Genomic DNA, 461,373 nt, shown 5'->3' with positions numbered 1-461,373 from the left:
CATCACCATCACCGAGCTTCGCGTAAACGGCGGGGGAGCCCGCAGCCGGTTCTGGCGCCAGATGATCGCCGACATCTTCGGCTACCCGGTGGTGACCGTGAACTCCACGGACGGTCCGGCTTTCGGCGCCGCAGTGATGGCCGCTTCCGGCGTCCTGAAGCGCGAGATCCCCGAGCTCTGCGAGAAGTGGATCCGGGCCGAAGACCGGGTCGAGCCGATTGCTGCTAACCAGGAGCGCTACCAGGCTTACTACGACATTTACCGTACGCTGTACGGCACGCTGAAGTCGAGCTTCCATCTCCTCAGCGACCTTGCTGCAGAGGAAGGGCACAGCTGAGCCGGAAGAAACATACTCGGGGCACTGTATTATTCGGGCCAGCTCTCCTGCGGAGCACCCGCATCCCGGCTCGCCCGATGCCGCTGAGCGGCTCCACAGCCACTCCGACATTGGCACTGTCCCCTGCCTCCCCTGTCGCATTACCGCCATCACCAGCTTCACCAGCACGAACAGCACCGCCTGCACCACCAGCTTCACGCCACAACAAAGAGGCATCCGCTCACCGCGGATGCCTCTCTATTTCTAACCGGAGCTTGTCCCGTCTCCTAGAATACCGACTGCTTCGCGCCTTCCCAGTCTTTCAGGAAGCGCTCGATCCCCGCATCCGTCAGCGGATGCTTGACCATCCCCTGGATAACCTTGTAAGGAACCGTTGCAATATGAGCGCCGAGCAGTGCCGCTTCGATGACATGTGTCGTCGTCCGGACGCTGGCCGTGATGATTTCCGATTGAATATCGTGAATAGCGAAGATTTCGCTGATTTCCTTGATCAGGTTCATCCCGATTTGGTTGATGTCATCGAGACGTCCTACGAACGGAGACACATAGGTTGCCCCTGCACGAGCTGCCAGGAGAGCCTGTGTGGAAGAGAAGATCAGGGTGACGTTGGTTTTGATGCCGAGCTCCGTGAAGATCTTCGTAGCCTTCAGCCCTTCTTCGGTCATCGGGACCTTCACCACGATGCCGTCGCCGAGCGCAGCCAGCTTCTTGCCCTGCTCCACCATCTCGTCGGCCTTCAGCGAGATCACCTCCGCGCTGATCGGCACATTGCCCACCACTTCGATGATTTCCTTCACCGTCGCGAAGAAGTCTTTGCCTTCTTTGGCAATCAGGGATGGGTTGGTGGTGACGCCGGCAATAACGCCAAGCTCATGGGCCTTGCGGATCTCATCGACATTCGCGGTATCAATAAACAACTTCATTTCTCCAAACTCCCTCTCTGCTCTTGGTTTATGGTTTGTTTATACCCGCCGTCCTTATGTACGCCCCTGCTGCTGTTCATAGCAAACGTATGTTCACGTGAACAATTCGGCATAAAAAAAACCCGCCTATGCCGTCCGGTCAACTTGTCTCAAACCTGCGCCAGCAGGTGGGTGACCGCAGAATCGGTTTTGAAGTCCCTTTTCGAGGGCAGGTCAGCCGCAATTCTATATAGGTCTCCCTAGAAACAATCATTGGTTTAAAACACGATAACCGAAACGCACATCGCAGGATTTTTTGTTTGTAGGTTTATTATAGTCTACCCTGAGGTGAAAGTAAACCTCGGCGGCCCGGCTCATTGCTGGCACTACAGAGAAAACATGGAGCTACCGGCTGAAGTCGCCGCGTTCGTCTTTGCGTTCTTCGGCTTCCCGCAGCTCCGCCCCGTCCAGTGCGGCATCCAGGGCATCACCGCCCCCTTCGGCCTCCAGCCGGGCCTGCTCAGCAGCCTCCGCCTCCTTCTCCGCAAGCTCCTGCTGTTTCTCCTGCAGCTTGCCGAAGATGAGATTGAAGTGCCAGAAGGAAACGATGGCCAACAAGCTGCCCATAAAGAATGGAATGAGGAATGTAAAAACAGCAAAGCTGATGTACAGAACGACGCCGTTCAATACGATCATCGAAATGGAACGGATCGGATTGCCGATGGTGATCAGCATGGCATTCTTCACAATCTGCAGTGTCTTCATATGCAGATGGGACAAGATGGAGAAGTAATGAAACAGCGAGATGGAAAGCAGCACGGTCAGGGACAACACCAGGAACCGGAGCACGCTGAAAAGCCCCGTCTGATTACCGTAGAATCGGAAGTTCGTGTACAAAATGACGCCGAAGAGTACATACAGCAGGCCGCCAAGCATCGCCTGCACATAGTTGCTCTTGTAGCTGCGGAAGAAGGTCTTGAAGAGAGGCACGTCCTCGTCCCCGGTCAGCCACTTCCGGGCCACACTGAACATGGCCGCCGTAGAAGGAAACAGAGTGAACGGCGAAACGATCGCCATCAGAATAAGCGTTTGCAAAACTTGATCGGTCGTCCCCGCCTGCAGCAGGATCAGCCCCAGCATAAAGAAGGGGATGCCGCATAGAATCCAAAGCACATTAATCACCGAAAGACGCATGATCCATTCGGAGATGCGGTAAAAACCGCCCATAATTCCACGAAATTCCAACTTGATGCCCTCCTTCTTGTATACCCCTATTATAGCCTAATTCCCTTCATCTAGGTAGCAGTCTATACCAAAAAGGAGTCCCGGCATAGTATATATCACCACCCGGTAAATATCATCCAAAGGAGGTTGTCACTATGGGTTATCCTGCAGCTGGTGCATGGACTTCCACGGGCACGATCCTCGTACTGTTCATCCTGCTGGTTATCGTTAGCCGCAGCCTTCTCGTGTAATGAACCGCAAAGACGCAAGGTTGACGGGTTCACCGTTCGCTCCAAGGACGGTGCCTGTCAGCTCCACATTACAGAGGGTAGAAGCCCGCGTCTCCAGGTAGTACATTCTGTAATGCTGTGAACAGCAAAAAAGAAGCAAGCACGCTCTAAGCGCGCTTGCTTCTTTGCTGTTCCCGGTGGATTACACCAGCGTTTCTTCGCTGCGGTTCGACGGACGGGAGTAGTTGCTGCCGCCGTCACGGTTACCGCGGTAGCCACCGCCGTCACGGTTGCCGCGGTAGCCGCCGCCATCACGGCCGCCTCCACCGTAGCTGCCGCCTTCACGGCGTCCGCCGTCGCGGTTGCCGCGGTAGCCGCCGCCATCACGGCTGCCGCCCCCGCCGCCGTAAGGACGGTCATTGCGGCGTGCGCTGCCTGCTGTGCCGTACGAACCGGAAGGACGACGACCGTTGCTGCGCACATCCGGTCTTCTCTTCTTCGCACGGATCGGATCTTCCGGCGTCAGCTCGATATCGACTTCCTTCTTGTCCCCGCCTGTCAGCAGCTTGAGAGCCGCCGCAAGGAGATGAACGGAATCGTGGTGCTCGAGCATGGAGATCGCCAGACCCTTGTATTCGTTGTGCTCGTCTTTCTGGAGCACTTCAAGCACACGCTCCGCCGTAACCTTCTGCTTGCCTTCGATGGCTTCTGCAAGGCTAGGTACAGGCTTCTTCGTGATGCGGTGACGCGTGATCTTCTCGATGAAGTGCAGGTGGTCAATCTCGCGCGGCGTGACGAAGGTGTAAGCTGCGCCTTCTTTGCCCGCACGGCCCGTACGGCCGATCCGGTGAACATAGCTCTCCGGATCCTGCGGAAGGTCAAAGTTGATAACGTGCGTTACGCCCGATACGTCGAGACCGCGTGCCGCTACGTCCGTAGCTACGAGCACGTCGATGCTGCCGTCGCGGAATTTGCGCATCACGTTGTCACGCTGGTTCTGGGACAGATCGCCGTGCAGGCCTTCTGCTGCGTAACCACGCTTCTGGAGCGCTTCGGAGAGCTCATCTACCCGGCGCTTCGTACGGCCGAAGATGATGGCGAGCTCAGGAGCTTCCATATCGATAAGGCGGCAGAGCGCTTCGAACTTCTGGCGCTCGTGCAGCTCGATGTAAGCTTGGTCGATCAGAGGAGCGGATACCTGCTTCGGAATGACGGAGACATGCTCCGGATCCTTCAGGAACTGCTGGGCCAGCTTCTGGATATTGATCGGCATCGTAGCCGAGAACAGCATCGTATTGCGCTCTTCCGGCACCAGGCTCAGGATGGACTTAATGTCATCCATGAAGCCCATATCAAGCATTTCGTCAGCTTCATCGAGAATGACGGTCTGCACGTCATCCAGCTTAATGGTCTTCCGATTGATATGGTCAAGGAGTCGTCCCGGCGTACCGATGATGATCTGAGGCTTCTTACGCAGGCCGCGGATCTGCTTCACAATGTCCTGGCCGCCGTAGATCGGCAGGGAGCGGATGCCCTTGAAGCGTCCGAGCTTCTCGATCTCTTCCGCCACCTGGATCGCCAGCTCGCGCGTAGGACACATGATCAGAGCGACGATCTTCTCTTCCTTCACGTCGATCTTGTTCACCAGCGGGATACCGAATGCCGCGGTCTTCCCCGTACCGGTCTGTGCCTGGCCGATCAGGTCACGGCCTTCAAGGGCTACAGGAATGGCTTTCTCCTGGATGGGCGTGGATTCCTCGAATCCCATCTCCGTGATGGCGCGCAGTACCTTGGGCTCTAGGCCGAATTCGCTAAATGTTTTCAAATGATTTCATTCTCCTTTTACTCGGGTTCTTCTGTTTTCTATACCCTTAAGTGCGACTCCTATCTTCCTAAATTTAACTCTTACCAAAGGCACCTTCCAGAAGTGCCAGAATTGAACAGTCAAGGCCGTACTTAAGAATATCTTTAGTATTATACCACATCCTGTATTCATATTCCACTGCACTTGGAAATGAAACGGAAAAACCTTATCATCGTAGTAAGGGGAACAGCATTGGGGTAATCGGTTAATAGAGCGCCATCCAACCCTGCCAACCGTACGGCAAACAACAAAGGAGCGAATGAGCATGTCCATTTGGAAACGGGCCCGTGATATCCTGAAATCGGGCAAAGAGGCGCCGCAGGAGCGTCCGTCCAATCCCTTGGAAGACACCCGGGTCGGAGATATCCTTACCGTCGACCTGGAAGAATACGTCGTTTCCGGCAAGGCCGTCTACTTCGACCAGGGGTTCCCGCCGCACCGCTTCGCTTATTATCTCCAGAACGGCAAACATATCTCATGTCTGCTCGTCGAAAAAGGCCGAAGCTACGACTGCTTCCTCTGCGAATTTGTGGAAGGCTCGCTAGACGATCCGAATGATGTTCCGACGGTATTGGATGTCGGCGGCGAAGTCACCTATGACCTCGAGCACCACCGCAGTGACCGGGTCCGTACGGAAGGCCGTACGGATTTCCGCTCGGACGACACCGTCCTTTTTTGGAGCTACCTCGGCAGCGGCGACCGGCACTTTTTCCTGCAGTGGCAGGACGGCAAATATGTGGCTATGGAGGGCCAGCGTACCCCCGGAAGCCAAATCCGGTTTATGAAAGGATCCTGATCGCTCTCGGGGCCGCCGAGGTCGGTACATCCCGTGTTGAAAAGGTCGGACGTTACATGAATGGAGGTGTTTCAAGCGTATGCGGAGCTTATGGATGCGGCTGCTTCCGGTGCTGCTGGTCCTCTCGCTGCTGGCGGGATGCACCGGTGATGCCGGCCAATATATCAAACAGAATTACCCGCTGATCGACGTGCAGGGGCAGGGCAAGAGCACGGCGAAGATCTATGCCGTCGAAGGGAAAGACGTCCCTACCGTAGCGCAGGAGATTGCGGCGAGCGAGCCCCCGCAGGAACAATCCAAATCTTCGCCTGACCAGATGTTCCTGGTGTACAGCGATAAGATTGTCAATGTCCAGAAGGATCCGAATAACGAAACCTCCACCCTGGTCGAAGTGGACACGATCACCTACGCCCGGGATAACTACGACTCCTCTTTCCTTGAGGGCTATATCACAGCCACCCTGCTGCAGTCGCTGTTCGGCGGAGGCTGGTACAGCTCCCACCGGGGAGGCTACGATTACCGGGGCTACCGGTCGACGAAGCGTTATGACGATTACGGCAAGTACCAGACCGTCCCATATCCCAGTACAGGCGGAGCAGCCAAAACACCGGGTACCGCGCCTCCCACGACTACCGACCGCAAAGGGAGCTTCACGACGCCCTCCACCCCGCCGGCATCCAAGAGCCCGGCGGGCAGCTCTGGAGATGCCGTACGGAGGAATGACGGTTCGACGCCTACTTACCGTACGCCGGCAAGCAGCGGAAGCAAGCCCGGCACCACCAAACGTTCCGGCACCTTCAAGCGCCGCAAGTGACGGGCTCTCTGGTGCCTACCGCTTTTATACACCGCGTCCCGTGAAGCCGGGACAATATCCGATGCGAAAGCAGACGGCTCCGTCTGCTTTTCCTCATTCTTTCAAGGGCTTTCCGTATCTGCGGGAAAGCCCTGAGCCGCTTCCCCCGGGGAACGGCTGCCGGCCGTACGTTTGCCCCGGAACCATTCTAGACATACTATCCTTAATAAAAGGAGGTGCAGCTGTGTTCCAGTGGTTCCAGCGTTCGTGGTTCGGTTCCTTGTTCGTATGCGCCCTCGGGGCCGCTATCGTCGCCGTCGGCTTTAACTTATTCCTGATTCCGCACCAGCTGCTCAGCGGAGGGATATCGGGTATTGCCATGATCGTCGGTTATTTTACGAATTGGCCGATCTCGCTGCTGTTCCTGCTCTTCAATCTTCCCGTCCTGATCTGGGGCCTTGTGACGATCGGCCGGCGGTTTATCCTCCTCAGCGTCTTCTCGGTTGCGATGACGACGTGGTTCATGGAGCTGGTGCCCGTCTATGCCGTGAGCAAGGACCTGATCATGTCAGCGGTTACCGCCGGGGTGCTTGTGGGACTCGGAGCCGGCATCTCGATGCGGGTCGGCGGTTCCACCGGCGGATTCGATATTATAGGGTCGATTCTGACGCGCAGACGCGATTTTTCAATCGGTACCTTCTCCTTTCTGATGAACGGGGCGATTATCATCTCGCTCGGTTATTTCAAGCAGAGCTGGGATCTGGCCCTTTATTCCATGCTGTCCATCTATATTGCCGGAAGGGTAATCGACTCCATTCATATCCGCCATGTCAAGGTTACGGTGTTCATCGTGACCAAGAAGAAGGAGGTGCTGCTGAAAAAGATGCAGAAGCTGCACCGCGGCGTTACCGTCGTGGCAACCGAAGGGGCATATACCGGGGAGGCGCAGCATATGCTGATGACGGTGACCACGCGCTATGAGCTCATTGACCTGCTTAACCTTGTCCGCCAGTGGGACCCTCAGGCTTTTGTCAATATTACGCAGACGGTCGCGGTTATGGGCCTGTTCCGCCGGTCCTGAGCAAGCCTATTTTTGCCAGTTTTACCCGAATTTCATCAAATGTACCGATACATAAGTCCGCAGGCATATGCTATAATGAGGATGTATAATTTCATAATGGATTTTCATAATGGATTCCCCTGGCTACCTGGATTGCTCGTAAGGCGTTCACGAACCGCTAAACAACAGATGACAGGAAGGGTGATGCTTGTGGAAACCGTCAAATTATCCATCATTGTTATGAAGCTGACTCCCGAGATGTATCCATTCTTGCGCAAACATGAACTCGAGTCGGAGATTGTACTTCGGAACGGCCTCGCTTCTCTGGAAGCGGATGACGCGTTAGAAATCATACAATACAGCATTTCCGAGCATCAGAAAGACGTCCACCTTCATTAGAAGGTGGCGTTTTTTCATCTTTCCCGGAAAATGTTTGGGGATTCGTAATATATTGGCGGCGACGAGCCGATAAATATATGGTAGGATACATGATAGTTGGAGTAACATCTTGGAGGTGTACAATATGGGCGCACTTTCCCCCATGCACATTATACTCATCGTAGTGGCCGTACTTTTGCTGTTCGGACCTGCGAAGCTTCCGGAGCTCGGACGAGGGTTCGGACGCATGTTCCGCGAATTCAAGGATGCGACGAACGGCAAGAGCCATCCGGAAGAGTCTCCCCGCGAGATCGAAGCGAAGAAAGAACTGACCGTATCGGCCGATGCAGTCCAGCAGACACCGAACAAATAGATCGGATTACGTCCGTACTGCCGGCTCCCAAGAGGGGGCCGGCTTTTCTTTGCTCCGGCCCCGGCGGGTGCCCCGAGTCACCTCAGGAGCCAAGATGATTCTGCAGTTCGAGCTCGACCCGCTTCATCGCTTCTTTGACGGCCCGCTGAACCACAAGCGACCGTTTATGCTCTTCATAATCCGCCTCCTCATACTGAACCCGGATCTCCGCCCTGCCGCGGCCGGCCGTTCCGATCACCAGCGCCACCGTCTCCCCCGGGTCCTCCGGCGGGGCGTCACTGTCCTCCCAGGCCGCCACCTTCAGCGTGCAGCGCAGCGAATCCCCCTCGACCCTGCTCTTCAGCGGCCCGCTGGGCTGTGCCTTCATCCATTGTCTCATGGCTCTAACCCTCCCCTTCTTTCCACTTATCTTTTCCTTTACCCGTCCGCAGCTACCCCCTTTTTTCGCAGCAAAAGAGCCTCTTCTCCCGCAGGAAAAAAGGCTCCGATTCACGGGGCTGTATTAAGAAATGCCCTTCTTCCGGTAATAGGCATGCGTACCGAGCAGCAGAACCGCAGCCGTGGCCGTCAGCACCGCCCCCCCGTAATACATGCCGCTTCCGCCCCAGTGATCCTTGACCCATCCTCCGGCGGAACCGCCAGTGATCCCTGCGAGTCCAAGGAATACCATGGACAGAAGAGCCTGTCCCGTCGACTGCAGCTCCGGCGGCACCAGCCGCACGGCATACTGCACGGAGACGATCCAGAATGCGGCGAAGGTGATGCAGTGCATCGTCTGCAGCAGCATGAGCACGGACGGGTCGGCGATCGAGCCGTAGAGCAGCCAGCGGACTGTATAGAGGACCGCGATGATGCCGAGCAGCGCCAGCTCGTGGAACTTGTGCATATACCGGCCCAGCAGGGCAAAGGTCGGAATCTCCGCTGCGGCCGCCAGAGCCCAGGCGAAGCCGAGCATCGAATCGGAAGCACCGAGATCACGAAGGTGAAGCACAAACAGCACATCGTTCATCCGGTGCGGAATCATCAGAATGAAGATCATGAGCAGGAACCACAGGAACCTGCGGTTCTTGAAGGTGCTCGCGAACATCGAGAGCGTCACCCGCGGGGCCGAGCCTTTGTCATCCTTCAGGAACAAGAGCAGCACGAACGGCAGCACCCAGATGCCCCAATACAAATAAGGAATGTTCTGCAGGCCGCCCAGCCTCTCCAGGATCCACCCCGTGGATACGGCAAGCAGTGTAAAGCCCATCGAACCAAAGAGACGAATGCGCCCGTAGCTGCCTCCCGACCGCGCCGCGGCCTTGATCGACAGGGTGTCGAGCAGCGGATTCGACGACTGCATGAAAAAGTAGAGCATGAGCATAAACAGCAGCGCCAGCGGATACCCCTGCGTTTCAAAGATCCCCACACTGGATAATACAGTCATAGCCCATAAGCCGAAAATCATAAACTTAAGGGTCTGATAACGGTCACTGAGGTAGCCCCAAAGCGGCTGTCCGAAGATCGTGACGAAAGGCCCGATCATCATGAGAAGGCCGATCTGGGAAGAGGAGTAGCCCCGTCCCTCGAAGTAGACGGGCAGGAACGGCATGAGCACCGCTGTCGTCGCATAGTAAGAGAAGGTCAGGCCTCGCAGCGTCCAAACCTGCTTGTTCATGGGCATCGTTCCTTTAAGTAGAGTCTGGCGCCAAGCCGGGGTCCGCCCTTTATGCCTTCGGCGTCTGTCCCGCAGCCAACTCTTTTATTATAATGAAAGATATTAATCTAGCAAGGAGAATGCCCGATGGAATTGCTGCTGGCCGCACTGCTCATGGCCTATGGAGGCGTTAGCGCGGAGCATCCCGGCGCCGCCTTCGAAGAAGCCGCCCTGGCCGCCGTAAGCTCGCAGGCTGCCCTGCTGCAGGCCGGTCCTCCCCTCCCCTCAGCGGGAACGATGAGCTTGACGACAGAGAAGACCGATCCCCAGAAGGATGCCCCCAAAGTCAAGGGGATCTACGTCACCGCCCACAGCGCCGCCGGCTCCCGCATGAATACGCTGCTGGAACTGCTCGACCGTACCGAGCTGAACGGCATGGTAATCGATATCAAGGATGACTGGGGCAGCATTACATTTGAGACCGGCAATCCGGAGCTCCAGGGGAGAGGCACCACCAAAAAGATCATCTCTGATCTGCCGAAGCTGATGAACACCCTTCAGGAGCATGCCATCTATCCGATCGCTCGCATCGTCGTCTTCAAGGACACGGTGCTCGCCAAGCAGCGGCCCGATCTGTCTTTCGTCCGTCCGGACGGCACGCTCTGGGGCAACTCCAAGAACCCGCCAGACAGCTTCGTCAATCCTTACATGAAAGAAGTATGGGATTATAATATCCTGATCGCCAAGGAAGCGGCGAAGGCCGGATTCAAGGAGATCCAGTTCGACTATGTCCGCTTCCCGGAAGGCTTCGAGACCCGTGCGGACACCCTGCAGTACGGCAAAGACGAGCGGAGCCGGATCGATGCGGTGGCGTCCTTCGTGCAGTATGCAAGAGAGCAGCTCAATCCTCTGGGGGTGCGGGTGTCCGTCGACATCTTCGGGTATGCGGCCTCGGTCCCCGCTGCGGAAGGCATCGGACAGGATTTTGAGAAGATCTCGCGCCAGGTGGACGTCATCTCCCCGATGGTGTACCCGAGCCACTACACGTCCGGCTGGTACGGATCGCCGGTGCCGGACGCCCGGCCCTACGCCACCATCGAAGGCTCGATGAAGGATACGCATAAGAAGCTGGAGGCGCTGCAGGGGACGAAGCCGGTCATCCGCCCGTGGATCCAGGATTTCACCGCAAGCTGGGTGCGCGGGCATATTAAGTACGGCAGGCATGAAGTCGAAGAGCAGATCCGTGCCCTGAAGGATCAAGGAGTCGACGAATATCTGCTGTGGAATGCCGTCAACACCTATACATCCGATGTGAATTACGAATAGACTCGCATGCGTCGGCCTCAGCATGAACGGCACAGCAAAAAGCCCGGTATCAGGAGTTTACTCTGATATCCGGGCTTTTTCACGGATACGGATGCCGCTGCACGGCACTTCACCTTCAAGCCGTCCCGCTCTTCTTCCCTCTGCTCAGATTCGGAATCTGCCATTCGATCGGCTCCATCCCGTTCTCTTCGAGAAAGGCATTCGCCTGGGAGAACGGCCGCGAACCGAAGAAGCCGCGGTGCGCGGACAGAGGGCTTGGATGAGCCGCACGCAGGATGCAGTGCCGCTTCTCCGTGATGAGCTGCCCTTTCTTCTGTGCCGGGCTGCCCCAGAGCAGGAAGACGATGGGCTGTTCGCGCTCGTTCAGCAGCGAGATGATGCGGTCGGTGAACTGCTCCCAGCCGTGTCCTTTATGCGAGTGGGCCTGCCCCTGTCTCACTGTCAGCACGGTGTTGAGCAGCAGAACGCCCTGCTGCGCCCACGGCTCCAGATATCCGTTATCCGGCACGGAGCATCCCAGATCATCGCGCAGTTCTTTGAACATGTTCTGAAGAGACGGCGGCGCGGGGACACCCGGTTTGACGGAGAAGCTGAGACCGTGCGCCTGCCCGGGGCCGTGATAGGGATCCTGGCCCAGGATGACTGCCTTGGTTCCGCGGTAGGACGTATATTGAAGGGCATTAAAGATGTCTTGCATCTCCGGGTAGACCGTGTGCCCGCTGTATTCCCACTTCAAAAACTCCCGGAGACGGAGATAATACTCCTTCTCGAATTCCTCGGCCAGAAGCTGCCCCCAGTCGTTCTTCAAGATGGCTGCCATCTTCGATCCCTCCTTCCTGCTTCTTACCCTCTGGATTTACTTCTTGAAGCGCCCTACCATGCCTACAAAATACTGCACCGTACGGAGCACGCGCTCTCTTGTCTTCGCATCGGCCGGTTCGCCGTCCGCCGCAAAGTCACGCTGGGATCCGCCGACCGAAATCCACTCGGGGCAGTTGATCCCGTGCACATTGCGCACGATCGTCTGCAGCTGCTGCAGGGAGCTGACGCCTACCGCGCCGCCCGCAGAAGAGACGGAGAGGGTTACTTTGCCGTCGAATTGATCGAAGCCCACCCAGTCCAGCGCATTCTTAAGCACACCCGACAGGCTGCCGTGGTATTCCGGCGTTGACAGCACAATGCCTTGGGCCTCGTTCAGCGCCTGCCTGAAGGCGGTCAGGTTCTCGTCCGGCTCCGCCTGATCCGGGCTGTAGAACGGCAGCGGCCGCTCGTAGAGATCGAACAGCGTGACTTCGCATCCGGCTTCCTCCAGCGCCCTGCCGATATAGCGGCTGAGCTGGGTGCTTGAGGCGTCTTTGCGGTTGCTTCCCGTTACGATCGTAATTTTCATGGGTTTTCCATCCTTCCGGCTGTGGCACGGCTCCTCATGGACCCGCTCAGCCTCGACTTTTTATACATTTTAATGTGTTATGTATAAATATGTCAATTGGTTCCTAGGGACGCGTTGATCCGGGGCTCGATGACGTAGCCCGAACCCTTCACCGCGCGTTTTTTCTCAAGAATGCCGGCATCCACCACTTCCGGGCTTGGAGCATAATGACGGACCAATGTTTCTTCCAAAGCATCGAAAGCCTGTGCGTCGTCTTCCGCCATCAGCACCACATATACCGTTTCCTTCTGCAACTGGACTTCGATCTTGTACATAAACATGGGTCTTCCGCCTCCCAAGGGTTGGTAGCTGCTTCCCCATCCTATCCTATTGCCGGCCGGGGGGCAACAAGTCTCTGCGCCTCGGCTGCAGGCGCCGCCTTCCATCTCATGAGATAAACGACGTCGCCTTCCTTATGGACAATGCACGTTTATTAACAATATAGGATGTGCAGCTGCTCTACCGGAACCGCCGGGAGGCAGCCAGCCTGCCGTTCTTCAATCCGATCCGGCAGGATCCCTATCCCACCGCAGTCCATACGGGAACAGAAGTGCGGGGAGTACGCCTGCCGGACGGATGGTTTCAGCTGCAGCCGCAGCCATTGGAGGTTAAAGAGCTATTTGCCTTAGACGGCCGCGATCCGCGACCTGCAGTTCGAGCCGGAAGGTGTGCGGTTCAGCCTCCGCCTCCGGTGACTGATCGTCTTGGCAGCGCGCCAGCAGAGCCGGGCCTTGGCGAGAAGATTCAAAAAAAAGCATCCGGCGCCCCGGTATCTCCGCGGGTCGGATGCTTTTTGGCTGCTGCTGACACTTCTTATTGGGACAGCCGCTTCGCGAGCTCGTACAGCTCCATGTTGAACGGCTTCTTTGTGTTGACGACCTTGTCGATGTCGGTCACGGTCAGCTCGCCCTTGATGATGCCGCAGGCCTTGCCCGAGTCGCCCTCGATCAGCTTGCGCACGGCGAAGTCGCCGAGGCTGCTCGCGAGAATACGGTCGTTGTGCGTCGGCGCTCCGCCGCGCTGGATATGGCCAAGCACGGTTACGCGCGGCTCGATGCCGTTGCGCTTGGTGATCTCCGCCGAGATCTCGTCGCCGCCGCAGACCCCTTCCGCCACGATGATGATACTGTGGCGCTTGCCCTGGGCGAAGTTCTCCGCCATCCGGTTCGAGATCTCATCCATATCATAGCCGACTTCCGGCACGATGATCGTCTCCGCGCCGCTCGCGAGGCCCGCATACAGAGCGATGTCGCCGCAGTGGCGGCCCATGACTTCCACGACCGACGAACGCTCATGCGAGCTCATCGTATCGCGCAGCTTGTTGATCGCATCAACCACGATGGATACCGCCGTGTCAAAGCCGATCGTGAAGTCGGTGAACGGGATGTCGTTGTCGATCGTGCCCGGCAGGCCCATCGTCTTGATCCCGAGCTTGCTGAGCTTGTTCGCGCCCTGGTAGGAACCGTCCCCGCCGATGACGACGAGCCCGTCGATGCCGTGCTTGCGCAGGTTGTCCGCACCGAGCTGCTGGCCTTCCGGCGTCAGGAACTCCTTACAGCGTGCCGTTTGGAGAACCGTGCCGCCGCGCTGGATGATGTCGCCTACGCTGCGGAGGTCCATCGGGCGGATGTCGTCATTGATCAAGCCCGCGTATCCGCGCTGGACGGCGAATACTTCGAGGCCGTGGAACAGGCCGCTGCGCACAACGGCGCGGACGGCTGCGTTCATCCCCTGGGAATCGCCGCCGCTGGTGAGTACTGCAATCTTTTTAACTGACATGGTATGGTTCCTCCTCGTTCAATCGCACTCCATGGTTTGTAACTATATATAGCGTCAGGCCTGGGACGTCCGGCGGATCCACAGGCTATTCACGAAGAAGAACATCCGCATGAGCGGGCTGTCCTTCATGAGCTGCCGGGACACCTGTTTGACCTGGGCCTGCTTGCTTACTTTGGGATCGGATAGGTACAGGGCCAGCAGCCCTTCGATGATCATCCGGTGAAACGCGGGATGATCGAGTCTTCGGGACCTGCGCCTTGCCTCAGCCACGATGGCGGCAATCCGCTCCACCGTGTGCGGCATACTGTCATAATAGCTGCAGAAGTTGAGGTCCCCTCCGGCCTCGTCCTCCTCCTGGTCGATCAGGTAATCGAGCAGAATGTGCAGTCCGCATATGTACGGAAAATACGTTTCGCGGATCTCCTCTGCGGCCTGCGGCGCGAGCTCGCTCTCCGAAGCCGCGACGAAGAGCATGAACATGCCGAGCGTCGACCCGGTGGCTGCTGCAAATTCATTCCATGCGATGGACGGATACCGGTTTCGGTGTCCCTCCCACCACCGGAGCAGCGACTCTTCCCGCAGGTCGGGGCGGATATGCTTATACACCTGCAGATCGCAGTACAGACCCACCAGCTCCCGAACCTGCCCCGACACATGGGCATAGGAAGGAAGCAGCCGGATGCTGGCCTGGCAGGTTTTGACGAGATCGTTCAGATACCCGCCGTCCTCCCGCTCGCTGCGAAAGGCATAGTAGTCATGAAGCGGCTCAGACGGATCGACCGCATCGAGCATCGACTGGTGAAGCTGCCGGAAATCCTCCGGATCAAGCGAGGTGCTCCGGTCGCACAGGTTGTCGAGATAGTCGCTGATCGTCTGCAGCGCCACGATCAGCGGAATAAGCACATGCCGCATCGGCATGTTGGCTACGGCATAGACGGCGCCCCCTTCGCAGTGGAACTGCTTGCTGGCCATGGAAGCGAGCGCCTGACGGCGAAGCTCCGCATCGGGAATCGCCTGGGCGCGCATACGCCAGTGCTTCAGCTGCTCCCTGACGCCAGGGAGCACGTAGCGGTACACCCGGAGCATCAGGGAGAAGGGGTTCCCCGGGGCGGCGGATCTGTGTGCGGGCTTACGCAAAAAGACCGCCTTCTCCGCCCGAACGGACATAGCAGTAGTCCAGCAGTCCGCGAAGCTCCAGCCACTGCAGGTGTTTCAGATGAGCTTCCGCCCCTTCGTCCCTTGATCGGGTAACCTGCTGTTCCACCGCTTCCGTTAAGGTAAAGGGATCATATGCCCTCTGCGACGCCATCGCCTCGAGCTTCTTCCTCAGCGCCGGGCTTCCCACCCGGGTCAAATCCTGCTCCTGCAGGTAAGCCTGCATACGGCTCCCGAGCGCTTCTGAGAACGGATGCCGGCCGGCCAGCCGCAGCCAGTACTGCGCGTTGGGATAATCCCCCTCCATGCGGTGCATGATGCCGTGGAGCAGGCTGCCTTCGGGCGTGTGCAGCTCCTGCGAGAGTTCATGCGAAGCATCCAGGCTCTCATTGAAGAGATGCAGCGCCGACTTCACGGCCAGCGCGAACGGCTTCTCCCCTTCGCTGAAGCCCTCTACGGAAAGCTTGCCTATGCGGATGTCGTCGAGCTCATCGAGTTCTTCAGCCGGATACAGAGACGGCTCGTGGGCCGCCAGACGCTGAGCCAGCGTCTTGAAGTGTTCTTTCCAAGCCAAGCGGTTCGCCTCCTCCTTGTGCCGCCGCTCGGCGGCGGGCTAGAGGTGGGTCTTGCCCACCGAGATGTCCTGATGTACGCGGAACCAGATATGCAGCTCGTTGATCGTGCTCGCCAGCTCGGCGATCTCGGTGTTGAGCCGGCAGGAACTCACAAAGTTGTCCTCGACGTTCAGCTGGTCCTGCCTGGCGATAATCATCGTTTCGAGTCGTTTTATCCGATCGGGGATCATGCCCCGGATTTCTTCCCACCGCAGCAGAATCGCTTCCTGTTCCCGTTCGCTGTAATCTTCGAAATCCTTGTCCAGACGAGGCAGCGGGATTCCCAGACGTTCGTCGAATACAAAGAGATGATCCATGTCTGTTCCACCTTTCTCTCCCAGCATGCGGTCAGCCGTGCACAGGTTGTACAGCAGAATATCTATATTAATGTATCACGAACGTTGAAAGGCTTCCAGTGCCCCAGTAAATTTTATTAAAGTAAACGCTCCACATATGTCGATTCAATGCTATAATGTCTAAACTGAAAAGAGGGGATCGCCATGCCACAAGGGACCAAGGAGCGCGTGACGCTTCGGCAGCTGTTCGCATTCTTCCTGCCGCTCGGCCTGTCCGCCAGCCTCGTTACCATCTCTCACGTCATCATCAACAGCACGCTTGCCCGCTCGGCATCGCCCGAGTTCATCATTGCATGCTACGCTCTGCCGATGAGCATTCTCGGTATCACGGAGCGGCCGGCGGTCCTGCTGAGGCAGACCTGCTCGGCCTTGGTGCGGGACCGGCGCTCCTTCCGTGCGATGTCGCTCGTTGCCTTCTACGTGCTCGGCTCGGTGTTCGTGCTCGGCGGCGTTATCTCTTACACTCCGCTCGGCCCGTGGATCTTCACGAACCTCTTCGGAGCCGGAGAGGAAATGGTCCCGTCCATGCTCACGGTGTACCGGGTGCTCATGTTCGTGAGCATCTTCTCCGGTCTGCGCTGCCTCTTCCACGGCATCATTATCTATAATATGAGGACCAAATGGCTGACGATCGGCATGGGAATCCGGCTCCTCGGGATGTATCTGCTTTCCCTGTACTACATCCGGACCGGAGTCGACAGTGCGGTGGTCGGAGCGGTCATCTTCCTCTCCGGAATGATCATCGAAGCAGCGGTCTCCGTCTGGGAAGGCCGCTCCCTGCTCCGCCGGGTGATTCCGGAGGTGAAGGAAGGCCATGAGATCGCCTCGGCCTCCCAGATCTTCCCTTTCTATAGACCGCTGCTCTACTCGTCTTTCATAGCGGTCATTGCGGGACCTGCGATCAACGCCTTTCTCGGCAAAACGACCGACATCGCCCTGGCGATCGCATCGTTCGCTATTGCGGGCAGTGTGACCCAGCTCGTCCAGAGCTTCTTCTCGTACATACACCAGATTGTGCTGAACTTTCACCGTAAGGACCCGGCGGCCGTGCTGCGCTTCACGCTCATGCTCTCGTTCATCCCGGCCACGCTGCTCGCCATCCTGTGCTTTACGCCGGCCGGCCCCTGGTTCCTGCAGCACGTGATGGGCGCCAGCGAGAGGCTGATGCTTGCCAGCCTGTCCACTTTGAAGATATTTATGCTTATGGTGCTGCTCTTCCCTTGGCTGGATTTCGGCAACGGGCTGCTCATGCTCCGCAGTCAGACCAAGGTAATGGTCTGGTCGCAGGCGGCCAACGTAACGATGACCCTCGCGGCCCTGTTCCTCGGCGTGCTCTGGAATCCCGCCTGGAATGGCGCCATCGGCGCGCTGGCCCAGTCGCTCGGGATCGCCGCCGAGTTGTCCGTAGTCTTCTATGTGCTGCGGGAGACATCCAAAGCGGAGGCCCGCCTGCCGAGCAGCCTGCTGGCGTCCCCGCCAAAACCTAACGAATCGAGTGAATCCGAATGACCGATACACAGGAAACCGGCAGCCCGACGCTGCTCCGGTGTTTCACGTTTTCCTTTTTTATGACCGTGGCCGTCATTACGTCTTACTTCCCGCTCTACTTCCAGTCCAAGGGCTTCTCCACCCTTCAGATCGGGCTCCTGTACTCGGTCGGTCCGATGATCGGCATCGTCTCGAACCTGTTCTGGGGGGTGATGAGCGACCGCTTCCGGACGGTCAAGAAGGTGCTGGTCCTCATCCTGATCGGCCAGCTCACGATGGCCTTCCTGGTGTTCCGGTCCGACGCGTTCGGTCTCCTCATGCTGCTCATGGGCGTGTTCTTCTTCTTCCAGACGCCGATGACCTCGCTGAGCGACTCGCTGTCTCTGCTGACCGCAAGCCGGACGGGCAAAAGCTACGCCTCGTTCCGCGTCTGGGGCTCGATCGGCTTCGCCTTCGCCGCGCTGGTCTTCGGCCAGCTGCTGCGAAGCTATGGATCGGGACTTACCGTCGTTCTCGTACTCGGCACCATCTCCTGTTCGCTCGCCCTATCGCTCTTCCTCAAGGATGCCAGGGAAGCGGGCGTCAAGAAGCCGGATTTCTCGGGCCTGATGCCGATCATCGGCTCCCGGCCCTTCGTGGCGTTCATGCTGACCGTGCTCGTGCTCTCGATCGCCCACCGGATGAACGACGGCTTCCTCGCCCTGTTCCTGCAGCGGCTCGGGGCCGATGCGTCCATCGTCGGGAACTCGTGGATGGCCTCTGCGCTCAGCGAGATTCCCGTATTCTTCCTCCTGAGCAAGTACGGCCACAAGCTGAAGGAGCTCCCGCTGCTCGCCGTGTGCGCGGCAATGTATGCGTTCCGCTTCCTGCTCATGAGCCAGGTCGAGAATCCGCAGTGGGTGATCGTCATTCAGCTGATGCACTCGGTCTCCTTCGGGGTCTTCCTCTTCACCTGCATCCGCTATATCCAGAGCGTGGTTCCCGACCAGTTCCGGGCGAGCGGTCAGGCCCTCTTCGCCATCACCTGGTCCGGGCTCGCCGGGCTGCTCAGCGGCCTGCTGGGCGGCTGGCTGTTCAATAGCTGGAGCCCCCATGCGATGTACGGCGCCGCCTCCGCCCTGGCCCTCCTCGGCATGCTGGGCTTCCTTGTCCTTCATGCGAAGACAAGAGACGGCTCGCTGGAAGCGGAGATGGAACGCGGGAAGGAGTAAACCCGCCTCTCTCCGGCTCCGCACGAAGCAGAACGCACGGCCGCCTCGCTAGTCCTTGCAGCCGAGCCCGCACGGCCTTTTGAAAGATCTATTGAAGCCGGACACCGTCTTGCAGGTAAGACGATGCCCGGCTTTTTTTGCGTACAGTTCCTTCAATGAGCCCCCTATTTCTTAACTATTCCTTAATGTGTAACTTTTGGCAAAAGGAAATCGTCTGTTATCTGGGACTACAGCGTCCGACAATGCAAGACCTTGGAGGGAACCCTGTGTTAGCCGTACGAGGATTATCCCATAGCTTCACGAACGGCACCGAAACGACCCCCGTCCTGCAGCAGATCGACTTCGAAGTCGAAGCGGGCGGTCTGGTGTCGCTGCTCGGCAGCTCCGGCTCCGGCAAATCGACCCTGCTGAACCTCATGGCCGGGCTCATGAAGCCGACAGCCGGCTCTATCCTCATCAACGGGGAGCCCATCGAGCGCATGAGCGAGAACCGGCTCGCCGAGTTCCGGCGGTCGCAGATCGGCTTTATCTTTCAATCCTACGAGCTCATCCCCCATCTCACCGTAAGGGAGAATGTGGAGCTCCCCCTTGTTTTTCAGGGTGTCAGACCGAAGGTGCGGCGCGAGAAGGCCGACAGCCTGCTGACCCGCGTCGGCATCGGGGACAAGGGCGCGCTCTTCCCCTCCCAGCTCTCGGGAGGCCAGCAGCAGCGCGTCTCCATCGCCCGCTCGCTTGTGACCGAGCCCGCGATCGTGTTCGCTGACGAGCCGACCGGCAACCTCGACACGAAGACGGAGGAGGAGATCATCGCCCTGCTCCTGGAGCTGAACGTTACGCTCGGGATCACCTTCGTGATCGTCACGCACGAGCTGGAAGTCGCCAAACGGACCCGGCGCGTGATCCACCTGCGGGACGGACGGCTCGTGGAAGACCTCCGTCAGGAGGTGCTGCCGCCATGAGGATGGGCGATTATCTGCGCCTTGGGTGGGACCAGCTGCGGCGGCGCATTGTCGTCACCCTGCTGTGCGCCATGGGCCTGGCGATCGGTTCCTCCTCCATTATCGTAGCGTTGGCCTTCGGCGAATCGATCCAGACCCTCGCCCGCAATTCGATGAACCAGTTCCTGAGCATGGACGAGATCCTGGTCGCACCGGGGGACAGCACCGAAGGAGCGGCCGATTCCCAGGCAAGTGAGCTTACGCAGACGAAGATCGGGGTCATCCGCGGACTTCCTCACGTGAAGGCAGTTGCTTCCCTCCGGACCCTGAACAGCCTTTCCTTCGAGCTGGGGGGCAAGCGGGGGTACCTGAATGAAGTCCATATTACCGAGCTCGGTACCCTGCAGGACTTCGGCATCGAATTCGGACAGGGCGGCAGCTCGCTGGAGGGAGAAAATGCGATCGTGCTAACCTACGGCGCGACCATGGGATTGCTGGATGCGAACACCTCCGAGTCCATCGCAAAGCAGGCACGGAGCGGACAGCGGCGGGAAGCCCAGGCCGCCTGGCGCACCTATCAGCTTATTCCTTATCCCATGTACCAGAAGCAGCTGCTGCTGAAGCCGGAAGCCCCCTCTGGAGCAGTCAGCACGGATGACCGGTCGGCCGGCAGCGTCATCTCCCTGCCGGCCAGGGTGGCGGGCATCATCAAGAAGCCCGAGGGCGCCTCCGAGGAGGCCGCTTCCCGGCAGAAAACGGCCTATGTTTCCCCGCAGCTCGGCGAGCGTCTGATCGAAGAGTTGGAGCGAGCGGGAGACGAAAGAGCGAAAGCCATCCGCCGCACGGGCGGCGCCACCTTCAGCCAGGTCAAAATCAAGGCGGATGACGTAGCGAATGTGAAGACCCTGGAAGAGATGCTGAAGAAGCTGAACCTGAACGTGCAGACCAACCTTCACTATGAGGAGCGGATGAAGCAGGAGTTCCTGATGATCCGTCTCATTTTTGCGGGGGCCGGCCTGTTCATCCTGTTCGTCGCTTCCATCTCCATCGTGGTCGCCATGACAATGTCCACCTACCAGCGCCGGCGGCAGATCGGGATCATGAAGGTGCTTGGGGCGAACCTGCGGCAGATCCGGCACATGTTCATGGTGGAGTCCGCCCTGCTGGGACTTGTCGGAGGATGCATCGGCATCCTGTTCTCTTACTGGGTCATCTGGGGCATCAATATCGCCCTGCTGAAGCTGGCGGACGTCCCCGGTGAGGAGACGCTCTTCATCTCCCCGTGGATTCTCCCGGTGGGCCTGTTCTTCGCGGTGCTGACCGGCGTGCTCTCCGGGATCTACCCCGCCGTCAACGCTTCCCGCACCGATGCCCTGACCGCGATCAAACGCGACTGAGCCCTGCAATCTGTCACGGGACGTGGAATTGTACAGAAAGGAAGTCGGACTAATGAGCAAAAAGAAATGGCTGGCGGGAAGCGCCGCCGTCCTTGCGCTGGGCGTTACCGCCCTGCTCTACAGCCTGAGCCATCCTTCGGGCGACCGGCAGGCCGCCCCCGCCGCCGTACCGGCCATCATATTCCCCGTTACGAGGGAAGACATCATCTCCACCGTGGAGGTGAAGGGCAAATCCTCCTACCAACAGGAGACCTATGTCAATGCCCCCTTCGGAGCGGAAGTGAAGACATGGGCGGTGAAGGACGGGGCCCAGGTGGCCAAGGGAGACCTGCTGTTCCGCCTGGACGATACGCTCCTGCGCAATGAAATCGCAGAGCTGCAGACCGGCGCGAAGAAGCAGGAGCTCGAGAGTCGGCTCGCCCGGTTCCGCCAGTCGGCCCAGGGCGCACAAGCGGACGCAGCGCAGCTCTCCGAAGCGGAGGCCAAAGAACGGTTCGCCAATGCCGAGAGCGTTCGTATCACAGAGGAGATCGGAGCGCTGACGCTGGAGCATACCCGGGCGCAGCTGGCGGAGAAGATGAGCAAGCTGGCCGGAGCGGCTTATCATGCGCCCGAAGCCGGCATCTTCCTCTTCGACGATACGAAGGAGCCCGAATCGGTCAAGGAGCATGAGCGCATCGGCCGGATCGTCGACGTGACGAAGCTGCAGCTGATCTGCATGGTCAGCGAGTTCGACCTGTTCAGCATCCAGGAAGGGCTGACCGCCGAAGTACAGGTCGACGCCTTAAAGGATGTGAAGCTGAAGGGCAAAGTCGAACGCCTCTCCAAATTCGCGAAGGCCGCCGACAACGGCAGCTCTTCGGGAACGGCAGGCACAACGACTGCGGCACCGTTCGAGGTTGTCATCTCGCTGGAGCCCCATGAGCGGCTGATCGCCGGACTCAGCCTCACGGCTACGATCGAGACGGGGCGCAAGAGCAGCGTGCTCACGGTCCCCACGCTGGCTGTCCAGCGGGACAAGGAAGGCCCGTATGTCATGATCCGGGGAGCGCAGGGGGCCGCCGAACGCCGGGCGGTCAAGCTGGGGTTGGAGACGCCGGAGAAGACGGAGATCGCGGAGGGAGTCGCGGAGGGGGAAACCGTGGTGCTCCAGTAGACACGGCATACTGCAGCGCTCCTCTAGTCGGATACCGCAGAGCAGGACTGCTGCAGAACCAGGCTCACAAGCATTCATCTTCTCCGGCATGATGTCGCGGTCTTACCAAAGCTGGACCGTCGGCACTGCATCCGTTACATAATGTCATACCTGCCATAGCTGCCATACCTGCTCCACCGTATCCAGGAAGGATACGGTTCTTCGGCGTACGATTTTTCAAGAAAACGGGAGGCTGCTCGAGAACAATCCGGATGTTTGCGCTTACACTAATCTTGTCCGCCTTGAACCCGCTTTCCCCTTCTTGTATAATCGGGACTATTGGACATCGGCCCCGACTTTTCTGAGAGTGGAAAGTCACATTTATCTTTTTTTATCATCAAGGAGGGTTTCTTTTGCTTGCCCAACAACTGAAAAATCACTGGTTCAGCAATACCCGCGCGGATCTTCTGTCCGGCATCACGGTAGCGCTGGCCCTCATCCCCGAAGCCATCGCCTTCTCGATCATCGCCGGCGTGGACCCGATGGTAGGTCTGTATGCTTCGTTCAGCATCGCCGTCCTCGTGTCGATCTTCGGCGGACGGCCCGCCATGATCTCCGCCGCTACAGGGGCCATGGCTCTGCTCATGGTGAACCTCGTGAAGGACCACGGCATCGAGTACCTGTTCGCCGCCACCGTGCTCGCCGGTATTCTCCAGTGGATCATGGGGATGCTTAAACTGGGCCGATTCATCACCTTCGTCCCCCATTCGGTCATGACCGGCTTCGTGAACGCGCTGGCGATTCTGATCTTCATGGCGCAGCTGGTTCACTTTACAGGGCAGGGATGGCTGATGTATGCCCTGGTCTGCTTGACGCTCGCTATTATTTACGGGCTGCCGCGCATCACCAAAGCGTTCCCTTCGGCCTTGGCCGCTATCATTCTTGTATCCGTGCTGGTCATTTCGCTTGGCCTCGACGTCAGAACCGTCGGCGACATGGGCGAAATCACGAACGCACCGCCCGTCTTCCATCTTCCTCAGGTTCCTCTGACCATGGAGATGCTGATGATTATTTTCCCGTACAGCCTGTCTCTGGCAGTCGTAGGGATCCTCGAGTCACTGCTGACCGCAACTCTGCTCGACGACATGACGGGTACGCGCAGCGACAAGAACCGCGAAGTCCGCGGACAAGGGATCGCCAATATCGCCACCGGCTTCTTCGGCGGCATGGCGGGCTGCGCGATGATCGGCCAATCGGTGATTAACGTCAGGTCTGGCGGAAGAAGCCGCTTGTCCACCTTCGTGGCCGGCGTCTTCCTGCTCTTCCTCATCATAGTGCTCGGGAATGTGGTGAAGCAGATTCCGATGGCCGCCTTGGTCGGCGTCATGTTCATGGTCTCCTTCGGCACGTTCGACTGGTCTTCCCTGCGCCGCATCCGCAGCATTCCCTACAGCGACTCCCTGGTCATGATCGTCACGGTGGTCATCGTTGTAGCTACCCATGACCTGTCCAAGGGCGTCTTCGCCGGGGTTCTCCTCAGCGCCGTCATTTTCGCCTGGAGGATCGCCCGGATTAGGACAACCAGCATCACCGATGCGAAGGGCGTCAAGCATTACACGGTCCATGGCCAAATGTTCTTCGGCACCGTATCCGGCTTCCTCGATGGTTTCAATGCGGAGCAGGACCCCGTGGAGGTTGTCATTGATTTTTCCCACTCGCATCTCTGGGACCACTCGGCTGTCAACGCGCTGGCCAAGGTGACAGCGAAGTACGAGCTCGCAGGCAAGTCGGTGAAGCTTACCGGACTCAATGAAGAAAGCCAAGTGCTGCTGAAGCGTACAGGCCTCGGAACCTCCGGTGCGCACTAACCTGGGAAGTCCCCGCAGACTTTATTTACACAAAGCTCTCTTACCGTCTTACTATAAAAAACCAAACCGCCTTCCGAGCCGAAGGCGGTTTTGCGTTATTGGCATCCCTTGTTGTCATCCTCTGCTTGTAGAGGTATAATTGGATAGCAGATCTTAGCACCAAGTACCAAGCAGCATCATACCCAACCCGAGTCCAAGCTTTTCGAGAGGATGAACTTACTCATGAACCCGACTACCCCTGCCGCCATGGCCTTCGAAGACTTCAAGGAGGTGCTGCTCGACCGCCGCAGCATCCGCAAATATACCGAGCAGCCCGTCTCCGTCGAGGATATCCGTGACATTATCGACTGTGCCCGGTATGCTCCAAGCGATACCAACTCCCAGACTTGGGAATTCATCGCGGTGACCAATCGCGAGAAGATCAAAGAAATCGAGCGCCTTACTTGGGAGCAGCTCCACCGCAGAGCCGCACAGGCTGAGGAACGCGGGCTGAGCAAGGAGGGGCGCCTGCTTGTAAAGTCCTTCGGCCCTTACGCCACCGCCTTCTCCGACGCTCCTGTACTCCTCGTCTGCCTCGCTACGCCGTACAATTCGAAGTTCCGTGAGCGGATCTTCGATCCGGTCCAGCTCGTAGACGATTCGGTATGGGCAGAGGAAGGCATCAAGAGCTCGTGCCTTGCCGCGCAGAACCTGATGCTCGCCGCCCATGCCAAGGGACTCGGCACCTGCCCGATGACCGGTCCGGTTCTGCTCGCGGAAGAGCAGCTGCGCGAGGTGCTCGACATCCGCCCGGAATGTCAGGTGAACATGGTCATCGCCCTTGGCTATCCTTCCGAGCGTCCGGCCCGCCTGGCCCGCAAACCGGTCGATGAGATCCTGACGATCGTGGAGTAAATTTGTTTTGGTGGAACCTCTGGCTTGGGTTTTGGAGCCAGGGGTTCTTTTGCGTTTCAGCCTCAATAACAGAAAAAAGCGGACCCGGGATGATGACATCCCAGGTACCGCTTTATGAAATACGATAATGGCACGATTGTAAGAAAACTATCTGCACATGAATGAGTACCGTAAACAAGTGACGGTAAGTTTTCTTGTTGAAATCAAGAAGCGAGATCAAGAGGTTCAATCGTTATGATTTCCGGAAGAAACCTTATATCATGCAATCCGTTCCTTCGCAGGATCCGGACGATAAGTTTAATTACAGTTTGTTAACGTTAGCTGCTTGTGGACCGCGGTTGCCTTGAACGATTTCGAATTCAACCGATTGGCCTTCTTCCAGCGTCTTGAAGCCTTCGCCTTGGATAGCGGAGAAGTGTACGAATACATCGTCGCCACCGTCAACAGAGATGAAGCCGTAACCTTTTTCTGCGTTAAACCATTTTACTGTACCCTTCAATGAAAACAACCTCCTAGATGTATCGCCATCTTGGGCGAATATGCTAAGTATACCACCCTTAGCAGGATAAATCAACTGAGGGCAATTTATACAGAAGGCTTGCGGAGCCTTAGAAGCTCGCTCGAACCGGGGATAAACGGAAGGCTCGAAGGGAGCAGATCCGCCTCGGCCCCTTCAACCTCAAGCGCCTCCATCAAGCGTCCGAGCTCCGCGTACCGCTCCCATTTCAGCGAGTACACGGGATAAATCCGCACTTCACCGCCCGGTCTGCAGACACGGTACAGCTCCTTCACCGCACGCAGATGGAACTCATAGTCGAACTGCTCCTGATAAAGGAACAGGAAATGGCTGCAGAGCACAAGGGCGAAGCTCCCGTCCGCGTACGGCAGATGGGGCAGCATCGCGGACACATAACGGCCTTCCTCCTTACGAGCGGAGAAATCCTTCGAAAACCGTTCCAGCGAAGCCTCCCTGTTCGCGCGGTGGCGCCCCAGGTCCCCGTAATAGCTCCAATCGAAGAGATGCTTCAGCTTCCCAAGCTTCTCCGTCGAAACATGGATCTCCCTGCTTCCATGCTCGGCGATCTCATCCTTCGTCATCGCGTACAAAGGATCGGCAGCTGACGCAGGATATCCGCGCCGGGATGCTTCCGCCACAAATGAAGAAGCTCCCGCGGCGACATCAAGGATCGGCCCAGCCTCCAGCAGTTCGGCCGGCAGTGAGAACATCCGCAGATATTCATCGTAAGACCTGCAGGTCATGGCTACCCCCGCCTGCTCATAAACCGACTTTGTCTCCCCGGCTTGCTGCTGCGGGGACAGGTGTTCGGATGCTTCATGGTTCATCGTCATGCTTCTCATCTCTCCTCATCTCATCTCGGCTCGTTATCCGTCCGATGCTCCCATCCGCCCTCCGGCAGATGCTGAAGCTTACACCGGATTGTAGCATAGGGAGGCAGGATTTTACAATCCCTTTTTTTCCAGATCAGCGAGAGAGACGCTCCGCCTGCCCCGCTCTCGTTTTTCCTGGACAGCCTTGCTTTTCAGCCCCGGCTGAGGTATCATTTTCGCGCAGGAACCTTACGGAATTTTCCTGAATATCCGGCTCCGCCGCCGGCGGGCCGCAGAAACGGAGTCTGCCCTATGATCAAAAAACACGTGATCTACAAAAAAGATAAATGGAACATGCTTACGGTGGAAGTCAACGGCAAACAGCTGATTCTCCGTGAAATCTCCGATCAATGGGGAGAAGAATCCCGTACCTTCCTCTCCCGCCCCGAGATGATGCACTGGGTCGGCGAGCGGTTTCCCAAGGAGAAGTTCGCAGACAACCCGGAAGAATATGAAGAAATTATCGCGGCCTTCAAGCAGGTGTAAAGAAACCGGCCAGCTGATTTTGTGCAAAATCCACGCGGATAAGCCTTGACGGCGGGCTTGGCTCTTCGTTATAATGAAGCTAATTACATAAGGTGTCCTCCAAAGGGGAGTAGCTTCCACAATAAAAGTCGTCAATTCGGGTTCTTCGCGGAGCCCCGGCTTTATTGGCAACGTAACGTTGTTAGCAAGACCTTTGCCTACAAGGTAAAGGTCTTTTTTGTTTGTCCAGACCCTTACCTTCGGCAGGTAGGGGTCATTTTTATGTGATCAGCGAACGGGACCTCCCCGGCTGCAAGGAAAACCTACCAAACTGAAGAAGGAGTGGTGAACGTGGAATTCTCTCTGGAGTTTCTGCTCAAGCTGCTGAACATCGTCCTCATCGACCTTGTTCTGGCAGGCGACAACGCCATCGTTATCGCGCTGGCCGCACGCAATCTGCCCAAGGAACACCAGAAAAAAGCAATCATGTGGGGTACGGTCGGCGCGGTCATCATCCGTGTGCTTGCGACGCTCGCCGTCGTATGGCTGCTAAAGCTTCCGTACCTGCTGCTGGTGGGCGGCGTGGTGCTGGTCTGGATTGCCTACAAGCTGCTCGTCGACAAGAGCGACCATGCCGTGGAAGCCAAGCCTCAGCTGTGGCCGGCCATCCGGACCATCATTATCGCGGACGGGGTCATGGGCTTCGACAACGTTATGGCCGTCGCAGGCGCATCCCACGGCGACTTCATTCTCGTCGTTCTCGGCCTGCTGATCAGCGTCCCCATCATGGTATGGGGCAGCACGATGTTCATCAAGCTTGTTGAGAAGTATCCTTGGATCATCTACATCGGCTCCGGTGTCCTGGCCTATACGGCAGGTTCCATGCTGACAGGCGACCCTTCGGTTGAAGCCTTCTTCGCCGACAACGGCATTCTGAAGTGGGTGCTCATCTCCCTGATCGTCGTCGGTGTCCTGGCCACGGGCTACGGCAAAAAACTGTTCGGCTCTTTCGTGTCCATCAATGAGAAAGGCCATCTGACCATTCCCCAGGAATTGGAGCAAGAGGCGGACATTCAGCCGAACGACAGCTTCAAGGCCAAGCGCGGCGAAGACGGGCGCCTCGTGCTCGTCAAGCTGAAGCCGAACGGCTGATTCGCTCCTCTTTACTTCACAGCACATTCCTGAAAGGCCGGCATCCCGATCGGATGCCGGCCTTCGTTCGTCTTCATGGAAGAGGCGCGCGTTCTGTTTGCCGGGCCTGCCCCATAGGAATAACCATGCGGACGTCCGCTGCCTTCCGCCGGGTCCCTCACCCATGCATTTTACACCGACTCCTGGACTTCCGTATTCCCCCGAGCCCCGAAAACCCCGTGCTCCCAGAGAGGATTCCGCGAATTCTTGGCGAACACTAGGGGATAGAGCCCTTATCCGAAACCGAGGTGAACCGATTAAACTTATGAGCAACAGCGCATCCGTGGTAACCTTCATCATCCTTTCGTTCTCGCTGGGACTGATTCTCATCATGAAGAAGGACACCCTTCCCCCGGGAACCAAAAGACCGCTCGCCATCATCGCCCTGGTGATGATCTCGTTCTCGTTCTTCATGATGGTCTACAGCTTCTTCTCCCTGCCGCAGCAATAGACTTAGGGCCGACAATTCCCTATACTAATATTTGAGCCGCGCTCCGGTTATACTAACCAACGTTTCCAGACCTACCCATCCTGCTAGCCATGGAGCGTGAGCGGCAATGCGTGCATTACTCGTGTTGTTCTGCGGCATCCTGCTGACCGGACTGCTGATCTCATCCGCAGCGCAGGCGGGCTCCGCCGTGAAACCTAAACATCCGATAAGGAGGGCTCCCATGAATCAGTTATCCAAACGCAATGACGTCCCCGCCGAGCACCGCTGGAATCTTCAAGACCTGTTCGCCTCCCAGGAGGCTTGGGATGCAGAGTACCAGAAGGTCAAGGACGCTTTGAAGGACGTGGGCCGCTTCGAAGGCAAGCTTGCCGATCCGGCCTCGATCAAGGAAGTCTTCCAGCTTGAAGATGACATCTCCCTACATACCGAGCGGTTGTACGTATATGCCAATATGAAGCACCACGAAGACATGGCTGATCCCGTATACCAGGCCTTATCCGATAAATCCAAGAAGCTCAGCGTAGAAGTCGGCGAAGCCCTCTCCTTCGTGTCCCCCGAGATTCTGAGTCTCTCCGATGAGGTGCTTCAGGCCCTCGTCGGACATCCCGATCTGGCGTTCTATAAGCGTACGCTGGAGGAAATGATCCGCCAGAAGCAGCACGTCCTCGGCAAAAGCGAAGAAGCCCTGCTCGCGCAGGTCGGCAACCTCTCCCAGGCGCCGGGCACGATCTACGGCATGCTGAACAACGCGGACCTGAAGTTCCCGAAGGTCAAGAACGAACAGGGGGAAGAGGTCGAGCTGACCCACGGCCGGTACATCCAGTTCCTCGAGAGCCGCAACCGCGAGGTGCGCCGGGAAGCGTTCCAGACGATGTACGAAACGTACGGCAAGCAGAAGAACACCATTGCGGCCACGCTCGCGGCGAATGTGACGAAGAATATTTTTTATGCCAAAGCGCGCAAGTACCCTTCCACCCTCGAGATGTCCCTCTTCGGCGACAAGATCGACAAGGAAGTATATACGAACCTGATCGACGCCGTCCATGATTCGCTTCCACTCATGCACCGCTATATGGAGCTGCGCCGCAAGCTGATGAAGGTGGACCAGCTGCACATGTACGATCTCTTCGCCCCCCTCGTCGACGAATACAAGCTCGAAATCTCGTACGAAGAAGCGAAGAAGAAGGTCAAAGACAGCCTCGGGCCGCTGGGGCCGGACTATCTCAAGGTGCTGCAGGAAGGCTTCGACAACCACTGGATCGATATCTATGAGAACGAGGGCAAGCGCAACGGGGCATACAGCTGGGGAGCCTACGGCACGCATCCTTACGTGCTGCTGAACCACAAGGACAACCTCAACAGCATGTTCACGCTCACGCATGAGATGGGCCACGCGCTTCACTCCTATCTCTCGGATGCGAACCAGCCTTACCGCTATGCGCAGTACACGATCTTCCTCGCGGAAGTCGCCTCGACGCTGAACGAAGCGCTGCTCATGGACTACATGCTGAAGCATTCCAGCGACAAGAAGGAAAAGATGTACCTGCTCACCTACTACATGGACCAGTTCCGTACGACGGTATTCCGTCAGACGATGTTCGCGGAATTCGAGAAAATCATCCACGAGAAGGCCGAGGCGGGCGAGTCCCTGACGCCGCAGCTGTTCAGCGAAATCTACTACAACCTGAACGTCCAGTACTACGGCAAGGATATGGTTGTGGATAAGGATATCGAGATGGAATGGGCGCGTATTCCCCACTTCTACAACTCGTTCTACGTCTACAAATATGCCACAGGCTTCTCGGCGGCGACCTCCTTTGCGAAGCAGATCCTCGACGAAGGACAGCCGGCTGTGGACCGCTACCTCGGATTCCTGAAGAGCGGCGGCAGCGACTACTCCCTGAACATCCTGAAGAAGGCGGGCGTGGATATGTCTTCGCCTGAGCCGATCAAGCAGGCGATGAGCGTGTTCAAGGACCTGCTCGAGCAGATGGAGAAGCTGTCCGAAGCATAACTGTGTGGGGCTGAGCCGCCTGCCGGCTCGGCCTTTTTGCTGTGGCGGGATTCGAACCTCAGCCCTTTGGGGATAAAAGGGTATACCTGAAAAGCAAGCGACGAAAGGAACGTGCTTCCCGTATGAAAGCTCAATGGATTCTGATCCTCACCCTCTTATTCGCCCTGATCACCGCCGTCTTCGCCGTCATTAACGTCGATCCCGTCCGGGTAAAGTATGTCTTCGGCGAACGGGACATTCCGCTCATACTCGTCATCTTGGGCTCCGTCCTGCTCGGCGGGCTCATCACCGGGTTCATCGGGCTCTTCCGGCAGTTCAAGCTGAAGCGCCACATCCGTCAGCTCGAGAAAAAGGTGGCTGAGTACGAGGGCGGACAAGCTGCCGCGGCCCCTTCGTCCGACCTGCCGCTGCCCCCTGCCGGAGAACCCGGAAGCGCAGATGTGCGGGGATCGCTCGACAAATAATCTACACCGCACCGTTTTGTGACCTTTTGCTCCCCCGCTTCCCCTGCCCTTCTGCTATAATGGATGGGGATCAGGACAAGCAGAGCGGACGCCGGCCCTGACGCTTTCATGCGCAGGGCCTCTTTGTGCAGAGAAGAAATAGAGGTTCCGCATCGGCCTGAATCTGCAGGAGCCCCACGCATCTCGTCCTTGAAGAAACGCGAAGCCATGGATCCCCGGCTGAAACATATTCACGCGGCAGCGCGTCCATAGAGATAAAGAGAGAGATCCGAATGCTTCACAGACAAGGGAGGGACTATCATGAAAAGGAATCAGCTGGCCGCCGGGCTTCTCGCCCTGACACTGCTTCTGAGCGCCGGCCCCGGACCGCAGGCAGGCGCGGCAGCCGAAGCGGCGCCCGTAGGCATGAATCTGAACGGGCAGGATGTCCGCTTCACCACGTCCCCTGCATTTGCGGGCAGCACGCTGATGGTGCCGCTGCGCGAGCTGTCGCAGGCTCTGGGCGTGGAGGTGCAGTGGAACGCGGCGGAGCAGTGGGCCGAGGCGTCCAAAGGCACTGCAGCCATCAAGCTGCAGCCGGGCAATAGGACCGCCTACCGCGGCGGAGTGGAAGTGCAATTGGAGCAGAGCCCCTATGCAGAGGGCGAGAAGCTCATGGTGCCGCTGCGCTTCTTCAGCGAAGCGTTCGGCTTCAATGTATACTGGGACGCGCTCAACCGCAAGGTATCGATCGTCGATGCGGACAAGAGCCTGCCCACCATCGGCTCCTTCGAGAAGCTCGAATCGCTGCTGAAGGAAATGCCGGGCGCTGCGGGCATATCGGTCCGGGACGCGAAGATTCAGCTGCAGAGCAAGCTGGCGGAGACGGATTCCGCCGCGGCACCTGCCGCCGCTCCCAGAGCCTTCGGCGAATCGGGATCGTCCGCCCCGCCGGGATACTCCACCACCAATGTGCAGGTAGAGGGCGTGGATGAAGGCGATGTCATCAAGACGGACGGAGCGTATATCTACCAGGTCAACCGCAGCCGCATCGTGATCACTGACGCCCTGCCGGCGGAGTCCATGAATGTGGTCAGCACCGTATACTGGGAGGACCCGAACTTTTATCCGCAGGAGCTCTATGTGGATGGGAGCCATCTCGTCGTGATCGGCAGCACGACTTACCCGGCTGCAGCGCTCCCGGTGCCGCTCGGCGGACCTGAAGAGCAGCCCCATGCCGCGCCCGTCAGCGGCTCCCCAAGCAGTTCGGTTATGGCGGAGAAGCGAATCGCCCCCTGGCCCTCTGCTTACCGCACGACGACCAAGACGATCGTCTATGAGCTTGGGGACCGTACGCAGCTTCGGGCCGTCAGGGAAACGGAGCTCGAAGGAAACTATATCTCCTCCCGCAAGATCGGCGACTCGCTCTATATTGTGACGAACAAGTCGATGAACTTCCACTGGCTGCTGCGCGAGAACGCTACGCCCGAGGAGAAGCTGGCGGCCGCAGCGGGACCGGCGTACCGGGATTCGGCGGCCGGAGAGGCTTTTGTCACCATCGGGTTCGAGGATATCCGCTACTTTCCCAAGGCGGTGGAGCCGAATTACCTGCTCGTCGGCGGCATCCATCTGCAGCACCCCGACCAGAAAATGCAGGTTACCAGCTACCTCGGCTCCGGACAGTATGTCTATGCGTCGGAGTCCAATCTGTATGTAACCGTCAATGAGTATCAAGCCGCCCAGCCGATGCCGATTCCGCTCGATCCGGGAATGGGCGGGATCGCCCCGTCGTCCCTGCCCGTGCCCCGCGCCGAAGAGACCGCCAGCGTCATCTACAAGTTCGGTCTGGACGGAGGCACCACCCGATATGAGGGCCGCGGTACCGTGCCCGGCCACCCGCTGAATCAGTTCTCGATGGACGAACATGACGGCTATTTCCGGATTGCGACAACGACCGGAAGCCCCTGGCGGACGGACGAAGGCACATCCAAGAACAACATTTATGTGCTGGATGAGGCGATGAAGATCACCGGTACGCTTGAAGATCTGGCACCGGGCGAACGGATCTATTCCGTGCGCTATATGGGCAGCCGGGCCTACATGGTCACCTTCCGGCAGGTGGATCCGCTGTTCGCGATCGATCTCTCCGACCCGGCAGCGCCGAAGACGCTCGGCCAGCTCAAGATTCCGGGGTACAGCGATTACCTGCACCCTTACGACGAGAATCACCTGATCGGCTTCGGAAAAGAGGCTGTCGTGGCGAAGCCCGACAATACGGGCTTCACAGGCGAGCCTGCCGCCTTCTACCAAGGGATGAAGGTTGCCCTCTTCGACGTCAGCGATCCCGCTAACCCGAAGGAGCTCTTCAAGGAGACGATCGGGGACCGGGGAACGGAATCCGAGCTGCTGCACAACCCTAAGGCGCTGCTGTTCTCCAAAGAAAAGAACCTGCTCGCCTTCCCTGTCACCGTGATGGAAATCAAGGACAAGAAGGCGGCAGGTTCGGATTCCCCCCAGGCTTACGGCGAATTCGCCTTCCAGGGCGCCTATATCTACGGACTGGATCTGGAGAAGGGCTTCCAGCTGCGCGGGAAGATCACCCACCTGTCAGAGGAAGCGATGAAAAACGCAGGCTCCGCCTGGTACGGAAGCGACCTGAACGTCGAGCGGCTGCTCTATATCGGAGATACGCTGTATTCCGCTTCCCAGGGCATGATAAAAGCGAATGACCTTGCCACCTTGAAGGAGCTGCGGGCCCTGCCGCTGCCGCCATGGCAGCCCCGCCGGTAAGAAGCTTGGCAGACCGGACCCTAATCCGGTACAATGGCAGAAGCAACTACATTCCTGGAGGGACATCCGCCCATTATGGTGACTTTTATTATCATCGTCTCGATTCTGATAGCCCTAGCGATCTCCGCCGCGGCGATCTATGTTACGAATAAGGCTTACTCCCGCAAAGAGGAAGAGTAAGCCTTACGCGATACCCAAACTGATCGCCCAGGCCGCCGCACCGCCGGCCGCCGAGCTCAGGAAGTTGACGAGATCGTTCGTCATCCAGGAGAAGCCCCGAACCGGAACCGCCGCTGCCCCGCAGTGGCGGTTTTTTTCGATGTCCCGGCCGCAGACGCTGCAGCGGTACATTGCCTGGCATACCGCGCCGAGCCACGAGTCGGCCAGCGAGCCCGCGAGGCCGCCGGCCAGGCCCATGGCGCAGAGTCCGGCGGCCGAACGCACGGCACCGGCCGGAATCGCCGGGTCTGCGGACAGCAGCCCGAGGGCCCACGCGGCCGCGCCGATGAAGAGGCCGCCGGCGGCGGAGGCGCCGATACCCAGCGGCGTCACGCCGCCCGAGGTGCCTGCCGCTACCTTGCGGAGCGTGACGATCGACCGCGGCGCGGTGGGGCTGAGGCCGCCGATCTCGGTGGCCCAGGTGTCGGCCGTGACCGTGGCCATCACGCCGATGAACGCGGCCCACCATGCCGGATGCGGCCAAAGGACCGCGCCCAGGCACAACAGCAGGCCAAGGCCGCCGTTGGCGAGTACCTGGCCCGCATCGCGCCGGCCGCTCTTCGCGTAGCCTTCCTCGGCCGCCGCCTTGCGCTTCGCCTTCCACTTCGAGAGCAGGGACGAAGTGATGAAGAACGCGATGAGCGTGCCGAACCAGGCGGCGCTGCCCGCAGCATACATGAGAGTCCCCAGCAGCACGGCCGCCAGGAAGCCCGAGAGGGAGAGCGAACGCTTGAGATAAGCCGCCCCCGCAATCACGGCGCTTCCAAGCAGCCCGATAAGCAGATCTGACATGCGGTTGGCACCCCCCTTTTTTTGGATAGGATGGATATGAATTCTTCACCGATAACTCGAACCCGAAGTCCGCTTCAGGTGAACTTCGATGATCCGGCCACGATTGCCGGCGAACGGCGTTTGGACCATCTGTTGAAGCTCGTCGCGGGGATGGGCCGCTAAATGGTCACAGCGGATCGAGTAAGGTTTGGCTCCTTGCCCCGCTGGGGAAGAGCTGCTGCTCCAGTCCGTCTTGACCCGCGCACTCGCAGGATCGCCAACGTGACATGGACCGCCTCCCTTAGGGAAAGCGGTCCATTGTTGTCTTCCTGTGAAGGCCGGCTTAGTTCCCGAAGCGTGCCGTGAAGGTGCCGAACGAAGTCTCGCCCCAGTGGAGCTCGAAGCGGTCGCCGGACTGTACGGCGGCCACACCGGCCGGCGTTCCCGTATAGATGATATCGCCCGCGCCCAGACCGTAATGCTTCGCGATATAATCGACGATAACCTGGAGGCTGAAGATCATGTCGCCCAGATTACCGCGCTGCACCTCTTCCCCGTTGCGCTGGAGCGTATACTCCACCTGCTTCACCTGTTCGAACCCCGGGAACGGGCGGAATTCGGTCAGCGCGGCCGAGTTCAGGAAGCCCTTGGCCGGCAGCCACGGGTGGCCCTTCTTCTTGATGACGGACTGCACATCGCGCAAGGTAAAATCAATGCCGAGCGCCATCCGGTCGACGAGCTCGTCGACGGTGATGCCAGGCGTATACGCGCGACCAACATGCAGCACAAGCTCGGCTTCGAAGTGGACCTCGCCGCGGCCTTCCGGCAGGGCGATCTCCCCGCCGTTGATCGCCGTCAGGGCATGCGTCGGCTTCGTAAAGATCATAGGCTCCTCTGGAATGTCATTGCCCAGCTCGGCGGCGTGCAGCCCGTAATTGCGTCCTACACAATAAATGTTGCGGATGGATTCGTTCATTGCGCATCGGTCCTTTTTATATAATCATTTCCAAGGAAATACCTAGACTTGCCTATCATTATAGACCTCTCCCTCTCAAAGCACAACGCCGCGCCCCCATCCCGACTGCGTCAGCGGAACGCCGTTCCGCTGCTTGAAGATCCGGGCTGCAGCCGGCCGGGGCCGTGAATTTCCTTCAAAAAAGGGCAGCCTCCCGGCTTGGGAGTGCCGCCCTTCGCGCTTAGCGCTTTATTCCTTAGTCGTTGTTGAAGCCGGCTTCTTCGCGGCCGTCCCCTGTGTTCCCGAGGAGGTGCCTTCCTTCGTCTTGGTGCTTGTCGTGGCCTTGCTCTTCGAGGACTCTGCCGTCTTCGCGGAGGCCGGTGTCTTGGAGGACGTTCCGGTCCCCGAAGAGACCGCGCTGTTCTTGTCCGCCGCCTTGGCCGGAAGAAGTACGGGAACAGCAGGAGCCTTGTAAGCGTTGACCGCTCCTGCACTTACTTTCCCCTCGGCATCCACCTTGGCGTTATAGGAGATCCGCGTCAGCTTCTCGAAGAGCTTCTTGCCCTTGTCCGCCTCCATCGGCACCGGATGCGCCCATTCGGTATGTATCGGCACCAGGCTGAGGTCGCAGCTGCGCTCCTTGGAGCAGGAGGCATCGAGAATCATGCTCTCCAGGGTGTTCGGGTTCGAATTCGTAGTAAAAATAAAATTGCCTAAGCTGTAGGCGATCCACTTGCCCTTGTACTGCTCGAAGCCCTGCAGCACGTGAGGATGGCTCGCAATGATAAGATCGGCTCCCGCATCGATATATTGGTGCGCCAAGTCCCTCTGCTTCTCGTTCATCCGCTCCTCGCGCTCTTCGCCCCAGTGGGCGATAACCACGACCAGATCGGCTTCCGCCCGGGCTTTGGCGATGGACTCCAGCGGCCGCTTCACCGAATAGGTCTCGGCGAGGCCCGGTTTGCCGGCACCCGCGAACCAGGTGGCATCCGGGAGCACTTCGGAGAACCCGAGAAAGGCGATCTTCATGCCGCTCTGTTCCACGACCTCATAGCGGTACGCCTCGTCGGCATTCTTGCCTCCTCCCACGCGCCGAATCCCCTGGGCATCCAGGTGGTCCAGCGTATCCAGCAGCCCTTTCTCGCCATAATCCATCGTGTGGTTGTTGGCCAGATTGACGAGGTCCACACCGGCCCCCTTCAGCTCCGGCAGAGCCAGAGGAGAAGAACGGTACACATACTCCTTGGACTGCGCTGTGCCGCTTGCCGTAATCGGCGTCTCGAGGTTGGCCACCGTCAGGTCCGCCTTCTCCAGATAGGACTTTACCTGCTCGAACGGGTACGCGTATCCGTTCTTCTTCACGATGTCCTCCACCCTGCCGCCGAACATGACATCGCCGACAAAGCTCAGCTTGACGCGCGGATCGCCTGCTCCAGCTGCAGGGAGCAAGCCGCCGTTCTCTCCTGCCGTGGGCGTTACGGGAATCGTCTCCGGCTTCGGCTCTTCCGCCGCTGCCGCCGGTTGATCCGCCTTTGCCGGTTCTGCCGGCGGCTTCTCCAAGGCCGCCGTCTGCTGCTGTGCCGGCGTCTCGCCGCCTCCCGGCTGGGGCCCTTCGAGCCAGCCGATCAAATAAATGAAAGCGCCTATCGTTACGCCGACCAAAGCTCCGATCTTCAGCCACATCGTTTTCTTGAACTTGCTGGCCTTCTCCTGCTTGTACTTCTCCGAACGCGATTGAATCGTAACCTACTCCTTTACCCAGTCCTGCTGCGCTGCATCGGCTGCGGGAGCCGTTTTTCGTGTTCCCATTATACCAGAACGTGCCATCCCGGTCATGGGCCTTTATTCCAAATTTTATCGGCAATCTGCCGCTGTATGGGTGCCGTGTGTGCCCGCAGACCAGCCGTTTCCGCTGTCCCCCTTCATTTTAGACTCCATCCCACCTTGTGATATAATGGGAGACAATCGTAATAAAGAAGGGGGAGGCCGCATGGAACGCATCGCTGTCATCTCGGATATCCACGGCAATCTTCCCGCCCTCGAAGCGGCAGCCCGGGATATTCGCTCCCGGGGAATCCGGCGCATCTTCTGTCTTGGCGATCTCGTGGGCAAAGGGCCCCAGCCGGCCGAGGCCGTGGAACGGGTCCGCGAGCTCTGCGAGCAGGTCGTGCAGGGCAACTGGGACCATGGGATCGGCACTCCGCAGGAGAAAGAGGCCGGGGTATGGCAGCAGGAACGTCTGAGCTCGGAGCAGCTGCGGTACCTCGGCAGTCTGCCGTTCTCGGCGGACCTGCTGCTGAGCGGCCGGCGCATCCGGCTCGTTCACGCTTCGGCGAAGAGCGTCTATCACCGGGTATACCGCAAATCCGAGAAAAAAGAGCGGCTCGCCATGTTCGAGAACACGGAGAGCACGGGAGGCTTCCTCGGAAGTGAAGCCGCTCCTGATGTCGTAGGCTACGGCGACATTCATGTCCCTTACCTGCAGACGCTGAAATCAGGGAGCCGCCAAGGGCTGCTGCTCTTCAACACCGGCGCGGTCGGCGCCCCTTATGACGGGCTCCCCCAGGCGAGCTATGCCATCCTCGAGGGGATCGAAGGCTCGGCGGAGGCCGGACCGTTCTCGGTTCAGATGGTGCGAGTGCCTTATGATATCGAACGGGTCGTGGCCATCGCCGAGCGCGCAGGCCTCCCCCAGCTCGACCGCTTCCAGTATGAGATGCGTACGGGACTCGAGCGGTGAGGGGAAATCTACTAAGCTAAGCTTACGCTTGGGACCCGGGTACCCCCTTCGGACCGCGGATCGGCGGCCGGACCGGTCCCCGCGCTGGAACGCACCATGAACCCCGGCCTGCGGCCCTGCCCCAAAGGCAGACCGCACCGGCACGGGAACCGCAGGAAAGAGGCGATACACGTTGCCCGGATGGAAAACGAATCTCACCGTACTATGGTTCGGACAATTTTTGGTCATGTCGGGCATGACCATGATTGTTCCTTTTCTCCCTTTATATCTTCAAGAGCTCGGAGTGACGGAGCCGCATGCCCTTGCCACGTGGTCGGGGATTATTTTTGCGGGCAACTTCGTGACCTCCTTCGTGTTCCAGCCCCTCTGGGGCGGCCTCGCGGACCGCTACGGACGCAAGGTGATGCTGCTGCGCTCCGGCTTCGGCATGGCGGTCGTCATGACCCTGATGGGCTTCGCCACGGGGCCGTGGCACCTGCTGCTGCTGCGCCTGGTCAACGGCACGATCTCCGGCTTCATACCGGCCGGGGTGGCGCTGATGTCCGCTACAGCTCCCCGCGAGCGGATGGGCTTCGCCATGGGCACACTGCAGTCGGGTGCGGTGGCCGGCTCGATTCTCGGGCCGCTGTTCGGCGGACTGCTCGCCGAGTGGATCGGCTTCCGGTACATCTTTTATATTACGGGGGGGCTGCTCTTCGTGGCATCGCTCCTGGCGACGTTTCTGGTTAAGGAGACGTTTGACAGCAGCGCCGCGGCCAAAAAGGCCAAGCAGTCCATGGCAGCCGCCTTCAAGCAGCTCAGGGGCATTCCCCAGCTTCCTTCGCTGTATGCGGTCACGTTCCTGATCCAGTTCTCGCTTCTCAGCGTGCTGCCTCTGCTGCCTCTGTTCGTGCAGAAGCTGCATGGACCGGGAGAGATGCTGGCGTTCTATGCCGGGCTGGTCGGCTCGATTACCGGCTTCTCGAACATGATCGCCTCGCCGCTGCTCGGGAAGTGGTCCGATAAGATCGGACCGGAGAAAATCCTGGCCATCTGTCTCATCGGCGCGTCGATCGCTTCCGTTCCGCAGGCGTTCGTCCAGAACGTCTGGCAGCTGTTCGCCGCCCGGTTCTTCCTCGGCATCTTCCTTGGCGGCCTGCTGCCGACCGTGAACAGCCTGATCCGCAAGTATACGCCGGGCGGGATGGAGAGCCGCTCGTACTCCTTCAACTCGAGCGCCCTCAGCCTCGGCAACATGCTCGGGCCGGTCGTCGGCGGCTTCGTATCGGGGTATGTCACGATCCAGCAGCTGTTCTTGATCTCGGCGGTGCTGCTGTTCGTGAATGCGATATGGGTATACAAGTCCCTGCTCAGCCGCCTGCCGGGCAAAGGTTCTTCCGGGGAGGCGCCGGCCTCCCCTTAAGCTCGCGGCATAGCCAAGCATCCAAGATGACTTCTGACGCTATATTCAGGGGTCATCTTTTTTCGTAGCAGAAGAGTAAAGGAGGGACCCGGCGTATGCGGGGAGATAAAGCCCTGATCACGGCCAGTGCCGTCACGGCTCTGATTGCGTTACTCGATTACCTGTCATGGGGATGGGCCAAGTATATTCTCGTGTTTATCTTCGCCCTGCTTCTAACCGCATTCTTGTATGAAAGGGAGAAGCGGTAGCCTGTATCTACATTAGGTAAGCCAAAAGACCCGCACGACCGAGCGCCTCCAAAGGCACTTCGTCCTGCGGGTCTTTCGTTATTGGAGAATCACAGGATATCGGAAAGAGCTTGGCTCCCATCTTCCCTGAACGGATCAAACCGGAGTGTCCATCCCTATCGCCGACCATTCTTCCTTGGACGGTCCGTACATGCCTGCAACGGGCAGGCCGGCCTGGCGCATCAGGATCGTCAATTGACCGCGGTGGTGGATTTCGTGCTTCACGAAAATAGACAGCGTCTGCCCTTTGGTCCAGGTCTGGCCGAACATCTGGACCGTCTCTTCGAGCGCCTCGTCGCTCCAATGCCCACACACCGCGCTCAAGATCGACTGTGTCACCGCGCGGTAAGCCTCCGCAATGGAAACGGCGGACGCCGGCGTCTCACTTTCCGCCGCCGGGGCCTTGAAGGAGAGTCCCGCCCCTGTCAGCAGTCCGTGGTCTTTGTGAACCAGATGCCAGGCCAGAGGACCAAGAGTCCGGAAGCCGGGTGCGACTTCCTGAGACAGCGAGGCGTCGGTTAAGGTGTCGAGCAGCTTCAGGGTACTCCGGGACTCGTTCTCATAATCGGTGATGAAGCTTGGAATGGTCGTATACATGGGCTTTGTAAAAAAAATAAAAAAACCGTTCCCTGCCCGCCAAGCCTGACGGATCGAGAACGGCTGTGTATGCTTGTATGCCTGAATAGCACTGCCGCAGCGCTGCTGCCAAGGGCGGACGGCGGTTTACTTTACTCCCGTTCCTTCACCCGTGCCAGGGCCAGCCCGTCGTAAGCCGGCAGCAGAACGCCCTCCAGCCGCGGGTCCTGTGCGATCATCCGGTTGAACTCCCGCATGCGGGTCACGCCGTTGCCTTTCTCCTCGGGATTCGTCGTCTTCCCGCGCATGAGCAGGTTGTCCCCCACGATGAGCGCCCCCGGATTAGCAAGCCGGATCGCCCATTCCAGGTAATTCGGATAATTCCCCTTGTCCGCGTCGATGAAGAACAGGTCGAACCTGCGTCCTTCCTCCTCCAGCTTCTTCAGGCTGTCCAGGGCTTCGCCGATCCGGTATTCGACCTGGTCCCCGTACCCCGCCTCCTCCAGATGTCTGCGCGCCACCGCCGCAAACTCCGGATTCAGCTCCAGCGAAACCAGCCGGCCTTCCTTCGGCAGTCCCCGTACGAGGCACATGCCGCTGTACCCGCCCAGCGCGCCGATCTCCATTACCTGTTTGGCCCCCGTGATGCCGACCAGCAGGGTCAGCAGCCGGCCATAGCCCGGTTCAATCGAAATGTCGCGCATCCCGCTGGCCGCGATTCCTTCCTTCACCCGCTTCAGCTGCGCGTCCTCCCCGTACAGGGATTCCATATATTGTTCGGCCGTCCACTCCGCCGTCATCGCGCCATCTCCTTTGGTCCCGCCGCCGGCTCCCGATTTATTGCGGTGCGGCGTTTGTATAATTTTGCCCAATCTCCTATACTAGAGTATTGTATGGCTTTTGTCCCAGGAGATCAACCAGACTGATATGACGGAGTGAAACAACACCATGTCCATGGATACGATAGAACTGATCGCCACGGCCCCCATGGGGCTCGAAGCGGTTGTAGCCCGCGAGGTGCGGGAGCTCGGTTACGATCAGGTGACCACGGAGAACGGGCGGGTCACCTTCAAGGGCGACCTGCTGGCCATTGCCCGGGCCAACCTGTGGCTGCGGACGGCCGACCGCGTGCTCGTGAAGATGGGTCAGTTCGAGGCCCGCACCTTCGACGATCTGTTCGAAAGCGTGAAGGCCCTGCCTTGGCCGGACTGGATTCCCGAGGACGCCGAGTTCCCGGTCGAAGGGCGCTCGCACAAGTCCCAGCTCTCGAGCGTTCCCGCCTGTCAGGGGATCGTGAAGAAGGCCGTCGTGGAGAAAATGAAGCAGCAGTACGGTACCGAGTGGTTCCGCGAAACCGGCGGCCGCTATGTCATCGAGGTGGCCCTGCTGAACGACATCGCGACGATTACGCTCGACACGACCGGTCCCGGCCTGCACAAGCGCGGCTACCGCAAGCTCGTGACCGAAGCCCCGCTGAAGGAGACGATGGCCGCAGCCATGGTGCTGCTCAGCCGCTGGCAGCCGGAGCGTCCGCTCTACGACCCGTTCTGCGGGTCGGGCACGATCCCGGTGGAGGCCGCGATGATCGGCTGGAACATCGCCCCGGGCCTGCGCCGCACGTTCAACAGCGAAGGCTGGCCGGTCATCCCACAGGAGCTGTGGGAGCAGGCGCGTGACGAAGCGTATGACCTCGTGAAGGACGACGTGCCGATGCAGATCACGGGCTCGGATATCGACCCGGAGGCGGTGAAGGTCGCCGAGGCCTCCGCCAAGGCTGCAGGCCTGGCGAAGGAGCTGCGCCTGGAGGTGCTGCCGGTGTCGAAGATCCAGACCCGCGGCGACTACGGCGCAATCATCACGAACCCGCCGTACGGCGAGCGGCTCGGCGACCGCAGCGAAGCCGAACGGGCCGTGCGCCAGTTCGGCTCGATCTACGCGCAGCTGCCGACCTGGTCGGCGTTCATCCTCTCACCGGGCAAGCAGCTCGAGCACTACATGGGCCGCCCGTCGGACAAGAAGCGCAAGCTGTTCAACGGCCGGATCGAGTGCAACCTGTACCAGTACTTCGCCCCCGGCGGCCTTTACGGCTGGCGCAAGGAAAGCGGCAGCAAAAGCCCTGAAGCGTGATTTCACGCTCAGGGCTGTTTATTTGCTCGCAGCATCGGATGCTCGCAGATTCGGATGCTCGCAGATTCATTTTTGCGCTCCGTTATGCTTCGCATAAAGGTCGCTTCCAAAAATGAACTGCTTCGCTGAGCATCCTTGCGTACAATGCTTGCAGCTTCGTTTTTGCGCTCCGTTATGCTTCGCATAAAGGTCGCTTCCAAAAACGAACTGCTTCGCTGAGCATCCTTGCGTACAATGCTCGCAGATTCATTTTTGCGCTCCGTTATGCTTCGCATAAAGGTCGCTTTCAAAAACGAGCTGCTTCGCTGGGCAAGCCGTTACGCCCGCCTACCCCTCAGTCCGCTCCTTCGTCGGGTCGCAGCCCGGCGGCTTCACTTCCGCGGTCTCCGACAGCTTGACGAGGTAGTAGCACTCTTCCCGGGCCATGTGGTCGGCCATGAGGGGCGTGAGCGTGCCGAGCGCTTCCTTGCTCAGCCGCATCTCCTCCAGCTCGCTGAGGAACTGCCGGAAGAGCACCATCTCAAGCTCCACTTCCTTGTTGAGCCGGGCCAGCGCCGGGAACTCCTTGAGCCGGGTGCGCATATAGCCCGCCAGCTCTACGGCCTTCAAGTAATAATCGCGAAAGTGCTTGTCGAACGTCTTGGCCATGTCGATCAGCTTCGTCTCCGCCATATCCATCTCGCCGGCGATGGAGGAGACGTGCCCATAGGCATCCTGCAGCCAGACGAGGTGATGGTGCAGCTCTCCCCACACGGGAGCCGGGCGGCCGGCAGACAAATAGCTCAGCACCCGCAGGTACTCCTCCATCTCGTTGACCATGTGGTTCAAAAAAGACGGCGTGAGGCTCAGGCCGATCCGGCCCGTCAAATGCCGCTCCAGCAGGTGCAGCTTGAACGCCCTCAGCTCCTGTGCCGCCCGGCCCGCCTCCCGCGTCAGCTCCAGCAGCGCATCTTCGGCCAGCTGCCCGCGGGCCTGTGCCAGCAGATCATCCATCAGGCGGATGAATCCCTCCGCCCGCTCGAGCTCCACCTTCTCGTCTGCCGACAGCCCTCCCTTGATGAACCGGGCATGGTCCCCCAGCACCTGCAGCCAGAACCGGTGCTCGAAGAGCGCCGATCTTACGAATCCGCTCCCTTTCATACCAGCCTCCGCTCCCCTCCACATGGAGTGTATTAGTCAGAAGCATGATATGCACAAAAGCCCAGAGTGTGTCTGGGCTTGGAGGAAACCTGAGCAGGCTGCACCATAATCGATGCCAGGGTCAAAAAAAGCCCTAAATGTCCAGACCAGGCCAATTTATCATAGTGTGTGGCTAATCGCGATCATTCTTCATTTTATGTGTCATCTTTTCAGAACGGCCCCTACTCGCCGTCACCTGCCGGTTTGAGCAGAAGCAGCAGCTCCCGAATCGCCGGAGCGAGCTTATCGTTATCGTTCATTATCGCGGTGAAGATAGGCATGGCCTCCTTTAGCAGCAAATAACTGAAGGAATAATAGCTGAGAAATGCCTTTTTGTCATAACCCGGCGGCTCCTCTTCTTCCCACAGCAGTTCATCTTCGTCCTCGTCCTCCGGCCATAAGTACTTTTCATCCAGGAGCTCGTTCATCGTTCCAACCGTATCTTGCGAATCGATTGGATCCACGGTTATAGCTGCAGCTACAGACAAGTACAACTGAACCTCCTTCGAAGAGACCTTATCCGGTTTCTGTTTGGCAAGTTCCTGCAGGAGAATGAGCAGAGCCCATGGCGTCGCCTGCCACAAGGTGCTTTGGTGCTCGATTCGATTGGCGATTTCCTCATACTGCCCCATCTCCATGAGCTGCGGAATGTCAGTCCCTCTTCCGTAGGCGGTAGTCAGCCGCTGCCATGGAACACGGTTTGTCGTTTGGGCCAAAAGGTTCATTTCCATCTCCTCCTTTACCCGTTCATGATCTCATTACTTCATCAGTAATTGCGCGCTGCATCGAACCAGCCTTGAGCCATCTCCTCTGTTATGGGCTCGCCAATCATGTGATCGGACTGGCTGAGCTGCCATACTGCTTCGCCGAGGTCCTCTCTCTCGGTGGTTTCGATGCCTTTGAGGGTATTGAAGTGCATGGTGAAAGCGGTAATAGCTGCCTCGGCATCGGAAAAGCTGCGGGCCTGTGCCAAGGCGGCTTGAGCCACGTTGTAGGCTTCGTTAGCCAGCTTGGCCAGACGTTTGGGCCAGGACGAGAACGGGCGGCCAAATTCGGTCGTCCACCACTCGGGCTTTCGCAATTGGCTCACTGCTGCATGGTCGGTCCACGGGCGGGTTTTAGCGCGTGTTTTCATTTGCTGCTTAAGGCGCTTGCCCGCGGTCTCTTCCACATTGTATGCAATCAATCGGTCAAGCAGCGGCCACGCGTTCAAGGGCGGCAAGTCCTCCAGATCCGGCATGAAGCGCAGCTCCAGATTCGTTAACCGGGCTTGATGAGCCAACAAGCCTATATCGCAGAAGTTCCCCCACAAACTCAGTGAGGTAAGGTTTGGGAACCGGTCCAGGCAGTCCAGGGAGATGGGCTGTCCCAGCGGCGCGTTATGCAGCGTCAGGCTCGTCACCTGGTGCAATTCACTTAGATCGGGCAGCCTTAAAGGAGGATCCGTCTTGCGTCGGCTGGTGCGCGGCGCTAGTGTCAGAGAAGACGGCATACCACCGGTGGCCGAGAAGCGGGATAGATCGCCGGACACGTTCAGGCGAAAGGGCCTCTTCGGAAGCTGTAAGCACAGACGCCCTCCGGAATGGCCCAGATTGATATGCAAGCCATGCAAAATGGATTGGCTGGCGTCCGCCACCGTATCCGCAGACAGGACAGGAGTCCACGTCATCTCTTCAATGGGCCGCTTCCGTGCCCATTCCAGGAAGCCCGCGTCACTGCCTGTATAGTGCACATATCGCGGCCAGGGCGAGCCCGACGGCGTGAGAAAGGCATCTAATGCGGTCCAATCGATGCGTGCGTCGGGCGCGACGTGAAGGTCCGCTTTTTTCCCCAAGTGCGGCGGTCCGATGGATAGGCTGCCCACACCGGGCTCAATGACAAGAGTATGGCTGTGAGGCCCCGTCAGGTCGATGGGATAACGACCGGCTTCACTAACAGAAGCAGGAGGGCGAGCATGGTTATCATTTGGCACTTCCGTCATCCTTTCTGCTGCCCTTGGTGCTTAGGAAGGAGAGGATATTCCCAGCTGCTCCACATAATATCGATGGGCCATTTCCACAATGCGATCCTGATCTTCCCAGAATCTCTGATCAAGCTTATCCAGCATTTCCGTCTCTTTCTCGGTAAGAAATTTTGGAATATCCCAGAGTTGGGTGAGGCGGTGGTCATCCGATAAATGCTCGATACAGGCATATCCGGATTGGACAACATCGAGCGCATGGACCGCTCCGATGGCTTGTAATGCCCGTACCGCGCAGATATATGCTTCTTCTCCCCCATTGCAAAAAAACTGCAGAAACCCTCCGTTATATACATCGGCTTCCAAGATCCACAGGGCGGCAATCTCTTGTTCCTGCGGGGTAAGTGTGTCCCAGCCCGAAGCATTCTTTTTCTGCACAAAGGCTTCGGCAAAATCGCCCCATATGTCACGGATATCCATAGTACTCAAGTTATACTCCTCCTTCATGCCGAAGCCTTTATAGCAAATCTCTTCATAGCGATCCTCGCCGCCGCCTTTTGCGAGCCCGGATTTATGGGCAGCTGCTTATATTGTAAATTATTCATTTCGCGGACCACAATTTAAAAAATTTCTAGTGGAGAGCAGGACATGCGCAAAAGCCCAGAGTGTGTCTGGGCTTGGAGGAAACGTATGAGCTTTGTTATCGGTGGATCGGCAGCCCGATTCCTTCGGCGAAATCTACGAGCTTGCGGCGGTCTTCACGCGGCAATCCAGATAATCAAACAGCGGCAGGAACACGTCGTTGTTCGCTTCGCAGCGGACGGACAGCTTGACTTCCCCGCGCCAGTAGAAATTAATGATCTGTCTGCTCCGGCCCTTGACCATCTCTACATCCCAATGCGGCGACGTCAGTTCGTACACATCCCGGTTAATGAACATTTTGGGCCCTTCATTGGACAAAAACACACCCACAAAGTCCTTGCCAACCTTCGTATAAAATCCTTTTCTGCTCATAATGCTGCGTCCCTGCTCCTGCACCATTCCTGTCCACTCCTTCATTCATATAACGCCCGTTCTCCCAAAATTCAAAAGGACTCCCCTGGGCACGGGAGCCTGATCTATCGGCATCTGTCCCTGCAGGCCGGCGGACCGGACGATCCTGACACCCTCGGGCGCCGGACTCTCCACCGTTCCTGTGCCCCATTCGGGCCGCTTCGGCAGCAAAACTCGGAATTTGTCTGATTATGCTAAAGAATCCACCTCTAAGAATAAGAGATACCGGGCACCCGGTATATAGTTCTAAATACCCAATTTTTCATATTTGCATCACAATGAGGCCCATCCCATACGGACGGTACGTCAGGCGCAAGGAAGAGGAGCGGCAGAGCCCCCTTCAGGGAAAAGCAAAAAGAACCCGCCCTAATGCGACGGGTCCTTCTGCGGCACATCGGCTAAGCGCTCTTAGTGCAGTTCTTCCTTCAGACGGATCAGATAAAGTTCCGTGGGCACATCCTTGACCTGCAGCTTCCCCTGCTCATCGTAGCCGGCAACGCCGAAGTCATTGTCGTTCACCACAGCCAGCGTGTTCTTATCCACGACAGCCAGCCCTTCCAGCTTCTCGTACGGATAGCCGAGCTGCGCCACATCCGCGATGAGCTCCTTGGCCACAGGCACGATGCCCTTCTCCCGGATCTCCGAGAGACTCATGGCCTCCAGCTTCGCGCTGTGCTCGGTCCCGAGCAGATTCGTCGCTTGGGAGAAATCCGCACGGTAAATGCGCTTGATCTGGGCCTCCTCGCCCGCATTCTTGTCCCGCTCGTCCACCAGCACGACACTGGAGCTCAGCGCGGACAGATCGCTGATCACGACATCCTTCTGTTTGACATTCTTGAACGATTCCGCTTTCTCGGCGACATAGAGGTACTCGCCGACGACCTTCTTCGAAGCAAGCTCGAGCTTCAGGATGCGGAGGGCACGGGAGGCCTCCCCCGTTTTCTTGTCCGGTACGGCCATCGGGCTCTGGATCGAGGTGAACAGATACTTGCCGTCCGGCGAGATGCTCACCCCTTCGAAGCCCCGGTTCGCAATCCGCTTGGCGTATACGGCAGGAAGAATATCATAGATCTCCGTCTGTGCCCCCGCCTCTTCGAGCATGGCCTTCATCCCTTCGGGCACGAAGCGGCCGAGAATCGTACCGTCACGCGTCACCTGCACGAGCGAAGGGCGGTATTCATCGGACAGCCAGAACGTATCGTCCGCCGGGCTGTAGGCGATCCCTTCGAGATCGAGCCCGTCCGGATCATAGGCCAGCTGCTTCGTGCCGCTCACATCGTACGGCACTTCGTCCGGGCCATCCGCGTTAGGCAGCCCCGTTATCTCCGCCGATCCCGTCACCTTGTCCGTATGGCCGGCCGGCAGGTGAAGCTTGATGGTCTCCAGCACCTGAATCTCGCCGCCGGATGCCTTCATTTTATAGATCCGCGGCACAAAACCGGCATCCGGGAACGTACGAAGCTTGTCCTTGCCGAATTCGCCGTTCGGCCCCCGGTCCGCCAGCGTATAGAACGTGTCCTCCGGATCGCCCGGCAGATGCAGGAGGCCCGAGAATCCCCCTTCCTTCAGCTTGCCGGACAGCGTGCCCGGCGTCTTCCACGTATGTACCGCCGCGATCTCCGGCTTGTCCTTCAAGCGGATGGCGCCGTTCCATTCATCCCACTCCACCTGCTTGCCCAGTGCTTCTCCTAGTGAACGCAGCGGAACGTAGGTGCTGCCGTCAATGACGACCGGGTCTTTCTCCAAGGCGACCTGCTGCCCGCCCGACCAGATCCCGAACTTCACGGCAGCCGCATGCAGCCCCTCCTCCGCCGCATCCGCCCCCTGTGCGGCCAGCAGCGATAACGCTGCGAGCGACACCATCATCCATTTTGCTCTGCTTCCTGTCTGCTTCATCTTCATGACCCTCCGTCAAGGTTACTTGTCGAACGCACGGCTCGAACTCACTGCACTCCAGCATAAATCCGCAATGTTTCGACAATGTAAAGGGGATATGAAGATAACATAAAGATTCACAATCCGTCCGTACAAAGCAAAAAGGCCCCTCCCTCCGGTCAGGGAGGAAAAGGGGCTCAGTGAATCGGAAGGCTGACCTTCCTGTAGGGTGCTGTACGGTTCATGCGCTCAGGATTTCTTTATATACTTGGCGGCCTTCTCGATCGCCTCATCCTCGGTCTTGCCGGTGACGTACCGGCCGTTCACGAAGATGAACGCGAAGCGGGAGCACGGACCGCAGTAGGATTTGCACCCCACCTTGATCTCGGCGTCCGGCGCCAGCTTCTGCAGCTTCGGAAGCGCGGTCTTCATGCGCATGTGCTTGCATTTGTCGCAAACCCGGATATCATTGGCCATGCGGGCATTCCTTTCTATTCCAAGCACGGTCCTTCTTAGTGGTCGCCGTGGTTGCCTTTGCTCGGATTCGTTACGGCGAAGCCCTCTTCAGGAACATAAAAATAATCGATCCGGATGCCGTCCAGGAGAGGCTCGTCCTTCTTCAGGATCACGTCGATGCCCTTGTCCGTCGATACGACTACGTCGTCTTCGGTCGGTGTATCCATCGCCATGCCGTAGTGGGCATGGTCGCCGTGGGAGTGCGTGATGTAGACGCGGAGCTTAAGTTCTTTATTTTCTTCCTGCTGCAGTTCGGTCTGAAGCACTTTAGCGGCGTTGCGCGAAATTTTGACGTTCATTATGAGGTCCAACTCCTACTTGTACGTTTTTCAATTCATTGTACGCAATCGGTGCCGGGAAAGCAACCATTGTCCTATGGAATGCGTAAACAAAAGGGAGGCTTCCGCCGCTTTTTCCCAGCTCCCCCTTATTTGCCATTTGAAGGCTTCTGAACTACTATGGAAAGTAACGGGCGGATCCAGCCATTAGTATCGATCGGTTACCTGCTTACCCCGGGGTAACGGGCTGCCCCCAATCCAGCGAAAGTGAGGCTGATGAGGAAATGACCTTACACGAAAGTAAAACGGCTTCCGCCAAAGAAGCCAGCAGTTACATACCGAAGAGCCCCGTGAACGTGGAATGCTCCATTGAAAAGGCCTTGGATGTTATCGGAGGCAAGTGGTCATTTCTGGTCATCCGTGAATTATTCTGCGGCAAAAAACGCTTCGGCGAGCTGCAGCGCTCCATTCAATCCGTGTCCCCCAAATCCCTGACCGATACGCTGCGCCACCTCGAGGAATACGGTGTGCTGGAACGCACCGCTTATCCGACCGTTCCCGTAACCGTCGAATATTCGCTGACCCCGAAGGGCGAAGACCTGCACCAGATGATCAAAGAAATGAAGGTGTGGGCCGCCAAGTGGTGCTGACCCGATCCGCTAATCCGAGGTGACCTAGACGCATGATCTCTTTTTACCGCAAATATTACAAAACGGCGATCGACATCGGCCTGCTCGTCCTGACCGTCTACCTGTTCATGTCCGCCTTCAGCTATATGTACCGGATCGCCACCCCGATCTTCATGGCCTTCGTCATCTATCTCATCATCGAGCCGCTGGCCCGGGCCCTGCACCGCAAGGGAATGAAGAAATCGATCGCCTCCGCGCTGTCCACGCTGGTCTTCGTGCTTGTGATCTTAAGCGCCCTGACGGGCATCGGAGCCATATTCACTTCCCAGATCATCAACCTGAAGGACAAGCTGCCGGAGTACGCCGCGGTCATGGAACGGGAGATCATCGAACGGACCGACCAGCTGCAGGAGCGGCTCGGACCGCTTCCGACGCAGGACATCATCAACCGCGTCAAGGAGTACTCGACCGAGATCACAACGAAGGTGACGCAGATTGCCCGGAACTTCCTGACAAGCACGTTCACCATGCTCACCTCCTTCTCCACCTTCATTGTCAATTTCGTCATCGGGATCATACTCGCCTACTTCCTCAGCATCGAGATCCAATCATGGAAGCGGGCGGCCGCCGAAAAAACGCCGAGGACCTTCCTGAAGGTGTTCCACTTTCTGAGGGAAAACGTCCTGATGGGCATCGCAACCTACTTGAAAGCGCAGGCGAAACTCATCACCATCACCTTCGTGGTCATCTTCGTCTCCCTGCTCATTCTTGGGGTCAACAACGCCTTCTCCGTGGCACTGCTTGCGGCCATCTTCGATGTGCTCCCGCTGCTCGGCGTGGCGACACTCTTCATCCCCTGGATCATCTACCTGCTTATCGTGAAGCAGACGACACTCGCCATCTCGCTGGCTGTGCTCCTTCTGGTCGTCGTGGGAGTCCGGCAGATTCTCGAGCCTAAGATTACCGGCGATTCGCTCGGCGTTTCGGCCTTCACCATGCTGTCGTTCATGATCATCTCGCTCTCCCTCTTCGGTGTGGCGGGCTTGATCCTGTCTCCGGTGCTCATCATCCTGATCAAAGCCCTCTATGAGCAGGGCTATCTCAAACGCTGGATCCGCATGCCCGATGAGGAATACGAGCCGGAACGCCCGAACCCGCTGTAAAAAAGAAGGATGGGCCGCATCCAGCGGCGACGACAAAAAGGAGGACCTTTAGGGGGTCCTCCTATTTACCATGTACGGCTCTACGGCTCCTCGGATGGGCCGTGGGCCGTGGGCCGCAGACGGCATTACGCACTTTCACGGAAGCAGCTGCCCTCCGTTATCCGTTCAGCTAGCTGGGGCCTACCGTGAACGGGGCCGTGTATTCTGAGCTGATTGCGCCGCGTCCCCTTCGGTCCGCACGCCGAACAGCCGCACGAGGGCATCCACAGAAGATTACAGGTACCGCTCCGCCCGCTCTGTGAACCAGTTCATGAGAAGCAGCGTAACGGCCACATCGTCCACCGGCAGGAAATTCAACAGATCCGGTGCAATCCAGTACACGAGCACCGGGACGGCGAAGAGCAGCTTCTCCCTCAGCGGGACTCTCGGAGAGCGGAGAAGCGGGACGATCCGGCGGAAGACATGTCCCCACCGGCGCATCGATAACAATCGGTTCCACATCACACTAACCTCCTTGATCTGTGGGCTGGTTCATCGCTTGGACTCCAGCCTCTCCAGTATACCGGACTCCCCCGGGTATTCCGAGCAGGCTCCCCGTTCTTGAACAGGCTTCCTGATACAGATTACGTTCCCGGGCCCATTCCGTTTCACTGCGGCCTCCCCGCCAGCCTGCGGTAGTCCCCCGGCGTCATTCCCTTGTGCTCCCGGAACACACGGCTGAACGTCTGGAAGGAACCGAACCCGGCCTCCAGCGCAATATCGAGCGTCCGCATATCGGTGGAAGCCAGCAGCGAGCAGGCATGCCGGAGCCTCACCTCCTGCACGAGCTTGCTGAACGGCACTCCGGCCTGCCGCTTGATCGCCTCGCTGAGCTGGGAGGGGCGGTAGCCGAACCGCTCCGCCAGGGTCCCCAGCTGCAGCTCCTCCCTGTAGTGCGAATGGATATAGTGGATGACCCGCCAGACGTCCGCGCCGCCCGAGGACACCATCCCCGCGGAATCCGGCAGAGCTCCGCCTTTGCCCGCCCGAGCCCGCTGCAGGCGCAGCAGAACCTCAGCCAGCTTTAGCCTCAGCAGGAAGTCTCTCCCTACACCGCCGCCCCGGTATTCCTCCAGCATCTCCCGCACCAGCGCTTCCATCCGGCTGCGCTCCTCCCCATTCAGCTTGACGTGGGGAGCCTGCTCCGCTTCACTGAACAGCAGGGCCGACAGCGAATCCTGTTCCCGGAAGGCAGGCAGCAGGAGACTTAGGTCGAACATGCAGTTGAAGAGCCGCAGGCTCCCCCCTGGCAGGGCGCAGAGCTCATGCACCTGATACGGCAGCAGGAAGGTAAAGACCCCGGGCTCCATCGCATGGGTTCTTCCATTGACCGTCTCGGTGCCTTCGCCCCCGATCACCAGGGAGAACTCCAGGAAGTCGTGACGGTGAGCCGGGAAGCGGCCCCGGATCTCGTTAAGGGAGATGTGCAGAGGCAGCCCTGCCTCAATGAACGGATAATCCGCCAAGTGCTTGCTTTCGGGAAACACGGTCACCTGCCCCACCTCCTGTTCCGCGCAGCGCGATAGAATGAGACCTTTTTCAGATATTCTGAGATGGTCCGTGCCTTCTTCTATTTTATCATGGAAGCGTATCCTATTTACTATCCCCTAAAAGGAGACCGACCGATGACGATCCCCCTGATCGGCCCGCTGACTTCCGCGAAGATCATGCGGCGCCACCCGGCCAATCCGGTTCTGAAGCCCTCCGATGTGCCCTACGGGCCGGCCCTCGTCTTCAATGCCGGCGTGACCAAGTTTCAAGGCCGCTATGTCATGGTATTCCGCTGTGATTATGGCGATGCCGAAGCGCAAACCCTGCTGCCCAGCCATACGACGAATCTCGGACTCGCCTTCAGCGATGACGGGATCCGTTGGGACATCCGACCCGGACCGTGCTTCGGCCTGACGGGCGGGGAGATCATCCGCACGTATGATCCCCGGCTGACGGTCATTGACGGCCGCTGCTACATGTGCTTCGCGGTGGATACGAAGCACGGCATCCGGGGAGGCATCGCGGTCACCGACGACTTCGAGCGCTTCGAGGTGCTGAGCATGTCGGTGCCGGATAACCGGAATATGGTGCTCTTCCCCGAGCGGATCGGCGGCCGTTATGTCCGCCTCGAGCGTCCCATGCCTGTGTACAGCCGGGGCCGAGACCGGTTCGACATCTGGGTCTGCGATTCCCCCGATCTGAAATATTGGGGGAACGCGAAGCTGCTGCTGGGCGTCGAGGACCTGCCGTATGCCAATGACAAGATCGGCCCCGGAGCACCGCCGGTGAAGACAGCCAAAGGCTGGCTGACCGCCATCCACAGCGTGGATATCGACCCGTCCCGGGGAAAGAACGGCTGGGAACCCGCCTGGAAGAAGCGGTACTGCGCCGGGCTCGCCCTCCTCGACCTCGAAGACCCTAGCCGCGTCGTCGGGCTGTACCGGGAGCCGCTGCTCGCGCCGGAGGCTCCGTATGAGGCGGAAGAGGGCTTCCGCACCCAGGTCATCTTCCCCGGCGGCATGGTGCTCGAGGATGACGGCGAGGTCAAGATCTACTACGGCGCCGCCGATACGGTGGAGTGCGTAGCGACCGCCCACGTCGACGACCTGGTGAAGCTCTGCCTTGAGGGGGGGCCGAAGGGGTAGCTTCTCTTATTCATATTTGTATTTTATTACAGCAAGGATAAAAACACAGTGAGCCGCCTTCCCCTGACAGGGAAAGGCGGCTCACTTCGCTGCCATGACAAGGCCTACAGCCTCAAGCCTTCCAGCATGAGCGGCAGCAGCTCGTCGTAAATGCGCGGGAATTGGGACAGCGGAAGCGGGTTCACGCCGAAGCCCGCTTCGATCGTGAAGCCGGGCCTGCGGAACTCCTGGATGAACCAGTCCTTGTAGCCGGCATCGCTGCCGGTCAGCTTCACCGCACGGTAACCGCTGCAAAGCGCGAGCCGTTCCGCAAGCGCTTCGGCCTCCGGCGGCTCCAGGCCGCGGTAATTCCAGTAGAGCTCCCGGCCCTGCGTGTGGAAGGCCATCACCAGGGCCAGCGGCCGGCTGCGTGTGAACGCGGCCATGGCCGCCGCCTCCGGCTCCGTCAGCGGTGCCCCTCCCGTGTAATCCCGCGGGCCGGGGCCGGGCACGGCACGCCGGTCGCGCTCCTCCTCCCAGTGGGCCGGGAACTGATCGTTGAGATCGACTCCGCGGATATTGGCCTTCCAGCCCGAGAAGTCGCAGGAGCCGCCATTGCTCTTCAGCAGCTCGCTGTGGTAAGGATGCTCCGGCGGAGCTCCGCGCAGCACGAGCTCCACGCCGTCCGGGTTAACCATGGGGACAAGCCACAGGGTCGTGGCTTCGAACAGCTGCCGCATATCCCGCCCCAGCAGCGGCAGAGAATTCTCATAAGCTCCCGCATACGCCTCCAGGAAGCGCATGAGCAGCAGGGAGGTGATCCATTCGTTGCCATGGAACGAAGCGTTATAATGCACTTCCCTCGGCCCCCGGCCCACCCGCACCAGCGGAATGTCCCGGCCCATCACGCTGGCGCCGAGCGAAGTGATCTCAAGGAAAGGATACAGCCTGCCAAGGTGCGACAGGTCTTCCATCAACTCCGTATAACCGTAAGGTCTTGTGCAGTCCACTACGGATACAGGCCCCGCATAGGGAATAATCAGTGTTTGTCCGATCCGCAGCCGCCGGGGGTCCACCTCCGGATTGGAGGCCGTAAGCTCCTCCACCGTCAGCCGGAAGCGGGCCGCCACGGCGGCAAACGTATCTCCCGCCTGAACCGAGTACCGGTTCAACGGGCGGATGGGAATTTGGATCACTTGGCCCGGGGACAGCGTTCCCCCCTCGCCAAGCTGCGGGTTCGCCCCGCAGAGCGAGGCCGGGTCTGTCCCGTACCTCGCGGAGATCCGCCCAAGCGTATCTCCGCGCCGCACCACATAAGGAAACGTCATGCTGCAGCCCTCCTGCACCGCCGAATACCGGCGGTCATTTGACAAGCCTGCCAGGTGTCATGGCTTCCTAATGTGTATGCGCTCCGGTCAAATAATATTCGGCACGCGCCAGACGACCGGCGTCACCCGGATTTGTTCGTTCAGCCAAGTCTGCGCAATGGATTTAAACATCCGTGGATCCCCGCTGCAAAAGAACTGGTGCACAGGAATGGACCCCGTACTGGCCAGCAGGCCTTTATGATAGAGTATCGTACTGATTTCTCTGGCCGTCTCGTCCGCCGAAGAGATCAGGGTCACCTCCGGCCCCATCACTTCCCCGATCACCTCGGTCAGGAAGGGATAATGGGTGCAGCCAAGAATGAGGCAGTCCATAGGAATGCGGCGCAGCTCTCTCAGCGAGTCTTCGACAACACGGCGCGTGTGCTCCGTGCGAAACTCGCCCTTCTCGACGAGCGGCACAAAGGACGGACAAGCCCGGCTCACGACTTCGATCTGCGGTGCGATCTGGCGCAGCGCCTGTTCGTAAGCATGGCTTCGGATCGTTCCTTCCGTCCCGATGACCCCCACCATTTGATTTCGTGTTGTCTTAATGGCCGCCCTAGCGCCGGGATGGATCACCCCGATGACCGGAATGGGAACCCGGGCGCGAATCTCCTCCAGAGCGACGGCGGTTGCCGTATTGCAGGCAATCACGATCATTTTGGGCCTGAACTGCAGCAGATAATCGACAATTTGATGCGTGAAGCGGGCCACTTCCTCGGCATCTCTCGGACCATAAGGCGTTCGCGCCGTATCGCCGAAATAGATGATTTTTTCTTGGGGGAGCTGCCGCATGACTTCCTTCGCAACGGTCAAACCGCCGACCCCTGAATCCAATATGGCAATCGCTTGCTGCACGTGGGTTTCGCTTCCTTTATCTTGGAGTGTGATAACCTTCGGTGAATTCTCCTTAGTTTATGAGAGGAGAGGAAGAAAGGTACCAAACCTGCGCGGTTGTCCGCCTCAGGCTTATTCATAGTACCAAAGCCCGGCACAAATGAAAACCCGCTGCGGCTGACAGCGGGATGAGAAGACGATGACGCGGATTATGGGGAAGCAGGCGGTTTGATGTCGGTCAGCAGTGCGAACTCGTAGCCGGCCCCCCGCACCTCTTTGATAATGCGGTCGAGCGCCTGGATATTCTCCGGCGAGCCCTGGTGCATCAGGATGATGTTGCCGTCATGCAAATTATTCATAATGTCGTTATACGGATCCTCCGCACCGTTCTTGCGCGGCTCCCAGTCCCGCATCGCGGTGGACCAGAACACCGAGGTATAGCCCATGTCCGAGACGGTCTTCAGGATATGCATGTTATACCGGCCGTAAGGAAAGCGGAAGTAGGGCTGGATGTTCTCCCCCGTCACTTCCTTGTACAGCTTCTCGTAATCCCGGATTTCCTTTACGATCTGCTCGTCGGTCTGTTCGTTCATATCGGTATGCGTCATCGTGTGGTTGGCCACCAGGTGGCCGTCTTTCACGAGCTGGCGCACGAAGTCCGGATCTTTCTTCACATTATATCCTGCGATAAAAAAGTTCGCCTTGGCCTTGTTATCCCGCAGCGACTTCAGCAGCAGTTTTGTGTCGCCGAGCGGGCCTCCGGTGTCGATCGTCAGGTACACCTTCTTGCCGGTGCCGACCCACAGCGCCTTGGTCCCTTCGGGATACGTCTTCGTCTCCCCCGGGAAGCTCGGTACCTGGCCCTTCGACTTCTTCATGTAATACCACGAGAGCGCCTTGCGGTCTCCGGTTCCCTGGGCGGGCGCCGGCTTCGCAGCTGCGCTTCCCACTGCCGCAGCCGCCGGATTGCGCGGAGCGGGCGAAGTGCTCTTCTCGCCGTCCGCGGACTTGGCGGCTGCGGCGGTTTTGCCGGCATCGGCAGGCTTCGCGCCGCCGTTGTCCGCCGGCTTGGATGCGGACGCGGCGGCTCCATCGGCGCCTGCGGCGGCGTCCTTCGGCTGGGGCTGGGCCGCACCCGTGCCGCTCTTGGCGTTGGCGGCCGGCTTGGCCTCTTCTGCAGGCTGCGGCGCCGTTTCCTTGGCCGATGGCTGCTTCGCCTCCTTCGGCTGGTTCCCTTCTTGGGCGGTCTCCCCCGCAGCGATCGGTGTCTTGGCGGGCTCCGGCTGTGCGGCATCCTCTACTTTGACGCTGCACCCTGCGAGCAGGGCCCCGAGCGCTGCGGTCAGCATGATCATTCTGGCGGTAGGATTCATCTCAGCTCTCCTTTATCCATGATGCTGACATTCGCCGTTCGTCACCGGAAGAGCGAATTGACGTTCGCGTCCATTGTACCAAAGCCTTCCTGCATCTGGCAATCGAGGCAGGGCAAGCCGGGTGGCTGCCCGCACACAAACAGCCGTCCTCCCACATCCCATAAGGATGCAGAGAGAACGGCTGTATTTGAACAATGGGTCGGTTCCAGACCGCCGGCAGGATCAATCCCCCGTTGCGCCGAACCGCACCCGGCCGCTTACTGGAACTTCGGCAGCCAGCTCCCGTGCGCCTCGATCAGATCGTCGCACAGCGCGACGATGTCGTCGATCGACAGCTCGGCGGCCGTATGCGGATCGAGCAGCGCCGCGTGGTAGATATGCTCCTTCTTGCCGGTGAACGCCGCCTCCAGCGTCAGCAGCTGCGTGTTGATGTTCGTGCGGTTAAGCGCGGCCAGCTGCGGCGGCAGATCCCCGACATAGGTCGGCGTTACGCCGCTTGCATCCACGAGACACGGCACCTCGACGCAGGCTTCCTTCGGCAGATTCGTGATGAGGCCGGTGTTCATGACGTTGCCGCCGATTTTGAAGGGCTGGTTCGTCACCATCGCCTCAAAGATATAGGAAGCGTATTCATGAGAACGCTTGTGCTCGAGATGCTTGCTGCCCACGAGCTCTTCGCGCATCGTCTTCCACCGTTCGATCTGCTCCACGCAGCGGCGCGGATATTCATCCAGCGGAATGTTGAAGCGGTCGATCAGCTCCGGATAGTTCTTTTTGATGAAGTAAGGGTGGTATTCCGCATTATGCTCGGAGGACTCGGTGACGTAGTAGCCGAAGCGATGCATGAGCTCGAAGCGTACCATATCGTGGTGCTTCTCCTTCTGCTTCTCGAGGGCACGGCGTTTGATCTCCGGATAGAGGTCGACGCCGTCCTTGGTCACCTCGAGCAGCCAGGCCATGTGGTTGATACCCGCAATCTTCGTCTGCACGCCGTCCTTGTCCATACCGAGCGAATCGAACAGGTGCGGCATGCATACCTGCACGCTGTGGCAGAGGCCTACCGTCTTGATGCCCCCATGCGTGATCATCGCGTTCGTCAGCACGGCCATCGGGTTCGTGTAGTTGAGGAACCAGGCGTCCGGGCACACCTCCTGCATGTCCCGGGCAAAATCCATCATCACCGGAATCGTGCGAAGGTTGCGGAAAATGCCCCCGATGCCCAGCGTATCGGCAATCGTCTGCCGGAGCCCGTATTTCTTCGGAATCTCGAAGTCGGTGATCGTGCAGGGGTCGTAGCCCCCGACCTGGATCGCGTTGACGACGAACTTCGCTCCACGCAATGCCTCCTTGCGGTCCGAATACGCTTTCACAACACAGCCGCTGCCGGAACCGGCTTTCAGGTTGTTCAGCATGTTCTCCGAATCCTTCAGCCGCTCCCCGTCAATATCGAACAGCGCGAGCTCGAACTCCTGCAGCGCCGGCGTCAGCATAACGTCGCCCAGCACATTCTTCGCGAATACGGTGCTCCCCGCACCAAGGAAAGTAATTTTGTCAGCCACTGTACATCCGCCTCCCAAGCGTTTGGATATGGAATGTTTTGCCTAAGAAGACTATACTCCCCCGCCTGGGAAAACGGTATGGACACATGCGATATGTATATGGACGAATGTCGTTTGGGATTAGTCCCGGTCGGCCGCCCACAGCAGCAGCTGGATGATCGTAATCAGCGCGAAAGCGATCAGCGCCAAGAACGGGATCGTGATGAAACCGAGCCAGTCGATATAATCGACATCGCATGGCACCAGGCCGCAGGCCGTCGCTCCCGATTTGAACAATTCCGTCTTCTGCATGAGGTAGTGATACAGCGAGATGCCCCCGCCCCAGATCGACATCGGCAGCACGTAATGGTACAAATGTCGTTCCTTGCGAACGGCCGCTATGGCCAGTATAATCACGAGAGGATACATCAGGATCCGCTGGAACCAACAGAGCCTGCAGGGCTCATAGTGCATAATCTCCGAAAAATACAAGCTGCCCAGCGTCGCCGTCAAGGCGACCATCCAAGATAAATGCATGGCATTTTCGCGTATAAACGGCTTCCATCTCATAAGGCTTTTGTCTCTCCCTTCATGATTCCCATCATAACAGAACCTCCGGAGGTGTGTCATCATGGCCGAGAAGCTGCATTCGGTAGCGATCAACCCGGCCCCCGGCAAAGGCGAAATGGCCGTCCTGTTCTGCGGCCATGCCGAAACCCTGCCCCTGCACAAAGCGGGGCCTCAGGTTCTCGACTACCATCTGGTTCATCTCGTCACCTCGGGCAAGGGAACCTTCCGCTGTAAGGGGCGGGATTACCGGCTCGGTCCCGGGGACAGCTTCTTCATCTTCCCGGAGGAGCTGGTCGCCTACGCCTCGGATGAGGCCGAGCCCTGGAACTACCGCTGGATCGCCTTCAACGGCTCTCGGGTGAACGAGTCTCTGAGCGAACTCGGCATTTCGCAGCATCACCCCGTGACCCGCTCCAGGGACTTCCGGCGGCTCGGCGCCCTCTTCCATAAGATGGAGCGGACGCTGGCTTCCGGCCGGCCCGGCAGTGACCTGCAGGCCGGAGGGTATCTGCGGCTGGTGCTCGCCGAATACGCGCAGGAAGCGGCGGCGGCGGCGCCTCCGGTCGCTGAAGGCTCCATCATCCAGCAGCAGGTGGAGCAGGCGATCCGCTGGCTGACGCTGCAGTACTATCAGCCGATCTCCATCGAGCACATGGCAAAGACGCTCGGCTATCACCGGACCCACCTGTCCAAAATGTTCAAGCAGCACACCGGCATGTCCCCCATGCAGTTCCTCCTTCAGGTTCGCATGGAGCGGGCGAAGCGTCTGCTGCACGAGAGGCTGACGATCGAGCAGGTTGCTTCCTCCGTCGGTTTTGCCGATGCGCTGTACTTCTCCAAACAGTTTAAGAAGTGGTATGGAGTCTCCCCATCCGACTATCGGAGCAGTCAAGCGGCCTCGCCGGTGTGAGAGGCTGCTGTAGTGGACAGGCCGGGCCAGATTCAGCCCGGGTCCGTCACGGAGCCGTTGAATCGGAGTGTATCCGGCTCTTCCGCTTCATCGAAACCGTTAGGGAAACTCTGTTTAGTGACGCGCTGTTTCTCCAGCCGCCCCAGCGGGTAAGGCGGCATTAGGCTTGGTTACTCTCCCGCCCTGAGTCCATCTTGTGCAAGATTGTTCCCAGGCTGCTGAGCCGATGCCCCCAAGCCAAGACTTCCTGCTGCCAATCCGCCACTTAAAAGGAGGCACCGCCGCACATGACAAAACACTTGCGCATCCTGCCTCTGCTGCTCCTATTCTTCGGTGCATTATTCGGCGCGCTTGCGCCGACGACCGGCGTCATCTATGCGCTGAGCTGTGCCGTGCAGCCCTCCGCTCCTGAAGAATATGACCGAAGCACCCTCGTCTTCCGCGGCATTGCCGAAGAGAAGTCCGGAGACGAAACCTTCACCTTCCGCACCGTGCACACCTGGAAAGGACCGGACGAGCAGCAGTTCGAGGTGAGGGTAAGCTCGTGGATTCCTATCACCCTCGGCGACGAGTACCTCGTCTATGCGGCGGAGGCGGACCGCGTCCTTACCGCACACCTTTGCGGCCGTACGGGTCTCTGGTCCGCCGCGACCGAAGACCGCGTGTTCCTGCCCGCGCCGCTGCATACCTTCGACCCGGCGGCCGAGACGCCAATGTCATCCCTAGCGCGGACGCTGCTCGGAGCGTCGCTGGTCATTGCGCTGCTGGTCGTACTTCGCGTGTACAGCCTGCGCAGCAGGAAGAAGCGTACGAAGCGCTGAGCAGGGTAGCGGGGCTCGGAGCACGACCCGGCGCTCAGGCAGCCTCTCCGGCGAGGCAGGTGAGGTATGTCGGTGGGTGAGCCACCTACCGGTATGGCAAGCTTCGTCTGCCGGACAAACCCACCCCAAGGTTTGGGCACCTCCCGAAGAACCAAGCCGGAAATGAAAAGGTATCTGGTGTTTCTCATCGGATATGCCCTATTTCGGGCCATCACAGCCATTCTCCCTTCGCGGAGTGATGAATCACATCGCATACTCGCACACCTTCCATTCAGTAGTCGGCGATGTAATGCATCTCATCGTATAACCCGGCAGCGATGCCCGCGGTCCATAATCTTTACCCTTTCAATGACAGTTAGGGCTGCGGCGGCTTCCATCCGCTTCGGCATGTCCAATGCTTTTCATCCTTTGCAGCCGGACGCCAATTCCTTTATCGCCCTGCCTTCCCTCCTACCGCAGGCTCACTACAAAAAAAGCGAGAGCTCAACCCATGAGCCTCGCTTTTTTTCATGCCTTTGGCCGCACGCCCCCCGCTCCGCTCCCTCCTAGACGGTGAAGCTGTAAGCGACCTCCGCTTCCGTACCCGCGGCCCGTACAAGCTGCATCCACTGCTCCTGCGGTACAACGTCCACGACCGCCTTGATCCCCAGCTTCGCAAAATCCAGCTGCGGCACGTCCTCCATCCGCAGCCGTTCCGTCACCAGCTTCCCGAGGACGCCGGGAAAGCGTTCCTCCATCTGCTGCAGCCGGTAGAGTCCGGTCTCGAAGTCCCTTCGCGACGCGTTCACCGAGCCCAGGATCAGCTTGTTCTCCAGCACGAGCTCCCGGTTGAGCAGATCCGCCGAGATGCGGATGCTGCGGGAGCCGGGCGTGACCCCGAGCAGCGCCAGCACGCCGTTCGGCGCGAGCGCCTCCATCGCATCGAATGCCAGCGGGCTGAAGCCCGTACATTCGAAGATGAGGTCGGCCCGCTTGCCCTGCGCAGCCAGGAAGGCGCTCAGCGGCGAGACGGCCGCTCCCGCCTCAGTCCCAGCGGCGGCGGCCGGCGCATCCTCCGCCTCCTTGTACAGCCCGCCGCACTCGCGCACAAGCTGCGCCCCCGGGGAATCCGCCGGTGCCTTCGACCAGACGATGGTCTCGAGGCCGAGACAGCGGCAGGTCAGCGCCGCCAGCAGGCCGAGCGGCCCCGAGCCGAGCACGACCGCCGTCTTCGGCTGCCAGACGAGGCGCTGCTGCACGCGCTGCACCTCGCTCCACACCTTCTCGACGATGCTCTGCGGCTCCGTCATGACGCCGTACGGCAGCGCCTCCGCCGGCACGCGCACGAGATACCGGGCCTCCTCGACATAGTACTCGGAGAGGTACCCGTGCGCGCCCTTGATCCCGCGCTCGACATACGCGCCGCTCTCGCAGAAGTCCTGCTGCCCGTTGCGGCAGGCCACGCAGGCCTGCACCGTGCAGGGCCTGCGCACGAGGGCGCAGACCGCGTCACCGGGGTGCAGGCCCGTCGCCGGGTCGGCTTCCTCCACCACACCGAGTGACTCGTGCCCGATGATCAGCGTCGTATCGCCTTCCGGCGGAACGCCGTACTTTTCGCTGATGATCTCCCGGTCCGTGCCGTCGAGGCCGACGCACAGCACCCGCACCAGTACGTCCGACGGCGTGCGCCGCCGCGGTCTTTCCGCCTCCCCAAGCTCCAACCGCGGCTCCCCGCCTCCCGCTCCCGGGGTGACAGTCAATCCCGTTACCCTGATCGCTTTCATACTTACCCTCCCATCGGCTCCAGCAGCCTCTCGTCGCTCTGATCCTCACGCCCGTGCTTCTGGTGACGGAACAGCTTCACCTTCGCGAGATACTCCTGCACGACCTTCACGAACGTGGCATGCGACCAGGTCAGCGGGGACACGGACATCGGCTCGCCCGTGAAAGGATGTACCTGCTCCGCCAGGATGCCGGACGGGAGCGCATGGCTCATCGTCCAGCGGATGAGCTCCATGGCCGGTGCGAGATCCTGCTCCCGCGCAGCGCTTGCAATCAGATATTCGGCGTACCACAGCGTACAGATGAACCAAGGATTGCCCGGCACCCGGCTGACGTCCTTAGTCACCTGATGATAGTAGTCGTTGCTGTAGCGGCCCAGGCCCCCGACCTCCGTCTGAACCCACAGCTTCTCGCGGATCGCCTTCATCGTTGCGGCTACCCGGGGATCCGACGCAGGCAGCAGCCCGAAGTCAAACAGGGCGTACATACTGGCATCCAGCGTTAGATCGGGCTCGTACGTCTTCTGATCATAGTTCCAATAGAGCGAGCGGACAAAACGCTGCTCGCTCTCGGAATACATGTATTTTTCCGCAGCCGTCTTTACCTTCTCCGCCTGATCGCGGTAGTACACGGCCCGGGCCTTGTCCTGAAAATAATCCGCAAAGTTCGCCGCAGCCAACAGCCCGGCATACACGCTTGCCACCGTGAACAGATGCACGCCGTAGCGTTCCTCCCACAGATCATACGAGGGCAGCGGCAGCCCGGACGCATCCTGGTACTTCGTCATGAAGTCCGCCGCAGGCAGGACAAGGTGGTCGTAATCGTCCCGCGCCTCGTCCAGCGTCCGGGCGAGCTTGTGGTGATGCCAGAGGGCATAGATAACAAGCGCCGTCTCATCCTCCTGGATCGGGAGCTGCTTCTCTCCCCGCACATCGATCCATGGATGCCAGGAAGAACCCGGAGAACCGTCCGGATTGTACTTATGCAGCAGGTAGCCTTCGGTCGCCAGGCCCTTCTTGCAGAATTGAAAAAAGCGCTTCGTCAGCGCATGATATCCCGAGCGGTCCAGCGCATGCGTAATGAGAGCCCCGTCGCGGGGCCACATGTAGGAGTACGTATCCTTATTGAATTTCATGATATCGGAGTCATTCGCTGCGATAATCGCCCCGCGGTTATCCGTATTGGCCCGGACAATCAGCAGACTGCGCTTGTAGAACAAAGCCACGTCCGGCTCCAGCAGCTTCAGGTCGTGCCGGTCCATCGCCAGCCACTGCAGCCAGTGGTTGTAGGTACGCTGCAGCAGCGTGTGGGGGTGTACCCGGCGCACTTCCTTTTCCACACGCTGGATGTCCGCGGCATTCTTTCCGAACACGATCCAGAACCAAGCCTCCGCCGATCCGCCGCCCGGCACCCGCAGTTCCAGCTCGATCGTCCCGTCCACCGAGCCCTGCGCAATCGGATGTCGTCCGAGCTTCCCGTCCTCGGCGTCCTTCCAGGTGCCCTGCAGGTGGTTCATCTCCTTCTGTCCGATCGCAAAGGACGAGATTCCGGCCTCCTTGCCGCCCGCCGCCGAGCAGGAGAGGGACAGATAACGGTGTCCCTTGTAGAACACCAGCGATTTCAGCTCCGGGTCGTAGTAGACCGTATCTCCCACCCCGTTGCCGTACAGGTGCAGGTCCAGGTGAAAATACAGCTTGACCGTCCGCTCCTCTTTCCTGCGGTTCTCGATGACCACCTTGCGGACGAAGACGTCTTCCTGCACATCGACGCCATCCCGGATGAGCAGACCGAGCCCTAGCCGCTCGTGCGCACACTTCACGTTCGTCACCAGCGACTCGTTCAGGTAGCCCGCTTCCCTCTTCAGCTCGGGGTTATCGATCCAGAAGAAATCCTCCGCCGTCCATACCCCGAAGTGGGACAGATGATCCAGCGCCTGATTTTCCTGGCCCACGTAAGGAAAATACATATCGCGCAAATTATAATTCGTATCGAAGTTCACCAGAACATTGCCGTTACCGATCGGCAGATCGCGTGCCATTAACGGTTCATCCCCTTCCTGTTCTTCCTACTTTCCCCTCAGCTGGAACCCATTTATGCATTTTTCTTCAAAAAACCGTCGCTTTGAATGGAAACGTATGGTATACTCCTCGTTGTTGAAGGGGCTTCGTTCAGGGGCCTGCAGACGCAAAAAGACCAGCCCACAGGCCGGTCTCATGTGATTCATCCCGCTCTCGCCCCGAACGATCGGGGCTCTGTACAGGTTCTATTCATTTTCTCTTCCTCCCGTGCTTCACAAGGGTCATTCGGCGCGAATGGCGGAGCCAAGAGTAGTAGGCTTTGAGATCGCGCAGCTGAATATCTTGGGATACGCGTCCAAGGAAGGTCACGACGATCATCTTGTGCAGGGGATTCCCCGCGATGTCCGTCTCCTCCTTCATTTCCACGAATTCCGCTACCATCACCAGATCTTCATCAATTAGATATACGTCTTTCTCGTTAGCATAATAAGGCTGGATTTTGTCATTCTTCATTTTGTCCCATAAGAAGGAACAGATATGTTCAATTCCGCCCTGTTCCGTTTCCACCCGTTCCGTCCAGCGGCTGAGCGCGTGGCTCGTGATGACAATATCCGCTACCTTATAACCGTTGAACGCAACGTAGAAAGGCTCGTAAGTACTCCACCGGTTCATGATCTTATCTCTCATTAGTTGTCCCCCCTTTTTCTCCAGAAGTATACTACTTCTAATGTATTATTGGTATTACAAACAGTCAAGACTTTGTTCGGTACATTAAAGATTTTTTTATAATGCTATTTCTTTTCATAGCTATGTCCGGTACAATAGGACAAGAGAGGAGTGAACAGGATGGGACAGCCTATTCCTGATTTCGGTAAATTTCTAGAGGGTCTTAGAGGTTCCATGTCTTTAAGGGAAGCAGCCAGAAAAAGCGGATTGTCGCACGCGTACATAAGAGACCTTGAACTGGAACGCAACCGATCGACTAACGACAAAATCACACCGTCGCCGGACACGCTCCAAAAGCTCTCCGCCGCTTACGGATATCCCTATACGGAACTTATGATCAAAGCAGGCCACCTGATGAGCGATGATGTTGCCCCCGTGGTAACGCGCAGCTATCCGGAGGTCGACCTCAACCAAGTTTATTTTATCGAAATCGGCATGAAAGAAATTACGTATCACACCGAAGCCGACCGGCTTGCCTGGAGCATCGATTCCCTGCTGGATTTCAGCACGTTTTTGGATACCCTCGATGAACACGGTTTCAAGAAAATGGATGCGGATCTCTACGTGAACCTGCATCACATCCGCAAATATGACGAGCGCAAAGGCAAGCTGTACTTCGATGAAGAAGGCAAAGGCGTCTCCGTCACCATCTCCGCGATCCGCCAGCGGAAATACCACGACCTGATCAACCGTCACACCGCTAACAACACCCAGCGCAGTCTGGAATTCTCATTCGGCAAAGCCGGCAAGAAAGCTTCCTTCACAACAGCAGAGAAGAACATTTAATACAAAAGGGATAGGTGCTTGCAGCAAGGAGTAAGGATTTTTATGAACGAAGCATTATATTATTCCGGAATATATCTCATTTTGTGGACACTGCTGTTATCCTTGGGTCTGGCCATGTTTCGAATGCGTATCGCTTCCTACGTCGCGCCGCTTATGATTTCAGTTCTTCCCCTGACCTTTGCCTCTATGTTAATTCAACTTCTTGATCGTGCCTATCTCACTTCCATTGTTCAGCCCGTCGGCGCAGTTCTATGCTACGGGCTTATTTTCCGTTTCCGATGGTGGCACGCCATCCTCATGGTCGTGTTGTATTATCCTATTAATATTTTTTTCGAACTATTCTTTAATTACATCATGACCAGCTTTATGTGGGAGCGCGTGGTGCACCATATGGTGAATGATGATCTTGTTTCCGTAGGGGTCCTTCTTCTCTTTGCTAATTTTGTATTGATTGTAGTCCTGCAGCGGTTTAGATGGGGGTTCAGCTTTATCCAAGCCGGTCCTTCCCGCGCAAGGTTCAAAAAATTCTCCGATCAAATGCTGGCTTATCTTCTCGCTGCCTTTGCCATCTTTGGGATTGTCGGTTTTGCCATTTACTTTCTTCATACAGCGGTAATGATTCCTATTGGAATTGCCCTGACTGTTGCCTGGTTAGCAATTGTTAGACTAGCCTACCGTGAGGAGATTGAGGACTGAGGAGGAGGCAAGTACTTGGAGAACGCGTGGATATTCATTGTGGCTTTTCTACTCTATTGGCCCTCTGCCTTCGCATTAACTTTGGCCTTATTTAGACAGCAAGTAAAATCATATTTATTGAACATTACTATTTCTTCTTTGATCATGGCTAATATCACCTATATTATTCAATCGGGACAAATCCCACTGGGTATTGCTGTAGTCCAACCTGTTCTTACTTTGCTCTGTTTTTGGCTTATTTTTAGGATGAAATTCTCCCATGCCCTTATTGTGTTCGTATCTTATTATGTATTTAATTTTATCGCCGAAGTTATTTTTTATATTTTTCTCAGCCGCATTATTGATAGCCCATTTATCATTCTCGCAAGGGATAGCGTTTTTCTTCCCTTTTTGTTTTTGACCATCGTGAATATCATAACTGCTGCCGTTATTCGTAAATACCGCCTAGGCTTCTCATTTGTATCCTTTCACACGAAGTCCAGAAGCAATGTCTCGCACTTACTTCCCATTACAATCGCTTGTCTTCTCAGTGCATGTACAGCTACCGCCTCACTCTTCTTATCCCATGATACGGTAATTCCTTTTATGGTATTTGTTTTTGTGGCGATAGGCTTTATTTCGTATCAGTTTTATAGAAAAGAGATGTCAGAGTAACTGCGCTATTCTATAAGGAGAGATATTTTTGAAGATAGTAATTCATTCTTTTATTGATATCCTTATCTTGTGGCCATCACTATTTATTTTAGGACTATCGCTATTCAGGCAAAAATTAACTCCCTATTTTAAAAATATTTTTATCAGCACTCTTGTTATGTCCACAGTCTCTCTCATTGTTCATAATACGTTTCTTGAACCGGCTATGACTCTGATTCAACCTATCTTTTTAATCCTCTGTTTTTATTTGATATTACGGTTGAGCTTACTGCACTCCACCATTATTTGTGTTACTATTTATATTTTCTCAGCTATCGTGGAACTGATAGTAATGGCTCTTCTAAGTAACATGAATTGGGACCGATTTGTACAAGGAATGCAAGAATATAGCTATATACAAGGTACTACTATTGGTTCGTTGAATTATTTAGTTGCATGGCTGTTACACAAAACAAGATTTGGTTTTACTTTTATCCATGTTCGGCAAAGACAGATCAGCCCTTCAAGTACCAACTCTCAAGTAAGCTATATTCTAATTCCAGCTTTCTTCTACTTGGCTGCATTAAGTTTAGTAAAATATTCCACCTCGATCAATTTCTATTGATCAATTTAGCATTTCTGGTTGCAGCTCTGCTCTTCCTTTTGGTTTGGATGTATAAGAGGGAGAGAAGTGAGTAGTATCAAAGTTATTATATCTTTATACATAAAGGAGAGTTCAACCCATGAAATATTATATTAATCTAAGAAGTAATCGTAATTAGTTTTATGAAGACCCTGAATCTAGGATACTTATTTATATCAGCTATTTACTTTATTGCTTTTCTCCTAGGTCCCCAACTACTTTACTCTCAGAAATATTTTGTCACTTATGGCCCACTTGCTTTACTATTAATCACTATATATTTTGGCCGTGATGAATTAAAACTTTTTAATTGGAGCCTCCTTAAAGAAAGATTATTTTTAAGATGGGTGTATAAAGGGTTCCAGTATATGGTTTTTACTCAAGCAATTGGAACATTGATCTTAGGTCCTTTTACCCATTCGCAAGCTGAACAAACTACCGCACTTTACTCAATTGCCATTTTGCATATGATCATTTCAGGTCCAGTCGTGGAGGAAGTAGTATTTAGAAAAGTTCTCTATAACAAATTCAAGAATATTTCTAATGAACTAACTGGTACAGTTGTTTCCTCTATGTTTTACGCAGTAATTCATGATAATATGGAACGATTTCCCATATATTTTATAACGGGTTGTATACTTTGCTCGGTGTATAAAAAATCTAATACAATTGCAACCACTATATTAATACATATCTTAATTAATGCAGTTGCTTTAATAGCAAACTTTATACGACAAAAAGGATTTTTTTATTAACAGATGACCCATTTCAAACCTCTCATAATTCGACAAAAAAACTTGTTTGTTATAGGAAAGTATATTACACTTGTTTATGAATACAGTAGGAATTTGGTTTGCTACTCACTCAATTTAGAGGAGATCAATTATGAGCTTTGTTGCCAATGTATTCTTCGGCTCCATTGAATTCACAGCAGGAATTGTACTTGCCTTATCCATGTTTAGATTTCAATATTACTATTACCTCCCAAAAATTTTTGGAATAGCTTTATTAATGTCTTTAATCTCATTCCTCTTTCGCGATACTCCACAACTTCAAAATTTTTCGATAATTGTCGCTCTTTCGATTGAGATTATTTTAATTATGATTGTTTATAGAATTCCTTTCTTTTATTCGCTTTTAGTAAGTCTTTGTGGTTATATAGCAGGAATATTAATTGAAATGACCATTATAATAGGGGGGCTAAAACTCTCCCTGTTTAATGATGAAGAAATACAAAAAGCATCTCCGCTTATCCTTGGCTCAGTGCAAATCACCACTGCAATAGTGATCTGTATCATCATATTTCTCATTCAAAGACGTAAAATCGGATTCTTGTTTAAAACTAAAAACCTATCTACAAAAACTGCGTTAAAAGGATATAATTTTGTAATAGCGTCTGTTCTGGTAATAGGGTTAATCATAGCCCAACTAGAACTAGCAACCTATTATTCCAATCAAACTATTAGCATACTAGTTTCACTAATTATGGCTGTTTTTTTTCTTATAGGGATTCTACTAGCGTACAAACATAACAAAAAAATCATTAGGGAAACCTATGAGAGGCCGATTAAAGATGAACTGGATAGATCGTTCCGCTCTGAGAATCGCACTTTCAATAAGAAACAATTATAAGGATGCAGCTTCAGAGAGAGTACTTTTTTATGCACTTAGTTTGCTGATAAATTCCGCCTTCGCTACTTTTATTGTTTTAGGAATATCCTTAATAACAAATCAAGTTGTATCTGCTATTATTACTTTAATCAGTTTTTCTGTAATTAGAACCATTAGCGGCGGCTTGCATTTAAAGTCATCTTTAGCATGTAGCATAACTACAATATTATTTTTAACAATGATAATACATGTAGAGTATCAGTTTACATATCTAGGTGCTATTATTAATTTTATTAGTATGATTATATTGTTGATTGAGGCCCCAAAAGGAATTGAACATGTGAGTCGGATTTCTCCAAAACATTATCCTATTTTGAAAATTCTATGTGTTTGTTTTGTGCTAAGTAACTTTTTCCTACAATCTTCTCTTCTCTCTTCAGTCTTTTTATTTCAGGCTCTCACCTTGACCAACTTTACTTACAAGATAGCAAACAGACTCGAAGGGAGGTGGGTGCGTGAAGAACAAACTTGCAAAAATAGCTAGTATTCTACTAACTGCTATTGCCTCAATGTTTGCATTCACAAATTCATTTTGGATGAACCGCCCCGAAACCCCGGAGGAACTCCTCAAAAAGTAATACGTTAATACATACGAACCCGGATCACCGGGCTGATGGGTGGACCATCGTCAGCCTAATCCTACTCCTATGGAGCTGAACGAAATGCAAAAAATCCCGGTAACGCGTGACGGCAAGAGAGGCTCGGAAGTGCTGATTATCGATGCCTCGGATGTGGTGAAGATCGACCGTATCCGCGAACGCGAGGTTATTGTCCATACCCAAGAGGAAACATTCTACCTGGACTTTTCGTTCGACAACCTGGAAGAATGGTTATTCGAAGACGGGTTTCGCATGCTCGACAGCGCCAATATCGTGAACATGAACCATGTCGAAGAGTATGATTTCCGCAAGGGTCTCGTCTACTTAAGCTCAGCCAAACCCAGCGCGCCCAAAACCGCTTCAGCCGCACGGATTCACAAGGAACACGTAGAGAATGCCGTGCAGCTCATCAAGTCCGCGGACAGCTCAATACCGGGACATAACCCGGAGCTTGCCGAAGAGCTTTTTTCCCGCATCATCAGCGAAACGAACGATTACCACCTTCTCCGCTCCTATGCCACGATCCGTGCTGTGAATGAACGCAAACGTGCCGAGGAGAAAATTCAGCATATGGCTTACCACGACGCCCTCACCGACCTGCCGAACCGGCTGATGTTCGATGAGAAGCTCGATCGGTATTTCCAGGAAGCCGAGCGCAACGGCAGCATGATGGCCGTGATGTTTTTTGATCTGGACCGCTTTAAAGTGATCAACGATACGCTGGGCCACCACGTAGGCGATCAGCTGCTGAGGCTACTGGCCCGCAAGCTCCGCCACTATGTCAGCGACAAAGACGTCGTCGCCCGCTTTGGCGGGGACGAGTTTATCATACTGCTTACCAATATGGCCCACGCCGATGAGGCCGCTCAGTTCGCGCAGGGTATCCCAGACCTGCTCAAGGATCCTTTTGTGATTGAAGGCCATGAGCTCTTCGTCACCGCCAGCATCGGGATCAGCCTGTACCCGAGTGACGGCAAAGAGGTCGATACCCTGCTCAAGAATGCGGATATCGCGATGTATCGGTCTAAGGAAAAAGGCGGCAACGCCTTCCAATATTACCATCCGGATATGAACAAACGCTCGCTGCACCGGCTGAACCTCGAGATTCATCTGCGCAAGGCGCTGGAGCGCGGCGAATTCCAGGTGCATTACCAGCCGATCGTTGACCTGCGCAACGGCAGTGTCTACGGAATGGAATCGCTGGTCCGGTGGCAGCACCCCGAATGGGGCGTCGTGTCCCCCGGCGAATTCATTCCACTGGCCGAAGAGACAGGTCTGATCGTGCCGATCGGCAACTGGGTGCTGCTCGAATCCTGCCGGCAGAACCGGCGCTGGCAGCAGCTCGGCTATCCGCCGCTCGTCGTCTCGGTGAACATCTCGGCGATTCAGTTCAACCAGCTGAACTTCATCCAGATCGTTACCGATGCCTTGAGGGAGTCCGGGCTGGCGCCGGACCGTCTGTGCCTCGAGATTACGGAGAACATCGCCATGAACAACGGACCGCACATTATCGAGACGATGCAGAAGCTGAAGGCGCTCGGCGTCGGCATCTCCATCGACGATTTTGGCACCGGGTATTCCTCCCTCAGCTATCTCAAACGATTTCGGGTTCAGACGCTGAAGATCGACCAATCCTTCATCCGGGATGTGACGATGGATGAGGACAACGCGGCTATCGTCACGGCGCTCATTGCCATGTCGCATCGGCTGAAGATCAAATCCTTGGCCGAAGGCGTAGAAACCCAGGAGCAGCTTGATTTCCTGGTGGCCCAAGGCTGCGATAAAATTCAGGGCTATCTGTTCAGCAAGCCCATTCCGGCCGATGCCTTTGAAACGATGATCAAAGAAAACCGGCAGCTCTATATGCACTGATCAGGAAGAAAAGTCAGCTTGGCTGCAACTTTTTTTCCTTTTTTTTCGTCCAAATGCATGGAAGGTTTCACCTTATGATGAAAGGAATGGAATCATGTCTCTGCCCCTGTCCGAATCGGCCCGCAAGCTCCCGGCCCGCTCGGCCCCAGCCACCAAGACGTCCAAGAAACGCCGCTCATCGGCTTCGCTCACCCTTTTCCTCTACTCACTGACCGTGCTGTTCCTGCTTGGTTCCGTAGGCAGCCTTTGGTTTTTCTTAACCGCTTCGGGAACCCAAGCCAGAATGCTGATGGCCGACACCCTCATTACTACCCAGCATCGGCACTGGGCCAAATATCTGATCGGCACGGAAGACCTCGATAAGCGTGTAACCCGTTATATGGCACAATTCGATAACTATTCGGTAGTGAAGGACCAGGGCCTCGTCCACGTGGAAGCGGATGAAGCCTCCGCCCCTGTTACCGAAGCCAAGCCAGCCTTCACGGTCGAAGACATCCAGGGAAGGAACTTTAAGGGCAAGCTGCTCATCGTCTCCGATCCCAAGAAGCTGCGCATCGCGGTTCCCGGTACCAAAGGTAAAGGGGAAAAAGTCAGCTCCATGGTGCAGCGCCTGGATGCCGCAGCCGGTGTGAATGCAGGCGGGTTCGTCGATCCCGAGTGGAAGGGCAATGGATTTCAGCCCACCGGACTGGTCATCTCGGGAGGACAGATCTTCTATAACGACGGCGGCATGAACACATCCAATCATATTGTCGGGATAGACAAGGATGGACGGATGATTGCCGGCAAATATACCGCTAAAGAACTTATGGACATGAACGTGCGGGAAGCCGTTACTTTTGCTCCTCGTTTCATTGTCAACGGCGTTGGACAGATCAAAAGCCAGGCAGACGGCTGGGGGATTGCCCCGCGAACCGCCATGGCGCAAAAAGCCGATGGCACCATCCTCTTTGCGATCATTGACGGCCGTCAGCCCGGACACAGCATCGGAGCCAGCCTGTACGACATCCAGCAGATCTTCCTCGACCATGGTGCCGTTACGGCTGCTAACCTGGACGGAGGCTCGTCCACCGTCCTCGTAGTGAATCCGAAGTATGTTGAAGGAACGGCAAGCCATACCGCAGACGATGCCGCGAAAGTGACCGATCCAAACCCTCAAAAGAAAGAAAATATTGCACTGCAGCCGCTGAACAAGCCGTCCAGCGAGTACGGCGAACGTTATCTGCCTACCGCCTGGCTGGTCTTCGAGGACCCCGACCAGGCCGGAATCCGGAACATCTGGGAAGGGATGGATCCGCGCAAAATCGACGCCTCCAAGTGGTAAAGGACTCATCGCTGAAGCGTTCAGTAGAGCATGAACACACAGGCGGGCTCAATACGGCTTTGTACCATGAATGTGTGTGCTGGCATCCGGTCAGCACAGCAGCGAAATCTCTCAGGGATGGAGTGACCCTGCTGCCTACAGAGAATGCGCGTTTGTTCATATGGGCTGCCTCACCCAAAACAATAATAAAGGGACGCATGTTCTTGACGAACACCGTCCCCGCGTTCTCTTAGTGCTCTTCTGCTTCGGCGGTCGTAGCTGCAACGGAAGCTTGTGCCGCCGCCACTTCCTCAGCGCCTTCCCCTTGGCCGTTCTTCTTGAACGCCTGCCCTACCTGAACGGCAGCCTGCTTCGCTTTGCCCGCCAGCTCCGAGGTGCTGCGGGAGATCGTTCCTGCTGCCGACTGTGTCTTCTCCGAGACGACAGAGACGATCTGCTTCGACTTCTCGGTTACTTCCGATGCCAGCTGCTGGGTCTTATCCCCTACCTGCTGCGCGCCTTCCGCGATGTCAGAGCGCAGCTCACGACCCGACTTCGGCGCGAACAAGAGGGCTGTCACCGCTCCGAGTACCGTTCCGACTACGGCGCCAACAAGCAAATCCTTACCTTTTTTCGGTGCTGTCATGTTCTCTACACTCCTTCGATTTGGCCTGCCTGGAAGCCTGCCATCGCTGCCACAGATGAAGTCCGGCGGTCGTCAGCTCTACCATGTCGCCTACCGTGTCACGGGAGCTCCCCAGCGCACGCTGCGCTTCCTGCACCGTCTGCTCCACCGACGCCGCCGCCGTCTGCATCGAACGGGACAGCCGCTTGACCGCCGTTCCCGCTTCCGCTGCGGCTTCGAACCACAGATCCGCCGCCTGCACCCGCTGCTGCAGCTCCTCCACCACGGCCGTCGAGGCGCGAAGCAGCCGTTCGGATTCTTCCCCGCTGCGCTTCACCTGCTGCTGCACATCCTCGAGGACCTCAACGGTGCGCCGCATCGACATCCCGGCATCGCGCATCAGACGGACCGCACAAGCGGCAAGCACAACGAAAGCCAGCATGCAGAGCCCGAGCCCCCACTGCCACCACATGGCGCTGCTCCCCTTTCCTGCCGGTAACCCGCCGTCATTCCCTCATGGCCGGTTCCCGGATCCTGGCGGGTATGTACCCGCCGGCACCTTCTTCTGCCGCCTCCGGCAAGCTCCCAGGGCGAATGCCCATGAGATACTACAGTATAAGCGGGTGGGCCCATTTTGACACAAATTCCGCAAAAAAAGGACAGAGCACCTTCTCCCCCATCCCGGTTGGCATTGGCAAATACGGATATTCCGATATAATGAAAGACGTATGATACCAAGCCTTCCGACTCCTTCTGCGGAGCGGAGCGAATGGCTTAGAACGTGGGAAAGAACGGGGGAAACGAGATGAACCGTGAACAAGGATTGGCCCTGCTCGAAAGCGCCCGCATCGTAGCCATCGTGCGCGGTGTGAAGGAACAACATATTCTGGACGTGGCGCAGGCGCTGCTGGACGGCGGGATCCCCGTCATGGAAGTCACGCTGAATACGGAAGGCGCACTGGGGATGATCTCGCGTCTTCAAGAGCAGTTCGGAGACCGCATGTACATAGGAGCAGGAACCGTACTCGACGTGGAGGACGCGAGGATAGCGATTGAAGCCGGCGCAGCCTATCTCGTCACACCGAATACGGATGAGAACGTGATCCGGTATGCCGTAGCCAGGGAGATCCCTATCTTTCCGGGCGCCATGACGCCGACGGAGGTGGTCCGTGCCTGGAAGGCCGGTGCGTCAGCCATTAAGATCTTCCCGGGCGCCAGCCTCGGTATCGGGTACATCAAGGAACTGATGGGCCCCTTGAGCCACATCCCGATGATGGCGGTTGGCGGGGTTACTGAGGAAAATATTGGCGAGTATATCAAACTGGGCTGCTATGGGGTCGGGATCGGCGGCTCGCTCATCAACATGAAGGAAATCGAAGCCGGCAATTACGACTGGGTCCGGGACAAAGCGGCACGGCTGGCAGCCGGCGTTCGTGCAGCGGAGACTCGTTAAAAGACTCGTGCGGCTGGCAGTGGAAGCTATCTTTTAGGGATAGGTGTGTGGAGGCTCTTCGGATGGAATCTTTACTTTGGGGGCTCCATGCATGCGGAGTGGGGGATTCGTGCATTCCATTCGTGGGGCGCCATGCGAGCCCCAGACACCAGAGCATGCGCAAAAGCAGCAAGGTGCTCTTCCGCATCAGTCTGAAGCCTAACTCGCAACGGCTCTGCTGGGGTGAAGTTCAAAATAGCGGAACTCCGATGCGCTATGTCCGCCATGGATAAGGTGATTTTCAGAATAGAGGAACTGAGGTTCGCTATTTCGAGGCCCGAGGCTGTTTTTTGAGGTAACAGAGGCTAATAAGATACTTGAGTTCCGCTATTATTTGGAAAAAAACGGGAAATACTGAAATAAGGTATTTCAGTTCCGCTATTACAAATTTGTATGTAGAATCACCACGTTTCTCTCGAGCAGCACAAAAAGAAAGCCAATATCACTAAAATATGAGATTTAACACAAAGCAGGCAGTCTAGGGACCGCCTGCTTTGTGCTTTACTGCCTATTTCTCGTGTTACAGAGCTTCAGGCCTTTGGAAGCCTTCACAGATCTGGGGGTGACGGGGGTGCCGCCATCTCTGAAACCTCGCGGGCTTGGCGGATCTTGCGGTTCGCGGGCTTGCCGGCCTGTATCACCTCTGCCGCTTCTCCCAGCCACCGCTGGCTTCCCGCCCCTGCCGCCTTCGCAGACTCGGCAATCTCGCGGGATTCGCGGGCCCGCGGGCTTAGCTGCTCGTCCCATCTCTGCCGCTTCTCCCCGCCACCGCTGCTGCTGCCGTCCCTGCTGCCTTCGTGGACTTAGCAGCCCGTCCCACCTCTGCCGCTTCTTCCCGTCCCTGCCGCCTTCACGGACTTGGCGGGTGAACCGGCCTTTTCCCCCTCTTCAGCTCCCCTAGCGGTACACGTCCTCTTCCGCCCCCAGGGCCAGCGGAAGCAGAACCCGGATCTCCGTCCCCTCCCCCTCGACGGACGTCACCTCCATCGTGCCGCCGTGCAGCGCCACAATCTCGTGACAGATCGCAAGGCCAAGCCCCGTGCCCTCCTTCTGGGGATCCGCCTGGTAAAATTTCTGCTCCACCTTATCGAGATGCTCAGGAGCAATGCCGATGCCGCTGTCCTTCACCCGCACAAGCGCATGCTCCTCATCGAAGCGCATCGCCTCAAGCTCCACCCAGCCCTCCCCCGGCGTGAACTTGATCGCATTGTCCAGCAAATTGAGCAGGACCTGCTTGAGACGGTTGAAGTCGCCGCGCACAGCCAGCTGCTCCTTTGGCAGCAGCAGCCGGAGTTCCTGATGCTTGGCCGCCGTTTTAGACCTCATCTGCAGGGCCGCCTCTTCCACCAGGGACTGCAGCGCAACAGCAGAGATGTCCAGCTCTATGCTCTTCTGGTAGAGTCGGGAGAAATCGAGAAGCTCCTCCACCAAACCAACCAGCCGCTCGGTCTCCTTCGAGATGATCGACAAGCCGAGCCGCGTCTCCTCACGGTCCTCCAGGTCCCCGGTCAGCATCGTCTCGCTCCACCCCTTGATCGAGCTAAGTGGCGTCCGGATCTCGTGGGAGATAGAGGAGATCCAATCATTCTTGAGCGATTCGCTGCGTACAATTTCACTGGCCATGTAATTCAGCGTGCCGGCCAGCTCGCCGATCTCGTTCGGGGTCGACACATCCAGGCGCACGTCGAAGCGGCCCCGGGCCATCTCGGCTGACGCCCTTGTCATCACCTTGATCGGCCTCACGATCGAATCGGCCAAGGTCAGGGAGAAGAGCAGCACCAGCACGAGCACCAGCAGACCGACACTTGCGGCAATGATGTAGATTGCGCGGAGCACCCGGTCGACCTCCTCCAGCGAGGTGACGTAACGGGCGACCGCCAGCGTCTGGCCCTGGAAGATGAGCGGCATGGAGACAGCCATAATATGCTCGCCGGTAGAGGGGTTGGGGCCGCTCCACACACCGGTGCCTCCCTTCCATGCCTCGGCCACGTCGGCCGTACGCACGAGACCGGAGGATACAAAACCGCTGGTACCGGCCAGCACGCTCCCGTCCCGGTCGACAATCTCAAGCTCCGCCGTCTCATAGGCAAAGCTCGTCACAAGCCGGCTCAGATGCTGATTGAGATTCGTATAATGCAGATCCCCCGCGAACCGGGTGTAGAAGGACGTCGATACCTTCGCATGGTTCGAGAGCACCCCGACAATGCCGCTGTAATAGAACTGCCTGACCGCGATAAAGAATACGCTCTCGACGAGCACCAGGGCAAGCAGGACGGCGACCACGAAGCGGGAGACCATCTGCAGCCGCAAGGAGCGGCGGCGCAGCCTCATAAGCGCTCCTCCCGGTTGAAACGGTAGCCGCTGCCCCAGACCGTCTCGATGAACACCGGCTTCGACGGCTGATCCTCGATCTTCTGGCGCAGCCGCCGGATGTTCACATCGACGATCTTCGGGTCACCGACATACTCGGCGCCCCAGACGGCGTCAAGCAGGGCGTCGCGCGTCCAGACCCGGGAGGCGCGGGACAGCAGCAGCGAGACCAGCGCGAATTCCGTCGGCGTGAGATCGATCCGCTCCCCGTGCTTCAGCAGTTCCATGGCCCCCCGCCGCAGCTCGAAGGGGCCGCATAGAACCGGACGTTCCCTCTCCCCCTCCTCCAACTCCGGCTGCCCGGTTCGGTTGATGCGGCGAAGCAGCGACTGGATCCGCGCCATGAGCTCCCCGGGACTGAAGGGCTTGCTGACATGGTCATCCGCCCCGAGGGACAGACCTATCACCTTGTCCTGCTCCTGCACCTTCGCCGTCAGGAAAATAATGCCAATCCGCTCATTCACCTCCCGGACGCGACGGCACACCTCGAACCCGTCGATGCCCGGCACCATCACATCGAGCAGCGCAATATCGAAACCCGGCTCTCCGAGCAGGAGAGCCAGCGCCTCATCGCCGTTCACCGCTTCGGTCACCTCATGCCCCTGCCGCTTCAAATTCACGACCACGAAGCTGCGGATGGAGTCTTCGTCTTCCAGAATCAGAATTCGGCCCATGCCTGCGCACTCCCTTCGCTTTTCATCTCCGACAGCAGATGCAGCAGGCTCCGGTACGCTTCCGCATCCCGGTTGATCGCCAGCACCTTATCGGCTGTACGGTGTACCGGCAGCCAGTCGGTCTGCTCTTCATTCCACGCCTCCGCCGGGAACATCCGGATCTCGGCAAGACGCTCCGTGCTGCCCGGCGCCGCGACGAACCGCACGGCTGTCCCTTCCTCCACCTCGAGCGTCGTCTCGGCCGGCCACTCCGGCGGGAAGTCGAAATAGTAGCCGTCCTGCCCGTTCCAGTAGCGCTGAAGCACCTTAATGAAGCCGCCGTTACCATCCCAGCGGCTGTAGGTATAGATCCAGGGAATCAGCGCAATCGGCTTGGTCTCCCATCCGGGCGGAGCGTTCATGCCGACGACATCCAGAATCCCGTCCCGGTCCGCATCCTCGCTCTCTGCGGTGTAGGCCTTATAGGTCACCTTCGGATCAAAAGCCCGGCGGAGCCGGCCGTCCCTGTAGATCAGCATCTCCGTGTAGGAAGAATGAGCGCCTACGCCTGCATCCAGTACGACCCCCCGCAGCTCAGGCGTCACCCGGCCGCTGATCATGCTGTAATAGCCTTCCACGGTACCGTCAAGCGTCAGGGTGCTCAGCTTCTTAAGACCATTCTCGTACTCGTATAGAGCCGCGGAAGAGGTCCGTTTCTCTCCGTCATGCAGGATCACGGTCAGATCCTGGCGGTCGTTCTCGTTCAGATCGTCGATCACGTAATCCGTGTACGGCAGCTCGAATTTCTTCACCGCCCGGCCGCGCTCCAGCGCATACACGGCAAGCCCCTTCGGGGCTTCCTCCGAGGTGGCGTACGCCGCCACCACATTGACCCCCTGGGACGCATCGTCCAGGGTGATCCGCTCGAACCGCAGCTCGTCGAGCTCATAGCCCGCGCCCTCGAACGAATCGGAGCGCTTCCAAGCCCCTCCGCTTTCGCTCCAGATCTCCCCGTGGAGCTGCTCGCTTTCTTTGATTTTATAAAAAAAGACCGCTTCCTCGCTGCCGTCCCCGTCCAGGTCGACCACCGAGATGGCACCGGCCTGCACGGCACGGCTCGGCCGGATCAGCGCTGCTCCCGGAGGCAGAGACGCCTCGATCACCGACTTCAGCGTCTCCTGCTCCGCCGGCAGCTTCGGCAGGCGCATGTACGCGCCCGGCTGTCCGATCAGACTGCAGCCCGTGCAGCCGAGAAGCACCAGAACCAGCAGCCCTTGGGTCAGGTATTGGCCCATGTCCGCACAACCTTCTTTCTCACAAGATAACCGGCTTCAGCGCCCTTTAAGAACCATGCCTGTTGATAGCCAGATAGCAATTCTAATATTTCCAACAAATCAGCGGCTTTTCGCGGCCGTACCTTGCGTATTCCGCATACAACGAGGGTAATAGCCACTAACAGCCTGTCCTATATTGTAAAAGAAATTCGGGTCCGCCGGGTAACAATTCCGTAACATTTTGACGAAATGCGGAATAATTTTAATCGTTTTGTAACCTTTTAGCCGGTCTCATACGTTATGATGATAGGCAGTGTTCGACATTCGCTGCAGGAGGTAGACGATGTTTCCATCGCGTATCAAATCCAAAAAACGTATCACGCTTCGCCATACGGTCGTGTGCCTTGCGATCCTGGGAGCGGGAGCCGCCGCGTATGCCGGATATCTCTTTCATAAAGCCGACAAGGCGCTTCAGACCATGTCCGTAGCTGCCTCCTCGCCGCTGAAGACGGGACTGCTGTCCGGCGAAGCTTCGGCAAGCGACGCCACGTGGAAACCGATGAGCTTCCTGCTCACCGGCGTAGACAGCCGCGGAGGCAGCGGAGGCAGTATGAATACCGACGTGCTGATGCTTGTCACGCTCAACCCCGAGACACGCAAGGCTACGGTCGTCTCCATCCCCCGGGACCTCGAGATGAAGCCCAAGGAGTTCGGGCTCTCGGCCCACAAAGCCAATTATTATTATGCCTACTATTACAATCAGGACAAAAATAGCGCCATCCCGAAAACCAAAGAGCTGTTCAGTGACATGTTCGGCGTGCCGATCGATTATATGGCCGCCATTGATTTTGACGGATTCCGGGATGTGGTCGACGAGCTCGGCGGGATCGAAACCTACGTCGACATGGATATGCGCTATGTGGACACGTGGGACGGCACCGACATCAATCTGAAGCAGGGCCTGCAGACGCTGAACGGCAAGCAGACGCTCGATTTTCTGCGCTACCGCAAGTCCAACCGCGGAACGGAGGAATCCTCCGATACGGCGCGCAACGAACGTCAGCAGAAGGTGCTCGACCAGCTTCTGGGCAAAATGACCTCCTTCAGCGGGATCGCGGGCTGGGGCGGCATTCTGGAGATTGCCGGCAAGAGCGTCAAGACGGATATCCCGTCCGATGAGCTGAAGCGGTTCATCCTCTCCTTCCCGAAGCTGAAGCCTGACAGCATTGAGTTCATCCACCTCGACGGCCGCTGGGATAGCCCTTACATAGTCCCGAAAGAGGAGGATCTGGCGGCGGCGATCGCTTCCTTGCGCACGCAGCTGGAGCTTCCGCCCGCAGCCGATACGGCGAGCGGATCCGGAGCTGCATACAGCGCGCTTTCCAAGCGCTTTGGGATCGACCGTGCCGTGGCGTCGAAGGATACGGAATCGACGAATTCGCTGACCTCCAGTTCAACGAGGACGCAGACTACGACGGCACCGAAGGCCCAGGTCCCGAGTACAACCCGTACACAGACGACGAATTCGACCAAAACGCAGACCACGGATTCCACCAAATCGCAGACCACGGATTCCACCAAATCGCAGACCACGAGTTCAACGAAGACGCAGACGACGGTTCCTGCGAAAACGCAGACTACGGATTCCACCAAGTCGCAGACGACGGACTCCACGAAGTTGCAGTCAACGGATTCCACCAAATCGCAGACGACGGACTCTACGAAGACGCAGACTACGGACTCCACCAAGTCGCAGACTACGGACTCCACCAAGTCGCAGTCGACGGATTCCACCAAGTCGCAGACTACGGATTCCATCAAGTCTCAGACGACGGACTCCACCAAGTCGCAGACTACGGATTCCACGAAGCCGCAGACGACGGAATCCCCGAAGACGCTGCCTGAGACCGAGGTCTAGGCTCCGGCTACCGGGTCAGCAGCCGCATCGTAATTACAAGATCGTTCCGCCGAGCGGGACGGTCTTTCTTTTTGGAGGAGATGAAGTATACTGGAAGTAACATACACAGAAAGTCAGGTGGGAAGCAATGGCGGAAAAAATCATCCGGAGGCTCGGGGACCCCGTCCTGCGGGAGAAGTGCAGACCTGTGCCCGGAATTACGCCGAATGTGCTCAAGCTGCTCAATGATTTGAAGGAAACCCTGTATGCGGACTCCGGCCGCGCAGGTCTGGCAGCCCCGCAGATTGGCATTGCCAAGCGGGTCGCCGTGCTGGATATGGGAGAGGGTCTGATCGAGCTCATCAATCCCGAGATCGTGGAGAAGAGCGGGGAAACGTCCTCCATCGAAGGGTGCCTCTCCCTGCCGAATTTATACGGAGAAGTCAAGCGTGCGGAGAAAATACGTGTGAAAACCTTGAACCGGGAAGGACAGGAAGTTTACCTCGAAGGTGAAGGCAGAACAGCCATCTGCATGCAGCACGAGATCGACCACCTCGACGGGATCCTCTATATCGATTATTTGAAGGACGGAGGCTTATTCAGCGAGGAATCCGGAGAGCCCGTTTCGTTGTGGGAAACCATCCGTCTTTCCCGCAGCGGTCAGGGAGCCTATTAGTCTGTTTTATTTGACGTTTATTTCTTATATCTCAAACGAAAGAGCGGCTAACAAAGCCGCTCTTTTGGTCGTGCGGGCCTCAGAAGCCCGAAGAGAAGCGCTTCAGGTCTTCGATAAGCTCGGCGTTCGGTTCCCGGGCTTCCGCTCCTTCTTCACCCTCCCCTTCTTCCGAAGAGGAAGAGAGGCAGTCCAGCTTCTCGATCAGCGAGGCCGTAACAAACTCCGCGTTGACGCTGTAGTGCTTCAGCAGAGCATTCAGCCGCTCCAGCTGCTCGTGGTTCTCCATGATTTCATTCAAACGGCTCATGGCTTTTCCCTCCTTGTACGCGGCAGCTCCCGCCGCTCCATTACCGCAGTATCCTCCTCAACCTGGTCCTCTTCGTCCTGGTACTGCATGTATTCGTTCCATCTCTCGGCCGCCACTCCCTGGGGCATAGAGCGTCCCAGCCCCTCGCTGAGCCGGCGGAATTGAATGCTGTCCATGGCAGTTCCCCTCCTCGGATTCACAGGATCGGTTTTAGCATAGCCCGCCTTCCCCGTTCTTACACCCGCCGCTCTTCCCCAGGTACTAGAAAAAAATAGTACTTACGCGTCCGCTTCCTCTCCCGTTAAAATCCATTATAGTGAAACCATGTAACGGGGGAGATACGTGATGAAGGAAACCCTGCACCGGATGGGAACCGGCTCCGTCGTGCTGCCCTTCAGCTTGGGGCGAACTACAGCGGCGCTCGGGGTGCTGGCCGGATGGCTGCTGCTGGCCTATGGATTGGACGGGAAAGAGAGCATACCGCTGTGGCTGAGCGGAGGGAGCACCGTGCTCGGACTCGCCCTGCTGTGGAATCTCGTCTGTCTCGGACTGAGCCTCCGCTTCGGCTGGCGGGAGCTTCGGCTGGCTGCCTTCGCCGGCACCTGGCTCCTCTTCCTGCTCTATTACCTGCAGCTCCGCGTGCCGGGTCCGGAGGGCTGGAGTCTCCCGCTGCAGGTCGCCTGGTCGATCTATCTGTTCTATACTGCCGCTCTTTTTGGCGCCTCATGTCTGCAGAGCCAGGAACAGGGCGGGCTGAATCTGCGCCTGGGCGTTGTGAACGGCGTTCTGTTCGGTTTCTGGGTCCTTGTGATGGGACAGGACGGAAGACCGATAACCTACATGATGCTGGCTATGGGCGGCATCTATCTGCTGCTGTCGCTCGGTTTGTACCGGGTTACGCGGGAGCTCTCCACACCGGTGATGACTAAGCTGTTCGGCGGCCTGATGCTGCTCCTGCTCGCGCTTATCCGGCTCGCCCGGGACTCGCAGCTGCCGCCCCTTCCGCTGCTGGCCATCGGTTTGCTGCTGTCCATGGGACTGCTGGCCGCGGGACAACGGCGCGGGCAATACCTGCTGCGCGGCGGGGCGATTCTCGTCTGGCTGGCTGTCCTGCTCCGCTGGCTCTGGCTGCAGCTCGATCCGGCCCGCGAGACGATAGCTCCGGCGGCCGGCGGGCTTGAAAGCCTTCTGTACGACTCCGGGATCTGGCTGCTTCTGCTGCTGTCCGGGCTTCTGCTGTGCAGATACGGCAGCGCATTCCCCGGGCTGCAGGAGGAAGATAACCGCATAGTGAACGGGAGCCTCGTTCTCTTGAGCCAGGTTTGTGTCGGCGGGTTCTCCGCTTCGCTTTTGCTCCCATGGAAGGCACACTTGTTCCTCCCCGCCGACCTCGCACTGTCTGCCATATGGGGAGCGCATGCGCTGATTCTATTTCTCCGGGGCATTTGGAAGCAGCGCAAACGGTATCAGGCCTTCGGGTCGTTCGCCCTCATCTGCGTGTTCGTGAAAGCGCTGATGTATGATCTGTCCGGCACCGGCCTGCGCGAGAAGCTGATCGTTCTTGCCGTTCTTGCCTTGGTTTCTTTTACCGCCGCCTCCGTCAATAACCGGACCTGCCGGCGGTCCGGGGCCATTCTTCCAGCGCCGGAGCCCGCCGCGGGGCCGAGCAGTACAAAAAAACCAACCTGACGGCTGCCGGCCGGTCAGGTTGGTTCTGTATCGTCAGCCGCGGGCAGCTGACGAATCTCGTAGGTGCACCTGCCTCCACCCTTGGCGAGACATTCCGTCCTCTCAATCCGCGCTTCGGGACCGAGCAGGCTCTGGAACATCGCCAGCTCGCAGGAGCAGGCATGATTATATTGATTCGCGACCTGGGCGATCGGGCAGTTGAATTCCTGCAGGAGATAGGTGCCGTCCTCCAGCTGTTCGAGGTCGACCATATAGCCGTTGGCATTCTGAATGGCCGCCAGTTCCTTCACGCGGTCCGTCCAATTCTTGGCATCCATCCGATCCTGATACCGGGCGATGAGGCGCTCCTTGCGGCGGTCGAACAAAAAATCGACCTTATCGGCGCCGGCCGTAAGCTCGAGCTCCTCGAGCAGATCCATCGCCAAATGCTGGTACTTCTTCGGAAACAGATCATCGGCCTGCTCCGTCAGGGAATACATGTGGGCCGGACGTCCCATGGCCTGGCGCACCAGCCTGGCTTCGATGAGTTGATCCCGCTCCAGCGTGTGCAGATGCCGGCGCACAGCCATCTCGGTAATCCCGAGCTGCTTCGCCATCTCCCCCGCACTCAGCGGACCCTTGGTCTTGAGCATCGTAACGATAACCTTGCGTGTGGATCCGTCTTCATTCTTCATGCGGTCTCACCGTCCTTCTAGCAGCCAGCCGCCTTACCGCCGCGGCTCTTGTTCTGTACCGTATGAGTATGTTTATTGTATACGAAATACAGCCATAAGTAAATTACTATACTACTATGTATATAAAGCCGCGAACCCATCCACGGAAAAAAGGAAGCGGGCCGCCCCAAGAGGGGCAGCCCGCCATATATCTTGAATCCTTTACAGCGTTGAACTTCATATAATATCCCCGCTGCATAGTCTCGCTCAACCGGCGTGCGGTTAACCGCACGCCGCAGCCCTAAGGCTGTTAAATCATTTCCTTCCGGATAAAAGCCGGCACCCGCTCCGCGAACGACTCCAGGGCGGACGGCAGGCGGGAGATCATCGGATGAAGGCCGCTGCGATCCAGCGAGGTATACTCCTGGGTCAGCGCACGCCGCAGGCCGACCAGCTCACGGAGCACCTCTGCTGTCGGTGCCTCGAACACCCCTTCACCGGCAAGAATGTCCACAATATCCTCATACGAGCTCGCATCGCGCATCATGAAAGCATCAATGAGCAGGCTTCCGACGTCCGTTACCGTCTCGATGGCAAGGTAGAGGGTACGCTCCTGGGCCAGATGCAGCAGGAGCTCTCCCTCCCCGCCGCCCGCCCAGGCGGCTTCCAGCCGCCGGCAGGCGTCCGTCAGCGTCGGAACGAACGCCAGGCGGGTATCGATTTGCTCATGGTTTACATAGTACATGGACTTATCCCCGTTTCTTCTTTTTCCAGCGGGACCACAGGATCACGGCCGGGAATGCGGCGAACAGCAGGATGATCAGCAGGAGAGCCTGCATCAGATATTCGTAGCTCATGGTGTCAACAGCTCCTTCTGCAGGTGTACCCCGCTGTCCGTGTCCCCTCCGTGCCGCGTGTAGGCCCAGTGGTTCGTCGGCCCGTGGCCGCCGCCGATCCCCAGCTCATGCCGGATGGCCAGCGTAATGAACTTCTTCGCGGTATGGGCCGCCTCGAGCAGCGTTCTGCCTTTGGCCAGCTCCGCGCAGACCGCGGCCGAGAACGTGCAGCCGGTCCCGTGCGTATGGCGGGTCTCATACCGCTCGGCGCTGAGCAGATGGAACGCTTCCCCATCATAAAGCACATCGGTCGGGGTCCCTTCGTAATGACCGCCCTTAACAATGGCGGCTCCGGCGCCCAGCTCCTTCACGAGCAGCACCGCCGCTTTCTTCATATCCTCCAGCGAGATCAGCTTCAGGCCCGTGATGACCTCGGCCTCCGGCAGGTTCGGCGTCACGACCGCCGCCAGCGGCAGCAGCTTCTCCCGCAGCGCATCCTGCGCGCTCTCGGCGAGCAGCGAGGCGCCGCCCTTGGCCACCATGACCGGATCCACGACCAGACGGGTCAGCCCCGCCTTCGATACGCAGTCCGCCACAAGCTCGATCACCTGCGGCTGCGAGAGCATCCCGGTCTTGGCCGCATCCGCCCCCACATCCGTCAGGACGGCATGGATCTGGCGCTCGATGCCTTCGAGCGGGATATCATAGATCCCGTGCACGCCCAGCGTATTCTGGGCGGTAACCGCCGTGATGGCCGACATCCCGTACACGTCCAGCATCTGGAACGTCTTGAGATCGGCCTGGATGCCTGCGCCTCCTCCGCTGTCCGAGCCGGCTATCGTTAACGCTTTGTACAAAGTCATAAGGTTCCTCTCCTTCGGCACTGCAGACGCTCGTCCTATTGCTTCCTTCATCAGTGTAGTACGCGCTTCCGGACGCGTCAAGGAGCCCCGGAGAGCCGGGAAGAGCGCTTCCGTGATCATTTTATGACAAGTGGGTCAAACGCTTTGACGCTTCCCGGGCAGAGGGGTATGATGGGAATACCAAATGTATGCAGAAAGGGTTCGTTCGAGCCATGACCCATGATCATCCGGGCGACGCCGCCCCACCTCCTGCCGGGAGAACTCATGCCCTGCATGTGCTGACGACCGGACGCCTGGAGCTGGACACAGCCGCCTCCATTCTCAGCATCATCCCGGCGGATATGATCGATATGCTTCATATCCGCGAGAAGCACCGCAGCGCACAGGAGCTGGCCGCTTGGTACCGCCGGCTGAAGCCGCTACTGCCGGCAGGCTCCGCCTTGGCGGTCAACGACCGCCTGGATGCGGCCCTGGCCGTGCGGGCGGACGCCGTACAGCTCACCGGCGCGTCGCTCTCCCCGGCCGAGGCCAGGGAGCTGGCGCCGCCGGGGCGTATGCGCATCGGCTGCTCCGTGCACAGCCCGGAGGAAGCCGCACAGGCGGCCGACGGCGGAGCCGACTACGTGCTCTACGGGCACGTGTACGAGACCGGCTCCAAGCCGGGCCTCGCCCCGCGGGGTCTGCAGGCGCTGGCCGACACCGTGGAGGCCTCTCCTGTCCCGGTCATAGCCATCGGCGGCATTGAACCGGCGCTCGTCGACGAAGTGCTGTCGACCGGCGCCGCCGGCATAGCCGTGCTGTCGTCCGTGTTCGGGCACCCCGATCCGGCCGGCCAGCTGAGGGCCTTCCGGTACGGGCTCGACCGGACCCGGCACAAGCCCAGGAAAGGATGGACCTTCTTATGAACACGAAGCATCTTACGTCTGCAGCCGACCGGCCCAAGGCGATCATCATCGGCGGAGGCGTGATCGGCTGCGCCGCCGCCTTCGAGCTCGGCGGGGCCGGCTTCGACTGTACCGTGCTCGATAAAGGCAAGCTGTGCAGCGAGGCTGCGACCGCTGCGGCCGGCATGCTCGGCGCCCAGGTGGAGACGCATCACCCCGGCCCGTTCTACGAGCTGTGCCGCATCTCCCAGGGGATGTACCGCAGGTGGACTGAAGCGCTGGAAGATACAAGCGGCGTGTCCACGGAGTACATTCCCCAAGGCATCCTCCGCGCTGCGCTGACGGAAGCCGACGAGCAGGAGCTCCGCTCCCGGCTCTCCTGGATTCAGGATGCGCGCTGGTGTACGCCGGACGAGCTCCGGGAGCTGGAGCCGGCGCTGTCCCCGGATATCCGGGGCGGGCTGCATTTCCCGGCCGATCACCAGGTTCATCCTGTCGCTCTGGCGCGTGCACTGCAAGCCGCGCTCGTGAAGCAGGGCTGCAAGATCCTCGAGGAGACGCCGGTGTTCCGGCTGCTGCAGGAGCCCGGCAGCGGGCGCATCACCGGCGTGCAGACGGCGGAAGGCCCGCTGTATGCCGACGTTGTCGTGCTCGCCGCCGGAGCCTGGAGCCCCGCGCTGACCGAGCCCCTCGGGCTGCCCCTGCCGATGTTCCCCGTTAAGGGCCAGTGCATCTCCTTGAAGCCCGAGGCTCCGCTGACGCAGGCCACGGTCTTCACGAAGGGCTGCTACATCGTGCCGAAGGCGGACGGCTCGTGCCTGATCGGCGCGACGCAGGTGGAGGCCGGCTTCGACAAGCGGGCCACGGCCGCCGTCATCGCGGACCTGCATGCGAGAGCCGCCGCCCTGCTGCCCGGACTCGCGGAAGCCGAGTTCCTCTCGACCTGGGCGGGCCTGCGGCCCGGCACCCGGGACGGCCTGCCGTTCATGGGCACCTGGGAGAAAGCTCCCGGCCTCATCTTCGCCACGGGGCACTACCGCAACGGCATCCTGCTCGCGCCGGCCGCCGGCCGCATCGTGCGGCAGCTTGCCCTCGGCGAGAAGCCGCTGATGGAGCTCGCTCCGTTCGATCCGGCCCGCCATGCAAGGATTAACGGCTTCGCCGTCCTTTGAGAACGCTGCGGGTTTGTCAACGCAGGTCCAAGCCGATGTGAAGCTTATCCTTCTTATCCGCTGACCCGCACCCGCCTATGACCGGAAGCGGGCCAACAGGGCCCAGCGGCGTTCATGCCGGCGTTTGTACTTGGGAAGCCCGCGGTACAGTTCCACCGCTTCGCGGAACGCACCGCGGGCTTCTTCTTCCCTGCCGAGCTGGCGGTAGAGCTGGCCCAGCCGGTAGTAGGCCTCGCACGAAGACGAGTTCACCTCGCGGAAGCGCTGGAGATAGCCGACCGCCTTCTCCTTATCCCGCTCCGCGAAGGCCTCGCCGAGCCGCAGGAAAGGCTCGCCGTATTTGACCCGGGAATTGCGCGCTGTAGCCTCGAGAATCAGCCGCTCGCCCTCCTCGGGACGGCCCAGCTTCAGCTCGCAGATCCCTAGCTCGCTGAGCACGTCCGCCGAATCCTCCATCACGGCCGACACCTGCAGGAGCAGCTCCCGGGCGTCGGCGTATTTGCGCTGTTCCATATAGATCCGTGCGATATCCAGCTTGGTGGAGGTATGATGCGGATTCATCCGCAGTTCCTCCCTCAGCCTCGAGAGCCGCCGCATGCGCTGGATCGGCTTGAAGACGCTCGGTGTGATGCCGACGAACCGCCGGTCAAGCACATAGAAGATCACCAGTAGAACCAGGATGGCAACAAAGGGGTTGCCCGTAAGCCAAAAGATAAGTCCGAATAGTAAAAATTTGCTCATGCCTGCATCGTTTCCTGCCCTTCCCATAGTCTTTCCTGAGTATACCATAATCTTACAACAAATATCTTCCGGGAAGGACTCCCGGCAGGCAGGAGTGCGGCGGTGCCGGGGCGAAATAGTGAACAGGCAAGGAAGACGAATTCAGGGGGAACAAGAAAGCGAATGAACCAGGAACAAGCGGCCAAATGGGCCAAGATCCGCACCATGGGCAAGGCAAAGTACGTGATGTATTACGGAGTGGCCGCGTGGGGTCTGGGTCTCACCGTGCTCTTCACCGGATTGGAATGGCTGACGCAGGGCACGCTCACCGGCCAATGGCTGACGATCCGCCTGCTCGTATTCGGCGTTATCGGCTTCATCCTCTCGAACTTCAAGTGGGAAAAGAACGAACGCAGCCACCGGGGCGGACAATAACGGCCCCTCCACACATAGCCGCTAACGCAGGAAAAGAGCCGTTTCACCGAGAGGACTGACCCCCGGCAGACGGCTCTTTTTGCTTTGTCCTACGGTGCTTTGCTCTAATAAGGCTTGGTTCTTGCGCACTACGTCTGAATCTCCTGCAGCTTCCCGGCCTCGGCGGCATCGAGCTGTGTGCGGATCTGCTGCCGGACCCCGGGATAAGCCAGAACCGCCTGCTTGAACTCTTCTTTCGAGCTCCAGCCGTACCCGCCCTGCTTCCCGCCAAACAGCACCCCGGTCACATCCTCATAAGCGGCATGCAGGTCGTTGTCATACCAGTCAATAGCTGGATCCGCATCGTTCTTCAGGATCATCACCAGATCGTATTCCTTATCACCCGCCTCAGTGAAGAGCGCGACGAGCGCGTGCTCCTCGCCCTCCAGGTGCACCTCCACATCGGCGCATAGCTGATCGCTGCGCTCTACAATCCGTTTGCATTCGGCATGTTTGATTCCGGCCATGCGGATTCACTCCCCTGCATATAGTAGCCTGGTGGGCCGGCATCTCGCACACGCTCCTATTCCAGGCCTCTCTCCCCTAGGTTGTCACCCGCCTGAGCCGCCTATGCAGATTTTGGGTTGCTTATAAAATTATTTACTTGACTTTTGTAAGTGTGTATTTTAATATACTTACATAAAGTAAGTTATTAATTCCTTTTGTACATACCAAGGAGGTATTCATTCATGTCTAACGTTCTCTTTATTCTCGCGAACGGCCGTCCGGCCGATCAAGCCGTATCCGTGCAGCTCTACAACGCATTCCTCGACAGCTACAAGGCTGCCAACCCGGGCGACAGCATCACCGAGCTCAACCTGTTCAACGTCGACCTCCCTTACTACGACACCAACACGCTGAACGGCCTCTACAAGAGCGCTCAAGGCTTCGAGCTGACCTCTGAGGAGCAGCAGGCTGCAGGTACGGCCAACGCTTACCTCGACCAGTTCCTGGCCGCCGACAAGATCGTCTTCGCGTTCCCGCTCTGGAACTTCACTGTACCGGCCCAGCTGATCACTTACCTGCACTACCTCTGCCAAGCCGGCAAAACCTTCCGCTATACCGCTCAAGGCCCGCAGGGTCTGCTCGGCGACAAGAAGGTCGCGCTGCTTAACGCACGCGGCGGCGTCTACTCCGAAGGTCCGGCGGCAGCAATCGAGATGAGCCTGAAGTACGTTCAAACGATCATGGGCTTCTTCGGCATCACCCAGATCGAGACCGTCGTTGTCGAAGGCCACAACCAGTTCCCTGACCGTGCGGCTGAGATCAAATCGGAAGGCTTCAAGAAAGCGGCCGAAGTCGCTTCCCGTTTCTAAATTTCTGTCAAATCATCCCTTTCCATCCCTCCGGCTGCCAGCCGGAACGGAAGGCCCTCCCGGTTACGGGCGGGCCTCTTTTTTTCCTCTATTGCGGATTTCCTGCGCGGACCAGCCCCGAGAACAAAAAAAGAACCCGACATCGCAACGGATGCCGGGTTATCAAGGGATATATATATTAAAAAGGGGGTCATAAACAGTATATCCCGATTTCATTAATAACGGATGAATAACACATTACAGTTCTGTTACAGAATTGACCAGTTGTTAGGATTGGAGCTGCGAGCACTTCATCTAGTCATCGTAATCTTCCAGCTCCGGCTTGGGGTCGCCGCCGATCTTCCGCTTCATGATGAGCTGGGCGAAGAACAGCAGCACGATATTGTTCACGAACGAGACGCCAAGGCCAAATAAGCCGAACATCCTCGAGAACTGCTGCTCCGCTCCGCTGAAGACCGAGCTCCACCACCAGACACCGGCGCCCGTGACCGCAATATTCACGGCCGTTCCCGCCAGGAACGACAAGAGAAGCTTTTCCGTGCGGAGCATGCACAGCACACCGACGATTCCGGTCAGTATAAAACCGGACCCGAGAATCAGCCAGTAGAGGGTATCATAAGTCAAGGGTGTCATCCTCCCGCTAAATGGCGGATCCCTCCGTCATGGACAGAGGAAACCGCTGGTATAGGTACAAGGGTATCATGAAAGAGCCCCCTGAACAACGCTGGCCGTGACATTGTCCCAAATCTGTCAAACCCGTCGAAGCTGCGCTCCTCCTGTATCCATGACAGGAAGAAGCTGGTATAATGGGGGGTGCAGGCATAATAGATCACCCCCACTTAAGGAGGACACATCCATGGCAAAAAGCAAAGCTGCCAGGCTCCGCCGACGGCTGGAGCGCGAAGGCAATCTGAATCCGGAGATTCACCGGGGAAGCTGGCGAGGCCTGGTTCCCGTCGAACGGACGACACCGACCAAACGGGAGTCGCTGACCCGTCAGGAGAATAAGCACAAAAAGAAATGGAACCGCACGCCCCAGGGGAGTGACGGTTCCATTTCTTTTTGTGCCGCGGGGCGGGCGGATGCTGCCGCCTCGGACGCCGGCGGAATCCGGCTCTATGCGGCATCCAGCCGGGCACGGCCTGCGCTTCGTCTCCCCGGGCTCTGAAGCTGCTCGGTACGCCGCGTACGATGCTGCCCGGTACGCCGGCGTACGATGCTGCTCCCGGTACGCCAGACCGCTTCCGTCAGGCCCGGCCCTGGTCTTCCTCCAGCCTGCCCTTCGCGTACAGGGCGCTGCCTACGACGCCGGCATCCTCGAGCCGCTCGGCCGTCTTGACCGTGAGCTGCTCCCAGTAGAACGGCAGCACGCAGCGCTTCAGTTCCTCCCTCATCGGGCCAAGCAGCCGCTCGCCGGCCTGCGCTCCGCCCCCGCCGATGATAAGCACCTGCGGGGCCAGCTGGGTCACAGCCGCCGCAAGGCCGCGGCCGAGCAGCGTTCCCGTCCGGTGCATGATGGCGATGGCCGCGGCGTCCCCTTTATCATAGGCCCGCGATACATCGGCTGCCGTCAGCCGGGCTCCGCCGTCCTCCGGGAACCATTCGCCGAGCAGCGACCGCTCTCCCCTGGCCACCGCTTCGCGCCCCTGGCGGGCGATCCCATTCGCGGAGACGGCCGTCTCGAGACACCCGGTCATCCCGCAGTTGCACGGGTAGGACAGGCCCTCCATCGGCACATGCCCGATCTCCCCAGCCCGTCCGCCTGCACCGTAGTACAGCCTGCCGTCCGCCACCAGAGCGGAGTTCATGCCGGTGCCGATCGTCACGCCGAGGACGTGGGAGAAGCCCCGGCCCGCCCCGGCCACGGCCTCCCCATAGATATACATCCGTACGTCATTATCGAGGAATACGGGGATGTCGCCGATGTATCCGCGGAGCTCGTCCGCCAGCGCAACGTTCTTCCAGCCGAGGTTGACCGCCAGCTCCGAGACCCCCTTCACATGATCCACGAATCCCGGGAGTCCGATGCCGACTGCCTTCACCGGCCCGCCTGCATGCGTCATCAGCCCATTGACCGCTTCAGCCAGACGGCGGATCACTTCTCCGCTACCGCCGGCCGCCTCCGTCGGGAGCTTGACCGTGCGCAGCACCTGTCCCGTTTCATCCGTCAGACCGCACACCATATTCGTCCCGCCGATATCTATGCCTACATATCTGCTCACCGGATCTCCACCTTTTTCCTCTGATAACCTCTGATAATGAAAATATAATTCATACATAATCTTATTTCAATAAAAATTATTTTCTTAACAAACAAAGAAAAACCGTCTGCGGTGGGGTTCCGCAGCGGCTGCCATTCCCCGGACGGGGGCACTGTCTTCCGAGATCCTCCGCCTGTTATCGCACAGGCATGATCCAGATAATATGGCATACGGCGACAAAATAAAGATTGCCGTCTGTCCCCTGAACCACGACGTGGTCCGGCTTCACATCCTTCAGCGCACCCGACAGGCTGCCCCTCGGGGTTTCGAGCACCAAGGTTTGTCCAAGCAGGGACTGAAGCGCCTGCACCACGAACGGCTGAACTTCAAAGATAGGCTGCGGCTGAACGGCATACGGTTGATTCATGATTGTATTTCCTCCCCGGTGTTCCTCGCTTTTTCCGCACATAACCCAATCTATGCCGGGCGATGCTATGTTATACGCACGGATCCGGGCTTTTTTCCTTATGTATGAAACCTCAGGCCGCTTGTCCCGTATACTTCCTATAAGTCTTACTACGTGAACCTGCCTCAGCGCGTGTGCATGGCCATGAAAGGAAGAGATCAGATGTCCGACCGCCAAGACAACCTGTATGAACTTGAGAGCGCCTTCCGGCTGCTCTTCCGCAAAATCCGCACCTCGTGGACCCGTTTTGAAGAACAAGGCGTATCGGCCTCTCAAGCCGTGATCCTGGAGAAGCTGGATGCCGAGGGCCCGCTCAAAGTATCCCAGATCGCCGAAATGCTCTATATTACCTCCGGTGCGGTAACCAGCTTGTCGGACAAGCTCATCACGGGCGGCTTCGCCTCCCGAACCCGCTCCGAAGAGGATCGACGTGTCGTGATGATGGAGATTACCGATAAAGGCCGGGAAGTGCTGGAATCGCTTCACCGCCACCGCAAGCAAGTCGTTGAATGCTTTTTCGGACGTCTGCCCAAGGAGGATGTCGAGCATCTGACCCGGATATTCAAACAAATGCTCGAAGACTGCGAACCGAACACATAACTCCGGGTATCAGGCGCGGCGCAATATTTCCTTTCCCCTATCATCATTCTATGAAAGCGTTCATAGAATGAGTCAAACAGGAGGAAAGGAGCTGGTCTTATGGAAGATGCCGTATCCTTCGGCATGTGGCTGATGCTGTTCGCATCGGTCACTGTTGCCTTCGCCGCCGGCCTGCTTGAGTTTATCTGGAAAGATACGACCGATTACGATATGGAATATCTGTGGAATCACCGGTACACCCTGGAAGATCTGCATCTGGACCGCAAGGAGTAGCGCCCCCCTGCCTCACAAGGCAGGGAGCCGCTGCTCCTTTTTTTGTCACAAATGAGGAGGGGCTATTCCGCCGCCCCTTCGCCCCCGCCGCGGTCAGCCCCTGCAGCTTGGCGCCGCGTCAGTGCCAGAAGCAGCACGAGCAGCAGACACAGCCCGACGAGCACCCAGAGCGACTGCTGTGCCGGCATCCGGTCCATACACCAGCCGGTAAGCAGCGGCAGCAGGGCGCCTCCTACGCCTCCGGAGGCGATCAGCAGGCTCGTCGTCCGCTCCTCTCTGCCCGGGAAGCAGCGGTTGGCATAGATTAATGCCACGGCAAACATGCCGGAGAAGAAGAGCCCGAGCAAGGCCACAAGGAGGAGACTTCCGGTGAAGCTCCTGCTGAACGTAAACAGAGCAAGGCATACCGAAGCGCCCGCACTGCCTAGGATCAAGTAGCCCCCATGTCCGGTTGCATCTGCCACCCGGGCCGCGACCAGCCGTCCCAGCGCCATCGCCCCCCAGAAGAACGATACGCCGAGCGCACCTTGTTCCGCCGTTACACCGGCCCCCTCGATCAGGATCGAGGGCAGGAAGTTCGCCACGCTCATCTCGGCGCCGACATACAGCGCGAAGATTAACAGGAAGACGGCCAGAAGATCGTAGGAGCCCCGGTATCCGGCTGCAGCCCTGGAGGCCGGATGGTTATTCTCCTCCTTGCCGAGGAGGGACGAGAAGCGTCCCATGGGCAGCAGGAGCCACAGCGCAAACACGGCCCAGGCCAGCAGACTGAGCGTCAGGAAAGAGCCCCTCCACTCCTCCCGGGCGATGAAGAGCGCCGAGACCAGCGGCATCACCAGTGCCCCGACGCCGAAGAATACCTCAATCCGCGCCATGACCGCCGTCTTCCGTTCCTCTTCCACATGCCCGATCACCAATGCGCCGATAATCGTTTCGATCATCCCGAAGCCAAAGCCTGCAAAAGGCGCGTTGAGCAGCTGCACTCCCCACGGGGGCCCCGCAAAGAACACGAGCTCCGCCAGCCCCAGCGCCGCCAAGGACAGCAGCAGGGCGCCTCTTTTGCCAAGCCGGGCCGAGAACCATGGCCCCGAAAGCACGCCGGCCAGGAAACCTGTAAACTGGAGGGCCACCAGCAGGCCGCCGTCCCCGTAGGATTTGCCGTAGCCTGCGAGCATCTCGGGCAGTACGGACCCGATCACGACATGAGCCAGACCGATTAAAAAATAAGACAGGCATCCCATCCAGATGAAACGTTTCATTTTATTTCCTCCACTATCCTTTTTCCTGTGCCTTCTTGACCATCCTCCTCTATTCGACACACCCCTTTCGTTCCCTTTTTTTTCAGGCGCGCAAAGCCCCGTAATGACTGCAGCCATTCATAAAAAGAGGCTTCCCCCGCCATATTAGTAAGGCATCAAAACTTGCTGCCAAAGGAGCTGTTGTGTGATGAGCCATTCGAAACGCCGCGAAGAGAATCAGTGGAAAATCCGCAAACAAACCCAGCACCCGCACGGCAAAATCAAGTCACTCGCGGAGTATGCCGCCGAGTATGATGCACAGCACCAGGAGTAAGAAAGCGAAAGGACCCTGCCGCGGCAGGGTCCTTTTGTTGTACGCTTGCGGCGGGCATCCGTGGATCCTCAGCGCTTCAGGAAGGCGTATAAAAACGGAGAGGGGATTCGGCCTGCCTGAGCTGAGCAGCAAGCGCCCGAGCTTCCCTCGGGAAGGCTGTGTACGCCGGCTTGAACCCCTGCGGCCGCTCTCCGGCGCTCTCCGTTCCTACGGCTGCCGCTTCGCCAAATGCTCCTGCGCCATGCGGATCATCACACGCACCATGCTGCCGCCGATCGGACCGCCGACCTTCCCTGCCTGCTCCGTCGTCAGCTGCTGGTTATTCCCCGCGCCCTGCAGCGGAATGCCGAGGCTGCGGGCCACCTCATACTTTACCAGGTCCGGACGCCCCTCCTGCACGTTATAGCCCTGCCGGCGCATCACTTCGGCCTTCAGCCTGTCGAGGCCTTGACCTGCTCCCGGCACAACCGGACTCCTGCTTCTTCTTCTTGCCATAGCCGGTACCCCCTTAGTATAATTAGGTTATCGAATACGAACACATATTCCCATTTGATCATAGAAAGCGAGCTGAACCTTCAGATGAAAACCACCTACGAACCGCTTCATGCCAAACAGATTCTGAATGGAGTGAAAGCTCCCTCCATGCCCTTTGACTGGTCCATCAACCCTTACCGCGGCTGCCAGCACGGCTGCAGCTTCTGCTATGCCCGCTCCACCCATGCCTTCTTGGGGCTCGGAACGGACGATGCCTTCCAGCATCAGATTCTCTACAAAGCAAATGCCGGCGAAACGCTCGAAAAACAGCTCGACAAGATGCTCCGCATCCGGGGAGGCCGGGAGAAGCTGGCCGGCCGCATTGCGATCGGAACGGCCACCGATCCCTACCAGCCGATCGAAGCCCGCGAGCAGCTGACCCGCCGCTGCCTGGAAGCTCTGGCGGCACGCGGCCTCCCCGTAAGCGTCACGACCCGTTCGCCGCTGATTCTGCGCGACCTGGATCTGCTCCGTGAACTGCCGGGCAGCTCCGTGAATATCTCGCTGAACACGATGAACAAGGAGGTCTGGCGCAGCTTCGAGCCCATGACGCCTTCCCCGGAGAAGCGTCTCGAAGCCCTCGCCGGGTTGAGGGAGGCCGGAGTCACCGCGGGCATTTTCCTTGCTCCGATCCTTCCCTATCTGACCGACAGTGAAGAAGAACTCGGTGCCGTGGTAAGGCGCAGCCGGGAGGCGGGTGTTTCCTTCATCATGGGATCGCCCCTGCGTCTCAGCACCCGGGAGGTCAAGAGCTGGTTCTTCGGTACGGTTCGCGAACAATATCCCGCGCTCCTGTCCTCCTACGCGCGCCTGTACGCGGGGTCCGGCTATCCCTCGGCTCCCTATCGCCGCGAAGTGCGGGCACGACTGCAGACCCTGCTGGAGAAGCACGGTCTGCCCGAGTACAAGCCCGACCCGAAGGGCCTGGAGCCCGTATCGGCTGCAGCACCGGCCGAATCCGACACGCCGGTCCAGCTTTCCTTTGTTTTGGATTGAGATGTGATCATCGGCCAGCGGCCGGCTGAGTCGGGATGTGCTTCAGAATCAGTATCCATCGGATGCCCTTCGTCTATACCGCCGCGGCGGCGGGCGGCCGATTCAGGGTAGTCCTCCCGGGTTAAGTAGGAGGAAACATCGAAAGGAGGTGCTGGCCATGTCAGAATCCAACCGGGAGTATCCGACCGGCGAGACCGTGCCGGAAACCGGCCCCTACATGTGTACGGAAGGCGCCCTGGAGAACTTCAAGAAAGACGAGAAGTTCCCGGAGTGCCCCAAATCCGGCGGGAAGACCTTGTGGCAGGAATATAACAAGGAATAAGGACGGCCGTATGGCCGCCACATGGACTTCATGGCTCTGCATAGTCCGGCGCGGCGGGAGCAGCCCGGTATCGGACAGCAGGATCCGCCTCAGACCCGGATGGAGCTGTGCAGCTTCCGGCGGTTCATGCGGCAGTGCGGCTGACTTCGAAGTGAAGTCAGCCGCATTGGCATGCGCTCTTAGGATGGCTGCACGAAGCGCTTTCTCCATGGAAAAGCGGACGACTGACCCCAAAAAAAGGGGATCAGGTGCCAACCGCAGCGGATTCAGCTCGCGCCTCGTTTGCTCCCGGACCCCCGGTACGGAAGCTTCCAAAGCCGCAGGTATGCTATAGTAGAGTTGGATCTGATACATATGGAAATTCCAAGGAGTGAAGCCCATGCAAGATTGCGTATTCTGTCATGTGGAGCTGGAACCGAAACAGCGGATTGTGCTCGAGAACGAGCACTGCATGTTTCTGCAGCTCGATACCCAGGAAATCCCCGGAGCGGGCGTTCTGGTCACGAAGACTCACCGGGAATCCGTCTTTGACCTGACCCCCGAGGAATGGAATGCCGTCCACCCCCTTCTCCTGCAAGTTAAGGCCTATATGGAAGAAGCCTACCGCCCTGACGGGTACAATATCGGATGGAACTGCGGTGCTGTCGGCGGACAAACCTTGTCCCATGCCCATCTGCATGTGCTCCCGCGCTATGCCGATGAGTTCTACGCAGGCAAAGGCATCCGCCACCTGTACCGCAGCCCGGAGAACCGCAGAGCCTCCGTTCCGTCCGGAGAACAACCGGAGTGAGCCGCAATCTCCTTCGAATCGTTCTCACGTCCATTCTTTTGACGTTCCTGCTGCTCGCCGGGTGTGGACGGGAAGCCCCCTCGCCTTCCCTGCCTGCCGGGTCATTGGCCGAGTTCTATCCCGGCCAGCTGAGTGCTGTGGACCGGATCGATATCCGCAGCGGCATGACCGGGGAGTGGCGAACGGTCACGGATCCCAAGGTCATCCGGGACGGGCTCGCCGAAGCGGGAGAGCTCCGCTTCTCTCCCGACCCCAGCCAAGCTGAGCGTACCGGATACACCTATATGGTGATCCTGCTTGAGCAGGGCGAGGAGAAGTTCTCGCTCCTCCCGCACGCCATCGGAGAGCATTACTACATCTCCGACCCCAAGCTTTCCCCTCTCCTGGATCGGCTCTTTGAGGCCGGTACGAAGCCTGTTCCCGGCCGGGGCTGATACCGGTCTTCTGTTTTTTCCAAAGTTTTGCAACTTTTCTTTGACTTTCCTTGTCTATGACTATGATCATTCATAGAACAGGGGTGCCTTATTAGTGACCGGACGCAAGTGGTTTGCTGTTTCATCCATCCTTATGGCGGGGGCGCTGCTGCTCACCGCCTGTTTCGGGCGCACGCAAGTGTACGGCGTCAAACCGCCGAAACCGCTCGATCCCTCGAAGCCGGATGTCGTCGTCATCGGCTCGGAGATCGAAGGAATGTATCTGGCCCGCGCGGCTGTGGAGGAAGGCCTTAGTGTGATGGTGCTGGATCCGCGTGAAGAGCCCGGAGGTCAGCTGCTGCAGGGGGAGATGCTGTATCTCGACGAGCCGTTCGACCGCAGCGGCAAGTCGCTGCTGCAGGGCCGGGTGAAGGGACTGTTCGACGAATACAAGAAAGGAACGATCCGCAGGCTTCCCGAATATGAGGCCTATTTTGCCTCGCTGACGGAAGGAATCCGGATCGTCCCCGGCATCACCATTACCTCGCTGTCGACCGACTCGTCGGGGGGATTCACCCCCACGATCAAGCCGGAAGGAGCCTCCCCGACCCGGGTGACGGCCTTGACTTACCGGACGAAGAACGGCGAGGAGAAGACGGTGTCGGCGCGCTACTGGGTGGAGAATACGGATCATGCCGCGCTGTCCTCTCGCCTCGGCCTGAAGCGGATTCCCGGCATGGAGACGGTCTTTCCGGCCAAAGGGAAGGATTATATGGCCTCCTCGATCATGATGAAGTTCAAGGGCGTCGACTGGCAGAAGTTCCAGAAGGAAGTCGGGGGTCTCCCCAAAGCGCAGCGGTTTGAGAAGTACGGAGGCAATACCGATGTGTCGAAAGACTATGCCTACGGCCTCGGTAATATCGGCAAAAGCTATAAACCGAGCAGCAAGGAGGTCTTCCTGCGCGGCCTGAATGTCGTGAACCAGCGGGACGGCGAAGCGCTGATCAACGCCCTGCTCGTCTTCGGCGTGAATCCAGCGGATGCGGAGAGCGTGAAGCATGCCCATGATCTTGGGGTCAGCGAGACGCTCAAGGTCAGGGACCATCTGCGGCGGGAGCTTCCGGGCTGGGAGAACGCCGAGGTGAACGGATATCCCCGCTACCTGTACATCCGCGATTATGACCGCTACGAGACAGAGTATGTGCTTCAGGCCTCCGACCTGTTCAGCGGCAGGATGTTCCCGGATACCGTAGGCATCGCGGGCTATGCTCTTGATTTGCAGGGCACCAAGGCAAACCCCTGGGGAACCGAGGTCGGCAAATCGGACCGGTACGCGATGCCGCTCCGTTCCTTCCTCTACAAGGGATACGGCAACGTAATCGCCGCCGGCAAGAATGTCGGGGCCTCCGCTGTCGCCTACGGCAGCGCCCGCATCCAGCCGAATACCGCCCAAGCCGGAGAAGTGATCGGCGCTATTCTGGGACTCATGGACAGCAGGTATGAGCTCACCTCCATCCCGGAAGACGAGATGAAGCGCCTGCAGAAGCTCATGGTGAAAAGAGGCATCGAACTGACCGGGAAGCCGGGCCGCAATCTCATCGAAGGGTACACCCCCGAGCAGATCGAGCAGGTGAATCAGGGCCGGCTTGTCGTGAAGCCCAAATCCTGAGGCGCATGAACAGCGCATGGCAGACGGTCCGCTGTCCCCCGCAGCGAAAGCATCCTTCCGGTCAGGCCAAGCCGCTGCTGTCCTGATGGATGGGAGCCTAAATCCAACCGGCTTTGATAAGGATAAGCATCCACAGGGGCTCCCGGGCATAGTGTATGGTGTAAACATCGATCCCACACCCCGAAGGGAGCAATTGCCTTGAGCAACTACACCCGTTCTTATCAGAATCCTATGTACCCTGTCGTCCATCCTTACGTCCAACCGCAGTACCACCCTCATGTCGTCCCTTATGTTCCTTATCCTTATTGGCTGTACCCAGGGCACCATGGACACCATGGACACCATGGAGGCCATCATGGCGGTCATCATGGCGGTCACCATGGCGGTCACCATGGCGGTCATCATGGCGGACATCATGGCGGGCATCATGGCGGTCATCATGGCGGGCATCATGGCGGGCATCATGGCGGTCATCATGGCGGTCATCATGGGGGCCACCATGGCGGTCATCATGGCGGGCAGCATGGGATGCATGGACACGGACGACTCCAAGGCCGCGATTAAACGCAGGAAGCCGGCCGGCAGCTTGGCCGGCCGGCTTTTTGCGAAGTCCAGTCGAAGGATCGCAGGAGGAACAGCAGCAGGGCCAGGCTTCCCCGGCGTGATTGAATAAACCGGTGTGACATCGGGTAATGGTAAGGGAGGCATATATTCCACAAATGAGGTGACTCCCATGGCCAACCGCAAACAGCCATCTTCCGGCAGTAAGAATGAATTTGACGATACATCGAGTATGCCTGTCAGCTACAATGCGCCCGTAGAGCTCGGGAGCCAAGCGGCGACGGACAAGCTGGCCGACGTCGTTGAGGACATCATGGATACGGTTCAACATACTTTTGACGATGATAAAAGCTCTAAGACCAACCGTTCCAAGTAGATTTACGTCCGGATTCCGTCTTTTTTCTACTGGACTGTAGATGAGCGTTCAAGCTAGTCTGTCGTCAAGCAGGACAAGCAGCAGCCAAAAGCCGCCCCTCTCAACAGAAGGGCGGCTTTTGGCTGCTGCCGGAAGACCGAGCATAAGGATTAACGCACGCTTTCCTTGATTGCCTTGAGCCGCTTCATGACGTCATTCCCGCCGCGGCCGAAATAATCATGCAGCCTGCAGTATTCCTGATAGAGCTTCTCGTATACCGCCACGTTCTCCGGAATCGGCTTGTACGTCTCTTCGCGGACACGTGCCATCTGGGCTGCCGCTTCCACGATGGAGTCGTAGCCGCCCCGTGCGGAGCCGGCTGCCACCGCACCGAACATGGCAGCACCGAGTGCCGGAGTCTGTGTGGACGCTGCGATCTTGATCTCCCGGTTCATCACATCGGCGTAGATCTGCATCAACAGGCGGTTGCGCTGCGGAAGCCCCCCGCAGGCATACAGTTCGTTGACTTCCACGCCGCTTTCGTGAAACGTATCGACGATCTTGCGTGTACCGAAGGCTGTCGCTTCCAGCAGCACACGGTAGATCTCCTCGGGCTTCGTCAGCAGGGTGCAGCCTAGAATCAGCCCCGTCAGGTTCGTATCGACGAGCACGGAGCGGTTGCCGTTCCACCAATCGAGAGCAACCAAGCCGGTTTGGCCCGGCTTGTATGACGCCGCTCGCCTCTCCAGCCACTCGTGTACGGAGATACCTTCCGCTTTGGCGGCATCTGCAGCATAAGCAGGTACCGCTTGCTCGACATACCAGGCGAAAATATCGCCAACCGCCGATTGGCCGGCTTCATATCCAAGGTACCCCGGAATGATGCCGTCTTCCACGACGCCGCACATGCCTTCGACCAGCTTCTCTTCCGTGCCGATGAGCATGTGGCAGATCGAGGTGCCCATCGCCATGACCAGCTTGCCCGGCGTGACCACGCCCACGGCCGGAACGGCCGCATGCGCATCCACGTTGCCGACCGCTACCGCGGTGCCCGGGGGCAGGCCCATCAGTTCCGCCATCTCGGCGGTCAGCTCGCCGGCCTTGGTACCGAGCGGCAGCACCTCACCGCGCAGCTTCGTCTCGGTCAGGTTCGTCAGGCGCGGATCCAGAGCCCCGAAGAATTCCTTGCTCGGATAGCCGTGCTGCTTGTGCCAGAACGCCTTGTAGCCGGCAGCACAGGAATTGCGGGTAAGGCTGCCAGTCATCTGCGCGACCACCCAGTCCGCTGCTTCCACGAAGCGGTCCGCGCGGCTGTAGATGTCCGGCGCCTCGTTCAGAATCTGCCATATCTTGGCGATCATCCATTCCGACGAGATCTTGCCGCCATAGCGCGGAAGAAACGCTTCGCCGCGCTCTTCCGCGATCTCATTCATGAGATTCGCCTCATCCTGTGCGGCGTGGTGCTTCCAAAGCTTCGGCCAGCTGTGGGGAAGTTCCTTGAGCTCCGGCTTGAAGCAGAGCGGCGTTCCGGTCTCGTCGACCGGCAGCATGGTACAAGCCGTGAAATCGATGCCGATGCCTATCACGTCCGCCGCGTCCACACCGGATTCCTTCATAACGGCCGGCACGGAGCGCTTCAGCACTTCGATATAGTCGGCCGGGTGCTGCAGCGCCCAGTCGTATTCGAGCTTTACGCCGGAGTCCGGCAGTACTTCGTCGATCACGCCGTGCGGGTAAGGGGTGACATGCGTGGCGACTTCTTCCCCGCTCGAGAGGTTGACGAGCAGCGCACGCCCGGATTCCGTGCCGTAGTCGATCCCGATCGCATATTTGATGACCATGCGGGACCCGGCCTCTTACGATTGTCCGTAATAGGCGTTGGCGCCGTGTTTTCTGAGAAAATGCCGGTCGAGCAGGTTCTGGTCCATCGGCACGGTATTCGGATTCAGCTGGACTGTGTGGAACGCCATCTTCGCCGTCTCCTCAAGCACGACCGCATTGTGAACCGCGTTGTGCGCGTCCTTGCCCCAGCAGAACGGAGCGTGGCAGTGAACGAGCACGCTTGGGATCTGCAGCGGGTCTTTGCCTTCGAAGGTCTCGATAATGACGTTGCCGGTTTCAAGCTCGTAAGCGCCTTGAATCTCTTCACGGGTCATCGGGCGGGTGCAGGGCACTTCACCGTAGAAGTAATCGGCATGGGTCGTTCCCAGTGCCGGAAGGCTGCGGCCCGCCTGCGCCCATGCAGTAGCCCAAGGGGAGTGCGTGTGCACGATGCCGCCGACCGTCGGAAACGCTTTATACAACGCCAGGTGAGTCGGCGTATCGGAGGAAGGTTTGAGCTTGCCTTCAACAACCTTGCCGTCCAGATCCAGCACGACCAGGTCCTCTGCCCGCAGCTCGTCATAAGGAACGCCGCTCGGCTTGATAACGACCAGGCCGGATTCACGGTCAATTCCGCTCACATTGCCCCAAGTAAAGGTAACCAGTCCGTATTTCGGCAGATCCAGGTTCGCTTCCAGTACTTCCTGCTTCAATTGTTCTAACAAATGTATCGTAACCCCTTTCCGAATCCGAAATGTTCTCGGGTCCATTATATACTTGTACGTACAAATTTTCCACACCTTTTTTCGTGTGTCGACCGCTTTCTCCTTTAGTGAACCCGCCGCCCACTCCCTTTCTCGGACGTGCGGGGTAAGTAACATTGCAGGTCACCGATAGGAGTGCCTCAGAGTCACTCTTTGTCGTACTTTCAAAGGCAGCGAAACCAGGATTCCATCACGGGAAGTGGATTTTTGCCAACACAGCAGCCGTTCTTCAGATTTCCCTGGCCTCTCCCCTAGCCTTGGCCTAATTGGGCTGTCGCCTACATGCAGAGCGCAGCCGGGCGCCCCAAGACCTGTAGTGCGTTATGGCCGCTGACCGCGCAGATTACTGATCCATCCCTTGCTCCCATTCCCAAGCAGCAGATGCTGATCCTTAGGAAGAGATCCAGCGGAGGACCCGATGCTGTAATGCAAAAACGTGCGGTTCCCGGGCAGTCGTGACTGCGGTCTAGTTTTGCTCTTCCATAGGTTCCGGTGTTATTTTAAGTGAAGGGAGCTGTGGGATGGAAACATGATGGGATTGCCAAGCTCGATAAGGAGGGGGGATCTCGGGGCATGGGATAGCGGAGCTCCGGTATGGGGATCGGATAGCGGTGAGGGAATTGCGAAGCTGGTAAGGGGATCAGATATCAGGTGAGGGAATTGCGAAGCTGGTAAGGGGATCAGATATCAGGTGATGGGATTGCGGAGCTCCGGTAAGGAGATCCGCTCTCGGTGTTGGGATGGCAATGCTCCGGTAAGGAGATCGGATAGCGGTGAGGGATGCAGAACTCCGGTAATGGGATAACGGAACTCAGATGCGCTATGCCCTTGACGAAAGTACCATTTTGAAAATAGAGGAACTGGAGTTCGTTACTTTGATGATTGAGGTGCTTTTTCTCGGAGAGGAAGGCCTATAAGATACCTGAGTTCCGTTATTCGCTGGGAAATCACGGGAAATCATCAAATAAGATACCTCAGTTCCGTTATCCGACTCTACGACGTATAGGTCAACGGATACAGACGGCAGAATCGCTGTCAAGGCCGCGAATCATGTCCAGACTCAAAGAGAACCTGGCAGCTTGAAAGCTCTACAGACTGGAGCAGATATAGCGCATGTCCAGACTCAAAGAGAGCCGGGCAGCTTGAAGCTCTACAAGACCGAAGCAGATATAGCGCATGTCCAGAACTTCTCTGCCACGCGGCTTGGGAAGTCAGAGCACAGCCTCCGAATCCTGGGATTCAGGTTCGCTTCCTTAACCGCGCGCCCTAAACAACTTTACTCTGGGGAGCTTGCCGTGAGGCAGAAGCCGGCCCGGTGACCCGGACTCGCTAGGGTGTGGCGGATAGCACAGATGCTGTGCCTCGACCGCCGCCTGCTCCTTCTTTGTTCTGCGCCATATGAGCCGGGGATTCTCGCCGCTATTCCAGTGGATGGGGACACCCTGTTCTACTGGGCCGGCATCATGCAGGCGTCGATGTGTCCGTTCGGCCCCTGCTCCGGCGCCCTGCACTAGTATCGTGGCAACGGAATAGTTTGGCTTATACAGGTCCGGTAGATGAGCGGATAACCAGCTGCGGCTCGTAAATATAGGAATCGTCCTCTGCTCCGCCGGCGGTAATCCCTTCGATCCGGTCGATAAGCCGACGGGCTGCCTCCACTCCCATCTCGGTCTTGGGATGGGTCAGTGTGGTCAGTTTGACTTCGGTGGCTGTAGCCAGCGATGAATCGTCGAAGCCGATGATTGACAGGTCCTGGGGCACCCGCAGGCCGGCCTGCCGGGCCGTCTCAAGCAGATGAACGGCCAGCTGGTCATTGTAACAGACGAAGGCTGTCGGCCGCGTACTGGAGGCCAGCAGTACCTGGGCCGCTTCGTAAGGCCGCTCTTCCTTGTCCTCGGTGGAATAACGGACGACCGCGTCAGGATCGAGCGGCACCTTGTAATCGCGGTGGGCCCGGATGAACCCTTTGAGCCGCTGGATGCCCTGAAGGTCGTCCGTCTTGAAGAAGCCGACGATCCGGCGGTGGCCGAGTTCAATCAGATGCTCCGCCGCCCGAAATCCGCCTTTCTCGTCATCGAGCTTCACACAGGGGCAGTCCATCTCCGGGTACCGCTCATTGATCATGATGAACGGGATATCCGACATGCCCATCGAGAGGTAGTAATGAAGGTTCGGATTGCCCTCCGCACTCTTCGTCGGTTCAATGATCAGCCCGCTGAGCGGATGGCTCATCATCAGCTCGAGGCTCTCCCTCTCCTTCGTTTTGTCATTGTCCGTAGAGGAGAGCATGAGCCGGTAGCCCCGGCTGCGAAGCTCCGCTTCCGCGCCGCGGACGATCAGCGGGAAGATGTAATCGGAGATATAGGTGGTAATGATCCCGATCGTCTTCTCGGTCTCTTCCGCTTTCTTGGCCGGGGCTGCCGATGCCGCCACAAAGGTGCCCTTCCCCTGGACACGGTACAGCCGGCCCTCCTGCACCAGTTCTCCGATCGCCTGCCGGACGGTTTGCCGGCTCATCTTGTAGGCGTCCGAGAGCTCGAATTCGGTCTGGAGCTGATCGCCCGGCTGCATTTGGCCATCCTTGATTTGCTCCAGAAGCTGCTGCTTCAGCTGCATATATTTGGGGAGTCCGTTCTTTTCCATGCCGACACCTCTTCTGCTTCCTCTGCACGGCCACTGTGCCGTTCTGTTATCGTAAGGCTCATTATACCAAGTTTGGCATTGTACGTACAACCTATATTCCCAAAACCATAGTTGTACACATGGAAACTGAAGCATACGGCTAACAAAGCCTGCAGATAAAGAAACACAGCAAGGGAAACGGATGGATCTGAAATGACAAAAAGCCCGTTCCACCGCGGGAGGCCACTGAAAAAGTCCGTCTAAAAAAAGCACAGCCCTTCAAGAAACTTGAAGATGCTGTGCTTTTTTTGACGTATAATTGAGTCATCACGAAAAGCGGGTGAGACGGATGATTCGACAACAACAAAGTTTGGTTCTGAGTCCTTATGCAGCTCTGTACGATATCGTCGTGCCGAAGGACAACATGCTCCGTCAAATTAATGAGCTGGTGGACTTTACCTTCATCTATGAGGAACTGGAAACAAAATATTGTTTGGACAAGGGACGTAGCGCAATTGACCCCATCCGAATGTTTAAATATTTGTTGCTAAAAACCATCTTTGAACTATCTGACATGGATATTGTCGAGCGTTCCAAGTATGACTTGTCGTTTAAATATTTCTTAGGCATGGCACCGGAGGACCCGGTCATCGACCCGAGTTCTCTGACAAAATTCCGCAAACTGCGGCTCAAAGACATCAACTTGTTGGATATGCTCATTGGTAAGACGGTAGACCTCGCCATCGAACTGAAAATCCTGAAGAGCAACTCCATTATCGTTGACGCCACGCATACAAAAGCACGCTACAATCAGAAGTCTCCGCTAGAAATTCTGCAAGACCGTGCAAGGAAGCTGCGAAAGTCCGTTTACACGATGGATGAATCAATCAAAGCCAAGATGCCCGCAAAGAACATGAACGGTGTACTCGAAGACGAAATTGAGTATTGTCAAAAGCTTATAACCTTCATCGAGATGGAATCCGGGATCGCGCAAGTGCCAAAGGTTTTGAAGCCGTTAAACCTGCTGAAGGAAACGGTGGAGGATGACATCGAGCAGCTTCGTCTTGCGGCGGACCCGGATGCTCGGGTTGGACATAAAAGCGCCGATTCTGCATTCTTTGGATATAAAACGCACCTGGCCATGACGGAAGAACGCATCATAACGGCAGCTGTCATTACAACAGGCGAGAAGAATGACGGCAAACAACTGCAGACGCTCATCGAAAAAAGCAAGACAACGGGAATGCAAGTGAGGACCGTCATTGGCGATACCGCCTACTCCGAGAAAGATAATATTTTGTACACAACGAACAATGATATTGAACTTGTAGCGAAACTCAATCCGTTGATTACGCAAGGCAGCCGCAAGAAAGAAGAGGAGTTTCTGTTCAACAAAGATGCCGGCATGTATGTATGCCCGGCTGGTCACATGGCGATTCGAAAGGCCCGGCAAGGCAAGAAAGACGTCGGCAAAAACCAGCAGGATACCTATTATTTTGACGTAGAGATCTGTAAGAGTTGTCCCTTCAAGGAAGGCTGTTATAAAGAAGGCGCCAAAAGCAAAACGTATTCCGTAACGATTAAGTCTGAAGTACACTCAGAACAAATGGCGTTTCAGGAAACGGAATATTTCAAGGAGAAATCCAAAGAGCGCTACAAGATTGAAGCAAAAAACAGCGAACTCAAACATAGGCACGGGTATGATGTTGCCACATCCTCGGGTCTGCTTGGCATGGAAATGCAAGGTGCAATGGCCATATTCGCTGTAAATCTTAAGCGGATATTGAAACTGGTGGATTGAAAAGCGCGTCAAGCAGGCCCATTTTGAGCCATTAAAAAAGACATCTGTCTCCAGAAAAATGGAAACAGATGTCTTTTTTGCGATTTATGCAAGGCCCCCGAGGAAAAAGCGTGAGTTCTTCAGTGGCCTCCCACCGCGGAACAGGCTTCGGATAGCCTTCTTGGCCCGGAGGGCCAGCGTCTATTTGAGCTGCAGCACCGATCCTCCTATAACGAACCGGTATTCGAGATGATTGTCGAACACATTGTCGATGCGCACGCCTCCGGTCCGGACGGATGCCGTATGGATCATTTTGCCGTTGCCGAGATACAAGCCGCAGTGGCTGATATTCCCCATCGCCTTGGACGCCCCCCTATAGGCATCGGGCTGCCCGCCGCGGTAGCCGATGAAGAACAGCAGATCTCCCCGTTGCGCCTGATGAATGTCGGTATACACCCGGCTGGAAAAGTTCCGCACATACTGGGCTTGGCTGCGGGAATCCGGCGGAAGGTCCATGCCGAGCGCATACAGGTAGGTCCACCTCGTATAATCCGAGCAGTCGAAGGTGGAGGGATCGGAACGGTCCGAGCCGTACTCGTACGGCGTCCCATAATACATCGCCGCGGTGGACAGCACATTCTCCGCGTAACCTCCCGCCTGAGGGGCGATCGCGGGGTTGGGCCACACAGGAGTCATGTCCTGCGTCTCCTGCAGGGTGCGCACCCCGGTTCCCCCGCCCGGCGTACTTTTCTGCGGCGAAACGCCGGGCACCTGCTTGTCGAGCCCCGCATCGCCTTGGCGGAGCAGTTCATCGTTCTCCGCCACGCTGCGGTCGAACAATCGGGCGTCCATCCCGCCCTGCATGGTGGAGTTCCCCCCTCCCGTTCCCCCCGTATTCCCCCGGCCGCAGCCTGTAAGAACCAGAAACATACAGCAGCCCCAAACGGCGAATCGAACGAAGCTCATTCTCATAACGAATGCCCCCTTTTGCATATGTCGGATATCCCTATGTTGCTTAGAGAGAGGCCATTCCATGCAGAGGGGAGCGGGGATTCGTCTAAGAACTTCAGCGTGCACCGCGAAGCATGGGAAAAAACCGTCCGGTCTTGGGGACCGAACGGCTCCTGCACGGTTTAGAATCTACGACAATTCGCGGAAAATCAAATGGGCGCGTCTCCGGGATCAGATCAAGCGCTCTCGTCCCTACAGAAAAGCCGGCCGGGTGTGACGTATCTCGTGGGCAGCAGCTCGGAGCACTTCCCTAGGAGTGAACGTGTAACTTCGCCTTCCCCTTCCCTTTCAAAGACCCGCGAATCCCGCTCCGGAGTCCGGCTGTCGAGGAACAAGGTAAGAGAATGACGGTAAGTGGCCGAAAGCTCTCTCCCTTTGGTACTGCGTGCGGAACCCACGTAACCCTCGGGTGGCTCTGTCTTCCCCTGAAGGGCTGAGATGCAGGCTTACTCCGTATCCACGATAGGAATTCCATAGCCTCGGCCCGCTACAGTCCCCGACGCAAATTCCCGTTCCGGTCAAACCACAGCTTGTAGGACAACCGGCTGAGCAGCATAGAGGTAACGGCGGCGGAAGCGGCCAGAATGAACATGATCAGGATCTGGTAGCGGACCGCTTCGACCGGATCGGCGCCAGCCACAATCATTCCGGTCATCATCCCGGGCAGTTGGACCAGCCCGACCGTCTTCATCCCGTCGACGGTCGGAATCATGCTCGACCGCACGGAGCGCTTCAGCGCATCCTGCAGCGCCTGCCGCTCCGTCGCCCCGAGAGAGAGCAGCGCCTCGATCTCCCCGCGGGAGGACTCCAGCTCGCGGCGCATCTGGTTCAGATAGAGGCCCGAGACGATCATCGCACTGCCGATCGTAATCCCGCTGATCGGGATAAGATACTGCGGCGTCGCCTCAATGATCCCGAGGCCGGCCAGCAGACCGGCCGTAAGCAGCTCGGTGGCGGCCAGTGACAGGGCGATGCGGCGCCGGATGCCCGGCAGCCCCTTGGCCCGCTGGCCTGCGTTCCAGGCGGCCACGGCGATCATGACGGCCACGATCAGCAGCACAAGCAGCACGTGCTTGGATCCGAATACATACTGCAGCACGTAGCCTACAAGCAGCAGCTGAAGGGCGGAGCGGACCGTGCCGACCGCAATGTCCCGCTCAAGCCCGAGCTTTTGCCAGACGGAGAGCAGCATGGTAACACCGACAAAGGCCAGTGTGCACAGCAGCGCCAGGTTGCTCATGCTTCTCCCACCCCTTCGGCCGCTGTCCCGATGAAGCTTCGGCTCGCCTCCGTGGCCGGCTCTTCAAAAAAGTCCCGGGACGGCCGGTCCTCCTGAAGTGCTCCGTCCGCCAGCAGCCATACGCGCGAGCATACCTCGCGGGCCTGCCGCAGATCGTGCGTCACCCAGATCTGGCACGTACCGTGCTCCCGCCTCCAAGAAGCGAGCAGCTCCTCGGCCGCGGCTTTGCTCCCGGGATCGAGTGAGGCGGTCACCTCGTCAAGCAGGAGCACCTCCGGCCGCAGCAGCAGGGATCGGACCAGCGCCGCACGCTGCTTCTCGCCGCCCGACAGGTCGCCGGCCTTCTTGTCCCACGGCAGCCCGCCGAGCCCGAGAGCCTGCATGCAGCGCCGCGCCAAGGGCTCGTCGAAGGCACTGCGGTGCAGCCTGCTGGCGGTCCGCAGGTTGTCTTCCACCGTGCCGGGGAGCATAACCGGCTGCTGCGCCACATAGCAGATCCTGCGCCTCCAATCGGCGGGCTTCCACTCGCTGCGGGCACGGCCCCCATAAGCCACAAGGCCCCCGTCGGCCGATTCCAGCCAGGCCAGGATACGCAGCAGCGTGCTTTTGCCCTGCCCGGAGCCGCCGAGCAGCGCGACGGATTCGCCTGCGGCGGCTTCGGCCGTAATCCCGGAGAACAGCACCCGGCCCGTCTCCCCGTGTTGTTTCATTAAAGCGGATAATGCGAGTCCTTGCTTCATGAGCGGATTGCGCCCCCTTCATCTGCCCCTCATTATACCTAAATTCATCCGGAGCGAGAAGAGAACAGCCTTCCGTCCAAGCCCCCGGCTCCCCCACAAAGAGAGCCGAGAGTGTCCTGCTATAATGACTGTTAGACTGCCGCGAACTTAACCGTGCAGCTTACATCGGGATGCCGCATGTGCCTACTGCTTTAGAGAGCATGTCGATCGCCTCCACCATGCCGGTCGGGGCTGGATCATCAAAGGTTATCGCGTCCCGGTCCCTGGCCGGGCTCCCCAATCCAGAACCGTCGTACCACATTGCCGTTCTCTTCGGTAAGCTCGGATTCCAGCAGCCCCCCATTCTTGACGATGACCCGCTCCGATGCCGCGTTCCCCCGATCGCAGACGACCAGCACCCGGCCGATTCCGCGCTCCCGTGCCCGCTCCAGCGTGAGACGCAGCAGCTCCGACGCATAGCCTCTCCCTCGCTCCGAGGGCCGGATGCCGTACCCGATATGGCCGCCGCTCCGCAGCAGCTTGTCGTTCAGCGTGTGCCGCAGGTTCGCGGCCCCCACGATCCGGCCGGTCTTGTCCAGCAGCCAATACGTCGAATGGGACACGAAATTCGGCGGCACCAGCTCCGGCCGTTCCCCCTCTTCGAGAAAGCGCAGCATCTCGCGATACGCATAGGGCTCCCTCTTTATCACCCATGGCACCATATCCTCCCCGCTCTGCAGCCACTCTTCATAAAAGGAAATATAAGCGTCCCGGTAATCCCAGGAGGGCCTTACCAGTTCGGCAATCCCCATACACATCTCTCTCCCCGCCTGTCAATTTGATCCATCTTACCATACGGGCTATGGCTACGCCATCCCTCGCCACCTGCTCTTGGCAGGAACCCGCAGCCCTGATCGCTCCGGACGGCCCGCTTCGCAGGAAGGACGAATCACACGCCTTCGTCCGCGGGCTTACTTCTTCGCCGGATAGCGGACCTCCGCGAGATTATCGAGCAGTTTCTCCTCCCCCAGCACACGGTGGTCTCTGCAGCCGAGGCGCAGGCGCCAGATTTCGTTGCTGCGGTACCGCCGGCCATCCCGCTCGAAGAACCGGTGCTCCCTCTCCTCCACCCGGTAGCTGCAGCCCTCCTCCGCCGAGCTCCGAAGCTCGCCTGCCAGAAAGTCATCCGTTATCCAAACCTTAAGCTGGTACACCCGCTCCGTATCATTGCGGAGCCGAAGGTCGACATAGTTATAGAATACGCTCGTCCCGCTGCCGAACGGGACGGTCCTCCGGTCGTCCGGAAACAAGTCGAAGCTGTGATGGTGCCGCTCCGCTATCGTAAGGGACGAGTGCAGCGCCATCCAGAACAGCAGGTTCGCCAGCTGGCACAGCCCGCCGCCCGGTCCGCTGCGCACCTCACCCCGGGAGAGCATGAGCCCGTCGACGTATCCGCGCTGCGGTGTGGTCCTTCCGATCCGGTTCCAGAAGGAGAATGTCTCTCCGGGACGAAGGATCAGCCCGTCGATCAGCGGAAGGCTGAGTCCCAGATTCACGATCTTGTTCTCCTGCAGCTGCGGATCGGTTCCCTCCAGCCTCCGGCGCAGCACGGAACGGTGCTTCGCCGTAACATAAGGCAGAGGCACCTCATGCCGCTCACGCGCAAACATCACACCGCTTCGCCAATCCGCCAGCCGCCGCTCCCACTGCAGCTGCTTCACCCGCAGACCGTAGAGCCAGGGAAAGGCTCTGCCGATCCGCTGTCTGATCCTCATATGCATACTCCTCCGTTTGGCTCGTCTACCAGCCGTCTATGCGGCTAAGCCGTATACTCTACAGACGAGAGTGAGGGAGCCGCCGTTCCGTATGGGAGCTCACGCTTTTTTCCCGCGGGAGAGAGACCTGGAGGAGCCGTCTGCCGGACGAGGTGGATGGAGGATACAGCAAGGTGCCGCCCCATCGGCTCCGACCGGCTCAGGAGATCCGGCCCGCACAGCTCCTGCCGGGTTTCGAACCAGTCCCCTGCAAAGAAGCCTCGGAGGCAAGGGGCAGAGCATCTGTGGGGCGCCCACCACCACTGCGAACATTAGTTCGCAAAAACCATCAACAGAACCAAGATCACCGTCCGATATACGGTGGATTAAGAAACAAAAAATCCCCATTCTGCCATGGCAGCCTGAGGACGAAGACCTTGCCCTTATATTCAACTCTATCGTTATCGCTTCCCGTCTACGTAGCGCCCGTAGTCCGGTACCGCCACACGCTCGAATTCAGCCGCCAGCTCCGCGAGCCCGGCCGTGAACGCTTCCCCGGCCAGCGGTACGCCGTGGCCCGTAATGGCGATACGGGGCTGCAGGGCCGCCAGCTTCCGCACCGATTCACCGGCAGCCGGCCAGTCCGGCGTGAAATATCTCGGCGGACCGCTGAGGTACTCTGTCTGGGTCAGCACCTGGTAGAGCTTGTCCTGCCGGGTATTGACGAACGCGTCTCCCGCGATCAGCGCGCGGTCCGCCTCGCGAAAGAACGAAACGTGCCCCGGCGTATGTCCGGGAGTATGGATCCAGCGCCAGCCCGGCAGGCCTGGCACGGAACCGTCTCCCGGCAGCACGTGGACGTGCCCCTCCAGATTCACGGGCTCGTTCGGGAACCAGCCCGAGATCTTGGCGATGAGCCCTCCTTCGACGCCCGGGTCGGCATCCGGGTAGCGCGAGCGTCCCGTCACGAACGGCAGCTCGGCCTCATGGGCATACACGGGAACCCGCCAGTGCCGTGCCAGCTCGACCACGGCTCCCACATGGTCGAAGTGGCCGTGGGTCAAGAGAATGGCCGCCGGCCGGGATCCCGATCCGAACCGGGCCTCCGCCTGGCGGATCAGCTCTTCGGCGCAGCCCGGCAGGCCGGCATCTATGAGCACCCAGCCCTCCTGGGGGCGGTCCGGCGAACCCGCAAAGACGACATTGACGATCTGAACGGTATACGCGTAGAGATCCTCCGCCGCCTCTGCCCCTTCTCCGCTGCGGACCGAGGTCATCGGGATCCGCGTATCTTTCATCGGATTTTCCACTATTCTGCACCTCCTGGAACCATCGTAACCGGACAGGCAGCCATGCCCCAACCGCCCTCCATCCTGTTCGTAACGCATCCGGCGGATGAGGAATACACCGAATCAGGCTGCGGCACTGTACGACTCCCCAGTTTACCGCAGTCCCCGCTGAGACACTCTTCCTTACTCTGCTCCGGAGAGGGAGAATTCATCCGTCCCTTCCCCGCCCCTGTACAACGCCAAGAGCCCTCTATACCGGAGATGACTTCTCGGGTATGAGGGTGTCCTGAAGGCTTCTGCACGGCATCCGCCATCCCAATTCCCTTCAAGGCTTGACGGGCGTCCTCAGCACTTTCATCGTGTGCCGCACGACCCGGGCGAATTCTTTCTCTTCCCTTCTGCTCAGCCCAAACTGCTTTCCGTCGGCAAGACCGACGGGGACGGCCGGAATCACTTCATACCGCATAGCGCCCCCCCTTCCCCTCCGGCGGGTCCAGGTAGGAACATAACCGGTATGGCGGATCCATACCGTCCCGTCATCCTCCTTGATGATCCGGGCCTTGAAGATCAAGCCGCTGCGGGTAGCCGGCCGGTTCATTAAGGTGGGCGAGATGAAGTTGCCAAGCGAGTACACGGCTGCCTGCTTCGGCGTCCGGAGCGCCGGCTGGATGACATGGGGGTGCGATCCGAGCACGAGATCCGCCCCGCCGGAGAGCAGCCGACGCATCAGCCGCTTCTGGAGGGTCACCGGTTCATGGGTATACTCCCGGCCCCAATGTGGGCAGACGACCAGCAGATCCGTCTGGGGCCGGACCGCCCGGATGTCCCGGATCATCCGCCCTTCGTCCAGCAGGCTGACACACCATTCATACCCCTTCGGAACCGGGATCTTGTTGGTGCTCTTCGAGTAGGCGAGAATGGCGACCCGGATTCCGTTGATCTCGGAGATCCAGGGCTGTGCCGCCTCCTCTTCGGTACGGAAGGTTCCGGTATGCGAGAGGCCCGCCGCATCCAGCACATCCAAGGTCCGCTGCAGCCCGCCCAGTCCCCGGTCCAAGCAGTGGTTGTTCGCGGTGACGAGCAGGTCGAAGCCCGCTTCCTTCAGATCGGCAGCCAGTTCGTCCGGCGCATTGAAGGTGTAGAATCCCGTCTCCTCCGATCTCCGCGTGTAGCGCTCTTCCGGTCCGGCCAGCGGAATCTCCAGGTTGCCGATCGTCAGATCCGCCCTGCGCAGGATCGGGGCGACGTGCCGCAGCAGCGGGGCAAAATCTTTCCGCTTCCTGCCCGGCACGGCGGAGGTGGTAATGATTTTCTGGGAGATGAGAATGTCCCCGACAGCGGCGATCGTAAGCTCTGAGGGCATCCGCTGCACCTCCTTTGCTGCATGGGATACATTATCCTATTCCGAAGCCTGGACGAAAGTCAGCCCAATGATGAGAAGACGGCTCTTAATACAAAACCCCCGCCAGCCCGGCGGGGGTTCGATGGATGAAGAGCGTATGAAGAAAATTACTGCTTGAGCTTGAACAGCAGACGGTTCGCCGTACCGGATTCCGTCTCTACCGATTCGTACACGTTGATCGTCAGCGGGTACTGCAGCTGTTCGGTCTGCAGATTGCTGAACGTCAGAGTCTGACGGCCGCTGAGCAGACGGTTTTCGCCGGTGAAGCCGTGAGTCTCGGACGCCACAACCCGGCCAGCCGTGTCGGTAAGCTCGAACTTCAGCTTGGAGAAACCGGCATCGACCATGACATCCTCCGTCACGCTGAAATCGAGGTCCATCGTCAGCTTGTAGGAGTACTGCAGCGTGGTGGAGCTGAACTGCGAGTTCAGTGTCCAGAAGCCGAGCTTCACGTCGTACGGATACATCTTGTACGTCGTGCCGCCCTCTTCGTCCTTCTGCAGAGGAGCCTTGATCATCGCAATCTCGCTCACATAAGGCGCAGCCGACTTCGTGTCGGAGAGCTTGATGCCGAAGGTTTCGCTCGTCTCTGTCTTCGGCACGTTGAAGGAATAAGTGACCACAGAAGCAACATTCGGCTCCAGGGTCAGTGCCGTCGTTTTCTGGCGGCTGCCCGTATAAGATGCCCCGGCAGCCGTGGTCAGATCCGCCTGGAAGGACGGCAGCACCGCCGACTTCGAACCGCGGTTGACCATCTTGAACTTGGCCACTACCGTCTGGTAGCCTTGCTCGGCATTCTCATGACGGTGCAGCTCCACGAGGGATACTTCCGTGTTCCCGCCGATGATCTGGTTCAGCGGGTCAAAGGAGATCGGTGTGCCGCTCTTGTATTCCGGCAGACCGGCCAGCTTGACCTCCGACGTCTCCGGCAGCGCCAGCTTGAGGCGCGGAACATCGATGGATACGGCGGCCGTGCCTTCCCCGTAGGCGTCCGAAGTGATGATGAGCAGTTCTTCGGGTTCCACCCCGTTATCCACGTTCACCGCGTAGTGAACATACGCCTTCTCGCCCGGCTCCAGCGCCTCCGGCGCTTCCTTCGTCCGCTCGCCGGTGTACTGCTTGCCGCCGGCCAGCCCGTCTATGCGGAACTGCGGCAGCGTCACCCGCTTATCCGAAGGATTCTCGACCAGCAGCGTGACGAGGTACGTCTGCCCTTCTTCGCTGAGCTGCTGGGACCACCCCTGCGGCGTGTACGTGAGCTTGGAAGAAAGCGACGGAATCGTGAAGGACGTCCCCCACGTACTTACCGGTGTATCGGCTCCCGGACGTCCGGCGTCGGTCGCGCTCACGGGAATGCGGAGCAGCTCCGTCTCGAGCTTCGGATACACATACTCGTCCACTTCCACGAAAGTCAGGGAAGCGATATTGAAATCTCCGCCGTCTACCGTGGAGAGATAAACAAGCTCCACGGTTTCCTTGGACTGGATTGCCTTGGCATTGGAGGCGCTGGCTGTCAGGGTGTACTCGACGCCTTCATCCGTTACCGCGCGCAGCTCGTATTCCGGCACGCGCGTCTTCTTCCCGGACGTATTCGTCAGCCGGACCACCGCCGCGACCTGGGTTCCGTCTTCCACTGCCTTCACGGCGGCACTCTTGACCTCCGCCTGGATCGAACCGGTCAGGCTGTAACCTGCCGACTCCACAGCCGCAGCGACGGCCGCCTGTGCGCCCCATACAGGGAATGTGCCCGAAGCGGCGATCACGGTGGACAGAACAGCTGAGGTAACAATCTTATGCCATGTTTTCATGTAAGAATCCTCCATTCAGACTGGATGTAACTTGCTGCCTTGGTGCTTGAATCCATGAGGCTCGGCTATTTTTGCTCCGCTGCGGGTGCCGTCTCGGCGGAAGCTGCTGCCGGTGCGGCTCCAGAGGCGGCAGATGCGGTTGTCACCGTCTGCCCGTCCTTCAGCAGCGAATGACCGGATGTGATGATGGTCTCGCCTTCCTTCAGTCCCTCCAGCACTTCCTGATACACGTCCTTGACCCGGCCGGTCTTGATGGCGCGCTTCTCGGCTTTGTCGCCGTTCAGCACATAGACGAAGGCATCGGAGCCATCACGAATGATGCTGAGCGTCGGCACAGCGACCACCGTCTCTTCCGCTTCGTCGGTCAGCTGGAGAAGTACCCGGCTGCCTGCGGGGTAACTGCCCTGCGGATTCGATACCTGAAGCTCCATGGAGTAGGTCCGCGTCTGGGAATTCACCACTCCGCTGAGGAACGTAACGGCCGCCTTCTCTTTCTTGTCCGGCTGGCCGGCGGCATAGAACGTCAGCTCCTTCTTGTTCTTGACAAGCGCGTAAGCCGATTCGGTCAGCTCCGCCTTGAATTTGACCGCTCCGCCGCTCTGCACCTGTCCTGCCGTGAAGTTCTGCGAGACCGTCATGCCCTTCTCTACGGTAAAGTCCGTAAGGATCCCGTCCGCCGGAGCTGTCACCTCATAATTCTCGAGTGCGCGCTGCGCATCCGAGATCGCTATACGATTCGATTGGAGCTGCGACTCTTGTGACGCAAGCGAGTTCGTGGAATCCAACGAACTCAGCTTGTCGTTCTGTATGTTCAGATCGCGCTCGGCGTTGGTTACCGTCTCCTCCGACTGCTCCAGCTGGCGCTTGGTCACAAGGCCGTTGTCATAGTCGTTTCGCATTTTGTTATAGTTCTTCTTCGCATCATCGAGCGCCTGCTGGGCCTTCGTGATTGCGTTGAGCAGATCGGTCCTGCTGTTCTTCAGGTCCTCCCGCGCCTTCTCCAGGTTCTGCTCCGCGCTTGTCAGCTGTACCTGATTCTTCTGCACCGTCGAGACGGCATCGCGGGAGTCGATGCGGAAGATGACCTCTCCCGCACGGACCGCTTCGCCTTTGCTCTTCAGCACTTCGGTCACTTGGCCGCCGGCCTTGGTGATGATGTCCAGCTTGACGCTGGAGACCACATCGGCGAGCTGCTCACGCGGATCGGCGATCAGATGCCGTTCCACCTTCGCTGTCTTCACCGGCTTCTGCTGTGCCGTTCCCTGCTGTGCTGCCGGAGCAGGAGCCCCTCCCGGCGGCGAGCACGCAGCCGCCACCGAGGAAGCCAGCAGTAGAATACCTATGGTTTGGGCGTAACGCCGTTTAGATCTGCTCTTGGATTGAAATACTGGATTCATGGGTTCGTTCCTCCTCACATTCCTGCCGAAGTCTGGGTAATATCCGGACCGGCGCCCTTGTTTCGCGAGAACCGGCCTGCCAGCCGGGCCTTCGCGGATTCGATCAGCTCATAGACGACCGGCACAATAAACAGCGTGAGCAGCGTGGATGTCGTCAGTCCGCCGATAACTACAACGGCGAGGCCTTTGGAAATCATACCGCCGCTGTCGGAGAAGCCGAGCGCCAGAGGAAGCAGCGCTACGATCGTCGCGCCGGCCGTCATGATGATCGGCCGCAGGCGGACCATGCCCGCATCCAGCAGTGCATGCCGGACCGTATACCCTTCGCGCCGCATCTGCTGCGCACGGTCTACCAATACGATCGCGTTCGTCACGACAATCCCGATCAGCATCATGAAGCCGATCAGCGATGTGACGTTGAGCGATTCCCCGCTGAGGAACAGACCGAGCAGACCGCCGATCGCCGCAAGCGGCAGGGAGAAGAGAATCGCGAACGGGGCGCTGGCATTCCCGAACGCCAGTACCATGATCAGATACACCATGAATACCGCGACGCCCATGGCCATGAAGAGCTGGGAGAAGCTTTCGTTAATATCTTCCGATACCCCTTTTACTTCACGCGAAACCCCGTCCGGAAGCTCCAATTGGTTCAGCTCGCCGGAGATGCGGGCGGCTACGCCGCTTTTGTCGGTCGAGTTAATCTTCGCCGTGATGCTCACGAGCTGTTCCTCGGCTTCCCGCTGGATGCTCATCGGAGCCTCCACTTCACGGATTTTGGCAATCTCGTTCAGATAAACCGTCGAGCCGCTGGAGCCCTTCAGGGGCATCATACCGAGCTTCTCCAGCGAATTCTTGTCATCTCCCCCCAGGGAAACGGTGGTCGTATAGGTAATGTTGTCGAGCTTGATGTCACCGAGATTCTGCTCGGAAATCCAGGTGCGCGCACTCTCACGGACAGCCGCCGCGCTCAGGCCGAGGGCTCTGGCTTTCCGCTGGTCAACCGTGATCTCCACCTGTGTCTTGGAGTCGCTGATGCTGTCTTCGATCTCCGAGAGCTCCGGGAAGGTTGCGAGCTTCTCATGGATGACTGCCAAGGCCTGCTCGAGCTGGTCTTGATTGTCCCCCTTGAGCGAGTACGAGAAATCCGTCGTGGAGATGCCGCCTCCCCCTCCCAATGTACGGGGCTCCACTTCCGAACCTGGAGGAAGCTCGTTCAGAATCAGTTCTTTGTACTCCTCTTTGACTTGATCCGGATCCGCATTCGCGGAAACTTCCACGTAGATCTCCGTCTTATAAGGCACCTGTTCGTCGTCTCCACCATAGCCTACAAGAGACTCGACATAGGTGAACAGCGGTCCGCCCTGGCTGTCCTTCGCCTCCTGCATCATGGTTTCCAGTTCCTTGGCTTTGGCGTCCATCGAATTCATCGAAGTATCATAAGGCAGCTTCAACTGGTAATACATCGTATGGGCCGTCGTTCCGGACGGGACAAACGATACCGCCAGATTCGGCACGATGGCTGCAATGGACACCACGAGGAGCAGCAGGGAGGCCAGAAGCGTCTTGATCCGGTTGTTCAGGCTCCAGTGCAGCATACGCTCATAGGCATTCATGATCCGGCCTTTCGGCACTTCGTCATGGCTGTGTCCCGCACCCGCTTTGGAGTCGCGCAGCACCAGAAGCTTGGCGAGCATCGGAATGACCGTCACGGCCACAATCAGAGATGTCAGCAGGGCAACAACCAACGTAATCGCGAAGGGACGGAAAATCTCGCCCACGATCCCGCTGACGAGGCCGATCGGTGCGAATACACCGCACGTGGCAATCGTGGAGGAGGTGATCGCCATCGCCACCTGCGAGGTGGCCTTGAGAATGACGGATTCTCCGCGTTCGTTCACTTTCTGCAGTTCCGTATAAATATTTTCGATAACTACAATACTATCGTCAACGACCCGCCCTACGGCAATGAAAATCCCGCCGAGGGTCATCGTGTTCAGCGTAATATCCAGCTGCATCATAATGAGCAGGGTAACGAGAATCGACAGCGGAATCGATACGAGCACGATCAGGGTCATGCGCACGTTCCGGAGGAACAGGAGTATCATCACGGCCGCCAGCAGCGCACCGATAATCCCCTCTTTCACAAGTCCATGGATCGACTTCTCCACCTCATCGGCGCTGTCATACACGAGCTTGAATTCCACACCGGGCATGGTCGTCTTCCACTGCTCGATGAATTTCTCTACATCGGCCGAGAAGTCCACCGCATTCGCACTGCTTGTTTTGTACAATTGAATGCCGAGCGCCGGATGGCCGTCCAGCCTTGCGACGAACTCGGATTCCATCACCGCCTGCACCTTGGCAATCTGCCCAAGCAGCAATGGGGCTCCCGTACTGGTAGTGATCTCAAGCTGCTGCAGATCATACACGCTGGTAACATCAGCCGTGATCCGGGCCATCTTGTCGTTGCCGCCGATCTCTACCGTACCGATCGGCCCGTTATTCAGGGCACTCTGGATCGCTTCCGTTACGCCGGACGGCGTCAAACCGTAGGACGAGAGCGCGTCGGCGTCGAGTTCGATGTCCATCTTGGTTTCGCGTGTGCCCACCGAGTCGACGTGATCGATCCCCGAAACCCCTTCGAGGGCCGGCTCAATCTGGTCCTCATAGAGTCTGTCGAGCTCCGACTGGCTCATTCCGTCTTTGGCGTAGAGAGCCATATAATAAGCCGGCTGCGATGAGAAGCCGAAGGTGGATACCTTCGGATTGCCGGCAGAGCTCGGAAGGTTCAGCTCCTGCAGCAGGCTGTCCACGTCCTGCTTTTTCTTATCGACATCCACCCCCTGCTTGAACTCGAGGATGACGGAGGACATGCTGTCACTGGATGTAGATGTCATGTTATTGAGGTCTTCCATATTGCCCACTTTGTCCTCAATGGGCTTTGTGATTTCCTCCATTACATCTTCAGGCGCAGCCTGATATGTAGTGGTAACCATCACGTACGGAAACGAGATGTCCGGAAAATTCTCGATCTTCAGCTTGAATGCGGCGTAAAACCCGCCGCCGAACAGCATCGCGATGATGATGATCAAGGCCGCGATATTCTTCATGGAAAACCGGGTCAAACTGTTCAAAATGGCCCCTCCTGTTCAGGTTTCTCTAAGATAAACATAAAATTACAGCATGAATATGAACGGAGCATGAACAGCCGGAGGGCAATTTATGGCCGTTTTGAGGCCAAATAGAACACCGTGTCCCCCCTTTCGTCTAGGAAAAAAGCCTTCCGCATCCCGATGGATCCGAAGGCTTTTGTTGTCGGCCCGGCACTCCCCCGCTCACTCTTCCAGCATCTCATACATGATCTGCAGGTCCTTGCTCAGCGAAGACGTCACTTTGATCTCCTGAGCCGATAGAATATCTGCCGCCGGCCTGCCCGCCCCAAGCTCATCCTGAAGCACCTTGTCCCAGGCTTGCTGAGCCCTGTTATCCAGAGGAGTGATCCACACCGGCGGCACCTTGTCGTAGTACCGGCGGCCGGCGAGACTTTCGAGATAGGGGGCCTCCTGATGCATTGAGTACAGGATATAGTCCCAGGCGGCCTGCTTGCTGCGGCTGTATTTGGAGATCAGGAAGGAAGAGCCTCCCTGGGAGCCAAAGACGCCCATGGGCAGACGCGTCATTTTCCAGTTCGCCGCATGCTCCGGATCCCACTCCTTCAGAAGGTTCCCCGCCCACTCGCCCATGTACAGCATGACGAGCTCTCCCTTGCGGATCTTCTCCCGGCCGTTCTCATCCCAGATATTGAGCCTCCGTGCCAGCCCGCTTGACGCGATGAAACGGGACAACTCGGCCGCCTTGACCATCAGGGGACCGCTGCGCAGATACTGGCGGTCTTTGCCGAAGAAACCCAGCCCCGTTGCGGCCACATAGACCGGGTCTGCCGGGTTGTTGAAGATCCAGTGCCCGGCAGCGCGCAGACCTGCGGCCATATCGACCCATCGCTGCGGATCCTCGAGATAAGCAGCGAGTGCCTCCGGCTCGGTCGGATATCCGAACTGGGCCAGAATATCTTCCCTGTAGAAGGTAAAGGCCAGCGGATAATCCTTCGGCACGGCGATGAGCCGGCTGCCGTCCAGCGAACGAAAGGAATCCAGCGAAAGACCGGGGAAGCCCGTATGGTTCTTCTCGGCTTCATAGGGTGGCCTGCTCAAATCCTCGAACACATCCATCACGTTCAATTCGCCGAGCATGGAGTTATCCGCGATAATCACGTCAGGCGGGGCATCGGAAGCCAGCAGGTCCAAGAACGCATCGCTGCGTGCTGTGATCCATTCGATTTCCGTTCCGGGATGAAGCGCCCGGAAGGGGTCCGTAATCCCCTTCTGCTCTTCATACGGGGCCATAATCCGGACCTTCCGGTTCTCCTGGGGAGGCTCGGGACCCCCGCCGAGCAGCCCCTCCTCTTCCGAAGGAGTACCGCCCGGCTGGGGGTGACAGCCTGTGAACACCAGGACGGCGGCCAATAGAGCGGACAATAGGCTTCGGCGCATCACGCATCCTCCTCTTTCTTCTGGTGGTCCGCGAGCAGCTTCGCGAACTCCTCCGGCGGCATCGGTCTGCTGTAATGGAAGCCCTGCTGCAGGCGGCATTCCAGCTCAAGGAGGGCACCCTTCTGCGCTTCATCCTCGATGCCCTCGGCAACGACGATCCATTCCTTGTCCCTTGCCAGAGAGATAATCGTCTTCACGATGGACAGGTCATGTTCCATATCGCGAATGAACGAGCGGTCGATCTTGAACCCGTTCACGGGGAGCTTGCTCAGCATGGCAAGGGAGGAATACCCTGTGCCGAAATCGTCCACCCAGACCCGGATCCCCTTCTCCCTCAGGACCGTCAGGTCCCGGATGACCCGGTCCGTCTTTTTGGCGAAGACCTCTTCGGTGATCTCCAGATTCAGACACTCGGGAGGAAGGCCGGTCTCCTCCAGCACCTTCCCGATGTAATCAACAACATTGTTGTGCGTGAGCTGGGTCGGGGACAGGTTCACGCCAATGTCAATCGGAGGCAGTCCCTGGCGGATCCAGCTCACTCCCTGCTCACAGGCCTCGCGCAGCACCCACTCTCCAAGCGGACCGATCAGCCCGCTCTTCTCCGCAATCCCGATGAACTGCAGAGGGGCGACCGCGCCCAGCTCCGGATGATTCCACCGCAGCAGCGCCTCCGCCCCGGTCACCCTTCCGTTCGACGCATCCACGATCGGCTGATAATGCAGATGCAGTTCTCCGCGTTCGATGGCCCGCCGGAGATCGTATTCTATGCGCATGTTCTCCGAGATCGACCCTGCGATCTGCCCCGAGAAGAAGCGGTAGGCGTTGCCTCCCTCTTCCTTCGCCAAATACATGGCGGCATCGGCATTTTTAACCACCGTCTCGGGATCGGAGCCGTCCTGCGGAGACAGGGCAGCTCCGATGCTTCCGGCGACGAACAGCTCATGCTCGCCTACATGGAAGGCTTCGGCCAGTCCGCGGAGCACTATTTTGGACATCCCGCAGACTTCCTCGCTGGCCGTATCCTGTACAACGAGGACGAATTCATCGCCCCCCAGACGGGCAATAAAAGCACGGGAGCCTACCATCTCGGTTAACCGGGCGGCTACTTCCTGAAGCAGCCCGTCGCCTACCGCATGGCCCAGCGTATCGTTGATCTGCTTGAACCGGTCCAGGTCAATGAACAAGACGGCGGTTGTGCCGACCGCCTGCCCCCCCTGCCCCAGGAGCGACTCCAGATGCTCCGAGAAGTGCCTCCGGTTCGGAAGACCGGTGAGCGCATCATAGTACGCCTGCTCCTTGGTTTCGCGCAGCATGACGCTCAGCTGCTCGGTCAGCTCTTGGAAGTTCCCGAGCAGGGTCTGAATCTCACTGACCCGCGACGAGGGCATCCAGGCGATCTCTCGGTTCTCCTTCAGCCTGCCCGGCACATCCCGCGTCAGCTGGGCCAGCCGGATCGTCGGCCCGAGCACGAAGCGTTGAATGAACAGGGCGAATATGCCGATCACCAGGGTGGTGAAGAGGACGCTGACCGATTGGCTCAAATAATAATTGAGTATCTCCTCCTTATGCTGTACCGGCGACATCCTCATATACAGCTTGAAGGGGGCGAGCGGCACCTCTGCCACCACGGCCATACGCTGCCATTGGTTACCTGGAATATCGAACGGCCGGGCAGCCGTACTCCATTCGTACAAGGTGGCGGTCAGCGGACGCCACTCGGAGCGGTCCAGCCACTCGGCATCCGCCCCTGCGGCACCTTGCCCGTAAGTGACGACCGTTTCTCCGCGGGGACCGATCAGGACGCCTGCGTCAGAGATGAGCAGTGAAGTCGTGACGGCAAGCTCGCGGAAATAGCCGGCCTGAATCAGCGAATGCAGCTTCAGGGCGCGAAGCTGCTCCGGGCCCCAGGAGGCATAAGACTTGCGAAGGGACGAAGCCATCTCCGAGGCTTCCTCCTGAAGCTCGGCCTGCAGATTATACTGCGCGTTCTTCCCCGCGTTCACCATGAAGAGGAACGAGGAGCCGATCACGCTGAACAGGGTAAGGTGCATCAGAACCCGGGAGAGCTGAATGCTCGCGACGCCTCCCCCCTTCGTCTTTCTCCGCAGCTGTGGCATATAATACCAGGTAAGATCCGCTGCCAGCGCATTGAACAAACGGCTGACGATCAGGGTGACGGTGTACAGCCCGATCTCCGCGCCGAGCCCTCCAAAATGCGTGTAATAGACCAGCAAGAGCATCGGGACACCGATCAGGCCCCAGAACAGCGCTGATGCCACAAGAAAGCTGCGGATGCGCCCCCGCAGCAGGATGGCCGCCGCACCGATCTCCAGGGTATTCACGAGGACCGAGAGCAGCGTTTCATGAAGAAACACGGCTGCTGCCGCGTGTACCGCTATCACCTGGAGAAGCGTGAGCGGTGCTCCGAATCTTCGCAGGGTGATCAGGAAGAAGAAGGAGGCAAACACCATCTCCATGCCAAGCACCAGCTTGACCGGCAGGAAGTAACACATAAATGCAAGAAACGTAAGCGCCATATACATAAGAACCGAAACCTTCCTGCCGGCCACTCCGGGTACAGCCATGAGGATCCCTCCTTTCCTGAGCTTTGTCAGGCCCGATGCTACTGAACCTCAATCACTCTCGCCGCATCGTCCCAGAACAGATTTTCCTGCCAACGGGTAGTAAAATAAGAGAATTTCACAATATAGGTTCCCCTCTTTGACGGCTTCCATGTAAAGTTTACCGTCAAGGGTTCGCCCGGCTTCAAGGTCTTCTCGTTATATATGCGCTGCTCGACTTTATTCCCTTCGGCGTCATGAATTTCGACGTCAATGACACCCTTGTATACGGAAGCCCCGTTCAGTGAAACGATCGTTCCTTCGATCGTCAGCGGCCGGTCCACTTTCGGCGTACTTCTCGGCAGCACTTTGATTGTGTGCTGATAGCCCGGCTCCGGCTTGACGGCCTTCGCAGACACGGTGAGCTCGGCGGTAACCCCCTTGGGCCAAAACTCCAGGATTACCTTCGTCTCACTGCCCGCCGCAAGCTGATTCAGAATATCCCTGCCGAGTATGACATGCTCCCCGTCCATCAGAAAATCTCCGCGGTTGATATAGCCTTGGGCCCATTCATCCTTGACCGGCCTGCCCGTGGCCGCATCGACCATCCGGGCGGTCGCCAGCTGTGTTCCGTTGTAGTTCAGGGGGATCGACAGATTCTCTTTGACCGCTCCGGCCGGAATGGTGATAGCCGATTCCCCGAGCAACGGCTGGGCGCAGCGGATCAGGTTCAGCGGCTGGTCCGCCCCTTCGGAGAAGCGGAAGCGCAGCGTCTCCCGGGCGCCTGCCTTGCCACCTGCCGGCAGCAGCTTCGCGATGAATCCGCCATAGAGCGTCAGCTCGGTCTGCGCCTCATTCAAGGTGTAGTCCTCACCTTCGATCAGCCGGTAATAGCCGTGGTAAATGCCGGTAAGTTCATTGCCCCCCAGCTCGAGAGGCAGAGCCAGGTCGCCCGGCTCCTCCCCCTGCTCGAAGTAGGCATCCCTCATCCCGATGAACGAGTTGATCTCGCCATAGCCCGCCCGGACCATGACGTTCTTCGCCGTTTCGTCGCGCCAGACCCGTGCTTTGCGGTCATAATTGTCATGGCCGTTATCCCAGTATATCGGGACGAATCCGTACTTGTAGGCTGTTCGGACGATGGCATTGAAAAAATAGCTCTTGGCATACGGCTCCGGATCGACAAACGTGCCAAACTCCCCAAGCAGTACGGGAATGCCTTCGCGCACGAAGGTGTCGTAGACCGGCTTGAAATAGCGGTTCAGCTCCGCCTTGTCCTCCGGCGTGCCCCATGATGTATCTCCCCAGGAATTGCTGATGAATGGATATGGGGTATAGTAATGGAAAGTAACCATCAAATACGGGTCGCTGGGTACTTCCAGATGGGCCACCGCCTTCTCGCTGTTATCCCCCTCGGCACCGATGACGACAATCCGGCTGGCATTACTGCCTCCGGAGGTCCGAATGGCCTTCAGCATCCGAAGGTTCATCGCATTGAGTTCTTCAGGCGTCAGGTGATGCCTGGCAGCAGGATTGTCCGGATCTGCAGGAGCCTCTTCCTTGACTTCCCATTCCCCGCTGTTCGGCTCATTAAGCACCTCGAAAAGCAGCTTCTCGCTCTTGTCCTTGAACCGTGCCGCAATCTGAGCCCACACCTTCTCCAGCTTGTCCATATTACGGTTATAATCGTCTGCATACAGGCCGGTCACGGGATCAACCGCCATCTTCGTCACCCAGTTGCCGTTGTCATGGTGCACGTCGATGATTGTGTACAGCCCCCGTTCCAGAGCCCAGTCCACCACCTGCTCCACCCGGTCCAGCCGGGCAGGATCGATGATATACTCCGGCGCCGGCCCGATCTTGCTGTCCCAGGTGATGGGAATCCGGACGCTGCGGAAGCCGGCATCCCGGATATCGTCAAAGATATATTCCTCCGCCGGGGGATTCCCCCACGATCCTTCTTCCGGGTGGGCATCCAGCGTATTCCCGAGATTCCAGCCGGGCGACATCGCCTTGGCCGCCTGGACCGCCGTAATGGACTGGAAGGAATCGATTCGGGAGGAGCCGGCCCCCGCTTCCTCCGCATACCCTGCCGTACCGGCGGAGGAATACAATAGAAGCCCGGAGAGAAGGGCGGCTAGTATGGCAAAAGGTGTACGCGGCATGGCAGCCATCCTTTCTTTCCTTGGTTGATGGGTAATGATACGCCCGGGTCCACTGCGTCCGGGTTCCCCGCTGATGATCAGCGGTCAGTAGGCATAGATCCGGTTCAGCAGTACGGCCGCTTCGGCCCGGCTCATGTTCGCTGCCGGCCGCAGCAGGCCGCCCGCTCCTTCGATCAGACCGGCGCCGTGCAGCACCGTGGCGGCCGAAGCCGCATATTCCGCAAGCTCGTTCCCGTCGCGGTAAGCGCCGGGAGGCAGACCGCTCTCCGCCGCTTCGGCGGAAAGTCTGCCGGTACGCCGCAGCGCCCGCTCCGTCAGGACGATGACGTCCTGGCGGGAGACCGGCGCGTCAGGCTGAAACAGGCCGCCGCCGATGCCTCCCGCGATACCCAGCCCGGAAGCCGCCGCGATCGCCGGGTAGTGCGGGCTGGCCGGATCGACATCGCGGAAGTCCGCCCCGGCGGCCGCTCCGGTGAGATCCAGCGTACGGACCAGCAGCGATACGAATTCCGCCCGGGTCACCTGCCTGCCGGGAGCGAACTCCGAGGGGCCGGTGCCCTGGATGATGCCGCGCGAAGCGAGCAGCTCCACGGCGTCCTGCGCCCAGCCCCAGCCGGCGAGGTCGCCGAAGGAGCGTCCGCCCCAAGCCACCGCATACCGGCCGAAGCGGCCGGCAGCGAAGACCAAGCGCCCCCCGGTGCGGTCGTAATGTCCGCTCGGCACGGGAACCGCCTCTCCGTCCTCACCCAGATAGAGGATCACCAACCGCTCCGGATGCTCGAGCTCCTCTTCGCTCAGCGCATACTCGGGAGATATCAGCACCCTTGTCTCCCTGCTCTCCCAAGGAAGAACGGCGCCGTCCGCCTCCAAGTGGATGTCAAGGACAGTCCTCCCGCCGATCTGCGCCTGGACCGTATCATCTATGCCAGTGGTATCCGACCTGCGGAGCACGAGGCGAACTGTGCCTGCGCCATCCAGCCGCTCTGCGTCAAGCATATTCCCCGGCAGGACAACCCTGCCGAGCGCGGTGGCAACGGAGAGATCCGTATCCGGATAGGCTCCGGCCACCGCCTCGGCCGGCAGGTCGACCGCATAACCGTGAACACCGGCCATATACGGCACCTTGATCTGCAGGACGGCGCGCTGACCCGGTGCGGGTGCTGCGGCTTTGCTGCCTTCCTGCAGAGCGGCAGGCATGACTTGGATGACAGCCAGCGGGCTGTCGCCGGCCTCCACCGACGGCGTGAGGGCAGGCAGCGTATAGGTGCCTGCAGCGCCGTTCGGATACAAGGACGAGGCCGCCGGGATGACCGGTGCGGCAACCGGAGCCTCCGGCTCCTCCGAAATGGAGGCTCCGGAGCCCGAACCGGAAGAGCCGGTGTTGCGGCTGCCTTCGACAATGAACTGCAGGGTGGCCGGCAGGTCAATCCCTTGTGCGATACCCTGCACCGGATTCGGAATACCCTCCTCCGAGAAGGTCACCTCGCCCCAAGTGACGGGAACCTGCTCTGTGGTGCCGTCATTGTATAAGGCTTGGGCTGTGAGCGGGAGATCCGGCAGAGCCGGGAGCTTCGATGCCGGAACGCTCAACTTTGTGCCGAAACGGACCACTTCCCGGCTCGCTTCGGACGTGAAGCGGATATCGCTGAGCCATACGGTGAGCGGGGCCGCTCCTTTGCCGGTGTCGGACGTCAAGGTAACCGCTAGGCTTTCCTTCAGCCGGTATACTTCGGATGCCGGGACCAGACGCTTCAGCGGAATCGAGACCTGCCTCCATTCCTTGGTTACCGTGGTCATACTAGACAGCTCCACGGTCCCCACCGATCCGTTCTGATCCGAGAGAGCGACCGAGAACGACTCGCCTCCGGCAAGGCCCTTGATCATAAAATCCAGGCTGCCGTGTTCGTACAAGGCTTCCAGGTCCACCGGAGTCCAGTTATCCATAGTGAGACCTGCCCCCCAGTATCCCCATTCCGGACCGTCGATGCGGTTCACCTCCAGCCGATAGGCCGGCAGTCCGCCGAAGGTCACCTGCGGATCGACAGGCAGTGAAGCGGCTGCTGATCCGTCAGGATTCACCGTCTGCTCCTTAACCAGGGATAGATGTCCCTCGGAGCTGGCCCATTGGGCCTTTTTCTCATCCAAAAAAATCACATGCCGGTCGTCCGCAAGCGCGCGGACCACGGTTACCTCGGCTGTTACCGGTACAGGACCGGAGGCCTGCGCGATGGTCCCCTGGACTGTATAGCGGCCCCGGGTCAGATAGCCTTCGCCGGTCTCCCAGCTGACGGCAGCCATGCCCTTCGTTCCGTTGTCGTAAGTGACCGCCGCTGTGGGCGGCAGCTCGGGGGCATGGCCGACCTCCGTCACCGCCTTCACAGAGTCTGCGCTGACAATCCGCTGCGCCGGAGCCTGCGGTGTGAACTTGATGCGGTTCAGCCATACGTTCATCGCCCCTTGCGCCGGCGCGTTCTCCAGCACGACCTTGTCGATGGCTGCTAGATTCAGCTCCGGAGTCTGCTCCGTGAAACGGCTGACGGGGATGCGGATCAGGGACCAGCCGGTCGTCACGCTCTTCCCCAGTCCACTGAGAGAGACGACCGATTTCACGTCTTTCGTATCCATGATCCCGATGGAGAAGTCTTCCCCGCCTGCCGCTCCTTTGACATAGAACTGAAGGGAACCTTCCCGGAACGCCTCCAAGGAGTAGCTCATCCAGCCATCCGCCGCAAGCACACCGTTCCAATATCCCCACACCGGGTCGGGGAGCTTCGTGGCGGCGAGTTTGTATGAAGCCTGACCGACGTAAGTGCCTTCCGCCGTGCTGTCGATCGGCAGGTAAGTCCCCTCGGCCGTGTCCTTCTCCAGCATCAGGTTACCGCCCGAACTGAACGACTGGTCGGTCCGCACCCCTTCGAATACCCAATGTTCCTCCTCTGCAGGAAGGGACATCGGGGCTGATGTCACGGCATCTTCAACGGTTACTACTGCCGTAGGCTGCACGGAAGCACCCGCTGTGGTCCCCTGCACCGTAAAGCTTCCCGCCGCCCGGCCGTCCGGAACCTCATTCCAGATAACGGGTATATCCGCAGTCGTGCTGTCGCTGTACACCGCTCTTACGACCGAAGGCATCTCAGGCGCAAACCCCAAAGGTGCCGTCAGGCTGACAGGCTCGTACCCGGTGATATACCGGTGGGTGAATTTCATATCACTGAGCCACAACGTATTGGACTCCCCGTTGACATTCGTGATCAACAGCGTGTTCCAGGCTGCAGCCGGGAAGCCGGCGATCTGTGGAAAACGGGCCAAAGGGATCGTCACATGGCTCCATGCAGCAGCTGCCGCCGCCGGTACGGCCCCCGTCTCGACAGCCGGAGAGCCGCCGTCCGACAGAGAGAATTTGAGCTGCTCGCCGCCCCTGCTGCCCTTCAGCTCGAACTCCAGGGCGCCATGCGGAATATAACCGCTGATGTCCCGGGAAGTCCACTGCAGCGTCATGCCGATCCCCCACCAGTCTGCGGATTCGTTCGTAACCCGGTGGGTGGGATGGCCGTTGAAAGGCACAGCCGCGTCGAAAGGCAGCGCTCCGTTCTCCTGCTGCACTCCCCCGCTCCAATGACTCGTATTGGGATTCTCATTAAAGAACACCAAGTCAGGCAGAGCCGATGCGGCCGCGGACATCGGAACAGCCCCTGTCATCACGATGGCAGCGGACAAAAAGAGCTTGATGAGATATGTAAACCGTTTAACCTCTGATGACATCTTGGTATTCATTGGGAATCACCCTTAACTTTAAGATATTCACTATTGACAAGTTTCTAGTTATATCGACAAAAAAGCCCTTTGCCATTATAGCAAAGGACCTTCCAGGAGAGTGTGATATTTCTAACACCTGTGATCTAATCCCGCCGCCTGTGCAGGACATGAGGCAGCGTCACCGTGAATTCCGTCCCTTCTCCCGGTTGACTCGCTACCTCTATCGTCCCCCCGTGCAGCTCAATGATCTTCTTAACGATGGACAGGCCGAGCCCGCTGCCCCCGTTCGTACTTGTCCGGGAACGGTCCGCCTTGTAGAAGCGCTCGAAAATATGTGCCTGGTCTTCTTCGGAGATGCCGATCCCCGTATCCCTGACCTTCACCTGCACCTTGTCCACACCCGACTTCAGCCCGACCCTTACCGTGCCCCCCTCCGGTGTGAACTTCAGTGCGTTGCCGATCAAGTTCATCCATACCTGGCTGAGCTGATCCGCATCCCCATGCGCTTTGACGGGCGGCAGCTCGAGGTCAAGCTCGAGATCCTTCGCCGACCAGATCGGCTCCATCGTCAGGATCACGCTTCGCAGCTGCTCATCGAGATCATAGGTTTGGGGGTGGAACGGATGGTGTTCGGATTCCAGGGACGCCAGCTTGAGCAGATTCTCACTCAACCGGGAGAGCCGCTGCGCTTCCGTTTCGATGATCCGCAGATACTCGCCGCGTTCCTCCTCTGCCATCTGGCGCTGCTGCAGCACCTTGGAGAACCCGGCGATCGAGGTCAGCGGGGACTGGATCTCATGCGAGACGTTGGACACGAAATCCTGCCGCATCCGCTCCAACTGCTTCAGTTCGCGGGCCATCTCCGTGAAGCTCGCCGCGAGCTCGCCGAGCTCGTCCCGCCGCCGCCTCCAATCGAGCGAGATGTTGAAGTCTCCCTTCGCAATCCTGCGGGAGGCTCTTGTCATCAGCTTCAGGGGATTGACCAGATAGCGGGCCCCGATCAGGATGAAGACGGAACCGGCCGCCAGCTCGATGGCGAGCGCGGTAATCATCGCGTTGCGGATGTTCTTGGCCATCTTGGGGGCTGCAGGCTGAACGAAGAGGGCATACGTACGGCCGTCGATCTCCATCGGGTACCCCAGCAGCGCCCCCTCATCTCCCCCCTCCTTCAGCACACTGTAATGAACTCCGCCGGCCAGCACCTCCTGCACAGCCTCGGGGGCAACGGACCGTTTATTTTTTACATTCCGGTAGCCGAACTCCCGGAAGCTGCCCTCGGCATCGAACAGGGAGACGTAAAAAGGCCGTGTAAGCACACGGGTTTCCAGGTATTCATTAATATCCATGCCGTTCGTCATTTTGTACGTATCGATGATATCGAGAGCAACGAAGTGCAGGTCTTCCTTCATATCGGCCCAGATTCGTTCCGAAAAGAGAAGCCCCGTTGCGTAAAAAGCAATAAACAAGCCGAGAATGACGGAAACCAGGTAAGCAAGAACAATCCGGGTGTACAGGGAGCTCCTCATACCTTAACCTCGAGCTTGTACCCGAGGCCGCGGATCGTTCTGATCACGAACCCCTCCTCTTCCCCCTTGAAGCGCTCCCGCAGCCGCTTGATATGTACATCCACGGTACGGTCGTCCCCCTCGTAGTCAAGTCCCCAGATCCCCTCGATGAGCTGGTTGCGGGTGAGGATCTGGTTGGGGTGCCTCGCGAGCATATGCAGCAGCTCGAACTCCTTCAGCGGAAGGGTCAGATGCTCCTGGTCGCGGATCACTTCATAGCCCTTCTTGTCGAGCTCCACCCGGCCGAGCTGGATGCGGTCGGAGCTGGCGAGCTTATAGCGCCTGAGAAGCGATTTCACCCGCATGAGGAGCTCCCGGGGGTCGAACGGCTTGACAAGATAGTCGTCGGCTCCGAGCTGGAAGCCTTCGACCTTGTCCCCCGTCTCCCCCTTGGCCGTCACCATGAGCACCGGCAGGTCAGGGTATTTCCTCCGGATCTGCCGGCACAGCTCAAACCCGTCCATCCGGGGCATCATGACGTCGAGCACCACCAGGTGCACCTGCGTCTCTTCCAGGCATTGGAGCGCGGCCAGCCCATCCCCCGCTTCTATCAAGCGAAAGCCCTCCTCACGCAGGCTCAGCTTCATAAGCTCGCGGATATGATTGTCGTCGTCTACTAATAGTATCGTGATCACAAGGCACAGCCTCCGTAAGTCATGTGGTATCGTTATTCTTCCCCATTCTACTGCCCTGGCCTCGGGCGAGGCAAGTGCAGCGCAGAGGCTGGGTGCGGATTGCGGATTGCGGGGGCCCCCCAACCTAGAAAACAAATTAACGGAACTACGATGCCTTATTGCACTATTTCCCGGTATTTCCCAACAAATAGCGGAAATCAAATGTCTTATTTCCGTTCAAACCAAGAGATTGACCCCAGAAACGCACAAATAACGAATCTGAGTTCCGCTATGTCGGATCAGGACCACATGATTGACGAAATAGCGAACCTGAGTTCCTCTATTTCTCAACAACACCGATTAGCGTTCGAAAAAATAAAGACATGCAATAGGACGGAAGCTGATACTCCGTCTCTAATGCATGTCCCATGCTGCAAGGCGCCGATGCTCTCAGCGCCCCACACGCTGCGCACTCCGCCGCTGCCGCGCAGCTTCGCGGGCCTGGCTCGGCCGGCTGACGCTGCTCTTGCGCACGGCGCCGAAGCCTCCAGCGCCCCACGCCGCGCTTTCCGCCGCTGCAGCGCAGCTTCGCGGGGCCCAGCTCTACCGGCGCCCTGCCGCGCGCTCACTTGGCGCCGATGCCCTCAGCACCCTCCACCGCGCACTCCGCCGCCATCTCGCAGCTTCGCGGGGCCTGGCTCGGCCGGCTGACCGCTGCTCCTGCGCACGGCGCCGAAGCCTCCAGCGCCCCACGCCGCGCTTTCCGCCGCTGCAGCGCAGCTTCGCGGGGCCCAGCTCTACCGGCGCCCTGCCGCGCGCTCACTTGGCGCCGATGCCCTCAGCACCCTCCACCGCGCAGCGCTCCGGCCCTAACGGATCCGGTCCGTGAACGTCTTCGACACGGTCCGGCCGTAGCCGATGCTCACCGCCTCCACCTCCACCCACGCGCCCGCGGCGTCCGGCTGATCGCGCGAAGCATAGATGTGCAGATGCATCATTTGCCCGAGGTACCCCTCGGAGACGACGAACGTCTCCGTATAAGTTCCCTGCTCTTCCGGCCCCGAGAGCGGAGGCAGAGCAGGCAGCTTCAGCAGCAGACGGCCGTCCTCGCCGCACAGCTCCACACTCCCGTCGGGCCGCCCGCCCGTGCGGTAGAGCAGATTCAGCGTGTGCGGGGCGCCGCTCATGCTGCGGGGGACGGGTGCTTCAAAAGCGAGCCGGCTGCCCCCGGCTTTTCCCTCGGCCCGGGCGCGCGCTCCGCTCTCGAAGAGTATTTCGTCGCGCGAGTAGCGGGGCCGGCCGTTCACCCGTCCGCCATACACAAGCCCTGCCTGAATGCCGCCCGGCGCCAGTTCAATCTGCCCGCCGGCATTGTGCACGATGAGATTCAGCGGAATCTCTTTCACCTTCACGGCGAGACTGTTGTACACCGTGACCGGGCCGCGGCTGATACGCGCCAGATCGACCGCATCCTCGGTCAAAGCGCTGAAGACGGCATCGGTATCCGCCGCCATTTTGCCGAACTGCCCGCCTTCCACATACAGCAGCCGGTCCGTGCAGGCACTCCCTGTCAGATTGCCTTTGAATGTGAAGATGCAGTCCGGAATGTTCGGCTCCTTCGAGAGCACATACTTCGGCGTCTCCTCTCCGCCGCGGTCGCCGCTGCTCCCCTTGCAGAAGACATTGTTCTGGATGCTCACATTCTCGAACTGTCCGTAGAGCTGGATGAAAGCACGGCCCGTCTCCGGCAGCGGGGGATCCGCAGGCTTCCCGCCGGCCGTCAGTCCGCTGCCGCACCGGTTGAACAGGTTCTCCGATAGGTGAATATGCTTGTTTGCCTGACGCAGCACGACGGCATTACCCATGACCCGGTCAAAAAAATTCTCGATAATCTGGTTATACTCGCAGGCATACATCGCGATGGCGAAGCTCCGGTCGATCCACTCGAACCGGTTATGGGCAATCAGGTTGGCTTTGGCCTGCACCAGATCGAAAGCCGCCGCACCCACGAACGTGCAGTCCTTCCAGACGGAGTCGATGATCCGCCCTTTGAACGTGACATCGATCCCATAATTGGTAAAGTCGCAGGCAAAGAATCGAAAATTATGGTAAGCCCCCTTCTCGCCCGAAGGCGCATCGAGCACCACCATGTTCTTGAACGAGCAGTTGCGAAAACGCATCGACCGCGGACTCGTCCGCTCCGCAATCTTGGCGAAATTCGTGAAGCAGAGGTTGTCGATCGTGGCCCGCTGCACATCCTCTGCGAACAGCACGTTGGCTCCTCCCCCGACAAGCACCGAAGCCCCGGTAGCAAAATCATCCTCCTGCGACCAGTACTGCTTGTTCGAAGCGACGCCTTCGATGAAGACATTATCGAGTCCCCTCAGCTGTCCCTCGATCCGATACGTTCCGATGGGGACAAAAATCTTGTCTCCCGTGGCTTTGGCCCGGTCAACCGCTTCCTGGAAGACGGCCGTGCAATCGGCCTTCCCGCCTTCCACCGCCCCCAGCTCTCTTACATCCAGCATGAGCATCCCTCCATCATCTCCTGCTCTCCGTGCTCTCCGTATTCTCCAGCTTCAGCACCGGTCTCTCGGCAGCATTTCTCTCTTCTTGTCCGAGCCGCCCGAAATCGGACCTTCTCAGCCGAAGACTCCCGCAAGCGTCTTGTTCGCAGCATCCTCCTGTCTTCCTTTTTACCCGCTCCAAGTGTGAAATCTATCATATTTTGCCCGGAGGAGGTTTGGTAGAATGAAAAGGTGTCAAGAATAAAAATAAATCCAGCGTCGTATTCATAGATAAAAGGTTCCCGTCGATAAAGAGGTAAAACCACCCATCGGATGTCGTCCCTATCAATCAAGCAAATCCAGCCTTATCAAGAATCGGAGGTAATGAAGAATGAACCTGACCCCTACCCAGCAGCTCCTGATGGAAGCCCTCGGCCGCAGTGAAGACGGCAAGATCCATAACGGTGCGGAGTATCTTTTGAAAACCGGCCTCTTATTTGAAATCAACCGCCGCATCCTCCATCCTCTTGGCCTCGCCATGCGCGTGGTCATCGAAAAGCAGGAGGACGGCACCAGCGAATATTCCTTCGCCCCTTACTTGTTCGACAACCGCGACAACGAAGTCGGCGAGTTGTTCGACGAGGACACCCTGCGCGGCGGCGAGCAGTGCCTGCTCGAATTCATGGAAGACTTCGGCGTCGGCAAGATGCAGGAGCGTCTGCGCCACCTCGGCTTCATCATCCAGCGCTCCCAGGAGCCTGTACGGTATGAGCATATCTGAGGCTGCGCCCCTCGGGGCACCGGCCTGAGGACCATCTTTACATCAAAAAAAAGCTTAACCAGCATCGTGCAGCCACGATGCCAGGTTAAGCTTTTTGGTTTTGAAGGGGACATTCTCCACTGTGGCGAATGCGCGGTACCATTGCTTCGGTCATACTCTGCCTCGGCTGAGTCAATGCATTCTCACACTCACTTTGCCTCGGCGTCCCAGGCTTGCCTCTGCTTATGTACCTTCGCCTAAGCGCATCTATTCCGCTTCTGCTCTTGCATCAGCTCACGTGCGACGCTTCCGCTCTTGCCTAAGCCTCACACTCTACGCTTCTGCTCTTGCCTCAACTCACGCTTTACGCTTCTGCACTCGCCAGCTCGCTCTGCGCTTCCTCAGCCTCACGCTCCACGCTTCCGCTCTTGCCTCAGCTCACGCTCGATGCTTCAAGCGTCCTACTTGGCCGTGATGACCGTGGGAGCGTCCAGCGTCTGCTGCTTTTTAACCGTCCTGGCGTTATCCCGTACCGGACCGACCAGGTATTTGCCGAACGGCACCTTGTTGAGCAGGTTCGTCAGCATCATGGCCAAGCTCACGCAGGTCACGTAGATCAGCACGAAGGTCACGATCGCCGGCGCATCAGCAAAATGCGGCTTATAGAGCAGCACGAACACCCGCATGATCACGGCATGGGTCAGATAGATGCCGAAGGAATGGTCGGACACCGATACGAGAAAATTCGGAATGCTTTTCAGCTTGTTCGACAGATAGAAGATCAGGAACGTCACCGAAGGCATGAAGAACAGGTACCAGATCGTCTTCGACGTGTTGACCTTCGGGATCCCCAGCATCTTCGTGCCGAGGAGTACGGCTCCAAACACGAACGGAGCGGCCAGCACCAGCCATTTGTTCCGCTTCAGCGTCTCTACGAATTTATCGTAATGCTTCCCGCAGTAGTAGCCCAGGGCAAAGTAAAAAGCCCAGCCGAAGAACGGCATCCAACTCAGGTAATACCAAATGTAATTACCGGTCGATTCGCTGAAACCGAAGGGAGGAACGAAGTTGAAGAATGCCAGGTAGGCGAAGTTGACGAGGAAGGATGCGGGCAGGATGATCTTGGCCGGCCATTTTTTCAGCCGATAGTGGAACAGGTAGTGAATCAGGATGAACTGGATAATAATGACGATGAAATATCCGTTGTAATCCGCCAGAAAAATATTTTTCAAGCTCTGCATCCCGAGATTGTACGCCGTGAACGGCAGCCCGCTCTCCTGAACCTTATACAGTGAACCGATAATGCCCATCGCAATGTAGGGAGGAATCAGCACCTTGATCCGTTTGGAGATGAACTGCTTCGGAAGGTCTTCCTTGTAATTCTTGGCGATGAGGAACTCCGTAATGAAGATAAAAATCGGGGTACCTACCGAACAGATCGTCCGGATGGAATTGAGCGCCAAGCGATACATTTCATTCGGGATTGGATCGTGGATCCGGTAAGTCATGATGACCGCATGCACCGCCGCGACGAGCAGGCATCCGATGCACCTTAGCAGCAGGATCTCGTAAGACAGTTTTTTTCCACTCATTCTCTCTGTCTCCTTCTCTCTCTTGGTATGGATGGTGCCGGCCATGAAATCATTCATTCAGATACAAACTGTATCAAGCCGGCCGTGCTCCCTCCCCGCTCCTGTTTCCTACCAGAATAGTATCAGCTTTGAACGGTGATGGAAATGACCCATTCTCCCCAAAAAACGAGCCTTTTCCCGTCCGGAAATGCCCTTTGTCCACGAGATCCGACTAATTCCTACAAAGCCGGTAGGGCGATAGTCCTCTATCCCCTCCGAACCCCGGATGGTTAGATGGAATCTTCTCTCTGCAGCCGCCGGCGCCGCAGGATGCTTCTCGCCGCCCAGAAGCCCGCGGCCAGCACGCAGGGCAGCCACCACAGCTTGATCCCATAGCCGTACAGATAACCCGCGGCCGTACCCGCATGATCCCCCGCATATCTTCCGGCCAGGAAGAACAACAGGGTCCACAGCAGCCCCGTGGTGTAAGACAGGGCGGCATACCGGCTGAACGGCATCCGGTTCATGCCGAGCAGGTACGGCATCACATGACGGACGACCGGCACAAAATAGCTGATTACCAGCGCCAGGCTGCCATAACGTTCGACCAGTCTCTCTGAGAAAACGATATGCTTTTGCAGCTTGGGCTTGCGCTTCAGCTTATCCAATGCCCATCCTCCGGCATAGCGTCCGAGCACATAGCCCAGGGAGAGGCCCGAGACCACGCCCAGGTACGTTAAGAGGAAGGCGGGGACGGGCTCCAGCAGTCCTCCCGCTGCCACGGCACCACCCGTCATGACGATCGCCTCGTCCGGGATCGGCGCTCCCACAATCCCAAGCCACAGGGAGAAAAATAACGCGGCGTAACCGTACTGCTCAATCCACGCCACCAACGTGTCGACGGTCATGCTTAACCACACTCCTTATCCGGATCACCCTGCCGCTCAGCGGCTCTCTCTCTACAAGGCATTTCTCTATAAGACGTATCGTACGGCAAAAACCCTCAGGATTTCCACATATTTCTTGAGAAATAGGCGGTACCTGAGGGTACAGCAAAAAGGCTGTCCCGCAGCCTGCCGCTCAGCAGTCTCCGGGAACAGCCCCGCCCGCAAGGGTTAGGATGCCGACGAATCGATCAAGGCGCGGATCGCGGCGAGGTCCGGCATGGCCGGAATGGCCCCCTTCACCGTCGTAGCCAAAGCGCCTACCGCATTGGCGAAGGTGACGACCTGACGAATGTCCTCCTCTTGGAGTGCGGACAAACGCCGGTCTTTCTCCAGCAGTCCGTACAGCACGCCGCCTAGGAAGGCATCCCCTGCACCTGTCGTATCTACGGTGCTCACGGCATATCCGGGCACCTGCCCGGTCACTCCGCTGAACCGGTAGAAGCTTCCCTTCTCCGCCAGCGTCACTAGGATCAGCGGGATGCCGAACCGCTCGGCAAGCTGCAGGGAACCGGCCGCAAGATCGGTCAGACCGGTCAGGAACTCGAGCTCCTCCTCCGAGATCTTCACGACGTCCGCGCAGCCCAGCCCGTACTCCATCATGGCCTTGGCATGCGAGGCATCGCTCCACAACGGCATCCGCAGGTTGGGATCGAAAGAGATCAGGGCGCCGGCGGCCTTCGCTTCGGCTACCGCGTATCTTGTCGCTTCCGCCGAAGGCTCGTGCGTCATCGAGATCGAGCCGAAGTGGAAGATCCGCGACTGCGCAAGAAGCTCGGCGCTCACCTCCGCCGCTTCCAGCAGCCGGTCCGCGCCCGGCTTGCGGAAGAAGCTGAAGGAGCGGTCGCCGTCCTCGCTGAGATGGACGAAGGCCATCGTGGTGTTCGCCTCCTCTGTGAAGACAAGCCCCGAGGTATCGATCGCGCAATTCTGCAGAGTATCTCTCAGATACGTGCCGAAGCCGTCCGCGCCCACTTTGCCGATGAACGCCGTCCGCTTCCCAAGCTTCGAGAGCGCAGCCAGCACGTTGGCGGGCGCCCCGCCGGGATTGCTTTCATAGAGCGGATACCCCTTATCCGATATGCCTGCCGGCGTCATGTCGATCAGAACTTCTCCCAGTGCGGTTACATCCCAATTCATATTCATTTCTCCCCTGTCCTGATATGTATTGGATCCTGCCCGGTTCAGCAGGATTCCCTCCGGATGAGCTCCGCTTTCAGCCGATACTCCCGCGGCTCCTTGTCCGGCTGCCCGATCCGCTCCAGCAGCACCTCCGCGGCCCGGCTGCCCAGCTCGAAGGCCGGCTGGCGGATGACCGTCAGCGGCGGCGTCGTCACCCGGGTCCAGTCGTAGTCGTCGAACCCGATCACCGCGAGCTCTTTGGGCACGCGGCAGCCCCGCTCCTGAATGTACTTCATGGCTCCCATCGTCTGTACATTGTTTGCAATGAAGAGGGCGGTAACCCCGCCCCCGTCCAGCAGCTCCCTCGCGCAGGCATAGCCGCTCTCGAAGCTCGATACCGCCGACTTCACGAGAAGCGGGTCCGGTGCAATGCCATGGTCTTCAAGTGCCTGCCGATACCCGTCATAGCGCTCGCTGCTGGTCGTGATGCCCTCTTCGCCTGCGATAAAACCAATGCTGCGGTGCCCCTGGGCGATCAGGAGGCTCACCGCTTCGTAGGCTCCGCCGTAGCTGTCGCCGAGCACGCAGTCACCGGGCACGCCCTGAGGCCTCCGGTCGATGAACACGACTGGCAGTCCGTCCTCCCCCGGCTCCAGCGGGAAGACGGTTCCCCCCGCCGCGGGGGCGATGATCAGGCCGTCGATCCACTTCGATTGGAGCAGCCTGATCTGCTCCCGCTCCTCCTCCGGCGTTCCGCTCATGTTGCTGCTCAGCAGCAGCTGGTAGCCGTGCTCCCGCAGCACCTGCTGGATGCCCTGGGCCACCGTGAGGAAAAAGAAGTTCGACGTATCCGAGGGCAGGATCGGCACGATCAGCCCGACGGTCATCGACTTCTGGCTCCGCAGGCTCCGGGCGAGGGAATTCGGCCGGTACTCCAGCTCTTCCATGGCGCGGTTCACCTTCGCCTTGGCTTCCTCGGATACGAAACGCGTCCCGTTGATGACATGGGACACCGTCGCCGTCGACACCCCCGCCCGCTCGGCCACCTGTTTGATTCCTGCTCGCATGACTGGCTTCACCTCCTGAACGCTCGGGTATATCCTTTTGCGCTCCGTTGATACGCTCGGGTATATCCTTTTGTGCTCCGTTGATACGCTCGGGTATATCCTTTTGTGCTCCGTTGTGCTTCGCACAAAGGTCGCTTTCAAAAGGATATATCCTCGCTCGGCATTTAAAACCTTTGGCGTGGCTGCTCGATATATCCTTTTGTGCTCCGTTGTGCTTCGCACAAAGGTCGCTTTCAAAAGGATATATCCTCGCTCGGCATTTATAACCTTTAGCGTGGCTGCTCGGGTATATCCTTTTGCGCTCCGTTGTGCTTCGCACAAAGGTCGCTTTCAAAAGGATAGTTCCTCGCTCGGCATGTTTAACCTTCCGGCGGGGCGCTCGGGTATATCCTTTTGTGCTCCGTTGTGCTTCGCACAAAGGTCGCTTTCAAAAGGATATATTCTCCCTCCGCATGTTAAACCTTCCGGCGGTGCGCTCGGGTATTATCCTTTTGCGCTCCGTTGTGCTTTGCACAAAGGTCGCTTTCAAAAGGATCGTTCCTCGCTGACAGCAGCAAACCTTCCACAAAATCGAACGAGTTCCAGTTTCAATGATACGTAGTTAAACGTTTACGCAATCGTTTATATGAAGTATAGCTTAGGCACTCTGCACTGTCAACTCAACCGGCGGTCAGAAGATTGACGATGGTCGTCTTGCCGGCGCAGGAGGGTCCTACGAGAGCGGTCGTCTCTCCGCAGCCAGCTCGGCATCGTGCTGCAGGACGCCTACGCGTTCTGCGATCATGCGCCGCCTAAAGGATCTTACGCTAAACAAAAAAACGGCCGAAGGAGCTCTATGCTCCCCGGCCGGGAATCCTGGAAACGGACTCGCCGTCTCCTCGTTATATGGATTATCTATATGAGCCGCAGTGTCGGGATTACTCCTGACCTCTCACCATCTTGTTCAGGTCGACAATGAGCTCTTCGAGCTGGCGGAAGCTCGCAACCGTGCGTTCCACCATCTGTTTCTGGTTCTCGACGCTTGCCGAGATCTCCTCGAAGGCGGCCGTGGACTCTTCGGTTACGGCTGCAATGGAGCTTACTTCCTGGACGATATGGTCGGAGGACGTCTTGATCTTGAGCGTCTTCGCTTCCACCTCGGAAGCCTGGGCTACCACTTGCTGTGTAAAGTTTGCGATCTGTGAGAAGATCGTCTCGGACTGCTTCGCCGACTCCTTGCTCGTTCCGAGCGCCTGCTTGCCCCGGCCGACCTGTTCGGTCAGGGAAGTGAACGATCCCTGGATGCTGCCGAGAATCCCGGCGATCTCTTCCGCCGACTTCTGGGAGCTCTCTGCAAGCTTCTTCACTTCGTTGGCAACAACGGCGAAGCCGCGGCCCTGCTCGCCCGCCCGTGCCGCTTCGATTGAAGCATTCAGGGACAGCAGGTTCGTCTGGTTCGCGATCTCCGTGATCGAGGAGAGAATCGTGCCGATCGCCGCATTCTGGGCATTGAGCTTCTCCATGGAGTCCACAATGGTGTCCATGATCCGCTCGACTTCCTGGATGCGTACCGCCATTTCATGCACCTGCTCCGTGCCGCCGGACGTTACCGACGCCGTCTGCCGGGAAATTTCTTTCATCTCATTCGCACTGTCCGCCACTACAGCAATATCCGCATGAGAGCCGCTAAGCTGCTCGGAGATATCGGAGACGGAGGCCGCCTGCGTCTCCACGCCCTTCATGATCTCGCTGAAGCCGATCGATACTTCGCGGGTAATTTGCCCGGTGGTCGTGCTGTTCTCCTGAAGCTCTTTACTGAACTCTCCGAGAATCCCCACCGCCTGCTTTACTTTGTCAAACATGGTGCGCACCTGGAGGCCCGCCTGCTCCGCTTCCTTCATCTGCACGAGCATGCTGCTAAGCAAGCGCTGGCTGAGCAGGGCCATAATCACGAGAGGCACCAGTGCGATGATCAGCAGAATGTTATGCAGCACGAGGTTGCCGCCTACCGGAAGTTTCCCGGCTGCCGCACTGAACACATTCATCTCCACGAGAGCCAGTACTGAGAAAGAAAGGACGTAACGGTAAGATGGGTACAAGCACAGTAAGATCGCCAGAATCATCGTATTGATCGTTGAAAAATCAATGTTGAGCAGAATCAAATGAAGCAGAAGGAAGCAGCCCACCACGACGAAAGGCACCTTTGTAAGACCTGCCCGCTTCTTGATGAAATAGAACAAGATACCGCTGGACACGCCCAGCAGCAGGGTCAAAGGCAGGAATCCCCACCCCTGGGTAAGCAGAACCGTAACCGCATTGAATGCAAAAAGACCGGCCAACAGCCATGCCATGATCTTATTTCTTGCAAGGTACACACCTTCGATCTCATTCAGAACACGGGGAGCCGTTGATGGTTCCGGGATCTGATGTCTTGTCACGCTCATAAGTATTCTCCTCTTTTCTATTATGCAATGGGTTTCGTTATATTCAGCCATCACTGAATTTCATCGTCACCGGCACGCATAAACTTTAGAGGGAATTGAATAAAAGAAAATCCACCGGCGCTAATTGCAGCGGCGGATTCTCTCTTATGGGAGAAGCAAGCACATCTTGTGCGCAGCCGCATCATCTGGCAGAGCTTGCCTTACTGATCTGCTGCCCTTTTAACTGCCCAGCGATGCAGTTCATTTTTGTCAGCGACCTTTATGCAAAGCATAACGGAGCGCAAAAATGAAGCTGCGAGCCTTGCCTTTCCATCTGCCCAGCGACGCAGTTCATTTTTGTCAGCGACCTTTATGCGAAGCATAACGGAGCGCTAAAATGAAGCTGCGAGCCTTGCCTTTTCATCCTGCCCAGCGACGTAGTTCATTTTTGTCAGCGACCTTTATGCGAAGCATAACGGAGCGCTAAAATGAATCTGCGAGCCTTGCCTTTCCATCTGCCCAGCGACGCAGTTCATTTTTGTCAGCGACCTTTATGCGAAGCATAACGGAGCGCTAAAATGAATCTGCGAGCCCTCTACGAGCCTTTAAGAAACATAGCGACAAGCCTGCCGCCCAAATAAACACCCGCTACCCCGAGCACACCGGCCAAAGTAACCGGGGCGGGCAGCGGCAGGCGGATGAAGGTGAATAACACTCCGACAACGATCCCCGCCAGCAGGGACAACACAGCTTCCATCAACCTCAAGCACCCTCTTTCACCAGGCATTCAAGCGTGCCGCCCGGATGTATGTAATCTACGGGATATTCTTCCACCGAAGAAGGTCGATTATGAGGAAGCTTTCCACGCCGGTCAATATATTCCACCTTTTCACTCCGCTTTTTCCACTTTCAAATGTAAGCCTTTTCGTTATAATACAGATATGCAAGCGCTCCCAATTACATAGCGCAACATAAATCCAAGCTGTCAGGAGGAATATCATTTGCCTATCACCACCTTTACTTCATCCGCTCTGCTCCGCAAAAGCTCTGCCGCCGTACTGTCCCTGCTCATCGGGGGCGGTCTGCTCGCTCCGGTACCTTCAGCCGATGCCTCCAGCATCAGCAGTGATTACAAGACCTATGTCATGGCTCCGCTGACCAAGATTACCGATTGGAACGCCTTCCGCAATCAGCTCGTCACACTCAAGAACAATAATGTATACGCTGTCACGACGGATGTTTGGTGGGGTGACGTAGAGAAAGCCGGAGACAATATGTTCGACTGGTCCTATTACAAAACGTATGCCGATACGGTACGTGCAGCCGGACTCAAATGGGTTCCGATCATCTCTACTCATCAGTGCGGCGGCAACGTAGGGGACGACTGCAGCATTAAGCTGCCCGACTGGATTTGGAGCAAAGGCACGCAGGACCAGCTGACTATCCGCAGCGAAACCGGTTTCTACAACAAGGAAACCCTCTCTCCTTGGTGGAGCGGAACCGCAGCCCAATATGACGAGCTTTACGCTTCCTTCGCATCCAACTTCGGCGGCTACAAGGACATCATCGCCAAGATCTACCTGTCCGGCGGACCGGCGGGCGAGCTCCGCTTCCCGTCTTACAGCACGGCCGACGGGTGGTCTTACCCGAGCCGCGGCAAGCTGCAGGCGTACACGGATGCCGCCAAAGCCGACTTCCGCACCGCAATGCAGACCAAGTACGGCACGGTCGGCGCATTGAACACCGCTTGGGGCACCTCTCTCGCTTCGTTCGCCGACGTGAATCCGCCGAGCGACGGCGATAATTTCTTCACGAACGGCTATAAGTCGAACTACGGCAAAGACTTCCTTGCCTGGTACCAAGGCGTACTCGAGAAGCACGTAAAAGCGATCGGCGCCAAGGCCCACAGCCGCTTCGACTCCGTCTTCGGCGTGCCGGTCGGCGCGAAGATCTCCGGTGTGCACTGGCAGATGAACAACCCGACGATGCCGCACTCCGCGGAATACGGTGCAGGCTACTATAATTACAGCACGCTGCTCGACGCGTTCAAGACCGCCAAGCTGGACCTGACGTTCACGTGCCTTGAGATGACGGACGCCCAGGCCAATACCGCTCCTTACTACTCGGCTCCGAAGTCGCTTGTGATCCAGGTTGCCAATCTCGCGAACCAGAAGGGCATTCGACTCAACGGCGAGAACGCGCTGGCCATCGGGGATGCCGCACAGTACCAGAACGTGGCGGAGATGCTGTTCAACTACAATTTCTCGGGCTTCACCCTGCTTCGCATGTCCAGTCTCGTGAATGCGGACGGCAGCGCTACGTCCCTGCTGAATTCCTTCCGCGATGCTATTGCCATGACGCCGGCTGCTGTGACGTTTGTCGTCAAAGGCGCACCGGCCGCATCCGGTGATACGGTCTACGTGACCGGCTCCCGCTGGGAGATGGGCAACTGGACGACCGGCGTCTACCCGATCAAGCTGACGTACAACAGCACGACGGCTGACTGGAGAGGCACGGCTTACATCGGTTCCGGGCGCAGCTATGAGTTCAAGGCCATCGTCAAGAATTCCGCCGGCACCGTCACTTGGGAACCGGGCTCGAACAACGTGCTGACCGGCCCAACGGCAGCAAGCACCTATACAATCAATTGGTAAGACCTTAAGAGAGGATCCCGGCAGAAGTGGCTGCCTTGTTCCCCTCCCATTCATCCATGAAGCGGCAGAGCCCCAATCGGCTCTGCCGTTTTTTGTCACAGCGTAAAATAAAAACGGTCTAAGACACAAGGAGATGAATGCGGTACCATGGAACAAAAGCGCCCATGCTCCGGTTTTTTGGACGAATTCGGCGTTTTACACCGGCCGGCCAACGGGATTATGATCTGGATGTAATTTGCAACTCATATTCACGCTGAATTTCCGTAGAGGAAAACGGGGGAACCAATTCTGACGAAGCATTTCGTCACGGGGTGAATCGGCAGCACCATCACATGGCGCTGCTGTAGGGCGACTCTAAGCGCCCGAATCCGTCAGCTAACCTCGTAAGCGTACGTAGAGAAGGTGAGACTGCCGTGCCGGCTGCAGCCGCAGGGAGACCCCCCTGTGGTTTTTTGCTGTGCCCACATTTGCTGTCAACTGAAACTGTAGGAGGACGAATATCAAACGCAACGGACTGGGGTAATATAAAACTAATTTCCCGCGTGAGCAATTTTTATCATGGGTGGTGACCGGTATGCTTCTTTCCATTAAAAGATTTCTGATCGGACGTCCTTTAAAGTCCAATGAATTAGGGGAGCAAAAGCTGAACAAGCTGAAGGCCCTCGCCATTCTTTCCTCCGATGCCCTTTCGTCCGTAGCTTATGGGCCGGAGCAGATCCTGATCGTGCTGATGACCCTGGGGGCTGTGGCCTTCTGGTACTCCCTTCCGATTGCGGTTGGGGTGCTCATCCTGCTGACCGCGCTTATCCTGTCTTACAGGCAGATTATTTTTGCCTATCCCCACGGCGGAGGAGCTTATGTGGTATCGAAGGAAAACCTCGGTACCTACCCCGGCCTGATCGCCGGAGGCTCTCTGCTGGTCGATTATATCCTGACCGTAGCCGTCAGCGTATCCGCAGGGACGGATGCCATCACGTCCGCCTTCCCAAGCCTGCACACGCATACCGTTCTGATCGCGACCGTGTTCGTCATCTTCATCACGATCCTTAACCTTCGGGGTGTAACGGAATCCGCTTCGATCCTGGCTTATCCGGTCTATTTATTCGTACTCGCCTTATTCATCCTCATCGGAGTAGGCCTGCTGCATATATCCGCGGGAGAGGTCCCGGCAGGATTGCATGCCCCGCTGGGCACGCCCGTTGCGGGAATCAGCCTGTTTTTGCTGCTTCGGGCCTTTGCGTCGGGCAGCTCCGCCTTAACCGGGGTGGAAGCCATCTCGAACGCCATCCCGAACTTTCAGGATCCGGCGCCGAAGAATGCCGCCAAGACCTTGACCGCCATGGGGCTGCTGCTGGCCCTGCTGTTCTCCGGTATCGTCTACCTGGCTTACTACTACGGCGTAATGCCCCGGCCTGATGTAACGGTGGTCTCTGAAATCGCCGAAGTGACCTTCGGACGGAATTTCATGTACTACTTTATCCAGGGAACGACGGCTCTGATCCTTATTCTGGCCGCCAATACCGGCTACTCTGCGTTTCCGCTGCTAGCTGTGAATCTGGCCAAGGATAAGTTCATTCCGCGGATGTTCACCATCCGGGGAGACCGGCTCGGGTATTCCAACGGCATTATCATTCTGGGGGTTCTGTCCATTCTTCTGATCGTTGTCTTCAAAGGACAAACCGAACATCTCATCCCGCTCTATGCGGTCGGTGTATTCATTCCCTTCACGCTGTCCCAGACGGGAATGATGATGAAGTGGATCCGGGAAAAACCGGAAGGCTGGGCGGTCAAACTGCTGATTAACTCGGCTGGAGCCCTGATCAGCCTGCTCGTCACGATCATGTTCTTTTTGACGAAGTTCACGCAGATATGGCCGGTTCTGATCTTCCTTCCTCTGATCGTTTATTTGTTCTATCGGATTCGCAGGCACTACGAGGCTGTGGGAGACCAGCTGCGGCTTTCTACCTGTGAGCCTGCACTGACGGTTGAGGGCAATGTTATGATTCTGCCCGTAGCCGGCATGACTCATGTCGTGGAGAATTCGCTTAATTACGTAAAGTCGCTTCATCCGCACCAGATCATCGCTGTTCACGTTCCCTTTGAGAGAGAAGAAGAGGCGGAGTTCGAGGAAAAGTGGAAGAAATGGCAGCCGGACGTCAGACTGGTCAGCCTGCACTCCCCCTACAGGAGCATTATCCACCCGCTGACCAAATTCATTGATACCGTGCAGCGCAAAGCAGCCGAATCCAATTATCAGGTGACCGTTGTCATTCCGCAGTTCATTCCGAAGAAAGGCTGGCACAACATCCTGCACAACCAGTCTTCTCTACTGATCCGAGCCCATCTGCTGTACCGCCGCAACGTCATTGTAACCACCGTACCTTATCATCTTCAAAAATAACCAAGATCACCACTCTGCAAATAGGCCGGGACCCGGAATCCCGGCCTTCTCCTGTCGAACAGCCAAGGCACCGGTGCTGATTCCGCTCCCTCCTTGTGAATCCCTCCGGAATCCTGTACCCTGGGAGGATAGTAAGGAGTACGCGACCATGTCTGACTCAACCAAGCTGCCTAACCAAACAAACCATACAACAGAATCTGCCCCAGCCGGCGGACCCGACCGGTCCCCGACCTCACGCGCGGCTTCGAGAGCCGCGATGTACCGCATGGTTGCGGCGATGGCGATCTTCGGCTCGGTCGGCTTCGCCGCAGGCCGGACCGGGCTGCAGTCCTTCGAGCTCGTCTTCGTGCGCTGCATCTGTGCGGTGCCGATCCTCGGGGCCGGCTGGCTGCTCTCCGGCCAATTCCGCCGCGAGTCCTGGGCGCTCCGGGAGATGCTGCTCGTTCTCATGAGCGGCGTATGCCTCGTCGGCAACTGGGTCTTCCTGTTCCGCGCCTTCGAAACGGTGCCGGTCACCGTCACCATCTCGGTCTATTACCTGGCCCCGGTCTTCGTGCTGCTGCTCGGCAGCCTGCTCTTCCGGGAGCCCCTCAGGATGTCCTCCGCCGTATCGGTCATCGTCTGTACCGCGGGTACGGCGCTGGTCTCCGGCATCGGCTCGGGCCCGCAGCAGGGGCTGCTCTCCGCCGGCCTCCTCTGGGCCCTGCTGGCCGCACTGCTGTACGCGCTGGTCACGCTGCTCGGCAAAGGCATCCGCAGGATGAGCCCCTATGCCGTCGCCATGCTCCAGACGTCGGTCGGTGTTCTGCTGCTGCCCCCGTTCGTGCACTTCTCAGCCTTCCATGGACTCGGGACCGGCCAGTGGCTGTGGATTGCCTTGCTCGGAACGGTGCATACCGGCCTCGTCTACTACCTGTTCTTCGGCAGCCTGCGGCACCTGCCCGCCCGGACGATCTCCATTTTTGCCTTCCTCGATCCGGGCATCGCCATGCTGCTCGACATCCTGATTACCGGCTTTCGCCCCAGCCTCCTGCAGGTTCTGGGCATCTTGTTGATTTTTGGCGGGATGACGGCTCCCTTGTGGAAAGGGAATGAACGGGAAGGACGGCAGTCCGCCGGTACACAATAGCGGAATATCCCCGGACCCTGAATCTTAGTTTCGTAAGGCTCTCCCCCAAGGCTGTTCTTTGAAGCAGTCCATTTGAAAAACGAAGGAGCGGATGCAGGTTGGAAACGATGGTGCCCTTCCTGATGATGATCGTAATTGTCGGTTTGGTCCTCTGGCGAAGAATCCGGGCATCGGCCCGCCCCGTGAAAGGGAAAGGCCTCAAGCTCCTGCTCCCCCTGCCGATTCTCTTGTTCGGAATTCCGGGCCTGATGAATCCGCAGCTTCACCTTACCCTCAAGGAAGTGGTGCTCTCCATCCTTCTGGGCCTGCTCATGTCCGTCCCGATGATCTGGACCACGAACTATGAACGCCGGGAGGACGGCCGGATCTACCCGGTCAAGAGCAAAGCCTTCATTATCGTTATTCTCGTTCTGATCGGCCTGCGCCTTGGACTTCGGAGCTACTTGTCGGCGCTCGACCCCATCGAGCTCGGTATGCTGTTCTATCTCATAGCAGTCGCTTATGTGGTGCCTTGGCGTGTCGTCAGCTTCCTCAAGTTCCGCCGGGTCCATCGGATAGAAGATCGTCTGTCGGATCACGGCTTGTCTCAATAACCTAACGCGCATGCCAAAAAGCGGCCGGTCAGGAATTTCCCCTGACCGGCCGCTGCCGTGATACCGGTTGTCCAACCCTTACTTCGTTAAAATCTTGACTTCCTTCGGAGCCAGCGTGACGGAAACCGATCCGTTAGTGACCGCAGCGGTATCCGTGCCGAGCTGGTTGCGGAGCGTCGTACCGCTCGTCAGGTTATCCAGGCTGCCTACGGTACGTGTCTGGCTGCTCCAGGAGTTGTTGATGAACACAATCGCCTCGTCGCCGTTCTTGCTGCGCTGGAACGCATAGACCGTGTTGTCCGCCCACTTTTCTTTCTGCGTGCCGTTCTGCAGGGCCGGATGGGCGTTGCGTACGCCATTCAGCTTCGCGATATACTTGTAGAGATCGTGGTTCGCATTCGGTACGACATCCTCGCGGTTCGCCGGGTCGTCCCCGCCGTTGTAGCCAAGCTCAGTGCCCTGGTATACGATCGGAATGCCGCGGGAGGTGAACAGGAAGCCGAGTGCCGCCTTGAGCTGCGGCCATTTGTCGGACGTGTTGCTCGGGTTGCCGGACGCCACGTTCAGAAAGCGTTTCACATCATGGTTATCAAGGAACAGTCCGTTCAGCTTGGCATCGCGGTACTTGGAATCGCTGGTGTACCGGTCGCGGATCAGCGTCGGGGAACCGTCCTTGGCGAAGACGTCATTGATGGTGTAGCACATCGGGAAGTCGAGTACGGCATCGAGATAGTTGCTGTAGTCGCCGACATAGGCCGGATCGCCATGGAATATTTCGCCGATGGTGAAGGTATTCGCCGCCGTATCGAAGGACTTCAGGTAGGACTTCGGCACGTGCTTCGCCGTATCGACGCGCAGGCCGTCCACACCGGATTGGGCGATCAGCCACTTGATCCAGTTGTTGAGCTCTGCAGTAACGGCCGCATTCTCGTGATTGAAGTCGTCGAGGCCGGCCACATCGCCGTTTTCGATTTTCGCCTGGTTGTTCTGATTGTAGTCGGTCGAGGTAATCTCGCCGTTATGATGATACCAGTCGTACTTGTCAAACGGAGCCTTGGCATACCCATTGTTCGGCTGAAAATCGCCCGTATGGTTCACCACCACGTCGAGCATGACCGCAATACCCTTGGCGTGCGCCGCCTTCACGAGCTCCTGGAACTTCTCCAGCGTGCCCAGATGGCCGTCCACAGCATAGAAATCATACGTATGATAGCCATGGTAGGCATTCACGCTCTTCTGCATGGTTACTGGCGTAATCCAGATGGCGTTGAAGCCCATGTTCTTGATGTAGTCGAGGTTGTTGAGAATGCCCTGAAAATCGCCGCCGTGCCACTTGCCCGGATCGCTCTTGTTCGCCGCGAAGCCGCCGTAGTTGTCGTTGGAGGTGTCGCCGTTCACGAAACGGTCCGTCATGATGAAGTAGATGCTGCGCGTGCTCCAGTCGACTGGGGTGACTACTCCCCCGCCGCCGTCGTCACCGCCGCCTGTAGGAGCGCCCGGCGTGATCGTGCCTGCCGCTCCGTTCGCACCCGGGGTATAGGTGAACGTGCCTACACCGAAGAAATAATTTTTCTGCGCGTTGCTGTCCCACGTGTTATTCCCGTCGTTAAAAGCCGTTTCGAGCTGGGTCGCCGAGCCGATGTCGACCGTCGCCTTCGCGTAACCGCTGACTTCGGAATCCGCCATTCTCACGCCGGGGACCGTCGTCCAGGTGCCGCCTGCCGGACGGTAATGGATGTAAGGTGTCGTGAAGCCTTTTTTGTAATATACGGTGACCGAGTTGCCCGTACCGCCCCCTGTAGGAGCGCCATCTTTGATCGTACCCGCAGCTCCGCTGGCTCCCGGCGTGTACGTGAACGTGCCCACACCGAAGAAGTAGTTCTTCTGCGCGTTGCTGTCCCACGTGTTATTGCCGTCGTTGAACGCCGCTTCCAGCTGGGTCGCCGAGCCGATGTCGACCGTCGCCTTCGCATACCCGCTGATTTCGGAGTCCGCCATCTTCTGGCCGGGAGCGGTCGTCCAGGTGCCGCCTGCCGGGCGGTAGTGAAGGTAGGGGGTAGCGAAGCCTTTCTTGTAGTAGATCGTGACCAGGTTATGCGTGTCGACCGGCTGGGCCAGAGAAACCACATAATTCTTGAAGTTGGCCATCTCGCCGGTCACGGAGCCGTCCGCATTGACGACATTGGCCAGACGAAGCAGCGTAAAGCCGTTGTAAGCGAATCTCGTGAGCTTCTCCTGGATTTTCCCGAAGGCGCTTGTACCGGAGGCCGGAAGCGCATTCTCGCCGTTCAGACGCACGCCCTTGGCGTTCGCGATCGATGAAACCGTATCCACCAGCGTGGACGGCTGCGAATAGTTCGGCGCCGCCGCGTTATCGAACATCTCGAGGCACGTGAACGTCAGGTCGAGATTCGTGTCCTTGAATTTCTGGATCAAGGAGTTGTAGTCATAGTAGCCTGCGGCCTGCTCGGCGCTGTGCGGCATCGTCGGATTGCTCATCTGCCAGTGCACGCCGGATACCTTCGCACCGATCGGCACGCCGAAGACGGAGTCGAACTTCTGGTGCGCCGCCGTCCCGATGACACCCAGATGGTTCTCAAGCACGCTTTGGTACCATCTCAGGAAGTCTTTGCCGTAGGTGGAGTTATAGCCGCTGCTCGTGTAGAAGCCGTCGCCGTCCGTAGGAGGACTGATCTGGCTTACGCTCGTCAGATTCGTACCCCACGCGCTGTTGATGCCGCTGAGGGAACCATATTTCGCCGTCATAGCGGTGCGGAAAGCGTTCTTTGCGGTTTCGGTGTACACCTGGAACTTGCCGCGGGACGGGTAGCTCCAGCCTGCCGCCGGATAGTAGGAAGGATAGCGCAGCTCGCCGGATGGGCCGCCGCTCAGGTAGATCTTCGGAATGATGTCCTTATAGCTGGCAAAAGTCGAAGCAAATGAAGCATAGAGCTCGCTGTACTGCGTGCCGATGCCGCTCCAGAACGGAGACACGGCTTCGTTGTTCACATAACCGGTCTCGCTCTTGAACTGCATCTCGTCCGCGGTTCCCTTGTTCCACAGCCATGCCGGGAGCGGAATGTTGCAGTCGTCGCCGACATTGCCGCCGCACTTATGCGTGGAGAGGATCGGCACCCACTTCAGTCCCGCCTCACGGACAGCGCTTGCATAACTCTGGTAGTAGCTCCAGTCGAACTGGTTGTCGCCGGCGCTCTCTACGAGGCCCCACCAAACGTCAGTTGTAATCGCATACACACCATTGCTTTTTAACGTACGGAGCTGGTTCTTAAATGCATTCCAATCCGTCACCTGTGCCAGCGGGCCCATCACGGAAGCTTGGAAGCCATTTGCGACAGCCGCCTCCGTCCGGCTCGGCCCAAGGCCGATCACCGTGGTCAGCAGCATCACCAGGCTCAAGAGCAGCATGGGCGCTTTTTTCATAAGGAATCTGGCTGAACTCATGAAACAATATCCCTCCTCGATCGAATCGTTGTAAACGTTCTCTTTTATCGCCGGATCATGGCAGGTCTGTACCATTCCAATGTCTCCTTATTGAAGCGGGCTTTGCCCTCCTTTCACAGTTAAGGGGAATAGAAACCGGTTTCCATACACGCCTAAAGTTCCGTCAGGAATACTGCTCGGGTTGATCTTATGTAGAATGGGGACGAACTGCAGGGGTACGGGTCGACAGGGGCATCACTCGACGATAGTTGCAAACGTTTACAGATCTAGTATAAATCAAGCTTCCGAATAGGCATAACCGACAAAATTGCACTAGAAAGTGGAAAATATTGATGTGCTCTTCGTCTTTTCCCCGTATGTTTATGTGGTAATCGTTTGACATATTCGGGTTTGGCTGAGTGGGCTGAGAGGCCGGGGAAGCGGGTAGATCCCTGGGGTACGGATGATTGGGCAGCGAGTGTGGTTGTGCAGGAGGGCTGCTAAGGGGTGCGGGGTGCGGATACAGATGCGGATGCAGGATGCGGGTGCGGGGGCCACAGATTCCTGGGGCTCCTCCGGGACGGGCAGCGGACCTCGAGGGCTGCGGCCCCGGGGGGCGCCGCATCGAGCGATTATCCGATGCGAAACATCACATCAGCCGCTCAATGCGCGAGCCGGGGGCAGTATGTGATGCGAACCATCACATACTCGTGGGCTGCGGCCCCGGGGGCCCACATTAAGCGATTATCCGATGTGAAACATCAGATAATCCGCTCCATATGCGAGCCGGGGATAGTATGTGATGTGAATCATCACATACTCGTGGGCTGCAGCCCCAGGGCGACGCGTTAAGCGATTATCCGATGCGAAACATCAGATAATCCGCTCCCTATGCGAGCCGGGGGCAGTATGTGATGTAAACCATCACATACTCGTGGGCTGTGGCCCCGGGGCGCGGCATCGAGCGATTATACGATGCGAAACATCACATCAGCCGCTCAATACGCGAGCCGGGGGCAGTATGTGATGTGAACCATCACATACTCGTGAGCTGCGGCCCCGGGGGCCCACATTAAGCGATTATCCGATGTGAAACATCAGATAATCCGCTCCCTATGCGAGCCGGGAGCAGTATGTGATGTGAACCATCACATACTCGTGGGCTGCAGCCCCGGGGCGCGGCATCGAGCGATTATCCGTTGGGAAACATCGCATCAGCCGCTCAATGCGCGAGCCGGGGGCAGTATGTGATGTGAACCATCGCATACTCGTGGGGCTGCAGCCCCGGGGCGCGGCATCGAGCGATTATCCGATGTGCAACATCACATCAGCCGCTCCATATGCGAGCCGGGGATAGTATGTGATGTGAATCATCACATACTCGAGAACTGCGGCCCAGGGCGCCGCGTCAAGATTATCCGCTGCGAAACATCACATCCTCGGCCGGCAGTTGCGATGTGCCGAGAACCATCACTATGACCCGCTCCTCCCCAGCCGCCGTTCCCACGTTTCAAACAAGGTGTCGACCCTGAGTACAATCTCTTGGTCCCCCACCGTCTGCAATGCCCCCTGCGTATAGACAAGCCGGCCGTTCACCACGACGTCGGTGACCGCACTCGGCTGCATCGCGTATACGATGTTCGCGAGCAGCTCGCCGCGGGGCATCAGGGAGAGATCGTCCGCGTTCAGTACGGCGAAATCCGCGCAGTTTCCCGCGGCAAGCGTGCCTACCGGAAGGCGCAGCACTTCTCCTCCGGCCGCCGTGCCCATCCGGTAGACGTCACCCGCGGTCAGACAGGTGCCGTCCAGGTTCGCGACCTTCTGAAGCAGGGCGCACATGCGCATCTCCTCGTAGACGGAGGTACGGTTGTTGCTGCAGGCGCCGTCCGTACCGAGCGCCACACGGGTTCCATGCCGGAGAAGCCCCGGGATACGGGTGACCCCATCGGCCAGGAACATATTCGAGGAAGGACAATAAGCCAGAGCCCCGCCCCGCTGTCCGACCAGTTCGACCTCGGTGTCGTCCAGCCAGACGAGATGCACGGCGATCATCCGCCGGTCGAGCACAGCGAGCGAATCGAGATAATGCACCGGACGGAGTCCGTAGTCCCGCAGCGTCTCCTCCACCTCGAACATTTCCTCGGCCACGTGAATGTGAAAAGGCGTATCCAGCTCCTGCGCCAGCCGGTGACCCGCCTGGATCATGGCCGGCGACGCGGCGTGGGGCGAATGCGGCGCCGGATGAACGGCCACCATGGAGGAGCCCTGGTACTGGACCGCGAGCCGGCGGGTGCGGTCCACCGCTTCGTCCACCGTCTCGCGGTAACCGGCGGGGGCCCCGCTCCAATCGTACATCGTGCGCGCGAACACGAGCCGGATGCCGACATCTCCGGCCGCCCGGATCACCGCTTCATCGAGAGACGTGCCTCCGTTGTGCACATAAAAGAAATCGCATACCGTGGTTACCCCGTACCTCAGCATTTCCCCGAAGGCCAGCAGCGCGCCCGTATAAACCGCCTCCTCATCGAGCAGCGGGGAATACCGGTACAAGGCTTCATCCCGCCACTGCAGGAACGGTTTGTCGACGGCGATGCCGCGCAGCAGGCTTTGAAAGGAATGGTTGTGCGCGTTGACGGTTCCGGGCACGATCACCCCCTTCTCCCAGCGGACATGCTCGATCCCCGGATAGCGCTGCAGCAGAGCCTCTAGTGGCCCCGTCTCCAGGATGCGTCCGTCCTCCTCCAGCAGTGCGCTTCCTTCACGGAATTCGTCGTCGAGATATACCGCTTGGGCAGAATACAGCTTGGGCACACGCCTCTCCTCCTTTTCTGCCGGTACATTGCACCTTCCCGCCAAACGAGCTCAGACTGCCCGCTTCCCCGACAGATCCCACATTCCTCCAGCCACTCCTGGCAATGTCTTTCAACGTAGCCACCCACGGCTGGCACTCAGGCTCACCCACCATCCAAAACTCTCCTAAAAACCGACCAGCCACAACCACAATTTGTCCAATGCTGCGCTTCCGTTCGTTACTCTAAGCCAACCCATTCCTCTCCCGGCAGGTACAGCTCTGCTGCCCCATAACCGCCACCAAACACCTGTTATCGCCGCTTGGGGGGATCCGAATTAGGGGCACGGCACGCACGCATGAATTCCTGCCGGCACAAAATTCCCGTCATTTCGCTGCGGACTTTGCTATGTAGGTTCCCCTCTAACCGTCTGGCTGCCGATTGTCCGCTCTCCCACTCACTCCGCAAGCCCTCCGCCTTGCTCAATCAAAGCTGCCGGTCCAGCTCCAGCAGCGCGTGGAGCAGCACATTGCCCGCCTTCTCGATATCACCCAGCCGGCTCTCCTCCTCCGGACAGTGGCTCCGGCCGCCGATGCTCGGCACGAAAATCATGCCGGCCCGGGTGATCGCCCTCATATGGGCCGCATCGTGGCCCGCCATGCTGCCGAGCGGCAGAGAGACAAGCCCCAGCCGCTCCGCCTGCCGTCTGCACACCTCGGCCACGAGTCCATCCATAGGGACGGGAGCCTGATCGAGCAGCGTAACGGACTGCAGCATTACGCCACGGGCACGCCCAATCTCGCCGGCACGCTCCCTCCAGGCTTGGAGGACAGCGCTGATCGCCTCCGCCGCCGCCCCCCTTACCTCCAGATGCAGCTGCACCTGCCCGGGAATGATGTTGGCGGCATTCGGATGGTTAGAGATGCGGCCTATCGTGCCCACGGTCTCCAGTGCCGGCGCGTCCCGGCAGACGGACTCGAACGCCAGCATGAGCTCGGCTGCGGCCATCAGGGCATCCCTCCGGTCGCGCATCAAGGTTGTTCCCGCATGATTGGCTTCCCCCGTGACGGTTACCTCTTCTCGGTAGATACCGGTGATCGCGGTCACGATGCCCACCGGGATGCCCATCTCCTCCAGCCGCCGGCCCTGCTCGATATGTACCTCCAGATACGCAGCCAAGTCCCCGGGAGCCAGCCGGGCCTCTTCGAAGCGGAGCGGGTCTCCGCCGGCTTCCCGCAGCGCATCCGTCAGCAGGACGCCCCCGGGGTCCCGGACGCCCTCCAGCACGCTGCGCTTCAGCTTGCCCGCTGCAGCCCGCGAGCCGAACGTCGAGAGGCCGAACCCGTTCGGCTCCTCGGCGCTGAACGATACAATCTCCAGCCCGCGGCGGAGGGTGACGCCCTCCTCCGCAAGCACACGGGCCGCCTCCAAGGCCAGGATGACGCCGAGCGCCCCGTCATACTTCCCCCCGGAGGGGACCGTATCGATGTGGGAGCCGCAGGCGATCGGCGGCAGCTTCTGTTTGTCCCCGCGGCGCAGGCCCCAGATGTTGGCCGCCTCGTCCGTACGCACGGCCAGCCCCGCGGACCGCATGGCCGCCTTCAGCCACTCGCGGCCCTCCCGGTCCGCCGCCGAGAACGCCGTCCGCTCCAGACCGCCGGATGGGCTTCGCCCAATAGCCCCTAGCGACTCCAGCGCCATGCGGATCCTCTCCGGTTTCACGCGCAGCTCCTTCATGCCCCTGTCCTCCTTCCGTTCCGCACGACGCAGACGCCCCGCTTGATCACCGCATCCACCAGGTTCACCCCGAAGTGATACTGCAGGTATGACACATTCGGCGCATCAAAAAGCACGAGGTCCGCCTGCTTACCGGCTTCAATGCTGCCGATCCGGTCTGCGCGGCCGACGGCATGCGCCGCATTGATCGTACAGGCGGCGAGCACTTCCTCGGGCGTCATGCCCATACCCAGGCAGGCCAGGTTCATGATGAGCTGCAGCGACTCGGTCGGGGAAGAGCCCGGATTGCGGTCGGTGGCCAGAGCCACCGGTACGCCGGCCGAGATCATCCGCCGGGCATCCGCCGGAGGCTTGCGCAGGAAGAACGCCGTGCCGGGCAGCAGCACGGCGATCACGCCCCGCTGCGCCATGGCGTCGATCCCTGCGCCGGAGGCCTGCAGCAGGTGGTCCGCCGTGACGGCGCCGACAGCGGCCGCAAGCTCGGCCCCGCCGTACGGCACGATCTCGTCGGCGTGGAGCTTCGGCTTCAGGCCACGCGCCAGGCCGGCTTCGAGGATGCGCCGCGACTGCTCGGGCGTGAACACGCCCTCCTCGCAGAACACGTCGCAGAACTCGGCCAGCCCCGCTTCAGCGACGGCGGGGATCATCTCCTCGATGACGAGCCGGACATAAGCCTCGGGGTCCCCCTTGTACTCCGGCGGCACGGCGTGCGCCCCCATGAATGTGGACACGAGCTCCACGGGATGCTCGGCATTCAGCCGGCATGCCGTGCGCAGCTGCTTCAGCTCGTCACCGAGGCGCAGGCCGTAGCCGCTTTTGGCCTCGACGGTCGTCACGCCGTGCAGCAGGAAGCGGTCCAGCCGCCGCCGCGTCTCCTCCACCAGCAGGTCCTCCGCCGCCGCCCGGGTCTGCTCCGCCGTATAAAGGATGCCCCCGCCTGCCTTCAGAATGTCCATATAACCCGCGCCCTTCAGGCGGAGCGGCAGCTCGAACTCCCGGCTTCCCGCGAACACGACATGCGTATGCGGGTCGATCAGCCCCGGGGTGACCAGCTTCCCCTCCGCCTCCAGCACCGCCACTTCCGCATCCTGGGGCGCCGCGGCAAGAACCCCCTGCGCCTCCTCATCCGGCCCCGCGAAGAGGATGCGGTCGTCCCGTGTAATCACGCTCCCCCCCTCGATAATCCCAAGCTCCGACATCTCCGCGCCCCGCTTCGGCCGGAGGCTTGCCCCGGCGGCGGTCACCACCTGCGCGGCGCGCCGGACATATACCATGCGGGTCGGCATGGCAGCCACTCTCCCTTATGTCATTCGTTCGTTACTCACCCATCGGCATTCGGATGCCGTGTGTCTTCGCCGTCTCCACGGCCAAATCGTACCCCGCATCCGCATGGCGTACGACACCCATACCCGGGTCCGTCGTCAGCACGCGCTCCAGCCGCTCCGCCGCCTCCGGCGTCCCGTCGGCGACCACGACCATTCCGGCGTGGATCGAATACCCCATCCCTACGCCGCCCCCGTGATGCAGCGACACCCAGCTCGCTCCGGCCGCCGTGTTCAGCAGCGCATTCAGGATCGGCCAGTCGGCTACCGCGTCGCTGCCGTCGCGCATCGCCTCCGTCTCCCGGTTGGGCGAAGCGACGGAGCCCGCATCGAGATGATCGCGGCCGATGACAATCGGGGCGGAGAGCTCACCCGCGGCAACCATGTCGTTGATCTTTCGGCCAAATAACGCCCGCTCGCCATAGCCGAGCCAGCAGATTCGCGACGGAAGGCCCTGGAAGGCGATCTTCTGCCGGGCCATCCCGATCCAGCGGTGCAGCCCCTCATCGTCCGGAAACAGCTCCAGCACGGCATCGTCGGTACGCCGGATGTCCTCCGGATCGCCGGAGAGAGCCGCCCAGCGGAACGGCCCCCGGCCCCGGCAGAATTGCGGCCGGATGTAAGCCGGCACGAACCCGGGGATCGCGAAGGCCTCCGCGACGCCCTCGTCGCAGGCGGCCTGCCGGATGTTGTTACCGTAATCGAAGGCCACCGCTCCGCGGTGCTGCATCTCCAGCATCGCCTCCACATGGACGGCCATGCTGGCTTTGGCCCTCCGCACGAGCTCCTGCGGCTGCTCCGCGCGAAGTCTCGCCGCCTCCGCCAGGGAGTAGCCGGCCGGCAGGTAGCCGTTCAGCGGATCGTGGGCGGATGTCTGGTCCGTGACGATGTCCGGCACGAAGCCCAGCGCGAGCATCTGCGGCAGCACCTCCGCCGCGTTGCCGACAAGGCCGACCGACAGGGCCCTCCCCTCGTCTTTGGCCTCCTGCGCCAGCCGCAGCGCCTCCTCCAGCGTCTCGGTAAGCACATCACAGTAGCGGGTCGCGATCCGCTTCTCGATCCTCGAGCGGTCGGCTTCGACGCCGATCAGCACGCCGCCGTTCATCGTCACCGCAAGCGGCTGGGCGCCCCCCATGCCGCCGAGTCCCGAGGTAACGGTAATCGTCCCCTTCAGCGTACCGCCGAAATGCTGCCTCGCACACTCCGCGAACGTCTCATACGTGCCCTGCACAATGCCCTGGGAGCCGATGTAAATCCAGCTTCCAGCGGTCATCTGGCCGTACATCATCAGTCCCTTCCGGTCCAGCTCGTGGAAATGCTCCCAGCTCGCCCAAGCCGGGACGAGATTGGAGTTCGCCAGAAGCACACGCGGCGCGTCCCGGTGGGTCCGGAATACCGCCGCTGGCTTCCCGGACTGGATGAGCAGCGTCTCGTTCTCCTCCAGCGACTGCAGGCTCCTCACGATCGCCTCAAAACACGCCCAGTTCCTCGCCGCGCGGCCGATTCCCCCGTAGACGACCAGTGATTCAGGATGCTCCGCCACCTCAGGGTCCAGGTTGTTCATCAGCATCCGGAGGGCCGCTTCCTGTACCCAGCCCTTCGTGCTGAGCAGCGTCCCCCGCGGGGCGCGGACCGTCCGTGCTTTTGACTCTTCCCCCATCCTGCTCCTCCTCCCCGGTTATCCCCTCTATCCGGCCCGCCGCAGCCGTGCCTCCAGAATGTTCCACGCCACCGCTCTCCATTCCGGCCCTCTCATCCGTTTCCGCTTCCACCTCTCTGCCGTCTTCTGCAGACCTCTCCAACGGTCCATCCGTTTCCGCCTCCCCGCCGGCCGCCTCCGATCCGACTGCCTTTGAACCGTCCGCCTCCCCCGGCCAGCCGAGCTCCGCCGCAGCATCCACGGTCCGCAGCCACTCCGCAATTCGGCGGAAGTCACCGGAGAGCACCCGGTCTTCGCCCATGAAGTGCACCCGTTCCCGGCAGCGGTCATAGAGCCAGCGGGTGCCCGGCGCGAGCCCCGACGGCCCCCGGTAATCCGCCGCCTGGGCGGCGCAGAGCAGCTCGATCGCGAGCACCTCGAAACCGTGGCTGACGATGCGGGCCGCCTTCCGCGCCGCAATTGTGCCCATGCTGACATGATCCTCCTGGTTGCCCGAGGAGGGAATCGAATCCACGCTCGCCGGATGGGCGAGCGACTTGTTCTCCGATACGAGCGAGGCTGCCGTGTACTGGGCGATCATGAAGCCTGACTGCAGGCCCCCGCGGTGCGTGAGGAAGGGCGGCAGCCCCTCGTTCAGCTGGGGGTTCACCAGCCGCTCGATGCGCCGCTCGGCGATGCTCGCAAGCTCCGCGGCGCACAACGCGAGGTGATCCATGGCGAGCGCCACGGGCTGGCCATGGAAATTCCCGCCGGAGATCACCCGCTCTTCCGCTGCAAAGATCAGCGGATTGTCCGTAGCCGAGTTGATCTCCGTCTCGAGCACGCCGGCGATGTAGTCGAGCCCATCGCGGCTTGCCCCGTGCACCTGAGGTGCGCAGCGCAGCGAATAGGCGTCCTGCACGCGCAGCTCCCCGGGCCCTGTCAGCAGCTGGGAGCCTTCGGTCATCCGGCGGATGTTCTCCGCCGAGCGCCGCTGGCCCCGGTGGGGACGCAGCCCGTGCGTCAGCCCGTCGAACGCGTCGCGGACGGCACGCAGTCCTTCGCAGGTAAGCGCGGCCGTGCAGTCGGCCAGGTCCGCCAGCCTCCGGGCATCCTGACAGGCGAGCGCGCCAATGGCCGTCATCACCTGCGTGCCGTTGATGAGCGCGAGGCCCTCCTTCGCCTCGAGCATTACGGGCTGCAGGCCCGCCCGGGCGAGCGCCTCTCTTCCTGCCAGCCGCTCGCCTTGGAAGAAGGCCTCGCCCTCCCCCACAAGCACGAGGGCGAGATGAGCCAGGGGCGCCAAGTCTCCGCTGGCACCCAGAGAGCCCTGCTCCGGCATCACCGGGGTGACCCTCCGGTTGAGCAGGCCGGCCAAGAGCTCCACGACGCACGGGCGGATGCCCGACCAGCCGAGGGCGAGGGCGCGGATGCGCAGCAGCATTACCGCGCGCACGGTGTCTTCCGGCAGGGGGCTGCCGACCCCGCAGGCATGGCTGCGGATCAGATTCAGCTGCAGCCGCAGCACGTCGTCATCCGCGATGACCGTATCGCTGAACTTGCCGAAGCCGGTCGTGAGGCCGTAGACGACCTGCCTTTCCTCCAGCAGCTTCCGCACATAGTCCCGGGAAGCCTGCATGCGGGAGAGGCTGCCCGCTTCGATCGCCACCGGGGCTCCGCCGCGGGCGGTCCGCTCCACTTGCGCGAGGGTCAGTCTTTGGTCTCCGATCCTTACCGGAGCTCCGATGCTCTCTTTCACTGCCGCTCACCCTCTTTCTACTCCTCGAAGATACCGAAAAGCCCTACCCTGACCCGGGTATGGGCACCGTTGCAGCGGATAAAATGAGAGGCGGGGCTCACAGCAGGGAAGCCTGAATCCTTGCCCTATGTGTATGCCGCCGCGCGGCGATTCATACGGCTCCAGGCCCCCGAACACAAAAAAGCAGGCGAAGGGAAATTCCCTTGGCCTGCTGCTCATGATGAATTGTTAAACGGATCAGTGCAATTACCGGATAAAACGTGTGTCCGTCACGCAAACGAAGGCTTATCATAATTCGCCTTGCGTTCAAATACGACGACGCCTTCCACTTCTTTGCCTTCCGTTGTGAGGGCGATGACTTTTTTGTTCTTTTTTGTCGATGTCCCGGCATCTGACAACTCGGCGGAATTGGGACGCCGTGCCCCCGGTTTATCGACCTGTCTGCTCATGAAGATTCGCCTCCAAAAAGGTGGTTTATGGTGCCCATCAGCCTGTGGTTGACTTGCAGCAGCGTCTCGCAATCTTCGGGTGACATGGTTCGCTTGCCGGACACGTGAAGGACAAGCATGAGATCCTTTCCTACAGGATAGCACAGCAAGTAGGTTTTGACAACGCGGTCCGAGAGCAGTACGACCTTCTCCAGCCCGTTCAGGAAGGCATCGACGACAACGACATTTCCCTCGCTGTCATGGTGTTCTTCGTTGACCGTGAACGGGTAGAACTTGTTCCTTCCCACATTGCCGGCCACCTGTTCGAGCCCCTCGGTCCCCCTGGCCTTCCATACCGCAGCACCCACGACCCGGTAACCTTCGATCGGCTGATAGGCGCTACGCAGAGCATCGTAGAGGAATTCATATTTCTTGTGGGGCTCCACCATCAGGTCCTTCACGAAATGCAGAAAAAAATGATGCAGAGACTCGTTCTGCTCGAGCTCCGCACGGGCTTCCTGAAGCGCTTCCGCCGGGTCCTCGTATTTACCCGCTTCCGTGATTTCTGCACCAATCTCCATACAGGCCACGCTCACGGCGGCATGAAGATCCCCGTCCGTACGAACCTCGTAGCGAAGAAGGGTCAGCCCCTGCAGGTCACTCATCAGATGGAATTCCGTAATCTTTTCTTTATGATATTCCGCCTCCACATATTCCGGAACCACAAAAAAGACCCGGCCCCGCTTCAGCCTGCCCCAAAAAAGGCCCATTTCAAAAACAGTGTTGTCACGGGGGGTGAGCACCAGCTTCCCGCGGTGGAGCAGAAGATCGTCCGGCGAGAAGACGAATACGGCAAAATCGCTGGCGGCAAGCCTGGCCTCCAAATCATCCATCGTATAGTTCATCGCATGAAACGTACCGGCGTACCACGGTGTAACCTGGGCAAAGTGAGACAGCGCCTTGTGAATCGTGGAAGCGATTGCAATGGACTCCCGGGCAGAACCGATAAATACGCACGGCTTGGATGTATGCCGTTTCAAATAGCGAACCCCCCCGTAACGAGTTTTCATTCCATGCATACCAGTTTGTTACAATTATACCATACATTTCGTTTCCATGCGTATATTTGTTCTCTTTTTCCAAAAAAAAGATAGCGGCTCTTGAGGCAAGGATTCGGATGATCTCCCCCGTTCCAGCGCAATTAATTGATGGGTAGAAGGACAAGCCCGGCTCATTTCCTGTGGGCAAACATGGTAAATCCTCCAGCGATGCCCTAGGGACACTCCCCCGAAGTCATGCTAAAGTATAGGCCAGTCCCCACCAGGGGGGACAAACAACACTTATGGAGGTACACATGAACAAATTGCTGAAAGCATCTGCGCTGGCATTGTCCCTCATGGTTACGACCATCAGCGTTGGAACAGCCATGCCAAGCCGCACGGAGGCCGCCATCTCTTCTACGACAGGGAGCCGGATCGTTTCGACCGCCAAATCCTACATCGGAGATGTGGACTATAAATACGGAACCCGTGATGCATCCCGTCTGATCTTCGACTGCTCTTCGTTCACCCAGTTCATCTTTAAAAAGTACGGCATCTCGATTCCTTGGAGCTCCCGGGATCAGGCCAAAGAGGGCAAGTGGGTCAGCAAGTCGAATCTGAGAGCGGGCGATCTGGTCTTCTTCAGCGTCGGTACGCCGGGAAGAATCGATCACGTGGGCATCTATGTCGGGAACGGCAAGTTCATCAGCAACACGAAAAGCGAAGGTGTCGTCGTCAGTCCGCTCAACTCGGGTTACTGGAAGAACCGTTATATCACGGGGCGCCGTTTGTAATCAACCTTTACACCATCCTATCTGTTCTATAAATAAAAGCAGGAGTCTCTGAGTGTTTCATCAGAGCTCCTGCTTTTTTAGTATTTCCCGCTCCGCCGGCCGCCATCCGCACCCACGCGCACATCGGTAAGAGCCGTTCCCCTTCCGCACACACGTCGGTTCATTCGGAGCGGCCGGCTTGTCCCTCGTAGAATCGGACCCGTCTCCTCCCCTGCCGCTTGGCCGTATACAGCACCTGGTCCGCACAGCGGAGCAGGACATGCACGGCCTGAGCGTCTTGGGAATAGAAAGCCGCCCCGATCGAAGACGTGGTTGTCAGCTCACCGGCGCTTGTCAGACTCCATGGCCGCCTAGGGAGTCGCAGAGGCTCCCGCCCATCCCGCTCTGCTTCCTGGGGATCGGTCGAACCCAGGAGGATCACCACGAATTCATCACCGCCGAGCCGGGCAAGATGATGAGAAGAGGCAAGCTGATCTTCGATCCGCCGCGCGAACTGAACGAGCAGCTCGTCTCCTGCTTCATGCCATACGTATCGTTGATATGCTTGAAGTGGTCGATATCCAGGTAGAGAACCCCTAAGGTGGTTCCATCCCGGAGCGTTCCCCCCATCAGCTTCTTGACTACATCCATAAAGCTGCGGCGGTTCGGCACACCGGTCAAAGCGTCATAATACGCCATCCGCTGCAGCCGGGCCTCATATTCCTTGCGTTCCGTGATGACTCGTGCAACCGATACGACATGGTCGACGTCACCCTCTTCATTAAGTACGCGGGAGAGGACCGTCTCAAACCACAGGTAATGACCGCCTGCGTGCGCATACCGGAACTGCACCGTGATCCCGTCCGAATCTCCGCTCAGAAGCTCTCTGAACCCTTCGCCGACGGCAGAACTGTCCTCGAGGTGAAGGAACTCGAAGATGCTGCTCCCTTCGTCCACGGTATATCCCAGGATGTTCAGGAACGATGGAGAACAATAGCGGACGCTCCCGTCCGGATTCAGCATGGAGATAATATCATTCATGTTCTCCGCGAGCTCCCGGTCGGTTTTCCCGCGGTAATCGACTCCTTGAAGCTCATAAGCGTCTATCACAGTCCGGTTCGATAACAGCCAGCGGCCGTCGCCGTCTTTCAATACAATAAATTCCTGAATCAGGTCAAGCAGGACCTGTATATGCTCTCCGTCATCGGGAGCCTTCTTAAGCAGCTGTTCCACTGGGTCGTTCATCGGGCTGTCCCTTTCTTCTGCTGACTGCGTCCTCGTGTCGATGGGAGTTGTATCCCGAATTATAGCACTGATGGCAGGCTTCTGAATACGGGAACCGGTGAAACCAAGCCTTCCAGTTTCAAGAAAACGCAGTGCAAAAAAGAACAGCCCCGCAGTTTCCCCGCCAGGCTGTTGTTCGGCTTCCCGTTATTTTTTCTGCGGCGGGTGAAGGCCTGGTCTAGTGTTCGTTGCAGCAACCTTCCCCCATATGACCGGAACGCTCCACCTTGGTTTTGAGATAATTCTCATTGAAGGGAGACAGGTCTCCCCACAGCTCCACCCGCCCGGCGACATCAAGTCCCGAGGATTTCAGAGCGTCGACTTTCTTCGGATTGTTCGTGATCAGCGTAACCGGCTTGCTTCGAAGCTGCTTCAGCACGGCTATCGCATCTCCGTAATTGCGGGCGTCATCCACGAATCCGAGCTTCAGATTCGCATCCACCGTATCGTACCCGTTCTCCTGCAGCAGGTAAGCGAGGGCTTTGCTGAACAGCCCGATTCCTCTTCCTTCATGATTCGCGAGATAAAAGAGGGCGCCGGTGCCGTGATCCGCGATCATTTTCATGGAGCGCTTGAGCTGAAAGCCGCAGTCGCACCGTTTGCTGCCGAAGATATCCCCTGTGTGGCAGATGGAGTGAAGCCGGATCAGGGCTTCTCCGGCCTCCCTGAAGTCGCCATGCACGAGCACGCTGGACTGCTGATACTCGGCGAGATTGATCGACGACAGCTTATCGACAATACGCTCCATGCCGCTCTCCACTTCCTTGCAGTTCAGCCAGCAGTACCACTGGAAGACGACGGTTTCGTCATAGAGGCTGACCGGCAGCCGGATCGGCCCCACCAGGTAGATGGCTCCCTCGGGCCTTGGGATCAGCTGAATTTTATCCTGAAGGTGTTCCATGACCTCAGGGGCAATGCGGGTGGCTTGGCTCACTTGCTGCAGCTCCTTCTTCTTCGAGTGTCCGTTTCGTGCAGGACCAGCTTATGCTTTGGCTCTGCCTAGTCCTGTCTGGCGTACCTCTAGAATCCCCCGTCTTTGCCTGTGTCATCCCCCAGGACAGCACGCTTTCCTGCCCGACTGCGGAGAACTCAGCAGCCGACTGACCCGCATGGATCAGCCGGACACCGCCGACCGGCCTTCCAGAATTTCGGCAGCCATGAGATAATCCTCTTCCGTCTTGATCTCGAAGACGAAGGAAGGGGCTATTCCCTGCCCGACGAACGTTTCCTCCTCCACCAAGGCAGCATTGAGCACCCGGTGCAGCACATCCGGCCGGCCCTCGCCTCCCTGCAGCAGCTCGGCGATCCGCTTCCCGCAGGAGCGGTCATAGAGGCCGTGCAGCGGATAGATCATATTCTCCACCCGCGGGAAGACGGCATTGAAGCCTCTGTTCTTCTGCTCGAGGAGCAGCGCCGCCGCCTTTGGTGAAAGGAAGGGCATACCGGATCCGACCGCCCAGACGTTCTCTCCCCTGGCCAGCGTGAGTCCGGCATGCAGGCCGCTGAGCGGGCCTTTCCCCGGAATATAATCCGTAATGATCCGCACCGATTCGTCCACCTGGCGCAGATAAGCCCTGGGATCGTTCGTGACGATGATCAGCTCGCTGCAGATCGTCCTCATGAGACGGATCTGCCGCTGCAGAAGGGTTTCGTATTCAAACTTCAATCTGCTCTTGTTCTTCCCGTTCATCCGTTTACTCTCGCCGCCCGCCAGGATCAGTCCCGTCAGCATCACAACACTCTCCCCTTTCTTCATTCACCCATCGTTGATTGACTTCCTGCCTATATTAAAGCACGCCGGAGGTTCGCTCTTCCGTGATCTGCTTCACTCGGGGCGGCTTCCTCTAATTCCGGGCGGCGGAGCTGGGCCCGGCGAGGTGGGGATCCCACACCGGGCAGCCGTCTATGCCAGGTATCCGACCCGTACCTCGCCGCCCTCCAGCCGAACCGGGTAGGTCCTCACCTGTCCGTGATCCGGCGCGAGTACGGCTCCGTCCCTCAACCCGATGCGCCAGTCGCAGATCGGGTCGAACAGAACCGCGCCTGACACGATCCCGTCCGCGAGCGTCCCGCCCCGCGGTCCCGGACTGCGGTTCTCAAGAGCGAAGAACTCGCCCTCCGTCGTCCGGAATACGGCAATCTCGTCGCCGCCGATCCGGACGACTCGGCCGATGCGCTCTTCGAAATCCTCCGGCCTGCCAATGCCGACATAAGTGAGCTGCTTCGTATCCATGGTCATCTTCTCCTCTTTAACGAATCGATTGCTAATGTGCTAATGCTGACTTGATTGCTGACTTATTTGGTTCTTGCTCATTTGGTTTCTACGGGAATCTGAATCTCATTGTAGAGACGCCCGCGGAGCAGCGGGTTGTCGAGCACGTCCTTCCAAGGCTCCTTCACCTGGCTGAGCGCAGCTTCCATCCGGTCGGCCAGCGCTTTGCGGTTCGCCGTATCTTCCACTACCGAAGCGATCACCGACGGCAGGCCGACCCGTTCGATCCAGTCCGAGGTCCGCTCGAGATACTTGCCCGTCTCCCGGTAATGCTGCATGAAGGCGGCGACGATCTCGACCAGTTCTTCGTCGGTCTTCACCTTGCAGAGCAGATCCGCAAGACGCGCCTTGATGCCCCCGTTGCCGCCCACATAGACCTCCCAGGCGCCTTCGTTGCCGACAATCCCGATATCCTTCGTCGACGATTCCGCACAGTTGCGCGGGCAGCCGTTAACGGCCAGCTTGAACTTCGCCGGCATATCGAGCCGCTCGAATTTCTTCTCGAGCAGGATGCCCATGCCCATCGAATCCTTCGTGCCGAAGCGGCAGAACTGGCTGCCGACGCACGTCTTGACGGTGCGCAGCGCTTTGGCGTAGGCGTAGCCCGACGGCATGCCGAGATCCTCCCAGATCTTCGGCAGGTCTTCCTTGCTCACGCCGAGCAGGTCGAGCCGCTGTCCGCCGGTGACCTTGACGAGCTTCACGTTGTACTTCACGGCCACATCGGCGATGAGCCGCAGGTCCTCCGGCGTCGTCACGCCGCCGTACATCCGGGGAACGACGCCGAAGGTGCCGTCCTTCTGGATGTTCGCGTGCATCCGCTCGTTGACGAAGCGCGAGTCCTTCTCGTCCTGGTGCTCCGCCGGCCAGATCATGCCGAGGTAATAGTTCAGCGCGGGACGGCACTTCGAGCAGCCCTCCGGGTTCTCCCATCCGAGCACGTGCATGACTTCCTTCGAAGTGAGAAGGCCCTTCTCCTTGATGCCGGCCACGACTTCATCGCGGGTCAGCTTCGTGCAGCCGCAGATGCCTTCCTTCTTCGCGGCCGCGGAATCGTACTTGTCCCCGAGCGTATACTGCAGAATCTGCTCGACCACCGGCCGGCAGCCGCCGCACGAGCGTGAAGCCCCTGTGCAGGCTTTGATCTCATCGACCGTCGTGAGCCCCTTATCGTGGATGGCGTCTACGATGTGCTTCTTCGTCACGCCGTTGCAGCCGCAGACGATCTCCTCGTCCGGCAGGTCCGCCACGCTGCTGCCCGTCTCCGCCGCCGCAGTGCCCATGATCGCCGCATGGATCTCTTCGGTCATGACCGTGCCCGTGCGGATCCACTGCTGGAGGCGAGCCGCCTGCTTGCCGTCACCGACGAGCACGCCGCCGACGATCCGGCCTCCGCGCAGCAGCACCTTCTTGTAGATACGGTGCCACTCGTCGTGCATCCGGACGACATTCAGGTCCGGCGCATCCATGAACTCGCCCGCCGAGAACACGTCGACGCCCGAGATCTTGAGCTGGGTCGAGACGACGGAGCCTTCATAAGGCTTCGTCTCGACGCCGCACAGATGCTTCGCCAGCACGGCTCCCTGCTCGAAGAGCGGGGCGACCAGCCCGTAGCAGACGCCGTGGTGCTCGCCGCACTCGCCCACCGCATACACATCCGGCGCGGAGGTGCGCATGTAGTCATCCACCACGATGCCGCGGTTCACGGTCAGGCCGCTTGCCCGGCCCACCTCGGTGTTTGGCCGGATGCCCGCCGCCATGACCACGAACTCGGCTTCGAGCGTCGTACCGTCGCTGAAGCGCAGGCCCGTCACCCGGTCGCCCCCGAGGAACTCGGCGGTCTGCCGGCCGGTGGCGAACTTCAGCCCCTGGCTCTCGAGCTCCGCCTGGAGCATGAGCGAGGCCGTCCGGTCGAGCTGGCGCTCCATGAGCTCCTCGACCAGGTGGACGACGGTCACGTCCATGCCGAGCTTCAGCAGGCCCTTGGCCGCCTCCAGGCCGAGCAGCCCGCCGCCGATGACGGCGGCCTTGCGGTACAGCTTCGCCGCATGGAGCATCGTCTCACAATCGGCGATGTCCCGGAAGCCGACGATGCCTTCCTTGTCCGCGCCCGGGATCGGCAGCATCAGCGGCTTGGAGCCCGTAGCGACGATAACCTTGTCGTACGGAACCACCGTCCCGTCCTCCGTATGGACCATACGGCCTTCGGTGTCGACCTTCGTTACCGTCGTACCCGTCCGAAGCTCAATGCCGTTCTCCTGGTACCATTCCCAGGAGTTCAGGATGATTTCGTCGATCGATTTGCTTTTCTCCAGCACATAGGACAGTTGAATCCGGTTATAGTTCGGATACGGCTCGCTGCCGAATACCGTGATCTCGTAGCGCTGCGGGTCCAGCTTCAGGATCTGCTCGACCGTATTGATGCCGGCCATACCGTTGCCAATGACGACCAGACGTTGACGTGTAGTAGTAGGGTTCATGGAATACTGCCTCCTCCGGCTTGCCTATGGGATTGCCAGGCCCGCCGGCCTGGATTGGTAAATTAATACAAGTTAACAGAAACGTACATATATGCCAGGGGATTCACATCCCCTTCTATAGTCGGACACAGGACAAGGGCCCTGTGGGATGTTCAAGAGTAAGCGTGCTGTTTGCCGCCTTGTGCGGAATGTAATTGTGTTGTAAAAAGAATGCGGAACTGTCCGGGCCGACGCTCATCTTCGCCCGGAAGCAGCCCCGCCTGTCTACTGCCTTATGCTGCTGGCTTTTGATTGATGGCCATGCTTTTTCTATCTACAGGGGGTCGTGTCTATGCTCCATATCGGTTTCTGGCGTGCTTCCCGCGTTTACTCGAACCGGCCGTAGAACGCCTTGCGGTATACCTCCGCCAGCTCGCTCACGAGCGGCATCCGCGGGTTGGCTGTCGTGCACTGGTCTTCGAAGGCCCGGTCGGCGAGCTCCTCCACCCGGCTCTCGAACACCTGCGGGTCGATGCCCAGCTCGGAGAACGAAGCCGGAATGCCGACCGCCTGACCAAGCTTGCGTACCGCGTCAACGAGGCTGTTCACGCCTTCTTCCGTCGTGCGGGCCGGCAGCCCCAGCATGCGGGCGATCTCGGCGTACCGCTCATCGGCGACGAAATGGTCGTATTTCGGGAACGATGCGAACTTCGACGGCTTGCCGGCATTGTAGCGGATGACATGCGGCATCAGGATCGCGTTGGTGCGGCCGTGCGCCGTGTGGAACTCGCCGCCCCACTTGTGCGCCAGGGAGTGGTTGATCCCGAGGAACGCGTTGGCAAAAGCCATCCCGGCGATCGTCGAGGCGTTGTGCATTTTTTCCCGGGCCACCGGATCCGCTGTTGCATAAGACTTCTCCAGGTTCTGGAACACGAGCTGGATCGCCTTCATCGCCAGGCCGTCCGTATAGTCGTTCGCCATCACCGAGACGTACGCCTCAATCGCGTGGGTGAGTACGTCCATCCCCGTGTCGGCCACCGCTGTTTTCGGCAGGGAGTACACATAGTCCGGATCGATGATCGCCACATCCGGCGTGAGCTCGTAGTCGGCCAGCGGGTACTTCGTCTGTCCCTGCTTCTTGTCGGTGATGACCGCGAAGGAGGTCACCTCCGAGCCCGTACCCGACGTCGTCGGAATTGCGACGAACTTCGCCTTGCGGCCAAGCCGCGGATATTTGTACACCCGCTTGCGGATATCCATGAATTTCTGCTTCAAGGACTGGAAGCTCGTTTCCGGATACTCGTAGAAGAGCCACATGGCCTTCGCCGCGTCCATCGGGGAGCCGCCGCCGAGGGCGATGATGCAGTCCGGCTGGAAGCGTTCCATGAGATCCGTGCCGCGCTCGACCGTATCGACCGACGGATCGGGCTCGACGTCGCAGAATACTTCCACAGCCACCGGCGTCTGGCGCTTGCGCAGATAATGCTCCACGCGCTCCACGTAGCCGAGCTTCACCATCATCGGATCGGTGACGATCAGGATGCGCGAGATGTCCGGCATTTTCTCCAGGTACTGGGTCGCGCCCTTCTCGAAGTAGACCTTCGGCGGAATCTTGAACCACTGCATATTGACCGTACGGTAGGCGACCCGCTTCACGTTGATCAGGTTGACCGCCGTGACGTTGGAGGTCGTCGAGTTATGGCCGTAGGAGCCGCAGCCGAGCGTCAGGGACGGCAGGTTCGTGTTGTAAATGTCGCCGATCGCCCCGTGGGTGGACGGCGAGTTCACGATGATGCGGCCGGTCTTCAGCGCAGCGGCAAAATCAGCGATCACGGCATCATTCTTCGAATGGATGACGGAGGAGTGGCCCATCCCGCCGAAGGCGGTCACTTCCGCGGCCCGCTGGATCCCTTGGGCGGCGTTCTTCACTTTGTAGCACGCCAGTACGGGGCTGAGCTTCTCCGCGGACAGCGGGTAGGCCGGGCCTACGCCCTGCAGCTCGGCGACCAGGATCTTCGTGTCGGCCGGGACGTTGATGCCGGCCATCTGCGCGATCTTCACAGCCGGCTGGCCGACGATGACCGCGTTGACAGCACATTTGTCGCTGTTGATGACGAGCTTCGATACCGCCTCGGTCTCTTCGCCGTTCAGGAAGTAGCAGCCGAACCCGATCATGAGGCGGCGCACTTCGGCGTAGACGTCCTCTTCAATAATGACCGCCTGCTCGGAGGCGCAGATCATGCCGTTGTCGAACGTCTTGGAGAGGATGAGGTCCGTGACGGCCTGCTTGAGATCGGCGCTCTTCTCGATGAAGCACGGGACGTTGCCGGGGCCAACGCCGAGGGCCGGCTTCCCTGTGCTGTAAGCCGCCTTGACCATCGAGGAGCCGCCGGTGGCCAGCACCAGCGCCACATCCGGATGGTTCATGAGCAGCCCCGTCGCTTCGACAGACGGATGCTCGATCCACTGGATGCAGCCCTCCGGAGCGCCCGCTTTCACGGCCGCTTCCATGACGACGCGTGCGGCAGCCGCACTGCACTTCTGCGCGGACGGATGAAATGCGAAGATGATGGGATTGCGGGTCTTCATGGCGATCAGAGACTTGAACATCGTGGTGGAGGTCGGGTTCGTGACCGGCGTTACTCCGGCGATCACGCCTACCGGCTCGGCTACCTTGCGGTAATTCTCGTAAGGATTCTCCTCGATGACACCCACCGTTTTGTCATACTTGATGCTGTGGTAGATGTACTCGGTCGCGAACAGGTTCTTCGTAATCTTGTCTTCGTAGACGCCGCGTCCGGTTTCCTCAACAGCCATCTTCGCGAGCTTCATGTGCTGCTCGAGTCCCGCAAGGGCCATTGCCTGCACGATCGCGTCCACCTGCGCCTGGTCGAGCCGCATGAACGCCTGCTGCGCCTTGACCGCCTTGGCCACAAGCCTGCTTACTTCCTGCTCTGCCGCCGGCTTTGCCTGTTCTTCCTGCTTCTCTCTAATCGCCATGTCTCTCCGCCTCCATGATTCGATTGGATTGCCTTTCCACAATCTATGTTACTATTTTCACAAGCGTGGATCTGTGATCTGGTTTACAGCATCCGGCTGGATTAGAAAGTTTTTCATGGAGGTTAGGCGGCGGGACGCTGCATTATGGGCATGAATCTGCTGGACGTATGACTTGTGTACACGTTGGACAGCCTTCCGACTGTGACTTGGCTCACTCTGGGAAGCCTGCGCTGTGACTCTGCGTACACTTGGCAGCCTTACGATGCTTCGGTCCGTCGCTTGGCTTCGATCCGTCGCTTGGCTTCGATCCATAACTTGGCTTCGATCCGTCACTTGACTTTGATCCGTCACTTGGCTTGGATCGCTGTACACTCTGGCTGGGGCTCTGACAAACTTGGCCGGCAATCGATTGCAGTCCCAAGCGAGTCTGCCGGCCAGCCTTCCTCACTTACATTCTGTCAGGTCCGCCTAGGGACCTGGCTATCCTCAAGCCGTCGTCAGATGGCCGAACGTTCCGTCATGCCGCTTGTAGACAAGCTCCGTGACCCCGGTCTCCCGGTTAAAAAAGAGATGAAAGTCATGCCCGAGCAGCTGCATCTCCAGCAGAGCCTCCTCAAGCTCGACCGGCTTGAGCTGGATGCGCTTGCTCCGTACGACGCCGAGTGTCTCTTCGTCCTCATAGGTGGCGGTCAGTGCCGGTTCGGCTCCGCCCATCCTTCCCTCCCCGCGCCGGCTGCGGCGTCTGAGCCGCTCGCGCCACTTGCGGGTCATCCGCTCGAGCTTATCGGCCGCGAGGTCGATGGAGGCGTACATATCCTCCTGCTTCTCTTCCGCCCGGAACACCGTACCTTCTTCATGGATGGTGACTTCCACCACATGCAGGTGTCTGTGCCCCTGCACGGAGAGGTTGATCTGCACGTCGGTGTCAGGGTGCAGCCAGCCTTCCAGCCGGCCGATTTTGTCCTGCGCGTAGGCTTCCAGTGCCGGAGTAACCTCGAAGTGTTTGCCATGGATGTTCAGTCTCATCTCTCATCACTCCTCTTATGCGAATAGGTAATCTACGTCGGTCAACACCTGCTCGGCCAGTGGGAACACGATCTGCTCCTCCTTGGCCAGGTGACTCTTCAGGATATAACACGCCTGGATCAGCAGGCCAGCTGCTTTCTTCATCTCCTCCTTCGGAGAGTCCGCGCGCAGCTTGTGGAACTCTCTCATGAACGTTTCCACATACTCTTCAGCCATCGCGTGCTCCTTCTCCATCATCCACAGGGAAGGGATCATCGTCGGCTCCTGCCGGAGGCGAAAGTAGGAAGCAAGGAAAGGAAACAGCGTCTCTTCCTCCCAGCCCGAGTGGGCATCCAGCTCCTGCATCACGCCGATCGTCCACAGCCGCAGGTGCTGCAGCCGTCCCCAGGCCTGGGTGCGATTCTCCGCTTGGCCTACCCTTACAGCCTGCTCTTCCATCTCTTCGAGCAGTCTGGCGAGCATCTCATGCTCTTCCCTAAGCCGGTCCATAGCGGCGGACAATTCCGTAACATGGGCTTCGCCCGTAAGTTCCATATGCGGTGGAGTAGGATGCTTCATGGTGAAATCCCTCCATAATCTTGCTGGAATGTTCTTTCTGACTTCATCTTACGCTTCGCCCGAGTACCCTGTATGTGAAGTGGATCACACAACAAATGGCATTTGGAAAAATGGAAAAAGCTGTTGGGAGCGGTGATCCGAGAGATTGTATGGGGGCAGATCACGTCCAAATCAACTGGGATCAGGCTCTGAAACTGACCCATTCGTTTGTTGCATGGATGGGTATGAGGCTCACACTCCCGATGCCTTCACACACTTCTCAACTTAAAACCGACGACCGTGCGTCGACCCATACGTTTTAGCGCTTGCCGGGTGGGCATGGGGCTCCAGCTTCTTTTATCGCCCTCATAACCCTCTCAACCTTAAACCTTCGCCCGTGTGCTGACCCGTCCATTCGAGCATTAATAGTGATTAGAGGTATGATCATGATTTCAAAGGCTCCGCTCGATTTTCCACCCCATTCCCTTGCTCGGCTGCCGCCTCGTAATATCTAAACGCATAAAACCGCCCGGCTGCTATGGCCGGACGGTTTCCAGGTGTGGTGTTGATTCAGAATTCATATAGAACAAGAGTTTTTAAGATAGTTATAATGAACGAAACCGACTACCTCTTTGCATCACGTAGGTTGAAGTTGGAAATGACTTGGAGTGAATACACCAATCAAATCCAAAACAGAGCTACAAACAAAAAGGAGTCGGTTAGTAATGAGTATGTCCACAAAGTATGTAGGGTTAGACGTATCCAAGGAAAAAATTGCTGTTGCTATCGCCACGGAAAATCGAGATGAGCCTGTACGGTTCTGGGGGACGATTCCACATACCAAAGAGGCCGTGCGAAAATTAGTCAAGCAGCTTGCAAAGGACGATGAGATCAAACTCGACGTTTGCTATGAGGCCGGGCCTACAGGGTTTCAACTGTATCGTTGGTTCCTTGAACTCTTTGTCAATTGCAGCGTCGTTGCGCCCAAAGCATTGGATGGCAACAAGCGCATTAAAACCGACAAAAGGGATGCCATACGTTTAGCGCAGCTCTACAGGGCTAGAGAGTTAACCGAAATCTACGTACCTACACCCGAGGACGAAGCGCTGCGGGATTTGGTTCGGGCCCGGGAGGATGCGGTTCAGGATATGAATCGGCACAAGCAGCGGCTAACGAAGTTCCTGCTTCGGCACCAGCTTCATCCACCGGGCGGCACGAAGTTATGGACATCGGCCTACGAGAACTGGCTGGATACCTTGCGCTTTACGGATGCGTGCGAGGATATCGTCTTTCAAGAATACCGCAACACCATCAGGGAGGCCGCAAACCGGATTGGGCGATACGAAAAGGAAATGGAACGGCAGGCTTCGGCAGGGTGCCAGGCTACCATGATTCAGGCGCTGCAAGGACTTCATGGTATTGCTTTAGTTACGGCCACTACTCTTGCGGCCGAACTCGGAGATCTCGCAGGAAGATTTGCTTTTGCGCCGCAGCTTATGAGTTATTCCGGATTGGTACCTTCGGAAAGTTCAAGCGGAGGCAGCCGCCGGCAAGGGCGAATCACGAAAGTCGGAAATGCGCATATCCGACGGGTACTGGTCGAAGCCGCCTGGACCTATCGGAGCAAACCTGCTGTAAGAAGAGCCCTGCGGGAGAGGCAAAAGGAGCTAAGCTCGGAGATTATTGAGATCTCTTGGAAGGCGCATAAAAGACTGCATCATAAATTTAATAGGTTAAGCTTCAGGGGAAAGAACAAAGGAACCATCGTTACCGCCGTGGCCAGGGAGCTCTTGGGATTTATCTGGGCTATAGCCAAGGAAGTCCAGAAGCAAAGGGCGGCAGCATAATCGCTTGTGTTTGTAATAGAAGTTTGAAAATACGAAGAAGGAGGTGGTAAGAGAACGGATTTGAGGAAGATGCGTTACATTCTTTGGCTCGGGGGCAAAGTACAAAGCTAGGCAGAGAGAAATCCGCGTAGTTCCGCTGCACAAAGCAAGGGAACAGGAGCTTTATGTGCGTTGATAGTTAGCAGGAAACTCTCTGGTCGTATGTAATCACATGTGAGAACCCACGAATATCAGGTTGCCAGCCGGCGCAAAGAACCATTTTGCCCTCGTGCCAAGGAATGTAGACATGTCCCGTTGTTCTCAGGAAAAAACATTGCAGGGAGCACCGCCCCCTGCACCCCGTTACTCGCCGTAAGGCAGGGTCTGACTTGATAGTCAGACACGTATACAAGTATGGGCAGAATGAAGCCGCCTGTCAAAAAGAACACCTTGACAGGCTTAGTTTGGAGTACAAAAAAACAGGGATACGTGCTGGGAGTTGCTCGGTTACGTTCATATCAACGGAACTCAGATGCGTTATTCGATCATTTCCCGATATTTCCCGAGGAATAGCGGAACTCAGGTTTCTTATTGTCCCCTAACCTACCGAAAAGAAGCCCCAAACCTCGAGATAGCGAATCTGAGTTCCGCTATTTTGTGAATCACCATCCCGGGGATGCACATAGCGCATTTGAGTTCCGTTATTTCACGATGCACCCCGGTGTACACCCTAACTATCCCACTGGCTCACCAATCTAGCAGGAGTTGACGCTGCGAAGTGGTCGGTCGAACCCTCGTACGGGCCTTATGTCGCCACAATGGTGGGCTTGGACCTGATCTGCACAGAGTAGCCCGCAGAGTCTCATAACCTTTCGGGCCACTCCGCAGCCGCAGGAGCAATCAACTCCGTTGCCGCGGCCCGGGGCCGAGTCTTGCCCGAGGAGGCCTCCCGACATGCGACCAGCCCGATTAGCCACCCGCTCCGCCACCGCTCACCGTCACCGGCTTGACGCTCCTCGCGCCACCGGCCGGCTTCCCGCCGCAATGGCTCCGCCTGCGCGCCGCTCGGCAGCCGCAGGACCACTTCCGTGCCGCGGCCGGAGGCCGAGATCAGCTCGAGGCGGCCTCCCGCCATGTGGTCCGCATCACGCAGCAACCGCACTCGCGCTCCGCCACCGGCTAGACCGTCGGCCCCTCGTGCCACCGGCTTCCGCGCTTCGGCGCCCTTCAGCGGCGTACTGCCGCGCCCGGCCCCTCCGATCCTACACTCTGCTCGGCAGCCGCAGGATCACTCCCGCGCCGCAGCCGGAGGCCGAGTCTTGCCCGAGGCGGCCTCCCGCCATGCTGGCACGACCGATTGGCCGCCGGCTCCGCCGCCGCTTCCGCTTACCGTCACGGCTTGACGCTCCTCGCGCCACCGGCCGGCTCCCCGCCGCACTGCTCCGCCTGCGCGCCGCTCTGCAGCCGCCGGATCACCCCGGTGCCGCGGCCGGAGGCCGAGTATTGCCCGAGCGGCCTCCCGCTACGCTGGCACGCCCGATTGGCCGCCAGCTTCGCCACCGCTCCCGTGCACCGCCACCGGCTTGACGCCCCTCGCGCACCGGTCGGCTCCCCGCCGCAATGCCTCACCCTACACCCCGCTCGGCAGCCGCAGGATCACTTCCGTGCCGCGGCCGGGGGCCGAGATCAACTCGAGGCGGCCTCCCGCCATGCGGGCCCGCTCCTCCATGCTGAAGAGGCCGACCCCCTGGTGCCGGGCGCCGGGATCGAACCCGCGGCCTTCGTCCTTGATGCGGACCTCGATGCGGTCCCCTTCCGTGCCGATGGAGACGGACGCTTCGCTCACGCCGGCGTATTTGCCCACGTTCGTCAGCGCCTCCTGGATGATCCGGTAGATCGTCGTCTCCGTCAGAGCCGGCAGCCTTCCCCGCAAGGTGCCTGTCAGCTGCACGCGGATGCCGTAATGCTCCGTGTAGTTCTCGATATATGTACGGATCGCTGGAACGACCCCCAGGTCATCGAGCACGGAGGGACGCAGCTCCCAGGCAAGACCGCGGACGTCCTGGATAATGTCCGAAACCGTGTGCCGCAGGTGCTCGAGCTCCGCATCCCCCCGCTCGCTGATCACCCGATCCATCTGGATGAGCAGCGAGAACAGGCTCTGGCCAATCCCGTCGTGCAGTTCGCGGGAGAAGCGACGGCGCTCCTCCTCCTGGATGTTCATGACCTGCTTCATCATCATCTGGAGCTCTTCCTGCACCCGCTTCAGCTCGGTCACTTCGTTACGGATCGCGAGATACTGGTACGGCCGGCCCGACTCGTCCAGGAACGGCACGATGGTTGTGTTCACCCAGTAATAGCTGCCGTCCTTGGCCCGGTTCTTTACGTCACCGCGCCAGACCTTTCCGCTGCCGATCGTGACCCACAGTTTTTTCATGAATGCCTTATCATGATAGCCCGAGTTGATGATCCGATGATCCTGGCCCAGGAGCTCCTCCCGTGGATACTTCGAGATCTCACAGAACTTGTCGTTGACGTACTGAATCCGGCCTTCCCGGTCCGTGACCGCCACGATGGAAGACTCGTCGAGCGCGAACTTCAGGTCCGCCAGCTGCTTCAGCGACTCCCTGAACTCCTGTCTCGCCTTCGGATCTTCAATGTGGGCTTCGAGCGTGCCGATCAAGGCGTCCACGTGCTCCGCTATGACTTCCGCATGCTTGTGCCGGTCTTTATTCAAAATTCAGCAGCCCCTTCTTCATCGCATATTTGACGAGCTCCGGCCGGGTCTTCAGGCCGAGCTTCTCCATCACGTTCGCTTTGTGGGTTTCGACGGTCTTGACGCTGATCGTCAGCTGCTCTGCAATCTCCTTGTTGCTGTAGCCCATGGCCACGTGGGAGACGATCTCTTTTTCCCGGTCGGACAGCGCTTCGAACGAGCCGCTTCCTTCACCGGTTCGCATCCGCTCCATATACTCGCCCATCAGCCGTTTGGTCGCCGACGGGTTCAGGTAAGCCTGCCCCGACGCAACCGAGCGGATCGCGTTCAGCAGTTCTTCGTGCGGCGCGCTCTTTAATATGTACCCCGAAGCCCCGGCATGAATCGCGCGGAACAAATATTCATCATCGTCATGCATTGTCAGAATCAGGACGAACGTCTCAGGCGCCGCTTCCTTGAGCTCTTTGGTCGCGGTCATCCCGTCCTTGCCGTGAGGCATGCTGAGGTCCATCAGCACGACGTTCGGCCGATGCTCCAGTGCAAGGCGAATCCCTTCATCGCCGTCCGCCGCTTCACCGACCACTTCCAGATCCTCTTTGGCGTTCAGAAGCATGGAGAGTCCGCTGCGCACCACCGCATGGTCGTCTACGATTACCAGCTTAATCATTTCCGTTTCCAACTCCTCCTGCAGCATGCAGCAATTGTACTCCTCTGTTTCCTATTATCATAACAAAAAAAGAATCTCACAGGCGAGATTCACGAATGATTTCTATGGAGTTCCCCCGCGAATCTCCCGTCCCTGAGCTGTCCGCCGATCGATTCGGCCTGCGCTTCCAGCACGGTCAGGCTGCCCTGGGTATACTCATGCTCCTGTCTCATGCCGACATAGAGCACGCCGAGCATCCGCCCGAGGTAGCGGATCGGTACGGCCGCGGCAGAGGATAGTCCTTCGGCGAGCATCAGCGGACAATCCGTGCCCCCCGACGCCCGCTGCCCGCTTCCGGCCCGGCCGGTGACGGAACGTGCCGTCAACAAGGCCGTTCCGGCCAGCCCCCGGCCCGGCTTCAGCACCATATGGCGGTACCGGTCATTCTGGCTGCCCGACGCGCCGATCCAGCGGCCCTGCCGGTGGCTCCCGTCCGTCACGGCAATGCCGACGAAGTCGCTGCCCGTCTCGGTCCGAAGCCTGTCGAACAGCTCCTGTATCTTTTTCATGGCCACCGGCCTCCTTACACCCTGATCTTACAAAGGTTCCTATACGAATGAAGTCCTGCAGACAGGAACACCCAGAGCTTCCGCAGGCAAAACCATGTCTCTCCATTGTAACGGCTGGGGCATCCTTTGTAATTCAGGGAAAACCCTGATTATCCGCTAGGGGTCATCCCCTTCGGTTCCGGTAAAAAACCTCCCGGCTCTCAGGGAACATTCCCTTCGAGAATGTGATCTGCCTCACTGCGGGCGCGGGTTTTCTCCCCGGAAAAATCAGAAGATCCCCCGATGCCCCCCGGAGCTCAAAGAAGGTATGATGAATACATAAGAGATCCCGAGAGGAGATGGCACCCATGGCCATTTGCGAATATACGAAAGCAGGCAGCGCCCCGGTAACCGAAGGCATCCGCGCATTTTTTACAGACGAGAACCTTGAGAAGCTCAAGGGCATTATGTACTCGAAGCAGGTCAAAGCAGGCTCGTATCTGTTCTGGGAAGGCGAACCGGCCAACCACCTTTATTATATGAAGAAAGGCAGCATCAAACTCTCCAAGACGACCGACGCAGGGAATAAAATCACCCTGTACATCCACCACACCGGAGACCTCTTCGGTCAGATCACGCCGTTCCAGCAGAGCCTGCTCAGCTATGATGCGGAAGTGACGGAGGACGCGGAGATCGGCATCATCCAGCAGAAGGACCTCGAGATCCTGCTCTGGCAGCACGGCGACCTCGCCGTCGAATTCATGAAGTGGATGGGCATGATGCACCAGATGACCCAGACCAAATTCCGTGACCTGATGATGTACGGCAAGCCGGGCGCCCTGTGCTCGCTGCTCATCCGTCTCAGCAATTCGTACGGCCACCCCCAGGAGGACGGCATCGTGATCCGCAAGCGGATGACCAACGCCGAGATGGCCGAGATGGTCGGTGCGACCCGCGAGAGCGTCAACCGGATGCTGAACGATATGCGCAAGGAAGAAGCCATTACCATCGACAACGGCCAGATCGTCATCCGGAATCTCGAGTACCTGCGGGATATCTGCCACTGCGAGGCCTGCCCTAAGGAAATCTGCCGCGTATAACGGCAGCGGGAGTAGGAAGTCCTCTTGGACATGGAAGCGAAGCCCCCACGGGTTGTTCGCGGCCGGGTCCAAGGGGACTTTTTGGTATGAGGGCATGGTGTGCCTCATCGGCTCTGGTCTGTCTCTGTCTCTGTCTCTGTCTCCCGTTCGCCCCTACTCCGCCATTGGTCCGCCTTACTCGCCTCCCGTCCGCCTCGGGCCCGCCTCATCGCCTCCGGTACGCCTCTGGTCTTTCGTCGCTCTGCCTCTCATGCGTCTCCCGTTCGGCTTCCGGCATGCGACCTGGTGTACCCCCGGCCTGCTTCCTCCGCTTCGGATGGCGCTTGTCTATGATGCAGAACACATACTTCCCGAACGGACATCCAATGTTCGAGAGTCGGCCGAAAAGCGGACGAAAACGCTGTGCGCCGGATCACATCTTTTGCACACGCCGCCTGTTAAGCTTAATACATCACCCCTTACCAGGGAATGGAGGAATCCACATGTTTTGTTACCAATGCGAACAAACGCCGTCCGGCGGCTGTAAAGTAGTAGGTGTCTGCGGCAAGGACGAGACGATCGCCAGCCTGCAGGATACCATGATCTTCGCACTCAAAGGCATCGCCGCTTACGCCACCCACGCCCGCCAGCTCGGTTACTCCGATCCCGAAGTGGACCGGATCACCCACGAGGCGCTGTATATGACGCTTACGAACTCGAACTTTAATGTGCAGGAGCATATCGATATGGCCATGAAGGTCGGCTCCGCGGCGATCCGCATCATGGATGTGCTCGACCGGGCGCATACGACCCAGTTTGGCGTGCCGCAGCCGGTGCAGGTCAGCCAGAACCGCGTCGAGGGCCATGCAATCGTCGTCACCGGCCACAACCTGTACGCGCTCGAAGAGCTGTTGAAGCAGACCGAGGGACTCGGCATCAACATCTACACCCACTCGGAGATGCTGCCTGCCCACGGGTATCCTAAGCTGAAGCAGTACCCGCACCTCAAGGGGAACATCGGCAAAGCCTGGTTCGACCAGCGGCGCCTCTTCGAGAAATTCCCCGGCGCGATCCTGGCGACAACCAACTGTGTCATGCCGATCAAAGGAACGTATGCGGACCGCTTCTTCTCTTATGACCTTGCCGGGCTGGAAGGCGTGCGCAAGATCGAGAACGACGACTTCACCCCGCTCATCGAACGGGCGCTGTCGCTCCCTAAGGCGGACATCGAATCCGACCAGGTGCTGACGACCGGGTTCCACCATGAGACTGTCATCGGGCTGGCTCCCAAGATCATTGAAGCCGTACGTGCGGGCAAAATCCGCCGCTTCTTCGTCATCGCAGGCTGTGACGCGCCGGGCAGCGGCGGCGAATATTACCGCGAGCTGGCGACGTCCCTGCCGAACGACACCGTCATTCTGACCACATCCTGCGGCAAGTTCCGCTTCAATGACGTCGACTACGGCACGGTAGGCGACACCGGCATCCCGCGGTATATCGACCTCGGCCAGTGCAACAACTCCGGCTCGACCGTCAAGATCGCCATGGCACTCGCGGACGCCTTCGGCTGCACGGTGAACGAGCTGCCGGTCAGCATCGTGCTCTCCTGGTTCGAGCAAAAAGCCGTAGCCATCCTGCTCGGCCTGTTCAGTCTCGGCATCCAGGACATCCGCATCGGGCCGAAACCGCCGGAGTTCATCTCCCCCGGCGTAATGCAGGTACTCACCGAGACGTTCGGCCTGAAGCTCATCGGCAATGCCCAGGATGACATGGCCGCGATGCTGGCCCAGTAATCAACACACGCGGTACCCCGAATACGGCATAAGCCCGGCCCCCTGCGAATAGGAGGAGCCGGGCTCTTTTTTTATACGACGGGATCCGATCCCGCATGCCTTGCCTTCTTTCCGATATCCGGATTGGAGGTTTCAGCGCTTTCACTTCTTCGAAGCCAGGTACTCCGCCAGCTGATCGAAGGTGCCGCCGAAGCCCATCTGCATGCTCTCATGCATCGATCGGAAGAACTCGAGCTCCACCTCCGTCGCCGACACAGGTTTCCCATGCAGAGTGAACGTCGTCCGGCCGTCCTGCTCCGAGAACGTCAGGGTATTGCGAACCTCCAACGGAAACGACGCGCTGAACGGCGCACGGACCGTACGGCCTTCTTCATCCGAGAAGGAGCTGGTATAGACGAGCTTCTCCGGCGAAGAGACCTCGCTGTACATGAACTTCGCCCACATGACATGCCCTTCCGTAGACTGCAAGCGGTAATGGCACATCCCGCCCGGATGGACCTCCATCTGAGACACATCCATTGTCCAGCCCTTCGGCCCCCACCAATGCTTCAGATGCTCGGCTTGCGTGAAAGCCTGGAATACAATCTCTCTAGGCGCTTGGATGGTACGGGTGATAACCAGTTCAACGATATGGGACATACGGCATTCCTCCTGAAATTTTTGAATGGGGTTGATCCAATCAACCAATCGATAAGTTAAAAGGGCATTATACCTGTGTTACCTGCTGGACAATGACGGCTGCCAATCGTGAAGCGGTCCAGCATCGATCCGGCCCCCTCGAGCACACTGCACTTCCTAACAGTGCTTATGCAACAAATATACCCGTACAGGAATATTCCTGTCAAGGAATATTAAAACCGCAAAAAACGGCCCCTCCGCACCGGCGGGAAGAACCGTCGTCTTACTCATCCGCTTCCTTCATCGCCCCAAGCTCCTCGATGAGCTGGCGCGAGCGCTTCGCGTTGCCTTCGGCAAAGTTCTGGAGCCTGACCTTGAGCTCCTCGTTATCCTCAATACGCTCGGATGCAATGACATAAGTACGCAGCAGTTCATTCTCCTGCTCGAGGGCCTCGGTCAGCACCTGCTTCAGCTCCTCGGGGTCCAGCGGACCGTCTTCCCGTTCACGTTCTGTCATGGCTTTCACCTCCCATGTGTAACATTACCCGGGAGAAGGTGAACTATACCAGCACCGGTCAGCGGACCTGCAGAAGATCTTCTTTCAGCCTGCGCCGGGTGAGATGATAACCGCGTGCCGGATGAGCAGCAGGCTGGCCATAGAGAGTAAACCCCGCCCTTGGCAGAGGAGCAGCAGTCTTCCGCGGGAGGTCTCGTTGTACTTGTCGCGGCATCTCAGCCCCACTGGGCTCTTGCCAAAACCCTTAACCTGCCGGAGCCCTGCTCCCGCTAAAGCCACCGGAGCCTGTACTGCAGCCCGGCCTGCAGATCGACGGAGATCATCCGGGTCCCTCCCGGACCTTCCACTTCGAGGCGTGTCCTCCCGTCGGCGAATACCGGAATGGAGATATGCTGGGTGAGATTCAGGTAGCACTTGAGGTGGGTTCCTTCGGGAACCATCACCGCCCGGACCAGCTCGAAGGTGCGCGGCGGTGCCTGGGCGTCCCCTTCCATCGTATCCTCGATCCGGATCTCCACCTGCCGGCCGCAAAGCCCCATCACCGCCTGCTCCAAGTCCCTGACGACCTCGCTGTGCGCTGCTTTACTGGCATTCATGGGTCTGAGCCTCCCTTTGTTTTTTCTTCAGCCTGCACGGACCGGCATCCTCCTTGGGTGTCACAAGCAGGCGGTATCCGGCAAGCCAGGTCCACCACGCCTCCGGCATCTCCCGCTCCATGCGGTCCAGCAGCTCTTCCTCCGACCCCCAGGGGCCGAGGCCGTTCATCCGGGCCACGACGATCTCGAAGCCGTCCTCCAGCTTCGGATCCAGATCCAGCGAAGCCCCCGGCAGCACCCGGCGCAGATCGGAGGCCAGTTCTTCCTGCAGCGGCCTGGCGTTCACTTCCAGGGTGCGGACGAAGCACAGGGCGGCATCGTATTCGCTTGGCATGGGCTCAATCCTCCTCTTTTACGCCTGATTCTTCTCCCGCTTGTAAATCCAGAACGAGAGCGGGAACAGGATGACATTTCCTCCCGCGAACAGCAGTACTCTCGCATACTTCTCATAGAAAAAAGCGTTCACGACCTGCTGCGTAAAAACGATGCTGAGCAGCAGCACAAGACTCAGGAGTATGACGCCAAGCCAGCTACGTTTCATAGCGCTTCACCCCTACGGCGTAGATCGTTCCCTGCTCGATCTTCAGCTCGATCTCCGGCAGCGGCCGCTTGGGCGGTCCTGCCACAGGCGCCCCTGTACGTACGTCGAACAGACCGTGATGGCATGGACAGACGAGCTCGCCTTTCTCCCCGCTCCAGAATACAGGACACTTGAGGTGGGTGCAGGCATTCTGGTAAGCCCTGAACTCCCCTTCCCCCAGCCGGACCAGCAGCGCGGAATCGTGCTCGCCCGGATAGGCGAACTCGGCGGCTTCGCCGACTTTAAGGTCGCTCAGCGTGGTAATCCTGATCTTCGGAAAAGCCTTCTTCCCCGGGCTCGCCAGCTCTTTGGCCGCGATCGCCCCCCAGGGAAGCGTCGATACGGCGAAAACACCCGCCGCCCCGACCATCGTCTTCATGAAGCTCCGGCGGTCGAGCCGGCGCTCGTTATCCTTGCGGATATTGTGGGTGTAATTATCCTCATGGGGAGGAACCGCTCCGTTCCCCCGTGGTTGATCTCCGTTCATGGTTATCCCTCCGCTTCTGCTGCCTGAGGCCCTCCGGCTCAGAACAGCTTCACTTTCCCCTGCAGGATTCCCGGCAGGCTGATCTTCACGTTCGTCTCGCCGACCAGCGGATCGTCCGGCAGGCGGCTCGCCGTCCATTGCCCAAGCTGATGCCCCTCCCGCTTCGCCTTCAGCTCGTCTTCGGTGAGCCACTGCAGCGTGTTCGTCGGGCAGACGGAGGCGCACATCGGCGGAATGCCGTCCTTCGTGCGGTCGTAGCACAGGTCGCATTTGTACATGAGGTTCTGCTCTTCATCGAACTTCGGTATGCCGTAAGGGCAGGCGATCGTACAGTTCTGGCAGCCGATGCACTTCTCCACCAGGGCGGAGAGCACCGCGCCTTCGGGCGTCACCTGGATCGCCTGGGCCGGGCAGCTGCGGGCACAGGCCGGGTTCACGCAGTGCAGGCACATCAGGGGAATCGTCTGGCGGTTCACCAGCGGATTCACGTCGTACACATAGTTGCGGTTGCGCTCATCGTGCCCGCCGCACTGGGTGCAGGCGGCCAGACAGCTGCGGCAGCCGATGCAGTTGTCCATTTCGATATATAAATGCTGCTTCATGTCTGTATGGCCTCCTTAGGGTTAGCTGATGCTTGTATGGCGGCTGAGGCCGTGAGCTTATCGATCTCTGCAGCGCAAGCCTTGAATTCCGGCATGCGTGAAGTCGGGTCCAGGGCGGCGATGGTCAGCAGATTGACGGATTTCTCATGGCCGAAGTGGTAGGGCACGAACACCGTATCTTTGCGGATCGCCTCGGTGATCTTCACTTTGAAAACCGCCTCTCCCCGGCGGGTGCGGACCCGGACCATCTCTTCATGCTCGATCCCGTAGCGCTCCGCCGTCTCGGGATGCACCTCCACGAACGGCTCCGGGCACATGTCGCGCAGGAACGGGATCCGGCGGGTCTGGTTGCCCGACAGGTAATGGTACACGACCCGGCCTGTCGTCAGGCGCAGCGGGTAAGCCCCGCACGGCTCTTCCGCCGGCGGCCGGTAAGGCAGCGCACAGAGGAGCGCTTTGCCGTCCGGGTGATTGAACTTTTTGTCGAGGAACATATGCGGTGTCCCCGGGTCGTCTTCATCGCGGCAGGGCCAGAAGACGCCCTGCTGCTTCTCGATCTTCTCCCAGGTGGCGCCGTAGTAATCGGCATAGCCGCCTTTGCTCGCCAGACGGAACTCGTCGTTGATATCCCGCGCCGTCTTCAGATGGCGGAAGTACTGTCCGCGGCCGAGACGCTCCGCCAGCTCCACTTGAATCTCCCAGTCGGGCTTCGACTCGCCGAGCGGCTCCTGCGCTTTGTTGATTTTGATCGTACGGCCCTCGAGGTTCGTCACGGTCCCTTCATCCTCACTCCAGGTCACGGTAGGAAGCACGACATCCGCGAATTCGGCGGATTCGGAGAGGAACATGTCGCCGCAGACCATGAAGTCGAGATTCATCAGTGCCGCGCGCACCTCGTTCAGGTTCGGGGCGGAGACCGCCGGATTCGAGCAGAGCAGATACAGGCCGCGGATCGTCTTGTCCTGCATCAGCCCGAACATCTCGTAAGCCGATACCCCCGCCTGCGGCATCTCCTCGGGCCGGATCCCCCACACCTTGCACACTTCCTCCACGTGCTTCGGATTCGCAATCTTGCGGTAGCCCGGCAGCGCGTCGGCCTTCTGTCCGTGCTCGCGGCCGCCTTGGCCGTTACCCTGCCCCGTGAAGGTGGCTACGCCGGACTTCGGACGGCCGATTTTGCCGGTGAGGAGGCTCATGTTCGTGTAAGCCGATACGTTGTCGACGCCTTTGTGCTGCTGCTCGATACCGCGGGCGAACATGACGACCGCGTTCGGCGCCTTCCCGTAAATCTCGGCGGCACGGATCAGCTTCTCGGGAGCCACACCCGTAATCTCGCTCGTATACTCCGGCGTGAACTCCTTCACGACCTCCAGCATGGCATCAAAGCCGTTCGTGTGCTTCTTTACGAACTCGCGGTCCGCATAGCCGCCCTGAATCAGCAGGTTGACCATGCAATTGGCGAGCGCAAGGTCCGTCCCCGGCCGCAGATCGAGATGGACATCGGCCCGGCGGGCGATCGGCGTCTCTCTCGGATCGGCGACAATCAGGTAGCCGCCGCGGTTCTGCACTTCCCAGATGCGGAACATCGAGGTCGGGTGGCACTCGGCCGTATTGCTGCCGGCGATGAACAGGCAGTCCGTCTCATGCAGATCCGTCCAGGGCAGCGTGGATCCCCGGTCGATGCCGAAGCTGCGCATGAACCCTGCCGCCGCGCTTGACATACAGAAGCGGCCGTTGTAATCGATATAGCGGGTCTGCAGGGCCACACGGGCGAATTTGCCGGTGAGGTAGCATTTTTCGTTCGTCATGGATACGCCGCTGAAGACGGAGAGGCTGTCTTTGCCATAGCCGGCTTGAAGCTCCTGGAATTTGCGCACGATAAGCTCGTAGGCTTCTTCCCACGTGGCCTCCCGGAAGCCGTGCTTCGTCCCGCGAAGGGAGCGGTCGTCGCGGATCAGCGGCTTCAGCAGCCGGTCGTCGTGATTCGTCTGCTGATAGGCCGTCACCCCTTTGGGGCACATCTTGCCGAGGTTCACCGGCCAGTCGTAGCGGGGCTCGACCCCGATGATCTTGTTCGTGGAGGTGTCCACCCGCAGCTTCATCCCGCACTGCATTCCGCAGTAGGAGCAGTGGGTATCGACGAGCTTTTCGCCCGGATGCTGTTTGTTCTCGATCACTTTAAAAAACTTATCCTTTGGCATTCTGGTTGGCCTCCTTCACGCGGATCTCATGGGTGGGCACGCCCGTGAACCGGGACATGCGGTATTTGCGGCGGCAGGGCAGGCACAGCTCGGCGAGCTGGTAGCCCTCCGGTGTGGTGAACTCCATACCGTTTGTTTTCAGCACATTCATGACATCCTGCGCTTGTTCAGTAGAAACATAATGCGTTCCGCATACGCGGCAGGGCTTCGGCGCCTGCTGTCCGTAATGCTCGCGGTAATTGCGGGCGAGCACGCTCATGGGACGGAACGGGATATGGGCAAGCTTTCCGAAAGGGATGTAGATCAGGGTAACGATCACGGACCATTGGTGGATCATCGACATCACCGGATGCCCCCAGCCGTGCAGGAACACATTGCTGAACGTGAGCAGCAGACCCGTAATCGAGATGAAGAGCAGCAGATACAGCGGCAGAAAGTCGTAGACGAAGCTCTGCTCCGCACGGGCCTGCATGTTCTTCAGGCGCCGGTACAGCGCCATGCACACCCCGCCGATCACCATCATTGCCGTGAAGTTCAGCGCGTTATAGAAGAAGAAGGCGAGGATTCCATCGGCTTTGACTTTCATGAGATCGATTCCGAAGCCGACCACCGTATAATAGCCGTTGTCTCCCATCGTGAAGTACATCCAGCCGAACACCAGCGGGAACGTGACGAAGGCGGACAGAATGCAGCCCCAGCCGAGCAGAATGTGCTGCGTCCAGCGGTACCAGCCCCGGTTCCAGATGAACTTGTAGACGACAAGCTGATCGGCGGCGGTCTTCGGCGTCGACTTGCGGAACAGCAGCCGCAGACCCTTCGTCAGAATGAGCCGCGTTGGCGGCCGGTCCGCCCACGCCATGAAGCGGTAGAAGAACCCCCCGATGAAAACCACCGTGCCGACCATGTATCCGTATAAGGCCAGATCGATATGGGTAAACAGCCTTGAACCCAGGTACATCAGGATGATCAGACCGCAGACCGTTAAGAAAACATTGCGTGCCCATCTCGAAGCGAATGCTCTGTTCATGCTTCATTTCTCCTCGCCAGTCAGTTTCGATAGGTCAAGTAAACCATATTGGAAAGCCCCCTATCAGTGATGTAGATCACCTGAGATATGGCAGAACATAACAAAGACGCCCGGGGGCTTCCGAGCGTCGCTGCTGGGGGATGAAGAGTAAGGCAGAATGGCGGCGGGTATGGAGGTTAGTACACATCGGAGGTCCAGGCGGCGGGGGCAGAAAGTGGGGCCGGCTGTGCGGGTAGCGCGGGGACCGGCTGCGCGGGGCGTCGGCTGCGCGGTAGCGCGGGCTGTGTGGGCAGGGCTGCGCGGGCAACGCCGGTAGCGCCGGCACAGCCGATAGCGCGGGCTGCGCGGGTAGCACCGGTAACGCGGGCTGCGCGGCTGCGCGGGCAACGCCGGTAGCGCCGGCACCGCGGGTAGCGCGGGCAACGCCGGGCACCGACAGCGCGTGGCGGACCGGGCACAGCAGCGGCATGGCCCCGCGCGGGATAACGGAACTCAGATGTCTTATTCGAGCATTTCCCATCATTTCCCGAGGGATAACGGAACTCAGATGTCTTATTTGTCTCCAAGCCACCATCCCCCCCCCCCCCGAACGCAGCAATAGCGAATCTGAGTTCCGCTATCCCTGCATCGGCCGGTTAAAAGAGATCCATAGCGAATCGTAGTTCCGTTATTTCTAAATGGAGTGCCACCCGCTCATCTCTTATGAACTCCACTCAGCTCCATCCGCTAACCTGTCACACCCCCGGCGCTCTTCTCGGACGCCTTCTTACCCCCTCTCCCCCGCAAGCTGCAGGCTTTCCTGCATCAGCGGCAGCAGCAGTTCCTCCTCGGCCTCCAGATGCTCCCGTACCAGCCGGATTGCCTGCATCAGATCCTCAAGCACGCGGGACAGCACCGCTCCTCGGCCTCCGGCCTTCAGGCCACTCACCCCCTGGAAAAAGGAATCGAAAAACTCATCCGCCAGTTCGTGCTCCTTCTCCAACATCCAAAGCGAGGTCACGATGATATGCCCCTCCGGCGTACAAAACAGCTCCATCAGCCGCGGGAACAGATCATCCGTTTCCCACATCGAATGCAGATCCAGTTCGGCGCGCAGTACCGCGGCATCCCGGTGCAGATCGTCCAGCAGCAGCCGGTCCGGATAAGAGCCGTGTCCTCCTCTATCCACGCCTGCCGCCCGTATCTTCGCTTCGAGCGTACATACTTTCTCTCCCAGACTCCGGTGCTCTTCCGTCAAACGTCTCCACGCGGGTCCCAAATATGCTGTCATACCAATCCCTCCTAATTTAAATACTATCGAAATGGACCGTTCGCCCGTGGGCGGCAGTCCCTTATGAACTTTTGATCGACCGGCGGACCTTGTAGATGAGAAATGCGCTCAGGTACCAACACACGAGGCCGAGTCCCAGACTGAGCCACCACAGACCCGTCATTTTCATAAAATACAGCACGGTGACGACACAGACGGCGCATCCCGCCATACCATACACGGAGCCCCGGGCAATCTCGGATGCCCTTGCCGAGCCTTGCGCCCAGCCTACCATGAGTACCGCAACGATCATCACCGCCGGGAAGGTGGCGAAGATCCCGCCAAGCGCCTTCCATGGCAGCAGCACCGAGGCCGCATAACTCAGCACCACCGCACTTCCGCCCAGTACAAAACGCAGCAGCAAATCCTTCAGGTTCGTATTCATCGTCATCAGGCCAACCTTTCGTTATATGCTAAAGAGCAGATACGACACGCCGAGCGATACGGCGAACCAGCCGCCGATCGACAGCGACAGCCCCCTTTTCCATCCCCGCTTGGCACACAGATAGCCGACAGCAGCGGCGCATAGAATGTTGATCCCCATCCCGATCAGCGCCCCCTGGGACAGGGAGATCGAACGGGCCACGAGATCGCTGCCGGTGTGATCGAGCCGAATCGCTACGAGGGCGGCCAGATAGACGGCTGGAAAAGCCGCGAAGATGCCTCCGACGCTGCCTCCAAGCTTCTTGGAGAGCACGGAGGCCAAGACGACAGCCCCTCCACCGAACAGAAAACGAAGCAGCATAGCGGCAAGTGACAGGCGAACCATAGGTTTTCCCCTCCTGATTTCTCTTTACCATTGTGATTATTTTCACGTAGTTAAATCGAGGGATTCCTTGCAATGGGATGTCAAAAGGAATGCAATGAAACCATCAACTTATGTTTCCATTATACAGGTTGGAAGCAGCCGTAAGATGTGCGGCAGATCACTTACCGGCGAAAAATAAAGCATCGCCTGATCGCCTTTGTTCGACCGTTCTCACCGAACCCCGCCATCTTATCGCTCCCTTCCTTTCACGCTCCAACAAAAAGAAGGCCGTACCGTCGGTACGAGCCTCCTCATCAATCCTTGCTACAGCTGAACCGCCTGCGCCTGCTCCCGGCCTTCCTCGAGAAGCCGGTAGGCCCGCTGCACTTCCTTATCGTCCGGGGTCGGCACCCCTTCGAGCGGGTATTCGCGGCCGAGCTGCTGCCACTTGTATACGCCCATGCGGTGATAAGGGAGAATCTCCACCTTCTCCACCCGGCTGAGGCCGCCGATGAAGCGTCCGAGCGCGGTCAGATCCGCGTAGTCGTCCGTGACCCCGGGCACGAGCACGTGCCGGATCCAGAGCGGCTGCTCCCGCTCGGACAGCCAGGCTGCGAAGCGGAGGATCCGCTCGTTGCTCTGCGAGGTCAGGGCGCGGTGCTTCGCATCGTCCATCTGCTTGAGGTCGAGCAGGACGAGGTCGGTGACGCTCATCAGCTCTTCCACATGGTCCGGCTGGCAGTAGCCGGACGAATCCAGCGTGGTATGCAGCCCCCAGCGGCGCTTGCATTCCTTGAACAGCTCCGCGACGAAGGGAGCCTGCAGCGTCGGCTCGCCTCCGGTCACGGTAATGCCTCCGCCGGAGCGGCGGTAATATTCGAGATACGGCTCGATCTCGGACAGCACTTCGTCTACCGTGACGCTGCGGCCCCGGTTCGGGTCCCACGTGTCCGGGTTATGGCAGAAGCCGCACTGCAGGGCGCACCCCTGCATGAAAAGCACGAAGCGGATGCCCGGACCGTCAACCGTTCCGAAGGTGTCGATGGAGTGAATTCTTCCTTTCATGCGGGATGCGCTCCTTTTCATTAAATAATGGATAGAGTATGGCAAATGTTCGACTGACCCCACTGATTGCTGCGGCTTATACCCTGCCGTGGAACGTCCGGTTGATGACGTCGAGCTGCTGCTCGCGAGTCAGCTTGATGAAGTTGACCGCATAGCCGGAGACACGGATCGTCAGCTGCGGGTAGTTCTCCGGATGCTCCATGGCATCGAGCAGCTGCTCCCGGTCGAAGACGTTGACGTTGAGGTGATGACCGCGCGTGGCGGCATAGCCGTCGAGCAGGGACACCATGTTGTTCACCCGCGCCTCCTCTTCCTTGCCCAGCGCCTTAGGGATGATCGAGAAGGTATTCGAGATGCCGTCCAGGCAGCTGTCATATGGGATCTTCGCTACGGAAGCCAGGGAAGCCAGGGCTCCTTTGCGGTCGCGGCCGTGCATCGGGTTCGCTCCCGGTGCGAATGGTTCGCCGGCCTTGCGGCCGTCCGGCGTTGTGCCGGTCTTCTTGCCGTACACCACATTCGACGTAATCGTCAGCACCGACATCGTCGGCAGCGCATTCCGGTACGTCCGGTGCCGGCGCAGCTTGTTCATGAACGTCTCCGCCAGCTCGACGGCGATGGCGTCTACGCGCTCATCGTTGTTGCCGTACTGCGGGTACTCGCCTTCGATCTCGAAGTCGACGGCCGTGCCCCACTCATTGCGGATCGGCTTGACCTTGGCATGCTTGATGGCGCTGAGGCTGTCGGCCACCACGGAGAGTCCGGCGATGCCGCAGGCCATCGTACGCAGAATTTGGCGGTCATGCAGGGCCATCTCAAGCCGCTCGTAGCTGTATTTATCGTGCATATAGTGGATCACATTGAGCGTGTTCATGTAGAGCTCGGCCAGCCAATCCATCGTGGCATCGAAGCGTGCGCGCACCTCTTCATAGTCCAGCACCTCGGAAGTGATCGGCGCGGAAGCCGGAGCTACCTGGATGCCGAGCTTCTCGTCCACGCCGCCGTTAATCGCGTAGAGCAGCGCCTTCGCCAGGTTCGCCCGGGCGCCGAAGAACTGCATCTGCTTGCCGATCCGCATGGCGGACACGCAGCAGGCGATGCCGTAATCGTCGCCGAAATGCGGGCGCATCAGGTCGTCGTTCTCGTACTGGATGGAGCTCGTCTCGATCGACACCTTCGCGCAGTAGGCCTTGAAGCCTTCCGGCAGCTCGGTCGACCACAGCACCGTCAGGTTTGGTTCCGGAGCCGGGCCGAGATTGTACAGGGTGTGCAGGATCCGGAAGGAGCTGCGCGTCACCTTGGTCTGCCCATTCTCACCCATGCCGCCCACGGACTCAGTGACCCAGGTCGGGTCGCCGCTGAACAGCTCGTTATAATCCGGGGTGCGGAGGAATTTCACGAGACGCAGCTTCATGACAAAATGGTCCATGAGCTCCTGCGCCGCCTCTTCCGTCAGCTCGCCGCTGCGCAGGTCGCGTTCGATGAAGATGTCCAGGAAGGAGGATACACGACCTAGGCTCATCGCCGCCCCGTTCTGCTCCTTGATCGCCGCCAGGTAAGCGAAGTAGAGCCACTGGACCGCTTCCTTCGCCGTCGACGCAGGTGCCGAGATGTCATAGCCGTAGGAGGCGGCCATCTCTTTGAGCTGACGCAGGGACAGGATCTGCTCGGAGAGCTCCTCGCGGTCGCGGATCACTTCCTCGGTCATCGCACCGGCTTCGAGCCGCAGCAGCTCGTTTTTCTTGTCCTCGATCAGCCGGTCGACGCCGTACAAAGCCACCCGCCGATAGTCGCCGATAATGCGGCCGCGGCCGTAGGCATCCGGGAGGCCGGTGATGATGCCCGCCTTCCGGGCTGTTTTCATCGCCGTCGTGTAGGCATCGAACACCCCCTGGTTGTGCGTCTTGCGGATGTCCGTGAACAGGCGCACGATCTCTTCCGGCAGCTTGTAGCCGTAAGCTTCACATGCGTCCTGCACCATCCGGATCCCGCCGAACGGCTGCACGGAGCGCTTCAACGGCGCATCGGTCTGGAGGCCGACGACCTGCTCCCGCTCCTTCTCAATGTATCCGGGTGCATGGGAGGTGATGGTGGACACAGTGTTGACATCCACATCGAGCACTCCTCCGTTCGCCCGCTCCTGCACCATCAGTTCACGCACCTTCGCCCACAGTCCGTTAGTCGCTTCCGTCGGACCCGCAAGGAAGCTATGATCTCCATGGTACGGTGTCAGGTTGCGGTCGATGAAGTCTTTGACGTTGATCTCCTGCTGCCATGCCCCGCCCCGGAACTCTCTCCATGCCGCCGCCCTGCCTTGACTTACTTCCGCTTCTTTCATTGCCATCTTGGAGCACCTCCATGATTTGTGTGCTGCTGGATTCTCTTCATGGATTCATCCTATCACGGAGGGCAGGGGGCCGGATGTGAACCAGATCACTCGGGGTGTGCCCGGTATGTGTCGTGCTTCACGTATCCCTGGCGTATGACCATCCTCATATCCCGTAAAATGCTCCCTGGCAGCTTTCCCTGGGGATCCTCCTCTCCAGGATTCTCACCCTCGGGCACTTCCATCCACCTCCTTCAGCCGGATAGTCCCGTGCTTGACATGTGGAAGACAGGAAAGTCCGGCCGATTCTCGAATATGCCCTCTTGCTGATCAATGGGCCTATGCCATGCAAGGACGAGCATTTCCGCCACGCCGCCCCTCTGTCGGCCCCGCCTCCCAGGGTGTATAATGAGCCCATTGATAAACGGCTTCGCTGTCTTTTATGGACACTGCGCGTTTATAAGAAATATAAGATGACAGGATCGAGCTCCGGCGAGATATAATTCTTATATTGTAAAAAAAGCGAAAGCCAGAAGGCTTCCGCTCATTCATAGGGGGCGCTGTGTCATGATTCTGCATAAAGGTGAAACCTTATTCCGGCAGGGGGAACAAGGGCCGCTCTTTCATCTAAAAAGCGGCCTCTTGAAAATCATTCGCGTTCATGAGGACGGACATGCCCTGCTCGTGAACATTATTGTTCCGGGAGAGATCATCCCGCACCATTCCCTGATCTCTCCGAATCCGTACTACGGGACGGCAGTCGCGCTGGTCACCTCTGAGATTGAGGTGCTGCCCGCCGCCGAGTGGTATGGCGGTCTCGAGACCGATCCGGCCAAATACCGGACGACGGCCAAGCTTCTGCAGGACAAGCTGCGGATGATGCAGCAGCGGATCGACCAGCTGACCGAGACGGCTCCGGCCGCCAAGCTGCAGAAGCTGCAGCGCTGGTTCGAGGGCTACCTCGGCTCCGGCGAACGGCTGACCGATGTGCTCACACAGGACGAGATCGGCCAGTTCATCGGCCTGCGCCGTGAGACCGTGAACCGGCTGCTGAGAGCCCAGGCGGCGGAAGGGGCAGACGGGACGAAGGGCTAGGGGCCGTCGTGCAGGAAGGGTAACCCAGCGGCGGCACGGCCTGTACGCAGTTCTAGTGATGTGCCGGTCTCGCTCTCACTGCAGGCTCACGCTCGCGGGACCGGGTAAGCCGAGGCCCGCACGGCCTGCGCGCCTATCCCTACTGCGCCGGAGCCGGCTCCGCCTCTTCCTTCAGGCTGCCCGCCGGGCCGAAGAACTCGTAATGAATCCGGTCGGCCGGCACGCCCCAGGCTTCCAGCATCGAGTTCATGGCCCTCATGAAAGGCACCGGGCCGCAGAAGTAGAAATCGGCTTCGGCGCTCGGAGCCACACTGCGCACCCAGGCCAAGTCGATATAGCCTTCCTGATGGAACCGGTTCTCCGCCCGGTCCCGCTCCGTCGGCTTCTCATAGCACCAGTGCACGGATACCTGCTCATGCCTGCCGGCCAGCTCTTCCACCTCCTCGCGCAGAGCATGAACGTCCCCGTTCTGCGCCGCATGAATGAACGTGACCGGCCGCTGCGGCTGCTTCTCCGCCAGGACATGGAGCATGCTGAGCATTGGGGTCAGACCTACCCCGCCGCTGATGAGCACGACCCCATCGTCCGAGTGCCCCTTCAGCGCAAAATCCCCTGCCGGAGCCGACAGCCACAGCACACCGCCCTCCGTGACCTGCTCGTGCAGATACACAGACACTTTGCCGGCCGGTCTCTCCCGAGCCGCATCCTCCCGCTTGACGCTGATGCGGTAATAGGGCCGTCCCGGCGCATCCGAGAGGCTGTACTGCCGGATATGGGTATTCTCCTCGCCTGGAATGTTCACGCGCACGCTGACATACTGGCCCGGTTCAAACTCCGCAAGCTTCCCGCCGTCCTCCGGCACCAGGTAGAAGGAGGTGATTACTTCGCTCTCCCGCACCTTCCGCTGAACCCGGAACGCCCGGAAGCCGGCCCAGCCGCCCTCCCCAGCCTCCGCGGCCGCGTACATATTCGCTTCGATGCCGATGAAGACGTTCGCGATCACACCGTACGCTTCCTTCCAGGCCTCCAGGATCTCCTCTGTGGCTGCAGCCCCCAGCACCTCTCCAATCGCCCCGAGCAGATGTTCCCCGACAATCGGATAATGCTCCGGGAGGATGCCGAGGGAACGATGCTTGTGGGCGATGCCTTTCACGACCGGCAGGATCGTCTCCAGCTTGTCGATGTTTTGCGCCGCGGCATACACTGCATTCGCCAGTGCCGTCTGCTGACGGCCCTGCTTCTGGTTCGCATGGTTGAAGATGTTGAGCAGCTCGGGATGGGCTTTGAACATCCGCTCATAGAAGCGCCGGGTGATCGCCGTACCATAAATCTCCAGCACAGGGACGGTGGATTTGATGATTTCAATCGTTTTCTCGCTTAGCATGCGCATTCGCCTCACTTTGGGATCTAATGGAATATACCCTCATTATAGAAGCGGCTCCCGCCGCCCCGTGTGATTAGAATCACACGGAGTAAGAGCGATTTGTGACGAACCTCACACTTCCGAACGTCCCCCGTCTGACTGAAAGCCAAAAAAAGAGCCTGACCGCAGGGTCCGAGGCTCTAATGTCTTGATTCTACTTCAAGGGTGTCAGCGTACCGCTTTTTAGCTCTTCCGTCTTCCTGAACAACGACCACAGGAAGGCGAGCACCGCTGTGCATGCCAGAATTCCCACCAGCCACAGGGCGCGAACGCCTGCGGCATCCGCCAGCGCGGCAGCCGCATTCGATGTACCGAGGGTCCGTTCCGCCAGCCAGCCCAATGCGGCGAGCCCGGCGAACGCCGCTCCGGCTGTGCGTACCGGATGGTATGCCCGGCTGATGCTGAGCAGGATCAGCCATGGGACCGTAATGCCGATGACAAACAGCTGCATAAGCTCAATGCCGAGGTTAAAGCCGAGGATGCTGAGCATCTTCTGCCCCGGTGAAACGCCGAGCTCCGTGATCAGGGCGGCGAAAGCCATCCCGTGCACCAGCCCGAAGCTGCCGGCCGCCAGCGCCTCCCGCCCCGGGAACAGCGGACGCAGGGCGTGAATCGCCGAGACCAGGATCGAAACGGCAATCAGGCTTTCCACTACTCTCGCAGAGAAAGGAATCCAGCCGAGCGCTCCGGCAATCAGAGTGAAGGAATGGCCGAATGTGAAGGCCGTGACGACCTTGAGCAGCCCCATCACACTGTGCCTTGCCCCTGCGAACCCGTCCCAGCGCCCGCCGCGGACGGCCAGCGGCGCAGGAAGCAGCAGCACCAGCAGGAACAGCAGGTGGTCGAAGCCTTCGGCGATATGATGGATGCCAGAGGCAACCACGCTGCGGAAGCCGGTCCACAGGCTGCTGCCGCTCCGGTCCACAGCCAGGGACCGGACGCTCCCCTGAATCGTGCCGAGCAGCTCGGGATCTGCCGAGGATACCCCGCTGTTCCAGTCACTGCGCACCGAGACCAGGATGGTATGGGTCAGAAGCTCGCGGAGGATCACGTCATAATCCAGCGTGAACGTCCTTACGGAAGCACCGGCCGGCGGCTGCATCAGAGCCTTTGCGACCAGCGTGCTCTGCTGCTCCTGAACCTCGACGCTCAGGCTTTGCACATCTACGCTCCAGGCCTCCCCCTCGGGAGTCAGCGGCTGAATGCGGTCCACCACGTAAGCGGATAACTCATTGCCGTACGCTGCAGGCACGTCCTCCGGATTCGCAGTCAGTGTCTGCCCGAAAGCCACTTTCAGCCGGTCCAGCGGAAGCTGCAGCTCCGCCTCCACACCGTCTTCACGAAAATCGAGATAGACGGTCGAACTCGGCATCGCATGAGCGGAGGCCGGCCCCGCCGGAAGCACCGTCAGGACCGTCATCAGCAGGAGGCTGAAAGCCAGGATGAACAGACACCGCCCTCTCATGACGAGAAGCTCCCGCCGTAATCCGCCAGCTTGTCACGCCAGATCGTGTGGAAGTGGATCTGGTCCTTGTAGGCTACGCCCGTCTGGCAGACGAACTCGATCCAGACTCTCGGGCCGCTGATGCGGATGTAAGATCCGTGGTCCGCATAGCTCGTGGAGCCCGACCAGCCGATATACGTCTGGCTCAGCGCTTCATCGGACAGATAAGCGGACAGGAGCTCTTCTGACAGGTCTTCGTTCGCGTCCTTCACCCAGGCCTCGATGGAAGCCTTCACGAGCGCCTTCTGAGAATCGTCCAGCTCCGTATACAGAATGCCTTCCTCCTTGGCCGGGAAGTTGCCGTCCTGCCCCGGGCCGACAAGCACATCGTCGAATTTGCCCGAGATCGTGGCCGTCTTCTGCTGTTCGGTGCTGAGCGAGCCCAGCATGCTGTACATGGCGTCACGGCGGGCCGCCAGCGGCTCATAGGTGACACCGTCCATCGTGAAGGTCTGCGGCTCCACGCCCACGAACATCGGGGTGGCGCTGTCCGTCTTCGTGTTGAACGAAAGATTCGCCGCGTAGTGGTGGCCGCTGATCTGCAGCACCCAAGGCTCCGTTGCCGAAGGCGTGCCCAGGAAAGCGATATAGTACAGGTCGGCGTCCCACATCGTATTGCCCGTATCCGTCGTCATATACTCGTCGGCGAGGATGAGCGAGCGCAGCGTGCTGTAGCCGGTTCCGCTGAGCGCTTCCGCGGCGAGAGCTTTCACAGCCTCCAGGCTCTCCGTGCTGAGCGTGCCGAACATGAGGCCGTTGCGCTTCACATTGCCGGCCGGAAGATTGGACCAGACCGCGCCGTTCTCGGCCGTCAGGTCATACTGTACCGCTTCCTTCTGCTCGTCGGTCAGCGTCTTCAGGAACTCATCCGCGAGGCAGGCGACGGCGGCATCCGTCACCTCCGTGCTGCTGCAGGCCGCGCTGCCCGTCACCGTGTCCGCCTTGACGGAGGCCGCCACGTCCGTCACCCGTCCCGTCGTCGTATCAACTGCTTCGCCTCCCGGTCCTGCGTTCCCCGGTGCGGCCGTCGTTCCGCCGGCTGTACTGCCGGCAGCCGTCGTGTCCGCTGTCGTACTGCCGCTTCCTGCCGGCGTGCTGATCGCCCCATTCGCGCAGGCGGTCATCACCAGGCTCAGCGCCACCGCCATCAGGATCGTCTTCGTTTCTTTTTTCCGTTTCATATGTAGTACCCCCGTTATTAGTTAGTCGATCGGCCGTGAGACCCAGCTCTTCTTCATTCAAGCGGCTGCTTGACTGCTTCCTTCGATCTGTTACCCATTATGCCGCGGGGGACTGAACCCTTCATGAGTGCAGGCTGAACGTTTGCTGAAAAAAGCGCCGGACTGAGGGAAGGTGCTGTTCCGCCGGCCGCAGCGGCCCGGGACGATCCGCCCCGCACCCTATTACTCCGCATTTACCCACATTACCCGGGATCCCTCGACATTCCCCTGATTACCTCCGCAATATCCTGCTTTCCTACACACTATCCCGCTTTCCCCGACATTCCCCTGCTTTCCTCCGCATTCTCTTGCCTTACAATACCCGTGCCCTGCTCCACCGACTAACCGGAGACGCCAAAAAAAGACCCTGCCGCAGCTTACCGCGGGCAGAGCCTCTTTTTCAAACTACAACTCCTCTATTACCTGCGCTTCCTGCAACCCCTCCCCACTATCCCTTGATCGCTCCGCCTACAATGCCTTTGACAATATGCTTCTGCATGAAGAGGAAGAAGATGAAGATCGGCACAAGCACGATCACCGTCAAGGTCATGAACAGCGGCCAGTTCACGGAGAATTCCCCCTTGGCCTTGTACACCTGCAGCACCAGCGTTGCCTTATCCTGCGAATTCAGGAAGAGCATCGGCGCCAGGAAGTCATTCCAGATCCACATCGTCTGGTAGATGATGCTCGTCATCGTGATCGGCTGAAGCAGGGGCAGAATGATCCGCCAGAACACCCCCCACACCGAGCAGCCGTCGATGATCGCCGCCTCGGAGAGCTCCTTCGGCAGCGTGCGCATATACCCCGAGACGAGGAAGAACACGAACACCGCGCCGCCCATATAGAGGATGATGAGCCCCCACAGCTTGTTGATCAGCCCGAAATCCGTCATGAGCTCGAACAGCGGGATGAGTGTCGTCTGGAACGGAATGAGGAACCCGGCGAGCAGGTACACCACAATGACCTTGTTCAACCGGTTCGGGTTGTAAACCACCGGATAGGCGGCCATGGCGCCGATCAGCACCATCAGCAGCACGGATATGACGGTGATGAACAGCGAGTTGCCGAAGCTGCGGAGCAGCGGGGTTTCTTCGAAGACCTTGATATAGTTCGAGAAATCCCAGTTCTTCGGCAGGCTCATCGGGTTGATCGCCGTCTCCGTCGGAGACTTCACCGTGTTAATCAGAATAAGGTAGAAGGGAAAAAAGGTGATCAGCCCGAAGGGCAGCATGAGCACATCGAGCAGCCATTTGCGTCCAGCCGTACCCCCGCTCATTGGATCCCCTCCTCTCTCTTCTGCATCCAGCTCATCTGCACGAACGCCAGCACGAGCACGATCAGGAAGAACACGATCGACATCGCGGAGGCGAGGCCGTACTGCACTTCCGTGATGCCCCGCAGCACGATGACCTGGGTGATCGTATGCGTCTCGAAGCCCGGTCCGCCCTTGGTCAGCGCAAGCGGAATCTCGAACACCTTGAGCCCGCCGGTCAGCAGCAGCATGACGCTCACCGTCATGGCCGGCGCTAACAGCGGCAGCGTGATGCTGCGGATCTGCTGCCAGCGGCTCGCCCCGTCGATGGCCGCGGCTTCATAGTAATCCTTCGGGATCGCCTGCAGGAACGCCAGGTAGAGCACCGCATGCCAGCCGGCTCCCGCCCAGGCCGACACGACGATCGTCGATACCTTGGCGAGCACGGGGTCCGACAGCCAAGGCTGCGGCCCGAGGCCGAACAAGGTCTTCAGGACCTTGTTCAGCACCCCCGAGGAGATCGGCGCGAGAATGAAGCCCCAGATGTAGGCGAGCAGCAGGCCGCTTGGGATCGACGGGAAGAAGAAGACCGCGCGGTGCAGGTTGCGGGTGGCGAAGTTCTGGTCGAGGATCAGCGCCAGCGGGATCGCCACCACCGTGATCAGGACGGTGCTCGCGATGGCGAAGATCAGCGTATACGAGATGCCCGAGACGATCGCGTCGTCCTGGAAGATTTTCATATAATTCGCAAGACCGACGAAGTTGTACTCCTTGACGTACCCGTCAAAGTCGGTGAAGCTGAGCAGCAGCGACTTCAGCAGCGGGTAGATCGTGAAGACGGTATAGAAGAACAGAATCGGCAGCAGAAAAATCTGGAACTGCACGTTACGCAGGAATTTGCTCATGAGGCCCGCCTCACTTCTTTTCCATCTCTTGGAGCTTGCTGTCAAGCGACTTCGCCACCTGCTCCGGGGTCATCTTGCCGACGACCATGTCCTGCACCGCGATCGTGAACTGGTTGCGCAGCGCCTCCTGGTGTCTCGGCCAGGCAACCATCGGCAGGTAGAACTTGCCCTTGAGCAGCCCGTCCTTGTAGGCGCCCTCCATCACCGGATGCACCTTGCTCTCGTAGCCCTTGGCCGTGATGAAGGCCCGCGTGCCCTTCTCGAAGAGCTGCAGCCCCTCCGGTGTCGACAGATACTCGACGAACGCCAGCGCTTCTTCCTTGTACTTCGTCTTGCTGTTGACGGCGAAGCCTACGCCCGGGGCCCCCGAGTAGTAGTTGTCTCCCGGGTTCACGCCCGGAATCGGCATCATATCGTACTTGAGATTCGGGTTCGCCTGCTCGATCGTGGCGATGCTCCACGGCCCGCCCTGGAACATCGCGACACTTCCGATCGCGAATTCGTTGACGATCTGGTCGGCGGTCAGCCCGATCATGTCCGGGGTGATGATCTTGTTGTCGATCAGCCCCTTCTTCCAGACGTTGAACGGCTCGAGCCACGCATCCTGGAACGTTTTCGTGCCTTCGAATATTTTTTTGTCGATGTCCGGGTCCTTCGCCAGCGTCATGTTCGCATACAGGCCGTTATGGATCATCGTGACGTCCTGCAGGTTGTCATACAGCGGCACGATCCCCGCGCTCTTCAGCTTGAGGCAGGCGGCGATGAACTCGTCCCACGTGGCGGGCGGCTTGTCGATCCCGGCCTTCTGGAACAGCTCCTTGTTATAAAAAATCCCTCCCGCCCAGCCGGTCTGCGTGAACGCGTACGTCCGGCCGTTCTTGCTCAGCATCGGCTTGTTGCTGTCAAGCATCTTGTCCATGAAAGGCTGGTCGGTGAGATCGATCGCATAGCCGCCGTCGATGATCTCGTTGCGGTTCTCCGCCGCGATGATGAAGATATCCGTCGCCGAGCCGGACAGCAGCATCGTCTGCAGCTTGGCGATATAGTCCTTCACCGGAGGCGCATGCTGGAAGTCGATCGTGATGTTAGGGTATTTCTTCTTGAATCCCTCGAGAACGGGCGCCATCTCCTGCTCATTGTTCCAGGACAGGAGGCTGAGCTTCACCTTCTTCGCCGCGGTGCTTCCCGCATCCGCCGAACCTCCGGCCTCCTCTCCGCCTCCATTCCCGCCGGAGCAGGCCGAGAGCAGGGCCGAGAGCGCGAGCAGCGCCGTGCTTTTTTTCCACATCGAGCTTCTCATATAGGTGATACCCCCATCGTTCATTTTTTGTAAGCACTTACATTTATGATTATAAGGAACTGCCCGCAGGATCTGAATTTCTAATCTTGCACGCCGCCATGTCAATTCTTGCATGGATAGCCGGAAGATCGCTCCTGCTCCGTCTTCTATTAGGAAAGCGTCAGCCCTCAGGCATGGAAGGGGTCGTTGCCCTGGGATACACTGGGGATATGACCAGCGGGCAGCCGACGCGGACAGTGAAGACAGGACTCGCTCGGCAAGCGGGACCGCAGCCGCCTGTGCAGCCCACATTCTACGTAGAAAGCCAGGTCTTCTCCATGAAAAAGAAAATATACTCCGCAGGGCTCGGGATCCTGCTCGCCGCCCTTCTGCTGTTTGGTATGTATAAGCTCATCACTTCCCGGACGTACCAGCTCTTCGGCGGTCTAACGGCATCCGTAGAGACGGATGAGAAGGTCATTGCCTTGACCTTCGATGATGGTCCGACGAAGAGGGTGGACCGGATCCTCCCGCTTCTTGACCGGTACCGGGCCAAAGCCACCTTTTTTCTGATTGGAATGGAAATGGAAGCTGATCCCGAGGCTGCCCGCAGCATTGCAAATGCCGGACATCAAATCGGGAACCATACGTATTCCCACCGCCGGATGATCTTCAAGACTCCCTCCTACATGGAAGAGGAGATTGAAAAGACGGATCGGCTGATCCGGGAGGCCGGGTATACCGGGGAGATTGATGTTCGGCCGCCTAACGGCAAGAAGCTGATCGGCCTGCCCTTCTATCTGAAGCGGCATCATAGAGAGACGATCATGTGGGATCTGGAGCCGGATACTTATTACACCTCTGTCCCGGACAAAGTAAATTATGTCAAAAAAAACGTGAAGCCCGGTTCGATTATCCTGATGCATCCCATGTATGATCAAACCGGGAACGAGCTGGCGGCCATCGAAGGAATCCTGAAGGCCCTCTCCGACGAGGGATACACCTTCGTCACCGTGAATGAACTTCAGGCAGGGAAAGCGGGCGCCGGCCTAACCCCCTGAAGCCCGCTACCGGGCCGCCGGCCCTGCGCCTGCGGCCCGGTATTCCTTCGGCGCCATGCCGAAATGCTTCTTGAACGCCTTGCTGAAATGGCTCTCGTCCGCATACCCCGTGGCCTCGGCAATCCGGCCGTTCTTCCAGTCGGTCCCGCAGAGGAGCTGCGCGGCCTTCTCCAGACGCCGGCGGGTGACGTACGGCCAGTAGTTCTCGCCGAACGCCTGCTTGAAGGTGCGGCTCAGCTGGAACTTGTCGATGCCGAAGCGGTCGGCTACCGTCTGCAGGCTTAAGTCGCCTTCCAGGTGGCTGTCGATGTGCGAGCGGATGCACCGCAGCTTCTCCATCATCCGCGGTGCCGCCTCTCCGCTCCCTTCGCGGGCCCGCAGCGCGGCTTCCCTGCTCTCGGCGATGAGCTGAGGGAACTCCCGCAGACTGCCGGTGAGCCGGCTCAGCTCGAAGACCGCGGAGGTCTCGTCTTCTGCTGCTGCGCACCGCTCGAGGCCCGCGCACAGCGCCTCCCGCTCCACCCCGACCCGCAGTCCGGCGAAGAAGACCTGCTCACCCTCTCCGCCTCCGGTCAGAAGGGGCAGGAGCACGGTCCCTTCTGACCGGAGGGCTACCGGCACGGTGCGAAGGGAAGCGCTGTCTTCCTCCGGGCCGGCCATCCTCGTGAGCGCGGCACAGCGGCCGATCCCGAGCCTGCCCAGGGCCTGCTCTGCCGCAGCAAGCCGCTCGTCCGGCAGCCGGCCGGCGAGGCTCAGATGCGCCAGCTCACGCTCGAGCAGGCTCCGCGCCTCCGCGCGGATCCCCGTGATCAGCTCCCGCAGCGCCCCCTCCAGCAGCTCCGTGTCCACGGGCTTCAGGAGATACTGCGACACGCTGAGCTTGAGCGCTTCCCGCGCGTATTCGAACTGGTCGTACGCGCTCAAGATGACCGCCTTCGGCTTGTTCGGCAGCGACTGGATGCGGCGCAGCGCCTCGATCCCGTCCACTCCCGGCATCCGGATATCCATCAAGAGCAGGTCGGGTTCCATGGATGCGGCAAGCTCCGCCGCCTCTTCCCCATCATAGGCGCTCTGCACCTCCGCAATCCCGAGCGCGGCCCAATCCACCACCGTGTGCAAAAACTGATGCAGCGACCTCTGGTCATCGGCTATGAGCAGCTTCATGAAGCCCTCTCCTCCTTCGGATGGCGGATGTTCTCCGGTCCCGGCAGCAGGATGCAGATACGGGTTCCCCGGCCCGGGGTACTCCGGATCCGCAGGCCGTAGCCGGGGCCGTACCTCAGCTTGATGCGCCGGTCCACATTGTGCATCCCGATGCTTCCAGACCGGGCTGACTCTCCCCCGTCGAGCTGCCGGCGGACCCACTCCCGCCTCTCGCGGCTCATACCGCAGCCGTTGTCGATCACCGTGACGAGCATGCCCCTCTTCACGGCGGTCACGCGGATGCGGATCTCGGCGCCGACCGGATTCTCCCGGAAGCCGTGGAGGATCGCGTTCTCCACGACCGGCTGCAGGATCAGCTTGATCACCGGCGCTTCAAGCAGCGCCGGATCCTCTACCTCGCAGTCGAAGCTTAAGCGGTTGTCGTACTTCTTGGCGAGGATGAACAGATAATCCCGGACATTCCCCAGCTCCTCCCCCAGCGTCACGGCATCGGACGACCGCAGCATAGAATACCGGAGCAGCGAGCTCAGCGCGAGGATGATGCGGTTGGAGTCCGCCGCCCTGCCGCACACGATCTCCGTTTGGAGCAGCTGCAGCGTATTGAACAGAAAATGAGGCTGGATCTGCGACTGCAGTGACTTCCACTGCGCCTCCTGCAGCGCGATCTCCGAGCTGTAGTTCAGCTTCACAAGATGCTCGATGCGCGCGACGAGCTCCTTGAATTTGCGGCCGATGAGGTTGAGCTCCACGTATTTGTAATTCTTGGACACGACGTAGAGGCTGTCCTCCCCCACGCTGTCCAGCGTATGCAGCAGCCGGCTGAAAGGCCGGGACAGCCGGACCGTGAGCAGCACGGAGACCAGCGTATTGAGCAGCAGGCAGATGTAGAGGATGCCGGCCAGCTTGGCCCGCAGCGGCCCCGCCTGGCCCCGGATCTCCGCCATCGGCACCGTGGAGAGCAGCCGCAGCCCCTCCACGGCCGTGGGCTGGAAAATGACCAGCTTCTCCTCCCCGTCAAGGGAAGCGGTGAAGCTGCCGGATTCGCTCCGGTCCATGAGCTCGATCCAGGGAAAATCCAGCGTCCGCCCGATCATCCCGCTGTCCTTGTGCACAATGACCTTCCGGTTCCCGTCGATCATGAAGATCTGTTCCTCGCTCCCGTAAGCGCTCTGCTCGAACAGCCCGTTGATCTTCCGGAGATCCAGGTTCGCGATCAAAGCCCCGTCCGGTTCCCGCCCGGCCTCCCCGATGGGAAGCGCAATGGACAGAACGGACGTATTGGACTTGGAGAGCAGACTGCTGACATAGTAATTCTGCTTGTGCAGCCCAAGGGTTACGAACCCCTTGGCCTGGGGCGAGGAGACGGCGGTCTGGAACCAGGTCTGTTCCCTGAACGGATAGTCCCACTGCAGTGACTTGCGCCCGTCCAGGTTGTTGACATACCCGTTCCTGCCGAGGATGAGGATGTCGCTGATCAGCGACTGGAAGGAAGAGACACCGGAGGCCAGATCGGAGATGTTGCGCTCATGCAGCAGCTGCTCCTGCATCCCCATCCGGTCGCCGGCCCGGATCATGCGGACTACCGAGGGATGCCCCGCGAAAGCGGCCAGGGAGCGCTTCGCCTCCTCGAGATTGAACCGGAACCCGAGCGATGCCTGCTCCATAACCCGATAGCTGGCTTCCGTGATCTCCCCGGTCATGGAGGCCGTCGAATCCCGGATCGATACGGCACCGAGCAGGAAGAGCAGCAGCAGATTGATGCCGAGGTACGAGACAAGCACATTACGGATGATGGTCCTGCCCAGCAGCGGCCGGAGCAGCGCGTGGATGCGGCTCTTCGTCTTCACTTTCCCGCCTCCTTCTCAAGTGAACCGGCCTGAAGCATGCCTCCAGCCGGCGATGTAAAGGCTTTCGTTTTGCCCTTGCATATAATTAACATAATCATTAATTTATTCTATAATCATTAACCTTACTCCTCCCCCAAGTTCGACTCCCCTGAAAATAACTCAAGCTTCGGCAGCAGCTAAATCGGAGAATGTGGTGGTCTTTTTCTAAAGACTTGATTTGCTGCGGTATCTTAGTACAATGGTTTTATGACTACTCCAAAAACACCACATGATGAGCTCCGAGTCAAAATATTTAAGGCCTTAGCCGATGAAACCCGATTGGACATCATACGAGCCCTATACACCGGCAAGAAGGAGATGAACTGTGGAGAAGTAGGAGACATTCGCGATACTACGAAATCGAATACTTCGTATCACCTGCGTGCTTTAAAGGAGGCGAATTTAATCAAGGTACGAAAGGAAGCTCAAGTGAAGTATACGAGTATCGATGTAGAGACTTTTCAAACTTACCTGCCTGGATTTCTGGATACGCTGTAGAAGGAAATCTCTTTTTTTCTCCATTAGTTCAATTATTATTGAACTTTAGAACTAAGTGAAAAGGGTGAATCGCATGTTTCGATTAACAACCTTATTCTTCCTCATCTTGTTCGTAATCGGCACGGATACGTTTTTGATTTCTCCGCTCCTCCCCACGCTGCAGTCTTTGTTTCAGATCCCGACCGAATATGCCGGCTGGATGGTTGGAGCCTATGCTTTAGGCTATGCCCTGTTTGCGCTGATTGCCGGACCGCTTTCCGATGGGTGGGACCGCAAAAAGGTAATGCTTACCGGCATGGTCTGCTTCTCGGTTTCAACCATGCTATGCGGCTTTGCTACAGGTTTTTGGTCGATGTTCTTATTCCGTTTTTTAGCCGGAGTCAGCGCGGCGTTTACGGCGCCTCAAGTCTGGGCCTCGATCCCTGCTCTGTTTCCAGCGCACAGAATCGCCAAAGTATCAGGAATCGTCATGGCAGGCCTGGCTGCTTCCCAAGCGTTCGGCATCCCTATGGGGAGTCTGCTTGCATCAAGCCATTGGTCTTATCCTTTTATTACAATCGGAACCTGTGCATTATTGGTGGCGCTGTTCATCTTCTATGCTTTGCCCGAAATGAAACCGAATCAAGAAGGCCTAAAACCCAACACTCCGATTTTCAGCAGATACCTCCCGCTGTTGAATAGTCGATTGGCAAGAAGGGCTTTCCTCGCGCATTTCTTATTTCAATGCGGATTCTTTGCCGCCTTTGCTTTCATTGGAAAATGGGTGACGGACCGCTTTCACCTTTCTATTGATGGAGCGGGGTACGTGATGTTTTTCCTGGGTCTCGGGAATATCATCGGGAGCTTTGCCGGTGCCTACGTGATCAAAACATTTAACCGTTCCAATACGCTGGTTGCAGGCTTTCTTGTCTCTATCGTCTGTTTTATTGTTCTGCCTCACCTGCCGTCCCCTGCGGCCTTCGAGAGTGTTTACTTCTTCATATTCGTTAACATGGGCATCGCTTTTCCGCTCATACTGGGAATGTTGAACTCATTGGACCCGACCATCCGAGGCACGATCTCCAGCTTGGCCAATTCCATCATGTACGCTGCGACAACATTCGGTTCTTGGATTGCAGGCCTGTTGTACGCGACGTTTCACGGCTTTTCCGCCGTAGGCATGTTCGCCGCCGTTTGCTTTGCCGGTTCCTTGTTCTCTTTTATATTCAGCGGTATTTTGTCCAGTGGCGCAAAAACAACGAAGGAGATTGCATCATAAATGCATTGGAAGATTCCTATGGATATGCTAAATCTTTCGAAATTCAATGTTCTGCATATTTGTGAGCATGAATCCGATTTTCTCATACGAGTGGTGACGAACGCCCCACCTTTGGCTTGCCCCCACCACGGATGTACAGCCGGCTTCTACAAACACGGCAGCAGGGAACAGATTTGTATGGACTTACCTATACACGGCAAGCGTGCAGCGCTTCTTATCAAGCGTCGGAGGTATCGCTGCAGAGACTGCAGTCGAACCTTCTGGGAATCCATAGACCACACCATAGACGAGAAGCGAAATTGCACCAAACGATTAGTGTCTTATATTGAAAAGCAAAGCCTTCAACGCACGTTTGTCAGTATAGCCAGGGATGTTGGATTGCATGAAAAAACGATACGCAGCATCTTTCGTGATTACACTCATCGTCTTCAAATCACGCTTCGACTTGAGACTCCTCATTGGCTTGGCATCCACGATATACACATGATTTCTCCAAGATGCGTGTTAACCAACGTAGAGAAACATACTTTGTTAGACGTTCTGCCCGATCGTAACAAGAAAACCATTGTTGACTCGCTCTCACGCCTTCCGGATCGAGGACAAATACGATACGTCTCCATGGACATGCGGCAGCCGTATAAGGACGCCGTGAGAGCCGTATTGCCGAAATCTCTTATCCTCGTCGATCCGTTTCACGTTATCTGTATGGCCAACCAAGCGTTAGAAACCATCCGCCGGCAGCTTAGAGAGGGGATATCCTCGAAGGAACGGCGCGGGCTTGCACACGACCGCTTTATCCTCTTCAAACGTCATAAAGAGCTGACCGAGATGGATAAGATAGTGCTTGACGTATGGACGAATCATTTCCCCTTTCTTGGCATCGCGTATAACGTAAAGGAAGCCTTCCTGGACTTATGGGAGAACGGCAGCAGACAAGGGGCATACCTCAGCTACCGCGAATGGAAAGCCAAGATTCCCAATGAACTCCAGCTGGCTTTTGAGCCTCTTACAAAAGCTATGGACCACTGGGAAGAAGAGATATTGGACTCCTTCGACCACCGCGTCACCAACGCTTATACGGAGTCCCTGAACTCCCTTAGCCGTGCTATTGAGCGTTTGGGCAGGGGGTATTCTTTCGAAGCTTTGCGGGCCGGAATTCTCTTTCAGGAGGAGCTTGCTCATAATGCCACCTCATGAAAAGAAAAGAACGCACCCCAAAGAACCAAAGCCGAAGACCCTTTTCCTCGGCTTTGGTTCTTAAATAAACCGGCCAACTTCTTCTGCTTCTGCTTCTGCTTCTGCACCCGCTTCACTAATGAATTCAATATACCTTGCGCTTTCTGCCATTTCGAGCAGCCTTGATGCGGCAATCGCTGCCGCCGAAGTATCCCGGGGTTCCTCTTCCGGATTCGGTACCCGAAAATCCCAGCAGGGAATACCGTCGTCCGGCAGGGAGGCGATAAAATAATGAGCCACCCTTTTGGCCGCATCCAGATAACGGACATCTCTCGTGTACCGGTATGTATTGGCCATGCCGTACAGCGCCCAGGATTGACCTCTGCTCCAAGCTGACTCGGGACCGAATCCCTGCCCCCCAATGGATTCAATCCTCTCTCCGGTCTCCGGATCAAAGCTGACGCTATGGCTGCAGGACCCGTCCGGCCGGATAAAATGCTGCAGGACGGTGTCAGCATGCCTGATCGCCACATGTTTGAAACGGGGATCCTTCGTTTCCTCGGAAGCCCAGAACAATAAAGACAGATTCATCGAGCAGTCCACAATCGCTCAACCGGCCAGATCTTCATTCCAAGCCCGGATATAGTTACCCACCGGATTAAACCTTCCGGCCAAGTAGTTGGCTGCGGCAAGTCCGCGGCGGCGCGCCTCCCCATCGCCTGTCATCCAATATTTCATGACCGCGGTATTGAGAAATTGAAATCCCACATCATGATACAGCTCCAGCGTCGTATTCATGACGTGCTCAATTTTCTTGTTCCACTGCCATGCGAGGATTAGCGAAATCGTAAGCGTCGGTCCCTGGCGTCAGACGAGAGCCCGGTCGATCGGCACGGACCCGCCGGACCAGATCCGGCAGGAGGACCACGGAAGAGGCTGCCCGCTTCAGAACGGGTCCGCCTCCGGCAGGCCAAGCGGTATAAATACGATCGAACACAGGTACAAGCTGCCGGTTGAGATATACGCTTCTCCAAGCTCCGGCTGATGTCCGCAGAACCCGATCTTGAGCCAGCCGTTATCATCGAAATTGTCGGAAGCTTCCATGATCCTCCGGATCACCCGGGTTAACACGCATCGAACCTGGGCAGGCTCCATATGTTCGGGCAGCCGGTGCTGCAGCGCCATCTGGGCCAGATGCTGGAACGCGCCGAAACGGTACGTAATGGAACGCCCTACGGCAGGAAAAGCCCCTTCGGGTGAAATCATCTTCTCCTGGATATCTCCGTATCGAACGGCTCTCTTAAGGATAGGTTCCCGAAGAGCCCCCCAGTCGGGCTCAAGGATCTTCCCACCGCTTCAAGATAGGTGTACGACGCCCTGTCCTCAAGCTTTCCATGGACAGGCATAAGCGCTTTAGTTGTCTGCGTGAGCCTGCATCCAGCACAGGATGTACGATTCGCAGCAGCGTGTCGATCCAGTACTGACGGTCCGATGTTCCTTCCATCCCGGTCTCTCCTTTGCCCATCTAGGCAGGCACAGCACCCCAATATCCCTGCGCCGTGCCTTGTCTATAAGTTACTTCGCGCCAGCCATTCGCTGCTGATACGATTGGTTGATTTCGTTTGTGATTTTCACAAAATTGGCATCTGTCTTCAGCTTACTGACAAACTCATCCCAAGCCGAAATCGGTTGTTTCCCGAGGATAATCTTCGTCTTCATATCCTGTATTTTTTTATTGAGCTCGGGTCCCGCCGTCAGGCTGGTTTCCGAGAACAGCCCGATCGCATGATCCGGCACGCTTACCTTTTCCCGCTCATCGATAATGCCCTTATTTCGTTCCCACACCTTCTTCTCAATTCCGGACCGGTAGGCACGGAAGTATTTATCATACTTGGTGAATAGCTGTCCATACGCCGCAATCGACTCTTTGGCATGCTGCTTGGTCGTTGCATAGACGCCGTCCGCAAGCGTGAAGTAGGTATCCTTTAGCCCGAAATTAGCCAACTCGTGGCCCTCATCGGAGGACCCGTAGTTCAGAAACTCCATAATTTTTTTCATTTTTGCTTCCGGCACCGACTTCGGGATCATGTACATACCAAAGGATCCCATCTCCCGGGGGTATAACCGTTCAGCGATACCAGAGGAAGGTAGTCCGCCTCAGGGATCGATTTGCGTTTCAAATACACAATGCCGTCGGTATCGTTGATCGTGACCGCACTTCCGGCCAAATAGACATCGATCTTATCGATTAAAGGATTCGTATTCCGCATGACCATGAGGGACTGGTACAAATTGTGGATCTCATGATAATCGGTATTCAAATTTAAGCTCAGCATCTTGGAAGGATCGAAAATGGGATCCATGGTCCACTGGGTTGTTGTGAGCTCAATTTGTTCGAGCTGTTCCTCAATTCTGGACGCGGCTCTCTCCAGCATAAGATTATGGGACCGCGTAACTTCCTTTTCAATCTGTTGTCTCCCGAAATAATGGGTCGCCGTCCCTACAAGCGCTATGGGAATACTGGTTATCAACAAGACCATGATAAGGCTTTTACGAAAAATCTTTTTTCTGATCAATAGAGCGTCCCCACCTAATCCATTCACATCCCGCTATGACCCGACATCCTATCATACACCTGCGCGATTAACCTATTTCGATCTTGTCCAGGACATCCCTGCACGGTATCGGGTGAAAATCATCGCCTTCTGCTCTATGGACAAAAAGCCTGCCCGTGGGGGCAAGCAGTCCTCTAAGCCTATTCCTTGACGGATCCCACCATCACCCCTTTGGAAAAATGCATCTGCAGGAGCGGATAGACCAAGACAATGGGGGTTGTTGCAATGACGACGGCCGCCATCTTCAACGTTTCCGGCGGAATCTTCTGCTCCGACATCATCTCTTGAGCGGCGGAGCCTCCAGCAGCAGTAGAGGCATCGATCAGCATATTTTGCAGCAGCACTTGAAGGGGCTGCTTCTCGAACTCGTTGATATACAGCAGTGCCGAGAAAAACGTATTCCAGTACGCTACCGCATAAAATAAGCCGAAAGCAGCTAAAGATGGAAGCGATAAAGGCAGGATAATGCGTACCCATACCGATAGATCATTGCAGCCGTCTATTCGTGCCGACTCCTCCAGGCTGGGAGGAATACTATCGAAGAACCCTTTCATGAGCAGCACATACCAGCCGCTCGTCAATACGGGAAGGATTAATGACCAGATGTTGTTGATCAGATGTAAATCCCGCACCAGCAAATACGGCGGAATTAAACCGGGGTTGAACAGCATGGTAAGCAGGATCCCCAGCATCATGATCCTTCGGCCCTGCAGTCTTCTTCGCGACAGCGCATAGGCCAGGCCGGACGTTACGAGCAAGCTCAGAGCAGTGTCTGCGATGGCCAGGAAAGCGCTGTTGCCGGTTGCCCGAATGAAGGAATCCGTGGACAGCAAATATTGATAGGATACGAGAGACCATTTTTCCGGGAAAAGGACCAATCCCTTGGTCGTATATTCTAACGGATCCGTAAAGGAGACGACAAATACATAGTATAACGGGAATAAGGTGACCAGTCCTGCGATCCCGAGCAGTACCGCATTCACACTGTCAAACATTCTGTCCTTCCATGATAACCGCATGTCGAACCCCCTTAATAAACTCCGTCTTCTCCGAATTTCTTCGCCAACCGGTTAGCGCCGATCACAAGCAGCAGTCCAACGACAGACTTGAACAAACCGACCGCCGTACTGAAGCTGAATTGCCCCTGCTTGACACCGAGGCGATAGACGTAGGTATCGAACACGTCCGCCACTTCGGATACGGCGCCGTTCATCATTAAGAATACCTGCTCAAATCCGACATCCATGATGTGACCGATCCGCAGGATCAGCAGGACGATAATGACGGACCGGATGCCCGGGAGCGTAATATGCCACATTTGGCGCATTCTTCCGGCACCGTCTATGGTGGCCGCTTCATACTGCTGCGGGTCGATTCCAGCCATGGCCGCCAGGAAAATAACCGTCCCCCAGCCCGCTTCCTTCCAGATGGATTGCACCGTTAAAATGCCCCAAAAATAGTTCTTGTCCGTTAAAAAATCAATTTTTGGAAAGCCCATTTGGATCAAAATCTTATTAATGACCCCATCTCCTTGGGAGAGCAGCAGGAAGGAAATCCCGACAATAATGACCCACGAAAGAAAATGGGGCAGATAGACGACCGATTGGAGCAGCTTTTTGTAGGCAGCCGAACGAACCTCATTGAGCATTAAAGAAAGCAGAATCGGCAGCGGGAAGAAAAACACCAGACTGAGCAAATTAATCGCCATGGTGTTGCGGAACAACTGAAGAAATTCCGGATTCGAAAAGAAACGCAGAAAATGATCCAGCCCCACCCACTTGCTCTCCCAAAATCCCAAATAGGGCGAGTAGTCCTGGAACGCGATCAGCACTCCCCACATGGGAACATATTTGAAGATCAGGAAGTACAGGATACCAGGCAGCGCAATCAAGTATAAAAATTTATCCCTTTTGATACCGGCCCATATCCTGCTTCTCTTTGTTGATGTTGAGACGGATAATGGTGAAGACATAACCGACATGGCATGATCCCTCCGTTCGCTTCGTTGTATCTACAATGTAGGAGAGAGGCCGATTTCCGGCAATAAGAAGTTCTTGCAGAACGAGGAAACCCGCGCCGCACAAGGATTTACAGCTTCTCATCTATAGGAAAAGAACCATTGGATTAAGCCATTCTTCTGGGTATTCCGTTGAACGGGATCGCGGAATACGGTCTCGTACCGGCCTCCGGCTGGAGCATCGAAATGAAAAGAAAAACCGTCCTCTGCAGGACGGCCGACGGCACGGTTGCACTATAATGGAATGATCCAGATTCAGGAAGACGTTCTCCTAGATCAACCTGACCCTGCTGTATGTCGGGCACGAAACCACCTGGTTCGGCCTCAGCCTGGACCATGCCCATACGGTTTCTCACGTACTGGCCGTGCTGGCGCTGCTCTGTCTGGCCGGCCATCTCAAAAGCAGATCTTGAAGGGAATGCCTATGCTAGTTCGCATGGGGGAGGCTCACCAGGGAGCCAAGCGTCGAGAGAGGCCGCTTCCGGGCATTGTCCCGACTTAACAGCCTGTTTCACCACCGCCCGCCTTCAGTGCCCTTCCATATGCTCCCCCTGGATTCCAATCATCACGGCAAAGCCGATGAACAGCAGCGTCATGAGCAGAAGGGCGATCCCTACCCAGCGCAGTCCTTTTCCGTGATGCGGCCTCCGGAGGAACAGCCCTCCGGCACCGGCCAATAACGCCAATACCATTCCGACCCCCATCTTATGACCCCCTTCCTCTACTGCGGGATTCATGATGCAGCGTTTCTTTGGGGACCACACGGATGCGTATCTCTTCCCACAACCAACACCCGGTCTCTCCCCCGACCTTCCACGATCGTATCCTGTCTCATCTCGCCAAACTTCCATCATTACTGGAACCCTCTTCTTCCATTAGAACACAAACCATCTTGCTCTCTCCAAACAATTACCATCATTACTCGACCCCCTCTTACGCGCCCCACACTTCCATCCTTACTCGACCCCTCTTGCTCCCTCAACACTTCAATTAGTACACAAACCCTCTTATGCTCGCAAAACTATCTATCCTTACTCGTACCCTCTTGCACTTGCCAAAGTTCCACTATTACACCAATCGCAGCTTCTCCATATTTTACCACGCGGGTTAGGAAAACTCATCTGCAGCAACCTACCGTGTGAATGGCGCTGGACACTTAAGCTGTTCTCCAACTCGCACCGGCTGACCCGCTAAGGCGAACTCCCCGCGTTGACGTGGTCAGCACCCAAGACAAAATAAAAAAACGCCAGGATAGAACCTCCTGACGGCTGCCTTGCCTAACAAACTCCCGGGACGGGCGATGATACACTGAATATAGCTCCCAGCCCCGCCTGCTGACAGCTGGCCCCAGCGCTGCAAATGAAATTGCCCGGCTCCGGATGCCGATCATACGCCGCTCGGAGCGACGCTGCACAAATAGTTATAATGAACGAAACCGACTACCTCTTTGCATCACGTAGGTTGAAGTTGGAAATGACTTGGAATGAATAAACCAATCAAATCCAAAACAGAGCTACAAACAAAAAGGAGTCGGTTAGTAATGAGTATGTCCACAAAGTATGTAGGGTTAGACGTATCCAAGGAAAAAATTGCTGTTGCTATCGCCACGGAAAATCGAGATGAGCCTGTACGGTTCTGGGGGACGATTCCACATACCAAAGAGGCCGTGCGAAAATTAGTCAAGCAGCTTGCAAAGGACGATGAGATCAAACTCGACGTTTGCTATGAGGCCGGGCCTACAGGGTTTCAACTGTATCGTTGGTTCCTTGAACTCTTTGTCAATTGCAGCGTCGTTGCGCCCAAAGCATTGGATGGCAACAAGCGCATTAAAACCGACAAAAGGGATGCCATACGTTTAGCGCAGCTCTACAGGGCCAGAGAGTTAACCGAAATCTACGTACCTACACCCGAGGACGAAGCGCTGCGGGATTTGGTTCGGGCCCGGGAGGATGCGGTTCAGGATATGAATCGGCACAAGCAGCGGCTAACGAAGTTCCTGCTTCGGCACCAGCTTCATCCACCGGGCGGCACGAAGGTATGGACATCGGCCTACGAGAACTGGCTGGATACCTTGCGCTTTACGGATGCGTGCGAGGATATCGTCTTTCAAGAATACCGCAACACCATCAGGGAGGCCGCAAACCGGATTGGGCGATACGAAAAGGAAATGGAACGGCAGGCTTCGGCAGGGTGCCAGGCTACCATGATTCAGGCGCTGCAAGGACTTCATGGTATTGCTTTAGTTACGGCCACTACTCTTGCGGCCGAACTCGGAGATCTCGCAGGAAGATTTGCTTTTGCGCCGCAGCTTATGAGTTATTCCGGATTGGTACCTTCGGAAAGTTCAAGCGGAGGCAGCCGCCGGCAAGGGCGAATCACGAAAGTCGGAAATGCGCATATCCGACGGGTACTGGTCGAAGCCGCCTGGACCTATCGGAGCAAACCCGCTGTAAGAAGAGCCCTGCGAGAGAGGCAAAAGGAGCTAAGCTCGGAGATTATTGAGATCTCTTGGAAGGCGCATAAAAGACTGCATCATAAATTTAATAGGTTAAGCTTCAGGGGAAAGAACAAAGGAACCATCGTTACCGCCGTGGCCAGGGAGCTCTTGGGATTTATCTGGGCTATAGCCAAGGAAGTCCAGAAGCAAAGGGCGGCAGCATAATCGCTTGTGCTTGTAATAGAAGTTTGAAAATACGAAGAAGGAGGTGGTAAGAGAACGGATTTGAGGAAGATGCGTTACATTCTTTGGCTCGGGGGCAAAGTACAAAGCTAGGCAGAGAGAAATCCGCGTAGTTCCGCTGCACAAAGCAAGGGAACAGGAGCTTTATGTGCGTTGATAGTTAGCAGGAAACTCTCTGGTCGTATGTAATCACATGTGAGAACCCACGAATATCAGGTTGCCAGCCGGCGCAAAGAACCATTTTGCCCTCGTGCCAAGGAATGTAGACATGTCCCGCTGTTCTCAGGAAAAAGACTATGCAGGGAGCACGCCCCCTGCACCCCGTTACTCGCCGTAAGGCAGGGTCTGACTTGATAGTCAGACCCGTAAACAAGTATGGGAGGAAAGAAGCCGCCTGTCAAAAAGAACACCTTGACAGGCTTAGTTTGGAGTACAAAAAAACAGGGATACGTGCTGGGAGTTGCTCGGTTACGTTCATATCAGCGGAACTTCAGTGCTTTATTGGGCCTGCCGAGCCACCCATTTTCAAAATAGCGGAACCCATGTTCTCTATTGCCCCGAAACGCGGACCACGGCAGGGCATTCCGGGGGAATAAGGCATTATAGTTCCGCTATTATTCGGGAAATGACGGGAAATAATCGAATAAGATACTATAGTTCAAATCTCCGACTCCGCAGCCGTGCTTTTCTTTAAATCCCACTCTTGCGGCATCCATAGCTCTACTCTCCTGTCGTCTCTAGTTGTGGTTGAGTTCCTTCAGCAAATCCTCGAGCATCTGTTCCGTCAAGGCCCCCTGGCTGAAGCCGACGAGCGCCCTCAGCGGCATATATTTCATCATCGCCGCCATCATGTCCGCATGGTCATCTTCCGGTCCGGCCGTGAAGCCGCTCGCTGCCTGGAACGCCTGCAGCAGCCCCTGCGCCTTGTCCCAGGCGGCCGCATCCTGAAGCAGATCGCCGAGCGTCGTATTGCGGGTGTAGGTTTTTCTCAAAGGAATCGTCGACTCCACAACCACCGAATCCTGCAGCGCGATGTGCTGCGAGGAGGATCCGGCCAGCACCAGGAACTCACCGGTCTCTACGTGCCAATCCTGCAGCTCCACATTGTAGTAGGCAAAAGAGCGCTTGTCGAGCTCGAACGTGACGGTCTGCTCTTCTCCCGGCTGCAGGGACACCTTGGCGTAGCCCTTCAGCTCCTTGGCCGGCCGGATCACCGTGCTCTGCGCATCCTTCACATAGAGCTGCACGATCTCCTTGCCTGCCGCCGCGCCGGTGTTCTTCACCTTCACCCGGACGGTGACCTGCTCCGTATCCTTGATCCGCTTCTTGTCGAGCGCCAGCCCGGTGTACTCGAACTTCGTATAGCTGAGCCCGTAACCGAACGGGAACAAGGGCTTCACATTCTTCGTGTCATAGTAGCGGTAACCGACGAAGATGCCTTCGCGGTACTCCACCCGGTCGCCTTCACCGGGGAAAAAGAGATAGGACGGGTTGTCGCTCAGCTGCTGCGGGAACGTCTCGGCGAGCTTGCCGCACGGGTTCGCTTCGCCGTAGAGCAGATCCGCCACCGCGCCGCCTACCGCCTGGCCGCCGAGGTAGCCTTCCAGCACGGCCTGGGCGCTGCCGATCCAGGGCATCTCCACCGGCGAGCCGTTCAGCAGGACAACCACGACCTTCGGCTGCACGGCTGCCACCTCTTCGATGAGCCGGATCTGGTTGGCCGGCAGGCTCAGGTGCGTCCGGTCGTAGCCTTCCGACTCATAGCGGTCGGGAAGTCCCGCGAAGATCACAGCCGTGTCGGCCTCAGCCGCAGCGCGCTTCGCCTCCTCCATCAGCGCCTCATCGTCCGTATCGCTCTCGAGCCGGTAGCCCTGCGCATATGTCACCACGGCTGAAGCGTCCGCCAGCTTGCGGATCTCTTCCACGGGCTGGTCAAGCTGCGTCGGGACGATGTGCGAGCTGCCCCCGCCCTGGTACCGCGGTTTCTCCGCGAACGCCCCGATTACGGCGAGATGGCTCCCCCGGCTGAGCGGCAGAATGCCGTTGTCGTTCTTGAGCAGCACCATGCTCTCCCGTGCCACTTCTCTGGCGAGACGGTGATGCTCCGCCGGGTCGTAGGCCGCATCCGGCCTGCGGTGATCCACCGCCCGGAAGATGATCGTCAGCAGCCGTTCCACCGCCCGGTCCAGCGCCGCTTCGGTCAGCCTGCCGCTCTTCACCGCCTCGATCACCTTGCGCTCCCCGGCTCCGCCCGAGGCCGGCATCTCCAGCTCGAGACCCGCTGCCAGCGCATCCGCCCGCTCATCGACAGCGCCCCAGTCGGACACGACGAAGCCCTCATGGCCCCACTCGTTCTTGAGGATGTCCGTCAGCAGGAATTCGTTCTCCGAAGCATACGTGCCATTTACCCGGTTGTACGAGCTCATCACCGTCCAGGGCTGGGACTGCTTCACCGCCCCCTCGAAGGAAGCGAGGTAGATCTCGCGCAGCGTCCGCTCGTCAACTACGGCATCGACCGACATCCGGCGGTGCTCCTGGTTGTTGACCGCGAAATGCTTCAGCGACGTCCCGACGCCCTGGCTCTGCACGCCCGCAATGTGGCTCGCCGCCATCTCGGAGGAGAGGTACGGATCCTCCGAGAAATATTCGAAATTGCGTCCGCACAGCGGCGAGCGCTTGATATTCGCCCCCGGCCCCAGCAGGACGGCCACGTTCTCCGCCTGGCATTCTTCACCAAGGGCGACGCCCACCCGGCGGATCAACTCCCGGTCCCAAGAGCAGGCTAGTCCGGCCGCCGACGGGAAGCAGGTGGCCGGCACGCTGTCTAACAGGCCGAGGTGATCGGCGGAAGCCTTCTGCTTCCGGAGCCCGTGCGGTCCGTCGGTCACCATCACGGACGGAATACCGAGGCGCTCCACGCCCTTCAGGTGCCAGAAGTCGAGGCCCGAGCACAGCCCGGCCTTCTCTTCGAGTGTCATCTGCGAAATCAGTTCCTGTATATTCCGCTGCATGAGAATCCCTCCGTGGTCTTGTCTTCTTTCCCTTCGGCCCTTTTGCCGATAAGGAAGATAGCGCTTTCTGTAGTTCACATTATAGCCCTCGCACCGCTCCCCTTTCTTTCCGTTGTTTATTGAAAACGATTCCGTTTATTATGCTTTCTTCACCCGCCGTCCCCCCTGCCCCTTTCCCCGAACGCAAAAAAAGGATCAGGAAAGGTCTCCCTTCCCTGATCCGTTATCACTTTCACCCATAACTTCGCCATGCCCCGCACCTGCCCATCGCCTGCCCATCGCCTGCACCGTCTTGAGCCAGGGCTTTGTCCCCCATCCGCCTATACTCCTATGCGGACCGGACGGATGCACAGCAGCTGCACTTCGTGTGGACTTAAGCTGCACTTGAGTGTCAGCACATCCGACACTTCCACCTCCTTGACCTCCTGCCGAGGCAGGCTCCCCGCATTGAGATAGCGGATATCCCCAGGGGTCAGCTCCTCAGGCGCCCCCATGTCCAGCCACAGGTCGTACGCGCTTCCGTGCTCTCGGCTGACGCTCCGGCTGCGGATCTCCACCCTTCCCGCCGGCAGCCCCTCCAGCTTCACCGTAAGCTCGATCCGTCCCGTATCGGCAAAAACCCCGTACCGGTTATGGCTGTCGATCGCCGAGGTGTCGTTGCGCATATACAGCCGGTCAAAGTGGCAGTAGTTATACACGAGAAGCTGGTAGGTCCCGTCCGCCGACGCCGTCAGACAGAAGCCATCGCCCCGCTCCACCAGGCGTTCTCCCAGCCCGGCCAGCAGCTCGTAGGCGTGGAAGCCCGGCTTGCGGATTCCGTTGTTGGTTATGAGTCCGAGACCGCCGTGAAAGGTGGAGACGGGCAGCGGCAGTTCCTCCAGCAGGTCGGTCGCCGCCCAGTAGCCGAGGCTGTGCACTTCGTCGAGGTTCTCAGCGATATTCTTCGCAAGATACGCCGCCTTGAAGCTCGTATCATTCGTCAGCTCCCGGTGATGCGACGTGGAGTTCCACTCGGTTACATGGAGCTCAAGGTCCCCTGCCCCCATCTCGGCCAGCGCCTTTTTGGTGCTCCGCAGGGTATCCGCAAGATAGCTCTCGCCGGCATAGTGGATGCCGTCCGGCGGCTCCTCCCCTCCCCATGTCCCTTCCCCCGGCAATACGGGATACACATGGAAGGTAAGGAAGTCTGGCCGGCAGTCCCGCTCCACGCAGTACGTCCAGTAGCTCCGCAGCCATTCGGCCTTCCCCTCGAGATCCGAGATCACCCCCGGTCCGCCGATCCGCAGCTCCGGACTTACTCCCTTGAATGCCCGGAAGCTCAACTCGTAGAAAGCCAAATACCGCTCCCTTGATTCCTGCCAGAAGACATTCATGTCAGGCTCGTTCCAGAATTCGAAGTACCAGGTGCGTACCTCATGGGTTCCGTAGCGCCGCAGCAGATGCCGGGCGAACGCCTCCAGCATCGCGGTCCAATGCGCCGGGTTCTGCGGGAGGCTGATATAGCTCGGCTTGTGGAACACCGTCTGGGAACGGTCCGCCAGTAGGCCCGGCATGAACCCAAGCTCGAAGAAGGGCCGCAGGCCGATGCTCCGCAGGAAATCGATCAGCTGGTCCACATACGTGAAGCTGAACAAAGGCTGACCTGCATCATCCAGCCGGTACACCATCATCTCGTCATCGAAGATCCCGTGAAACCGGATATAGCGGAACCCCACGGCTTCCTGCAGCAGCTTCAGGTGCTCCTGCACTCCCGCATACAGAATCTCCTTCGCCTTGCCGGCGGTACACAGGTTCCGCCAAGTATGCTTCAGCGGCTGCCCCTTTCCGGCGGGCGGGAGCCGGATGCCGGCTTCCTTGTGGACGATGTTTCGCTCGGCTGCAAGGCCTCCCGCCTGCGGAGCCTCCACAGGCAGGTACTTGAACAGGCTGACGAACGCGTTGTCCCGGTCGTAGGCGAGATAGCCCGTCCCGTTCCTCGCCGGGTCCTTCCCCGGAGCGCCAGTCGGCCTCTGGCTCCTCCGGTACTCAGCCGGGGTCGTATCGTAGGCGTCCTTGAACGCTTTGTGGAACGACTTCAGGCTCGGAAACCCGTGCCGGAGGGCAAGATCGATGATCGGCTCCTCCGTAGACAGCAGCTCCGTGACCGCATGCTCCAGGCGGATCTGCGTGATATAGGCGCGGAACGACACCCCCATGCTTTTCTGAAAAAAGTGGGACAGGTACGTCACCGCAAAGCCCTCCCGCTCCGCGAGCCCGTTCAAGGTTAAGGATTCGTGGTAGTGGCTCTGAATGTATTCGTTGAGCTTGAGCAGCCGCTCCATCATCCGCTTGTTGATCCGATTCTCCCTTGTCCTCTCGGCCCCCCGGAACCTGCGGAGCAGCAGATAGATGAGCTCGAGGAGCAGCGAGCGGATCTTCACTTCGTAGCCGTAGCCTTCCTTCGTATGCACCCACATGATGGAGGAGAGCAGCCGGTGGATTTCATCGAAGGCCTCCTGCTCCCCGGGGCCATAGCCGAAGGAATGGCAGCTGAAGACCGTATGCTCCGTATCCACGCCCTGCTCCTTCAGGAACGTATCGGGAATTTGCAGCGCAAGCAGCAGGTTGTCCTGGTCCGCCTGAATGCTGTGAATGTCGTTGCTGTTGATAAGAATCAGATCTTCTTCCGTCAGGCTGTACGGCTTGTTCTGCACGGTAATCATCGCGCTGCCCTTCAGCACGAAGAGCAGCTCCAGGCTGTCATGCCAATGATTCGGAACATATCGGACATTGTGAAAAAAGATATGGAGCGGCAGCCTGCCGCTGGTCGGAATGATTTCGTAAGTATAATCCATGATGTCACCTGGCCTCTTCGGAGGGGATCGCCAATCGTCTTTCTTAGTATGATAGGCGAGCCGGAGCTCTCATGCAATGTCTTCTCTTCCGGGATTGCATTCGAGTACATCCAGCGAGATTCCGGCCCCTTTCGTGTATACGCTGAGTGGGGTCGGGGAGCCTCCTGATAGGCTTGCCGGTTCCTACGGATATTGAACCTCCAATTCCATCATGTAGTCGTCTTCCAGGTAGCCTCGTTTTTGGCTGAAATCAAACTCCACCGACTCGGCATATTCCCCTTCCCCCTCAATCCGGATCAGCAGAGGCATCGGCTCAAGTCCTTTAGGCATCCACCGGACGGTCGCTTTATAGCGGCCCAGCGGAATTTTATCGATCCCGAGACCTTCGTACTCCATCGGCCCGATGCGTTTGACGATCGTCTTGCCGGCACTGCCATCCAGTGTAGGCCCTACAGGCGTCAAGGTCATCTCCAGGTCCTTCATTTCGACCATAGGCAGGCCGTCGTCATCGAAGGACATAAAATCGGCATACACGAACAGGTAGCCCACATCGTTCTTCCAGGTGAAATTCCGGACCGCGCCCGTATTGCCGGCGAATGGTTGATCGACTTCAGGGACGAGGTCGAACTTATAGGTTCTGCCGTCACCCTTGCTCGCAAAGCTGCCGCCCATGTTCCAGGTCGTTGCAAGGCTCGGCAGCTCCAGACGGTAGTAGCCGTTCTCATCCGTCACGCCCAGAAGATTGCTGTCGTACAGCAGGGTGTTATCCGCCCAGACCGACGCACCGGCTATCGGTTTGCCTGCCGCATCACGCGCATAGCCCTGGACGACATAGGGCTCCACGGACAGCTGGGCCGGCGGCTGCGATGACGGCTGCGGCGCAGGTGCGGGCGCGCTGCCTGTCCCCTCGCCGATTTGAATCGTCGCGAGGTTGTTCTCCTTGGCATACGTTACCTGGTAGCCGCTGTTCTCCGCCACAAACCGCAGCGGCACCATCGTATTGCCTTCAACGATCTGAGCCGGCACTTCCAGGGCCACGTTCTGATCGTTGACCGACGCCGCGGTACTGTTGATGGTGAGTTTGATCGTCAGGCCATCCTTGGTTCCGACCGCCTGCTGAGACGTTCCCGTATCCACCCAGCTGACCTCGAACCCGAGCGTCTCGAAGAGCTTGCGGAACGGGACCAGCGTAGAACCGTCTTTGATCACCGGCTGCGTCTCGGCGAATTGCAGCTCCTGCCCGCCAAACAAGACGCGGATCGCCGTCCCGGACGCCGTATTCGCCGCCGAGGCTGCCGCTCCAAAGCCCAGGGTCCCGTACAAGGCGAAGCTTCCTGCCAGCACCAGGCTTAACACTGCCGATTTGGTTTTCGATTGAAAGGGTAACACGTTGTATCCTCCTCTGATTCCTGATTCCTGATTCCCGATTCCTAATTCCTGATTCCTGATTCCTAAGCCGTATCTTACTTGAAGTCCGTACTTCCTCAGACCTCTACATGATTACAGATCCGGCCTTAAAAAGGAATTATCCTATCGTATAGTTTGCAGGCCCATTTCCCCTGCGCAGGCAGGGCAGGCTGCACAAGACAGGAGGTCACACGAGGTTGCAGACCTGAGAAAACAAAAAGAGCCGGGAACCAAACTATCGGTTCCCGGCCCGCCGGCCAAACTCAATCTCTCACCGCCGCCGCCAGGAAGAACATCGGACGACGGACTTCATCCGCCCACGCCGGATGTTCCCTCAGCATATCCTGCGTCGGCTGCAGCTCGGACAGCTTCCTGAGGCGGAAGCCGGATTCCATGAGGGTATTCAAGAGAGTGGCGACGGTGCGATGGTACTTGACGACATCATGACCCAGGAATCTGGCCTGCCGCGGACCTTCCTCATGGTAGCGGTCCACCGGCCAGTGCAGCTTCTCCCCCTGCGGGCCGTAGTGCCAGTCCTGCGCGGGAAGCGCGGTGAAGATCGGATGCTCCACGGAGAGCACGAACGCGCCTCCGGGAGCGAGACCGTGATACACCTCGCGGCAGAGAGCGTCGAACCGCTCCACATAGTGAAGGGCAAGGGAACTGATCACCACATCGAATTCCCCTTCGTTGAGCCTGATATCTTCAACTGCGAGCTGCCGGTACTCGATCTGCGGATCGTTAGTCATGGCTCTGGCGCGTTCCAGCATATTCTCCGACAGATCGATTCCCACCACGAACCTTGCCCCCTGCTCCCGGGCATAGCGGCAGTGCCAGCCAAAGCCGCAGCCCAGATCAAGCACTCTTTTATCGTACAGATCCGGGAGCAGCGAACGAAAATCAGACCACTCTCCCGCAGCTTCCAAGCCGCCGAGCGACCGGGGCATCTGGCTGTACTTATGGAAGAAGCGAGGATCATCATATTTATTCTCTTTCATCTTCGAACAAGACCTCCTGGTTCATTCTTGGTCAAGCTGGGAGCCGCCCACAGAGAAAGCAGCCGTGGGCTTGAGACCCCCTGCCTCTATTCATTGCCCTGGGAAACCTATCTATCTCAACGCCGGTTCGTTCAATCCTGAAGCAGTAAACTTTTGTTCATCTTCACCTGCTCGATCATATGGCCGATATTTCCCTCGCCGGCGAACAGGGTCATGTCAAAAAAATTCTGATTCAAGTCGCTCCAGTAGAGCTCATTCTCCTCTCCGAAGACCATGACCTCACGCTTCAGCCTGCCGGCATACACTTCAACATAGCAGTCCTGCAAATAGTACGTAAAGTCCATGATATGATGCAGCTTGATATCCTCTTCTACTATTCCCGTCTCTTCCATCAGTTCTCTGTAGGCAGCTTCCCTCCCCGTCTCTCCACTCTCCACTTTACCTCCAACGAAATTGCTTAGGCCCAGATAGGGATTCTTTAACCGTCTGCACATCAGCAGCCGGTCCATCGCTTTGCTGTAGATCATAAGAACGTTATATCCCTGCACGGGGTCTGTCTCCTTTTTGCTTTGAATACGTCATGAATGAACTTATTTCCTTATTTCCGCCTTGTACTTCCACTTCTCTCCATATATGATACTACCATACCACCATACCAGGGATGAGCGTGATCTCGTTGAATACGGAATTTTTAAAAGGATTTATGGAAACGGCCCGGACGAAAAGTATCTCTAAAGCAAGCGAGGCTCTGCATATCTCGCATACCGCACTCAGCAAGCAGCTCAGGAGCCTGGAGCAGCAGTTTGATGTCCAGCTGTTTGCCCGCTCCTCCCAGGGCGTTGAATTAACCGATGCAGGAAAAGTACTGTATGAATCCTCCAAGATAGTGCTCGATCAGCTGACTGTAATCACAAGGGCTCTTGAGCCTTATAAGGTATGGCGGCGCATCCGGATCGGCACGATTCCGGATATAGCCTCCCAGTATCTATTGGCCTCCCTGCACAAGCTGGAAGATCAGGGCCACGAAGTCGAGCTCGTATACCGGCAGTCCACACCCGAGGTCTACAAAATGCTGTTGGACGGAGAAGTCGACCTGCTGGTTGCCGAACGAATCTCCATGCATCCTTCCATATGGATGGGGGATCTGCATCAGGAGCCTTTATTCGTGGTGATGCCGAAGGGACATCCGTTCGCCTCCAAACCGGCGGTCACCCTGCCCGAACTGAGCAGTCAGCCCCTCGTTCTTTATGCGGAGGGATGTACCATCCGCGCCAAACTGACCCATTTGTTCGCAGCCATGAATCATCCCATGAATATAAAAACCGAGGTTAACTTCAAAGAAGTTATCCTCGGTTATGTAGGCAATGGCGGGGGACTCACCGTGCTGCCTGAGCCCTACATCACACAGCTGCCAACCGACCGGTTGGTCAGCGTGCCGTTAAGTCACCCGGATGCCCAGCGGACCATTGCCGTCTTCAGCACCAACCGGGCCAAAGGCCAGAGCGTATTCCGGTTACTTCGTTAATGGGGCAAGCACGGCTTCCTTGATCCCGAATACTTGAAGCGAGATATAAGGATAGGTCCCATACCGGACAGCCAGTTCCAGCTCCAGCAGCGTGAACCGTTCGATCGTCCGGTTATTGGCGAGTTTGCCTGCATGAATGAAACGGAAGGGGAGCGGGCTGAAACGCTCAATGAATTGGTGCACCGCCTCTTCATCATCCCCCGTAACAAGCACGTCGCTTTGCTGATCTTGAAATACCGGATTCTCAAACACGCTGAAGAACGTATTTTTAAAGGCCCCTACCACTTTGGAATCCGGCAGCAGGGCCTGAAGCCCTTCGGCGGAAGATTCCCCCCAGGCTGTAGTGAATCCGCTGAAGTCGCTCGTAAAAGGATTGGAAATATCTACGACGATTTTATGCTCCAGCCGCTCTTTATTGGCTGCCGCCCACTCCATGAGTGCCGCCGCGGGGAATGCGGGAATGATGATATCTGCCTGCAGCGCTTCCTCATAAGAGCCTGTCACGACTTGATTCAGCTGGAAGCTCTTGGCGAGCTCTGCCGCTTCTTCGGGATTGCGCGAACCCCAGAATACTTGGCCCTCTACATGTGCCGCCGCTTGTTTTACCAAAGCTTTCCCCATATTGCCTGTTCCCAGTACGCTGATTTTCATGATCATCACTCCTTCTTTGAATTGACTTTAGCTTATCAAAGAAGGGGAGTCTCCAGAAGTTCCGTAATCTCGTACCCATCCCACTTTTGGTTTCGGCAATGGTGCGCGGGATGAGCCCGCTGCTGCTTTGCCCGCCATCCCATGTGGTCTTACCGAACAGCTCTAGGGCGCGGTGATCCATGCCCTGTCGTTATGCCACTGCAGCTCTACCGGCGTCTCGAAAAAGGCGGACAACGTATCGCCCCGCAGCACTTCAGCACTTGCTCCCTGGTCGAAGATCTCCCCCCGGCGGATCAGTATCGTCCGGTTCAGGAACGGCACAATCTCCTCGATATGATGGGTGACATACAGGATCGTCGGCGAGTCCGGCCGGGCCGCCAGCTGCTGAATGCTGGCAAGAAGCGCCTCACGGGAGATAAAGTCGAGCCCATTGGTCGCCTCATCCAGAATCAGCAGCTTAGGCGAGGCCATGAGCGCCCGGGCGATTAACAGCTTCTGCTTCTCCCCCTGGGAGCAGGTCTGGTAAGAACGGTCTACGAGGTGACCGCAGCCCAGCTGCCGCATCAGGGAGACGGCTTGGTCTGCGTCCTCTTCCGTTATTTTCTCATACAAGCCTATCGACGCGTGTTTGCCGCTGATCACGATATTCTGTGTCTTATCGTTGGTGTACAGCTTCTCCTGCAGGGAAGAGCTGACCCAGCCGATTTGTTTGCGCATTTCCCTCAAATCCACCGTACCGTAGAGCTCCCCAAGCACGGAAACCTGCCCCTGCGTCGGCCATATATAACCGGTGATCATGTTCAAAATGGTCGTTTTGCCGGACCCGTTCAATCCAAGCACCGCCCAATGCTCGCCTTTGTTAACCGTCCAATCGATATTCCTGAGGAGTTCATTGTCCCCTCTGCGGTAGGAAACTTGCTCAAGACGGATGACTTCTTCCATGGTTTGGTTACCCCCCTCGGTTCGACAACGGATAAACCGCTTCCCCCATCTATGGTATAGTAATTTACAGCGGATAGCTTATAAGAACGTCAAGTCCTGCCCCTGGTGCTCCAAACCAAGCTAGTCGGGATGCCGGAGTCAGCAGGACCCTCGTGGATTTCGAGCATCCACAACTGCCTCGACCGCTTCTGCTTGCCAAGGAAAGGGATGATTTCAATTGAATAGTTTTTTTCTAAGCGCCGCCGTCCTCATCCTCGCGGTTGGACTCATTCACAGCGTGCTCGGGGAGTTCCTGATCTTCCGCAGGATGAGGCGCAGCGGCTTGGTCCCGACGGATGGCGGAAACTTGCTGAAAGAGTCCAATGTACGCATTCTGTGGGCGAGCTGGCATGTGCTGACGGTTCTCGGGTGGGGTATGGCTTGGCTCCTGCTGTGGCTGGCGCGGCAGCCGCAGCGCCTAAGTACCTTCACCGTGCTTGAGAACACTGTAGCCGTCTTCATGCTCGCGGGGTCGGCCTTGATCTTGATCGGTACGAAGGCGAAGCATCCCGGCTGGGCCGGACTATTGGGCGCAGCCGTACTCGTATGGCTCGGCGGAAGCGCTTAGCCGCTTGTCCCTGCCCTGCCTGACGAGATGCGTCCGCTGCCTCATGGCACTAAGAGAGCAGCTGTCCGGCAGCTGCTCTAATCGTACCAAGACCGAACTCAAGTCTGCTCCCCCAACCGTTTGGCGTAACAATGCCTGGGCTTGCCGCTGTACATGAGCCGGGTAAATTGAAGCTCAAAGCCCTTCGCCTCCAAATTCCGGATACTTGTCCGATTCTCCGGATGCACGGTCGAATAAAGATAACGGCAGCCCGCAGCCCTTGCGCGCTCTTCACGCAGCTCGTGAAAATATCGCTGCAGCCCTCTGCCGCGGGCGGATTCATGAACCACAGTCGCATCCAGCACCGCGACATAGGCCAGCTCCCCCTCCGGCACGCCGAACTCCCTGCCGAGATTGCCTTCGCGAAGTCCGGGGAACGCCAGCACCGAATAGGCCGCAAGCTCCCCATCTATGTACGCCCCGTAGATTTCCCCCTGCTCCTCCACGTGCGCATACAGGTAGTCCACATCATCCGTGGCAAAGAGCTCCTGCGCCGGGATGCGGGAAATCACGTCCTCCATCAGCGCCGCAACCGCCGGAACTTCACCCCGCCCCAAACGGCGGATGTCCAGGTCCGGTCCCGTTCTCATCCTGCTGCTTCCCATGATGCCCGTACCTCCTATCCCCGGCGGTACCGGAGCCGGGTGGATAAATTGAACCCAGTATACGTTTTCCATTTCATCCCTGTCAACAGCAAAAAACCGCCAAATCCTGCTTGGCGGCCTTCCGTTAGGGGCTTATTTCGCTAGAAAACTTACCTACTTTCCGCAGGAACCCAGTTCCGCACCCCGTTATCTTCGAGAATACCCAGGGTGACGTCGGCGATATCCGGATCCTGCAGCAGCTTGTCCCTCACTTTGAACTTGATGTCATCCGCATCGGCCAGCGACAGGCCCGGCTTCAATTCGATCAGCCCCTCCACGTGGTAGTAGCGTCCTTCCTGCAGAATGCGCATCTGGAAAATATCCGTTACCGACCGTTCGGCGAGAATGATTGCGGCCACCTTCTCCTCCACTTCCTTCGGGGCGGCCACGCCGATGAGGCCGATCATATTATCGTATCCGACCCGGAACGCCACACCGACCATCAGCAGGCCGATCAGAATCGTGACGACCCCATCGATGGCGTGAAAGGCTGTCAGCGCCGTAACCACTACGGCAATCATCGCCAGAAGCGCACCCGAAACGGCAACCAAGTCTTCGTAGAATACCAGCCGGGTAGGCGGCGCGGCGCGGCCGACATTCTTGAAAGAGCTTGCGACAACACCCAAGCCTCGGGCTTCAACCCTGGCCTCCACCGTAATCTCCTTCATCGCCTTGATCAAGATGGCGCCGTCGACGACAAGATTAATGAATAACACCGTGATATTAAGCCAGATGCCGCCGCTGCTCGCAGCCGGATGCTGGATCAGGTGCCAACCTTCGCGAATCGTCTCGTAAGCCATGACCGTCACTACGATCACAGCGATCATGCAGAAGATATTAATCACCCGTCCGAAGCCCGTAGGGAATTGGCGCGTGGGCTTTTTCTCGGCCAGCACGCTGCCGACGAAGACGAAGCCTTGATTGATGGCATCCGCCAGGGAGTGCATCGCCGAAGCGAACATCGCCCCGCTTCCGCTCCATGCGGCCGCCACCGCTTTGATGCCCGCGATTACGGCATTCCCGGCCATGGCTACGGCCGAAGACTTGTTTCCTTTCTTGACGAGTTCCTTCCAGCTTTGATGTTCAGGTTCGGATTGCATGTTCTCCTCCAAGTTCAGTACTGTTCATTATTTTTCTACAATGGTCCCGTCTTTATGATAAGACATTACCCCCCGTATACGAAATGAATCCCGCAAGGTTTCAGGATCAGGGCTTAGGCTAGACAAAAGGCTTCTCGTTCACCTTCCCCGTCCCTCCCGGTGCCGCAGCCGGTTCCGTTCGTCCGGACAGCTTGGCAGCCCACTTCCGCCCGATCCGGATCGAAGGGACTTCGATTCTATAGTACGATAGAGCGGCCAAAGCGACGCTTCCCAGGGCTGCGATCCCTAGAATAAGCCCGATGGGGATCAGGCCATGGAGTAATCTTACACTGGCGATCAGAACGACCAGGTGGAGGAGGTACAGACTGTAGGAGATCTTCCCGAAAAAGTGGAGAACAGGATGCAGGAGCAGCCTGGAGAACGCTCCTTTGGACATCGCGGCAAGGATGAGCAGGCAGCAGCCGATCATATTAAGATCGGTGAATACCGTGGTCAGGGCGGCATTCTTCAGGGAGTCGGGCAGATGCAGGGAGTAGAGGAAGAAGCCGAGAAGAAACCATACGATTTTCCAAATAGGAGTCAGGGCCTGATAAACGGCAATCAACCGGTCCTTGTGCTTGGCCAGCAGCGCGCCAACCACGAATAAGAGCAGGAAGCCCAGCGTGTTACCGTACCCTTCGAGATAGAAACCCGCAAAGCCAAGGACCAGGTACAAGAGGATGTTCCGCTTCCAGGAGAATCGGATGACCCCGTACATGAGGAGAGGAAAGATGAGGGAAACGCGCATTTCGTGGACCAGGGACCAGATGACGTTGTTGTAGGCATGATCGTTGAACTGCCCGACCAGGAGCAGATGGTGAAGCAGTAACGGAAGCGTCAGCGGTTCCGTCCAGCTGGAGTTGAACCAGTCACTGAATTCGGGAAGAGGGCCTTGCCCCATGGCCCAACTGAGGAAGATTGCGAGCGAGATGGCTAAGTAGTAAGGGAAGTAAATTCGGCAGAACCGCTTGACGATGAAGGGGAGATAGGCAATATGGGCCCCCGGTCTCAGAAATGGCAGGGCCAGCACAAACCCGCTTAATACGAAAAACAGCTTGACCGCTTCCGGTCCTCCGATGAACAGCGATCTCAGGAACGGCACATACTTGGCGATAAAGAGGAAGGGATGCTCTTGATACGAGACGGACGAGGCAATCAGCGGAAACACCAGCAGCAGATGGGTGATCAATACGGAGAGGGATGCCACTCCCCGGATCGAATCCAGTTCCGGGTAGTGTTCTTTCTTTGCGGCTGTGACAGGATTCAACGGTATTGTTCCTCCTTCGGCAAAATTTCCCATGCGATGCAAGCTTATTTTAGCCCATTCTACGCTACCAGAGGTATCCATACAACAGCACCCTTTCAATCTAAAGTAAAATTTAGGAGATATATGGATTGCATGGACAAAAAAATAGAAACCGGCTAAGCTGCCGGCTTCCCAGGTTTCGCTCTCCAAATGATCCCTTCAATTGTTCATGCAGTGAAGCAGCCGCCTGGCCTCTGACGGAAGTCCCATTCGTTCCAACTCCTTCACGAGCAGGAGCAGGGAATCGCAATCGCTGAACGCCTGTGCCTGGTAATCGCGGATCAAGGAAAGCTTCGTTTCAGCCCCCGCCGTATCCAGGAAAGCGGTAATCTCACTTAAGCGCTCGTAGGAAAACGCTCCCCCGCTCCAAGGGTGGGGCCCGCAGGCAGTGGAGGAGCCTCCCCCGATCGGCATCACGCCCAAGCCATCCTCCGTTTGCAGCACGACCCGGCCCCGTCTGTCAGCTCGAATCTCCTGCATATAGTCGAACGGATCCGGGATAGGCTTCAATCCGAACTCCTCCTGTGCCATGCGCCATACTTTCTCTCCCTGCCTCTTCCACTCCCGGTGGTCAAAGTACTCTGTCGTCCGATCTTCCTCCTGCCGCCTCACGGCATCCAAGTAGGCTGGTTTGACGGTGATATCGTTGAACAGCAATAGATCCTGACCGGCCAATGTCATGGAGAAGAAATCCCGGAGGTTCTTCGCCACCAAGCGTACGCAGTGGCCAAAATCCATAGGAGCCACGCAGATGACAGGCGCCTCCTCCAAGTTCGTATGCGTGCTGAAATCTGTCAGAATGCAGTAGTGAACACCGTCCACTCCCGTGCGGGCAAAACAAACGGAGTCCGCAGGCGAGCAAGAATAGCCTCCATTGTCATTGGCATGGATTCCCAGGAATAGACCGGTCGCGGTTTCAAGATAAGGGACGTCTGGAGCGATCTTCTTCTCCCATGCTAAGATCTGCTGCAAAAAGGGAACGGCCGCAGAGGCTGCAGTCACTTGGTTCACTCCTCCTGATCGACTTCAATAAGGATCCCACATAAGGAATCCAATATAAGGGATTTCTGCACCCCTCCCTTATTCCCCTTCCTGCTTCATCATAATAACGCTCCCAAGCTGCTCCCCTTTTGGCAGCCCGCCCTGCTCGGCGACCGCTGGGAAGGCCGGGATGTAAACTCGCGTATCGGGACGCCTGTATACACCACAGTTTCGCCTCAGATCCGGGAATCGGCAGCAGCAGCCACTCTGGATGAAGCCATTAACGGAACGCAGATACGTTATCTCCATCTTCAACAGGGCGATTCTAAAAATAGAGGAACTTACGTTCGCTATATTGAGGCATAACGCCGTTTTTCGATGAAGAGGAGGCCCATAAGACATCTGAGTTCTGTTAATATCTGGGAAATCGCGGGAAATATGTAAATAAGATACCTCCGTTCCTTTATCTCGAAATCTCTCAAGTGAACGGCGGTATGAACGCAGCAACGAATACGCCGGCCTGCCTACCCTGCAGTCATAACCCGGCCTGGTCGTTCCTTCCATTGCCGGTCCCGCCCCCCTCCTTCGCCGTTTCTACTGTAAGTTTTCACCTTCCTCTGCTCCAATAATGGGTCCATGACGGAGTCTCCAGCCGAAAAGCCCCCCTGGCCGCCCTATGACAGGTCCGCATGTTCCCTGCGTAACACGTCCGCCTTTATCGACAAATAGGAGTCTTGCCGCGATCACCGCAGCAGACTCCCGTTTGTTTTACGCGCCCACTACAGGGCCTCCTCAGGATACCTTTACCTTACCGCACAGCGGTTGGGTCCGATCTCCATCTCCCGCTGCTTCTCCTCATCCGGCTGAAGCTTGCCCCTGTTCGTCTCCCGGATCTCCCGGTAAGCGTTCGGCTGCGGCGGCAGGCTCTCCGTTACCAGCCTGCGGAAGGCCGGCTCCTCCCCGAGACGCAGACCGTGGTTGCGCTCGAACAGACTCCCAAGCTGGGCCGAGACGCTTCCATCTTCGTTCAACTCATCCACGGTCATGAAGTGAGCCGGCAGGACGGTCAGGTCACCAGGAAGCTGCTTGTACGTTGTGTGCAGAGATTCTTTAAGATCGCCGGCCCAGTCCTCCGCTTTTCCCGCGAGGTCCGGTCTCCCGATCGAATCGATGAAGAGGGTATCACCGGTGAGCAAAAACCGTCCGTCCACGATGAAGGAGGTCGAACCGATCGTATGTCCCGGGGTATACAGCGCATGAATGCGGATCGTCGCGCTTCCAATGGTGATAGTCTGTCCATCCTCCAGCTCTTCGTATTCGAACGTCACCTCTTCCGCGTCCTTCGGGGGCAGCCAGTATGCAGCCCCGGTTTCCTCGGCTATTCTCCGCCCGCCGGAGATGTGGTCGGCATGCAGATGGGTATCGAACACGTGGGTCATGCGTGCACCAAGGGATTTGGCAAAATCCGTATAGACGTCCGTCATCCTCGCAGCGTCGATCACCGCGGCTTCCCCATCCGAAACGGCCATATAAGACAGGCACCCTTTGCCTACCCGTACGAATTGGTACAGCTCGCCTCCCCCGCTAAGCTCCCCTACCTTGACCGGTTCGAGGTGCTCGCTCCATGCCTTCATGCCGCCCTGCAGATAGGCTGTCCGGAAACCGACTTCCGACAGCATCCCGGCCACCATGACCGATGAGCCCTCTTTGGCGCACACCACCAGAACCTCTTCACCGGCTGGCAGCAGATCCTTCATCTCGTCTACTCCATCCAGCAGGTCGAAGTACGGCACATTCAGGTGACGGAACCTCTTCCCTTCGATCTTCCAATCCGCAAAATCGCTCGAGTTGCGCACATCCAGGATGAACAGCGCTTCCCGACCAACGACTTTCGCTGCGACTTCCCCTGCCGACATCGCTCTTACTTCCATGCTCATATACCCCCCGGAGTATTATTTCGGACAAAAAAATATAGCATTACGCATCAAGACTCTGCTTCGCTGACCTTCTCTCCGGTCCATCGGCTCATGCCTGGTACTACGTTGAAGACCTTCGTAAAGCCGGCCTCCGCCAACTGCTGAGCGGCAAGATCACTGCGGCTGCCGGTCCGGCAGATCACATAGAGCGGCTTCTCCCGGTCCAGCTCACCGGTCCGGGACTCGAGCTCGCCCAGTGGAATCGACAGGGCTCCCGGAATGTGGCCGAACAGGAACTCGGCCTCTTCCCGGACATCCAGCACCGTCAGCGCCTCGCCCGCATTCAGCAGCCGCAGCAGCTCTTCATTCTCCGCCGCATGCGGGTGCTTCTTCTCCTGCTGCTCCTCCCCCGCCGATTTGCGGAGATAATGCTTTAGCAGGCCTCCGTCCTCCACGGTACCGAGGTACTGGTGCCCCCTGCTTTCCGCCCAAGCTTTGAGATCGGCGGTGGAGCCTTGATCCGTAGACTGGACCTCTACAATGCGCCCTGGCTCCAGGTCGTTCATGGCTTTCTTCGTCCGGACAATAGGCATCGGGCAGGCCAGTCCTTTGGCATCCACGATCAGATTGGCTTTGATATTCACGCAACGTGCTCCTTCCCTATGTGGAATCCGATCATGGATCAGATGAACAGGTTGACATTGCCGTTCTCAGCTTCCCCGAGATACGCAGCTACGCCGGCGTACTCCAAGCCGTCTATGAGCTCTTCAGGCTGGAGACCGAGCAGGTCCATGGTCATCGTACAGGCGACCAGCTTGACTCCTTGTTCCTTGGCGAGCTCGATGAGATCAGGCAGGGGCATCGCATTATGTTTTTGGATGACATGCTTGATCATCTGCGGCCCCATACCGGCGAAGTTCATACGCGACAGCCCCATCCGGTCCGCGCCGCGCGGCATCATCTTCGCAAACATCCGCTCCAGGAGGCCTTTCTTCACAGGTGCAGGCTGCTCTTTACGGAACGCGTTAAGGCCCCAGAAGGTGGAGAAAATGGTCACTTCATGATCATAGGCCGCAGCCCCGTTGGCTATAATAAAGGCGGCCATCGTTTTATCGTAATCTCCGCTGAACAGGATAATGGTGGTCTTCTTTTGGTCCGTCATGGTGCCGGGTTCTCTCCTTTAAAGTGGACTCACTGATGTTAGATTTATTACCTATACCTGTATGGGTATATAATGGTCAAAAAAGGCTCGGCCAGCCGGGTCAGCCCTTTTGGATCCAGAATTTCAGCACGCCGTCCTCCTCCCGGTCAGCAAGCAGCCGGTGTCCTCCGGACTTGGCCCATGCCGCCAGGTCGTTCTTGGCTCCTTTGTCGGTGGCGTGTACTTCAAGTACCTGGCCTGCGCTCAGCTCCTGCATTGCTTTCCTGGTTCTGACTATCGGTATCGGACAAGCCAGGCCTTTGGCATCCAGTACTTTATCTGCGTTGGTCATGATCGTGCATTCCTCCGTTGTTGTTTGTTCGTTGTCTTGTGATCATCGGGCTAGTACAAATTATACTTATACCCCTATGGGTATATTAAACGCAAAAAAGGGGGCTGTCAATCCCCCACCCTGCGGGTTAACAAGCCGGCAGCCCGCTGTCCGGCAAAGCTTCGCAATCCGTCATAAATCTGTCCCGAAGCTCCGCTGCTGCCGGCACTCCCATCTATGCTTACGGCCAGGGATCAACGGCTTTTCACAAGCAGCTCTACCGCTTCATGTACCATTCTGCCCGTATCGTTCCCTTTGGCTTTCTCTTCCAGAATGCACTGCTCCAGATTAACCGCCACAATATAGGCCATCGCTTTATCCGCGGCACTGCGTACAGCCGATAGCTGGGCAATGACATCCTTGCACTCTTTGCCCTCTTCCATCATCTTCAGCACGCCCCGGATCTGGCCTTCCATCCGCTTGAGACGTTGGCGAACTTTATCATCGTAGGTCCGCATGGTGAACTTCCCCCCTTATACTCCTGCAGGTATACCTATTATGTCCGATAACATGGAGAAGGACAAGGACAGGGCGCGTTCTGCAGCGCATATATCTCGGCAAACCCTTTTCGCTTCAGCACCCGGGCCGCCTTGATACTCTTGCGGCGGTTATCCGTCATAAGAAGGACCGGCTCACCCGGCTTCAGCTCTTTCTTCCAGACGTACGGAAGGCGGCCGAGCGAGATGTTCACCGCTCCGGGAATCGGATCCCGCCGGGCATCCAGTTCATCACGGATATCCACCCTCTTCAAGGACGCCTGGGAAGGAATCCTGTGCACGTCCCCCGGATCCAGGAACACCAGCCCCTTCACCGGCATCCAGCTTCTAAGGGCCCACACGATACACAATCCAAGCAGCAGCAAAATGGTCATGAACAGAACATCCCTCCGCAGGCTCCACCCAACCATGAATTAAGGATAGTGGAGAACCCTAATTTTAGGAGCAGTCAGTACATACCTATATACACATACCCCTATACGTACTGATAGTAGAGCATCAGCCACTGCGCTGTCAACCGGCTTCCGGAGTGATGCTCTTCCACCTGCGAGTATATACCTCTAGCCACCGGGCGAAAAAAAGAGGCATGCCGAGCCGTCCCGGCATACCTCCATTTACATTTGTACCGATGCTTCCGCAGCGCGGGTTCTTCCCCTCTTCACGCGGTCTGCACCGCTTCCCGCTCCAGAGCCGCCTTACGCCCCGCAGCGATCATCGCCTGGGCGGCGGCGATGCGGGCGAGCGGCACCCGGTAAGGCGAGCAGCTCACATAGTCGAGGCCCGCTCCATGGCAGAAGAAGATCGAATCCTTGTCTCCGCCGTGCTCCCCGCACACGCCGGTTTTCAGGGCCGGCTTCACGGCGCGTCCCTTCTCAACGGCCCACAGGATGAGCTCGCCCACTCCCTCTTCGTCGAGCACCTGGAACGGGTTCTCCGGCAGCAGCTTGTGCTCCAGGTAGTGTGTCAAGAACTTGCCTTCCGCGTCGTCCCGGCTGTAACCGAACGTCATCTGCGTGAGATCGTTCGTCCCGAAGGAGAAGAAATCCGCATGCCATGCGATCTGCCCGGCCGTGATGGCCGCGCGCGGGACCTCGATCATCGTCCCGACACGGTAAGGCACCTCCGGCAGAAGCTCACCCAGCACACGGGCAGCCGTCCGGTCGACGAGCTCCCGCAGGCGCTTCAGCTCGTTCGCATGGCCAACCAGCGGGATCATCAGCTCGGGCAGCACCTCGATTCCCTCCGCCCTGCAGGTGAGCGCCGCACGGAACAGCGCTTCGACCTGCATCTCGTAAATATCCTCGAAGAGGATGCCGAGCCGGCAGCCGCGCGTGCCGAGCATCGGATTCATCTCGTGCAGTCCCCGCACCTTGCGGAGGAGGGTGTCGACCTTCTCCTTCTCCGCCCGGTCGGACGAAGCATCGCAGGAGAGGCGGGCCTGCTGGACGATGAGGTGCTCGAGGCTCGGCAGGAACTCATGCAGGGGCGGGTCAAGCAGCCGCACCGTTACCGGCAGGCCGGCCATCGAGCGGAAGATGCCCTCGAAGTCCTCCTGCTGCATCGGCAGCAGCTTGCCGAGGGCCTCCCTGCGCGCCGCATCGTCCTCGGCCAGGATCATCTCCTGCACGACCGGCACCCGCTCGACGGACATGAACATGTGCTCGGTCCGGCACAGGCCGATCCCTTCGGCGCCCAGCTCTCTTGCCTTGGCCGCATCCTCCGGCGTATCGGCATTGGTCAATACCTTGAGGCGGCGGATCTCATCCGCCCAGCCGAGCAGCGTGGACAGCTCCGGCGAGATCTCCGGCTCCTTCAGGAGCAGCTTGCCGAGAATCACCCGGCCGGTCGCCCCGTCGATGGAGATCCACTCGCCTTCGTTCACCTGCTTCCCGCCGATGGTGAAGCTCCCTTCCCCGATGCGAAGCGCTTCGCAGCCGCAGACGCACGGCTTGCCCATGCCCCGGGCGACGACCGCCGCATGGCTGGTCATGCCGCCCCGCGTCGTCAGCACGCCGGTGGCGGCCAGTACGCCGTGGATGTCCTCCGGCGTCGTCTCCGCCCGGACGAGCAGTACCTGCCGGCCCGCTCTCGCCCACTCCTCTGCGGTGTCCGCGTCGAATACGGCCTGTCCTGTAGCAGCCCCCGGCGAAGCCGGCAGGCCGCTCGCCAGCACGTTCAAGGGCTGCCCCTCATCGATCGAGCGGTGCAGGAGCTGATCCAGATGGCTCACTTCGATGCGCTCCAGGGCCTCCGGCTTTGAAATGACGCCTTCCTCCACCAGATCCGCCGCTATTTTCACGGCCGCCTGTGCCGTTCTTTTGCCGCTGCGCGTCTGCAGAATATACAGCTTCCCGTTCTCGATCGTAAACTCGATATCCTGCATGTCCCGGTAGTGCCGCTCCAGTTTCTGCGCCACTTCTTCGATCTGCAGGTGCAGCGCGGGCTGTTCCCCTGCAAGACCGGCGATCTCCTGCGGGGTACGGATACCGGCCACGACATCCTCTCCCTGGGCGTTCATCAGATACTCACCGTACAGCACCTTCTCCCCTGTAGAAGGATTGCGGGTGAACAGCACGCCCGTCCCGCTGTCCTCCCCGAGATTGCCGAAGACCATGGACTGGATGTTGACAGCCGTCCCCTGATGGTCCGGGATCCGGTTCAGCTTGCGGTACACCACGGCCCGCGGATTGTTCCACGAGCGGAATACCGCCTCGATAGCCATGTGCAGCTGGTCGAACACCGCTTGAGGGAAGGCGACGCCGGCCTTCTTCTTGATCACCCGCTGGTAGGCCCGGCACAGCTCTTCCAGTCTCTCCGCGCTGAGCTCGCTGTCTTCCGTGCAGCCCTGTTCCTTCTTGAGCAGAAGCAGCTCCCGTTCAAAATGATAATGCTCGATCTCGAACACCACATTCCCGAACATCTGCAGGAGGCGGCGGTAGCAGTCATAGGCAAAACGGGGATTCCCCGTCATAACCGCAAGTCCGGCCACCGTCTCGTCGTTGAGACCGAGATTCAGGATCGTATCCATCATGCCGGGCATGGAGGTTACCGATCCCGACCGGACGGAGACCAGCAGCGGGGCTTCCGCCCGTCCGAAGCCCTGGTTCTTAAGCGCTTCGATGGCGGACATAGCGGAAGCCACTTCGTCCATCAGGCCTTCGGGCAGAAGATTCCCTCCCGCGAAGTAAGCCCGGCACACCTCGGTCGTTACAGTGAAGCCCGGAGGGACAGGCAGTCCCGCCTTGGTCATCTCGGCCAGATTCGCCCCCTTGCCCCCAAGCAGTGTCTTCATCTCCGCATTCCCTTCCGTAAAAAACAGCACCCTCTGTTTTCTCATCCGTCTTTCTCCTCCCATCTCTATATGAACATAAAATGTGACGCACTATTCTTATTTAGTATGTATTATATTTTTGATATTACCTTTTGTGTTGATATATTTCAACCGTTTTGTTTTATTAATAATGCGTTTTATATATTTTTCCGTTCAACATTCCGTCATAAATGGAGGAGCCATCTGTACAGCGCAACAATCATGATAGAAACTGCGTTTGTAAATATATAATATTTTCCAATTAAGGAAATGGAGGCTGCTTGCTTGAAAGGATTTGTTTTCAGTCTGACTTGTGCCGCTGCACTCATCATTAGTGCTATCACTTTTGCAGACCTTAAGGCAGACCTTGCTCTCTCCGGGGATCCATCCGGGGATGCTATTCAAACAGAAGATGGTGTGTTTGTAAAAGTGCCCGCGCTGGGACAGATCACCCAAGACGAGATTGCTTTTGATACTGGACAAACAACGAATCATACCAAAATGATTATTAATGCAAACGGAGACATTTATATCAAGGAAGAGGCTGCTCCCACAGGCCCGATCAAAGCAACCCGTGAGGAGACCCTCACCCCTGCTCGGATTGATAAGGAATGGAAGTCTGCTTTTTGCTGCCAATCTACAGAAACAAGAACATTTCATATCAACGAGGGCTCTGGCCACGTGAAGCTGTTTATTCAAAATAAATCAAGCACGGAACTCAGCTATAACGTTCAGCACAGAGAGAGTGGAATGGTATACTCCTCTGGTCACATCAGCGGAGGCGGCCATGCGACTTGGCTGAGTTGGGAGAAGGATCCGCAGGGAGTGAGGACCGGCGATTATCACGTTATTTTCTCAGGTGGCAATAATGACGTTAGCGGTGAATACTGGGGTCAAGCAGCCTCCTTGCTTTCTGAAATCCAGGTCAATTAGACAGCCGGCAATCCAGAAGAAACTTCCACTTACTTGTTATGCTAACCTGAGTGATATAAAGCGGCAAGCTCGGCTTCTCGTTTCATCCGCGGTTCGCGAACAGCAATGAAGCAGCCGGTTTGATCATTGGCGAGGGAACGGCGATGATCATGCTTTTTCCCGAACCTGTGTTCAAGGGCTTTGCGGGAAATGAGATTGCCGACACAACAAAGGGCACGGAGGTATTATTCTCCATTGGTGCAGGGAGTCCGGAAGAAGTGGATGATATGGTCCGCAGGGCGGTTAGTGCAGGTGGAACAGTCTACGGTAAAACCGGATACAAGGATGGCTGGATGTACGCTGGCGGCTTCGTCGATTTGGACGGTCATCGCTGGAATGTGCTGCATATGGATATGAGCAAGATGCCGCAGGAGTAACCTGTTCCCTTTCATTCAGGCTGCGCTGGGCCAACAGGGAAGAATTGCATATAAAAAAACGCCTCCCCCGCCTGTCTTTACGACAAGCTTGGAGAGGCGTTTTTCTGCTGTGCAGGTCTATTCCTTGCAGCCCTGAAGCGAACGATCCGCTAGCTAGTTCTTCGTAATCCGCACATCGTCGAGATAGACAGCCGACGTCCCGGTTCCACCGAAGCTCTCGAACTTCAGCCCGACCGCCTTGACGCTGCTGAGGTCGCTGATGCCTGCGAGCGGCAGCGCAATCGTCTTGAAGCCGCTGGAGTCCACATCGACCGGGCCGCTGTCCGTCCAAGTCCAGCCTGCGCCGGTCTTGATGTACAGCCTTGCCTTAGCCGTGCCGCCGGCCAGCTTCACTTGGGCGCTCAAGCTGTCCACCGCGCTCAGATCAAGGCTCTCGAACTTGACGAGCTCGAAGTCGCTGCCCGCCAGCGAGAACGGGGCGCCCAGGGCGTGCGTTCCTTCCGCATAAACATCCGCCGAGACGGCGGCGGCTCCCGCGCTAGCGTTGTTCACATCGACGGCCCAGCCCTGTACGCCGTCCTCAAAGCCGTACAGCAGACCCGGCTGTGCCGGCGTGCTGCCCGGGCCGGTGCCGCCGTTCGGCACGCCGCCCGTCCCGTCGTTGTAAGCCTGGATCTCGTCGAAATACAGCGTTCCGCTGGTGCCTGCTGTGCCTTCCGCCTTGTTCACATAGACGCCGAAGGAGCGGATGTCCTTAAGATTCTCTTTGGTCATCACCTTCCCCGCATTGGCCGTATCCCATTGAGCCGGAGTGAACTGGCTGAACGGAATCTCCACCACACCGGCCGTCGTACCGGCCAGCGACGGGTAAGCCTCGAACGAGATCCCGCTCGCATTCACCTGGAGGACGAGCTTCTGCCCGCTGCCGTCCGGGGCCAGCCAGAGCTTCAGCTTGTTGGCCTCCGACCAGTCCACATTGTTCATGTTCTTGACCTGCCCGGTATAGCCTTGGCCGCCAACGTTATAATCGAACTTCAGGCCGTATTTGCCCCCGTTCTTATGCTCCGCATCCAGCGCGATCGTATTGAGATCGCCGGCCGGGCTGTAAGCTGCATCCAGCAGTTCATTGCTGCCCTTGTAGAGATCGAACGTGTCGACGACCAGCGGGTCGGTATTGCCCTGCACGTCGCTGACGAACACCTGGATCGTCTGGGACAGCACCTCGCCGTTCTTCGCATAAGACTTCACAGTCAGCGTCGTGCCCGATTCATCGAGGGCCGCGCCCGGTGTCCAATCCGCCGTATAATAAAAGCCTTCGGCATCAAGCTTCATCGGATGCTCGGCCGGGTCGCTGCCGATCCGGTAGGTCATCTTCTTGACCTTCTGGTTCACCGCATGGGCGCGGATGGTCGTCGGCTTCATCGTCGGTACCGTCTGGTTCGCCGTCGGAGAGGCGATGTGCATGAACGGCCGCTCCTTAGCGGCCCGCACCTTCCGGCTGTACGGCTTGCCTGCTCTGACCTCGTCGCTGAAGGAAGTGTAGGCGTCTTCATAATACTTCTCGAAATCCGGCAGCAGCTCGTGGTCGCCGAGCCCGTTCGGCGCGTTCCGGTAAGGCACGAAGATCGAATCCGTGTTAAAATTCGCCCAGGTCAGCATGTAAGCCATCCGCTTCGCATCCGGATCCGACTTCAGCGCCGCGGCCAGCTTCGTATAGAACTGCAGGTCCTTCGTGCCCGTCGGCTTCACTCCGGAGTAGCCGAACTCGGTGAACGCCGCGATCTTCCCTTTGCTGTCCGCCAGTCTTGAGATCAGCTTCGCATCGTTCACGGCCGTATCGAACCAGCCCTGAGTCGAGCCGTCATAATAGGTATCGAAGCCGAGAATGTCGACATAGTCGTCGCCCGGGTAGGTCTCCAGGAAGGTCGCTTCCGTGCTGTTGAACGGGCTGCCCGGCGAGAATGCGTACAGGAAGTTATGAACGCCCTTCTTGTCGCGCAGGTATTCCACCGTGTAGCGGTAAATCTCGATGTACTGGTCCTTTGTACGGTATGGGGCCCCCCACCAGAACCAACCCCCGTTCTGCTCATGGAACGGACGGAAGATAACCGGGATCGCTTTGCCCTTGTCGTCCTTCAAGTGGTTCGCGAAGTCCGCGATGGTGTCGAGGAACCGGTTAAACTCCGCATGCTTGTCGCCCCCCGGCAGGATGTGGGATAATACTTGTCCCTTCGTATCATAGAAGGTGCCGCCGGTGACGAAGTTCGGCATGTGCGAGCTCAGCGTGAGCACGCCGCCCTCCTTGTACGCCGACTTCATCACGGCGATCAGCGCATCGCGGTTCTGCTCCTTCGCCGCGCCCAAGGTGCCCGGCTTCTCGTGGCCTTCGAGGCTCAGCGTATCCCAGCCGAACAGCCCCGGCAGATCGCCCACGGCGTTCTTCACCTCGGACTGTGTGCCGTCCTTCGCCGTAATGGAGAGGCCCTCCGTCGTCGCATGCTGGTGTCCGAACAGAATCTCCCTGCCGCGGATGTCCTCCAGATAGGCGAACAGCGACCGGGTCTCCGCCGTCGCATCCTTGTCGGCGAGATTCTCCACCCGCACACGCGCCTTCTTCGAAGCCTCTCCCTTCCCGGGTCCCCAGGAGGCTTCTTCCTCCGCTCCGGCACGAACCTCGGTCTTGGCCGGGGCTCCCTGCGCCGCGGCCAGCGCCGGAGTGACCGGTGCCGCCAGCAGAGCTGCCGTAACCACGCCGCTCATCCACTTGATTCTTCTCGTCATCACATTCACCTGTCCTCTTCGTCATATTGGGCCAAGCATGGTGAAGCGTCCCCTCATGGGCTAACGCAGCCGGTCTCACCTCCCCGCCGGAATACGCGCATGCCTTCTCTCCGGCTCCCGGAGCGTCCAATCTGTTGGTTCGAGGGCCGGAGAGGCCCCCGCTGCTAAGATTTTACCGCCCCGTCCGTAACCCCCGAGATTATAAACCGCTGCGCCGCGAGATAGATGATCAGCGTGGGCAGCAGAACGGCGATGATTCCCGCCGACAGCACGTTCCACTGCGACATGCGGTCCTGGGTGAAGAGCATCAGCCCGCTGGTGATCGTGGACAGCTTCGAGGAAGGCATATACACCGTCGGAATGAAGAAATCGTTATAAATGCCGACCACCTTCAGGATCGAGATGGTGGCGATCGCCGGACGCATCAGCGGGAGAATCACCGACCAATAGACCCGGAAGTAAGAAGCGCCCTCCACCCTCGCGCTCTGGTCGAGCTCGGTGGGGATTTTGTACATGAACTGCATGAACATATAGATATCGAGCACGCCCGCAGCCGAATACAGCAGCAGTCCGGCGTACAGGGTGTTGTACAGCGCCAGGCTCTTGATCACCGTGAAGGTGGCAATCGCCGTCGTCGTAGTCGGCAGCACGGCCGCGAAGACATACAGGCCGAGGATCAGCTTGCGCCCGCGGAACTTGAAGCGCGTGATGACATAAGCGACCATCGTTCCCATGAAGATGCTGGTAATGAGCGAGACGACAATCAGGATGCCGACATTCTGGAAGCCGAGCAGCATTTTCCCCCGCCTCCAATACACCTTGAAGTTCTCGAAGTTCAGGAAGTTCTGCGGCAGGTCCCATACCTGCGAATACATGTATTCCTGATTGGACTTGAAGGAGACCAGGAATACGATCAGGATCGGCGCAATCACCAGAACCACGAAGCCCAGCAGCAGCGCATAATTCAGCAGACGGAGTGCGGGGTGATTGACCACCAGCCCCGATTCCATGGCACGTTTTCTCCTCATCCCTCTTCCCCCCCGCCGCGGATCACCAGGTTCTGGACCAGCAGCACGACCAGCACAATGGCCAGCAGGAAGACCCCGAGTGCGGATGCCAATCCGAAGTTGTGAAAGTTAAATGCCGTATAGTAAGCCATAGATGCAAACGTCTGCGTCCGGTCGCCGGGACCGCCCTTCGTCATGATGAACGGCTGGAAGAAGGCCTGCAGCGCCCCGTTCAAGCTCAGGAAGAGATTGATCTGTACGACCAGCTTCATGCTCGGAATCGTGATGAACCGGACCTTGTGCAGAAAGTTGGCGCCGTCGATGCTCGCCGATTCGTACAGATCCCGCGGAATCGACTGCAGCGCGCCGAGGAAAATCACCATCGCCAGACCCGTATTCTGCCACAGCCCCATGAAGGCCAGCGACATGTTCGCCCACCAGCTGTTGCCGAGGAAGCGCACCGCATACTCTTCAAGGCCGATGCCCCGGAGCAGAATGTTAACGGGGCCGTCTTCGAAGTTATACATGTAGCTGAACATGTAAGCGACCGCCACCCCATTCAGAATATAGGGCATGAACAGGAAAGAGCGGAAGAACCGCTTGCCCCGGATATTCGAATCGAGCAGGATCGCAAAATACAAGCCGAGGAACGTCTGGATCACCGAGATGATCACATAAGCGAGGTTATTGACGAGCGTCTTCCAAGCCATATTCTCCCGGAGAATCGTCGTGTAATTATCGAGTCCCACATAGTTGTATGTCGGCTTCATGCCGTCCCAATCCGTCAGGCTCATCTGGAACAGCTTCAGGGCCGGATAGTACGAAAATACAAGCAGGATGATGAGTGGAAGCGCCAAAAACAGCCCGATCGTCCATCTTCTTTCCCATATGTCATTACTGCTCTCCAGCATGGGCCTCTCCGCCTTTGTCTTTACTTTGGGTCATGGGGAAGAGAGCCGGCTCCGCTTGCGCCCTGCCGGCCCGCCTCCACCCTCCCCGAATTTACTTGCCAAGCGCCTTGCGTGCATCCGCCCACTTCTTGTTATACTTGTCGATCACTTCCTGCGGATTCTCCGCAAGCACATATTCCTGGGCGACCTTCTTCGTATCGATCTGCGCCTTGTTGATGAGCTCCTGGTATTCCGGCTGGAGCGCTTCCCATTCCACAATCGGAAGGTTGTACGAGAACAGCTCCTTGAGGAAAGGCTCCTCGGCTTTGTAATCCTTGTTCGGTGGAATCATCCCCGCCTTCTTCGGCATATAGCCCTTATCCCACATGAACTTCAGGAACGCTTTCGCCGCCTCAGGGGACTTCGAGTTCTTCGTCACCCCGTACATATAGTCCGCCGAGCCGACGAGCGCCTTGGCGCCCGGCGCCGGGAACATCCCGATATCCTCCGGCTTGCCGCCGTTCTGTTCGATCTGGGCCGGCAGCCAGGTGCCGAGATAGGTCATGCCGATCTTGCCCTGGGCCAGGTCGCGCTTGGATGCGTCCCAGTTCGTGGACATAAGATCCTTCTCGAGATACCCTTTGTCCGCCAAGGTCTTCAGGAATTGAATTCCCTCCAGCAGAGAGCCCGGCTCCTTAGCGAAAAGGTCCTTACTCACCAGCGTGTTCTGGTAGTTCTTCGAACCGGTCATATCATTGGAGTAAGCCCCGTCGACGTAATTGCCGAGCGGCCAGCCATCCTTGAAGTTCGAGGCGACCGGCGTAATCCCCTTGGCCTTCAGCTTCTCCGCTGCGGCGAGGAATTCTTCCATCGTCTTCGGCGCCTGCTCGATGCCGGCCGCACGGAATGCGGCTTTGCTGTAGATGAAGCCCTGGTAGTTCACACCGATCGAAAGCGTATACAAATGATTGTCCGGCCCCGCGCCGTTTTCGTAATACCACAGGTTCTCCTTGGTATACCCCAGGTCGTCGATCGGAACGAAGTAGGTCGGATAGTCCTTCCTCGTCATCCCCAGTCCGCTCGGGACGAACATGATGTCAGGGAGCTCGTTCGCGGCAATCTGCGTCTTCAGCACATCATCGCCCTTGCTGGATTCCACCGTGATCTTCACGCCCGGATTCTTCGCGGTGAACTCTTCGGCGATGTCCGTGAGCACCGTATCGGCCAGGTCGGTCCGGTGAGTCAGGAACGTAATGTCCCCCTTCAGCCCCGAGGCCTCGGACGAAGATGAGCCTTCGGCAGGCTCAGGACCCCCGGAAGAGCAGGCTGCAAGCAGGGATGTCGCTGCGAAGGCAGCAGCCAGAATGGCAATCGAACGTTTCAAAAGAAGTTCCCCCTCGACTAATTTGTTTGATATGTTTGCTTATTTGTTATTATTCTAACGAATTTATCTCCTTGGGAACATCACCGAATTTAAGATTTCTTTGCATTTTTACAGATCTGGCTCGGGCTTGGCCAAACGGAGGCGAGCCGGATCAAAGTGGAGGAAGGCGATAATAAGGCCGCAAAAGAAAAGAGCAGCTGCTCAATATCGAGCAGCCGAACATGCAAAAAAGCCGTTTCCCGGCAGGAACGGCTTTCCATTACTTTCATGCAGCGGCGAGGGCAGGCTGCCTCGCGGATGGCTTTTACGTGCGCAGTCCTCCGCACTGGGAGTGAATCCTTACAACGCGGTTCGTTTGCTTCGTCATCACTTGATCCTGCGTTCTCGGGCGGATGAATACTCAAGCAGCATGCGATTCAGCTCAAGGACCAGCTGTGCAGGATCGCCGCACCCGGTCAGCAGGGCTTCCCTGATTATCGCGCCGGCCTGCTCCTGGAAGGCGATATATCCGTCAAAGCGCGGACGCACATACCCTAGATCCAACGTACGGAGCGTATCGCGAAAAAAATGATGGGTAAGCTCATTGGCCGCTTCATCCGTCCACGCACTGCGGTGCCCTGGCTGCCCGCCGCTGGTCACGTAGGTCGTGCGCTGAAACGTGCCTCCGGCCACCAGCTGAACATACTCCACGGCCGCTCGGATATGCCGGCAGCGGTTCGATACGGCGATCCCGACACCCCCGATCATGCTCCCGCGGGGCAGCCCCGTGTCCGAGGGAATATCGGCATACCGGAGAAGGTGCGAAGCAAAGCCCCGCCTCGCATAATTCGAGTAGCCGTAGATCAATGGAACATAAGCAATCTGATCGGTGGAGGCCATCAAGTCGGACATGCCGATCGGATCCATCGAGAAGGAACTCTGGTGCAGATAAGGTGCAAGCTCCTGCAGCCGGCTGAGCGCCTCTGCGCCGATCTCCGGCTGCAGTTCGGCCCCCTCCTTCCAGAAGCTGCCACCCGATAGCTGAGCGCTCAGCGTGACGAAGCTCGCGAAGGCATGAACCGGCAGAAGCGGGAGCCCGAGCTTCTGCTCCTCAGGCAGCTCCCTGGCGAGCAGGCGAACTTCCTCCCACGTCGACGGCACCTTGAAGTGATGCCGCTCCAGGAGATCCTCCCGGTATGCACTTACCTGAGCCGCAGCATCCGCAGCCAGCGCCCACTGCTTCCCGTTCCAAGAATAGCTGTCGTGGCTTAGGCCCACGCTGCTGCGGCGCTGATCCTCGAGGTAAGCCTCGGAGATCCAATCATTCAAGGGTACGAGTACATCGTGCCCCACCGCTGCACCGATATGAGGGTGATCGATCATGATGAAGTCATACGTCTCGGCTAATCGCTCAAGCGGATACGCCTCGAAGTCATGAAGCGATCTGGCATCCCAGCTGATCTCGATCCCGGGATGCTGCTTCTTGAAAGCCTCCGAGGCAGCCTCCAGCGGCAGCACCCCTCTCGGATGGTCCCATGTCATGCCGCGCAGATGAATCATGTCCCCATTTCCCCCTCGATTTCTTACTCGATTTCTTCCTTGATTTCCTTCAGATAAACCGGTCGGTTCTCCTCCATGGAGCGGTAGGCGGCAAATACCATCTGCAGCGTCAGCAGATTGTCCCGGACGCTGTTCTCCGGCTCCCGCTCCTCCTCGACCGCCCGCATCAGCTCGCCCATGGTGCCCATGAAGGCATGCGGAAACCACCGGCCCTCCAGCGCCGGCTGGAACCACGACGGACCAAGCTGCTTCGTGCAGTAGCTTATCGTATCCTCCCGCCCATGCGGATAGTTGTACAGCGCGCCGTTGGTTCCCTTGATGATGCCTTCCGTCCCCTCAAAGCGGAACGTGGCATACCAATCCTCAGGCTCAGCCCAGTTGTTATGATTATCGTGAATGAGGGCTCTGCCCTCGCCCGGGAATTTGATATGCATCAGTGTGCGCGTCTCCCCAAGGCTCGTCTGCCCGGGATAACGGGCACCGTCCGCGTAGAGATATTCCGGCTTCCCGAACAGGAAGCGGATGGAATCCAGATAATGAATGCTGTGATACAGCACCTCCAGCCGGGGAATCTTCGTAATCCAAGGCCAGGATTCCCAATCCGTCCTGACATTGACTTGGATGGAGGCCTGCAGGGGAGCTCCCAGCCAGCCCTGCTCCATGATGGCCTTGCTGGCGCGTATGCCCGGGGACCACCGCATCTGCTGGTTCACGGCAGCCCGTATGCCGGCCTGCTCACATAAGGAGGCTATACAGTGAGCTTCGCGGTAGTCCTCGCTGAGCGGCTTCTGGCACAGCAGGTGCTTGCCTGCGGCGGCCGCTTCCTTCACCACCTGAAGCTGGTGCTTGGCAGGAACCGCAATATCAACGATGGTTACCGAAGCATCCTCCAACAGCTCGGAGAGTGTGGAATACACCTTCGGTATCCCGTACTGCCCCGCAAGTGCACTGGCCTTGGCCCGATCGACGTCATAGATGCCTTCGACACGAAACCCCGCCATCCGGTAGGCCGGCAGGTGGCAGGACGCCACGATCTCCCCCGCTCCCACGATGGCGATTCCCATCGTCCGGTCCTTCGGAAGCTTGGGCTTGTAGTCGAGCTGGGGCTCCCTCATGCCGATGCCCCCTTCCGCTTCACCATAAGCAGATGCTCACACACCAGCACCGTCTCTCCGCGTTGGTTGGCCACCTCACACAGTTCGGTAACGAACCCGTAGTCCGGCCGCTTCGGATGCTCGCGCTTCTCCTTCCACGTCACCCGGACGCGGATCGTATCCCCGATGAATACCGGCTTAATAAACCGAAGCCGATCATATCCGTAGGAGAAGGCCTCAGGGTTCACCTCTCCCGCCGTCATGCCTACCGCTACGCTGAAGATCAGTGTCCCATGTGCGATCCGCTGCCCGAATTCCTGCGTCCTGCACCATTCGGCATCCATATGATGAGGATAAAAATCGCCGGTTTGTCCCGCATGCATCACAATGTCCGTCTCCGTGATCGTTCTTCCCATGGTTTCTCTTATAGCACCGATTTCATATTCCTCGAAGCATACCGACCGAAACATCGCCTGACTCCTCTCTCTGATCCAGATCCAGATGGAAAACGTCCTCCATGCCCGCATTCACCCGGCTTCCTCGTCTCCGGCGGCTGCCGACAAGGCTTGCATATGGCCCCCCCTTAGCCGCCCCTGCCGCTCTCCTAAGGGCGGATACCGTAGAATCGTGACGCCGTACCGCCCAGCACCGCATCCCGCTCCTCAGCGGAGCGTCCCTGCAGGGCGATCCCCGTCTGCTCCCACACCTTGGCATAGTCCCCCGCCAGAAGGGAGACCGGCCAATCGCTCCCAAACATCAAGCGGGCCGCACCGAATTGTTCGAAGGCATGGTCAACATATGGCTGTATATCGGCCGCAGACCAATGCTCCCAATCCGCAGCGGTGTTCAGCCCGGAAATCTTGGCAACTACCTGAGGATACTGCGCTGCCTGTGCCAGCTCCGATGCCCATGGCTCCATGCCTTTCTCCTTAATGGGCGGCTTCGCCAAGTGATCGATGACCATCCGCAGCTCAGGAATATTCTCGGCAAGATACGGGACGTGCTTCAGATGGTTCGGGAACACCGCCACCACGTCGAAGGGAAGCCCGAAGGAGGCCAGCACCCGCAGTCCTTCTACTACCTCCTTGCGGATCACCCAGTCCGGATCCGGCTCGTCATGGATCAAGTGCCGCACTCCCTTGAACAGCGGATTGCCTGCGAAGCGCTCCAGCATTCTCCCCGCCTCGAGCGGGTCGTCCAGCTTCACCCATCCGACAACCCCGCCGATCCACTCATGCTTTGCACCAAGCTCGAGCATAGATTCGGTATCCTCGTAAGAGTTGGCCGCCTGCACAAGCACTGTTTTATCAATGCCTGCCGCCTTCAAGTGAGGCTCCAGTTCCTCCGGCTCATAGGTCCGGAATAACGGACCATGCGAGGGATTCAGCCACGGGTACTCCTGCTTCTCCAAATTCCAAACATGCTGGTGACTATCAACTCTCATGTCAGCTATACTTCCTCCCTCGTAAGCTGAAATTCCTGAAGCAGCTCCTCATTATGCTCCCCGATTCTCGGCGAGCCTGCGGAAGAGACCAGCCTCTCTCCGTCGATCCGGATAGGGCATCGGGTCGTCACCATCGATGCCCCGTTCGCCCGTGTGACCTCTTGTGTCATTTGCAGCACCTGGAACCCGTCGTGCGCCAGTAGACGGTCCCAGGTCAGTACGTCCGCGCACCAGTAGCCGGCCGCTTCAAGCCGTTCCAGCCAATGGACGGTAGTCTCCATAACCAGATGCTCCTTCAGCACCTGCTTGATGGTGTCCCGCTCCGTGAACCAGGATTTGGGATCGGTATAAGCCGCCAGCGCGCCGCACCCAAGCAGCTCTCCGAGATGGGTAACGGATCCCATGGCCAGGGCGATATACCCGTCCAGGGTCTCGTAGATTCCATACGGTGCTCCGAGATAAGCGTGAGCATTACGAACGGAGCTGCGGACCGGGGCTTGACCGCCGTCATTCAGATAGGTGCTCAGCACCTCGAATTGAAAATCAAGAACGGATTCGAGCAGGCTTGCCTCTACCAAGCCTCCTTCCCCGGTCACCCCGCGCCGTACGAGACAGGCTAAGATCCCCTGAACCAGATGGGCGCCGGCCATCATATCGGCAATAGCCAGTCCGAAGGGAACCGGGCCCTGATCTTCGTCACCGCTGAGCCAGGTGAGTCCGGACAACGATTGCACCAGCAAATCCTGGCCCGGCTTATCCTTCCAGGGGCCGCTCGGTCCATAGCCGCTGATCTGACCATAGACTAGCCTTGGGTTCAGCTGTTTTACCTCTTCATATCCGAGCCCAATCTTCTCCATCACACCCGGACGAAAGTTCTGAATGATGACATCCGCGCGCTTTGCCAGCTCGACGACAGCCGCCAGGTCGGAAGGGTCCTTCAGGTTGACCGCCAAGCTCTCCTTATTCCGGTTGATCGAATGAAATAAGGTGCTGTCTCCATCGAGCTCCAGGTTGGAAATATACAGCCTTCGGCACAGGTCCCCTCCGTCCGGCCGCTCGACCTTGATGACACGTGCGCCCAAATCAGCCAGCCGAAGCGCCGCGGAGGGTCCGGAGAGAAACTGACTAAAATCAAGTACAAGCAAGCCTTGCAGCGGCTTCATTAAGGATCCCCTTCTTTCCGTGTATTCCCCTCAACATTCGGTATGCTGGTAGTACCAGTATAGTAAAAATAAAAATCTGCGTTAAAACAGGATACGATAATACCCTTTTTCAACGAAGCTCGATTATGTTATGATAAGTTCACTTGGTTCTCTGGTAGTACCACGGTTTCAGATTACCACCGAATTCTGATGAATTCAATCCTTTTTTGGAGGTTAACCCCACACCATGGTGCAATGGGAAAGTGTAAAACGTGTTACCGTGACGGAACAGATCATGGAGCAGATCGCTCATTTTATTACCGAAGGGCAGTTGAAGGCGGGTGATAAGCTGCCGAACGAGCGGGAGCTTGCCGCAACGCTTGGCGTAACCCGCGGCCGTGTCCGTGAAGCGCTGCGCGCCCTATCCCTGATCGGCCTGATCACGATCAAGGCCGGCGAAGGCAGCTTTGTCAACAATCAGGAGGTCCCGATCCCCGAGGATACGATTGTCTGGATGTTCCATAACGAAATCAACAACCTGGAGGAAGTCTACTCCGCCCGCAAGCTGATTGAGACGGAGGTGTACAGCACCGCTGCCGGCAAACTGACGGCCGGGCACCTGGAGCAGCTGTCCCTGCTGCTGCACCGAATCCGCGGCATGAACGAGCCGTCCGCTGCCGAGGTGCTGCAGCTGCTCGACGAATTTGACCTGCTCATCGGTGAGCACTGCGGTAATGCCATATATTTCAAACTCATGCAGACGATTGTGCATCTGCGGAGAGAAACCAGCATTCACATTCTCCAGGTGCCGGGGGCTGTCGAGAGCAGTATTCATTCCCGCTCCGCCCTGCTCGCTGCATTCGAAAGCGGAGACAGCGAGCAGGTCAAGGCCACTGCCGACGACTTCTTCAAGACCTCCCAAGCCTTCTACGAGTCGTTAGTGAAACATCCTCCCGAATAAAGGAGGATGCTTCTTTTGACATCACTGGCAGCCCTAGTACAAAAGGACATGCTTATAGACATGCCCTAGTAAAGCTCCGGATCCTCCTTGATCGGGATCGTCACGAAAATATTCGTTCCCACGCCCGGTGTGCTGATGATTTCGAGTCCGTACGCTTCGCCGTAGTAGAGCTGAATCCGTTTGTTGACATTATGCAGACCGATGCTGGTTGTCCCTTCCTCCGGATGGCGGAACGACCGGTTGAGCGCCGCGGCCTGCTCCTCCGGCATCCCCTTCCCGTTATCGCAGACCTCGAAGATGAGGTGATCCCCGACACTGTAGCCTCGCACCTCGATCAGACCTCCGCTCGACCGGTTGGTGATGCCGTGGATGATCGCGTTCTCCACAAGCGGCTGAAGGATGACCTTCAGCATCCGCATATCCATCATTTCCTGGCGGATATCGAGGACTATCGAGAACATTTCCTCGAAGCGGATTTTCTGCAGCAGCATGTACTGCTCGAGATGATATATCTCCTCTCGTACGGTTACGAGATCGCTGGACCGGTTAATGCCGTACCGCAGAATCTCCCCGAGGGAGAAGGCCATGTCGGCCGCATCCGGGGCTTGGCGCGATTCCGCCACCATGCGGATGGACTCCAGCGTGTTGTACAAAAAGTGCGGATTGATCTGCATCTTCAGCATCTGCAGCTCCATCTCTTTTTGCGAAATTTTCTCCCGGGACACCTCATGGATCAGATGCTCGATGCGCCCCGACATGTGATTGAACGTACGGGCCAGCTGCCCGATCTCGTCCTCCTGCTGCAGGGTAATCTCCTTGTTGAACTCTCCGCCTTCCACCCGCTTCATCAGGCGGATCAGCTTATGCACCGGCTTGACGATACTCCGCGAGAAAAGAATCGTGAAGATGATCATGAGCAGAAGCAGCGACAGCGTCGTGAGGAACGTGGTCATTGCCATGTGATTCATGTTCTTGTACAATGCTTTCAACGGAATGAGGTTGACGACCTTCCAGCCCGTCCGCCCCGACGCCGCATAGCTGAAGAGATAATCCGTGCCGTCAAGCATCATCCGGTTGGAGGAACCGCCCTGCGGGACACCGAGCTTCGCGGCGATCTCCCCCGGGACCGGCTGCCCGATCCTCTTCGGATCCTTATCGGCCAGAATCCGGTTCCGGTCATCGAGCAGGAGCACCTGGTTGCCCTCGACGCTGCGCATCTCCTCCGTCAGCTTCAGCAGATAATCCATGGAGCTGCTCACCATGACGACGCCGATCGTCTCGGAGGTCTCCAGCTTGTAGATGCCCCGGGCCACACCGAAGACAAAGTACGGCTTGAAGGGGGGCGTCGAGTTGGCTACCGGATAGGTGGGCATGGTGACGACCTTCTTATAATCGTGAAGAGCGGTGTCGAACGCTTCGCGGGCAGCCGAATCCTGGTCGACCGATACACTCGACCACTTGCCGTCAATGTACTGGATCCCCATGCCGGTGCGGTTGTAAAGAACGAGGGATTCGATGTGCTCGTTCACCGTCATATACTTGTTGGCCTCGCCTGTGAACGCGTTGCGCATGTTAAAATCAAACCGCCCGGTACTGTTCGATTCATCGACGTAGCTGAACAGCGCGGAATGGTTCCCGTGCTCCCAGATCAGCGGTACCTTGGACATCGCGATCAGTCCATCCATCGTCTCGTCGATCTTGCTCACCGTCTGGGTGTTCAGCCGCTGGATGACCTCCAAAGTATCCTTCTCCTTGTCCTTCTTGAAGTTCGAATAGGTCAGCCACGACAGCGCAATCATGATGACGAACACAAATAGAAAGCCGGCATACAGCTTGACTGCAATGGGCAGATTGCGAAAGTGTAAACGTTTTATTCTTATCATAGTCCGAACCCCCTGATCCCTTGCTCTGCCGATGATGCGAGCATGCCGTATCCGGAGCCCCGTTACAGCGGCTGCCCGCCTGTATCCTTGCCCAAACCTGCAGTTTTTCGGAGGACCCCATGCTAAAAATAGTAATCGCCGATGATGACAAAACGATCCGCGAAGGAATCGGCACCATCATCCGCTCCCTCGGGCGCGGCTATGAGATCGACTCCACGGCTTCGGACGGCCGGGCGGCCCTTGAGCGGGTCACCGCGTGGAAGCCGGATGTCCTCATCACGGACATCAAGATGCCGGTGATGGACGGCATCCAATTGGTCCATACAATATCGGGGATGGACCTTCCTGTCAAGATGATTGTGCTCAGCGGATATGACGAGCTCCAGTATGTGAAGGAAAGCTTGAAGGCGGGGGTCCGCGACTACCTGCTCAAGCCGCTGAACAAGCGGGACCTGATCAAGCTGCTCGACCGGATGGAATCGGCCAAAGCCGTGGAGCTTCTGAGGGCGGAACAGCAGGAGAAGCTGAAGCGGCGCGTGGAGGAAAGCCGGTTCCTGCGGAAGGAGCGGCTGCTCTGGGACCTGATCGTGAACCGGGTCCAGCCGTCCCCCGCATTCCATGAACGGGTGTCCGAGTTCGGGCTGGACCGCATACCCGAATTCGTGCTGGCCATCGTCCGAATCGACGGTGCGGCGGAAGAGGCCTCCTCGGACGCCATGGCTTTCGATTGGGGGGCATGGATTCAGGCCCTGAGCGAGGAAGAGCGGTGGCTGGACCGGAGCCTGTTCAGCTTCCAGAACGGCCAGCTCACCCTACTCCTGCCGAGCCCCGCCGGAGCGGACGATTCACCGGCCGCAGATCCGGCCCTGCTCGCGCGGCTGACCGAGCGGATGCGGGCGTGTGCCGCCGGAGCCTACACGGCGGGCGTCAGCCGGCCCATCCCGTCCCTGTCGGCCGTCCCGCAGGCGTACAAGATGGCGGCCGACAGCCTCCGGCAGGCCTTCTATGACGGGCCGGGCGGCGTGCATGTGTTCGACAGCCGGCGGACCGTCTTCGCTCCCGTACTTGATTCGCAATGGGCGGCGCCTGTCCAGCAGATCGTTCAGGCCGTCGAAGCTTTAGATGCGGCCAAGGCCCGGGAGCACCTCGACTCACTCCTCTGCGCCTGTATCGGGCAGCGCAGCGATCCGGCCCAGCTCGCCGGCGAATGCTCGAAGCTGGTCCGCAAGCTGTACGCGCGTTTCGAAGAGGCCGAGCGGATCGGGGAAGGTGATCCGGAGCGCAGCCTCCTGCGGATGATAGAGACAGCTCCCACCGCTTCCTTGCTGCGCGAGCGTCTCTGCGAAGACCTGCACCGCCTCGTGCTTGAGATGCAGGCTGACCGGGCGAAGAAAGACAGTCCGGTCATCGCTTCCGCCAAGGAATACATCCGCCGGAATTACCAGCAGCAGATGAACCTGCAGACCGTAGCAGCCCAGGTGAATCTCAATCCGAACTACTTCAGCAATTACTTCAAGCAGGAGACAGGAATGAATTTCCTCGAGTACCTGCTCGACGTGCGCATTCAAGCGGCCAAGAAGCTGCTGGAGGAGCCCGACGTGAAGGTGTACGAAGTCGGCTACCTGGTCGGTTACGATAATCCGAGCTCCTTCAACCGGGCGTTCAAGAATGTCACCGGGGTGACGCCGAGCGATTACCGCAAGAAAGTGCCTTAACCGGCAATAAGCATGAACCGTTCCGCGGAACGCATCCATGCTTCTATTCTTTTGGGGCCGATAAAAATGAAAAAAGCGGATCAGAGAGGGTCTCCGTCACGCTTTTGGTTCATGAAATGTACCCTAGATTGAACTCGAACCGCGCTGACAGGGTCACGAGCATCGTCTACTCCTCTCCGCCCGGCGCCTCGCCTCAGCCCGGAGGAACCACGGTTACAACGACATTGCCCCTCTTCCGTCCGGTTTCCACATACCGGTGTGCCTCGGGAATCTCCTCGAGCGGGTACCGTCTATCGATGACCGGCCTGATCCGGCCCGTTTCCATAAGCTCCTTGAGCAGCCGGATGTCCTCCGGAAGCACCTTGGCGATCCCCTGCCCATCCACGGTCAGGTATCTCCCGTCCGGTGCGAGCGCTCTGCGGCACTTTGATTTCGGAAGCTTCCCTACGGCATCGAAGATGATCTCATACCGCTCCGGCCTCTCCGCGAAATCCTCCCGGGTATAGTCTATCCACCGTTCGGCCCCCAAGGACTTCACGAGCTCCGCATTCGCGGCGCTGCATACCCCGGTCACTTCCGCTCCGAAGTGCCTGGCAAGCTGCACGGCCGACGTCCCTACCGCTCCGGAGGCGCCGTAGATAAGCACCTTTTGCCCGCTCCGCAGTTGCCCTTTCCGGAAAAAATGCAGTGCCGTCGTTCCGCCGAACAGAATGGCCGCGGCTTCCTCATGGGTGGCATGGGCCGGTTGGACAGCCACCAGATCCTCCTCGGACAGACAGGTGTACTCGGCATAACAGCCCAATCTCATCCGGGTCAAGGCAAAGACGCGGTCCCCTTTCTTGAACCTCTTCACCGCTGGCCCTACGGCTTCCACCTCTCCGGCCAACTCTACACCCAGAATCGGATTTCTTGGTTTGGTGAATCCGAGCACCGCTCGCATCGGAAGCCATAACAGCGGCGGACTTTGAAAGGCCCGGACGCGGATATCCCCTGATGTTACGGTGGCCGCATGGATTTTGACCAGCAGCTCCTTCGCCTTCGGGACGGGCTTCGCGATCTCCCGGAGCTCCAGAACATCCGGCCCCCCATACTTGGTGCATACCATCGCTTTCATCGGCTTCCTCCCTGCCTGTTGTATCGGGGTAAGTATACCCTTAAACCGGCAGGAAGTGGAAGATACTTAAGTATGGTTTAGGTGCTGTTGGAGGGAATCAGAATCAGAATCAGAATCGGATTCGGAGTCGGAATCGGAATCGGAATCGGATTAGGACTCGGGCAGCTGGATACATCCCGGCTTACAGCAGCCCCAGCCTGCGTGCGCGTGCCACTGCTTCCGTGCGTCTTTGAACCCCCAGCTTGTCGAACATATTCCGGTTGTGCCCCTTCACCGTACTGAGCGCGAGGAACAGCCGCTCGCTGATCTCCTGATTGGAGAGCCCCTCGGCAATAAGGCGGAGCACCTCAAGCTCCCGCTCACTCAAGGGTTCGGTCAGATGCTCACTCTCGGCAGGCTGAAGCTGGGGCCTGAGCCGGTACGGCTCCGCGTCGACTGCAGCTGCGCGCTGCTCCGCTTGGAATGCGGCCAGCAGCCTTCCTGTATAAGCCGGCATGATTCCACGGGCCCTGGCCTCGCACAGCAGCCTATACACCGGGGCCCCCCCATCGATAAAAAGCCGGATAAAGCCGCCAGGTGCGGCCAACGCCAGGGCATCGGACACCTGCTGCACCGCCCTGGCCCTGCCGCCGAGCGCATGCAGGGCGGCAGCCTGCAGGACTATGGCCTGGAGCCTCTCATCCTCCAGGCCCTCCGCTTCCGCCTTCTCCCTCAGGGGCTCGAGCACGGCCAGAGCGGCGGAGGGGTCGCCGTCCGCCAATCGGACCTGCGCCAGGCTGAGCGGAAGCCCGATCCTCTGCGCCAGCTGTGCGGCTGCCGCCGGATGGCCCTGCTGCTGCAGCAGGCTTACCTGTACCGCAGCGATCAGAGCGTGCAGCTTAGTGGACCGCGGGTCCCCGGAGAGCCCTTCCGCCTTCGCCAACAGCCCGGCCGCACAGCCCGCCTCTCCCCTCGCCAGCTTCAGCCGGGCGAGGAACACTTCGCCTGCCCCCGTACGGTCGGTCTGCTCGAGCAGCCTGGCCAGCCGGACCGCCTGCTGTGCGTGTTCCTCTGCCCTATCCAGGTCATTCCACTGGTAACTGATACGGGCTAAGCCCAGGTGCGCTTCGCAAGCGGCCGGCATGGGCGGGTCTCCTGCCCGGGACAGCACTTCCCGGTAGGTCTGCGCCGCTGCGCCAAGCCGGTTGTCCGCTTCCTGCAGCAGCCCGAGACCAAGGGCGGCCATGATCGTGATGGCGGCATGCCCGATCTTCTCGCTGACCGCCAAAGCCTCCCTGTATGCCTGGCCGGCCGCGGGGCGGTTCCCTTGAAGCTGGTAAGCATAGCCGAGCGCCCAGGTTGTGGCTGTCCGAACCGGCAGATTGTCCGGATGCAGAAATTCCAAAGCGCGGCGCGCCTGCGCGAGGATGGTATCGGCTTCATGCCGGCTGACCGCCAGGGAAGCGCGTATGGAGGCAATATGTCCGACCCAATCCCGGCTCCGGTCCTCCTGCCCTGCCTTCCGCAGAGCCAGCTCGGCGGCCTCCAGCTTCTCCTCCACGCCGGACAAGCGGCCCTCTATCAGCAGGGCCGAAGCGTACAGGACCCAGAGCGAGGGCCTTGCATTCAGCTTCTCCTTCGGCAGCGAGTCCAGCCATTTCCGGACGGGGGCCACCGCTCCCCGAAAGAGCAGGGGCCTCCCCGCCCCCTCGACCAAACGCGCGGCACGTTCCACATCCTGAGCTGCATCCGCATGATACAGCGCTTCCAGCTCCAATCCGGCCGCCTCATACCACTCACTGGCACGAATGTGCAGTTCGGCCTCTGCTTTCTTCGCATTGCCGTTCCTAACGGAGAAGCTGCGGTGCAGCCGCTCCCGCAGCAAATCCCGAAAAAGATGATGATAGCGGTACCAGCGCCTCTCATCGTCCAAGGGAACGATGAACAAGTTAGCCCGTTCGAGCGTTTCCAATGCTTCCTGCCCGGAGACGGAGAGAGCGTCCGGTTCTCCGGCATCCTTATGCATAACGGCATCACAGAGGGGACCGCACATCCGTTCGAGGATCGAAGTACGCATCAGGAACGTCTGGATACCCGTGGACTGCTTGTGCAGAACCTCCTCTATCAGATAATCCAGCATGCTGCGGTGGGTGCCCCTGAAGGATTGAATGAAGCCGGCGGCATCCGGCTGACCCTGCAGGGAAATCCCCGCCAGCTGCAGGCCGGCAGCCCAGCCTTCGGTACGGGCTTCGAGCTTGGCAATAGCTGAAGCTTCGAGGCTTAGACCCAGGCTTCGATTGAGAAACTCGTCAGCCTCCGCGAACGTGAATCGCAGCTCGGCCGTCCGCAGCTCCGTAATCTGATCCCGAACACGCAGGCGCGGCAGAGGGAGATTCGGATGCTCGCGGGTCGCAATCACCATGTGCATCTGCGGGGGAAGGTGATCGAGCATAAAGGCAAGCGCACCTTCAGCAGCTTCGTCATCAATCACATGATAGTCATCCAGAATGAGGAGGAACGGGGCCGGGAGCGCGGCAATCTCATTCAACCACGCCGTCAGAATGGATTCCATCGGCGGCGGCTGAGGGGAGTGAAGCGCCTTCAGCGAACCTTCCCCGATCTTTGCCTCGACTGTCTGTACAGCAGCGATCAGGTAGGTAAGGAAGCGTACGGGGTCGTTATCCCCCTCATCCAGGGACAGCCAGGCAGCCGGCCGGCCGCAGCCCGCCGTCCATTCGCTGAGCAGTGTCGTCTTCCCGAAGCCGGCGGAGGCCGAGATCAGAGTGAGCTTCCGGTGCAGCCCCTCGTTCAGCCGCCTGATTAAGCGGGGCCGAAGCACCCTTTGCGGCCGGAGCGGAGGAATATAGAGTTTCGTAGACAGGATGGGTGCGGACATCGTGACCCCCATTCTGCGCCGTCAACCACGGCGCACGGATCGAGTTTGCTTCTTCTGTTCGGCTGTTAGCCAGTCAAGTTCTACCCTAACTACTCTTCCGTACCCCACTCCGGATTCCATACGACTTCCCACAAATGGCCGTCCAGGTCCAGGAAGTGTCCGGAATACCCGCCCCAGAATGCATCATGCGCGGGATCCGTGATCACGGCACCTGCCGCGCCGGCCTGCCTCATGATCTGGTCCACTTCTTCTTTACTCCCTACATTATGGCCGATCGTAAATTCGCTGGAGCTTCGCGGTGACAACGGAACCTTAGCCTCGTGAGCAAGATCTTTGCGGTTCCAAATCGCCAGCTTCATGCCCGCATGCAGGTCGAAAAAGGCAACCGCTCCATGTTCAAATTCCGTCCCTATGATGCCTTGCGTCGGTAAACCCAAGCCGTCGCGGTAGAAGATCAACGCCCTCTCCAAATCATCTACCCCTAAGGTGAGTACAGAGATACGTGGTTTCATCATTGGATCCGCCTCTTTTCCTTCGTCTTACTGTAACAGGGACCTGGCAAGACGAAAGCCGAGATCGTCGATCTGAAACGCAGGGTGGCTGCGGCGGCGGCACGTCGCCCCGCAGCCTCTGGCCTCCTCCGCCCAGCTGCCGCCGCGGAAGACCCGGTAGGAACCGTATACTTCCGCATCATATACATCCCAGCACCATTCCCACACATTGCCCAGCATATCGTAGAGCCCCCATGCATTGGGCAGCTTATGACCCGCCTCGCGCACGCGGCCGCCCGAGTTATCCCGATACCACGCTATGTCCTCAAGCTCCCCGTACCTGTACCCGTTCGTACCCGCTTTACAAGCGTACTGCCATTCCGCCTCGGTCGGAAGACGATAGCCATCCGCGACCACGTTCCAGACCACGCTCTCCCCATCCTGACTTACCGAGTAGCATTCCTGCAGATCCCATTGCCGGGATAGCGCATTACAGAACAAAATCGCATGGTGCCACGAGACCTCCGTGACTGGAATTCCGGGCACGTCATGGAGCACGGCCCCCTCTGACATGACTGAGAAATACAGCTCTCTTGGTACCTGAACCGGCGCGAGCAAAAAGGAATTCATCTGAGTGGTCCAGGTCCTCTTGATCCGGTCATCCCTTAACTGCACCTACCTGCCGGAATGTGCACCATGGAAACTACAGCAGGACCGTGCTGCGTGTTGGACACCAAGCTTCCCTCCCCCGTTCCCTCTATTACTTCAGCATGCTTAGCTTAGCCACTGCCTGCTCTTCCGTCGGCAGGAAGAAGATATCGCTGCCGTTGTTCGATTCATAGATGAAATCCCGCAGGCTCCGGCTCGTGTATCCCGAGAAATCACCGACAATCGCGGCTTTCACACGATAGTTGACGAACTTCTGAAGGATTTCGCCTGCCAGGCGTGTTTTCAGATCGAAGAAGCTTTCGCTCACCAGGGATTTGGGAATCACCATCCGGTCACAGTCTGTCTCATAGCGTACGGTCGCCATCAAATCCAGCGCCGACTGCACATCCTCGATAAGGATCTCGCTGCCGCTCACAACCGCAACACTTTCTCCGCCCGCCGTCATCTTGGTTATTTTCATGGTCATCCTCCCAGCCTCTATTGCACTCAAGTCGTTCACAACATATAAAGCTTCGTCAGCCTTCACGCCGCCATCCTGCGAAGAATCTTATTACTTACTGACTCCACGGGTCCCGGCCATCCTGCCTACATAGTCCTCACCAATGTACCGGTTATCCTCGCCGTGGATGGGCGGTATGCCCGCTACCCTGAAGAAGCTCAGACCTACGACCATTGCCATCAGCCCATAGGCTGCGCTTGACGGATCTTCTACAGTCATATGCCCCGTGCGGTTCCCGTAATCAAAGATCTTGGCTATACCCTGGAGATCCGCCGTGTAGCTCTCCGATACGATCTTCTGCAGCCCGGGGTCCAGCGCGGCCTTGGAGAAGAACTGCACAAAGAGTCTTCCCTGATCCTGAAACGGGATAAACATCTTCTCCACCCCGTCGAGCTGCGAGACGTTGATCCTTTTGTCCGTATCATCCCGGTAGGGTGGAAGGATCTGTTCCAGCGTCACATCAAGCATCTCTGCCGCAGTCATACCGCCCCGGAGTTCCGACTCTATCCTTAGGCCATAGTAGGCCAAGAACGCCTTGAAGGCTTCGATCGTCAGATGGTCCTTGTTCTTATAATAATAGGTCACCACTCCCTTGGAGCAGCCCGCATAATCAGCCACCTTGTCAAGCGTCATGCCATCCATCCCGTGAAGGCTGATGCAGGTTAACGTGGCGTTGATGACCTCCGCACGGCGCCTCGGTTCCATTCCTACCTTGGGCATAGTTAGTTACCTCATCCCCCTTCTTTTTATACTGTACAGTCGGAATAAAAACAGAGTACACCATATTTTGCCAATTTGTCAATCAAAGAGCTTGCCTCACTGAAAATAAAAAAAGACCCCTCAGGGTCTATCTGCTGCCGAACGCGTTCCCCTCTATCCCGTTAATCTGATGCAGGGCCTCATAGAACCGTTCGGGCTGATCCATCATCGTCATATGTCCGGCTCCGGCAATCATGAATATCCCTTTATGGGGAGCCTCAATCTCGTCGAAGTATTGCTGCGCAACGATATAGGGCGCCTGCCAATCATTCTCTCCCAGTATGTAATAAACCGGAACTTGATAAGCCGCGCTTTCCGCGCGAAGATTGAATTCACCTAAAAATCGATGCAGCTGGGCATTGGCCTTGAAAATCTGCCGAAAGGCGAGAATATCCGAAAATTGGAAGATCGGACTCTTGAGTATCGTGATCCAAATCCCAAGGTCAATCTTCACAGCCAATTGATATTTACCCTGAAGCTTTCTGACCTTTTCGCACTTTTTTAGGAATTCGCGGTTAAACACGATGTGGTTCCCGGGATACTCGCCGATGGACTCGAGTTTTCTCAAGGATCTTTGGTCACCGGCCTGCACAATCATTTCCTTGACTTTATTATATCCGACCTGCTCATTTTCAAGCATATTCACAACCTGCCCGACACCAATATAGTAGGCTGCCTCTTCAGGGTGTTGACAGATGAACAAGGAACCCAGCACACTCCCCCACGAGTGGCCGAGGATCACAATCTTCCGCTTGCCGTATGCCCCCTTCAAGTATTGAACGACTTCATACAAATCCTGCAGCAGCAGATCTATCGTGGGAAACCGGCCCGGATTACGGGTCCATGTCTTCCCTGCTCCCCGCTGATCCCAATGCACGACGGTGTAAATCTCCTCCCACTTTTCCTGAAACGCTCCCGTGAATAAAGATTCGACCGAGCCAGGGCCTCCGTGCAAAAACAGCATGACGGGATTTTCGCGGCTTGTTCCCAAGTGATACAGGAATTGATGGATTCCATTAATGGGAACATATTCTTCAAGACAAATGGGCCTCCTGCCTTTCTTCTTTTTCATTGGCCGGCCCCGCCTTTAGATTGCTTTCTTCGACGTTCGAATTCTTTCAACACTCTGGCCTTTATTTCGTCTTGGTCGTCCACCGGTTCCAGGTTTCCTTCCTCTTCAAACCCGTCTTGAACTTCACCGTCAAACCGGTACATTTTCTTTAACAGCGCCCACAGCTGCTCCAGCTCTTCCGTTGAAAAATCCTTGAATAGATCCGTAAAAAAATAGATCCCTTTTTCCGCGGCCACCAGCATGACTCCTTGGCCCGACGCAGTAATTTTCACATTCACGGCGCGTTTATCCTTCGGGCTCGGCGTAATGAGCAAGTATCCCTTCTTCTCCAGAATATCGATAATTTGCTTGATGCTCTGTTTGGTAGTTCCCAATTTGCGTGCGATATTGTTGAGCGTAGCTTCATCTTCCTGTAGATGTGCAATGGCAACCATCGCCATATATTGTCTTGATGTCAACTGCTCCAGGTAGGCATCCCCTTTGATCTGGATCTTATTGGCAAGAGAGAACAAAGTGGCATACGCCTGATGCATCAAAAATAATTCCCGGTACGAATCCATCACGATCCCTGCACCTCTTTCAAATAGACAGTATATGGTCTAAACTAAGGGTACCAGATCAGGGGTATAAAGTCAATATACTGTCATTTAATTGTCGACCACTGATAAAATAGTAAAAACACATCCAGCGTTTGGATGTGTTGAATTGTATTTCATGTTAAACCTTTACACAAAGGGATTTACATCATATGCTAAACGTAAAATGGAGGTGCGGCTGCTAATGAAGATGGTAAGATTGGAAGGAATTACACTGCTTGCCGACGATGTTGCCCGCTTGGCCCGGTTTTACCATGAAGTCTTGGGATTTGATATCGTTGTAGAAGAGGATCACTACGTAGAATTCAGCAATAATGGAGTGAGATTGGCCATTTGCTCCAAATCTCTGATGTCCGCGAATACCAACGGCTATTCTTCTTTCAGTGAAATTCGCAAAGGCCAAGCCGTCGAGCTTAATTTTCAATGTGATTCACCAGACCAAGTATACGCCTTGTACGCCGAATTCGTTTCGAAAGGAGCTATTGACGTCACAGCCCCACAAATCAAGCCTTGGGGTCATACCACCGGCTTCTTCGGCGATCCCGAGGGCAATATTCATTCCATATTTGCGGTGAATCCTGTATAAGCTCCGGCAGATGAATCACCGTAATCTTGCGCTTCGCCTTCTCCTCGCGCCGTGCGGGCGAACCTTGCGGGTACTCCCCTGTAGTTCCAGTACATAGCAAATAAAGAAGCACCCAACCAGACGGTTGGGTGCTTCTTTATTTATGGAGCCTAGGGGGATCGAACCCCTGACCTCATCGCTGCCAGCGATGCGCTCTCCCAGCTGAGCTAAGGCCCCGTGTTATCTTGCTTGCTCGCTCACTTGTTTGGTCCGTGGCGACAAGAATGATAATATCACACAGGAGCAAAGCTTGTCAACAATCTTTCGATTATTTTTCGGAGGCCGTGCCTTACTTCAAATTATCGCCGCCAACCTGGTGCTTGGAGAGCAGCTCATTGAGCTCCTTCATGAACATGTTGATGTCCTTGAACTGCCGGTATACCGATGCGAACCGGATATAAGCCACCTCGTCGACTGGGTACAGTTCGGTCATAACAATCTCCCCGATCTCCCGGCTGTCGACCTCAGCATGAGCGGTGTTGCGCACCTGCTTCTCGACTTCCGATACGATCATCTCGAGCCTCTCGAGGGATACGGGGCGTTTCTCGCAGGCCCGGATCAGGCCGCGCAGCATCTTCTCCCGTGAGAACTCCTCGCGGGATCCGTCTTTCTTAATAACGATCAACGGCGTTTCTTCCACCATCTCGAATGTCGTGAAGCGCTTCTGGCACTTCTCACATTCCCTGCGGCGCCGGATGGATTTGTTCTCGTTCGCAGCCCGCGAATCCAGTACCTTGGTGCCGATGTAGTCACAATAAGGGCATTTCATCGCATAGCTTCCTTTCGAAAAATTACCACAAGCTTCCGCTTATGAACTTCGGGCAATCGCCGCATAATACTGTTACCAACGACAAGGAGGTGAACAGACATGGGTGCAGGACAATCCCGCAGCAACAATGTATTGGTAGTGCCTCAAGCAAATGCAGCGTTGGATCAACTGAAATACGAAGTAGCTCAGGAACTGGGTATCGCCATTCCGCAAGACGGTTACTACGGTAACATGGCTACTCGTGATACTGGTGCTATCGGTGGTCACATTACTCGCCGCCTGGTACAAATCGCTGAGCAGTCGCTTGCCGGTCAATTCAAATAATAACACGTTTTAAAGAATAAGCAAGGAGTATCGGACGCTTCCCGGGAAGCCTTGTCCGGTACTCCTTTCTTTATACCCGAAGCCGCAAAGGGGCGTCCGTGGGCCGACTTCCACTTCCTATTAGGACCCACTATTCCCCGTAGAGTTTCTGGTATTTGTGATAATAGTAAAGCACCCTCTGTACATAATGCCGGGTCTCGCCGTACGGGATGTTGTCGACACCATCCATCGTGCCGTCCCATTCCTTGTCCTCGAGCCACCGGCTGACCTTGCCGTGCCCCGCGTTATAGCCGGCAACCACGGCAACCATATTCCCGGCAAACTGCTTTTTCATCCAATTCAGGTACCACGCACCGAGCTCGATACTGACCTGGGGCTCGTCGAGACGGTCCTTGTAGCCTTCCGGCAGCTCCGCCTTATCGATAATCCAGCCTGACGTATCGGGCATGAGCTGCATGAGGCCGTAGGCTCCCTTGTTGGACTGCTCGTCCACCTTATAGTTGGATTCCACCCGGATCACGGCTGCGATCAGGTAAGGATCCAGTTCGTATTTGGCTGCATTTTGGCGTATTTCCTCCTGGTAGCGGATCGGATACAGCATCCGCCCCACGAAAGAGCTGCTGAGAAACAAGAAGAGGACAAAGGTGATCAGCAGGAGGGCAAACACCCTCTTTTTGCGCCAAAATCTCATGAGAGTCCCCTCTCATGCCAAAACCGCTCTATCTGATCATCCGTTGCTTCCGGTGTGCCGGAATTGTCGATGAGGATATCGGCCAAGCGCCGCTTCTCCTCGATGTCCCACTGGGCCTGAAGCCGGCGGCCGGCGGCCTCTTCGCTGATGCCGTCCCGCTTCATCAGCCGCTGAAGCTGCAGAGTACGGGGCACATAGACGACCATAACCTGCTCATACTGCCCCTGCAGCCCCGATTCGTACAGCAGCGGAACATCCACAACAACCAGCTTGTCCGGATGCTCCGCCTCAAGCGCCTGCATTCTCTCCCGCATCGCCGCCCGAATGGGCGGATGCAGCAGCCCTTCGAGATCCTTCAGCGCCTCGGGATTGCCGAAGACCCGCTCACCGAGCTTCTTGCGGTGCAGTGAACCGTCCGGCAGCAGCAGGTCCTCCCCGAAGCGCTCGATCACCCGGGCGAGCGCCGGAGTGCCGGGCTCCACGACTTCCCGGGCAATCCGGTCGGCGTCCACGAGCAGCGCTCCGCGGCGGACGAGCATGTCGGCAACTGTACTTTTTCCGCAGGCGATCCCCCCGGTTAATCCGATGTTCATGCGCATTCCCCTATGTTCCAGAAGTTATGAATTTCTTATGAGTACGAATTCTGACTGAAGCTCTCCTGAAAAATGCGAGTCAGCCGCTTCCCATGGCCTACAACAATTTCATGATTCCCATCACAATCAAAACAAATCCGGGCAGCACCGCAAGTTTGCGGACCCATGGCAGACCGGCGTACCGGTAGCCGATCCGAAGGCCTACGGCCAGAAAGGTCCCGCTCGCCACGGCAATCACCGCGGCCGTGAGCCACGGTGTGAATCCAAGCATCGCAGCTCCCACCCCGGCACCGAAGGCATCCAGCGACAGCGCTACCCCCAGCAGCGTTGCCTCATAGGACGAGATGTTACCGGAACGGTCTACATCCGCCGCCTGAGGGGTCCGCAGGATCTGAATCACGAGGCCGAACCGCCTCAGCTCGATGTACAGAATTTCCTTCGCTGAAGCGGGGGTATCCGCAGCGGAAGCCGCGGGCTGCTCTACGCCGGAATCCGTATCCTCTTCGTCGCGCTGGAGCAGCATCTGTACCAGCGCCCAAATGCCGATGCAGATAAGGATCAGGGCTCCGATCAGCCTCGCGGCCGAGGGATTCACGAAGTTGAGCAGCAGTACGCCGATCCCCATGGACGCGTAGATGATGCCCCCGGAACAGGCGGCAATGATGACGATCGACAGAAGAGGAATCCGGATCCGGCGCAGGCCGTAGGTGACCCCGACACCGAAACCGTCCAATGAAACTGCCAGCGCAAGCAGCAGCAGTGAGATACCAGGCAGCATACGCAATCCTCCCTCAAGGGTGTGAATGACGCCTGAGGGGCCGTAGAACAACCAAGCCCGAGCAGCATTTTGACGTCTCACCCTACTATATGGGAGTCCTGGGCGGGATGTGCATCCGCTCCAGAGGTGTCTGCCTGTCTCCGGTATTACCTGCGTTCGCGCTTCAACTTCTGGCACTTCGGACATGTATGCGTGCCGCGTCCTCCAACCACCGTCTTCTCGATGGCGTGCCCGCAGTTCGGGCACGGTTCGTTCTTGCGGCCGTACACGCGGAAGCTGTGCTGGAACATGCCCATCTCCCCCTGGCCGTTGACGAACGACTTGATCGATGAGCCGCCGGCTTCCACCGCATCCCGCAGCGTCCGGATGATGGCCTCGTGCAGCCGGGCCGTCTCCGCCTTGGTCAGCGAGTCCGCTTCCCGCTCAGGGTGAATCCCCGCAAGGAAGAGGGACTCATCCACATAAATATTCCCGATGCCCACGATGTATTCCTGATTGAGCAGCAGCGGCTTAATCTTCGTCTTCCGTCCGGCGATCCGGCTGCGGAACGCTTCAAGAGTGAACGCCTCATCCAAGGGCTCAAGCCCCAGCTTCTTCAGCGGCTTCTCCTCGAGGTCTCTCCCCCGTTCATACACATGCATCGTGCCGAACTGGCGCACATCCTTATAGCGAAGCTCCGTGCCGTCCGTAAAATGAAACACCACGTGCGTATGCAGCTCCAGCGGATCGTCCGCGTCATAGACCCCGTAGCGCCCTTCCATCCGCAGATGGGAGACGAGCGTAAAGCGGTCCGTATGGATGCGAAGGAACTTGCCCCTGCGCTCCACTTCCTGGATCGTCTCGCCTTCGAGAAGGGTCTTGAACCTCTCAACGTCATCCGGGTGCTGGATAATCCGCGCCAGGTGGACCGATACCCGCTCGATCGTCTTGCCGGCCACCAGGACATTCAGCGTCCTGCGGACCGTTTCTACCTCCGGCAGTTCCGGCATGCTGTCTTTCCCTCCCCGTTATTTCGCCTCGTACCAGTTCTCTCCGGAGTCCACATCCACCTTCAGCGGCACGTCGAGCTTCAGGGCGTTCTCCATCACTTCGGCGACCATGCTCTTCATGGTCTCGAGCTCCTCCTCCGGCACTTCAAGCACCAGTTCGTCATGCACCTGAAGCAGCAGTCGGCTCTTGACCCCTTCGCGTTCCATGCGTTCTTCGAGCTGGACCATTGCCAGCTTGATGATATCCGCGGCCGTTCCCTGGATCGGCGTATTCATCGCCGTACGCTCCGCGAAGGAGCGGAGGTTGAAGTTCGACGCCTTGATCTCCGGCAGATACCTGCGCCGCTGGAGCAGCGTCGTCACGTACCCGTCCTCGCGGGCTTTTTTCACGATGTCATCCATATATTTGCGAACCCCGCCGAACACGGCAAAATACTGCTCGATGAACTTCGCCGCGTCCTTCCGGGTAATGTTCAGGTTCTGGGACAAGCCGTAGTCGCTAATACCGTAGACGATCCCGAAGTTCACCGCCTTGGCCTGGCGGCGCATGTTGGCATCCACCGCGTCCTCGGACACGCCGAAGACGTCCATGGCCGTCTTCGTGTGCACGTCCATGTCCTCGCGGAACGCCTCCATCAGGCCCTCATCCTGCGAGATGTGAGCCAGCACGCGAAGCTCGATCTGGGAGTAGTCCGCCGTCAGAATGCGCCAGCCCGGCTGGGAAGGCACGAACACCTTGCGGATCTTGCGGCCTTCCTCGAGCCGGATCGGGATATTCTGCAGATTCGGATACTGGGAGCTGAGGCGCCCTGTCGCCGCGATCGTTTGGCGGTAATACGTATGCACCTTGCCCGTATCCTGTCGTACCTCTTTGAGCAGCCCTTCGATGTAAGTCGACTGAAGCTTGGCCAGCGTACGGTAGTTCAGGATATGGCCGACGACCGGATGATACGGCTCCAGCTTCTCGAGCACCTCCGCATCAGTCGAATACCCGGTCTTCGTCTTCTTGACCACCGGCAGCTGCAGCTTCTCGAAAAGCACCTCGCCGAGCTGCTTCGGCGAGTTTAGATTGAATTCCATCCCCGCCGAATCGTAGATGGCCGCCATAATGCTCTCCAGCCGTCCGGTGAGCTCGGCCCCGTAGGCCTTGAGCTCCTCGACATCGACCTTAATGCCCTTGCGTTCCATATTCGCGAGCACCGTAGCGAGCGGCAGCTCCAGCTCATGGAACAGCTTCTGCATCTCACTCTTCTCGAGTTCCTCCTGCAGTTTGGCCGTCAGGCGGTACACCGCCGCGGCCTTGTCGCACAGGAAATCGCTGACGGCTCCGTCACTCGGCAGCTTGAACTTGGCTCCCTTGCCGAAGACATCCTCATCGCTCTTCAGCGCCGGCATGCCGTAGCGGGACGTCAGACCGCTCAGGGTCAGCGTCGACTCCGTCGGGTCGAGCAGATACCCGGCGAGCAGCACGTCGAAGCTCACGCCGCGCAGCTCTACGCCCTGCCAGGACAAGGCCACCGATGCCTTGTGGACATCGTAGACCGAGACGGACTTGTCCTCCGACTCGAGCCAGGCTATTACATCCGCGGCGGCAGCGTCCTTCAGGAAAGAGAACGGCACATAGTAAGCCGCCGGGGCAGCTTCCGCTTCTGAAGCTGCCTCGCCCTCAGCCAGGAAAGCCGCGCCGAGCACCTCGCCCACGTGGGGATTCTCCCCGATGACCTCGACATGCAGCGCCTTCACGCGGGGCAGTGCTTCAACAAGCGACTTCACGTTGTCCGGTCCCACGAGGACCGAATCCACCGCTACCGCCTCCTGCGCGCCTTCACCTTCCGCCGCAAGCCCGGCACCAGACAAGCCGAGCCGTTCGATGATCTGCTTGAACTCCAGCTTCCGGAGCATCTCCGCCAAGGCATCCTCGTCATACCCGCTGTAAGCCAGCTCGTCCCACGTCATCTCGAGCGGCACCTCGCGGTAAATCGTCGCGAGCTCCTTGCTCATCTTCGCATCCTCGACATGCCCGGCCACCTTCTCGCCCAGCTTTCCTTTAATGGAGGAAGCGTTCTCGAGCACATGCTCAAGCGAGCCGTATTCATGAAGCAGCTTCAGCGCCGTCTTCTCCCCTACCCCCGGGATCCCCGGAATGTTGTCGGAGGCGTCGCCCATGAGACCCTTAAGATCGATAATCTGCAGCGGCTTCAGGCCGTACTTCTCCCCGATATAAGCTGGATCATGCAGCTCCACCTCGGATATTCCTTTGCGGGAGAGAGCGATTGAAACCCGGTCGGAGGCCAGCTGCAGCATATCCTTATCCCCCGTAACGACGAGGACGTCCATATCGTTCTTCTCATCGGCGATGCGGGTCAGCGTCCCGATGATATCGTCCGCTTCGTAGCCCTCCAGCTGGAACTGCTGGATCCCGAAACTCTGCAGCAGCTCCTTCAGCACAGGGAACTGCTCGGAGAGCTCGCCCGGGGTTTTCTCCCGTCCGCCCTTATAATCGGCATAATTGCTATGTCGGAACGTCGCCTTCCCCGCGTCGAACGCCACGAGGAAATGCGTCGGTTTCTCTTCTTGGATGAGCCTCAGCAGCATCTGCGTAAAACCCAGGATCGCATTGGTATGCAGTCCCTTCGAATTGCTAAGCAGCGGCAGCGCAAAGAACGCGCGGTACGCTATGTTGTTGCCGTCGACCAGCACCAATTTGGACAAAAGAAGCACCCCATTCATCAAACTCTGCTCCTTACATGATAGCATAGGACGGCGCAATAAAAAAACATCGCGGATCGTGCGGCTCCGTGGGGTGACTGCGGTTTACGCCGCATAAACATAGGAAAAAGACTTCCCCGCGGAGCTTCGGGAGAGGCCCTGCTGGGAAGGAGGAACGAAGTCGCTTCCGGGCAAGCGAAGATCGGAGGGACTCCATGAAAGAAGCAGCGCGCATGAACGGCAAGATTGCCGTATGCTTCGACGTCAACCAAACGCTCGTGCAGCAGGGACTGAGCTTCGAACAAAGCTTCCGGGGGGTATGGCAGGACTATACCGCCCGGTGGCTGCAGGAACAAACGCCCAGCGAGGAGGCCTTGTGGGCGGAATATATCGTCCGGTGGCAGCAGCGCAAGAAAGCGCGGACCACCTTCAAGCAGCTTGACGAACTGCAGCAGCAGTGTCTGCGGGAGGCGCTGCTGCAGCTCGGCGTCCCCGTCTCCGCCGGACTCGCCCGCAGCTTCATGGAAGAGCTGCGGCGCCAGCAGGTCGGGGCGAAGACGCTCATGCCCCGCACCCCTGAAGTTCTCGAGAAGCTGTCGCAGAGCCACCGGCTTGCGATTATCTCGAACAGTCCGCGCAGCGAGGTGCTGCTGATGCTCCGGCGCTTCAGCCTCGCCCGCTATTTCCCCGAGGAGCGGATCTTCACCGCGGCGAGGCCCGCCGAGAAGAAGCCGGCCCCCGCCTTGTTCCGCCAAGCGCTCCAGGCGCTGGGTGCTTCCCCCCGACAAGCTGTAATGGTCGGCAACTCCTGGAAGCATGATGTCTGCGGGGCCGTCAAAGCCGGCATGGATGCCGTCTGGCTGAACGCCGGGGTCCAGTCGCGGACCATTGCCGAGCAGCGGCTGAGCAAGCGCCGGGTAGTGCTGATCCGGGAGCTCGGCCAACTCTCCGAGTTGTTCCCTTAAGCCTTGACCGACTGACGGACGTCGTCAGACGGGCATACAACGCCCAAAAGCCTGCAGAGCTCCGTAGAGCTGCTGCAGGCTTTGGTTTGAGTCAGGTTAGGGCAAGGCTCGGGCCCCGTCCGGAAGGATTCTGTCAGACATTCAGATCCTTGCGCTTGCCGGTCACCATGAAGATAACGCCTTCCCCGATGTTCGTCGAGTGGTCGGCCACCCGCTCGAGGAAGTGCGCGGCAAGCATGAGCTGCGACAGCTGGCGGTTGCGCGTCAGGTCATCACCCATCAGGGCGATCACGTCGTTGACCACCGTGCCGTACAGCTTGTCGATCTCGTCATCCTTCTCGGCGAGAGAGGCTGCCCGGTGAACGTTGCGCTCGGTGTAGGCGATGAGGCTCTCCCGGAGCATCGCCTGGGTCATCTGAGCCATCCGCGGGATATCCTCAAGCGGCTTGACCAGCTCCTGGCCGTTCAGCCGGATCGTGATCTTGGCGATATCCACGGCATGGTCCGCAATCCGCTCGAGGTCCGTGGCGATTTTCAGCGCCATGGAGATCACCCGCAGGTCGCTGGCCATCGGCTGCTGCAGGGCAATCAGCCGCATCGAGTCTTCTTCAATCCTTGCCGTCATTTCGTCGATCGCATCATCCTGCTTGATCGTCTGAATCGCCAGATTCTCATCGAGCTTCGACAGCGATTCCACCGCCTGATGAATCAGATGTTCCACTTGAATCCCCATCGTGAGTAGATCCTGCTGCAGGTTTTCTAAGGATTGGTGGAAATTCACCCGGTTATCCACTAGCAACGCTCCTTTGTTTCAATGGATTCTTTGTTTAGCCAAACCGTCCCGTGATGTAATCTTCCGTCCGCTGGTCCGAAGGAGTCGTGAAGATCTTATCCGTCTTGTCGGTCTCGACGAGAATCCCGTTCAGGAAGAAGGAAGTATAGTCGGAGATCCTCGCAGCCTGCTGCATGTTGTGCGTTACGATGATAATCGTATATTTCTCCTTGAGCTCCTGGGTCAGTTCTTCCACCTTCAGGGTTGAGATCGGATCGAGCGCCGAGGTCGGTTCGTCCATGAGGAGAACGTCCGGCTCCACCGCCAGCAGACGGGCGATGCACAGACGCTGCTGCTGGCCGCCGGAGAGGCCGAGTGCCGACTTGTGCAGACGATCCTTCACTTCGTCCCACAGCGCGGCCTGCTTCAGGCTGCGCTCAACGAGTCCGTCAAGCACGGATTTCTTCTTTATCCCATGGATGCGCGGTCCGTAAGCGATGTTGTCATAGATGCTCATCGGGAACGGGTTCGGACGCTGGAACACCATCCCTACCTTCTTGCGCAGGGATACGACATCGGTTTCCTCATCATAAATGTTCTGTCCGTCCACATAGATCTTGCCGGTAATCCGTACATTGTCGATGAGGTCGTTCATCCGGTTCAGCGTCCGAAGGAAGGTCGATTTGCCGCAGCCCGAAGGACCGATCAGGGCCTGGATGTTGTTCTTGCCGATCTCGAGCCCGATGTTCTGAAGGGCCTGATTATCGCCGTAATACAAATTCAACTGCTCTACCTTGATTTTATTCGAAGTCGCCGCTGCAACCGCCATAGTTATTTCCCTCCGGACAATTTTTTCTGTAAGATTCGGCTTGGTATTCCGATCAGCAGGTTAAAGGCAAGCACCACCACAAGAAGCAGCGCGGCGCTTCCTTGGGCAATCTGCTTCGCATCCGGCACGATCGCTTCGGACTGTACGTACCACAGGTGGGTGGCGAGTGTCTCCCCCATCGCCAGGGGATTGAAGTCCGGAAGAACGCGGGATACGGACAAGCCGGCCGTATAGATCAGGATGGCCGATTCACCGAGCGCACGGCCCGCCACCAGCGTAATCCCGGTAATCAGGCTCGGCATGGCGGAGGGGAGCAGCACCTTGCGGATCGCCTGCCAGCGGGTGGAGCCGAGGGCCAGCGAAGCTTCCCAGTACGATTCCGGTACGGACCGGATTGACTCCTCCGTCACCCGCACGAGCACCGGCAGGTTGAGCAGCGACAGCGTGGCCGCACCGCCGATGATCGAATACTTCAGGCCAAACCAGTTGACGAAGAGCAGGAAGCCGAAGAGGCCGAATACGATTGACGGGACGGAAGACAAGGCTTCGACCGAGACCCGGATGAAATCCGTAAACGCGCTCTTCTTGGCGTACACCGCGAGATAAATCCCCGCCCCGATCCCGATCGGAAGGGAGAACAGCAGCGACAGGAACAGAATATAGAACGAGTTGAATAATTGCGGTCCTACGCCGCCCCCCGCCTCAATCTCCGAAGGACGGCCCGTGATGAAATTCCAGCTCAGCATCGGCAGGCCGTCCCCCAGAATACGCACCAGGAACCAAGCCAGAATCCCGATGATCAGCACGCCCGAAGCCCAGAAGAATCCGGTAGCGATTCGGTCTGTAGTCTTGCTCGTCATTTCACTTCACTCCTCTTCGCTACAATGCGGATGACTAGAATCATGGCCAGCGAGATCAGCAGCAGCACCAGGGCCATCAGGAACAGCGCGTTATTCCACGTGCTGCCGTAGTTGGTGTTCCCCATATCCTTCACGATCGCGGTGGTAAGCACCGTGGCCGAGTCGAGCAGCGACTTCGGCATCTGCGGCGAGTTGCCGATGACCATGAACACGGCCATCGTCTCGCCGATGGCGCGGCCCATGCCCAGGATGATGCCTGTCAGGATACCTGGGCGTGCGGCCGGCAGGAGTACGCGCCAGATCGTCTGCCAGCGGGTGGCGCCGAGGGCCAGCGAAGCCTCCTCGAGCCGGCCGGGCAGTGAACGAAGCGAATCTTCAGAGATGGACAGGATCGTCGGCAGAATCATGATGGCCAGGATAATGGCCGCAGGGAGAATACCGTATCCGAAGCCTTCATTAAACTTGGCGAGGAACGGCACGATCACTGTCAGGCCGATAAAGCCGTATACGACAGACGGAATCCCTACGAAGAGATCGGTAGCCGCCCGGAGAATTTCACGGAGCCATTTCGGGGCGATCTTCGCGGAGAAGACGGCTCCCGACAGGGCCAGAGGCACGGAAAGCACGACGGAAAGGAAAGTGAGCAGAAGCGTACTGTACAGGAAAGAGAAAGCGCCGAATTTGTTATTGGACGGCGTCCAGTCGGTCGAGAAGAAGAATTCCAGCGGCGTCACGCCGGCGAAGGTTTTAACCCCCTGCCATCCTACGAAGAGCATGATCGAGAATATGATAACCGACACCAAAGTCGCGCTGCCTATGAACACGACCTTCATGAACCGGTCATTCCGGTTCTGAGCTTTGGTCCAACCGTTGTTGTGGTTGCCCCTCCGCTCCTTCTGCGTTCTTTCGGCTAACTGGTCGGCGAATGAATTCATTTGCCTGATACCCCCTGAGTTGGAATAGTTCAAGTCACGTTCGCACGTTCATCGTCTTTTCATATCATAGTGGACAAATGTAAGGACAAAACGTTAGAAATGTTAAGCTAATGTAAAAATTGCTTTTTTCGACTCCCTTTCGACAATTGATTCCACATTTCCCCAGGGCTATTTTCTGCCCCTCTTATCATGGATGACATTCATTTTCTTATTTAGCACAAAAAGACAGCAGGCAAACGCCGCTGTCTTTTTCTTCATACCATCTTATTTTTTGAGAAGGTCGGCCGGAAGGAATTTCAGCTCTTCGACCTTCTTGCTCTGGAATTCAGGGCTCATGATATAGTCAATGAACGCTTTCGTTGCACCGGTCGCTTCGCCTTTAGTGTACATGTGCTCAATGCCGTACAGCGGGTACTTGCCGCCTTTGATGTTATCTTTGCTGAATTCTACGCCTTCGAACTTGAGGGCTTTGATCGGATCTTTTACATATGGGGTATCAACATAGCCGATGGCGCCTGGAGTCTGTCCGACCGTCGTAGCCATTGCACCGCTGGATTCCTGGGTTACGCCGTCTTTCGTGAACTCTTGGCCGCCCAGAACAATCTTCTTCACGAGTGCGCGGGAGCCGGAGGAGTCTGGACGGTGTACGATCACGATGTTCTTGTCAGGACCGCCCACTTCTTTCCAATTCTTGATCTTGCCTGTGAAAATATCCGTAGCTTGGGCTTTCGTCAGGTTGTCGATCGTAACATCTTTGTTGACGATCAGGGCGAAAGGAGCAATCGCCACCACGTGGTCTACCAGACCTTTATCTTTATATTCATCGCCCGCTTCGATATCGGAGTTACCGATGTTCGACGTGCCGTCAGCCACGTCCTTCAGGCCTTTGCCAGAGCCGCCTGCCGTCGGGTTGATCGTTACTTTCGGGTTGTTCTTCATGAATTCGTCGGCAGCCGCTTTCACCAGCGGGAGCAGAGCGGAAGAGCCGGAGGCCGTTACCGTGCCTTCAATAGTTTCGGATTTGGCTGGCTGCGTGGTAGCAGCTCCTTTATCGGCTGGTGCCGCAGCGCCATTGTTTGGAGCAGGCGTTTGTGCCGTATCAGTCTTTTGACCACACGCTGCAAGGACCCCTACGGATAACACCATAATCATGGCTACGTTCAAACTTTTCTTCGACAGCTGCTTTAACATGTCAGCATGTCCTCCCTTTTTTTCTCGTTTATGTTTACTAGGTCATCTTACCAAGGCATTGTAAAGTTTGTACCCTCGCTAAGTTAACGCAATGTAAAACTTTGTCGTGTGAATGATTTACGCGCTTTTAACATAGTAGGGATCTTCACTTCATACTTTAGTCCTATACTTAACCCATATTCGCTGCGAATCCTGATGGCTTGCGGCGAAACTTATAGATGAACGATGTAGGAGGATGACTCATGCTGTACATGACCGGATGGAAGTGAGACAGCTGGCCGAGCAGAGCCGGGCTTCCTCACTGTCCGCCGGCACAATTGTGAGTTCTCTGCATTGGCGGAGCACGGATGTCGAGGCTTCTCTGCTGGAGATGCGCACATCCTTTGACAAGCAGCACCTGAAAATTCAGGACAGCCTGGCCGCTTTCAGCATCATCAGGGATTCGAGCGAGCCTGCTCCCCCAATTCAAAAAGGCTGTACCCCTATCCGCCAGGAAAAGGGTACAGCCTTCTTCATTACAGTCGCGATTTAGTCGAAATAAATCGCCTTGCCGGTCTTCGAAGACTCATAGATCGCCTCGAGGATCTCGGAAACGACGCACGCCTGCTCCGGCGTCACGACCGGCTCCGTATCGTTCTCGATCGCCTCCAGCCACAGCTTCGCTTCGAGGTCGGCCGGGTTGTCCTTGCTGCCTTCATAGAAGTCCACGCCGCGCCCGTCGAGCTCGATGTGGTTCGTGAACAGCTTGCTGTGCTTCTCCCCGTTGATGCGCAGCCCGTCTTCCATGTCCGCGCCGCCCTCGGTGCCGCACAGCGTTGTCTTGGCTTCGCCGGTCTTCACCAGGTTGATCGCCCAGCTCGACTCCAGCATAATCGTGGCGCCGTTCTGCATTGTGATCATGCCCACGGCCGAATCCTCCACCGTGAACTTGTCCGGGTCCCAGGAGCCCCAGGCATTCGCCGCGTCAGCCTTCTTCGAGAGCTTGTGGAATGCCGTGCCCAGCACCGCCTTCGGCTTGTAGTTGTCCATCATCCACAGCGTCAGGTCAAGCGCATGGGTCCCGATGTCGATGAGCGGGCCGCCGCCCTGCTTCTCCTCATCGAGGAATACGCCCCATGTCGGTACCGCGCGGCGGCGGATCGCATGGGCTTTGCCGTAGTAGATCTCCCCGAGCTCGCCGTCAGCGCATACGCGCTTCAGATACTGGCTGTCGGAGCGGAACCGGTTCTGGTAGCCGATCGTCAGCTTCTTGCCCGTCCGCTTCGCCGCTTCGACCATCCGGCGTGCGTCCGCAGCCGTCTTCGCCATCGGCTTCTCGCACATCACGTGCTTGCCCGATTCCAGAGCCAGGATCGAGATATCCGCATGGGAGTCATTCGGCGTACACACGTGGACGATATCCAGCGTCCCGTCCGACAGCAGCTCCCGGTAATCCGTATAGACTTTCGCGTCGGGGGTTCCGAACGCGTTCTTCGCTTCCTGAGCGCGCTCCTCCACGACATCACAGAACGCAACCATCTCGGCGTTCGGCTGATTCTTCAGAGCCGGCATATGCTTGCCGTTCGCGATGCCGCCGCATCCGATAATTCCGATTCGATACACCTTGGACATAAGTAAAAGCTCCTCCTTTGAATACCATCTATGTAATCGTCTTCGCTGCCGCTGTCTGCTGCTTGAGTTTTAGTATAGACAACAGCGGTTCAGAAAACTATGACAGATCTGGTGTTCCTTATATCCGATTTTGCCGTAGGGAGCCCCCTTCTCCGCAGGCCCGCCGGTGGTTCTACCGGCCATTCCGCAGCATGGATTCATACACTCCGCACTCCTAAGCGCGGACACGTTATCCAAGGGAAACCCGGCTTCCCGTCCGGGCCGCCTTCCGCAGGGCATCCATCGCCTTGGCTTGGCGCACGGCTTCTCCGCCCCCGTCCTCGTTTATTACCTCTCCGGCGCGCATGCGAAGCACCTCCTCCGCAAAAGCTTCCGCCTGCCGCCGGAAAGGCGTGACCCGGTCTGTCTCCCATACGTGCTCCTCTTCGCCGAAGCGGCACTCGATCCGCAGCGTCTGCGCATCCGGCTTGAAAGCGACGGACAGCCGTCCCTCTGTCCCGAGCAGCTCGAACGAAGAGCCGTGCGGCATGTCGAGGGCCGCGTCGAACTGGGCCGTCCGTCCTCCTGCGAAGTGCAGGGTGCCGCAGAAGCGCCGGTCTACCCCATGGCGCTCGTCGAGAGTCCATACGGCATCTGCCGCCTGAGGCTCCTCACCCGTGAAGCTCCTCGCCCAGTGGACGAGATAGCAGCCGATATCGTACAGCGCTCCTCCGCCCCAATCCCTGCTCCACCGCGTGCTGTCCTCGAACGCCCGGAAGGAGAAGTGGCCGCGGAACCGCACCCACTCTCCGACCGCACCGCTTTTCAAGCGCTGCCGGATCTCGCCGATCCCCGGGTAGAACGGCCAGATGAAGGCCTCCCGCACCCGGACTCCGCCTCGCTTTGCCGCTTCCACAATCGCCGCAGCCTCCGCAGCATTCAGGGCGAACGGCTTCTCGAGCAGCACATGCTTGCCCGCCTCACAGGCCTTGACGGCCCACTCCATATGCAGATGGTTGAGCAGGGCGATGTAGACGGCATCGATCTCCGGGTCCGCGAGCAGCTCCCCATAGGAATCATACGCTCTCGGCACGCCGTATTTCTCCGCAAGCGCCTGCCCCCTTCCCGGCTCCCGGCCGGCCGCCCCCAGCCACACGCCATTGGCGGACGAGAGAATGCCCTGCCCCGCCTTGTTCACGATCCAGCCTGTCCCCAGCACGCCCCAGCGAATCTTCTCCATGTTCATCGTTCCCTTCCTCGACAGATTTCCCGGGAAATTGCATCAGCACCGCACCCGGCACCCCGTTCCCGGACACAGCAAAAAGAGGCCTTCTTCAAGACCTCTCCAGCATTCGTTTCACTTCTTCAAAGCTCCCACGGATGTCACCAGCTTGTAGCCGACGCCTCGAATCGATTCGATCTGTACCGACTGCTGGTTCATCTCGAGCTTCTTGCGCAGGGAGCTCACGTGCACATCGACGGTCCGCTGGCCGCCGATGTAATCGAAGCCCCATACGATATTCATGAGATCGTCCCGCGTCACGACGACACCGGGGCGCTGCACGAGATAGAGCAGCACCTCGAACTCCTTCGGCCGAAGCGGAATCGATTCTCCGCCGAGCAGTACCTCGTACTTCTCGGGGTATATGTACAGGTCTCCGGCAGAGATGACCTTCTCTCCCGTGCCTGCTTTCTCCTGCGTTCCGTCTTCGGCCATCGTACGTCTCAGTACAGCCGATACCCGCGCCAGCAGCTCGGCAACGCCGAACGGCTTCGTGATGTAATCGTCCGCACCGTATTTCAGCCCCTGAACGACCTCTTCCTCGGCATTGCGTGCGGTAAGAATGATGACCGGCGTCTTGTTCCCCTTCTGGCGAAGTTTGGACAGAATCTCGAAGCCGTTCATGCCAGGCAGCATGATGTCCAGAATAATCAGGTCAAAATACTGCTGCAGCGCCGCCTGCAGTCCGTCACTTCCGTGATCGACCACCTTCGTCTCATAGCCTTCCTGAGTCAGGTTGTACGACAGCAGCCGGGCGAGCGTTGGCTCATCCTCAATAACAAGTATTTTTTGCGGCATGGGAATCCCCCAAAACATAAGTTCATTTCCTACCTAAAGCTTAACACAGCCCGCTGGCCTTGACAATTTATTTACATTCCATGGGAATCGTGCTTGAAAATAATATAAGACTGCACCGCAAGATTAGTTGTGAATGAGCGGCATCTCGATAATGAACTTCGTTCCGACGCCGACCTCGCTCTCCACGCGGATCGTACCCTTATGCAGCTCGACCAGATGCTTCACGATAGAGAGGCCGAGGCCCGTGCCGCCTGAGCTTCTCGAACGTGCTTTGTCCACCCGGTAGAAGCGTTCGAAGATCCGGGGCAGATCCTTCTTCGGAATCCCGATCCCCGTATCCGCGATGGTGAAGCGGACCCTGTCGAGCTCGGTCACTTCCCTGCCGCTGACGAGCTGCTCCACCTTCAGGCGCACCTTGCCGCCTTCAGGCGTATAGCTGATGCCATTGGACAGCAGGTTGATCAGAATCTGGCGCAGGCGGTCCTCATCCGCTTCCATATAGAAGTCGCCGTCCACGTTCAGCTCCAGCTCGATCCCTTTCTTCTTCGCTTCCGCATTCATCACATGCACGCAGTTGCCGACGAAGGTATCGAGGTGCACCGGCGAGAACTGCAGCGGGATCCGCTTCGATTCGATCTTCGAGAGCTCGAGGATATCCCCGATGAGCCGGTTGAGGCGCTCACTCTCGTCGAAGATGATCTGCAGGAACGACCGCGCCGTCTCCTTATCGTTGAGCGCACCGGCCAGCAGTGTCTCGGCGAAGCCCTTGACCGCTGCGATCGGTGTCTTGAGCTCGTGAGATACGTTCGCGACGAACTCGCTGCGCATCCGCTCCAGACGCCGGACCGCGGTAATGTCATGCAGCACGATCAGCAGGCCCTCCCACTCCCCGCCTGCTTCCGCAATCGGGTTCAGGTTGATCTCCAGAATCCGTTCCTTCGGATAGTAGAAAATCACCTCGTCGCGGATATGATCCCGCACGTCGATGCACTCCTGGATGAGCTGCGTGAACTCGTACTGCTGCTTCGCCTGGTTGAACGACTTGCCGAGCAGCTCCTTGGCCGAGAAGCCGAGGATCTCTTCGGCCGAGCGGTTCAGCAGCGCGATCTTGCCGTCCCGGTCGATCATGATCACACCGCTCGTCATGCTCTCCAGCACGCTCTTCAGCCGGTTCTCGTCCTCGGATATCCGGTTCATCTGCAGCTCCAGCGAATCCGCCATCCGGTTGATCGCATGGCCGAGCTGGCCGATCTCATCGCGCTTGTTGACCTGCACGCGGTACTTGTAGTTCATATCCGTGATCTGCCGGGCCACGCTCGTAATCAGCTCGATCGGGCGCGTCACGCTGTAAGCGACACGGTAAGAGATCAGACCGGCGATGACGAAGACGGCCAGCAGCATGGTGGTGAGTACGAACCAGACCTGGCGGATCGAGCCCTCGACCTCCTCCAGGCTCATCGCCATCCGGAGATAGCCCGTCACATTCTCTCCTTCAAGCAGAGGCAGGGCCACATACAGCATGTTGCGCTGGTCTGTGGATGAGTAACGGATCGAGCTGCCGGACGCTTTGCTCAGCTGCGCTTCGTGGATCTCTTCCCGCTCCATATGATTCTCCATCAGCGCCGGATCATGGTCGGAATCCCCCAGCACCTTGCCGTCGCTGCGGATAAAGGTCAGCCGGGCGTCCGCCGAAGCCCTGAGCATGGCCGCCCTATCGGAGTAATAGCGGAACAGCTCGGCCTCATTGCCGCTCAGCCGCCAATCGGTTGTCGCTTTGATGACGCTAAGCTCCCGCTCCATACTGGCCGTCAGCGACTCGATATACGACTGCTGCAGCATGCGGGCCATGAAGATTCCTGCGGTCAGCACCGAGGAACCGATCAGGATGATAAAGATCAGGGTCAGACGTGCACGAAACTTTTTCATAACAAGAGTGTTCCCTCCAGAAGTTCAGCCGGCTGTACGTTCTCCCCCTGGGGGAATCACGGTAGTGCGCAGACGTTTTACTCTCAATCGTAAGGGTCAGGACGGTGTGGCGCCAGTTATTTTTTTGTAAAGGCGGGATTGCTCATACAGCTTCATGCACAATCGGTTGACCGAAGCCATCGGCTGCTGGATCAGAATCGAGAGAACGACCGGCACCGCGGTCAGCGGTTCGAAGTAAGCCAGCGCCAGCACCAGACCGAGCGAAATGTTGCGCATGCCGGATGAATAGGTGACCGAGATGATGATGTCGGTCTTCCGCAGCCACAGCGAGCCGAAGAAGCCGAGCGCATAGGAGACGGCCACCAGGAGAAACACGAGGGGCACGACGGTCAGCATATCCCGCTTCATCTCCATCACATAAGGCTGGATGACCGCTGCATTGATCATCACCACGATGACCATCGCCAGCTTGGAGGTCGGGCCGCAGACGGGCGCCGACCAGCCCTTGAACCGCCCCTTGGACAGCTCGTTGACCAGCACGCCGAGGATCGTCGGCACCACTATGATCTGTACCAGGTCGAGCATCACCTTCGTATGGTCGAACGCAATCGATGTCCCGAAGAAGGCTTCGATCGCCGCCGGAATGACCAGCGGGCTCAGGGCCGAGTCGATCACGATCATGGCGAGCGTCAGAGGAACGTGCCCCTTCGACAGCCCGACCCAGATGACGGACGACACACCCAGCGGGATGATCGAGAACATGACGAAGCCGACGACATAGGGTGAGCTCTCCCCGAAGGCGGCCGTGCCGATGAGGTAACCGAGCACCGGAGCAAGCACATGGCACAGCACGAAGGTCAGAAGCATCGGCACCGGCATCCGGAATGCCTCACGGATCTGCCTCCAGGAGCAGCCGGTCGCCATCACGAAGGTGAGATAGCCGAACAGGTAGGGCACCAGCGCCGCCGATCCGTTAAAGCTTTGGGATAAAAGAAACCCGAGTATCAGGGATACCGGGACAATGAGGGATAAATATTTTTCTATAACGGCGTTTAGCCGCAGACCTGTCTCTCTCATGGAAGACCGGCCTTACGAGAAGACCGGTTCTTTGAACTGGGCCAGCTTCTCACGGGACTCCTGCTCCACGTCGGCATGCAGCGAGTTGCCGTGGGAATCCATCGTGACGATCGCGGCGAACCCTTCGGTCTGCAGGTGCCACATCGCTTCCGGGATACCGAATTCCATGAAGTCCACGCCTTCCACCTTCTTGAAGCATTGGGCATAGTACTGCGCCGCCCCGCCGATCGCATTGAGGTACACGGCTCCATGCTCCTGCAGCGCCTTCAGCGTCTTCGCGCCCATGCCGCCCTTGCCGATGACCGCGCGGATGCCGAACTTCTTGATGATGTCGCCTTGGTAAGGCTCCTCACGGATGGACGTCGTCGGACCGGCCGCCTTCACGACCCAGCCGCCCTGCTCGTCCTTCGCCATGACCGGTCCGCAGTGGTAGATCACCGCACCGTTCAGGTCGATCGGGGAGTCGTGGTCCATCAGGTGCTTGTGCAGCGCGTCACGGCCCGTGTGCATCGGTCCGTTGATGATGACCACGTCGCCCACCTTCAGCTGGCGGATCTGCTCTTCGGACACCGGCGTCTGCAGCACGACTTCACGGCGTTCGCCTGCGGAGGCTGCTGCAGCTGCAGGCTCGTCCTTCTGCATAGGCACCGTCTCGCCCTTCGTGTACACCCACTCCGTAATCTCGCCGCTGTTCGCGTCGATAAGCACGCCCTGACGGCGGAACGCCCAGCAGTTGTACGCCACGGAGACGAAGAAGGACGCCGGCAGACGGTTCATGACGCCGACTTTACAGCCAAGCAGGCTCACCTGTCCGCCGAAGCCCATCGTCCCGATGCCGAGCTTGTTCGCATTCTCCATCACGTACTCCTCGAGCTTGCGCAGCTCCGGATGCGGATTCACATCGTCCGCCGCACGGAACAGCTGATGCTTCGCGAGCTCGTAGCCGGTTGTCCGGTCTCCGCCGATGCCCACGCCGATGAAGCCCGCGCTGCAGCCCTGGCCCTGTGCCTGGTATACCGCATGCAGGATGCACTTGCGGATGCCGTCAAGATCGCGGCCCGCTTTGCCCAGCCCTTCGAGCTCGGTCGGCAGGCTGTACTGGATGTTCTTGTTCTCGCAGCCGCCGCCCTTCAGGATGAGCTTCGCTTCGATCTCCTCCCGTTCCCACTGCTCGAAGTGGATGACCGGCGTACCCGGTCCGATGTTGTCCCCGCTGTTCGCTCCGGTCAGGGAATCGACGGAGTTCGTACGCAGCTTGCTGTCCTTGGTCGCCTGGGCCACGGCGGCGATGATCGCTTTCTTCATCTCGATCTGGTTCGCGCCCACCGGACAGTGCACGATGAACGTCGGCATCCCTGTATCCTGGCAGATCGGCGATACATTGCATTCCGCCATCTGGATGTTATCGGCAATCGTGGAGAGCGACAGCGCCGAACGCGTGCCTGCATCCTCCTGCTCACGGGCAGCTTGAATCGCCTGACGGACGTCGGCCGGCAGGTTCGTGCTCGTTTCGACAATCAGTTTATACATACTCTCTTGAAAGTGCTGCATGGATCAGGAAACCCCTTTCGGTCGGTCGTATAATATGTATTGAAATGAGTCCAAATGCATATTTCCATCATACCATATTCCGGCGCCCCGGGGCATACCTTTTACGCTGTACGATTTTGGAGCGGGCAAAGCCGGCGGGAATCATGTATAATGCGGTAGGTACAAAGCTGCGCGGATACGTCCATGGCGGATCCTCTGGCCCGGTCTGCTGCAGCGAAACAGATGAGATGGGATGATTTCAAATGGAAAGCCACTTTTTTGCCTACCTCTACCGCCTGCGGTTTATCGAACGGTGGAGCCTCATGCGCAATACGATGAAAGAAAACGTAGCCGAGCACTCCTTCCACGTGTCACTGCTGACGCATGTCCTGTGCACGATCGCCAATGAAGTCTACGGCCGCCAGGTTCCGACGGACCGCATCGTGTCGATGGCGCTGTTCCACGACAGCACGGAGGTGTTCACCGGCGATATTCCGACCCCGGTCAAGCACCACAATCCGAAGATCCTGAGCAATTTCCGTGAGATCGAGCATCTGGCCGCCGAGCGCCTGCTTGACATGGTGCCTGAGCCGCTGCGCCGGGTGTATGAGCCGCTCATCGATCCCAAGAAGACCACGGAAGATGCCGAGCTCAAAAAATACATCAAAGCCGCCGACTCCCTCGACGCCTATCTCAAATGCGTGACCGAGCTGTCCGCCGGCAACCGCGAATTCGCCGTGGCCAAGAAGCAGATCGAGGATACACTGCAGGAGATGGCTATGCCGGAGGTCGACTATTTCCTGAAGCATCTGGCACCGAGCCTGGAGAAAACATTAGACGAGCTGTAAGCTTCCGCCGGGAATTCCCCGGCTTTTTGGCGTTTGGGCGCGGATGCGCGGCTGCTCTGTGCTGCTCCGTGCGGCTCTGTACTGCTCTGTACTGCGCTGTGCTGTGCTGTGAGCTGCTTCTTTGTGCCGACCCATAGGCATAGGCGCCGCGTTGTTCGTGTATAAGCAAAGAGGCCGGCTGCTTGGGCCGGCCCCTTCAAGGAAACGATTGACTTGCTTCATGCCGTTCGATACGGCATCCCCACTTACGCGAAAACGTTCGGGAAGAGCATCAGCGTAATGACCAGGAAATACAGAATGCCGGCCACCGAGCTCAGCGTGCGGATCGCACCGATCTGCGCTTTGATGGAGCTGCCGCTCGCATCGCTGAGCGCTTTGCGCATTTTGCCGCCGAGGATCCCGCTTACGGCCCCGATCGCCAGCAGCAGCACAATCGCCAGAATCCACCAAATGGCCGGGTATCCGCCTTTGCCCACCAGGTATCCGCCCGAGATGAAGGCGATGATCAGCGCCAGCTGGCCGGCCCGGTTCAGCGAGAACAATACGGACAGGAAGCCGTGCTGCGCGCTGCCGTTCGGAAGCGCTTCTACACGTGCGGCCAGGAACGGGAGCGCGAGATAGAAGCCCATGAGGGCTGCCCCCAGTACATGAAGATACAAGAACACTTGTGACATCGTGATTCGAATCCTCCCTTGTCTACCTTCCAATCTCAATCTACCGCGCACTGCGAAATAGAGAACAAGCTAAGTATACCGGAGCGAGAGCCCCTTAAGCAACCGGGAAGGGCGTGCCGCAGGCAGAGTTGTGACGGGTCCGTGAAGCGGGCCCTCGCGCCGTACATGCCGTTGTATCACCTATGGACGAATAAGCCCATCCTTAGCCGTTTCAAAGAACATCAATCACGAATCCATCTAACGAAGCAGCCCCCCGCTATTTGGCGTATCGCAGACAGACTTTTGTGCGCCGCACACGGATTACCATGAAAAAAAGTACATAACTGCTTCCGCATGGGATCCAGGAAGCTTCGACGCGCTGCTTCAGCATCCGTCCCCCCCATCGGTGCGCATACCCATCAAGGCGATTGACTTCGCAGCGGCTCCCAGTTCTTCAGCGCATCGACGGTCCGCTCCCACTCTTCCTCCGGGGGAATCGCGGCTTCACCATCCCCGCGCTGCGGCCCGTAGCTCCCGAAGCCGGCATGATTGCCTCCCTCGATGGAGAGATAGGCGGCACTGCCAGGCACATGAGCCCTGCCCGCTTCCATCCTCTCCCGGTTCAGCACGCCGTCTTTCGTCCCTGCGAGGGACAGCACCGGCAGCCCGGTGTCTCTCAGGCTACCGCCCTCATCCGCATAGGCAGCCAAAAAGAACACCCCCCGCAGCCGGTCCGGGTGAGCCGCGGCGAACCGGGCGGCCATCGACCCGCCAAGCGAGTGGCCTCCGATGACAAAGTCCCCCTGCGGCTCCCGCTGCAGCAGCTCCTCCGCTAGGTCCTGCCCGAACACCGCCAGGTTCAGCGGCATCCGGGCGATATACACCGTACAGCCTTCCCCCGCGAGCCGGGAAGCCAGCGGTGCATAGCTCTCCGGCTGCACCAGCCCGCCCGGGTAGAAAATCACGCTCGGAAGCGGCTTAGCCGCAGCGCTCCCTTCCGTGCTCCGCGGCTGGAAACGCAGCCAATGCGCCTCCTCCGTCACTTCCACCCCGGAGCTGCCCCTCATCGCGCTGCGGGCCGCTTCGTCCGCCTCATACGGACGAAGATAAACAAAGCCTGCCGCGGCCAAGCCGAGCAGCGCCAGAATCATCCACGAGGCGGCAAGACGCCACACGGATCGCTTCGCTCTTGCCCTGGATAATGATCTGGGTTCCATGTCGATCACAGCCTCCCCTTCCGCTTCATCCTCTGCCTGCGTCTTATATCCCCTATGGGTCAGCCCATCCACTCTCCTAGTCTTTATACCCCTCCTGCCTTCCGCCTGCATCACGCCTTCCGGTCATCCTCAGGTTTCACCTACCGCATGTCAACAAAAAAACCAGCCTCCGGCATGAGGCCGAAGACTGGTTGCGGGATGGTAACGGATTAGCCTCCGGTTACCACTTGGATGACATTGCGTACGGATTCAGCCGACTTGTCCAGAGCGGCTTTCTCTTCCGGCAGCAGCTCGAGCTCAAACACCTTCTCGATACCAGCGCCGCCGAGCAGCGTAGGAACGCCCATGAACAGGTTGTCATAGCCGTACTCACCTTGGAGCAGAGCGATCGCAGGAAGAATGCGCTTCTTGTCCTTCAGGATCGCCTCCGTCATTTGAACGAGCGATGCAGCCGGAGCATAGTAGGCGGAGCCGTTGCCGAGCAGGTTTACGATCTCGCCGCCGCCGGTACGCGTACGCTTCACAATCGCGTCGATGCGGTCAGCCGGGATCAGCTTCTCGATCGGAATCCCGCCTACGTTGGAGTAGCGGACAAGCGGAACCATGTCGTCGCCGTGGCCGCCGAGCACGAAGCCCCGCACGTCCTCTACCGAGACATTCAGCTCCTGCGCGATGAAGGTACAGTAGCGGGCCGTGTCCAGCACACCGGATTGGCCGATCACGCGGTTCTTCGGAAAGCCCAGCGTTTCGAAGGCCACGTAAGTCATCGCGTCCACCGGATTGGAGAGGATGATGACGATCGACTGCGGAGACGTTCTCTTGATGTTCTCGCACACGGACTTCACGATGCCCGCGTTCGTGTTCACCAGGTCATCCCGGCTCATGCCCGGCTTACGTGCAATCCCGGCAGTGATGATCACGATATCGGAATTGGCGGAGTCGTCATAAGAAGACGTACCGGTGATGTTAGCGTCAAAGCCCTGAACCGGAGACGCCTCCAGCATATCGAGCGCCTTACCCTTGGTAGGATTCTCGAGCTGCGGAATGTCTAGGAGCACCACGTCACCGAGTTCTTTTTGTGCAAGCATCAAAGCTGTCGTTGCGCCTGTAAAGCCCGCGCCCACAACCGTAATCTTCTTACGCTGGATAGCCATCAGAATTACCTCCTACATGAATGTATTGGTTAGTTCTTTGCTTTCCAGGCCGGCGAAGCCGCCTGCTTATTCTCGCTCTTCCAATTCGGCCGAAGCCGCCCGCTGTCTCGTATTGCCGCTTGTTCGCTCTTCCCAGGTCGGCGAAGCCGCCTGCTGTTTCCGCTCTTGCCAGGTCGGCGAAGCCGCCTGCTTGTTTCCGCTTTTGCCAGAGTGTGCCCGAGGGGGAGCCGCTTTGCGCCAGCAAAGTCGCTTCCCCCTCACACATGCCCTGCGCCGCATGAAAGCGTGTCCCCGGCGTGCTTGGCGTCAGCTCAAGCCGCCCGGGGACGGACGCGATCCACGCTCCCCCATCCCATCGAAGCAGCCCGCACGCGTGAAAGCGTGTCTCGCCCCCCGCCTGCAGCCGGAAGGCTGCTGACGGGGGGCGAGACGGACGCGTTCCCTGCACCACCACTATCATGGGAGCGACACTGCCTCGCGTATAGACAGCCGTTCGTGGTCCAGGGGGCGAAACCCCTGGGGCCTCCCTCTAGAGGGAGGTTTGGAGGGTGGATTTAGAAATTAGCAATAATCTGATCAGCGAACGCGGAGCACTTCACTTCGGTTGCGCCTTCCATCAGACGGGCAAAGTCATAAGTAACGGTTTTGTTGTTGATCGCCGTTTCCATGCCTTTGTAGATCAGGTCAGCCGCTTCCAGCCAGCCGAGGTGCTCAAGAAGCATTACGCCGGACAGGATCACGGAACCCGGGTTAACAACGTCCAGACCTGCATACTTAGGAGCCGTACCATGCGTAGCTTCGAAGATCGCGTGGCCGGTAACATAGTTGATGTTGGCGCCCGGTGCGATACCGATCCCGCCGACTTGAGCAGCCAGAGCGTCGGACAGGTAGTCCCCGTTCAGGTTCAGCGTAGCGATAACGTCGAAGTCGGTTGGGCGAGTCAGAACCTGCTGCAGCGCGATGTCGGCGATAGCATCTTTTACGATGATTTTGCCTTCGGCTTCAGCTGCTTTTTGAGCTGCGTTCGCAGCGTCTGCGCCCGACTCTTCTTTGATGCGGTCGTATTGAGCCCAAGTGAAGGTCTTGTCGCTGAACTCTTCCTCGGCAAGCTCGTAACCCCAGTTTTTGAAGGCACCTTCTGTGAACTTCATGATGTTGCCTTTGTGTACGAGAGTAACGGATTTGCGATTGTGCTCGATTGCATATTCGATCGCCGCGCGAACCAGACGCTTCGAACCTTCGGAGGAAACAGGCTTCACGCCGATACCCGAAGTTTCTGGGAAGCGGATTTTCTTAACACCCATTTCGTTCTGGAGGAACGTGAGCACTTTCTTGACTTCTTCGGAGCCAGCAGCCCACTCGATGCCGGCATAGATGTCTTCTGTATTCTCACGGAAGATAACCATGTCCACAAGCTCAGGACGCTTAACAGGGGAAGGTACGCCTTTGAAGTAGCGAACCGGACGGGAGCAGACATACAGGTCCAGCTCTTGACGGAGCGCAACGTTCAGGGAACGGATCCCGCCGCCGATTGGCGTGGTCAGAGGACCTTTGATCGCAACGATGTATTCGCGGATCGCCGTCAGCGTGTCAGCCGGCAGCCAGTTGTTGAATTTGTTGAAGGCTTTCTCGCCGGCAAATACTTCGTACCATGCGATTTTCTTCTCTCCGTTATATGCTTTCTCTACCGCTGCATCCAGCACGCGCTTGGAAGCCGCCCAGATATCCGGACCTGTGCCGTCGCCTTCGATGAAAGGAATGATCGGGTTGTTCGGTACGTTGAGCTTGCCGTTCGTAATAGTGATGCGCTCGCCCTCAGTCGGCTGTGCATATTGTTCGAATTGAGCCATGATTGGTAGTGCCTCCTCATGTATTATGGAGCCAGTTTTCACTGACCCTCGGAATATTATAACAAAGCTTCTGGGAAGTGTGGAGCTTTAAGTACGGATCGTTCGGCCGATGACCCTTATGTAAACGAGATTCCGCCGGCCTTCTCACCTCAAAAAGATACGGGAGCTGCGGCGCCGGTCCGTTTCTCTTCCAGGGAAAAGATGACCGGGGATCCTGCAGCAGCCCGCTCTTAAGCTGCCTTATAATCCGATTAGCGCTGCTCGATCGGAATGAAAGCTTGGTGGGATGGACCTGTGTATTCCGCACGAGGACGGATCAGACGGTTGTTCTCATACTGCTCGAGAATGTGTGCTGTCCAGCCGGACGTACGGGAGATCGCGAAGATCGGAGTGAACAGGTCACGCGGGATTTCAAGGGAGGTATAGACGGATGCGGAGTAGAAGTCCACATTCGGCTTCAGGCCCTTCTGGCCGGTTACGAGTTCTTCGATCTGGATCGACATGTCATACCAGTTCATGTTGTTCGTAATTTTACCGAGCTCCTCGGACATCTTCATGAGATGCTTCGCACGCGGGTCGCCGTTCTTGTAGACACGGTGGCCGAAGCCCATGATCTTCTCTTTGTTCGCCAGCTTCTCGTTGATGTAAGCCGTTACGTTGGACGCTGTGCCGATTTCTTCGAGCATCGCCATCACCGCTTCGTTCGCTCCGCCATGCAGAGGGCCTTTGAGAGCGCCGATTGCGGACGTTACGCCGGAGTAGATATCGGACAGCGTTGCAACAGTAACGCGTGCCGCGAAGGTGGAAGCGTTCAGTTCATGGTCGGCATGGAGCACGAGCGCTTTATCCAGTGCTTCGATTGCGATCTTCTCCGGATTTTTGCCGGTCAGCATGTAAAGGAAGTTCTCCGCGATGGATACACCGGATTTAGGCGCAATCGGTTCCTGGCCTTGACGAATGCGGGCAAAAGCAGCCACGATCGTAGGCAGCTGAGCCTGCAGCTTAATCGCTTTGCGGAGATTCGATTCAGGAGTCATATCGTTAGCTTCCGCATCATACAGCGCCAGGGAGGAAACGGCGGTGCGAAGGGCTGCCATCGTATTCACGTCTTTAGGGAACAGCTTGATTCCATCGAGCACTTCAGCCGGCACAGCCGCGCTGCTGCTCAGATCTTGGATCAGTTGGTTCAGCTCGGAGCGATTAGGCAGTTTACCATACCAGAGCAAATATACGACTTCTTCGAATGTCGCGTTCTCGGCAAGGTCGTCAATGTTGATGCCACGATACGTGAGCACACCGTCAATGATCGAGCTGATGGAGGACGTTGTCGCTACGATTCCTTCCAAACCTTTGGTGGCGGTCAAGTTAATCTCTCCTTTGGCGTTCAATTTCACATATGTCTACTATAAAGGATTTACCAACCGATGTGAACAAATTTAGACATAAAAGTTCATTATCAGCACGATAGGAAAAGTTTTTATCAAACGTCTAGTGGATACTTTTCCTGCGGTACGTCCACTGAATGTTCCTCCGGAAACCTCGATCTCAGTACCTAATGGAAAACCTTTTAACAAATTAAAGCAGAAGGTTTTCCTGCGGCATGCCGCCCCTTTAATAAACTTTTCTTTGAAGGTACCAAGCAAAGCTTTATCCGTCATTCGGAGCCCATTCGCCTTATTTCTTTCACATTTACTTCAAGCTATGTACGCGGACCGGCCTTATAAACATACCCGATTCCGGGTTATGATACAACTTTGGATACAGGCGCTGCCTCCCGTTTCCTACCCTGTCATCACTTCCACTATGGTTCATTTGCGTTCAGACTGGAAAATCTTGTTCTCCCTTCTTCCTGCCACTCCGCTCTCGCATCACACCCATACAAAAGCTCCCAATAGAAGCATTTCATTTCCCTTCCCAATTTATTCGGGAAAGTTTGGACAGGGCACCAAACGATGTTAAAATAAAGGGGATCTTCACCCCTACACCATTACAGGAGGCTTAGTCATGAAGGACTCCAAGAGAATCGGCATCATCGACATCGGCTCGAACTCCATCCGGCTGGCGATCTATGAACTGGGTTTCGGCGGAGCTTACCGGGTCATCAGCGAGTTCAAGGAATCGGCGCGGCTCAGCCAAAAAATCGGTCCGGACGGCGCCCTGCCTCCTGAAGAGATACAGGATCTGGTTCGCATCCTCTCACACTTCAAGCGCATCTGCCGCTCTCATGAAGTCATCGAATGCCGGGTGGCCGCCACCGCCGCCGTCCGTAACGCCACGAACACGGAGCAGATTCAAGAGGCCTTGTCCCGGGAAACCAGCTGGGATATCGAGATCTTGTCCGGCCAGGACGAAGCGCGTCTCGGTTTCCTCGGTATGATCCAAACGATGGATATCGCGGACGGCTTCCTCGTCGACATCGGGGGCGGCAGCACCGAGATCTCCCTGTTTCGCGAACGGAAGCTCATTCAGAGCGTCTCCTTCCCGTTCGGCGCCGTGAACACGACGCGCAAATATGCCCCGGGCGGCGAATTCGGGGAAGCGCAGCTGAAGGCCATCCGCGAGATGGTCGAAGAAGCCCTGGCAAGAGAACCCTGGATCGCTTCGAGCCCCGGCCTTCCCCTCGTCGGTCTCGGCGGAGGAGTCCGCACGCTGTGCAAAATCAATCAGCGCCGCAGACGCTACTCCCTGCCGCAGACGCATAACTACCCTCTGCCGGCTTCGGATGTGGACGAGCTTGTCTCCTGGCTGCCGGGTCTCCCTGCGGAGAAGCGCAAGAAGGTGGAGGGGCTGTCCAAAGACCGGTTCGATATTATAATACCGGGGATGATCATCCTTCAGACCGTCTTCCAAACCGTCCACGGCTCCCACTACATCGTCAGCGGAGCAGGCCTGCGCGACGGCCTTTTCTTCGAAGCGTTCCATCCTGCCGTCACGAGTGAGAAGCCGATCGCGGAGCTGAGCTCCGACAACCTGCTTGCCCTGCATTCCACGGCACCCGCAGCTCATATCCAGCGGGTATGCCGGACCGTGCTGAAGCTCTACGACGCCCTAGCGGAAGGCGGGACCCACCGGTACTCGCCAAGACTGCGGATGTGCCTGCACATTGCGGCCAAGCTCTACCGGATCGGCGCCTCTCTGCTGTACTACCAGTATCCGAAGCACTCGTTCCATATGATCGCCCACACGCGGATTGACGGGCTAAGCCACCGGGAGATTCTGCTCTGTGCCCTCATTGCCTCCTACAAAGCAAAAAACCGGACCCAGCAGGCGGTCCAGCCCTTCAAGGATATTCTGAAAGAATCCGATGTCGACCTGATCGCGCGTCTCGGCACACTGCTGCAGCTTGCCGTCGCTCTAGATGTAAGCGAGACACAGGCGATCGATGTGACCGCCGCTTTCTCCGAGAACACATCCCTGCACCTGCGTCTCCTGACGCTGCACGACCCCTCTGCAGAATACAGAGAGGTCGAGGCGCTCCAGAAGGATTTCAAGAAAACCTGGGGACTTCAGCTCAAGATTCACGAGCCTTCGTTTTCCACGAACTGATCCGCATCGCCTCAAACTGACTGCGAAGCGGCGGCTCACCCGCCGCCGGAGTCATCCGCTCATACATGCCGTTGGACTGCAGCTGCCGCGCCTTGACATTATCGTCGAGGTTCAGCTGCAGAATGCGGATCAGCGACTGCTGAATCCCCTTATTGAAGGCGGGACACATCAGCTCCACCCTCCGGGTCAGGTTCCGCGTCATCCAGTCGGCACTCGCCAGATAAACCTCCCCATCCCCTCCGTTGCCGAAGTAAAAGATCCGCGAATGCTCCAGGAACCGGTCCACGATGCTGCGGACCGTAATATTCTCACTGAGCCCCGGAACACCGGGCCGTAAGCAGCATACGCCGCGGATAATGAGATCGATTTTGACACCTGCCTGTGAAGCGGCATAGAGCTCGTCGACCATCTGCTGGTTGGACAGCGAGTTGAACTTGGCGATAATCCGGGCCGGCTTGCCCTCGGCTGCATTGCGGGCTTCCCTGCGGATTTTCTCGATGAGCTTATCCATCAGATCCGTCGGCGCCACCCCGAAAGCCTTCCAGTTATGAGGAGCCGAGTAGCCCGTCACCTCGTTAAACAGGGCGGATGCATCCTCACCGATAATTTTATCCGTAGTGAACAGCCCCACATCCGTATACAGCTTCGCCGTGTTGTCGTTGTAATTTCCCGTGCCCACGTGAACATAACGGCGCAGACCATCCGGCTCCTGACGGACGACCAGGGTGATTTTGGCATGCGTCTTGAGGCCCACCAGTCCGTACACCACATGACAGCCCGACTGTTCCAGCTTCCTCGCCCAGGCGATATTCCGCTCTTCGTCGAAGCGCGCTTTGAGCTCCACGACAACGGTCACCTGCTTACCGGATTCCGCCGCTGCTGCAAGCCCCTGGATCAGCTGGGAATTGCCGCTGACCCGATACAGCGTCATCTTGATCGCGAGCACATGAGGATCGTTAGCGGCTTGCGTGACAAAGTCCGTGACGGCATCGAAGGATTCGTACGGGTGGTATACGAGCACATCCTGCTGCCGCAGCTTTTGGAACAGGTCGTCCTCGTTCTCGAGCTCCGCCGGGTAAACGGGTTTGATCTGCGGGTAGCGGAGGTGATCGTATCCCTGCAGGGAGCCCGACAGCTTCATGAAGAAGGTCAGATCGATCGGTCCGTCGATCTCGAAGATGTTATCCGAGATTTCGAATTCCTCGATGAGCTGCTGAAGTGCATAAGGGTGGATGCCGCGCTGCACCTCCAGCCTTACCGGAGCCCCCCAGCGCCGGCGGCGGAGCTGGATCTCGATCTCCTCGAGCAGGTCCTCGGCGCCTTCCTCATTCAAGGTGAGGTCCGCATTACGGGTCAGACGGAAGCCGTGTACCGACACCGGCGTATACCCGCTGAACAGGGTATGAATATGGTGCTCGATCAGCGTCTCGAGCAGGATGTATTCATGCTTCTTGCTGTTCGTACGGCAGGGCACGCCGATGAACCGGTTCAGATTGGACGGTACCTGAAGAATCGCGAAGTACGGTTCCTCCTCCGGATCCTCCCCTTCCTTCATCAGCACGACGGCCAGATACAGGGATTGAGTATGTACCAGTGGAAACGGCCGTGCCTGATCGACCGCCATCGGTGTCAGTACGGGGAATACAATCTCATGGTAATATTCGTCCATGGCTTTGCGCTGCGTGACATTGAGCTCATCATAGTTCGTGAGAATAATGCCTTCCTTGGCCAGCGCCCGGGTAATCTCCCGGGAGGTCCGGTACTGCTCGGCCACCATCTTCGCCGCGCGCTTCATTACACGCTTGAACAGTCCGGCGGGAGTATAACCGGTAAAATCCTTTTTGGTATAGCCGGCTTTGATCTGGTCTACGATCCCGGCGACCCGGACACTCATAAACTCATCCAAATTCGATGAAACGATAGACAGAAACTTGACTCTCTCCAGCAGCGGCGTCGTCGGATCCTGTGCTTCCTCGAGCACGCGCCAATTGAATTCCACCCAGCTCAAATCACGGTTCAAATAATGGTTGGCGGCAGCCGCCTCGCGAGGGGCAGTTTCCTTCATAGTGACCCAATCCTCCATGGTATTTCACGGTATTCTATCTTTTTTTCAACTCTTTTCATCGTAATTCGACAATGTTAAGGGAGCGCCCGGTTTTTGTTAATTTTATGTAAAGGCAGTGATGTATTTTTTAAAAACTCTTAATAATCCCATGAGGCTTTGATGAGCTCGTACAAATCCGGCGCTTCCTTATCGATCCGGGTCGGGCGCCATTCCCGGTTCACCCACACATGCTTCGTCCTGCCGGTTACGAGCAGCTCCGTGCCGCGCCGGATTTCGCATTCGAACGTCAGCCGCAGGCTCGAGAACTCGCTGACCCGAACGCGGATCGTAATCCAGTCGTCATACCGTGCCGGCAGCCGAAACTTCATCTCCGCGTCAGTGAGCGGCAGCAGCAGTCCCCTTGCTTCCAGCGTCTGGTAAGGCATGCCCAGTGAGCGGATCATCTCCGTGCGGCCGATCTCGAACCAGGTCAGGTAGTTGGCGTGATAGACTACACCCATCTGGTCTGTTTCCTCATAGCGTACCCGTACTTCATAAATAAACCACCGGTCATCCGGGGCCTTCCCTGTTTCCACCTGCGTCCCCTTCTTTCGACTGCTTTCTTGAATCTTAACTTCGCTGCAGATGACTCTTCCCGGCTGAAGGATCGCACAGACCTCTATTACCCCAATGATGGCCAGGCGTACCCTGCACCGGAAGGAGACTTCTTCCGCCTTTACCTTATTTTAATAGAAGGGACCGGGATACCGCAAAAACTACTGTGACCCCAGTCCTTCATTTACATTTTATTAACAATCGCGACCTGAACAAAAAGAAAAGCGAAACCGGAATTCAGTTTCGCTTATGTTTAAAGCTATGGGACCTTACAGGACGCGGGCGCGGCCGGAATAGATCACGCCGACTTCCGGATACAGGGTCACTTCGGCGTTGTCTTTGAGAATCTCAAGCGCCTTTTCTACACCGACGATCACCGGCTTGCCCAGGGAAATGCCGACTACTGCCGCGTGGGACGTGATGCCGCCGGTTTCGGTGATCACCGCCGCCGCTTTCTCGAACGCAGGCATGTAGTCCTTGTCCGTCGTCACGGTAACGAGAATGCAGCCTTCGGAAGTCTTGGCCACGGCTTCTTCGGCCGTACGTGCGGTCACTACCTTGCCGGTAGCGATGGCCGTACCGATCCCTTGGCCCTTCGCAATCATCTCGCCGATCTGGTGCACCTTGATGAGGTTCGTGGTTCCGGAGCGCCCTACAGGCACGCCTGCCGTAATGACCACGAGATCGCCGAGAGAAACCAGGCCCGCCTTGAGGCTCGTATCGACCGCATGCTCGAACAGCTGGTCGGTGGAAGTGCACATTTCACCCTTGATCGGTACAACGCCCCATACGAGGGACAGACGGCGAAGCACTTTCTCATCCGGCGTAACGGCAATGATCGGCGCCTTCGGGCGGTACTTGGACACCATGCGCGCGGTATAGCCGCTCTCGGTAGCCGTCAGGATCGCCTTCGCGTCCAGATCCAGAGCGGAGTTCGCTACAGCTTGGGAGATCGCTTCGGTTACGGTCGTCTGCTGGGCGTTGCTCTGGCGGATGAAGATCTCGCGGTGCTCGAGAGCCGCTTCCGCACGCTCGGCAATCCGGGCCATCGTCTGTACGGACTCTACCGGATACTTGCCGGCAGCCGTCTCGCCGGACAGCATGACCGCATCGGTGCCGTCGAAGATGGCGTTCGCCACGTCGCTCGCTTCGGCACGGGTCGGACGCGGGTTGCGCTGCATGGAGTCGAGCATCATCGTTGCGGTGATAACCGGCTTGCCTGCCTGGTTACACTTCTTGATCATCGCCTTCTGCACGATAGGTACGTCTTCCGCCGGGATCTCTACGCCGAGGTCGCCGCGCGCTACCATCAGACCGTCGGACACCTCGAGAATCTCGTCGAGGTTCTCTACGCCCTCTTGGTTCTCGATCTTCGAGATGATCTGAATGTGGTTGGCGTTGTGGCGCTCCAGAATCTCACGGATTTCGATGACGTCGCTGGCTTTGCGCACGAAGGAAGCCGCGATGAAGTCCACACCCTGCTGAATTCCGAAGATGATGTCGTTGGCATCCTTCTCCGTGATCCCAGGCAGGTTGATCTTCACGCCAGGCACGTTCACGCCCTTCTTGCCGCCGAGCAGACCGCCGTTCTTGATGCGGCAGACGATGTCGGTTCCGCGGATATCTTCTACCGTCAGGCCGATCAGACCGTCGTCGATCAGGATCGTTGAACCGACGCGCACGTCTTTGTACAAGTCCTTGTATGTAATGTAAACGCGCTCCGCGTCACCTACAATTTCTTCGGTCGTCAGGGTGATCAGGTTGTCCTGCACGAGTTCAACCTTCTGATCGTCCTTGAGTTTGCCCGTACGGATTTCCGGACCTTTGGTATCGAGGAGAATCGCTACGCTCTTGCCGAGCTCCTGGCAGGCCTGGCGGACATTCTTGATCCGGTTGCCGTGCTCTTCGAAGTCCCCGTGGGAGAAATTGAGACGGGCGACGTTCATCCCGGCATTGATGAGTTTCTTGAACATCTCCAGCGATTCGCTGACTGGTCCAATCGTACAGACAATTTTCGTTTTACGCATGATTAGGGTTACCCTCCTGAATGGTTGTGAAGCGGCCAATGTTTCTGAATTTGTTGTAACGGTCTTCGATTAACTCCTGCTCTGAAAGAGCCATCAGCTCCTGCAGCGCGCTCCAGAGCGTATCCTTGATGGACTCCGCCTGCGCGGCGGGTTCCCTGTGGGCTCCGCCCTTCGGTTCCGGTATGATGCCGTCGATCACGCCGAGCTTCAAGATTTCGTCCGCTGTGATTTTCATCGCTTCAGCCGCTTCCATGGATTTGGAAGCATCTTTGTACAGTATGGAGGCGGCTCCCTCCGGCGAGATGACGGAGTAGATCGCATTCTCCAGCATAAACACCCGGTTGCCCACACCGAGGGCCAGGGCACCGCCGCTGCCGCCTTCCCCGATCACGACGCACAGGATCGGCACGCGCATCGCCGCCATCTCCATCAGATTGCGGGCGATGGCCTCGCCCTGCCCCCGCTCCTCGGCCGCATTGCCGGGGAAAGCTCCTTTGGTGTCGATGAACGTGATGATCGGACGCCGGAACTTATCCGCCTGCTTCATGAGACGAAGCGCTTTACGGAAGCCCTCCGGATGCGGGCATCCAAAATGCCTGGCAATGTTATCTTTAGTATCTTTCCCTTTTTGATGGCCGACAACCGTTACCGGAATGCCGTTAAAACGGGCAATACCGCCTACGATGGCGAGGTCGTCCCCATACAGGCGGTCTCCGTGGAGTTCCATGAAATCGGTAAAGAGATGCTGGATGTAATCCAGCGTCGTCGGGCGCTGCGGGTGACGGGCAACCTGCATCTTGTGCTTGGTGGACATGCCGGCATACAGCTCCGATTCAAGCTGCTGCAGACGCTGCTCCAGGCGGGCGATCTCATCGGAGAAATCGATTTGCTTATCGCTGCTGAACTTGCGGAGCTCTTCGATTTTGGCCCGAAGCTCTACAAGCGGCTGCTCAAAGGGCATTTCACTTGCCATGAACGATTTCCTCCTTTGTGGTATGCATGCCAAGAAGACGGGCCAGCGTACTCCGCAGCTCTTTGCGGTGGGACACCAGATCCACCTGCCCGTGCTGGAGGTTGAACTCCGACGTCTGGAAGTTGTCCGGCAGCTTCTGCTTGATCGTCTGCTCGATCACCCGGCGTCCCGTGAAGCCGAAAGCGGCCCCCGGCTCGGCAATGATATAATCCCCGAGCATAGCGAAGCTCGCGGATACGCCGCCGAACGTCGGGTCGGTGATCACCGATACATAGAGCCCGCCCTGCTCGCTGAACTTCGCCAGGGCTGCCGAGGTCTTCGCCATCTGCATGAGGCTGAGAATGCTCTCCTGCATGCGCGCACCGCCGGATGTCGAGAAAATGATCATCGGGCATTTCTTCTCGATGGCTTTCTCTACGGCGATGGCCACCTTCTCGCCCACTACGGAACCGAGCGATCCGCCCATGAAGTCAAAGCTCATTACCGCCACGACCACCGGATAGCCCCCGATGGTGCCTTCTCCTGTGATCACCGCATCCTGCATACCGGTCGATTCGACCGCCTTGGCGTACTTCTTGCCGTACTCCGGGAAGCCGAGCGGATCTTCCGAAGCCAGGTCAGCGTTATACTCCACGAACATCCCTTCGTCCATGGTCATCTGAATGCGTTCCACCGCGTTCAGCTTATAATGGTAGTCGCAAGACGTACAGACTTTCAGGTTTTTGTCGAGTTCCTTGTTGTACTGAATCGTCCCGCACTTGGGGCATTTGTTCATGAGGCCTTCGGGGATTTCACGCCGCGGCCGCTCCTCGGGAATGTCGATCGCTCCATCAATCACCCGGCTCTGGGCAGGCCTGTCCGTCGAAGGGACGGTGGCGTATTTTCTTTTCTTCTGAAACAAGTCTTTAAATTGCACGACTACACCTCGCTTGCGGTTGCTCTCGGCTTTCCTTGGCTCACCGCTTATCCTTAAGATCTATGCAGAATAGAGTTCAGAACCTCTTGAACTTCTTCCAATTCACCTTCGGGAACGACGATCTCGAACTGGTTCTTTGTCATGTTGATAGCCCGTACTTGTACAAGAAAGCCCTCTTCCGTTAGTCTTTGCTTGATCTTGTCAGCAATTTTGGCGGTCGGAGCGATATAGATAACCGTCCACATGAAAAAAGACCCTCCCCCGGGATAAACGAAATTCGCCAACAAGCTCAAGGTCAGGCGCGTTTATCTAGGTGACCCAGCCGCGGAGAGAACTTCCCCGCCGCAGGAACTGCCTGGATCACGAACATAATGGAATAATGATATCATAACTCCACTTTTTCCCGCAACCGAGGGGGGTCTTGCGGCGGGGGTCCATTTTCCTTGAAAATCAGCGCTTTTTCGGCAGGATCGGAGCTTCAGGCACCGTCATCCTGACCATCAAGCTCGTCCTGATGACGGTGGGCGATCCGCGCCGAGGCGGCGGCGGCCAGGCCTGCGACCAGGTCGTCGAGGAAGACATGGATGCCTGTCGAATGGTCGTTGAGCTCCCGAATAATCCCGATTTTTTTCTTATCCAGATAGCCGAAGCTAGTGAGTCCGACCATGCCGTAGACGTGTACGATCCCGAGGGCCAGCGTCTCGTCCACCCCGTACAGGGAGGCGTCCGTCTCCATCAGCCCCTGCAGCGGCTGCGGCAGGAGCTTCTGCTCCGCCAGCTCGTCGAGCGCGATACCCGTGTAGAGCACATACTGCACTTCGCGTTTTTGGAGAACCGTCAGGACGCTGTCCACACAAGCCTGCTTGGACAAGGCCGGATTGTAGGGCAGCTGGAGCTGGTGAACGATCTCGGCAATGCTGTCAATCGTGACGCCACGCTTCTCCAAGCATTCGATAATGGGGTCTTTGGTCATAAAAAAAAACGCCTCCTCCGGGATCCATTTCGCAACACGCGCAGCGCCGTTCCCCGGCTGTTCAGCCGGTTCTTTGGTACGGGTTACTAAATGTATGCCGGGAAGGCAGGGTTTAGTTCAGGTTTACGCAAAATCAAAACTTGCCTTACAGCCGGAAAGACATCAGCATATAAAATTTGTGTAAACGGAAGGCCGCCGCGGACTGCGGCCTTCCGCTACTTCACTCTCACGCTGTCTTTGCCGAGCAGCTCTTCAATGCGGTGGAACAGCTCCGGTGAAGGTTTCACCTGATATTGGTCGCTGAGCCCGAGCGTCTTCTGGGAGCTCTCGTAATAGAGCACCACCGGCAGAGGCCCGGCTTGCTCGGTGATCAGGCGCTTCAGCTCGGCGAGCACCGCCGGCTCCTCGTGCTTCGGCGAGATGCGCATGTACACGCGCTGCACCGCCGCTGTGCGCGGAGCCGCTGCGCCGCGCCGTGCCGGGGCGCTGCCGCCCGTGCCGGCCTGGCCGCGGGCCGGAGCCGCCGTGCGGGGCGCCGCCTGCGGCGGGCGGCCGGCGGGCGGAGCGCCGGCCGTCGCAGGCGCTTGGCGCGGGGCCGTGCCCGCGGCGGAACGCTGGGACGCGGCTGCTGCGCCGGGGCTACCCGCGGCGGAGCGCTGGGGCGCGGCTGCCGCGCCGGGGCTACCCGCGGCGGAGCGCTGGGGCGCGGCTGCCGCGCCGGGGCTGCCGGCGGCCGGCTGCGGCTGGCGCCCGGCCGTGCCCGGCGGCGCAGCAGCGGCACCGGGGCTGCCCGGGCGCGTGCCGCCGGCTGGCGCTGCCGGGCGCCCTGCGGCTGAAGCCGCGCTGCCTGGCTGGGCGCCTGGCCCAGCGCTGTGCCGCCCGCCGGGCGAGGCAGCTGCCTGCGGCGGACGCCCGGCAGCCGGCGCGCTGCGGCCCGCGCCGCCGCGGGCATAGCCGCCGCCCGCCGGCTTCGCGGCCTTCTGCTCGAGCTGCGGGTCATCCAGCGCCACCACCTGGTCGGCGAGCAGCTTGAAGTCCTCGTCGCCGAGCTGCAGCTTCGCCAGCACGAGCACGGGACGGCCCTTCTGCACAACCGGGGCCGCGCGCTTCCAGACCTCAGGGAAAAGCACGACCTCGGACTTGCCTACCCGGTCCTCCAGCTCCATGAAGGCCATCGGCTGGCCCTTCTTCGTCACGATCGTCTTGCTGCTCATGACGAGTCCCGCCACCTTGACCTCGCTCCCGTCCGGGTACTGCGGAAGCTGGGCAAGCGAATCGGGCTCGAGCCTGCGGAGCACGTCCTCGTAGTCATCCAGCGGGCTGCCGGAGATGTACAGACCGAGCAGCTCCCGCTCGAGCTCCAGCTTCTGGGTCATGGAATAAGGCGCCACGGCAGGATATTCCACCTCCCAGGACACCTCTTCCACGAACCCGTCGAGCACAAGCTGCAGATCGTCGCGGTCCTTGCGCCACTTGACGGCGGCATCGACGGCGTCTTCGAGCATCGCCAGCAGCTGGGAGCGGTGGCCAGGCAGCGAATCGAGCGCCCCCGCCTGGATCAGCGACTCCAGCACGCGCTTGTTGCACACGCGCAGGTCGATCCGCCGGCAGAAGTCGATCAGGCTCTGGTACGGGCCAGACCGCCGCTCCTTGATGATCGATTCGATCGCATTCGTGCCGACATTCTTGATGGCGGCGAGTCCGAAGCGGATCGCCCCATGGCCGGATTCTGCTTCTTGACCCAACGTTTCTTGACTCCATGTTTCTTGACTCGACGTTCCTTGACCGGCTGAAGTCTCCTTCCCTCCGTCCTTCGCGGCGCCCGCACGTTCCGGGCCTACCGGCGTGAACAGCACGCCGCTCTCGTTGACGTCCGGGCCGAGCACGGCGATGCCCATCTTGCGGCAGTCGTCCGAGTACTCGGCTACCTTGTGATGGCTGCCCGTCACGGCCGCCAGCATCGAGGCCATGAAGTCGACCGGGTAATGCGCCTTGAGATACGCCGTCTGGAAGGCGAGCACACCATAGGCCGTCGCATGCGCCCGCGGGAAGCCGTAGTCCGCGAAGCGTACGATCATGTCGTACACCCGGTTCGCTTCCGCCTCGGTGTAGCCCTGTCCCGCGCTGCCTTCCACGAAGTGGGCTCGCTCCTCATCGAGCACCTCCCGCTTCTTCTTGGACACCGCCCGGCGCAGCAGGTCCGCTTCGCCGAGCGAGAAGCCGGCCATCAGGGAAGCGATCTGCATGATCTGCTCCTGGTAGACGATGATGCCGTACGTATCCTTCAGGATCCCCTCCAGCACCGGATGCGGATAGTCCACCTCCTGCTGGCCGTGCTTGCACCGGATATACTGCGGGATGAACTCCATCGGACCCGGACGGTACAGCGCGAGGACCGAGATGATGTCCTCGAACACGCTCGGCCGGAGCTCCTTCAGCACCCGGCGCATCCCCGGCGACTCGAGCTGGAAGACTCCGGTCGTGTCACCGCGTCCGAGCATCTCGTAAGTCAGAGGGTCTTCCATCGAAACGCTCTTCCAGTCGATGGCCCTCCCTGAGCGCTCCCGGATCCACTCCAGCGAGCGCTCGATGATGGACAGGGTGCGCAGCCCGAGAAAATCCATCTTGAGCAGCCCGATCGACTCCAGGTGCTCCATCGGATACTGGGTCAGCGCCGTCTGCTCGGTGCCCTCCTGCAGCGGCACATACTGCGTCAGCGGTTCCCGAGAGATGATGACGCCTGCGGCATGCGTTGACGCGTGGCGCGGCATGCCTTCGACCTTCATCGCCATCTCGAGCAGCTCCGCCGTCTTCGGCTGCCGGTCGGCCAGTGCCTTCAGCTCCGGCGTGGTGCGCAGCGCCGCCTCAAGCGTCATACCGAGCTGGCCGGGAATGAGCTTCGCCGCTTTGTCCACGTCGTTGTACGGCAGGTTCAGCGCCCGCCCCACGTCCCGCACGGCCGCCTTGGCGGCCATCGTTCCAAACGTGATGATCTGGGCGACGCGGTCCCGCCCATATTTGCGCACGACGTAGTCGATCACCTCGTCGCGGCGCAGGTCGCTGAAGTCAATATCGATATCCGGCATCGACACCCGCTCCGGATTCAGGAACCGCTCGAAGAGCAGGTTGTAGCGGATCGGGTCGACGTCGGTGATGTTGAGCACATAGGCCACAAGGCTGCCCGCCGACGATCCCCGACCCGGGCCGGTTACGATGCCTTCCTCATGGGCGAAGCGGATGAAATCCCACACGATCAAAAAATAATCCGAATACCCCATCCGCTCAATCACGCCGAGCTCGTAGTCGAGCCGGTCCTCGACATTGCGCCTCCACGCTTCGTCCTCCCATTCGGAGAGCGAAGCATACCGCTCCTGCAGGCCCGTGCGGCAGAGCTCGGCAAGATAATCACTCGCCGTCAGCCCCTCCGGAATCGGGTCGAACTGCGGCAGAATCGAACGGCCGAATTCAAGCTCAAGCTCACAGCGCCCCGCAATGACCCGTGTATTCTCGATCGCCTCCGGCACGTGGGGGAACAGCCGCCCCATCTCTTCCGCGCTCTTCAGGAACAGCTGGGAGGAGTGAATGCGCAGCCGGTCCTCGTCCTCGACCGTCTTGCCCGTCCCAATGCAGATCAGAATATCCTGCATCGCATGATCGGGCTCGTAGACGTAATGCACGTCGTTCGTAGCCACGAGCGGAATGCCGGTCTCGCGGCCGAGGCGGATCAGGTCCTGGTTGACTTTCTTTTGCTCGGCCAGGCCGTGGTCCTGCACCTCCAGGAAGAAATCCTCCTCGAAGATATCCCGGTAGCGCTCTGCTGCCGCCTTGGCCTCGTCATACCTGCCGTGCAGCAGATGCTGCGACACCTCGCTGCCGAGACAGGCGCTCGTGCAGATCAGGCCCTCACTGTACTTCTGCAAATGCTCCGGGTCGATGCGCGGCTTATAATGATAGCCTTCGAGGTGCGCCACCGACACCAGCTTCATCAGATTCTGATAGCCCTGCAGGTTCTTCGCCAGCAGGATCAGGTGATAGATCGGCTGGTCCTGCCGCGTCCCCTTCTGCTTCAGGGAGCCGGAGGTATAGTATACTTCGCAGCCGATGATCGGCTTGATCCCCCGTTCCCGGCATGCTTTATAAAAAGGAATCGCCCCGTACATGACCCCATGGTCCGTCAGCGCCAAAGAAGTCATGCCGAGGTCCGCCGCACGGGACACCAAGGTCTCAATCCTTGCGGCGCCGTCCAGCAGGCTGTATTCGCTGTGCACATGCAAATGGACAAAATCGCCCATCCGGGCCGCCTCCTCACGTTCGTCATATGGTATACGCCCATTCTAGCACAAGGCGAACAGGTGTGCCATATGTATCCCCTTATCCGCAATTTACAAGTCATGTCCATGGGATTGCCACATATAATCTCTACATCCGATGAAGGACAAACGGCTTCTTGCGGCGTCGGCACGGGACGGGCCGTATGCATTTCCCGTTCCGCTGCCCTTAGAGCCCTACGCCGATTTTTACACGCAGGGCCTGTGCCCTGAACCGGGAACCGGAGAAAGGGGGAACGCTTATGGCGTCCTTTTTGACCAAATGCCTGCTGGACTTCTTCGTCGCCTTCGGGGTTGTGCTCGGCGGCACGATGCTGGCCGGCATCTGCGCCGTGATCACGCTGGATCCGCCCGTCCACCGGATGGAGACCGTGGCGGAGCAGATCAAGATCTGGGCCATGGTGGCAGCCATCGGAGGCACCATCGATCCCATACGCGCGATCGAGACCCATTTTCACGACGGGCACATCTCGCCGGCCATCCAGCAAATCCTCTATATCGTGTGCGCTTTCGTGGGGGCGCATATGGGCACCTCGCTGATCAAATGGATCTGCGGCACCGGAGCCGGCTCGTGAAGGTTCCCCCTCCCGGCTTCTTCAGTGCCTACATGCGTGCGATCGGCCTTCTGGCGTCCGGCATGATCATCGGGGCCGCCCTGTTCCTCAGCATCTACAATCAGCGCCTCAATATGGTCATCGTCGAGAACCGGAAGCTGCACGCGCAGAAGGATGAACTCGAAGGAGAGATCGCCGATCTGAAAAAGACCAAAAACCAGCAGACCACGATTAACCGGCTGAATGTTTTTGTCGTTTCGGAAGAAGGCACCCCCTTCGACACACTGACGGAGAGCGAGCTGCGCAAACGGGTCAACAGCGATCTCAAAAAAGTGGTGATCGGCCGCAAGATTTCGGACTTCGCCGCCATGCCGGAGGTCTACGAGAGCATCCTAAAGGAAAAACCTTACCTCGGCGTGCTCGACCGGGACTATATGGTCCTCGGCGTCCGGTGGATCGTGCTGACGCAGACCGAGCTCAAGGTGTGGGTCACGATCAAGGAATGGAAGCGGCTGCCGACCCCCTAACCCCCGGGGTTCCCCTGTTGCTTTCGCCGGCCGAAATCGCTAAAGTGGAGAAAGACCTCCCCTTGTCCACTGGGGACCACTTCACTTTGCTTAAGGATGTGCTGACCCGATGCTTGCCAATATCCAGGTCGCCCTCAGTACCCTGGTCGTTATTGCTTTGGCCTTTTCCGTTTATTACAGCTTCCGGTACCGCCGGGCTGCGGACCATCGGCTGCGCGGCCTCTATTCTTCCCGGATGAACATCGCGATGGGCACCATGCTGGTCATACTGGCCATCTCCCAGCTGTTCTTCCTGCACGACTCCGTCATGCGGCGGATTTTCGGTACGGTGTGTCTGCTGCTCGGCGTGTTCAACCTTTTTGCGGGAATTCGCAATCATATTCATTTTAGCAAGCGCTAAGGCTCGGGGCTCGTGATTTCGTTTTTGCGCTCCGTTGAACTTCGTTCAAAGGTCGCATTCAAAAACGAAACACTTCGCTGGGTAAATGAATAAAGAAAAGGACCATGAATACCGTTCCCGGCTTCGCCGGCGGCTATGGTCCGTGTTTACAGGCTCAAGATTCGTTTTTGTCGCTCCGTTGAACTTCGTTCAAAGGTCGCTTTCAAAAACGAACCACGCGCCGGGAGCCCTCATGAAGACTCCCTCGTAACCGGCTGACCTGCGGGCCGTGCTTCTGGGACAGCTCCTCCGCCGGTTTGGCCCCGGTTTCCTTGCAATGGCCCAAGAATTTGACCTTCAGGTCACGTTGAATGACCGAACAAGCCAAAGAGCCCGTCCATTTGGACGGACTCTTTGGCTTCCCCTCTTCGGAGACACATCTCGGTGTTATCGTGAAGGTAGTCTCCCAGTCCACCTACGTATCGGCACTCAACAAAATACTTGTGACCAGCAAACTTTAACGGCACGCTAACCTGTGTGATAAATAACAATAACATCGGATAATCGAGCGTAGGAGGCCGTCGCTCGCGTTTTGGGATGTTTTGCATCACATGCGAGGCGTAGATCGGCCCTTTTGGCCTGCGCGCTGATCTATGCGATGAATTACATCGGATAACTGAGCGCAACAGGCCATCGCTCGCGTTTTGGGATGTTTTTCATCACATGCGCGGCGTAGATCGGCCTTTTGCCTGCAACGCTATGAAAAACATCGGATAATCGAGCGTAGGAGGCCGTCGCTCGCGTTTTGGGATGTTTTGCATCACATGCGAAGCGTAGATCGGCCCTTTTGGCCTGCGCGCTGATCTATGCGATGAATTACATCGGATAACTGAGCGCAACAGGCCATCGCTCGCGTTTTGGGATGTTTTGCATCACATGCGCGGCGTAGATCGGCCTTTTGCCTGCAACGCTATGAAAAACATCGGATAATCGAGCGCAGAAGGCCGTCGCTCGCGTTTTGGGATGTTTTGCATCACATACGAAGGGCAGACTGGCCACTTAGCTACCGGAGCAGCTCTGTACGAAAAAACATCGGATAACCGGGCGCAGAAGGCCGTCGCATGCATTTCGTGATGCTTTGCATCACATGGAAAGCGTGGGCGGCCTGCCATGCAAAGCGAGGCGTGGGTCTTGCACGGCGCTCGGTGCTGATGAAGGCTGTGCGCCTCTTGGGCAAGCCCAACTGGCGGAGTATCGGGCTCCGGCCCGTGGAGGCCCATAGTCTACAGCCTTGGACTGCAATGAGCCCAGTACCAGGCCAGCGCCAGACATGAGCAAGCTCGGACGTCCCCGGGCGAAGCATCGGTGCCCAGCCGGGCTTCCCCCATGGCCATGCCATGGGCCCCACCGTGCCCAGCCTCGGGCCTTCGTGCGCCGGTAATGGCCATGCTCAGGACTGGTCGAAGACCTGGGCGGTCAGCATGGCTTTGGCCACGAGCACGCCGGCGTGGAACATCTCCACGTCGATTTTGCCGAACTTGCGGGAGACTTCGATGATGCGCGGGCGCAGCTCGACCTGGGAGTCGATCTGCACGGGCCGGACGAAGTACGAGGACATGTTGTCGAGCACGAGGTCGCCCTTTTTGACGTCCTGGACGGCGTGGTAGGCCGCCTGGGTCATCAGCACGGCAAGCACCCCTTCGGAAACGGTGCCGAGCCGGTTGGTCATCTGCGGGGTGATCGCCCCCCGGAAGAGGATCTGGCCGGAGCGGTCTCTCTCCTCCGAGAACCCGGACCAGATCAGGTCCTCGAACGTCTCTCCGTGCTGCGGCTGGCGCTGGATATGCTGCATGGCCTTCAGCACGTCCTTGCGTGAGATGACGGCCATCACCTTGCGTCCCGCATCCACGATCGGCAGCAGCTCAATTCCCTCCCACACCATCATGTGGGCGGCCGAAGCGACCGACGTGCTCGGCTGGGCCGTCACGGGACTGCGGGTCATGAACTTGTCAATGGTCTGGCCGGGCTCGGCGCCGATCAGGTCCTTGGAGGTGATCATTCCGATCGCCCGGTTCCACTCATCCACCACAGGAAACCGGCTGTGTCCCGTCGCTTCGTGCAGCCTCTGCCAGTCGCGGAGCGTGTGATGGGCTTTCAGCACGTACACCTGCATCTGCACCGGAACGATGTCTTCAATGAGCAGAATCTTCTTTTTGATAAGCCGGTCATAGATCGCACGATTAATGAGGGAAGCGACGGTAAACGTATCGTAAGAGGAAGAAATGATCGGAAGCTCCAGCCGGTCCGCCAGCTCCTTCACCTCTTCGCTCGTGCCGAAGCCTCCGGTGATCAAGACGCCCGCCCCCTGCTCCAGCGCGCACAGATGCGCCTTGGCCCGGTTGCCGACGATGAGCAGGGAGCCCGGATCGATATAACGCAGCATGGCGTCCTGCTCCATGGCGCCGATCACGAACTTATGGAGCGTCTTCTCCAGCCCTCCGCGTCCGCCGAGCAGCTCCCCGTCCACCATGTTGACCACCTCTGCAAAGGTAAGCTTGTCCATGTGGTCCCTGGGCTTTTTCTCCACCCTTACGGTACCGACCCGCTCCTTCGTTGCAACCAGACCGATCGTATCGGCTTCCTTGATCGCCCGGTAGGCCGTCCCTTCACTGACCCCGAGCTTCTCCGCGATCTTGCGGACCGAGATCTTGCTTCCAATCTTGAGACTTTCAATATATTTCAAAATCTGCTCGTGCTTGGTGGCGGCTTCCTGCCAGCCCCCCTCTTGTCCGGTCATCTGTCTTACCAACCCCATCTTTACTGTAGTAGTTCTGTATTACTTCATTATACCACATCCGAGCTTGGGCGCCGAGAGGTGCAGGTTGGGGGGGCATGAGGAGAGGAAGTACGCGGAAGCGGTTTGGGCAGGCTGCAAAAAAATGTACAAGAAAGGCCGGCTGCCCGCATAGGATGATAACAGCTTTTACATACCCAGGAGGTGTCTTTCTTTATGTCTACGGAAGCCCGGCCGCCCGAATCGATCTATGAAGCCGACTCGTCGTTCCTCGACTCGCTGAACAAATACCGTGAGCAGATTCTCAGCGTCGTCACGCAGCATCTGCATAAACCCGTTCGGGTACACACCACTCACGGGCATCATCACGAAGGAATGATCGTCCACATCGATGCCTACCATATTTATCTGCAGCTGCCTCCGGGGCACAGCCGCGCTTTCTTTCCCGGCCCATACGGCGGCTTTCCGGCCTACAGCCCGTATTACAACAACGTTATCCTTCCGCTGGCGCTCTTCGACCTGCTTGCCGTCACCCTGCTGCTGTAACGAAAACTCCCTCTGCTCCCACTGCAAGATCTGCATCCAAAAAAGCCCGCTGCGTCCTCACCTTACGGAAGGACGGGCGGGCTTTTGTCACGATCGCCGTGCTATTTTTTGACCTGAAGCATTTTACGGCGTCCACGAACCGCCTGCTCGAGCTGCCAGCGCTTCATCCGTTTGACCTTCAGCAGCTCCCGCTTCGTTTCTTCCTCCACCCCGAGCAGCTCGTGCAGATGCGCCGCAACCAGCAGCAGCGCGAACGCACACCACACCATGCCGAACACCGCCGGCAGCGACCATCCTCCGCCGAGATCAAGCCGGGGTACCGCAAACAGCAGCATACCGAGCGACAAGCCCAGGTAAATCAAGCTTCGCGTTCCTTTTCCCATCTTCAGTCTCCTTCCAAACGCAAACTAACTTGTACACTTATGCATATGCTCGCGGCCTGCCGAATAGCACACCGCCGCGGGCACTATAGGGAGGCGAATGATCCGGGGGGATTTCCGCATTTCCGCTTGGATTCCGCTCCCCGTTACCTTCGGAGGCCTAATCGCTTGCCGGCACCCTTTTCCGCTTAGACATTCCTATAACACCTTCGGACAATCCAGTTCAGTCCATGGGGTCAGATCAGCAACACCAGCATTAACCCTTACAAATACTTAATATTACTTAAAAGTGCTTGCAACAAGTAAGTAATCATGCGTATAATAAGGTCATGAAACAGGAGCCCTGCGAAAGGAGACCTTATGTACCAGGAAGAACGACTGCTGGCTATTCTGCAGCATATGCAGCAGCACCACCGCATTTCGGTGGAAGAGATCTGCGAGCTGTTCCAGGTATCCCGCGATACGGCCAGACGCGATATCGTCAAGCTTGAAGAACAGGGAGGCATTCTGCGCACCCGCGGAGGGGCGATTCTCCCCTCGCTGAACAAGGACGTCCCCCGTTTTGATGACCGGCTGCAGTCAGAGAAGGCTGTCAAAGAAGATATTGGACGCACAGCCGCTTCCCTTCTGCAGAACGGAGACTATCTCTTCATGGACTCCTCGACCACGGTGCTCCAGGCAGCCAATTATCTGTCCACAACGGACCATATTGTGGTTACGAATTCATTCGACATCGCCGGCGTTCTCTCGCACCGGCAGGGCATGACCGTGCATCTTCTCGGCGGTGTGGTGCATCCCCGTCACCGTTTTATCTACGGTGCAAGAACGCTCGAGATGCTCCGTGACTATCAGGTGGACAAACTGCTCATCGGCACCTCCGGCATTACGGAGAGCGGTCTTACGAACCCCTACGAAGAAGAAGGCTATGTCATGAAGGAAATGATGCGCAGGGCCGACCAGATTATCGTGCTCGCCGACCATACCAAGTTCGGACAGCGGCAGTTCTACCGGCTCGCCGGCCTTGAAGCCATTGATATTCTGATCACCGACCGCGAGCCGGAGACCGCGATGAAGCAGGCCCTGCTTGAGCACGACATACACATTATCATCACAAGCGAAGGAGAGAAGGAGTCATGATCAAACTGATTGTCAGCGATCTCGACGGAACCATGCTGCTTCACGAAGAACGCCAAGCCCGCAGGGAGGACATCGACGCGCTGAAGGAGGCGGCTGCCGCGGGCATGGCCGTTGCCTTCGCCTCCGGCCGCATGCATCCCGAGATCGAGGCGGTGATGGAGCTCTTCGGCCTGCGCACGCACAGCATCTCCCAGAACGGCGCTTATGTGCATACGCAGGACGGAAGGCTTGTGCAGAGCAGTGCTTTTGACACAGACCTGATCAAGGAGCTGGCGGGGGCTGCGGCCGGCACTTCGCTGCTTACCGTGCTTGCCGCGCCGGAGAGCTACGTGGTGAAAGAATGGAACGAAGCTGCGGAAGCATTGAAGCCCCGGCTGATGGCTCCGCTGATTGCGATGCCGGATCTGCTGGAGAAGCTCGGCGGGGAGCTCGTCTGCGGCAAGCTGTCCTACATGGGCGAGCTTGCCGAGCTGAAGACTCTTCAGGAGAAGCTGCTCGCCCGGTACGGGGAGATCGTCGACGCCTACATCTCAGACGTGGACTGTCTGGACGTCATGCCCCGGACCACGTCCAAGGGCACGGGCCTGCAGGCGCTCCTCGGCGTGCTCGGCCTGACCCCGGAGGAAGCTGTCTGCTTCGGCGATTCGTTCAACGATCTGCCGATGTTTGCAGCCACGCCGCACAGCTTCGCCATGGGCTCCGCCCACCCGGATGTGCAGGCCAAAGCGGCACGCACCGTTCCTTTCGTCGCCGACGCCCTGAAGTGGGTGCGGGCGTACAACGCTGCCGGGTCGGAGCAGGCGGAAGCGCGTTAAGGTGCTGGCCGGGGGCGCTTCGGGCTGCGTACGCGTGAGCCGCTGCTCTGCCGGCGGCACGCCGGGCCGGGCCCCGCGAGCAGCGGCGCGTTAGGGCGCTGGCCCGCGAAGCTCCGCTCGGCAGCGAGCCGGGGGCGCCTCGGGCTGCGCACGCGTGAGCCGCTGCACTGCCGGCGGCACGCGGGCCACGCGAGCGGCGGCTCGTTAGGGCGCTGGCCGAGCCATGTTCCTCTCGGCAGATGGGCGGGGGCGCTTCGGGCTGCGCACGCGTGAGCCTCTGCTCTGCCGGCGGTACGCCGGGGCCCCTCGAGCAGCGGCGCGTTAGGGCGCTGGCCGGAAGAGGCTCCGCTCGGCAGCGGGCCGGGGGCGCTTCGGGCTGCGCACGCGTGAGCCGCTGCCTTGCCGGCGGCACGCCGGGGGCGCTTCGGGCTGCGCACGCGTGAGCCTCTGCTCTGCCGGCCGTCTGTGGCCGGCATTGTTCATCTGATGCCCAGCCCAAGATGGCCTGCTGCTGTATTTACGCCTCGAAGGCGCATACTGCATGCCCAGCTTTGGGGCCCGGGCCCTTCCCGAAGCGCCCCCCTTAAACCTTCATTCTCGTGACTCCCACGGGCATGGAGGTTTTTGTTTTGGGCACATCCTAACCAAGCCGCCTCCCTTACGACTGACGGCCCATCGCCCCTGTTCCTGCCGCACCCAAATGGGTATCCTACAGAAGGCCCGATCCTGTGCTCTCCCCGGACAAGCGGACCGTTTTCTTCATCAACTTTTTACTTGTTCAAACAATGATTGTATAGTAAACTAAACCAACGTTTGAAGCCTGGAGGCCCACATGAACAACAAGACTTACGAGCTTTCCGACTCCCTCGGCTACCTACTCGGGAACGCATACCGTCTGATGAGCTGCCGGCTGGGCGCTCGATTCCGCGAGCAGCAGTATGATGTGACGATCGAACAATGGCCCCTGCTCGTACAGCTGTGGAACGAAGACGGGCTGACCCAGGCCGAGTTGTCTGTGCGGACCCGTAAAGACCAGCCCAGTGTATCGCGTCTGGTCGATAATATGATCAAGAAGGATCTCGTGATCCGGGTATCCCATCCGGAGGACCGGCGCAAGAACCGCATCCACCTGACCCCCAAGGGGGCCGAGCTTCAGCAGAAGCTGATCGTGGAGGCGCTCGCCAACAATGCCGATGCCATTGCGGGAGTGGCTCCCGATGAATACGCCGTGTTCCGAAGCGTGCTCGAACGCATCACTACCAATATGAAACAGACGAAGGAGGAACTATGAATCCATCGCAAGCCGGAGAGAAACTAATCAAGGTGCTGGCCTTCACGCTCGTGCTCTCGGTCATGAACGCGACCATGTTCAACGTGGCGCTGCCGACGCTGAGCAAGGAGTTCCAGCTCACGGCCTCCCAGGTGTCCTGGGTTGTCACCGCCTATATCATTGTGTATGCCATCGGATCGGTTACCTACGGCAAGCTTGCCGACAAGTACCGGCTGAAGGATCTGCTGACCGTCGGACTCTCGTTCTTCGCGCTCGGCTCCATCCTCGGCTTCGTCGCCACTGAATACTGGATGATCATCCTCGCGCGCGTCTTGCAGTCGGTGGGCGCCTCCGTCATCCCGGCCGCAGCCATGATCATTCCCGTAAGGTACTTCCCGCCGGAAACCCGGGGGCGGGCCCTCGGTACGACATCGGCCGGACTCGCGCTCGGCACGGCCATCGGCCCGATCATCGCAGGCTTCGTCACCAGTACGCTGTCGTGGCGCTACTTGTTCTTCCTGTCGGTCCTGTCGCTGCTCACCCTGCCGTTCTACCGCAAGTATCTCGACGACAACCGGGGCGAAGCCGGCCGGACCGATCTTCTCGGCGGCGGACTGCTTGCCCTGACGATCGCGTTCCTGCTCTTATCCATTACGAACTCGGCCTTGCTTTATCTTGGCGTCTCGGTTATCTTTTTCGCCCTGTTCCTCGTGCGCATCCGCCGGGCCGAGAACCCGTTCATCCAGCCGGCTCTGCTCAATAACCGCAAGTACGCTTCCGGCCTGCTCGTCACCTTCATCGCCAGCGCACTCTCGTTCGGCATCCCATTCCTGACTCCGCAGATGCTCACGCAGCTCAACGGGCTGAACCCGGCGGTCATCGGCTTCGTCATGTTCCCGGGGGCGATCATCGCCTCCATGCTCGGCAAGACGGGCGGACGGCTCGCAGATCAGAAGGGCAACGTCTACCTGATTTTCCTGGCCATCGCATCCCAGTTTCTCTCGTTCTTCCTCTTGTCGGTGACGGCAGGGATCGGTCCTTGGGTGCTGTGGATCTTCCTCATCTTCGGGAACATCGGCCAAATGTTCATGCAGATTGGTATGTCGAACACTGTCTCCCGGACGCTCGCCAGAGAACAGACCGGGGTGGGTATGGGCCTGTTCATGATGGTGAACTTCATCGCCGGCGCCATCGCCACCTCGGTCATCGGCAAGGTGCTCGATGCCGGCCGGACGCAGGCCCAGCATGCGCTGAACCCGCTTCTTATCGTGCCGGACGCCGGAGTATACAGCAATATTTTCCTGGTGCTCTCCGTACTCGTCCTGGTCAATACGCTGCTGTTCTACGTCTTCTTCGGCGAGCGGGCTGCCCGCCGCCGCGGCGAATCGCTGGGCTGATCGGGACACACTCCCGTTTACATCCAAGCAGGTCCATGAATAAAAGAAGCCTCCCGTTCCACTTCCGTGGACAGGAGGCTTCTTTGGCTGTTGCGGGTTCATACGCACCGTCCCGTACGATACGGATCTGCTTGCGTGAGAGAAGGCAAGCCGCTACACGGCCCTGCCCCCGGGCCCCTGGGAAAAATCGGTCTTGAAGCTCGGATTGACGGACATTTCGAGAATCGGGTAAGCATACCTTCGCATGGCTTCTTCATAGCCGGCGGCTGCCTCAAGCAAGGGAAGCTCCCCTGCTTCCACACGGACCAGCCTTGCTGCGAGCTCCGCACCGTCCTTCAATGCCAGATTGGCTCCTGCCCCGAAGGTCGGCGGCATGGCGTGAATCGCATCCCCAAGCAGCGTCACCCGGCTCGCCTTCCACGGCCCTAGAGGCTTCAGTACACGGACCGACTGCGGGAAGATCGACGGCACCTCGATGCGTTCGAACAGCCCCCGCAGCGCCGGCGCCCAGCCTTCCGTCAGGCTGAGCATCATCTCGTGAAGCCGTTCCCCCGACGCCCCTCTAAGCTCGCTGTCCGACAAGGGCAGCGGCCCGAAGCCCCGGCTCAGCGCAATCATCATATACGGCTCCACCGGATCGATGACGCTTCCCGGAGCCAGCTCTGCAGCCGCTTCCCTGATGGGCCTGCGGGGGACGAACGCGCCGATGCCAGCGAAGGTCCCCGTCGCATCGGTCGCACCGATGAAGCCGTCGAAGAGCACCTGGGGCAAGGAGGCCGCAATCTCCGGTGTCAAAGGCGACTTGGCATAGACCATCCGCATACCCGTATCCGCCGGCTCCACCTCCGGCATGAGTCCGCGCCGGACAGCCGAGTTGATCCCGTCGGCCCCCACGAGCAGGTCGCCTTCCGCAAGGCTGCCGTCCGACAGATAAAGCCGGACACCCTGCCGGTCCTGCTCGAAGCGCAGGGCCTCCACACCGAAGTGCACGCGGTCCTCAATCCCGCTGAGCAGAATTTGGCGCAGCGTTCGGCGGTTGACGGCCGTATGCGGCAGAACCTCATCATTCGGCGGGCCAATGTGCGGACGGACTGCCTTCTCCACCCCCTGGCTGTCGATCATGACAGCCAGCTCCCGGCGGGGATTCGTGCGCGAGGTCTGCCGGTACAGCTCGTACAGATGGTCCGGCAGGCAGGCCTGAAGCGCATTCCCCCCATCTCCGTTCATATGCAGCCGGTAGCCCGCCTGCAGAACCGCGGGGTCCTTCTCGTAGACCTCACAATCGATCCCCGCCTTCTTCAAGCCCTGGGCCAGACACAAGCCTCCCAGGCCGCCTCCGGCAATTAGAATGTTGAGCTTGGACATCACATTTCCTCCCCATAATCAAGTACAATGCCGCGAAAACCAACAAGGTGTATGTTAAAATACAAGATGACAAAACCCATTATACCTACACTACTGGAAGTTTCAACCATCAAGATCAGAGGACCTGTCAACTAAGCAACAAAGATATCGAAGCTGTCGGATATCAGGGCGGACACCCGGTGCGGGCGGACAACGCACCGCAGCCTGGGGACCATCCTGCCGGCATGATGCAAAAGGAGCTGGTGCCTATGACCAACGATTACCGGGAAGACCGCAGGGTACGCAAAACCCGGCAGGCAATCCTCCAGGCGTTCCTCTCCCTGACGAAAGAGCTGGGGCTGCATGCCGTTACCGTCGGAGGGATCACGAAGCGGGCCGATATAAACCGGGCCACATTCTACGCCCACTACCGGGACAAACAGGATCTCATCGACCAGGCCATTTCCGGCGTGCTCAGCGAATGGGGGACTGCGGAGGAAGAACGGTGGGCCGGGTCGGGAAACGAGGTGGATTTTGACAGACTGCTGCCCATCTTCGTGCACATGTTCGAGAAAATCGGGGAGCATGCGGAATTCTACCGGATCATGCTCGGGCCGGGCGGCTACCCCCGCTTCGCCGAAAACCTCCGGGAGGTCATGTGCAGGCTGATCAAGCAGGGGCATAACCGCGTGCTGGAGCTTAAGGGGGCCCGGCCTCTCGTCGAGCCCGATATTTATCACAGCTACGTCACGTCCGCCCAGCTCGGCGTCATCACTTACTGGCTTCAGCAGGACAGACCCCACCCGCCGGAATATATGGCGGAGCAGCTCATGCTCATGTACCGACTCGGTGCCGTGAAAGCGGCCGATTATGAGGGCTGACCAGCGAAAGCAAGCGTAAAAGGCGGCCTGCGCCGCCCATTCTTGCTGACTTACAAGCAGCTGAGTCAAATTTTCTATTTTTTCTTCTAAAATATCGTAGCGTGATTTATCGGGAGTATTGTGAGTGTTTAGAGATAGCGTTACGCTATTGGATATTTCCCTATGCCTTGTGCTGATTGCTATTGCGGCATTCTCTACACTCATACCGCTACGCTCTCGTAACGTTTTGAGCTGTTGCATGATTATAACGTCTTTATCCCCAAAAAGACTCTTTCAACATTTTGAAGTAGAGAAGCCCCCTTGGGTTGAGTTTGATTCCCGCTCCCTGCTAGCTGCCCGCTGGAACCTGCCTGCGGAACAGCACACTTCAGCTCCTTTCTGCTCCCGCAGCGAAGAGGCTTTCTTCCGCGGTCCCCGCTCCCTTGCGGCAGGTTTCCTCCCTCTCCCAGCCTTACAGGAACACCGGCCGCTTCGTATTTTCACAGGAGAGCAGGAGAATCCCCCTTCGCCAAAGGCCTCCGAAAATTGGGGGCCTAAAAAAATCCCTTTGGAACGGAATCCAAAGGGATTGGCGCAGCGAGCCGTCTGCCGAACACCCCCTTGCACATCAGCATAGGATAACCGGCCCTCCGCTCACAAAAGTGATCGATTGTATACGGAGGGAACTGCGTCCGCCTCATCGACACTCGCCCGGCCGGAATCGGCGACAGGCAGCAGCTGCATGGGAGTCACACCCAGGTCGGCGATCGGATCCGGTCCCGTCGGGATGCCCCGGGTCCCCATGTTCCGCTCTCCAGCAAGCCGGGATATTTGCTCTGATGTACAATTCCGCTGTCCGGATGGGCCGATAAATCGTGGATTGCACCTTATAAATGACCTTATCGGCCGGTGAGACAAACGGAGGCCTCCCAGCCGTCCAGCCTTCCGGAATCGTCTTCGCGAGTCGATGACCGCTCGTGGTCTCCGGTAACGCCCACAGCTCTGGCATAAGGGCCGGGCGCTTCATTCCACCCGCTTCCGATCCGCACCCGGAAAGTGCAGAACCCGCCTTCGAGACGCTTGGGGACTGTAAGGCTATACTCAGGGCGATAATCTTGATGCGCGCCGAGCTCCCAGAGGCCGCACTGCCCTCTTTACATGGGGAGATACCTGTCCGTCCCACCTTCTCCTTCGGAGTACAGGATCGCCTGGGCCTCCCTTGCCGTCGGCGCCCAAAGGCGGAATTTGGTCACCCTAAAGTGGAATCTGCCGTTCGCCATATTGGAAGAGTGCAGTCCCTCTGGAAAAGAGCTCCTTCGATTCTCTGCGCCGGCCGAACTGCCCTCAGCAACAGGGAATAGCCGGACAGCTCGCCCTCCGTGAAGTGTCCGGGGACCGGGACGATTATTCCGCCGCCCTTCAGTTTCTTTTCACCAAGGGATAAACGCCCTCATATGATGAAGTAGTTCGTTTGTTAATGTTCCAGGCGCTTTAGGCGAAGGTTGTGCTCCCTGGTGCCGGGAAGGAGTTCCGTCATGAAAAGAACAAAGGTAAAGATCCAAATCCAGAGCACCGGCCTATCCTCGGACGGCTCCGTTGTGATGCTCAGCGAAGCAGTGGCCAAAAAGTGGAAGATTCCTTTCCAGCAGACGCTGCAGCTGCGCTTCGGGTCGAGCCGGCAGGATGTGCGAGTCGTACCTTTGTCACAGGCGGGTGCCCTGCGAATCTCGGGTGCCCTCGCTGCGAAATGGGGGCTGTTCAAGGACGATCAGCTGTGCCTCCAGTATAAATCGTCTTCCCGGACGCTTGTACTCGGTCCGCTCATCGGGGTCATGGTGTCCCGGGTGCATCCCGGCTCCCCTGATAAACTGTTCGGCGTGAATACGGCTTTCTGCCGGGAGCTGACCGACGCCTGCAGACTGTACGGGGCTTCGGTATTCTTCAGCACGCCCGACGACCTGCAGGCCCAGGGAGATACGGTCAAAGGCTGGCGCTACACCGGCACGTGGGAGCGAATGTCTTTTCCTGTGCCTGACGTTCTCTACAACCGTCTGACTTCGCGGAAGCTGGAGAACCTGGAGAACGTGCAGGAGTTCGTCAGCCATGCCAAGACGCGGCACAACGCTGTGATGTTCAATGAGAAGTACCTGAACAAAACCGAGGTGTTCGACGCGCTCCGCAAGGAGAGCGGCCTTGGAACCTATCTGCCCGAGTCCCATCTGCTCCGCAGCTTCTCCATGCTCAAGGCCATGTGCACGAAGCATCCCACGGTGTTCCTGAAACCCATCACGGGCAGTCTCGGCAAGGGAATCATCCGGGTCCGCCGGCAGCCCGAAGGATCCTACCTCTGCCACTTCACCAGCCTGAACGGGGCGCGCAAGCAGTCGTTCTCCACCCTTTCGCAGCTGTTCACTACGATTGCGGGCAAAGTCAAGACCCAGAAGTACCAGATCCAGCAGGGGCTGACCCTGCTGACTGTCGGAGGCCGCCCCGTCGACTTCCGGGCGCTCGTCCAGCGCGGCGATACCGGGCAGTGGGGCATCACTTCCATCGTCGCCCGGATCGCCGGAAGCCAGCACTTCGTCTCGAACCTGGCGCGCGGCGGCACGCTGTCTACGGTGAAGGACGCACTGGCCCGCAGCGGCTCCGCCGCCGCTTCCGGCGGCCTTCCGAAGCTGCGCCGGGCGGCACTCAGTATCGCCAAGGGCATCGAGAGCCAGGTGCCGGGGCATTTTGCCGAGCTGGGCATTGACCTGGCAATCGACACATCCGGTCGGGTCTGGCTGCTTGAGGTGAACTCGAAGCCGTCCAAGGAAGACAACACCCCGCTGGATACCGAGCGCAAGATCCGTCCGTCGGTCAAAGGCCTCGTGCAGTACGCCCGGTTCGCCGCCAAATTTTGATTCCCACTCCTGAAGAAAGAGGTGAGGTTCATGCTGCATCCATCGCGAGCATTCCCGCCGCCGGGTGACGGCCGCCGGTCCGTCGGCATTCTCACGGCCCGCACCAGCGGGCTGCCGCCCTTCGACAACCGCGGCTTCTACCGCCGGTTGATCCGGGCCGGCCGCTCCCTGGGACTCTCCGTCTTCGTCTTCACGCCTCACGATCTGCCGGAGGGGGACGATGTCATCGCCGGCTACCGCTATAACGAGGCAGCCCGTCGCTGGGAACGGACCGACTGCCCGCTGCCCGCGGTCGTCTACGATCGCTGCTTCAGCCTGACGGCCGAGGCGTCCGCCCTCTACCGCGCGGCGCTGCGTAGGCTGCAGGCGGAGCCGGGTGTGCGGCTGCTCGGCTCGCCGCTGCCCGGCAAGTGGGACGTCCACCGCCACCTCGCGCAGGACGGACGCTTCACGGCGCTACTGCCGCGCACCGAGCCGCTCACCCTGCGGGCCCTGACCGCCTGGCTTCAGGAGCGCGGCGAGGTGCTCCTGAAGCCGCAGGCCGGCTCGCAGGGCCGCGGCGTGCTGCACGTGCGCCGCGGCGCTCTCCGCGCAGGCGCGCAGCCCTCCCGCACGGCGGAGGGCGCGAAGACGGCCTTCACCGTGCGGGGCCGGGATGCACGCGGGAGCGCGGTATCTCGCGGCTTCGCGGATGCGGCCACGCTGGGGCAGTGGCTGCGCGGCTTCGTGCGCGGCCGGCGGTATCTGCTGCAGCAGTATCTGCAGCTGCAGACGGAAGCGGGCGCGGCGTTCGACGTGCGCGCCTTGGTGCAGAAGGACGGCAGCGGCCGCTGGCAGCTGACCGGCACCGCCGTGCGGCAGGCGCCCGCTGGCAGCGTGACGGCGAACCTGCATGGCGGGGGCACGGCCGCTCCGGCGGAGGCGTTCCTCGCCGGCCGCTTCGGTACGCAGCGCGGTAGCGCGCTGCACCGCGAGCTGTGTCGGCTGGCGGCGGAGCTGCCTGAGGCCGTCGAAGCGGGGTACGGCCGGCTCGCCGAGCTCGGCATCGACTTCGGCGTGGACCGGGACGGACGCCTATGGCTGCTCGAGGTGAACTCGAAGCCGGGCCGCAGTGTCTTCTCCCTGCTCGGCGATGCCAAGGCCGCCAAAGCCGCCCTGCTCCGGCCGCTGCAGTACGCCGCAAGCCTGCTGCATGCCGCAGGGCACGTCGCATCGCCCGGCGTGCCGCGTACTGACGCTCCGGCCTCACGGCTCGCTGCACCGCGCGCTGACGCTCCAGCCCCGGCGGCTGTGACTGCCGCGATGCACTCCGGTGCCGCTGCTCCGGCCGCACGGCTTGCCGCGCCGCGCGCTAACGTGGCCGCGCAGGCTTCGGCCCAAAGACCGCTACCCTGGATCGCGGGCAGAATTACCCGACCCTCCGCTGTCATGAACAGCGCGGATGACTAGAAGCCCTCTCTTTGCCCAGGCAAAAGCAGGTGAATCCTTTTCTGCGTCACCCAATTCCGAGGAACCGAGATGTATGGGCACAGTCGGACGGAAATAGAAGAACTGAGATTCGCTATTCCCCTCTCAGATGCACACTCCGGGAAATCGTGGGAAATAACCGAATAAGAAACCTCAGTTCCGCTATTGCTATTGCCGAGGCCAGAGGCTGAGACTGCAGGATCACCCCCTTGCCGCACGCGGGCACCGCATAGGTCGCCGGCACAAGTCACTGCCTGGTCATCGGCTGCCCGGCTGATGGTTCCAGTATACTCCTGCCTTCATTCTGGTCAGCAGCCTGGAACCCGTCCAGACTCAGGGCTTCAATGGAATGAAAGGGTGCTCGCTGAACGACACTCTGCTTAGCGACCGGCAAAGCTTCATATACCGCACGGCAGGTCCGGGGCCACCCTCAAACGCAAAGGACACCTTATGAGCGCCGTCCTGCCGGTGCAGAGCAAGTTTCATAAATGAAATGGCATTGCGAGTTTTCTTTTCATAGCCAATATGACTAAAAAAGCACATTCTACCTTCACCAATACGCCCTGCTCACTCTTACCAATCATCCTCTACCTTCATCAATCCTCCCAGCTCACTCTTACCAATCAACTCTCTACCTTCATCAATCCTCCCAGCTCACTCTTACCAATCAACTCTCTACCTTCATCAATCCTCCCAGCTCACTCTTACTAATCAACTCTCTACCTTCACCAATCCTCCCAGCTCACTCTTACCAATCAACTCTCCACCTTCGCCAATCCTCCCAACTAACCCTTACCAAGTACTCTCTACCAGCCGATCCCTTACCAATACAATCTCTATCTTCGGCAAAGCTCTAGTCCATATCTTACGAAGCAAGTTTTTGCTTCCGGCAAAACACTTAAGCCCATCCTTACGAAGCAAGTTTTGCCCATGGCAAAACTTTCAGGAGGTTCAACATGAGCTTGACAACCTGCACGATTCATGTCACCCAGCGGCAGGAACGCGCCGTCTATTTGAGCGGCGATCTGGCCAAGGCGCTGAAGCTGTCCAAGACCCGTACCGTGACCTTGAAGCTCGGCAGCAAGAGCGTCTCCTTGAGCCTCAAGCTGCTCAAAAAAAGCGGCAATCACCTGTATCTCACCCCTACCGTTTACACCCAGCTGAAGCTTCCCCGTAACGGAACGACGATGGTCACGACTTCGAGCGGCCGAGACATCCGGCTGGGACCGCTGATCGGCATTCTAACGAACGTGGTAAAAAGTTCAACCGCCCCTTTCGGCTCACGGACGGAGTTTATCCGCGAGTTCATGCGGGCGGGCTCGGATAAAGCTTTCTACTTCGGCTTCTCGCCCGCAGATGTGAACTGGACCCAGGAGACGGTTAGCGCGATCGTTCCGCGCAGCGAAGGCGGTTGGGTCCGCAAGGTGCTCCCGCTCCCCGACGTCGTCTACAACCGGCTGCCGAGCCGCAGAGCCGAGAAGCTGGCGTCGATGAATGCCTTCAAGCAGCGCTTCATCCGGCGCGATATCCCGCTCTTCAACTGGAGCTTCTTTGACAAATGGGACGTCTACAATCTGCTCGAAGGCACCGAAGCGTTCCGTTACGTCCCCGAATCGAAGATCAACCCGAGCAGCTCCCAGGTGAAGGATATGCTTGAGAAGCATAAGTTCGTCTACCTGAAGCCGACCGCCGGCTCGCTCGGAATCGGCATCTACCGTCTAACTTATAATCCGAAGCGCGGATATTATGCACGATTCCGCAAAGGCAGCCGCAACGTACTGCTTCGCTTCAGCCGGTTTGAATCCCTGATGGCGCACGTCAACCGCCACAGCGGCAACATGCAGGGCTATGTCATCCAGCAGGGCATCCGGCTGATCGAGATCGACTCGTGCCCGATCGACTTTCGCTTCCACATGACGAAGAACAGCAGCAACCAATGGGTCGTGGCGGCCATCGGCGCCAAGAAGGCGGGCAAGGGCAGCGTCACCACTCACGTGAGGACCGGCGGCATGCTGATGACCCCCGAACAGGTGCTTCGGCAGATCTTCGGATCCCGCGCCGATACCGTGCTGACCCATGCAAAGGAAACGGCCATCAAGCTCGCGGAAGATATCGAGACGAAGCACCGCCACACCCTCGGTGAGCTGGGCTTCGACATCGGGATCGACCAGAGTGAGAAGATCTGGATGTTTGAGGCGAACTCCAAGCCGGGCCGCTCGATCTTCAAGCACCCGGCTTTGAAGGACCAGGGCAAGGCATCCCTCCAATATATCTACGATTATTGTCTCTACCTGAGCCGATTTCGGTCAAGGAGGGAATCCTGAGTGGACTTACACGCACAGCAGAAAAAGACCGGCCGGCCTACGATGGCCATCCTCACTTATGTGGATGAAAAGAGGATTTTTAGGGGGAATCAGGAGAATTTTATCGACCTGATCCGCAAAGGCGAAGAGCATGGCGTGCTCGTCTACGTCATGACCACCGCCGACTTCAAGCTCAGCGGCGACAGCGCCGTCGGGTACACTTACGCCGCTTCCAGCAAGAAATGGAAGCGGCAGGTGTTTCCGCTCCCCCACGTGATCTACAACCGGATTCCGTACCGCAAGTTCGAGCTGCTGCCCGAGGTGCAGCAGATCCTGCAGACGTGCATGCGGCACAGGCAGATTCATTTTTTCAACCCTTCGTTCTTCAACAAATGGACGCTCTTCGAATGGCTCAGCAAGTCCAAGGAGACCCGAAGCGTCATTCCGGCCACCCAGCGTCTGTCGTCTGGAGGCGAAGAGATCGATACCCTGCTCGGCAGCTATCCGTTCCTCTACCTGAAGCCGATCCGCGGCAAGGCGGGCAAAGGCATCATGAAGGTCAGCCGGGTGGAGAACAGCAGCAAATCCCGGATGTTCGAGCTGAGCATCCAGGAGAAAACCAAGAGTCACATCTCCCGTTACCCGAGCACACGTCAGCTTTGGACGGAGCTGAAGCCGCTGGTCGATACCCAGGAATATATCGTGCAGCAGGGGATCACGCTCTCACTGTACAAACAGCGCCCCTTCGACCTGCGGGTCCTCGTGCAGAAGAACGGCAAGGGCGAGTGGTCCGTTACAGGCATCGGAGCGCGGCTCGCGGGCAAGATGAGCATAACCACGCATGTGCCCCGGGGAGGATCGATCGACGATCCCGCAAAGCTGCTTGCTTATTCTTTCGGCACTACGACGGCGAAGCGGATCCTCATCCGTGCCAAGAAAACGGCCCTTACCGTCGCAAAGCGGATCGAGAGCGCAAGCGGCCATATCCTCGGCGAGATGTCGATGGACCTTGGGGTGGACAGCGACGGGCAGATTTGGTTTTTTGAAGCAAACTCCAAGCCCATGAAGTTCGATGAACCGCCCATCCGCCAGAAATCGCTCGAGAACCTGATCCAGTACTGCATTCATCTCTCCAAATTGAAACGCAGCGCGGCCGCCGGCGATCAGGCCGTATCCTTACAGCAGCTGTCCGGGGTGCGCCGGCCCAGACCCCGGCGTAGGGGGTAAAGCCGCATGAGCAGACAACTTGGCGTGCTCGCCATGTATTTGCCGGGGCGCAAGCTGGAGGAGCTCTCCTTCTTCCGCAAGCTGTGCGTCTCCGGCCGCAAGCTGGGACTCGAAGTCCTGGTCTTCACACCCGACGACGTGAATGAAGACGGCTCCCGTATTCATGCCATGACTTATGATGCGGAGAGGGGCAGCTGGGTGCGCCGCTGGTGCGGCTTCCCCCCGCTGATCTATGACCGGTGCCGTTATCACGGTGTCGAGAATTTCCGCAAGCTGACCCGCTTCCGCACCAAATATGCGAAGCTGCGGTATCTCAGCCGCCCGCTCGCAAACAAGTGGACCGTTCACCAGGCGCTCGCCGAGCAGGAGGAGATCCTCCCTCACCTGCCCGCTACCATTCGCTATCACAGCGTAAAAGACGTAGAGGATTTACTAAAAAGTCACGGCGTAATCTATATGAAGCCGAAGAGCGGGACCGGCGGGCGCGGCATCGTCCGCCTGCAGCGGCTGCAGGGCGGCGAAGCGGTCATGCTTCAGGGAAGGGATCCAGGCCGCCGGATTCTCCCCGTCCAGAAGATCGCGGTGCGGCATATCCCTGCGAAGCTCGGCGGATGGAAGCTTGAGGAGAAATACATTATTCAGCAGGGCATCCCGCTGACTCTGAAGGACGGACGCGTGCACGACTTCCGGATGCTCGTCCAGAAGGACGGGGAGGGGCAGTGGCAGGTGACAGGCTGTGCCGGCCGGATCGGCCCCAGGCGGTCCGTCACCTCCAACCTGCATGGCGGCGGCACGGCCATCCCGATGGAGACTCTTCTGAAGAACCGCTTCGACTCCGACGAGAAGGTCGCCTCCATTAAGAAAGAGGCCTATTCGCTGGGCCTGTTGGTTGTAGAGCATCTCGAGAAGCGGTTCGGGATGCAGTGCGAGGTCGGCATTGACCTTGCCGTTGATCCCAAAGGCCATGTGTGGCTGCTTGAGGTCAATCCGAAGCCCTCGCGCGAGGTCTTCTCCCGGATCGGCCAGCGAGAGACCTACAGGCAGGCCATCGCTAGGCCGATGGAATTCGCCGCATGGCTGTACAAACAAAAAATCAGCGGGGTCACCCGCTGATTTTTTGCTGCTTTGCTATGCTCTTCCGTGGAGAATACGGGATAAGTGCCGTCATCCGGATCTACGGTCCATCTTCCGCGTCCCGGACTTACTGCTCGGGGAGCAGGTTCACGATCTCACGAAAATCACGGATGCGCACATCCGCTTCGTCCAGCTCGCCTTCCTTGCGGAAGCCCGCATAATCGCAGCCTACCACGAACAAGCCGTTGGCATGGCCGGCCTCCACATCGGACGAGCGGTCACCGATCATCCATGCGCTGCGGATGCCGTACTGATTCAGCAGCTTGCGGACCAGGTCGACCTTGGACCGGGTGGCGTGCTCGCCCGCGCTGAACAAGCCGCCGCTCTCGAAGAGAGGCTCGAGCTCCTGGGCGCGGATCACGCCCTTCACATACCCCTCGAGGCCGTTGCTTGCGGTGAACAGACGGATGCCGCGCGCCCGCAGCTCCTTCAGCGTCTCCGCCACGCCTTCATAGAGCAGGCCCTCGCCGCGGCCCATGCCTTCCACCTGAAACTGCAGGAGGAGCTCGTCCGCCCTCCGGTGAACGGCCACATCCGCCTCAGGAATCACCTGCTGCCAGATGTGCTCGAGCAGCATGCCGAGGCTTCCCAGTATATACTGCTCCGGCGGGGTCTCCCCCTCATACAATCCTTCGCTCCGAAGGCGGTCAAACGTGGCGTGATAAGCTGGAAGCAGCAGCGTCTCCGTCTGAAATAAAGTGCCGTCCACATCGAATATCATGGCTTCCGGCATCGTTCTCGCCGTCATTCTTGCGTCCCCCTTGTACGTCAGTCGGTCGCCTGGCTAACCGCTGTAGTCTCATCCTTCATAGAACCATGAGGAGAGGGGGCTTGTCAATGTTAACCAATCCGGGCCGCCGGTCGTAGCCCCGCCAAAATCCATCAAGCCGGCGAGCGGGACGCGGAAGAGGTAAAGCAGCAGAGTTGTAATGCCGACCGACAGAATATAGGCCAGTACGGGCCTCCTCGAATGCAGCCAAAGCATTGGGAACATCATGAGATCGAAAGCGGCGGACCACCCCCAGCTCCAGCCGTGCCCGTAAGCAATGTGCCCCGTATAGGCATAGAGTGCTTCCGGTACCGCGAAAAAAGCGACCCATTTGAGGTAGTGCCAAACCGGCAGTCCTTTCTCCTCCGGGCACCCCTTCAAAAAGAGAACAACCGAGCAGGGAAATACAATCAAGGTGTAGAGCAGCTCGTTAAAGATCGGATATAGGGGTACGTCCGGAACGAAAGCCCAGAGCAGATAGTTCGTCGTGAATACAAAATACAGCACATTTGCGCTGATCATATAAAGTACCGTGGAATGGAATCGAGGCGCAGCTTTCCACCCTTTGGCCCAGAGAAAGCAGACCAGCGTTACCAAGGTCACCGCGATATGTATAGGCCGCTCCCCTCCTTTCTCGTTCCCGCCGGTTCACATCACTACCCTCTAGGATAGACAATTTCTGTCAATTTTATATTAAAATTTCTTTAGATACAGCATGGCATGCCACCTTCAAAAAGGCCTTCATTCGATTGCCGTTAACCGGCACTCCCGAATAAAGACCTGGTCCCTGCAGCCATGACTGAAGAACGCTTCCCTTAGTATGACCTGACAAAGGACAACTCATCATCATTTTCGCGGACGCTCGAACTCTAGATATCATGTCGCCGGAGGAGGCACCTAGCAGGTCGGTGTCCTTTTTCCACAGGACCGGGAGCCTCTCACCCTTCAGTCCGGTCCCCCTCCAGCACCGCCTTCCTCTACCCCTGTCTCTGCGAAGCCTTCAGATCCGTATAGAAATTGGCGCTGGTCACCGACATATACGGCCCCACCCAGAGGAAGCCGATCCCCGCGGTAAGCACCGCAAGCAGAATCCACCCGATAAAACTCAAACCAAGCACAAAGAAACGCCACCGGTGGCCATTCATCATTTCCTTGCTCCGGCGAAGCGCCTCCATGGCCGAAAGCTCCGGCTCGTCAATCCGGATGTAATAAGCCATGGAATAGCTCAGCGCGGCGACAATACCCGGAACAATCAGCAGCAGCATCCACAGCAGCACGAACAGCGTAGTAAGCAGATAAAGCACCAGCGCCGGCACGAAGCGGACAAAGCCCTGCAGGATGTCTTCCACCGAGGCCCCTTCCCCCCGCCTCAGGCGGAGGAAAAAGTATGCCGACCCCCAGGCGATCGGCCCGGAGATTAGCAGGTTGATCACGGAGCCGGCCTTGGGAATTTCGGAAATAAGCAGCGACAGACCTACAGTGATGAGCGTAACCACAGCCGCCTTGAACCAATTGCCCCGAAGCTGGTCCAGAGCCCGCGCCTTCAATTCCCTGATTGAAGCGATTCCTTCCACCCCGTCTTCCCCCTCGTCCGCTAAAAAATTTTCTTCGAGCCCTGCTCCGCCTTCAGAATCTCCACCGCTTCCCGGAAGCGCAGCGAATGAACGACTTCACGCTCTCTCAGGAACTTCAGGCCGTCCTGCAGGTCTACATCATCCGTGAGATCAATTAGCCATTGGTACGTGGCCCTCGCCTTCTCCTCCGCCGCGATGTCCTCATACAGATCAGCGATCGGATCCCCCTTCGCCTGGATATAGGCCGCCGTCCACGGCACACCGGAGGCGTTCTGGTAGAAGAGGGCCCGGTCATGGGCGGCATAATGATCATCCAGACCGGCCGCCTTCAGCTGCTCTACGGTCGCATCCTTGGTCAGCTTGTAAACCATGGTCGCGATCATCTCGAGGTGGGCGAATTCTTCAGTACATCTAAGTTATAGGTGATATGGTTCGATGACCTATATGTATGAAGCAACTCTGATGTTATTCCTCTCTAAAAGAAAAAAGTTGCCGGTTCATTTTGGCAACCTAATGATTATGCTGAATAAAATTAAAGTTCTCCGAAAAAAATGATAAAAACAGAACAATATTACAAATAATACAAAAAACTAATCCTGACGGGAGCTTATGATGGACTATAAGAATTTAAAATTAACCTCAGCAGAAATTGGCACCTTATGGGCGGAGTATGTAAACGGAACGGCGGTTCATGTTGTAAACAAGTACATGTACAGCATCTTAGAGGATCAAAAGATAAAAAACCTATTTGAAGAAGCAATAAAAACATTCGAACAACAAAAACATGGGTTATCAAAATTTCTTGAGAATGAAGGATTCCCTATACCCATTGGATTCAATGATCTTGACCTTAACGATGGAACCAAAAGATTATTTTCAGACACCTTCTGTTTGCATTACTTGCATGTCATGGCACTACACGGGATGTTAGGGCATATATCCTCACTCTCTGCTTCAGTCAGGAAGGATTTACGTCAATTTTATAATGCATGTGATGATGACGGGAAGAAAATGTATAATAAGACGGTTGATCTGCTACTAGAAAAGGGGCTTTTTCAAAGAGATCCTTACTTTTTCCCTGAAGAAAGTCCGGAGTATGTTTTGGGAAAAAAATTTCTAGAAGGCTACTTGGGAGACAAACGCCCGTTAGCCGCTACCGAGATTATAAGCCTCTCGTTTAATATTAAAAAGAAAATACTCGAGAAAACTCTGTCTATAGCGTTCAGTCAAGTTACCCAGTCAGGAAATGTAAGAAAATTCTTAATATCAACACAACAAATTTCGGATGAACAGATTCAGAACTTGGGGGACATTTTGCGAGAAGATAACTTGCCTGTTCCTACTTCGTGGGAAACGGAGATTACGACTTCAACAGATTCCCCTTTCTCAGACAAATTAATGCTGTTCCACATGGGTTTTTTAATTCAAACGGCGCAGGCCTATCATGGAGTCGGACTGGCTTCAGCGATGCGCACAGACCTTGCAGTTCTATATGAAAAGATCATATTAAAAAACCTAGGTGTTACAAAAGATTGGTTTGATATAATGACAGAAAATAAATGGCTGGAACAACCCCCGCTTGCACCCAATCGGAAAAAGATAGCAAATAATAAATAATATACAAACTAGGGGTATTTTAGGCCCCTCAGTTTTTAATCCTCCCTTAGCGAAAAAAAGGCTGCCGGATAATAACCGGCAGCCAATGCTTCATTGAACTAACATTCCCAGATAGTTGAATTCCAATGAGCCCATTGCTTTTTATCGAGCAGTTAACACTGCAGGAAACATTCGCTAAACCCCATGGAGAGGACTACCGGAAAAATGGTTTGATTCCATCACCTTAGTCTCCCCTTTAAACATGATCAGGGAATAGGCCGCGCGGCGATCTGCTTCCTAGGTTATCCCCTAACTTCGTATGGCAACACGATCTGGAGCTTGAGGCGGTTGCTCCATCCATGTATTTTTAATCATTATTTTCGCACCGTCATCCGAAAATTCGAGTACCTCCTTTAATAACTGCATATACTGCGCGCCTAAATCTTTTCTTAAGCTGCCCCCAATTGATGCTCCATAACTCGCAACACTTGTAGCGTTTAAAGTGCCCGTATGGAACATCATTAATTTGTCGGAGAATGCAGGGGAAGTTGTTTTGGAAATAGTAGAATCCCACGCGCTCGGTAAAGGCAGATCATCTTTTAAAAGTATTTCTCTAAAAACCTCCTCATGGTTTTCCCCAATTTCTTTCCCTCTTGTGAAATATTCCTTCACTTCTGGCGATTGAGCGATTTGAGAAAAACCCAATATAAACGTACGTCCAATCGAATTGGTTTCCAAGTTTTTGGAAATATGAGAGAGCTCAACGGCATTAATAGGTCTGTGGCGACCTAATAATCCAGATAGAAATGTTTCTTGCTCTACATATTCTACTTGTTCAGGTACAGGGATGATGGGTGGACGAATATATACGCCTTTTTGCAAAAGCAATTCGGATGCGACGTTGAATTGGGAAGATAACGACCCAACAATTTTTGTAAAATAATTACGCACATCCGCTCTCGTTGATAATTCGAGTGATATCGCTGCAGTTGTGGTTCCAAATGCCGACATATACTTTATATATCGCAGTGCGAAGATATCAGAATATAGGCGGGGGGCATCCAGATTTACATCACCTTCATTGAAGCCCAAAGGGACAGGCACCTTTTCAGCCTCAAAAATTTGTTTTGATCCTTCTATTGCGAATTGGATGTTACTCAGCGCTGTTTTTAGCAAATAGTCTGCACTTTTATCTTCATTAACCTTGTGAAAATGTTTAACAATACAATTCACTGCCGTGTTTTGCATATATGCATTCCACAAAACACCCAATTCAGAAGAGGTTAATTTGGAATTATGGTCCATACTCGTCGGATCACTCCTTCAATAACCAGATAGTTAATGTTACTATTCCACAGTAAAATTTTGTTATACAGGAAGCAGATGATCTCACTTATGAAACAATTCTGCCAGGTAGTTTAACGATTGCGCTCGCCTAAAAAATCTCCAACTTTGAAACGAAAGGAACGACAAAGAGCCCCCCACCCTTGGAGGGCCTTGAGAAAGTTCCATTTATTACGTATCACTTATATGTGCGCATGTTCTTCAGTACATCTAAGTTATAGGTGATGATCTTTGATGACCTATGTATATAATGGGACTCGGTTTTTAATTCTCATTTAGCAAAAAAAGGCTGCCGGACCATGCCGGCAGCCGAATCATAAATTCACACTCTAAAGATCTTTATGCATTCCTCTAATTCAGCGGAAACACTCTTCAGATTTTCTCCAACAGCAGCTATTTCTTGAGTCGTCGCGGTCAACTCCTCAGCTGAAGCAGCCATTTCCTCAGTCGCTGCGGAAGTCTGCTCGGCTATGGCAGAGATGGACTCGATTCTTCCAACAATATCATCTTTCTGAAGGATTGCCCGGTTTGTAGCATCCACCGATCGCTTCAATTGCGGCGTCGTTTCCATTACCGATTTCAAGATGGCTACGAAAGCGGCGGACATATGCTCGACCGTCTGGATTTGCAATGCAAGCTTATGATTCATTGCCTCGCTTGATTGTACCGCCGCGGTTGCATCCGTTGTAACTGAGCTGACAATATCCTCTATAGAGCCGGTTAAGTGTTTGGATTGATCTGCTAGCTTCTTAACCTCCTGGGCAACAACCGCAAAGCCTTTGCCCGCTTCTCCAGCCCTTGCCGCTTCGATCGATGCGTTTAAGGACAACATATTGGTTTGATCGGATATCGTCTTGATTTCATTCGCAATGTGTCCGATTTTATTAACGTTCTGATCCAGGTCACCAAGCGTCTTTACCAAGCCTGCAAAGGAACTCTCCACCCCTTGAATCGATTCTTCAAGCTGCTTCAGACTCTGGCTACCATCGTTTGACAGCCGTTCGGTTAATTCAGATCCTCGCTTGACTGATTCCATGGAGTCGTAAATATGGTTAATCGCTTGGCTAAAATCATTGGCACTATTAAGAATATGCGTCAATTCCTCCGATTGATTGGTCACTCCTGTTGCGCTTTCACTCGCAGCGGTTGCTACCTCCTGAGACGAGTGGGCTATCTGTACCGATGTCGACGACAAGCCGACTGCATGCCCGCTTACATCTGAAGATTGCCTCTGAATGTTGTAAACAATGGTCCGGAGAGAATCAAGCATTGAGTTGATGCTTTGGGCCAGCTGCCCAATCTCGTCTTGGCTGCGCACAATCAACTTCCCGGTTAAATTGCCCACAGCTATAGATTGTGTCATCTCCGAAATCTCAAGTATTGGCTTCGTCGCCTTTTTAGCGACAATAACGGCTACAACTATGACAATCACAAGAACGATTAAGAGAAAGACCGTTGAGAAGATTGTTTCTTTCCAGCCACCTGCTTCCACTAACGAAAGCGGCACCTCAGTGCTAACAATCCACCCGGTTGCCTGATTTCTCAAATAACTGGTTATGACCCTTTCTCCTTTTGGATTGGCCATTTCCACCGAGCCCCTATTCCCCGCCAATGCATCCTTCATAAACTCGGTTTGGCTCAAGTCGATGCGATCCTCTGCTTTTGATAATTGAATGGTAGGGTGGGCAATCAATTTCCCTTTCTCGTCGGCTACAAACACCGTTGCTCCATCCTTTGAACGCTGTTGCACAAATTCAATCAGCTTGGTCACATCCATCGAACCCTGTATAACCCCTATTATTTTGCCGCCCGGATGATCGTATACGGGTGCGGCTAGAACGGTAATCAATAGACCACTCTGCTTGCTTACCAATATTTCCGATATGACTTCCGCCTTACCATTTACGGCATCCTGATAAAATTGTCTGTCAGCAATATTGTTGAGCGATCCGTCGCCACTGCGAACAATTTGCATACCGTTTGTGTTGGTGAGGACAATTCCACCTTTGAATTCAGGACTGACTTGCAGCGCCTCCTCCAGCACGTTCTTTATTTCGATCGTGTTCATGGAACGTATCACAGGATCTTGTGCAAGCAACTTAAGCGTTCCCATGTTTTTCTTTATTAACGAAGTAATCTCAAGATCTACTTCCCTAGATAGTGCAACATTTTTTTCGATGGCGTGGGCTTTTTCATTTTTAAATGTGGATTGAATCGACATGACAGAGGACAAAATTAGCGGCACTGCGCAGATCGTAAGTAGAAGTAAGGCAAGCTTATTCTTTAGTCTCATGAGATGATCTCCTTAGATTGTAATAAACCAAAATTTATCAGCCTTATATAATTAAAAATATCGGTTGCGTCTTAGTTCAATTTTACTGTAAAAAAGCACCAACCTGTTCTTCAGACTGATAAACCAGTCATGCATAACAGATTAGGTGCTAATATTTGATCCTTAGGATTTTATAAAATGTAACTCGCTGGTTTCGTCCGCCTATTTACACGGAGAAAATCCAAAACCTGTATTGTAGCTAGTGCCCTTTCAGACAACCTTGATCTTCTTTTGCTCTCGGAGTATAGCGGCATGACGTTTTATTTTTATTCCTCCAACGGAGGTAAGCTTGGATGGCCGAAGCTAAGCTAAGTCCTTATGCTTTGAAAAGTCACTGCCTTCCATCACAAATTTACGCAGTGGACCGAAGTGACATTCAATCCGGTTGAGCCAGGATGCATACGTAGGCGTAAATACAAGCTCAACATTGCTTGTCTCTGCCCACTCTTTGACCTTTTTGTGATGGTGCGGCGAGAAGTTATCGAGAATAATGTACAGCTTCTCAGAACGATGAAACCGCCGCCGAAGCACTTTGAAAAATCGCAGAATATTACTATGCTTCAGCCTTTACCTCGGTAGGGCTGAAGAGAAAGTGGACCGAACTCATCGATACAAATTACACGCCATCGGCTGGGCTGCTTTCGTAAAGCGATTCGAATCGTTTTTTTATTCTCGAATTCGGCATCGCTCGATTCAGCCCCCTGTTCACAGACACAGGGGGCTCTTTTATGTCCACGGACATTTTCTCATCTTCAGTCATTAAAATATCTGGTTTGAGTATGAACAGGCTGCCCCCGGCTGGTCGGAGCATCTCGCTCGTACGGGTCAATGACGAGCATTGCCTGGGGAACCGTAGGCGACCACTCGATGTACTGCTCTCTTGCAAGCACCTCGAGCACTTTGTAGATACCTTTTTTACTGCGTCCGGTCTTGATCATTAACTCATCGATTCACGGGCACCGATGTCGGCCACTCCAGTAGTTGGCCAGGATTCTCAATACCTTGCGCTCAATATCCTGAAGCATCGATAATCACCTCCGTTCGCATTATATGCGAACATATTCTGTGTTATCAAGCCGGAATAACGTTCTTTACACAATCCAGGTTGATCCCCATCAAACCTTCGTCAATGCCCTAAGAGTATGAATGCAGGAGAAAAATCTTCGAGTATGTCGATGCTGATTTCTTTAAAATGTCCTACGCTTGTTTCTTCTCCCTCACCCAGATCGTATAGACTATGATCATCCGTCCAGGTTTCAGAGCATTGCGTTCCACTTTTATCATCAAAGTCCACCTCCATAATCAATATCGGCAGGTGGACATAATTTCCATAGCGAAACCTACATTCCATTTATCTCATGTGAGCCTTCTCCTGAGTACATATTTTTTGGATTCTTTCATCTTGGGAGCGGCCATAATCGGTTGTCTAGACTTTACGCTGTCCAAATATATCCCCGTTAAGGTTTGGGTTACCAGGAACACGGGGAATGAATAAGGCACCTTGTACCCTTTCTGAAATGTAATAATCTCCAGAAGGGTGAACCCCCACTGCGCCGCCACCCCAACGACGGACCAGGCCAACACATAAGGAACGAACGTTTTTTTATTGATCCGCAGGATTTCATAGAAATAAAAGAAGTAATAGCCGAATGGCGCAAAGAGAAAGTAATACAGAAAATCGAAGACTTCAAAATGGTTCGTATCATTCACCATATAGAAATCCAAAAGACCTCCGCCGATTGTAAAATCAAACAATACGCCAACGGCAAATCCCCACAGCAGGGTGAGCGTCCGGACTTGGGGCGTTAATTTCCTGGGAAGAAAGAAAATCAGTAGATAGGCTCCTGCATTCAGGAACAGGATGGAAATCTCATTCAGGTTAAAGTTCACCCATAATGTCATGCGCGCTCAGCCTCGCTTCGGCCCTGGCCCGAGTGTTGGAAGTACTTCAAGAAGTAATAAGCAATGACATGCAGCAGAGCAAAATAAGCGACGTCATAAATCATATGCCATCGAACCGCCCGGGTGATGCCAAAATAGCGGCCGATAAGTACAAAGGCTTCAAGAAGCAGTACCGAGAGACTAGCCATCAGGAGGGTTCTTAGCCTGGATGCAGACTGTCTCATAAGGTTCATGGTGATGACCACGATCAGAGGGATGGTGACGCTGCGTTGGATCAGGAAGGCCGTATAGTTAACCGGCTGCTTAGAGATCTTAATGAGCTTCAGCTCTTCAAAAATGATCCACGACCAATGGATGTTGATGATGAGGATAAGCAGCAGCAGTACGGTATTTTCGACAAGAGTGAGCCGCTTCTTCATTAATGTGAATCCTGCGATCACAAGCCACGCGACAAAAAAGAAAAATGCAAACCCCACGGCGGGAACCCCCCTTAACACCTTAGCGTATCACTTGGTATTGTTACATCCTGACAAATAAATATTCATCCGAGGGGGAAATGGATGGTATGGTTTTGCAACTACGAATGGTTCGAGTGGCTTAACCCGCCCCTAAGTACTCGTATGAATTTAACTTTTTCGCATGTCATATCGGTATAACATGGAATTTTTAACACACAAAAAACTCCCCCACCAGCCGAAGCCAGTTGGGGGACTTTGCGTCAGATCACTTTTTGGTCGCTGCTCGTTCCGGAGTCAATCAGTTTGGCAGGCTGAACCTTTGCATTGTGATCAAGCCATGCTTTATGGATTGACGCCTTGATCTCATCCCCGGAAAGGTTGATACCCAGCTGCGCCAGCTTCTTCGATGCATACTCGTATGCCGCGTCCAGCTTTGCCTCTCCGCCCATCCCTTTGAAAAGTGTCTCAGCGTGAGCGAAAGCCTCTGTGCCGACCTTCTTCAGAGCTTCACGCTGTTCATTCGTCGTCTGTGCTTTGTACAGCTCCAGCGCCTTCTTTTTGACCTGCCGGAGGCCCGCAAGTGCGAGAAGTGCGGCAATGGTCAGGACGGACTGGGCAATTTCAGTGATATGAGGTTGAATGATTTCCATGATCATGATTAGATCGCTCCCTTTTCGGATAATTTTTTGAGGACCACTGCAAGCTCGGCGAATTCAACTGGTTCGTTGGGGTCATGCGGGTTTTCAATGCCGCCTTGTGCTGCAAGCCAATCGAGGGCTTCCTGCTTCCATGCTTCGCCGGACGGTGAGGCTGCCGGTGGTGCTATTGGCTCCGGCTCCTCGATCCAAATCAATAGGGCGTGATTCACCACGCGTTCCCCGGCCCCCTGGTTCTGGCCCAAGCTGCCCTTGCCCTTCTGGGCGAACACGCTGGATCCGCCGCCGTCGAAATTGAGCGCCCAGGTGCAGCCCTTCGATTGCTGTTGTAAAACAATTCAACACCTTCTGTTCCCGCATGCGCTCAAACGGAACTATCTAGCCCACACTACCTATACCCCTGAACTCCTATTTAACTTGCATATTGAAATCCTGCGAATGAGCGAGCATTCGTGAGAAAATCCTTATTTTCTGAGGGAGCTTAACAAATTTTAACAAAGAAAAAGGGATGCCTCCATACATCATCTGGAGGACATCCCCTCAATTACGCGTATCACTTATATGTGCGTATATTCTTCAGTTCATCTAAGTTATAGGTGATGCAGTGTGATGACCTATATATATGATGGTACTCACTTCTAAATCCTTCCTTAGTGGAAAAAAGGCTGCCGGATAATAACCGGCAGCCCATTGCTTCATTGAACTATCGTATCCCGATAGATACATGGTTTGAGATCTTTGTTAATGCTCAACGGAGATCTTAACACGTTATGATCGCTGTTTTATTATCTGTCCTCTTGTAGTTTATCTAAGTCCTCTAGATTTTTGAAAAAATTGATTTTAAGATCGACTTTCTTCAGCGTCTTTTCAAGTTCCTTCATTTGATCGATAACTTTCCGGCGATAAGCTTCCATAAACTCTCGTCGTGCTGTTGTTGTTGAGACCTCACTATTATGCAAGGCGATAAACTGCTGCATCTCCCGAATGGGCATCCCCATCGCTCGAAAGTAACTTAAAACTTGAAACCATGCGATATCGGACTCTGAATACAGACGATATCCATTTTCGTTCCGTTCTATACCGTCAACTAACCCAATTTGCTCATAGTATCGCAACTATATTGCTATTGAGTGCACTCTATACTTTATCATTGCAAATGTAAGTAATGATTTTCATTTTAGGGAGGAATTCATTATGCGTGTTTTTGTTACCGGAGCAACTGGATTCATCGGATCTGCGGTTGTTCGCGATCTCATCGAGGCAGGTCATCAGGTTATCGGGCTTGCCCGCTCGGACACAGCCGCCGCAGCCTTGATGGCCGCCGGCGCCGACGTGCACCGCGGCTCCCTCGACGACCTCGACGTCCTACGCAGCGGCGCCCTAACAGCGGACGGCGTCATTCACCTGGCCTTCATTCACGACTTCTCGGACTTTGCGGCCGCGGCCGAGACCGACAGACAGGCGATCGAGGCGATCGGATCAGCGCTCGAGGGCTCCGACAAACCATTCGTGGTCACCTCGGGGACGCTCATGCTCACACCTGGACGCCTCGGGACGGAAGTTGACGAGCCGATCCCGGTTACGCCGCGTCGCTCCGAGGAGGCGGCGATCGCGCTAGCTAAGCGCGGGGTGCGATCATCTGTCGTCCGACTCGCACCGTCCGTCCATGGTGAGGGCGAGCAGGGCTTCGTACCGACCCTCATCGGGATCGCGCGCCAAAAAGGGGTTTCGGCATATGTGGGAGATGGACGCAACCGGTGGCCGGCAGTGCATCGGTTGGATGCGGCACGACTCTTCAGACTGGTGCTTGAGAAGGGCGACACGGGAGCCATATATCACGGGGTCGCCGAAGAGGGAGTGCCCTTTCGGGATATTGCCGGCGTCATCGGTCGTCAACTAAACCTGCCGGTGCGCAGCATAACCCGTGAAGAGGCAGACGCTCACTTCGGGTGGCTCTCCTTCGCCGCTTCCACCGACAATCCAACCTCGAGCGAGCTGACTAAGGAACGCTTAGGATGGCAGCCAGTGTACCCTGCTCTGATCGCGGACCTTGAACAGGGCCACTACTTCAACAACTGAAATACCTCGTTATCTCTAGTGGCAATTTGGGGCCATCCTTTGTGGGACGCCCTTCGCTTTCGAACGAATTAATTCTAATCCTGCCTTCTGTCTTCTTAAAACTTGCCGTTACTTGTGGTACGGTTCACCGTAACGTATCAAAACACAAAGTACAGTTTGACCCCCATAAAATATACAAAGCCACTCCTGACAATGGAGTGGCTCTTTGGATAGACTTCTCTTTATCGAACTATCGTTTCACATTAATTCAACGAGTTACTTTTAACTTTAAGCAAAATAACCCTAATTGCTATCCTTATTCCAAGACCAATGGGTAGAAAAAGAAACGGCAACCAAATTGGACCTAACAAAACTCCAAATATCTTGAGCCTGGGGGAGTAAATCACCCCAAGTGTTAACAAGTATGCCGCTAGTACGAAAGGAAGGTAGAACATCAGCCATTGATAATCGGCTTCATCGATTGCCTGGTTTATTTCTCCGTGGAAACTTAGAAGAATGACTTGGTTAAAATTCGCTTGGCTATTTACAAGAAATACCAGACCAATAAATAATATACCTTTTATGTATTTACCGCTTAAAAGCTGGGCAACTCCTGGAAAGGCAATATTTTATAGCAATTGCTCCAGCTTATTTTGTTTTTCCTCCATAATAAATTTTCTCATCCATTTTAAAATTTGATTAGTTGCTTACGCTGTTCCATTTGAGGAGGTTCTTCCATCCACCCATTCCTGATCATGATTTTTGCACCTTCATGGGCATATTGGAAAATATCTTTCATTATAATTACTATTTTAGCTGGCAGATCATTCCGCAAGCTAAAAGCAGTTCCCACGGAATTACCCCCTATAGAAAAACTACAAAAAAGACTCGTACAATACATCATCATTTTATCGGAAAATGGGCTTACGGTTGAACGGGTGGCATTTCCACCTGACGGGCCAGGTGTTTGTATACCGCTTTGAAGAAGGGTTTCTTGCAACTCTTTAATTATACTCTTTGCAAGCTCTGCTCCCTTGAGAAAAAATTTTTTAACTTCGGGATCATTAGCACATTGAGCAAAACCTGTAATCATTTGCATCCCAGTAATATTTGTCTCAATGGCATGGTAAAGATGAGCAACCTCTACTGTATTCAATGTACGTTTTTCGCTAAAAGGATTTATCGCAAGTCCACCTAAGTAGCTTGTATCTTTTACAAATTCAACACTCTTTGGCATGGAGACATAAGGCGGTCGTGCAGTCATCCCTTTTTCGTTCAAATATTGAGTGCATGAGTTGTATACCCCTTGGGTAATGGATGTTAGTTCCTTAAAGAGCATTACAATATCTTCACGATATGACATAGTTATATTTAGCGTATGCAATGCCATACTAATTTCTTTCATTAGGCGTACGAACATAATATCGAATCCATTATCATATAACTTGGGTACTTCTTTGTTGACGTCTTGAGATGTGAATCCTACAGGTATTACTGCCCCTTCACTTTGGAATACTTCTGTAATTTTTTTAACATAGGGTCCAATTTCGTTGTACAAATCAGTCATAATTTTTGTAGCTTTTTCATCATCAGCTTTTTCAATAAAATATTCTAACATTCGCGAAACCATTGTTTTCTGTTGATATGTAATCCATAACGCGCCAAGTTCGGATGAAGTAATCCCAGGTTTTTCAGGCATAACTTTTACTCCTCCAATTTTTTTTGTGCCTTTATATTGCCCTTGAATTCTAAAAATACTCCAGTAGTATCCAATGCTTTCCCCGTTGAGTGTATTGAAAACTATCCTCAGTTAGCTACCCATGCCCCGGCAGGGCGCTTAATGAACTTTGCCAAAAAAGGGATATCTCCACCACATAATCTGGAGAGTATCCCTTTTTTTCACGTATCACTTATATGTGCGTGTATTCTTCAGTACACATAAGTTATAGGTGATATGATGCGATGACCTATGTATATGAAGCGACTCAGATTTTAACCCTCCTTTTGCGAAAAAAAAGCTGCCGGACCGTAACCGGCAGCCGAATGCTTCATTGAACTAACGTTCCCAGTATGCCATACCCCCCATATGATCCGATCCGGAGCTTGATGTAAACCAAGGAAAAGGGCCTGGATTTCTCATTTCATCAACTGCTACCTTCCGATTCGTCAGTTCATAAACCCAATATTCTAAGAATGGTTTTTAGTCTAGCCGCTACCCGGTTATTAGTCCATTCTTAAAACAAACGACTCACGTACACTGAACCATCTTATAGGGAGGTGTCGTTGTTGAGTTGTCTGGACAGAAAAAAACGGTGTAAAAAGAAAACGGTGATCGTGTGCCCTCCAAAAGAAAAAAAGAAGAAACGTTGTCATCGGGTTATTAAAAAAATTGTAACTAAAAAAATTGTGCGGGTACCGTCCTGCCCCCCGCTTAATGGACAGCAATTCCTTCAAGGCCTAGCGGAAGCCATTGCAGAAGCTGGACCTAGGGGACTTGCTGGAGCTCTTGGACCCCAAGGTGTTGCAGGACTTGTAGGTGCCATTGGCTCACTGGGACCCCAAGGACTTGCTGGAGCTCTTGGACCCCAAGGTGTGGCAGGACTTGTAGGTGCCATTGGCGCACTGGGACCCGAAGGGCTGGCAGGGGCACTTGGACCCCAAGGTGTGGCAGGACTTGTAGGTGCCATTGGCGCACTGGGACCCGAAGGACTGGCAGGGGCACTTGGACCCCAAGGTGTGGCAGGACTTGTAGGTGCCATTGGCGCACTGGGACCCGAAGGACTTGCTGGAGCTCTTGGTCCCCAAGGACTGGCAGGATTGGCCGGAGCGATTGGCGCCATTGGACCTGAGGGACTAGCTGGAGCTCTTGGTCCCCAAGGACTGATAGGAGCAACGGGCGCAACTGGACCGGCAGGAGCAACAGGCGCAACCGGCGCAACCGGACCGACGGGACCAGCCGGTGGTTTGGCCCAGTTCGGATATGTTTATAACCTGGGTGCCCAGGTGGTTCCGATAGAGGCGGACGTTACCTTTGATTCAAACGGTATTTTGACGCCGGGCATTACGCATGCACCGGGAACCAGCACCATTTCGGTGACCGATGCAGGAAACTATGAGATTAATTTTTCTGCTTCGGGTGTAGAGCCAAGTCAGTTCGCCATATTCCGCAATGGCGCTCTGGTTCCGGGAACGGTATACGGTTCAGGGGCCGGCACGCAGCAAAACACGGGGCAGGTGATCGCTGCACTCTCATCCGGTGATGTAATCACACTGAGGAATCATAGTTCATCTGCTGCAGTTACCCTTCAGACGCTTGCCGGCGGTACACAAACCAATGTGAACGCCTCGATTGTTATCAAGAGATTGAGCTAGGCAAAAATCCACATATGTGAAACATGGAGGGCAGCTCCAGTCGATAAATCGGGAGGAGGTTTGCGCAAATAGAGGGGGAAGAGCCACCGCACCTCTCATTTGTGCAGCCTCCGGGCCTTGACGAGTCCAAACAACTATAGACATCCATAGATCCTTTTTTGGGAAGATGGTTCCGTAGCAAATGCCACGTTTCCGGTAACAATTAATAAGGTAATGACAACTTTTAGGGAGATCATCCTCCATCACTCCTTCTAGATGTATCCCCCCCTAAGCTACATATTACAAACAGTGAGGTGGTAAACCTGGCCTTTTTTAGTAAAAACAGGGAGCAGCTGCCGTGCGGCGTTATCTGCCCCCCGTCAAGTAGACAGTACAAAAAATAAATCTTAAGCGGCCTTGGTCCTGTATTCCATTGGACTGAGGCCGTTTAGTTTTGCTTGTAATCGTTCGTTGCTGAATGCTGATCGACGCCTCTTCCTGAAGCGCTTGAATGGCAAGGTAGACGTTCTCATGGCGATACTGGCTTAGCTTCGCCTCCTTTGGATTTCCCGTAACTTTTTTAGAAATGCATTCTCCGCCCGCAGCCGTTCCATTTCGTATTCCATCTTCTTCATCTCGAGCTTCTGGCGATCGGCCTCCGTCAACTCTTCCGTCGCCTTCTTTCGTCCCCGGCCATCCTTTAACGCATCCGTACCGCCGGCTTCGAATTTCTTCACCCATTGATATACTTGCTGGTAGGAGACCTGAAACTGGCCAGCTGTCTTATGGTAGTCATGCTGATGTGCCAGGCAATAGTGGACGATATCAATCCTCTCATTCCACGTTGTAGAGAGACCCTTTGTCATAGCTTGTGCTTCCCCTTTGTAGGCTTTTAAGCTGCTAGTACTATTATACTTCTTAATCCAGTTAGAAAGCTGCGTTGTACTTGAGATCCTGTATTTGTCGATGATTTGGTATTTTGACAATCCACCCTCTACATAATCTTTCACCGCTTGAAGCTTCAACTCAGCGCTGTAACTTCGATTGCGAGTACTTCTTTCCAGTCCTTCATACCCATATAGCTTGTAACGACGCTGCCATTTCATTAGAGTTGTTTTATTCATACCGTATCTTTTGGTAGCAGCCATAAAACCAATTTTTCCACTTGAAACTTCTTCAAGGATAGCAAGTTTCTCCGAAGCAGAGTATTTTTCTTTAGACATGAAAAAGCTCCCCTTACCGTAGCAGGCTTTTATTATTTCACCTGTCTACCGTATGGGGAACATATCAGCTCGGCACCTGCTCCCTGTGTATTACACTAACTTGTTAAATTAACAACATCCTTCCTTTTTGAAGGAGCCGAACTCAATGGCTACTGGACCTGACGAAGGGACGCAGCAGAGAGATGCATCACGTGTTTCACCGGCACTTTCGAATTCCGAGTCCTCCTTTGTGAAAAAGATTTCCCATGCATTGCCGTCCGGGTCATGTACCCAAACTTTATCTTGCACCGCGTAACAGCAGGTAGTGTTCATTTCATCGATAAGTAAAAGCCCCGATGCCCGAAGGCGATCACCAATAGCCAGGACCTCATTAGTATCATTGACTTGAAAGCCCAAGTGGTTAAGGACGCCGTTCTTTTCAAAGGGGCGGACATTTAGGGAAAAATGTAGTGCCGGATTATCCAACTCAAATTTCGCATAGTTATCTTTTACTTTCGTCGGCTCAGTGCCAAAGAAAGCTTTGTAAAAGTCGATGGATTTCTGAAGATCGCTGCAGTTTACCGCTACGTGCATCCGTTTAATCATACTCATTTACCTTCTTTCACAAATTTTTCAATGCGATTTTTAATGGATTCCCGAACTTCACGGAATTTTGCCATGATTTCCTCTTCCGTGCCGGTTGCTTTCGCCGGGTCCTCGAAGCCCCAATGCCATCTTTGCGCGTTATCATTTTGAACTACTGGACAATGATCGTTAGCATGGCCGCAAAGCGTGATAATGTAGTCTGCTCCTTTTAGAATCTCGGGATCAATTACGTCTGAGGTATGACCTGTAATGTCAATGCCGGCCTCCCTCATCACCTCAACAGCCCGAGGATTTAGCCCATGCGCTTCAAGTCCAGCGCTTTTGACTACGTAGTTATCACCCCCCAAGAGAGTGTCGATTAATTACATCCTCTCGCACACTGCTAATGGTATAATGTGTTTATTGTGAGAGGAGGCGGCTCGGTTGAAGCAGGTGCGGTACAAACAATTAGATCAGATGTCATTTGCCGATTTGGAGGTATATTCGGTCTTGCCCGAGCATCCGGTCTGGAGTCGTGCAGCCGAACTGCTCGACTTCAGTTTCGCCGATGAAATCTGTGCACCGCTCTACTCCACACGTGGGCCAAGGCCGTATGCCCCCTCCCTGAAGCTGAAACTGCATATTGTGCAGCGTTATTACAATTTATCGGACCGTGAGATGGAAGAACGCGTGATCGGCGATTTGTTCATCAAACGGTTTTTGGGTTTGCCTGTAAGCTTTATTGGATTCGATCACAGCACGATCGGGCTGGACCGGGAACGAATGGGTTCTGCGCTGTTCGACGCCTGCCACCATCATATTCTAGCCCAAGCGAAGCAAAAGGGGCTGTGGGGCGACAATGAGGACGTCTGGCTGATCGATTCATTTCATACGAACGGACATATTGCTCGTTTGTCCGCTTACCGGCTTATTAAGCAAGCGATTCTTCGGGTAGTCAATCATCTCAAACGTGCCCACCCCGCACTGTACCGGCAGCTTGGACGCGAATTGGACCTGCAGCCCTTGACTCAAAAGCTGCCTGCAAAAGCCAATCCGGAAGACATTGCCGCTTCGTTCAGCCGGTTGGTTGTGCTTGCTTACGGACTGCTGCATTGGTTTGAAAAGGAAGCCGTACGTGCAGTGTTTTGGTCCTGGAAGAACCGTGATCGGCAGCTGACTTCCCTGGAGAGACAAGCGATTCTATTCCGCATTCTAACCGAGAATACCTTGCCCGGTGACCCGGAGGACCCGAATGATCCCGATCGGGCCTACCGCAAACGCCCGCGCAAAGAACGTCCTGCGAACCAACTGCTCAGCAGCATGGACCCCGATGCGCGAGTGAGCAAGAAACGTTCGATCACTTACAGAGGGGACAAAATCCAAGTCATCATGTCTGCCGCCAACGACATGGTGCTCCTGGCCGAGCCCGTCGCGGGCAATGAGACCGACGCACACCGCTTGCAGGAACTGCTGAAGGCAGTACAGCAGAAGCATGATGTGAAGCCTCACTCTGTCGTAGCGGACTCCGCATACGGCCGTGGTTACCACCGCCGCCATTTGAAAACCGAGGGGATTACATTTGCGGCACCTCTTCAGGCTGTGGGCGATAACTCTACGGGCTTGTACTCGAACGAAAAGTTTACTTATGATTCGAAAGGTGAGGCTGTAACTTGTCCCGCAGGACAAGTTACCCAGAAGAAAAACTACAATCGCCACCTTGAAGGAACGCAGTACAGTTTTCCAAAGCAAGTCTGCCATACCTACAGCCTTCGGGAGCAGTGCACAACAAGTGTGCAGGGGCGGACCGTGTTCATTAGCGACTATTACAACGAATTTCAAGAGGCCAAGACATTCAATAAGACTGAAGAAGCTAAAAAACTCTTCCAAAAGCGCAATGCGATCGAACGCAAGAATAACGAGTTGAAAAACCATAACGGCCTCGGGCACGCCCGTACTTACACAAGAGAGAGACGCCGCGTGTACGTGAAAGTCGTAAGCATGGTAGTCAACCTCAAACAACTCGTAAAACAAAGAAATCCACTGACCTTGGGGTTCGTTAGAAAACGTCCCCCTTGTTTGGTGCTGCCCGTTTTACAGGTTCAATGAAGCCAGTAAGTGGCAAAAGGCACCAAATGGGCGGTCGTATAAACCTCTATACCTCATTATTCTGCCGATTTTCCATTCTTGCAGATGAGGGAGCCATACGTGGGAGAATAAATCGACACTCTCCCCAACACCCTTAAAAATCCATCTGCTATTTGGCTCCTACAGGAATTACCTGTACAAAGAAAATACACTAGCTTCTTTTCCAATTTATCCAGCCCCTTACTTATGCAGCGTTTTACCATCACAGCAATTAGTTTCTTTTTCATTTGACGCTCCGCAACAGCTACTTCCTACTCGAGCCGGTTTGAAAATACAACACAGCTCCTCAGAGAGTATATGGCTTACCTGTTCTTGATTGATTTCGTAAAAACTCCAAGTGCCGCGCGTCTCTTTCGTAATAAAACCGGCATCAAGTAAGATCTTTAGGTGATAAGAAAGCTTGGATTGAGACATTTCAAAAATACTGGTGAGATCGCAAACGCAAGTATTTCCACGCTGAGTAAGTTCGTACATGATTTGAAGTCGTTTTTCATCGGCAAGGGCTTTGAATTTGGATTCGTAGTCTTTTAACGAAATATCGTTCACTGGGGCATCACCTCTATTAATCAACTTTTTTTGATTTAATTGGATGAATTCAATTTACCATTAAATCTGGCGCAGGTCAATTGCTTAATCAAAAAAAGTTGATTATACCCCTTGGTTCAACGACTACCCCATCTTCATGTGGTTCCGTGTATTCTGTTGTGACAGGCATCGCATAGACTTACCAGATTATCAAGCTGCAACCGCAGTTCCCAAGCCATGCGCACTTCTTGGATATGATGGACCATAGCCGCCGGCGTCAGGCGCTGTTCCTTAAGGCAGTGTTGGCAAAGATGGTTATCACGAATCAAAGCAGCTCGTCTGGTTGTTAACCAAGCCGATGACTTATAGAAGGGTACGAGCTTGGGGTCCCTTACCTGTCGATCATACTGCCTGACGGTTTGTTGTTGGTGAGTCAGACAGTAACGACCTTCTGTCAGCATGTCCCTGGTCTCCTGGAACGCTTCACGTGTAAGCATCTGGGGAGGCTGTGTCGTTCCGGCCAGCGGCAGGTGCGGCTTGCCGCGCTGAGTTCGGGAAGAATTCCGGCCGTTGCTGGCCGACTGTTGTTTCTTCCGTTTGGCCTCTTCCCTTGTGCCAATTCCTTCTCTCTCCCACCATTCTGCAATGGTCTCCAGGAACCGGATATTCGGCTTCCCGTTTGAGCTCTCACCAGCCTCAAGCAGCAGCTCCTTGACGAACTCCTCCGGGTGTCCCTTGTCCATAAGCTTCACGATGAACCCGCTGATCAATGGGGGCATAGATAGATTCCCGAATATGGTCACATAGACATCCAGGATGGACTGTGCAAAAGCAGATGCAGCCGAAGCTTTGGGCCCCGGAACTGCCCCCACCTCGGATGCTTGCTCCTATGATGTGCTTGGGTCATCGTCTTCTTCTGTGGGTTCTGTATGGTTAGGTAATGTATTGTTAGGTACGGTACGGTTAGGTACGGTACGTGCGCCGTCTTCCGACTGTCCGTCGGACGTCACGCGGACATCCTTGGACGCTCGCCGAGATTTCCGCTTCCTCTCCCGGTCCTCTTCGCGCTTTTCCAAGAGACGTCCAGCATAGTCCTACCAATCATGCAGCCGAAGCTCCCCGGACGTCTCGTCCTCGTCTACCCAACCAGACTCGGTCAATGCGTGGATGAAGTCGTCAGCTTCCGCTTCCGACATTGCGGCTTCGGCTATATCCTCCCTGTCATATCTGGACAGATTCCCATCCGGTGCAAAATCAAGCGCCCACCACCACAACAGGTGAAGATGGCCGATCGCAGCCGGTACTGTGACTCTCAGCTTACGGGCCAGCTTCTTCATCTTTGGATGTCTGGCGAGCTCCTGGTGGCTCTCAATCCACATACGGCGGCCCCCATCCGTACCGGGCAGCAAACACAGCCTCGTGTGCCCGATGAAAGTTTGATTTTGACTGCCTTAATCGCTGTGCCAGAACTTGATACTGACGGGACCGATAATCGGTCCCTGTCACCTGCTTCTCCGCTGCTCGGGCCAAGAGTTCGAGCTCCTGACCGTCGAATTCCAAGCAAGCTTTGGCTGGAAACATCCACTTCCACGCCCCTTTCATTATTCCGCTAGGTCCAGCACCTGAATCACGGCTGCTCGTCCTGCACGAATAGCAACAGCAGACTCGAATACGGCCATCAGTTCCGGCCCACAGCTCATCATGGCTTCCATGAGATTGAATTTGTTCGCAGGATTGAACAGGTTAGCCGCGAGGGCAACAATATTCCTGAACCCGGTGGATAGAGCAACCCGATCGGCGCCGCGCCACTTCAGAAAATCAAACGGTGATTCTGTGCGTGCCCAATTCACCTTCCGGTAAATCTCCGGATGGGCTAACACGTAACAAGCTGCAGAGTATTCCCTGTCTTCATATGAACCGAACAGGACAAGCAGCTTGCCGAAGTTATGGCGATGCTCTGCATTAACAAAATGGATGCCGGGCATCAAACGCCCCCTCCCTTGCCAATCTCATCAGCAGCAGGTATACTGGTCTCAAGGTTTTTATCTAAATAAGGATTTACGATGAAGTCGCCCCGCCAGGCGGCTTTTTCGTTGTCGCTGGCCCTACCTGATTCACGGGCCATAAAAGCGGCAGCCATACGAGATACCTCACTGGCCTTCAAAATCCCCGTTGCATACACAGCTCCTGGGCTTAACCCGCGTCGTTGAAGCATCTTCGCAAGTATATCACCGCTCACCACGCTTCACCTCCAATTCATGCTTCTGGATCATTCGTTTACGGTCGATCCCAAACTCTTCCTCGAGAACCCCCTGCAGCACAATGGTCTTCTCAATTACATCCCGAAGCTCTTGCCATACCCTTTCCGCACTCGCCCGGCGCCTCTCGAGATCAATGTGCTTAGCCATGACCAGTCCCTCCAATGCTTGCTCTAGTTCGCCAAGGTCTTTCAGGAGCACGTCTTTTAGAGCCGCCGGATGAAGATCCAGAATAGGCAAGTCATCCAGAATATTGGAGATAAAGCCTCCAGTCCGCTCATCCGCGATCTTAAGAGCAATCTTCCAGCTAAGGCCCGATAAGACGGGATCCAACGATGCGGGCAACTCGCGGCTCCCGGATTCCACCTTGGAGCTCAGGGTGCGATCCACCGGAAGCCGCTGCGCCAGCTCCGCTTGAGTGAGTTGTTCATGTTTGCGAAACTCTTGTATGGCCTGACCTATATTCATCGCCATTTCTCCTTCACAATTCCTTATTAATTGGTGACAGCATATCATCTGACCCTATCTGGCTTTGTGACATGGATCTGGGATAGTATGAAGCTGTACTTAACCGGTACTAGACCGATTCCCCTTGCAGCCTGCTACCTAATCCGGTAGCAGGTTATTTTTTTACAACACGCCAGCCAGCTTCCAGCAATGCGGGAACCAGTGCCTCCTTCTCCTCTTCCGTCTCAGAAGCATAGTAAGCCTGAACCAATTCGGAACGCTCCGCGGCGGACCTCCAGATCGCTCTGGCAATGCGGTTATATTCATCCCAGATCTTCTGGTTCTCTTCAGGCGTCTTGACCATGTAATCATCACAGATATGCACGGTTGAGTTCCCATAAGTAAAGGTCTTAACGATGTTCCCCGGTATAGCAGATACTGGCTCGTTCATTGGTATCGCCTCCCCATGAACATTCATATGCGGGACAACGGCTGGGACGGGCATTGTTTTTACTCCGTTCGTTTAAACTAAAAAATATGAATGCTCAAGCACTTTGCTTCGATTTGAAGCATTTGTTCTCAAAAAAAATTTGCCAATCAAAATTTAATGCAGTAGCAATTTTCTTGGCCATATCAACGCTGGGCTCTCTTTTTCCATTCTCAATATTCGAGTACGCACTCCTGCTTATAGAAGCCAACTTTGATACCTGTAACTGAGTCATTGAACCTCTTAACTCAACAAGCCATTTCCTCGGTTCCAATGTATTCACCTCCACCTTCGCTTCAAAACGAAGCATATACACGTATGATATATTGCTTCATTACGAAGCTGACAATGCTTTTTTCTTCTTAACGAAGCATTAGTTATTTGATTCATTTTGAAGCGCTATAATTATTATTCTGAAGCAAAATTATAGGTGGTGGATTAGTGGGATGAGCAGCAAAATTATCGGGCTCCGATTAACAAGCCTACGTAAGCAGAAAAAACTAACTCAAGAACAAGTAGCTGAACAAACAGGAATTCCAAGGAGCACCTATTCAAACTATGAATCTGGTAAACGAGAACCGGATATTGAAACGATAAAAATGTTGGCGCAGTTTAATAACGTCTCAGTAAATTATCTTCTTGGAGAAACGGAAGATCCAACTTCCAAAACATATGCAAATCCTAAGCTTGAAGCGAATACGGCAATACTCGCTGAGATGGTGAAAAAGTACGAGTTCTTTGACTTAAGCGATCCAAAAAAACGCGAGGTACTCGAAGCCTTACTTCGAGCAGCGGCAATGAGTCAATCAGATCGAGAATAGATAGGGCCATGCTTCTCCACAAGTAAATCGATAAAATCCAGCATATCAACCGGATCGACTTCCTTAAGAGCAGGCAAATATTTTGATAAGTCTTTAATTTGCTTTTTGAAGTAATCAACTCTTTCCATCATTGTCAGCTTCGAGCTTAGTTATTGCCCTTTATTATATAAGAACATTTGTTCCTATTGAATGAAAAAGAACCATTTTTTACAATTTTGTATTTATAACCGCTCACCATCTTGAGGGGTTTTTCTCTTAATTCTACATTGCAGGTACACCAACGATTTTGTAAAATTTGTTACTATAAATCAGTGGGAGGTTCGAATCTCATGTATCTGTTACCTCCAGGCAATTATTGCTTCTACCTAAGAAAATCTCGTGTAGATATCGAAGCAGAAGCCCGCGGCGAGGAGGATACATATGCCCGTCACGAAAAAGTGCTTTTAGACCTAGCTGCACGTCTAGGTGTTTCCTTGACCGAAGTGTACCGTGAGAAGCCTGCTACCTCTGGGGAAAGGATATCAGAGCGGCCTGAGATGCTTAGGCTGCTTGGTGACGTAGAGGAAGGTAAGTGGGATGGAGTTTTTGTAATTGAAGTTGAACGTCTGGCCCGGGGAGATACAATGGATCAAGGGATTGTAGCTCAAGCATTTAAGTATTCCGAAACACTCATTATTACACCAATGCGGATCTACAACCCTAACGATCCCAATGATGAAGAATACTTTGAATTTGGCCTATTTATGAGCAGAAGAGAATTTAAAACCATCACACGCCGGCTTCAAGGTGGTCGGGTGAGATCCGTAGAAGACGGAAAGTATGTGGGCAATAAACCACCTTATGGATATATCCGCAAGAAGCTACCTGGTAAAGGCTATACTCTTGAGCCTGATCCTGAGCAAGCACCAATAGTTCAATTGATTTTTTCTCTTTACACAGATACAGACCCCGAAAAACGCATGGGGACTGGTCGCATAGCTCGTTACCTCAACGAAGAACTAAAAGTTCCAACTGCTAATGCCAGCAAAACAGGTTGGATTGTCGCCACAATTAACAGCCTCCTGCGTAACCCTATCTATATTGGCCGAGTTCGTTGGTCATCACGTCCTCAGATAAAGAAGAAGAATTCGAAAAGTAGACCTAGGAAGAATCGGGAAGATTGGCTTGAGGTTCAAGGACTTCATGAGCCCATAATCGATGAAATCACCTTTAATCGTGCACAAAAAATCATGGAAGAAAATAGCCATCCTCCAGCACCTAAGGGAAAGATAAGCAATCCGCTCGCTGGCCTGATTAGATGCGATATGTGTGGGGGTGCCATCGTTTTAAAACCGGACAAAAAGACACATCCTTATTTGTTATGCCAATCCTCCACCTGCAAAAATGTAAGCTCATACCTCCACCTTGTAGAAGAACGACTTCTTCAATCTTTGAATGAATTACTCTTCAACATTAAACGGGAGATAAATAATATACCTGATCCACATGAAAATGACCAAGCAGATTTACGCATCAAATTATTACAGGACCAGCTCAAAACTTTATTAAAAAAGAAAGATGAGCTTACTATACAAAAGAATAATCTACATGATTTAGTTGAGCGAGGGATCTATTCTACTGAAGACTACTTAGAAAGATCAAAGGTGCTCACTCAAAGGCTCGACGAGATAAATGACTCAATTTTAAAATCTAATAAAGAAATACAGCATGAAGAACGCAGATCAAGAAGCCGATCTGAGTTAGCACCAATTATTGAGAAAGTACTTCAAGAATACACAGCAGCCGCTTCAGCTGCTGAAAAAAATGCTTTACTAAGGTCTATTCTCAGCCAGGTTACCTACAGAAAGATAAAAGGTGGTCGTTGGAGTGGGGAGCAAAGTAATTTTGAAATAAAGATATATCCCAAATTTTCTTTCCATTAGGAGAATACTATTTCACGAAAAATAAAGACATATTCAGCTCAGAATGTTATAATAACGGGACAAATGAACTATTTTTATAATCCAAAAAGACTATTATATAAGGAGTTGCTATGATAGAGAAACTAAGCAACCACATTTGCTATGCTCCTGAACAGTAAGTACGCACTAACAACAGTCAAATGAGATTAAGGCTAAAGCGTAAAATTATAAATAGATATTAGGAGTGAATAATAAATGAAGAAGCTGTCTTCTAAATTCAAAATGGTATCTGGTATCGCAGTAGGAAGCCTGTTGGTCGGTTCGGTAGGTACGTTTGCGGCAACTGGTGGTAGTGCAATGATAGAAGTATTCTATAACGTAGCGCATATTAAGATTAATAACGAATCGAAGATGCCCTCCGAAGGCAAGCCGTTTATCTATAATGGAACTACATACGTCCCTCTCCGGTACGTTGCCGAAAACCTTGGACAAGCTGTAGGTTGGGATGCGGCTACTCAAACTGTGCTAATCGGAGATACGGGAACGGGTTCAGGAAACGAGATTGACTTTGTGAGTATGGTAAAAAGCATGAACTTCCAAGGTATGGGGGATAGCTACTACGCTGGATTCTCTACCTATTTGAATAAAGAGCTTATTGAGGGTGCCGGGAATGCTACTGTACGCGGCAAAGGTAAGGATAACGCGGGTAGAGACTTCGATAACTATACTTATCTGTACGTATACCGTGGCTCTGCAATTAATGAATATCCTCTGAACGGACAATATAAAAAGTTTAGAGCTACTGTAGGACTCCCTGAGGAAGTAAAGAATACGAAGAGCGGACTTACTGTACAGATTATGGCCGATGATAAAATACTGAAAACGGTCGATTTGAAAGCGGGAATGTTCTCCGAGGATGTTGAAGTTGATGTAACAAACGCTAATAAGCTTACTCTAAAAGCTATTCATGTTGGAGAAGCCGAAGAAATCTCCGTGGGTTTCTTTAATCCGAAACTCGTGAAGTAATAAAGACTCACTCACTCCGTAGCGGCAATGTTACGAAGAGATGATGTGAATGTACAGTTAGTTATAATAAACGCGAAGATGTGTCTCTGATTAGTATTATCCAAATTGTACTTGAACCATGCCAATGTTCTTGAACAAAACAGTATTTCACCAAGAGGAAGAATATGTTTGATAAAAAAGACATCATTCATTTTTGAATGGTGTCTTTTTACCGATATCTATGATGTACCAATTCTTCCGTCCCAATATCCGTCAACAGCCCGATCACTTTATCCGGAATCGAATACCGCTGGTTGAGGTAGCGCAGCGCAGCGGCGAGCTCGCCGTCCGCCCCCCCATACTGCTCGAGCAGCAGCCGCGCCATGCGGGGGTCGCACTTGCTGACCTTGACCGGGTACTGCAGCTTCTTCTCATAGATCCACATGCTGCCTTCCTCCCCTCATAGAATGATGCCGCTCCATCAGACCTGCCACGGCCAAGGGACCTCCACCCACTCCCAGGGCTGCTTCGTGAAGCTGTGTCCGAAGGAGTTCAAGGGTCCGAACTCCTGCTGGAACTGATGGGCCAGCCCCATACGGTACTGGGCGAACTGGTTGTACTGCGAGATAGCCTGCGCATCGCCCGGATGGGTGTCCAGGTAGAGCGTCAGCTCGACGAGCACAAAATCAATGGCCTGCAGCTCCCTCAGCTGGGTGTAGAACTGCTCCGGCAGCGCTTTGCGTTCCATCGTCCTCTCCTCCTCTCCCCTCAGGTGTTTTTGCTTTCATAGGGACTGTAAAGTGCGGGCCACAGCGTTCCGCGGCACAAGGCCTCCTGCGGGGAGAACTGCGGCAGGCCCGGCGGCTGATAGCGGATAAACAGGTTCGGCGGGGTTACATAGGTCTTCACTGTGATGGGCGGACAGGGATCGCATGGACCGACATAGGGAAACCAGACTCTGACCTGTTCCATGATAGGGTAACCTCCTTTGGCATGCTCCCAACATTTATACATTGTTCGCTTGTCCATTATGCGTATAAAATGACACCATATTGGACACACACCCTGACCGCTACCCAGCGGGAACAAAGGAGACTCAGCCTAATGAAGAAAGCGACCACCAAAATGATCCTGCTGACAGCCGCTGCCGCTGTCTTGGTTACCGCGAATCCTGCGTTCGTTCCTTCGGCACAAGCGGCGACGGTATTTACGACACTGTACCAGGGAATGACGTCGGAGGCCGTTTCCCAGCTCCAGCGTGACCTGAAGACCCTGGGCTATTTTTCGTACCCTACGATCACCACTTACTATGGAACCGTAACGGCAGGTGCAGTCCGTGCCTTCCAGACGGCCTACGGCCTTCCGGTCACCGGCACCGCCGATACAGCCACACGTGAGCGCATCTCCTTTGCCCTGGTGCGTAAATCGATTGTGACCGATTCTTATCAGTACCTCCGCGTGCCTTACAAGTGGGGCGGATCGACACCGGCAGGCTTTGACTGCTCCGGCTTCATATACTACATGTTCAGCACCCACGGTGTGGCGATGACCCGCACCACTTCCGCGAACATGTTCAACATGGGCACTCCGGTGGATAAAGCGAAGCTCGTCCCCGGCGACCTCGTCTTCTTCTCCCTGGGTACGCCAGGCGTCGTTTCCCACGTCGGCATCTATGTCGGCAACGGAGAATTCATCTCCCCGCTCAGCTCCGTAGGCGTCTATGTGCAGAACTTGAACAACACCTACTGGGGTCCGAAGTATCTCGGCGCACGCCGGTTCTAATCCAAGCAGCGAAGCAAATGAAGCTGCGGCATCACCTAACATAAAAAAGCGAGACTGCAGCCGCAGTCTCGCTTTTTTGTGTACCCTTCGGCGCGCCAATAGCATCCAGCGTGCCGACGGATACGGCACGATGAAAACATCAGCCGCGGGCTTCCCCACGGATTCTTCCCTAGTGAATATCCTTCTTCTTGAACCTTCCGCCCTTCACATCATGAATATTGCCTACGGCCAGGAAGGCGGTGCCGTCAAGTTCTTCCACGATCGACTTCATCTTCGCTTCCTCAAGCCGGTTGATCACGCAGAAGATGACGCGCCGGCTGTCGCCGCTGTAGCCCCCCTCCCCGTTCAGGTAAGTGACGCCGCGTCCGAGCCGCTGGATGATCGCCTCGCCGATCTCCCGGCTGTTCTCACTGATGATCCACACGGACTTCGACTCATCGAATCCTTCGATCGTGATGTCGATCATTTTGAAAGCGATATAGTACGCAATCAGCGAATACATCGCACGGTCCCAGCCGAAGACAAACCCGGCGCTGCTCAGAATGAACAGATTGAAGAACATGACGATCTCGCCGACGGAGAACGGTGTTTTTTTGCTGAAAAGAATCGCCAGGATCTCGGTTCCGTCGAGTGAACCTCCGGAGCGGATGACCATCCCTACACCGATGCCCAGGATGATCCCGCCGAACACGGCGGCCAGCAGCGGATCGACGGTCAGTGCCTTCACCGGATGCAGCAGCCACGTCCCGAGGGACATCAGCGAGACCGCGTACAGGGTGGATAAGGCGAACGTCTTGCCGATCTGCTTGTAACCCAGCAGGAGAAAAGGGATGTTGTAGAGCAGCAGAAACAGGCCGATGGGCAGCGCGGACAGATGGGCCGTAATAATCGAGACCCCTACGATGCCCCCGTCGATGATATTATTGGGCACGAGGAAGATCTCCAGGCCCACCGAGACGAGCGCCGCCCCGAAAAAGATGAGAACAGCCCGCCGCAGCACCTTGGCCAGCGGGGTTCTCGTATGCTGCTTGACCGCGGGCAGCTGTGCCTCCATTCCTTGTCCCCCTAGGTTTTGATCTTATGCAATTCGCGCAAGTTCCGCTCTGTATGACCGTTAATTGTCCAGCTTGATATTGATCTTAAGCAGCCCGACGCGGCGCAGGGCCGAATAGACGATGACCATAACCGGGCCGAGAATGAGGCCGATGGCACCCATCAGCTTGAAGCCGACATAGATGCTGATCAGTGCGGCAAGCGCATTGATCCCGACCGCGTCACCAATAATTTTCGGTTCGATGATACGCCGGAAGATGAGAATGACGAGGAAGAGCACCAGCAGCCCGATCGCCAGATGCGAGTCGCCCACGAGGAAGCTGTAGCCTGCCCACGGGAACAGAACGGCACTGACGCCAAGTATAGGCAGGATATCGACCAGTACGATCAGCAGGGCGATCGCCATCGGGTAATCTACCCGGAGGATCAGCAGGCCGATCAGCGTGACGAGATAGGTCAGCAGAGAGATGATGAACTGGGCCACGATGAACCCGAAGATGGCCCGGCGCAGATCGACCAGTACTGCAGCGACTTTGGCCCGGGAGCTTTGGTCGAACAGGCCGAGGAAGGACTGGTAGAGCTTGGGGAGGCTGAGGGAGATCAGATACAGGCCGATCACAAAGACCACGAAGAAAATAAACAGGTTCGGGATCGTCTTCGCGACACCGAGAGAATAACGGGAGACGCCGGTCAGGATGCTCTTCAGACTCTCCGTCAGGGCACCTACACCCGAGCCGAGCCACCTTTGCACATGCTCCGCCATACCGCTCGGAAGCGCTTCGTAGATCAGCTCGGTCTTCGCCGTGGTATCGTTGAACAAGGCTACCGCATTATTGAGATAATCCGGCGCATTCTTCGAGAACTGCACCAGTTCGGATACCATCTTGAAGCCGACGAGATAAACGAACCCCATGAAGATAGCAGTATAGAAGGTGCAGGCAATCACAGCAGCGGGAACGCGTCCGAACTTCAGGTACTTCATCATGGCGGCAACAACCGGCTCGATGAGAATTGCAATCAGGACGGCCAGCAGGAAGGGAAATCCCGTGGTAAACAGGCCGTAGAGCAGCAGAGCGCTTATCGCGCAGAACAGCAAGGTACGAAGCGGCATCTAGCGTTTGACCCCCCAGTTCTAAGTCTTACTTAGTTCTCTTTGTCGCCCGGCAGCTCCGTCATCAGCGGAGGCTCCGGTTGTCTGAATTCCGGCGTAATCTTGACCCTGAGCACCCGAAGCCGTTCCGTCTCGGTTATCTCATACACGAACCCCTCATACGCGTACTTGCGGCCGCAGGCCACTGAGCCCTCGAGCTGCTTGAACAGCCATCCGCCGATGGAGTCGACTTCATCATCTACGATGCCGAGTGCCAGCATATCGTCCAGCTCTTCGAGCAGCGCCCGGCCGTCCACCGAATAGCCGTCGCTTAGCTTCTCGATCTCCGGCTTTTCGCCTTCGTCGAATTCATCATGCATCTCTCCTACGATTTCTTCCAGGATGTCCTCGGCCGTCAGCAGTCCGGCCGTACCGCCATACTCGTCGATCACGACGGCGAGCTGCGACCGTTTGCGCTGCATAAGCTTCAGTACGTGGGAGATCTCCATGGACTCCGGCACCATCAGCACCGGCCTCAGGAAGTCCTTCAGGTCATGCGTCGTGTCAGGATCCGCCGTCAGCAGATCGGACATATGGACGAACCCGACAATCTCGTCTTTATCGTTCGTCGCCACCGGATACCGGGTATGCTTCGTTTCGTAGACCATCTTCAGATTTTCCTCGAAGCTCAGCTCGGTGAACAAGCAGTCCATATCCGTACGCGGCAGCATAATCTCGCGGGCCACCCGGTCCGAGAACTCGAAGATGTTGTCGAAGAGGGCCAGCTCATCCTTGTCGATATGCCCGCTGCGTGCGCTCTGATCCATGAGGATGCGGATCTCTTCTTCGGTGTGGGCCGCCTCATGCTCGGTTGCCGGCTGTACCCCGACAAGACGAAGCAGCCGGTTGGCCGCTCCGTTCAGCAGCCAGATCACAGGGTAGAAGATACGGTAGAACAGCATTAAGGGCGCAGACAGCCACAGGGAGGTCGTTTCGGATTTCTGTATGGCCAGCGACTTCGGCGCCAGCTCCCCAAGCACGATATGCAAAAAGGTGATGGAGGCAAAGGCCACGGCGAAGGCTACCGCGTCGGCATACCATGCGTTCTCGAGCCCGAGCGCAGCGAAAGCCGGCTCCACGATCAGATGGGAGATCGCCGGCTCCCCGACCCAGCCGAGACCAAGCGAGGCCAGCGTAATCCCGAGCTGCGTCGAAGACAGGTAGGCGTCCAGCTTGCTGGTGACGGCCAGCGCATACCGGGCTTTGCCGTTGCCCTCACTGTCCAGCTGCTGCAGGCGCGACTGCCTTACTTTGACGAGTGCGAACTCGGCCGCTACGAAGAAGCCGTTCAAGAGAACCAGGAATAAGACCAAGAGAAGGTTGAGGGAGATCGCCCCCAAATCGAATCCCGTACTGTGACTGGCGAGTGCGTCCAATGACGTCTATCTCCTTTGCGTATATAGGATGAGGGATGGGCTGTCAGACCACGGCACGCCGCGTCCGGAAGTCCACATCCTTGTAGTATGTATCCACGACCAGCAGATTCGGCCCGCAGCAGCGGGCTGCCGGGCAGTAGCAGGAGACTGCCCCGTTCAGCGGGTGGCTCTTCCAACGGGAGAATACGTCCTCCAGGCTGTCTCTATGTACATTACCCAAAGACGGCACATCAGAAAAGTCGGTTACATAGACATCCCCGGTAAAGAGATTCACATTGAGGCGGTTGCGGCCGTCAGGGTCGTTGCGGACCGTAACGTTAGGCTCGGTGCGCAGGCGCTTCACCAGCTCCCTGTCTTCCTCGAGCGGGCTGCAGGCATAGAACGGCAGCGTGCCGAAGAGCATCCAGAGGTCCCGGTCCCGGCCGTTCAGCAGGCGGGTCACAGCCCTTCGCGTGTCGTCGAGCGACAGCCGCGGAAGATGGGAGGCGAAGGCGCTCGGGTACATCGGATGCACCTCGTGCCGCTGGCAGCCCATATCCCGGATGAGCCCGTGAATCGGCACCAGCTTCTCGTGCGTCTTGTAGTTGATCATGCTTTCGGCCGAGACGAACATGCCGCCTCGGGTGAGCGCCGCCGCATTCTCCACCATCCGGTCGTACAGCTTGTAGGCCGTCTCTTTGCTGACCCGGCGCGGCGAACGTTCGAAGCCGACTCCGTAGAAATCATCTCCGTTCAAGTAATTGAACGAAATATGCATGACGTCAAGATATGGCGCCATCATCTCGTAACGGGACAGGTCGAGGGTAATGTTCGAGTTAATCTGCGAGCGCACCCCTCTCTCCCTGGCATAACGGAGTATCGGCACGATATAATCCTTGACCGTCGCCGCATGATAGCTCGGCTCTCCGCCTGTGATGGAGATCGTCTCAAGATGCTCCACTTCATCCAGCCGCTTCAGAATCATCGACACGGGAATTCTCGGTCCTTCCGTCATTGTCAAGGATTCTCCTACAGCGCAGTGCTCGCACCGCATATTGCACAGATTCGTAACCGTCAGCTCGACGCTGGTCAACCGGTGTTCCCCATACCGGCGGAACGAATTCAGCGGGTCCCAGGGGTCATTGCCGGGGGTTATGGGCGGAAGGTCCTTGATTCGACCTTCTTGGTTGGTTTCGGACATGATTATTCTTCACACCTGACTTCTCATAAGATCATCGGGCCGCCTGCCGTAGGCTCTCCTCAGGGCGGCCCTATGTATATCCTATTCTAGATATATACTTCCCATTGTAACGTAATACGAATGTATTGAAAAGAAAAGGAAGACCGTTAAAAGCCCGTACTCCCCATGGGGAAATACGGGCGGTTCCGTCCGGCTTATCCAAGACCTCTAAGATGTGGACCGGCGGGCATCCGTACGGATCCAGCGGAGCCTGCTGCTCTCCTGAAGCACCACCTTGTCGTGCAGCTGCTCCAGCAGCACGTCCCGCAGAAACTCCGGCAGGAAGAACTGCCGCTCCGTCCCTTGGCTGATCGACAAATAGCCGATACCGAAAGTGAACATGTCGATCGTGCCCACGACATAGGACCGGGCCGGCTCCAGCGGCTGCGTCCCTACATAGACGCTGTGGATTTTCGCCATGGGCTCTCCCTGCGGGTCGTAGCTGATGCTCATGCCGTCGACACACAAGGTGCCGAGCACCTTGCCCCGGAAGCCGAACCCATACAGCGGTTTGTCCATAAATTCCGGAAGCAGCGATTCCTCCAGCGCCTGCAGGAGCTGCGCTCCCGTGAGCTTCATCCGGCACGGGTTGATCGGTGACGGGCACAGCTGCAGCAGCCGGCCGGCCGTCACGGAGCCCTGCAGCGGGCCGCCCAGCAATTGGCCCGCATTGACGAGGCCGATCTCTGCGCCGGTCCGCCGCCGTAGGCCTGCAGCCAGCACGTTGCCGAGCTGCGATTCGCCGTACCAGTCCACGGTGAGAGGCCGCTCCAGCCGGACCACCTCCCGGTCCAGCACAAGGCCGGCCTGCTCGCTGTAAGACGCGATAAGCGCGGCGATGTCCGGTGCCTCTTCCCCGGTTACGGCGGCAAGCACACGCGACTCCACGGTGCGAATCTGCCGGCTCGCCGGATCCAGCTCCAGATCGACGACGCCGACATATTGGCCGAACTTGCCTGCCGCACACACGGCAGTTCCGCTGATCCGAAGCGGCTCCTCGATGAGGTGATGGGTATGTCCGCCCAGGATCAGGTCGATGCCATCGATCTCGGCAGCCATCCGTTCGTCGCTGCGGATGCCGAGGTGGGACAGGACGATGAGCACGTCAACCCGCGGACGAAGCTCGCTGCTCAGCCGGCGCACCGTATCGAAGGCATCCTGCATGTCCCAGCCGAGCAGATTGTAGAACTCGGTGAACGGAGCCGTGACCCCGATCAATCCTACGCGAATACCCGATTTAACAAGAATATGATAAGGCACAGCCCAGCCCGGAAGCGCCCCGGTGGCCATCTCGGGCATATTGGCGAGCACGACCTTGAATACCGCCTCCTCCCCGTACCGCTCGGAGAGGATATCCGGCTGCAGCGTCAGGCCTTCGTTGTTGCCGAGCGTCACGGCGTCATAGCCTACAGCGTTCAGCACGGCTACATTGGCCCGGCCCTGCGTCCCCTCGGACACCGGGTGGACGCGGTCGATGTGATCGCCGATATCCAGCGTTACCGTATGATCCTCCCCCGCTTCGGCGCGCTGGCCGCGGATGATGGAGGCTATGCTCGGCATATGTTCAAAGTGGCTGTGAATGTCATTCGTATGAAGGACGCGAAGCCTCACGGTTGTTTCAGTCACTTAGGCACCTTCCTTCAGTATCGATAGCCGCGCCATGGGACTACTTCGCTTCCCGCTTGCGCAGCTGGTCGGGGTGAATCTGGTTGCGGAAGCCGTAGTCCGCCCCTTCCTGGGAATCTCCCTCGTACAGAAAGCGGATCTCAACCACGCTCTTTACATTCAAGCATTCGCTGCTTCCGTCCGGCACATACAGCCTCAGGGGGAAGCCTTTCTTCAGCGGCTGTCCGTCCTCCTGTCGGTACAGCAGCAGCGCCCGTTCCAGCTGGGCCCAGGGGACCGAAGCTTCGAATTCGTCGGCGGCACGCACGCTGAGGCGCTTCGGCATCGGCTGCCCCTCTGCTCCATGCCGGGCCCGCCAGGCCGCGTACCACTGCAGCAGGTCTACCGCCCGGCCGGAGGCACCCTCCACGCGTTCGGCCGCCGAGAGGTGAAGCGGTCCGATCGCGGCAAGCTCGTCGGCTGAGAGCCGCTCCGAACCGATTCCTTCATCATATACTGCAATTTCCATGAGTTCCGCCTCCGTTCCTCGCTTGTAAGCATGTCTTTGCTATTATATCATTTTTTACAGAAAATATGGTATGCTGAATCTGTGGCCGAATGCCCGGGGCCCTTGATCCTGCCGGGTTCTTCCGCCTACTACATCCTCATAAACGTACATAATGGAGTGGTTCATCATGAAACTGAAACTGCTGCTCTTCGCCGGGCTCGCCGAATCGCTGGGTTCCCCGGTGCTCGAGCTGGATATAGCGCCTGCCGGCATCCGGCCCGGTGAACTCAAATCGCTCTTAGCCGAGCTGTACCCGCAGGCTGCCTCACAGCTTGGTACAGCGTTCGTCGCCGTCAACCAAGCGTATGCCGATGATTCGGTTCTTATCCTCCCGGGCGATGAGGCCGCCCTGATCCCTCCCGTATCGGGGGGCGAGGCTTCCCGCATGATCATTACCCGCAGCGCCGTCTCGGTCGAAGAGGTTACCTCCAAGGTGCTCCATCCGCACCATGGCGCGGCCCTCTCCTTCATCGGCACGACCCGGGAGTTCACCCACGGCCAGCGGACGACGCTGCTGGAATACGAGGCTTATGAGCCCATGGCGCTCAAGACGATGGAACAGATCGGCGGCGAGATCGAAGACCGCTGGCCGGGAACGCTCTGTGCCATCACCCACCGGCTCGGCTCCGTGCCGATCGGCGAGATCAGCGTGGTGATCGCCGTCTCGTCTCCCCACCGCGACGCTTCCTACGAAGCAAGCCGGTATGCCATCGAGCGGCTCAAACAGATTGTGCCGATCTGGAAGAAGGAAATCTGGGAGGACGGTTCGGAATGGAAGGGGCACCAGCAGGGCCCTTGGAATCCGCTGAACGCCCCGGCAGAGGAGGAACCAAGGTCATGAACACGAAGGACCAAACGTCCGGGTCAGATCTGGAAACATTTGACAGGGAACGGTACTCCCGTCAGATGCTCTTCGCCCCTATCGGTCCGGGCGGACAGGAGAAGCTGCTGAGCTCCCGCGTAGCGATTGTGGGAATGGGTGCGCTGGGCACCGTGCTCTCGAACCACATGGTTCGCGGAGGCGTCGGTTATGTCCGGCTCATCGACCGCGACTTTGTGGAACGGAGCAATCTCCAGCGCCAGATGCTCTACGATGAGGCGGATGCCTCCGGCTCCGCGCCCAAGGCCGAAGCGGGAGCGGCACGTCTGCGGGCGGCCAACTCCTCCGTGGTCATCGAGCCGGTCGTCGCCGACCTCAACCCCGTGAATGCGGAAGAATTATTGTCCGATGTTCATTTAATTCTCGACGGAACCGATAATTTCTCTGTGCGCTTTCTCATCAACGACATCAGCATCAAGCACGGGATTCCGTGGATCTATGGCGGTGCCGTAAGCTCCCGCGGCGTGTCGATGACCGTCATCCCGGGTACGACCCCCTGTCTGCGATGCATGTTCGGCCAGGCGCCTGCCCAGGGAACGGCCGAAACCTGCGACACGGCAGGCGTGATCGGGCCGATCATTCATACCGTAGCCTCCCACCAGGCAGCGGAAGCCATGAAGCTCCTGACCGGAGCGGAAGCCGCCCTGAACCGCCGCATGGTGCATTGGGACCTGTGGTACAATCAGTATTCCGCCATCGACGTTGCCAAGGCGCGCAAAGAAGACTGCCCATGCTGCGGCCGCCGGCAGTTTGATTATTTGGACGCCCTGCATGAAGAGGAAACGATTCAGACGCTCTGCGGGCGCAACTCCGTGCAGATCCAGCCGCTGACGCCAGGCACCCTCTCCCTTCCCGAGTGGGCGGACCGCCTGGAGAAGGCCGGACGCGTGGAGCTGAACCCCTTCCTGCTGAAGCTGCATCTGGAGGGGGGGCTGACCTTGGTCCTGTTCCCTGACGGCCGAATGATCGTACAGGGGACGGACGATCCTGTGACAGCCAAAAGCTTATACAGCCGCTATATCGGCATGTAAGATCCAGCGGGTATACCGCACCTGCCTCACATCCGCGGCTTCGCCGCGTATCGAATCGCATCATGACCCGAGGTGACTCTCCTTGCTGATCCCTACCCCTGATGTCCGTGTCGGAGACCGACTCGGCGCGGACGCGTTTCATGCCAGCGGACTGCTGGTTCTATCTGCCGGCACGGAATTAAGTGCCGATGATCTTGACAAGCTGCAGCGGCTCGGCATTGATCTTGTCGATATCCTGCCGCGCAGCGGCGAAGCCGAGGCTCTCCCGGCCGAAGACTATGCTTTCTCCTCCGAACCGAGAGAAGCCGCCCGGGAGAAAGCCGCCCTCGCAGCTTATCAGGAAGCGGTCGACGGCATCAAGACCACGTTCGAACAAGCGCTGGAGGAAGGCTTCGTCTCCCCCGAGCAGGTAGCCCGGGGCTTTAACCCGCTGGCCGATCAGGTTCATGAAGAGAAGGATGTCGTCTCCCTGCTCCTCGTCCTGAACAACCGGGATGACTATACTTATCAGCATAGCGTGCAGGTAGGCATGATCTCGTATTATATTGCCAAATGGATGGGCCAAACCGAGGAGGAGGCTCTTCTGGCCGGCCGGGCAGGATACCTCCATGATATCGGCAAGTGTCGTATTGACCGGGCGATCCTTCAGAAGCCAAGCCGCCTTACTTCGGAAGAATACGAAGAGATCAAGAAGCACACCGTCTTCGGCTATGAAATACTGAAGCGCTCCGGCTTTCCGGAGGCGATCACCATGGCCACCCTGCAGCATCATGAACGCTTTGACGGTTCCGGTTATCCGCTTAAGCTCCGCAAGGAATCCATTCACCCGATGGCGAAGATCGTGGCTGTAGCGGATATCTACAGCGCCATGATCTCCACACGGGTCTACCAGAAGAAGCGGGACCTGCTGTATGTATTACGGGAGCTGTACCGCTGCAGCTTCGGAGAGCTGGATCCGGAGATTACCCAGGCTTTTATCCGCCACATGCTTCCCAATTTCATTAACAAAAAGATTCGGCTGCTGACCGGGGAAGTCGGCGTCATTGTGATGACCAATCCCTGTGATTATTTCCGCCCCCTTGTCAACTTTGACGGAGAATTCGTGGACCTCTCCGAGAGAAGGGATCTTGAAGTGGAGCATATTTTTGTCTAAGAATGTCCAAGAACAAAAGAACACCCCAGGGGCCATGCGGCCTCCGGGGTGTTTGTGCTGCTGCGCTGCCCGATTCATTAATAAACGAACCGTTTGGCGTGCAAGAAAGTCCTCTTCCAGTACGCTTTGTTGATGCTGGTAATCTGTACGCCGTCCTTCGGCTTAGGAGAAGCGTGGATCATCTTTTGGTTGCCCATGTAGATGGCGACATGGCCGACCGTTTTATTGGTCTTGAACCGGCCCGGCACGTAGAAGAACATCAGATCCCCCTTGCGCAGCGACTTACGGCTGACCGTCGTCCCCAGCCTGGCTTGAGCCCGGGCCGTCCGGGGCAGAGAAATCCCATACTTGCCGAAGATGTACCGAGTATAAGTCGAACAGTCGAAACGGCCCGACTGCGAGTAAGGCTTCGCCCCAAAATCGTACTTCACGCCAAGGTAACGCTTGGCCTGGGCGATCATCCCCGGCACGTTGATGTTCTTGAGCACCGGAAGGGCTTCTTCATCCAGCGTCAACGAGGTTCCGTCCGCTTCGAATGCCCCCATCGTCGGAGAAGCATCCTCTTCCACACCCTTGAACGGATCGTTCGGATCATCCTCGAAGTCGAGCTCTGCACCGGTATTCGCTTCGTCCGGCCCGTCGATCGAAGCGTCCACCGCCATATCCGAGGCGGTAATCACAACGTTCTTATCCTGCTTCTGGATCGTGAGTTCCTCCCGCATCAGGCTCGTGAGGGAGGCCACCGGCAGCAGGACCTGTGAATTCTGAAGAAGGACTGGCTCGTTCATCGAGACCTTCTGGTCTTCCTTCTCCGCTTGAGGGGAGCCGGCCGTGAACTCATACGCCGCATCATGGTCCCCCAGCTGGAACACGTTGCGCTCGGCGTCCCAGTCAAAATCGTAGCCGAGGTTTTTGGCAAAATCCGAAGCGACCACATAGGCCGTACCGTTGACATCCACTACCGGAACGGTAATCTGCGAGCCGCCGCCGGCGGCCTGGATGCGGGTCGTTCCACCGGTTCCCAGCGGTTTGACTCCATTGCTCTGCTCACTTTTCAGACGGTTCGCCGACTGGCCGTTCGTGCTCGGAAGGCTCTGCTGCTGGCTTTGCTGCTGCTCCTTGGACAAGGTTGGACCGCATCCTGTCGTCAGCACCAGGCAAGACGCTGCTGCAAGTACCGTTACATTACGCCAATGTTTCTTCATGTTCGACTCCTGCTCCTTCATCTCTTGGTGAATTCTGAACTGTCCATAGGATGAGACAGGAAGCACAGCGCTATGCGCAGAGGAGCCTTGGAAACAATAAGAACGGCTTTCCTGCATAATCAAGAGCATGATCCATTCCAGGCATTACTCGAAGACGAAGACCTGTAAAGGCCCTTCTCCCACAGGTTACTGCATCTATTCGTCCGCTCCGATATTAACCGCGCTGCCTTTCAACCGGTCTTTACCATCGATATCGAGCATATTCGAAAATGATCCATCGGTCATACCTGCGTCTACAGCCGGCGAAAGGGGTGTCAAATAAAAGTCACTCTTCCGCAGATTGACGAATCGGGGATCCGCAAATAAGGAATGCCTGTCATTGCCGGTTTGCTTCCGATAATTCTGCAGTCCGGTATATTCGACATTCTTCCAATACCAAATGGAATCTTCTGCACCGAATGGACCGAAATATAAATTGTAGTCAACGATATTGCCGGAGTTGGTCTTATATTCGTTGTATATCAATACATCCGATTTGCCGGAATACAGGATATTATTGGCGATCACGTTGCCGCGGGTATCGTGTTGGAGCAGGATCTGACCGCTGCCGTCATTCAGCGTGTTATTGTTATAAAGCGTGTTGTTGATAATGCTGTTCTTTACAGCTGCCCCCCGCGCGTCGTCGTAACCGCCCAGCGCGATTCCCGTATAGCGATTGCCGTAAACGACGTTGCTGTGCACCTTAATCCCCCTAGTTTCTTTCCCGGCATGCTCGCTCGCGAGTTCAATACCGATATCGTTTCCATAGCTGTAATTGCGCTCGATAACGCTGTCTCTTCCCCCATCGATATATATACCGCCTGCAGCGTTGCTCTTGTTCGGAAGCTTCCTCCCATAGGAAGGATTATAATTCGTTGAAATGTTGTAAACTTTATTCCCGCTTACGATGCCGTTTCGAACCTGATCGTACGGCTCCTCCGGCGAGACGCCTTCAAAGCCGATTAAATCGATACCAATATTGTCGTTATCGTGGATCAGGTTGTTCGTAACCGTAAAATGCTCCACGTTGCCGTTAATGGCAAGCGACTCGCTGGAGCCAAGCACGAGCTGATACAGCTCATTCCCGTCGATGGTCAATCGGCTGATGGCTGCAGGAGCTCTCGTTCCATAAACCGCAATACCGTGGGCATCTCTGCCGCTCAAATCGCTGCCGACGGAAGCCGTATTCTTGATGGAGTATACTTTATTGCCTGTAAGACGAATATCACTGCCCGAGCCATGGACAAAAATTCCGATAGGCACCTGATCCCTCTTCGAGGTAGTGAAGTTGCGGACAACCAAGCCTTTGATGGTGATGAAGCTGGCGTCTTTAAGCTCGATCAGCCCCTCCTGTCCATTTACGTTCAGTCCGGTTCCGTCGATCGCAGCCGTTTCATTCGGGTAACCGGCAAACGTTATATCACCCGCACTCTTGGACCCGGAACGAGTGATCTTCAGCTTCTGCTTGTATACCCCACCCCGAATAAATACCGTACTTCCCGGCTCAACCGTATTCGCCGCGTGCTGAAGCGTTTTCCAGGGCGACTGAAGAGAGCCGGTATTCGTATCCTTGCCTGACACCGAAACATAGTACAACTTCGCCGCCGCTAAGACCGGCGGTGTTTTTATTTCTCCCGCGGCCGACATAATCAAGGCAGTTACGATGCCGGTCAGCAGGCTTTGTTTCCATGTCCGCATATAAAAAATCCTCTCTTTATCGTCCGACATTGTGCCCTATTGATAAGCAAGTTATAGGTGTATATCGGGATCCGGAAGTACATTTGTTATACACTGTGTTCTAGATAGCTGGGGGCGTTCGTGTCGGAGACTGCCCCGGCTCATGGACCGAGACAAATTTCTTGCCGGTTACCGTTTTGCCTATACACAAGATAATCAACCATCATACATTACAGTATCAGTCTGAAGGGAGGCAACACCATGAGCTGCGTAAAAGGGTACTACACAAGCACGGCGGCAATTTTGGTGCTTTACATCCTGCTGGTCATCGTTCTTGGGGCTGGCTGGGTTATCTAAGTAACATGAAAGCTCAAGTCCTAAGGAATTGAGCTTGGCTGGCGCAGAGAAAAGCTCCCAAGTTTGAAGGCTTGGGAGCTTCTGGGCGTGTCTATATTATCAGTTCGAATTAGTGATTCAGGTCACAACACCGCCTCCTTCATGCACTTATACTAAGAGCATAAGCATAAAGGAGGCGCATCCGCATGACCCTATACTATTCCTTCCTGGTACTTATCGGGATGATCAGCGTAATTGCTACACTCAAGGTGGCAGGCTCGACACAGAACACCGAGGAGAATGATAACTACACCAAGCAGACCAAGGCTAACCTTCTTCGCTTATCTTACTTGAACATCCTCTCCCTTGGGATCTGGGTCATCTACATGGCCATCTATCTCATCGTCAGCTAAACTTGCAGCCTTGGCCAATCAAATGTACGTTGGATAACGAAGTTGGATAACGAAGTTGGATAACGAAAAGCAGGGAACAGCTGCCGCACGGCGTGCTGTTCCCTGATTCACTTCCACGACTCGAAGTCCGCCTGCTTGATCAGTGGGCGCGCCTGGGACAACTTCCCGCCCCTAGTGCCTCGACTCTCGCGTCTTCAGCTCAGCTCAGATGGAGACTCTGTTTCTCCGACCTGATACATCATGCTAGGCCAACACCTTTTCAAGCTCGCTGCACCATGTACTCCAGCCATACTTAGCTCCGCCCAGTGCCTGAGCATTTGAGATTCCGGTTTGTTCAAGATGAAGGTTAATCTTTCCGTCCCCTACTTCCTGCAGCGTCCAGGTGATCGTATGCTTCTCGCCGCTCGCCCAAGTGTAAGACAAGCGGTGTGGTTCCTCCACAAGAAGCACCTCGCCTTCAATAATGCCATTCCAATATTCGGTCGGCTCCGTGCGAAATTGGAAACGGTGTCCTACGACAGGCTTAAAATCATTCTCCATCGGCTGACCGGTTTGAATGTTGGCCACCCATTTGGCAAGCTTGCTGGAATCGGTTAAGGCGGACCAAAGCTTCTCAATCGTTGTCGTGTATTGAAAATCCAAGGATAAGGTTAAACTCATTCTTCTTCCTCCTCTAATAGCTGCTGCAAGCGCAGCATATTCGCACCCCAGAACTTGCTGTAGAAAGCCACCCAATCCTGAATTTCTCGCAATGGAGCGGCGTTCAGCCTATATCGCGTTTCTCTGCCGACTTTTCGGTCAAGGACCAGCCCGGCTTCTTTGAGGATTGTCAAATGCTTGGATACCGCTGTCCGGCCCATCTCAAACTGTGCCGTTAACTCATGAAGCGGTATCTCTTCTGCCTCTGCTAACAGACGAATCAGTCGACGCCGGGTTGGATCTGCAATAGCGTCAAACACATCCCGCATCCCGTTGTTCTCACTCACAACAGCCCCTCCAAAATGTTAGTTATGTAGTAGAATTCCAAAGTGGGTACGAAGGGAGAGCCGTTAATTGTACCACCTCCTCAAAGTATGCGGCTCTTCGGACGGAGCGCCCACGAGGCGATATTGAGTGCAGCGTAGAAAAGCGGAAGGATAATAGAAAATCCGTAAGGACCATAATCGCTGGCGAACGCATGAGATACTGCCGCGCCGGTCATTACAAAAAAGATACCGGCGTACACCCATTCCTTAAGCCGAGGAAAGCCCGGCACGACGAGAGCGATGGCCCCCAGCACTTTCCACATCCCGAGGATGGTCAACACGTAGATCGGATAACCCAGACTCGTCACTAACTCGAGGTTTCCCCCAAACTTCATCAGCTGCCCGATCCCGCTTAACATAACCGTTGAAGCCAGCAGTAAGGTAACGGACCAATACGCAATCATTTTCCCTCGGAACTGGATACCTGCTTTGGCGGTTGCTTCCGCACCGATCATCATAGCCATTTGTTTCCTCCTCATCATGGGTTCAAACGAAACTCCTTGACTTAGGTTCCAAACCATCCCAAAGGCTGGATACCAACCGGACACCGTTTAGTGTCACTTTGATTATATGACACCATTCGGTGTCCTGTCAACACCCTTTACACTCGGATCATCCCCGCTCGCTTCCGATGCGGCCACTGAATAGTTCTTTAAAAAACAAAAAACGGCATGGATATCTCACTAAGTGAGAGACCATGCCGGTCTTCCTATTCTTCAACAAACTCTTGTATACCGGTTACTACCGTCCGGTTCTTCCCTGAATTTTTGGCTTCATACAATGCCATATCCGCTTGATGAAAGAGTTCCTCTTTGCTCATTTGCGGATGCAGCTTATGAACTCCGATACTGACGGTCACCGTTTGTCCACTAAGACTGTCATGCTCTTGCTCAGATATGGCTTGGCGGATCGATTCCAATTGCTCAATAAAGCGCCCAATCTCCTTCTCCACGCTTAGCACGGCAAATTCCTCTCCCCCATACCGGGAAACAAAGTCGTCCGGATCCAGAAAGGCGTTGAGCTGACTTGCCACAAATTTAATTACACTGTCACCCGCAGCATGTCCGAACGTATCGTTTACCTTTTTGAAATTGTCGATATCCAATAGGGCAAGATGAACATGAAGCGAATGAGCTTCTGGCAATCCCATCACATTGACTAAGTGCTCATGAAAGGAACGGTGATTGTACAGCCCGGTAGCTGAATCAACTCGGTTCAGCTTTTCCATCAGCGTGTTCTTGGTTTGAAGGTCCTGTTTCTCTTGGGTCACGACGACAAGCTCCTGAGCTATAGAAAACGCATGCTTACGAAGGTTATTGATAATTAAAGCCGTGGCTGTTAGGAGTGCGAACAGCATAATGAATTCAGCAGGTTTCAGCATCCCTCCGATGGTTGGAGAAAACAAATTGATGGTGATCACAGTAAGCACGGCCTGAACAAGGGCGAAAACAATTAATTGTATACTGTAAAAATAAAGGGATAACAGGATGGGAATGATCAATGAGTAGAATACAATCGGCAGCTCATACAATGAGACGATAATGATGCATATGAATAAGTTGATTCCAATAATCAGGAGGTATTTTGAATACCGAGTTTCTTTACGAAAAATGAATCCAAGTACTGCATTCAAGGCAGCCATTTTGAGCGTTGGAATGAACACAGCATGCAAGAGAAAAAGCCAACGATCATGTTCAGTGAAAAAAGTTTCGGTCACCGTACCGAGCACATAAATTACAGTAATTAACCAGCAGCTTCGTAGTATGTCACGGTAAAGATATCGGACATTATGATGTATATCATTTAAGTTCATGGTAGGATCAGCCCTGTTCTATGATGTAGATTAAAAGTCAGCAGTATGTTCCGTAGTCACAGCGGCTCTGAAATAATAACCTTACAGTAAGTCATCTTTGTTTATATCGGTAAATGAGCAATATTCTATAATCATTTAGAGCTGCTCCAAAATGATTATCATCCGGTATAAATTGCCACGCCCTTGTATAACTCAAATTCACAAAGGATACACTTTACTCGATAAATTTACATTGATAAGGAGGATCCCCATGTCGGGTACACATGTAATCGGGTTATCGGCAACGGAATTAGCCGCGCTTTGGACGACATACATAAGTGAGAGCATTTCTGTCCAATTCTCAAGATATTTTCTGGCCATCGTAGAAGATGATGAGGTAAAGCCCCTGATCGAACACTCGCTGTCCATTTCCCATGCCCATCTAAACACCATTCAGCATATTTTTGAAAAAGAGCAGTTCCCCGTGCCGCAAGGATTCTCGGAATCCGACCTCAATACGGCAGCCTCCCCCTTGTTCTTTGACTTATTTCCCCTCAGTTATGTGTATGCCATGAGCCGGCTGAGTTTAGCTAAGCATGCAATGAACATGGCCAACGTCGCTCGCAGTGATATACGGGATTTTTTTTCGAAATGCATACAATCTACTTCCGATTTGTATAGCAACTCCGTGGATATCATGTTATCCAAAGGCCTTTATGATCGCCCCCCCTTAATCCCTTACCCCGATCGCGTCTCCTTTGTCGATAGAAAAGAAAACAATCTGTCCCGGTGGTTTGGACCCCAGCGGACTTTAAATGTTTTAGAGATGTCCGAAATGTTCTTCAACATCGAGCGTAATTATTTCGGTCTGATTTTACTGACAGCCTTCCTTCAAGTAGTCAAGGATGAGAAACTAAAGAGCCTCCTGCTGCGAGGCAAAGAGATGGCACGGAAACAAATCGAATTCATCAATGAGAAATTTATAAAAGATGAGCTTCTTGGGACGATAATGGTGAATACTGAGGTCACAACTTCAACAGAATCTCCATTCTCCGACAAGATGATCCTAAACCTTGTCAATATGCTCAATTCGGCTGCACTCACTTACATAGGCAGCGCCTTATCTATGACAACGCGACTTGATCTGGTTGCTGAGTATACAAAACTCATACCTGAGATTATGCAGTATGGAAAGGACTTAACAGACCTGTTGATTGAACGTCATTGGTTAGAGGAACCCCCTCATGCTCCCAACCGAAAGGAATTAGCCAATATATAACATGGACCATGGCGAGGCGGCAAGCTTATAGCTTTCACATAAAAAAAGCAATAATAGGAAGATGGCTGATATGCCCCTATTATTGCTTTTTATGCTATACAACACGTACTAAAAGAGTTACGCATCAAATACTCGGTATAGTAACGCTAAATGCAGCAATTGAAGCCGCACATGCCGGAGAGTATGGTCGAGGATTTGACATCGTTGCAAAGGAAGTACGCGTTCTTGCCGGTCAAGTTCAGAATGCAACGGTAGAGGTAAGCAAACATACCGAATCCATTATCAAACAAATTACAAAAATTGGTGAGGGCACAAATCGCTCTAATACAGCGATCGTCGATGGCCGTCAACGCATTGAACAAGCCATGAGTGAATTCAATAACCATTGAAGAAGCAGCGAATAAGCTTCACGGCCAAGCCAAGACCCTTATGGATTTACTATAACTCATCATACGGTGGGTTTTTTTTAGGCCATTTTTCCTTCTTCCTGTTTTCAAAACGGGATGTACTACGTCACGTCTTGGATGAATAAAATTGAGATGGAGGTGACAAAGAGATGTCCTCATCAGAAAAATACGTTATACAGGTAGAATTGTTAGTTGATAGCAGTCCGGCTTACCTTCAAGAGAAGGTAAACAAGTTTTTATCAAAAATTCCAGGTCAGCATATTGTAGATATTAAAGGTTGGAGTACGGGGGATGATTTTTCGGACAGCCCGATTAATTCATACGATGTAATTCTTGTAAGTTATAAGCAGTTTAGTTAAGAAAGAGCGGAACTACGACAAGATGGATTCATCTTATTGAGCCGGCCCCATGGGATCCGGCTTCCCGTATGTAATACGGATCACATCATCCAAATCTCCCCCCCATAGTTAAAATCCCCCTTCACTGCCCGATAAACTCACTTTCAAAAAATCACTTAGCCTCATCGGAGGACGACCGATCAGGTCAGCCAAAGATCTACTCGTGTGCGCGAAGTCCCCATTGCGGCTAGCACGAAATAACCCCATGGTGATCTCCATGCGCGCTTCCGGGAAACCTTGAGCGGTCAGATATTCCCGATACGCTTGGTCCGTCACAACTTTTCGGTAGATAGGTCGGCCGACTATATCCGAGACCATCGCCGCAACCCCCTCCATGTCAATCGCTTCAGAAGCCGTTAGATTCGGGGATGGCCCGTCCCAGCTCTGCTTGGTTAGAAGGACTGCTGCGCCTTGAGCCAAGTCGGAGTGCGCTGTCCAGGCAACAGGACCGTCCTCAGGAACAATCCATTCTCCCGTTTTGATGGCTTCACCAATCAATCCAACCAATGAAGAGGCGTAAAAACCGTTGCGAAGAGACGTGTAAGGAATACCCGATTCTTTAAGCAATACTTCTGTAGCCGCATGAAGAATCATAGGCGAAAAAAAGGATGTCGAAGAAGAACCCATATGACTCGTGTACAGCACCCTGCCGGCCCCGGCCTTCCTTGCGGTGTGAATCGCGGTTTGATGCTGGCGGATACCCGCCTCTCCCAAAATACCGGAAGAAACAAGGAGAACCTGCGACACTCCTTCAAAAGCATAAAGCAAGCTCTCCTCATCATCGAAATCGCCATGACGAACCCGGACTCCGCGATCCTCTAAATCCTGCGCCTTGTTCACATCTCGGACACTGACACCAATCTGCTCCGCCGGGATCCGCTGAAGCAACTGCTCTACCACACCCCGACCTAACTTTCCATTTGCTCCAGTAACGATAATCATGTTTCCTTCATCCTTTCCTTTGCCGAAGATTTGCTTACAGTACGTTTTTGTGCAACCATATACGGCATAAGAAAAAATTAACAGGATTGGTTCTTTCGAACAATCAACAAAAAGCCACTTTCGTTGGGTACCCAACAAAATCGCCGTTTTGTCTGTTTCTAAGATCCGAAGAAAGCGTGGTTTAGCATGCCGGTAAATTCCAATGACCCCCGTGTAATCAGAACCCGTCAGTTGTTTATACAAGGCTTTAATGACCTGCTCGACGAAAAGAGAAACATCTACTCCATTACCGTGCACGACATTGCGACTCGGGCGTCCGTCAACCGCGCAACCTTCTATGCTCATTTTGAAGACAAGCTTGCTTTTCTCGAATATTGGATGACGGACAAATTTCAAAACATTATCAAAAAAAGACTGCCGGATGATTTAGCCTTCAGTCAGGAAAATCTGCACATCCTTGTTCAAACCATCTTTCAATTTCTGGTGCGGTTTCGACAGTACATCACGCCGGGAGACAAACAGTTTGAGCCGATGCTTGAAAAAGCCATGCAAAAGGAGCTGTATCGTCTCCTGCTGCAATGGCTTCAATTGAGGCCCAACCAGAGCCTCCCGCAAGAAAAGCTGGAAGCTGCGGCTCTTGTCGTCAGTTGGGGTGTATTTGGATCGGCTTTACAGTGGAGCAGAGACACTGGGGTCCGCTCGTTGGAATCGATCGTAGAAGACGTGATTGAGGTGGTAACCGTGAATTTGGGCGCCTTTGGGGAGCAAGCAACCTAGTGTTTTATCGAACTATCTTAACGGCAGAAGGAGCAGCAGCCGCTCAGCGGCAAACTGCTCCCGGATCACTCAACTAACGTTCCCAGTCTCACAATAGTAAGGACTTATCTCACGTATGCTCCATTTGCCCACTCCACAACACGGCTGCATATTCTCTCTATCAAGCGGCGTTCATGACTAATGACCAAGATACCGACTCCGTTCTGTTTAGACCATCTCAATAAGGCCTGCCAAATTTGTGCTTGTGTAATCGCATCAAGCATGGTAGTCATTTCATCGGCAATCAAGTACCGTGTCCTAGGCCCAACTGCCCTGGCCACACAAATCCGCTGCAATTCTCCCCCGGACAGTTCATTGGGAAAGCGATGCAGCCACTCCTCTTTAATCCCCAGCTCATCCATCATACTTACGTTAATGCCTCCCGATTCAGTAAGAGTTTTCCGCAGTTTCCACCTTGGATTTACTGCTTGTTCGGGGTGTTGGAGCACCAATTGCACTGGATTTGGTCCACCGTAGGCGATTGATCCGTTGTCTTGGATTACATGTCCTTGATGGGGAGGCAGATGACCCGCCAGCAATTTCCCCCCCTGTAAAGTCGCTGCGAAGTGCGATTTCCACAACGCTGCCAGCATAAAGAACGGCAATTCGATCCGCTGCAGTTAAAGCTGCCTCAATATCAGGTGTGATAAGCATTACGGCGCAGCCTTCCTCTGCTAACAAACGAAAACGACTCAGTGTCTCCTTCATTGCCGGGGATCGAGACCTGGAGTCGGCTCATCTGCGATTAATAAACGAGCTTCACTCACTGTTGCTGTAGAGACAAGGATCTTACGAGCCATACCGCCGGATAACTGAAATGGGAACCATTTTGCAACAAGATCAGCAAGGTTGTACTTGCGAAGAGCTTTTCGCTGAAGCTCCTCAGGATTCCCCTGACGAACAGACTGCCGTACTTGCTCGCCGACCCGCATCAAAGGATCCAGGAATTGCACGGATTGCGGGATGAGCGCAATCTCTCTTCCTCGTAATTCTTTCTGCCTATCCGGGGTCAAAGCTTCGCCCTTAAAGCGAATGTGGCCGGTGACCTGAGCATTAGCAGGAAGAATGCCCAGGATGGCATGGGCAAGTAAGCTTTTGCCCGAACCGCTAGAACCTACCACCGCCACGATCTCCCCAGCTGCAATCGATAGCCGAAGGTTTTGCACAGCATCCATATGTCTCTGCCGCAAGCGGCGGTTATAACGATGAAAACGGATAGAAAGCCCGCTGACTTCCAGCACGAAAGAACAGCCCCTTTCTCCAGTACTTAGGTATCATGAGCATGGCGTGGATCTATCCATTGCTTCATGTTTTCTCCCAGCTTTGCAAAGGCCCGTACCACTAATAACAAGCATATTCCAGGGAACAAAGCTAACCACCACAAACCGGAAGACAAATATCGCATGGACTCCGATAATATAATGCCAATAGCAGGTTCGTGCGGCGATAAACCCATGCCAATAAAAGTAATGAAAGCTTCGTGCAGGATTGCATGAGGAACGATGAGTATAAGGCCAACGCTGAGGAATGATATGCCTAGTCGCAATCCACCAACGGGACTTTCCGTAATTTCGTGAAATGGCGACATAGGGAGCGGTTCGGATCTGCATAACCTCCGCACGCAGAACTCTAGACAAGCTTGGCCAGTGGGTCAGTGCCACACCGATGATAATCCCCTTGGATCCTCCTCCGAGCACAAATGCAATGAAGAGGAGGGTTACCAGGTGCGGAACGCTTAGAAAAAGGTCCGTTAACCAGCTTATGAACCGATTAACCGCAGGACCCGTTAGCGCGGCAGCAAGTCCTATCACACTGGCAATCACAACGCTTGAGACTCCCGCTGCCAATCCTACGGTCAGACTTAAAGTTAGTCCTTTGACCGTACGGGTTAGCATGTCTCTGCCGAGCCAGTCCGTTCCAAAAGGATGATCTAATGTGGGACTTACATTCCGCTGTTCTAAGTTCGCGGCTAATCCGGAGTCATCCATAGAATAGGAAAAAAGGAATATGGCAACTAAAAATAAAATGGCCCCCATCCGGTTGTCGGGTCGAAGCCCGATTAAGGTTCTCCGCCAATGGCCAGAACGATCTCTGTCTTCTTTGCTGTATCTGCAGCTACTGAGTAAAACCACTATGATGAAGAACATTGTAAAACCTAAAACTCGATGCCTCAATACATTCTCACCTTTCGTGTTAACGTGTGCAGTAGCATGATTTCAGAAAATAGTAACATATCTTATCTACTAAGTCATTGTCTCATTTTATTAAGCAGCTGCACCAGCAAAATAAAATAGAGGACGGCGCTCGCCCTCTATACTTCAAGGAAACCAGGGTGCCGCAGCCGCATGGCGTTTGCACCCTGCCCTGGTCTTTCGCTATTATCGCCGTATGTAAGCCTGCCGAATAGTTATCTATGCAAACGCGATTAGCCCCTCCCACATTCCATCCCTCACGGACCGAGTCGGTGAATACGGACTGCTTCGTATATCCTCCGGACAACAACCCCTGTGCCAGGGGACCTCTCACCAGTACGGCAATGCCGTGTTCCTCACAGTACATCAGTACGGGCGTATTATTCAGTTTGCGAAATTCCCGTAAAAGCTCATGTCCGCACATACCGGGCAGCATAACGTCGAGAATGAGAAGCTGGTAACTATGATTAAAAATTTATTATATGCTTCTTCACCGTCTATGCAGGCGTCTACTTTATATCCGGCTTCGCTTAAAAAGGTTTTGACGGTATTACATATATGCTCGTCATCCTCGACAAGCAGAATTCGTATGCCCATAAATATCCCCCCTAGAAAAAGATAGCATAGCAATCTGTATGTTGACTGTAGATTGATGATTTTTTTCGTTCCAATTTCAATTAGCGGTTATATGAACAACAAAAAGCATCCGTAAAATACTACCTTAAAGCTATTTCCTAGTTTGCTTTTTCAGCTCCACTTTATAGTATTTCCATTATATTTGCTACACTTATGATACGGTTCTCCGTATCACCAAATAGGGCGAAATCTTCCTATGGCTTTTAAGTTGCTCTTTATAATTTAAATCGTCTGCATGGAATGTCAGTACGATTAACAAGATAAGCCCATTGTTGAGTTATCTTTAAAACTCGAATTCGTTAATTTTGACAGCTCTTATCCTTCCCTCACTCTCTGCTAGTGGAATTGTATATACCAATAAGTCTCCAGCTATTACTGGAGACTTACAAAAGCATCGCCGTAGATCCTTATTTTTTACGCAATAGGAGTACCGTTGGGTATTTCAGTATCCGGCTTTAATAAAATAACATCTCCTTTTTCCGGGACTCCTCCCAAAACTAATACCTCCGATTTGAAACCCGCAATACGCCGAGGAGGAAAATTGACAATTCCTATAATTTGCCTTCCTATAATTTCCTCAACCTTGTATCGCTTAGTTATTTGTGCACTTGAGGATTTCATCCCGATCTCCGGTCCAAAATCAATTTTAAGTTTTATCGCGGGGATCTTTGCTTCTTCAAAAAACTCCGCTTCCTTAATCGTTCCGACACGGATATCTAGTGCTGCAAAATCATCGATCGTTGCCAACGTTTTGCCTCCTCCTCTATAGTCTTTAACCCCTCGGTGTTGCATTTAACTGCGCTGGGCGAAACGGCTGCAGGAGTCGAATCCCTTCCTCAATGGATCCCTCCATCAGTTCTAAGAGCTGGGGTACCAGTTCCTGCATCCGCGGGGCGCTCAGGTGCCGATCGAGGGCATCCCGGTTTTCCCAGCGCTCGTAGATGATGAATGTGCCAGGCTGGCCTTCTACCTCGTGAGCCTCATAGTCAATGTTGCCCAGGTCGTTGCGTGACGGGGTGACAGCAGCAGTCATAAATGCCTTCATCTCGGCTTCTCTCCCTGCCTTAGCTCTCGCCTCCCAGAGTACAGTAACGTAACGGTTCTTTGTATCATTCATGCTAATTCCTCCTAAATTATAAAGCATTACCGTTCTCAAATGGGCAAATTCCCCATTTATGCTTAAAATCCCAGTGTATCAATGGCTTAGCTTAATTCTGTTATAAGCGTCCAAAAGAACGATTAAAGCCTTGGCCCGCAAGAACATCTTGACGAACCACATCTAAACGGCGTCTTTGGTATTCACTCAAAGCATTTATTACCGAATTCGGATACTTTTTAATGGCGTCCATAATCGCAACCGTATCATCAAGTGAGTCATTAAAGCCTGCGCCCGTCATTGGCGACATGGTATGAGCTGCGTCGCCGATCATGGCTATTCTTCCTTTTGACAATATATTAGGGATGTATTCATTAACAGGTGCCCCAATTAAACTGCGATCCTTAATCGCGATTTGCAAAATGGCATCATCTTCTTTGCTCCAATTGGCTTGGCTGGTTTGTGATAGTTCTTCCAGTAGCGAATCCGGAATAGCTTCACCGTATAAGGAATGCTGGGCAACCCCGTCCTTTAACACCCCTAATTCAGACAGCAATTGATTATGCGAATGATCAAACCAGCAAAAACCTATCCATCGCTGGCCCGGATTGGTTCCCCCCTCTATCCCTGGCATCACCGCAGTTGTCAATGTACCGGCAGAACTATCGTTGAAATAAGCGTTCGAAAGCTGACGTTTTTTCCAGTCTTTCTTTGGAAGCAACTTTTCATCCACTTTCCCTACCCAAACCAGATAGCCAGCATAATCTGCAAATGGTTTGTCAGGGCTTAAATAACGGCGGACAATACTGCGATATCCATCTGCGCCAATCAAAAAGTCTCCTTTAAACGTCTGCTCCTTTTCACTGGTAGCCCAAGCAGATGATTCATTTTGCCCAATACTAACAATTCGTGTATGGTGCTGCAGGGTAATACCAGCTTCTTTAGCAACCGCGTTCAGCAAACGTTCTTGAATGGCCGACCAGGCTTCAACATTGTTGTTACCATTGGATGCCAAGTGTCTTAATTCTCGTTCAATTTCACTATTACGATAAGGCTTTGTGTGTAAGCGAATAAAAGCACCATTTCTTAATGATGAACCTGCACGTTCAAGAATGGTCACTGCATAACCAGAACGGGATAACGCAAGCCCCATCATTAGACCACCTAAAGATCCACCTACAATAATGGCATGTTCAAACTGTTGTTGTGACATCATTCATTCTCCCGTTTTGTAATGGCGGGCATTCGTAAAATGCCCGTTACTGCAGCTTCATCTGGCTGCGGAGCATCCGATCGAGGAGTTTGTCTGGGAGAATACGGACCAGTCGGGTCAGCAGTGCCGAATCGCGACCGACCGTATAGCGGGTGCGCGGCTTACTTACGTGAATTGCTCGTGAAACCACTGCTGCCACTTTCTCGGGGCGGATACCGTCCGTTGCCCATGTTTCAGCCTGAGCCTTTACGGCATCAAAAAGACGATCATGGCGCCTGTGCTGGTCCGGCGTCATCAATTTGGCCAGCCGCTCCGCTGTCGTAATCCCTTGCTCCGACAGGCCCGTGCTGACGCCACCCGGAGTGATCATGATTACCTTGAGGCCAAACGAGGACATCTCCCTGCGAAGACTGTCATTGATCGCTTCCATAGCATACTTTGCAGCCGAATAAATTCCGAAACCGGGCATGGAGACCTTGCCGCCAAGCGAACCGATATTGACCACGCGCCCGCCGCTGTTCAGCAAGGCCGGGGTAAGCGCCTGAATAACCGCGACCTGCCCGATCACGCTGACTTCGATCTGGCGGCGAAATTCATCAAGCGGAACCATCTCAAGAGGTGCATTAACGGCGATGCCGGCATTGTTGACCACGGCCCGCAAAGGGCGACCAAGCGGATCTTGCTCCACCCGTTCGGCCAGCGCCTTTAGTGTGTCGATATTGGTAACATCGACGATCACCGGCTCGATATTTTGGCGTTTAATTTTGTCGGCGTCTTCCTGGCGACGAACCCCAGCTAAAACGTGAAATCCGTCAGCGGCGAGCTGCTCCGCAGTAGCCCTGCCGATGCCGCTGGACGTACCTGTTACGACAACCAGTTCTTGAGTTTTGAATGACATAGTAACCCTCCTAGGTTTGATAAGATCACTGTATAGCACTGTTATACAGGCATTATATCACCGCTATACAAAGATGTCTATAGCAGTGCTATATTTTTTACGGAGAGTTGTCCTGCGGCCTGAACATCATTTTGGCGGGCGCTGCGTGATGTACCTCGGCGCACACGAGATACCATGGCGTGAGGAGTGAGATCATCGAATCCCTCTGAAAATGAAAAAGATCGCCATCCTGCTTGGATAGTGATCTCTCTTGTGTGCCACTATTCGTGGACCTTCATCTTTACCAGGAAACCAAACAAAGCCCCAATTGGGGCTTTGTCTGGAGTCTCAAGGATCTGTCATCGAATCCTCATTTTGAATCAGCGTCCGGCCTTTGGATCAAAATGACCTGCATTATGCTCTCCCGAATGAGATCAACGACGTCGGGTTGGGGTGGGGGAGCCTTACGAATCTGGGCCGTCACGTACAGCCAAGAGGCCGTATTGGCGGAAGCCCAGACCAGATCTGCCGCAGCCTGTGCTGACACAGCCAATTTGCCTTCGGCATCGGCTCTCTGAATATTTCGAACTAGTGCTTGGTACGACTGATCTGCCGCCTCGATATGGGCGCCCTCGAGCAACCGCCCCATCATTGCCGCATAAATCCGAGGACGGGCTGCCGCGAAGCGGACATAGTCATCCCATCCTTGACGAAGGGCCATCTCTGGTATGGTCGACTCCACTGCGGCAATCTTGCTTTCAAATAACTGTTTGAACGCTTCCACTATAGCTGCACTCAGAAGTCCATCGGCATTGCCGAAATGGTGGTAGAGCGTAGGAGCCGTAACCTGCGCGATTGTAGTTACGGCTCGCGTCGAAAACTGTGCTCCGCCCTCCTCTTCGAGTACCTTAAGAGCAGCTGCTAATATTTTGTCATATGTGTTCATATGTCCATTATAGCAGTGCTATATGCGTATGTCCATTACGAAGGTTTAACTTAGTAGTGAAATCGCAATAATATGGTTCGCCCTACTTATGGTATGGTTCACCGCGAATGATCTTAAACTATCCTGCTCCCCTGTTAACATAATGAAGCTGCCGATCGTGTGACGGCAGCTTCCTCCTGATTGTTATTGAGCTAACGTTCTCCGGCTAATGAAAAATGGCTACTCTGGTAAAGTATGGTCGCACCTTTGGATCTCCACATGTATTCATGGCGGTGAAACTTCCCACATCTCACAGAGTCTACGCTCCCACATTCCATGAGGTGGAGGTCGGATATGCTGCCCGTTACATATAAAGCGATGAGCGTTTGCATCCTTTTCAACGGATTTACCGTTCTTTTCGTGTAGTACTGGTGCAAGGCTCGGAAGGCCGTATTTTTAGCTACCAATGGCATGATGACTCTGAACAGTAAGGCACGTAGGCGCTTGCGGCCTCTCTTCGTGATCTGCTTGGGATGGCGATACTGGCTAATGTCGCCTACCTTAGCAAGAAATCCTGCGATGGGTTATACCGACAGCCAAATGTTCCTGTTTAGCATAATCCATCAAGCACTTCTTTAGAGCCTGTCTCAGCCTTCCCTCCTCAGTAAAGCGTAGGAACTGGACGACAAGATACAAATCTCACATGTTTTGGGTCCACTACAAATTGGAACCAAAACCTTCCATTCCATCGATAACCGGAAACCTCGCTGTATCCAGCAGCAGTTGGATAAAACCAAAAACTTTCCCCATTCCATAACCTTACAAAGGTATATTGATACAAGCAGTCAACGAAATAAGAACTAGTCGGATTCGTTGGGATAACTGGGGGATGACTCGGTATCGATGGAAAGCCAAACGGTGGTAACAATGCCATAATGAACTCACTCCTTGGTCACTGCATAAAAAAACATTCAAAACAATTGCTTATTTTCATAATTATGCATATGCCTAGTCTAAGGTTCGTTTTCGGTTGCTTTTTACCTTCAGACTAATAAAGGTATGTCCACGAAGGATATCAGAAATAACAAAAAAGCTCCCAAGCAATTAGCCTGAAAGCTTCTTTGGTAAAAGGAGGTTCTCACATGGGCGCGCTGCTGACAGACGATCCAAACATCTCTTCAGCTAGGCAAGAGGCAGCGGCGTTCGACCTTTATATAGCACTTTATTCGATTAGATCAGCCAACCTGCACCCAGAACGATGACCAGCAGAATATAAAGTACCAGGATTGTGGCCGTGCTTGTAAAGTAGCCTTTCACGCAGCTCATGTTTTATTCTCCCTTCGGAACCGATACCGTATTATATGGATGATTGTGTAGATCTGTTTAGGCTGAATAAAATAATTGGGTGGGTATAAGGGGCTGCCCGCGGCCGCCCCTTTGTATTCAACGTTCTCCGTAAGCTGAACAGCCTGCAGGATCTCGCCGGCAGGCCGTGTAATTAACCGTGTTGTCGCGATCTGATTGAGAATGGCTTGCTCCGCGGTGAGCTGCACTCTGCGATTAATCGTTAGATACAGAATCCGCCCCTTGACTGGCTTGGTCAGCTTCATGTGCCGACGATCCGGCTCATGCTATCGATTTGATAGGATTTATAACCGTTAAGCCTCAGACGAATCCTTTTTAGAGAGGTTCAATCTTTATCCCTGCACAATACATTACGGGAATGGCGAGTATCTGAACTCAACACCAAGTTATTTTTAAAAATTACGCTTCCGAATCCATGAGACCGATGAATTCCCGGATCGGTTGTCGTCTATATAAACAAAGGCATAAATGAACACAAACTAATTTGACGAAGAGGTGTTTTGAAAATGGCATTAACGTCCACATTCACGAGCTTCAACCTGCCTGTAAAAAACGTAGAACCATCGAAAGCGTTCTTCACCGGACTCGGATTCGAGCTCAACCCGCAATTCCCCGAGAACGAGAATTCGGTAGCCATCGTGATCGGCGACAACCTGCAGGTCATGCTGATCAATCAAGCATTCTTTAATACGCTCACGGAGAAGGAATCCGTCGATACGAGCAAGTATGCGCAGATGACGATCGCATTGGCCTTCGAGAGCCGGGAAAAGGTCGATGAAATCGTGAATACCGCGGTTTCCTTAGGCGGGAAATTGCACGCTGAACCTGAAGATCATGGGTTCATGTATCATTGGGGCTTCGTGGACTTGGACGGCCATCTTTGGGCCATTAACTACATGAACATGGATGCGGCACAAGGCTAAGGCTAACAGAAAGCGTTCGTATTAGGTTACAAAAAGAAAGACGCCGGGCATCATCCCCGGCGTCTTCTTCGCGATGATTAGTTTTGTTCGGTATAGGCTTTGAAATTGTCCATGATCGCAAATTAAACCTTGTCTATACTTTAGAAATAATTCGCAATACCTCACGCCAGGACTTGAATACTGGAGCCCTGCCGTTAGTTCAATGAAGAAGGGAGCAGTTGCCGCGCGGCGATCTGCTCCCTTAAGACCGGAAGTGAGATTGATACTTCGTCCTGCAAATCTGCTTTGGGAGGAAAGGGTGATAAAAGAGCGCAACTATTTTATATAACTTTGATCATTTGATTCAAAATATCATAAACCGCCGGGAAAGTAATATAACCATCATCTTCTAGAAAATGGCCACCCTTTTCGACAGAAATGAATGATGCGTCCAATTGTTTTGATAAATTTTGACTGAATTGAAAAGGAACAATATTGTCATCCTTTGCAGCGATAATAGTACGTGAATTTGTTGCAACAATTATTTTGTTATAATCCACTTCTTTTTCTGTAAAAGGATTTAATGAAGGTAAGAGTGATAATGGTTTAGCGAAACCAGAAACAAGAATAAAGCCTCCAAAGGTCGGCAACGGATTTAATTGTTCTAGGTATTTCAATAGTGTGATGGACCCTAAACTATGTGTGACAAAATAAGTATTGGTATCCATACTCTTTATACTATTAGCTAATGTATCCAACCATTCTTCCAGCCTGGGATCAGACGAATTTGGCATGTGAAGAACCGAAACTTGATGATCGTCAGCCAATAGCGTTTCTTTTAACCAAGGGAACCAATGATTGGTTGGTGAAGCTCCATATCCGTGGATAATATATACTTGTTTTCCCATTACTACACTCCCTTTAATAGATATGAAAACAAGGAATACTAATTTGCACCATTCCCAGTCCGGAATCGCCGATGACTAACAAAGGTTAATGGCTCTTCCTTATAACCCCTTCTTTCTCATATTTGCCTCTTTATCCAGAGGGAAAATATGGTATATCCATATTTCTAATAGTATCGAAATTTATAGATCTGTCAACAACTTCTTCTCAGTTGTAGCGTAGTTGTTTATTACGTTATTCTGCCCTATAGCTTAACGAGAACCAGGGAGCAGCTGCCCGCGGCGATCTGCTCCCTGGTGTTGTGCTATCGTTCCCCGACGGGGGCGGATTCTGAATTGCAAAACCGACAAACTACGAAAAATAAGTATTAGACACGCCCTAAAGTTAAACTGCTGCATTCTATGACTTGAAAAATAAAGTCTTAGACTACGGCTGCTTTATTGTGCTTACGTACTCGTTTCACGCTTGTCGAAATTTTAATTTTCCTTAGCCGGGTAAGAGTTTAGCCCTTCATATGTCCCTTTAAGATTATCTGCAATCGTTCTTACGGTGATTCCGATTACGTTATAATACAAGAATGAGTAAATATACTTCCACTTGAAATACGCAACAACCATGATCAAATTACAAAAAGGTTCCCCAATAAAAGCGTAGATCACGCTCATACAAAGTAAACCGAGACAATATGATTTCCACGTCTTAAAATACTGATATAACAACATATACGCAACAGGAACCATTGACATGTCAAAAGCAAATGCCTCAGGCACAAGAGGTATCATTTGAATGGGGTAATCCCAATAATTTAAATTATAACCGACTATGTCTAAAAGCTTAGTTACAATCGCAATGAATAGTCCAACCACCACAAGTTCAAGCTTTCTTTTTTTATCCACTATCTTTACCCAAATAACCCATGGAACGATTGTAAATGCAACGAGCATCCACCATTGGGGACTTAAAAACCCACCATGGTTCATGAACCTTTCTATATTCGTTTGGACTAATGCAGTAACTAATTCCCTTGCTCTTTCCATATTTTCATCCATTTATATACCACCTATATGTCAAGGATCATTAATAGTGTCCGTCAGCATGGGAAAATTTATGCATATACTTAGCTTTGGGCCCAACTGAACGGATTCCACTAATCTTCTCAATAGCTTAATGACAAAAGGAGCAGCTGCCGCGTCGATCCACCCCCTGGTTATTGCTCTAACGTTCCAAGACAGTTCAACGACTGCGCCAAAAATAATGTGATGCGAAGTATTCTATTGTGACAGGCATCGCAAAGACTAACCAGATTATCAAGCTGTGATCGCAATTCCCGGGCCATGCGCAATTCATGGACATGATGGACCATAGCCACCGACGTAAGGTGCTGTTCCTTAAAGGCCGTGGGCTCAGGTATCAAATGGGGGCATTTCACCATCCTCATATCATCCCCTCGACGACCAGCATCGTTTCACCTACCTCCACAAGTATGAAAGTATTAAGGTACGTCAATATTGATAATGAATCTTGTACATCCGGCTGGATTCACGGTCGCTCCTAGGATACAGTCCTAGGGGTTTTCACCAGGAGGGGCTGAAACGTGTTACTTCATTATGGCAATATATTTGCATATGTCTCCTCTGCACTCATCATCTTGGCCATCTTTTCATTACCCAAGCGCTTAAATAGAAAAGAGATTTATACAACCTGGTTTGTGATGGCTGCCTTCACTATAAATACGGATCTGGTCTTAGGTGTTGTCTTTGACCTTTACGATTTTATTAATCCCGATATATCACTCAACGACTTAGTTCTTCAATTTATCCTTGCGCCGTCTGCAGGGGTACTCGTGTTAAATTTCCAACCGAAGAAACGAATAAAATTTATTTTATATCTTTCGGGTGTACTCTGTTTTGCTATTTTCTTTGAGTGGTTAGCTACCCTTTTCGGGTACCTCGTGTACAAAGGATGGAGATTGTGGTATTCGATTCCATTCTACCTTTTAGGAATGCTGTATTTGAAATGGCATCTCAACTTCCTGCGAAAATAGTCTGCGGCATTGGGACATGACCATCAGACTTGGTTCAAATTGTAATACTCAAGCATATAAAAAATCCCCGAGAGGCCGATAATTCAGCTCTCTCCGGGATGATAGGAATGGCCTTAAATTTCGTTGAACTGCCTGTTTCTCAATCAGTTGAGTTTCCATAAGACTTGTCATTCCTATAACCTGTACATCATAGTAAGCAAAGGCGCTTTCGATAGTCGTGGTTGCCAGCCCGTGACAAAGTTCTTTTGTACAACATAACCAGTTTACTCGCTTCCGTGTTCAGTAATTGATACGGCTGCTTTAATACGCTATCGTACAGCTGCGGATCGTTGGTTTTTATCACTTCTGATGAATACTCAATGGAGTGCAGAGCAGGGCTAACGGCGGGCAGTAGTGCATTCAGCTTTGTTCTTTGCTCTTCCGTCATTACCTTCATTGCTGCAATATTAGTCCCGATGGCACGAAGCTGACCGATATTTTCAGTTACTTGGGGTAAGTTTCTCGTCACATCTTCAATGACATAAAAGTTTGAAATAGAGCGCGCAAGCACCAAGTCAGTCTCATCCGAAATTTGTTTCATATAGTGCAAAATATCTGCATTCAAGCTTATATGCCTTACTATGGACTGTCCAGTGGTTAAGCCCTTAACTTCTGCGGCGAGTTTCAGCCAAGTATTCCTTCAATTATTTCAATTCCCCAGATGAGCGGAGGAAGTTCTGAATAGAACCTTCGAACGCCTCGGCCTCTTGAAAATCCTTTAAGATTTCAGCCTGTTTCTCCTGCATCGCCCCGCTATAGGAAGCATCCCCATTAAGGACATTCACGGATAAGGCACGGTGCTGCTGTACATCCTGCAGAATCATTCGAATCAAGGCGCTATAACGGGCGCCTTGCTGTCGTTCCTTCAAAGTTAAGATTTCGTTTGCGGTGCTGCCAAGCATCATCCATGCCATGATGACTAGCGGCAGGGCCAATATTGCCGCCATCAAACAAAATTTTTGCAAGTATTTCATTCGATTCATTAGCAAGATGACTGGTTTGAAAAAGCTCATGATGTCTTCTCGAGGTCTGTCGTCTTACATTAGGATATCGGTATGAATGACTGATTTGTTAGCTTGGTACTAATATCTTTAGAGAGTATCCCAATTATTTCTTACGGATCTGCCCCCTCCTGTTTCACCGAACTTGAACATGGGTAATTAAATATATTTTTAAGTAGTCCATTGCTCGTCCAAGAAAAGAGTCCTTGTTAATGAAGAATCTCCCTTCCTATCTACATAATCTTCATACCTACGGAGGCAGGCCATGCATCGAGTAAACTTGAATGAAGAAAAATTTAATCAACAGGTATTTACACATGCTTTTTTTGGTATCGCCCTTATTGCGGCAGACAGTCTTATTCTAAGAATAAATCCCGCAATGGAGCAGATTATGGGCTTTACAAAAAAAGAACTGGAAGGAACATCGTTCTTTGACCTATTTTACTTAGATAATCCATTGGAAAGCATGGAGCATTCGAAGAATTTCTTATCGGAAGACAACGCGGGGATGCATTTAGAAAAAAGGTTTCGTAAAAAGAATGGCGGGTTAATGTGGGGACTACTATCCTTTAGGTTATTCCATGATGAAGCAGGAAAGCCTTTGTACTACATTTGCCAGCTCTTTGACATAACAAAACAAAAAGAATCCGAGCAGCGGCTACAAGAGTCTGTTGAGCGGTATACGTCACTCAAAAAGTACAACCATGATGCAATCATTTCATTTGGACTTGACGGTCATATCATCAATGCAAACCGTGTCGCTGAAAAACTTACCGGCTATTGTATTGAAACGGAATTGATCGGGATGAAGATTAGTCATCTGATCGGTGAGGAAAGCGTAAGCCACATTCTAAAAAATGCACTACACGATGATACCGTCGAGCAGGATATTAATACCCTTGTAACCAAAGGTGGAGAAATTGTCGAAGTACTAACCAGTATTGCCCCCATCTTCGTGAACAAGACAAATATCGGTTTTTATTTGATTTGCAAGGATATCTCGGAGCAGAAGCAATTGGTTCTCGCGAAGGAGACAGCAGAGGCTACCAACAAAGCCAAAAGCGAGTTCCTTGCTATGATGAGCCACGAAATTCGAACTCCTATGAACGGGGTTGTCGGTATGACTGAAATTTTGCTTGAAACTACCGACCTTACTCAAGAGCAGCAGGGGTATGTGGAGATCATCCGTAAGAGCGGAGAAACCCTTCTTAATATTATCAATGACATCCTCGACCTCTCCAAAATTGAAGCGGGCCGCAGTGAATTGCATGAAGAAACGTTCGAACTGCGGAAGTCTATTAAAGACAGCTTATCTGTCGTATCATCCAAAGCGGAAGATAAGAATTTGGAGCTTTCCTATACCATAAATCACGATGTCCCAGACTATATTTATGGCGATGTTGAGCGACTCAAACAGGTACTTCTTAACTTGCTGGGCAATGCGGTAAAATTCACGCCAAAGGGCAGCATTTCTGTAAAGGTGAAGCGAGTAAAAGAAGAACCCTCTCGATTGGCCTTCACAATAACAGATACGGGCATCGGGATTGATCCGGAGCGATTGGATGAAATATTCGAACCCTTTGCGCAGATTGACAGCTTCATGACGCGCAGGCACGAGGGTACGGGGCTGGGCCTGGCTATAAGCCGTAAAATTGTCGAGATGATGGGTGGTGAAATTTATGCGGAGAGCGACGGCAAGACCGGCTCGTCGTTTACCTTTACTATGATATTGAAAGAAGTGACGGTTCCACCCCGAGAAGTTCATAATATCAATTCACTGAAGGCAGCTAGACAAGCAAGCATTTTGCTTGCGGAAGACAATAGAATTAACCTGCTTGTGCTAACCAAGATGCTTGAAAAGTTGGGGCATAGGGTCACAGCTGTAAAAAACGGTTTAGACGCGATCGAAGCTATACGCAGAGAGCCTTTTGATCTCATCTTTATGGACGTGCACATGCCCATATTAAATGGCTTGGACGCCGCCAGAAGGATAAAGGAAGAACGCAAGGAAAACAGCCCTTTTATCATCGCAGTTACTGCCAATGCCTTAAAAGGTGATAGAGAAGAGTGTCTGGCCGCCGGGATGGATGAGTATATAAGTAAACCTATTAGGAGTGAAGTGCTCCAAAAAATACTACAACAATTTGTAAGCTAGTACATAATAGGTTGGGTAACCAAGCCAAGGGTACTCTCGGGGCAAAATCTGGAGAGCATCCCCTTATCCTTATGCCTTCGGAGAATTTAATGTCTTTTCATATAGACAAAGTCTGACGTCAACGGGAGATTGTTATTCATGATACAATCCGTATTAACGCGCAATAACGTCAAGCTCAAGGGGAAGGGCAGCTCTTCGATGTTATTCGCCCACGGCTTCGGTTGTGATCAAAACATGTGCGTTTCGTATCGCCGGCCTTAGAAGAGCAGTTCAGTACGGTCTTATTCGACTTTGTAGGTACAGGACAATCCGATCTACGGGCCTATGATCCTGCACGATACCAGACGCTCGAGGGTTATGCTCAGGATGTGTGGAAGTTTGCGATGCATTGGAACTCTCTGACGTTGTCTTCGTAGGACACTCCGTCGGAGCGATGATCGGGAATTCTAGCCCCCATCCGAAGCCCAAATTATTTCAAGTGCTTAGTTCTGATCGGACCCTCCCCCCCGTTATATAAATAAACTACCTGACTATATCGGAGGCTTCGAACAGCAGGACCTGGAGAATCTGCTCCAATTGATGTAGAACAATTACTCAGGTTGGGCTGGCTATCTTGTCCCTGTTATCATGGGGAATGGGGATCGCCCGGAACTGGCCGAAGAGTTGAAGGAGAGCTTTTGCGCTGTAGATACCGTTATTGCAGGTCAGTTTGCCAGAGCGACTTTCTTTGCAGATAACCGTAAGGATCTCCCCTTAGTTACGGTACCTTCGCTGATTCTTCAATGCAGCCAGGATCTGATAGCTCCCCTGGAGGTAGGATCGTATATCCATCTGCACACTCCGAACAGTACACTGCGTCTGATGGAAGCAACTGGACACTGCCCTCATGTCAGCCATCCCGAGGAAACCATACGGCTTATCCAAGCGTATGTTATGACTGGATGTTGAGGTTATTCGTCATGGAAGGAGCCAGAAACGAATGGACGAACGATTCAGCGAGAAACCCTGTGGCTGCCTGTCTATGACAGAAGACCAGATGATCACGGATGTCAGCGAAACACTTCTTCACCTGCTTGGCTACGACCGTTTCGGTTTGTGCGGCAGCCTGTTCGAATCGATCCTGACGCGCTCAAGCCGTTTGTTTTTTCAGATGCATTATTCCCCACTTATGAAGCTGAAGAACCGTGTTGAAGGTATGTATCTAATTTTGCGTACTGCGGATGGCAAAGATGTGCCTGCGATCCTGCATTCCATCCGGCAGGAAAGCGCAGGACAATGGATACACGAGTGTGTCTTCTATCGCCCCAGGCCGAAGCTCCATTATCAAGTGGTGACATCCGAAAAGCACATAGACGCAGCGCCAACGGATAAACAATCGACAAAGGTACTTCTGGATAAGTCAGAGATTAAGCAGAGAAGCAAAGATCTTGCATGCTCTGCCTCAACCCCAGGATAGTTCCCAAGAAGCGAACAATATGTTTCGGAAGTGGGCGTAGGCTGAATTAATAACGAGAGATGGTAGAGGAGACTTAGTAGCTGCAGACATTCGGATGGTTATGTTTTAAAAAGGAGCGCCTCGGTATGATGGGTTTGTCACTACACCATCGAGGAGGCGCTCCTTACTATGAATTTTAAGTCATCTGTCTATTCCATCTGGACGTCCTAGACTAGCCCGCTGCCGTTACATTTGGCGTATCACAATATACGTGTTTTTACAAAACGGTACCCAAGTTCTCCATAATGCCTCAAAATCCTGGATTAATACTTTTCGGTTATAGTAGGTTTCGTTACAGTTAATGGTGTGTTCCAAAGAGTCTGCCAAGTAAAAATATTCCTCATCATAACCAACAACCGGTACAAAGTGTAAATCCTTTTGGTTAGGAAAAACCCGTATAAACGCAATGACTGGAATACCTAGATTCACTTGTTTCTTTAGGGTATCAACATTCCCACAGAAAAAAGAAGCGTCATAACCTAGTCTTTTAAAGAACAAGACAATGCCCTTAGGGGTAACCGTTCCATCATATAACTTTCTAGAGTAATCTTTATAGAGCTTGTTGCCATCCGACTCCATCCCAAGATGTCTCAGCACGTATGCGCTTGAAAATGCGGCGCACTCATAATTATGCTGAATATCCATCCTATTCGGGGTGGGGATAACAAACGACTTCGGAATCGCGCTGGTCGAGATGAAGTCCTTACTCGGGAGCATAAAATAATATAAAACTAAGACGGACAGGCATATACCTATTGCTATTATCGAAATAAGATAAACCCCATCGGTACTCCTCCTAAAAACTTTGCGAAGACAGCCGATCATCCTGGCCAGCTGCCTTCGTATCTTCAACTCGAATACCTCATTAGCGCAGCGAAGCAGCCCAGCCTCCATTCTCGGTACGGGCAGATTTCGGCGTCTCCAGCAGGGTCTTACGAAAGAATACCTTGAACTGAAACCTGAGGCAGTCTCCGGAGGCCAATTTTCCTAAGGAAGTGAAGCATCGGCATGAGATTACTGATGATGGGGCCGGCAATCTCATTTCCATGAGCGTCCATAGACTGCGATAAGCTCTGAATGAAGGAAAGTAATTCGGGTATCGGCAGCTTAGCGGTCTCAGCCAACGTAAGGCCGTTAATGTCAATATCCATTATATCCTTACTCAACTTCGTCCCCCAGCACGCCGGACACTCCGTTTGTTGGGAGAAAAATGAAATCATCCTCCGATTGCCTTGGCCGGTTGTGCGCGCATCAATCATGAATTGAATATCGGATACACAGCCGCGGTAATAGTCAATACGTGGCCTCTTGTTATATACAAACGAAACGGGTTCCTTGTCATACCCATACAGCAGGATGGAAATAAACTGCTGATCCTGCTCCTCAAGCGGCCTCTGGTAATCGATACCAAGCATCGTAGATAGCTGCCTGATCCTCTGCACTGGCGCACAATTTGTTCCAGCCCATAAAAGGACGGCACCGTTTTTGAGCGACAGTTCGGAGGCGATCATGCGGCTGGGGTCAATGTTGGCCGGACCCACGCTTTCACTACACTCGGCACAAGGACTATATGGACCGGCGCCTCTCATCTCCGCGATGCTTCCGTAAAGTGCTCCTAGATACTCCGATACGTTCACCATGACGCCTACGAGTGCGCCTGGACGTTTAGGATTGAACGGTTTAATCGAAACCTGCGCGCGATACATGGCCTCACGCTCCTTCGGATACGTTAATTTATACTGAGCAGGCTCATTCCTCCCTATAGATACCCCACTAAATATTACCACATATTTCAAGCGTCCAGCCCTTTAGCTTAACGAGAACTAGGGAGCAGCTGCCCGCGGCGATCTGCTCCCTGGTGTTATGCTACTTTATGTGGATGTTGTTTATAATTGCACCAGCATAGAAAATATCATAAAGGACATCGCAACGAGTACAAAAACAAAAAAAGAAAACCAATTGCAAAAGTATGCCAGCAGAATACAAAAGGACTACCGCATAGAAATTTAACGCTATCCTCGACCCCTTCCTCCAAACCTCAGTTATTGAACTAATGTTCTCCGTCCCTCAGTATTAAGGATTTATCTCACGTATGCTCACTCATTCGCAGGATTTTATCACCTTGGAATGCAGGATTAAGCCAGGAAATAATTCCACAGACATCCATAAGATCAGTTTTGGGTATGCGGGAATAGAAGAAACGCTCAGAAACATTTCCCCAGGTCTACTCTACTGCACGCATACTCCACAATCCCTTGGAGACTAACCATCCCAAGGCTCTACGGGTCTGTGCCCTTACATTCCTTCGTTACACCTGTCCAAGGTATGGAGACCGATAGCGTTTAGTGAATGGGTCTGTGCCCTTTTTGGGAACGAACTCGGTCCTCCGTGCTTTCTTTGTTCGAAATCCTGCGAATGAGTCAATCCACGTTTGAGCTTACATTCTTACGCTGCTTGAAGCGAAGTGTGCACTGTTTTTTCAGGTGTGAAGGACTCTCCACTGTGTACCATTCCAATTAATATCCGCGCCAGTTTCCCCAGCAGTTTAAGTATCGACTTCTGTTTGCTCATATGCTTCACTTTGAGATTATTCTCATGTAACTGCCGGAAGATCGGATTGACTCCTGTTAAGGTTAGGGTAGCAAGATACATGTACTTCCGGAGAACGGCACTCCCTCGCTTGGAGAGTATAACCTCCCCTTTACGTTTCCCCGACATGCATTCAGCCAGGTTTAAACCAGCTTTTCGCAGCAGTTGACGCCCATGAGCATACTGCGTTAAATCGCCTGCGCCAGAGAGAATGGCTGCTATATAAATTGTTCCCAGACCTTTAACTGAGCGCATTTGGCCAGCTATGGGGATGTCTTCGAGCAGCAATGCGACGTCCCTTTCAATCTGCTCTAAATGACTTTCGATTCGTTCATACTCTTCAATTAACCGCTGTAGATCCTGCTTGGCCTCATGGAGCGACGTAAGTCCCCTACACTCTGGTTCGCCTTAGAGAGCAGTTCCGCGGCTTTCTGAATACCTGAGCAGACGCCAGCTCGCTGCATGTGTTTTCTCCAACCTGTAATAATCTCTGCAGTGGAAAGGCCTCTCAGATCAAGTGGAGACGGGAACTCCTTCAGTGTCGCCAACGATCTTACGCCCGTCCACTTATTGAATACGGAAGCATATTCGGGGAAGCGGATATCCAGCCAGCGAATAATACGATTTTGCAGTCGTACGCTATTGGTAACCCAGAATTCCCGGTCACTCATCATGACTTTCAGCCGCTGAAAGCTTTCGGCCTGCCGACTGTACTCGTAGTAATAGCCACGGCTAACGACATCTGCAATAACCAATGCATCCTTTGGATCGCTCTTGGATTGACAGTTATCCCGATTTTCCTTGTTCCTTTTGGTTGTTGCCGGGTTTACCAACACCACATTAATCCCTAGCTCAACAAGCCAATTGGCCAGGTTATACCAGTAATGTCCTGTCGGCTCCATGCCGACAATGAAGCTCTTTAAGCGGTGTTTTTGCTGCAGTGACTCGATCCAGCGCTTCAGCTTTTCAAACCCTTCCGCAGTGTTCTTGAAGGCAAGATGACGATTGGAAAGGACGATTCCCCGGAAGTTGGTGGCTTGTGCGACATGAGTTTCCTTGGCCATATCAATTCCTACAACGAGGTGAGAGGTAGTGATTCGTTCAATCCGTTGATTTGTGCGTCAGATTGCTTAAACTTCATAGTAAGCAGCGCCTCTTTGATGGTGTATTGGACAAACCCATCATACCGAGGCGCTCCTTTTTTGACAAAGCCGTTTTCTTAGGCTATACAGGAATGTTTAGTTGAACGTCAATTACCTCGATAAAGGTTTCTAACTTTAAGAATTGAAGATTTCTCTATTTGCTTTAACAACATCTTGAATTGAAAAGGAACCACCAGTAGAATTTAGCTTTTCCATCACCTTATCACGTAAAATTGGAGCTTTTTCTTTATTCGCTTTAGTTAAGGCTATAGCCAGTTCCTCTTTTGTAAGTTCGGTGCAGTACGCAGGGGTTCCTGGTTGTTGTCTCCACGAATCGTTTAAAGAACCACTGTCTACGGCATCGAAGCCTAGATCGTTTGCTACACCCATGATGATTTGCTTATGGGATAAGTCATCGCCAGCAACCGCTATAGCAATGCGTCCATTCGTCCCTTCGGGAGTTCCATGATGCTCTAACGTATAGGCTAAGAAATTGTTGAATGCTTTAATGATGGGTTTCCCTAAATGCTTGGATACCCAAACACTTTCAACCATCCCGTTCTCAACTTCTTCGATTTTACCGCTCAATTGAGGATAATAGTTTGAAGTATCCACAATGACTACTTCCTCCCCAACTTTATCAATAATGTTGCGAATGCTTGGTAGCACATGGAAAGGGATAGATGTTATAAGAACATCAATGTTTTTAATTACATCTTCAACGATTACAGGTGTTCCTGAAAGCTTTTTTCCTTCCAAGCGTTCAATTCCACGAGCATCTGCAATCTTAACATCATGTCCATTTGCAACCAATTTTTTCGCAATATTAGACCCAATTGGTCCTGCACCTATAATTCCAAATCTCATTTCCATTCCTCCAATATTCTATTTTATGTCCCCTGATTGAGTAATCTGTATACATGTACTAATATATATACGTTGCTCGGATATTTGAAGAAGGCAATAAAAATTGAGATAGTACACTTTTTCGTACCTAACAGCAGAAAAGAGTGATTAAGGTGTCTAGAATAGATGAAGATGGATTTAGTGACGAATGTAAGAAAGATCATAGAGAAGTACATGGTATCGCCTACACACAAAACATACTTTCGGGACGTTGGAAGTATCTAATTCTTTGGTTTTTAAAATTTCGCCCGCGTCGATATAATGAAATTAAGAGTCGATTATGGGGACTTTCACAAGGTTCCCTAACAAAACAACTTCGAGAATTAGAAGCTGATGGCTTAATTAATCGTAAAATTTATCCAGAAGTACCCCCGCGTGTAGAATATTCATTAACATCAAAAGGTGAGGAGTTGATTCCAATTATTGATTTAATGGAGGAGTTCGGAAAGAAGTTTGGAGACAAATAGAAGTTTAATTGTTAGTTGAGAAAAACGGCAGCCTTCCACGGCTGCCGTTTCTTTGTAATCGTTGAGCTATAGTTTCCCGTTAGCTCAACGAAATCCCTAACCGTATCATTGAACATTTGGAGATTTCTTAACGCTTAAATTCTTGTCCTCTTTCAGATCAAACAACTTAAGTTTCAATCCAATACACAACAATGCAATCAGCAGAAACAATATTCCGCTCCACGTAATGTTATGTGTTCCCAGATGGGATAGAAACCATCCGCCTAGGGCGGTGCCGAGTGTGATACCCAGATTTCCGAAGGAGACAAATAAGCTGTTAGCAAACTCAGGTGCTTCACGGGCCTCCGAGGTTAACCATGTTTGGCTTATAATGAGACCGCCGGTAAAGACGGCTCCCCATACCAGTACGATGGCAATCATCGGAACGGAGTAACGTCCAAGACAAAATATCAGCAAATACATACCGATAAGCACAAAGGGATAAAACACGGTGGTTTTGATCAAGTCCTTACTTAAATATTTTGCCGTTTGCAGATTCCCAAGTATCCCGCTGATGCCAAAAAGAACGAGCATAAAACTGACGGTTTCACCGTTCATTCCTGTCACCGTCTTGAGATACGCTGCAAAATAGGAATAGACAGAATATAAAGCCGCCAGGATGAAGCAAGCCGTAGTAATGTTAAGCCATAGCTGCGGCTTTGCCAATATACGTAATTGTCGGCCATAGGTCAATTTACCTTGAACGGGTAACGATGGAACGAGCGCAGCAATTCCGAACAGGGCTAGCGTATTTATTCCGGAAGAAAATAGAAAAGCGGCTTCAAGTGAAAACTGATCCCCAATATACGAAGTGACCGGAATGCCTATTACCATCCCGACCGTTAAACCCATAAAAACTTTGGCCACTGCGTTGGTACTTTGTTCTTTTGGAACCGAGCTGACGGCTGCTACAAATGCAACAGAAAAATAAACGGGATGAAGAAATGCAGGCAGCAGTCTTGACAGTAATAAGGCAGTAAAGGTTGGGGCAAAGGCGGAAATCAGATTAGAAATGGCGAAAACAGCAAGTACTCCGCACAGAATCTTTTTTCGGTTAATACCGGAAAATAAAAGAGTCATAAACGGACCAGAAATGGCTATGATCAAAGCAAACATGCTAACGAGCAAACCTGCTTGAGAAGCACTGACTTGGAAGCGCTCAGAAATTCGAGGCAAAATCCCTACTACGCCAAGCTCCGTATTGGCAATACCAAATACGCCAAGGGCGATAAAGAAGATGAATAAAGACTTGTTCGTTTGCAATTATCTTCATCCTTTCAATTGTGAACATAGTATATTATACATATATTTATACTTGGTTTTAGTGGAAAGCCACCCCCTATGCTAAATAGAAGTTAGCTACTTCATATTCTGTCAGTGTATTATTCAGCTGAACGGTCTGTTGGTTGTTCGATTAACTTTTGCTTTAATGCGTACCTATTCTCCATTTCCTTGTAAGTAATTATTTTTTCTTCCAGTAATTTAAGATTATTCTGAAGTTCTATGATTGCTTTTTGAACTGTGGTGTAATGTTCCTCTAGAAGAATCCTTCTTGTAGTAAGAGTCGAATCTCCCTTCCTTTTTAGTTCAGCAATTTCTAGCATATTGGTTAATGACATTCCGGTGGCTTTAAGACGATTAATAAACTCGATCCAAGTTACGTCTTCAAAAGTATAACAACGATGTCCATGATCATTACGATTAATGGAAGTGAGGAGACCTATTTGCTCATAATAACGAAGCGTATGGACGCTAAGGCCTGTAAGGGCGACTACTTGCCGAATGGTTAGTGATTTATTCATGACACCAGTATATCCCTTCGAGTAAACTCGAACGCAAGATTTATTTTGGGGTTTCAATTTTAACATCACAAAAAAAGAAAGCTGATTGTTGGCCAGCTGCCTCCGCTACATCCCCAAGGGCCTTATTGCAGTAACCTCCCTCTATGGAGAATAGGATCTTCGTCCGTATGTTAATTTTGTTCCGACTTATCCGTGCTTCAATTGTCTGTACTCTTGTTATTTACGTTCGCCTTCTATGAATTAACGTGTAATCTAAGCTGCTAACGACACTTCCGTGAACCTTGGGATATCCTCCAACATCTTTTCTTCACTAAACCGATGCCCCTTTTTCAGGACACCAAAGAGAATTCGAATTAGCTTACCGCATAGTGCTATGAGTGACTGCATCTTCTTCAATGGATTGGTTGGCCGTTTGGTGTAGTACTGGTGCAATGCTTTGAAGGCACGATTCTTTGCCACCAGCGGCATCATGACGCGAAATAGCAGCGCTCGCAGTCGCTTTCGACCGCGCTTTGTAATCTTTGTCTGTCCCTTGTGTTTACCGGACGTGTTTTCCTTTAAGTTCAAGCCGGCTAACTTTATGATCTGCTTAGGATGCCGGTATCGCCCAATGTCACCGACTTCAGCGAGGAAACCAGCTATGCTATCCCGGCCTATTCCTTTAATGGCCATTAATTGCTTCACATGAGGGATTTGCTCCAAGAGCTCATCCAGCTTTGCCTCAAGCTCAGCAAACTTACCTTCACGCAGTTCGTACTGTGTTAATAGTAATTGGAGCTCGAGTTTTGCTAATGCTGTACCTTCTCGCAGGCCAATAGAACGGCTTGCCGCCGCTTTCAGACTTCTCATACGTTCCATGCCGAGACCTCGCTTGGCAACCTTTCTGAGATGACTCAGCAAGGCTTCCTCTGACGTGAAACCAGCTCATGCGGTAACAAACAAAGACTGAGCATTTGGCGTGCTGACTTGCATTCCCAATCCTTAAATACCGTGAGGAACTCTGGAAAGTACCGATCCAACCAGTTATGAATACGGCCCTGCACCACGCGCAAGTCAGTCGACAGATGATCGCGAATTTTCATCGCTTCCCTGAGTTCGGCATATTTGCCTCGGAGAAGATTAGGTACGGCATATCTTCCATCTTTGACAAGTTGTGCGATGATTTTGGCATCTTTAATGTCGTTCTTGGTCGGCGAATTGTCGTCTAATTCTTTGCTTTTCTTCACGTGCAGCGGATTAACTACACCGCATAAAACTTGTTGTTCTTCCAGGTAATACGCGAGGTTCAGCCAATAATGGCCGGTTGGCTCCATGCCAATGATAGCATCCTTGAACCCTTGCTCCGTCGCAATTTTTCGGAACCAGTTAACGAACAATTCAAAGCCTTCTCGGGTATTCTCGAACGTAATAGGCTTTCCGAACTCGACTCCGCGGTAGTCTTGTGCTCGGGCCACATGTTTGAATTTTGCGATGTCCACTCCGACAATTAAGGTAGAAGAAGTGATTTGATTAATACGTTCATTTTGAGTAATATTCATCTTGTAGTCTCCTTGGTTTGTTTTTGGATCCGTTCGCTGGCGAGCTCTGGGACCCATAAACATCATACCAAGGAGTCTTTTTATTTCTCAAACTTCGTATTTACTCATAATAGGAATGCTGCCCGTTAACGTAATGAAGCTGCCGATCCTGCGGCAGCCTCGTCATTAGTGGTCACATGGTATCAAAAGTATTTGGCTTTTTCCATAAGCGTCTTCTGTATAACTCATACAGAGGGGCGATACCAATTATTGCAACCCCGATTATTTTAAGAAGTAGTATCAAGATCATCATTCCTTCCCAGGATAATCTTTCACCTTATAATACCACATATTGGAACTATCCTGCCCGTTAGCCATCCATGCCTGAACGACCACCCGAGAATTTTGAGCTATACGGCAATGAATACATGTTCTTGTCATTTACGGCTAAGGATGTATGTTCTTTTCATGCACTTTTGACAAGAACATATATCCTTAAAACGAAAAAAACGCAACTTATGCGGCCCTTAATGAATATATGTTCTTGTCCTCCGACATCGTGTCTTCGTGTGAATACAATACATGTTCTTGTCATTTACTGTCCGGTGAACCTAAAACAGTTGCATTGGTGAACTAAATTAAGTTGCATTCCCTATTTATGAAGCAAATACGGTTGCATTAAATCACTTATTAATGACAGTCGTGAACCTAAAATGGTTGCATTGAATCATTAGTATTAACAGTTCATCTCACCAAAGCAACCGACTTGGGTTCAAATATCAAGATGATATCAACAGCAGCGTCTCGATTACCTTTCAGAGTATGAACTAAAAGTTGTTGCATTCTATGCTCGCTGCCATTTCACCCGATGCAATATTCTGCATAGCGAATAATGGCAAAGCATAGTTGGTCTCCATGCGCCAATAATAATCGCAATCCAAGTCTTTGCCGAATGAGTGATCAGGCGCGTACTCGTTCTGTTTGTACCAGACGCCTGGCGCGAAATAATTGTAATCCCGCGTGTTGTCTGATTCGGCCATGACTAAGGAGATCTTCGTGGAGAAACCGAGATCATCCCCCGCCTTGAGTACCTTGACGCTGCGACTCACTTTGAATCCGCAGTCAGATGACTCATACACGTCTGAGAAGTAAAATTCCGAGCCTGAAGGTACAGTGAGCGTCCCTGTTGCAACAACTGAATGGGTCGTTACAACAACCTCGCTGTAGGCGGTATCATAAAACTCACTAAGCGCAAATGCCGTTTTGACCGTCACGCATAGAGGCCGTTTATTGAAATAGAGAAGCCGTTCCTGCTTACGCACCTCAAGTCCGCCATCCATGAATTCGATTCGATAGTCACCGCATGCCAGTGTTCCACACAAGTCCTCCTCTGTTGATGTGTCTGTGTAGGTATTTTAGTCCTCGTTGTAACGGCATGAAATAAACATATTAAATCAATATCGGAATATCCGGGAATCAGCATTGACGTAACGTATATAAGCTTCTTGACTGATCCGAAGCTGGTCGTCCGTCACGTTAGATGTATCATTAATTGCAAAATGAGGGATGTATCGGGCATCGATAAAGTTAGCCAATGCTTGGACAGGTCTTAACAGTTCGTCAATTGTGAAACGGTTAAAGCCGGTAGGTTGATAGGACTCCGCGGAGCCGTACGTGGAGACCGCCACCCCGATCTCTTTGCCCTTCATCTTATCCCCGCCTGGACCGTAAGCCCAACCGTACTGCAAGACGTCATCGAACCATCGCTTCAGCAGCGGTGGCGTGCTGTACCAATAGAACGGGTACTGAAAAATTATGCGCTCATGCGCTTCTAAGCGTGCTTGTTCCTTCTCAACATCGATCGATTCGTCGGGATAGACTCGGTATAACTCATGGACTGTTACATCTCGTTGTTCACTTAAGGCTTCCAGCCATGCTTTATTAATTCGGGACTGCGAGATGTTTGGATGTGCTGCGATAACTAACGTCTTCATTCTAATATCACTCCTCATTTTTTGTTTGCTGCGTTCCTTCACTGCCAGCTTCGCTTACATGAGTATCATACTCAGTTCGCTCACTTTAAGTAAGTACGCACTTTTCCGTGGATTACTTACGGATTCATTAGCTAAGATACTGCTTAGATATAAAAGAAGCGCCTCGCGTTTCATACGCGGGCGCCTGTATGCCTTTCTCTTATTGACGAGAATTAACGGTTCGATACGCGAGTCGAATCGGACGGATTCTCTGTCTGGAATCGCTTGCCCCATTTTTCCAAGGAGCTAATAGCCGGTCGAAGCGCCTCCCCAAGCTCTGTCAATTCGTACTCGACCTTCGGTGGGACGACAGGATACACTTCCCTGCTAACAATTCCGGCATCCTCCAGTTCACGCAGCTGCTCGGTCAGCATTTTATGATTGACCTCAGGAATAAGTTTCTTGAGTTCGCCGTAACGTTTCTTCCCGGTCAGCAATTTACACAGGATCGACGTCTTCCATCGTCCGGACAATAAGGATACGGAGAGATCAATCGGACATTGATACGACTTCCCGTTGTATACATAATCTGCCCCTCTATCGATTGCGATGACCATCACTTCCCTTTTGGTTCGTATGGAACGAAAAAGTGCATTCTTCCTCGTTTCCACTTTATTATGTATTCTTAGAAAAGTAAACCATCATCGAACTGGAGGTGATCTGAATGCGAAAACACTATCTCGTGTATCTCGTTTCCATTGCGGCTTTTTTCGGGCCGTTTGTGCAGACGTTCTATACCCCGCTCCTGCCGGAGGTTGCCGAATTATTCCGTACATCTTCGACGGCCGTCAGCTTGACCATATCGGTGTATCCGATTATATTCGCGTTCATGCAGCTCATTTACGGTCCGCTAATCGATAAGTACGGGCGGCGCAAAATTTTACTGCTCGGCTTCCTGTTCTATTTGCTGGCTACGTTAGGTGTCTCGCTTTCTTATCATATTGAAATGCTGATCGTATTCCGCATCCTGCAGGCCGTCGGCGGATCAGTTGGCTCTGTTGCCGCATTAACGGTGATCGGCGATTTATTCGAAGGGAACCGAAGGGTTCGTGCGATGGGGATCTATCAGATGCTCGTTGCGTTGGGTCCGGGGCTCGGGCCAGTCTTCGGCGGGTATGTCGGGGAACGATTCGGCTTCCACCCGCTCTTGTGGGTAATGCTCGCAATCAGTACTTTATACTGGCTGGTCATCTATATTAGCCTGCCGGAGACGGGGATGAATAAGGTCGCTGGGGAGCGGTTCGCGCTCCGCCAGTTCTCGGACGTATTGGCGCACAGAAGCGGACAATCGGTTATTCTGCTCGGCATTATGCAATATACGGTGTTCTATATTTTAATTATCCTGCTTCCTTCGATTGCCACTGATGCTTATCGCCTCAGTCCGACCGAGACAGGCGTCCTCTACTTGCCGGTCTCTATCTGTCTCATTATTGGGAGTATCGTCTGCGGTCCCGTGCAGGTGTACATTGAGATACGCAGAATGTTGATTGCGACAGCCGTCCTTAATGGAGTGAGTGTACTTCTCTTGGCAATGTTGTCGCCCGTTTCATTAACATGGCTTGTCGTGTGCATCTCATTTTTCGGCTTCTCACTTGGCTTATCTCTGCCGCTGCAGACGGCATTGTTGTCATCGGAGCTCTCACGCATGCGTGCGACTGCAACCGGGGTCTATAATTTTTTCCGTTACCAGGGCATGACAATCGGTCCGGTGCTGGGCGCATATTTCTATCCCTTCGGCTATTCCTCAATCTTCTTGGTATTGTTCATCATCTATGCACTTGTAATCGTAATAATCAGCAGCCGAGTTACTTCAGCTCAGCGGGCTTGCGCAAGTGCAAACTAATTAACGGAGCCCGCATACCTGCGTGGCTCCGTACCCCGACCCGTACAGCTTCTCGAAAGCGTTCAAGAAGTGCTATAAAAATTTAACTTGTCAGCGACTAAGGTGCATCTACATCAGCAGATTCCGCTTCCGTTGAGAGCTTGGCGATCACCCTGCTCCGTGCCTCGTCCGTGAAACGGAGAACACCGTTTTCTTGAATCTGGATTTTGTACATATGTCTGGATAGTTGAACGACCATCAGAAAATCGGCAATGAATACATGTTCTTGTCATTTACGGCTAAGGATATATGTTCTTGTCATGCACTTTTGACAAGAACATATATCCTTAAAAAGAAAAAACCGCAACTTACGCGGCCCTTAATGAATATATGTTCTTGTCAGCCGACATTCGTCACCGTATATAATGTCATACATTATATACGACTTTCTCAAATCTGCAGTTTATAAGTCCCCATACACCGGAAGGTTCTTTCCGCGCTGCGATTCCAAGGTCTTCACGCGTTCCATGGCCTTCGCCCAGTCTCTCCACCAGCTGCCTGTCAGCTACGAGGCGACTTGGCTCTTACCTCGACCGGACTTGCACCGGCTCGTTGTGCCTAGCTTGGCTAGGCGCGCTATGTAAAAAAAGCCCAAAGGATGCCCTCCCTTGGACTCTTAAATGATTAATTTTTGACACCATAATGACTTTAGGTTAAAGCTTCCTTTTTTTATTCCGGTTGAATAAATAGTTGATTAGGAACATTCCACCAAAACCTAAAGGGACAACTGTAACAAGATAATAACCGTTTTTTGGAACACCCAACATGTTGCTAAAATATGAAAGTACGAATAACCAAATAGCTACAGTTAAGATGTTTAGAAAGGTTCGCATAAAATATTTATCCTATCCATCCATTATTGGGATAAGTGTCTATAGAATCAAGGTACTCAGCAATTTTTTCGCCAATGTCCATATATTCCGTAGCAAAATTGACTGCGGTACCAACAAAGATTGCTAACTTAGGAAAGCCCCATCCCATTAATTTACTTGTTACTGTTTGGGTGAAAATTCTCGCTGCTTCATGCTTTCCTTTTTTAATTATATACGATGATATAGCACCAGCACCACCTGAAGGCTCCACTTTGTTGAAAGGGTTATTAACGTTGGCACTTGGTGACAGCTTCGCTGGTTATTACCCCATATAATGTGAAACACTATATGAAAATACAGTAGATTCATAGCTTGGTCAACAAAACTTACATTTTAATATTACGTAGTATTTTGTACATATGTCATTAATTAAGGTAAATCCCTTTTACATCAATGGTTTTTATATAGTGTCATACATTATCCGTTCTGGTTCAACTATCGTTCTCCTATAGCTCAATGGAACAATTATGAATTCCTTCGCCTTGTTTCGTCAACAATACGATAGTTCCAAGACGAACGGCGACCGATCGAGTGGCAGGCCGCCGCTGTCTCATGATTAAGCTATCGTTCCCCGATAGAATTCCTGTAAAACGAATAATTTGGTCTTTGCAAAAAAACAAGCGCCTCGGTACGATGGGGTTGCACACGAGGTCATTGCCTCAAACCCAACATCCAGGAGGACGCTCTACTATGAAGTTTAAATCTCAAGACAAACAAAATCAACTCATTGAAAACATTACCTCTACCCACCTTGTAGTTGGCGTAGATATCGCGCAAGAGACCCATGTAGCCCGTGCAGTCAGCTACAGGGGCACTGCACTTGGAGCTCCAATCGACTTTGGTAATCACGACGAAGGTTTTCGTCTCTTCAGCCGCTGGATTCAAGATCTGCTTACGTCCTACAAGCTGAACAAGGTCATTATCGGCATGGAACCAACAGGTCATTACTGGTTGAGTCTGGCCCGGTGGCTTCAAGCTAAAGGTATTGAAGCCGTTCTCGTCAATCCCCATCTTGTCAAAAAGAACAAGGAAAACCGCGACAATACACCATCCAAAAGCGACCGCAAGGATGCTCTTGTCATCGCCGACATGGTCAAAAACGGCTACTATTCGCCTGTACGGTTTAACTCAGAGGCATACGAAGAACTGCGGATCCTCATGGCCAACCGGGATACGGTCACGAAAAGACTGAACAGTGCCGTGAACCAGCTGCATCGCTGGGTGGATATCGTATTTCCTGAGCTTCGGCAGGTCTTCAAAGTCCTTACCTGCATCAGTGCCATCGCCACTTTGAGGCTGTTTGCTCTACCGAAGGAGATTAGTAAGCTAACTCCTGAACAAGTAATTGCCGGTTGGAAGCAGTATGTGAAGCGTCATGCAGGTTTACGACGGGCTGAGCAGCTAATTGCCTTGGCAAAGCGCAGCGTTGGTGCTGTACAAGCCCTGCACGCTTACAAGCTCCACCTGAGTCAGCTGCTTGAAGAATACGACTTGGCAACTCGCCAGCTTGAATTAATCGAGAATGAGCTCAGGCTCGTACTTGGACGAATTCCCTATGCCAGTAAGCTGCTTGCGATTCGGGGAGTGAATGCAACCAGTTTAGCCGGCGTACTCGGTGAAGCCGGCGATCTAAGCGGATTTGCTCATGGTAACGTACTTCTCCGTCATGCAGGTCTGAACCTGGCGGAAGCCAGTTCAGGGAGATGGAAAGGGAAAATGGTACTCAGTAAACGTGGCCGCCCTCGGCTTCGGCGCTTCCTTTATCTCATGACGATGTGTATGGTGATGACCAATCCGGATGTGAAGGCCCTGCACCAACACAATGTCCGAGAAAAGAAGCTGAAGAAAATGAAATCCATTATGAAATTGTGCGGCAAGGTAGCAAGAATGCTTGTTGGCCTGGCTAAAAGCAGCGAAGCCTACAGCTCCGCCAAAGTATTTCCACAGGCGGCTTAAATCGCACTTCTCACCGGTTGATGTATTCGAAGGATAAAGAAGCACGGAGTATCGGGAGGCATTGCGCAAAAGGGCTCGGACCCGTTCCGATAGAAAAACCGACCTCCTACCCCTTAGCTAGATGTGACGAAGGAATGAAAGGGCTTTGACCCGTTGAGACGTGGGAGTGAAAATCGCTGGGGGCAGCATGGAGACGTGCAGGATATGGAATGATTTGGGTGATAGCTACTTCACCTTTGTTCCTGCATGCCCTTTTAAGATGATCCAGGCTACCGGCTCCACACGTATCATTCTGTTGAACAATTAGCTAAGGTGTAATCCTGCGAATTCATGAGCTTGAGTGAGATTTTTGAATCATTTCGAGGGAGTTCAAGGAGGGTATAAAACTACTGACTATCTTCCTCGAATATCCATCGTTGATCGTAGTTGGTTATTTTCCCTTTATTCTCAGGTAACTCTTTGAGTTCATTTCCATTAAGATCAGTGTTTTTCCTATTAAGGACAAACGGTCCGTTAACTCCTCTATACCATGCAATATGCTTAGCACCTTGCGTTGAATATTCGATTTTGTAAAATGTGTTGTCGTATCCTTTTCTCATTCCAACTCGGCTTTCCATGGTATCTACAAACGGGCTATCTTCAAGCTTTACTTCTTTTATTGAAATGACTTCCCCGTTTTTAGAGGCTATGATCTTGTTAATCTCGTTTGTATGTATTTTCTTACCGCTAAGCCAAAGTATCGCAAATAAGATAATGCTTATTATTAAGAGTAACCCAGCAACAAAACCTCCAGCTTTACTCCCATATCTTCTAACCTCCATTTTATCACCTCATAATCTCCGTATCTAATTACGTCTCCAGTAGTCAAAATTACATTTCCGTGCTCTATTTTCATTTGTTCTGACATTCGCTGTTTCAGCTTCACACGATATCCATGATACCATGAAGGACTTCATTCTACTTCAGTATTATTGCGTTAAACTGCCCGTTACTTTAATGAAGAAGGGAGCAGCTGCCGCGCGGCGACCTGCTCCCTGGTTATTGCGCTAACGTTCCTCGTTAGTTGAAGCATCATTGCCCCCTAGCTATCAGCAAAAACGACCACTATAAATTTCTGGTTGGAAGCAATCTTGCCAGATTCAGCGTTGGTACTACTGAAACTGAATGAGATTCGAGCATTTCCAGTCTCCTTATAAAATCCTTAGAATCATCCTTTATCATGGAATCAAGAACAAGAGAAAAGGATGATACTTGTGAAAAACATGATCTTGCAAACGAACAGCCTATGCAAAACATATAAAAAGCAGTTAGCCGTCAAGGACGTATCGCTTGCCATTCCGGAGCATTCCGTTTATGGGCTCCTTGGCCCTAACGGCGCAGGAAAATCTACGACGCTTAAAATGTTAACCGGTATGCTTCGGCCTACATCCGGCGAGATTTGGTTCCAAGGCAAGCCTTGGGCAAGAGAAGCCCTTGCCCTTATTGGAGCTTTAATTGAAGCCCCTCCCCTTTATGACAACCTGACTGCAAAAGAAAACCTCAAGGTGCGCTCAGCCGTACTCGGCCTGCCAGATTCCCGCATCCAAGAGGTGCTGGAAATCGTCGAGTTGACCGATACGGGCCGCAAACGGGCTGGCCAATTTTCCATGGGTATGAAGCAAAGACTTGGCATTGCCATCGCGTTGTTGAACCATCCAAAACTGCTTATCCTCGATGAGCCGACCAACGGACTTGATCCGATCGGCATTCAGGAGCAGCGCGAGCTGATCCGTTCTCTCCCTAGCAAAGGAATAACGGTCATCTTGTCCAGCCATATCTTATCAGAAGTCGAACAGATCGCTGACTATATCGGCATTATCGCGGGCGGTTCCCTTCGCCATCAAGGAGCGGTTGACCCGGAAGAAAACCTCGAAGCTTTATTTATGCAAATCGTCCGAGAACAGCGGGAAGGAGGCAACTGATATGTGGACCGAAATTGCGATGGAAAACTTGAAAATGAAACGCACCTTCACAAAAAAACTCATCTGGCTTACGCCAATTGCAACGATGTTGTTAAGTGCTCTGCTGATGGGCGGCCATCTGTTTAAGAGCGGCAGCTATAACTGGTTCTATACCCTCATGCTGCCCGGTGCCATCGCTCTTCTGTGCACCGGCGTCGTTCAGAAGGACAGTGGAAAGCTTCGTTACCGTGCGCTGCTTGGCCTGCCGGTTGCACCAAGCCGGTGGTGGTCGGCTAAAATCGGCGCATCCGTGTTTTTCCTTTTTCTTACTTTCACCATTTTCTTTATTGGGCTGTCACTTGGGGGTTACGTATTTGAAGGCAGCTTATCGCTGCTAAGCGACGCCGTTGCTTGCTTGATGCTCTTTTTGGCTTTCGTTTGGCAAGTTCCGCTTTGCATGTTAGTCGTTGAAAAACTGGGTTCCGCCGCCGCTCTGATTTTCAGCGTAGCTGGAAACATGGCCGGGGTTGCTGTGATTTCCACCTCATCGTTATGGTGGTCAGTACCTTACGGAATCGCAAGCCGGATCATGATTCCATTAATCGGCGTTTTGCCAAACGGTATACCGGTAAACGGTGACGACCCCCTGACGGATTCCGGCGTCGTCCTTCCTGGGGTTATGCTATCGCTATTGTTGTTTGCCTTCTTATCAATGCTGACCTCGTACATGTTCCGTAAAAGGGAGGCTGTATAAATGAAAGCCTATTTCGCTTGGTTAAAATCCGATACGTTAAAGCTTAAAAGAGACCCCTTCCTGCTACTTCATATTTTGATTCCTCTGATCGGCGCGTTCTTGTTCCTCGCTTACGCTTCGATAGCGCCGGGTTCGCGGCTTATCATATCGGATGCTTATGTGAAAACCGTGGGTATAGCCTTCCCGACGCTGATCGGCGTCGCCTGCTCCATGGCCGCCCAGAAGGAATACGAGGCCGGAAACTACCAGCATATACTTGCCTCCCCCTCCAGGCTTGTTCCGTTCGCAAGCAAAATGACAATGCTGCTGGGTTTTGGAGCATTTGGCGTCCTGCTGGCCATGGCCAGCTTCGGCGGGTTATTACCTTATGTGGAACAAGGCTCTTCATTTCCGTTTGGATACTTCATGAATGCGGCAGCCTTTTTATTTGTCGGTTCGGTTTTTATTTATTTCTTGCTGTTTTATATCAGCCTTCGCTTCGGTAAAGCTGCCTCCATCGGCTTAGGCGTAATGATAAGCCTTCTTTCCGCCCTATTGCTGACTGGGCTAGGCGAAGGAATTTGGCCTTTTGTTCCGTTTGCCTGGTCAACAAGGTTCGCTGAAAGCTTGCTCTCGACGGGGATGGGTTACGTGATACTGCCCCCTGCTGCCGGGGTTAACGGCTTGGGTTTCTGTCTATGCTTCGCCGGTACGCTTATTCTCGTGCTATTATTAGGAACATGGGTATGCCGATGGGATGGCGCAAGATCCGCGGATTAATAAGCTGGGAGTGAACAGAGATGGCCAATCTATTGGCGGTTGACGACGAAACAGCCGTTGCCGCATTGATCAAAAACGTGCTTCAGAAGGACGGGCATATGGTGACGGCATTAACGGATCCCAGTCAAATTGCCGGAATGCAGCTGGGGAAATTCGATCTGATTTTGCTGGATGTCATGATGCCCGGCATCGACGGCTATGCCGTTTGCAGAGATATAAGGACCAAGGTGGACTGCCCGATTTTGTTTCTGACCGCAAAAACGATGGAACGCGACGTGATGGCCGGCCTTGCAGAAGGAGCAGATGACTATATCTCCAAGCCGTTTGGCGCTGGCGAGCTGCGGGCAAGGGTCGCGGCGCATCTGCGGCGCGAGCGCCGGGAAAGGCGGAGCATCTTGTCCGTTGGTGAAGCGGCTTTCAACTTGTCAGGCAAACAGCTGGAAGTCGGAGGAGAAGCCGTGCCGCTGACCAAAAGCGAATATGAAATATGCGAATTTTTGGCGCGAAACCGGGGCCAGGTTTTTTCCAAAGAACATATTTACGAATCGGTATTCGGCTACGAGGGGGAGAGTGACGCCACCGCCGTCGTAGAGCATATCAAGAATATAAGGCGGAAGCTTGCCCAAGCGGGATTGACACCAATCGAAACGGTATGGGGCATCGGGTACTTATGGAAAGGATAATCTCGTCAAGGAAGAAAAAGCCGGTTAAACTGAGCATGTTGTTCGTCCGCTACCTATCTGTATTTTGCATAGGGACACCGCTTCTTGTTGCCGTGGTTTTTATCTTGTTTTATTCGCTGTTATCTTCGGGATCGGTACTGCCCGCCAATTTTGGCGAAAAACAGGTCAGATCGGCAACTGAATCGGTTGAAGCCGGAAACGGCTTCGTGCCGGACTCATCATCGGATGTGTTCAAATATGCAATATACCGTTCGGATGGCGGCTTCACAGACGGTGGCTTAGCTTATAAGCGGGCTGAATCGGCCAAACAGCTTATGCTTCAAACGGACATCGCAAAAAAAATTCCTTATTATTATGCGAAAGCCGTTTCTCCGGACGGCGACATATATATATTCCAGTATTCTCTCTGGGCACAATACGCCACCCCAGACTTGAGAAAATGGCTGCCAGCGCCTGAACTTCTTGCATTCTTCGCATTTTGCGCCGCTTTCCTCATCTTTGTGGCTATGTTAGCAACGGCATTTGGGCGGCAGTTGTCCCGGAAAATGGACGGGCTGAAGCAGGCGACCCGCAAGGTGCAAAATCAGGATCTCGACTTCGACATTAAGTGGAGCGGCGTTGCGGAAATCGATGATGTGCTTTATTCCATTAGCACGATGAACGAAGCGCTGAAAGAGTCGTTAAATCGCCAGTGGAAGTTGGAGAAAAACCGTAGGGAGCAGATCTCGGCGCTGGCGCACGATATTCGTACGCCGCTTACGGTTGTGCTGGGCAACGCCGAGCTATTGGCGGAAACGCAGCTGTCGGGCGAACAATCTGAATACACTGCTTTCATATTGGACAGTAGCCGTCAGATGGAGCAATACATGAATACGCTGATCACCATGACTAAAATGGAAAAAGAATCAGCTTTTCTGCCAGAAGCCGTAGACAGCATCACGTATTTCGAAAAGCTTGAAAACCAGACTGCCGCGTTAGCTTCCGTCAAAAAAATTAAGGCGTTGTTTTCCGCACACGGCTTGCCAGCTTCAATGTGCGTCGATCCCGAACTACTGGAGCGTGCGGTGATGAATGTCATATCGAATGCGGTCGATTTCTCCCCGGAGCAAGGGGAAATCGAAGTTGTCGTAACAGTGTCTGGCGGCATGATCTCCCTTTGCGTCAGAGACAGCGGCCTTGGGTTTTCCCCTGCCGCATTAAGGCACTCCGTAGACCAGTTTTTTATGGACGATACGTCAAGAAGGTCAAATTCCCATTTTGGCATGGGGCTGTATATTGCGAACCATGTGATGAGCCTGCATAAAGGGACGCTACGTGTCGCCAACTGCGCGTTGACCGGAAGCGGTCTAGTTACGTTGGAATGGCCGGCATAAATTTGATGTTACGTCACTCCGGTATCCCCATACAACCGCCGTTCATTACGACGGTTGTATTATTTTTTCTCGTGACGTCAATGGAAAAGCAATTGATCGTTTCGATCAGCTGCTCCCGCGAGCCAGCTGAACCAGACAAAAAGCGGAACGTATGCAGATACATGGTATCATATCCCTTGCAGCGGGCGATCGGAGGCAGATTTTTGATTATACGAGGAAATCACTGGACACAGATCGCGTTGTTCAAGTTATTATCACTTCTGCTGGGAAATCCGAATTTAATGATCCAATCTATACAGGATAAGTCAATACGAAACCAGTGACCTCCTCACGAAAACAATCCCGAAACATCCAAATACCGCAAAACCATAAAATAATGAGATATATCGGTCCGCTACGTCAACGAGGCTGCCTGTTATAGCCGCGGCAACCTCGTCGTGATGTAGTGGATCTATCGTCTCCCGTTACTTCAATGATTGCCAGTTGATATATTCATTGAGTTTCGCTTTATTCTTTTCGAAATAACTAAATAAGTGATCAAAAATGTTGTCATTATCGCGGTAAAGGTACAAGTGATCAGCCAGGGAAGCAACTTCACTTAGTAGTTCGGATAGCTCCTTACCATGAATATTACGTGAATTAGTAACTTGATATTGGGATAAATGAATAAGATTTTCCCTTAATCTTAACGTGTTTATCCCATTTGATATTAGCAAGCTTTTGATATCTTTCATGATCTCGAAGTCCTTGGTCGCACTAATACGGAACAAAGCCTGAATCGTTTCCTCAAAATATGTGCCCGTTGAATTTTCTAAAAAGCCAATAATTCCGTTCATTTGAAGTTCAATATCAAAGTCCAATATCAGTATTATGTCTTGTAAAACAACTGGAAGTTGGATGAAAATTTCTTTGTCTCGGAGTTTTGTATAATTACTTTTATAAATATTCATTCCGATATGATCTATTATAGCTATTGAGGGCAAAGCATTCAGTTCATGTTCTGGTAATAGACTCTTTACGAGTTCCCTAGTACTCTCCATGTTTCGCCTCACCAACTCATTAATATTTTCATTAGACTCCCCGTTTGTTGCGGTAACGTCTCCCGATAGTTTAATACAGTACCTCTACATCTTCAGCGATAACTTCAAGAGAAGCATCATCCTCATCTCTCCAGTTTGCAAAGAGAAACTTGCGATAAGGTCCGTTTATACGCATCTCACTTAATGCATATAGCATCATTCCGAGCGGTCTATTAGAATTAATGGTTTGCACCCCATTGAACTTTATAACGATTCTTTCGCCTTCATACCCTTTTAATGTGACCGAAAGAAGCGTGTTTTCCCAAAGAATGCTCTCAACGTTACTATCATGTATCCTATAATCACCTATGTAAGCCAGGAACTCCTCAGTTTCAGTGTTCAATATAATCCTCTTCTCTTCATTGGTTAGTCTTAAATAATTCAGTATTCGTGATGAGTTATTAAATTCCTGTTTTGTAATGACAGAAGGAGCAGCTACAGCGGTGGCAAACTGCTCCTGGATGGCTTTGAACTAACGTTCTCCTTTAGCTTAATGATTGCTGCATTATTCTGAAGCTTCCTCATCCATCTGAGCAGAAACTAAGATGGATAACCCACGCTCACCGTAATCCCACATTTTTACCCAAGGGTAGGTTCCAGAGGGCAGTAAAAAAGTTCTCACTTCCAACGGCTTAATAATTTGCATATCTCATTCGATCCCACTTGATGATGTGCCTGGATGAATGATTACATCCCTACCTGTGTCATTGTAATATTTGAATTTCATAATAAATTCCTTCCTAGCAGTGCCTACGAAGACAACTGCCGCGGCTGTCTGCTCTATGTTTTTTGAACTATCGTTCCCAGTTAGCGAAATAACCGGAGACCGATAGTATTAATTATTCTCTGGATATTTCTCTAGCTCTTCTTTGATAATGTCTAATTCAGCAGATAATCCCTTGAAAAGCACCTCGTTTTGGGGAGCGTTTCTTTCTTTAAAATTTGTCGATCCAAAAAAGTTGTATTCTAAATTCATGATACGTTTTTTAATTGACTCACCAACTTCATCAAATTTACTTTCATAGAAACCATCGATTAATGTTCTTTTTGAATAAGGAAAACCAACATGCTCAATACTTATTTCAAAAATTCTAACAATCTCTAGTGCTGTGATTTTAAAATCCTTTTTTCTTATTCTCAAATTAGACTTCTCCTTTTACTCAGGGATCTAAGTCCGATCCACATGTAAGCAAACGTTCCTCGCTTAGCTTAACGACTTCCAGCAGCACGCTCATCAGAATTTTCAGGCTTGCGATTGACTCGCCCCAATATGAATTGTCTCTGATACTGCCTAAGGGATTCAGCATTCGCTCCTCCCTCATAATCAGGGTCATTAAATTGGACCATATCATCTTCCCAAAAGCATATTTCGCATATATCATACGAACCAGGGGCTCATAATGTAATGTTTTATATCCACAACATGGACAATTATATTTTCCCTTCATAATAATTCCCCACCTGTTCAGTTTAACTATATTTTAACACATGGGTTTAAAGATAACTGCCCTTTAGTTCCCAGTTAGCTTAACTGAAAATTGATTATGCCTAATATCTCATATAGACACTTCTTTCTTTAAAACCAAGTGATTTCCAGAATGCATATCCAGTGTTGTTCCAATGCATAACCTCGATATCAATATTTTTAGTGTTTAGTACCTCAAGCAATTTCTCAAAAGCTATTTTGCCATATCCCTGTCTTCTTGAGTTTCTGCAGATAAAAAAAACTGTCTTAGGTATAAGGGTTGTCTTGCATGATTCACCAGCGCAAAACCAATGATTTCATCTCCGACTTCAAACTTATAGGCTTTATAGTCAGTGCTGATGAATTCCTTCATCCTTTCCTTCAGCTGTTCGACATTCATTGGATTATCATGGTTCTCATCTTCTATAAGCTGCTTGTTTAGGACAGCTAGAAGGTCCAAATCTTCTTCAGAGCAAATCCGAATTGATATTTTATTCACTAAAAATCACCCCAAAATTTGCATAGTGTTTTTAGAAGTATTAATTCGGGAAATGGATATATTATCCTTCCGTTAGCGTAATGAAAAAGCAGCCGGTCTTGCGTGGCCGGCTGCTACTGGTTCCTATTGAGCTAACGTTCCCATTTAGTTCAACAGAGACAGCCGATCATTGCGACCGGCTGCTCGGTGTCTTTATTCAGATTTCTTCCCTTGGACTTCAATTCCTGATAAAACTAAGCCGCTATTGAAGTGCGAGGAATCTAAGTAAATATATACTCGTCATGTACTGACCCATGTGCAATCCATCCATGAATCCTTACACTATACTTATTAGAAACGTGTGGCAACTTCCTTAGCATGAGCAATTGCCTCTTCTTTAATGGCTGGAGCTCGCTCTGATGATGCCGTTCCTTCAACAAATATGGCCTCCATAGATTGAATTCCATAGAACTGCAAAATCTTTTTCAGATAGCTGTATCCCATTTCAACTTCAGCAAGAGGACCTTTCGAATAAACAGAACCGCTAGCTTGAATGTGCAAGGCTTTCTTACCGGACAACAGACCTTCAGGACCATTCTTGGTATATTTGAACGTCTTGCCCGGAATTGAAGTCGCATCCGTGTATGCTTTCAAAACCGGCGGGATCGAGAAATTCCACATGGGGGAAACATACACGTACTTATCGGCAGACACGTATTGATTGACAATCTCGTCAAGCCGAGCTACTTTTGATTGCTCGGCTTTGGACAATTGATCAAAAGACGAACCCGACCGAAGCTTTTCCCAGCCACGCAAAACATCTGCATCGAACTGCGGAATATTCTCTTTGTACAGATCCAAATGAACAACTTCATCTGTTGGATTAGCTTCACGGTACGCCTCAATAAATTCTTTACCTACCGCGAGGCTAAAAGATTCCTGAGGATCAAGGGGATGTGCGGTGATGTACAGTATAGTTGCCATTATCAAAACTTCCTTTCTGTAATTAAATTAAGTACACTTTCTAGACCGATCATATAATATGTACTTACTTATTAAAAGTAGGAACAATTATGTGGTATAGTATTAAAAAAGGTACTGTTACGGAGGTCAACAAATGGAAAAGAATCCTGTCCAATGTCAATTCGTTACGGCGCTGGATTCGATCGTCGGCAAGTGGAAGCCGATTATCCTTTATCATTTGCTTCAAGGCAAACCTCTACGGTTCAATGAGCTAAGAAGATTGCTGCCCGGTATCACGCAAAGGATGCTTACGCTCCATCTGCGCGAAATGGAGGAGGAAGAGCTCGTTAAACGAGTCATTTATCCGCAGATCCCGCCGAAAGTGGAATACTCCATCACGGAATACGGCATGAGCCTGTCTCCAATTCTGGAAGCCTTACATCAATGGGGAGCGGCCCATGTCCAGCGAAAGCGACTCAATAAGGAGAATAACGAACAAACAGAAACAGACTAGCATTCGAAATTACGCTAGTCCGTTTTATTCTGGATCCAGTCAAAAATATAACAAAAGTGAATATAAGGTATGTCCGCACAGCGACGTGCCAGAACATAAAGAAGATCGCCCATCCTGCCAAACTGAAAGTCCAGCACGAACAGCCTGCGCAGCGCAAGACCGAGGCAGAGAGACAACTGGCAGAAAGGCCCCTCCCACCAAAAACGGCGAAGGTACAGCATCGTTCTTTGTTACGAAAAACTCGAAGAAGCCCGTTTGCGCCGACTTTTCCGTTGAGCGCGTTCCTTCCCCAACCCATGCCGGTCAACGCGTTATTGAAGGCTTCTTCGACATTCCCCCTAAAACTTGCCGTTACTTGTGATACGGTTTACCGCGAATGATCTTAAACTATCCTCCCTCTATGGAGAATCGCTTTTCTCTTAAATACGCTTGTTTTCTTAGATTTTGAACGTCTTTCTTTTATACAAGACAACCATTGAATGGGACAAAGTTGTATAAGATGAAAAATATGGGGACTTGGAATGCAAAAAAGCAGATCTACCCAGACCACCCATTTTAAAAAGTGGATATTTTGGATATATATGGTCGCACCTTTTGGATCTCCACATAGCCTCGTGGCGGTTAACCCTCCCATGTCTCACAGAGTCTACGCTCCCATGTCTCACAGAGTCTACGCTCCCACATTCCTTCATTCAACCTGTCCATGAGGTGGAGGTCGGATATGCTGCCCGACAGGATCTTCGTCCGTATGTTAATTTTGTTCCGACTTATCCGTGCTTCAATTGTCTGTACTCTTGTTATTTACGTTCGCCTTCTATGAATTAACGTGTAATCTAAGCTGCTAACGACACTTCCGTGAACCTTGGGATATCCTCCAACATCTTTTCTTCACTAAACCGATGCCCCTTTTTCAGGACACCAAAGAGAATTCGAATTAGCTTACCGCATAGTGCTATGAGTGACTGCATCTTCTTCAATGGATTGGTTGGCCGTTTGGTGTAGTACTGGTGCAATGCTTTGAAGGCACGATTCTTTGCCACCAGCGGCATCATGACGCGAAATAGCAGCGCTCGCAGTCGCTTTCGACCGCGCTTTGTAATCTTTGTCTGTCCCTTGTGTTTACCGGACGTGTTTTCCTTTAAGTTCAAGCCGGCTAACTTTATGATCTGCTTAGGATGCCGGTATCGCCCAATGTCACCGACTTCAGCGAGGAAACCAGCTATGCTATCCCGGCCTATTCCTTTAATGGCCATTAATTGCTTCACATGAGGGATTTGCTCCAAGAGCTCATCCAGCTTTGCCTCAAGCTCAGCAAACTTACCTTCACGCAGTTCGTACTGTGTTAATAGTAATTGGAGCTCGAGTTTTGCTAATGCTGTACCTTCTCGCAGGCCAATAGAACGGCTTGCCGCTGCTTTCAGACTTCTCATACGTTCCATGCCGAGACCTCGCTTGGCAACCTTTCTGAGATGACTCAGCAAGGCTTCCTCTGACTGTGAAACCAGCTCATGCGGTAACAAACAAAGACTGAGCATTTGGCGTGCTGACTTGCATTCCCAATCCTTAAATACCGTGAGGAACTCTGGAAAGTACCGATCCAACCAGTTATGAATACGGCCCTGCACCACGCGCAAGTCAGTCGACAGATGATCGCGAATTTTCATCGCTTCCCTGAGTTCGGCATATTTGCCTCGGAGAAGATTAGGTACGGCGTATCTTCCATCTTTGACAAGCTGTGCGATGACTTTGGCATCTTTGATGTCGTTCTTGGTCGGCGAATTGTCGTCTAATTCTTTGCTTTTCTTCACGTGCAGCGGATTAACTACACCGCATAAAACTTGTTGTTCTTCCAGGTAATACGCGAGGTTCAGCCAGTAATGGCCGGTTGGCTCCATGCCAACGATAGCATCCTTGAACCCTTGCTCCGTCGCAATTTTTCGGAACCAGTTAACGAACAATTCAAAGCCTTCTCGGGTATTCTCGAACGTAATAGGCTTTACGAACTCGACTCCGCGGTAGTCTTGTGCTCGGGCCACATGTTTGAATTTTGCGATGTCCACTCCGACAATTAAGGTACAAGAAGTGATTTGATTAATACGTTCATTTTGAGTAATATTCATCTTGTAGTCTCCTTGGTTTGTTTTTGGATCCGTTCGCTGGCGAGCTCTGGGACCCATAAACATCATATCAAGGAGTCTTTTTATTTCTCAAACTTCGTATTTACTCATAATAGGAATGCTGCCCGTTACTTTAATGAAGAAGGAAGTAGCTGCCGCGCGGCGAACTGCTCCCTGGTTGTTGTACTATCGTTCTCCGTTAGCTGAGTAATGGTTTTGAAATTGGGGATATTATTTATTGGTGATGTTATGAAAAAAATAATTTTTTTGCTATGTCCCTTGTTGGGTATCTCCTCATTTTCATTAAATCCCATCAAGGCAATATCAATTGAACCAGATTGTGATAAGATCAAATTCGCATTAATTAGAAGCCTTGATCCATCAATTGAAAAAGCGCTGTCGGAAATTTATACCTCTCACCCAAAGGGTCCTCCGTCCTGGGCAGGATGGGATACTGAAATTCTCGATATTGAACAAATATATGGGGTAGGTGGAGCCTATAATGTAACTGTTAGGGTCCACCCATATTATGGTCCACACATAGGCGATGGCATAGATGATATTACGATTAATGTTAGTTCTGGTAAGCAACAGGTTTTGTATTATAAACATATAAAAGATATCTAACCTAGAGCATTTGCGATGGCAAATGCTCTTTTGTTGTTCAACTATCGTTCCCAGTTAGTTCAGTCCATGGTCCTCATCAATTATCCATGAAAATTCCTTAGTAATCTGTACAGCAATCTCAGAAATCGTCTTTTCTATAATGTCATTTGTGTATCTTGGTACATCAATTTCTATTAGGTTTACTTCTTCAATGCCCTCTAATGTGTTAAAAGCATAACTTCCATTAAGGTTAGCATGAATACCTGTCAGATTTACAACCTCACCAATGACCTCTTTTGTAAACCTCAGATGACTTACTTTTGTAAATCCCAAACTACGAGTTAAATAATTCTCCAGAATATCGGTTCTTATTTTATTCGTGTAGTCATGATAATGGATACTTATATAGTCGTACATAAACTTCATCTCACTTTTTCTCAACATTCCACGATTACTTGATGCCCCGCAGGATCGGGTCCATGCCGTCGTTCTCCGGTAGTTCAATACAATAACTGATCATCTAGGCATTAGGGACTCTAGTTAATTTGGAACAATTTCAATTTTCTAAAACTACAACGTCTGATGCGTACACCTCTAAAATGGAGCATGTGCCCCAAGCTTCAATAAATAAATACATCTTTAGTTCAACAAGCTCGGATTCAAGTGCCCGTTCAGAAAGGGTTTGGCAGTGCCTCATATGTTGGTCCTTGCCGTCCTTCAGTATTTCAATGTGACTCACAACATTTCCGACTGCTCTATAGTTATTTAGGCCAAGACTATTGTTAAATACAATATCAAAATCTTTATCATTCCACGATTTGTATTTAACGACTACCTGATCAGTTCTAATTGTGATTTCAGATATTATTCCGTCTGCTAAAGGACAGGATCCTATTGATTCCAGTATCATTTCCACGACTCCTAACAATGAAGCTGCCGATCGTTTAAGCGGCAGCTTCTTCTTGGTTGTTATTTAGCTATCGTTCTCCGTTTAGTTCAATGATAAGACATTAGAAAAAACAAAAAGTAATACCTCGACAAATACCAGGATGCCGCTTAGAAGAACGGAAATAATCGACTTCGAAGCTGTTATCCAATTATTAATGCCACCTAGACCTATGACACTCATTAATAATGAAATTATGGCCAGCCAGAGTACTGTATAGTGACCATCCACAGATAATACAGAGTTGATGAATCCTGTTTGAAAGAAGCATATCCAACATAACATTGAAAGAAAGATTGAATATTTATTTAGCCTCTTCCTGATAACCATCTCTGTTTCCTCCTATTCATAATTGATGCCCGCTGATCATTGCACGGTGCCGTTCTAGATTTATTCAACTAACGTTCCCAGTCCCTCAGTATTAAGGATTTATCTCACGTATGCTCACTCATTCGCAGGATTTCATCACCTTTGATTGCTGGATTAAGTCAGGAATTAAACCACAGACATCCATAAGATCAGTTTTGGGTATGCGGGAATAGAAGAAACGCTCAGATACATTTCCCCGGGGCGTGGATTGACTCATTCGCAGGATTTCGAACAAAGAAAGCACGGAGGACCGAGTTCGTTCCCAAAAAGGGCACAGACCCATTCACTAAACGCTATCGGTCTCCGTCTCCACACCTTGGACAGGTGTAACGAAGGAATGTAAGGGCACAGACCCGTAGAGCCTTGGGATGGTTAGTCCCCAAGGGATTGTGGAGTATGCGTGCAGTAGAGAAGTTTGAGCTTACATTCTTACGCTGCTTGAAGCGAAGTGTGCACTGTTTTTTCAGGTGTGAAGGACTCTCCACTGTGTACCATTCCAATTAATATCCGCGCCAGTTTCCCCAGCAGTTTAAGTATCGACTTCTGTTTGCTCATATGCCTCACTTTGAGATTATTCTCATGTAACTGCCGGAAGATCGGATTGACTCCTGTAAGGGTTAGGGTAGCAAGATACATGTACTTCCGGAGAACGGCACTCCCTCGCTTGGAGAGTATAACCTCCCCTTTACGTTTTCCCGACATGCTTTCAGCCAGGTTTAAACCAGCTTTTCGCAGCAGCTGACGCCCATGGGCATACTGCGTTAAATCGCCTGCGCCAGAGAGAATGGCTGCTATATAAATTGTCCCCAAACCTTTAACTGTGCGCATTTGGCCAGCTATAGGGATGTCATCGAGCAGCAATGCGACGTCCCTTTCAATCTGCTCTAAATGACTCTCGATTCGTTCATACTCTTCAATTAACCTCTGTAGATCCTGCTTGGCTTCATGGAGCGACGTAATGTCCCCTACACTCTGGTTCGCCTTAGAGAGCAGTTCCGCGGCTTTCTGAATACCTGAGCAGCCGCCGGCTCGCTGCATGTGTTTTCTCCAACCTGTAATAATCTCTGCAGTGGAAAGGCCTCTCAGATCAAGTGGAGACGGGAACTCCTTCAGTGTCGCCAACGATCTTACGCCCGTCCACTTATTGAATACGGAAGCATATTCGGGGAAGCGGATATCCAGCCAGCGAATAATACGATTTTGCAGTCGTACGCTATTGGTAACCCAGAATTCCCGGTCACTCATCATGACTTTCAGCCGCTGAAAGCTTTCGGCCTGCCGACTGTACTCGTAGTAATAGCCACGGCTAACGACATCTGCAATAACCAATGCATCCTTTGGATCGCTTTTGGATTGACAGTTATCCCGATTTTCCTTGTTCCTTTTGGTTGTTGCCGGGTTTACCAACACCACATGGATCCCTAGATCAACCAGCCAATTGGCCAGGTTATACCAGTAATGTCCTGTCGGCTCCATGCCGACAATGAAGCTCTTTAAGCGGTGTTTTTGCTGCAGTGACTCGATCCAGCGCTTCAGCTTTTCAAACCCTTCCGCAGTGTTCTTGAAGGCAAGATGACGATTGGAAAGGACGATTCCCCGGAAGTTGGTGGCTTGTGCAACATGAGTTTCCTTGGCCATGTCAATTCCTATAACGAGGTGAGAGGTAGTGATTCGTTCAATCCGTTGATTTTGTGCGTCAGATTGCTTAAACTTCATAGTAAGGAGCGCCTCCTTGATGGTGTATTGGACAAACCCATCATACCGAGGCGCTCCTTTTTTGACAAAGCCGTTTTCTTAGGCTATACAGGAATGTTTAGTTGAACGACCAAGTGTGCCAGCACCTTACTGAACACGGGGCCTTTACTCCCAAACGATTAGAGTGCAGACGTCGCTGCAGTCTGAAATTTGTTTAATTAAGTAATAAATGATAAAATTACCATTCACTAATTTAAGGGGGCGGTTGCATGAGAAGTCGTTTTCCTAAAGCTGTTGCCACCTTCTTTGTAGGGTTTTCGTTAATGTTTACGCCCAACTTCTCCCCATTTATTCTCTATGAAATTTTGTCTAGTATAGGGCTAGAAAACCCTAATCTATTCTTAGTAAGACTATTTAAGACTGTGGGTTTAATAATAGTCATCTGGAGCACCTGGCTTATTCTTGTAGAGCTCTATAGTATTACAAAAAAGAGTAGCCCTTAACTTACTTCTTAATCAACCCCCAAAAGCCGGACGTCTTACTGAGATGTGCCGGCTTTTCTTCGCAATTGGAAATTATCGAAACCTTCAAAAACAATGATCTAACATCTGCTTCCTGTTTGTTGCATTATCGTTCCCCATAGTTGAATGGTCGCCCTACACAACCCTGTTAACGGCATATTGCTTCGCTACAATCCAACCATTTAATCCGTATGAAGAATAGATCACATAATATAGATACCCTTCTGTTGTAAGCCGAACTGATAATTCATCGATGCTGTCATAGTGCAATGGCCAGCAATAGTCTTTTTGTTTCTCCAACAGCTCTTTATTATCCTCAAAAAAACCCTTCAACCCATATTCTTGAATGTCCAAGATAATACTTCCCTCTAGTTGGGCTTCGAATCGATGTGCTAGTACACCTTCAAATGAAACTTCCACTAGTTCGGAGTTACTGGGTGCTTCCGTGTATACAATTATTCTGTGATTTTTCAAATCCACCTGATAAGATGTTATCTCGTTATCATGAATGCTAATCATTTGGCACCTCATCAAATAAGGATATTTTACAATACTTTCAAAGAAGGTGCATTGACGAAAACTGCCATTTAGTTCAACGACGACCGGCGGCCGATCGAGTGGCCGGCCGTCGGTGACATGATTGAACTATCGTTTCCCGATACTTTAATGGGGACTAATTAGGATACTTATCAGTTCTTATTGGAATATCATGATCTTTAGGATGAGTAAAGTAATCTTCATAAGGCAGAGAACTAACAATTTCAAATGTTCTTGTAGCAGGATTATATTCAAACACAACGAGTTGTTCCCATCCACTTCCATGCCCTGTATCAATGACTCCTATTGTATTGGGTGCAATCTGAACGACTCTTCCACCATTGTTATGTACATCTACATTAGGAGTTGGTGCTTGGATTTCCTTACTGTCTAATTTGAAGGAGTTAAAAATTAAACAAGCTAATATTCCAACCAAGATGATCTTTGTAAAACTATCCTTATTCATAAAATCACACCCCCTTTTAAATTTACCATAAATCAACAGTTGATTCTCCGTTATCCTGCCAGTTACTTCAATGAAGAAGGGAGCAGCTGCCGCGCGGCGATCTGCTCCCTGGTTATTCCGCTATCGTTCCCAGTTAGCGTAACGTACTATGTCATAGTTTCCCAAGTACTCTTGGTAATTTTATAATAATAATATTTCTCGTTTTCGATGTCGACGGTACATTTAAAACTAAATCCACTCTTCTGTATTACACGATTTGATGGTGTGTTACGTAAAAGAGCAATGGCACTTAGCTCCTCAACGTCTGTATACATAAATAAAAAATTGATTAACCCTTGAGCAGCTTGCGTGGTGTAACCTTGACCTCTATAGTCCTTGGAGATTGCAAACATAATCTCCCGGTTTGGGGCCGGCAGTTCGTCTTTAATTCCAGTGCAGCACCAACCAATAAACTCTCCCGAATCTTTATGTACGATTCCCAAACGAAGTCGAAGATCACCAATAATACCGTCTTGCGATACAGCATTTAAAAATTGTTTATTTTCTGGAATTTCATAATTTATAAACCAATTCTCCCTCTGTTCTTTCGCTACGTTCCAACCTGGCAAATATTCATATATTTCAGGCTGCCAGGTTAAGGAATGAAAAGCATCTAAATCAGCAGTTATAAATTCTCTTAAAATGATATCATTACAGATGATTGTAAAAGGCCTTTGTTCCGAAATGAATTGGGCATTAGCTCTCATCATTGACTCCTTCTTAGTTATTGGGGGCGATTCCCCTATAATATAATAGCTATTTTTAGCAACCGTCGCCTGTATAGAACAATTATAACTAAGCTTCCCATTATCATAATTAAGCTGCCGAGCGTGTGTCGGCAGCCTAGTCGTTCCCAGATAGCGTAACGTCATTTCTCCATTTACAACGGATTTTCACAATTCCACTCGCTTACCAGTCTCCCGAAATTATCCAGATATTGAGCCAGGTATTTCTCAAGATTTTTGATTCCTATAATATTTATTTCATGAACTGATTCGATAAGTTCGTCGTCTGTAACGTCCCATTCATTTTCTAGATACGATGTGGGTACCTCGTATTTTCTTAAGTAAAACCTAGCCAAGTCGGGTTCTATCTTGTTTAAGTATTTCTGTTTATCAATAGCCTTTACTTTTACGAAGGCTCGATTCATTCCAGAGGTAGCTTCAAGTTCACAAGCAAGGCCAACCCCACTCAGTAAATTGTTGATTTGACGTGTATCGAAGACCTGCACCTCTCACGTCCTCCTTTTCCTAATTGACTCTTCAACGTGTGTCAAGGGAGTTGTAATCGCCAACCCCATTTTAGCACATATTGGAAGTATCCTGCCCGATAGTTCAATAAAACGAGCAGGCTACGCTCGCCTGCTCGTTGATGTTGGTATTCGACTATCGTTTCCCTTTAGCTCAATGCCTTCGAGGGAATGGTTCTCGTTCACACATTGCTGCTGTATTAATCCCAGCCCACTCTGCTGCAAGATCCAAACCACCGCCGCCGGTGAATAAGCTCAATGCTCGCATAGCAGTCTCCCGGTAATTAAATATTGATTGTGGTACATGACTACCGACTTTGTGTCATTTTGTTGAATGAATAATATTCCGTGTGGAAAAACTCTTAACATGCCAAGGAAGTGAGGAAGGAATATGAACGAAATAATAAATGCAATGGATTTTAGTACTGGGTGGTGGTACCCGGTGGTACTCGGATTTTTCTGTTTGTTTTTCGTTATAACCATGCCCAAGAGAATAAACTGGCGCGAAATTTACCTCACCTTCGGATTAATAGCAGGACTAGTCTGGGTTGTCGACACCGTCTTCGCTATATGGTTGGATTTGTTTGACATAGGCGACCCAACCAAGCGAGGAATCGGTGAATTTTTCCTGTACGCCATAATCCCACCTTGTCTTGCTGTTATTTACCTGAATTTTTATCAAGAACGAAACAAGTTCCTTCATACCCTTCTCTTTACCGCCTTGTCTGGGCTTGTTGAGTGGGGAGCTGTAGCCGTTGGCTTAATGAAGGAAACTCACTGGAACACACTCTACTCATTGCCTGTATTTTTGGCCGTATACTATCTCTTCTTGCCAAAACATTTGAACATCTTGGAAAACACAACATCCCAACAAAACCGATGGCGCAGCTCATGACCCTCGGTACATATCCCCCGTCGTTTATAGCGTGGCGGGGGGTTATTTTGTTTCCTTACATCCTGGATTATGTTTTCTTGAATGAAAAACATGGTTGTACTGCAGGGAGGACATTCTATGCATGTTCTTTATGCTTTTTTGGTAATCCTCGCCACATGGCGGTGGGGGGACTGGAGAAACTGGAAACAATATCATCCTTCTATGCTTTATATAACAGCAGGCGGGTTCCTTTACGAGTACCTCACAAAGGACCAAACAATGTGGAAGTTTCATCCCGATTTCCTGTACAACCAAACTGTCACAGTTGTTGTTTATGCCATTGTGACCATGCCGCTAACCGTCCTCATTTTTCTGTCCAGATACCCAAAGACACTATACAAACAGTTTATCCACTACGGACTTTGGATTGGTATATACTCTTTTGGAGAATGGATACTTCAATCGATGGGAAGAATTTCTTATCAGCACAATTGGAGCCTTTGGTATTCAATCTTGTTCGATATAATGATGTTCCCGATGATTAGACTTCACCATTCTCGCCCTTTGATTGCCTACGGGCTCTCAATCCCCATTGTTGTGGTCCTCTTATTCATTTTTCAAATCAAACTTGATTAGTGTGGGAGGTTAGTTCCTCCCAAATCTTGCAACAACAATCTATTGCTCTTAGGCAGCTCCTTGTTGCTTCAGCTTCTCAGCAACCCGACTTTTATATTTGGCCCAAGTCTCAGTAAAAGAGCCTGTGAAGCATGCAAAATATCGAGCATCCAATTCAGTATTTCGCACTTTTTACATTGTTATCCCGTACAGGTATCAGAATTGGTGAAGCTCTTTCACTCACGTGGGATGATATTAATATGGATAGCTCTACTCTTACCGTTAATAAAACTCTTGTTTACCCACTTAACTCTGCCCCCTATCTCTCTACGCCAAAGTCTAAAATGAGTAACCGGGAGATCAAGCTAAACGAACCAATTTTAAGGTTTTAAAACGCCGTAAGGTCAACCAAAAGGAAGTCATTTTGCAGTATGTAAATTATAAGACTGCGAAAGACAATATTGTATTTCATCAGCATGATGGAAGATGGCTTCGTACTAATGTCGTTCGTGATTACTTTTAAAGCGGTATGTAAAAGAGCAACCTTACCCGTTCTTTCACCCCACGCACTTCGCCACTTTCACGCAGTCCACCTTCTAGAAGCGGGCGTAAATATAAATTACGTGTCCGAGCGACTTGGGCACGCAGGCGTGAAAGTCACCGCAGACACGTATCTTCACGTTCACAAAAAATAGAGGGCGATGCACTCGCCCTCTACGAAAGATATGTCTAAAAATAAAACTTAACCGATCGAACCTTCCATCTCGAACTTTATTAGTCAAGGCTTTTATTGGGTGTTATAACTCATAAAAAACCCTTGAGAAATAATGCATTTATTGAGAATCAATTTTCATCTAGGTTCATAACTTTTCAAACTGTGGGGGACAAAAAGGGGCAAAGTTGTATTGAATTTTTGCTCAGACGTCGTCCTCCATACACACACTTCTATCCATTAATTCAACAAGACCAGGGATCAGCTGCCGCGCGGCGATCTGCTCCCTGGTTATTGCGCTAACGTTCCTCTATAGTTGAATAGCACTCAATGTTAATTCGCTACTTTATATTTGGAACTTCCGTCATGTTAATCAATTCATCGTATTCTTGTAAAAGTTGAGCTATCGATTTGGTTTTCTCTTGGTATTCTTTTTCAATTTGTGTAATTTGTTCTTTTTTATAATTGTCTAGTTTAAAAAGAGCTTCGTACCGTGGATCGTTAGTCCTCTTGTAATGCAGAAGCAATTCATTGCCTTGTTTCAAACTGGAAATTTTTCCTTCCAATTCCCGTCGTGGGTAGTCAGGATCGACTTCCTTTTCAAGCAACCCTAATTCCCAACCTATTTCTTTTACTTTACGACCTTGCTCCACATTTATTTCGATTTCCTCTGGTGTGCTTGAAGGCATGGATTCGAGTTTCTTCTTCTCTATCTCGAAGTCTGATTTAAGCTGGGCATAACGTACTTTTTTCGAAGCTATCTGTTGTTCTTCTGAACTTGTGGTAATCAAAGCAGGATTACTATTACTTGCTAACTCTGTAGTATTAGGTGAACACCCAGTAGCAAGCACTGCAGATAGGCTAAGAAACAGGGTTAATACTTTAATTCGTTTGATAATCATTAAGACGGCCTCCAGATTTTATATATATATATAAATATATATTGACTACATATAGACGCCTTAACTAAACAATAGGTTCCCTAGTGTATTGTCGTATGCTGGCCTTTAGCTTAATGCGAACCAGGGAGCAGCTGTCCGCGGCGATTTGCTCCCGGTTGTTCTACTATCGTTCTCCGATAACTCAATGCTGAGTATAATTTTTCGTGCTCATTTTCTTCATCCACCCAGGTTCTTCATCGGGTCTTTGCTATCCTTCCCACTCTCTCGCTGATCAGAAAGAGGACGCTTACCGGGATGCCAGGGGCAAGCTCGGTCAAGAACTAAAGCCCCATAAAGTGACGTACTATCTACAACGTCGGGACCCTGATTTTGAAGCCAAGCGTGCTGAGGTATTATGCGTGTATCAGCAGGTTGAATTCATTCCGGAGAATGACGAATTGAAGCCGCTTTGCGATGTGTATTTGTCGTACGATGAGAAGCCTGGAATTCAGGGGATTGAGAACACCGCGGATGATTTGCTGCCTGTTCCGGGCAAGCATTCCACCGTCGGCCGTGATCCTGAGTACAAGCGACATGGGACGCTTAAAAAAGCTCATCTCGATGCATTGGAAAGAGCTTCCCATCGAGTATGGAAAACGTTTTTTACCTATGCGGCATATTGAGAAATTTACAAACCCGAGAGTTTTTTATGTCGCAGTATCCAAAAAAGATAACCCGCTGCGACGCGGGCAAGGGTATCAGGGTTCGGCTATTAACAGATAACTTCGCCGAAAGGATTAGTTACTTGTTCTTTAACCAACTATCGTGTAACCATTTTTCAGTTACTCGACCATTATTCCAAATAATTCCTTGTTCAAAGGTGATCACATTACCACCGGGGCCAACGATTACCCAAGCGTAATTGTCTTGCTCCGCCAAATAACATTTATATTTCATTCCTGAAATAGTAAGATTCACACTTTCGTTATACTTCTCATCCTTCACGGCAATCACTTCGTCATGTTTGTCAATCCATAGATTCTTCAATTTTGCAAACATACCGGGTTCAACCTTATCCAAAAATGCTTTGGCAATAGCTTTCGTTTCTTCCTTACTTGGAAGTTCACCCGTTGAGAATTTTTCGTCCATCCACGTGAAACCAAGAATTTTGTTGTTGTTTTTGTCAACTACAAAAGAATAATGTTCGCCGTTCAGACCGTTATTTTGTCCTGAAGCTTTTTCATATCGGAAAACCCAAACATCAGCTTTGTTTTGTTTTTGGCTTTGAACATCTTTTAATGTGTAACCTTCGGGGATTGACAATAATTCCAATGCTCGTTCCAACGCTTTGCTATATTCCTTTTCCACCTTTTCCTCCTGTTCCATGTTGACCTTATCTAATTCCATATTGATTTCAGTTAAATTTTCCATGTTACCGAACACCTCATTTTTCTTTTGGTTAGATACTGAACCTTTTCCATACACCATCCCGAACGACATAAGTCCTAATACGGTCACAGTTGAGAGTAAAATGATGAACCTTCTTTTGTTTTTCATTTTTTCAAACTTCACAGTAACATTGGTCAACTCCTTCACCCATCGTCTTTTTGTTCATCACTAAAACCTACCCAACAATCGACGTTGATGATTGGCATTAAAACCACTCCTAAGATTTTTGTGCTGAATCACAAAGTGTAATTTATCTACTTTTATTGTAACAAGTATACAATTTAAGAAAGCCAAGCATAGAAGGTGATTTTTTATGAACGGAAATGATCAATTGGAAAACATCTTATTGGATTTTGATTTATTAGGTAAATTGGTTGTCGGCATCGGGGAAGTATCAGATATTACTGGAGTTCCACAAAGACAACTCCGTTACTGGGAGGAAAAAGGTATTATCCAGTCTTCTAAGGAAGGGGAAGGGACAACAAGGAAATACGATTACCTTAACATCAAAAAAGTTCTTTTGGTGAAAGAGCTTATGGAAGATGGTTTTACGTTGGATGCCGCTGCAAAGAAAGTTGAGGAGCGAATGAGAACAATAAACGAAGTATTTGCGAAACTTGCCAATCGCAATAAAGAGAAAAAACGAGAGGAATAATCCAAGGGATTGGTATAACACCAATCCCCTTCAAAGCGCGTGATATGTTGGTAACTTCGGGGTACAATGGGGTTGTTAAGACAAAGAAGGCAAAATTGAGTGGTGCTGTCAACATGGCCGCTTGAACTCATAAAGTGTTACCACATAATTCCGCTTCTCCGACTTTTTGTCCGTGCCATATACGCCCCCTCAAAAGTTCCGTATTCTACAAGTATTCATTCAATAAGTCATCGAATTATCCTGCCTGTTAGTTGAACGACCAACGTCTCAAATACCATCGTTTTTGATAGCCAAGGCTACAAAAAGCCCTCACCATGTGGTGCGAGCCCCCTCTGGCAGCCGGTCGATCTGGCCTGTTTCCTTCGTATCCTCACCAACTTACGCTACCCGTGCAGATGATCCTTCTTGAAAAACATGGAACGCTTCTTCCATGGATTCAATCTTGCTACACCGGCAACAAAAGTAAGCCGTACACCTGAAAATGTAACGTCTGGACTTATGACCGAGCCGGCGTTCAAGCTCAATCTCATCCACGCCGCCGTAATGCCATTTCGACTCTTCCACCAATTGGAAAGAAAATGTATGCCGAAGATCGTGCGGACGAAGTGGCGACACCGGCCATCCGCCTTTCGGGTAGGATTATCCGCAGCGCTGACGAAAAGAGGCTATGCAGCTCCATTGAAGGCCTCTTACAGCATGAGCTTGAAGAGGCTTTGTCCTGCCTATGCAGCTGACTGTTCATGCTGCGACCCGTCAATCATATTCCTCCACAGGATCAATGCGCTGCGAATCGGCCATATTCGCAACAGCCCGGTACAGATTCGGCGGATATTCGGCGATCCGGTGGCATAAGTACAAGTACCACTCATGGCCGTAGGTCAAATAAATCCGAACCGGATAACCGGCTGATTTCAGCCTGCCGCCTAGCTCCGGCCGGATGCCGTACAGCATCTCCAGCTCCGCGCCACGCACAGTCAATAAACCTCGCCGTATCGCTTCCTCTATGATGCGCTCATCATGCGTAGCAACTGAAACCCGGTGTCCGTCTCCGAGCGCCTTTTCCACTAACTGCAAATATCGCTCATTCAGCGTTTCGGATCGGGAGATCGCTACCTCGCCCGCTTCCTGATAGGCGCCTTTCACGATTCGTATCCGCCCCGGCGAAGCTGATAGCGCGGCCAAATCATCCGGCGTCCGATGTAAATGCGCCTGCAGCGTAATGCCGACATTCGGATACCTGGACGCGGCCCACTTGTATACCTCCAGGATCCGCTCTGTCTTAGCGGACTCTTCCATGCTGATGAACAGCTCCAATTCTGCTTCCTGCGCTCGTGCCGCTAATTTGGCTAAGTTCGTATAAGCAAGCTCGGTATCCAGCATTAGTCCGATATGCGACAGATCGAACGATACGCGGGCGGATGACCCCTTATGACCGAGATCATCGATTAGCGCTGTTATTTCCTCAACGGCCGCCTCGCATTCCTCGGCATTTGCCGTATTCTCGCCAATGTACTCTAGCGAAATGGCATAGCCTTTGGCAGTAAGTCTCTGACCCGCTTCGAGCCCGCCTATACGGGATTCGCCTGTTACATACTGTAAAGCGGCCTTTTTCAGCAGCCCGTATAGCAATGGTGATTGCTCCACATAAGCCTTGATATCCATTCGTCTGGCGACCGACTTTAATGCGTCTGCCGCTTGCTGTCCCCACTCCTTGTTATCGTGCATATTACGTTTCCCCCTTCTACAAGTACTTCAAGTGTACTTGCGCGGAAGGGGCGCATTATTGTAAAAAATTGCTCCTCTATATCGACATCGCATATTGCCTAGGCGTTGCCCCTACGATTTTCGAGAAAGCCTTTGTAAAATGACTCTGGTCATAATAACCTGCCTCCACCGCGATATCAACGATCGGACGCCGCTTCGCCAGCTGGATTTTGGCGTGATTGATGCGCAGCAGGTTTTGATAGGCATGAGGGGGCAGATGGCTCCCCTTCTTAAAGAGTCGGATCAGATGAAACCGGCTGATTCCGGCTTCCTGCTCCAGCTGCTCAAGCGTCACCCGCTCGGTAAAATTCGCCTGCAAGTAGTCTTTGATCAGCTTCACGTATTTTTGCTCCTGACCACCCGGTGAGCCTGCGTGCCCCAAGTCATTCTCGTTAGGGTCAACCAAAGCTTGTACCAGTTCAATGAGAGCCGTCTCGGTTTCAAGCGGAGAACCGCCGCCTGCGAGCGCGCCCATAGTGCGATTTAATCGTTCTCGGCACGCTTCATTCTTGCCCCCGCCCAGCAAGAACGGGATGTGCAGCCGATTAAGCTCCCCCGGTTCAAGCCCTTGCAGCCAGTCGGGGAGGATAAACAACATCTTGTACCGCCATTCCGCGTCCGGCTCCGGATGGCAGGCATGCAGCATCATCGGCGGAAAACTGATCATTTTTCCCGCTTCCACCTGAATCTGTTCGCCGTCGCACCAGGCGTTCGTTTGGCCTGCATCTATGAGCCCGACCGAATATTCCTCGTGAAAATGCCTATGGTAGGCTAGATCGTCCGCCGTACAGTACTTCCCCTCCAGAAAAGGCAGTGCTTCATCCCGGTAAAACGTAACTTCAGCCATTCTTCGTCCCTCCACCCTGATCGCTCTTCCTGTCGTTATACCATTTGTACCGCAGCAGACGCAACATCGGAATGTCCGCTTAACAACAAAGCAATGCCGATGATCTACATTGCTTTGTTGCGTTCCTGCTATAATTCATAGCGAACTAATTGATGCATTGGCGCGAGTTAACGGTTTTTTTCCAGATAAATTCATTACTTGAAACAGCCAATTCATGTTTTACGCCTTCACACAAAATGCTTGCCGCAGCGAGCCTGATCAATAACAACTGTTGAGATCCCCTCTCCCCGGTTCTTATCTCATACTGTATTTGGTGCCCGCCCTGTAATCTCTTTCACTATTCATAGAAGAATCATAAACAGGTATTTTTATGAAACTTAGATTTTGAGACGGATTTAGAAACTAGGTATAAGACAGGATCATGAGATTGATTTACTGATACTTCGGTGCCGTTCCTTAAACCGTCGTTTTTGGAACGAGAGGCATGACAAAAAGCCCCCAAGTCTGAGGGCTCAAAACCAGAGCAAGCATCTGCCTCGGCAGCCTTTTTGTATTCAACTATCGTTCTCCGATAGCGGAGGCAACGACCGACTTCATGATCCGTGACTCGGCCAACGCTGACAAACATTGTATGGCTGGATTCGAAGCCTTTTGACGAAAATCATTGAGCAAGCCCTATGTAACTAAAGTTGCCAATCGAAGTAGTACCACTGACAGAGCTTGATGTTTCTAGCCTCTCAGTTGAATCTCATAATCTGTTACAATCTTTCCATCGTACTGAATAATTTGGCCATTTTGATTCTTATCAGACAGGATAATGTCGGCACTCATCTGCCCAGCGGCTTCGGAAGACTTGACGAATCCGCCGTGCGCACCTGCTTCCATGCCGTTCAAGTCGGTTGCGACAGCGCCAGGCATGATGCCGAAAATCTGGCGGTGGCTGCCCATTTTTTCAAACTCGTAAGCGTAAGTCAGTGTCATCACGTTGAGTGCTGCTTTGCTCGTAATGTAAGCGAGCGGGTGCCAAAAGTCGGTCGGCGAAATCGGAACGGTGATGTTGACGATTTTCGCGTTGTCTGTCAGAGATGACAGCAGACTTTTGACGAGCTCATGTGTGCCGAGAAAATTCGTTTCCATCGTAGTGCGTAAATCCTCAGTTGTATAGTCAAATGTGCCCTTTGCGAGGTCAAGCGCCGCGCGCCCAGGCTTGACACTATCAGGAATTCCAGCATTATTGACCAAAATATCGAGCGAATTAACCACTTTAGCCGCTGCGTGCAAGCTGTCAAAATGATTCAAATCAATCTTGATGAACGTCGCTGATATGTCTTCTGCGGCAAGTTTTTCGACTGCTGCCTGCCCACGGGCTTCATCACGCGCTCCAACGAGAATGTCATAGCCACGCTTACCAAGACTTCGAGCGATTTCGAAACCGATGCCTTTATTTGCGCCAGTGATGAGTGCTTTCATAGTGAGCTCCTTTTCGTTTTTTACTTGGTACAAGCACATTATAACTTAACGATAAAATCATCAGCATCCTCCAAAACGTATCAATTCCTCTGTTACGAATGGGACGTTAATCATGAAGCTGATTGTTACTCCAGCCAATCCGCGATGAGTGCAGCTATGAATTTGAGTAGTGCTTCACGGTTTGCTACAGTTGGAGTCTCACTTCTATTTTCCAACATTACCCAAATCTATTGTACTTCAGGAATCGGAAAATATGCAAATTATTAAGGATTAACAATTAGAAACGAAATATTATTCTACTCTTCTGCCCGTTACTTCAATGAAAAAGGGAGCAGATGCCGTGCGGCGATCTATCCCCCGGTGCTCACACTTCGTCCTTCGTGAACTTAGTCTTGAGAGGTCAATCCACATTATAATCACGCTGCTGCTTTAATTTGTTCTCTCTAGTCCAAGTTAGTTTAAAGCCGCTACCAGCCATGAACTGTATAATCAGAGTCTTTGACTTACCTTATTAAGATGTCCTCGGGTGGCAACGACCATGAACGAGCTATGTCAAACAGCTTCTCTTTAGCACCTGCTAGCCTCTTCTTCTCCGATATGAGCGACAACGTCAAGGCAATCTGACGCATGAGAACATTGAGCGTTAACAAGACACTCGTATATCCGCTGAACTCTACCCAATAATGAAAAGGCATCGAATCAATTAGAAAGAGGTCGTTCTCAGATATACAAACTACAAACCAGCAAAAGAAAATATAGTGTTCCATCAGCATGACGGCCGATGGTTGCGTACCAATGTTGTCAGGGATTACTTTAAAGCAGTTTGTAAACGAGCTGGCCTTCCTATCCTATCTCCGCATGCATTACGACATTCTCATGCAGTCCATCTCCTCGAGGCAGGTGCTGAAACAAAATACGTGTCCGAACGACTTGGTCACGCAAACGTGAAAGTCACCGCGGACACGTACCTTCACGTCACAAAAAAAAATAGAGGACGATACACTCGCCCTCTACGAAAGATATGTCTCGCCCGGAAACCGGGCAAAAAACGGACAAAAGGTATTAAACGATTCAGCAAACCCTTAATATATAAGGCTTAACCGATAGATCCTTCCATCTCGAACTTGATCAGACGGTTCATCTCGACCGCATACTCCATCGGCAGTTCCTTCGTGAACGGCTCGATGAAGCCCATAACGATCATCTGGGTCGCTTCCGCTTCCGTCAAGCCGCGGCTCATCAGGTAGAAGAGCTGATCCTCGGATACCTTGGAAACCGTTGCTTCGTGCTCCAGCGTGATGTTATCGTTCATGATTTCGTTGTATGGAATTGTATCGGATGTCGACTCGTTATCCATGATGAGCGTATCGCACTTGATGTTCGCCTTGGAGCCCTGCGAGTTGCGGCCGAAGGAAGCCAGACCGCGGTACGTTACCTTGCCGCCATGCTTGGAGATCGACTTCGAGACGATCGTCGATGTCGTGTCCGGTGCCAGGTGCGTCATCTTCGCACCGGCATCCTGGTGCTGGCCTTTACCTGCAACCGCGATGGAGAGAACCATACCCTTTGCGCCGCGGCCTTTGAGCACTACGGCAGGATACTTCATCGTCAGCTTGGAGCCGATGTTGCCGTCGACCCACTCCATCGTGGCGTTCTCTTCTGCAACCGCACGCTTCGTAACCAGGTTGTAGATGTTCGGCGCCCAGTTCTGGATCGTCGTGTAGCGTACACGGGAGTCCTTGAGGCACAGAATCTCAACCACGGCACTGTGCAGGGAGTTCGTGCTGTAGACCGGAGCGGTACAGCCCTCTACGTAGTGTACGAAGCTGCCTTCGTCGGCTACGATCAGCGTACGCTCAAACTGGCCCATGTTCTCGGAGTTGATCCGGAAGTAAGCCTGAAGCGGGATTTCCACTTTGACGCCCTTCGGAACATAGATGAAGGAACCGCCGGACCATACCGCGCTGTTCAGTGCCGCGAACTTGTTGTCGCTTGGCGGGATGACCGTACCGAAGTACTTGCGGAAAATCTCAGGGTGCTCACGCAGCGCAGTGTCCGTATCCATGAAGAGAACGCCCTGGTCTTCCAGGTCCTTCTGCATGCTGTGGTATACGACCTCGGACTCGTACTGGGCGGATACGCCCGCGAGGAACTTCTGCTCCGCTTCGGGAATCCCGAGCTTGTCGAACGTTTCCTTGATCTCGGTCGGAACTTCCTCCCACGTTTTGCCCTGCTTCTCGGATGGCTTAACGTAGTACTGGATGTCGTTAAAGTCGAGATCCTCCATATTGCCGCCCCAAGTTGGCATTTCCATCTTGAAGAACTGCTCCAGGGACTTCAGGCGGAACTCGAGCATCCACTCGGGCTCGCCTTTCATACGGGAGATTTCAGTGACGATTTCTTTGGTCAAGCCTTTACCACTTTGGAAAATGGCTTTGTGCTCATCGCGGAAACCGTACTTATAATCTTCCATTTCCGGCATTTTCTTTGCCATGATTCCTCGCCTCCTTAATTATTGGTTCTTGGACTGCTCGATGCCCTTCCGAAGAGCATTCCAGGCCAAGGTTGCGCACTTGATCCGCGCAGGGAATTTATTGACACCCGACAGGGATTCGATATCCTCATACTCGAATTCTACACTCTCGCCTTTCATAAGGCCCGAGAAGTTCTCGGCCATCTCCAGCGCTTCCTCCAGCGTCTTGCCTTTGACGGCATCGGTCATCATGGAAGCGGACGACAGCGAGATCGAACAGCCTTCTCCTACGAACTTGGCGGCCTTGACACGGCCTTCCTCCACCTGCATTTGCAGCTGGATTTTGTCGCCACAGGTCGGGTTGTTCAGATTGATGCTGACGGCTTCGCCTTCATCGAAGGTTCCCCGGTTCCGGGGGTTTTTATAATGATCCATAATGACGCGGCGGTACAAATCATCAAGTTGAGACATGGCCGAAGTACTCCTTTGTTTTGATAAGAGCGGTAATCAGTCGGTCTACATCGGCTTCGGTATTGTAAAGATAAAAGCTGGCTCTCGCCGTTGCGGTAACATTGAGCCAGCGCATCAGCGGCTGGCAGCAGTGGTGGCCGGCACGGACAGCTACGCCCTCGGCATCGAGCACGGTAGCGACGTCGTGCGGGTGCACATCATCGAGGTTGAACGTAACGAGTCCCGCACGGTCCTGGCGAGGCCCATAGATCGTCAGCCCTTCGATCTTCTCCATGCGCTCCATCGCGTAGGAGGACAGCTGCTTCTCATGCCGGTCGATGTTCTCCATGCCGATGCTTTCCAGAAAATCGATCGCAGCCGCGAGGCCGACAGCACCGGCGATAATCGGCGTGCCGCCCTCAAACTTCCACGGAAGGTCCTTCCAGGTAGAGGTATACAGCCCTACATGGTCGATCATCTCGCCGCCGAATTCGATCGGCTCCATCTCCTGAAGCAGCTCTTTCTTGCCATAGAGTGCCCCGATTCCGGTCGGAGCGCACATCTTATGCCCGGAGAGGGCATAAAAATCACAATCCAGATCCTGCACGTTGACTTTGAGATGCGGCGTGCTTTGCGCTCCGTCCACCAGCATCTTCGCGCCGTAGCGGTGTGCAATGGCCGCAATCTCTTTGACCGGGTTGACAACGCCCAGGACATTGGAGACGTACATGACGGAGACCATCTTCGTCTTCTCCGTAATGGTCTTCTCCACATCCGCGAGCGAGATCGAACCGTCCTGCTGCAGCGGAATATATTTGAGGACCGCACCGGTTGCCTGGGCCACCTGCTGCCAAGGGATCAGATTGCTGTGGTGCTCCATCGGGGTGATGACAATCTCATCCCCCTCCTTGCATACCGCCCTGGCATAGGACGAAGCGACCAGGTTAATGGCCGTTGTCGTTCCCCGTGTAAAAATAATCTCTTCGGTGGACCGGGCATTAATAAAGCGGCGGAGCTTCTCTCTCGCCCCTTCATAAGCATCGGTCGCCCGGGAGCCCAGCGTATGCACGCCGCGGTGCACATTCGCATTATCCCACTCGTAATAGTTCTTGACGGCTTCGATAACTGCTGTGGGCTTCTGCGAGGTAGCCGCCGAATCCAAATATACGAGCGGATGGCCGTTCACTTCCTGATGAAGAATCGGGAACTGTCGACGGATCTCCTCGATATTCATTGGCCCAGTTTCCTTTCGACAAGGAGCTGCAGCTGTGAAGCTACCTGCTCCAGTGGAATGTCCGACACCACCGGTGCCAAGAAGCCGTAAATGATCAGACGCTCAGCCTCAGCCTTGGAAATCCCGCGGGACATCAGGTAGTATACCTGCTCCGGGTTCACCTGGCCTACACTCGCTGCGTGTCCTGCGGTTACATCGTCTTCGTCGATCAGAAGGATCGGGTTGGCGTCGCCGCGGGATTTGGGGCTCAGCATCAGGACTTTCTCCGTCTGCTCGCCGTTCGCCTTGGTAGCGCCCTTCTCGATCTTCGTGATGCCGTTGATGATCGCCGTCGCTTCATCCCGCATTACCGCACGGGTGATCATCTGGCTGTCGGAGCTCTTGCCGAAGTGAACCGCACGGGTTGTGATGTTCAGCTTCTGGTCGTTCGTGCCGACACAGATGACCTTGGCATCCGACGTAGAGCCGTTGCCCTTCAGGATCGAAGATGTGTCGGACATGGCGTTGCCGTAATGCATTTCGCCGATGACCCACTCAATCGAGCCGTCATTCTCAACAACCGCACGGCGGTACGTCAGGTCCGTTACGGTGTTGTTCAGGTTGTGCACGGAAGCGAACGTGACTTTCGCCCCTGCACCGACGACCACTTCCACGACTCCGTTCTGGACGAGGCCGTTCAAGCTACCTTCGGAGACGAAGTTGTCCACGTAAGTTACGGAGGCATGCTGTTCAGCCACAATCAGCACGTGCGGCGAGAAGCTCGCTTCAGCGTCATCGGTCAGGAACAGGGCCTGCAGCGGCACTTCCACGTTGACATTCTTCGGCACGTAAAGGAACACGCCGCCGCTCCACAGCGCCGAATGCAGTGCCGTCAGGCGGTTCTCGTCCTTCTTCACAACGGAGAATAGGTGCTTCTGCACGAGGTCGCCGTGGGTGCGCACGGCCTCTTCGAGGCTCGTGAACACGACGCCCTGCGCCTTAAGCGACTCAGCCAGCGCGTTGTAAACTACGCCGGAGTTGCGCTGTACGAGCAGATTGTCCAGCTGGTCTTCGGCCGGTAGAAGCTGTCTTGCCGTCTCCGGCAGCTGGCCCAGGTTCGCCATCGGCGCCGATGCTTTATAGGTACCGAAGGAACTCAGGCTCCAACGGTCGATTCTTGTTTTTTCCAATGTAGGTAATTCCAGCGATCCGGCCAGCTCCAGCGCTTCTCCGCGCAAGGAAGTAAGCCATTCAGGCTCCTGCCTCGACTTCGAAAGCTCCACCAAGCTGCTGCGATCGATAGGAAGAACAGTTTGCGTACTCATGGTCAATCCTCCTGTTTCTCTCGCTTCAGCTTAGTATTTAGGGGCTGTGGTGTTCATCGGCATCTTGAATTCTTCTTCCTCTACGCCGACACGTTCATCTACGATGCCCAGCTCTTCCTTCACCCAGTCATAACCTTCGTTCTCAAGCCGCTCTGCGAGCTCCGGTCCGCCAGACTTTACAATGCGGCCCTGCATCATGACGTGAACGAAGTCCGGCTTGATGTAGTTGAGCAGGCGCTGGTAGTGCGTGATGATCAGGAAGCCGCGCTCTTCGGAACGCATCGCGTTCACGCCGGCAGCTACGATGCGCAGGGCATCGATGTCAAGACCGGAGTCGATCTCGTCAAGAATGACGATACCCGGATCGAGCATCAGCATCTGAAGAATCTCGTTGCGCTTTTTCTCCCCGCCGGAGAAGCCTTCATTCAGGTAACGGTGCATGAACTCAGGGTTCATCTCGAGTTCCTTCATCTTGGCTTCCATCAGACGGATGAACTTGATGAGGGAGATCTCGTTGCCTTCGCCGCGGCGCGCGTTGATCGCACTGCGGAGGAAGTCAGCGTTCGTTACGCCGGTGATTTCGCTCGGATACTGCATCGCCAGGAAAAGGCCCGCGCGTGCTCTCTCGTCCGTCGCCATCTCCAGTACATCTTCGCCGTTCAGTGTAACGCTGCCGCCCGTTACTTCATACTTCGGGTGGCCAAGTAGAGTCGAAGCCAGCGTACTTTTGCCTGTACCGTTCGGCCCCATGATCGCATGCACTTCGCCGCCCTTCATGGAGAGGCTCAGTCCCTTCAGAATCTCTTTGCCTTCGACAGTCGCCTTCAAACCGTCTATAGTGAATTGTGGAGAATTAGCCATGCTTTGTAACGCCTCCGCTTTCAAATTATTATCTTCTGATAATCATTCCAAAATGATTATCAGTGATTCTCAGTATTACTTCACTTGTTTATTATAACTTACGATACCCAATCAATGAAAGCCCCGCAGCGCCCTTTTCATAAAGAATTCATTGAAGCAAGCCACGGATCCGCTCGGCCTTGCGGCTGAACTCCTCTTCGGACAGCACCGGTTTCCTCGGTATCCCCTCTAGAATATTGCCCGGAAGGGAGATCCAGGATTTACACCCATTATATTCTTCCCGAATTTCAATTGTTGCCGGGTTCTCGAGCTCGTATACGCGAAGCAGCATGACGTGAAGCGGTTTTGTTTTCTTCCACTTCAGCCTCTCCTCCGCGAAACGCTCCGTCCATATATGTTCGCTGGCAAGCTTAGCGAGCGTTTCGCCGTCTTCAATCAGGATGTCTTCCACGAGCTCGGCATAACAGGTGAGTCCTATTTGCGTCTGGTCGGCCGACCAGCCTTCCGTGCTCCGGTCCACAGCCGCCTGATATTCCGGCTTAATGAGCTCTTTTCTTTGATGTTCGAAGGTCGGATACAGGTAGAAGCTGTCCGCTTCGATCTGGAAATCCCGGGTTTCTTCGCGGATGCCGCCCTTGCGCATGATCAGAATCTGCTTTCCCTCACGCAGCGCCTCCAGAGCGGCAGCCCATTCCTTGAGCCCAATAGCCTGTACACTCTTCGGTTCCGTCATCTCTCCCCAGTCCCCCCTTCTTCTAACCCCCTGTTTTTTCTATGGAAAAGCCATTACATCATTATAGAATTCCAACCACAACATTGCAATTCCCGTATGGCATAAAATCCATCTCAAAAAACGATGCTAAAAGGGCTGCCGGTAGAGCACCGGACACGTAAACCATCCCATCCAAGGAGCGTGAACTGCCATGCGTGAAGGCTTAATTCCTACGGTACTCGGTACGGCCGTAACGGCATCCGGTGCAGCCCTGAGGGGCAAATATCCTATGGCTGCCGCCGCTGTCGTCGGCTTCGGACTTGCCCACGTTGTGCTTGGTGCGATCGATCTCGTGGAATCCCGGAGAAAGAATCTGAACGATCTGCTCTAATCCCGGCCGCAGCATAAAGCAAGAAAGGGAAGGCGCTTCTGCCCTCCCTTTTCGGCGTGTCCGCCTTTATCTGATTTATTATTATCTCTATGATCTCTTTGGGAATCAAAACGGCCCTCCGTGTACGGTTCGTCCGCTGCGGATAACCTAAGATGATATAACGCTGCACGTCCGCTCAGCGGGGATCCTCGGGGTTTCTGGCCTCCCGGTATATATATTCATTCTCGCTTTGCAGCCCGCCCGTCCCTTGGTGAACGGCGGCAGAGAACACCCCTCCCTGCACCCGCAGCTGTCTTTCTGCGGGCTGTTCGGGCATAAATAGGGCAGCGATCCACCAGGCAGCGAGTGCGATCCCCGCCAGCCACAAACTGTCCATCCGCGTCTTCATCCTTATTCCTCCGCCGGATTGTGTCATATCCCCATTATCGGAGGGCTCAATTAACCTGGCGTTACGCGCATGTGAATCTTTTGTAAAAAAGCGATGCCTCCTCCGGAACATCCCACTTGGACTGCTCCTTCCAACCGAGCCCGCTTTCCTTTATACTATAGGGAAAATGATAGTTTGCTTATCCAATAAGGAGGAATAATCGCATGCCCGCTTATCATCCGCTTACGGAGGCCGAAGCCGTAGAATACGCGCGGAGGCTGCCCGATCTCTTCAATGCAGAGTCCGAACTCGTATCTCGTGAAATCGGCGACGGGAACCTCAATCTCGTCTTTCATATCTCCGAGCCCTCCACAGGCCGCAGCATCATCCTGAAGCAGGCTCTTCCCTACGCCAAGGTGGTCGGTGAATCATGGCCGCTGACCCTTGACCGCGCCCGCATCGAAAGCGAAGCGCTGATGATTCAGGAATCGCTGTGCCCGGATCTCGTGCCGCATGTCCATGCTTACGAGCCGGATCTGGCTCTGACGGTGATGCAGGACCTGAGCGACCATGTCATCATGCGCCGCGGTCTTATCGAAGGCAACCGGTATCCGCTGTTCGCCGGGCACATCGGGCGCTTTTTGGCCCATACTCTTTTTTACACGTCGGATCTCGGCTTGAACCAGCAGGAGAAGAAGGAACGCGTGAAGCGGTTCATCAACCCGGAGCTGTGCAAAATCACCGAGGACCTTATCTTCGACGACCCTTACACGGATTCGCCGAATAACAACATCCCTCCGGCCATTGCCGATGCCGTGGGTGCCGTATGGGGCGATGCCGCGCTTCATCTGGAGGTAGCCATCCTGCGCCAGAAGTTCCTCACGAGCGCGCAGGCGCTGCTGCATGGGGATCTGCATACGGGCAGTATCTTCATTACACAGGAATCGACGAAGGTCATCGATCCCGAGTTCGCCTACTACGGTCCGATGGGCTTCGATATCGGCGCGGTGTTCGCCAACCTGCTGCTGAACTTCGCCGCCCAGGAAGGCTGGAGTCCGGATGAGGCCTCCCGCAGCGACTTCCGTGCTTACCTGACGGGAACGATCCGCGATACCTGGGGCAACTTCGAGCGCGAGTTCCGCCGGTTATGGGATGCGCATGGGGTCGACCGCGTATTCCGGACTCCGGGCTACCAGGATTACTACATGCAGAATCTGCTGCAGGATACCTTCGGCTTCACGGGAGCCAAGATGGTCCGCCGTGTGCATGGATTGGCCCAGGTGGCCGACATTAACAGCCTGACGGACGAGGCGGCGAAGGAACGCGCCCAGCGCATCGCCCTCTCCATCGGTACGTCGCTGATCAAGTTTAACCGCCAGGCGTCTTCCATTGAGCAGCTGATCGAAATTGCCGACAAAGCGGTGAAATAAAAGAGAACTGCCTACTACAGCAAGCAAGAGGAGTGAGAGTCACCATGACTGAACAAAACAAAGAAACCGCCGACTGGCTTCAATCGGTCCGTTGGAACTCCCTGGAGGACCGTCTGGATCTGCTCGACCAGCGTCTGCTTCCGGACGAGATCGTATACCTTGAGCTGACCACCTCCGAGCAGGTATGGGACGCTATCAAGCAGCTGGCCGTGCGGGGGGCCCCCGCCATCGGTATCGCCGCGGCGTTCGGTGTCTATCTCGGCATTCGCGGCGTGAATGGCAGCCGGGAAGAACTGCTGGCCGAAGCGGGCCGGCAGTGCGACTACCTCGCTACCTCGCGTCCGACGGCCGTGAACCTGTTCTGGGCGCTCGACCGGATGCGTGCCCGGGCTCAGGCGCTGCTGGGCGAGGAGAGCGATACGTCTGTCGAGACAGCCAAGGAGCTGCTGCTGGACGAAGCCCGCGCCATCCAGGCGGAGGACGTAGAGACCTGCCGCCTGATCGGCGAGCACGCGCTGGAGCTGTTCCAGGACGGCATGGGCGTCCTGACGCACTGCAACGCGGGAGGCCTTGCGACGGCCCGCTACGGAACGGCCCTGGCGCCGATGTACCTGGCGCAGGAGAAGGGCATCGCCCTCAAGGTGTTCGCCGATGAGACGCGGCCCGTACTGCAGGGTGCCCGCCTGACGGCGTTCGAGCTCCAGCAGGCCGGCGTCGACGTGACCTTGATCTGCGACAACATGGCCGGCGCCGTCATGGCGAAGGGCTGGGTCCAGGCCGTCATCGTCGGCACGGACCGGGTTGCCGCCAACGGCGACGTCGCCAACAAGATCGGCACGTACAGCGTCGCCGTTCTGGCCAAAGCGCACGGCATTCCGTTCTACGTGGCCTGCCCGATGTCGACGATCGACCTGAATACGCCGACCGGCGCGGATATTCCGATCGAGGAGCGCCATGAGGACGAGATCACCCAGGGCTTCGGCAAGCGTACGGCTCCGGCCGGCGTGAAGGTGTATAACCCCGCCTTCGACGTGACGCCAAACGAGTATGTGACGGCGATCATCACGGAGAAAGGCGTTGTGCGCGCACCGTATGCGGAGAACCTCAAGAAGCTGTTCGAGTAGCAGCCGGTGAATGAAGAAGACCGTATCCCCTATAATGCTTCGGGGATACGGTCTTCTTTTGCTAACTGGACTGGATTTATCCGTTGGGACGGCTCGGTATTCGGCTAAGGCTTGGCCCGGTAGGGCTCGATCAGATTAAGGTAATCGACAACGTCACTACCGTCGAACGAGCCGTCTCCGTTGAAATCTTGCCCGTTCTTCAGCTCTTTCAGCACATCCTCGGCTTTGCCGATGACCGGGATATTCGGAACGGTCAATTCCCGGGGTTCGCCGTCGATGCGGTTCACCGCTTTGGCATAGGCTGTCACCTTCTGCCCTGCCTTCACGAGGGGCTTCTGGGCCGCGTTATACGGCTGGTAGCCTAGACCGTCGACCTGATAATAGATCTCCGCTCCGTCCTCGGAGGTGAGCGTCAGTTCCCGCGTACCGCCCGCCGGTTTACCGAGCTTCATTTTGACCGTGGTGCGGTCCGCCTCGAAGACTCCGTACATACTACCGGCAGGCTCAGCGGACAGAGGCAGCACAGCCCCGCCATCGCTTACTAGGCCGGAACGCTGATAGATCCATCCGCTGCCGGTGTTCGCGAAGACGCCAGCGGACTTATTGGCCTTTCCGATTGCTGCCTGAAGGGTGAGCTTCGCCGTTTGTCCGGCAGCTGCCGTGACCCCGAAGATTTCAAACCGGACCACTTTGCTAAGCGCCTTCAGGCCGGTGCTGCCGGCCGAAGACGGTTCCTCCCATGCCTTCACATAAGCGCCATCAGAGAAGGTGCTTCCGGTAAAATCGAGTGTCACCGCACCCTCCGCAAACACAGCGACGGGGTGCGCCGCCGTGAGCGGATAAGGCGTACCGTTAAGCGGCACGGAAGATGGCCTTGCCGCACGCTCGATAACGATCAGGTACTCATGCGGATCTGCCGAATCCCCGCTTACCACAACGCGTGCCGTGTTCCGGCCTTCGGCCAGTCCGTCGAACTGCACGGAATAGACGGGGCCTTCCGATTCACGGCCGTACGCTACCCGAGCCACCGTGCCTTCATCCGCCACGGCCGTCAGCACCGCACGTGCATCGTTCAGTTCCACAAGCACCTTCACGGGGCCGCTTGATGCGTAAGGTACCTCCAGGCTGTATTCATTGCCCGACGAGCTAAGCGGCAGATACGTTTCCGACTCTTTTACGCTGAGGAACGTCGTATCGACCGGCTGGACCGCTCGCTGGATGACGATCAGGTACTCATGCGGATCTGCCGGATCCCCGCTTACCACAACGCGGGCCGTGTTCCGGCCTTCGGCCAGTCCGTCGAACTGCACGGAATAGACGGGGCCTTCCGATTCACGGCCGTACGCTACCCGAGCCACCGTGCCTTCATCCGCCGCGGCCATCAGAACTGCACGTGCATCGTTCAACTCCACCAGCACCTTTACGGGGCCGCTTGATGCGTAAGGTACCTGCAGGCTGTATTCATTGCCCGAGTAGCTAAGCGGCAGATACGTTTCCGACTCTTTTACGCTGAGGAACGTCGTATCGACCGGCTGGACCGCACGCTCGATGACGATCAGGTACTCATGCGGATCTGCCGGATCCCCGCTTACCACAACGCGGGCCGTGTTCCGGCCTTCGGCCAGTCCGTCGAACTGCACGGAATAGACGGGGCCTTCCGATTCACGGCCGTACGTTACCCGAGCCACCGTGCCTTCATCCGCCACGGCCGTCAGCACCGCACGTGCATCGTTCAGTTCCACAAGCACCTTCACGGGGCCGCTTGATGCGTAAGGTACCTGCAGTGTGTATTCATTGCCCGACGAGCTAAGCGGCAGAGATGTCTCCGATTCTTTTACATCCAAGATCGTCGTGTCTACCGGCTCTTCCCCTGCTTCGCGGAGGACGATCTCATAAGCTGCGGATTCCATGTCATCGTCCAGCTGAGCTTTCAGCACGTAAGCCCCGCTCACAGCCGGATTGACAATACCCGCAGACTCCTTCAACGTGATTTCCACCGGTGTCAGTGAAGGCATCTCCCACGAAGGGATATCCACCTCGACGATGCGCTCACCGCCATCGCCTACGCTCACAGCGGCGCGGGTCGGCTCGATGACCCTTTCTCCCTCCCAACCTTCCAGTCGGACAGAAACATCCGCTGCCGAAAGATCCGGATTCATCGTGTAGCCTAGAGGAAACACAAGCTGCACGGTGGTATCGTAGCTTTCACTGGAGGCAATGGTTACCTCACCGGTTCTGAGAACCAACACCGGATTATTTTTATACGGAGCACCAAAAGCAAACGTATAAGGCACCTGCTGTGCGCCTGCAGCGTCATTGCCTGCCGTAACCGCCAGCTCGCGGACCGTCTTGTCATACACCGGGGCATAGAAGTACGCCCATGCTTCTTCCGCTGAAGTTCTCGCCAAGAACGTGTAGGAATCGCCCAGCGGCGGATTCTTCGCAAGCCCCAGGAAGAGCTGCAACGTATCCCCCGGGTTCGCTTCAAAGCCTGCCGGCAGCTGGAACTCGATCGACGGCCCGTCCGGCCCGTTCACGCGGGTACCTGTCAGCTCCCAGTTTTCACCGGAATTGACGGAAATCTGATAAGCGGCCCCGGTCGTATTCCAGCCGTATTCGGAGGGGTACCTGAGCTCGATCGTATCCGATTCCCCGAGCACCTCATTCGTGTAGAACTCCATCACAAGATTGTTCTGGTCGTTCACATAGGGGTTCAGATCCCTTTGACCATAATTATAAAAGTTCAGTCCGCCGATGGAAGACGATTCTTCCCCACCACCGGGTTCCTCAAGCTTCAGGCCCATGGTCAGATCCTCAGGATTCCCCATGCCGAGCCAGATGCCAAAACGCAGTTCATAGTCTGTAATCGGATTGCGGATCCCGGCCGACGGAGCAAAATCGACCGATACCCGGGAGCCGGTGGGGATTTCCTGCTTCAGCTGGAAATATACCGTACTGCCATCCGGTGACGCTGATTCGACGAGATTTTCCCCATTGTCTCCTGCATAAACGGATACACCTTCAGCATTAAATCCGTACAGCATCTGCGAGAAGGGAAACAGCACCTGAAGCTCTTCCGCCCCAATCGTCTTGCCGGCCGTAAAATCAAAGTGATAGCCTACATTCTCCTCATCAGGCAGCGTGCTTGTAGCTGAAAGTGTCATATCGGTTACGGTGTACAGCGCTGTATTCGTAACCGGCCCGATACTCGTATTCACGGTAAGCCCGAACTCGTAGTCGCCCGGCTGCCAAGGATTCGTCAGCGGATACACCGAGGGCTCACCGTAAGGCGTAAGGGCTGCAGTAATCCATACTCCTGCGGGCACCACGGCCCCCGGGTTCAGCGTCAGCGTAATCGTCCCGCCGCTCCCTTCGCCCCGGACAAGATCAACCGAGGCGTCTACGGTCTCTTCCTCGGAGTAATAAAGCCAGGTATAGTGCTGATCGAGTCCCTCAGCAATCGTAAACCCCTCAGGCACATCGATTCGGATCTCGTCGCCTTCCGTCAGCTCCCGGTCCACGGCAAACCGGAATTCCATCCGGGTGCCGGTTCCGGCAGCCGAGCTTCTCGCCTCGTAATTCTCGTAATACGCGTAAGTTTCGTAACCGTGCGAAACAGAGAAATTAAGATTCTCCGGCTGCGCCTGCGCCGGCTGCAAGCCGGAAACCAGACCCATCACAAGCAGAAGCAGGGCAAGCAGCGCGCGGCCTGTCCTCCTCCATCCCGCCTGCCGTACCGCCAAGTTCAAAACGGGTAAAACCTCCTTTTATCGCTGAAGCACTCAGCATTGATGTCCACTTCCCCTTCGATGTGTGAGAACCCTGCGGTCGCTCCACGTTCTTCCAAGCGGCAGATTCTATTATACTACCAGCCCGGCAGGCTTGAAATGACGATTTGAGTGTTTTGTGGGGGTCGGAAGCCATTTTCATAAAATTTCATGCCACGGGAAATCATGAAGATTGCCTGTTGCTTCCCGGATGAGGATGCAGTATGATAGTTATGAAAAATATTTTTGTTTATTATAGATAATTTAAGAAAATAATTTACAAAACCTTCACAAGACGGGTGATCCCATGTCCAGCATCCTTCAGTCCATACGAGACCGTCAGCATGCCATGCACCGGCAGGAGCAGACGCTGGCACAGTTCCTGCTTGACCATCCCCATGAGGCCGTACACCTCAGCATCACCGAGCTGGCCGGCCGCTCCGGCACCAGCACGGCAACGGTTTCCCGCTTCTGCAGGAACCTGCTCTTCAAGGGCTACAGCGACTTCCGCATGAAGCTGGCCGCCGAGATGGTGCTGCCTCCTTCCGATAAGCCGTCCTATCAGGACATCGTGGCCGGCAACTCCCTGCCGAGCATCGTGGAAGCGATCGAGAAGAACCACCTGCGTTCCATCGCCGACACGACCCGGCAGCTTGATCTGCAGGAGCTGCAGCGGGCCGTGGATGCGCTGCAGTCCGCACGCCGCATCGATCTCTACGGCGTCGCCACCTCCGGCGTGGTTGCGCTTGATTTTCACCAGAAGCTCGTACGGATCGGCCGGATGGCGCAGCACTACTCGGATTCCCACATGCAGATCACTTCCGCCTCCAGCCTCACTCCGGAAGACGTCGCCTTCGCTTTCTCCTATTCCGGCGAGACGGTGGAGACGTATGACGCCCTGCTCTGTGCCAAGGAACGCGGCGCCGTCACCATCTCGCTGACGAAGTTCGGCGCGAACCGCATCTCGACTGCGGCGGACATCCGGCTCTTCGCCTCGACGCTGGAAGAAGGCATGCGCCGGGGAGACATGGCCTCCCGCATCGCCCAGCTCCACGTGGTCGACATCCTGTTCACGGCCCTCGTCAGCGCCGGATTCGAGGATTATGTGCCGCAGCTGGAGCTTTCGTTCCAGCAGGTCCGCAAATTCCGTAATGAAAAAGGGAGATGAACTTATGAATATTCTTACTTTCCGTTCGCAGGACGAACTGAACAAAGCCGGTGCGGGGATCATCACCGGCCTGCTCCAGACGAATCCGAAGGCCTGCCTGGGCCTGGCTACAGGCGGCACCCCGGTCGGCATCTACCGGGAGCTCGTCGAGACGTACCGGCAGGGCCTCGTGTCGTTCGCCAAAGCCTCGGCCTTCAACCTGGACGAGTACGTCGGCCTCGAGCGCAGCCATCCGGCAAGCTATTACACCTTCATGCAGGAGCACCTGTTCAGCCATGTGGATATAACGCCGGAGCGCTGCCATATTCCGGACGGCTCCGCTCCGGACCCCGAGGCGGAATGCCTGCGCTATGACAGCCTGCTGGAAGAAGTCAGCCAGATCGACCTGCAACTGCTCGGCCTCGGCCATAACGGCCACATCGGCTTCAACGAGCCGGATGAGGAGCTGGAGCGCGGCACGCATGTCGTGGAGCTGCAGGAGCAGACAAGACTGGCGAACGCCCGGTTCTTCGAACGCCCGGACCAGGTGCCGACACGTGCGATCACGATGGGCGTGGGCACCATCCTGAAGGCGAAGACCATCCTGCTGATCGTGCGCGGCCAGGACAAAGCGGAGATCGTGAAGCGGGCGCTGCAGGGGCCGATCACGACCGAATGTCCGGCTTCGCTGCTGCAGACCCATCCGCACGTAGTCGTCCTGCTCGATTCGGAAGCGGGGAACCTGCTGTCATGAGTCAGGCGATCACACAGCGCATCGTTCACGCACGCATCGTCACTGAGAACAGCACCGAAGCGGACGGCTTCCTCGAGGTGCTGCAGGACGGCACAATCGGCGCCTTCGGCCCCATGAGCTCCATGCCTGCGCACCCCGAGCCGGCCGATACCGTCGATGCGCAGGGGAGCTGGCTGCTGCCCGGCTTCATCGACGTTCATGTCCACGGCGGATACGGCGGGGATTTCATGGATGCTTCCGAGGACTCCCTGACCAAGATCACACGGTTCCATGCCAGCCGCGGCACGACGACCATGCTGGCCACCACGATGACCGCATCCCGGGAAGACATCGCCCGGGCCCTGCACGCCGTGCAGGCTTTCCGCGAGAAGGGCATGCCCTTCGCCCGCCTTGCCGGCGTGCATCTCGAAGGCCCGTTCATCAATCCGAAGCTGGCCGGCGCCCAGGACCCGAAGCTCATGCTTCCTGCGCAGAGTGAATGGCTCGAGGAGTGGATCTCCGCCTATCCGGGCCTGATTCGGCTGCTGACACTCGCTCCGGAGATCGAGGGAGCCGCACCGTTCATCCGGATGCTCGCCGAGCACGGCATCGTCGCCGCCTGCGGCCATACGGACGCAGCCTATGACCAGATCCAGGAGGCGGTACGGCAGGGTCTGAGCCATGCGGTACACACCTTTAATGCCATGAAGGGCCTTCACCACCGCGAGCCCGGGGTCGTCGGCGCCGTACTGACGAACGAGGCGATCACCGCGGAGGTCATCGCTGACGGCATCCATGTGCATGAAGCCTGCGTCCGGCTCCTCGCCCTGACCAAGCGACAGGGCAATCTCGTGCTCGTCACCGATGCGATCTCCGCCGCGGGTCTCGGGGACGGCGACTACATGCTGGGCGGCCAGGACGTCGTCGTGAAGGACGGGGTCGCCCGCCTCAAGGAAGGCGGCAACCTGGCCGGCAGCACGCTGACGATGATCGATGCCCTTCGTTTCATGGTCGAGCGGATCGGCCTCTCCGTTGAGGAGGCCAGCCTGCTCGCCAGCCGCAATCCGGCACGGGTGCTGGGCTTGTCGGAGCACACCGGCAGCATTGCCGGCGGCAAAGCCGCCGACCTGCTTCTCGTCTCCCCATCCCTGGAGATCGAGCGGGTATGGGTCGGCGGACGCCGCGTTTGCTGAATCCGCCCACCGGCGCGGAGGCTTACTCCCTTGCCCTGCCCCTTCCGATAGAAAAGCCCGGATCATTCGCAATTGCGAACAGTCCGGGCTTTGTTTATGTCTGCCTAAGTCTTAGGGAAATATTCGTCTTCATAGTTGAATCCAGCCGTACGTAGAAGCAGGTTCTAGGGTGTGAGCAAGGCTGCTGCTTCTGCGGTAAAGGCCGGTTCGGCTTACTTCGCCAGGAACTGCTGGGTCACCAGATAGTAACGAAGCTTGCTCAGATCCTTCTCGGAGATGGAATGAATCTCGGCCCCGTAGCGGATCGTCTTTTCCTGGATGTGGGCGTAGCGGACGATCAGCTTCGGATGAATCGTCGCTTCATCGCACATGATCATCGTATCGAATACATGGTTCATTTTCACGGAGAAATCGTTGACTTCGAATCCGAAGCCGAGACGGCTGACGTTGGTGAAACGGACG

At 55.6% G+C, this 461,373-nt stretch carries 436 protein-coding genes, 1 tRNA gene, 1 other RNA gene, 17 pseudogenes and 1 riboswitch (2 of these 456 cut by a window edge); of the genes and pseudogenes, 151 read left to right on the top strand and 304 right to left on the bottom strand.

Annotated elements, in window-relative coordinates; translation table 11 throughout:
* On the top strand, positions 1-337 hold the 3' portion of the coding sequence (xylB, locus tag ACP26L_RS09820; protein ID WP_426452352.1) for a xylulokinase. 1,202 nt of this gene lie to the left of the window's left edge; only the last 337 of its 1,539 coding nucleotides appear in the window; its start codon lies off the left edge, out of view; it ends in the stop codon at positions 335-337.
* Positions 338-603: 266 nt separating this feature from the next.
* On the opposite strand, the gene fsa is transcribed toward xylB, so the two are convergent.
* From fsa to ACP26L_RS09805, 3 genes are all read right to left on the bottom strand, one after another.
* The gene (fsa, locus tag ACP26L_RS09815; RefSeq protein WP_426452351.1) at positions 604-1,260 is read right to left on the bottom strand and encodes a fructose-6-phosphate aldolase; all 657 of its coding nucleotides are present in this window, start codon (positions 1,258-1,260) and stop codon (positions 604-606) included.
* Positions 1,261-1,375: 115 nt separating this feature from the next.
* Positions 1,376-1,555: non-coding RNA, 6S RNA (gene ssrS, locus ACP26L_RS09810), on the bottom strand.
* Between the two features lie 89 nt (positions 1,556-1,644).
* Complete coding sequence (locus tag ACP26L_RS09805; RefSeq protein ID WP_426452350.1) at positions 1,645-2,484, bottom strand: YesL family protein; 840 nt, start codon at positions 2,482-2,484, stop codon at positions 1,645-1,647.
* A 134-nt stretch (positions 2,485-2,618) separates the two neighbouring features.
* Between ACP26L_RS09805 and ACP26L_RS09800 the strand changes: the two genes are divergently transcribed.
* On the top strand, positions 2,619-2,714 hold the full coding sequence (locus tag ACP26L_RS09800; RefSeq protein WP_014369301.1) for a hypothetical protein: 96 nt from the start codon (positions 2,619-2,621) through the stop codon (positions 2,712-2,714).
* Positions 2,715-2,895: 181 nt separating this feature from the next.
* Here ACP26L_RS09800 and ACP26L_RS09795 read toward each other — a convergent pair whose 3' ends face one another.
* Positions 2,896-4,518 carry a DEAD/DEAH box helicase gene (locus tag ACP26L_RS09795; RefSeq protein WP_426452348.1) on the bottom strand — a complete coding sequence of 541 codons (1,623 nt, stop codon included), beginning with the start codon at positions 4,516-4,518 and terminating at the stop codon, positions 2,896-2,898.
* A 304-nt stretch (positions 4,519-4,822) separates the two neighbouring features.
* On the opposite strand from ACP26L_RS09795, the gene ACP26L_RS09790 reads away from it, so the two are divergent.
* The 5 genes from ACP26L_RS09790 to ACP26L_RS09770 all read left to right on the top strand — a co-directional run bounded on the left by ACP26L_RS09790 (position 4,823) and on the right by ACP26L_RS09770 (position 7,957).
* The gene (locus tag ACP26L_RS09790; protein WP_426452346.1) at positions 4,823-5,353 is read left to right on the top strand and encodes a DUF4178 domain-containing protein; all 531 of its coding nucleotides are present in this window, start codon (positions 4,823-4,825) and stop codon (positions 5,351-5,353) included.
* A 79-nt stretch (positions 5,354-5,432) separates the two neighbouring features.
* Positions 5,433-6,167 carry a DUF4247 domain-containing protein gene (locus tag ACP26L_RS09785; RefSeq protein WP_426452345.1) on the top strand — a complete coding sequence of 245 codons (735 nt, stop codon included), beginning with the start codon at positions 5,433-5,435 and terminating at the stop codon, positions 6,165-6,167.
* 223 nt (positions 6,168-6,390) lie between these two features.
* A complete protein-coding gene (locus ACP26L_RS09780; RefSeq protein WP_426452343.1) occupies positions 6,391-7,227 on the top strand; it encodes a YitT family protein in 837 nt (278 codons plus the stop codon).
* Between the two features lie 183 nt (positions 7,228-7,410).
* On the top strand, positions 7,411-7,605 hold the full coding sequence (locus ACP26L_RS09775; RefSeq protein ID WP_013915329.1) for a hypothetical protein: 195 nt from the start codon (positions 7,411-7,413) through the stop codon (positions 7,603-7,605).
* Between the two features lie 124 nt (positions 7,606-7,729).
* Positions 7,730-7,957, top strand: a complete 228-nt coding sequence (locus tag ACP26L_RS09770; RefSeq protein ID WP_426452342.1) for a Sec-independent protein translocase subunit TatA/TatB — start codon at positions 7,730-7,732, stop codon at positions 7,955-7,957.
* Positions 7,958-8,039: 82 nt separating this feature from the next.
* Here ACP26L_RS09770 and ACP26L_RS09765 read toward each other — a convergent pair whose 3' ends face one another.
* Both ACP26L_RS09765 and ACP26L_RS09760 read right to left on the bottom strand, forming a co-directional pair.
* Complete coding sequence (locus tag ACP26L_RS09765; protein ID WP_426452341.1) at positions 8,040-8,336, bottom strand: hypothetical protein; 297 nt, start codon at positions 8,334-8,336, stop codon at positions 8,040-8,042.
* A gap of 123 nt (positions 8,337-8,459) precedes the next feature.
* Positions 8,460-9,614, bottom strand: coding sequence for an MFS transporter (locus ACP26L_RS09760; RefSeq protein ID WP_426452339.1), 1,155 nt, complete (start codon positions 9,612-9,614; stop codon positions 8,460-8,462).
* Between the two features lie 126 nt (positions 9,615-9,740).
* Here ACP26L_RS09760 and ACP26L_RS09755 point away from each other — a divergent pair, with 126 nt between their 5' ends.
* The gene (locus ACP26L_RS09755) at positions 9,741-10,919 is read left to right on the top strand and encodes a putative glycoside hydrolase (protein ID WP_426452337.1); all 1,179 of its coding nucleotides are present in this window, start codon (positions 9,741-9,743) and stop codon (positions 10,917-10,919) included.
* A gap of 115 nt (positions 10,920-11,034) precedes the next feature.
* Here the strand turns inward: ACP26L_RS09755 and ACP26L_RS09750 are convergent, their stop codons facing one another.
* From ACP26L_RS09750 to ACP26L_RS09720, 7 genes are all read right to left on the bottom strand, one after another.
* Positions 11,035-11,739 (bottom strand): uracil-DNA glycosylase, encoded by a 705-nt coding sequence (locus ACP26L_RS09750; protein WP_426452336.1) that lies wholly within the window; start codon positions 11,737-11,739, stop codon positions 11,035-11,037.
* 36 nt (positions 11,740-11,775) lie between these two features.
* Positions 11,776-12,309 (bottom strand): NADPH-dependent FMN reductase, encoded by a 534-nt coding sequence (locus tag ACP26L_RS09745; protein ID WP_426452334.1) that lies wholly within the window; start codon positions 12,307-12,309, stop codon positions 11,776-11,778.
* Positions 12,310-12,401: 92 nt separating this feature from the next.
* Positions 12,402-12,629 (bottom strand): DUF3906 family protein, encoded by a 228-nt coding sequence (locus tag ACP26L_RS09740; protein ID WP_426452333.1) that lies wholly within the window; start codon positions 12,627-12,629, stop codon positions 12,402-12,404.
* A 532-nt stretch (positions 12,630-13,161) separates the two neighbouring features.
* Positions 13,162-14,127, bottom strand: a complete 966-nt coding sequence (gene pfkA, locus ACP26L_RS09735) for a 6-phosphofructokinase (RefSeq protein ID WP_426452332.1) — start codon at positions 14,125-14,127, stop codon at positions 13,162-13,164.
* A gap of 54 nt (positions 14,128-14,181) precedes the next feature.
* On the bottom strand, positions 14,182-15,213 hold the full coding sequence (locus ACP26L_RS09730) for a tetraprenyl-beta-curcumene synthase family protein (protein WP_426454877.1): 1,032 nt from the start codon (positions 15,211-15,213) through the stop codon (positions 14,182-14,184).
* 43 nt (positions 15,214-15,256) lie between these two features.
* Positions 15,257-15,856 (bottom strand): hypothetical protein, encoded by a 600-nt coding sequence (locus tag ACP26L_RS09725; RefSeq protein ID WP_426452330.1) that lies wholly within the window; start codon positions 15,854-15,856, stop codon positions 15,257-15,259.
* A gap of 39 nt (positions 15,857-15,895) precedes the next feature.
* Positions 15,896-16,213: a hypothetical protein gene (locus tag ACP26L_RS09720; RefSeq protein ID WP_426452329.1), complete on the bottom strand. Its 318-nt coding sequence runs from the start codon at positions 16,211-16,213 to the stop codon at positions 15,896-15,898.
* Between the two features lie 183 nt (positions 16,214-16,396).
* Here ACP26L_RS09720 and ACP26L_RS09715 point away from each other — a divergent pair, with 183 nt between their 5' ends.
* The 7 genes from ACP26L_RS09715 to ACP26L_RS09685 all read left to right on the top strand — a co-directional run bounded on the left by ACP26L_RS09715 (position 16,397) and on the right by ACP26L_RS09685 (position 25,183).
* Complete coding sequence (locus ACP26L_RS09715) at positions 16,397-17,761, top strand: multi antimicrobial extrusion protein MatE (protein WP_426452328.1); 1,365 nt, start codon at positions 16,397-16,399, stop codon at positions 17,759-17,761.
* The gene (locus ACP26L_RS09710; RefSeq protein WP_426452327.1) at positions 17,758-18,951 is read left to right on the top strand and encodes an MFS transporter; all 1,194 of its coding nucleotides are present in this window, start codon (positions 17,758-17,760) and stop codon (positions 18,949-18,951) included. Before ACP26L_RS09715 ends, ACP26L_RS09710 begins: the two co-directional genes overlap by 4 nt.
* A 266-nt stretch (positions 18,952-19,217) precedes the next feature.
* Positions 19,218-19,910, top strand: a complete 693-nt coding sequence (locus ACP26L_RS09705; protein ID WP_426452326.1) for an ABC transporter ATP-binding protein — start codon at positions 19,218-19,220, stop codon at positions 19,908-19,910.
* A complete protein-coding gene (locus ACP26L_RS09700; protein WP_426452324.1) occupies positions 19,907-21,286 on the top strand; it encodes an ABC transporter permease in 1,380 nt (459 codons plus the stop codon). The genes ACP26L_RS09705 and ACP26L_RS09700 overlap by 4 nt, the downstream gene beginning before the upstream one ends.
* A gap of 52 nt (positions 21,287-21,338) precedes the next feature.
* Entirely contained in the window at positions 21,339-22,442 is a 1,104-nt protein-coding gene (locus ACP26L_RS09695) for an efflux RND transporter periplasmic adaptor subunit (RefSeq protein WP_426452323.1), read from the top strand.
* A gap of 392 nt (positions 22,443-22,834) precedes the next feature.
* Entirely contained in the window at positions 22,835-24,289 is a 1,455-nt protein-coding gene (locus tag ACP26L_RS09690) for a SulP family inorganic anion transporter (protein WP_426452322.1), read from the top strand.
* Positions 24,290-24,535: 246 nt separating this feature from the next.
* The gene (locus tag ACP26L_RS09685) at positions 24,536-25,183 is read left to right on the top strand and encodes a nitroreductase family protein (protein ID WP_426454875.1); all 648 of its coding nucleotides are present in this window, start codon (positions 24,536-24,538) and stop codon (positions 25,181-25,183) included.
* Between the two features lie 301 nt (positions 25,184-25,484).
* Here ACP26L_RS09685 and ACP26L_RS09680 read toward each other — a convergent pair whose 3' ends face one another.
* Positions 25,485-25,682, bottom strand: coding sequence for a cold shock domain-containing protein (locus ACP26L_RS09680; protein ID WP_426452321.1), 198 nt, complete (start codon positions 25,680-25,682; stop codon positions 25,485-25,487).
* Between the two features lie 86 nt (positions 25,683-25,768).
* On the bottom strand, positions 25,769-26,533 hold the full coding sequence (locus ACP26L_RS09675) for a methyltransferase domain-containing protein (RefSeq protein ID WP_426452320.1): 765 nt from the start codon (positions 26,531-26,533) through the stop codon (positions 25,769-25,771).
* 291 nt (positions 26,534-26,824) lie between these two features.
* Between ACP26L_RS09675 and ACP26L_RS09670 the strand changes: the two genes are divergently transcribed.
* The 7 genes from ACP26L_RS09670 to ACP26L_RS09640 all read left to right on the top strand — a co-directional run bounded on the left by ACP26L_RS09670 (position 26,825) and on the right by ACP26L_RS09640 (position 34,106).
* Positions 26,825-27,058 (top strand): hypothetical protein, encoded by a 234-nt coding sequence (locus ACP26L_RS09670; protein ID WP_426452319.1) that lies wholly within the window; start codon positions 26,825-26,827, stop codon positions 27,056-27,058.
* Positions 27,059-27,388: 330 nt separating this feature from the next.
* A complete protein-coding gene (locus ACP26L_RS09665) occupies positions 27,389-28,189 on the top strand; it encodes a YjbE family putative metal transport protein (protein WP_426452318.1) in 801 nt (266 codons plus the stop codon).
* Positions 28,190-28,493: 304 nt separating this feature from the next.
* Positions 28,494-28,679: a hypothetical protein gene (locus tag ACP26L_RS09660; RefSeq protein WP_013915305.1), complete on the top strand. Its 186-nt coding sequence runs from the start codon at positions 28,494-28,496 to the stop codon at positions 28,677-28,679.
* A gap of 220 nt (positions 28,680-28,899) precedes the next feature.
* Positions 28,900-30,693, top strand: a complete 1,794-nt coding sequence (gene pepF, locus ACP26L_RS09655; RefSeq protein ID WP_426452316.1) for an oligoendopeptidase F — start codon at positions 28,900-28,902, stop codon at positions 30,691-30,693.
* A 122-nt stretch (positions 30,694-30,815) separates the two neighbouring features.
* Positions 30,816-31,157 (top strand): LapA family protein, encoded by a 342-nt coding sequence (locus ACP26L_RS09650; RefSeq protein WP_426452315.1) that lies wholly within the window; start codon positions 30,816-30,818, stop codon positions 31,155-31,157.
* A 300-nt stretch (positions 31,158-31,457) separates the two neighbouring features.
* Complete coding sequence (locus tag ACP26L_RS09645; protein ID WP_426452314.1) at positions 31,458-33,926, top strand: beta-propeller domain-containing protein; 2,469 nt, start codon at positions 31,458-31,460, stop codon at positions 33,924-33,926.
* A 33-nt stretch (positions 33,927-33,959) separates the two neighbouring features.
* A complete protein-coding gene (locus tag ACP26L_RS09640) occupies positions 33,960-34,106 on the top strand; it encodes a hypothetical protein (RefSeq protein WP_426452313.1) in 147 nt (48 codons plus the stop codon).
* Between the two features lie 3 nt (positions 34,107-34,109).
* Here ACP26L_RS09640 and ACP26L_RS09635 read toward each other — a convergent pair whose 3' ends face one another.
* Complete coding sequence (locus tag ACP26L_RS09635; RefSeq protein WP_426452312.1) at positions 34,110-34,937, bottom strand: DUF92 domain-containing protein; 828 nt, start codon at positions 34,935-34,937, stop codon at positions 34,110-34,112.
* A gap of 36 nt (positions 34,938-34,973) precedes the next feature.
* Between ACP26L_RS09635 and ACP26L_RS09630 the strand changes: the two genes are divergently transcribed.
* The gene (locus ACP26L_RS09630) at positions 34,974-35,099 is read left to right on the top strand and encodes a hypothetical protein (protein ID WP_426452310.1); all 126 of its coding nucleotides are present in this window, start codon (positions 34,974-34,976) and stop codon (positions 35,097-35,099) included.
* A gap of 160 nt (positions 35,100-35,259) precedes the next feature.
* Here ACP26L_RS09630 and ACP26L_RS09625 read toward each other — a convergent pair whose 3' ends face one another.
* Both ACP26L_RS09625 and ACP26L_RS09620 read right to left on the bottom strand, forming a co-directional pair.
* Positions 35,260-35,892 (bottom strand): fumarylacetoacetate hydrolase family protein, encoded by a 633-nt coding sequence (locus ACP26L_RS09625; RefSeq protein ID WP_426452309.1) that lies wholly within the window; start codon positions 35,890-35,892, stop codon positions 35,260-35,262.
* A 228-nt stretch (positions 35,893-36,120) separates the two neighbouring features.
* Positions 36,121-37,554: a CapA family protein gene (locus tag ACP26L_RS09620; RefSeq protein ID WP_426452307.1), complete on the bottom strand. Its 1,434-nt coding sequence runs from the start codon at positions 37,552-37,554 to the stop codon at positions 36,121-36,123.
* Positions 37,555-37,861: 307 nt separating this feature from the next.
* Here ACP26L_RS09620 and ACP26L_RS09615 point away from each other — a divergent pair, with 307 nt between their 5' ends.
* The 3 genes from ACP26L_RS09615 to ACP26L_RS09605 all read left to right on the top strand — a co-directional run bounded on the left by ACP26L_RS09615 (position 37,862) and on the right by ACP26L_RS09605 (position 40,261).
* Positions 37,862-38,611 carry a metallophosphoesterase family protein gene (locus ACP26L_RS09615; RefSeq protein WP_426452306.1) on the top strand — a complete coding sequence of 250 codons (750 nt, stop codon included), beginning with the start codon at positions 37,862-37,864 and terminating at the stop codon, positions 38,609-38,611.
* 172 nt (positions 38,612-38,783) lie between these two features.
* On the top strand, positions 38,784-40,013 hold the full coding sequence (locus ACP26L_RS09610; protein WP_426452304.1) for an MFS transporter: 1,230 nt from the start codon (positions 38,784-38,786) through the stop codon (positions 40,011-40,013).
* Between the two features lie 95 nt (positions 40,014-40,108).
* Positions 40,109-40,261, top strand: coding sequence for a hypothetical protein (locus tag ACP26L_RS09605; protein ID WP_426452302.1), 153 nt, complete (start codon positions 40,109-40,111; stop codon positions 40,259-40,261).
* 135 nt (positions 40,262-40,396) lie between these two features.
* On the opposite strand, the gene ACP26L_RS09600 is transcribed toward ACP26L_RS09605, so the two are convergent.
* Positions 40,397-40,897 carry a DinB family protein gene (locus ACP26L_RS09600; RefSeq protein WP_426452301.1) on the bottom strand — a complete coding sequence of 167 codons (501 nt, stop codon included), beginning with the start codon at positions 40,895-40,897 and terminating at the stop codon, positions 40,397-40,399.
* Between the two features lie 131 nt (positions 40,898-41,028).
* Entirely contained in the window at positions 41,029-41,676 is a 648-nt protein-coding gene (locus tag ACP26L_RS09595; RefSeq protein WP_426454874.1) for an O-methyltransferase, read from the bottom strand.
* A 148-nt stretch (positions 41,677-41,824) separates the two neighbouring features.
* Here ACP26L_RS09595 and ACP26L_RS09590 point away from each other — a divergent pair, with 148 nt between their 5' ends.
* Entirely contained in the window at positions 41,825-43,003 is a 1,179-nt protein-coding gene (locus ACP26L_RS09590) for a THUMP domain-containing class I SAM-dependent RNA methyltransferase (RefSeq protein ID WP_426452300.1), read from the top strand.
* Between the two features lie 327 nt (positions 43,004-43,330).
* On the opposite strand, the gene ACP26L_RS09585 is transcribed toward ACP26L_RS09590, so the two are convergent.
* From ACP26L_RS09585 to ACP26L_RS09545, 9 genes are all read right to left on the bottom strand, one after another.
* Positions 43,331-44,143: a DUF2935 domain-containing protein gene (locus ACP26L_RS09585; RefSeq protein ID WP_426452299.1), complete on the bottom strand. Its 813-nt coding sequence runs from the start codon at positions 44,141-44,143 to the stop codon at positions 43,331-43,333.
* A gap of 221 nt (positions 44,144-44,364) precedes the next feature.
* Positions 44,365-44,907, bottom strand: coding sequence for a hypothetical protein (locus tag ACP26L_RS09580; RefSeq protein WP_426452298.1), 543 nt, complete (start codon positions 44,905-44,907; stop codon positions 44,365-44,367).
* A gap of 41 nt (positions 44,908-44,948) precedes the next feature.
* The gene (locus ACP26L_RS09575; RefSeq protein WP_426452297.1) at positions 44,949-46,163 is read right to left on the bottom strand and encodes a hypothetical protein; all 1,215 of its coding nucleotides are present in this window, start codon (positions 46,161-46,163) and stop codon (positions 44,949-44,951) included.
* A gap of 21 nt (positions 46,164-46,184) precedes the next feature.
* Positions 46,185-46,631 (bottom strand): DMP19 family protein, encoded by a 447-nt coding sequence (locus ACP26L_RS09570; RefSeq protein ID WP_426452295.1) that lies wholly within the window; start codon positions 46,629-46,631, stop codon positions 46,185-46,187.
* 249 nt (positions 46,632-46,880) lie between these two features.
* A complete protein-coding gene (locus ACP26L_RS09565; RefSeq protein ID WP_426452294.1) occupies positions 46,881-47,201 on the bottom strand; it encodes a hypothetical protein in 321 nt (106 codons plus the stop codon).
* Entirely contained in the window at positions 47,202-47,366 is a 165-nt protein-coding gene (locus ACP26L_RS09560; RefSeq protein ID WP_426452292.1) for a hypothetical protein, read from the bottom strand.
* 237 nt (positions 47,367-47,603) lie between these two features.
* Positions 47,604-49,091, bottom strand: coding sequence for an esterase-like activity of phytase family protein (locus ACP26L_RS09555; RefSeq protein WP_426452290.1), 1,488 nt, complete (start codon positions 49,089-49,091; stop codon positions 47,604-47,606).
* 228 nt (positions 49,092-49,319) lie between these two features.
* Positions 49,320-49,547, bottom strand: a complete 228-nt coding sequence (locus ACP26L_RS09550; RefSeq protein ID WP_013915289.1) for a DUF1450 domain-containing protein — start codon at positions 49,545-49,547, stop codon at positions 49,320-49,322.
* 35 nt (positions 49,548-49,582) lie between these two features.
* Positions 49,583-49,885, bottom strand: coding sequence for a HesB/IscA family protein (locus tag ACP26L_RS09545; RefSeq protein ID WP_013915288.1), 303 nt, complete (start codon positions 49,883-49,885; stop codon positions 49,583-49,585).
* Between the two features lie 263 nt (positions 49,886-50,148).
* Between ACP26L_RS09545 and ACP26L_RS09540 the strand changes: the two genes are divergently transcribed.
* A complete protein-coding gene (locus ACP26L_RS09540; protein ID WP_426452288.1) occupies positions 50,149-50,514 on the top strand; it encodes a winged helix-turn-helix transcriptional regulator in 366 nt (121 codons plus the stop codon).
* 32 nt (positions 50,515-50,546) lie between these two features.
* Positions 50,547-51,656: a sporulation integral membrane protein YtvI gene (ytvI, locus tag ACP26L_RS09535; protein WP_426452286.1), complete on the top strand. Its 1,110-nt coding sequence runs from the start codon at positions 50,547-50,549 to the stop codon at positions 51,654-51,656.
* A 273-nt stretch (positions 51,657-51,929) separates the two neighbouring features.
* On the opposite strand, the gene ACP26L_RS09530 is transcribed toward ytvI (ACP26L_RS09535), so the two are convergent.
* Together ACP26L_RS09530 and ACP26L_RS09525 are read right to left on the bottom strand one after the other, a co-directional pair.
* Entirely contained in the window at positions 51,930-52,157 is a 228-nt protein-coding gene (locus ACP26L_RS09530) for a hypothetical protein (protein ID WP_426452285.1), read from the bottom strand.
* Between the two features lie 146 nt (positions 52,158-52,303).
* Positions 52,304-53,188 carry an AraC family transcriptional regulator gene (locus ACP26L_RS09525; protein ID WP_426452283.1) on the bottom strand — a complete coding sequence of 295 codons (885 nt, stop codon included), beginning with the start codon at positions 53,186-53,188 and terminating at the stop codon, positions 52,304-52,306.
* Positions 53,189-53,320: 132 nt separating this feature from the next.
* Here ACP26L_RS09525 and ACP26L_RS09520 point away from each other — a divergent pair, with 132 nt between their 5' ends.
* Complete coding sequence (locus ACP26L_RS09520; RefSeq protein ID WP_426452281.1) at positions 53,321-54,331, top strand: glycoside hydrolase family 130 protein; 1,011 nt, start codon at positions 53,321-53,323, stop codon at positions 54,329-54,331.
* A 104-nt stretch (positions 54,332-54,435) separates the two neighbouring features.
* On the opposite strand, the gene ACP26L_RS09515 is transcribed toward ACP26L_RS09520, so the two are convergent.
* From ACP26L_RS09515 to ACP26L_RS09495, 5 genes are all read right to left on the bottom strand, one after another.
* Positions 54,436-55,638 (bottom strand): M14 family zinc carboxypeptidase, encoded by a 1,203-nt coding sequence (locus ACP26L_RS09515; RefSeq protein ID WP_426452279.1) that lies wholly within the window; start codon positions 55,636-55,638, stop codon positions 54,436-54,438.
* 87 nt (positions 55,639-55,725) lie between these two features.
* Positions 55,726-56,535: a glutamate racemase gene (gene racE, locus ACP26L_RS09510; protein ID WP_426452277.1), complete on the bottom strand. Its 810-nt coding sequence runs from the start codon at positions 56,533-56,535 to the stop codon at positions 55,726-55,728.
* A 188-nt stretch (positions 56,536-56,723) separates the two neighbouring features.
* A complete protein-coding gene (locus tag ACP26L_RS09505; RefSeq protein ID WP_426452275.1) occupies positions 56,724-57,887 on the bottom strand; it encodes a polysaccharide deacetylase family protein in 1,164 nt (387 codons plus the stop codon).
* Positions 57,888-58,144: 257 nt separating this feature from the next.
* On the bottom strand, positions 58,145-59,446 hold the full coding sequence (locus ACP26L_RS09500; protein WP_426452274.1) for an alpha-glucosidase/alpha-galactosidase: 1,302 nt from the start codon (positions 59,444-59,446) through the stop codon (positions 58,145-58,147).
* Between the two features lie 120 nt (positions 59,447-59,566).
* Entirely contained in the window at positions 59,567-59,995 is a 429-nt protein-coding gene (locus tag ACP26L_RS09495; RefSeq protein ID WP_426452272.1) for a disulfide oxidoreductase, read from the bottom strand.
* Between the two features lie 61 nt (positions 59,996-60,056).
* Between ACP26L_RS09495 and ACP26L_RS09490 the strand changes: the two genes are divergently transcribed.
* Positions 60,057-60,905 (top strand): AraC family transcriptional regulator, encoded by an 849-nt coding sequence (locus tag ACP26L_RS09490; protein ID WP_426452271.1) that lies wholly within the window; start codon positions 60,057-60,059, stop codon positions 60,903-60,905.
* A 287-nt stretch (positions 60,906-61,192) separates the two neighbouring features.
* Positions 61,193-61,726, top strand: coding sequence for a hypothetical protein (locus tag ACP26L_RS09485; RefSeq protein WP_426452270.1), 534 nt, complete (start codon positions 61,193-61,195; stop codon positions 61,724-61,726).
* 545 nt (positions 61,727-62,271) lie between these two features.
* Here the strand turns inward: ACP26L_RS09485 and ACP26L_RS09480 are convergent.
* The 3 genes from ACP26L_RS09480 to ACP26L_RS09470 form a co-directional block, all read right to left on the bottom strand.
* Entirely contained in the window at positions 62,272-63,489 is a 1,218-nt protein-coding gene (locus ACP26L_RS09480) for a glucose 1-dehydrogenase (RefSeq protein ID WP_426452268.1), read from the bottom strand.
* A gap of 2 nt (positions 63,490-63,491) precedes the next feature.
* Positions 63,492-65,525 (bottom strand): glycoside hydrolase family 15 protein, encoded by a 2,034-nt coding sequence (locus ACP26L_RS09475; protein WP_426452267.1) that lies wholly within the window; start codon positions 65,523-65,525, stop codon positions 63,492-63,494.
* A 229-nt stretch (positions 65,526-65,754) separates the two neighbouring features.
* Complete coding sequence (locus ACP26L_RS09470) at positions 65,755-66,192, bottom strand: hypothetical protein (RefSeq protein WP_426452266.1); 438 nt, start codon at positions 66,190-66,192, stop codon at positions 65,755-65,757.
* A 159-nt stretch (positions 66,193-66,351) separates the two neighbouring features.
* On the opposite strand from ACP26L_RS09470, the pseudogene ACP26L_RS09465 reads away from it, so the two are divergent.
* The 11 genes and pseudogenes from ACP26L_RS09465 to ACP26L_RS09415 all read left to right on the top strand — a co-directional run.
* Positions 66,352-66,552 (top strand): annotated as a pseudogene (locus ACP26L_RS09465) (helix-turn-helix domain-containing protein); the annotation flags it as partial.
* Positions 66,553-66,564: 12 nt separating this feature from the next.
* A complete protein-coding gene (locus ACP26L_RS09460; protein ID WP_426455252.1) occupies positions 66,565-67,017 on the top strand; it encodes a hypothetical protein in 453 nt (150 codons plus the stop codon).
* A gap of 42 nt (positions 67,018-67,059) precedes the next feature.
* The gene (locus tag ACP26L_RS09455) at positions 67,060-67,713 is read left to right on the top strand and encodes a hypothetical protein (RefSeq protein WP_426452264.1); all 654 of its coding nucleotides are present in this window, start codon (positions 67,060-67,062) and stop codon (positions 67,711-67,713) included.
* 15 nt (positions 67,714-67,728) lie between these two features.
* The gene (locus ACP26L_RS09450; RefSeq protein WP_426452263.1) at positions 67,729-68,367 is read left to right on the top strand and encodes a hypothetical protein; all 639 of its coding nucleotides are present in this window, start codon (positions 67,729-67,731) and stop codon (positions 68,365-68,367) included.
* A 28-nt stretch (positions 68,368-68,395) separates the two neighbouring features.
* Positions 68,396-68,971, top strand: a complete 576-nt coding sequence (locus tag ACP26L_RS09445) for a hypothetical protein (RefSeq protein ID WP_426452262.1) — start codon at positions 68,396-68,398, stop codon at positions 68,969-68,971.
* 161 nt (positions 68,972-69,132) lie between these two features.
* Positions 69,133-69,744, top strand: a complete 612-nt coding sequence (locus ACP26L_RS09440) for a CPBP family intramembrane glutamic endopeptidase (protein WP_426452260.1) — start codon at positions 69,133-69,135, stop codon at positions 69,742-69,744.
* Between the two features lie 130 nt (positions 69,745-69,874).
* Positions 69,875-70,621 (top strand): hypothetical protein, encoded by a 747-nt coding sequence (locus tag ACP26L_RS09435; RefSeq protein WP_426452259.1) that lies wholly within the window; start codon positions 69,875-69,877, stop codon positions 70,619-70,621.
* Positions 70,563-71,144, top strand: a complete 582-nt coding sequence (locus tag ACP26L_RS09430) for an accessory gene regulator ArgB-like protein (protein ID WP_426452258.1) — start codon at positions 70,563-70,565, stop codon at positions 71,142-71,144. The genes ACP26L_RS09435 and ACP26L_RS09430 overlap by 59 nt, the downstream gene beginning before the upstream one ends.
* A 25-nt stretch (positions 71,145-71,169) precedes the next feature.
* Positions 71,170-71,238: a hypothetical protein gene (locus ACP26L_RS09425; RefSeq protein ID WP_426454873.1), complete on the top strand. Its 69-nt coding sequence runs from the start codon at positions 71,170-71,172 to the stop codon at positions 71,236-71,238.
* A 69-nt stretch (positions 71,239-71,307) separates the two neighbouring features.
* Positions 71,308-73,131: a putative bifunctional diguanylate cyclase/phosphodiesterase gene (locus tag ACP26L_RS09420; protein WP_426452257.1), complete on the top strand. Its 1,824-nt coding sequence runs from the start codon at positions 71,308-71,310 to the stop codon at positions 73,129-73,131.
* A gap of 94 nt (positions 73,132-73,225) precedes the next feature.
* The gene (locus ACP26L_RS09415; protein ID WP_426452256.1) at positions 73,226-74,455 is read left to right on the top strand and encodes a phosphodiester glycosidase family protein; all 1,230 of its coding nucleotides are present in this window, start codon (positions 73,226-73,228) and stop codon (positions 74,453-74,455) included.
* A gap of 229 nt (positions 74,456-74,684) precedes the next feature.
* On the opposite strand, the gene ACP26L_RS09410 is transcribed toward ACP26L_RS09415, so the two are convergent.
* Together ACP26L_RS09410 and ACP26L_RS09405 are read right to left on the bottom strand one after the other, a co-directional pair.
* Complete coding sequence (locus ACP26L_RS09410; RefSeq protein ID WP_426452255.1) at positions 74,685-75,080, bottom strand: YtxH domain-containing protein; 396 nt, start codon at positions 75,078-75,080, stop codon at positions 74,685-74,687.
* Entirely contained in the window at positions 75,058-75,531 is a 474-nt protein-coding gene (locus tag ACP26L_RS09405; RefSeq protein WP_426452254.1) for a DUF948 domain-containing protein, read from the bottom strand. Before ACP26L_RS09405 ends, ACP26L_RS09410 begins: the two co-directional genes overlap by 23 nt.
* 333 nt (positions 75,532-75,864) lie before the next feature.
* Between ACP26L_RS09405 and ACP26L_RS09400 the strand changes: the two genes are divergently transcribed.
* Positions 75,865-76,512, top strand: a complete 648-nt coding sequence (locus ACP26L_RS09400) for a bifunctional 4-hydroxy-2-oxoglutarate aldolase/2-dehydro-3-deoxy-phosphogluconate aldolase (RefSeq protein ID WP_426452253.1) — start codon at positions 75,865-75,867, stop codon at positions 76,510-76,512.
* Between the two features lie 936 nt (positions 76,513-77,448).
* On the opposite strand, the gene ACP26L_RS09395 is transcribed toward ACP26L_RS09400, so the two are convergent.
* Genes ACP26L_RS09395 through ACP26L_RS09385 form a run of 3 tightly spaced genes read right to left on the bottom strand, consistent with a single transcriptional unit; the run spans position 77,449 to position 80,869 of the window.
* The gene (locus ACP26L_RS09395; RefSeq protein WP_426452252.1) at positions 77,449-78,882 is read right to left on the bottom strand and encodes a sensor histidine kinase; all 1,434 of its coding nucleotides are present in this window, start codon (positions 78,880-78,882) and stop codon (positions 77,449-77,451) included.
* On the bottom strand, positions 78,879-79,595 hold the full coding sequence (locus ACP26L_RS09390) for a response regulator transcription factor (protein ID WP_426452251.1): 717 nt from the start codon (positions 79,593-79,595) through the stop codon (positions 78,879-78,881). Before ACP26L_RS09390 ends, ACP26L_RS09395 begins: the two co-directional genes overlap by 4 nt.
* The gene (locus ACP26L_RS09385; RefSeq protein ID WP_426452250.1) at positions 79,580-80,869 is read right to left on the bottom strand and encodes a hypothetical protein; all 1,290 of its coding nucleotides are present in this window, start codon (positions 80,867-80,869) and stop codon (positions 79,580-79,582) included. Before ACP26L_RS09385 ends, ACP26L_RS09390 begins: the two co-directional genes overlap by 16 nt.
* 322 nt (positions 80,870-81,191) lie before the next feature.
* Here ACP26L_RS09385 and ACP26L_RS09380 point away from each other — a divergent pair, with 322 nt between their 5' ends.
* Positions 81,192-82,766 carry an LCP family protein gene (locus ACP26L_RS09380; protein ID WP_426452249.1) on the top strand — a complete coding sequence of 525 codons (1,575 nt, stop codon included), beginning with the start codon at positions 81,192-81,194 and terminating at the stop codon, positions 82,764-82,766.
* A 127-nt stretch (positions 82,767-82,893) separates the two neighbouring features.
* Complete coding sequence (gene def, locus ACP26L_RS09375) at positions 82,894-83,421, top strand: peptide deformylase (RefSeq protein ID WP_426452248.1); 528 nt, start codon at positions 82,894-82,896, stop codon at positions 83,419-83,421.
* A 79-nt stretch (positions 83,422-83,500) separates the two neighbouring features.
* On the opposite strand, the gene ACP26L_RS09370 is transcribed toward def, so the two are convergent.
* Together ACP26L_RS09370 and ACP26L_RS09365 are read right to left on the bottom strand one after the other, a co-directional pair.
* On the bottom strand, positions 83,501-83,728 hold the full coding sequence (locus ACP26L_RS09370; RefSeq protein ID WP_426452247.1) for a hypothetical protein: 228 nt from the start codon (positions 83,726-83,728) through the stop codon (positions 83,501-83,503).
* A complete protein-coding gene (locus tag ACP26L_RS09365; RefSeq protein ID WP_426452246.1) occupies positions 83,725-83,904 on the bottom strand; it encodes a hypothetical protein in 180 nt (59 codons plus the stop codon). The genes ACP26L_RS09370 and ACP26L_RS09365 overlap by 4 nt, the downstream gene beginning before the upstream one ends.
* 169 nt (positions 83,905-84,073) lie before the next feature.
* Here ACP26L_RS09365 and ACP26L_RS09360 point away from each other — a divergent pair, with 169 nt between their 5' ends.
* Positions 84,074-85,417, top strand: a complete 1,344-nt coding sequence (locus ACP26L_RS09360; RefSeq protein ID WP_426452245.1) for a hypothetical protein — start codon at positions 84,074-84,076, stop codon at positions 85,415-85,417.
* 14 nt (positions 85,418-85,431) lie between these two features.
* Here the strand turns inward: ACP26L_RS09360 and ACP26L_RS09355 are convergent, their stop codons facing one another.
* The 3 genes from ACP26L_RS09355 to thiD form a co-directional block, all read right to left on the bottom strand.
* On the bottom strand, positions 85,432-86,091 hold the full coding sequence (locus tag ACP26L_RS09355) for a helix-turn-helix transcriptional regulator (protein ID WP_426452244.1): 660 nt from the start codon (positions 86,089-86,091) through the stop codon (positions 85,432-85,434).
* A 289-nt stretch (positions 86,092-86,380) separates the two neighbouring features.
* Positions 86,381-86,815, bottom strand: coding sequence for a DUF86 domain-containing protein (locus tag ACP26L_RS09350; protein WP_426452243.1), 435 nt, complete (start codon positions 86,813-86,815; stop codon positions 86,381-86,383).
* Positions 86,816-86,923: 108 nt separating this feature from the next.
* Complete coding sequence (gene thiD / locus ACP26L_RS09345; RefSeq protein ID WP_426452242.1) at positions 86,924-87,769, bottom strand: bifunctional hydroxymethylpyrimidine kinase/phosphomethylpyrimidine kinase; 846 nt, start codon at positions 87,767-87,769, stop codon at positions 86,924-86,926.
* A gap of 212 nt (positions 87,770-87,981) precedes the next feature.
* Here thiD and ACP26L_RS09340 point away from each other — a divergent pair, with 212 nt between their 5' ends.
* Together ACP26L_RS09340 and thiO are read left to right on the top strand one after the other, a co-directional pair.
* A complete protein-coding gene (locus ACP26L_RS09340) occupies positions 87,982-88,674 on the top strand; it encodes a thiamine phosphate synthase (protein ID WP_426452241.1) in 693 nt (230 codons plus the stop codon).
* Positions 88,671-89,825 carry a glycine oxidase ThiO gene (thiO, locus tag ACP26L_RS09335; RefSeq protein ID WP_426452240.1) on the top strand — a complete coding sequence of 385 codons (1,155 nt, stop codon included), beginning with the start codon at positions 88,671-88,673 and terminating at the stop codon, positions 89,823-89,825. Before ACP26L_RS09340 ends, thiO begins: the two co-directional genes overlap by 4 nt.
* Before the next feature lie 75 nt (positions 89,826-89,900).
* Here thiO and ACP26L_RS09330 read toward each other — a convergent pair whose 3' ends face one another.
* Complete coding sequence (locus ACP26L_RS09330) at positions 89,901-90,566, bottom strand: tetratricopeptide repeat protein (protein WP_426452239.1); 666 nt, start codon at positions 90,564-90,566, stop codon at positions 89,901-89,903.
* Positions 90,567-90,728: 162 nt separating this feature from the next.
* Here ACP26L_RS09330 and ACP26L_RS09325 point away from each other — a divergent pair, with 162 nt between their 5' ends.
* Positions 90,729-90,980 (top strand): hypothetical protein, encoded by a 252-nt coding sequence (locus ACP26L_RS09325; protein ID WP_426452238.1) that lies wholly within the window; start codon positions 90,729-90,731, stop codon positions 90,978-90,980.
* Between the two features lie 128 nt (positions 90,981-91,108).
* Here the strand turns inward: ACP26L_RS09325 and ACP26L_RS09320 are convergent, their stop codons facing one another.
* Positions 91,109-91,486: a hypothetical protein gene (locus ACP26L_RS09320; protein WP_426452237.1), complete on the bottom strand. Its 378-nt coding sequence runs from the start codon at positions 91,484-91,486 to the stop codon at positions 91,109-91,111.
* Between the two features lie 222 nt (positions 91,487-91,708).
* Here ACP26L_RS09320 and ACP26L_RS09315 point away from each other — a divergent pair, with 222 nt between their 5' ends.
* Positions 91,709-92,335 (top strand): FMN-dependent NADH-azoreductase, encoded by a 627-nt coding sequence (locus tag ACP26L_RS09315; RefSeq protein WP_426452236.1) that lies wholly within the window; start codon positions 91,709-91,711, stop codon positions 92,333-92,335.
* A gap of 294 nt (positions 92,336-92,629) precedes the next feature.
* On the opposite strand, the gene ACP26L_RS09310 is transcribed toward ACP26L_RS09315, so the two are convergent.
* Positions 92,630-92,968: a hypothetical protein gene (locus ACP26L_RS09310; protein ID WP_426452235.1), complete on the bottom strand. Its 339-nt coding sequence runs from the start codon at positions 92,966-92,968 to the stop codon at positions 92,630-92,632.
* Positions 92,969-93,191: 223 nt separating this feature from the next.
* Between ACP26L_RS09310 and ACP26L_RS09305 the strand changes: the two genes are divergently transcribed.
* Positions 93,192-93,503: a hypothetical protein gene (locus ACP26L_RS09305; protein WP_426452234.1), complete on the top strand. Its 312-nt coding sequence runs from the start codon at positions 93,192-93,194 to the stop codon at positions 93,501-93,503.
* A 79-nt stretch (positions 93,504-93,582) separates the two neighbouring features.
* Here the strand turns inward: ACP26L_RS09305 and ACP26L_RS09300 are convergent, their stop codons facing one another.
* Both ACP26L_RS09300 and ACP26L_RS09295 read right to left on the bottom strand, forming a co-directional pair.
* Positions 93,583-94,557, bottom strand: a complete 975-nt coding sequence (locus ACP26L_RS09300) for an ROK family protein (protein WP_426452233.1) — start codon at positions 94,555-94,557, stop codon at positions 93,583-93,585.
* 175 nt (positions 94,558-94,732) lie between these two features.
* Entirely contained in the window at positions 94,733-94,963 is a 231-nt protein-coding gene (locus ACP26L_RS09295) for a YuzF family protein (RefSeq protein ID WP_426452232.1), read from the bottom strand.
* 201 nt (positions 94,964-95,164) lie between these two features.
* On the opposite strand from ACP26L_RS09295, the gene ACP26L_RS09290 reads away from it, so the two are divergent.
* Complete coding sequence (locus ACP26L_RS09290) at positions 95,165-95,602, top strand: MarR family winged helix-turn-helix transcriptional regulator (protein ID WP_426452231.1); 438 nt, start codon at positions 95,165-95,167, stop codon at positions 95,600-95,602.
* A 99-nt stretch (positions 95,603-95,701) separates the two neighbouring features.
* Positions 95,702-95,875, top strand: coding sequence for a hypothetical protein (locus ACP26L_RS09285; protein ID WP_426452230.1), 174 nt, complete (start codon positions 95,702-95,704; stop codon positions 95,873-95,875).
* 62 nt (positions 95,876-95,937) lie between these two features.
* Here ACP26L_RS09285 and ACP26L_RS09280 read toward each other — a convergent pair whose 3' ends face one another.
* A complete protein-coding gene (locus ACP26L_RS09280) occupies positions 95,938-97,134 on the bottom strand; it encodes an MFS transporter (protein ID WP_426452229.1) in 1,197 nt (398 codons plus the stop codon).
* Positions 97,135-97,321: 187 nt separating this feature from the next.
* Between ACP26L_RS09280 and ACP26L_RS09275 the strand changes: the two genes are divergently transcribed.
* The gene (locus tag ACP26L_RS09275) at positions 97,322-97,447 is read left to right on the top strand and encodes a DUF6254 family protein (RefSeq protein ID WP_426452228.1); all 126 of its coding nucleotides are present in this window, start codon (positions 97,322-97,324) and stop codon (positions 97,445-97,447) included.
* A gap of 207 nt (positions 97,448-97,654) precedes the next feature.
* Here ACP26L_RS09275 and ACP26L_RS09270 read toward each other — a convergent pair whose 3' ends face one another.
* Positions 97,655-97,942 (bottom strand): alpha/beta-type small acid-soluble spore protein, encoded by a 288-nt coding sequence (locus ACP26L_RS09270; protein ID WP_426452227.1) that lies wholly within the window; start codon positions 97,940-97,942, stop codon positions 97,655-97,657.
* A gap of 84 nt (positions 97,943-98,026) precedes the next feature.
* Between ACP26L_RS09270 and ACP26L_RS09265 the strand changes: the two genes are divergently transcribed.
* The 8 genes from ACP26L_RS09265 (at position 98,027) to ACP26L_RS09230 (ending at position 103,108) form a co-directional block, all read left to right on the top strand.
* Positions 98,027-98,977 (top strand): SPL family radical SAM protein, encoded by a 951-nt coding sequence (locus tag ACP26L_RS09265; RefSeq protein WP_426452226.1) that lies wholly within the window; start codon positions 98,027-98,029, stop codon positions 98,975-98,977.
* 157 nt (positions 98,978-99,134) lie between these two features.
* The gene (locus ACP26L_RS09260) at positions 99,135-99,299 is read left to right on the top strand and encodes a hypothetical protein (RefSeq protein ID WP_426452225.1); all 165 of its coding nucleotides are present in this window, start codon (positions 99,135-99,137) and stop codon (positions 99,297-99,299) included.
* A 21-nt stretch (positions 99,300-99,320) separates the two neighbouring features.
* Positions 99,321-99,443, top strand: a complete 123-nt coding sequence (locus ACP26L_RS09255; RefSeq protein WP_426452224.1) for a hypothetical protein — start codon at positions 99,321-99,323, stop codon at positions 99,441-99,443.
* Positions 99,444-99,678: 235 nt separating this feature from the next.
* Positions 99,679-100,089, top strand: coding sequence for an HIT family protein (locus tag ACP26L_RS09250; protein ID WP_426452223.1), 411 nt, complete (start codon positions 99,679-99,681; stop codon positions 100,087-100,089).
* Positions 100,086-100,523, top strand: coding sequence for a hypothetical protein (locus ACP26L_RS09245; RefSeq protein WP_426452222.1), 438 nt, complete (start codon positions 100,086-100,088; stop codon positions 100,521-100,523). The genes ACP26L_RS09250 and ACP26L_RS09245 overlap by 4 nt, the downstream gene beginning before the upstream one ends.
* Before the next feature lie 94 nt (positions 100,524-100,617).
* Entirely contained in the window at positions 100,618-102,171 is a 1,554-nt protein-coding gene (locus ACP26L_RS09240) for an FAD-dependent oxidoreductase (protein WP_426452221.1), read from the top strand.
* 325 nt (positions 102,172-102,496) lie between these two features.
* Entirely contained in the window at positions 102,497-102,844 is a 348-nt protein-coding gene (locus ACP26L_RS09235; RefSeq protein WP_426452220.1) for a hypothetical protein, read from the top strand.
* A gap of 60 nt (positions 102,845-102,904) precedes the next feature.
* Positions 102,905-103,108, top strand: a complete 204-nt coding sequence (locus ACP26L_RS09230) for a hypothetical protein (RefSeq protein WP_426452219.1) — start codon at positions 102,905-102,907, stop codon at positions 103,106-103,108.
* 149 nt (positions 103,109-103,257) lie between these two features.
* Here the strand turns inward: ACP26L_RS09230 and ACP26L_RS09225 are convergent, their stop codons facing one another.
* The gene (locus ACP26L_RS09225; RefSeq protein ID WP_426452218.1) at positions 103,258-104,928 is read right to left on the bottom strand and encodes a ribulokinase; all 1,671 of its coding nucleotides are present in this window, start codon (positions 104,926-104,928) and stop codon (positions 103,258-103,260) included.
* 15 nt (positions 104,929-104,943) lie between these two features.
* Positions 104,944-105,633, bottom strand: a complete 690-nt coding sequence (gene araD, locus ACP26L_RS09220; protein WP_426452217.1) for an L-ribulose-5-phosphate 4-epimerase — start codon at positions 105,631-105,633, stop codon at positions 104,944-104,946.
* 1,373 nt (positions 105,634-107,006) lie between these two features.
* Between araD and ACP26L_RS09215 the strand changes: the two genes are divergently transcribed.
* Entirely contained in the window at positions 107,007-107,186 is a 180-nt protein-coding gene (locus ACP26L_RS09215; RefSeq protein ID WP_426452216.1) for a hypothetical protein, read from the top strand.
* A gap of 25 nt (positions 107,187-107,211) precedes the next feature.
* On the opposite strand, the gene ACP26L_RS09210 is transcribed toward ACP26L_RS09215, so the two are convergent.
* On the bottom strand, positions 107,212-108,315 hold the full coding sequence (locus ACP26L_RS09210; RefSeq protein WP_426452215.1) for a GntR family transcriptional regulator: 1,104 nt from the start codon (positions 108,313-108,315) through the stop codon (positions 107,212-107,214).
* Positions 108,316-108,643: 328 nt separating this feature from the next.
* Here ACP26L_RS09210 and ACP26L_RS09205 point away from each other — a divergent pair, with 328 nt between their 5' ends.
* Positions 108,644-110,095 carry an IS1182 family transposase gene (locus tag ACP26L_RS09205; RefSeq protein WP_426450322.1) on the top strand — a complete coding sequence of 484 codons (1,452 nt, stop codon included), beginning with the start codon at positions 108,644-108,646 and terminating at the stop codon, positions 110,093-110,095.
* Between the two features lie 180 nt (positions 110,096-110,275).
* Here the strand turns inward: ACP26L_RS09205 and ACP26L_RS09200 are convergent, their stop codons facing one another.
* From ACP26L_RS09200 to ACP26L_RS09120, 17 genes are all read right to left on the bottom strand, one after another.
* The gene (locus ACP26L_RS09200) at positions 110,276-111,046 is read right to left on the bottom strand and encodes a C40 family peptidase (protein WP_426452214.1); all 771 of its coding nucleotides are present in this window, start codon (positions 111,044-111,046) and stop codon (positions 110,276-110,278) included.
* 526 nt (positions 111,047-111,572) lie between these two features.
* Positions 111,573-112,325 (bottom strand): ABC transporter permease, encoded by a 753-nt coding sequence (locus ACP26L_RS09195; RefSeq protein ID WP_426452213.1) that lies wholly within the window; start codon positions 112,323-112,325, stop codon positions 111,573-111,575.
* Positions 112,322-113,065: an ABC transporter ATP-binding protein gene (locus ACP26L_RS09190; protein WP_426452212.1), complete on the bottom strand. Its 744-nt coding sequence runs from the start codon at positions 113,063-113,065 to the stop codon at positions 112,322-112,324. The genes ACP26L_RS09195 and ACP26L_RS09190 overlap by 4 nt, the downstream gene beginning before the upstream one ends.
* A gap of 239 nt (positions 113,066-113,304) precedes the next feature.
* Complete coding sequence (locus ACP26L_RS09185; RefSeq protein ID WP_426452211.1) at positions 113,305-113,856, bottom strand: GNAT family N-acetyltransferase; 552 nt, start codon at positions 113,854-113,856, stop codon at positions 113,305-113,307.
* A gap of 159 nt (positions 113,857-114,015) precedes the next feature.
* The gene (locus tag ACP26L_RS09180) at positions 114,016-114,819 is read right to left on the bottom strand and encodes a VanW family protein (protein WP_426452210.1); all 804 of its coding nucleotides are present in this window, start codon (positions 114,817-114,819) and stop codon (positions 114,016-114,018) included.
* Between the two features lie 440 nt (positions 114,820-115,259).
* Entirely contained in the window at positions 115,260-116,108 is an 849-nt protein-coding gene (locus tag ACP26L_RS09175) for an MBL fold metallo-hydrolase (protein ID WP_426452209.1), read from the bottom strand.
* A 304-nt stretch (positions 116,109-116,412) separates the two neighbouring features.
* Entirely contained in the window at positions 116,413-117,450 is a 1,038-nt protein-coding gene (locus ACP26L_RS09170; RefSeq protein WP_426452208.1) for a CapA family protein, read from the bottom strand.
* 146 nt (positions 117,451-117,596) lie between these two features.
* Positions 117,597-119,297, bottom strand: coding sequence for a hypothetical protein (locus ACP26L_RS09165; RefSeq protein ID WP_426452207.1), 1,701 nt, complete (start codon positions 119,295-119,297; stop codon positions 117,597-117,599).
* Between the two features lie 65 nt (positions 119,298-119,362).
* Complete coding sequence (locus ACP26L_RS09160) at positions 119,363-120,694, bottom strand: efflux RND transporter periplasmic adaptor subunit (RefSeq protein ID WP_426452206.1); 1,332 nt, start codon at positions 120,692-120,694, stop codon at positions 119,363-119,365.
* Between the two features lie 14 nt (positions 120,695-120,708).
* Positions 120,709-123,828 (bottom strand): efflux RND transporter permease subunit, encoded by a 3,120-nt coding sequence (locus ACP26L_RS09155; RefSeq protein WP_426452205.1) that lies wholly within the window; start codon positions 123,826-123,828, stop codon positions 120,709-120,711.
* Between the two features lie 201 nt (positions 123,829-124,029).
* A complete protein-coding gene (locus ACP26L_RS09150) occupies positions 124,030-125,244 on the bottom strand; it encodes an ABC transporter substrate-binding protein (protein ID WP_426452204.1) in 1,215 nt (404 codons plus the stop codon).
* Positions 125,244-127,829: a putative bifunctional diguanylate cyclase/phosphodiesterase gene (locus tag ACP26L_RS09145; protein WP_426452203.1), complete on the bottom strand. Its 2,586-nt coding sequence runs from the start codon at positions 127,827-127,829 to the stop codon at positions 125,244-125,246. The genes ACP26L_RS09150 and ACP26L_RS09145 overlap by 1 nt, the downstream gene beginning before the upstream one ends.
* A gap of 38 nt (positions 127,830-127,867) precedes the next feature.
* Entirely contained in the window at positions 127,868-129,970 is a 2,103-nt protein-coding gene (locus ACP26L_RS09140) for a cellulase family glycosylhydrolase (protein ID WP_426452202.1), read from the bottom strand.
* A gap of 84 nt (positions 129,971-130,054) precedes the next feature.
* The gene (locus tag ACP26L_RS09135; protein WP_426452201.1) at positions 130,055-133,744 is read right to left on the bottom strand and encodes an S-layer homology domain-containing protein; all 3,690 of its coding nucleotides are present in this window, start codon (positions 133,742-133,744) and stop codon (positions 130,055-130,057) included.
* A 125-nt stretch (positions 133,745-133,869) separates the two neighbouring features.
* A complete protein-coding gene (locus tag ACP26L_RS09130; protein WP_426452200.1) occupies positions 133,870-135,252 on the bottom strand; it encodes a sensor histidine kinase in 1,383 nt (460 codons plus the stop codon).
* Entirely contained in the window at positions 135,249-135,926 is a 678-nt protein-coding gene (locus tag ACP26L_RS09125) for a response regulator transcription factor (protein ID WP_426452199.1), read from the bottom strand. The genes ACP26L_RS09130 and ACP26L_RS09125 overlap by 4 nt, the downstream gene beginning before the upstream one ends.
* An 848-nt stretch (positions 135,927-136,774) precedes the next feature.
* The gene (locus tag ACP26L_RS09120) at positions 136,775-138,433 is read right to left on the bottom strand and encodes a glycosyl hydrolase family 28-related protein (protein ID WP_426452198.1); all 1,659 of its coding nucleotides are present in this window, start codon (positions 138,431-138,433) and stop codon (positions 136,775-136,777) included.
* Positions 138,434-138,803: 370 nt separating this feature from the next.
* On the opposite strand from ACP26L_RS09120, the gene ACP26L_RS09115 reads away from it, so the two are divergent.
* Positions 138,804-139,193, top strand: coding sequence for a hypothetical protein (locus tag ACP26L_RS09115; RefSeq protein ID WP_426452197.1), 390 nt, complete (start codon positions 138,804-138,806; stop codon positions 139,191-139,193).
* Positions 139,194-139,633: 440 nt separating this feature from the next.
* On the opposite strand, the gene ACP26L_RS09110 is transcribed toward ACP26L_RS09115, so the two are convergent.
* The 6 genes from ACP26L_RS09110 to ACP26L_RS09085 all read right to left on the bottom strand — a co-directional run bounded on the left by ACP26L_RS09110 (position 139,634) and on the right by ACP26L_RS09085 (position 147,035).
* The gene (locus ACP26L_RS09110) at positions 139,634-140,764 is read right to left on the bottom strand and encodes an acyltransferase family protein (RefSeq protein ID WP_426452196.1); all 1,131 of its coding nucleotides are present in this window, start codon (positions 140,762-140,764) and stop codon (positions 139,634-139,636) included.
* A gap of 269 nt (positions 140,765-141,033) precedes the next feature.
* Complete coding sequence (locus ACP26L_RS09105) at positions 141,034-141,651, bottom strand: DedA family protein (protein ID WP_426452195.1); 618 nt, start codon at positions 141,649-141,651, stop codon at positions 141,034-141,036.
* 207 nt (positions 141,652-141,858) lie between these two features.
* Entirely contained in the window at positions 141,859-142,827 is a 969-nt protein-coding gene (locus ACP26L_RS09100) for a carbohydrate kinase family protein (protein ID WP_426452194.1), read from the bottom strand.
* Between the two features lie 44 nt (positions 142,828-142,871).
* Positions 142,872-143,876: a LacI family DNA-binding transcriptional regulator gene (locus ACP26L_RS09095; RefSeq protein WP_426452193.1), complete on the bottom strand. Its 1,005-nt coding sequence runs from the start codon at positions 143,874-143,876 to the stop codon at positions 142,872-142,874.
* A gap of 917 nt (positions 143,877-144,793) precedes the next feature.
* A complete protein-coding gene (locus ACP26L_RS09090; RefSeq protein ID WP_426452192.1) occupies positions 144,794-146,206 on the bottom strand; it encodes a methyl-accepting chemotaxis protein in 1,413 nt (470 codons plus the stop codon).
* Between the two features lie 667 nt (positions 146,207-146,873).
* Positions 146,874-147,035 (bottom strand): XapX domain-containing protein, encoded by a 162-nt coding sequence (locus ACP26L_RS09085; RefSeq protein ID WP_426452191.1) that lies wholly within the window; start codon positions 147,033-147,035, stop codon positions 146,874-146,876.
* Positions 147,036-147,279: 244 nt separating this feature from the next.
* Between ACP26L_RS09085 and ACP26L_RS09080 the strand changes: the two genes are divergently transcribed.
* The 4 genes from ACP26L_RS09080 (at position 147,280) to ACP26L_RS09065 (ending at position 153,055) form a co-directional block, all read left to right on the top strand.
* The gene (locus ACP26L_RS09080; RefSeq protein ID WP_426452190.1) at positions 147,280-148,932 is read left to right on the top strand and encodes a family 14 glycosylhydrolase; all 1,653 of its coding nucleotides are present in this window, start codon (positions 147,280-147,282) and stop codon (positions 148,930-148,932) included.
* A gap of 241 nt (positions 148,933-149,173) precedes the next feature.
* Positions 149,174-149,338: riboswitch (cyclic di-AMP (ydaO/yuaA leader) on the top strand.
* A 168-nt stretch (positions 149,339-149,506) separates the two neighbouring features.
* Positions 149,507-151,333, top strand: coding sequence for an APC family permease (locus tag ACP26L_RS09075; protein WP_426452189.1), 1,827 nt, complete (start codon positions 149,507-149,509; stop codon positions 151,331-151,333).
* Positions 151,334-151,589: 256 nt separating this feature from the next.
* Entirely contained in the window at positions 151,590-152,462 is an 873-nt protein-coding gene (locus tag ACP26L_RS09070) for a DMT family transporter (RefSeq protein ID WP_426454872.1), read from the top strand.
* Positions 152,463-152,569: 107 nt separating this feature from the next.
* Positions 152,570-153,055 carry a cytochrome c biogenesis protein CcdC gene (locus tag ACP26L_RS09065; protein ID WP_426454870.1) on the top strand — a complete coding sequence of 162 codons (486 nt, stop codon included), beginning with the start codon at positions 152,570-152,572 and terminating at the stop codon, positions 153,053-153,055.
* A gap of 78 nt (positions 153,056-153,133) precedes the next feature.
* Here the strand turns inward: ACP26L_RS09065 and ACP26L_RS09060 are convergent, their stop codons facing one another.
* The 8 genes from ACP26L_RS09060 to ACP26L_RS09025 form a co-directional block, all read right to left on the bottom strand.
* Positions 153,134-156,517 (bottom strand): family 14 glycosylhydrolase, encoded by a 3,384-nt coding sequence (locus ACP26L_RS09060; RefSeq protein ID WP_426452188.1) that lies wholly within the window; start codon positions 156,515-156,517, stop codon positions 153,134-153,136.
* A gap of 1,452 nt (positions 156,518-157,969) precedes the next feature.
* Entirely contained in the window at positions 157,970-159,307 is a 1,338-nt protein-coding gene (locus ACP26L_RS09055; RefSeq protein ID WP_426452187.1) for an amidohydrolase family protein, read from the bottom strand.
* A gap of 464 nt (positions 159,308-159,771) precedes the next feature.
* Positions 159,772-161,022, bottom strand: coding sequence for a Zn-dependent hydrolase (locus ACP26L_RS09050; protein WP_426452186.1), 1,251 nt, complete (start codon positions 161,020-161,022; stop codon positions 159,772-159,774).
* A complete protein-coding gene (hutI, locus tag ACP26L_RS09045; protein ID WP_426452185.1) occupies positions 161,019-162,308 on the bottom strand; it encodes an imidazolonepropionase in 1,290 nt (429 codons plus the stop codon). Before hutI ends, ACP26L_RS09050 begins: the two co-directional genes overlap by 4 nt.
* A gap of 31 nt (positions 162,309-162,339) precedes the next feature.
* A complete protein-coding gene (gene hutU, locus ACP26L_RS09040) occupies positions 162,340-164,004 on the bottom strand; it encodes a urocanate hydratase (RefSeq protein ID WP_426452184.1) in 1,665 nt (554 codons plus the stop codon).
* Positions 163,889-165,742 (bottom strand): histidine ammonia-lyase, encoded by a 1,854-nt coding sequence (gene hutH, locus ACP26L_RS09035; protein WP_426452183.1) that lies wholly within the window; start codon positions 165,740-165,742, stop codon positions 163,889-163,891. The genes hutU and hutH overlap by 116 nt, the downstream gene beginning before the upstream one ends.
* 269 nt (positions 165,743-166,011) lie before the next feature.
* A complete protein-coding gene (locus tag ACP26L_RS09030; RefSeq protein ID WP_426452182.1) occupies positions 166,012-166,191 on the bottom strand; it encodes a hypothetical protein in 180 nt (59 codons plus the stop codon).
* The gene (locus ACP26L_RS09025; RefSeq protein ID WP_426452181.1) at positions 166,188-167,210 is read right to left on the bottom strand and encodes a TIR domain-containing protein; all 1,023 of its coding nucleotides are present in this window, start codon (positions 167,208-167,210) and stop codon (positions 166,188-166,190) included. The genes ACP26L_RS09030 and ACP26L_RS09025 overlap by 4 nt, the downstream gene beginning before the upstream one ends.
* Positions 167,211-167,524: 314 nt before the next feature.
* On the opposite strand from ACP26L_RS09025, the gene ACP26L_RS09020 reads away from it, so the two are divergent.
* Entirely contained in the window at positions 167,525-168,004 is a 480-nt protein-coding gene (locus ACP26L_RS09020) for a C40 family peptidase (protein WP_426452180.1), read from the top strand.
* 160 nt (positions 168,005-168,164) lie between these two features.
* Here ACP26L_RS09020 and ACP26L_RS09015 read toward each other — a convergent pair.
* The 8 genes and pseudogenes from ACP26L_RS09015 to ACP26L_RS08980 form a co-directional block, all read right to left on the bottom strand.
* Positions 168,165-169,006, bottom strand: a pseudogene (locus ACP26L_RS09015) (diguanylate cyclase).
* A 439-nt stretch (positions 169,007-169,445) separates the two neighbouring features.
* Positions 169,446-170,201 carry a GTP cyclohydrolase II gene (locus ACP26L_RS09010; RefSeq protein ID WP_426452179.1) on the bottom strand — a complete coding sequence of 252 codons (756 nt, stop codon included), beginning with the start codon at positions 170,199-170,201 and terminating at the stop codon, positions 169,446-169,448.
* Between the two features lie 180 nt (positions 170,202-170,381).
* On the bottom strand, positions 170,382-170,999 hold the full coding sequence (mobA, locus tag ACP26L_RS09005; RefSeq protein WP_426452178.1) for a molybdenum cofactor guanylyltransferase: 618 nt from the start codon (positions 170,997-170,999) through the stop codon (positions 170,382-170,384).
* A gap of 171 nt (positions 171,000-171,170) precedes the next feature.
* Positions 171,171-171,500, bottom strand: coding sequence for a nitrite reductase (NAD(P)H) small subunit (locus tag ACP26L_RS09000; RefSeq protein WP_426452177.1), 330 nt, complete (start codon positions 171,498-171,500; stop codon positions 171,171-171,173).
* Positions 171,501-171,577: 77 nt separating this feature from the next.
* Positions 171,578-174,019, bottom strand: a complete 2,442-nt coding sequence (gene nirB, locus ACP26L_RS08995; RefSeq protein WP_426452176.1) for a nitrite reductase large subunit NirB — start codon at positions 174,017-174,019, stop codon at positions 171,578-171,580.
* Positions 174,020-174,385: 366 nt separating this feature from the next.
* Positions 174,386-176,998, bottom strand: a complete 2,613-nt coding sequence (gene adhE, locus ACP26L_RS08990; RefSeq protein ID WP_426452175.1) for a bifunctional acetaldehyde-CoA/alcohol dehydrogenase — start codon at positions 176,996-176,998, stop codon at positions 174,386-174,388.
* 486 nt (positions 176,999-177,484) lie between these two features.
* Positions 177,485-178,024 (bottom strand): ribosome hibernation-promoting factor, HPF/YfiA family, encoded by a 540-nt coding sequence (gene hpf, locus ACP26L_RS08985; RefSeq protein WP_426452174.1) that lies wholly within the window; start codon positions 178,022-178,024, stop codon positions 177,485-177,487.
* A 15-nt stretch (positions 178,025-178,039) separates the two neighbouring features.
* The gene (locus ACP26L_RS08980; protein WP_426452173.1) at positions 178,040-178,582 is read right to left on the bottom strand and encodes a hemerythrin domain-containing protein; all 543 of its coding nucleotides are present in this window, start codon (positions 178,580-178,582) and stop codon (positions 178,040-178,042) included.
* Positions 178,583-179,229: 647 nt separating this feature from the next.
* Between ACP26L_RS08980 and ACP26L_RS08975 the strand changes: the two genes are divergently transcribed.
* Positions 179,230-180,408 carry an IS110 family transposase gene (locus tag ACP26L_RS08975; RefSeq protein ID WP_426452172.1) on the top strand — a complete coding sequence of 393 codons (1,179 nt, stop codon included), beginning with the start codon at positions 179,230-179,232 and terminating at the stop codon, positions 180,406-180,408.
* A 1,371-nt stretch (positions 180,409-181,779) separates the two neighbouring features.
* Here ACP26L_RS08975 and ACP26L_RS08970 read toward each other — a convergent pair.
* The 4 genes from ACP26L_RS08970 to ACP26L_RS08955 all read right to left on the bottom strand — a co-directional run bounded on the left by ACP26L_RS08970 (position 181,780) and on the right by ACP26L_RS08955 (position 184,318).
* Positions 181,780-182,016, bottom strand: a complete 237-nt coding sequence (locus ACP26L_RS08970; protein WP_426452171.1) for a hypothetical protein — start codon at positions 182,014-182,016, stop codon at positions 181,780-181,782.
* A 1-nt stretch (position 182,017) separates the two neighbouring features.
* Entirely contained in the window at positions 182,018-183,124 is a 1,107-nt protein-coding gene (locus tag ACP26L_RS08965; protein WP_426452170.1) for a PAS domain-containing sensor histidine kinase, read from the bottom strand.
* Positions 183,117-183,770 (bottom strand): response regulator transcription factor, encoded by a 654-nt coding sequence (locus ACP26L_RS08960; RefSeq protein WP_426452169.1) that lies wholly within the window; start codon positions 183,768-183,770, stop codon positions 183,117-183,119. Before ACP26L_RS08960 ends, ACP26L_RS08965 begins: the two co-directional genes overlap by 8 nt.
* An 89-nt stretch (positions 183,771-183,859) precedes the next feature.
* Complete coding sequence (locus tag ACP26L_RS08955; RefSeq protein ID WP_426452168.1) at positions 183,860-184,318, bottom strand: GAF domain-containing protein; 459 nt, start codon at positions 184,316-184,318, stop codon at positions 183,860-183,862.
* Positions 184,319-184,665: 347 nt separating this feature from the next.
* Here ACP26L_RS08955 and ACP26L_RS08950 point away from each other — a divergent pair, with 347 nt between their 5' ends.
* Both ACP26L_RS08950 and hcp read left to right on the top strand, forming a co-directional pair.
* Positions 184,666-185,397, top strand: coding sequence for a Crp/Fnr family transcriptional regulator (locus ACP26L_RS08950; protein WP_426452167.1), 732 nt, complete (start codon positions 184,666-184,668; stop codon positions 185,395-185,397).
* Between the two features lie 482 nt (positions 185,398-185,879).
* Positions 185,880-187,169 (top strand): hydroxylamine reductase, encoded by a 1,290-nt coding sequence (hcp, locus tag ACP26L_RS08945; protein ID WP_426452166.1) that lies wholly within the window; start codon positions 185,880-185,882, stop codon positions 187,167-187,169.
* 141 nt (positions 187,170-187,310) lie between these two features.
* On the opposite strand, the gene ACP26L_RS08940 is transcribed toward hcp, so the two are convergent.
* From ACP26L_RS08940 to pflB, 14 genes are all read right to left on the bottom strand, one after another.
* Positions 187,311-187,808, bottom strand: a complete 498-nt coding sequence (locus ACP26L_RS08940) for an SRPBCC domain-containing protein (RefSeq protein WP_426452165.1) — start codon at positions 187,806-187,808, stop codon at positions 187,311-187,313.
* A 262-nt stretch (positions 187,809-188,070) separates the two neighbouring features.
* Positions 188,071-188,304 (bottom strand): hypothetical protein, encoded by a 234-nt coding sequence (locus ACP26L_RS08935; protein WP_426452164.1) that lies wholly within the window; start codon positions 188,302-188,304, stop codon positions 188,071-188,073.
* A gap of 269 nt (positions 188,305-188,573) precedes the next feature.
* Positions 188,574-188,900 (bottom strand): hypothetical protein, encoded by a 327-nt coding sequence (locus ACP26L_RS08930; RefSeq protein WP_426452163.1) that lies wholly within the window; start codon positions 188,898-188,900, stop codon positions 188,574-188,576.
* Positions 188,887-189,234 carry a hypothetical protein gene (locus ACP26L_RS08925; protein ID WP_426452162.1) on the bottom strand — a complete coding sequence of 116 codons (348 nt, stop codon included), beginning with the start codon at positions 189,232-189,234 and terminating at the stop codon, positions 188,887-188,889. Before ACP26L_RS08925 ends, ACP26L_RS08930 begins: the two co-directional genes overlap by 14 nt.
* Before the next feature lie 18 nt (positions 189,235-189,252).
* A complete protein-coding gene (locus tag ACP26L_RS08920; RefSeq protein ID WP_426452161.1) occupies positions 189,253-189,441 on the bottom strand; it encodes a hypothetical protein in 189 nt (62 codons plus the stop codon).
* Positions 189,431-189,967: a Rieske 2Fe-2S domain-containing protein gene (locus tag ACP26L_RS08915; RefSeq protein ID WP_426452160.1), complete on the bottom strand. Its 537-nt coding sequence runs from the start codon at positions 189,965-189,967 to the stop codon at positions 189,431-189,433. The genes ACP26L_RS08920 and ACP26L_RS08915 overlap by 11 nt, the downstream gene beginning before the upstream one ends.
* 38 nt (positions 189,968-190,005) lie before the next feature.
* Entirely contained in the window at positions 190,006-190,569 is a 564-nt protein-coding gene (locus ACP26L_RS08910) for a 4Fe-4S dicluster domain-containing protein (RefSeq protein ID WP_426452159.1), read from the bottom strand.
* The gene (locus tag ACP26L_RS08905; protein ID WP_426452158.1) at positions 190,566-192,770 is read right to left on the bottom strand and encodes a molybdopterin oxidoreductase family protein; all 2,205 of its coding nucleotides are present in this window, start codon (positions 192,768-192,770) and stop codon (positions 190,566-190,568) included. Before ACP26L_RS08905 ends, ACP26L_RS08910 begins: the two co-directional genes overlap by 4 nt.
* Positions 192,757-193,797, bottom strand: coding sequence for a hypothetical protein (locus tag ACP26L_RS08900; RefSeq protein ID WP_426452157.1), 1,041 nt, complete (start codon positions 193,795-193,797; stop codon positions 192,757-192,759). Before ACP26L_RS08900 ends, ACP26L_RS08905 begins: the two co-directional genes overlap by 14 nt.
* Before the next feature lie 766 nt (positions 193,798-194,563).
* Positions 194,564-195,067 (bottom strand): hemerythrin domain-containing protein, encoded by a 504-nt coding sequence (locus ACP26L_RS08895; RefSeq protein WP_426452156.1) that lies wholly within the window; start codon positions 195,065-195,067, stop codon positions 194,564-194,566.
* Positions 195,068-195,128: 61 nt separating this feature from the next.
* Positions 195,129-195,497, bottom strand: coding sequence for a DUF3147 family protein (locus ACP26L_RS08890; protein WP_426452155.1), 369 nt, complete (start codon positions 195,495-195,497; stop codon positions 195,129-195,131).
* 15 nt (positions 195,498-195,512) lie between these two features.
* A complete protein-coding gene (locus tag ACP26L_RS08885; RefSeq protein WP_269864007.1) occupies positions 195,513-195,875 on the bottom strand; it encodes a DUF3147 family protein in 363 nt (120 codons plus the stop codon).
* Between the two features lie 303 nt (positions 195,876-196,178).
* Positions 196,179-196,919 carry a pyruvate formate-lyase-activating protein gene (gene pflA / locus ACP26L_RS08880; RefSeq protein ID WP_426452154.1) on the bottom strand — a complete coding sequence of 247 codons (741 nt, stop codon included), beginning with the start codon at positions 196,917-196,919 and terminating at the stop codon, positions 196,179-196,181.
* Positions 196,920-196,995: 76 nt separating this feature from the next.
* Positions 196,996-199,260 carry a formate C-acetyltransferase gene (pflB, locus tag ACP26L_RS08875; protein ID WP_426452153.1) on the bottom strand — a complete coding sequence of 755 codons (2,265 nt, stop codon included), beginning with the start codon at positions 199,258-199,260 and terminating at the stop codon, positions 196,996-196,998.
* 549 nt (positions 199,261-199,809) lie between these two features.
* Here pflB and ACP26L_RS08870 point away from each other — a divergent pair.
* A complete protein-coding gene (locus tag ACP26L_RS08870; RefSeq protein ID WP_426452152.1) occupies positions 199,810-200,337 on the top strand; it encodes a Crp/Fnr family transcriptional regulator in 528 nt (175 codons plus the stop codon).
* A gap of 139 nt (positions 200,338-200,476) precedes the next feature.
* On the opposite strand, the gene hmpA is transcribed toward ACP26L_RS08870, so the two are convergent.
* The 6 genes from hmpA to ACP26L_RS08840 all read right to left on the bottom strand — a co-directional run bounded on the left by hmpA (position 200,477) and on the right by ACP26L_RS08840 (position 207,929).
* Positions 200,477-201,721, bottom strand: a complete 1,245-nt coding sequence (gene hmpA, locus ACP26L_RS08865; RefSeq protein ID WP_426452151.1) for an NO-inducible flavohemoprotein — start codon at positions 201,719-201,721, stop codon at positions 200,477-200,479.
* A gap of 193 nt (positions 201,722-201,914) precedes the next feature.
* On the bottom strand, positions 201,915-203,225 hold the full coding sequence (locus tag ACP26L_RS08860; RefSeq protein ID WP_426452150.1) for a HupE/UreJ family protein: 1,311 nt from the start codon (positions 203,223-203,225) through the stop codon (positions 201,915-201,917).
* Positions 203,222-204,445 (bottom strand): DUF3500 domain-containing protein, encoded by a 1,224-nt coding sequence (locus tag ACP26L_RS08855; protein ID WP_426452149.1) that lies wholly within the window; start codon positions 204,443-204,445, stop codon positions 203,222-203,224. The genes ACP26L_RS08860 and ACP26L_RS08855 overlap by 4 nt, the downstream gene beginning before the upstream one ends.
* 487 nt (positions 204,446-204,932) lie before the next feature.
* Complete coding sequence (locus tag ACP26L_RS08850; protein ID WP_426452148.1) at positions 204,933-205,760, bottom strand: carbohydrate ABC transporter permease; 828 nt, start codon at positions 205,758-205,760, stop codon at positions 204,933-204,935.
* Positions 205,757-206,641: a carbohydrate ABC transporter permease gene (locus ACP26L_RS08845; protein WP_426452147.1), complete on the bottom strand. Its 885-nt coding sequence runs from the start codon at positions 206,639-206,641 to the stop codon at positions 205,757-205,759. The genes ACP26L_RS08850 and ACP26L_RS08845 overlap by 4 nt, the downstream gene beginning before the upstream one ends.
* Before the next feature lie 10 nt (positions 206,642-206,651).
* Complete coding sequence (locus tag ACP26L_RS08840; RefSeq protein WP_426452146.1) at positions 206,652-207,929, bottom strand: ABC transporter substrate-binding protein; 1,278 nt, start codon at positions 207,927-207,929, stop codon at positions 206,652-206,654.
* A gap of 329 nt (positions 207,930-208,258) precedes the next feature.
* On the opposite strand from ACP26L_RS08840, the gene ACP26L_RS08835 reads away from it, so the two are divergent.
* Positions 208,259-208,981, top strand: a complete 723-nt coding sequence (locus ACP26L_RS08835; protein ID WP_426452145.1) for a polysaccharide deacetylase family protein — start codon at positions 208,259-208,261, stop codon at positions 208,979-208,981.
* A 6-nt stretch (positions 208,982-208,987) separates the two neighbouring features.
* Here ACP26L_RS08835 and ACP26L_RS08830 read toward each other — a convergent pair whose 3' ends face one another.
* Both ACP26L_RS08830 and ACP26L_RS08825 read right to left on the bottom strand, forming a co-directional pair.
* A complete protein-coding gene (locus tag ACP26L_RS08830) occupies positions 208,988-210,145 on the bottom strand; it encodes a response regulator transcription factor (protein ID WP_426452144.1) in 1,158 nt (385 codons plus the stop codon).
* Positions 210,142-211,992, bottom strand: coding sequence for a cache domain-containing sensor histidine kinase (locus ACP26L_RS08825; protein WP_426452143.1), 1,851 nt, complete (start codon positions 211,990-211,992; stop codon positions 210,142-210,144). Before ACP26L_RS08825 ends, ACP26L_RS08830 begins: the two co-directional genes overlap by 4 nt.
* A 246-nt stretch (positions 211,993-212,238) precedes the next feature.
* On the opposite strand from ACP26L_RS08825, the gene ACP26L_RS08820 reads away from it, so the two are divergent.
* The 3 genes and pseudogenes from ACP26L_RS08820 to ACP26L_RS08810 form a co-directional block, all read left to right on the top strand.
* Positions 212,239-212,529: an ArsR/SmtB family transcription factor gene (locus tag ACP26L_RS08820; RefSeq protein WP_426452142.1), complete on the top strand. Its 291-nt coding sequence runs from the start codon at positions 212,239-212,241 to the stop codon at positions 212,527-212,529.
* Positions 212,530-212,602: 73 nt separating this feature from the next.
* A complete protein-coding gene (locus tag ACP26L_RS08815) occupies positions 212,603-213,787 on the top strand; it encodes an MFS transporter (RefSeq protein ID WP_426452141.1) in 1,185 nt (394 codons plus the stop codon).
* A gap of 18 nt (positions 213,788-213,805) precedes the next feature.
* A pseudogene (locus ACP26L_RS08810) lies at positions 213,806-214,963 on the top strand (ISL3 family transposase); the annotation flags it as partial.
* A gap of 162 nt (positions 214,964-215,125) precedes the next feature.
* On the opposite strand, the pseudogene ACP26L_RS08805 reads toward ACP26L_RS08810, so the two are convergent.
* The 7 genes and pseudogenes from ACP26L_RS08805 to ACP26L_RS08775 all read right to left on the bottom strand — a co-directional run.
* Positions 215,126-215,794: pseudogene (locus tag ACP26L_RS08805) on the bottom strand (glycoside hydrolase family 88 protein); the annotation flags it as partial.
* A 114-nt stretch (positions 215,795-215,908) separates the two neighbouring features.
* On the bottom strand, positions 215,909-216,229 hold the full coding sequence (locus ACP26L_RS08800) for a DUF2264 domain-containing protein (RefSeq protein WP_426452140.1): 321 nt from the start codon (positions 216,227-216,229) through the stop codon (positions 215,909-215,911).
* Positions 216,230-216,538: 309 nt separating this feature from the next.
* Positions 216,539-217,021 carry a hypothetical protein gene (locus ACP26L_RS08795; RefSeq protein WP_426452139.1) on the bottom strand — a complete coding sequence of 161 codons (483 nt, stop codon included), beginning with the start codon at positions 217,019-217,021 and terminating at the stop codon, positions 216,539-216,541.
* Between the two features lie 26 nt (positions 217,022-217,047).
* Positions 217,048-217,398 carry a hypothetical protein gene (locus tag ACP26L_RS08790; RefSeq protein ID WP_426452138.1) on the bottom strand — a complete coding sequence of 117 codons (351 nt, stop codon included), beginning with the start codon at positions 217,396-217,398 and terminating at the stop codon, positions 217,048-217,050.
* A 320-nt stretch (positions 217,399-217,718) separates the two neighbouring features.
* Positions 217,719-218,597, bottom strand: a complete 879-nt coding sequence (locus tag ACP26L_RS08785; protein ID WP_426452137.1) for a carbohydrate ABC transporter permease — start codon at positions 218,595-218,597, stop codon at positions 217,719-217,721.
* 11 nt (positions 218,598-218,608) lie between these two features.
* On the bottom strand, positions 218,609-219,550 hold the full coding sequence (locus tag ACP26L_RS08780; RefSeq protein ID WP_426452136.1) for an ABC transporter permease: 942 nt from the start codon (positions 219,548-219,550) through the stop codon (positions 218,609-218,611).
* Positions 219,551-220,122: 572 nt separating this feature from the next.
* A complete protein-coding gene (locus tag ACP26L_RS08775; protein WP_426452135.1) occupies positions 220,123-220,299 on the bottom strand; it encodes a hypothetical protein in 177 nt (58 codons plus the stop codon).
* A gap of 836 nt (positions 220,300-221,135) precedes the next feature.
* Between ACP26L_RS08775 and ACP26L_RS08770 the strand changes: the two genes are divergently transcribed.
* Positions 221,136-222,257, top strand: coding sequence for an IS110 family transposase (locus ACP26L_RS08770; RefSeq protein WP_426448395.1), 1,122 nt, complete (start codon positions 221,136-221,138; stop codon positions 222,255-222,257).
* Positions 222,258-223,012: 755 nt separating this feature from the next.
* On the opposite strand, the gene ACP26L_RS08765 is transcribed toward ACP26L_RS08770, so the two are convergent.
* The 5 genes from ACP26L_RS08765 to ACP26L_RS08745 form a co-directional block, all read right to left on the bottom strand.
* Entirely contained in the window at positions 223,013-225,286 is a 2,274-nt protein-coding gene (locus ACP26L_RS08765; RefSeq protein ID WP_426452134.1) for a beta-glucosidase, read from the bottom strand.
* Between the two features lie 320 nt (positions 225,287-225,606).
* Positions 225,607-228,120: a GH39 family glycosyl hydrolase gene (locus tag ACP26L_RS08760; protein WP_426452133.1), complete on the bottom strand. Its 2,514-nt coding sequence runs from the start codon at positions 228,118-228,120 to the stop codon at positions 225,607-225,609.
* A gap of 183 nt (positions 228,121-228,303) precedes the next feature.
* Positions 228,304-229,509: a stalk domain-containing protein gene (locus ACP26L_RS08755; protein WP_426452132.1), complete on the bottom strand. Its 1,206-nt coding sequence runs from the start codon at positions 229,507-229,509 to the stop codon at positions 228,304-228,306.
* 281 nt (positions 229,510-229,790) lie between these two features.
* Positions 229,791-230,525, bottom strand: coding sequence for a class I SAM-dependent methyltransferase (locus tag ACP26L_RS08750; protein WP_426452131.1), 735 nt, complete (start codon positions 230,523-230,525; stop codon positions 229,791-229,793).
* A gap of 131 nt (positions 230,526-230,656) precedes the next feature.
* Complete coding sequence (locus tag ACP26L_RS08745) at positions 230,657-231,073, bottom strand: NUDIX hydrolase (RefSeq protein WP_426452130.1); 417 nt, start codon at positions 231,071-231,073, stop codon at positions 230,657-230,659.
* Positions 231,074-231,228: 155 nt separating this feature from the next.
* On the opposite strand from ACP26L_RS08745, the gene ACP26L_RS08740 reads away from it, so the two are divergent.
* Entirely contained in the window at positions 231,229-232,050 is an 822-nt protein-coding gene (locus ACP26L_RS08740) for a LysR family transcriptional regulator (protein ID WP_426452129.1), read from the top strand.
* Here the strand turns inward: ACP26L_RS08740 and ACP26L_RS08735 are convergent.
* Positions 232,039-232,701 carry an NADPH-dependent F420 reductase gene (locus ACP26L_RS08735; protein WP_426452128.1) on the bottom strand — a complete coding sequence of 221 codons (663 nt, stop codon included), beginning with the start codon at positions 232,699-232,701 and terminating at the stop codon, positions 232,039-232,041. The two genes, ACP26L_RS08740 and ACP26L_RS08735, sit on opposite strands and share 12 nt — an antisense overlap.
* A 162-nt stretch (positions 232,702-232,863) precedes the next feature.
* On the bottom strand, positions 232,864-233,643 hold the full coding sequence (locus ACP26L_RS08730) for an ABC transporter ATP-binding protein (protein WP_426452127.1): 780 nt from the start codon (positions 233,641-233,643) through the stop codon (positions 232,864-232,866).
* A gap of 217 nt (positions 233,644-233,860) precedes the next feature.
* On the opposite strand from ACP26L_RS08730, the gene ACP26L_RS08725 reads away from it, so the two are divergent.
* On the top strand, positions 233,861-234,250 hold the full coding sequence (locus ACP26L_RS08725; RefSeq protein ID WP_426452126.1) for a hypothetical protein: 390 nt from the start codon (positions 233,861-233,863) through the stop codon (positions 234,248-234,250).
* A 98-nt stretch (positions 234,251-234,348) separates the two neighbouring features.
* On the opposite strand, the gene ACP26L_RS08720 is transcribed toward ACP26L_RS08725, so the two are convergent.
* The 11 genes from ACP26L_RS08720 to ppdK all read right to left on the bottom strand — a co-directional run bounded on the left by ACP26L_RS08720 (position 234,349) and on the right by ppdK (position 245,641).
* Positions 234,349-234,894 (bottom strand): GNAT family N-acetyltransferase, encoded by a 546-nt coding sequence (locus ACP26L_RS08720; RefSeq protein WP_426452125.1) that lies wholly within the window; start codon positions 234,892-234,894, stop codon positions 234,349-234,351.
* A 149-nt stretch (positions 234,895-235,043) separates the two neighbouring features.
* Positions 235,044-236,033: a cation diffusion facilitator family transporter gene (locus tag ACP26L_RS08715; protein ID WP_426452124.1), complete on the bottom strand. Its 990-nt coding sequence runs from the start codon at positions 236,031-236,033 to the stop codon at positions 235,044-235,046.
* Between the two features lie 118 nt (positions 236,034-236,151).
* Positions 236,152-237,339, bottom strand: coding sequence for an acyltransferase family protein (locus ACP26L_RS08710; RefSeq protein ID WP_426452123.1), 1,188 nt, complete (start codon positions 237,337-237,339; stop codon positions 236,152-236,154).
* A gap of 198 nt (positions 237,340-237,537) precedes the next feature.
* Positions 237,538-238,380 (bottom strand): hypothetical protein, encoded by an 843-nt coding sequence (locus ACP26L_RS08705; protein WP_426452122.1) that lies wholly within the window; start codon positions 238,378-238,380, stop codon positions 237,538-237,540.
* Positions 238,381-239,162: 782 nt separating this feature from the next.
* Entirely contained in the window at positions 239,163-240,290 is a 1,128-nt protein-coding gene (locus ACP26L_RS08700; RefSeq protein WP_426452121.1) for an MBL fold metallo-hydrolase, read from the bottom strand.
* A 53-nt stretch (positions 240,291-240,343) separates the two neighbouring features.
* Positions 240,344-240,919 carry a sulfurtransferase TusA family protein gene (locus tag ACP26L_RS08695; protein WP_426452120.1) on the bottom strand — a complete coding sequence of 192 codons (576 nt, stop codon included), beginning with the start codon at positions 240,917-240,919 and terminating at the stop codon, positions 240,344-240,346.
* Positions 240,920-240,957: 38 nt separating this feature from the next.
* Positions 240,958-241,437, bottom strand: a complete 480-nt coding sequence (locus ACP26L_RS08690) for a DsrE/DsrF/DrsH-like family protein (protein WP_426452119.1) — start codon at positions 241,435-241,437, stop codon at positions 240,958-240,960.
* A 100-nt stretch (positions 241,438-241,537) separates the two neighbouring features.
* The gene (locus ACP26L_RS08685; protein WP_426452118.1) at positions 241,538-241,768 is read right to left on the bottom strand and encodes a sulfurtransferase TusA family protein; all 231 of its coding nucleotides are present in this window, start codon (positions 241,766-241,768) and stop codon (positions 241,538-241,540) included.
* Positions 241,769-242,001: 233 nt separating this feature from the next.
* Complete coding sequence (locus ACP26L_RS08680) at positions 242,002-242,265, bottom strand: metal-sensitive transcriptional regulator (RefSeq protein WP_426452117.1); 264 nt, start codon at positions 242,263-242,265, stop codon at positions 242,002-242,004.
* Between the two features lie 38 nt (positions 242,266-242,303).
* Positions 242,304-242,678: a rhodanese-like domain-containing protein gene (locus ACP26L_RS08675; RefSeq protein ID WP_426452116.1), complete on the bottom strand. Its 375-nt coding sequence runs from the start codon at positions 242,676-242,678 to the stop codon at positions 242,304-242,306.
* Between the two features lie 284 nt (positions 242,679-242,962).
* Positions 242,963-245,641 carry a pyruvate, phosphate dikinase gene (gene ppdK, locus ACP26L_RS08670; protein WP_426452115.1) on the bottom strand — a complete coding sequence of 893 codons (2,679 nt, stop codon included), beginning with the start codon at positions 245,639-245,641 and terminating at the stop codon, positions 242,963-242,965.
* A 258-nt stretch (positions 245,642-245,899) separates the two neighbouring features.
* Between ppdK and ACP26L_RS08665 the strand changes: the two genes are divergently transcribed.
* Both ACP26L_RS08665 and ACP26L_RS08660 read left to right on the top strand, forming a co-directional pair.
* Positions 245,900-246,547 carry a hypothetical protein gene (locus ACP26L_RS08665; protein WP_426452114.1) on the top strand — a complete coding sequence of 216 codons (648 nt, stop codon included), beginning with the start codon at positions 245,900-245,902 and terminating at the stop codon, positions 246,545-246,547.
* Between the two features lie 119 nt (positions 246,548-246,666).
* Positions 246,667-246,963, top strand: coding sequence for a VOC family protein (locus ACP26L_RS08660; protein WP_426452113.1), 297 nt, complete (start codon positions 246,667-246,669; stop codon positions 246,961-246,963).
* Between the two features lie 153 nt (positions 246,964-247,116).
* Here ACP26L_RS08660 and ACP26L_RS08655 read toward each other — a convergent pair whose 3' ends face one another.
* From ACP26L_RS08655 to ACP26L_RS08610, 10 genes are all read right to left on the bottom strand, one after another.
* Positions 247,117-249,744 carry a glycosyl hydrolase gene (locus ACP26L_RS08655; protein ID WP_426452112.1) on the bottom strand — a complete coding sequence of 876 codons (2,628 nt, stop codon included), beginning with the start codon at positions 249,742-249,744 and terminating at the stop codon, positions 247,117-247,119.
* Between the two features lie 164 nt (positions 249,745-249,908).
* Complete coding sequence (locus ACP26L_RS08650; protein ID WP_426452111.1) at positions 249,909-250,772, bottom strand: carbohydrate ABC transporter permease; 864 nt, start codon at positions 250,770-250,772, stop codon at positions 249,909-249,911.
* Complete coding sequence (locus ACP26L_RS08645; RefSeq protein WP_426452110.1) at positions 250,769-251,662, bottom strand: carbohydrate ABC transporter permease; 894 nt, start codon at positions 251,660-251,662, stop codon at positions 250,769-250,771. Before ACP26L_RS08645 ends, ACP26L_RS08650 begins: the two co-directional genes overlap by 4 nt.
* Before the next feature lie 91 nt (positions 251,663-251,753).
* On the bottom strand, positions 251,754-253,025 hold the full coding sequence (locus ACP26L_RS08640; RefSeq protein WP_426452109.1) for an ABC transporter substrate-binding protein: 1,272 nt from the start codon (positions 253,023-253,025) through the stop codon (positions 251,754-251,756).
* Between the two features lie 89 nt (positions 253,026-253,114).
* Entirely contained in the window at positions 253,115-253,294 is a 180-nt protein-coding gene (locus tag ACP26L_RS08635; RefSeq protein ID WP_426452108.1) for a hypothetical protein, read from the bottom strand.
* A 97-nt stretch (positions 253,295-253,391) separates the two neighbouring features.
* Complete coding sequence (locus ACP26L_RS08630; protein ID WP_426452107.1) at positions 253,392-254,564, bottom strand: ABC transporter substrate-binding protein; 1,173 nt, start codon at positions 254,562-254,564, stop codon at positions 253,392-253,394.
* Positions 254,565-254,587: 23 nt separating this feature from the next.
* Positions 254,588-255,679, bottom strand: a complete 1,092-nt coding sequence (locus ACP26L_RS08625; RefSeq protein ID WP_426452106.1) for a Gfo/Idh/MocA family protein — start codon at positions 255,677-255,679, stop codon at positions 254,588-254,590.
* Positions 255,676-256,185 (bottom strand): MaoC family dehydratase, encoded by a 510-nt coding sequence (locus tag ACP26L_RS08620; RefSeq protein WP_426452105.1) that lies wholly within the window; start codon positions 256,183-256,185, stop codon positions 255,676-255,678. The genes ACP26L_RS08625 and ACP26L_RS08620 overlap by 4 nt, the downstream gene beginning before the upstream one ends.
* Positions 256,186-256,262: 77 nt before the next feature.
* The gene (locus tag ACP26L_RS08615; RefSeq protein ID WP_426452104.1) at positions 256,263-257,102 is read right to left on the bottom strand and encodes an amidohydrolase family protein; all 840 of its coding nucleotides are present in this window, start codon (positions 257,100-257,102) and stop codon (positions 256,263-256,265) included.
* Positions 257,103-257,107: 5 nt separating this feature from the next.
* A complete protein-coding gene (locus ACP26L_RS08610) occupies positions 257,108-258,265 on the bottom strand; it encodes a CaiB/BaiF CoA transferase family protein (protein WP_426452103.1) in 1,158 nt (385 codons plus the stop codon).
* A gap of 226 nt (positions 258,266-258,491) precedes the next feature.
* Here ACP26L_RS08610 and ACP26L_RS08605 point away from each other — a divergent pair, with 226 nt between their 5' ends.
* Positions 258,492-259,205 (top strand): FadR/GntR family transcriptional regulator, encoded by a 714-nt coding sequence (locus ACP26L_RS08605; RefSeq protein ID WP_426452102.1) that lies wholly within the window; start codon positions 258,492-258,494, stop codon positions 259,203-259,205.
* 65 nt (positions 259,206-259,270) lie between these two features.
* Here the strand turns inward: ACP26L_RS08605 and ACP26L_RS08600 are convergent, their stop codons facing one another.
* Complete coding sequence (locus ACP26L_RS08600) at positions 259,271-261,088, bottom strand: sensor histidine kinase (protein ID WP_426452101.1); 1,818 nt, start codon at positions 261,086-261,088, stop codon at positions 259,271-259,273.
* Positions 261,089-261,207: 119 nt separating this feature from the next.
* Between ACP26L_RS08600 and ACP26L_RS08595 the strand changes: the two genes are divergently transcribed.
* The gene (locus tag ACP26L_RS08595; protein ID WP_426452100.1) at positions 261,208-262,803 is read left to right on the top strand and encodes a response regulator; all 1,596 of its coding nucleotides are present in this window, start codon (positions 261,208-261,210) and stop codon (positions 262,801-262,803) included.
* A 193-nt stretch (positions 262,804-262,996) separates the two neighbouring features.
* Here the strand turns inward: ACP26L_RS08595 and ACP26L_RS08590 are convergent, their stop codons facing one another.
* The 8 genes and pseudogenes from ACP26L_RS08590 to ACP26L_RS08555 all read right to left on the bottom strand — a co-directional run bounded on the left by ACP26L_RS08590 (position 262,997) and on the right by ACP26L_RS08555 (position 270,842).
* Complete coding sequence (locus ACP26L_RS08590; protein ID WP_426452099.1) at positions 262,997-263,917, bottom strand: NAD(P)-dependent alcohol dehydrogenase; 921 nt, start codon at positions 263,915-263,917, stop codon at positions 262,997-262,999.
* Between the two features lie 181 nt (positions 263,918-264,098).
* A complete protein-coding gene (locus ACP26L_RS08585; RefSeq protein WP_426452098.1) occupies positions 264,099-266,792 on the bottom strand; it encodes a LuxR C-terminal-related transcriptional regulator in 2,694 nt (897 codons plus the stop codon).
* Between the two features lie 89 nt (positions 266,793-266,881).
* The gene (locus ACP26L_RS08580; protein WP_426454869.1) at positions 266,882-267,304 is read right to left on the bottom strand and encodes a VOC family protein; all 423 of its coding nucleotides are present in this window, start codon (positions 267,302-267,304) and stop codon (positions 266,882-266,884) included.
* Between the two features lie 27 nt (positions 267,305-267,331).
* Positions 267,332-267,981: pseudogene (locus ACP26L_RS08575) on the bottom strand (formylglycine-generating enzyme family protein).
* 62 nt (positions 267,982-268,043) lie between these two features.
* Positions 268,044-268,412, bottom strand: coding sequence for a DUF4180 domain-containing protein (locus ACP26L_RS08570; protein WP_426452097.1), 369 nt, complete (start codon positions 268,410-268,412; stop codon positions 268,044-268,046).
* A gap of 90 nt (positions 268,413-268,502) precedes the next feature.
* Entirely contained in the window at positions 268,503-269,171 is a 669-nt protein-coding gene (locus tag ACP26L_RS08565; RefSeq protein ID WP_426452096.1) for a TetR/AcrR family transcriptional regulator, read from the bottom strand.
* A gap of 127 nt (positions 269,172-269,298) precedes the next feature.
* Positions 269,299-270,282, bottom strand: coding sequence for an alpha/beta fold hydrolase (locus ACP26L_RS08560; RefSeq protein ID WP_426452095.1), 984 nt, complete (start codon positions 270,280-270,282; stop codon positions 269,299-269,301).
* On the bottom strand, positions 270,279-270,842 hold the full coding sequence (locus ACP26L_RS08555) for a MarR family winged helix-turn-helix transcriptional regulator (RefSeq protein WP_426454867.1): 564 nt from the start codon (positions 270,840-270,842) through the stop codon (positions 270,279-270,281). The genes ACP26L_RS08560 and ACP26L_RS08555 overlap by 4 nt, the downstream gene beginning before the upstream one ends.
* Before the next feature lie 220 nt (positions 270,843-271,062).
* Here ACP26L_RS08555 and ACP26L_RS08550 point away from each other — a divergent pair, with 220 nt between their 5' ends.
* A complete protein-coding gene (locus ACP26L_RS08550) occupies positions 271,063-271,464 on the top strand; it encodes a VOC family protein (protein ID WP_426452094.1) in 402 nt (133 codons plus the stop codon).
* Between the two features lie 143 nt (positions 271,465-271,607).
* Here the strand turns inward: ACP26L_RS08550 and ACP26L_RS08545 are convergent.
* Positions 271,608-271,680, bottom strand: a tRNA-Ala gene (locus ACP26L_RS08545).
* Between the two features lie 112 nt (positions 271,681-271,792).
* The gene (gene nrdR / locus ACP26L_RS08540) at positions 271,793-272,272 is read right to left on the bottom strand and encodes a transcriptional regulator NrdR (RefSeq protein ID WP_013915032.1); all 480 of its coding nucleotides are present in this window, start codon (positions 272,270-272,272) and stop codon (positions 271,793-271,795) included.
* A gap of 99 nt (positions 272,273-272,371) precedes the next feature.
* Between nrdR and ACP26L_RS08535 the strand changes: the two genes are divergently transcribed.
* Positions 272,372-272,596 (top strand): small, acid-soluble spore protein, alpha/beta type, encoded by a 225-nt coding sequence (locus ACP26L_RS08535; RefSeq protein ID WP_426452093.1) that lies wholly within the window; start codon positions 272,372-272,374, stop codon positions 272,594-272,596.
* Between the two features lie 130 nt (positions 272,597-272,726).
* On the opposite strand, the gene ACP26L_RS08530 is transcribed toward ACP26L_RS08535, so the two are convergent.
* The 5 genes from ACP26L_RS08530 to polA form a co-directional block, all read right to left on the bottom strand.
* Positions 272,727-273,287, bottom strand: coding sequence for a lytic transglycosylase domain-containing protein (locus ACP26L_RS08530; protein WP_426452092.1), 561 nt, complete (start codon positions 273,285-273,287; stop codon positions 272,727-272,729).
* Positions 273,284-273,880 (bottom strand): dephospho-CoA kinase, encoded by a 597-nt coding sequence (gene coaE / locus ACP26L_RS08525; RefSeq protein WP_426452091.1) that lies wholly within the window; start codon positions 273,878-273,880, stop codon positions 273,284-273,286. The genes ACP26L_RS08530 and coaE overlap by 4 nt, the downstream gene beginning before the upstream one ends.
* A 97-nt stretch (positions 273,881-273,977) precedes the next feature.
* A complete protein-coding gene (gene ytaF / locus ACP26L_RS08520) occupies positions 273,978-274,658 on the bottom strand; it encodes a sporulation membrane protein YtaF (RefSeq protein WP_426452090.1) in 681 nt (226 codons plus the stop codon).
* Between the two features lie 146 nt (positions 274,659-274,804).
* A complete protein-coding gene (mutM, locus tag ACP26L_RS08515) occupies positions 274,805-275,647 on the bottom strand; it encodes a DNA-formamidopyrimidine glycosylase (RefSeq protein ID WP_426452089.1) in 843 nt (280 codons plus the stop codon).
* Between the two features lie 18 nt (positions 275,648-275,665).
* Complete coding sequence (polA, locus tag ACP26L_RS08510; RefSeq protein WP_426452088.1) at positions 275,666-278,377, bottom strand: DNA polymerase I; 2,712 nt, start codon at positions 278,375-278,377, stop codon at positions 275,666-275,668.
* A 194-nt stretch (positions 278,378-278,571) separates the two neighbouring features.
* Here polA and ACP26L_RS08505 point away from each other — a divergent pair, with 194 nt between their 5' ends.
* Complete coding sequence (locus tag ACP26L_RS08505; protein ID WP_426452087.1) at positions 278,572-279,321, top strand: HAD family hydrolase; 750 nt, start codon at positions 278,572-278,574, stop codon at positions 279,319-279,321.
* Between the two features lie 133 nt (positions 279,322-279,454).
* Here the strand turns inward: ACP26L_RS08505 and phoU are convergent, their stop codons facing one another.
* The 5 genes from phoU to ACP26L_RS08480 form a co-directional block, all read right to left on the bottom strand.
* Entirely contained in the window at positions 279,455-280,114 is a 660-nt protein-coding gene (gene phoU, locus ACP26L_RS08500) for a phosphate signaling complex protein PhoU (RefSeq protein ID WP_426452086.1), read from the bottom strand.
* 34 nt (positions 280,115-280,148) lie between these two features.
* On the bottom strand, positions 280,149-280,922 hold the full coding sequence (pstB, locus tag ACP26L_RS08495; protein ID WP_426452085.1) for a phosphate ABC transporter ATP-binding protein PstB: 774 nt from the start codon (positions 280,920-280,922) through the stop codon (positions 280,149-280,151).
* Positions 280,923-280,924: 2 nt separating this feature from the next.
* On the bottom strand, positions 280,925-281,782 hold the full coding sequence (pstA, locus tag ACP26L_RS08490; RefSeq protein ID WP_426452084.1) for a phosphate ABC transporter permease PstA: 858 nt from the start codon (positions 281,780-281,782) through the stop codon (positions 280,925-280,927).
* The gene (pstC, locus tag ACP26L_RS08485) at positions 281,779-282,717 is read right to left on the bottom strand and encodes a phosphate ABC transporter permease subunit PstC (protein ID WP_426452083.1); all 939 of its coding nucleotides are present in this window, start codon (positions 282,715-282,717) and stop codon (positions 281,779-281,781) included. Before pstC ends, pstA begins: the two co-directional genes overlap by 4 nt.
* 264 nt (positions 282,718-282,981) lie before the next feature.
* Positions 282,982-283,908 carry a phosphate ABC transporter substrate-binding protein gene (locus tag ACP26L_RS08480; protein ID WP_426452082.1) on the bottom strand — a complete coding sequence of 309 codons (927 nt, stop codon included), beginning with the start codon at positions 283,906-283,908 and terminating at the stop codon, positions 282,982-282,984.
* Positions 283,909-284,143: 235 nt separating this feature from the next.
* On the opposite strand from ACP26L_RS08480, the gene ACP26L_RS08475 reads away from it, so the two are divergent.
* Positions 284,144-284,440, top strand: coding sequence for a hypothetical protein (locus ACP26L_RS08475; protein ID WP_426452081.1), 297 nt, complete (start codon positions 284,144-284,146; stop codon positions 284,438-284,440).
* Here ACP26L_RS08475 and ACP26L_RS08470 read toward each other — a convergent pair.
* The 6 genes from ACP26L_RS08470 to ACP26L_RS08445 all read right to left on the bottom strand — a co-directional run bounded on the left by ACP26L_RS08470 (position 284,437) and on the right by ACP26L_RS08445 (position 292,132).
* Positions 284,437-285,519, bottom strand: a complete 1,083-nt coding sequence (locus ACP26L_RS08470; RefSeq protein WP_426452080.1) for a Gfo/Idh/MocA family protein — start codon at positions 285,517-285,519, stop codon at positions 284,437-284,439. The two genes, ACP26L_RS08475 and ACP26L_RS08470, sit on opposite strands and share 4 nt — an antisense overlap.
* 229 nt (positions 285,520-285,748) lie before the next feature.
* Entirely contained in the window at positions 285,749-286,744 is a 996-nt protein-coding gene (locus tag ACP26L_RS08465) for a Gfo/Idh/MocA family protein (RefSeq protein WP_426452079.1), read from the bottom strand.
* Between the two features lie 111 nt (positions 286,745-286,855).
* On the bottom strand, positions 286,856-287,578 hold the full coding sequence (locus tag ACP26L_RS08460) for a response regulator transcription factor (protein WP_426452078.1): 723 nt from the start codon (positions 287,576-287,578) through the stop codon (positions 286,856-286,858).
* 123 nt (positions 287,579-287,701) lie between these two features.
* Positions 287,702-289,504, bottom strand: coding sequence for a two-component system histidine kinase PnpS (gene pnpS / locus ACP26L_RS08455; protein ID WP_426452077.1), 1,803 nt, complete (start codon positions 289,502-289,504; stop codon positions 287,702-287,704).
* Between the two features lie 96 nt (positions 289,505-289,600).
* A complete protein-coding gene (locus ACP26L_RS08450; protein ID WP_426452076.1) occupies positions 289,601-290,581 on the bottom strand; it encodes a bile acid:sodium symporter family protein in 981 nt (326 codons plus the stop codon).
* A gap of 12 nt (positions 290,582-290,593) precedes the next feature.
* Complete coding sequence (locus ACP26L_RS08445) at positions 290,594-292,132, bottom strand: fumarate hydratase (protein WP_426452075.1); 1,539 nt, start codon at positions 292,130-292,132, stop codon at positions 290,594-290,596.
* Between the two features lie 242 nt (positions 292,133-292,374).
* Here ACP26L_RS08445 and yfbR point away from each other — a divergent pair, with 242 nt between their 5' ends.
* On the top strand, positions 292,375-292,959 hold the full coding sequence (yfbR, locus tag ACP26L_RS08440; RefSeq protein ID WP_426452074.1) for a 5'-deoxynucleotidase: 585 nt from the start codon (positions 292,375-292,377) through the stop codon (positions 292,957-292,959).
* Between the two features lie 245 nt (positions 292,960-293,204).
* On the opposite strand, the gene ACP26L_RS08435 is transcribed toward yfbR, so the two are convergent.
* From ACP26L_RS08435 to ACP26L_RS08410, 6 genes are all read right to left on the bottom strand, one after another.
* The gene (locus tag ACP26L_RS08435) at positions 293,205-293,633 is read right to left on the bottom strand and encodes a hypothetical protein (RefSeq protein WP_426452073.1); all 429 of its coding nucleotides are present in this window, start codon (positions 293,631-293,633) and stop codon (positions 293,205-293,207) included.
* Between the two features lie 398 nt (positions 293,634-294,031).
* Entirely contained in the window at positions 294,032-294,829 is a 798-nt protein-coding gene (locus tag ACP26L_RS08430; protein ID WP_426452072.1) for an alpha/beta fold hydrolase, read from the bottom strand.
* A gap of 209 nt (positions 294,830-295,038) precedes the next feature.
* Positions 295,039-295,983 (bottom strand): malate dehydrogenase, encoded by a 945-nt coding sequence (gene mdh, locus ACP26L_RS08425; RefSeq protein WP_426452071.1) that lies wholly within the window; start codon positions 295,981-295,983, stop codon positions 295,039-295,041.
* 554 nt (positions 295,984-296,537) lie between these two features.
* A complete protein-coding gene (gene icd, locus ACP26L_RS08420) occupies positions 296,538-297,833 on the bottom strand; it encodes an NADP-dependent isocitrate dehydrogenase (RefSeq protein WP_426452070.1) in 1,296 nt (431 codons plus the stop codon).
* Positions 297,834-298,084: 251 nt separating this feature from the next.
* Positions 298,085-299,197, bottom strand: a complete 1,113-nt coding sequence (gene citZ, locus ACP26L_RS08415; RefSeq protein ID WP_426452069.1) for a citrate synthase — start codon at positions 299,195-299,197, stop codon at positions 298,085-298,087.
* 72 nt (positions 299,198-299,269) lie between these two features.
* A complete protein-coding gene (locus ACP26L_RS08410; protein WP_426452068.1) occupies positions 299,270-299,491 on the bottom strand; it encodes a hypothetical protein in 222 nt (73 codons plus the stop codon).
* A gap of 346 nt (positions 299,492-299,837) precedes the next feature.
* Between ACP26L_RS08410 and ACP26L_RS08405 the strand changes: the two genes are divergently transcribed.
* Positions 299,838-301,379 (top strand): Ppx/GppA phosphatase family protein, encoded by a 1,542-nt coding sequence (locus ACP26L_RS08405; RefSeq protein ID WP_426452067.1) that lies wholly within the window; start codon positions 299,838-299,840, stop codon positions 301,377-301,379.
* Here ACP26L_RS08405 and ppk1 read toward each other — a convergent pair.
* The 8 genes from ppk1 to ACP26L_RS08365 all read right to left on the bottom strand — a co-directional run bounded on the left by ppk1 (position 301,345) and on the right by ACP26L_RS08365 (position 313,219).
* Positions 301,345-303,444 (bottom strand): polyphosphate kinase 1, encoded by a 2,100-nt coding sequence (ppk1, locus tag ACP26L_RS08400; RefSeq protein WP_426452066.1) that lies wholly within the window; start codon positions 303,442-303,444, stop codon positions 301,345-301,347. The genes ACP26L_RS08405 and ppk1 overlap by 35 nt on opposite strands.
* Before the next feature lie 137 nt (positions 303,445-303,581).
* Positions 303,582-304,019 (bottom strand): acyl-CoA thioesterase, encoded by a 438-nt coding sequence (locus ACP26L_RS08395; protein ID WP_426452065.1) that lies wholly within the window; start codon positions 304,017-304,019, stop codon positions 303,582-303,584.
* A 288-nt stretch (positions 304,020-304,307) separates the two neighbouring features.
* Positions 304,308-306,065, bottom strand: a complete 1,758-nt coding sequence (gene pyk / locus ACP26L_RS08390) for a pyruvate kinase (RefSeq protein ID WP_426452064.1) — start codon at positions 306,063-306,065, stop codon at positions 304,308-304,310.
* Complete coding sequence (locus tag ACP26L_RS08385) at positions 306,058-307,038, bottom strand: acetyl-CoA carboxylase carboxyltransferase subunit alpha (protein ID WP_426452063.1); 981 nt, start codon at positions 307,036-307,038, stop codon at positions 306,058-306,060. The genes pyk and ACP26L_RS08385 overlap by 8 nt, the downstream gene beginning before the upstream one ends.
* The gene (gene accD / locus ACP26L_RS08380) at positions 307,028-307,954 is read right to left on the bottom strand and encodes an acetyl-CoA carboxylase, carboxyltransferase subunit beta (RefSeq protein WP_426452062.1); all 927 of its coding nucleotides are present in this window, start codon (positions 307,952-307,954) and stop codon (positions 307,028-307,030) included. The genes ACP26L_RS08385 and accD overlap by 11 nt, the downstream gene beginning before the upstream one ends.
* Positions 307,955-308,007: 53 nt before the next feature.
* Complete coding sequence (locus ACP26L_RS08375; protein WP_013915001.1) at positions 308,008-308,199, bottom strand: hypothetical protein; 192 nt, start codon at positions 308,197-308,199, stop codon at positions 308,008-308,010.
* 233 nt (positions 308,200-308,432) lie between these two features.
* Positions 308,433-308,927 carry a phosphatidylglycerophosphatase A family protein gene (locus tag ACP26L_RS08370; RefSeq protein WP_426452061.1) on the bottom strand — a complete coding sequence of 165 codons (495 nt, stop codon included), beginning with the start codon at positions 308,925-308,927 and terminating at the stop codon, positions 308,433-308,435.
* 215 nt (positions 308,928-309,142) lie between these two features.
* Positions 309,143-313,219: a DNA polymerase III subunit alpha gene (locus ACP26L_RS08365; RefSeq protein ID WP_426452060.1), complete on the bottom strand. Its 4,077-nt coding sequence runs from the start codon at positions 313,217-313,219 to the stop codon at positions 309,143-309,145.
* Between the two features lie 278 nt (positions 313,220-313,497).
* Here ACP26L_RS08365 and ACP26L_RS08360 point away from each other — a divergent pair, with 278 nt between their 5' ends.
* The 3 genes from ACP26L_RS08360 to ACP26L_RS08350 all read left to right on the top strand — a co-directional run bounded on the left by ACP26L_RS08360 (position 313,498) and on the right by ACP26L_RS08350 (position 314,736).
* Entirely contained in the window at positions 313,498-313,830 is a 333-nt protein-coding gene (locus ACP26L_RS08360; protein WP_426452059.1) for a YtrH family sporulation protein, read from the top strand.
* The gene (locus ACP26L_RS08355; RefSeq protein WP_426452058.1) at positions 313,800-314,336 is read left to right on the top strand and encodes a hypothetical protein; all 537 of its coding nucleotides are present in this window, start codon (positions 313,800-313,802) and stop codon (positions 314,334-314,336) included. The genes ACP26L_RS08360 and ACP26L_RS08355 overlap by 31 nt, the downstream gene beginning before the upstream one ends.
* 109 nt (positions 314,337-314,445) lie before the next feature.
* Positions 314,446-314,736 carry a YtpI family protein gene (locus ACP26L_RS08350; protein ID WP_014649933.1) on the top strand — a complete coding sequence of 97 codons (291 nt, stop codon included), beginning with the start codon at positions 314,446-314,448 and terminating at the stop codon, positions 314,734-314,736.
* A 1,429-nt stretch (positions 314,737-316,165) separates the two neighbouring features.
* Here the strand turns inward: ACP26L_RS08350 and ACP26L_RS08345 are convergent.
* Positions 316,166-317,512, bottom strand: coding sequence for a DRTGG domain-containing protein (locus ACP26L_RS08345; RefSeq protein WP_426454866.1), 1,347 nt, complete (start codon positions 317,510-317,512; stop codon positions 316,166-316,168).
* 213 nt (positions 317,513-317,725) lie between these two features.
* Here ACP26L_RS08345 and ACP26L_RS08340 point away from each other — a divergent pair, with 213 nt between their 5' ends.
* Entirely contained in the window at positions 317,726-318,055 is a 330-nt protein-coding gene (locus ACP26L_RS08340; RefSeq protein WP_426452057.1) for a hypothetical protein, read from the top strand.
* A gap of 101 nt (positions 318,056-318,156) precedes the next feature.
* Here the strand turns inward: ACP26L_RS08340 and ACP26L_RS08335 are convergent, their stop codons facing one another.
* Positions 318,157-318,438, bottom strand: a complete 282-nt coding sequence (locus tag ACP26L_RS08335; protein ID WP_426452056.1) for a hypothetical protein — start codon at positions 318,436-318,438, stop codon at positions 318,157-318,159.
* A 357-nt stretch (positions 318,439-318,795) separates the two neighbouring features.
* Between ACP26L_RS08335 and ACP26L_RS08330 the strand changes: the two genes are divergently transcribed.
* From ACP26L_RS08330 to ACP26L_RS08315, 4 genes are all read left to right on the top strand, one after another.
* Positions 318,796-319,572 carry a DeoR/GlpR family DNA-binding transcription regulator gene (locus ACP26L_RS08330; protein ID WP_426452055.1) on the top strand — a complete coding sequence of 259 codons (777 nt, stop codon included), beginning with the start codon at positions 318,796-318,798 and terminating at the stop codon, positions 319,570-319,572.
* A complete protein-coding gene (locus ACP26L_RS08325) occupies positions 319,569-320,387 on the top strand; it encodes an HAD family hydrolase (protein WP_426452054.1) in 819 nt (272 codons plus the stop codon). Before ACP26L_RS08330 ends, ACP26L_RS08325 begins: the two co-directional genes overlap by 4 nt.
* An 832-nt stretch (positions 320,388-321,219) precedes the next feature.
* On the top strand, positions 321,220-321,678 hold the full coding sequence (locus tag ACP26L_RS08320) for a MarR family winged helix-turn-helix transcriptional regulator (protein WP_426452053.1): 459 nt from the start codon (positions 321,220-321,222) through the stop codon (positions 321,676-321,678).
* Positions 321,675-323,054 (top strand): MFS transporter, encoded by a 1,380-nt coding sequence (locus ACP26L_RS08315; protein WP_426452052.1) that lies wholly within the window; start codon positions 321,675-321,677, stop codon positions 323,052-323,054. Before ACP26L_RS08320 ends, ACP26L_RS08315 begins: the two co-directional genes overlap by 4 nt.
* Before the next feature lie 153 nt (positions 323,055-323,207).
* Here the strand turns inward: ACP26L_RS08315 and ACP26L_RS08310 are convergent, their stop codons facing one another.
* The gene (locus ACP26L_RS08310; protein WP_426452051.1) at positions 323,208-324,419 is read right to left on the bottom strand and encodes an FAD-dependent oxidoreductase; all 1,212 of its coding nucleotides are present in this window, start codon (positions 324,417-324,419) and stop codon (positions 323,208-323,210) included.
* Between the two features lie 248 nt (positions 324,420-324,667).
* Between ACP26L_RS08310 and ACP26L_RS08305 the strand changes: the two genes are divergently transcribed.
* Positions 324,668-325,279, top strand: coding sequence for a TetR/AcrR family transcriptional regulator (locus tag ACP26L_RS08305; protein WP_426452050.1), 612 nt, complete (start codon positions 324,668-324,670; stop codon positions 325,277-325,279).
* A 633-nt stretch (positions 325,280-325,912) separates the two neighbouring features.
* On the opposite strand, the gene ACP26L_RS08300 is transcribed toward ACP26L_RS08305, so the two are convergent.
* A complete protein-coding gene (locus ACP26L_RS08300; protein WP_426452049.1) occupies positions 325,913-326,062 on the bottom strand; it encodes a hypothetical protein in 150 nt (49 codons plus the stop codon).
* A 731-nt stretch (positions 326,063-326,793) separates the two neighbouring features.
* On the opposite strand from ACP26L_RS08300, the gene ACP26L_RS08295 reads away from it, so the two are divergent.
* From ACP26L_RS08295 to ACP26L_RS08275, 5 genes are all read left to right on the top strand, one after another.
* Positions 326,794-328,161, top strand: a complete 1,368-nt coding sequence (locus ACP26L_RS08295) for a YheC/YheD family protein (RefSeq protein WP_426452048.1) — start codon at positions 326,794-326,796, stop codon at positions 328,159-328,161.
* 30 nt (positions 328,162-328,191) lie between these two features.
* The gene (locus ACP26L_RS08290; RefSeq protein ID WP_426452047.1) at positions 328,192-329,610 is read left to right on the top strand and encodes a YheC/YheD family protein; all 1,419 of its coding nucleotides are present in this window, start codon (positions 328,192-328,194) and stop codon (positions 329,608-329,610) included.
* Positions 329,611-330,584: 974 nt separating this feature from the next.
* Entirely contained in the window at positions 330,585-331,952 is a 1,368-nt protein-coding gene (locus ACP26L_RS08285; RefSeq protein WP_426452046.1) for a YheC/YheD family protein, read from the top strand.
* On the top strand, positions 331,953-333,158 hold the full coding sequence (locus ACP26L_RS08280; RefSeq protein WP_426452045.1) for a YheC/YheD family protein: 1,206 nt from the start codon (positions 331,953-331,955) through the stop codon (positions 333,156-333,158).
* A gap of 6 nt (positions 333,159-333,164) precedes the next feature.
* The gene (locus ACP26L_RS08275; protein WP_426452044.1) at positions 333,165-334,271 is read left to right on the top strand and encodes a YheC/YheD family protein; all 1,107 of its coding nucleotides are present in this window, start codon (positions 333,165-333,167) and stop codon (positions 334,269-334,271) included.
* A gap of 88 nt (positions 334,272-334,359) precedes the next feature.
* On the opposite strand, the gene ACP26L_RS08270 is transcribed toward ACP26L_RS08275, so the two are convergent.
* The 4 genes and pseudogenes from ACP26L_RS08270 to ACP26L_RS08255 all read right to left on the bottom strand — a co-directional run.
* Positions 334,360-335,040: an HAD family hydrolase gene (locus tag ACP26L_RS08270; protein WP_426452043.1), complete on the bottom strand. Its 681-nt coding sequence runs from the start codon at positions 335,038-335,040 to the stop codon at positions 334,360-334,362.
* Between the two features lie 51 nt (positions 335,041-335,091).
* Positions 335,092-335,664 (bottom strand): CBO0543 family protein, encoded by a 573-nt coding sequence (locus tag ACP26L_RS08265; protein ID WP_426452042.1) that lies wholly within the window; start codon positions 335,662-335,664, stop codon positions 335,092-335,094.
* 374 nt (positions 335,665-336,038) lie between these two features.
* A complete protein-coding gene (locus ACP26L_RS08260; protein ID WP_426452041.1) occupies positions 336,039-336,635 on the bottom strand; it encodes a DUF975 family protein in 597 nt (198 codons plus the stop codon).
* Between the two features lie 20 nt (positions 336,636-336,655).
* Positions 336,656-337,042: pseudogene (locus ACP26L_RS08255) on the bottom strand (manganese catalase family protein); the annotation flags it as partial.
* A 205-nt stretch (positions 337,043-337,247) separates the two neighbouring features.
* Between ACP26L_RS08255 and ACP26L_RS08250 the strand changes: the two are divergent.
* Entirely contained in the window at positions 337,248-338,252 is a 1,005-nt protein-coding gene (locus ACP26L_RS08250) for a DUF3231 family protein (protein WP_426454865.1), read from the top strand.
* A 288-nt stretch (positions 338,253-338,540) separates the two neighbouring features.
* Here ACP26L_RS08250 and ACP26L_RS08245 read toward each other — a convergent pair whose 3' ends face one another.
* From ACP26L_RS08245 to ACP26L_RS08205, 9 genes are all read right to left on the bottom strand, one after another.
* Positions 338,541-339,536 (bottom strand): DUF3231 family protein, encoded by a 996-nt coding sequence (locus ACP26L_RS08245; RefSeq protein WP_426452040.1) that lies wholly within the window; start codon positions 339,534-339,536, stop codon positions 338,541-338,543.
* A 361-nt stretch (positions 339,537-339,897) separates the two neighbouring features.
* Positions 339,898-341,868 carry a methyl-accepting chemotaxis protein gene (locus ACP26L_RS08240; protein WP_426452039.1) on the bottom strand — a complete coding sequence of 657 codons (1,971 nt, stop codon included), beginning with the start codon at positions 341,866-341,868 and terminating at the stop codon, positions 339,898-339,900.
* A gap of 342 nt (positions 341,869-342,210) precedes the next feature.
* The gene (locus ACP26L_RS08235; protein ID WP_426454863.1) at positions 342,211-342,453 is read right to left on the bottom strand and encodes a transposase; all 243 of its coding nucleotides are present in this window, start codon (positions 342,451-342,453) and stop codon (positions 342,211-342,213) included.
* 580 nt (positions 342,454-343,033) lie between these two features.
* Entirely contained in the window at positions 343,034-343,207 is a 174-nt protein-coding gene (locus tag ACP26L_RS08230; protein ID WP_426452038.1) for a hypothetical protein, read from the bottom strand.
* A 56-nt stretch (positions 343,208-343,263) separates the two neighbouring features.
* Positions 343,264-343,809, bottom strand: a complete 546-nt coding sequence (locus ACP26L_RS08225) for a hypothetical protein (RefSeq protein ID WP_426452037.1) — start codon at positions 343,807-343,809, stop codon at positions 343,264-343,266.
* The gene (locus ACP26L_RS08220; RefSeq protein ID WP_426452036.1) at positions 343,806-344,285 is read right to left on the bottom strand and encodes a hypothetical protein; all 480 of its coding nucleotides are present in this window, start codon (positions 344,283-344,285) and stop codon (positions 343,806-343,808) included. Before ACP26L_RS08220 ends, ACP26L_RS08225 begins: the two co-directional genes overlap by 4 nt.
* 242 nt (positions 344,286-344,527) lie before the next feature.
* Entirely contained in the window at positions 344,528-344,923 is a 396-nt protein-coding gene (locus ACP26L_RS08215; protein WP_426452035.1) for a phage holin, LLH family, read from the bottom strand.
* A gap of 2 nt (positions 344,924-344,925) precedes the next feature.
* Positions 344,926-345,195, bottom strand: a complete 270-nt coding sequence (locus tag ACP26L_RS08210; RefSeq protein WP_426452034.1) for a hypothetical protein — start codon at positions 345,193-345,195, stop codon at positions 344,926-344,928.
* A 513-nt stretch (positions 345,196-345,708) separates the two neighbouring features.
* The gene (locus ACP26L_RS08205; protein WP_426452033.1) at positions 345,709-346,038 is read right to left on the bottom strand and encodes a MerR family transcriptional regulator; all 330 of its coding nucleotides are present in this window, start codon (positions 346,036-346,038) and stop codon (positions 345,709-345,711) included.
* 79 nt (positions 346,039-346,117) lie between these two features.
* On the opposite strand from ACP26L_RS08205, the gene ACP26L_RS08200 reads away from it, so the two are divergent.
* Positions 346,118-347,002 (top strand): SDR family oxidoreductase, encoded by an 885-nt coding sequence (locus ACP26L_RS08200; RefSeq protein ID WP_426452032.1) that lies wholly within the window; start codon positions 346,118-346,120, stop codon positions 347,000-347,002.
* A gap of 667 nt (positions 347,003-347,669) precedes the next feature.
* Here ACP26L_RS08200 and ACP26L_RS08195 read toward each other — a convergent pair.
* A complete protein-coding gene (locus ACP26L_RS08195) occupies positions 347,670-348,680 on the bottom strand; it encodes a DUF3231 family protein (protein WP_426452031.1) in 1,011 nt (336 codons plus the stop codon).
* 578 nt (positions 348,681-349,258) lie between these two features.
* Between ACP26L_RS08195 and ACP26L_RS08190 the strand changes: the two genes are divergently transcribed.
* The gene (locus ACP26L_RS08190) at positions 349,259-350,353 is read left to right on the top strand and encodes a BclA C-terminal domain-containing protein (RefSeq protein WP_426452030.1); all 1,095 of its coding nucleotides are present in this window, start codon (positions 349,259-349,261) and stop codon (positions 350,351-350,353) included.
* A gap of 524 nt (positions 350,354-350,877) precedes the next feature.
* Here the strand turns inward: ACP26L_RS08190 and ACP26L_RS08185 are convergent.
* The 3 genes and pseudogenes from ACP26L_RS08185 to ACP26L_RS08175 form a co-directional block, all read right to left on the bottom strand.
* A complete protein-coding gene (locus ACP26L_RS08185) occupies positions 350,878-351,555 on the bottom strand; it encodes a helix-turn-helix domain-containing protein (RefSeq protein WP_426452029.1) in 678 nt (225 codons plus the stop codon).
* 108 nt (positions 351,556-351,663) lie between these two features.
* The gene (locus ACP26L_RS08180; RefSeq protein WP_426454861.1) at positions 351,664-352,137 is read right to left on the bottom strand and encodes an ArsI/CadI family heavy metal resistance metalloenzyme; all 474 of its coding nucleotides are present in this window, start codon (positions 352,135-352,137) and stop codon (positions 351,664-351,666) included.
* A gap of 5 nt (positions 352,138-352,142) precedes the next feature.
* Positions 352,143-352,487, bottom strand: a pseudogene (locus tag ACP26L_RS08175) (arsenate reductase); the annotation flags it as partial.
* A gap of 85 nt (positions 352,488-352,572) precedes the next feature.
* On the opposite strand from ACP26L_RS08175, the gene ACP26L_RS08170 reads away from it, so the two are divergent.
* A complete protein-coding gene (locus ACP26L_RS08170; RefSeq protein ID WP_426454859.1) occupies positions 352,573-354,225 on the top strand; it encodes a transposase in 1,653 nt (550 codons plus the stop codon).
* 122 nt (positions 354,226-354,347) lie between these two features.
* Here the strand turns inward: ACP26L_RS08170 and ACP26L_RS08165 are convergent.
* The 10 genes and pseudogenes from ACP26L_RS08165 to ACP26L_RS08120 form a co-directional block, all read right to left on the bottom strand.
* Positions 354,348-354,431, bottom strand: a pseudogene (locus ACP26L_RS08165) (arsenate reductase); the annotation flags it as partial.
* Between the two features lie 73 nt (positions 354,432-354,504).
* Positions 354,505-354,810 (bottom strand): annotated as a pseudogene (locus tag ACP26L_RS08160) (ArsR/SmtB family transcription factor); the annotation flags it as partial.
* Between the two features lie 134 nt (positions 354,811-354,944).
* Positions 354,945-355,286 carry an HNH endonuclease gene (locus ACP26L_RS08155; RefSeq protein ID WP_426454857.1) on the bottom strand — a complete coding sequence of 114 codons (342 nt, stop codon included), beginning with the start codon at positions 355,284-355,286 and terminating at the stop codon, positions 354,945-354,947.
* A 105-nt stretch (positions 355,287-355,391) separates the two neighbouring features.
* Positions 355,392-355,532: pseudogene (locus ACP26L_RS08150) on the bottom strand (DnaD domain protein); the annotation flags it as partial.
* A gap of 351 nt (positions 355,533-355,883) precedes the next feature.
* Positions 355,884-356,168, bottom strand: coding sequence for a hypothetical protein (locus tag ACP26L_RS08145; protein ID WP_426452028.1), 285 nt, complete (start codon positions 356,166-356,168; stop codon positions 355,884-355,886).
* A 222-nt stretch (positions 356,169-356,390) separates the two neighbouring features.
* A complete protein-coding gene (locus ACP26L_RS08140; RefSeq protein ID WP_426452027.1) occupies positions 356,391-356,774 on the bottom strand; it encodes a DUF2538 family protein in 384 nt (127 codons plus the stop codon).
* A complete protein-coding gene (locus ACP26L_RS08135) occupies positions 356,774-357,004 on the bottom strand; it encodes a hypothetical protein (RefSeq protein WP_426452026.1) in 231 nt (76 codons plus the stop codon). Before ACP26L_RS08135 ends, ACP26L_RS08140 begins: the two co-directional genes overlap by 1 nt.
* Positions 357,005-357,017: 13 nt before the next feature.
* The gene (locus ACP26L_RS08130) at positions 357,018-357,515 is read right to left on the bottom strand and encodes a helix-turn-helix transcriptional regulator (RefSeq protein WP_426452025.1); all 498 of its coding nucleotides are present in this window, start codon (positions 357,513-357,515) and stop codon (positions 357,018-357,020) included.
* A gap of 154 nt (positions 357,516-357,669) precedes the next feature.
* The gene (locus ACP26L_RS08125; protein ID WP_426452024.1) at positions 357,670-357,945 is read right to left on the bottom strand and encodes a hypothetical protein; all 276 of its coding nucleotides are present in this window, start codon (positions 357,943-357,945) and stop codon (positions 357,670-357,672) included.
* Between the two features lie 94 nt (positions 357,946-358,039).
* Positions 358,040-358,216 (bottom strand): helix-turn-helix transcriptional regulator, encoded by a 177-nt coding sequence (locus tag ACP26L_RS08120; RefSeq protein WP_426454856.1) that lies wholly within the window; start codon positions 358,214-358,216, stop codon positions 358,040-358,042.
* A gap of 211 nt (positions 358,217-358,427) precedes the next feature.
* On the opposite strand from ACP26L_RS08120, the gene ACP26L_RS08115 reads away from it, so the two are divergent.
* From ACP26L_RS08115 to ACP26L_RS08105, 3 genes are all read left to right on the top strand, one after another.
* Positions 358,428-358,802, top strand: coding sequence for a helix-turn-helix domain-containing protein (locus ACP26L_RS08115; protein ID WP_426452023.1), 375 nt, complete (start codon positions 358,428-358,430; stop codon positions 358,800-358,802).
* 329 nt (positions 358,803-359,131) lie between these two features.
* Positions 359,132-360,724 (top strand): recombinase family protein, encoded by a 1,593-nt coding sequence (locus ACP26L_RS08110; protein WP_426452022.1) that lies wholly within the window; start codon positions 359,132-359,134, stop codon positions 360,722-360,724.
* Positions 360,725-360,958: 234 nt separating this feature from the next.
* Positions 360,959-361,729 (top strand): stalk domain-containing protein, encoded by a 771-nt coding sequence (locus tag ACP26L_RS08105; protein ID WP_426452021.1) that lies wholly within the window; start codon positions 360,959-360,961, stop codon positions 361,727-361,729.
* Positions 361,730-361,952: 223 nt separating this feature from the next.
* On the opposite strand, the pseudogene ACP26L_RS08100 reads toward ACP26L_RS08105, so the two are convergent.
* The 3 genes and pseudogenes from ACP26L_RS08100 to ACP26L_RS08090 all read right to left on the bottom strand — a co-directional run.
* Positions 361,953-362,153: pseudogene (locus ACP26L_RS08100) on the bottom strand (manganese catalase family protein); the annotation flags it as partial.
* A 36-nt stretch (positions 362,154-362,189) separates the two neighbouring features.
* Positions 362,190-362,456 carry a spore coat protein CotJB gene (locus tag ACP26L_RS08095; protein WP_426452020.1) on the bottom strand — a complete coding sequence of 89 codons (267 nt, stop codon included), beginning with the start codon at positions 362,454-362,456 and terminating at the stop codon, positions 362,190-362,192.
* Positions 362,457-362,476: 20 nt separating this feature from the next.
* Complete coding sequence (locus tag ACP26L_RS08090; RefSeq protein WP_426452019.1) at positions 362,477-362,680, bottom strand: spore coat associated protein CotJA; 204 nt, start codon at positions 362,678-362,680, stop codon at positions 362,477-362,479.
* A gap of 132 nt (positions 362,681-362,812) precedes the next feature.
* Between ACP26L_RS08090 and ACP26L_RS08085 the strand changes: the two genes are divergently transcribed.
* On the top strand, positions 362,813-363,490 hold the full coding sequence (locus ACP26L_RS08085) for a C40 family peptidase (protein WP_426452018.1): 678 nt from the start codon (positions 362,813-362,815) through the stop codon (positions 363,488-363,490).
* A gap of 169 nt (positions 363,491-363,659) precedes the next feature.
* On the opposite strand, the gene ACP26L_RS08080 is transcribed toward ACP26L_RS08085, so the two are convergent.
* From ACP26L_RS08080 to ACP26L_RS08055, 6 genes are all read right to left on the bottom strand, one after another.
* Complete coding sequence (locus ACP26L_RS08080) at positions 363,660-364,544, bottom strand: YitT family protein (protein ID WP_426452017.1); 885 nt, start codon at positions 364,542-364,544, stop codon at positions 363,660-363,662.
* Between the two features lie 60 nt (positions 364,545-364,604).
* The gene (gene ytvI, locus ACP26L_RS08075) at positions 364,605-365,654 is read right to left on the bottom strand and encodes a sporulation integral membrane protein YtvI (protein WP_426452016.1); all 1,050 of its coding nucleotides are present in this window, start codon (positions 365,652-365,654) and stop codon (positions 364,605-364,607) included.
* A 32-nt stretch (positions 365,655-365,686) separates the two neighbouring features.
* Positions 365,687-367,069: a hemolysin family protein gene (locus ACP26L_RS08070; RefSeq protein ID WP_426452015.1), complete on the bottom strand. Its 1,383-nt coding sequence runs from the start codon at positions 367,067-367,069 to the stop codon at positions 365,687-365,689.
* A gap of 43 nt (positions 367,070-367,112) precedes the next feature.
* Complete coding sequence (gene yfkAB / locus ACP26L_RS08065; RefSeq protein WP_426452014.1) at positions 367,113-368,249, bottom strand: radical SAM/CxCxxxxC motif protein YfkAB; 1,137 nt, start codon at positions 368,247-368,249, stop codon at positions 367,113-367,115.
* A gap of 207 nt (positions 368,250-368,456) precedes the next feature.
* A complete protein-coding gene (locus ACP26L_RS08060; RefSeq protein ID WP_426452013.1) occupies positions 368,457-369,914 on the bottom strand; it encodes a bifunctional metallophosphatase/5'-nucleotidase in 1,458 nt (485 codons plus the stop codon).
* A 40-nt stretch (positions 369,915-369,954) separates the two neighbouring features.
* Complete coding sequence (locus ACP26L_RS08055; protein ID WP_426452012.1) at positions 369,955-370,422, bottom strand: hypothetical protein; 468 nt, start codon at positions 370,420-370,422, stop codon at positions 369,955-369,957.
* Between the two features lie 166 nt (positions 370,423-370,588).
* Here ACP26L_RS08055 and ACP26L_RS08050 point away from each other — a divergent pair, with 166 nt between their 5' ends.
* The 3 genes from ACP26L_RS08050 to ACP26L_RS08040 all read left to right on the top strand — a co-directional run bounded on the left by ACP26L_RS08050 (position 370,589) and on the right by ACP26L_RS08040 (position 373,525).
* Entirely contained in the window at positions 370,589-371,302 is a 714-nt protein-coding gene (locus ACP26L_RS08050) for a molybdenum cofactor biosynthesis protein (RefSeq protein ID WP_426452011.1), read from the top strand.
* Positions 371,299-372,372: a ThiF family adenylyltransferase gene (locus ACP26L_RS08045; RefSeq protein ID WP_426452010.1), complete on the top strand. Its 1,074-nt coding sequence runs from the start codon at positions 371,299-371,301 to the stop codon at positions 372,370-372,372. The genes ACP26L_RS08050 and ACP26L_RS08045 overlap by 4 nt, the downstream gene beginning before the upstream one ends.
* 82 nt (positions 372,373-372,454) lie before the next feature.
* On the top strand, positions 372,455-373,525 hold the full coding sequence (locus tag ACP26L_RS08040; protein WP_426452009.1) for an HD-GYP domain-containing protein: 1,071 nt from the start codon (positions 372,455-372,457) through the stop codon (positions 373,523-373,525).
* Between the two features lie 77 nt (positions 373,526-373,602).
* Here the strand turns inward: ACP26L_RS08040 and ACP26L_RS08035 are convergent, their stop codons facing one another.
* The gene (locus ACP26L_RS08035) at positions 373,603-374,730 is read right to left on the bottom strand and encodes an NlpC/P60 family protein (RefSeq protein ID WP_426452008.1); all 1,128 of its coding nucleotides are present in this window, start codon (positions 374,728-374,730) and stop codon (positions 373,603-373,605) included.
* A gap of 195 nt (positions 374,731-374,925) precedes the next feature.
* Positions 374,926-376,467 carry a DUF1565 domain-containing protein gene (locus tag ACP26L_RS08030; protein ID WP_426452007.1) on the bottom strand — a complete coding sequence of 514 codons (1,542 nt, stop codon included), beginning with the start codon at positions 376,465-376,467 and terminating at the stop codon, positions 374,926-374,928.
* Positions 376,468-376,707: 240 nt separating this feature from the next.
* On the opposite strand from ACP26L_RS08030, the gene ACP26L_RS08025 reads away from it, so the two are divergent.
* Together ACP26L_RS08025 and ACP26L_RS08020 are read left to right on the top strand one after the other, a co-directional pair.
* Positions 376,708-376,803 carry a YjcZ family sporulation protein gene (locus ACP26L_RS08025; protein WP_426452006.1) on the top strand — a complete coding sequence of 32 codons (96 nt, stop codon included), beginning with the start codon at positions 376,708-376,710 and terminating at the stop codon, positions 376,801-376,803.
* Between the two features lie 185 nt (positions 376,804-376,988).
* On the top strand, positions 376,989-377,195 hold the full coding sequence (locus ACP26L_RS08020; RefSeq protein WP_426452005.1) for a hypothetical protein: 207 nt from the start codon (positions 376,989-376,991) through the stop codon (positions 377,193-377,195).
* A 243-nt stretch (positions 377,196-377,438) separates the two neighbouring features.
* On the opposite strand, the gene ACP26L_RS08015 is transcribed toward ACP26L_RS08020, so the two are convergent.
* The 4 genes from ACP26L_RS08015 to ACP26L_RS08000 all read right to left on the bottom strand — a co-directional run bounded on the left by ACP26L_RS08015 (position 377,439) and on the right by ACP26L_RS08000 (position 379,949).
* Positions 377,439-377,855: an SRPBCC family protein gene (locus ACP26L_RS08015; protein ID WP_426452004.1), complete on the bottom strand. Its 417-nt coding sequence runs from the start codon at positions 377,853-377,855 to the stop codon at positions 377,439-377,441.
* On the bottom strand, positions 377,852-378,181 hold the full coding sequence (locus ACP26L_RS08010) for an ArsR/SmtB family transcription factor (RefSeq protein WP_426452003.1): 330 nt from the start codon (positions 378,179-378,181) through the stop codon (positions 377,852-377,854). Before ACP26L_RS08010 ends, ACP26L_RS08015 begins: the two co-directional genes overlap by 4 nt.
* 80 nt (positions 378,182-378,261) lie before the next feature.
* Positions 378,262-378,684 carry a DoxX family protein gene (locus ACP26L_RS08005; protein WP_426452002.1) on the bottom strand — a complete coding sequence of 141 codons (423 nt, stop codon included), beginning with the start codon at positions 378,682-378,684 and terminating at the stop codon, positions 378,262-378,264.
* A 245-nt stretch (positions 378,685-378,929) separates the two neighbouring features.
* A complete protein-coding gene (locus ACP26L_RS08000; RefSeq protein ID WP_426452001.1) occupies positions 378,930-379,949 on the bottom strand; it encodes a GGDEF domain-containing protein in 1,020 nt (339 codons plus the stop codon).
* 334 nt (positions 379,950-380,283) lie between these two features.
* On the opposite strand from ACP26L_RS08000, the gene ACP26L_RS07995 reads away from it, so the two are divergent.
* The 3 genes from ACP26L_RS07995 (at position 380,284) to ACP26L_RS07985 (ending at position 382,057) form a co-directional block, all read left to right on the top strand.
* Entirely contained in the window at positions 380,284-381,291 is a 1,008-nt protein-coding gene (locus ACP26L_RS07995) for a DUF3231 family protein (protein ID WP_426452000.1), read from the top strand.
* Between the two features lie 8 nt (positions 381,292-381,299).
* The gene (locus tag ACP26L_RS07990; RefSeq protein WP_426451999.1) at positions 381,300-381,680 is read left to right on the top strand and encodes a methyl-accepting chemotaxis protein; all 381 of its coding nucleotides are present in this window, start codon (positions 381,300-381,302) and stop codon (positions 381,678-381,680) included.
* A 167-nt stretch (positions 381,681-381,847) separates the two neighbouring features.
* Positions 381,848-382,057 (top strand): hypothetical protein, encoded by a 210-nt coding sequence (locus ACP26L_RS07985; RefSeq protein ID WP_426451998.1) that lies wholly within the window; start codon positions 381,848-381,850, stop codon positions 382,055-382,057.
* 108 nt (positions 382,058-382,165) lie between these two features.
* Here ACP26L_RS07985 and ACP26L_RS07980 read toward each other — a convergent pair whose 3' ends face one another.
* On the bottom strand, positions 382,166-383,434 hold the full coding sequence (locus ACP26L_RS07980; RefSeq protein ID WP_426451997.1) for an SDR family oxidoreductase: 1,269 nt from the start codon (positions 383,432-383,434) through the stop codon (positions 382,166-382,168).
* Between ACP26L_RS07980 and ACP26L_RS07975 the strand changes: the two genes are divergently transcribed.
* Entirely contained in the window at positions 383,330-383,815 is a 486-nt protein-coding gene (locus ACP26L_RS07975) for a TetR/AcrR family transcriptional regulator (RefSeq protein WP_426451996.1), read from the top strand. The genes ACP26L_RS07980 and ACP26L_RS07975 overlap by 105 nt on opposite strands.
* A 104-nt stretch (positions 383,816-383,919) precedes the next feature.
* Here ACP26L_RS07975 and ACP26L_RS07970 read toward each other — a convergent pair whose 3' ends face one another.
* The 11 genes and pseudogenes from ACP26L_RS07970 to ACP26L_RS07920 form a co-directional block, all read right to left on the bottom strand.
* Complete coding sequence (locus tag ACP26L_RS07970; protein WP_426451995.1) at positions 383,920-384,447, bottom strand: ATP-binding cassette domain-containing protein; 528 nt, start codon at positions 384,445-384,447, stop codon at positions 383,920-383,922.
* A 111-nt stretch (positions 384,448-384,558) separates the two neighbouring features.
* Entirely contained in the window at positions 384,559-385,095 is a 537-nt protein-coding gene (locus ACP26L_RS07965) for an ATP-binding cassette domain-containing protein (RefSeq protein WP_426451994.1), read from the bottom strand.
* A gap of 33 nt (positions 385,096-385,128) precedes the next feature.
* Positions 385,129-385,749, bottom strand: coding sequence for an ABC transporter permease (locus ACP26L_RS07960; RefSeq protein ID WP_426454854.1), 621 nt, complete (start codon positions 385,747-385,749; stop codon positions 385,129-385,131).
* Between the two features lie 661 nt (positions 385,750-386,410).
* A pseudogene (locus ACP26L_RS07955) lies at positions 386,411-386,643 on the bottom strand (response regulator); the annotation flags it as partial.
* A gap of 453 nt (positions 386,644-387,096) precedes the next feature.
* The gene (gene csaA, locus ACP26L_RS07950) at positions 387,097-387,429 is read right to left on the bottom strand and encodes a chaperone CsaA (RefSeq protein WP_426451993.1); all 333 of its coding nucleotides are present in this window, start codon (positions 387,427-387,429) and stop codon (positions 387,097-387,099) included.
* Between the two features lie 25 nt (positions 387,430-387,454).
* Positions 387,455-387,799: a putative quinol monooxygenase gene (locus ACP26L_RS07945; RefSeq protein ID WP_426451992.1), complete on the bottom strand. Its 345-nt coding sequence runs from the start codon at positions 387,797-387,799 to the stop codon at positions 387,455-387,457.
* Positions 387,800-387,899: 100 nt separating this feature from the next.
* Complete coding sequence (locus tag ACP26L_RS07940; protein ID WP_426451991.1) at positions 387,900-388,991, bottom strand: FAD-dependent monooxygenase; 1,092 nt, start codon at positions 388,989-388,991, stop codon at positions 387,900-387,902.
* A 46-nt stretch (positions 388,992-389,037) separates the two neighbouring features.
* Complete coding sequence (locus tag ACP26L_RS07935) at positions 389,038-389,889, bottom strand: SDR family NAD(P)-dependent oxidoreductase (RefSeq protein WP_426451990.1); 852 nt, start codon at positions 389,887-389,889, stop codon at positions 389,038-389,040.
* A 349-nt stretch (positions 389,890-390,238) separates the two neighbouring features.
* On the bottom strand, positions 390,239-390,814 hold the full coding sequence (locus tag ACP26L_RS07930; protein ID WP_426451989.1) for a TetR/AcrR family transcriptional regulator: 576 nt from the start codon (positions 390,812-390,814) through the stop codon (positions 390,239-390,241).
* A gap of 350 nt (positions 390,815-391,164) precedes the next feature.
* Positions 391,165-391,365, bottom strand: a pseudogene (locus tag ACP26L_RS07925) (IS110 family transposase); the annotation flags it as partial.
* 658 nt (positions 391,366-392,023) lie between these two features.
* Entirely contained in the window at positions 392,024-392,119 is a 96-nt protein-coding gene (locus ACP26L_RS07920; RefSeq protein WP_426451988.1) for a YjcZ family sporulation protein, read from the bottom strand.
* Positions 392,120-392,664: 545 nt separating this feature from the next.
* Here ACP26L_RS07920 and ACP26L_RS07915 point away from each other — a divergent pair.
* A complete protein-coding gene (locus tag ACP26L_RS07915; protein ID WP_426451987.1) occupies positions 392,665-393,081 on the top strand; it encodes a VOC family protein in 417 nt (138 codons plus the stop codon).
* 320 nt (positions 393,082-393,401) lie between these two features.
* Here ACP26L_RS07915 and ACP26L_RS07910 read toward each other — a convergent pair whose 3' ends face one another.
* From ACP26L_RS07910 to ACP26L_RS07900, 3 genes are all read right to left on the bottom strand, one after another.
* Complete coding sequence (locus tag ACP26L_RS07910) at positions 393,402-393,968, bottom strand: RBBP9/YdeN family alpha/beta hydrolase (protein WP_426451986.1); 567 nt, start codon at positions 393,966-393,968, stop codon at positions 393,402-393,404.
* A 474-nt stretch (positions 393,969-394,442) separates the two neighbouring features.
* Positions 394,443-395,015, bottom strand: coding sequence for a CBO0543 family protein (locus tag ACP26L_RS07905; protein ID WP_426451985.1), 573 nt, complete (start codon positions 395,013-395,015; stop codon positions 394,443-394,445).
* A 158-nt stretch (positions 395,016-395,173) separates the two neighbouring features.
* On the bottom strand, positions 395,174-395,398 hold the full coding sequence (locus ACP26L_RS07900; protein ID WP_426454852.1) for an HNH endonuclease: 225 nt from the start codon (positions 395,396-395,398) through the stop codon (positions 395,174-395,176).
* Between the two features lie 162 nt (positions 395,399-395,560).
* Between ACP26L_RS07900 and ACP26L_RS07895 the strand changes: the two genes are divergently transcribed.
* On the top strand, positions 395,561-396,010 hold the full coding sequence (locus ACP26L_RS07895) for a CBO0543 family protein (RefSeq protein WP_426451984.1): 450 nt from the start codon (positions 395,561-395,563) through the stop codon (positions 396,008-396,010).
* A 187-nt stretch (positions 396,011-396,197) separates the two neighbouring features.
* On the opposite strand, the gene ACP26L_RS07890 is transcribed toward ACP26L_RS07895, so the two are convergent.
* The gene (locus ACP26L_RS07890) at positions 396,198-396,590 is read right to left on the bottom strand and encodes a hypothetical protein (protein WP_426451983.1); all 393 of its coding nucleotides are present in this window, start codon (positions 396,588-396,590) and stop codon (positions 396,198-396,200) included.
* A gap of 103 nt (positions 396,591-396,693) precedes the next feature.
* Positions 396,694-397,023 (bottom strand): hypothetical protein, encoded by a 330-nt coding sequence (locus ACP26L_RS07885; protein ID WP_426451982.1) that lies wholly within the window; start codon positions 397,021-397,023, stop codon positions 396,694-396,696.
* 292 nt (positions 397,024-397,315) lie between these two features.
* Between ACP26L_RS07885 and ACP26L_RS07880 the strand changes: the two genes are divergently transcribed.
* The 3 genes and pseudogenes from ACP26L_RS07880 to ACP26L_RS07870 all read left to right on the top strand — a co-directional run bounded on the left by ACP26L_RS07880 (position 397,316) and on the right by ACP26L_RS07870 (position 400,661).
* Positions 397,316-399,205, top strand: coding sequence for a PAS domain S-box protein (locus ACP26L_RS07880; RefSeq protein ID WP_426451981.1), 1,890 nt, complete (start codon positions 397,316-397,318; stop codon positions 399,203-399,205).
* Positions 399,206-399,343: 138 nt separating this feature from the next.
* Positions 399,344-400,153: pseudogene (locus tag ACP26L_RS07875) on the top strand (alpha/beta fold hydrolase).
* A 31-nt stretch (positions 400,154-400,184) separates the two neighbouring features.
* Positions 400,185-400,661, top strand: a complete 477-nt coding sequence (locus ACP26L_RS07870; RefSeq protein ID WP_426451980.1) for a hypothetical protein — start codon at positions 400,185-400,187, stop codon at positions 400,659-400,661.
* A gap of 225 nt (positions 400,662-400,886) precedes the next feature.
* On the opposite strand, the gene ACP26L_RS07865 is transcribed toward ACP26L_RS07870, so the two are convergent.
* The 4 genes and pseudogenes from ACP26L_RS07865 to ACP26L_RS07850 all read right to left on the bottom strand — a co-directional run bounded on the left by ACP26L_RS07865 (position 400,887) and on the right by ACP26L_RS07850 (position 405,298).
* On the bottom strand, positions 400,887-401,345 hold the full coding sequence (locus ACP26L_RS07865) for a C39 family peptidase (protein ID WP_426451979.1): 459 nt from the start codon (positions 401,343-401,345) through the stop codon (positions 400,887-400,889).
* Between the two features lie 287 nt (positions 401,346-401,632).
* Positions 401,633-402,406 (bottom strand): hypothetical protein, encoded by a 774-nt coding sequence (locus ACP26L_RS07860; protein WP_426451978.1) that lies wholly within the window; start codon positions 402,404-402,406, stop codon positions 401,633-401,635.
* Between the two features lie 739 nt (positions 402,407-403,145).
* Positions 403,146-404,430, bottom strand: a pseudogene (locus tag ACP26L_RS07855) (IS110 family transposase).
* A gap of 136 nt (positions 404,431-404,566) precedes the next feature.
* Entirely contained in the window at positions 404,567-405,298 is a 732-nt protein-coding gene (locus tag ACP26L_RS07850; RefSeq protein WP_426451977.1) for an NADPH-dependent F420 reductase, read from the bottom strand.
* A 152-nt stretch (positions 405,299-405,450) separates the two neighbouring features.
* On the opposite strand from ACP26L_RS07850, the gene ACP26L_RS07845 reads away from it, so the two are divergent.
* A complete protein-coding gene (locus ACP26L_RS07845; RefSeq protein ID WP_426451976.1) occupies positions 405,451-405,804 on the top strand; it encodes a winged helix-turn-helix transcriptional regulator in 354 nt (117 codons plus the stop codon).
* Between the two features lie 105 nt (positions 405,805-405,909).
* On the opposite strand, the gene ACP26L_RS07840 is transcribed toward ACP26L_RS07845, so the two are convergent.
* The 6 genes and pseudogenes from ACP26L_RS07840 to ACP26L_RS07815 form a co-directional block, all read right to left on the bottom strand.
* Positions 405,910-407,106, bottom strand: a complete 1,197-nt coding sequence (locus tag ACP26L_RS07840; protein WP_426451975.1) for an MFS transporter — start codon at positions 407,104-407,106, stop codon at positions 405,910-405,912.
* Between the two features lie 119 nt (positions 407,107-407,225).
* Positions 407,226-407,711 carry a MerR family transcriptional regulator gene (locus ACP26L_RS07835; protein WP_426451974.1) on the bottom strand — a complete coding sequence of 162 codons (486 nt, stop codon included), beginning with the start codon at positions 407,709-407,711 and terminating at the stop codon, positions 407,226-407,228.
* A gap of 186 nt (positions 407,712-407,897) precedes the next feature.
* Positions 407,898-409,183, bottom strand: a pseudogene (locus tag ACP26L_RS07830) (IS110 family transposase).
* Between the two features lie 806 nt (positions 409,184-409,989).
* Complete coding sequence (locus tag ACP26L_RS07825; protein WP_426451973.1) at positions 409,990-410,502, bottom strand: hypothetical protein; 513 nt, start codon at positions 410,500-410,502, stop codon at positions 409,990-409,992.
* A 114-nt stretch (positions 410,503-410,616) separates the two neighbouring features.
* Positions 410,617-411,156, bottom strand: coding sequence for an NAD(P)H-dependent oxidoreductase (locus ACP26L_RS07820; protein WP_377473229.1), 540 nt, complete (start codon positions 411,154-411,156; stop codon positions 410,617-410,619).
* A gap of 212 nt (positions 411,157-411,368) precedes the next feature.
* Positions 411,369-411,752 carry a winged helix-turn-helix transcriptional regulator gene (locus ACP26L_RS07815; protein ID WP_014651242.1) on the bottom strand — a complete coding sequence of 128 codons (384 nt, stop codon included), beginning with the start codon at positions 411,750-411,752 and terminating at the stop codon, positions 411,369-411,371.
* A gap of 107 nt (positions 411,753-411,859) precedes the next feature.
* On the opposite strand from ACP26L_RS07815, the gene ACP26L_RS07810 reads away from it, so the two are divergent.
* The gene (locus tag ACP26L_RS07810; RefSeq protein ID WP_426451972.1) at positions 411,860-413,038 is read left to right on the top strand and encodes an MFS transporter; all 1,179 of its coding nucleotides are present in this window, start codon (positions 411,860-411,862) and stop codon (positions 413,036-413,038) included.
* A gap of 879 nt (positions 413,039-413,917) precedes the next feature.
* Here the strand turns inward: ACP26L_RS07810 and ACP26L_RS07805 are convergent.
* Positions 413,918-414,160, bottom strand: a complete 243-nt coding sequence (locus tag ACP26L_RS07805; protein WP_426451971.1) for a hypothetical protein — start codon at positions 414,158-414,160, stop codon at positions 413,918-413,920.
* A 479-nt stretch (positions 414,161-414,639) separates the two neighbouring features.
* Between ACP26L_RS07805 and ACP26L_RS07800 the strand changes: the two genes are divergently transcribed.
* Positions 414,640-415,905 carry an IS110 family transposase gene (locus tag ACP26L_RS07800; RefSeq protein ID WP_426451970.1) on the top strand — a complete coding sequence of 422 codons (1,266 nt, stop codon included), beginning with the start codon at positions 414,640-414,642 and terminating at the stop codon, positions 415,903-415,905.
* A gap of 386 nt (positions 415,906-416,291) precedes the next feature.
* Here the strand turns inward: ACP26L_RS07800 and ACP26L_RS07795 are convergent, their stop codons facing one another.
* Positions 416,292-416,726: a hypothetical protein gene (locus tag ACP26L_RS07795; protein WP_426451969.1), complete on the bottom strand. Its 435-nt coding sequence runs from the start codon at positions 416,724-416,726 to the stop codon at positions 416,292-416,294.
* A 432-nt stretch (positions 416,727-417,158) separates the two neighbouring features.
* Between ACP26L_RS07795 and ACP26L_RS07790 the strand changes: the two genes are divergently transcribed.
* From ACP26L_RS07790 to ACP26L_RS07770, 5 genes are read left to right on the top strand one after another with little or no spacing between them, the layout of a single operon-like run.
* Positions 417,159-417,866, top strand: coding sequence for a lantibiotic protection ABC transporter ATP-binding protein (locus ACP26L_RS07790; RefSeq protein ID WP_426451968.1), 708 nt, complete (start codon positions 417,159-417,161; stop codon positions 417,864-417,866).
* A 1-nt stretch (position 417,867) separates the two neighbouring features.
* Positions 417,868-418,599, top strand: coding sequence for a lantibiotic immunity ABC transporter MutE/EpiE family permease subunit (locus tag ACP26L_RS07785; RefSeq protein ID WP_426451967.1), 732 nt, complete (start codon positions 417,868-417,870; stop codon positions 418,597-418,599).
* The gene (locus ACP26L_RS07780; protein ID WP_426451966.1) at positions 418,600-419,358 is read left to right on the top strand and encodes a lantibiotic immunity ABC transporter MutG family permease subunit; all 759 of its coding nucleotides are present in this window, start codon (positions 418,600-418,602) and stop codon (positions 419,356-419,358) included. It begins immediately after the preceding gene.
* Between the two features lie 20 nt (positions 419,359-419,378).
* Complete coding sequence (locus tag ACP26L_RS07775; RefSeq protein ID WP_426451965.1) at positions 419,379-420,041, top strand: response regulator transcription factor; 663 nt, start codon at positions 419,379-419,381, stop codon at positions 420,039-420,041.
* Positions 420,029-421,414 carry a sensor histidine kinase gene (locus ACP26L_RS07770; protein WP_426451964.1) on the top strand — a complete coding sequence of 462 codons (1,386 nt, stop codon included), beginning with the start codon at positions 420,029-420,031 and terminating at the stop codon, positions 421,412-421,414. Before ACP26L_RS07775 ends, ACP26L_RS07770 begins: the two co-directional genes overlap by 13 nt.
* A 464-nt stretch (positions 421,415-421,878) precedes the next feature.
* On the opposite strand, the gene ACP26L_RS07765 is transcribed toward ACP26L_RS07770, so the two are convergent.
* The 7 genes and pseudogenes from ACP26L_RS07765 to ACP26L_RS07735 all read right to left on the bottom strand — a co-directional run bounded on the left by ACP26L_RS07765 (position 421,879) and on the right by ACP26L_RS07735 (position 425,420).
* Positions 421,879-422,454: a DMP19 family protein gene (locus ACP26L_RS07765; RefSeq protein WP_426451963.1), complete on the bottom strand. Its 576-nt coding sequence runs from the start codon at positions 422,452-422,454 to the stop codon at positions 421,879-421,881.
* Positions 422,455-422,524: 70 nt separating this feature from the next.
* A complete protein-coding gene (locus ACP26L_RS07760; protein ID WP_426451962.1) occupies positions 422,525-422,836 on the bottom strand; it encodes a hypothetical protein in 312 nt (103 codons plus the stop codon).
* Between the two features lie 492 nt (positions 422,837-423,328).
* The gene (locus ACP26L_RS07755; RefSeq protein WP_426451961.1) at positions 423,329-423,634 is read right to left on the bottom strand and encodes a hypothetical protein; all 306 of its coding nucleotides are present in this window, start codon (positions 423,632-423,634) and stop codon (positions 423,329-423,331) included.
* A 68-nt stretch (positions 423,635-423,702) separates the two neighbouring features.
* A pseudogene (locus ACP26L_RS07750) lies at positions 423,703-423,941 on the bottom strand (CPCC family cysteine-rich protein).
* A 100-nt stretch (positions 423,942-424,041) separates the two neighbouring features.
* Positions 424,042-424,161: a hypothetical protein gene (locus ACP26L_RS07745; protein WP_426451960.1), complete on the bottom strand. Its 120-nt coding sequence runs from the start codon at positions 424,159-424,161 to the stop codon at positions 424,042-424,044.
* An 11-nt stretch (positions 424,162-424,172) separates the two neighbouring features.
* Positions 424,173-424,457 carry a hypothetical protein gene (locus ACP26L_RS07740; RefSeq protein ID WP_426451959.1) on the bottom strand — a complete coding sequence of 95 codons (285 nt, stop codon included), beginning with the start codon at positions 424,455-424,457 and terminating at the stop codon, positions 424,173-424,175.
* Positions 424,458-424,787: 330 nt separating this feature from the next.
* Positions 424,788-425,420: an FMN-dependent NADH-azoreductase gene (locus tag ACP26L_RS07735; protein ID WP_426451958.1), complete on the bottom strand. Its 633-nt coding sequence runs from the start codon at positions 425,418-425,420 to the stop codon at positions 424,788-424,790.
* Between the two features lie 133 nt (positions 425,421-425,553).
* On the opposite strand from ACP26L_RS07735, the gene ACP26L_RS07730 reads away from it, so the two are divergent.
* Positions 425,554-425,913 carry a winged helix-turn-helix transcriptional regulator gene (locus tag ACP26L_RS07730; protein ID WP_013919599.1) on the top strand — a complete coding sequence of 120 codons (360 nt, stop codon included), beginning with the start codon at positions 425,554-425,556 and terminating at the stop codon, positions 425,911-425,913.
* An 833-nt stretch (positions 425,914-426,746) separates the two neighbouring features.
* Here the strand turns inward: ACP26L_RS07730 and ACP26L_RS07725 are convergent.
* The gene (locus ACP26L_RS07725; protein WP_426451957.1) at positions 426,747-428,033 is read right to left on the bottom strand and encodes an IS110 family transposase; all 1,287 of its coding nucleotides are present in this window, start codon (positions 428,031-428,033) and stop codon (positions 426,747-426,749) included.
* A 213-nt stretch (positions 428,034-428,246) separates the two neighbouring features.
* Between ACP26L_RS07725 and ACP26L_RS07720 the strand changes: the two genes are divergently transcribed.
* Positions 428,247-428,657, top strand: coding sequence for a DUF3888 domain-containing protein (locus ACP26L_RS07720; protein ID WP_426451956.1), 411 nt, complete (start codon positions 428,247-428,249; stop codon positions 428,655-428,657).
* Positions 428,658-428,711: 54 nt separating this feature from the next.
* On the opposite strand, the gene ACP26L_RS07715 is transcribed toward ACP26L_RS07720, so the two are convergent.
* From ACP26L_RS07715 to ACP26L_RS07685, 7 genes are all read right to left on the bottom strand, one after another.
* Positions 428,712-429,053, bottom strand: coding sequence for a hypothetical protein (locus tag ACP26L_RS07715; protein ID WP_426451955.1), 342 nt, complete (start codon positions 429,051-429,053; stop codon positions 428,712-428,714).
* Between the two features lie 139 nt (positions 429,054-429,192).
* Complete coding sequence (locus ACP26L_RS07710) at positions 429,193-429,546, bottom strand: hypothetical protein (RefSeq protein WP_426451954.1); 354 nt, start codon at positions 429,544-429,546, stop codon at positions 429,193-429,195.
* A gap of 834 nt (positions 429,547-430,380) precedes the next feature.
* The gene (locus tag ACP26L_RS07705) at positions 430,381-431,667 is read right to left on the bottom strand and encodes an IS110 family transposase (protein ID WP_426451953.1); all 1,287 of its coding nucleotides are present in this window, start codon (positions 431,665-431,667) and stop codon (positions 430,381-430,383) included.
* A 635-nt stretch (positions 431,668-432,302) separates the two neighbouring features.
* Positions 432,303-432,686, bottom strand: coding sequence for a hypothetical protein (locus ACP26L_RS07700; protein WP_426451952.1), 384 nt, complete (start codon positions 432,684-432,686; stop codon positions 432,303-432,305).
* Between the two features lie 154 nt (positions 432,687-432,840).
* Positions 432,841-433,170: a hypothetical protein gene (locus ACP26L_RS07695; RefSeq protein ID WP_426451951.1), complete on the bottom strand. Its 330-nt coding sequence runs from the start codon at positions 433,168-433,170 to the stop codon at positions 432,841-432,843.
* A 146-nt stretch (positions 433,171-433,316) separates the two neighbouring features.
* The gene (locus tag ACP26L_RS07690; protein WP_426451950.1) at positions 433,317-433,916 is read right to left on the bottom strand and encodes a GNAT family N-acetyltransferase; all 600 of its coding nucleotides are present in this window, start codon (positions 433,914-433,916) and stop codon (positions 433,317-433,319) included.
* Positions 433,917-434,089: 173 nt separating this feature from the next.
* Positions 434,090-434,440 carry a hypothetical protein gene (locus ACP26L_RS07685; protein WP_426451949.1) on the bottom strand — a complete coding sequence of 117 codons (351 nt, stop codon included), beginning with the start codon at positions 434,438-434,440 and terminating at the stop codon, positions 434,090-434,092.
* Between the two features lie 409 nt (positions 434,441-434,849).
* On the opposite strand from ACP26L_RS07685, the gene ACP26L_RS07680 reads away from it, so the two are divergent.
* From ACP26L_RS07680 to ACP26L_RS07665, 4 genes are all read left to right on the top strand, one after another.
* Positions 434,850-435,353 (top strand): hypothetical protein, encoded by a 504-nt coding sequence (locus ACP26L_RS07680; RefSeq protein ID WP_426451948.1) that lies wholly within the window; start codon positions 434,850-434,852, stop codon positions 435,351-435,353.
* An 81-nt stretch (positions 435,354-435,434) separates the two neighbouring features.
* Positions 435,435-435,968: a CBO0543 family protein gene (locus ACP26L_RS07675; RefSeq protein ID WP_426451947.1), complete on the top strand. Its 534-nt coding sequence runs from the start codon at positions 435,435-435,437 to the stop codon at positions 435,966-435,968.
* A gap of 131 nt (positions 435,969-436,099) precedes the next feature.
* Positions 436,100-436,339 carry a tyrosine-type recombinase/integrase gene (locus ACP26L_RS07670; protein WP_426451946.1) on the top strand — a complete coding sequence of 80 codons (240 nt, stop codon included), beginning with the start codon at positions 436,100-436,102 and terminating at the stop codon, positions 436,337-436,339.
* Between the two features lie 84 nt (positions 436,340-436,423).
* Positions 436,424-436,642 carry a tyrosine-type recombinase/integrase gene (locus ACP26L_RS07665; protein WP_426451945.1) on the top strand — a complete coding sequence of 73 codons (219 nt, stop codon included), beginning with the start codon at positions 436,424-436,426 and terminating at the stop codon, positions 436,640-436,642.
* 358 nt (positions 436,643-437,000) lie between these two features.
* Here ACP26L_RS07665 and ACP26L_RS07660 read toward each other — a convergent pair whose 3' ends face one another.
* Entirely contained in the window at positions 437,001-437,561 is a 561-nt protein-coding gene (locus ACP26L_RS07660; protein ID WP_426451944.1) for a hypothetical protein, read from the bottom strand.
* Positions 437,562-437,764: 203 nt separating this feature from the next.
* Here ACP26L_RS07660 and ACP26L_RS07655 point away from each other — a divergent pair, with 203 nt between their 5' ends.
* Positions 437,765-438,223: a hypothetical protein gene (locus ACP26L_RS07655; RefSeq protein WP_426451943.1), complete on the top strand. Its 459-nt coding sequence runs from the start codon at positions 437,765-437,767 to the stop codon at positions 438,221-438,223.
* Between the two features lie 118 nt (positions 438,224-438,341).
* Here ACP26L_RS07655 and ACP26L_RS07650 read toward each other — a convergent pair whose 3' ends face one another.
* On the bottom strand, positions 438,342-439,112 hold the full coding sequence (locus ACP26L_RS07650; protein ID WP_426451942.1) for a YcdB/YcdC domain-containing protein: 771 nt from the start codon (positions 439,110-439,112) through the stop codon (positions 438,342-438,344).
* A 190-nt stretch (positions 439,113-439,302) separates the two neighbouring features.
* On the opposite strand from ACP26L_RS07650, the gene ACP26L_RS07645 reads away from it, so the two are divergent.
* Positions 439,303-439,644 carry a MerR family transcriptional regulator gene (locus ACP26L_RS07645; protein ID WP_014649693.1) on the top strand — a complete coding sequence of 114 codons (342 nt, stop codon included), beginning with the start codon at positions 439,303-439,305 and terminating at the stop codon, positions 439,642-439,644.
* 753 nt (positions 439,645-440,397) lie between these two features.
* Here ACP26L_RS07645 and ACP26L_RS07640 read toward each other — a convergent pair.
* The 3 genes from ACP26L_RS07640 to ACP26L_RS07630 all read right to left on the bottom strand — a co-directional run bounded on the left by ACP26L_RS07640 (position 440,398) and on the right by ACP26L_RS07630 (position 443,725).
* The gene (locus ACP26L_RS07640) at positions 440,398-441,369 is read right to left on the bottom strand and encodes a proline dehydrogenase family protein (protein ID WP_426451941.1); all 972 of its coding nucleotides are present in this window, start codon (positions 441,367-441,369) and stop codon (positions 440,398-440,400) included.
* Between the two features lie 76 nt (positions 441,370-441,445).
* Positions 441,446-442,255 carry an AraC family transcriptional regulator gene (locus tag ACP26L_RS07635; RefSeq protein ID WP_426451940.1) on the bottom strand — a complete coding sequence of 270 codons (810 nt, stop codon included), beginning with the start codon at positions 442,253-442,255 and terminating at the stop codon, positions 441,446-441,448.
* 729 nt (positions 442,256-442,984) lie between these two features.
* Positions 442,985-443,725, bottom strand: a complete 741-nt coding sequence (locus tag ACP26L_RS07630; protein WP_426451939.1) for an SDR family NAD(P)-dependent oxidoreductase — start codon at positions 443,723-443,725, stop codon at positions 442,985-442,987.
* 758 nt (positions 443,726-444,483) lie between these two features.
* Here ACP26L_RS07630 and ACP26L_RS07625 point away from each other — a divergent pair.
* Entirely contained in the window at positions 444,484-444,825 is a 342-nt protein-coding gene (locus ACP26L_RS07625; protein WP_426451938.1) for a tyrosine-type recombinase/integrase, read from the top strand.
* On the opposite strand, the gene sufB is transcribed toward ACP26L_RS07625, so the two are convergent.
* The 6 genes from sufB to ACP26L_RS07595 all read right to left on the bottom strand — a co-directional run bounded on the left by sufB (position 444,822) and on the right by ACP26L_RS07595 (position 450,780).
* Positions 444,822-446,219 (bottom strand): Fe-S cluster assembly protein SufB, encoded by a 1,398-nt coding sequence (gene sufB / locus ACP26L_RS07620; protein ID WP_426451937.1) that lies wholly within the window; start codon positions 446,217-446,219, stop codon positions 444,822-444,824. The genes ACP26L_RS07625 and sufB overlap by 4 nt on opposite strands.
* Before the next feature lie 18 nt (positions 446,220-446,237).
* On the bottom strand, positions 446,238-446,669 hold the full coding sequence (gene sufU / locus ACP26L_RS07615; protein WP_426451936.1) for a Fe-S cluster assembly sulfur transfer protein SufU: 432 nt from the start codon (positions 446,667-446,669) through the stop codon (positions 446,238-446,240).
* Complete coding sequence (locus ACP26L_RS07610; protein ID WP_426451935.1) at positions 446,656-447,882, bottom strand: cysteine desulfurase; 1,227 nt, start codon at positions 447,880-447,882, stop codon at positions 446,656-446,658. Before ACP26L_RS07610 ends, sufU begins: the two co-directional genes overlap by 14 nt.
* Positions 447,879-449,186, bottom strand: a complete 1,308-nt coding sequence (gene sufD / locus ACP26L_RS07605) for a Fe-S cluster assembly protein SufD (RefSeq protein WP_426451934.1) — start codon at positions 449,184-449,186, stop codon at positions 447,879-447,881. The genes ACP26L_RS07610 and sufD overlap by 4 nt, the downstream gene beginning before the upstream one ends.
* Before the next feature lie 30 nt (positions 449,187-449,216).
* Positions 449,217-450,047, bottom strand: coding sequence for a Fe-S cluster assembly ATPase SufC (sufC, locus tag ACP26L_RS07600; RefSeq protein ID WP_426451933.1), 831 nt, complete (start codon positions 450,045-450,047; stop codon positions 449,217-449,219).
* 148 nt (positions 450,048-450,195) lie between these two features.
* Complete coding sequence (locus ACP26L_RS07595) at positions 450,196-450,780, bottom strand: DUF1802 family protein (protein ID WP_426451932.1); 585 nt, start codon at positions 450,778-450,780, stop codon at positions 450,196-450,198.
* Between the two features lie 190 nt (positions 450,781-450,970).
* Between ACP26L_RS07595 and ACP26L_RS07590 the strand changes: the two genes are divergently transcribed.
* A complete protein-coding gene (locus tag ACP26L_RS07590; RefSeq protein WP_426451931.1) occupies positions 450,971-451,150 on the top strand; it encodes an asparagine synthase in 180 nt (59 codons plus the stop codon).
* A 175-nt stretch (positions 451,151-451,325) separates the two neighbouring features.
* Here the strand turns inward: ACP26L_RS07590 and ACP26L_RS07585 are convergent, their stop codons facing one another.
* Positions 451,326-451,538 carry a hypothetical protein gene (locus ACP26L_RS07585; protein ID WP_426451930.1) on the bottom strand — a complete coding sequence of 71 codons (213 nt, stop codon included), beginning with the start codon at positions 451,536-451,538 and terminating at the stop codon, positions 451,326-451,328.
* Between the two features lie 203 nt (positions 451,539-451,741).
* Between ACP26L_RS07585 and mtnK the strand changes: the two genes are divergently transcribed.
* A complete protein-coding gene (gene mtnK / locus ACP26L_RS07580; RefSeq protein ID WP_426451929.1) occupies positions 451,742-452,947 on the top strand; it encodes an S-methyl-5-thioribose kinase in 1,206 nt (401 codons plus the stop codon).
* A 44-nt stretch (positions 452,948-452,991) separates the two neighbouring features.
* Positions 452,992-454,071, top strand: coding sequence for an S-methyl-5-thioribose-1-phosphate isomerase (gene mtnA, locus ACP26L_RS07575; RefSeq protein ID WP_426451928.1), 1,080 nt, complete (start codon positions 452,992-452,994; stop codon positions 454,069-454,071).
* A gap of 104 nt (positions 454,072-454,175) precedes the next feature.
* Here the strand turns inward: mtnA and ACP26L_RS07570 are convergent, their stop codons facing one another.
* Entirely contained in the window at positions 454,176-456,899 is a 2,724-nt protein-coding gene (locus ACP26L_RS07570) for a hypothetical protein (protein WP_426454851.1), read from the bottom strand.
* 1,246 nt (positions 456,900-458,145) lie between these two features.
* Between ACP26L_RS07570 and ACP26L_RS07565 the strand changes: the two genes are divergently transcribed.
* From ACP26L_RS07565 to nagA, 3 genes are read left to right on the top strand one after another with little or no spacing between them, the layout of a single operon-like run.
* Complete coding sequence (locus ACP26L_RS07565; protein ID WP_426451927.1) at positions 458,146-459,006, top strand: MurR/RpiR family transcriptional regulator; 861 nt, start codon at positions 458,146-458,148, stop codon at positions 459,004-459,006.
* 4 nt (positions 459,007-459,010) lie between these two features.
* Positions 459,011-459,739 (top strand): glucosamine-6-phosphate deaminase, encoded by a 729-nt coding sequence (gene nagB, locus ACP26L_RS07560; RefSeq protein WP_426451926.1) that lies wholly within the window; start codon positions 459,011-459,013, stop codon positions 459,737-459,739.
* Positions 459,736-460,911: an N-acetylglucosamine-6-phosphate deacetylase gene (gene nagA / locus ACP26L_RS07555; RefSeq protein ID WP_426451925.1), complete on the top strand. Its 1,176-nt coding sequence runs from the start codon at positions 459,736-459,738 to the stop codon at positions 460,909-460,911. Before nagB ends, nagA begins: the two co-directional genes overlap by 4 nt.
* Before the next feature lie 212 nt (positions 460,912-461,123).
* Here the strand turns inward: nagA and ACP26L_RS07550 are convergent, their stop codons facing one another.
* Positions 461,124-461,373 carry the final stretch of a hypothetical protein gene (locus ACP26L_RS07550; RefSeq protein WP_426451924.1) on the bottom strand. Its footprint extends 335 nt past the window's final position, so the window shows 250 of its 585 coding nt (coding positions 336-585); the start codon falls outside the window, past its right edge — the gene reads right to left on this strand; the stop codon is at positions 461,124-461,126.

Source organism: Paenibacillus sp. S-38, assembly GCF_049942825.1.
In the GTDB taxonomy this organism is placed as follows: domain Bacteria; phylum Bacillota; class Bacilli; order Paenibacillales; family NBRC-103111; genus Paenibacillus_G.
This window is presented reverse-complemented; position numbering and strand designations above follow the sequence as displayed.

Bases quoted from the DNA above. Each gene is read 5' to 3' on its own strand.
- fsa (WP_426452351.1), bottom strand. From the start codon at position 1,260: ATGAAGTTGTTTATTGATACCGCGAATGTCGATGAGATCCGCAAGGCC.
- ACP26L_RS09800 (WP_014369301.1), top strand. From the start codon at position 2,619: ATGGGTTATCCTGCAGCTGGTGCATGGACTTCCACGGGCACGATCCTC.
- ACP26L_RS09790 (WP_426452346.1), top strand. From the start codon at position 4,823: ATGTCCATTTGGAAACGGGCCCGTGATATCCTGAAATCGGGCAAAGAG.
- ACP26L_RS09785 (WP_426452345.1), top strand. From the start codon at position 5,433: ATGCGGAGCTTATGGATGCGGCTGCTTCCGGTGCTGCTGGTCCTCTCG.
- ACP26L_RS09775 (WP_013915329.1), top strand. From the start codon at position 7,411: ATGCTTGTGGAAACCGTCAAATTATCCATCATTGTTATGAAGCTGACT.
- ACP26L_RS09770 (WP_426452342.1), top strand. From the start codon at position 7,730: ATGGGCGCACTTTCCCCCATGCACATTATACTCATCGTAGTGGCCGTA.
- ACP26L_RS09765 (WP_426452341.1), bottom strand. From the start codon at position 8,336: ATGAGACAATGGATGAAGGCACAGCCCAGCGGGCCGCTGAAGAGCAGG.
- ACP26L_RS09760 (WP_426452339.1), bottom strand. From the start codon at position 9,614: ATGAACAAGCAGGTTTGGACGCTGCGAGGCCTGACCTTCTCTTACTAT.
- ACP26L_RS09755 (WP_426452337.1), top strand. From the start codon at position 9,741: ATGGAATTGCTGCTGGCCGCACTGCTCATGGCCTATGGAGGCGTTAGC.
- ACP26L_RS09750 (WP_426452336.1), bottom strand. From the start codon at position 11,739: ATGGCAGCCATCTTGAAGAACGACTGGGGGCAGCTTCTGGCCGAGGAA.
- ACP26L_RS09745 (WP_426452334.1), bottom strand. From the start codon at position 12,309: ATGAAAATTACGATCGTAACGGGAAGCAACCGCAAAGACGCCTCAAGC.
- ACP26L_RS09740 (WP_426452333.1), bottom strand. From the start codon at position 12,629: ATGTTTATGTACAAGATCGAAGTCCAGTTGCAGAAGGAAACGGTATAT.
- pfkA (WP_426452332.1), bottom strand. From the start codon at position 14,127: ATGTCAGTTAAAAAGATTGCAGTACTCACCAGCGGCGGCGATTCCCAG.
- ACP26L_RS09730 (WP_426454877.1), bottom strand. From the start codon at position 15,213: ATGCTCCGGGTGTACCGCTACGTGCTCCCTGGCGTCAGGGAGCAGCTG.
- ACP26L_RS09720 (WP_426452329.1), bottom strand. From the start codon at position 16,213: ATGGATCATCTCTTTGTATTCGACGAACGTCTGGGAATCCCGCTGCCT.
- ACP26L_RS09715 (WP_426452328.1), top strand. From the start codon at position 16,397: ATGCCACAAGGGACCAAGGAGCGCGTGACGCTTCGGCAGCTGTTCGCA.
- ACP26L_RS09710 (WP_426452327.1), top strand. From the start codon at position 17,758: ATGACCGATACACAGGAAACCGGCAGCCCGACGCTGCTCCGGTGTTTC.
- ACP26L_RS09700 (WP_426452324.1), top strand. From the start codon at position 19,907: ATGAGGATGGGCGATTATCTGCGCCTTGGGTGGGACCAGCTGCGGCGG.
- ACP26L_RS09695 (WP_426452323.1), top strand. From the start codon at position 21,339: ATGAGCAAAAAGAAATGGCTGGCGGGAAGCGCCGCCGTCCTTGCGCTG.
- ACP26L_RS09685 (WP_426454875.1), top strand. From the start codon at position 24,536: ATGGCCTTCGAAGACTTCAAGGAGGTGCTGCTCGACCGCCGCAGCATC.
- ACP26L_RS09675 (WP_426452320.1), bottom strand. From the start codon at position 26,533: ATGACGATGAACCATGAAGCATCCGAACACCTGTCCCCGCAGCAGCAA.
- ACP26L_RS09670 (WP_426452319.1), top strand. From the start codon at position 26,825: ATGATCAAAAAACACGTGATCTACAAAAAAGATAAATGGAACATGCTT.
- ACP26L_RS09660 (WP_013915305.1), top strand. From the start codon at position 28,494: ATGAGCAACAGCGCATCCGTGGTAACCTTCATCATCCTTTCGTTCTCG.
- pepF (WP_426452316.1), top strand. From the start codon at position 28,900: ATGAATCAGTTATCCAAACGCAATGACGTCCCCGCCGAGCACCGCTGG.
- ACP26L_RS09650 (WP_426452315.1), top strand. From the start codon at position 30,816: ATGAAAGCTCAATGGATTCTGATCCTCACCCTCTTATTCGCCCTGATC.
- ACP26L_RS09645 (WP_426452314.1), top strand. From the start codon at position 31,458: ATGAAAAGGAATCAGCTGGCCGCCGGGCTTCTCGCCCTGACACTGCTT.
- ACP26L_RS09640 (WP_426452313.1), top strand. From the start codon at position 33,960: ATGGCAGAAGCAACTACATTCCTGGAGGGACATCCGCCCATTATGGTG.
- ACP26L_RS09635 (WP_426452312.1), bottom strand. From the start codon at position 34,937: ATGTCAGATCTGCTTATCGGGCTGCTTGGAAGCGCCGTGATTGCGGGG.
- ACP26L_RS09630 (WP_426452310.1), top strand. From the start codon at position 34,974: ATGAATTCTTCACCGATAACTCGAACCCGAAGTCCGCTTCAGGTGAAC.
- ACP26L_RS09625 (WP_426452309.1), bottom strand. From the start codon at position 35,892: ATGAACGAATCCATCCGCAACATTTATTGTGTAGGACGCAATTACGGG.
- ACP26L_RS09620 (WP_426452307.1), bottom strand. From the start codon at position 37,554: ATGTGGCTGAAGATCGGAGCTTTGGTCGGCGTAACGATAGGCGCTTTC.
- ACP26L_RS09615 (WP_426452306.1), top strand. From the start codon at position 37,862: ATGGAACGCATCGCTGTCATCTCGGATATCCACGGCAATCTTCCCGCC.
- ACP26L_RS09605 (WP_426452302.1), top strand. From the start codon at position 40,109: ATGCGGGGAGATAAAGCCCTGATCACGGCCAGTGCCGTCACGGCTCTG.
- ACP26L_RS09600 (WP_426452301.1), bottom strand. From the start codon at position 40,897: ATGTATACGACCATTCCAAGCTTCATCACCGATTATGAGAACGAGTCC.
- ACP26L_RS09595 (WP_426454874.1), bottom strand. From the start codon at position 41,676: ATGACGGCGGAGTGGACGGCCGAACAATATATGGAATCCCTGTACGGG.
- ACP26L_RS09590 (WP_426452300.1), top strand. From the start codon at position 41,825: ATGTCCATGGATACGATAGAACTGATCGCCACGGCCCCCATGGGGCTC.
- ACP26L_RS09585 (WP_426452299.1), bottom strand. From the start codon at position 44,143: ATGAAAGGGAGCGGATTCGTAAGATCGGCGCTCTTCGAGCACCGGTTC.
- ACP26L_RS09580 (WP_426452298.1), bottom strand. From the start codon at position 44,907: ATGAACCTTTTGGCCCAAACGACAAACCGTGTTCCATGGCAGCGGCTG.
- ACP26L_RS09575 (WP_426452297.1), bottom strand. From the start codon at position 46,163: ATGACGGAAGTGCCAAATGATAACCATGCTCGCCCTCCTGCTTCTGTT.
- ACP26L_RS09565 (WP_426452294.1), bottom strand. From the start codon at position 47,201: ATGAAGGAGTGGACAGGAATGGTGCAGGAGCAGGGACGCAGCATTATG.
- ACP26L_RS09555 (WP_426452290.1), bottom strand. From the start codon at position 49,091: ATGAAGCAGACAGGAAGCAGAGCAAAATGGATGATGGTGTCGCTCGCA.
- ACP26L_RS09550 (WP_013915289.1), bottom strand. From the start codon at position 49,547: ATGGCCAATGATATCCGGGTTTGCGACAAATGCAAGCACATGCGCATG.
- ACP26L_RS09545 (WP_013915288.1), bottom strand. From the start codon at position 49,885: ATGAACGTCAAAATTTCGCGCAACGCCGCTAAAGTGCTTCAGACCGAA.
- ACP26L_RS09540 (WP_426452288.1), top strand. From the start codon at position 50,149: ATGACCTTACACGAAAGTAAAACGGCTTCCGCCAAAGAAGCCAGCAGT.
- ytvI (WP_426452286.1), top strand. From the start codon at position 50,547: ATGATCTCTTTTTACCGCAAATATTACAAAACGGCGATCGACATCGGC.
- ACP26L_RS09530 (WP_426452285.1), bottom strand. From the start codon at position 52,157: ATGTGGAACCGATTGTTATCGATGCGCCGGTGGGGACATGTCTTCCGC.
- ACP26L_RS09520 (WP_426452281.1), top strand. From the start codon at position 53,321: ATGACGATCCCCCTGATCGGCCCGCTGACTTCCGCGAAGATCATGCGG.
- ACP26L_RS09515 (WP_426452279.1), bottom strand. From the start codon at position 55,638: ATGACGTTTCCTTATGTGGTGCGGCGCGGAGATACGCTTGGGCGGATC.
- ACP26L_RS09505 (WP_426452275.1), bottom strand. From the start codon at position 57,887: ATGAATCCTACCGCCAGAATGATCATGCTGACCGCAGCGCTCGGGGCC.
- ACP26L_RS09495 (WP_426452272.1), bottom strand. From the start codon at position 59,995: ATGAGATGGAAGCCGTTTATACGCGAAAATGCCATGCATTTATCTTGG.
- ACP26L_RS09490 (WP_426452271.1), top strand. From the start codon at position 60,057: ATGGCCGAGAAGCTGCATTCGGTAGCGATCAACCCGGCCCCCGGCAAA.
- ACP26L_RS09485 (WP_426452270.1), top strand. From the start codon at position 61,193: ATGACAAAACACTTGCGCATCCTGCCTCTGCTGCTCCTATTCTTCGGT.
- ACP26L_RS09480 (WP_426452268.1), bottom strand. From the start codon at position 63,489: ATGAAAGCGATCAGGGTAACGGGATTGACTGTCACCCCGGGAGCGGGA.
- ACP26L_RS09475 (WP_426452267.1), bottom strand. From the start codon at position 65,525: ATGGCACGCGATCTGCCGATCGGTAACGGCAATGTTCTGGTGAACTTC.
- ACP26L_RS09470 (WP_426452266.1), bottom strand. From the start codon at position 66,192: ATGAGAGATAAGATCATGAACCGGTGGAGTACTTACGAGCCTTTCTAC.
- ACP26L_RS09460 (WP_426455252.1), top strand. From the start codon at position 66,565: ATGATCAAAGCAGGCCACCTGATGAGCGATGATGTTGCCCCCGTGGTA.
- ACP26L_RS09455 (WP_426452264.1), top strand. From the start codon at position 67,060: ATGAACGAAGCATTATATTATTCCGGAATATATCTCATTTTGTGGACA.
- ACP26L_RS09440 (WP_426452260.1), top strand. From the start codon at position 69,133: ATGAAGACCCTGAATCTAGGATACTTATTTATATCAGCTATTTACTTT.
- ACP26L_RS09435 (WP_426452259.1), top strand. From the start codon at position 69,875: ATGAGCTTTGTTGCCAATGTATTCTTCGGCTCCATTGAATTCACAGCA.
- ACP26L_RS09430 (WP_426452258.1), top strand. From the start codon at position 70,563: ATGAACTGGATAGATCGTTCCGCTCTGAGAATCGCACTTTCAATAAGA.
- ACP26L_RS09420 (WP_426452257.1), top strand. From the start codon at position 71,308: ATGGAGCTGAACGAAATGCAAAAAATCCCGGTAACGCGTGACGGCAAG.
- ACP26L_RS09415 (WP_426452256.1), top strand. From the start codon at position 73,226: ATGTCTCTGCCCCTGTCCGAATCGGCCCGCAAGCTCCCGGCCCGCTCG.
- ACP26L_RS09410 (WP_426452255.1), bottom strand. From the start codon at position 75,080: ATGACAGCACCGAAAAAAGGTAAGGATTTGCTTGTTGGCGCCGTAGTC.
- ACP26L_RS09405 (WP_426452254.1), bottom strand. From the start codon at position 75,531: ATGTGGTGGCAGTGGGGGCTCGGGCTCTGCATGCTGGCTTTCGTTGTG.
- ACP26L_RS09400 (WP_426452253.1), top strand. From the start codon at position 75,865: ATGAACCGTGAACAAGGATTGGCCCTGCTCGAAAGCGCCCGCATCGTA.
- ACP26L_RS09395 (WP_426452252.1), bottom strand. From the start codon at position 78,882: ATGAGGCTGCGCCGCCGCTCCTTGCGGCTGCAGATGGTCTCCCGCTTC.
- ACP26L_RS09390 (WP_426452251.1), bottom strand. From the start codon at position 79,595: ATGGGCCGAATTCTGATTCTGGAAGACGAAGACTCCATCCGCAGCTTC.
- ACP26L_RS09385 (WP_426452250.1), bottom strand. From the start codon at position 80,869: ATGGGCCAATACCTGACCCAAGGGCTGCTGGTTCTGGTGCTTCTCGGC.
- ACP26L_RS09380 (WP_426452249.1), top strand. From the start codon at position 81,192: ATGTTTCCATCGCGTATCAAATCCAAAAAACGTATCACGCTTCGCCAT.
- def (WP_426452248.1), top strand. From the start codon at position 82,894: ATGGCGGAAAAAATCATCCGGAGGCTCGGGGACCCCGTCCTGCGGGAG.
- ACP26L_RS09370 (WP_426452247.1), bottom strand. From the start codon at position 83,728: ATGAGCCGTTTGAATGAAATCATGGAGAACCACGAGCAGCTGGAGCGG.
- ACP26L_RS09365 (WP_426452246.1), bottom strand. From the start codon at position 83,904: ATGGACAGCATTCAATTCCGCCGGCTCAGCGAGGGGCTGGGACGCTCT.
- ACP26L_RS09360 (WP_426452245.1), top strand. From the start codon at position 84,074: ATGAAGGAAACCCTGCACCGGATGGGAACCGGCTCCGTCGTGCTGCCC.
- ACP26L_RS09355 (WP_426452244.1), bottom strand. From the start codon at position 86,091: ATGAAGAATGAAGACGGATCCACACGCAAGGTTATCGTTACGATGCTC.
- ACP26L_RS09350 (WP_426452243.1), bottom strand. From the start codon at position 86,815: ATGTACTATGTAAACCATGAGCAAATCGATACCCGCCTGGCGTTCGTT.
- thiD (WP_426452242.1), bottom strand. From the start codon at position 87,769: ATGACTTTGTACAAAGCGTTAACGATAGCCGGCTCGGACAGCGGAGGA.
- ACP26L_RS09340 (WP_426452241.1), top strand. From the start codon at position 87,982: ATGACCCATGATCATCCGGGCGACGCCGCCCCACCTCCTGCCGGGAGA.
- thiO (WP_426452240.1), top strand. From the start codon at position 88,671: ATGAACACGAAGCATCTTACGTCTGCAGCCGACCGGCCCAAGGCGATC.
- ACP26L_RS09330 (WP_426452239.1), bottom strand. From the start codon at position 90,566: ATGAGCAAATTTTTACTATTCGGACTTATCTTTTGGCTTACGGGCAAC.
- ACP26L_RS09325 (WP_426452238.1), top strand. From the start codon at position 90,729: ATGAACCAGGAACAAGCGGCCAAATGGGCCAAGATCCGCACCATGGGC.
- ACP26L_RS09320 (WP_426452237.1), bottom strand. From the start codon at position 91,486: ATGGCCGGAATCAAACATGCCGAATGCAAACGGATTGTAGAGCGCAGC.
- ACP26L_RS09315 (WP_426452236.1), top strand. From the start codon at position 91,709: ATGTCTAACGTTCTCTTTATTCTCGCGAACGGCCGTCCGGCCGATCAA.
- ACP26L_RS09310 (WP_426452235.1), bottom strand. From the start codon at position 92,968: ATGACACCCTTGACTTATGATACCCTCTACTGGCTGATTCTCGGGTCC.
- ACP26L_RS09305 (WP_426452234.1), top strand. From the start codon at position 93,192: ATGGCAAAAAGCAAAGCTGCCAGGCTCCGCCGACGGCTGGAGCGCGAA.
- ACP26L_RS09295 (WP_426452232.1), bottom strand. From the start codon at position 94,963: ATGAATCAACCGTATGCCGTTCAGCCGCAGCCTATCTTTGAAGTTCAG.
- ACP26L_RS09290 (WP_426452231.1), top strand. From the start codon at position 95,165: ATGTCCGACCGCCAAGACAACCTGTATGAACTTGAGAGCGCCTTCCGG.
- ACP26L_RS09285 (WP_426452230.1), top strand. From the start codon at position 95,702: ATGGAAGATGCCGTATCCTTCGGCATGTGGCTGATGCTGTTCGCATCG.
- ACP26L_RS09280 (WP_426452229.1), bottom strand. From the start codon at position 97,134: ATGAAACGTTTCATCTGGATGGGATGCCTGTCTTATTTTTTAATCGGT.
- ACP26L_RS09275 (WP_426452228.1), top strand. From the start codon at position 97,322: ATGAGCCATTCGAAACGCCGCGAAGAGAATCAGTGGAAAATCCGCAAA.
- ACP26L_RS09270 (WP_426452227.1), bottom strand. From the start codon at position 97,942: ATGGCAAGAAGAAGAAGCAGGAGTCCGGTTGTGCCGGGAGCAGGTCAA.
- ACP26L_RS09265 (WP_426452226.1), top strand. From the start codon at position 98,027: ATGAAAACCACCTACGAACCGCTTCATGCCAAACAGATTCTGAATGGA.
- ACP26L_RS09260 (WP_426452225.1), top strand. From the start codon at position 99,135: ATGTCAGAATCCAACCGGGAGTATCCGACCGGCGAGACCGTGCCGGAA.
- ACP26L_RS09255 (WP_426452224.1), top strand. From the start codon at position 99,321: ATGGACTTCATGGCTCTGCATAGTCCGGCGCGGCGGGAGCAGCCCGGT.
- ACP26L_RS09250 (WP_426452223.1), top strand. From the start codon at position 99,679: ATGCAAGATTGCGTATTCTGTCATGTGGAGCTGGAACCGAAACAGCGG.
- ACP26L_RS09235 (WP_426452220.1), top strand. From the start codon at position 102,497: ATGGACACCATGGACACCATGGAGGCCATCATGGCGGTCATCATGGCG.
- ACP26L_RS09230 (WP_426452219.1), top strand. From the start codon at position 102,905: ATGGCCAACCGCAAACAGCCATCTTCCGGCAGTAAGAATGAATTTGAC.
- ACP26L_RS09225 (WP_426452218.1), bottom strand. From the start codon at position 104,928: ATGGTCATCAAATATGCGATCGGGATCGACTACGGCACGGAATCCGGG.
- ACP26L_RS09210 (WP_426452215.1), bottom strand. From the start codon at position 108,315: ATGGAAAAGAACGGACTCCCCAAATATATGCAGCTGAAGCAGCAGCTT.
- ACP26L_RS09205 (WP_426450322.1), top strand. From the start codon at position 108,644: ATGATTCGACAACAACAAAGTTTGGTTCTGAGTCCTTATGCAGCTCTG.
- ACP26L_RS09200 (WP_426452214.1), bottom strand. From the start codon at position 111,046: ATGAGAATGAGCTTCGTTCGATTCGCCGTTTGGGGCTGCTGTATGTTT.
- ACP26L_RS09195 (WP_426452213.1), bottom strand. From the start codon at position 112,325: ATGAGCAACCTGGCGCTGCTGTGCACACTGGCCTTTGTCGGTGTTACC.
- ACP26L_RS09190 (WP_426452212.1), bottom strand. From the start codon at position 113,065: ATGAAGCAAGGACTCGCATTATCCGCTTTAATGAAACAACACGGGGAG.
- ACP26L_RS09185 (WP_426452211.1), bottom strand. From the start codon at position 113,856: ATGGGGATTGCCGAACTGGTAAGGCCCTCCTGGGATTACCGGGACGCT.
- ACP26L_RS09180 (WP_426452210.1), bottom strand. From the start codon at position 114,819: ATGAGGATCAGACAGCGGATCGGCAGAGCCTTTCCCTGGCTCTACGGT.
- ACP26L_RS09170 (WP_426452208.1), bottom strand. From the start codon at position 117,450: ATGCCCTCAGAGCTTACGATCGCCGCTGTCGGGGACATTCTCATCTCC.
- ACP26L_RS09165 (WP_426452207.1), bottom strand. From the start codon at position 119,297: ATGAAAACATGGCATAAGATTGTTACCTCAGCTGTTCTGTCCACCGTG.
- ACP26L_RS09160 (WP_426452206.1), bottom strand. From the start codon at position 120,694: ATGAATCCAGTATTTCAATCCAAGAGCAGATCTAAACGGCGTTACGCC.
- ACP26L_RS09150 (WP_426452204.1), bottom strand. From the start codon at position 125,244: ATGCGCCGAAGCCTATTGTCCGCTCTATTGGCCGCCGTCCTGGTGTTC.
- ACP26L_RS09145 (WP_426452203.1), bottom strand. From the start codon at position 127,829: ATGGCTGTACCCGGAGTGGCCGGCAGGAAGGTTTCGGTTCTTATGTAT.
- ACP26L_RS09140 (WP_426452202.1), bottom strand. From the start codon at position 129,970: ATGCCGCGTACACCTTTTGCCATACTAGCCGCCCTTCTCTCCGGGCTT.
- ACP26L_RS09135 (WP_426452201.1), bottom strand. From the start codon at position 133,744: ATGAATACCAAGATGTCATCAGAGGTTAAACGGTTTACATATCTCATC.
- ACP26L_RS09130 (WP_426452200.1), bottom strand. From the start codon at position 135,252: ATGAGGAGCTCCCTGTACACCCGGATTGTTCTTGCTTACCTGGTTTCC.
- ACP26L_RS09120 (WP_426452198.1), bottom strand. From the start codon at position 138,433: ATGCTGGATGTAAGAGAGCTGGGGGCGGTGGAAGGCGGGAAGGCCGAT.
- ACP26L_RS09115 (WP_426452197.1), top strand. From the start codon at position 138,804: ATGAACCTGACCCCTACCCAGCAGCTCCTGATGGAAGCCCTCGGCCGC.
- ACP26L_RS09110 (WP_426452196.1), bottom strand. From the start codon at position 140,764: ATGAGTGGAAAAAAACTGTCTTACGAGATCCTGCTGCTAAGGTGCATC.
- ACP26L_RS09105 (WP_426452195.1), bottom strand. From the start codon at position 141,651: ATGACCGTCGACACGTTGGTGGCGTGGATTGAGCAGTACGGTTACGCC.
- ACP26L_RS09100 (WP_426452194.1), bottom strand. From the start codon at position 142,827: ATGAATTGGGATGTAACCGCACTGGGAGAAGTTCTGATCGACATGACG.
- ACP26L_RS09095 (WP_426452193.1), bottom strand. From the start codon at position 143,876: ATGCGAGCAGGAATCAAACAGGTGGCCGAGCGGGCGGGGGTGTCGACG.
- ACP26L_RS09090 (WP_426452192.1), bottom strand. From the start codon at position 146,206: ATGGCATGGCTGTTGGCCGGTCTTTTTGCATTCAATGCGGTTACGGTT.
- ACP26L_RS09085 (WP_426452191.1), bottom strand. From the start codon at position 147,035: ATGGAAGCTGTGTTGTCCCTGCTGGCGGGGATCGTTGTCGGAGTGTTA.
- ACP26L_RS09075 (WP_426452189.1), top strand. From the start codon at position 149,507: ATGCTTCTTTCCATTAAAAGATTTCTGATCGGACGTCCTTTAAAGTCC.
- ACP26L_RS09070 (WP_426454872.1), top strand. From the start codon at position 151,590: ATGTACCGCATGGTTGCGGCGATGGCGATCTTCGGCTCGGTCGGCTTC.
- ACP26L_RS09065 (WP_426454870.1), top strand. From the start codon at position 152,570: ATGGTGCCCTTCCTGATGATGATCGTAATTGTCGGTTTGGTCCTCTGG.
- ACP26L_RS09060 (WP_426452188.1), bottom strand. From the start codon at position 156,517: ATGAGTTCAGCCAGATTCCTTATGAAAAAAGCGCCCATGCTGCTCTTG.
- ACP26L_RS09050 (WP_426452186.1), bottom strand. From the start codon at position 161,022: ATGAAGGAGCTGCGCGTGAAACCGGAGAGGATCCGCATGGCGCTGGAG.
- hutI (WP_426452185.1), bottom strand. From the start codon at position 162,308: ATGCCGACCCGCATGGTATATGTCCGGCGCGCCGCGCAGGTGGTGACC.
- hutU (WP_426452184.1), bottom strand. From the start codon at position 164,004: ATGGGGGAAGAGTCAAAAGCACGGACGGTCCGCGCCCCGCGGGGGACG.
- ACP26L_RS09030 (WP_426452182.1), bottom strand. From the start codon at position 166,191: ATGAGCAGACAGGTCGATAAACCGGGGGCACGGCGTCCCAATTCCGCC.
- ACP26L_RS09020 (WP_426452180.1), top strand. From the start codon at position 167,525: ATGAACAAATTGCTGAAAGCATCTGCGCTGGCATTGTCCCTCATGGTT.
- mobA (WP_426452178.1), bottom strand. From the start codon at position 170,999: ATGCTGACGGGACTGATCCTGGCGGGCGGCGAGAGTAAACGGATGAAC.
- ACP26L_RS09000 (WP_426452177.1), bottom strand. From the start codon at position 171,500: ATGGATACGAAGCAGCTCACTTATGTCGGCATTGGCAGGCCGGAGGAT.
- nirB (WP_426452176.1), bottom strand. From the start codon at position 174,019: ATGAACCCTACTACTACACGTCAACGTCTGGTCGTCATTGGCAACGGT.
- adhE (WP_426452175.1), bottom strand. From the start codon at position 176,998: ATGGCGATTAGAGAGAAGCAGGAAGAACAGGCAAAGCCGGCGGCAGAG.
- hpf (WP_426452174.1), bottom strand. From the start codon at position 178,024: ATGAGACTGAACATCCATGGCAAACACTTCGAGGTTACTCCGGCACTG.
- ACP26L_RS08980 (WP_426452173.1), bottom strand. From the start codon at position 178,582: ATGAAGCATCCTACTCCACCGCATATGGAACTTACGGGCGAAGCCCAT.
- ACP26L_RS08960 (WP_426452169.1), bottom strand. From the start codon at position 183,770: ATGATTAAGCTGGTAATCGTAGACGACCATGCGGTGGTGCGCAGCGGA.
- ACP26L_RS08955 (WP_426452168.1), bottom strand. From the start codon at position 184,318: ATGAAAAAGATACAGGAGCTGTTCGACAGGCTTCGGACCGAGACGGGC.
- ACP26L_RS08950 (WP_426452167.1), top strand. From the start codon at position 184,666: ATGGCCATTTGCGAATATACGAAAGCAGGCAGCGCCCCGGTAACCGAA.
- hcp (WP_426452166.1), top strand. From the start codon at position 185,880: ATGTTTTGTTACCAATGCGAACAAACGCCGTCCGGCGGCTGTAAAGTA.
- ACP26L_RS08940 (WP_426452165.1), bottom strand. From the start codon at position 187,808: ATGTCCCATATCGTTGAACTGGTTATCACCCGTACCATCCAAGCGCCT.
- ACP26L_RS08935 (WP_426452164.1), bottom strand. From the start codon at position 188,304: ATGACAGAACGTGAACGGGAAGACGGTCCGCTGGACCCCGAGGAGCTG.
- ACP26L_RS08930 (WP_426452163.1), bottom strand. From the start codon at position 188,900: ATGAATGCCAGTAAAGCAGCGCACAGCGAGGTCGTCAGGGACTTGGAG.
- ACP26L_RS08925 (WP_426452162.1), bottom strand. From the start codon at position 189,234: ATGCCAAGCGAATACGATGCCGCCCTGTGCTTCGTCCGCACCCTGGAA.
- ACP26L_RS08920 (WP_426452161.1), bottom strand. From the start codon at position 189,441: ATGAAACGTAGCTGGCTTGGCGTCATACTCCTGAGTCTTGTGCTGCTG.
- ACP26L_RS08915 (WP_426452160.1), bottom strand. From the start codon at position 189,967: ATGAACGGAGATCAACCACGGGGGAACGGAGCGGTTCCTCCCCATGAG.
- ACP26L_RS08910 (WP_426452159.1), bottom strand. From the start codon at position 190,569: ATGAAGCAGCATTTATATATCGAAATGGACAACTGCATCGGCTGCCGC.
- ACP26L_RS08905 (WP_426452158.1), bottom strand. From the start codon at position 192,770: ATGCCAAAGGATAAGTTTTTTAAAGTGATCGAGAACAAACAGCATCCG.
- ACP26L_RS08900 (WP_426452157.1), bottom strand. From the start codon at position 193,797: ATGAACAGAGCATTCGCTTCGAGATGGGCACGCAATGTTTTCTTAACG.
- ACP26L_RS08895 (WP_426452156.1), bottom strand. From the start codon at position 195,067: ATGACAGCATATTTGGGACCCGCGTGGAGACGTTTGACGGAAGAGCAC.
- ACP26L_RS08890 (WP_426452155.1), bottom strand. From the start codon at position 195,497: ATGACGATGAATACGAACCTGAAGGATTTGCTGCTGCGTTTTGTACTG.
- ACP26L_RS08885 (WP_269864007.1), bottom strand. From the start codon at position 195,875: ATGGTTCGCCTGTCACTTGCCGCTATGCTGCTTCGTTTTCTGTTCGGT.
- pflA (WP_426452154.1), bottom strand. From the start codon at position 196,919: ATGAAAGGAAGAATTCACTCCATCGACACCTTCGGAACGGTTGACGGT.
- pflB (WP_426452153.1), bottom strand. From the start codon at position 199,260: ATGGCAATGAAAGAAGCGGAAGTAAGTCAAGGCAGGGCGGCGGCATGG.
- ACP26L_RS08870 (WP_426452152.1), top strand. From the start codon at position 199,810: ATGATTCTGCATAAAGGTGAAACCTTATTCCGGCAGGGGGAACAAGGG.
- hmpA (WP_426452151.1), bottom strand. From the start codon at position 201,721: ATGCTAAGCGAGAAAACGATTGAAATCATCAAATCCACCGTCCCTGTG.
- ACP26L_RS08860 (WP_426452150.1), bottom strand. From the start codon at position 203,225: ATGAGAGGGCGGTGTCTGTTCATCCTGGCTTTCAGCCTCCTGCTGATG.
- ACP26L_RS08855 (WP_426452149.1), bottom strand. From the start codon at position 204,445: ATGAAACGGAAAAAAGAAACGAAGACGATCCTGATGGCGGTGGCGCTG.
- ACP26L_RS08850 (WP_426452148.1), bottom strand. From the start codon at position 205,760: ATGAGCGGGGGTACGGCTGGACGCAAATGGCTGCTCGATGTGCTCATG.
- ACP26L_RS08845 (WP_426452147.1), bottom strand. From the start codon at position 206,641: ATGAGCAAATTCCTGCGTAACGTGCAGTTCCAGATTTTTCTGCTGCCG.
- ACP26L_RS08840 (WP_426452146.1), bottom strand. From the start codon at position 207,929: ATGTGGAAAAAAAGCACGGCGCTGCTCGCGCTCTCGGCCCTGCTCTCG.
- ACP26L_RS08835 (WP_426452145.1), top strand. From the start codon at position 208,259: ATGAAAAAGAAAATATACTCCGCAGGGCTCGGGATCCTGCTCGCCGCC.
- ACP26L_RS08830 (WP_426452144.1), bottom strand. From the start codon at position 210,145: ATGAAGCTGCTCATAGCCGATGACCAGAGGTCGCTGCATCAGTTTTTG.
- ACP26L_RS08820 (WP_426452142.1), top strand. From the start codon at position 212,239: ATGACTACTCCAAAAACACCACATGATGAGCTCCGAGTCAAAATATTT.
- ACP26L_RS08815 (WP_426452141.1), top strand. From the start codon at position 212,603: ATGTTTCGATTAACAACCTTATTCTTCCTCATCTTGTTCGTAATCGGC.
- ACP26L_RS08800 (WP_426452140.1), bottom strand. From the start codon at position 216,229: ATGATTTCACCCGAAGGGGCTTTTCCTGCCGTAGGGCGTTCCATTACG.
- ACP26L_RS08795 (WP_426452139.1), bottom strand. From the start codon at position 217,021: ATGAAAAAAATTATGGAGTTTCTGAACTACGGGTCCTCCGATGAGGGC.
- ACP26L_RS08790 (WP_426452138.1), bottom strand. From the start codon at position 217,398: ATGCTGGAGAGAGCCGCGTCCAGAATTGAGGAACAGCTCGAACAAATT.
- ACP26L_RS08785 (WP_426452137.1), bottom strand. From the start codon at position 218,597: ATGCGGTTATCATGGAAGGACAGAATGTTTGACAGTGTGAATGCGGTA.
- ACP26L_RS08780 (WP_426452136.1), bottom strand. From the start codon at position 219,550: ATGTCTTCACCATTATCCGTCTCAACATCAACAAAGAGAAGCAGGATA.
- ACP26L_RS08775 (WP_426452135.1), bottom strand. From the start codon at position 220,299: ATGGGGGTCGGAATGGTATTGGCGTTATTGGCCGGTGCCGGAGGGCTG.
- ACP26L_RS08770 (WP_426448395.1), top strand. From the start codon at position 221,136: ATGAGTATGTCCACAAAGTATGTAGGGTTAGACGTATCCAAGGAAAAA.
- ACP26L_RS08765 (WP_426452134.1), bottom strand. From the start codon at position 225,286: ATGCAGCGGAATATACAGGAACTGATTTCGCAGATGACACTCGAAGAG.
- ACP26L_RS08760 (WP_426452133.1), bottom strand. From the start codon at position 228,120: ATGGATTATACTTACGAAATCATTCCGACCAGCGGCAGGCTGCCGCTC.
- ACP26L_RS08750 (WP_426452131.1), bottom strand. From the start codon at position 230,525: ATGAAAGAGAATAAATATGATGATCCTCGCTTCTTCCATAAGTACAGC.
- ACP26L_RS08740 (WP_426452129.1), top strand. From the start codon at position 231,229: ATGGAAACGGCCCGGACGAAAAGTATCTCTAAAGCAAGCGAGGCTCTG.
- ACP26L_RS08735 (WP_426452128.1), bottom strand. From the start codon at position 232,701: ATGAAAATCAGCGTACTGGGAACAGGCAATATGGGGAAAGCTTTGGTA.
- ACP26L_RS08730 (WP_426452127.1), bottom strand. From the start codon at position 233,643: ATGGAAGAAGTCATCCGTCTTGAGCAAGTTTCCTACCGCAGAGGGGAC.
- ACP26L_RS08720 (WP_426452125.1), bottom strand. From the start codon at position 234,894: ATGGGAAGCAGCAGGATGAGAACGGGACCGGACCTGGACATCCGCCGT.
- ACP26L_RS08715 (WP_426452124.1), bottom strand. From the start codon at position 236,033: ATGCAATCCGAACCTGAACATCAAAGCTGGAAGGAACTCGTCAAGAAA.
- ACP26L_RS08700 (WP_426452121.1), bottom strand. From the start codon at position 240,290: ATGGAAGTAAGAGCGATGTCGGCAGGGGAAGTCGCAGCGAAAGTCGTT.
- ACP26L_RS08690 (WP_426452119.1), bottom strand. From the start codon at position 241,437: ATGACGGACCAAAAGAAGACCACCATTATCCTGTTCAGCGGAGATTAC.
- ACP26L_RS08685 (WP_426452118.1), bottom strand. From the start codon at position 241,768: ATGACCAACGCAGATAAAGTACTGGATGCCAAAGGCCTGGCTTGTCCG.
- ACP26L_RS08680 (WP_426452117.1), bottom strand. From the start codon at position 242,265: ATGCGGACCTACGATGATAAAGTTCGCCAACGTCTCAAGCGGATGGAA.
- ACP26L_RS08675 (WP_426452116.1), bottom strand. From the start codon at position 242,678: ATGACCATTTTGCTGCTGCTTGGATTGTGTATCGTGTGGGCCCTTAGA.
- ppdK (WP_426452115.1), bottom strand. From the start codon at position 245,641: ATGAGAAAACAGAGGGTGCTGTTTTTTACGGAAGGGAATGCGGAGATG.
- ACP26L_RS08655 (WP_426452112.1), bottom strand. From the start codon at position 249,744: ATGACGAGAAGAATCAAGTGGATGAGCGGCGTGGTTACGGCAGCTCTG.
- ACP26L_RS08650 (WP_426452111.1), bottom strand. From the start codon at position 250,772: ATGAGGAGAAAACGTGCCATGGAATCGGGGCTGGTGGTCAATCACCCC.
- ACP26L_RS08645 (WP_426452110.1), bottom strand. From the start codon at position 251,662: ATGCTGGAGAGCAGTAATGACATATGGGAAAGAAGATGGACGATCGGG.
- ACP26L_RS08635 (WP_426452108.1), bottom strand. From the start codon at position 253,294: ATGAAAGTAATGGAAAGCCGTTCCTGCCGGGAAACGGCTTTTTTGCAT.
- ACP26L_RS08630 (WP_426452107.1), bottom strand. From the start codon at position 254,564: ATGATTCATCTGCGCGGCATGACATGGGACCATCCGAGAGGGGTGCTG.
- ACP26L_RS08625 (WP_426452106.1), bottom strand. From the start codon at position 255,679: ATGAGGGAGCCCCAGCTCGACTACAAGCCCAAGCTTCCGAAGGACCGG.
- ACP26L_RS08620 (WP_426452105.1), bottom strand. From the start codon at position 256,185: ATGCGGGCATGGAGGACGTTTTCCATCTGGATCTGGATCAGAGAGAGG.
- ACP26L_RS08615 (WP_426452104.1), bottom strand. From the start codon at position 257,102: ATGAGAGTTGATAGTCACCAGCATGTTTGGAATTTGGAGAAGCAGGAG.
- ACP26L_RS08610 (WP_426452103.1), bottom strand. From the start codon at position 258,265: ATGAAGCCGCTGCAAGGCTTGCTTGTACTTGATTTTAGTCAGTTTCTC.
- ACP26L_RS08605 (WP_426452102.1), top strand. From the start codon at position 258,492: ATGGTGCAATGGGAAAGTGTAAAACGTGTTACCGTGACGGAACAGATC.
- ACP26L_RS08600 (WP_426452101.1), bottom strand. From the start codon at position 261,088: ATGATAAGAATAAAACGTTTACACTTTCGCAATCTGCCCATTGCAGTC.
- ACP26L_RS08595 (WP_426452100.1), top strand. From the start codon at position 261,208: ATGCTAAAAATAGTAATCGCCGATGATGACAAAACGATCCGCGAAGGA.
- ACP26L_RS08590 (WP_426452099.1), bottom strand. From the start codon at position 263,917: ATGAAAGCGATGGTATGCACCAAGTATGGGGGGCCGGATGTTCTGGAG.
- ACP26L_RS08585 (WP_426452098.1), bottom strand. From the start codon at position 266,792: ATGTCCGCACCCATCCTGTCTACGAAACTCTATATTCCTCCGCTCCGG.
- ACP26L_RS08580 (WP_426454869.1), bottom strand. From the start codon at position 267,304: ATGAAACCACGTATCTCTGTACTCACCTTAGGGGTAGATGATTTGGAG.
- ACP26L_RS08570 (WP_426452097.1), bottom strand. From the start codon at position 268,412: ATGAAAATAACCAAGATGACGGCGGGCGGAGAAAGTGTTGCGGTTGTG.
- ACP26L_RS08565 (WP_426452096.1), bottom strand. From the start codon at position 269,171: ATGCCCAAGGTAGGAATGGAACCGAGGCGCCGTGCGGAGGTCATCAAC.
- ACP26L_RS08560 (WP_426452095.1), bottom strand. From the start codon at position 270,282: ATGAAAAAGAAGAAAGGCAGGAGGCCCATTTGTCTTGAAGAATATGTT.
- ACP26L_RS08555 (WP_426454867.1), bottom strand. From the start codon at position 270,842: ATGGATTCGTACCGGGAATTATTTTTGATGCATCAGGCGTATGCCACT.
- ACP26L_RS08550 (WP_426452094.1), top strand. From the start codon at position 271,063: ATGAAGATGGTAAGATTGGAAGGAATTACACTGCTTGCCGACGATGTT.
- nrdR (WP_013915032.1), bottom strand. From the start codon at position 272,272: ATGAAATGCCCTTATTGTGACTACATCGGCACCAAGGTACTGGATTCG.
- ACP26L_RS08535 (WP_426452093.1), top strand. From the start codon at position 272,372: ATGGGTGCAGGACAATCCCGCAGCAACAATGTATTGGTAGTGCCTCAA.
- ACP26L_RS08530 (WP_426452092.1), bottom strand. From the start codon at position 273,287: ATGAGATTTTGGCGCAAAAAGAGGGTGTTTGCCCTCCTGCTGATCACC.
- coaE (WP_426452091.1), bottom strand. From the start codon at position 273,880: ATGAACATCGGATTAACCGGGGGGATCGCCTGCGGAAAAAGTACAGTT.
- ytaF (WP_426452090.1), bottom strand. From the start codon at position 274,658: ATGCTGCCTGGTATCTCACTGCTGCTGCTTGCGCTGGCAGTTTCATTG.
- mutM (WP_426452089.1), bottom strand. From the start codon at position 275,647: ATGCCGGAACTGCCGGAGGTAGAAACGGTCCGCAGGACGCTGAATGTC.
- polA (WP_426452088.1), bottom strand. From the start codon at position 278,377: ATGAATGGGGTGCTTCTTTTGTCCAAATTGGTGCTGGTCGACGGCAAC.
- ACP26L_RS08505 (WP_426452087.1), top strand. From the start codon at position 278,572: ATGAAAGAAGCAGCGCGCATGAACGGCAAGATTGCCGTATGCTTCGAC.
- pstB (WP_426452085.1), bottom strand. From the start codon at position 280,922: ATGGCGGTTGCAGCGGCGACTTCGAATAAAATCAAGGTAGAGCAGTTG.
- pstA (WP_426452084.1), bottom strand. From the start codon at position 281,782: ATGACGAGCAAGACTACAGACCGAATCGCTACCGGATTCTTCTGGGCT.
- pstC (WP_426452083.1), bottom strand. From the start codon at position 282,717: ATGAATTCATTCGCCGACCAGTTAGCCGAAAGAACGCAGAAGGAGCGG.
- ACP26L_RS08480 (WP_426452082.1), bottom strand. From the start codon at position 283,908: ATGTTAAAGCAGCTGTCGAAGAAAAGTTTGAACGTAGCCATGATTATG.
- ACP26L_RS08475 (WP_426452081.1), top strand. From the start codon at position 284,144: ATGACTCATGCTGTACATGACCGGATGGAAGTGAGACAGCTGGCCGAG.
- ACP26L_RS08470 (WP_426452080.1), bottom strand. From the start codon at position 285,519: ATGTCCAAGGTGTATCGAATCGGAATTATCGGATGCGGCGGCATCGCG.
- ACP26L_RS08465 (WP_426452079.1), bottom strand. From the start codon at position 286,744: ATGAACATGGAGAAGATTCGCTGGGGCGTGCTGGGGACAGGCTGGATC.
- ACP26L_RS08460 (WP_426452078.1), bottom strand. From the start codon at position 287,578: ATGCCGCAAAAAATACTTGTTATTGAGGATGAGCCAACGCTCGCCCGG.
- pnpS (WP_426452077.1), bottom strand. From the start codon at position 289,504: ATGAAAAAGTTTCGTGCACGTCTGACCCTGATCTTTATCATCCTGATC.
- ACP26L_RS08450 (WP_426452076.1), bottom strand. From the start codon at position 290,581: ATGAGAGAGACAGGTCTGCGGCTAAACGCCGTTATAGAAAAATATTTA.
- ACP26L_RS08445 (WP_426452075.1), bottom strand. From the start codon at position 292,132: ATGCAGCACTTTCAAGAGAGTATGTATAAACTGATTGTCGAAACGAGC.
- yfbR (WP_426452074.1), top strand. From the start codon at position 292,375: ATGGAAAGCCACTTTTTTGCCTACCTCTACCGCCTGCGGTTTATCGAA.
- ACP26L_RS08435 (WP_426452073.1), bottom strand. From the start codon at position 293,633: ATGTCACAAGTGTTCTTGTATCTTCATGTACTGGGGGCAGCCCTCATG.
- ACP26L_RS08430 (WP_426452072.1), bottom strand. From the start codon at position 294,829: ATGGAACCCAGATCATTATCCAGGGCAAGAGCGAAGCGATCCGTGTGG.
- mdh (WP_426452071.1), bottom strand. From the start codon at position 295,983: ATGGCTATCCAGCGTAAGAAGATTACGGTTGTGGGCGCGGGCTTTACA.
- icd (WP_426452070.1), bottom strand. From the start codon at position 297,833: ATGGCTCAATTCGAACAATATGCACAGCCGACTGAGGGCGAGCGCATC.
- ACP26L_RS08410 (WP_426452068.1), bottom strand. From the start codon at position 299,491: ATGACGGATAAAGCTTTGCTTGGTACCTTCAAAGAAAAGTTTATTAAA.
- ACP26L_RS08405 (WP_426452067.1), top strand. From the start codon at position 299,838: ATGAAGGACTCCAAGAGAATCGGCATCATCGACATCGGCTCGAACTCC.
- ppk1 (WP_426452066.1), bottom strand. From the start codon at position 303,444: ATGAAGGAAACTGCCCCTCGCGAGGCGGCTGCCGCCAACCATTATTTG.
- pyk (WP_426452064.1), bottom strand. From the start codon at position 306,065: ATGCGTAAAACGAAAATTGTCTGTACGATTGGACCAGTCAGCGAATCG.
- ACP26L_RS08385 (WP_426452063.1), bottom strand. From the start codon at position 307,038: ATGGCAAGTGAAATGCCCTTTGAGCAGCCGCTTGTAGAGCTTCGGGCC.
- ACP26L_RS08375 (WP_013915001.1), bottom strand. From the start codon at position 308,199: ATGTGGACGGTTATCTATATCGCTCCGACCGCCAAAATTGCTGACAAG.
- ACP26L_RS08370 (WP_426452061.1), bottom strand. From the start codon at position 308,927: ATGACCAAAGACCCCATTATCGAATGCTTGGAGAAGCGTGGCGTCACG.
- ACP26L_RS08365 (WP_426452060.1), bottom strand. From the start codon at position 313,219: ATGGGCGATTTTGTCCATTTGCATGTGCACAGCGAATACAGCCTGCTG.
- ACP26L_RS08360 (WP_426452059.1), top strand. From the start codon at position 313,498: ATGGCGTCCTTTTTGACCAAATGCCTGCTGGACTTCTTCGTCGCCTTC.
- ACP26L_RS08355 (WP_426452058.1), top strand. From the start codon at position 313,800: ATGGATCTGCGGCACCGGAGCCGGCTCGTGAAGGTTCCCCCTCCCGGC.
- ACP26L_RS08350 (WP_014649933.1), top strand. From the start codon at position 314,446: ATGCTTGCCAATATCCAGGTCGCCCTCAGTACCCTGGTCGTTATTGCT.
- ACP26L_RS08345 (WP_426454866.1), bottom strand. From the start codon at position 317,512: ATGACCGGACAAGAGGGGGGCTGGCAGGAAGCCGCCACCAAGCACGAG.
- ACP26L_RS08340 (WP_426452057.1), top strand. From the start codon at position 317,726: ATGTCTACGGAAGCCCGGCCGCCCGAATCGATCTATGAAGCCGACTCG.
- ACP26L_RS08335 (WP_426452056.1), bottom strand. From the start codon at position 318,438: ATGGGAAAAGGAACGCGAAGCTTGATTTACCTGGGCTTGTCGCTCGGT.
- ACP26L_RS08330 (WP_426452055.1), top strand. From the start codon at position 318,796: ATGTACCAGGAAGAACGACTGCTGGCTATTCTGCAGCATATGCAGCAG.
- ACP26L_RS08325 (WP_426452054.1), top strand. From the start codon at position 319,569: ATGATCAAACTGATTGTCAGCGATCTCGACGGAACCATGCTGCTTCAC.
- ACP26L_RS08320 (WP_426452053.1), top strand. From the start codon at position 321,220: ATGAACAACAAGACTTACGAGCTTTCCGACTCCCTCGGCTACCTACTC.
- ACP26L_RS08315 (WP_426452052.1), top strand. From the start codon at position 321,675: ATGAATCCATCGCAAGCCGGAGAGAAACTAATCAAGGTGCTGGCCTTC.
- ACP26L_RS08310 (WP_426452051.1), bottom strand. From the start codon at position 324,419: ATGTCCAAGCTCAACATTCTAATTGCCGGAGGCGGCCTGGGAGGCTTG.
- ACP26L_RS08305 (WP_426452050.1), top strand. From the start codon at position 324,668: ATGACCAACGATTACCGGGAAGACCGCAGGGTACGCAAAACCCGGCAG.
- ACP26L_RS08300 (WP_426452049.1), bottom strand. From the start codon at position 326,062: ATGGGGACCCGGGGCATCCCGACGGGACCGGATCCGATCGCCGACCTG.
- ACP26L_RS08295 (WP_426452048.1), top strand. From the start codon at position 326,794: ATGAAAAGAACAAAGGTAAAGATCCAAATCCAGAGCACCGGCCTATCC.
- ACP26L_RS08290 (WP_426452047.1), top strand. From the start codon at position 328,192: ATGCTGCATCCATCGCGAGCATTCCCGCCGCCGGGTGACGGCCGCCGG.
- ACP26L_RS08285 (WP_426452046.1), top strand. From the start codon at position 330,585: ATGAGCTTGACAACCTGCACGATTCATGTCACCCAGCGGCAGGAACGC.
- ACP26L_RS08275 (WP_426452044.1), top strand. From the start codon at position 333,165: ATGAGCAGACAACTTGGCGTGCTCGCCATGTATTTGCCGGGGCGCAAG.
- ACP26L_RS08270 (WP_426452043.1), bottom strand. From the start codon at position 335,040: ATGACGGCGAGAACGATGCCGGAAGCCATGATATTCGATGTGGACGGC.
- ACP26L_RS08250 (WP_426454865.1), top strand. From the start codon at position 337,248: ATGGACTATAAGAATTTAAAATTAACCTCAGCAGAAATTGGCACCTTA.
- ACP26L_RS08245 (WP_426452040.1), bottom strand. From the start codon at position 339,536: ATGGACCATAATTCCAAATTAACCTCTTCTGAATTGGGTGTTTTGTGG.
- ACP26L_RS08240 (WP_426452039.1), bottom strand. From the start codon at position 341,868: ATGAGACTAAAGAATAAGCTTGCCTTACTTCTACTTACGATCTGCGCA.
- ACP26L_RS08230 (WP_426452038.1), bottom strand. From the start codon at position 343,207: ATGGAGGTGGACTTTGATGATAAAAGTGGAACGCAATGCTCTGAAACC.
- ACP26L_RS08225 (WP_426452037.1), bottom strand. From the start codon at position 343,809: ATGACATTATGGGTGAACTTTAACCTGAATGAGATTTCCATCCTGTTC.
- ACP26L_RS08215 (WP_426452035.1), bottom strand. From the start codon at position 344,923: ATGATCATGGAAATCATTCAACCTCATATCACTGAAATTGCCCAGTCC.
- ACP26L_RS08200 (WP_426452032.1), top strand. From the start codon at position 346,118: ATGCGTGTTTTTGTTACCGGAGCAACTGGATTCATCGGATCTGCGGTT.
- ACP26L_RS08195 (WP_426452031.1), bottom strand. From the start codon at position 348,680: ATGCCTGAAAAACCTGGGATTACTTCATCCGAACTTGGCGCGTTATGG.
- ACP26L_RS08185 (WP_426452029.1), bottom strand. From the start codon at position 351,555: ATGTCTAAAGAAAAATACTCTGCTTCGGAGAAACTTGCTATCCTTGAA.
- ACP26L_RS08155 (WP_426454857.1), bottom strand. From the start codon at position 355,286: ATGCTTACACGTGAAGCGTTCCAGGAGACCAGGGACATGCTGACAGAA.
- ACP26L_RS08145 (WP_426452028.1), bottom strand. From the start codon at position 356,168: ATGTGGATTGAGAGCCACCAGGAGCTCGCCAGACATCCAAAGATGAAG.
- ACP26L_RS08140 (WP_426452027.1), bottom strand. From the start codon at position 356,774: ATGCCCGGCATCCATTTTGTTAATGCAGAGCATCGCCATAACTTCGGC.
- ACP26L_RS08135 (WP_426452026.1), bottom strand. From the start codon at position 357,004: ATGCTTCAACGACGCGGGTTAAGCCCAGGAGCTGTGTATGCAACGGGG.
- ACP26L_RS08130 (WP_426452025.1), bottom strand. From the start codon at position 357,515: ATGAATATAGGTCAGGCCATACAAGAGTTTCGCAAACATGAACAACTC.
- ACP26L_RS08125 (WP_426452024.1), bottom strand. From the start codon at position 357,945: ATGAACGAGCCAGTATCTGCTATACCGGGGAACATCGTTAAGACCTTT.
- ACP26L_RS08120 (WP_426454856.1), bottom strand. From the start codon at position 358,216: ATGACTCAGTTACAGGTATCAAAGTTGGCTTCTATAAGCAGGAGTGCG.
- ACP26L_RS08115 (WP_426452023.1), top strand. From the start codon at position 358,428: ATGAGCAGCAAAATTATCGGGCTCCGATTAACAAGCCTACGTAAGCAG.
- ACP26L_RS08110 (WP_426452022.1), top strand. From the start codon at position 359,132: ATGTATCTGTTACCTCCAGGCAATTATTGCTTCTACCTAAGAAAATCT.
- ACP26L_RS08105 (WP_426452021.1), top strand. From the start codon at position 360,959: ATGAAGAAGCTGTCTTCTAAATTCAAAATGGTATCTGGTATCGCAGTA.
- ACP26L_RS08095 (WP_426452020.1), bottom strand. From the start codon at position 362,456: ATGGAACGCAAAGCGCTGCCGGAGCAGTTCTACACCCAGCTGAGGGAG.
- ACP26L_RS08090 (WP_426452019.1), bottom strand. From the start codon at position 362,680: ATGGAACAGGTCAGAGTCTGGTTTCCCTATGTCGGTCCATGCGATCCC.
- ACP26L_RS08085 (WP_426452018.1), top strand. From the start codon at position 362,813: ATGAAGAAAGCGACCACCAAAATGATCCTGCTGACAGCCGCTGCCGCT.
- ACP26L_RS08080 (WP_426452017.1), bottom strand. From the start codon at position 364,544: ATGGAGGCACAGCTGCCCGCGGTCAAGCAGCATACGAGAACCCCGCTG.
- ytvI (WP_426452016.1), bottom strand. From the start codon at position 365,654: ATGCCGCTTCGTACCTTGCTGTTCTGCGCGATAAGCGCTCTGCTGCTC.
- yfkAB (WP_426452014.1), bottom strand. From the start codon at position 368,249: ATGTCCGAAACCAACCAAGAAGGTCGAATCAAGGACCTTCCGCCCATA.
- ACP26L_RS08055 (WP_426452012.1), bottom strand. From the start codon at position 370,422: ATGGAAATTGCAGTATATGATGAAGGAATCGGTTCGGAGCGGCTCTCA.
- ACP26L_RS08050 (WP_426452011.1), top strand. From the start codon at position 370,589: ATGAAACTGAAACTGCTGCTCTTCGCCGGGCTCGCCGAATCGCTGGGT.
- ACP26L_RS08045 (WP_426452010.1), top strand. From the start codon at position 371,299: ATGAACACGAAGGACCAAACGTCCGGGTCAGATCTGGAAACATTTGAC.
- ACP26L_RS08035 (WP_426452008.1), bottom strand. From the start codon at position 374,730: ATGAAGAAACATTGGCGTAATGTAACGGTACTTGCAGCAGCGTCTTGC.
- ACP26L_RS08030 (WP_426452007.1), bottom strand. From the start codon at position 376,467: ATGCGGACATGGAAACAAAGCCTGCTGACCGGCATCGTAACTGCCTTG.
- ACP26L_RS08025 (WP_426452006.1), top strand. From the start codon at position 376,708: ATGAGCTGCGTAAAAGGGTACTACACAAGCACGGCGGCAATTTTGGTG.
- ACP26L_RS08020 (WP_426452005.1), top strand. From the start codon at position 376,989: ATGACCCTATACTATTCCTTCCTGGTACTTATCGGGATGATCAGCGTA.
- ACP26L_RS08015 (WP_426452004.1), bottom strand. From the start codon at position 377,855: ATGAGTTTAACCTTATCCTTGGATTTTCAATACACGACAACGATTGAG.
- ACP26L_RS08005 (WP_426452002.1), bottom strand. From the start codon at position 378,684: ATGGCTATGATGATCGGTGCGGAAGCAACCGCCAAAGCAGGTATCCAG.
- ACP26L_RS07995 (WP_426452000.1), top strand. From the start codon at position 380,284: ATGTCGGGTACACATGTAATCGGGTTATCGGCAACGGAATTAGCCGCG.
- ACP26L_RS07990 (WP_426451999.1), top strand. From the start codon at position 381,300: ATGGCGAGGCGGCAAGCTTATAGCTTTCACATAAAAAAAGCAATAATA.
- ACP26L_RS07985 (WP_426451998.1), top strand. From the start codon at position 381,848: ATGTCCTCATCAGAAAAATACGTTATACAGGTAGAATTGTTAGTTGAT.
- ACP26L_RS07970 (WP_426451995.1), bottom strand. From the start codon at position 384,447: ATGCTGGCAGCGTTGTGGAAATCGCACTTCGCAGCGACTTTACAGGGG.
- ACP26L_RS07960 (WP_426454854.1), bottom strand. From the start codon at position 385,749: ATGCTAACCCGTACGGTCAAAGGACTAACTTTAAGTCTGACCGTAGGA.
- ACP26L_RS07945 (WP_426451992.1), bottom strand. From the start codon at position 387,799: ATGAATGATACAAAGAACCGTTACGTTACTGTACTCTGGGAGGCGAGA.
- ACP26L_RS07940 (WP_426451991.1), bottom strand. From the start codon at position 388,991: ATGTCACAACAACAGTTTGAACATGCCATTATTGTAGGTGGATCTTTA.
- ACP26L_RS07935 (WP_426451990.1), bottom strand. From the start codon at position 389,889: ATGTCATTCAAAACTCAAGAACTGGTTGTCGTAACAGGTACGTCCAGC.
- ACP26L_RS07930 (WP_426451989.1), bottom strand. From the start codon at position 390,814: ATGAACACATATGACAAAATATTAGCAGCTGCTCTTAAGGTACTCGAA.
- ACP26L_RS07920 (WP_426451988.1), bottom strand. From the start codon at position 392,119: ATGAGCTGCGTGAAAGGCTACTTTACAAGCACGGCCACAATCCTGGTA.
- ACP26L_RS07915 (WP_426451987.1), top strand. From the start codon at position 392,665: ATGGCATTAACGTCCACATTCACGAGCTTCAACCTGCCTGTAAAAAAC.
- ACP26L_RS07910 (WP_426451986.1), bottom strand. From the start codon at position 393,968: ATGGGAAAACAAGTATATATTATCCACGGATATGGAGCTTCACCAACC.
- ACP26L_RS07905 (WP_426451985.1), bottom strand. From the start codon at position 395,015: ATGGATGAAAATATGGAAAGAGCAAGGGAATTAGTTACTGCATTAGTC.
- ACP26L_RS07900 (WP_426454852.1), bottom strand. From the start codon at position 395,398: ATGGTGAAATGCCCCCATTTGATACCTGAGCCCACGGCCTTTAAGGAA.
- ACP26L_RS07890 (WP_426451983.1), bottom strand. From the start codon at position 396,590: ATGAAACAAATTTCGGATGAGACTGACTTGGTGCTTGCGCGCTCTATT.
- ACP26L_RS07885 (WP_426451982.1), bottom strand. From the start codon at position 397,023: ATGAAATACTTGCAAAAATTTTGTTTGATGGCGGCAATATTGGCCCTG.
- ACP26L_RS07880 (WP_426451981.1), top strand. From the start codon at position 397,316: ATGCATCGAGTAAACTTGAATGAAGAAAAATTTAATCAACAGGTATTT.
- ACP26L_RS07870 (WP_426451980.1), top strand. From the start codon at position 400,185: ATGGACGAACGATTCAGCGAGAAACCCTGTGGCTGCCTGTCTATGACA.
- ACP26L_RS07865 (WP_426451979.1), bottom strand. From the start codon at position 401,345: ATGGATATTCAGCATAATTATGAGTGCGCCGCATTTTCAAGCGCATAC.
- ACP26L_RS07860 (WP_426451978.1), bottom strand. From the start codon at position 402,406: ATGTATCGCGCGCAGGTTTCGATTAAACCGTTCAATCCTAAACGTCCA.
- ACP26L_RS07850 (WP_426451977.1), bottom strand. From the start codon at position 405,298: ATGAGATTTGGAATTATAGGTGCAGGACCAATTGGGTCTAATATTGCG.
- ACP26L_RS07835 (WP_426451974.1), bottom strand. From the start codon at position 407,711: ATGTTAAAATTGAAACCCCAAAATAAATCTTGCGTTCGAGTTTACTCG.
- ACP26L_RS07825 (WP_426451973.1), bottom strand. From the start codon at position 410,502: ATGGATGGCGGACTTGAGGTGCGTAAGCAGGAACGGCTTCTCTATTTC.
- ACP26L_RS07820 (WP_377473229.1), bottom strand. From the start codon at position 411,156: ATGAAGACGTTAGTTATCGCAGCACATCCAAACATCTCGCAGTCCCGA.
- ACP26L_RS07815 (WP_014651242.1), bottom strand. From the start codon at position 411,752: ATGGTCATCGCAATCGATAGAGGGGCAGATTATGTATACAACGGGAAG.
- ACP26L_RS07810 (WP_426451972.1), top strand. From the start codon at position 411,860: ATGCGAAAACACTATCTCGTGTATCTCGTTTCCATTGCGGCTTTTTTC.
- ACP26L_RS07800 (WP_426451970.1), top strand. From the start codon at position 414,640: ATGAAGTTTAAATCTCAAGACAAACAAAATCAACTCATTGAAAACATT.
- ACP26L_RS07795 (WP_426451969.1), bottom strand. From the start codon at position 416,726: ATGGAGGTTAGAAGATATGGGAGTAAAGCTGGAGGTTTTGTTGCTGGG.
- ACP26L_RS07785 (WP_426451967.1), top strand. From the start codon at position 417,868: ATGTGGACCGAAATTGCGATGGAAAACTTGAAAATGAAACGCACCTTC.
- ACP26L_RS07780 (WP_426451966.1), top strand. From the start codon at position 418,600: ATGAAAGCCTATTTCGCTTGGTTAAAATCCGATACGTTAAAGCTTAAA.
- ACP26L_RS07775 (WP_426451965.1), top strand. From the start codon at position 419,379: ATGGCCAATCTATTGGCGGTTGACGACGAAACAGCCGTTGCCGCATTG.
- ACP26L_RS07770 (WP_426451964.1), top strand. From the start codon at position 420,029: ATGGAAAGGATAATCTCGTCAAGGAAGAAAAAGCCGGTTAAACTGAGC.
- ACP26L_RS07765 (WP_426451963.1), bottom strand. From the start codon at position 422,454: ATGGAGAGTACTAGGGAACTCGTAAAGAGTCTATTACCAGAACATGAA.
- ACP26L_RS07735 (WP_426451958.1), bottom strand. From the start codon at position 425,420: ATGGCAACTATACTGTACATCACCGCACATCCCCTTGATCCTCAGGAA.
- ACP26L_RS07730 (WP_013919599.1), top strand. From the start codon at position 425,554: ATGGAAAAGAATCCTGTCCAATGTCAATTCGTTACGGCGCTGGATTCG.
- ACP26L_RS07725 (WP_426451957.1), bottom strand. From the start codon at position 428,033: ATGAATATTACTCAAAATGAACGTATTAATCAAATCACTTCTTGTACC.
- ACP26L_RS07715 (WP_426451955.1), bottom strand. From the start codon at position 429,053: ATGTACGACTATATAAGTATCCATTATCATGACTACACGAATAAAATA.
- ACP26L_RS07710 (WP_426451954.1), bottom strand. From the start codon at position 429,546: ATGATACTGGAATCAATAGGATCCTGTCCTTTAGCAGACGGAATAATA.
- ACP26L_RS07705 (WP_426451953.1), bottom strand. From the start codon at position 431,667: ATGAAGTTTAAGCAATCTGACGCACAAAATCAACGGATTGAACGAATC.
- ACP26L_RS07700 (WP_426451952.1), bottom strand. From the start codon at position 432,686: ATGATTAGCATTCATGATAACGAGATAACATCTTATCAGGTGGATTTG.
- ACP26L_RS07695 (WP_426451951.1), bottom strand. From the start codon at position 433,170: ATGAATAAGGATAGTTTTACAAAGATCATCTTGGTTGGAATATTAGCT.
- ACP26L_RS07690 (WP_426451950.1), bottom strand. From the start codon at position 433,916: ATGAGAGCTAATGCCCAATTCATTTCGGAACAAAGGCCTTTTACAATC.
- ACP26L_RS07680 (WP_426451948.1), top strand. From the start codon at position 434,850: ATGAACGAAATAATAAATGCAATGGATTTTAGTACTGGGTGGTGGTAC.
- ACP26L_RS07675 (WP_426451947.1), top strand. From the start codon at position 435,435: ATGAAAAACATGGTTGTACTGCAGGGAGGACATTCTATGCATGTTCTT.
- ACP26L_RS07670 (WP_426451946.1), top strand. From the start codon at position 436,100: ATGCAAAATATCGAGCATCCAATTCAGTATTTCGCACTTTTTACATTG.
- ACP26L_RS07665 (WP_426451945.1), top strand. From the start codon at position 436,424: ATGATGGAAGATGGCTTCGTACTAATGTCGTTCGTGATTACTTTTAAA.
- ACP26L_RS07660 (WP_426451944.1), bottom strand. From the start codon at position 437,561: ATGATTATCAAACGAATTAAAGTATTAACCCTGTTTCTTAGCCTATCT.
- ACP26L_RS07645 (WP_014649693.1), top strand. From the start codon at position 439,303: ATGAACGGAAATGATCAATTGGAAAACATCTTATTGGATTTTGATTTA.
- ACP26L_RS07640 (WP_426451941.1), bottom strand. From the start codon at position 441,369: ATGCACGATAACAAGGAGTGGGGACAGCAAGCGGCAGACGCATTAAAG.
- ACP26L_RS07635 (WP_426451940.1), bottom strand. From the start codon at position 442,255: ATGGCTGAAGTTACGTTTTACCGGGATGAAGCACTGCCTTTTCTGGAG.
- ACP26L_RS07630 (WP_426451939.1), bottom strand. From the start codon at position 443,725: ATGAAAGCACTCATCACTGGCGCAAATAAAGGCATCGGTTTCGAAATC.
- sufB (WP_426451937.1), bottom strand. From the start codon at position 446,219: ATGGCAAAGAAAATGCCGGAAATGGAAGATTATAAGTACGGTTTCCGC.
- sufU (WP_426451936.1), bottom strand. From the start codon at position 446,669: ATGTCTCAACTTGATGATTTGTACCGCCGCGTCATTATGGATCATTAT.
- ACP26L_RS07610 (WP_426451935.1), bottom strand. From the start codon at position 447,882: ATGAATATCGAGGAGATCCGTCGACAGTTCCCGATTCTTCATCAGGAA.
- sufD (WP_426451934.1), bottom strand. From the start codon at position 449,186: ATGAGTACGCAAACTGTTCTTCCTATCGATCGCAGCAGCTTGGTGGAG.
- sufC (WP_426451933.1), bottom strand. From the start codon at position 450,047: ATGGCTAATTCTCCACAATTCACTATAGACGGTTTGAAGGCGACTGTC.
- ACP26L_RS07595 (WP_426451932.1), bottom strand. From the start codon at position 450,780: ATGACGGAACCGAAGAGTGTACAGGCTATTGGGCTCAAGGAATGGGCT.
- ACP26L_RS07590 (WP_426451931.1), top strand. From the start codon at position 450,971: ATGCGTGAAGGCTTAATTCCTACGGTACTCGGTACGGCCGTAACGGCA.
- ACP26L_RS07585 (WP_426451930.1), bottom strand. From the start codon at position 451,538: ATGAAGACGCGGATGGACAGTTTGTGGCTGGCGGGGATCGCACTCGCT.
- mtnK (WP_426451929.1), top strand. From the start codon at position 451,742: ATGCCCGCTTATCATCCGCTTACGGAGGCCGAAGCCGTAGAATACGCG.
- mtnA (WP_426451928.1), top strand. From the start codon at position 452,992: ATGACTGAACAAAACAAAGAAACCGCCGACTGGCTTCAATCGGTCCGT.
- ACP26L_RS07570 (WP_426454851.1), bottom strand. From the start codon at position 456,899: ATGGGGAATCCTGAGGATCTGACCATGGGCCTGAAGCTTGAGGAACCC.
- ACP26L_RS07565 (WP_426451927.1), top strand. From the start codon at position 458,146: ATGTCCAGCATCCTTCAGTCCATACGAGACCGTCAGCATGCCATGCAC.
- nagB (WP_426451926.1), top strand. From the start codon at position 459,011: ATGAATATTCTTACTTTCCGTTCGCAGGACGAACTGAACAAAGCCGGT.
- nagA (WP_426451925.1), top strand. From the start codon at position 459,736: ATGAGTCAGGCGATCACACAGCGCATCGTTCACGCACGCATCGTCACT.